Origin of the sequence: Rhodanobacter denitrificans (assembly GCF_000230695.2) — a bacterium.
GTDB lineage: Bacteria > Pseudomonadota > Gammaproteobacteria > Xanthomonadales > Rhodanobacteraceae > Rhodanobacter > Rhodanobacter denitrificans.
On sequence record NC_020541.1, the window covers coordinates 617,701 to 1,069,181 of the forward strand.

Sequence of the window (451,481 nt, forward strand, 5' to 3'; positions counted from 1 at the left end):
TCGTTGAGCGGCCTGCCGGCAGGGTGTGCCGGGCGTCCCGCCAGCGCGGCGGGGCGCTTCGCCGAGGCTGCCGTCGGTCAAATGTAAAAGACTGTTTTGACAGCTTTTTCACGTGGACTTCCGGGTTTCGCGAGGCGCCTGCGAAGGCTCTTGCGACCCCCGTGGCGGCGGAGTAGGGTCAGAGTCCCACAAGGCATCCAGGCCGTGTGGGCTACTGACCCGAACCATGCGCTCATCCCCTGTTTCCATGCTTCCCCTGCGTCCCGGTCATCCGGCGCGGGCGATGGGGTGTGTGCGTGCGTTCACCGTCTGCGGATGCTTCCTGTCGCATCCGCACGTCAACTCGCGAGGAGGTCGGATCATGTTTGAAAACCAGCAGCGTGACGATGTCGAGGCATTGATGAAGGCCGACGCTGAATTCCGGCGGCTCTATCAGCATCATCGGGAGCTCGACAGCAAGGTGCACGACGCCGACATCGGCGTGCTGCCCATCGACGACGTCACCCTTGCCAGCATGAAGAAGGAGAAACTGCTGGCCAAGGCGCGGCTCGAGCGCATGTGGGCAAGTCGGGCGCACCTCATCCACTGAGTCTGCTGCTTCACGCGAACGCGGCCCCGGCCTTTCCCGCGCAGCGGGCGAGGTGCCGGGGCCGCCGCGTTTGCGGCGTACGCCCGGGTCGAGCGGTTATCATGGCGATCCTGCAGCCGCGGCATCGCCCGCGGCCGCCCCAGCGACGGAGTCCCCATGACGGTCCACCAGAGTGTCCTCGAACTGATCGGACGTACCCCGATGGTGCGCGCGCAGCGCCTGGACACCGGGCCGTGCGAACTGTTCCTCAAGCTGGAGAGCACCAACCCCGGCGGCTCGATCAAGGACCGCATCGGCCTGTCGATGATCGAGGGCGCCGAGAAGGACGGCCGCATCCGCCCGGGCGACATCCTGGTCGAAGGTACCGCCGGCAACACCGGCCTGGGGCTGGCGCTGGTCGCGCAGCAGAAAGGCTACCGCCTGATCCTGGTGGTGCCGGACAAGATGAGCCGCGAGAAGATCTTCAACCTCAAGGCGATGGGCGCGGAAGTGGTGCTGACCCGCTCCGACGTGGCCAAGGGCCACCCCGAGTACTACCAGGACATGGCCGAGCGGATCGCGCGCGAAACGCCCGGCGCCTACTTCATCAACCAGTTCGGCAACCCCGACAATCCGGCCGCGCACATCGCCACCACCGGGCCGGAGATCCTCGAACAGATGGACGGTCAGGTCGACGCGATCGTGGTCGGCTGCGGCTCGTCGGGCACGCTGAGCGGCCTGTCGAAATTCTTCGCCGGGCACTCGCCGCAGACCGAACTCATCCTGGCCGACCCGGTCGGTTCGATCCTGGCGCAGTACATCAACGAGGGCACGCTCTCGACCAAGTCCGCCAGCTGGATGGTCGAGGGCATCGGCGAGGATTTCCTGCCCTCGATCAGCGACTTCACCCGGGTCAAGAAGGCCTATGCGATTCCCGACAAGGAAAGCTTCCTCACCGCGCGCGAACTGCTGGCGAAGGAAGGCATCCTGGGCGGCTCGTCCACCGGCACCCTGGTCGCCGCGGCGCTGCGCTACTGCCGCGAGCAGACCAACCCGAAGCGCGTGGTCACCCTGGTCTGCGACACCGGCAACAAGTACCTGTCCAAGCTCTACAACGACTACTGGATGCTCGACAACGGCTTCATCGAACGCGAGCAGCACGGCGACCTGCGCGACCTGCTGCTGCGCCCGTTCGCCCAGCGCGACACCGTGGTGGTCGGCCCGAACGAGCTGCTGATCACCGCCTACAACCGCATGAAGCTGTACGACGTGTCGCAGCTGCCGGTGATGGACGGGCGCAAGCTGATGGGCATCATCGACGAGTCTGACGTGCTGATGCACGTGCACGCCGACGAGACGCGCTTCCGCGACCCGGTGTCCACCGCGATGATCACCAGCCTGCAGAAGCTCGACGTGCGTTCGCCGGTCGAGTCGCTGCTGCCGGTGTTCGAGCGCGGCCACGTGGCGATCGTGGTCGACGGCGAGGACTTCCTCGGCCTGATCACCCGGATCGACCTGCTGAACTGGCTGCGCCGCAAGGTGGATTGAACGATTCGGCGCCGCGCCGGTGCGTAGCCGCCGGTGCGCGAAAGGTTGCGTCAATGCAGTGCAGCCACAATCGCTTGCCCATGGCGGGGTCCGAGGCTCCGCCACCCAACCCAGGGAGCTGCCCCGATGTGCGGAATTGTTGCTGCCGTAGCCCAGCGTGACGTCGCGCCGCTGCTGATCGCCGGCCTGAAAGCCCTCGAATATCGCGGCTACGACTCCTCCGGCGTGGCCGTGCTCGACCGCGGCACGATCCGCCGCGTGCGCGCCAAGGGCAAGGTGCGCGAGATGGAGGCGCTGTACCTGGCCGATCCGCTGCCCGGCGGCACCGGCATCGCGCATACGCGCTGGGCCACCCACGGCGTGCCGAACGAGGCGAACGCGCACCCGCACATTGCCGGCCGGGTGGCGATCGTGCACAACGGCATCATCGAGAACTACGTCAGCCTGCGCGCCGAGCTGCAGGCCGGCGGCCACGTGTTCACTTCCGAAACCGACACCGAAGTGATGGCCGCGCTGATCGACCGCCACATCGGCCAGGGCATGAAGCTGCGCGAGGCGGTGCTGGCCACCGTACGCGAGCTGGAAGGCGCCTACGCCATCGCGGTGATCAGCAGCGACGAGCCCGACCGCGTGGTCGGTGCGCGGCGCGGCGCGCCGCTGCTGGTCGGCGTGGGCATCGGCGAGAACTTCCTCGGCTCCGACGCGCAGGCGCTGATCCAGGTCACCAACCGGATGATCTACCTCGACGAGGACGACGTGGTCGAGATCACCCGCGACAGCGTGCAGGTGTACGGCCTCGACGGCATGCCGGTCGAGCGCGCGGTGCACGAGAGCGAGCTGTCCACCGACGCGGTCGAGCGCGGCGAGTACCGCCACTACATGCAGAAGGAGATCTTCGAGCAGCCGCGCGCGGTGGCCGACACGCTGGAGGCGCGCATCGGCCCGCACGGCGTGCTGCCGAACATCTTCGGCATCGACAGCGGCGCCTTGCTGCAGGCCACCCGCGGCCTGCACATCGTCGCCTGCGGCACCAGCTACCACGCCGGCCTGGTCGCCAAGTACTGGATCGAGGAGTACGCGCGACTGCCGGTCGCGGTGGAAGTGGCCAGCGAGTACCGCTACCGCGAGACGGTGGTGCCCGAGGGCACGCTGTTCGTGGCGATCTCGCAATCCGGCGAAACCGCCGACACCCTGGCGGCGATGCGCGAATCGCGCCGCCGCGGCTACCTCGGCACGCTGGCGATCTGCAACGTGCCCGAATCCTCGGTGGTGCGCGAGGCCGACCTGAAGCTGATGACCCGCGCCGGCCCCGAGATCGGCGTGGCTTCGACCAAGGCCTTCACCACCCAGCTGGCCGGGCTCGCCCTGCTGACGCTGGAGCTGGCCCGCCGCCACGGCCTCGACGACGACCGTTACGCGGCGCTGTGCGCCGAGCTGCAGCGCCTGCCGCGTGCGATCGGGGAGGCGCTGCAGATGGAACCGGCGATCATCGAACTGGCAGCCGACTTCATCCAGCGCCAGCATGCGCTGTTCCTCGGCCGCGGCGTGCAGTATCCGGTGGCGCTGGAGGGTGCGCTGAAGCTCAAGGAAATCTCCTACATCCACGCCGAAGCGTATGCGGCCGGCGAACTCAAGCACGGCCCGCTGGCGCTGGTCGACGAGAACATGCCGGTGGTGGCGGTGGCGCCGAACGGCCCGCTGCTGGACAAGCTGAAATCCAACCTGCAGGAAGTACGCGCCCGCGGCGGGCGCCTGATCGTGTTCGCCGACGGTGCTGCCGGCATGGACGACATGGCCGGCAGCGGCACCATGCTGCGGGTGGAATCCGGCGGCAGCTTCATCGCCCCGGCCGTGTTCACCGTGCCGCTGCAACTGCTGGCCTACCACGTCGCCGTGCTGCGCGGCACCGACGTCGACCAGCCGCGCAACCTGGCCAAGTCGGTCACCGTGGAATGAGGCGGTGAATGGCCATGCGGCCCGCGCAGGCCTTTGCACACGGTAGTTGATCGAGGTCAAGCTCCCTGCGCGCGGCGCCGCTAGATTGGCCTGCGTGAAGGAGGGCCGCGGCATGCAGGACATCCTGGCCTATGCCAGCAGTTTCGCCACGTGGTCGCGGGGTCCGGCGTACGCGGCGCGCCTGGCCGGTGCGCTGGATGCCTCGTTGACCGGCCTCTACGTCAGTCCGTCGCCGTTGGCGCTGGCGCCGACCTACGAGACGCCGGAGCTGATGACCTACGTGCTGGAAGGCATCCACGAACTGGTGGAGAGCGCTTCCGCCGCCGCCCCTGCGTTCGTCCGCTGGGCCGGCGAACACGGGGCGAAAAAGGCAGCCTGGCAGGTCGCCGAAGGCGATCTGCCGAGCGTGCTTGGGCACATCGGCAACTGGCACGATCTGCTGGTGCTGGAACGCACGCCGGTGCCGGAGGAGAGCGCCGCCGAACTGGGCCGTATTGCGCTTTCCGTGGAGATTCCGTGTTTGATCGTGCCGCCGGAGGGGACGCCGTCGCCCACGCCGGAATGCATTGCCGTGGCTTGGAACGGCTCGCCCGAGGCGATCCGGGCGATCCATGCGGCGCGACCGCTGCTGGCGCGCGCCGGCCGCGTGGTCGTGCTGAGTGGAACACCACGAAAGGCCCTCACCGAGATCGACTGGAAGCCGCAGTTCGACCTGGACGTCTATCTCCGGCGGCACGGCGTCCGTGCCGAGGAACGCCGGCTGCTCGCCAGCGACGAAGAGGCCGGCCAGGCCCTGCTCGCGGCGGCGGCGGAGGTTGACGCCGGCCTGCTGGTGATGGGTGCCTATGGCCGCACCCGTTTCAGCGAATGGTTCTTCGGCGGCGCCACCCGCCATGTCCTGAGTCATGCCGACATTCCGGTGGTGATGCGGCATTGACGTCCGTGTAGCCGCCTTGCACACACCCGCAGGAGGTTCGATATGCCGAACACGATGGTAGTCGTCACCGACAGCGTGAGGGCGCGATGCTTCGAGGCGGCTGCGAAGCCCGCGGCGTGGACCGAGGTCGCCTGCCTGGTCAACCCCGATGGCCGCGCGCTCGGCCGCGATGCGCCGACCGACCGCCTGCCGCGCACCAACGAGAGCGCGGGGCCGTCGCGCCATGCCATCGAACCGCACACGAGCCTGCCCGGGAAAAGCCTCGATGCGTTTGCGCGTACCATCGGCGAGACGCTGGAACACGACCACCGCACCGGGCGCTTCGAGCGCCTGGTGCTGGTCGCGGCGCCGCATCTGCTCGGTGTGTTGCACACGCACTTCAGCAAGTCCCTGCGTGCCAGCATCGTCGGTGAACTCAAGCTCGACATCGCCGGGCTGACGGCCGACGAGATCCATGCGCGACTGCCGCGGGAATGGCTCAGGTAGGCGGGGCCCGCCGCCTGGAGCCGTCCGTCCCGGGCACGGCTGCTACCTGCCGGTTCATGCCTGCAGGCTCCGCTCGCCGACATCCATGAATCGCCGCTTGGCCAGTTCGACCAGCAGCAGGTAGGTGGCCGTCGCCGCCAGCAGAAACCCGAAGAAGGCGGCCGGCAGCGGCGTCATGCCCAGCCGGGGCGCGAGCGGCGTCCACGGCAGCACTATGCCGATGGCGAGCGCCGCCAGCACGCCGATCGCCAGCGGCAAACTTGGGCGGCTGCGCAGCGGATTGCCGGCGGTGCGGATGACGAACAGCACCAGGGTCTGGGTGGCGAGCGATTCGATGAACCAGCCCGTGTGGAACGCTGCCTCCGACGCGTGCAGCCAGTGCAGCAACACGTAGAACGTGGCGAAGTCGTACAGCGAACTGATCGGCCCCACGCCGAGCATGAAGCGCCGGATCACGGCCACGCTCCATCGCCGCGGCCGCCGCAGCTGCGCCTCGTCCACGTGGTCGGTCGGGATGGCGGTCTGCGCCAGGTCGTAGAGGAAGTTGTTGAGCAGGATCTGGGTCGGCAACATGGGCAGGAACGGCAGGAATAGCGTGCCGGCGGCCATGCTGAACATGTTGCCGAAGTTGGAACTGGTACCCATCAGCAGGTATTTCATCACGTTGGCGAACGCCCGGCGCCCCTCGATGACGCCGGCATGCAAGATCCCCAGGTCGCGCTCGCGCAGCACGATGTCGGCCGCGTCGCGGGCCACGTCCACCGCATCGGCCACCGAGATGCCCACGTCGGCGGCGTGCAGCGACGGTGCGTCGTTGATGCCGTCGCCGAGGAAACCGACCACGCAGTTGCGCGCCTTGAGCGCCAGCACGATGCGGTGCTTCTGCGCGGGCGACACCCGCGCGAACACGCTGCTGCGCTCGGCCAGGACACCGAGCGCGGCCTCGCCGAGCGCGTCGATTTCCGTCCCGCTGACGAGTTGGCCGACGTCGATGCCGACCTGCGCGCATACGTGCCGCGCCACCTTCTCGTTGTCGCCGGTGAGGATCTTCACCGCGATGCCGTCCTGCGCCAGTGCGCGCAGGGACTCGGCCACGCCGGGGATCAGCGGGTCGGCGAACGTGACGAAGCCGGCCAGCACCAGCGCGGCCTCGTCGGCCACCGTGTAGCGATCCTGTGCCGGCACGTTGCGCCAGGCCACCGCCAGCACGCGCAAGCCCTGTTCGCCGAACGCCTCGTAGCTTTGCGTGCAGCGGGCCGTGGCGGCGGCGTCGAGCGGCCGCACCGCGCCGCCCACCTCATACTGCGTGCATGCGGCGAGCACGGATTCCGGCGCGCCCTTGACGACCAGCAGCCGCTCGCCGCCGTGCTCGAGCACGACGCACAGCCGGCGCCGCTCGAAGTCGAACGGGATCTCGTCGAGCTTGCGGTACCCGCCGGTGTCCAGCGTGGCGTGCAGCAGGATGGCCGCATCGAGCGGGCTGCGGATGCCGGTCTCGAACGCGGCGTTGAGTTGGGCCAGCCGCAGCGTGCGTGCGGACGCCTCGCCGAACGGATCGACCGTGGCGGCGACCGCGGTCTCGCTGCTGGTCAGGGTGCCGGTCTTGTCGCTCAGCAGCACCGTCATGCTGCCGAAGTCCTCGATGGCGGCAAGGTGCTTGACGATGACCCGCCGGCGCGCCATGCGCACCGCGCCGCGGGCCAGCGTGACGGCGGTGATCATCGGCATGAACTCGGGCGTGAGCCCCACGGCCAGCGCCAGCGCGAACAGCAGGGTCTGCAGGGGCGGGCGGTGCAGCACGGCGCCGACGAGCAGCACGCCGAGCAGCAGGAACACCACGGTGTGCATGATCAGCCGGGAAAAATCCCCCAGGCCGCGCTCGAACTCGGTTTGCGGCGGACGCTCGGACAGCGTTTCGGCGACATCGCCGAAGGCCGTGCGGCGCCCGGTCGCGTAGACCAGTGCCGTCGCCGTGCCGGCTACCACCGAGGTGCCGAGGAAAACCAGCTGTCTTGCGTCCGCGCCGTCGGCCGCGTCGTCCGCCGGCTGCTTCTCCACCGGTGCCGATTCGCCGGTCAGCGCGGCCTGCTGCACGTGCAGGTCGCGCGCGTCGATCAGGCGCGCATCGGCCGGCACCCGGTTGCCGGCGGACAGCCGGATCACGTCGCCGGCCACCAGCTCGCGGCGCGGCAGTTCCTGCCAGCGGTCGTCGCGGCGAACCGTCGCCATCGGCGCGATTTCCTCGCGCAGGCGGTTGGCCGCCTGCTGCGAGCGATAGCTGAGCGTGAAGTTGAGCGTCACGCTCAGCAGCACGATGGCGACGATGATGGCGGCGCCGGCCCAGTCGCCGAGGAACCCGGAGACGCCTGCCGCCAGCAGCAGGATGACCACCAGCGGGTTGGCGAACAGGCCGGGCAGCACGGCGATCGCGCCGCGGCGGCCGGCCGCGCGGGCCTCGTTCGGGCCATCGCGCAGCAGCCGGCGCGCGGCCTCCGGCCCGGACAGGCCGTCCGCACGGCTTTCCATGGCGCGGAACAGCCCGGCCAGCGAGGTGTCCACCGGGTTCCGCGCCGGAGAGGAAGGTGCGCCGATGTCGTTCATGATGCTGGCGACATTGCAGGTTGTGCGGTGGCGCCGCGTTGACGTCGGTCAACTGGTCCGGGCGTTCCCGGGGCGGACTGGAACGCCCCGCCTGCGCCAGGCGGTCATTGCGCAGCGTGCGCCGTCGCTCAGGCGCGCCCGTAGACGTCGTCGTAACGCACGATGTCGTCTTCGCCGAGATAGCTGCCGGATTGCACCTCGATCAGTTCCAGCGCGACCTTGCCCGGGTTGCGCAGGCGGTGCCTGCTGCCCAGCGGGATGTAGGTGCTCTGGTTCTCGCCGAGCAGGAACACCTTGTCGTCGCAGGTGACCTCGGCGGTGCCGGAGACCACCACCCAGTGCTCGGCGCGGTGGTGGTGTTTCTGCAGGCTCAGGCTGGCGCCGGGCTTGACCACGATGCGCTTGACCTGGAAGCGCGGGCCTTCCTCCAGCGAGTCATAGCTGCCCCACGGCCGGTACACCACGCGGTGCAGCGAGTGCTCGCTGCGGCCGGCGGCCTTCAGCTGCTCGACGATCTTCTTCACGTCCTGCGCGGCGTTGCGGTGCGCCACCAGGGTGGCGTCCGGCGTGGTCACCACGATCAGGTCGTCGACGCCGACGGTGGCGAGCAGGTGGCGCTCGTGCGAACGCAGCAGCGAATTGCGTGTGTCCACCGCCAGCGTGTCGCCTTCGCGCAGGTTGCCGTCGGCGTCCTTGTCGCCGGTGAGCCACAGCGCCGACCACGAGCCGATGTCGCTCCACGCGCAGCTGACCGGGATCACCGCGGCACGCCGGGTCTTTTCCATCACCGCGTAGTCGATCGACTTGTCCGGCACCCGCGCGAAGGCGTCATGGTCGATGCGCACGAAGTCGAGGTCGGCAGTGGCTTTGGCGTGCGCCTCGCGCACCGCGGCCAGCATCGCCGGCGCGTGCGCGGCCAGTTCCTCCAGGTAGCGCGCGGCCTTGAACAGGAACATGCCGGAATTCCAGTCGTAGCCGCCGTCGGCGAGGTAGGACTCGGCCGTGGCCAGGTCGGGCTTCTCGACGAATTGCCCGACACTGAAACCGTGGTCGTCGATCGCGGCGGCGCGACGGATGTAGCCGAAGCCAGTCTCCGGGCGATCCGGGCGGATGCCGAACGTCACCAGCCAGCCCTGCGCGGCCAGCGGCAACGCCTGTTTCACCGCCTCGACGAAGGCAGCGGTGTCGCCGATCAGGTGGTCGGCCGGCAGCACCAGCAAGGTGGCGTCGGCATCGCGCTGCAGTGCGCTGAGCGCGCCCAGCGCGATCGCCGGCGCGGTATTGCGTGCCAGCGGCTCCAGCACGATGGTGGCGTCATCGATGCCCGCTTCCAGCAACTGGTCGGCGGCGAGGAAGCGATGGTCCTCGCTGGCCACCACGATCGGCGCGGCGACATGCGGCAACTGGCGGGTTCGCGCGATGGTCTGCTGGAACAGCGTGCCCTTGCCGGCCAATGCCAGGAACTGCTTGGGCAGGTTCTTGCGCGACACCGGCCACAGGCGCGTGCCGCTGCCACCGCTGAGGATGAGGGGAATCAGCATGGGCTCAATGTCCTTTCTGATCGAGTTGAGTCACGACTTCGTGCAGGCCTTGCCGCCAATCGGGTAGCGCGAAATCGAAGTGCCGCTGGAAGCCTGCATTGTCCAGCAGGGAGTACGCCGGGCGCACCGCGGGTGTCGGGAAGTCGGTGCTGCCGATCGGAACCACCCGTGGCACGTGCGTAATCGCGCCCAATGCGAAAGCCTGCTCGAAGATCGCGCAGGCAAAGCCGTACCAGGTCGTGGCACCGCTGGCGACCAGGTGATGAGTGCCATTCAGTTCGTGGCGCTGCGCGGTATCGGATCGTTGCCAGCGGTCGAGCGTGGCCAGGCTGGCGTTGACGATCAGGTTGGTATCGGTCGGCGCCCCGTGCTGGTCGGCGACCACGCGCAGTTCGTCGCGCTCGGCACCCAGCCGCAGCATGGTGCGCAGGAAGTTGTGACCGTGCGCGGCGTACACCCATGCGGTGCGGAAGATCAGGTGATCGGCGCCGCTGTCGCGCAACGCCTGTTCGCCGGCCAGTTTGCTGCGGCCGTAGGCGCCCAGCGGGCCGGTGGCGGCGTTGACGGTGTACGGCTGCGACTGGCTGCCGTCGAAGACGTAGTCGGTCGAGTAATGGATCACCAGCGCGTCGTGTGCGGCTGCCCAGTGGCCGAGCACGCCGACCGCTTCGCCGTTGACGCGGGTGGCCAGATCCTCTTCCTGCTCGGCGCGATCGACGGCGGTGTAGGCGGCGGTGTTGACGATCACGTCCGGTCGGATGCGATCAAGCAGGGCTGGCAATGATTCGGGAATCGAGAGGTCGGCGGCCTCGCCGTGTCCGCCCGCCGCCAATACGCCATCGCGACTGGTGGCGACGAGTTCGCCGCGTGCTGCGAGGCCGCGGTGATCGAGGAACGTGCGGCCAAGCTGGCCGTTGGCACCGAGCAGCAGGATCTTCACGGCATGAAAACCGGCAGGCGCTCGGCGGCAACGTCCTGCAGCAGCGGTGCCTTGCCGTCCTTGTCCGACAACAACGGCTCGCTGATCGGCCAGTCGATGCCGAGCGCAGCATCGTTCCAGCGGATGCTGGCATCCGCCTTGGCGTCGTACAGCGCGGTGCACTGGTAGGTGAAGGTGGCGAACTCGGACAGTACGCAGAAGCCGTGCGCGAAACCTTCCGGGATCCAGAAATGGCGATGGTTGTCGGCGGTCAGCATCACGCCGGCCGATTGCCCAAAGGTGGGCGAATCGCGGCGGATATCCACCGCCACGTCATACACCTCGCCTTCCAGCACGCTGACCAGCTTGCCTTGCGGGTTGGGCCATTGGTAATGCAGACCGCGCAGCACGCCGCGGGCGGAGCGCGAGACGTTGGACTGCACGAAATCGGAAGTGATGCCGGCCTCGCGGTATTTGGCCTTGTTGTAGCTTTCGTAGAAGAAGCCGCGGGCGTCGCCGAACACCTGCGGTTCGAGGATCAGGGCGCCAGACAGGGTTGTTTCGATCACTTTCATCGTGCGTGTCCTTGCTTGATCAGATCCTTCAGGTACTGCCCGTAACCGGTCTTGGCCAGCGGCGCGGCCAGCGCCAGCAACTGCTCGGCATTGATCCAGCCGTTGAGATAGGCGATCTCCTCCGGGCAACACACCTTCAGGCCCTGCCGGTTCTCGATCGTCTCGATGTAGTTGCCCGCTTCCATCAGCGACTCGTGGGTGCCGGTGTCGAGCCAGGCGAAGCCGCGGCCGAGCTGCTCCAGGTGCAGCGAGTCGTCGTCGAGGTAGCAGCGGTTGAGGTCGGTGATCTCCAGCTCGCCGCGTGGCGAGGGTTTCAGCGAGGCGGCGTAGTCGCACACACGGCCATCGTAGAAGTAGAGGCCCGTGACGGCGTAATGCGACTTCGGTTGGGCCGGCTTTTCCTCCAGTCCAACCACCTTGCCGGCGGCGTCGAACTCGGCCACGCCGTAGCGCTCCGGGTCCTTGACCCAGTAGCCGAACACCGTGGCGCCATGCTCGCGCGCGGCGGCGCGCTTGAGGCGCTCGGTGAAGCCGTGGCCGTAGAAGATGTTGTCGCCCAGCACCAGGCAACTGGGCTTGCCGTCGACGAAGTCGCGGCCGATGGTGAACGCCTGCGCCAGCCCGTCGGGCGAGGGCTGCGCCGCGTAATGGATGTCGATGCCCCATTGCGAGCCATCGCCGAGCAGGCGCTGGAACATCGACTGTTCGTGCGGGGTGTTGATCACCAGCACCTCGCGGATGCCGGCCAGCATCAGCGTGGCCAGCGGGTAGTAGATCATCGGCTTGTCGTACACCGGCAGCAGCTGCTTGCTGATGGCGCGGGTGATCGGGTGCAGCCTGGTGCCGGAACCACCGGCGAGGATGATGCCTTTCTCCGTATTGTTCATGCGCCGAGTCGCTCCATGCGGTAGCTGCCGTCGAGTACGCGCTGCACCCACGGCTGGTGGTCGAGGTACCAGTCCACCGTCGCCGCGATGCCGCTCTCGAAGGTCTGCGACGGTTTCCAGCCCAGTTCGCGCTGCAACTTGGCCGAGTCGATCGCGTAGCGGCGATCGTGGCCGGGACGGTCCTTCACGTAGGTGATCAGCGATTCACGCGCGCGACCGTCGGCCAGCGGGCGGCGCGCGTCGAGCAGGGCGCAGATCGTCTTCACCACCGCGATGTTCTCGCGCTCGGCATTGCCGCCCACGTTGTAGGTCTCGCCTATCCTGCCGGCTTCCAGCACGCAGCGGATCGCCGAGCAGTGGTCGCCCACGAACAACCAGTCGCGGATGTTTTTCCCATCGCCGTAGACCGGCAGCGCTTCGCCGGCCAGCGCCTTGGCGGTCACCAGCGGGATGAGTTTTTCCGGGAACTGGTACGGGCCATAGTTGTTCGAGCAGTTGGTGGTGAGCACCGGCAGGCCGTAGGTGTGGTGGAACGCACGCACCAAGTGATCGGAGGCGGCCTTCGACGCCGAGTACGGCGAGTTCGGCGCGTACGGCGTGGTCTCGGTGAACTTGCCGTCGGCGCCGAGCGAGCCGTAGACCTCGTCGGTGGATACGTGCAGGAAACGGAACGCGTCGCGCGCCGCGCCTTCGAGCGAGCGCCAATAGTCGCGCGCACATTCGAGCAGCCCCAGTGTGCCGACCACGTTGGTCTGCACGAACTCGGCCGGGCCGTCGATCGAGCGGTCCACGTGCGATTCGGCGGCGAAGTTCACGATGGCATCGGGCTTGTGTTCGGCCAGCAGCTTCGCCACCAGTGCGCGGTCGCCGATGTCGCCCTGCACGAAAACGTGACGCGCATCGCCTTGCAGCGACGCCAGCGTGTCAGGGTTGCCGGCGTAGGTGAGCTTGTCCAGGTTGATCACGCAAAGGCCGTCAGCCACCGCCTGCAGCACGAAATTGGCGCCGATGAAGCCGGCCCCCCCGGTGATGAGCAGGGTCTTCATGGAGAACATGCATCCCTTCAGATATCGAAGCTCTTATTATGGCATGGCGGCCGCACAAGCCGACACGTGGCGCGGTGGCGAGCCTTCCGGGCAACGGCCAACGTTAGGGCAAAGTATGGCGGCCCGGGTACAATGCCTGATCCTCCACGTGGCGTCCGACATCTGCCGGCGTCACCATGCCTGTGATGCCATGCCATGCCCAAGAAGATGCCTGCCGCCCACCACGGACTCGGAACGCGCGCGATCCACGCCGGCCAGCATCCCGATCCGTCCACCGGCGCCATCATGACGCCGATCTACGCCACCTCGACCTACGTGCAGGAGAGCCCTGGCAAGCACAAGGGCTACGAGTATTCGCGCACGCAAAATCCTACGCGCATGGCCTACGAACGCTGCGTGGCGGACCTGGAAGGCGGCGTGGCCGGTTTCGCGTTCGCCTCCGGCCTGGCTGCCGCGGCGACCGTGCTGGACCTGCTCGACTCGGGCAGCCACATGATCGCGATGGATGACCTGTACGGCGGCACCTACCGCCTGTTCGAGAGGGTGCGCCGGCGCTCGGCCGGGCTCGACTTCAGCTTTATCGACCTGAACGACATGGCGGCGCTGAAGGCGGCACTGAAGCCGAACACGCGGATGATCTGGGCGGAGACGCCGACCAACCCGATGCTGAAGCTGGTCGACCTGGCCAAGGTCGCCGCGTTCGCGAAGAAGCACGGCCTGATCCTGGTGGTCGACAACACCTTCTGCTCGCCGATGGTGCAGCGACCGCTGGAATACGGCGCGGACCTGGTGCTGCATTCGGCCACCAAGTACATCAACGGCCATTCCGACATGGTCGGCGGCATCGTGGTCGCCAACGATCAGGAACTGGCCGGACAGATGGCTTTCCTGCAGAACTCGGTCGGCGCGGTGGCCGGCCCGTTCGATGCCTTCCTCGCCATGCGCGGCCTGAAGACCCTGCACCTGCGCATGCGCCAGCACTGCGCCAGCGCGCTGGAGCTGGCCACGTGGCTGCAGAAGCACCCGGCGGTCGAGCGGGTGATCTACCCCGGCCTGAAGAGCCACCCGCAGCACGCACTGGCCAAGCGTCAGATGCACGGCTTCGGAGGCATTGTCACCATCGAGGTGAAGGGCGGCCTGAAGAAGGCCAAGCGCATGCTGGAACGCTGCGAGCTATTCGCGTTGGCCGAATCGCTCGGCGGTGTCGAGAGCCTGATCGAGCATCCGGCGATCATGACCCACGCCTCGGTGCCCGCGGCCAACCGCAAGCGGCTGGGGATCAGCGATGGGCTGGTGCGGCTGTCAGTGGGGGTAGAAGATGTCAGCGATTTGCGCAATGAGTTGGGACATGTACTTGGCTGACTTGGAGAATGGCTGTTTGACAGAAACTCAATAAGTAAAAAGAATCTCGTATGCCATATAAATGGTCACCTCTGACAATTCCTCCTGGAATGCATTCCATTGATCTTGAGCTGGTCGCGACTGATGCGGGGGAGATGTGGTTTCCGATGTGCGATGAGGTGATGCGTGATTTTATACGCAACTCGGGAACTTGGGAGCCTTCCGTTGGGCGGGCACTGCTCGAGGCGATGCCGTCGCGTGCGGGGGCGGTGTTCGTCGATGTTGGTGCCAATGTGGGTTACTTTTCCCTGCTTGTGGCCAATGCTTTCCCGCTGGCGATTGTGCAAGCGTTCGAGCCGCATCCACTCACGTTCCAGGTTCTGCGAATGAATACCTGGCTGCTTGGTGATCGCGTATGTGCTTGGCCGGTGGCTTTATCAGATGCCAATGGTACGGTTGCGTTGAGCACGACACTTCACAACCTTGGTGACACAAAAGGGGTGCCGGGCAGTAGTGGTATGCGTGCCTCGACTGTTGCCCCTTCCATGCGGCTCGATGATCTCATCGGCGATATGAGCGTGGACTTGGTGAAAATTGACGTGCAGGGTGCTGAGCTTGCCGTTTTGTCAGGCATGCGAGGCGTAATTGACCGATCCCCTGGGGTGCGTATAGTGATGGAGTTTTCGCCGGGGCTTTTGCAGAAGAATGGTGTAGACGCGATGGCGGTGTTGTCGGAGCTTCGCTCGGGAGGTTTTAATCTCAGTTTGGTGTGCCCGGATGCGTTGTTTGCGGCGAGTGATGCCGAAATTCTGAGGTACTGCCAATCGGCGGGTGTGATGGGTCAGGCGAATTTACTTCTTAGTCGTACTATTTGAAGTAGAAGCTAAGATTACTTGGAGAGCTGAATGGACAAGGCTATTGTGGTTACCGGCGGAGCTGGCTTTATTGGTAGCGCGTTGGCGCATCGGCTCGGAGTGGGTGGATTGCCAATCATTGCCGTTGATAATCTTCACCCGCAGATACACCCGGATCGGAAAAGGCCTGATTCGTTGCCTGAATTCGCTGTCCTTGTGAAAGGCGACGTGACTGAGGCGAAAACATGGAATGAGGTGTTGGCACATTGGCGGCCGGAAATTCTTGTTCATCTTGCTGCCGAAACCGGCACTGGGCAGTCCCTGACCGAGGCTAGTCGCCATGCGAACGTTAATGTGGTCGGCACTACCGCCATGCTTGATGCGTTAACGCGTCATGGCGTCAAGCCGAGGCACGTCGTGCTGGCTTCCAGCCGTGCCGTTTATGGCGAGGGGGCGTGGTGTAGTGAAAGCGGAGCGGTGTTCTACCCGCCTCCACGTTCGCACGCGGTGCTGGCTTCGGGTCAGTGGGATCCGTTGCCGCCGGATGGCAACGGCAAGGTCACTCCTAAGATGCATTCCGGTCGCGATGTGTTTCCGGCGCCAACGAGCGTATATGGCGCAACCAAGCTTGCCCAAGAGCACATTTTGGGGGCTTGGTGTGGCGCTATGCAGGTTCCTCTGTCGATTTTTCGTCTTCAAAATGTCTATGGACCTGGACAGTCTCCGTATAACGCATACACTGGAATCATTACGTTATTTATTCGTCAGGCCCGTAAAGGACTTCAACTGGAGATTTACGAAGATGGCGAGATTGGTCGTGATTTCGTATTTATTGACGACGTCGTAGAAGCTATTGCGGCGGGTATTGCGAAGCCGCCGATGGATCGACGTCTACTGGATGTCGGTCACGGTGTGTCTACGACGATACGCGAGGCCGCCACTGTCATCGCCAGCCATCATGCTGCCCCCTTGCCCAAAGTGACCGGGAAGTTCCGCGATGGCGATGTACGCTGGGCCGTAGCGGATCCGGAGCCACTTGCCGACCAGCTTGGAGTGCGGGCCAAGGTTCCCTTTGAAGAAGGGGTGCGTCGCGTGGCAGAATGGTTGGTCGAGAAAGGGCACGCATAATGGTTGTTGAACTACCTCATGGACGATCTGGTACCGGCATCTTGGCGATCATCGACGGGTTGCCGCGAGATTGGATCGATAGTCTTCGTACTCTTGATGCCGAGGCCAGACGAGCTGGAATCCCCTTCTGGGTTGCCGCGCTCGATGGACCAACGACGAGCGGACTGCTGAGTGGATCGGGAGCAACCCTCGCCAAGCAATGGAGCCTTTCGAAGGCCGTGGAGGAAATGTTCGAGGCTTTGCCGAACATGGGATCCATCCTTCTTGTGACCTCGCCAGTATCCTTGCCCGAAGATGCGTTGGATCGTGCTGTTGGTTGGCTTGAAGGCGACTCGCGCATCGCGACGGTTTCGTTCCTGTCAAATGCTGCAGGACCATTCAGCTTCCCGTATCGGAACACGGCAACAGGGCATTGCTTGCCTGGGCATGACGAGAACAGCCTGACTAAGGTTTTGCGAAGAACGGCGCCTGACACGGAAAGTGTCCCTGTGCCGATGCCGGCAGGCCCCGCAATTCTGGTCAGTCGCACCATGCTTGCGTCGGTCGGTGGGTTCGACCCCGCGCTTGATCCGGGTGCGCGCGAATCGATTGCAGAGATGGCATTGCGATCCGCCAAGCGTGGATTCCAGCATCGACTGGATGCTGGCACTTACGTGTTTGCGCAATGGTTCAGCGGCTTTCCAGCCGTTGATGCAACAGAGGACGATAGTTGTCGACACCGATTGCATGTGATCGACTCGTCGTTTCCCGCGTTGTACGACTATCAGAAGCGGGTCGACACGACTCCGGCGGCCATCGCCATGAATGTCGCACGCAGCAAGGCGTCTGGATTGCGCATTCTTATCGATGGCTCCTGCCTTGGGCCGATGGAGATGGGCACCCAAGTGCAGACCGTCGAGTTGCTGCGCGCGCTTGTGCGTCGCGACGACGTCCGTTCGATTGATGTTGCTGTGCCGAACGGTAAGATGCCGGATTATGCGGCTGATCTCGCCGCCGATATGAAGGTTCGCCTGCTGAATTCGGAGAGCCTGAATTTTGATGATGCAACGATGGTCGATATTCTGCATCGCCCGTTCCAGCCTGATCGCCCCATTCCCTGGGCACGTTGGCGTTCGCTTGCCAAGCGAGTAGTAGTTACGCTGCAGGATCTGATTGCGTATCGTATCGGCACCTATCATCCAACGGGCCAAGACTGGTTGAATTACCGGCACAACATAGCCGAAGCATGCGCGCATGCTGACCATGTGGTGGTGATCTCGGAGGATACGCGTCAATCGATCATCGAGGAGCGCATGGATATCTCGCGGGAGCAGGTGACTACGGTCAAAAACGGTTGCAATCATCTGGACGAGACAGCCGATGAAGAGTCGCCGTTGCTGCTGATCGAAAAGGGAATGATCGCCTGCAAGTTTATTTTGGTGCTGGGGGCGACCTACGCGCACAAGAATCGTGACCTGGCAATTCGGGTTTGGCAGCGGTTGCGCGAGCGAGGGCACCCTCTCGCCTTAGTCATGGCGGGCGCCAATGTTCCAAAGGGCTCATCACGGGCCGAGGAGGCTGTGGCGCGGCGCGCTGGCGACGACATGTTGATGTGTCTTCCTGATGTCAGTAGCGGGGTTCGAACTTGGCTGCTCAGGCATGCTTCGGTCGTGTTGTATCCCACATCGGCGGAAGGATTTGGGCTTATCCCATTCGAGGCGGCAGCCATGGGGACCCCCACTGCTCACGTCAATTTCGGACCCTTGCGCGAGCTCATAGATGATCCCGCGGCGCCCCGCAATTGGGTGGTCGATAACCTTGCCGACTATACGGAAGCGTTACTTATCGACCCCGGTGCGGCAAGGGAGAACATTGACCGCATTTTGCGTGGCGGTGCGCCGCTGACTTGGGACGAGACAGCAAGCGGTCTCGTTGATACCTACCGGCGCGCCTTGGCGTGCCCGCCCCGTAACTAGGGATTCGCCCGATTATGAATGAACAGGGTACTGTCATGAACACAACCAATCTGGACGATATTTCGCTCGAACAGGCGCTGATCGACTTCGAGGTCGCAAACACGAGGGTCATTGATTTGACCGCACGCCTCACGGCGCTCAGCAAGGAGTTGCTTCAGGCGAAGACCGAGCTTGCCACGATAAAGCTGCGAGGGTCGGTTCCTGTCGACAGCGCTGCCTATCGGGCAATCAACGTCGGCGACATGGGCGAGCTTGCGCATTTGCGTGAGGTGGTACGCCAGCTGCGAGCGTCCCGCGTCGTGCGTGTTGCGCTGCTCTTCAGCAGCAAACTGCGTAAGGTGCTTGGATGATGTCAAAACCACGCATCCTGCATTGCATCACCGTCTACAATGGCCGGGCCTTCGTTCCTGCGGCAATTAAAAGCGCACTGCGATTCGATCAAGCCGACGCAGATGTAGATGTGCTCGTACTCGACGATGCGAGCCCGGAACCTGGTTGGAGCGAGGAGCTTTCGGCGTTTTGTCATAGACACGATGTCCTTTACTACCGGACCCCCCGTAATCTCGGCATCCCGCGCAACGTCAGTTTGGGCATGCTGACGGCGTTGAAGCGTGGTTACGACTACGTCGTCATCAGCAATTCCGACGTGCTTTATCCGCGTACGCTAATGTCATCGATGCTGTCGGTCGCGTGCCAAAAGGGCGTGGGATCGGTTACAGCTTGGTCGAACAACGTGTCGATCTATTCGTTGCCGAATCAGGATCCGAACAAGCATCTTAAGGATCAGGCGGTCGTGGACTGGCTGCACACGACGCTGAATGGCCATTTCGGCGACGCGGCAATGGATATTCCTGCCGGTATATCGTTCTGCATCATGATACCGATGGACGTCGTGAAGGACGTCGGCATCATGGATCCCTGCTTCGGCCGCGGATATTGTGAAGAGACGGACTGGAGTTTGCGAAGCTTGGCTGCCGGCTACCGCATCTGCCTGGCACCTGGCTCGTTCGTTTTTCACCATGGGCGTGGCTCCAACCTCGATGCGGGGCTGGTATCTGCCGGTGCGACCACAGTGCCAGCCAACGAGGCCATTATCGACCTGCGTTATCCGCAGTTTCGTCAGCAGGTCGAGGCGTTCATCTATTCAGGTATCCTGACGCGAGCGCACGAAGATGCATTGTCACGTATCGTCTTGGGTGCCGCACAGCAGTTCGGATACTCTCTCGAGGTGGGTTGGGTTGCCAAGGAAGATGGGAGCGAAAACGACGTCAGGGTATGCCTGTCGCCGGATGGCTTCAGCAGTAGCGCCCAGGTGTCTTTCCGTGGGTTCAGGCTGGATATTCCCTTCGATCCGGCGGACGCTGGCGGCAGTGTCAGAGCCTATTTCGATCGCGATCCGACAACGATTAATGTGTTTGACCGCGGGGCGCGATCGCAGCAGATCGATGAGGCTTTCCCGGGCAAGGCGAATTGGTCGAGGCGTAACTATCCGTCGCTGATATAACGGATAAGCATTGCGGTACGGAACTATGGTTTCAACGTCGGTGCCGTGCTATCGGTGTCTAGCGGTTTGGTAATTTGATGGAATGAGCGTAAGCATGGCTGATTGGCAAGCACATCGCAGCAACAACTTCGACTTCGTTCGGCTGCTCGCTGCGTTATCGGTATTGATTAGTCATCAGTTCGCTCTCCATGCAATGGCAGAGCCGCTTGTTTTTGAGTACCAAACGCTTGGCGGCTACGCCGTGATGGTCTTTTTTGCAATCAGCGGATACTTGATTACCGCTAGCTGGCAGGCTGATCCTAATCTGAGGCGCTTCGCAGCGCGACGCTTGCTGAGGATCTGGCCGGGTTTGCTATGTACTGTGGCGCTGTGTGGCTTGGTGCTAGGGCCGATCGTGACACAAGTTCCACTGCACGCGTACTTTACGGATCGAACGACACTTCATTTTTTCGGGACGGGTTTGTTCAAGGTCAGTCCATTTCTGCCAGGTGTATTCCCGAATAGTCCACTTGCATACATTCCGAATGGTGTGCTTTGGACGATCCCAATCGAATTGCGTTGTTATGGCTACTTGGCAATTCTCGGGCTTCTTGGGATCGTCCGGGCGCGTTGGCTCATGTTGGCTCTTTTGCTAGGTGTATCAGCCTGGTATTACGGAGTTCATGATGCTGAAAAAGTATTCAGTCTTACGCATACGCATCTGTTCGAGGTCGAGTACGCGACATTCTTTTTCTCAGGAAGCTGTCTGTATCTTTTTCGTGAGTATTGTCTAATTGGTGTGCGCAAGATTACAGGCGCTGCTATTGTACTCGGGCTGGGGGTAGTTGCTTACGTCGCGGGGCACGAATTGATTGCAGCCTTCCTAATGACGCCTTTTCTTGTTATTGCGTGCGGCACCGAATCATCTCCAGTGTTGAGGCGCTTTGGACGCTTTGGGGATCTTTCGTACGGAGTTTATATATATGCATTCCCAGTGCAACAGACAACTATCTGGCTGACTCCAAGACTAGGCATCTATCAACATTTTGCGATAGCAATTCCAGTGACGTTGGTGTTGGCCTGGTTGTCATGGCATTTTGTCGAGAAGGTCGCCCTCAGTCACAAGCCGAGGAGTCAAGGGCCAGCTGCAGCAGTGTCGCCAGCGACGGCCTCTTAGCCAGCGAGCCAACGAGGACCGATTTCTATCCTGTCCCGGCGTTACCGACTACGAGGCGCACCGACAAGCTTGGTGCGCCAGCAATACCATGGACCACATGGTTGTTGATTACATTGATGATCATCACGTCGTGCAGCCAGTGGTGCTGGACGTGATCCAAGCCGGGTCCCTCTGCAAATGCCACGTCTAGTGTGTACTCGCCGCGTACGAGATTGGGCATGCGCATGGAAAACTCGGCCTCGATGTCGGTATCGGCCGGAGCAGTAATGGATTGCGCGCGCAGGTAGCTGTCCGTACTTTCGGTCAGTACGTATTGGCCTTTGCGATCCTTCACCATGAACCCGATGGCGGGATAGGTCATGGCTTTATAGGTGTGGGCGCGAACGACCAGAGTCACTTGGTCCGCCGAGGTAAATTCGGTCAAGGTTTCGCCATTGATGCCGCGAAACCATGCGCCGGTAATGATCCCGCCGAGGGCACCAAAGCCTTCAGTGTCACTGCGGAAAGACGAGGCATGGAAGCGGGTGGGAGGGGACTTCGCCAGGAATGCCATAGGCCCATCCACGATATTGTCCGCGTCTGGTGTGCTTTTCGGAGATGGTTCGTCGACTACTGGCACAGCGTCGATGGACGAAAGTTCGATTCGATCTGCGTACATTTCTCGCAGGTAGATGGTCGAAATGTCTTTTGCTGTTCCCGCATCGCAAAGATAGCGGCCGTCGCTGCCGCGGCGAAGCAAGATGGCCGAGGCGCACAACGCATTCACGGTGCCCATGTCATGGCTGACAAAGAGCAAGGTGCCGCCTCGTCGCTGGAACTCGTTGAGGAAGCGCATACATTTCTGTTGGAAGTAGGCGTCTCCGACACTAAGCGCTTCGTCGACCACCAGGATGTCGGCGTCGACGTGGGCAATCACGGCGAAGGCGAGGCGCACGAACATGCCACTGGAATACGTCTTGACGGGCTGTTCAATGAAATCGCCTATGTCGGCGAATGCGGCGATGGCATCAAACCGCTTGGTTACCTCTGCTGTGCTCAAGCCGTAAAGAGATGCGGCAAGATATACGTTCTCTCGACCGGTGAATTCGGGATTGAAGCCAGCGCCTAACTCGAGCAGTGCTGCGATCTTGCCGTTTACAATCACCGTGCCGGTTGTCTGGTTGAGGGTGCCGCACACCATTTGGAGCAGGGTGGACTTTCCGGCGCCATTGCGTCCGATGATGCCCACGGTTTCACCGCGGTGGATTTCGAATGAGACGTCTTCGACCGCCCAGAATTCGCGCCCGTGGCGCTTATTGCCGCGCTGAAGCATGCGATAAAGGCGGTGAACTGGCTTATCAAAGATATGGTAACACTTGCTGAGATGCTCGACTCGAATAGCTATATCAGAGGACATCGGCGAATCCCCGTCGAACCTTTTGAAAGAAGGCGTAGCCGAGGAACAGTATTGTCAGCGCCTCCGTGATGCTGATGCTGAATTGGATTGCGTCGATGCCATGTCCCCAGATCAACACGTCGCGAACCTGTTTGACAATGGATGCCAATGGGTTCAAGGCAAGCAGTCCACGGTACCGTTCAGGAATTGCCTCGACAGGGAAGAATATGGGAGTAAGGAACATGAAGGCTGTGGTGATGATGGTCGTTATCTGAGTGATGTCCCTCGCGTAAACGCCCAGAGCGGCGAGGAACCACGATAACCCCGCGAGTAGTATGAAAAGCGGAAGCAAGGCGACAGGCAGCAGTAGTACGGTAGGGTGAGGTAGGCCAATGGCGACGCAATAAAAGACGATCCATACCACAAGGTTGATGACGAGATTGAAGGATGCGGAGATGACGTTGATGACAGGCATGATTTCCAAAGGGAAAATGACGCGCTTGACGTAATTTGAGTTTGCCAGGATAAGTTCCGGAGAGCGGTTGAATACCTCAGCAAACATGTTGAACACCAATAGACCCGAGAAGAGCACCAAGGCAAACTCACTCTTTGTCCCCGTGCCTCCTGGCCAGCGTCCCTTGAGAACTTCGCTAAATACGAAGGTGTATACCGAAAGCATGAATATTGGCTGCAGTACTGACCATGCAAAGCCGAGGAAGGAGCCGCGATAGCGTGTGGCAATGTCGCGTACGGCAAGCGTCTGGATCAGTTGGCGGTGCCTTGCAATGGTTCTGACCAAGTTGAGTGGGTCGGCTGGGAAGGCTTGCATGATGGTTGGTCTACGGGCTTTAAAGGGGTGGCTAGATTTGGCTTGTGTCAGTGAGGGTGTGCCGGAGACGGTGCCACCTGTTATTTAACTTCACTGCCGGCGAATACGTGGTGCAATCACCTTTTAGTTCACAGCCCTCGTGTTCGAGTTGCATCCGTGTTTGCCACAGCATGCAAACTCGAAGAATTCATAGATTAGCCTTTTGGATTGGCGTTCAGAGCCAATGGGGCTGGCGTTGTTTCTCTTGGGCGCCGACGTTCGAATCGGAGCGGCAGCGAGGTGGGTAATATCGAACGCTGGGTGATGGCGTCATCCCAGCGAAAACGGGAATCCACATTTTTCGATTCATGAGGTGGATATGGATGCCCGTTTTCGTAGGCATGACGTCGCGCGGCACTTGTCTCAAGCTCAGGCACTGAAGAGTCAGTGCGCAGACGTGCCTAGCACACGCTTCAAGTGATAGGCAGCATCGTTGGTATAGGGTTTGCCATCCTTGCCCAACTGCCGGATATCATTGCTGTTGAGCGTCTCAAACGGGCGGTGCTCCCAGTCTTGAGCGTTGGGAATGAGCACGAAGTGGTGGCTATCCTGAATCTGCCAGTGTCCCTGGCTGGACAGGAAATTGTTAGTCGCACGACCAGCAAACGTCTCGTCGAGCATATAGCTGCCATCGGCGTTGAGCTGCAACTTTGTTTGGATGCCCTGGCAATCGCCGCAGGCGATGGTACCGGCGAATTTTCCGGCGAAGGCTTGTGCAGACAAGATATCGCTTGAGGGCGTTGTGTCACCGGCTGGATGGGACACGGCCGGCGCTTGATTGCTTGGAGCGGAGCAGGCGGCCAAGCCGAGCGCAAAGGTGGCAGTCAGGACACTTACATTGAGCTTCATCGTTAATTTCTCCTGTCATGGTTGGCGAACTGCGGGCATTTTTTGGGGGCTCAGACCGGGTATGCCTAACTGGATAGTTGTGATGTAATCTCGGCGAGCTTGCTGTCGACCAGCTCGCGATTTCCGCGTGATTCTATATTCAAACGTAGCAGTGGTTCGGTGTTGGAACTGCGTAAATTGAATCGCCAGTCGCCGAAATCGGCGCTGATACCGTCGGTGTGATCGAGGGTCGGATCGAACCTGGCGCAGCGACCCATGACGTGTTCGACCGCGGCGCGCGCGTCGTTGACCTGGAAGTTTATTTCTCCGCTGCAGGGGTAGGCTTGCATGCGGTCCTCGACCATCTCCGCCAACGACATTCCCGTGTTGGAAACGAGGCCGGCGATCAGCAACCACGGGATCATTCCGGAATCACAGTAGTTGAAGTCGCGGAAGTAGTGGTGCGCACTCATCTCGCCACCGTAGATCGCATCCTCCGCACGCATGCGCTCCTTGATGAAGGCGTGGCCGGTCTTGCTCTGCACCGGTATGCCACCGGCCTGCTTCACCATTTCGATGGTGTTCCAGGTTAACCGTGGATCGTGGATCACCTTGCCACCCGGGTGTTTGGCCAGGAGTGCCTTGGCCAGCAGCCCTACCAGATAGTAGCCTTCGATGAAGCGGCCGTCCGCATCGAAGAAGAAGCAGCGATCGAAGTCACCGTCCCAGGCGATGCCGAAGTCGGCACCGTGTGTGCGCACGGTTTCCGCGGTCGCGCTGCGATTCTCCGGCAAGAGGGGATTGGGAATGCCGTTCGGGAAGCGCCCATCGGGTTCATGCTGCACGCGGACGAAATCGAAGGGTAGATGTGGTGCAAGCTCGTCGATCACCATGCCGGCTCCGCCATTGCCAGCGTTGGTCACGATCTTGAGTGGTTTGAGCGCGGTACGATCGACGTAACTGAGCAGGTGTTGGATATAGGCGGTCTTTGCGTAGGCTTTAGTCACCCCTCCGGGTGATAGGGCTTGGGAATAGATGCCCTCAGTCACACTGTCACGGATGGTGAACAGCCCGGTATCGCCACTGATCGGACGTGAGCCTTCGCGCACGAGCTTGAGGCCGTTGTAATCCATGGGATTGTGACTGGCGGTAACCATGATGCCGCCTGCGACTCCCAGATGGTGGGTCTGAAAGTAGACTTCCTCGGTGCCGCACAGTCCTATGTCGATGACGTCACGCCCGGCAGCGTTGATGCCGGCGGTCAATGCGTCCTGCAACGCCGGACTGCTCAAGCGTACGTCACGCCCGAGTACCACCGGACCTGGTCCGAGCAGTTGAGCCGTAGCGTTGCCAATGCGACGGGCAAGGTCCTCGTTCAATTCATCAGGCACCCGACCGCGGATGTCATAGGCTTTGAAGCAATTCAGTTTCATGCCGCCTCCTTGGCGATGCGTCAGAGTGCCTGTTCCAGTTCCGGAATGATCTTGAACAGATCCCCCACCAGCCCGAAATCCGCAATCTCGAAGATCGGCGCCTCGCCATCCTTGTTGATCGCCACGATGGTACCAGCGTCTTTGATGCCAGTGAGGTGCTGGATGGCACCGGAAATGCCGATGGCCATGTACAGCTCGGGGGCGATGATTTTGCCGGTCTGGCCGACCTGCAGGTCGCTAGGCACATAGCCGGCGTCGACCGCGGCGCGCGAGGCGCCGACGGCGGCGCCGATCCTGTCGGCGAATTTGAAGATGATGTCGAAATTCTCCTTCGAGCCGACGCCTCGGCCGCCGGAAACGACCTTGCTGGCGCTCTGCAGGTCCGGGCGATCGCTGCTGCCCTGCTTCAGCTCGACGAAGCGGGTATGCGTGGGCAGCGCGGCGTCGACGGCCAGCGCCTCGACCGGTGCGCTGCTGGCGCCAGTGGCGGCGGCCGGCCACGAGGCCGAGCGGATCGTGGCGACCACGGTATGGGCGGTGTCGGCCTCGACGGTGATGATCGCGTTGCCGGCGTAGATCGGGCGCTTGAACGTGTGTGCGGCCTCGACGCTCATCACGTCGCTGACCTGGGCAACGCCGAGCAGGGCGGCGACGCGGGGGGCGACGTCCTTGCCGAACGTGGTGGAAGGCACGAATACATGGCTGTAGCCGGCAGCGGCCTTGGCGATCTGCGGTGCCAGGATGGCGGCCAGGGGGTGGGCGTTCTCGGGGCGGGCGACGATGAGCACGCGGCTCACGCCATCGATCTTCGCCGCTTCGGAGGCAATCGCGTCGACGCTGTCGGCCAGCACCAGTACGTCGATGGCTTCGCCTTTCACCGCAGTGGCGGCGCTCACGGCGCGCGCGGTGGAGGAGTTGAGTTTGCCGCCGAGGTGTTCGGCGATGACCAGGATCTTGCTCATGTGTGTCTCCGAAGCTTTTTGTAGGAGCCCATCCTGTGGGCGATGCTCTTGGGTGCGTGTTGAAAAGCGTCGCCCACAGGGTGGGCTCCTACACGGGAATGGGATTACAGCAGGCCTTTCTGCTTCAGCGCGGCGACCAGCTCGGCCGCGTCCTTCACCATGACACCCTTGCTGCGCTTGGCCGGCGCGGCGTAGTGCGTGGTCTTCAGGTGGTCGTGCGCGTCGACGCCTAGCGAGGCGAACTCGATCGTGTCGATCGGCTTGGATTTCGCCTTCATGATGTCGGGCAGCTTGATGAAGCGCGGCTCGTTCAGGCGCAGGTCGGTGGTGATCACCGCCGGCAGTTCCGCTTCGATCACTTCCAGGCCGGCGTCGACCTCGCGGGTTACCGTGGTCTTGCCATCGGCAATCTCGACCTTGCTGGCGAACGTGGCCTGCGGGCGATCCCACAGCGCGGCGAGCATCTGGCCGGTCTGGTTGGCGTCGTCGTCGATCGCTTGCTTGCCCAGGATCACCAGCCCCGGCTGCTCCTTCTCGATCAGCTTGAGGAACACGCGGGCGGCGGTCAGCGGCTGCACGGCGTCGGTGGCGACCACGTGGATGGCGCGGTTCGCACCCATCGCCAGGCCATTGCGCAGGTGCGCGGTGAGATCGGCCGGGCCGATGCCGACCACGATCACTTCCTCGGCCACGCCTTTCTCGCGCAGGCGCAGCGCCTCTTCCAGCGCGATGTCATCGAACGGGTTGGCGGACAGCTTTACGCCGTCGGTGACCACGCCGCTGCCGTCGGGCTTGACCTGGATGCGCACGTTGTAGTCCACGACGCGCTTGTAGCCGACCAGAATTTTCATCGGTGATTCCTGTCTTGTTGGCCGCCCCGGCAGGGGCTCGAAATCGCCATTCTAACCGGCATCGAACAATCGTACGAATTGGACGGTTCTGCGGCGTTGCGACGCAGTGCAGCGGTCAGCCGCTGCGTCGCGCGTACGGTGGATGTCGCCGGCGCCGCTGCGGCGAGGCCGAGCGGGCTGGCCGCGCTGGCTGCGGTGAAGCCGCGGGCGCGGCTGTGCGTTCCGGTATGATGCCGCGATGCCGGGTCGGCCGGCATGTGGCGGTATCGATGGCGTCCCCGTGGTCACCCGACTTGAGCAGGGTCGCCCGCGACAACGAGTGAACATGACGCGGCCTCGCTTTTCCATCGTGCTTTGCACTTACAACGGAGCTGCTTACCTGCAGCCGCAGCTGGACAGCCTGCTGGCGCAGACGCGTCTGCCCGACGAGATCGTGATCGGCGACGACGGTTCGACCGATGCCAGCATGGATATGCTGCATGTGTTCGCGCAGCGTGCGCGCAAGGCCGGCATCGCAGTAGAGCTGCGGCGTAATCGGGACACTCTCGGTTATGTCGGCAACTTCTCCGCGGGCTTGCGGGCTGCCGAGGGCGAGGTGTTGTTCCTCTGCGACCAGGACGATGTATGGCGCGCCGACAAGCTGGCACGGATGGCCGACCGGTTCGAGCAGGATCCCTCGCTGTCGCTGCTGCACAGTGACGCGCGGCTGGTGGATGCGCAGGGCGGCTCGCTGCAGTGTTCGCTGTTCGAGGCGCTGCAGATGACGCCGCAGGAGAAGCAGGCCATTCACGACGGCCACGCGTTCGAGGTGGTTCTGCGGCGCAGTTTCGCGACCGGCGCCACCGCGGCGTTGCGGCGTAGCCTGGTCGAGTTGGCGCTGCCGGTGGAAACGGGCTGGATCCACGACGAATGGTTGACCGCGGTGGCAGCGGCGACCGGTCGGGTCGACTTCATCGACGAGCCGCTGATCGACTACCGCCAGCATGGCGCCAACCAGATCGGCATGCGCAGGCGCACGCTGGCGATGAAGTGGCGGGATCTGCTGCTTCCGCGTGGTCGCCTGCTGTCCGACGAGGCGCTGCGCCTGCGGCGACTGGAGGCGTTCCTGGCGCGGGGCGAATTCCGTGGCAGCGCCGAACGTGTCGCGCAGGTGCACCACAAGTCCAGCCATTTCGATCGGCGCGTGGCGATCGGCCGCCTGCCACGGCTGCGGCGCCTGCCGGCGATCATGCGGGAGGCGCGCAGCGGCTGCTATCGCCGCTACGGCACCGGCGGCCGCTCGATGTTGCGGGATCTGCTGCGGCATGACTGAGATTTCCGTCAGCGGCATCTGCGCGGTGATCGTGAGCTATCAGCCCGATCCGGCGGCGATCGCCGATCTGCTCGGCAGGGTGATGCCGCAGGTCGGCGCCGTGGCGCTGGTCGACAACGCCAGCGGCGGCGACTGGCAGGCGGCGATCGGTGAACTGCTGGCCGCCCATGGCGGGGCGTTGCTGGGCCAGCCGCGCAACATCGGGCTGGCCGCGGCGCAGAACGTCGGCATCGACTGGGCGCGCGCACGCGGCTTTCGCCATGTGCTGCTGCTGGATCAGGACAGCGAGCCGGGCGCCGACATGGTGGCTGCCCTGTGGCGGGCGCTGCAGGTGCTGTCCGCAGCCGGCAAGGTGGCCGCGGTGGGGCCACGCTTCCATGACCCGCGCGAGCACCGCGACGCACCCTTCGTGCGCATCGGTTTCCCGCTGAACCGCAAGCAGTGGTGTGCTGCCGATACGCCATCCGTCGCATGCGATTTCCTGATCAGCTCGGGGATGTTGATTCCGTTGGCCGTGTTGGATCGGGTGGGTCCGATGGACGCAGGCTTGTTCATCGACAACGTGGATCTGGAATGGGGTTTTCGCGCGCGGGCGCAGGGCTATGCGCTGCATGGCGTATGTGCGGCGACCATGTATCACCGTCTCGGCGACGGCCGCCGTGCGCTGCCGTTCGGCCGCGGGCGGATCGTGGTGCATGGTTCGCTGCGGTTGTACTACATGATGCGCAATCGCCTGTTGCTTTACCGGTTGCCGCACACGCCGCGGACATGGGTTGCGCAGGATCTGCCGAGGGTGTTGGCCAAGTTGTTCCTGTTCGGCGTGCTGGTCGGCCCGCGCCGGCGCAACCTGCGTTGCATGCTGCGCGGCCTGCACGACGGCCTGCAGGGCCGGCGTGGGGCGTGCCCGGACGAGCTTTCCGGATACGGCTGAGCGCGAGACTGCGACTGCTTACAGGTTCTGGTAATTCGGCCCCGAACCACCCTCCGGCGTGACCCAGGTGATGATCTCGTACGGGTCCTTGATGTCGCAGGTCTTGCAGTGCACGCAGTTGGCGGAATTGATCTGCAGGCGCTTGCCGTGCAGCGCGCTTTCGTCGGCCACCATCTCGTAGACGTTGGCCGGGCAGAAGCGGGTGCAGGGGTTGTCGTATTCCTCGACGCACCTGGTGGCGCAGATGTCGGTGTCGGCCACGTGCAGGTGCACCGGCTGGTCCTCGTCGTGCTCGGTGGCGGCGAAGTAGACGCCGGCCAGGCGGTCGCGCGGCGGCAGCGCGCGCTGCACGTAGTCGCGCTTCGGCTCTTCGTACTCGCCGAGCTTGTGCAGGCTGGACCAGTCGGGCTTGTTCTTCAGCGTCCACGGCGACAGGCCGCCGGTGGCGGTCTCCCAGGCGGCGTTGAGCATGCCGAACCACAGGCCCTTCTTGAACGCGGGCTTGACGTTGCGCACCTTCCGCAGCTCGGCCATCGCTGCCGAGCCGCGCAGCTTCGCATCGAAACCGGTGGCGTCGAGGCCGTTGGCGGCGAGGTGCTCGGCGGCGAGCATGCCGCTCCTGATCGCCTGGTGGGTGCCTTTCACCTTCGGCACGTTGAGCAGGCCGGCGGTGTCGCCGATCAAGAGCGCGCCGGGCATCTCGCACTTCGGCAGCGACTGCCAGCCGCCGGTGACGATCGCGCGCGCGCCGGCGGAGAGGATGCTGCCGCCTTCCAGCAGCGGCAGGTTCATCGGGTGGTTCTTCCACTGCTGGAACGCTTCCCACGGCTGGTACTTCGGGTCGCTGTAGTCGAGCCCGCTGACGTAGCCGAGCGCGATGCGGTCCTGGTCCAGGTGGTACATGAAGCTGCCGCCGTAGGTGTGCGTGTCGGCCGGCCAGCCGAAGCTGTGCACGATCTTGCCCGGGGTGACGCGGCCGGGCGGCAGCTGCCACAGCTCCTTGATGCCGATCGAGTAGCCCTGCGGGTCGCTGTCCTTGTCCAGCGCGTAGCGCTTGATCAGCCGCTTGGTGAGGCTGCCGCGCGCGCCTTCGGCCAGCACGGTGACCTTGGCCTTGATGTCGATGCCCTGGGTGTAGCCGGCCTTGTGCGAACCGTCCTTCGCCACGCCCATGTCGCCGATGCGCACGCCGGCGACCGAACCGTCCTCGTTGTAGATGTTGTCGGCGGCGGCGAAGCCGGGGAACACGTCCACGCCCAGCGCCTCGGCCTGCGGCGCCAGCCAGGCGCACATCGCGCCCAGCGAGACGATGAAGTTGCCATGGTTCTTCATGCCCGGCGGCACCATCATCTTGCGCCCGCCGGTTTTGCTGAGCAGCCAGAACTCGTCCTCGCCGGCCGGCACGCAGACCGGCGGCGGGTTGGCGCGCCAGCCCGGCAGCAGCGCGTCCAGCGGCTGCGGCTCGATCACCGCGCCGGACAGGATCTGCGCGCCGATGGTCGAGGACTTCTCGATCACGCACACGCTCGTGTCCGGCTTCAGCTGCTTCAGGCGGATCGCGAACGACAGGCCGGCCGGGCCGGCACCGACCACGACGACGTCGTATTCCATGGTTTCGCGTTCGCTCATGGCGGACTCCCTGGAGCTGGGTGGCGGCGCAGGCGCTTGCCGTGCGCGCGGGTATGGGTCAGGTCGCCATTGTCCGTTTTCGCGCGCCGTGCGGCAACGCGTGCTGCGCTACCGCTTGCAATCGTTTCACCGGAGGCGGCGATAATCGGGCCAAGCCAAGGGAGCGTTCATGAATTCGATGCCGCCGATCGCCGATCTCGACCTGCGTCGCGCCTCGCTGTGCCAGTTGCTGCACTGGCTGGCGGCGGGCCGCGTGCAGCCGCAGGCGCTGGCCGACGTCTACCAGCAGGCAATCGAGCGTATCGATCCGCAACTCCATGCTTACGTGGACCAGCGTTCGGGCCTGGTGCAGGATCAGGCGGCACTGGCCGAACGGCGCCGCCGCGACGGCGTGATCGGCCGGCTCGACGGTATTCCGATCGCGCTGAAGGACAACTTCGACATCGCCGGCTGGCCCACCCGGGTCGGCCTGCCCGGCCGCGGCAAGCCGGTACGCGAGGATGCCCACGTGGTGGCGCGGCTGCGCGCGTCCGGCGCGGTGCTGCTGGGCAAGACCAACATGGACGAGGGCGCGCTGGGCGCGGTCACCGACAACCCGCACTCCGGCGCCACCCACAACCCGCACCGGCACGGCTATACCGCCGGCGGTTCCTCCGGCGGTGCGGCGGCCGCGGTGGCCGCGGGTCTGGCGGTGGCGGCGGTCGGTTCGGACAGCCTCGGCTCGATCCGCATCCCGGCCAGCTATTGCGGCGTGTACGCGCTGAAACCCACCCACGGCGAGATCTCCGCGCGCGGCCTGGTGCCGGCGGCGCGCCGGCTCGACGCGGTCGGTTTGCTGGCGCGCAGCGCCGACGACCTCACCGTGCTGCTGCAGGTACTGGCCGGCTACGACGCCGACGATGCGCGTTCGCGCCGGCGCCGGGTCGCGTTCGCGCTGCCGGACTGGGAGCCGGGCAACCTGCGCGCGGGGCTGCTGCCGGACCTGGCCGCGGTCGGCGTGCAGCCGGAAGTGATCGAGGTGTTCGAGGCGGCCATGGCGAAATTGCCGCATGCGCTGGGCGACCGCCGCACGGTCGACTTCGCCGACTGGGATTTCGCGCGCACCCGCCGCGCCGGCCTGCTCCTGATGGAGGCGGAGATGCTCGGCACCTTCGCCGCGGACCTGGCCGATAGCAGGCGCCCGGTGTCGGAACGTTTCCGCCGTCTGCTCGGCTACGCCGCCGGCAAGAGTGCGGCCGATTACGCAGTGGCCGATCGTGTGCTCGACGCGGCCACCCTGAAGATGCGCCGGCTGTTCGCCCAGGTCGACGTGCTGGTGCTGCCGACCACGCCGCAGGGCGCGTTCCCGCTGGACGGCCCGGTACCCGATTCGCAGGCCGACCTGACCAGCTTCGCCAGCCTGGCCGGTTGCCCGGCGGTGAGCCTGCCGATGGGCATGCTGCCGAACGGCATGCCGGTGGGCCTGCAACTGGTCGGCGCGCGCGGCTCGGACCTGCGCCTGCTGGAACTGGCCTCGGTGTGCGCGGCCACGCTGGATGCCGAGCCGACGTACCCGGCGATCGCCTGAGCGCATCCATACCGTGGCGCGAGGGCGCCCGCATATGCCGCACGCGCAGGCGACTGCCGATCGAGATTATTTCGGAACCCCGCCGGCGTTCGCGTAACATGGCCGGATGACCGGCGCGCGGTGGCGCGCCGCGCAAGGCCAGCCTGGGTTCCACGCATGAACATCGACAACGTACCGGCGCGCTCGCACCTGGACGATCTGGAAGCGGAGAGCATCCACATCTTCCGCGAGGTGGCGGCCAGCTTCCGCCATCCGGTGATGCTGTATTCGATCGGCAAGGATTCCTCGGTGCTGCTGCACCTGCTGCGCAAGGCGTTCCATCCGGCGAAGCCGCCGTTGCCGCTGCTGCACGTGGATACCACCTGGAAGTTCCGCGAGATGATCGCGTTCCGCGAGCGGGTGGCGGCGAGCGGCGACGTGCAGGTGCTGGTGCACATCAACCAGGACGGCGTGCGCCAGGGCATCTCGCCGCTGACCCACGGCGCCACCGTGCATACCGACGTGATGAAGACCCAGGCACTGAAGCAGGCGCTGGACCAGTACGGCTTCGATGCGGCGATCGGCGGTGCGCGGCGCGACGAGGAGAAGTCGCGCGCGAAGGAGCGCGTGTTCTCGTTCCGCAACGGGCAGCACCGCTGGGACCCGAAGCGCCAGCGCCCGGAGTTCTGGCACACCTACAACACGCAGATCCGCCAGGGTGAGAGCGTGCGCGTGTTCCCGCTGTCCAACTGGACCGAGATGGACGTGTGGCTGTACATCCGCCGCGAGGCCATCCCGGTGGTGCCGCTGTACTTCGCCGCGCCGCGCCCGGTGGTGGCGCGCGACGGCGCGCTGATCATGGTGGACGACGAGCGCTTCACGCTGCGCGAGGGCGAGGCGGTGGAAATGCGCGAAGTGCGCTTCCGCACGCTGGGCTGCTACCCGCTCACCGGCGCGGTGGCATCGTCCGCCGACACGCTGGACAAGATCATCGCCGAGATGGCCGACTCGCGCAGTTCCGAGCGGCAGGGCCGGGTGATCGACCACGACCCCTCCGCCTCGATGGAGCGCAAGAAGCTGGAGGGCTACTTCTGATGGCCGTCCCGACCGCTTCCGCCATCACGGCTGCCGCCGCCGGCCAGGGCCTGCTGCGCTTCATCACCTGCGGCAGCGTGGACGACGGCAAGAGCACCCTGCTCGGCCGCCTGCTGTACGACGCCGGCACGGTGCCGGAAGACCAGCTCGCCGCGCTGGCGCGCGACAGCCGCCGGCTGCATGCCGACGACGGCGACGCGCTGGACTTCGCCTTGCTCACCGACGGCCTGGACGCCGAGCGCGAGCAGGGCATCACCATCGACGTGGCCTACCGCTACTTCCACACCGCGCGACGCAGCTTCATCGTGGCCGACTGCCCCGGCCACGAGCAGTACACCCGCAACATGGCCACCGGCGCCTCCAACGCCGAGCTGGCGGTGGTGCTGGTGGACGCGCGCAAGGGTCTGTTGCCGCAGACCCGCCGGCACACTTATATATGCGCGCTGCTGGGCATCCGCCGGGTGGTGCTGGCGGTGAACAAGATGGACCTGGTCGGCTGCGACGAGGCGGTCTACCGCGGCATCACCGACGCCTACCGGGCGCTGGCGCAGTCGCTGGGCATCGCCGAAGTGGCGTGCCTGCCGGTGATCGCGCCGGACGGCGACAACGTGGGCTCGCGTTCGTCGCGGATGCCCTGGTACACCGGCGCCAGCCTGCTCGAACTGCTGGAATCGGCCGACGTCACGCCACTGCGCGCCGGCGATTTCCGCATGCCGGTGCAATGGGTGAACCGGCCCGACCAGTCGTTCCGCGGCTACGCCGGCACCATCTGCGGCGGCCGCGTGGCGAAGGGCGACGAGGTAATCGTGCAGCCCGGCGTGCAGCGTGCGCGCATCGCGCGCATCGTCACCGCCGACGGCGAGCTGGACAGCGCCGGCGACGGCCAGGCGGTGACGCTGTGCCTGGACCGCGAGATCGACGTAAGCCGCGGCGACGTGATCGCCGACGCGCTGCACCCGGCACCGGTCGCCGACCAGTTCGCCTGCCACCTGCTGTGGCTGGGCGACAACGCGCTGCTGCCGAACCGCACCTACTGGCTGAAGCTCGGCACGCGCACGGTGAACGCGCGGGTGATGTCGATCAAGCACAAGGTGGACGTCAACAGCCAGGCCAAGCTCGCCGCGCGGCAGCTGCTGCTGAACGAGGTGGGCTACTGCACGCTGGGCCTGGACGACGAGGTCGCGTTCGAGGCGTATGCGGACAACCGCACGCTCGGCGGCTTCATCCTGATCGACCGCCAGAGCAACGCCACGGTGGCCTGCGGCATGCTGGACTTCGCGCTGGGCCGCTCGGCCAACGTGCACTGGCAGCACGTCGACATCGACAAGGGCGTGCGCGCTTCCAGCAAGGGCCAGCAGCCGCTGTGCCTGTGGTTCACCGGCCTGTCCGGCGCCGGCAAGTCCACCGTTGCGAACCTGGTGGAACGCCGCCTGCACGCGCTGGGCTGCCACACCTATCTGCTCGACGGCGACAACGTGCGCCACGGCATCAACAAGGACCTGGGCTTCACCCCGCAGGATCGCGTGGAGAACATCCGCCGCATCGCCGAGGTGGCGCACCTGATGGTGGACGCCGGGCTGATCGTGCTGGTCAGCGCGATCTCGCCGTACCGCAGCGAGCGGCGCTCGGCGCGCGAACTGTTCGCCGCGGCGGAGTTCATGGAGGTGTTCGTGGACGCGCCACTGGAGGAGTGCGAGCGGCGCGACCCGAAGGGCCTGTACCGCAAGGCGCGCGCCGGCACGATCCGCAATTTCACCGGCATCGACGCGCCGTACGAGCGGCCCGAAGCGCCGGACATCCACCTGCTGAGCGGCGGGCAGCGCCCCGAGCAGCTGGCCGAGCAGGTGGTGGCGCGGCTGCTGGCCGCGCTGGATGGCGCCGCGGGCGGTTGAGCCACCGCGGCCAACGGCCGCGCCCGGCTTGGATTGCCCGCTGCCGGCGGCGATAATGCGGGACTTTCCCCCGCAAGGCGCCGCCGCGATGACCGAGAAGACCGTACTCAACGCCACCCACCGTGCGCTCGGCGCGCGCATGGTCGACTTCGGCGGCTGGGACATGCCGATCAACTACGGCTCGCAGATCGAGGAGCATCATGCGGTGCGCCGCGACGCCGGCATGTTCGACGTCTCGCACATGACCGTGATCGACCTGCACGGCGCGCGCACCAGGGATTTCCTGCGCCACCTGCTGGCCAACAGCGTCGACAAGCTCAAGCTGCACGGCAAGGCGCTGTACTCGTGCATGCTGGACGAGCGCGGCGGGGTGATCGACGACCTGATCGTGTACTACCTCGGCGAGGAGTTCTTCCGGCTGGTCGTCAACGCCGCCACCCGCACCAAGGACCTGGCCTGGATCGAGCGCCAGGCAAAGGCGTTCGAGGTGGAGGTGAAGGAGCGCCCCGAGTTCGCCATGATCGCGGTGCAGGGCCCCAACGCCCGCGCGAAGGTGCTGGGCCTGCTGCACGAGGTGGACCGTCCGCGCATCGAGAAGCTCGGCAAGTTCAGTGCCGCCGCCGCGCAGGGGCCGCACGGCATGCCGCTGTTCGTGGCGCGCACCGGCTACACCGGCGAGGACGGTTTCGAGATCATCGTGCCGGCCGAACACGCCGTGGCGCTGTGGGAAGCGCTGGCCGCCGCCGGCGTGACGCCGGCCGGCCTCGGCGCGCGCGACACGTTGCGGCTGGAAGCCGGCATGAACCTCTACGGCCAGGACATGGACGAGAGCGTGTCGCCGTGGGAAGCCAACCTCGGCTGGACCATCGCGCTGGACGAGGGCCGCGACTTCATCGGCCGCGAGGTGCTGGAGGCGCAGAAGGCCGCCGGCGTGAAGCGCGTGATGGTGGGCCTGGTGCTGGACGAGAAGGGCGTGCTGCGCCACGGCCAGAAGGTGCTCACCGCGAACGGCGAGGGCGAGATCCTCTCCGGCAGCTTCGCGCCGACGCTCGACAAGGCGGTGGCGTTCGCACGCATACCCGTCGGCGAGCCGGGCGCGATCCGCGTGGATATCCGCGGCCGCGAAGTGCCGGTGCGCCTGGTGAAATATCCGTTCGTGCGCGACGGCAGGCCCTGCGAGGGGATCTGAGCGACGCCCGGCATGACACGTTTTTCCAACGGCGGATGTGGCTAGAATCACCGCCTGTAACCCGACCCAACCCAACGACTGGACCCCGATCATGAGCGAGATTCCCGGCGATCTGAAATTCCTCAAGTCCCACGAGTGGGCCCGCGCCGAAGACGACGGCCTGGTCCGGGTGGGCATCTCCGACCACGCGCAAGACCAGCTCGGCGACCTGGTCTACGTCGAGCTGCCCGAAGTCGGCTCCGCGGTGAAGGCGGGTGCCGGTGCGGCCGTGGTGGAGTCGGTGAAGGCCGCCTCGGACATCTACTCGCCGGTGTCCGGCGAAGTCGTCGCGGTCAACGAGCTGCTCAACGACAAGCCTGAGACCATCAACGAGGACGCGTTCGGCGAAGGCTGGATCTTCCTGGTGCGTCCCAGCGATCGCGGCGAGCTCGACGAGCTGCTCGACGCGAACGACTACGAGGAACTGGTCGAGAACGAAGACCACTGACCTCGCACGCGATCAGGTTCGACCTTGCCGGCCGCCCAGTGCGGCCGGCGGCGTTTTTGCGACGGCGACCTGCTGTCCGCGGCGTGCGCGCGGCCGACGTCGCGCAGGCGCGCCTTCGTCGACGCGACGTGTCCGGCATGACGTCGAGCGAGCGCCTCGGCGACGAGTGCCCGACGCCGCCGCGCGTCTCGTTCGCGCCGTCGCCGGGGCGAGGGCAGGGTGGGCGAGGGATTTTTTTGCCTGCGCCGGAACGCGGGTCCGGGTGGTTTCAGTCGTGTTCCGTTCATCTGCAGGCCGCCTGCCGGCGGCTCGGAACGCGCCTCGCGCGAATGGCGCCGTGCGATGCTCATTTTCCGGTACGCCATGGCTGCATGTCTTGAAATCGTTGTGTACCAACGGTTTCAAGGGGCACAAAGATTTCCATGAAAATATCGTATGGACGTCCAGACGTCTATTCGATGAATCGTGCAAATGCCCCGGAAGCCTTGTTGCGGCAGGCCTCGGGGCGGTTTGGGGCGGCTGCAAGCGGGTGGAATTGATGACTGAAATCAATTGACAGGCGAAATCTTCGGGGATAGCTTTCGCAACAGATCACGGGGAATGCGTTTTATGGCGACAACGAAATTCATCAAGCCGTATGTCGAGCACGGTGAAAAGGCCAATGCAGTACGCAAGATCACCGTCTCGATTCCGCTGCATGTGCTGCGGCGGCTTTCTGATTTGCGCACCCACCGTCAAGTGAACAATCTTCGGCACGCTACCAACAGTGATGTGTTGGTCGAAGCGTTCCTGCACGCTTTTACTGGGCAACCACTGCCAACTGATGAGGAGCTGAGACGAACCATGGCCACTGCCAAGAAATCCGCTGCAAAGAAACCGGCCGCCAAGAAGGCCGCCGCCAAGAAACCCGCCGTGAAGAAGGCCGCCGCCAAGAAGCCGGTTGCCAAGAAGCCGGCCGCCAAGAAGGCTGCCGCCAGGAAGCCGGCCGCCAAGAAAGCTGCCGCCAAGAAGCCGGCGGCCGCCAAGAAAGCTGCCGTGAAGAAGGTCGCGAAGAAGGCTGCGCCGAAGAAGGCCGCCGCCAAGAAAGCTGCACCGGCCAAGGTGGTGAAGGCCACCAAGACCGCGAAGGCCAAAGCGAAGAAGTAAGGCGACACGCGACACCCCACAATAAGACAAGCCATCGACTTCTCTCCCCGCGGTGCCCAGCGCGGGGAGAGCACTTCGAGAAGCCTTCGTCCCGGCCTGGCCGGGACGCTTCGTTTCAGGGGGTGGAATATCCGTGCGCGCAACCGGCGGCATGCCCGCGTTGCCTTTCGCCGCCCACCCCCGAACGTGCCGTTTTCCGAAGGTCGCGACGATGCCTGCCTGGAACAGATTTCCGGCCGGTAGCGTGACCTTGCGCATGATTTGCCGTGCTTCGCCATTGGAGCTACCTTCTGCACATCCGCGCCGCGGTGAATCCGGGGGATTCGCCGCTCCTGGATCGACAGGGGGAAAAAGCGCGGGTATCTGTCGACACTCAGTGAGAGACCATGGATACCCGATACATACTTGATACGCGTCGGCATGCGCGTGGGGCCGTCCGGCCCCTGGTCATTGCCATCATCGCCATCTTCGCCTTGCTCGCCGTGGGTGCGTGGTTCCTGATCATCAAGCCGCACCAGGACCTGATCATGGCCGACTCGGGCGGTCATCCGTCCACACCGGTTTCCACCGCGACGCGGGCGGCGCCGCCGCCGCCGGCCAATGTGGCCGCGATGGATCTCAACCAGTTGCTCGCCGAGGCGCGCACCGCGATGAACGAGCAGCGCTACCTGGCGCCGGCCGGCAACAACGCGTTCGAGTTCTATCTGCGCGTGCTGGAAAAGGAGCCCGGCAACAAGGTGGCCTCCGACGCGTTGCGCGAGACGTTCCCGTTCGCGGCCAGTTCGGCCGAGCAGGCGATCAACTCGCGTGACCTCGGCGAGGCACAGCGCCAGATCGAGCTGCTGGCGAAGGCCGATCCGGCCAACTTCACGCTGACCATCCTCCGCTCCAAACTGGATGCCCAGCGCAAGACGCTGGACAAGCAGCAACAGCAGGCCGTCGATCAGGAAAAGGCCGCACAGCTGGCCGCCCAGAAAGCCGCGGCGGACAAGCTGGCGGCGGATCAGCTGGCCGAGCAGCAGAAGGCACAGCTGGCCGCGCAGCAGAAGACGGAGCAGTCGCGCGTCGCGCAGCAGCCGCGTCAGCAGTCGGCGGCGGATGGCGGCGCCTCCGCTGCGGCGGACGGCAGCGGCACGGCGGCAGGCGGGACCACGGCGGCGGTGCTGGTGAAGGGCGCGGCCGCCCGCTATCCCACGGCCGCGATGCGCGCCCGCCAGGAAGGCTGGGTGGTGGTGTCGTTCACGGTCGATCCGGACGGCAGGACCAGCGACGTGAAGGTGGTCGAATCGCAGCCGCGGCATGTCTTCGACCGCGCCGCGGTCGATGCGGTGGAGCGTTACCGCTTCAACCCGGCGATGAAGGATGGCGTGGCCGTTTCCAGCGTCAAGCAGCAGCGGATCGAGTTCAAGCTCTGATCGGAGCGTGAGCGTGGCAACCCGGGCGGCGCATGTTTCGCATGCGCCGCCCTTCTTTTGGGCGGCGGCGGCTCAGCGGTGCCGCGGCGTGCGGCGATGCACGCGTGGTTTCGCCTTGGCCTTCGCCCGGGGTTGCGCCACCGGCTTGGCGGGGCTCTCGAGGTTGGCCCAGTCGACGTGCGGCAGGCCCAGCAGGTCGTCGAACACCATCGGCATCAATCCGCTGGGTGTGGGGCCGGTGGAGTTCCACAGGGTGACCACGCCGGCGCGGTATTTCGGGAAGAAGCCGATCATGGTGCGATAGCCCGCCACGGCGCCGGCGTGATAGATCAGCGTTTCGCCGCCGTATTCGTAGACCCGCCAGCCGAGTCCGTAGTACGCGCCGCTCAGCCGACCGCGACGCCAGGCGGTGGCGTACAGTTCGCTGGGGGTGGCGACGCCGGGCGTGTGCAACGTGTCCAGCAGTGAGGTGGGCAGCACGTCCTGGCGACCGCCCATCTGCGCGATCAGCCACTTCTCCATGTCGCGCAGGCTCGCGTTGACGCCGGCCGCCGGCGCGACCCGGTAGTAGGTCTCGCTCGGATCGAACGGCACCCAGCCCCGGCTGGTGGCACGGTGCGGGCGCGCCCAGCTCTTGCTGGATTCCAGCGCGGCCCGGCCGTAGCTGGCGGTGGTCATGCCCAGCGGATAGAAGATGCGCTTGTCGACCTGGCGATAGAAGAAGTCGCCGGTGCGGGCGAGCACCACGTCGCCGATCATGCTGAAGGCGACGTTCTGGTAGCCGTAGCACTGGCCCACGCCGCAGATCATGTCGACCTCGTCCAGCTTGCGCACCAGCTCTTCGTACGAAGTGTCGCCTTCGAGCATGTTGTCGTAGGTGTTGCGCGGCAGGCCCAGCCGCTGCCCCAGGATGTCGCCGACGGTGGCCTGCGCGGCGGCCTGCATGTCCTTCAGCTTGAAGTACGGCAACACGTCGACCAGCTTGGTGTTCCAGTCCAGCTTGCCGTCGTCGACCAGCAGGCCGGCGATGGCGGTGGCGAATGCCTTGGACAGCGAGGCGAGGCGGAACACGGTGTCCGGCTTGATCGGCTGCTTGGTGGCGGTGTCGGCATAGCCGACGGTGCCCTCGAACACCACCTTGCCGTCGATCACCACCGCGGTGGCCAGGCCGGCCACCGCGTCGCGCTGGGCGAGACGGTTCAACCAGCGCTGATAGTCCGCGAGGGTCTGCTTGACGCGTGCCGGCGGCAGTTGCTGCGGCGCGGTGTCGACACTGATCGACAGCATGGCGGGTGCCGGGGAGGCGGGTGATGCGGCGGCGCGGAGCGGCGTGCAAGCCAGCCCCAGGGTGCCGGCGATCAGCAGGAAGATCTTCTGAAACTGCATGGTATTCTGGCGTGGTTCCGGCGTGGGGATGCGCCTTGGGGTGGAGAGCTTGACGATGGGTCTGATCATCTTCCTGATAGTCGTCGTTCTGATTGTCTTGTACTTCGTGGCGATCTACAACGGACTGGTCACTTCGCGCAACGGCTACAAGAACGCGTTCGCGCAGATCGACGTGCAGCTCACCCGTCGCCACGACCTGATTCCGAACCTGGTCGAGACGGCCAAGGGCTACCTGGCGCACGAGCGCGGCACCCTCGAAGCCGTGGTGCAGGCGCGCAACGCGGCGGTCAACGAACTGGCCGGCGCGAAGGCCAACCCGGGCGACCCGGCCGCGATGCAGCAGCTGGCCAGCAGCGAAAACGCCTTGACCCAGACGCTGGGCCATTTGTTTGCGCTGCAGGAGGCGTACCCCGACCTGAAGGCGAACCAGACCATGATGCAGCTCTCCGAAGAGCTGACCTCCACCGAGAATCGGGTGGCGTTCGCGCGGCAGGCCTATAACGATGCAGTGCTGACCTACAACAACCGGCGCGAGGTCTTTCCCGCGTCGTTCGTGGCGAACGGCTTCGGCTTCGCCGCCGCCGAGCCGCTCGCGATCGACAATCCGGCCGTGCGCGACGTGCCGAAGGTCTCCTTCGGCTGATCGCCGCCGCGTCGCGGTGCATGCCGCGGCGCACTCCGGGAGCTTGCATGGATTTCTTTGCGCAACAGGCGCGCGTGCGCGGCAGCAGCCGGCGGCTGGTGGCGCTGTTCGTACTGGCGGTGGTGGCGATCGTGGCGGCGATCGACGCGGCGGCGTGGCTTGCCTTCGGCCACCATCCGGCCGCCGGCGAGCCGGCCGCGTCGAACCTGCCGCTGCTCCTCGCCAGCAGCGGCGCGGTGATCGCCGGGATCGGACTCGGCTCGCTGTTCCGCATCATGAGCCTGTCCGGCGGCGGCAAGGCCGTCGCTGAAAGCGTCGGCGCGGTGGCGGTGCCGGCGGATACCCGCGACCCGCAGCTGCGCCGGCTGCGCAACGTGATCGAGGAGGTCGCGATCGCCTCCGGTGTGCCGGTGCCGGACGTCTACCTGATGGCCGACGAGGCGGGCATCAACGCCTTCGCCGCCGGTTACTCCGCCTCCGACGCGGCGGTGTGCGTGACCCAGGGCTGCCTGGACAACCTCACGCGTGACGAACTGCAAGGCGTGATCGCGCACGAGTTCAGCCATGTGCTGAACGGCGACATGCGGCTCAACATCCGCCTGATGGGCCTGCTGTTCGGCATCCTGGTGCTGGCGGTCGTGGGGCGCAAGGTGCTCCAGTTCGGTGGCGGCCGCGGCAGTCGCCGGGGCAGCGGCGGCCAGGTGCTGCTGATCGGTGCGGCGCTGATGGTGGTCGGCTACATCGGCTACTTCTTCGCACGCCTGATCCAGGCCGCGGTGGCGCGCTCGCGCGAAGCGCTGGCGGACGCCTCGGCGGTGCAGTTCACCCGTCAGACCGATGGCCTCGCCGGTGCGTTGAAGAAGATCGCGATCAGCGCCGAAGGCTCCGCCTTGCAGGTGGCGAACAGGCAGGAAGTGGCGCACATGCTGTTCGGCGAGGCAGGCAGTTTCAATGCGCTGTTCGCTACCCATCCGCCCTTGCTCGAGCGCATTCGAACGCTGCAGCCTGGCTTCAAGGAGGCTGACCTGGCACGCATGGCAGCGGGGATGCAGCGCGAAGCGGCACCGCCTGCGCAGGCGAACGGCCCCCCGGCCGCCGCCTCAGGCGTGTCGGGCATGCCGGGGTTGCCGTTGCCACCGATCCTGACGGGCGTGCTGGCCGGCGGCGTGGCCGCGGCCGCGCCGGCGTTCCGGCGTGTCGCGACCGTGCAGCAGGCGATGCCGGCGAGCCTGAGCGAAGCCGTGCGGCAGCCCGAGTCCGCGCTGACCGTGATGCTGGCGCTGGCGCTGTCCTTGAAGGCGGAGCTGCAGCCGGCGCAGCGCCGGATCGTCGCCGATGCCTTTGGCGACGACTTGCAGCGCGCCGTGCAGGCGCAGGCTTCCGCCCTGGCCGCCTTGGCGCCGATCGCGCGCCTGCCGCTGGTCGCGCTGGCGTTTCCCGCGCTCAAGCAATTGCCCGACGGGCGCCAGCAGACTTTGTTGCGCGCGCTGGACGAGCTGGTCAAGGTGGATGGCCGGGTCGACATCAACGAGTACTGCCTGGCACGGCTGCTGCGCATTCACCTGAGCGAGGCAAGTTCGCCGCGCCGTGCACCGGTCGACGGCGTGAAGAAGCTTCCGGCGGCGCGCGACAGCGTGATCCTGGTCTGTGCCATCGTCGCCGCGGCCGGCTGTTCGGACGAGGCCAGCGCAAGGCGCGCCTGGCTGCTGGCGATGCAGCAGGCGTTCCCCGGCGAGGCGATCGACTGGACGCCGCCGCCGGCGGCCTGGCAGGCGCCGTTCGAGCGCGCGCTGGACGATCTGGACGGCCTGAGCCCAATGGCCAAGGAGCTGGTGATCCAGGCCTTGCTGCGCGCGGTCCACGCCGACGGCCAGGTCAGCGTGGAGGAGGCCGAATTGTTGCGGGTGATCTGCGCCAGCCTGCATTGCCCGCTGCCGCTGGGAGAGGACGGAGGGGGTCAAGTCGCCACTTGACTCCCGCCGTTCCCTCCCGCAATCAACGCACTCGCCCGCTCGGCGATCATGATGGTGGGTGCGTTGGTGTTGCCGGTCGGCAGGGTGGGCATCACCGAGGCGTCCACCACGCGCAGCCCATCCACGCCGCGCACGCGCAGCTCGCTGTCGACCACGGCGCGATCGTCCTTGCCCATGCGGCAGGTGCCGACCGGGTGGTAGATGGTTTCGGCCTTGCGCCGGATGAAGTCGACGTACTCGGCGTCGCTGGCGATGCGCCGTTCGGGGAACACCGGCGCGCCGCGGTAGGGCGCGAACGCGGCCTGGTCGAGGATCTCGCGCGACAGTCGCGCCGCCTCGATCATCATCTTCAGGTCGTGGCCTTCCGGGTCGCCCAGGTAATTGGCGTGGATCGCGATCGGCTGCGCCGGATCGGCCGAGTGCAGGCGCAGCCGGCCGCGGCTGCGCGGGTGCAGATGGCAGGCGTGCAGGGTGTAGCCGTAGCCAGGCAGGCGATGGCGGCCGTGGTCGTCGAGCAGCGCGGGCACGAAGTGGAACTGCAGGTCGCAGCGTGCATCGGCGGCGTGGCGGCTGCGCACGAAGCCGCCGGCCTCGGCCACGTTGGAGCTGCCCGGCCCGTCGCGGTGGCGCAGCCAGCGCCAGCCGGCGGCCAGTTCGTTGAGGTGGTCGTAGCTGACGCGGCTCGGGTTGCCGTCGAGCGTGCAGATGTCCAGGTGGTCCTGCAGGTGGGCGCCGACGTCGGGCAGGTCGGCGAGCACCGCGATGCCGTGCTCGCGCAGGTGGTCGGCCGGGCCGAGTCCGGACAGCATCAGCAGCTGCGGCGAATTGATCGCACCGCCGGCGAGGATCACCTCGCCCGCCGCGATCCGCTCGGCGTCGTGCCGGCCGCGGCGCAACTGCACGCCGACCGCGCGGCGGTGCTCGATCAGCACGCGCTCGACCAGCGCATGCGTGCGCACGTCGAGGTTCGCGCGCCGGCGCACCGGCTTCAGGAACGCCGTGGCCGACGAGCAGCGTGCGCCGTCGCGCTGGGTCACCTGGTACAGCCCGAAGCCGGCCTGTCGCTCGCCGTTGAAGTCGTCGTTGCGTGCGAAGCCGGCGCTCGCGGCCGCGTCGAGCAGCGCTTCGGACAGCACGTTGCGGTGGCGCAGGTCGGCGACACCGAGCGGGCCGCCGGCGCCGTGCAGTGCGCCGGCGCCGCGGCTGTTGTCCTCGCTGCGCAGGAACCACGGCAGCACCTCGCGCCACGACCAGCGCGGGTCGCCGCTGGCTTCGGCCCAGCCGTCGTAGTCGGCCGCCACGCCGCGGATGTAGCACATCGCGTTGATCGAACTGGAACCGCCGAGGGTCTTGCCGCGTGGCCACCACAGCCGGCGCTGGCCGAGCGCCGGTTCCGGCTCGGTGCGGTAGTTCCAGTTGAGCGCGCGGTTGTTGGCCAGCCGCGCGATGCCGGCGGGCATGTGGATCAGCGGGTTCCAGTCTGCGGGGCCGGCTTCCAGCAGCAGCACGCGCGTGGCCGGATCGGCGCTGAGCCGGTGGGCCAGCACGCAGCCGGCCGAGCCGGCGCCGACGATGATGTAGTCGTAGTGGTTCAAGGCGTCCCCCGTGCGTGACGGAATGAGCGTGACCGCGTGCTAGGCTTGCCGCGCCCCACGCCGGATGTACCCGTGAGTTTGCCCCGCCCGCTGCCAGTGGAACAAGCCGCCGCGCCGATGCTGTCCGCGCTGGCGTTCTTCTTCGTGATGACTTCGTACTACATCATCCGGCCAGTCATGGGCCAGCTGAGCGGTGCGGTCGGCTCGCAGTCGCTGCCGCTGTTCTACAGCGCGGTGTTCGTGGTGATGCTGCTGCTGACGCCGCTGTTCGGCATGCTGGTGGCGCGCTTCCCGCGCAGACAATTGCTCGGCTGGAGCTACAGTTTCTTCATTTTGTGCCTGCTCGCCTTCGTGCCCGCGTTCATGGCGCAGGAGCGCATCGGCGCGCGCGAGCTGGGCGTGCTGTTCTTCGTCTGGGCCAGCGTGTTCAACCTGTTCGTGGTGTCGCTGTTCTGGAGCTTCATGGCCGACATTTTCTCCAGCGCTGAGGCACGGCGGGTGTTTTCGCTGATCGCATTGGGCGGCATGGCCGGCGCGGTCTTCGGTCCGCTGGTGACCAAGCTGCTGACGCAGCTGATCGGGGTGGCGCCGTTGTTGGTGGTTTCTGCGTGCGCGCTGACTCTCTCGCTGACGCTTTTGCTGCGGCTTTCCGCGCGACACGATCAGCAGCCGGGCAGCGCTGGCGAGGCGGCGATCGGCGGCTCGCTGTGGGCCGGCATCAGGCAGCTCTGGTCGCGTCCTTTCCTGCGCTACATGGCTTTGCTGATGTTGTTCGGCGATGGCATCGGCACGCTGGCCTATGCGCTGGTGGCGGACTATGCCAAGGCGCATTTCACCAGCACGGTCGCGCGCACGTTGTTCTACAGCAATCTCGACCTGGCCACCAATCTGCTCGGTGCAGTGTTGCAGTTGAGCGTGACGCCGTGGCTGCTGGTGCGTCGCGGCGCGGGCTGGGGACTGGTCGTCCCGTCGCTGGTGAATCTGGCCTTGCTGGCCGGGGTGGCGTTGATCGGTGGCGGGAGCTTTGCGTTCTTCAGCTACAGCGTGCCGCTGCTGGCCGTGATGCAGGTGATCACGCGCGGCTTCGCCTACGGCATGACCAAGCCCGCGGTGGATGCGCTGTATACGCGGGTGCCGCGCGAGACGCGCTACAAGGGCAAGAACTTCGTGGAAACCGCGGTGTGGCGCTTCGGCGACGTGGTGGTGACCAGCGCGGTGAGCGGCCTGCGCCTGCTGGGCTGGGGCGTGGCCGGCCTGGCCTTGGCCGGTGCCGGCGTCGCTGCACTGGCCGTAATGGTGTCCCGGCGTGCCGGCTGGTCGCCGGACCTGGCGCCGGACGAGCAGGCGCCCGTGGACAAGGCGGCGAAAGCATCGGCGTGAGCCGATGCTTTCCCGAAGCCCGCGTCTCAGCTCGTGATGTAACGCTGCAGGTGCTCGATCTGCTCGGCCTGTGCGTCGATCACCGCCTTGACCAGGTCGCCGATCGAGATCACGCCGACTACCTTGCCGTCGTGCACCACCGGCAGGTGACGGATGCGGCTGTCGGTGCACAGGCGCATGCAGTCGAACACGTCGGTGTCCGGGCTCACGGTCAGCGGGGGGCCGCTCATGATGTCGGACACGGCGGTCTGCGACGAGGAACGGCCCTGCAGGATCACCTTGCGCGCGTAGTCGCGTTCGGACATGACGCCGACCAACTGCTCGCCGCGCATCACCAGCAGCGCGCCGATCCGATGCTCGGCCATGTGCTTGATCGCATCAAGTACCGGCGCCTCCGGCGCGATGCTGTAGATCGCGTTGCCCTTGCCCTGCAGCAGATGTTTGACCTGGCTCATGCTTGGGTCTCCCAGCGGCCCGGGCGGGCCGTCTGGGGCGAGTCTAGCGCCGCCACCACGCCGGCGTGTAGTGAAGTTGTGAACCCGTCGCGCCGCGCTCAGTGCATGGCGCGTGGCGGCGTGCGGCCTTCGATGTAGCCGGGTCCGCCGAGCTGGTACATCTGCCGCTGGATCCACGCCGCGCGGCGCTGCACGTAGGCGCTGGGGCGGTCCGCATGCAGGCGCCGCGGGCTCGGCAGCACCGCGGCGAGGCGGGCGGCCTGGGCCGGGCCGAGCTGCGCCGGCGTGGCGTGGAAGTACGCCTCGCTGGCCGCGCCCACGCCGTAGATGCCGTTGCCCAGCTCGGCGATGTTCATGTACACCTCGAGGATGCGCTGCTTCGGCCAGGTCAGTTCGATCAGCACGGTGAAGTACGCCTCCAGCCCCTTGCGCACGAAGCTGCGGCCGTTCCACAGGAACAGGTTCTTGGCGGTCTGCTGGCTGATCGTGCTGGCGCCGCGCAGGCGCCGGCCGTCGTCGGCGGCGTCGAGCGCGTCCTGGATCGAATCGAGGTCGAAGCCGTGGTGGTAGGGGAATTTCTGGTCCTCGCCGGCCACCATCGCCAGCGGCACCCAGCTGGATACCTGCGTCCACGGCACCCAGTGCTGGCGCAGGCGGAAATCCTTCTCGCCGTGGAGCCATGCGCCGAGCTGGCGCTCCAGCATCACCGCCGACGTCCACGGCGGCACGAAGCGCAGCACCAGCACCACCAGCCAGCTCAGCGCCAGCCATGCCAGCAGCAGGATCGCCAGCGTGCGCAGCAGACGTAGCAGCGGGGCGCGGCGGAATGGAAAAGGCATGGCGGTACGCGTGGGAGGACGCGGGCAGTATAAGGGCCTGTTCAAGGGACGTTGTCCGGCCGCCGCGGCGCCCCCATCTGTGGCGCTTGACCTCCAGGAGACCTGCTGCCGTGGAAAACCTGCCTGCCGAAGACGTGCTGCATCGCTTTCTGCTGGAACGCGCCGGGGTGCGCGGTACCCTGCTGCGGCTGGGGCCGGCCTGGCGCGAAGTGGCCGGTCGCGCCGACTACCCGCCGGCACTGCACGCCCTGCTGGGCGAGGCGCTGGCCGCCAGTGCGCTGCTGACCGGCGGGATCAAGCTCGACGGCGCGCTGTCGATCGAGCTGAAGAGCGCGGGCGCGTTGCGCCTGCTGTTCGCCGAGTGCAGCGACCAGGGCCGCCTGCGCGGGCTGGCGCGCTGGAACGAACCGCTGCCCGCGCCGCTGGCGCTGGATGCGCTGGCCGGCGCGATCATGGCCATCACCATCGGCAACGTCGATCGCGGTCAGCGCTACCAGGGCCTGGTGGACCTGCGCCACGCCGACCTGGCCGCTTCGCTGGAAGACTACTTCACGAAGTCCGAGCAGTTGCCGGCGCGGATCCTGCTGGCCGCCGACGGCGAGCAGGCGGTCGGCCTGATGCTGCAGAAAATGCCGGGCGAGGGCGGCCACGCCGTGGTGCAGGACGACGATGCGTGGAATCGCGTGGTGCACCTGACCGCCACCCTGGGCACGCAGGAACTGCTGGCCAGCGCGCCGGAGCAACTGCTGTACCGCCTCTACCACGAGGAGTCGGTGCGCCTGTTCGAGCCGCGTCCGCTGGCGTTCGGCTGCAGCTGCAGCCGCGAGCGGGTCACGGCGATGCTGCGCTCGCTCGGCCGCGACGAGGTGGAGGCAGCACTGGCCGCCCGCGGTGACGAGATCGAGGTGGTCTGCGAGTTCTGTGCGCAGCGCTATCACTTCGACCGGATCGACGCCGAACACCTGTTGAGCGAAGCTGCGGCACCCGGCGCGCCGGGCACGGCACAGTAGACACTCGGTTCCGCGATCAGGCCAGCAGCAGCGGCTTGTCCGCGCCGAGCCAGGTGCTGGCCGGCTGTGCCTCGGCGAACAGGAAGCCCTGGCCGTAGCGGCAGCCGACGCGCAGCAGCGCCTGCCGCTGCGATTCTTCCTCGATGCCCTCGGCGATCACCTTCATCCGCAGCGAATCGGCCAGCACCTGGATCGCGCGCACCAATGCCAGGCCTTGCGTCTCGGCGTCGTCCGGTGGCAGCTCGGTGATGAAGGAGCGGTCGATCTTCAGCGTCTCGAACGGGTACTGGTGCAGGTAGCTGAGCGAGGAATAGCCGGTGCCGAAGTCGTCCAGCGCGATGCCGACGCCGTGGCTGCGCAGGTTCTGCAGCATCTGCTTGACCTGGGTCGGGTTCTCCAGCAGCGCGTGCTCGGTGACCTCGATGCGGATGCAGCGCGTGGGCACGGCGTACTGGTCGAACAGCGCCAGCAGCCGCAGGTCGAGGTCGGCCGAGCGGAAGTGCCGGCCGGACACGTTGATGCTGATGAAACCGTCGGTGCCGATCAGCCGCACTGCCTGGGTGCACACCTGCTCGAAGATCTGCCAGTCGATCGCCTCGGCGCAGCCGCATTCCTCGGCGATCAGCAGGAAATCGTGCGGCGGCAGCAGGCCGCGCTCGGGATGGTGCCAGCGCAGCAGCGCCTCGTAGCCGGTGATGCGGCCGTCCGCGAGTTCGACGATCGGCTGGTAGAACGGCTCGAACTCGTTGCGGCTCAGCGCGTGGCGCAGGTCGCTCTCCATGTCCAGCAGCGACAGCGCCTCGCGGCGCAGGCGGTCGTCGAACATCGCCGCGCGATGGCGGCCGCCGTCCTTCGCGTTGTACATCGCCGCGTCGGCGTCGCGCAGCAGTTCCTCCGGCTGGCGGTAATGCGGGCGGGCCAGCGCGATGCCGATCGAAGCGGAGGTGAAGATCTCCTTGGTGCCGAGCCGGAACGGCGTCTGCAGCTCGCTGATGATGCGCTCGGCGATCAGGGTGGCCTTGCCGGTCTCGACGATGCCCTCCAGCAGGACCGCGAACTCGTCGCCACCCAGGCGCGCGACCACGTCGCGCGTCTTCAGGCAGGCGCGGATGCGGCCGCCGACCTGGAACAGCAGGTCGTCGCCGACCAGGTGGCCGACCGAGTCGTTGATCACCTTGAAGCGGTCCAGGTCGATGAACAGCACGGCGAACTGCTCGCCCGGGTTGGCGGCGTAGCGCTGCATCGCCTGTTCCAGCCGTTGCAGCAGCAGGGTGCGGTTCGGCAGGCCGGTCAGCGAGTCGTGCAGCGTTTCGTACTTCAGCCGGCGCTCGACGCGCTCGCGCTCCGCGATCTGCTCGCGCAGGTCGCGGTTGGCCAGCGCCAGCGCGCGGGTGCGCTCGGTGACGCGGCGCTCCAGCCCGGCATAGGCCTGCTTCAGCGCCGTCGCGGCCTGTTTGCGCTGCAGCGCGTTGGCGATGTGGTAGCTGACGAAGGTCAGCAGCTCCTGATCGCGCTCGTTGTAGGTGTGCTCGGGCGAGTAGCTTTGCAGCGCCAGCACGCCCATTGCCTTGCCGCCCCAGATCAGCGGCACGCCGAGCCAGCACACCGAGCGTGCGCCGAAGAGGCTGATTTCGCCGAGCGCGCTGAGCCGGTCGATTTCCGCCGGCGTGGCCAGCAGCGGCTTGGCGTGGCGCAGCACGTACTCGGTGGCACCCCGGCCGTGCGCACGCGGCGGCCGCACGCTGTCCATGTCGTCCACCGAATAGGGGAAGGTGAGGTGGCCGTTCTCCTCGTCAATCAGCGCGATGTAGAAGTTGCGCGCGTACAGCAGGCCGCTGATCACCTGATGCATGGCCGCGTAGAACTTGTCCAGGCTGTCCGAGGTGTTGGCCAGCTCGGCGATGCGGAACAGCGCCGCCTGCAGGCGTTCGCCGCGCTGGCGCTGCAGCACCTGCTGGCGCAGCACGCGGTTGGCCTCGCGCAGCGCGGCGGTGCGGTCGGTGACCCGGCGGCCCAGCTCGAGGTGCGCCTCGCGCCGCTCCAGCGCGGTCTGCACGTGCTGCGCCACGTAGTTCAGCAATTCCAGGTCGTGCCGCGAGTAATGAGTGTCGGCACGGTAGCTCTGCATCACGATGCCGCCGACGACGCGGCCGGTGCGCAGCAGCGGCGCACCCAGCCAGTGTTCGCAACTGGGGCCGATCGGCACGAAGCGGTCGCCGAACTGCTGCTTCAGCTCTTCAAATGAACCCATCAGCGGGCGGCCTTCCTGCAGCAGGTTCCAGGTCAGGCTGTGCAGCATGCCGTGCAGCGGCAGGTGCTGGTCCGGCGGCGGCGGGTCGGTATCGGCGATGTCGACGTAATAGGGAAAACGGACGGTGTCGGTGGCCGCGTCGTACAGCACGATGTAGAAATTCTCCGCGTACATCAGGCTGCTGACGATGGCGTGCAGCGAGCGCATCATCTCGGGCATGTCGTGGTCGGCGCCGGCCTGCTCGGCGATCGCGTAGAGCGCGCGCTGCAGTCTCTCGGCCAGCGCCAGCCGCGAGATCGCCTCGTACAGGTGGCTGGTCTCGGCCAGTTGGTGCAGCCGGATGTCGGCCAGCCGGCCCAGCCAGTCCAGCCGGTCGCGCAGGGCTTCGGGCAGCGGCAGGTCGGCCCATTCGAGCACCAGGGTGCGCGGGCCTTGCGGGTCCTCGGCCAGATCCATCTGCCCGGCCAGATGGCCGGGTTGCTCGTCCATGCGCCGCCAGCGCAGCCGGCCATGGATGCCGAAGTTGTCCAGCATGAGTTCGCACACGTCCATCACGCCGGCGGCGTCGGGTGCCTCGAACAGCCGTTCGACCGCCGCGTGCAGGGCCGCAAGATCCCGTGCCACCGGCGGTGGTTGGGATGAGCGGATCGTCGGTGAGGCACTCATGGGGCTGCGACTGGTTCCGGTGCGACCTGGCGGGATCGGCGTGGCTTGTCTTTATATCGTGTAAGTCTGCACCCCCGCCACTTTCCCCGGGGCGGGAACCCGCGGCTGGCCGGGAGGTCGAAGGGGCATCGGCTGCAGCCGTTTTGTGCGTTGGGACGGATTTTCGGGGTGTTAGTAAAACGTAAAGCGGGGTATACTTCGAACCAAGTATCCTCTATCGAGCGAGTCATCGGTCCATCGTCATGCGCCGCCTGTCCGTCCTGCTGTTGACCCTGTTGCTGCCGCTTGCTGCGGCCGGGCAGTCTGCGGGCGGCGACAGCGCCATGGCAGAGCGCCTGCTGGCGCAGCCGCCGGACCAGACGGCCGAGGTTGAACCCGGCGTCGTGGTGCCGCTGTGGCGCGGCGCCGACGGTCGCCTGCTGGCGCTCAAGGCGGATCGCAGCACCGGCGCCGAGGCGCTGCGCAAGAATGCGCCGCTGGCGCTGCGGGTGGTGGATGCCTCCACGCTGATGACGACCGGCGTGGAATACGGGCTGGGGCCGCGACTGCAGGCGCACGCGCAGGTCAGCGAGCAGGCCTGGACCAACCCGGGCCTGCGCGTGCTCGGCAGCGAGGTGGGCGCCACCTATGACGCCGGCCGTTACAGCGTGGGTGTCAGCGTCGGCAGCAGCACCACGCCGAACAGGAACGTGTTGCCGCGCGTGTTGCCGGGCGCTGCGCCGGGCGTGGACGGCCTGTCCAGCTTCGACAGCAGCGCCCAGCTCAATGCGCATGGCCGACTGGCGCTGGGCAGCAAGAGCGGCATCGACCTGGGCGCCAGCGTGGGCCGGATCCATCTGCTGCCGGGCAACCTGCTCGGCGTCGATACGCTGGACCAGAAAGCGCTGAGCTTCGGCGTCGATCATGGCCCGCTGAGCGGCGTGCTGATTGGCCGCACGATGCAGCCGCAGGCCGGCATTCCGGGTGGCCTGAACGCCGACCGGCGCTGGAACAGCATCGATTTGGGCGTGACCTGGCGTCTGCCGTGGCGCGGTTCGCTGAGTGTCGGCGCGCAGAACCTGTGGTCGTCCGGCACACCGGCCAGTACGCCGGCGGGCCCGGAACCGGACCAGTCGCGCACGCCGTACGTGCAGTATCACCAGGATCTCTGAGCGGTTTTCTTCCGCTGGTCCCATGAGAAAACGCCGTCGCCATGCGACGGCGTTTTTCGTTGGCGCGTGCGTTCAGTCCCGCTTGCGCACGCGCAGGTCGCCGCTGAAGGTCTCGATGTTGATCTTGCCGGTGCCGTCGCCGAGGCGGACGTCCAGCGAGCTGCCGGGGCCGTGCTCGGGTTCCTTCGGCGTGCCGAAATCGCTGCGCAGGTCACCGCTGAAGCTGCTGGCGTGCAGGCTGGCCGAGGTGGCCGCCGGCAGTTGCAGCTGCACGTCGCCGCTCATGCTGTCGATGCCGATGCTGCCGGCGGGAGCCAGCGCGCCGCTGAGCTGCACGTCGCCGGACACCGTGCTGAGGGTGAGCTTCCGCCATGGCCCGCCGCTGGCCTGGATGCGGCCGGAGATGGTCTGCAGTTCGACCTCGTGGCCCAGCGCAGGCGCGAGGATCTCGCCGCTGACGGTCTTCAGCTCGGCCTGCCCGGCCTGCCCGGCCTGCTCGATGCCGCCGCTGACGCTGTCCACCTTCAGCGAGGGCGTGCGTGCGTTGATGCGCGCCTTGCCGCTGACCGTGTTGACCTGGATGCTGCCGCCGTCCATGCCGTCGATGACCAGCGGTGCGCTGACCACGTCGACGTCGAGCGAGGCTGCCCTGGGCACGTGCAGCTCCAGCGTGGTGGGCGCCATCTTGCTGTCGCCGCCCCAGTTGAACCAGCCGGGGCCACCTTGCGGTTCGACCTTGATCTGCAGGTTGTCGTCGGTGCCGGTGACCGCCAGCGGCTTGGCGCCGTCGCCGAGCCGGCCGCTGACTTGCACCTCGTTGCGGTCCCAGGCGGTCACGTTCACCGTGCCGGCGACGTTGCCGATGCTGATGCGGGCGGTCGACGTGGCGTCGTGGCGCAGCTGGATCGGCGTGTCGGCGAGGGCCTGGCTGATGCACAAGCACAGCAGCAAGGGAAGGTAGCGGGCGGTTTTCATGGTCGTTCCTGTGAGTGTCAGCCGGCCTGGTGGGCCAGCTGGCGCAGTTGTGCCTGTTGCTGTTCGGTGCGCCCGAGCAGGCGCTGCAGTGCCGGTGAATCCGGGGCCTGCCGGAGGGCCAGTTGCAATTCCATCCGTGCGGCGTCCAGCTCGATCGCGGCGCCGGTGAGGCGCGGGTCGGAGGGCTTCCAGTCGGTGGAGGACTTCAGGCTGCCGGCCAGCGGTGCGGCCGCCGGCGCCCGCAGCACGCGCCAGCCGATGCCGCCGGCCAGCAGCAGCGAGGCGGCGAGGCCGGCGGCGATCAGCCCTTGCCGGCGCGGCGTCGGTCGAGGCTCGCGCAAGGGCAGGGGCGCCGGTGCCGTGCGCTGGGCATCTTCCAGCACGGCGTCGATCGCGGACCACAGGTCGCGCCGCGGTACCAGCGGCTGGCGCAACTCGCGCAGCTGGCGGCGCCATTCGAATTCGTTCACGAGCATTCTCCCAATAGCTTGCGCAGCAGGCCGCGGGCGCGGTGCAGCTGTGCTTTCGAGGTGCCGATCGCCATGCCCAGTTCGCTGCCGATCTCTTCATGCCGCCAGCCCTCGATGTCGTGCAGCACCAGCACGGCGCGGGCACGCGGCGGCAGGCTGCCGATCGCGCGTTCCAGCTCTTCGCGCTCGGCGGCGCAGAACGGGGTCTCGCCGGTGTCCGGCAGGTGCTCGTCGTCGAGCATGCTGACCGGGTCGGCGCCGCGGGCGCGGATGTCCATCAGCGCCACGTTCACCGCCAGCCGGTACAGCCAGGTGCCGAACGCGCTTTCGTGGCGGAAGCCAGGCAATTTCTGCCAGGCGCGGACAAAGGCATCCTGGGTGAGGTCTTCGGCGCGCGCATGGTCGTAGCCGGCGAGCCGATACACCGCGCCGTGCACGCGACCTACGTGCAGCCGGTACAGCCGCTGGAACGCGTGGCGGTCGCCGGCGGCCGCCGCGCGCACGTCATCGCTGTCGTTGGCTCGCGTTGAGGCGGGCGACATGGCGCTTCCAAGGGCAGGACAGGCGGCGGTCATCTTGCCAGCTTGGATGCGGCGTTGCGCGAAAGGGTTTGCACGGCGCGCGCCACGCTGGGCCTGCAAGTGCCGCGGGCAGGTCGTGGCGACCTGCCCGCCGCCTGGATATCTCAGGAAGCAGCGGCCTCGCGGCGCGACGGGCCGGCGTCGTCTTCCAGTGCCTGCACCACGCGCTGCTGTTCCCGGCGCAGGCGTTCGGGCAGGCGCGGGGCAAAGCTGGCGAGGTAGTCGCCGATGGCCGACAACTCGGCCTGCCAGCTGGCGTTGTCCACCTCGAGCAGTTCCTCGAGCCGGGCACGCTCGAGCCTGAGCCCGTCGAGCTTGAGTTCGCCTTCGTCCGGCAGGATGCCGATCGGCGTCTCCGCGCCGCTCGCGCGGCCTTCGGCGCGGTCGATCATCCACTCCAGCACGCGCAGGTTGTCGCCGAAGCCCGGCCACAGGAACTTGCCGTCGGCGCCCTTGCGGAACCAGTTGACGTGGAACACCTTCGGCAGCTTCGCGCCGGGCCGGTCGAACGACAGCCAGTGCGCGAAGTAGTCGCCATAGTGGTAGCCGCAGAACGGCTTCATCGCCATCGAGTCGCGACGCAGCACGCCGACTGCGCCGGTGGCGGCGGCGGTGGTCTCCGAGCCCATCGCGGCGCCCATCAGTACGCCGTGGCTCCAGTCGCGCGCTTCCATCACCAGCGGCAGCAGCGAGGGCCGGCGGCCGCCGAACACGATCGCGCTGATCGGCACGCCCTGCGCGGCTTCGGCCGTCTCCGACCAGGTCGGGCACTGCTTCGCGCTGACCGTGAAGCGGGAATTGGGGTGCGCGGCGGGGCCGTTGGCCGGGTCGTACGGACGCCCCTGCCAGTCGGTGACGGGCGCGCCGGGCAGGCCTTCCCACCACGGCTGGTTGTCGGCGGTGACGGCGACGTTGGTGAAGATGGTGTCGTGCGAGATGCTGCGCATCGCATTGTGGTTGGTGGCGTCGCTGGTGCCCGGCGCCACGCCGAAGAAGCCGGCCTCCGGGTTGATCGCGTACAGCCGTCCGTCCGCGCCGGGGTGCATCCAGCAGATGTCGTCGCCGATCGTCCACACCTTCCAGCCGTCACGCCGGTAGCCTTCCGGCGGAATCAGCATCGACAAGTTGGTCTTGCCGCAGGCGGAGGGGAACGCGGCGGCGACGTAGTGCGTCTCGCCGCGCGGGTTCTCGATGCCGACGATCAGCATGTGTTCGGCCAGCCAGCCTTCGGTGCGCGCCTGGTTGCTGGCGATGCGCAGCGCGTGGCACTTCTTGCCCAAGAGCGCGTTGCCGCCGTAGCCGGAGCCGTAGGACTTGATGCTGAACTCGGCCGGGAAGTGCATGATCCAGCGGCGCTCGGGGTCGAGCTCGCCGATGGAGTGCAGGCCCTTGACGAACGTGCCTTCGCGCTCGATGCGCGCCTGCGCGGCGGCGCCCATGCGGGTCATGATCCGCATGTTGGCGACCACGTACGGGCTGTCGGTGATCTCCACCCCGCAGCGTGCCAGCGGCGAGTCGATCGGGCCCATGCAGTACGGGATCACGTACATGGTGCGGCCTTCCATGCAGCCGTCGAACAGCGCGTCGATCTTGGCGTGCGCCTCGGCCGGGTCCATCCAGTGGTTGTTCGGGCCGGCGTCTTCCCGGTTCGGATGGCAGACCAGGGTGAGGTGCTCGACGCGGGCCACGTCGGTGGGATGGGAGCGGTGCAGGTAGCAGCCCGGATGGGTTTGCTGGTTCAGTTCGATCAGCGTGCCGTCGGCCAGCATCTGCTGCACCAGGGCCTGGTATTCGGCGTCCGAGCCGTCGCACCAGTGGATCCGTGCGGGGCGGGTCAGCGCCGCCGCCTGGTTGACCCACTGTTCGAGCGCTTCCAGCTTGCTGGCCATCGTGTCCCCTTGAGGTTTTCGGAAAAAGTGACCGGAAACGCTAGTTTGCGTGCACTGGTATTGCAAGGTTCGATGCAACAGAAAACGGCGCCGCATGGCGCCGTCCGGGGCCTTCGGCAGGGTAGGGTCAGGCCGGGATGAGGGTGGTGATCATGTGTTCGACGTAGGCGTCGAACTCTTCATGATTGAGCCGCGGCAGGCCCAGGGTGAAGTTCAGCTGCAGGAAGCCGACGTAGGCGGCATAGGTCAGCCGCGCGCGGTTCAGCGCCTGCGCCGGGGCCAGGCCGGCCTCACGGTAGGCGGTGGTGAGGAACTCCATGCGCCGCTGCGATACGCGCGCCATCACCGGCACCACCTGCGGGTGATCCAGCGCCTTCAGCAGCGCCGCATATACCCGGTGCGGCTGCAGTTCGTGCGCGACGCGGCGAAACAGCTCGGGCAGGCGCTGGCGCGGGTCGGCGATCTGCTCGATCTGGCCCAGCACTTCGCGCTCGCCGTACTGCTCCCAGCGTTCCAGCGTGGCATGCAGCAAAGCCTCGCGGGTGCGGAAATGCCAGTAGAAACTGCCCTTGGTCACGCCCAGCTGGCGCGCCAGCGCTTCCACGGCCAGTGCGCCGACGCCGTGTTCGGCAATCAGCTGCAGGGCGGCAAGTTCCCAATCCTCGGCCGACAGCCGGGTGCGTTCTGGCTTGCTACTGACATTCATGTGCGTATGGTAGCGGCAGCCTACGCATTTGTAATGCGCCACGTCGATCCGGCCTGGCACCACGGCCGTCGCCGGGGGCGCCAGGCGCAGGGTTGACGCCGCTCGCCGGGGCAATCCATACTCTTCCGTATGGTGATCCACGCCCCCACGTCCCCGCTGCTCAGCCGCTTTCGCGCTGCCGACCTGACTCTGGCGGTGGAGACGCGCTGCCCGGCGGGTCGACCGAGCCTGCTGTTCGCGCACGGGTTCGGCCAGACCCGCGGCGCCTGGAACGGCGCGGCGGCGGCGCTGGCGCAGGCGGGTTGCCGCTGCGTCACGTTCGATGCGCGCGGCCACGGCGAGAGCGACCGGATGGCGGAAGGCGCGGAGTCCGGCCATGGCTACCACATGGACCAGTTTGCCGACGACCTGCAGCGCCTGGCCGCAGCGCAGCCGCAGCCGCCGATCCTGGTCGGCGCGTCGATGGGCGGCCTGCTCGGCATCGTGCTGGCCGGCGAAATCCGGCCGTCGCCGTTCCGTGCGCTGGTGCTGGTGGACATCACGCCGCGCTGGGAAACCGCCGGGGTGGAACGCATCCTCGCCTTCATGCAGGCGCATCCGCACGGCTTCGCGAACTACGCCGAGGCGGCCGAGCAGATCGCCGCCTACCTCCCGCAGCGGCGCGAACGCAAGAGCGAGCAGCAGCTGCGCCCGTTGCTGCGCGAAGGCAGCGACGGCCGGCTGCGCTGGCACTGGGATCCGGCCCTGCTGGCGGGCGACCTGGTGCAGGAAAGCGAGCGCTACCAGCCGCGCCTGCAGGCCGCCGCGACGACGATCGAGGTGCCGGTGCTGCTGCTCTCGGGCGCGCGCAGCGACGTGGTGTCGCGCGCCACCGTCGACGAGTTCATGCATCTGGTGCCGCACGCGCAGCATGTCGAGTTGCCGCACGCCACGCACATGGTGGCGGGCGATGCGAATGACGCCTTCACGCACGAAGTTGCCCGCTTTGTGCAGAGTCTTGATCCGCTACCCGTCGACCGGCGCGTTGCCGGTGCCGCCCAATCGCAATGAGGTGTTGAGATGTCCGTGCTACTGACCCTGCTGGCGGCGTTGATTGCCTCCGGCGCCTGCGCCTACCACCGCAGCAGCCTGCGCAGCTGGGCGATCGCCACCGCCGTCGCCACGCTGGTGGTCGGCCTGATCGCGCATGCGCCGTGGACCACCACGATCCTGCTGATCGTCGAGCTGGCGATCGCGCTGCCGCTGCTGCTGGTGGATTTCCGCCGCAAGCAGATCACGCTGCCGATCCTGAAGATCTTCGCCAAGGTGACGCCGAAGCTGTCGGAGACCGAGCAGACCGCGCTGGAAGCGGGCACGGTCGGCTTCGAGGGCGAGCTGTTCTCCGGCAAGCCGGACTGGCACGAACTGCTGAAGCAGCCCAAGCCCGAGCTCTCCGTGGAGGAGCAGGCCTTCATGGCCGGCCCGGTGGAAGAGCTGTGCGCGATGATCGACGACTGGCAGATCACCCACGAGCTGGCCGACCTGCCGCCGAAGGTGTGGGAGTTCATCAAGAAGAACCGCTTCTTCGGCATGATCATCCCGAAGCAGTACGGCGGCCTGCAGTTCTCCGCGCTGGCGCATTCGGCGGTGCTGCAGAAGCTGTCCACCGCGTCGGCCACGGTGTCCTCCACGGTGGCCGTGCCGAACTCGCTGGGGCCGGCCGAGCTGCTGCTGCACTACGGTTCGGAGGAGCAGAAGAACCACTACCTGCCGCGCCTGGCGGTGGGCGAGGAGATTCCCTGCTTCGCGCTGACCGGCCCGTACGCCGGTTCCGACGCCACCTCGATCCCCGACGTGGGCATCGTCTGCAAGCAGGTGGTCGACGGCGTCGAGACGCTGGGCATCAAGCTCACCTTCGACAAGCGCTACATCACGCTGGCGCCGATCGCCACGGTGGTCGGCCTGGCCTTCCGCATGTACGACCCCGAGCACCTGCTCGGCGACAAGGAAGACCTCGGCATCACCCTGGCCTTGCTGCCGCGCTCCACGCCGGGGCTGGAGATCGGCCGCCGCCACTTCCCGCTGAACATCCCGTTCCAGAACGGCCCGGTGCGCGGCAAGGAGGTGTTTGCGCCGCTGTCGGTGCTGATCGGCGGGCCGCAGATGGCCGGCCACGGCTGGCGCATGCTGGTCGAGTGCCTGTCGGTGGGCCGTGCGATCTCGCTGCCGTCCAACGCCACCGGCGGCATGCGCGCCTCGGCGCTGGCGACCGGCGCGTATGCGCGCATGCGCAAGCAGTTCGGCCTGGCGGTGGCCCGCTTCGAGGGCGTCGAGGAAGCGCTGGCGCGCATCGGCGGCCTCACCTACGCCACCGCCGCGCTGTCGCGCGCCACTGCGGCGGCGGTCGACCGCGGCGAGAAGCCGGCGGTGCCGTCGGCGATCGCCAAGTACCACGCCACCGAATGGGCACGGCAGATCGCCGCCGACACCATGGACGTGCACGGCGGCAAGGCGGTGCAGCTCGGTCCGAAGAACTACGCCGGCCGCGGCTGGTCGGCGGTGCCGATCGCGATCACGGTGGAAGGCGCCAACATCATGACGCGCAGCCTGATGATCTTCGGCCAGGGCGCGATCCGCTGCCATCCGTACGTGCTGAAGGAAATGCAGGCGCTGTCGATCGCCGACCGCGGCGAGCAGCTGAAGACGTTCGACCGCCTGCTGTTCGGCCATATCGGTTTCGGTATCTCCAACGCGGTGCGCAGCTTCGCGATGGGCGTGAGCGGCGCACGCCTCGGCGAAACCGCCGGTGACGCCTACACCCGCCGCTACTACCGCAAGCTCGACCGCTACTCGGCCGCGCTGGCGCTCACCGCCGACGTGTTCATGGGCGTGCTCGGCGGCAAGCTGAAGTTCAAGGAGAAGCTGTCGGCGCGCCTGGGCGACGTGCTGAGCTACCTGTACATCGCCAGCAGCATGCTCAAGCAGTACGAGGACAACGGCCGGCCGGAAGCCGATCGCCCGTTCCTGGCCTGGGGCTTCCATCAGTGCATGTGGCTGATCCAGAACGCGCTGGACGGCGCGATCCGCAACTTCCCGGTGCGCCCGGTGGCGTGGCTGCTGCGCGCGCTGGTATTCCCGCTGGGTCGCCGTGAGGTGCCGCCGTCCGACCGCCTCGGCCGCCGCGTCGCCGCGCTGCTCACCGCGCCGAACGAGGCGCTCGACCGCCTCACCGACTGGGTCTACACCACGCCCACGCCGAACAACACGATCGGCCGCATGAAGGCGCTGCTGCCGGACGTGATCGCCGCCGAGCCGGTCGAGCGCAAGTTCGGCAAGGCGCAGAAATCCGGCCAGTTCACCGCGCACGATTACCTCGACCAGCTGGCCGAGGCGCAGCAGGCCGGGGTGATTTCCGAAGCCGAGGCCAACCTGCTCAGGCACGTGCGCGAAGGTGTGTTCGAGTTCATCTCGGTGGACGATTTCGACAGCGACGAGCTGCGCGCGTTCAAGACGCGGGCGGACGCCTCCTGAATCCCACTGACCGACCGGCCCGCCTTGCGGGCCGGTTCCTTTGCGAGGGCCAAAAAGATGAATGCCCCGGTGTTGACCATCTACCGCCGTATCACGCGCTGGCCGGCGGGTCACCGGTTCTTCTCGCGGCTGATCTGCCTGAAGGCGCCGTACTTCGCCACCATCGCGCCGCGCTTCGTGGCGCTGGAGCCGGGCCGCTGCGAGGTGCGCATCTGCGACCGGCGCCGTGTGCACAACCACCTCGGCACCATGCATGCGATCGCGCTGTGCAACCTGGCCGAGCTGGCTGCCGGGGTGATGACTGATGCGACGATTCCGGCGGACATGCGCTGGATCCCGAAGGGCATGAGCGTCGAGTACCTGAAGAAGGCGGTGGGTACGATGCGCGGCGTCGCCACGCCGGAGGCGGGCGTGCCCGGTGCCGGCGGCGGCCGCGAGTGGCCGGTCGGGGTGGAGGTGACGGACGACACGGGTGAGACGGTGCTCCGCGCACGCGTGCTGATGTGGGTGTCGTTGCGCAAGCACGGCTGAAAGGCGGCCCGTGCCGGCTCAGTCCGCCAGCATGCAGCGGTTCTTGCCGCTGCGCTTGGCCGCGTACATGGCGCGGTCGGCCGCCTGCATCAGTCGTTCGTCGGCATCGGCCTGCTCGTTCGGCGCGTACGGTGCGATGCCGATGCTGGCGCCGACGCGCACCTCGGCCGGCGTGCCGTTGACCCACAGGGCGTAGGGCTCGCCCAGCGCGGCGCAGATTTTTTCGCACAGGCGCAGCGCCGTCCGCGGATCGTCGATCTCCTCCAGCACCAGCGCGAACTCGTCGCCGCCGAGCCGCGCCACCGTGTCGTTGCTGCGCAGGTGCGCCGACAGCCGCGCGGCGATCTCCTGCAGCAGGGCGTCGCCGGCGGCGTGGCCGTGGCTGTCGTTGACGTGCTTGAAGCCGTCGATGTCGATGCTGGCCAGCGCGAACTGGCTTTGGTGACGGTTCGCGCGCTGGATCGCGCCGTGCAGGCGGTCGTGGAACAGGATGCGGTTCGGCAGCCCGGTCAGCGGGTCGTGGCTGGCCTGGTGGCGCACCATCGCCTCGATCAGCTGGCGCTCGGCGATCTCGCGACTGAGCTGCTGGTTGCGTTCGGCCAGTTCGTCCCTGGCCTGCTGCAGCTTCATGCGCGCCGCGTACAGCTCCAGGAATACGCGCACCTTCGACTGCAGGATCACGTCGTTGATCGGCTTGGCGATGTAGTCCACCGCGCCGGAGCGGTAGCCCTTGAGCCGGTTCATGTCGTCGACGTAGGCGGCGGTGACGAAGATGATCGGGGTGTCGCGCAGGTGCTCGGCCTCGCCCAGCAGGGCGGCCACCTCGAAGCCGTCCATGTCCGGCATGTTGACGTCGAGCAGGATCAGCGCGAACTCGTGGTCCAGGCACAGCGCCAGCGCCTCGTTGCCGCTGCGTGCCTCGAACAGCTCGGCGCCGCTGCGGGCGAGCAGCCGGCGCATGGCGACCAGGTTGGCGGCGGTGTCGTCGACGATCAGGATCTTCGGCAGCATCGTGTACACCAAACAGACGGACTCGAGCCTACCTTAACCTCTGCGGCCGGCCGCGGGTAAGGGCCGCCATGCTCAGCGCCGCAGCCAGGCCAGCAGGGTGGCCGCCAGGCGGTCGAGGTCGATCGGCTTGGACAGGTAGTCGCTGGCGCCCATCGTCAGGCACTTCTCGCGATCGCCCTGCATGGCCTTGGCGGTCAGCGCAATGATCGGCAGGTCGCCGTAGCGCGCCTGCGCACGGATCGTGCGGATCATCTCGTAGCCGTCCATGCCCGGCATCATGATGTCGATCAGCAGCAGCTCCGGCATGGCTTCCTCGGCCAGCATGCGCAGCGCCTTGGCGCCGTCCTGCGCCAGGCTCACCTGCATGCCCCAGCCGCGCAGCACCTTGGACAGCGCGAACAGGTTGCGCATGTCGTCGTCTACCAGCAGCACGCGGCGGCCGGCCAGTGCGTCGCCGGCTGCCGCCGATGGGGCGGTCGCCGCGTGCGGTGCGGCGGCCTGCCGCTCGACGGCGGCGGCAGGCTTCGTCGGCGCGGTCGCCGGTGGTTCCTCCGGCAACAGCACGGTGAAGCGGCTGCCGCGGCCAGGTTCGCTGCGCACGACCAGGTCGCCGCCGAGCATCCTCGCCATCCGCCGCGAAATGGCCAGGCCCAGGCCGGTGCCGCCGAACTGCCGGCTGGTGCCGGCGTCCACCTGCTCGAACGCGTTGAAGATGTGTTCGAGCTTGTCGGCGGGGATGCCGATGCCGGTGTCGCTGACGGTCAGCGCGAGCAGTGGCCGGCCACGCAGCGGGTCGGGCACGTCGATCTGGCCTGGGCGGCCGATGTGCAGGCTCACCGCACCCTCGGCGGTGAACTTGAAGGCGTTGCCGAGCAGGTTGTTGGCGATCTGTTCGAGCCGGGCACAATCCGTGCGCAGGCTCGTCGGCAGCCCGGCTTCGATGTCCAGCGTGAATCCCAGCGATTTCTGCGCGGCGACGTGGGCGAACGCGCGGCGCAGGCGCTGCACCAGCCCGGCCAGCGGCAGCTCGTCGATCACCAGCTCCATCTTGCCGGCCTCGATCTTGGACAGGTCGAGGATGTCGTTGATCAGGCGCAGCAGGCTGTTGCCGGCGTCGTGGATGATCTGCACCGATTCGACCTGTTCCGCGTCCAGGTTGCCGCGGGCGTTGCTGGCCAGGTCGCGCGACAGGATCAGCAGGCTGTTCAGCGGCGTGCGCAGCTCGTGCGACATGTTGGCGAGGAACTCGGACTTGTACTGGCTGGCCTGCGCCAGCTCGGCGGCCTTGTCGGCGGTTTCCTGCTGCAGGTCTTCCAGCACATATTTTTGCCGGTTCAGGCTTTCGGTCATCTCGCGCAATTCCTCGTTCGACGCCTGCAGCTCGCCGGCCTGGATGCGCAGCTCCTCCTCGGAGGCGATCAGCCGCCGCGATTGTTCCTCCAGCTCTTCCGTCTTCGCCTGCAGCGCGTCGTTGTTGTCGCGCAGCACTTCCTTCTGCTGGCGCATCACCAGTTCGGACACGCGCAACTCGTCGGCCTGTTCCTGCGTGCGCAGCAGCAGCCCCTGCACGCTGGCCGTGCGGTTGAGGTTCTCCAGGCTCAGCGCCACCACGGGCAGCAGTTCGTCCAGCAGCTGCCGTATCAGCGGGGTCGACGGGGTGAAGCCGGCCAGTTCCAGCACGCCGATCAGGGTGTCGCGATACAGCACCGGCAGGATCGCGAGGTGGCTGGGCAGGGCCTCGCCGCTGCCGGAGTCGATGTGCAGGTAGTCGGCCGGCACGTCGTCCAGGATGATTGCCTTGCGCTCGATCGCACACTGCCCGACCAGGCCTTCGCCCGGCAGGTACTGGTCGGCCGAGCGGTGGCTCAGGCGCAGGCCGTAGCTGCCGATCAGGTCGAGCCGCTGGCGCGCATCGTCGTACGAGTAGAACAGGCCTACGCCGGCCTTGCACAGCGGCACCAGCGCGCTGGTCAGCCATTGCGCGAACTCCTTGTGCGTGGTGGCCTGCAGCAGCAGGTGGGAGATGGACGACACCTGTTCCTTGATCCAGCTCTGTGCCTGGGTGTCCACCGACATCTGCCGGAACACCTGCAGTGCGCGGGCGATCTCGCCGATTTCGTCGCGGCGGTCGATCCGGCGGATCTCGAAATCATGGTCGTGGTTCGCCAGCCGGGTCAGCTGATCCGTCAGGCTGCGCAGCGGGCGGGTGACCAGGCGCAGGGTCAGCCGGATCACCGTCACGCCGAGCAGGATGGCGAGCAGCGCCGCCACGAAATTGACTGCGCGGGTGATGGCGAGGGTCCGGTCCAGACGCTGGTTGCGCGTGGCCAGGAGCCGCTCCTCGTCGAGCGTCATCTGCCCGATGACGTCGCTGATCTCCTGCACGCTGACGCTGCGGTGCTTCAGGTAGTCGGACTGGATGCGCAGCCGCTGCAGCGCGGCCTGCGCCGGATCGTTCGCGTCCAGGCCGGCGAGGGTGTCGATCACCCCCCTGCGGAACTCGCGCTGCCACAGCGCCGCCATTTCCTCCACCTTGTCGATGCGCGACAGCTGCAGCGGGTTGTCCGACATCAGCTCGCGCAGCCGGGCGATATGGGTGCGCAGATCCTGGTTGGCGCTCTCGAAGGCATCGCGCTGCGCGGCGTCCTGGGTCAGCAGGTAGCCGCGGGCGCCAACCTGGCTGGCCTGCATCGTCTGCAGCACGTGGTCCAGCTGCAGCAGCACCTGATAGGTATGCGTGGCCCAGCGGCGGTCCTCGTCCTGCTGACGCAGCGAGTACAGGCTGATCGCGCTGGCCAGCAGGAACAGCCCCAGCAGCAGGCCGATGGCCAGCACGATCTTGTGCTGCAGCGGCCGGTCGGCCAGCCAGGAGTTGGACGTTTGGGTCAGGGGCATGCGGATCATCATCGCAGTTTGCCGCCGCGCCTGCCGCAGGTCGGGTGGCGCTCGCCGACTCAGCGGCGCCAGACCGGCGGCACGATCGAGCCGCGCCGCCGCGCCACCACCAGCAGGCCGAGCGTGCACAGCGAGCACAGCACCAGCGCGACCACCGAGGCCTCGGCGCCGAACGCGCCGCCGCTCAGCCAGTCCGGGCCGCTGCGGGTGGAGATCAGCCAGCCGTCGGCGTCGCTGCCGGAAACCGGGATGCCGTAGACCGTGCCCTGGGCGAAGTTCCACGCCGCGTGCAGGCCCATGCAGGCCGCCAGCGAGCGGGTGACGTGGTAGAGCATGCCGAACAGCAGGCCGGCCTCGATCGCGATGGCCGCCGAGCTCCACAGCGTGGCGCCGGGGTTGGCGATGTGCGCCGCGCCGAAGAACAGCGCCGAGATCAGCAGCGCCCACCAGCTGCCCAGGCCTTCCTCGACGATGCGGAAGATCACGCCGCGGGCAATGATCTCCTCGCCGATGCCGGCGCCCAGGCCGACCACCAGCAGGGCATTCACCCATGCGGCGTCCGGGTTGCTGCCCGTCACGCGGTAGCTGCCCAGCAGCCACAGCGTGGCCACCACGGCGCTGAACAGCAGCAACCCGAACAGCACGCCGGACAGGCCCTGCGGCAGCAGCCGGCGTGGCGCCAGCTCGGCGAGCGGGCGGCGTTCGACGCCTTTCACCAGCAGCAGGTAGGCGGCCAGCGGCACCAGCGCACGGGCGACGAATTGTGCGATGGCCAGTTGTGGCGCCGGCGTGCCCTTGCCCCAACCCAGCAGATGAAAACCGAACTGTGCCAGCATCATGAGGCCGACGAACCAGGCCGCGAAAATCACGATCCGCGCCAGCGGCGAGAACAGCAGCCAGCGCTGCCAGCGCGGCGCCGCGGACGGCGTGGTGAAGGCGATGGCCTGCTCGTGCATGTTTGGGCTCCCCCGGCAAAGCCGTGCACGTTAGCAGCGCGGTGGCGCGGCGGCTACAGCTCCACCGCCGCCGCGTGCTCGCGCGTGGCGGCGAAGCGCACCTGCGGCCAGCGCTCCTGCGCCAGCTGCAGGTTGACCCGCGTCGGCGCGATGTAGACCAGCTCGCCGGCCGCGTCCAGTGCCAGGTTCATCGCGTTCTTCTCGCGGAACTCCTCCAGCTTCTTCGGGTCGTCGCAGTGCACCCAGCGTGCGGTGGTCACCGTCACCGGCTCGAAGCTGGCGTCGACGTTGTACTCGTCCTTCAGCCGGTAGGCGACCACCTCGAACTGCAGCACGCCGACCGCGCCCAGGATCAGGTCGTTCGACATCAGCGGGCGGAAGAACTGGGTCGCGCCTTCCTCGCTCAATTGCGCCAGGCCCTTCTGCAGCGCCTTCATCTTCAGCGGGTCGCGCAGCCGCGCGCGGCGGAACAGTTCCGGCGCGAAGTTCGGGATGCCGGTGAAGGTGACCAGCTCGCCCTCGGTGAAGGTGTCGCCGATGGTGATGGTGCCGTGGTTGTGCAGGCCGATCACGTCGCCCGGGTACGCCGTCTCCACGATCTCGCGGTCGGACGCCATGAAGGTCAGCGCGTTGGCGATGCGCACCTCCTTGCCAGTGCGGGTCTGGATCATCTTCATGCCGGCGTTGTAGGTGCCCGAGCACACGCGCATGAACGCCACGCGGTCGCGGTGCGCCGGGTCCATGTTGGCCTGGATCTTGAACACGAAGCCGGAGAGCTTCTCCTCCTCCGGCTGGATCTCGCGCGTGGTGGTGGCGCGCGGGCGCGGGCTGGGCGCGTACTCGACGAAGAAGTCCAGCAGCAGCTGCACGCCGAAGTTGTTCACCGCCGAGCCGAAGAACACCGGCGTCTGCCGGCCGGCCAGGTATTCGTCGAGGTCGAACGAGGGCGCGGCGCCCTGCACCAGCTCCAGTTCCTCGCGCAGCTCGCGCATCGCCTCGGCACCGATCTTCTCCAGCAGGCCGGGCGCATCGAGGCCCTTGAAGATGGTCGAGTCCTGCCGGGTGAAATTCTTGCCCTGCTCGAAGATGTGCACCTCGTCCAGCGCCAGGTGGTACACGCCCTTCAGCCGCTTGCCCATGCCGATCGGCCAGGTCACCGGCGCGCAGGCGATGCCCAGCACCGACTCCACCTCGTCCAGCAGTTCGATCGGCGAGCGACCCTCGCGGTCGAGCTTGTTGATGAAGGTCATGATCGGCGTGTCGCGCAGCCGGCAGACTTCCATCAGCTTGATCGTGCGCTCCTCCACGCCCTTGGCGCAGTCGATCACCATCAGCGCCGAGTCCACCGCGGTCAGCACGCGGTAGGTGTCCTCGGAGAAGTCCGCGTGGCCGGGGGTGTCGAGCAGGTTGACGATCTTGCCCTCGTACGGGAACTGCATCACCGACGAGGTCACCGAGATGCCGCGCTCCTTCTCCAGCGCCATCCAGTCCGAGGTGGCGCTGCGCGACGTCTTGCGACTCTTCACCGAGCCGGCCATCTGGATCGCGCCGCCGAACAGCAGCAGCTTTTCGGTCAGCGTGGTCTTGCCCGCGTCGGGGTGGCTGACGATGGCGAAGGTGCGGCGGCGGCGGGTTTCTTGGAGATGCGAGGGCATGGAGGCGGGTCGGCTGGAGCGCGAACCGGCAATTGTAGCGTGGATCGGGGTGGGGCCTCTTGCTCCCTCTCCCGCGGCAACCACCTCGCGACCTCGTTGTAGGAGCCCGCTCGCGGGCGATGCTGTCGCCTTTTGATGGGTGATTCAAAGCGAAGAGCTTTCGTGCGCCTGCGGCGCCCGAGGTACTTCTCTTTATGCTTGCCCAAAAGAGAAGTACCCAAGAGAAAACGACACCCCGCTTGGCGCTTGCCGCCCATCCATGGGCGGCAAGTCCGTGAGGCGGGCCGGGCTTTTCGACAGAACATTCCTGTGCTGGTGAAAAGGAATCGGCATCCTGCCGATTCCCCCTGCGGGGCCTGTCGTCCCCACCTCACTCCCGCACAGGGGCCTCGGGTAGAGCAGCGCGCCATCCTGGCGCGCAACTTGGTACGCCACCGCTGCGCGGTGGCGGAAGAGCCGATCGCCAGAGCCTCTCCCTTGAACGCCATTCCCAAGTGTACGGATATCTCGATTCGGCCAAGAATGGTCGTTGGTAACTCCAACCTGGCCCCGTTCACTCCCGGGATAGAGCCTCGTCGGCGGCTGTGCGTGCGTGAATGGCGGTAGTGTCGAACAGAGGGACCTCGGAGTCTTGCTGGTTGACCAGAAGCGATATTTCCGTACACCCAAGAATGATGGCTTGTGCGCCCTGGGACGCGAGTATTCCCATGATTCTTCGATATTCGCCGCGAGACTCCGACTTGATGTTTCCCAAACACAGCTCTTCGTAAATGATGCGGTGAATAGTCTCACGGTCCTCCGCATCGGGAACGATGACCCGAAGGCCGTGACGCATACTCAAGCGGTCACGGTAGAAGGCCTGTTCCATGGTGAACCGCGTACCGATTAGGCCAACGGTTGAATGGCCCGCCCGTCTGATTTCGGCGGCCGTTGGATCGGCAATGTGAAGCAGTGGGATGGAGACGGCCGCCTCAATGGTGGAGGCCACCTTGTGCATCGTATTTGTGCACAGTATCAAGAAGGCTGCACCAGCTGCCTCAAGTGAGCGAGCAGCAGCGGCCAAAATGACTCCGGCAGCTTCCCAGTCACCGGCGCGCTGAAGTCGCTCAATCTCGTGGAAGTCAACACTGTAGAGGACGACCTTTGCCGAATGCAGACCGCCCAAGCGCTCTTTGATCGTATCGTTGATCTGACGGTAATAGGTAACGGTCGATTCCCAACTCATACCGCCGATAAGGCCAATCGTCTTCACGAACACTCCTGTACGAGAGCTTGTGATGCCCGACTCTGGAGTCAAGCGGCAAAGAATAAAGGGGCCAAGTTCATTTAAATCGTCGACTTCACGCCGCCTGAATCACAAATTCGCTGGCCGTGGCGATGGGCTGCACGTTACGCAGCGTGCGGCGCATTTCGACCAGACCATAGCGTTCCATCGTCTTGAGCGTCCGTGAAAGATTGCTGGGCGCGCGCCCGGTGAACTCGGCGAGCTGGCTCAGTGATTCGGGCTTCTGCTCCCTGATCACACGCAGCAATGCGCGGTTGTCGTCGGACAGCACTTCGGCCAGCGAGCGCATGGAGGTGAACCAGATCTTCGGCTCGTTGGGGCGTGGCTGATGATCGCCGCGCGCTATGGCCAGTGCGCGGGCGCGGATGGCTTGTTGGGATGCGATGCCGATGACCAGCTTTTTCATGATTTCGTTTCCTCAAGTACGCGATCGACTTCGTTGAAGAAGTCCTCCAGCAATTGCTGCGGGCTGGTGAATTCGTACGGTATGCCCTTGTCGCTGACGTGACGATGTCGATGGTCGTAGGCCAGACGCCGGCCTGCATGGCGCTTGCGCTTCGGTGGCTTGACGACATGCGCATTGTCGAAACCGAGCAACCGCGTGCCGTAGCGATCATGCAATGTCAGCGCGTAGCGTATGCCGTGTGGCACATGCTCGTTCGCCTCGATACGCCATGCCTCGATCTTGATCCAGTAACCGTTTCCCTGATCGTAGATCTCGCCGTTGAGCAACAGCAGCGTTTCCAGTCCCACGTCTTCCTTTGACATGACTATATATCATCCGATGATAACTTGAATGAATTCCGCCGAGGTTCGTGGCGGCTGGTCGCATGCCGCTCCATGAGCACGGAGTCAGGTTCGGCCGTTCCGACATTTGTCCGAGATCGGGAGCCGGCATGACGCCGGCTCTGCCAGTTACGTCACTTCGCCAACTGCACCAACACCCGATGCCAGAACTCCAGCCCGGCTTCGACCTCCGAAGCGGGCAGCTTCTCGTTGAGCCCGTGGGCAAACGTGTCGTCGGGCTTGGTGAAGGCGGCATCGATGCCGTAGCTGGGCACGCCGGCGTTGCGGAAGTACATGCTGTCGGAGGCGCCGGCGGACATGCCGGGTACCACTTCGACGCCGGGGAAGCGGGCGTGCACGGCGGCGGTGACGGCGGCGATCACGTCCTGGCGCAGTGGCGAGGCGGGGCTTTCCACCGGCGGGGGCGGCAGCACGGTGACGGTGGCGGACTGGTCGTTGATCACCTTGACCAGCGTGTCGCGCACGCTGTCGACCGGCGTGCCCGGGAAGATGCGGCAGTTGATGTTGACGCTGGCGCTCTGCGGCAGTGCGTTGAGCGCGTGGCCGCCGTTGAGCATGGTCGCCACGCAGGTGGTGCGGATCTGGCCGACGTAGGCGGGATCGGCGGAGATGGTGGCCGCCGCGGCGGCATCGTCGGGGCGGGCGGCGAAGCGGGTCATCGCCGCGCCCAGCGGGCCGGGCGTGTGGGCGCCGAGCGCACGCAGCGAGGCGAGCGTGATCTCGTTGCTGAGCGGCGGAAACTGGTAGCCGGCGACGCGGTCGATGATGCGCGCCAGCCGGTAGATCGCGTTGTCGTTGTTCGGTTCGCTGGAGTGCCCACCGGCCGAGGTCAGGCCGATCCGGAAGTCCGCATAGGTCTTCTCGGCGGCCTGGATCTGGTACAGCGCGGGCTTGCCGGTATCGGGATTCAGGGTGCCGCCGCCGGCGTCGGCGTTGAGCAGGAATTCGGCGTCGTGATAGCGCTTCGCCAGCTCGCGGGTCGAGGCCATGGTGGTCTCTTCGTCGCCGGACAGCAGCAGGATCAGGTCGTGGCGCGGCTTGAAACCCTCGCGCTTGAGCCGGATCAGCGTTTCGACCAGCACCACCACCGCGGTTTTCATGTCGGCGGTGCCGCGGCCGTAGAGGTAGCCGTTCTCCTCGATCAGGGTGAACGGGTCGCGGGTCCAGTCCGCGCGCTTGGCCGCCACCACGTCCATGTGCCCGGACAGCAGGATCGGCCTGCCTTCGCCGGTGCCGCGGTAGCGCGCGACCAGCGCGGCGGTTTCGCCCACCGGGATGATCTCCACGTCGCCGGCAGGGAAGCCGGCGGCCTTGAGCTTGTCCGCCAGATAGGCGGCCAGCACCGGCACCTGGTGCTCGCCCTGAACGGTGTGGATGCCGATGGCGTGTTTCAGCATGGCCATGGTTTCCGGCCGTGCCTCGGCGGCGCTGCCGGCGTGGGCCATGCCGATGCCGGCGCAGAAGACCAGCGCGGCCGCGGCGGCGGGCCCGAGTGCTCGTGGTGCTTTCATACAAGATCCCCTGTCGACGTCATGAACGAAGCACCGAGTATGCGCGACGTCTCGCACGCCTGCATCTGCCGCGCGGGTACCGCCTGCGCTGCTGTGCTAACCTTGCCGCCGCGCTGGCGGTGCTGCCGCCAGCGCGACACCCCTTGGGGAGTAGCCTGCCTCGCTGCGGCGGGGCGTCTTCGTCAACATGCTCGGCCCGTGCGGCCGTGGCGAAGACACCGATCCTGGTTGGCGAGACCAACGGCTGACGGCGCCACGGCGGTGGGGCGCGCCGTCGTGCCGTTGCGCCTGGCCCGACCGAATGGCAACCCATGAATCCCATTTCCATCCTGCTGCTCGGCTTTGCCATGTCCACCGACGCGTTCGCCGCGGCGATCGGCAAGGGCGCCGCCATGACCAAGCCACGGCTCAGCCAGGCCATGCGCGCCGGAGCGATCTTCGGCGTGATCGAGGCAATCACGCCGGTGCTCGGCTGGCTGCTGGGCAAGGGCGCCGCGCGCTACATCGAGGCCTGGGACCACTGGATCGCGTTCGGCCTGCTGCTGGTGCTGGGCCTGCACATGGTCTGGGCCGGACTGAAGCCGGATTCTGGCGAGCCGGTCGACGAGGCGAAGCAGCACGGCATCGTCGGCCTCGCCATCACCGGCCTGTCCACCAGCATCGACGCGCTGGCGGTGGGCGTGGGGCTGGCCTTCGTCAACACGCCGATCGCGGTGGTGGCGCTGGTGATCGGCCTGTGCACGTTCGGCATGGTCACGCTGGGCATCATGCTCGGCCACGTGCTGAGCGCGATGGTCGGCCGGCGCGCGGAGATCATCGGCGGCGTCATCCTGGTCGGGGTAGGCGCGGTGATCCTGTACGAGCATCTTTCCGCCTGACGGACGCCCATGAAAAACCCGGGGATCGCTCCCCGGGTTCCATGGTCCTGCCGTGTTGCCGGACGGCCTACAGCTTGTAGTTCACTCCGAGCATCACCGTGCGGCCCCAGGTGTCGTACTCCAGCGGGCGTGTTACCTGCACGCCATTGGGCAGGCCGGAGATCTGCACGCTCTTGTCCGCCGTGTTGCTGAGGTTGCTGACCTGAAGCAGCAGCGACAGGCCGTTCAGGCTGCCCTCGGAGAACGCATAGCCGAGCTGCAGGTCGGTCTGCCGGTTGGCCAGGATCTTGGTGTAGCCGAGCTGGTCGAACAGCGCCACCGCCTCGCCGGTGAAGGACGAGCGGTAGCGTTCGGCCACGCGCACCGACCAGCCGTACTTCTCATAGTACAGCGCCAGGTTGGCGACCTTGCGCGACAGGCCGGGCAAGGTCGAGGGACCGCCGGGGATCGACGAGATCGAATTCTTCGGAATGTTGCTGTTGGTCAGCGAGAAGTTGGCCTGCACGCCGAAGCCGTCCAGCGCCTGCGCCAGCAGGCCGCCTTCCAGCGCACCGGACAACTCCAGGCCCTGCATCTTGCCGCCGGTGCCGTTCAGCGGCATGGTGAACGAGCCCTTGTCGCTGGTCGCCGTCAGCGTGGGGTCGTTGTTGATGTAGTTCTTGAAATCGTGGTCCAGTACCGTCTGGTTGTAGATGTAGTTCAGCAGGTTCTTGTTGAACACCGCCGCGGCGAAGTAGCTGGACTTGCCAAAGTAGAACTCGTAGGAGAGGTCGGTGCCCACCGCCACGTACGGCTTCAGCTTCGGGTTGCCGCCGCTGCCGGACCACAGCACCTGGCCGGCGGCCGGGCCGTTCTGCACCTTCGACAGGCCGGCCGAGGTGGCGACCTTCTCGTCGTCGATGCGCCCGCGCGCCATGGTCTTGGCGAAGCCGAAGCGCAGGTACTGGCGGTCGGTAAGGTGCGCCACCAGGTTCAGGCTGGGCAGCACGTTGTTGTACTTCGTGCCGTCGTTGATGCTGCCGACCAGCGTGTCGCCATTGGTCTGCAGCGCGGTGGAGGACTGGTCGGTGCGCACGAACTGCACGCCCACGTTGCCGGTCAGCGGCACGCTGCCCAGCGTGGTCTCGATGTTGAACTTGGCGTAGGCCACCGGGACCTTCTCTTCCACCGTGTAGTTGCGGCTCCAGTCGCCCTGGCCGTTGCGCTCGGTCAGGTAGAACTGGTTCGCCAGCGCGCCCAGCACGTCGTAGCTGAGTATGCCGGGAATGCCGCCGTAGCCGAGCGAGGTCGGCGCCCACAGGAAGGCCGGGTTCACCGGCGCGCTGAAGTGGTTGTCGTAGGTGTCCCTGGTGGAGCCGTTGCCGTTCAACCAGGCGAACTGCACGTCGGCCTGCTTGGTCTTGGTGCGGTCGGAGTAGTTCACGCCCAGGTTCATGCTGCTGAAGATCCAGCCCAGCGGGTGGCTCACTTCCAGCCGCACCGCCTTGATGGTGTCCTTCTGGGTATCGAACTCCTGGCGGCCGTTGTAGCCGTAGCCATCCGGGTCGGTGAACACCACCTTGGACGGGTCGGCCAGGTTCACCGCCGGCGAGAAGTACGGGTAGCCGTTGCCGGCCGGGGTGCGGAAGTCGACGCTGGTGAACGCGCCGCCGGCCAGGCCGGTGAACAGGTAGGCGTCGTGCAGCTTCTTCTTCGCGCTGGAGTACGACAGGTCGGCGGTGGCGGTCCAGCCGTTGTCGAAGTCGTACTGGTTGTTCCAGCCGGCGGAGAACAGCTTGTCGTGTTCCTTGGTGTACTGGTTCTGCAGGATCGGCGCGATGCCGCTGATGGTGCCGGAGGTGACGATCGGGTAGGGCTGCGCCGGCGTGACGCCGACGTTAGAGTAGCTGACGTTGTCCCACGGGTTGCTCGACCACTGCGCGCCGTTGGTGAACTTCTTCTCGCCGAAGATGGAGTGGTACAGGTCCAGGGTGGAGTGGTAGTGGTCGCCCGGCGCCCACTCCAGCACGGCCATCAGGCCGCTGCGTTTCTGGTTCAGCGACTGCGCGCGCAGCTGCATGCCTTCCTGCGAGATCACGCCGTCGGGCATGCCGGGCGTGTGCGGCGCGCCCCAGTTGTCCTCGGCGCTGCCTGGGCCGTTGTTCATGCTCCACCACCAGGCCTGGTACTGCTTTTCCTGGATCGGCGAGTCGAGGTGGGCGAAGCCCACCGCCAGGCCCAGGGTGTGGTCGAAGAACTGGTTGATGTAGGAGATGCTGGCGCGGTGGCCCATGTCGCCGACGCCGCTGCCCGGGTTGAGCTTGCCGTTGGTGGTGTGCTCGCCGCGCAGGTTGACCGCGAAGGCGGGACCGGGCAGGTCCAGCGGCTTGATCGTGTGCAGGTCGACGGTGCCGGACAGGCCCTGGCCGATCAGGCTGGCATCGGGCGTCTTGTAGATCGCCACGCCGCTGATCAGCTCGGACGGGTACTGGTCGTACTCGACGCCGCGGTTTTCGCCGATGGTCGCCTGCTCGCGCCCGTTCAGCGTGGTGCCGGCAAAACCGGGGTCCAGGCCGCGGATCGAGATCATGTTGGCGCGGCCGTTCAGGCGCTGCGTGGCCAGGCCCGGCACGCGCGACAGGCTTTCGGCGATGCTGGCGTCCGGCAGCTTGCCGATGTCCTCGGCGGAGATCGCCTCGATGATGTTGTCCGAGTTCCGCTTGGCCTTCAGCGAGTTCTCGATGCTGGCGCGGATGCCGGTAACGATGACCGCGTCGAGGTTGCTGACCGTGTTCTCGGATTTCTTGTTCTTCTTGTCGGCGACCTTGGCGTTGGGACTGGCCGGTGCGGCCTGGCTGTCGGTCGGCTGCGGCGCCGGCTGCGGCGGCACCTGCTGGGCCGAGGCCGGAGCGCTCAGTGCCAGGCCGAGCAGCACGGCGGCGCAGGAGGCGGCCAACGGCCGCTGACGGAAACGGACGAACGGCGCACGCGGCGCCTGCGACATGCGGCAAGAATTCATGGAGTCCCTCGATCGAGATGGCGAGTGCCCCACCCGGCACTCGGGTGCCCGCGGAGGCGGATCTACGGGCAGGCTTATGCTACCGCTCGATCGTGCCCGGGTGTGCGTGCCTGTTTTTCCTGCATACATGTTCGAGGGAGTAGGCGGCGGGCGCTGCGATGCAGCATTCCGCGGTGCGGAACGTGCCAAGGCGTGAAGCGCTATTTCGCCTCCTTCTCCATCAGTTTCTCCACCATGCCGGCCGGTACCTCCTGGTAGTGGTCGAACTCCATGCTGAAGGTGCCGCGGCCGCGGGTGGCCGAACGCAGGAAGTTGATGTAGCCGAACATCTCGGCCAGCGGCACGAAACCCTGCACGAAGGCGGAGCTGCCCTTGTGGCCCTGGTCGCTGACGCTGCCGCGGCGGCGGTTGATGTCGCCGATGACGTCGCCGAGGTAGTCCGCCTCCATCACCACTTCCAGGTGCATGATCGGTTCCAGCAGCTTCGGCTTGCTGAGCTTCTGCGCCTCGCGGAAGCACTGCCTCGCGGCGATCTCGAACGCCAGCGCGGAGGAGTCGACGTCGTGGTACTTGCCGTCGATCAGGCGCGCCTTGAAGTCGACCACCTCGTAGCCGGCGACCTGGCCCTCCTGCGCTTCGGCCTTGACCGAGTGCTCGACCGCCGGGATGTACTCGCGCGGTACGCGGCCGCCGACCACCTCGTCGGAGAACACCACGCCCGAGCCCGGCTCGCCCGGCTCGAAGATCATCGTCACTTCGGCGAACTGGCCGGAGCCGCCGGTCTGCTTCTTGTGCGTGTAGGTGTGTTCGACGGTCTTGCCGAACGCCTCGCGGAAGCTGACCCGGGGCTTGCCCATGTTCGCTTCCACGCCCAGCTCGGTGCGCATGCGATCGATGGTCACCTCCAGGTGCAGTTCGCCCATGCCCTTGAGCACGGTCTCGCCGGTTTCCTGGTCCACTTCGAGCTTCAGCGACGGGTCGGCCTTGACCATCTTGTAGAGCGCGCTGGACAGCTTGTCGACGTCGTTGCGGTTCTTCGGTTCCACCGACACGCTGATCACCGGCTCGGGGAAGCGCATGCGCTCCAGCAGCGCCGGGTGCGCCGGGTCGGCCAGCGAGTCGCCGGTCTCGGTGTCCTTCATCGAGACGAAGGCGCAGATGTCGCCGGCGCGCACCTCGTCGATCTCCCGGGTGTCGTCGGCCTGCACCTCGACGATGCGGCCCATGCGCTCCTTCCTGCCGCGGGTGACGTTGAGCAGGGTGTCGCCCTTCCTGATCACGCCGGAATAGATGCGGCAGAAGGTGAGCGTGCCGAACTGGTCGTTGATCACCTTGAACGCCAGCGCGCGCGCCGGCGCGTCGTCGGTGACGGCCTGCTCGCCGACGACGTGGCCGTCCTCGTCGACCATCGCGATGCCGCCGTTCTCGCCCGGGTAGGGCAGGTAGTCGACCACCGCGTCCAGCAGCTGCTGCACGCCCTTGTTCTTGTACGACGAGCCGCACAGCACCGGCACCAGCGCGCCGGTGACGGTGCCCTGGCGGATGCAGCGCTTGAGCACCGCCGGGTCGAACTCGCCGGTGTTCAGCAGCCGCTCGAAGGCGTCGTCGTCCAGCGCCAGCGCGGTTTCCAGCAGGTCCTGGCGCAGCTTCGGCAGGTCGGCGATCCATGCGGTGTCGGCGCTGGCGCCGAACGTCAGCCGGGCCTTGAGCTGCTCCAGCGGCACGCTTTCCCACACGCTGTCCTTGTCGTCGGAGGCCCACAGATAGCCCACGCCGGCGACCAGGTCGGCCATGCCGACGAATTCGTCGCTGCTGCCCAGGGGGATTTGGCACAGCAGCGCGTTGGCGCCCAGGCGCTCGCGGATGCCCTTCACGCAATGCGCGAAATTCGCGCCGATGCGGTCCATCTTGTTGACGTAGCAGATGCGCGGCACCTTGTACTGGTCGGCCAGGCGCCAGTTGGTCTCGGTCTGCGGCTCCACTCCGGCGACGCCGTCGAACACCACCACCGCGCCGTCGAGCACGCGCAGCGAGCGGTTCACCTCGATGGTGAAGTCGACGTGTCCGGGCGTGTCGATCACGTTGATCTGGTGGCCCTTCCACTCGGCGGTCACCGCCGCCGACTGGATCGTGATGCCGCGCTTGCGCTCCTGCTCCATGTAGTCGGTGGTGGTGGAACCCTTGCCGTCCTTGGTGTCGTGCACGTCGACGATCTGGTGCTTGCGCCCGGTGTAGTAGAGGATGCGCTCGGTGGTCGTGGTCTTGCCCGCGTCGATGTGGGCGATGATGCCGATGTTGCGGTACAGGCTCAGGGGTTTCTTGCGGGCCACGGGCTGGACTCCGGAGAGGGGCTGCGCGAAGGCAGCGAGGGGATCGTTCACATGTTGCCCGGCGCGGGCTTTTTCAATGAGGAAACGGAGGGTTCCGGCCGCCGGTTTCCGGTAGGGAGCGGGCGCGTTACGCCGTCAGCAGATCCTCGTGGAACGCGCCGAACGGTTCCGTCGGGTGTGCGATCTGGATTTCCAGTATCCACAAACCGCCCGATGGCGATGCTTCCAGGTCGCCGAGATCGCCGCCCTGGTGGATCGCGTGCGGGAAGTCACCGACGCGGTGGCCCTTGATCGCGTGGTTGAGCCGCCAGCCCATCGCCTCGGCGCGTTCGCCGGCAAACGCATACAGCGCGTGGCCGCTCAGCTCTTGCGAGCGCCATGCCGTGGCCACTTCGCCGAACAGCGCACGCGCCGCCTCCGCGCAGGCCTGCCGCCCGGGAGCGTGGCCGACTATGAAGGTGTCGCCCACGTCGCCCTCGTGGCCGTCGAAGACCAGGCCGAGGTCGATGAAGTAGCTGTCGTTCTCGCCCAGCCGCACACCGGGGTCGGACGCCTGCCGGTAGGTTTTCACGGTGTTGGCGCCGATGCGGATGATCACCGGATGCCACAGCCGCTCGCAGCCCAGCGCGCCGAGCACCTCGCGCGCGGCAGCTTTCGCCTCGATCTCGCTGATGCCCGGATGCATGCGCGCGCGGATGCCGTGCAGCGCGGCCCAGCTCTTCTCGCGGGCGCGCTGCATCAGGGCGGGGTCGAAGCGTGCGCCGACGATTTCGCGCGGAAGGGAAGTCATCGGCCGGCGAGCCGTCAGGCGAGGTGGATCAGCACCAGGGCGATCGCCGCGGGCAGGGCCTGGAACAGCAGGATCTTCCGTGCCGCGGTCAGTCCGCCGTAGATGCCGGCGAGCAGCACGCAGCCGAGGAAGAACAGCTTGACGCTGAAGCCGGCGCCGCCGTTGCCGAGCAGCAGTCCCCACACCAGGCCGGCGGCGAGGAAGCCGTTGTACAGGCCCTGGTTCGCGGCCAGCGCCTTCGACTGTTCGGCGAACTCCGCCGTGGTGCCGAACGCGCGGCGGCCGGAGGGCCGCGTCCACAGGAACATCTCCAGGATCAGGAACCAGACGTGCAGCAGCGCGATCAGGCCGATCACGAGGTTGGCGGCGACGGACATGCGGTCTCCAGTGTGGTCGAGGCACGCGCCAGCGTAGCGCAGCTCGGAGCCGGTTCCCTATCTCCACGGGTCACGCGGAGACAGGGAGGGCTCAAGCAGCCTTGAACGTCACCACCAGCACGTCGCGGTGGGCCGGCCGGGTGGGGTCGAGCGGCGTGACCGGGGTGACCCCGTGGAATACGCGGCGGTCGTCCACCAGCGCCGCGTCGAAGGCGTGGGCGAGGGTGAAGCTGCCCAGCTCGCGGCCGTCCGACGCGTGGATGGTGGTGGTGCCGCGCTCGATGTTCTCGCGCTCGATCAGCAGCACCAGCACGTAGTCGACGCCGTCGCGGTGCACGCCTTCGGGGGTGGGCTCGCCGGCCTCGCCGGCACGCGCCTCGATGCGGAACTGGTGCACCTCGACGTGCCAGCGGAGCACGGCCGGCGCCAGCGCGCCGAAGCAGTCGCGGCAGAAGCCGAGGATGCGGCGCAGGCTGGCGCCGTCGGCGAACGCCGGCAGCACCGGTTCGAACCAGCGCTGGATGTCGCCCTGCAGCGGGTTGTACTTGAGGCTCTGGTAGTGCGGCTGATGCGCTTCGCGCCGGATGCCGCCGTCGGCATCGGCGGAGAACGTGGCATGCCGGCGCCGCCGGTGGCGGCCGCTGGCGGCGAGATAGGTGTCCGGCGCCAGCTCGTTCCAGCTGGCGGCGAACGCAGGCCAGTCGGTCAGGGCCTGCGCTTGCAGCAGGTCGCGCATGATGTCGGCGGTGACGAAGGCAAAGCCGTCGCGCTGCAGCCGGGTGTGCAGCGCGGACGTGTCGGGGTGGGGAGTCATCTGATCACGTTAGCAGGACGCGCATGAAGCGGCGATGGCTGCGTGCTTGCAGGATTCGCTTGTGTGGGAGGCGTTCGGGTGCAACAACAGCACGCGTAGGTTGGGGTGAGCGCAGCGAACCCCAACGACCCACCCGTGAAGGTACGCGTTGGGGTTCGCTGCGCTCACCCCAACCTACGGCGCTGGAAACGCCCGCGCCAGCCAGTCCGGCACGGGGATGCCTTTCCCGCGCAGGAAGGCCGGGTTGAACAGCTTCGCCTGGTAGCGCGTGCCGGCGTCGGCGAGCACGGTGACGATGGTGTGGCCGGGGCCGAGTTCGCGCGCCAGGCGGATCGCGCCGGCCAGGTTGACGCCGCTGGAGCCGCCGGTGCACCAGCCTTCCTCGGCCAGCAGGCGGTGCAGCAGCGGCACCGATTCGTCGTCCGGGATCGACCAGGCCAGGTCGATCGGCGCGCTGTCGAAGTTCGCGGTGACCCGGCTGGAGCCGATGCCCTCGCTGATCGAGTTGCCGCTGGCGATGAGCTCGCCGGTGTTGACGTAGCTGGCCAGTGCCGAGCCGGCCGGGTCGGCCAGCGCGATGCGCACGCGTGGGTTACGCGCCTTCAGCGCGCGGCCCACGCCGGCCAGGGTGCCGCCGGTGCCGGCGGCGCAGACGAAGCCGTCGACGCGGCCGCCAGCGCCCTGCCAGATCTCCACCCCGGTGGTGGCCTCGTGCCAGTCGCGGTTGGCGGTGTTGTCGAACTGGTTGGCGAACCACGCGCTGCCCGGGTCGGCCGCATTCGCCGCCTCGGCATGGGCGCGGGCCTGGTGCGCGTAGTGGTTCGGGTCCTTGTACGGCACCGCGGGCACCAGCCGCACCTCGGCGCCGGCGATGCGCAGCGCGTCGATCTTCTCGCGGCTTTGCGTCTCCGGCATGAAGATCACCGTGCGATAGCCGCGGCTGGCGCCGAGCAGGGCCAGCCCGATCCCGGTATTGCCGGCGGTGCCCTCGACGATGCTGCCGCCGGGGCGGATCCGGCCGCGCCGCTCGGCATCCAGCAGCAGGCCCAGCGCGGTGCGGTCCTTGATCGAGCCGCCGGGGTTGAGGAACTCGGCCTTGCCCAGGATCTCGCAGCCGGTCAGGGCGGAAGCGTGGCGCAGGCGCAGCAGCGGGGTGTGGCCGATGGCGGCGGAGAGGTCGGGCTGGATGCTCATGGATGAAGGTTTGGCGGAGGAGTGCCGATTCTGCTCCCTTCCTGCCGCATCCCAAAGGGATTTCCTTGGGTCTCAGGGTCGCCGCGGCGGATGACACGATCGAATAAACATATATACGCCTAGACGTTTAGACGTCTATTGACACGGCCACGTGAAGCCATCACTATCCGTCCCACTCATCGAGACCGGCTGAGGGACAGGCCCTTTGAAGCCGGGGCAACCTGCGGAGCGTTTCCGCCACGGTGCCAACTCCTGCGGAGGTGCTTCGGCATCCACCGGAAGATGGGCGTCATCCGGCTCGCGGCGGTCTGCCGCCGAATCCGCGGTTGGCGACCTCTCCGGTACTTCGCAGGGCGATGCCGACCGGAGAGAGTTCCATGACGTTCCTGCCCGAAACCCGCCGTACCGAAGCCAGCCAGGCCGCCTTTCCCGTTCTTCCCGAGCCGCGCGTGCGGCTGACCGCCCAGCGCAGCACGCGCCGGCTGCGGCTCAGCCCGAAGTACGGCAGCGGTCCGCGCGAGGTCGAGGTGAGCTACCTGTGGTGCGGCGCGGCGGGTGCGCCCACCGTGATCGTGCAGGGCGGCATCTCGGCCGACCGCGACGTCACCGCGCTGGACGGCGATGCCGCGCCGGGCTGGTGGCAGGCGCTGGTCGGCAGCGGCGCGGCGGTCGACCTGGAGCGCTGGCGCGTGCTGGCGATCGACTGGCTGACCCCCGACCAGCTCGGCGCCGGCTCGGTCTCCAGCGAGGACCAGGCCGACGCGCTGGCCGCGCTGCTGCGCGAGCTGGGCATCGCGCAGGCACACGCTTTCATCGGTTCGTCCTATGGCGCGATGGTGGCGCTGGCGTTCGCGGCGCGGCATCCGCGCAGCGTCGAGCGCCTGCTGCTGCTGGCCGGCGCGCACCGGCCGCACCCGCTCAGCACCGCGCAGCGCAGCGTGCAGCGCGGCATCGTGCGGCTGGGCCAGGCCAGCGGCCAGGCCGACGAGGCGTTGGCATTGGCGCGCCAGCTGGCGATCACCACCTATCGCGGCAGCGCCGAGTTCGGCCGGCGTTTCGCCGGCGGCCCGGAGTGGCGCGAGGAGCGTTTCCATTTCCCGGTCGAGGACTATCTGGCACACCAGGGCCGCCGCTTCGTCGAACGCTTCGACGCGGACCGCTTCCTCGCCCTGTCCGAGTCGATCGACCTGCACGACATCAAGCCCGAGCAGATTCCCACCCCGGCCACGCTGATCGGTTTCCCCTCCGACCGGCTGGTGCCGCTGGCCGACCTGTGCGAGCTGCAGCGCCGCCTGCATGGGCCAGCCACGCTGGAAGTGGTCGAGTCGCCGTACGGCCACGACGCCTTCCTGAAAGAACCCGAACAGCTCGCGCCGCTGCTGCGCGAAGCGCTGGCCTGATTCCCCGTCCCCGCACAACAAGCACCGGAGATCTCCCGATGACCGAGCCCGCCCCCTGTACCCGCGCCGTGCGCGCCGGGATCGAGAGCGACACCCAGCACGGCGCCGTGGTGCCCGCGCTGCACCTGTCGACCAACTACAGCTTCGCCGGCTTCGGCCGCAAGCGCGCGTACGACTACTCGCGCAGCGGCAACCCGACCCGCGACCTGCTCGGCGACGCACTGGCGGAACTGGAGCAGGGCGCCGGCGCGGTGGTGACCTCCAGCGGCATGTCGGCGGTAGCGCTGGCGCTGGAACTGGTGCCGGCCGGGGCCACCGTGCTGGCCGCGCACGACTGCTACGGCGGCACCTGGCGGCTGCTCGATGCGTGGGCGAAGAAGGGCCGCTTCCAGGTCGAGTTCGCCGACCTCACCGACAGCGTGGCGCTGGCTGCCGGCCTGGCGCGCAAGCCGGCGCTGGTGTGGGTGGAGACGCCGTCGAACCCGCTGCTGCGGATCACCGACATCCGCCATGTGGCGCAGGCCGCGCACGCGGTGGGCGCCTTGATGGTGGTCGACAACACCTTCCTGTCGCCGGCGCTGCAGCAGCCGTTGCTGCTCGGCGCCGACGTGGTGGTGCACTCCACCACCAAGTACATCAACGGCCACAGCGACGTGGTCGGCGGCGCGGCGGTGGCGCGCGACGCGGCGGTAGCCGAGCAGCTGAAGTGGTGGGCCAACTGCAACGGCCTCACCGGCGCGCCGTTCGACAGCTACCTCACCCTGCGCGGCCTGCGCACGCTTGGCGTGCGCTTGCGCCAGCACCAGGAGAACGCTGCGCGCATCGCCGAACAGCTGGACGCGCACGCGGCCGTGCGCAAGGTGTATTACCCCGGCCTGGCCGCCCACCCCGGGCATGCGCTGGCGGCGCGCCAGCAACAGGGTTTCGGCGCCATGCTGAGCTTCGAACTGGACGGCGACGTGGCGCAGATCGAGGCGTTCGTCGACGGCCTCGAATACTTCTCGCTGGCCGAATCGCTGGGCGGGGTGGAAAGCCTGATCGCACACCCGGCCAGCATGACCCACGCGTCGATGGCGCCGGAGGCGCGCCGCACCGCCGGCATCGCCGACAGCCTGCTGCGCCTGTCGGTGGGCATCGAGGATGGCGACGACCTGCTGCGCGACCTCGACGCGGCGCTGGTCCGAGCAGTAGCTGTACAGACGTCCAAACGCCGGGTGCTCGCATGAGTGCGGTACTGGCCGAACGCGCGGCGAGCGCCAGGAGCGAAGCGTCCTCCGCCATCGCGATCGTGCTGCTCGGCACCGGGGTGGTCGGCGGCGCGCTGCTGAAGCTGCTCAACACCTCCGCCGCGGGTTCGCTGCGACTGGTCGGCGCGGCGAACTCGCGCCGCCAGCAGACCGATCCGCTCAGCCTGGCCCAGCGCAACCTGCGCGAACAGCTGAACCAGCACGGTGCGCCGCGCGACAACGCCAGCCTGCTCGCGGCGCTGGACGGCAGCGCCGCGGCGGCGAAGGTGATCATCGACGCCACCGCCAGCACGGTGCTGGCGGCGCGTCATGCGGAGTGGCTGGCGCGCGGCTACCACGTGGTCACCGCGAACAAGGCGCTGGCCGGCGGCGAGTTGTCCGGCTGGCGTGCGCTGCAGGCGGCGCTGGCGAATGGCGGCTGCTACGGCGACTCGGCCACGGTCGGCGCCGGCCTGCCGGTGCTGTCCACCTTGCGCCGGCTGCGCCGCTGCGGCGACGGCCTGCTCACGCTCGAAGGCGTATTCTCCGGTTCGCTGTCGTGGCTGTTCAACCAGTACGACGGCAGCCGGCCGTTCTCCGAACTGCTGCGCGAGGCACGCCAGCTCGGTTACACCGAGCCCGATCCGCGCTCGGACCTGTCCGGCGAGGACGTGGCGCGCAAGCTGCTGATCATCGCGCGCAACGCCGGTTTCGCGCTGGGCACCGACGAGGTGCAGGTGGATGGCCTGGTGCCCGAGGCGCTGCGCGGGCTGGGCACCGAAGCGTTCCTGGCGCGGCTGGAGGAGCTCGACGCGCCGCTGGCCGCGCGCCATGCCGCCGCCAGCTCGCGCGGCTGCGTGCTGCGTTTCCTGGCGCGCCTCAACCAGCGCGGGCATGCCCGCGTCGGGCTGGCCGAAGTGCCGCTCACCCATCCCGCTGCGCGGCTGTACGGCACCGACAACCAGTTCGCGCTCACCACCACCCGTTACCACGCCCAGCCGCTGGTGATCCAGGGGCCGGGCGCGGGACCGGAGGTGACCGCGCAGGCGCTGCTGGGGGACGTGCTGGCGCTGGCCTGAGCGCTGCTCGATTCCCGTAGGTTGGGGTGAGCGCAGCGAACCCCAACACATCGCGGCGACGTTAAGCGTTGGGGTTCGCTGCGCTCACCCCAACCTACGCGTGTCCGCTCAAGCGGAGGGTTCGGCGATCGCCTCGACCTGGATGCGCAGCGTCACCGCCATGCTGAAGCCGTAGGGCTTGCCGGCGTCCATGCCGAACGCGTCGCGCTGGAACGTAGCCAGCGCATCGGCGCCGCACACTTCGCGTTTCAGCATCGGGTGCGGCACGCACTTGAAGCTGTCGATCTTCAGCGTCAGCGGACGGGTCACGCCGTGCAGGGTGAGCGTGCCGATCACACGGGTCGGCTTGCCGCCGACGAAATTGGCGAGCCGGCCCTTGTAGACGGCCTGCGGGTACTTCGCGGTGTCGAACAGCTCTGCACCCTGTGCCTTTTCATTGAGCTGGTCCTGGCCGAAGTCAGCGCTCTTCATGTCCACCACGACCTCGACCGTACCGCTGCCGGCCGTCTTGTCCAGCGTTGCCGTGCCGCGGCTGTGGTTGAACTTGCCGCGCCACACCGACAGCCCGCCGAAATGGTCGGCCTCGAAGCTGGGGTAGGTGTGGTCCGGGTCCAGCTGGTACTTCACCTCGGCGGCGTTGGCGGCGGCCAGCGACAACAGGGCGAGCAGGCCGAAGGCGTGGATGGCGGTGCGGAACGTGGACGGCATGGGCGGTTTCCTTGGGTGGCGTGAGGGAGGTTGTGCGGGAGCGACGAACCAGGCGCCGCGATTTCGACAAGGCTACCTCGGGCGGTGGCAATGGTTCCGCGTTGCGCCGCCGGGCGGTTGCCGCCAATACTGCGGCGCATCCGGATTCCCGGACGCAGAGGAACACGACACGATGAATTTTCGTTCACCGGCCGCGCCGGCATGCCTGCCCGGCGGCCGCGCGGTCCACCCCCGCGAGCCTCGCGCATGAACATCCCGGCCAATCGCTGGTTCGCCCCCGGCGACCTCAACGGCTTCCTCGGCCTGGTGGTGGACAACCTGTCCATCATGGGCTTCCTCGCCGCGGCGCTGATCGGCCTGTTCGGCTTTCCCGCGGACATCGTGTTCCTGCGCATGTTCCCCGGCACTGCGCTGGGCGTGCTGCTGGGCAACCTGGCCTATACCGCGATGGCGCGCCGGCTGGCCCGGCGCCGTGGCAGCAACACGGTTACCGCCATGCCGCTGGGGCTGGATGCGCCGACCAGCATCGGCATGGCGCTGCTGGTGCTCGGCCCGGCCTTCCTCGGCTTCGGGCAGGGCGGCATGGACGCACACGCCGCGGCGATCGCCACCTGGCAGCTGGGCATGGCCTCGCTGGTGGTGATGGGCGTGCTGAAGTTCGTGCTGTCGTTCTTCGGCGCGATGGTGCAGCGACACGTGCCGCGCGCCGGCCTGCTCGGTTCGATCGCCGGCATCGCGCTGGTGCTGATGGGCTTCCTGCCGCTGGTGGAAATCCTGAAGCTGCCGGTGGTCGGCTTTGCCGGTCTCGGCGTGGTGCTGTACGCACTGGTGGCGCACGGGCGGATGCCGTTCGGACTGCCGGGCGTGCTGGTGGCGTTCGTGCTCGGCGCACTGCTGTACTACGGGCTGGGCCCGCTGGGCTGGCTGGGCGCGGGCTACCACGCGCCGGCGGCGTGGCAATGGCGTTTCGCGTTGCCGTGGCCGACCCTGCAGTGGGTGCAGGGGCTTGCGTACATCGTGCCGTACCTGCCGCTGATCCTGCCGTTCGGCCTGCTGATGGTGGTCGGCGGCATCAACGTCACCGAGAGCGCACGCGCCGCCGGCGACGACTACTCCACCCGCGACATCCTGCTGGTCGAGGCGCTGGCCACGCTGGCGGCCGGCTTCTGCGGCGGCGTGGCGCAGACCACGCCGTACATCGGCCAGCCGTCGTACAAGGCGATGGGCGCGCGCAGCGGCTACACCCTGCTCACCGGCATCGTGATCGGGTTGGGCGGCGTGTTCGGCTATCTGTCGAACCTGGTCGAGTTGGTGCCGCTGCCGGTGCTGGCGCCGATCCTGGTGTTCGTGGCGATCGGTATCACCGTGCAGGCGTTCGAGGCGACGCCGATGCGCTACGCGGCGGCGGTGGTGTTCAGCTTTTTTCCGGCGATCGCGCGGATGCTCACGATCAAGCTGAGCGACCCGGCCTACGTCTCGCCCGAACACTTCGCGCAGCTGTTCAACGACGGCACGCACGGCATCTCCGAGCTGGCGGTGATCACCGTGCTGGGCAACGGCTTCATCATCACCGCGATGGTCTGGGCCAGCTTCGTGGTGGCGCTGATCGACCGGCGCCCGTTGCGCGCCGCGCTGATCCTGCTGCTCGGCGGGGCGCTGAGCCTGTTCGGGGTGATCCACTCGGTGGAACTGTCCGGTGGCATCTACCTGCCGTGGCTGCTCGATGCGGCCTCGCGCAGCATCGTGTGGCAGTTCGCCGGAGCCTACGCGGTGCTGGCGATCGTGCTGGTGTTGCTGTCACTGGGCGGCCGCGGGCGGGCGGCCGTTCGCTGAAAACAAAAACGCGCGGCTGGTCGCCGCGCGTTCGGGTCGAGCGGATGGCCGGGCTCAGCGCCCGGTGATGCGCTCCGCGGTCGCTTCATCCGGCGGTACCAGCGGCGCGTTTGGGTCCACCTTCGCCTCCAGTTCCGCCGCTTCCACCGACGGCGTGCGCCAGCCGGACTTCACGCCCCACAGGTAGAACACCAGGCCGATCGCCGCGACCACGGCCAGATCCCAGCCGTAGGACAGGTAGCCCTGGCCGCCGAAGGTGGTGCTGCCGGCCCAGGAGACGAAGGCAAGTACCGGCAAGTAACACACCAGCCACCACGCGCCACGAAGGTGATGCTTGAAACTATCCATCGCCGAGGCATCGCTGCGCATGCGAAAGACCGGTATCACAACAGCGAACATTACCCACGAATAAGCCAGCCCGGCGAGGAACAGGGGAGTGGCAATGGGTGAATCGGATGAATAGAGATAGAAAGCACCTGCAAGCATGCTCAGCAAAACAGCAGGCGCGATGCTGCTCACCAGCAGAATCATTCTTTCCAATGGCTTGAAGAAGTCATCGGCCATTGTCTGAAAATAAAAATACACCGGCAGCGCGACCACCATCAGCAGGATGATTTCGCCGGTCAGCGGCCACTTGGCCCAGTACAGCAACTCGGTGGACATGATGAAGGCGATCCCGGCCAGCACCGACAGGCCGCCCAGCCGCAGCGGACGGTGCAGCCCCGGCGCGGTGCGCCGCAGCGTCATCACGCTGACCGGGCCGGTAAGGTAGGAAATGATCGTGGCGACCGAGATCACCGCCGCCAGCGAACCCCAGCCGCGGAAGAAGAACAGGAACAGGAACGACACCGCCAGGTTCACCCACATCGCCGGGCGCGGAATGCCCCACTTCGGGTGCACGCGGCCGAGGATCTTCGGCAGCGTGCCGTTGCGCTCCATGCCGTAAAGCATCCGCGCGGTGGTGGCGGTATAGGTCATGCCGGTGCCGCTGGGGCTGATCACCGCATCGATGAACAGCAGCGTGGCCAGCCACTGCAGGCCCAGGATGATCGCCAGGTCGGCGAACGGCGAGCTGAAGTTGATCCCGTGCCAGCCGACGTTGGCCAGCATTTCCCGCGGCACCGCGCCAATGAACGCCACCTGCAGCAACACGTAGACCACCGTGGCCAGCAAGATCGAGCAGACGATCGCGAACGGGATGCTCTTGCCCGGGTTGCGCGCTTCGCCGGCCAGGTTCACCGGGCTCTGGAATCCGTTGAAGCTGAACACGATCCCGGCGATCGCCACGGCCGTGAGGATCGAGGGGAAGTCGGTCTTGTGCAGTTCACCGTGGATGCCGACGCTGAAATTCTCGGCATGGAAACCGCTGGCGATCAGCAGCACCGCGGTGAGCGCGGGGATGATCAGCTTGAACAGGGTGATCGCGGTGTTCGAGCGCGCGAACAGCTTGACGCTCCAGAAGTTGAACAGGAAATACATCACCACCAGCACCGCGGCGATCAGCAGGCCGTTGGTGCTCAGCTCGCCGTGCCCGCCGGGCATCTGGCGATACAGGTCCTTCGCCCACTGCCACTTCCACGACGACATGTACTGCGCCGAGGCCTCGGCTTCCACCGAGATCACCGAGACGATCGCGATCCAGTTCGCCCATGCCGCGATGAAGCCGACCAGCGAGCCGTGCGAGTAGTGACCGTAGCGCACCATGCCGCCGGACTCGGGAAACATCGCCCCCAGTTCGGCATAGGTCAGCGCCACCGTCATGATGATCGCCGCGCCGATCACCCACGCCCAGATCGCCCCCGGGCCGGCGATCTGCGCGGCGCGCCACGCGCCGAACAACCAGCCGGAACCGATGATCGAGCCCAGGCCGGTGAGCATCAGGGCGAACGGGCCGACGTCGCGGCGGATCTGGCTGGCTTGGGACATGGAATCTCCTGCGGAGGCGTCGGAGGCGCGAAAAGAGGGTGATGGTTGCAGAATTCGCTGCTCTATGTCACCCCGCAAAGGTCATGCGGGCTATCGAGGGCTCCGGGTTTTCCCTCTGCTGCAGGCGACGCAGGAAGCCTTTGCTCCTCCCCCTGCTTGCAGGGGGAGGCTGGGAGGGGGTGGGCTTTTCGCCCTGCTGCTTCAAGATCAAGAGCGACCCCTCCCCAACCCTCCCCTGCAAGCAGGGGAGGGAGCAACTTCCCCGGGAGTGCGCCGTCAGAGGGCCAGGCCACCTTGCGACTGCGCCGTCGGCGCGGCCCGTGCACGCGAGAACGCCAGCAGCTCGCCCAGCCGGGCGCCCTTTTCCCGCCAGTCGTAAAATAGCGATTCGCCGACCAGCGCGTAGTGCCACACGCGGCCGCCGCGCTGCTCCGCGTCCAGCGCGTTGATCCGCTCGCACCAGGTGGTGGCTGCCTTCAGCTTGCGCTGCACGTTCGGGTGCCCGACCTGCTGCTGCGCCTTGGTCTCCACCAGATAGATGGCGTCATTCGTGCGCACCAGGAAATCCGGGATGTAGAACGCGGGCAGGCCGTCGTCCTTGATGTAGCGCAGCCGCGCGAAGTCGTGGCGGTTCTCGCTGATCTTGCAGAACGCCTCGATGCCGGCGTCCGCCTGCGCCCACTCGATGAAGGCGCGCTCCAACCCGCCGCTGCGGGTCGGGTACGGCAGGCGCGTGTAGATGCACTTGGACACCTCCAGCGAAGCGCTTTCGCGCACCATCAGCTTCGTCACTTCCGAAAGACGGCGATGGTGCACCTCGGTGCTGCCGCGCACGGTGTGCTCCTCGGCGCGCACCAGCGCCAGGGCGAAGATCTTCACGATGTGGTCGAGCACCGGCTGCAGCAGCAATAGCCGCCAGCCCTCGCCCTCGAACGGCTCGAAGACTTCGCCGAACAGTCGCTCGCGGATGTAGTCGTCCAGCGCCGTGGCCAGCGCCGCGGTGTTCATTTGCAGATAGGGGCGGTCCAGGTGCGGGGAAACCTTGTTGCCCTTCGGCAGCGGGTGGCTCAGCGCCTGGCTCACCCGCCGGGTCAGCCTGGAGAGCAGCTCGTTGTAGCCGCTGACGTCCATCGCCACGCCGTCGACGCGGTAGTCGCCGAACAGCGTGCTGCTCTGCAGGTCCTGCGAGGTGAAGGTGTCGCCCTTGCCCAGCAGCTCGGCCAGCTTCGCGCGGCTCATCGCGCTGAAGCTCGGCAGTGCGGCGACGTCGATCGGCAGGTGTTCGACGCTGTCGTCCGCCTCGCGCAGGATGAACGGGATGGCGAAGTCATACTGCTCGTAGCCTTCGCGCAGCTCGGCGGCGACCAGGTCGCCGATGCTGCTGCCCTCGTCGTCGTCGCCGGTGCTGCCGACCAGGCCTTCGCGCATCAGCTCGTCGTAGAAGCTCTGGAACGCCGGGTGCTCGACGATGGAGAGGATGTCGATCAGCGAGCCCGGCTCCTCGCCGCGGTTGATCCGCTCGCGGTTCTCGCGCTTGATGTCGGCGTACTCCGGGTCGCGCCACATCAGGCGCAGGCCGCGGCCGATGGTCTGCTCCAGCAGGATCTGCGCCTGGCTGGAACGCAGCGGCACGATCACGCAGATGTTGTTGACGTCGAAACCCTCGCGCAGCATCAGCACGCTGACGATCACCCGCGGCTGCGCGTGCCGGTCCACGTTGAACAGGCGCTGGCGCAGCGGCGCCCAGTCCTTCTCGCCCAGTTCGGCCTTCCTGCCGGAATCGACGGTGAGCACGTCGTCGTCATGCAGCCCTTCTTCGCACAGGAACCGTGCCACCAGCGGCGACACCGTGGTGTCCTCGCACACCACCAGCATCTTCGGGTGGCGGCCGGGATCGAGCCGGGCGAAATCCGCCTCCAGCTTGCGCAGCTTCTGCAGGCCGGCGCGCAGCATCACGCGCTGACCCTCGGCAAGCGCCACGTTGCCGTCGCCGTCGCGCTCGGCCTTGAACTCCAGCGGCAGCGCGCCGAGTTCCTTGCGCTTGTCCAGCACCAGCGACTTCACCAGGCCCAGCCGCATCGCCGCCTTCAGGTCGAAGTCCACCACGATGTGCGGGAAGTACAGCTTAGCCTTCTTCCTGCCGCTGCCGACGTCGTTGTACGGCGTGGCCGAGAAATCCATCTGCACGAAGCGGCGGCCCTTGCCCGCGGCGATGACCGACAGGCTCTTCTGCCATTCGACCTCGCTGGTCTCGCCGCCCGATTTCAATTCATGGATGTGGTGCGCCTCGTCGTTGAACACCATCAGGTCGGGCAGGTCGGCGAGATAGCTCAGCACGTTGCCACGCGCCCAGCGCCGGTCCAGCACATCGAGGCTGTTGCCGGTGGCGCGGCCCGGGGTCAGCGGCAGCACGTCGTAGGCCACGCGGGCGGCATCGGCGACCATGCCGGGCGTGTCGACCCATGCGGCTTCCTCCTGCTCCGCTTCCTCCTCGGCCTCGCTGAGCAGGTGCCAGTTGGTGATCGCGATCATGCCGTTGCCGGTGGCCTTCAGGCCGATCTCCTGCTTCTGGCACACGTTGCCGCGCACGAACTGCGCAATGCGCTCGCGCCGCGCCGGTGGGGTGAACAGCTCGGCGTAACTGGCGATGTCGGAGCTGGCGAAGTCGCGGCTCTTGTCCTCGTTCTCCTTGCCGAGGAACGCATCGAGCAGGCGCTCGTACACGATCAGCCCCGGCGCCACGATCAGGAAGCGGCGGGTGAAGCGCGGGTCGTCGCGCCCTTCGTCCAGCGCCGCGGTCTTGTTCAGCAGTTGCCACACCAGCAGCGCCTGCAGCACCCAGGTCTTGCCGGTACCGGTGGCCATCTTCAGGCAGTACTTCGGGTGGCCGTGCTTGTCTTGCGCCACGTCGGCGAGCCGCGTGCCTTCGAGCAGCGCGTCGGCGCACACCTGCTGGTACAGGTCCTTCAGGTTCGGACTGGCCAGCACTTCGTGCGCCACGATCACGTTGAGGATCGCCTGCTTCTGGCCGGGGTGGAAATTGAACGTGCGCGACTGGCACGCGTCCTCCCCGAACCACCAGCGCAGCAGCGCGGCGGTCACCGGCGTCACCAGCTCGTAGAGGTCGGCGATGCCCTGTTCCAGGCCGATGCACAGTTGCTCGGTGCGGCGGGTGAGCGCGGCCGCCAGCGCCAGCGGTTGAATCGGGTCAGCCATGATCTGACTCCTTGTGCTTGCGAGCCATAAACATTTTGTTTATGGTTGGTGAGCAAATATCGACCGTGCCGACAGGAGTCACCGGGTGATAAGGAGCTTCGCTGACAAGGAAACCGCGCGACTGTCCGCGACCGGAACAAGCCGGCGGTTTCCGCCGGACATCGTGCGGTGGGCGCTGAGTCGTCTGAAATATTTGCATCTCGCCACCTGCCCCGAAGATCTGCGCGAGCCGTTTTCCAATCGCCTGGAAATGTTGAGCGGCAATCGCGCAGGTCAATGGAGTATCCGCATCAACGATCAGTGGCGGCTGTGCTTCCGTTTCGAGGGCGGCGATGCCTTCGACGTCGAGATCGTCGACTACCATTGAGGAATCAGAACCATGTCCATCCCCGCCACCACGAACGGCCTGCCGCCCATTCATCCGGGGGAGCTCCTGGAAGAAATCCTGTCCGACCACGGCATGAGCCAGGCGGCATTTGCCCGGGCGATCGGCGTTTCGCCGATGCGTATTTCGCATGTCATCCGCGAGGAGCGCCCCGTCACGGCCGAACTTGCCCTGCGCTTTGGCCGCGCCTTCGGCCAGAGCCCGCAGTTCTGGATGAACATGCAGACCGACTACGACCTCAAGATCGCCGAGCGTGAACTGAAGGCGAGTTTGCGGAAAGTTCTGCCATTGGCGGCCTGAGTGCTTTTTGCCGTCATTCCCGCGGCTCTCAACAGCCGAATGGCTGGTCAAGCGGGAATCCAGTGACACCCAGCGGCCCAAGACGCTGGATTCCCGCCTTCGCGGGAATGACGAGGATTGGGGCGTCCCGCGGGTAATCACTTCCCACCCTCCGTCACCACCTGCACCACTTCGGCCTCGAAGCCGAACACGTCGACCACGCGCACGCAGACGCGCCGTTCTCCCTTCTTGTGCGGCACGCTGAAGCTCGCGGCGGTCACCACACGCAGCGGGTCGTCGTCGTTGGCGGTGTTGCCGCGATAGTCCTGCCACACCGAACGGAACACCGCGCCGTCGTAGTCCGGGTCCACCGCCCAGTACTCGATCAGCGCCAACGGTTCGGCGTTGGCCACCTTGAGCAGCTTCTTCCGGTTGTCCTCGTCCAGGTTGATCGCCTCGGGCGAGAGCAGCACGTAGTTGTCCAGCGTGACCTGCAACTGCTCCTCGTCGCCACTGCGCTGGCGGCGCACCGGTTTGATGGTGAGGTACTGCAGGCTGGAGAAACGCACCTGGCCGCGCAGCTTCTCGATGCCGCCCTTCTTGCGCAGGCGGTCGAGCAGGTCGGGCGGGATCACCAGCACTTCCAGCCGCGGGTCGTTCAGCGCGGTGATGCTCTGCCCGATCGACGGCTCGAAATTCCAGCCCAGCACCACCACCCGGTCCCAGCCGCCGAGCAGGTGCTCGCGCTGGGCGATCGCCTTGCGCAAGGTGGCGTCGCCGGTGAGCTTGTTCGGCGAATCCACCAGCACCAGGGTCTTCTTGCCGCCGTAGACCACCGCGCCGAGATTGCGCAGCGGGTTGTCCTCCGGCTGCAGCGGCAGCGCGCCGTACAGCGACAGCACGATCCCCGACAGGTCGCCCACGCGGAAGCTGCGTCCCAGCGAACTCTTCGCCGCCTCGACCTGGTAGTCGCCGATGGCCTGGTACAGGAACGGCTTGGCGCCCTGGTCGATCAACCGCTTGCGCATGATCATGCAGGCCGGCTTGCCGAGGTCGGTGGTGATCCAGCGGCGGCCGAGTTTTTCGGCAACGGCGGCGGTGGTGCCGGAGCCGCCGTTGAAGTCGGCTACCAAACCGCCTTCAGGGGAGGATGCATCTATGATGCGTTCGAGCAGTCTCTCAGGCTTTTGCGTTGCGTAATCGAGCCGCTCCTTCGCCATTACATTGATGTCCGGCAATTGCCAGACAGATGTACAAGCTTTTCCCTTCGAGTCTGCCAGGTACTGTTTTCGGATGTCGGCTCCTACGCCTTGAAGTCTGTAGGGCCCCTTTCCGTCACCATCATTGTTCGTGAAGCGTTCGGCGATGTAATCATCCGTGTAGGGTTCGTAGATCTTGTTGAAGTAAGGGTCCGGTCCCTTGTAGTAGTACAGGATGGTGTCGTGGGAATGAATCCAGTTGTTGGCAGCAGCCTTTCCCCCCGATGGATTTCCTCGATCCCAAATCACTTCACGCCGAAAGTTGTCTTTGCCAAAAATTTCGTCCAGTACGATCTTGACGTAATGGCCCACATGCCAATCCAGATGTACATAGATCGAGCCGGTGTCGGCGAGTAGCTCCCGCATCAGGATCAGCCGCGGTGTGATCATCGCCAGATACGACGCCGTGCCGTCCGACCAGGTATCGGAATACGCGAACTGCTCGATCACCGTCGGCTTCTGCTCCAGCTCGACGCCAGGCAGCGACACCTTGGTGCGGTAGTCGGCCTTGGAGTCGAACGGCGGGTCGATGTAGATCAGGTCGACCTTGCCGCGCAGGCTGGGCGTGTGTTCGTCGCCGGCCAGCAGGGCGGCCATTGCCAGCAGGTTGTCGCCGTAGATCAGCCGGTTGGTCCAGTCGGCCGTGCCTTCGTCGCCCAGGTGCGCCTGCCGGTTCGCCGCGGTGATCCAGTCGCTGTCGCGCGTGTCCTTCGACGGCAGCACCCACTCGCGCGTCTGCAGGCTGACCCGGTGGCGTCCTTCCAGGCTCTCCAGGATCTTCTCGGCCTGCTTGCGGCCTTCCCTGATGATCTCCGGCAGCTGTTCCAGCAGTGAATTGGTCACGCGGCCGTTCCCCATGCATTAACTACAAACGTTAATCATAGTGAACTCTATACGTGAACCGATAGATCGGACGGCCGCTAAGTTGCCAAGGGATGAGCAATGAACGCGCCGAATTCTCGAAACGCCTGGCTGCCGCGATGCTCGCGCAGGGCCATGAGCCGCGCCCGGGGGTGCTGGTCACGCAGTTCAACTTGCGCTTTCCGGGCACCTCGGTGGTGTTCCAGACGGCTTCGCGCTGGTTGAACGGCAAGGGGATTCCCGAGCAGGACAAGCTGGTCGTGCTGGCCGACTGGCTGAAGGAAAGCCCGGATTTCCTGCGGTTCGGCGATCGGGCCGTGCACGGAAAGCGTGGCGCCAGACAGGTGAAGGAAGAGGCGCCGACCTACGACGACCAGAAGGTCTTCGATATCTACCGGGCACTGCCGGCTGCGCAGCAGAAGGTCGTGTGCGACGTGATCCTTGCCTTGGCGGCACCGCCTTCGAGACGGTCGACCTCAATCAAGCGCCGCGCTGGCGCGTAAGCGGATAGCCGCCGATAGCCGAGTGGCCTCAAGTCGTGTAGGGCGGACACTGTCCGCCGCTCTGGATTCACAAAGCAAGAGCCGGCGGGCCGTGCCCGTCCTACGAAGCGTCGCTCACCGGCAGGGCTTCAGCACTCGATCACGTTGACCGCCAGCCCGCCGCGGCTGGTTTCCTTGTACTTGTCCTTCATGTCGCGGCCGGTGTCGCGCATGGTCTTGATCACCTTGTCGAGGCTGACGCGGTGCTTGCCGTCGCTCTTCAATGCCATGCGGCTGGCGTTGATGGCTTTCACCGAGCCCATCGCGTTGCGTTCGATGCAGGGGATCTGCACCAGCCCGCCGATCGGGTCGCAGGTGAGGCCGAGGTTGTGTTCCATGCCGATCTCGGCGGCGTTCTCGACCTGCATCACGTTGCCGCCGAGCGCGGCGGTGAGGCCGCCGGCGGCCATCGAGCAGGCCACCCCGACTTCGCCCTGGCAGCCCACTTCGGCACCGGAGATCGAGGCGTTTTCCTTGTACAGGATGCCGATCGCGGCGGCGGTGAGCAGGTAGTCGATGATGCCGTTCTCGTCCGCCTTCGGGCAGAAGCGCAGGTAGTAGTGGCCGACCGCGGGCACGATGCCGGCGGCGCCGTTGGTCGGTGCGGTGACCACGCGGCCGGCGGCGGCGTTCTCCTCGTTGACGGCCAGCGCGTACAGGTTGACCCAGTCCAGGATGGTCAGCGGGTCCTTCAGCGCGGCCTCGGGCTGGTTGCGCAGTTCCTCGGCCATCGCCGGCGCGCGCCGCGCCACGTGCAGGCCGCCAGGCAGGGTGCCGGGCGAGCGCAGGCCGCGGGTGACGCAATCCTGCATGGCCTGCCAGATGGTCAGCAGGCCGGCGCGGGTTTCCGCCTCGGAGCGCCACACGCTCTCGTTCGCCATCATCAGCTGGGCGATGGTCAGGCCGTGCTGCTTGCACAGCGCCAGCATCTCGTCGCCGCTGCTGAACGGGTAGGGCTGCGCGGTGGTGTCGGCGACGATGCGGTCTTCCGCCGCCTCGTCGGTGTTGACCACGAAGCCGCCGCCGACCGAGTAGTAGTCGCGGCTGGCCAGCTCGCTACCGTCGGCGTCGTACGCGGAAAAACGCATGCCGTTGGTGTGGAACGGCAGCTTCTGGCGCTTGTTGAAGACCAGGTCGGCCTTCTCGTCGAACGCGATCTCGCGCTTGCCGAGCAGGCGGATGCGGCCCGTGCCGCGGATGCGCTCGAGCGTGGCGGGGATCGCGTCAGGATCGACCGTGTCCGGGTGCTGGCCCTCGAAGCCGAGCAGCACCGCCTTGTCGGTGCCGTGGCCGCGGCCGGTCATCGCCAGCGAGCCGTACAGTTCGGCGTGCACGCGCACGACGCGGTCGAGCACGCCCTTCTCCTCCAGCCAGTGTTCGGCGAAGCGCGCGGCGGCGCGCATCGGCCCCACCGTGTGCGAGGAGGACGGCCCGATGCCGATCTTGAACAGGTCGAATACGCTGACGGCCATGATGTGCTGCGAATGGGGAAGGGAAGCCGCTATTCTACGCGGGCCCCCTTCATTTGGCAGTCCGTTCGCCACCGCATGTCCGACCTGATCCTGTACCAGCGCGACTACTGCCATCTGTGCGACCTCGCCCTGGCCGTGATGGCCGAGGCACGCGCGCCGGATTTCGACAGCGCATGGGTCGATGATTCGCCCGAGCTGGAGCAGCGTTACGGCACGCGCGTGCCGGTGCTGCGCGATGCGCGCGACGGCCGCGAGCTGGACTGGCCGTTCGACGCGGCGGCGGTGCGTGCGTTCCTCGCGAGGTGAGCTCCCTCCCCTGCGCAGCAGGGGAGGGCCGGGGTGGGGTTCGCTCTTGATCTTGATTGAAGGTCAAAAGCCTTACCCCCTCCTAGCCTCCCCCTGCGAGCAGGGGGAGGGACATGGAGCTATGCGCGGCGCGACTTCAACCGCCTGAGGATTTCCTCGCGCGCTTCGCGCAGGATCGAGTCGCGGTCGAGGCTGGCCACGACGTCGGCGACGGCGCGCTTGGCGCCGGCCTCGCCCCAGGATTTGCCGGCGACCAGATAGCGTTCGGCGGCGCGGCCGATCAGCACGGTGGCGTACCAGCCGAGCGCACCCTGCGCCGCGGCGGTGAGCACGACCGAGAGGCCGGCGCTGACGCCTTTCAGTGCCGAGGCGACCAGTTGCATGCCCCAGATCGCGCCCATCAGCGCGGCCAGCTGCGCCGAGATCACCGCGACCAGCCGACCGGATTCGGCGCGGGTCAGCGGCAGGCCGTAGACGCGCGACAGCTGCACCACCATCGCTGCGTCCAGCCCCGCGGCGGCGAGCAGGTCGGCGACCGGGATCGGGTTCAGCGCCACCGCCACGCCCTTGGCGATGCAGTAGTTGTGGATCAGCTTCGCCGCCACGCTCTTGCGGGTTTCGGCGATGCGCGCGCTGACCTGGTCGGTGAGCCGGCCGGCATGGAGGCCGGCATTGATCGCCGACAGCGTCTTGCCTTCGCGTTGCGCGATCGCCAGCAGGCGTTCGCGCAGGGCGGCGACGTCGGGCGCGCGCGCTTGTTCGCGCACGTGTTCGTGGCCGTGCGCATCGACCTCGACCAGCCGTTGCGGCGCGGGCCGCGCGGCCACCGCCAGCACGTCTTCCGCGCGCACCAGCCCGGCCACGCGCTGGCGCAGGTGCGCCAGCAGGTCGGCCAGCTCGTCGGCGCCGTAGCGGTCGGCCTTGTTCAGCGCCAGCAGTAGCGGGCGCTGGGTGGCGGCGAGCGTCTTCAATGCGTCGAGTTCCTCGCGGGTGAGGTCGCCGTCGCCGACGAACACCACCAGGTCACTGACCTCGGCGACGTCGAACGCCAGCTTCTCGCGTGCCTCGCCGTCGAGCTCGTTGATGCCGGGCGTGTCGATCAGCACCAGGCCGTCGTGCTGCGCCTCGTCGAGCACCGCGTGGTCGGCGTCGGTGGTGGTGCCGTGCAGGACGCCCACCGTGAATGCGTCGCGGCCGAGCAGGGCATTGCCCAGCGCCGACTTGCCGGTGGAGACGCGGCCGAACACGGCCACGTGCAGCTCGCCGCGCTCGAGCCGGTCCAGCATGGCCTCGATGCGCGCGAACTCGCCGGCCAGCTCGCTGCGCACCGCGGCCGGGATGGTCGGGTCGTCCAGTAGCGCGCGCAGGCTGTCGGCCACCCGGGTCGAGCCGCTGGGCTCATCTCGCGGCGGCGTGGCCATGCGGCGGTCGGGAACGACCCAGCCGCGCAGGCGTTGCCACAGCGTTTCGCGCGCCATCGCGGCGGCGTTACTTCGGTGCCAGCTGCAGGTGCGCGGTGACCTTCACGTCGCCGCCGATCACCGAGGTGTCGGCGTAGTCGCCGGTGCCCACGCCGAAGTCCAGCCGTTTCACCGTGCCGGCCACGTCCAGCGTGGCGCCGGCGGCCTGCGGCTTGAACGTCACCTCGAGGCTCACCGGCTTGGTCACGCCGCGCAAGGTGAGCGTGCCGTCGGCGATCACCTTGCCGCCGCTGCGGCGGAAGCCGGTGGTGACGAAGTGCGCCTTGGGGAATTTCGCCACGTCGAAGAAATCCGCGCCGGGCAGCGCGCCGTCGCGGTCGCGGTCGCCGGTCTTCACGCTGGCCAAGTCCACTTCCACGTCGAACTTCGAGGTGGCGAGATTGGCCGCGTCGTAGCTGATCGCGGCGGTCCAGCGGTCGAAGCGGCCGTCGAACGATTCGCCCTGGAAGGTGTTGCTGAAGCCGAGCGTGCTGGATGCCGGCTGCACGGTGTAATCGGTGGCCGCGGCGAGGCCGGGCAGGGCGAGCGCCAGCAGGATGGCGAGACGTTTCATGAGGGATCTCCTTCGGAAGGGCCGCGTTCGCGCAGGCGGCCGAACGGCAGCATCCGGCGCAGCACGTTGTCGTGGTCGAACACATGGTGCCTCAGCGCACCGCCGACGTGCGCCACCAGCACCAGGATGAGGAACCAGAACAGGTACTCGTGCACGCCGTGCGTGAGATGGCGCAGCTCGTCGTTCTTCCCGACCAGCGCGGGCAGGTTGAACAGCTTGAACCACTGCAGCGGCTTGCCGGTGACCGAGTTGAACCACCAGCCGCTGAGCGGCAGCAGCACGATCAGCACGTACAGCACGCCGTGCGCGGCACGCGCCGCGAGTTGCTGCCAGCGCGGCATGGGCGCCTCGGGCGGGCGGCGGTCGGCCCAGCGCCACGCGATGCGCAGCAGTGCCAGCGCCAGCACGGTCAGGCCGATCGACTTGTGCAGGGCCAGCCAGTTGATCTTCTGCATCGGCGAGCGAGCCAGGTCCATCAGCAGGCCGAACAGGCCGTTGCCGAGGATGCCCAGCGCGATGATCCAGTGGAAGAACTTGGCGACCGAACCCCACTGGCGGTCGTTGCTGCGCAGGCTCATGGCGTTTCCTTGCGTGGTGGAACGGCGTGGTCGTCGCGGATCGCTTCCAGCTCCAGCCACACGCTGACGCTGGCGCCGATCGAGTTGGGGTTGGCGGTGATGCCGAAGTCGTTGCGGTCCAGGCTGGCAGTGGCCGAGAAGCCGGCTACTTCGTGCAGCTCGTAGATGGTCTTGGCGGCGCGGTTGAAGGTGAACGCCAGGTCCAGCGGACGGCTGACGCCGTGCAGGGTCAGTTGCCCGTGCAGCACGCCGTGCCGGTCGTCCCTGCGCTCCACGCCGGTGCTGCGGAAGTGCGCGTAACGATGGCTCGCGCAGTCGAGCAGGACCGGTTTGCACACGGCCTGGTTCCAGTCGGCGTCGCCCATGTCCAGGCTGGCCAGGTCGACGTCCAGCTCGGTGGCCGCCGTGCTCCAGTCGTCCGGGTCGAAACGCAGCCAGCCGCGCGCGATGTGCAGCCGTCCGAACGGCCGCGAGTAGCCGTTGTGGCTAATGCTGAAGACGACCTGGCTGTGCACCGTGTCGTAGCGCCAGCCGGTTTCGCCGGCATGCGCCGCCAGCGGCAGCAGGATCGCCGCAAGACACCACAGCCAGCGAATTGGGCACAGTCGCAACATGCGGTGAAGTCTGGCCGATCGGCGGCGTGGCTGCCAGCGCTGGCGGCTGAACAATGGGTTGCCGTGGGGGATCCAATGGGGAACGGTCGGTGGATGCACGCCTCGGCCTCTGCTTTCCTTTTGAGCAGGGGGCTTCAGCTCGCCGGGTACCTCCGCAGGGGCGCACCTTGTGCGCGATGCTGTTGCTCTTGGCGCATTCGAAGCGAATGGCATCGGAGGCAAGAGCTTTCGCCCTCCTTCGGAGGACGAAAGCTCTTGCTCCTGCGCACCACAACCGAAGGAACCCTGCGACAGGGTGCGCTCCTGCAAGCGTATTGAAGGTGGAAACTCCCCGCTTCAGAAGAGCCCCGCGGCCAAGTTCCGGCAACTGTCAGAACGTGCGCTGCACCGAATACTCGGCCAGGGTCGCCAGGGCATCGCGGTGGGCCGAGGGTGGCAGGGCGGTGAGCGCTTCGCTGGCGGCGCGGGCGTGCCGCAGGGCGCGGTCGCGGGTGCGTTCCAGCGCGCCGGAGTCGCGGATCGCGGCGACGATGCGGTCCAGCGAGTCCAGCCCGCCGTGTTCGATCGCGTGGCGCAGCGACTGCGCCTGTTCCGGGCTGGCCTTCTCCAGCGCGTAGATCAGCGGCAGGGTGGGCTTGCCTTCGGCGAGGTCGTCGCCGATGTTCTTGCCGAGCGTGCCGGCGTCGCTGGTGTAGTCGAGCAGGTCGTCGGCGATCTGGAACGCGTAGCCCAGCTGCATGCCGTACTCGCGCAGCGCGGCCACCCGGCTGGCGGGCAGGCCGCCGAGCAGGCCGCCCAGTTCGGTGGCGGCGGCGAACAGCACCGCGGTCTTGCGTTCGATCACCGCCAGATACGCCGCCTCGCCGACGTCGGCGTTGCCGATGTTGAGCAGCTGCAGCACCTCGCCCTCGGCGATGGTGTTGGTGGTGTCGGCCAGGATGCGCATGATGCGCATGTCGTCCAGTTCCACCATCAGCTGGAACGAGCGCGAGTAGAGGAAGTCGCCGACCAGCACGCTGGCGGCGTTGCCCCACAGCGCGTTGGCGGTCTTGCGGCCGCGGCGCAGGTCGGATTCGTCGACCACGTCGTCGTGCAGCAACGTCGAGGTGTGGATGAACTCGATGATCGCGGCCAGCTTGACGTGATGTTCGCCGCGGTAGCCGGCGGCACCGGCGGCCAGCACGTGCAGCATCGGGCGCAATCGCTTGCCGCCGCCGGCGATAATGTGGTCGGCGATCTGGTTGATCAGTACCACGTCGGAGGACAGCCGCCGGCGGATCAGCGCGTCGACGCGCTGCATGTCGGCGGCGGCAAGTTCGCGTACCTGGGCGAAGTCGGCGGGGCGGGTGGCGTCGGCAGGCATCGAGTTCATGGGTGCATCGCAGCGGCGTAGGGCGTGATTATAGGGGCTGCAGGAATTTGCGCCGCGACATGTCACCACAGTCGTTGCAGGTGGCGCCCTCTATAATGCCGGGCATGTCTTTGGCGATGTGCATCCCCCAGTGAGCAAACTCTCCAGCCTCGAACGGCGCAGCGCGTTGACGCTGGCCTGTGTGATCAGCCTGCGCCTGTTCGGGCTGTTCCTGATCATGCCGGTGTTTTCGCTGTACGCGAAGGCGATGCCCGACGCCACCGGATTCATGATCGGACTGGCGCTGGGTGTCTACGGCATCGGCCAGGTGCTGCTGCAGATTCCGCTGGGGCTATTGTCGGACCGGATCGGGCGCAAGCCGGCGATCACGCTGGGGTTGATCCTGTTCGCCATCGGCGGGTTGATCGCGGCGATGTCGCACACGCTGGCCGGCATCGCGGTCGGCCGGGCGGTGCAGGGCATGGGCGCGGTGGCCGGCGCCGGCATCGCGCTGGCGGCGGACCTGACCGCGGAGGAAAACCGCGGCAAGGCGATGGGCATCATCGGCGTGTCGATCGGGCTGGCGTTCCTGCTGGCACTGATCCTGGGGCCGCCGCTGGAGGCCGTCGCCGGGCTGCCCGGGCTGTTCGCCGCCACCTCGATCCTGGCGCTGGCCTCGCTGGCGTTGCTGTGGCTGATCGTGCCCACGCCGACGCGTGCACGCGCGCCGGCCGCGGCGGGTGTCGCTGCCGTGCTGGCGATGCTGCGCGACGGTCGCATGCTGGTGCTGAACGGCTCCGTGTTCTTCCTGCATGCGCTGCTCACCGCCAGCTTCGTCGGTCTGCCGCTGCTGCTGGCGAACACCTTGCAGCTGCCGGTGAACCGGCACTGGGAGCTGTACCTGCCGGTGATGACGGTGGCCGCGTTCGTGATGGGCGCGAGCCTGCACCACATGCGCGAGGTCGCGCAGAGCCTGCGCATCGTGATGGTGTGCGTGGTGGCGATCGGGCTGGCGCTGCTCGGCTTCGCGCTGTCCGGCAGCCACCTGGTGGCGTTCGGCGTGGCCGCGGCGGTGTTCTTTTCCGCCTTCAACCTGCTGGAAGCGGCGCTGCCCAGCCTGGTCTCGCGGCTGGCGCCGGAGCATCTGCGCGGCGCGGCGATGGGTGCCTATTCGACCAGCCAGTTCATCGGCGCGTTCGTCGGCGGCGCGCTTGGCGGCATCGCGCTGGGCCGGCTCGGGCCGGACGGCGTGTTCGCCTGCGCCGCGGCGCTGACCTTGCTGTGGCTGCCGCTGGTGGTGGCCGGGGCGCGCCGGATCGATCGCGCCGCCGCGGTGGCGGGCGTCGCCGCGTAAGCCGGTACGGCGGCGGTTTGCAAAGGCCGCCGGGCGACCCAATCATGAGCCTCGGCGGCGTGGCCGCGGCCTGCATCGGGTACCGCTTTGATGGCTCATGAAATGCTCGCGCTGATCGCGCACTACGGCGTGCTGCTGGTGTTCCTCAACGTGCTGGTGACCCAGCTGGGCGCGCCGGTGCCGGCGGTACCGACGCTGGTGGTGGCCGGTTCATGGGCGGCGGTCGGCGGGCCGTGGGTGCTGGCCGGCACGATGGCGGTGGTGGTGGCCGGTTGCCTGCTCGGGGATTCGGCCTGGTACGCCGCCGGCCGGCGCTACGGCGCCGGCGTGATGCGCCTGTTGTGCCGCGTCTCGCTGTCGCCCGACTCGTGCGTGCAACGCTCCGAGCTGCGTTTCCAGCGCTGGCGTGGGCAGGTGCTGCTGGTCGCCAAGTTCGTGCCGGGGTTGTCGACCGTGGGCTCCTCGCTGGTCGGCGCCATGGGGCTGCGCTGGCCGCTGTTCGTGCTGTTCGACGGGTTGGGCTCGCTGCTGTGGGCCGCGCTGTGGACCGGGTCGGGTTATGCCTTCGCCGCGCAGGTCGACAAGCTGCTGTCCGCCGTGGCCAGCGCCGGCACGCTGGCGATCCAGCTGCTGCTGGTGCTGCTGGCGCTGTACGTGCTGGCGCGCTGGTGGCAGCGGCACCGCCTGCTGCGCACGCTGCGGATGGCGCGCATCACGGTCGAGGAACTGCACCGGGCGATGGCCGCCGAACGTGCCCCGGTGGTGGTCGACGTGCGCCCGCAAGCCTCGCGCCAGCTTGACACGCGCGTCGTTCCCGGCGCACTGCTGGTCGATGCGCAAGGCATCGACCGCACCGTGCACGACATCCCGTTCGACCGCGAGCTGGTGCTCTACTGCAACTGCCCGAACGAAGTGTCCGCGGCCAGGGTGGCCAAGATCCTGATGGCGCAAGGTTACCGCCGGGTGCGCCCGTTGCTGGGCGGGCTGGAGGCGTGGGATGCGGCCGGTTATGGGGTCGACCATCTGCCGACCGCCGGCGATTCGGGCGACTCGCCGGCGGCGGGTGCGACGCTGGCCTGAAGCGTCGCCCGGTACGCACGACGGCCCGGGCAGGCACCCACGCCGGCGTCAGCTTCCGGCTGCTGGACTGGGTCCGTCCCGCGGTTATGATAGCCAGCCTGATCCACCACTCCGGCCGCAACCCCTCGCAGAATTTGCGGCCGGCTCAACCGAGGACATATCCATGGCACGTGGCGTCAACAAAGTCATCCTGATCGGCAACCTGGGCTCGGACCCCGAGGTGCGCAGCACCGGCAGCGGCACCACGGTGTGCAGCTTCAGCCTGGCCACTTCCGAGTCGTGGACCGACAAGCAGAGCGGCGAAAAGCAGGAACGCACCGAGTGGCACCGGATCAAGATCTTCGGTCGCCTCGGCGAGATCGCCGGCGAGTACCTGAAGAAGGGCCGCCAGGTCTACATCGAGGGTTCCATCCGCACTGACAAGTTCACCGGCAAGGATGGCGTGGAGAAGTATTTCACCGACATCATCGCCAGCGAGATGCAGATGCTCGGCAGCAACGAGGGCGGCGGCGCTGGCGGCGGTTACCAGCGCGAGCGCCCGCAGGGCGGCCAGCGCCAGGGCGGCGGCCAGTCGCGCGGCAACGACGACCGCGGTCCGTCGCGCCCCTCGCCATCGGCCCCGGCCGACAACGGTTTCGCGGATGACGAGATCCCGTTCTAGCGAACACCCTGCGAGGCTTGTCGCCTTTCCCTGACGGCCCGCCTCTGGCGGGCCGTTTCCGTCAGGGGGCGGCCTTCTCTTCGTTGCGCAGGCGCGCCACGGCCGACGCGGCATTCACCTGCAGCGTGCCGTCGGAAAGCCGGCTGCTTTGCAGCAGCAGGTCGTGCATCGAACGCGCATCCAGTCCGGGCGCCATGGCGAGCAGCAGGGCAGCGATGCCGCTCACGTGCGCGGCGGCCATGGACGACCCGGAAGTGAAGTCGTAGCCGCCGTCCGGCTGGGTGGTCAGGATGTCGTTGCCGGGTGCGCTCAGTACCCCCGGCGGCGCTCTCGATGCGTTGCTGCTGCGCACGACGATGACTCCCGGTGCACGGTCGGGAAAGCCGGCGGCGTTGCCGTCCGGCGGCATGGCCGTGATCACGATGCGGCCCTGCTCCAGCAGCCGGGCAAGCAACTGGTCGAGCAGCGGATCAGCCGGGCCGCCCAGGCTCAGGTTGATGATGCGGGTATCGGTGTCGATGACCGCCGCCAGGGCCTTGGCCAGGGTGAAGGTGTTGCAGCGGGCACCGGCGCCGGGCGAGGGCGGATACCAGCATGCCTTGTAGATGCTGAGCCGGGCCTTGGGCGCCATCCCCACGATGCCCTGGTGGTTGTCGGCGTCGGCGGCGATGACGCCGGCGACCTCGGTGCCATGATTGTCGCGGTCGAACGCCGCGCGATCCGCGTCGACCAGGTTGCGGGTGTCGCGAATGCGTCCGCGCAGGTCGGGGTGGGTCAAGTCGACGCCCGTATCGACGATCGCGACATCGACCTCGGCGCCCTGGCTGAGGTTGTGCGCGAGTGCCGCATCGGTTTCGACGAAGCCGCGCTGCAAGTCGGCATAGGGATCGTTGTAGTGGTGGGCGTCCTGCCGTGGCGGATCGGCGTAAACGGAATAATCCTGCAGTGGCTGGGCAAGCCGCACCCGGGCGTCTGCCGCAAGTGCCTTGAGCAGGGCGGCGCGGGGCATGCCGGGGGCCGGCGTCAGCACGATGCAGTACAGGTCGAGCGCCTTGACCGGCCAGCCGGTGACCTCCTGCCAGCCGTAGGTTCTCTTCAGCGCCGCGAGCGTCGATGCCGCCCGCTGGCCGACCCCATAGTTTGCGGACGGGACATAGCCCAGCACGCTGGAACCGGCATGCGTGGCGGGAGGGGCCAGCGGGTTGGCGACGGCCAGCACGATGTCGCGCCGGCTGTCCATGGCGGATGCGCTGGCCACGGATGAACGGTGCGGATCGGCGGGGTCATCGGCCGGCGCCGCGGGCCGCAGGTGCGCACAGGCACTCAGGGCCATCGCCGCGGCGAATACGATGGCCCCATGCTTCATGGCGTGGTGGCGACGGGCTCCGCCAGGCGGATGCCGTGGGTGGCGCGCAACTGCTGCAGCACATGCTGCTCCGTCGTGGTGGTGCTTCGCGGTACGACGGTATAGGCGCCGATGTCGTTGGGGCCATCCACCACCTGCAAGCCGAGGGTGTGCAGCAGCGCGTCCCAGTCGGACAGCTTCATGGCCGCATCAGGCACCACGCGGATCGAACCCGGGGTGGCCGGCCGGGGCGCCTCGCTGAGGGTGCGGTAGTGCGGGCGGCCGCCTTCCGACCACAGCTTCGTGCCCAGCGCACCGATGCCGATGGCCTGGATCAGCACCACGGCGGCCAGGGCGCGGGTCAGCCGGCTTGCCGTGCGTGAACGAAACGGCGCCTCCAGCGGAGCCGGCGCGTCGAGGCGGCCCAGCAAGTGTTTCAGCCCGACGTTGGCGTCGAGGGGGATATCGGAGGGCAGCGACATCGCCAGTTGCACGCGGCTCTGCTGCGCAAACTCGGCGCGGCACGCTTCGCAGTGCACGAGGTGGCTCATCAGCGCTTCGCCCTGCTCCCGCGGGGCGCTGCCCTGCAGCACCCAGGGCATGGCTTCCCAGGCGCGGGCGCAGTCGCGATCGGAACTCGTCTGGAACATCATGGCGCGCCCTCCTTGCGTATCGGCGATTCTCCAGCCAGGGAGGGAAGCACGTTACGCAGTTTCACGCGCGCGTGGAACAGCCGCGCCTTCACCGTGCCCACGGGGCATTGCATGATGGCGGCCACTTCATCCAGGGAATGCCCCACGCCGTAGACCAGCTCGACCACGACCCGCTGGTCCACCGACAGGCAGCCGAGGCCCTTGCCCAGCCAGTCGCGCAGTTCGCGGTCTTCGCCCGGGTCGTGGGCGGGGACGCGATCTTGCCCCAGCGTGTCTTCGGCGACGGGTTCGTCGCCATGCTGGCGCAGTGCCTTGAGCCCGCAGCGGTAGGCAATGCCCATGATCCAGGTGGAAACGCGCGAGTCGCCGTGGAAATTGTCCGCCTTCTGCCAGGCGATCCAGAAACAGTCGTTGATGACCTCCTCGATGACGTCGGGACGCCGCGTCAGTCGGGACAGGAAGCGGCACAGCCTGCCGTGGTAGCCGCGGTAGAGCACCGCCAACGCGGCACGGTCGCCCATCGACATGCGCTGGAGCAGCATGCGGTCGGTGGCGTCAGTGTCGGTATCAGCGTCGTTCATGTGGCTTCGCGGGGTGGTCGGAACGCGGTCGGTGCATGCGTGAGTACCGTTTCGGCCGGTAAAGGTTGCCGGCGGATCAGAAGGACCGCGAGAGCGTGGCGATCCAGGGCTGCGCGCCCATGTCTCGCGTCGACCATCGCGATCCCAGGTCGGTCATGACGCGATCGAGTTCCAGCCGCCATGCGCCATCGACCCACATCAGCCCGACGTGGCCGTAGCGGTAGAAGCCTTCGCCATCGCCGGGCCGGTAATGCCCATATTGGCGGTAGTGGCTGTACCGCGCGGGCGGGACGTGGGCAACGCCCGCTCCGGCGGAAACGAAGGCATGCTCCGTCAACGGCCAGTAGAAATCGAGATCGGCGGCGGCACGCGTGCGCCGATCCGCGGAGCCGATGCTGCGGCTGGCCGACAGGCCGAACGTCAGGATGTCCCGGTACAGCCAGTTGACCCCGGCTTCGCCGCGGTCGTAGGCGGTCGAGCGGGCGTCGCCGGAATAGCGGTAGTAGAGCACGCTGGCCTGCATCTGCCAGTCGCCGGAAAGCGGCCAGTGGCGGGAACCCTGGAGCAGGGTTTGGACGATGCGCCCCGGCGAACGGACTTCGGCACTTGCGGACAGGCCCACCGACCAGCCCGTCGACGAGATCCACGAGGCAGCCGCCTGAACGGTGGGCGTGGCCGGCGTGATCGCCAGGCCGCGGTCGACCAGCTGCGAACCGAGTGCGACCGTACCGGCCACCCTGGCCGACTGGGCGTGCAGCAGGGCGGGATGGGCTGCGGCCGCCGCCACGGCAAGCAGGCCCAGCCCCATGCGGGCAAGGCAGCGGCCGCGGGTGCCGACGTCGAGGCGGGCGGGCCGGACCCGGTGCGGCACGATTCCTGCGCAGCGTGGGCCACATGCCGCCGTGGAATCTACCTGCGGCTCGAACGCAGGCGGGCGCGCACCGTCGCGGCGACGTGCGCCAGAGGCCTTGAGCGCGGGACAGGTGAGCCACATCGCGTCATTGTTCGATTGGTCGAGTACGGCGGCGCCCCATGGCATGGCCGCACCACGAAAGGCATGCACGCCTTATAACCGAATCTGCGCGGGAAGGGGTGCCCTCTCTCCATGGACGATGCCCGGAGGTGGCACGGGTATCGTCGGCCGGTTGCGGGGACGGCGCCGGCCTCCGCACGGGCAAGGCGGACGGCCCCGTGGGTGCCTGGCGAACGGGGCCGGCCACGCGGCAATGCTCTTGCGCGCCTTCAGAACGCCGCGCTCACGGAGATCGTGAAGGCGTTCAGATCCCTCGCATTGGTCACCGGCGCCCCGGGCGGCGCGCCGAAGATGTTGTTGCGGGCGCCGTTGAAGCGGCTGAAACGGAACCAGGTGGCGTAGATCCTCAGATTGGCCAGGGAGCTGAAGGATTCCTTGCCGAAAGGTACCCAGAACACGCTGACGAGGTTGCTGGTGGTATCGGGACTGCCGTACGGGACGTAGCGGGCGGGGTCGCGCGAACCCGTGCTCACCATGCGGGACAGCGCGATGCCGTAGCTTTGCCTGAAGGTGTAGATGGCGGTGGCGATCTGGTCGCGGGCCGAGCCCTGCGGCAGCGCGAGCAGGCCCGGAACGACGGGACTGGCAGGCGTGCTGCCGTAATCGCGCTTCTCGAGGATGTTCACGTAGCTGAGCTGCAGGATGTTCTGCCGGTTGCCCAGATACTGGTAGGTGAGGTCGTAACCCAGGTCGGTGATGTCGTCGGCGGGGCCCAGACGGGGCCGCTGGCGCCGGGTGGTCAGGCCCACCACGCCGGCCGAGACGAACTGGGCCTTGAACTCCTTCATGTAGGCGAAGCGGAAGTATCCCGTGTCGCTGAACTTGCCCGGATCGCCGCCGACCGAATAACCCAGCCGATCCTGCACGGACGTCTGCAACGCGTTGTAGGTGCCGACTTCGCCGTACCAATCCGAGTCGTACAGGGCGTAGACCGTGGCGCCGATGACGCGGTTGGCCGGTGCGCCGGGGCTGGACAGGTTCAGCAGGGTCCCGGTGACGCCGGGTGGACCCAGGGTCGAAGCGGCCGGCAGCACGGCGAGGGGGTCGTTGAACCCCGGATTGTTGTTGACGCTCACGCCGAGCGTCAGATCCTTGCCGCCCAGCTTGAGCGCCTTGGCGACGAAGCGCAGGTCGAGGTTGCTCAGCCTGGTGTTGTACTTGCCGTTGCCGACATTGTCGGTCTCGATCTTGACGAAGCCGCCCACGTGATCGGTCAGTCGCCCGGCCAGGTAGATGTCGGCTTCGGTCAGTCGGCTCTTGCTGTCGCCGCGCGCCGGGTTGGTGCGGGCCGCCACGAGTTGCGCGGCCACCGGCAGCGCGTCGCCGATGTTCGCGTCGGTGTATCCGTTGAGCTTGAAACGCATGCCGACCGGCGTCAGCCCCGGCCCGTTGTCGCCGCCGCCATAGGCGCTGGAGTGGCAGACCGCGCAGACGTAGCCGGTCTGCCGGGCAAACGAGGGAACCGCCTGGACGGCGTTGCTGGCGAACAGCAGCAGGATCGCGAGGCCGTGCCACAGAAGGTTCCCGCGGCGGCCGGTTTCGGGTCGGGTCGGAAAAGGCAACATGGGCTCTCCTTGGGGCCTGATCGGATGCGGCGATGCACGGGCCACGCGCCCGTCAGCGATGCTGCCCCGGCCGTACCGGCAGACCGCTGCAAGATGCGGGTAAGTGCCGGCCGGGCCGCCAAAGGTTGCGCACGGCGCCTGGCCGCGCCGGTGACGGCACCCGACCCGGCGGCAGGCCGTGCGGCGCCGGCGATCCGCCGCCCGCTGCCCGGCGCAACCTTTGTCCAGTCGGGCGGCACTCAAGCCTGTAAGTCGCCATCCCATGATTTGCAGCCGGGTCCGACCCATGGAAATCCAACGCATCCAGTTGCACAAACATGGCGACAGCCGCGGCATGCTCGTCGCGCTGGAACAGGACGGCGACGTGCCCTTCGCGATCCGGCGCGTGTACTACATCTTCGCCACGAAGAACGGCGTGCATCGCGGCCGGCACGCGCACCGCCATCTCAGCCAGCTGGCGGTGGCGGTGCGCGGAGCGGTCACTTTCCTGCTGGATGACGGCAGTGGCGCGACGGAGATCGTGCTCGACGATCCGGCCCAGGGCCTGCTGCTCGGCAGCATGGTGTGGCGGGAGCTCTACGACTTCAGCGACGACTGCGTGCTGATGGTGCTGGCCGACCACCCGTTTGATCCGGACGACTACATCACCGACTACGACCAGTTCCTGCGCGAGGTGAACGGCGCCATGCAACTGGAGGGTGCGACGGCATGTCAAGGCCGCTAGTCCTGATCGGCGCCGGCGAGTTCGCGCAGATCGCCTGCGAGTACTTCGAGCACGACAGCGACTACGACGTGGCGGCCTTCGGCGTCGAACGCGCCTATCTGACGCAGCCGCGGCTGGCGGGCCATCCCGTGGTGGCCTGCGAAACGCTGGAGACGGACTACCCGCCGGGCGAGGTGGAGGTGTTTGTCGCGATCCCCGCCAGCCAGCTCAACCGGCTGCGCACGCGCCTTTACCAGGAGCTGAAACGCCGGGGCTACCGCTTCGCCACCTATGTCAGCACGCGCGCGTTCGTGTGGCGCAATGCCGAAGTGGGCGAGAACAGCTTCATCTTCGAAGGCAACGTGATCCAGCCTTTCGTGCGCATCGGCAACAACTGCATCCTGTGGAGCGGCAACCACGTGGGGCACCGCACGGTCGTGCACGACAACGTGTTCATCGCCTCGCACGCGGTCGTTTCGGGCTACTGCGAGATCGGCGCCGGCAGCTTCGTCGGCGTGAACACCACCTTCAACGACCATGTGAAGGTGGCGCCCGACAACGTGATCGGCTCCGGCGCGCTGGTGACGCGCGATACCGAACCGGGCCGGATCTACGTCGGCTCGCCGGCGCGCGCCGTGCCGGACAAGTCCAGCTTCGACGTGAAGCTTTGAATGCCCATGGCCGCGTGGAGGAAGAAAGGGCTGGTATTCGACACCGCGCGGCATGGCGTGGGCGGCTGGATGCGCCACTCGGCGCTCACGCCGACCCCGTATCGCATCGACGGCGAGCGCATCCGCGTCTACGCGGGCTTTCGCGATGGCGATGGCGTCAGCCGCATCGGTTATGTCGACGTGCGCGCGGACGACCCGGCCACGATCGTGCGCGTCAGCGCCGAACCGGCGCTCGACGTCGGTCGGGGCGGGTGTTTCGACGACAACGGCATGATCCTGGGCGACGTGGTCGACGCGCCGGGCGGCCTGCACCTGTTCTATGTCGGCTTCCAGCACGTGGCCAGGGCCAAGTTCCTGGCCTTTACCGGCCTGGCGATTTCGACCGATGGCGGCGAGCACTTCCGGCGCGTGCAGGAGACGCCGATCCTGGATCGCGCGCCCGGCCGCAGCACGATCGGCGCGGTGCATTCGGCCATCCATGAAGGTGGCCGCTGGCGGCTGTGGTACGCCGTGGGCGACGACTGGGAAATCATCGGCGGCAAGCCGTTTCCGCGTTACCACATCCGCTACGCGGAGACCGATGATCTGCGCGCCATGCCGCACGAAGACCAGGTCTGCCTGCTGCCGCGCGGCAGCGAGTACCGGATCGGGCGGCCGCGGGTGTACCGGCTCGGCGGCGGCTACGTCATGTACTTCACGCGGGGCAACCTCAGCGGCGAATACTTTCCCGGCATGGCCTGCAGCGACGACGGCATCCGCTGGGAACGCCGCGACGATGCGCTGGGCCTGGCGCTCTCCGCCAGCGGCTGGGACTCGCGGACCATCTGCTACCCCGCGCTGATCCGCCAGCGCGACAAGCTGCTGATGTTCTACAACGGCAACGACATGGGCGTGGATGGCTTCGGTGTGGCCGAAGCCCTCGCGTCGCACCTCGACGGTGGCGCCGATGCCCGCGGTTAGGCGCTACGTTCCCGCCGATGCCGACGCCTGGGACGCCCTGGTCGAGCGCTCCAGGAACGGCAACCTGCTGCACCGGCGCGGCTACATGGATTACCACGCCGATCGCTTCGTCGACTGCTCGCTGGTCGTCGAGCAGCATGGCCGGATCGTGGCGGTGTTCCCGGCGGATATCCGCGACAAGCTGGTGACCAGTCATGGCGGGCTCACCTACGCCGGACTGATCAGCGGCCAGGCCCTGCGTGCCGACGCGACGCTCGCCGTGTTCGGACAGATGGCCGATGCCTACCGTGCGCTGGGCGCGCAGCGCATCGTCTACAAGGCGGTGCCGCACGTGTTCCATGCGTACCCGGCCGAGGAGGATCTTTACGCGCTGCAGCGCATGGGTGCCCGGCTGACGCGTCGCGACCTGTCCTCGGTGATTGCGCTGCAGGAACCGTTCCAGTTCACCGAACCGCGCCGGCGCGCGGTCAGGAAGGCGGGGCGGGCAGGCATCAGCCTGCACGTCGGCACCGATCCGGCGTCGTTCCACGCGCTGCTGTCGGAGGTGCTGCGCCAGCATCACGTCGCGCCTACCCACAGCCTGCAGGAGCTGCGCCTGCTGCAGGCACGCTTCCCGCGGCAGATCGTGCTGCACGAGGCGCGCCGGGAGGGTGTCCTGCTGGCGGGCGCCCTCATCTACGATCTCGGCCGGGTGGTGCATACCCAGTACCTGGCCGCTGCGGAGGAGGGGCGCCGGCTGGATGCGCTGAGCTTCCTGCTCGCCGGGCTGATCGGCAGCACGTATGCGGACCGGCGCTACTTCTCCTTCGGCATTTCCACCGAACAGGCCGGGGCGGTGCTCAACAGCGGGCTGGTGACGCAGAAGGAATACTTCGGCGCGCGCGGCATCGTGCACGATTGCTACGAGTGGCCGCTGTGATGGGTCCCGACGTGATGAAGAACGCACCGGTGGAAGCCGCCCCGGGTGACGTCCCGTTCCTGAGCCTCCGGGAAGTCAATGCGCGTTACGCCGACGAGCTGAAGGCTGCCGCGGCACGCGTCATCGATTCGGGCTGGTATGTGCTCGGCGACGAGCTCGTCGCCTTCGAGCGGGAGTTCGCCGGCTGGTGCGGCGTGCGCCATGCCGTGGGCGTGGGCAACGGCCTGGATGCGCTGTCGCTGATCCTGCGCGGCTACAAGGAACTCGGCGTTCTCGGCGAGGGCGACGAGGTCGTGGTGCCCGGCAACACGTTCATCGCCAGCTTCCTGGCGATCAGCGAGAACCGGTTGGTGCCGCTGCCGGTGGAGCCCGATGCGGCGACGTTCAACCTCGATCCGGCCTGCGTGGAGGCGGCGATCGGATCGCGCACGCGCGCGATCATGGCGGTGCATCTGTATGGCCAGCTGGCCGACATGCCGGCGCTGGCGGCGCTGGCCCGGCGGCGCGGCTTGCTGCTGATCGAAGACGCGGCGCAGGCGCACGGCGCGCTGCGCGACGGGCGCAGGGCCGGCACGTTCGGCGACGCGGCGGCCTTCAGTTTCTTCCCGGCCAAGAACCTCGGCGCGCTGGGCGACGGCGGCGCGGTGGTGACCGGCGACGTGGCGCTGGCGCGGCGGGTCGCGGCGCTGCGCAACTACGGTTCCGAGGTGAAGTACCGCCACCTCTGCCAGGGGCTGAATTCGCGGCTCGACGAGATGCAGGCGGCGATGCTGCGGGTGAAGCTGAAGTATCTCGATGCGGACGTGGCCTGGCGCCGCCGGGTGGCGCATCGCTATCGTGACGGCATCCGCCACCCGCGGATCAAGTTGCCCGGCGCGGTGCGCGAGGAACAGCACGCCTGGCACCTGTTCGTGGTGCGCTGCGCCGAGCGCGATGCGCTGCAGCGGCACCTGCGCGCACACGGCATCCAGGCCCAGGTACATTACCCGGTGCCGGCGCATCGGCAGCCCGCGTATCCCGCATTGCGCAGTGCCCGCCTGCCGCTGACCGAGCGACTGTGCGACGAGGTGTTGAGCCTGCCGCTGGGGCCGACCCTGGGCGATGACGGCGTGGCGCGGGTGATCGATGCCTGCAACGCGTTCGGAGGCGGGGCATGAACATCGTGCGCGCCGGTTTCTACACCAGCCTCGCGACCGCCGCGCGGCTGCTCGCCGGGCTGGTGGCGATCAAGCTGGTGGCGTGGTTCGCTGGCCCCGAGGGCGTCGGCCGGCTCGGCCAGTTCATGAGCCTGATGTCGCTGCTGGCGGTGCTCGCCGGCGGCGGCATCAGCGCGGCCATCGTCAAGTATGTCGCCGAGTACCGCGACGATCCGCCCCGGCTGTCGCGCCTGCTGTCCGCCGCGCTGTGCTACGCGTTCTGCGCCTCCTGCCTGATGGGCGGCGCGGCGCTGCTGCTCAGCCGGCAGCTCGCCGCGTGGCTGCTGGGCGACCCGGGCTATGCCGGCCTGATCCGCGTGCTCGCCGTCGCGCAGCTCGGCATCGCGCTGCTCAACTACATCCTCGCGGTGGTCAACGGCTTCATGGACGTGCGCCGGCTGGCCTTCATCCAGGCGGGCGGGGCGCTGGTCGGCATCGTGATGATGATCTGGCTGGCGCGCTGGCTGCATCTGTATGGCGCGCTGCTGGCGCTGGTGCTGGGCCAGCTGCTGTGGCTGGCGATCGCCTTGCCGGCGTGGTGGCGCAGCTCGTACTTCCGCCGCCGCATGCTGCGGCTGCACTACGACCGCGAGATGACCTTGCGGCTGGCGACGTTCTCGGTGATGACCCTCGCCTCCGCCCTGCTGCCGCCGCTGGTCAACATCGCCGTGCGCGACCATCTCGCGCTGCAGTTCGGCTGGGAACGGGTCGGCTACTGGCAGGCGGTCAGCAAGGTGTCGGACGCCTATCTGCTGTTCTTCACCGCGGCCATCAACATCTACTACCTGCCCAAGCTGGCCTCGACGCACGGCCGCGAGGCGCTGCTGGCCGAGCTGCGCAGCGCCGGCCGCCACGTCCTGCCGGCGGTCATCGTGCTGGCGGCCATGGTGTATGCGCTGCGCGGATGGGTGACCTGGCTGCTGTTCACGCCGGAGTTCGCCGCCGCCAACGCGCTGTACGGCCCGCAACTGGTCGGCGACGTCATCAAGGTCGCCTCCTTCGTCCTTTCCTACCTGATGCTGGCCAAGGCGATGACGGCGCTGTTCGTCGTCTCCGAATGCGTGTTCGCGGCCAGCTACCTCGCGCTGGTCTGGGTGTTTGCCGCGCGCTACGGCCTGGTCGGCGCGATGTACGCCTTCGCGCTCAACTACCTGCTGTATCTCGCCTTCAACCTGCTGGTTGCCCGGCGTTACCTGGGAGGGCTGCGACGATGAGCGGCGACGTACCGGCGAACACGGCGGCGCTGCCGCTGGTGTCCGTGCTGATTCCCGCGTTCAACCACGAGCGTTTCGTGCGGCGCTGCCTGGACAGCGTGCTGCAGGATCCGTACCCGGCCAAGGAGCTCATCGTCATCGACGACGGCTCGACCGATCGCACCGCCGAACGGATCGCCGACTGGGTCGCGACGCATTGCATGGATATCCCGATCGAGTACGTGCATCGGGACAACCGCGGCATCGCGGCGACGCTGAACGAACTGGCGGCGCGCGCGAACGGCGAGTTTCTGCGCCCCGGCGCCAGCGACGACTACCTGCTGCCGGGCGGTCTCGATGCCCAGGTGCGCTACCTGCTGGCGCATCCGGACAAGGGCGCGGTGATCGGCGATTCGGTCGTCGTCGACCAGGACGGCAACCGGCTGCACGACAGCGGCATGGGCCTGCTTCGCGGCGGCAGCAAGAGCCTGTACAGCTCCGACGACGGCATCCGCCGCGCGATCATCAGCCACTGGGCCATCGGCGGGCCGGTGGCCTTGATGCGGCGGAGCGCGCTGGACACCGTCGACCGCTGGAGCGAAGGCCTGCGCATCGAGGACTGGGATCTGTTCCTGCGCCTGGCGGCCCGCGACGCGCTCGGCTTCATCGACGTCAGCGTCTGCGCCTACCGCATCCACGGCGCCAACCTGAGCCGGACGCGGCACACCGCCACGCGGATCGGCAACCTCGCCGAGTCGCGCCAGGTGGCGCTGCGCCGGGCGTGCCTGTTCGACGAGCCGTACCGGACCCTGCTGCGGGCGCAGGCGCACCACATCGGCGCCAAGATCGCGTTCCTGCAGGGACAGCCATGGTCGCTGGCGCGGCATCTGCTCGCCTGGTCGTGGCTGCGACTGCTGTCGAAGCTGCGGCCTTCATCCGGACGTCATGGCGTGGAGGCGGCATGAAACGGTTGCTGCGCCTGCCGTCGGCCTATCTCGCGCTGCCGCTCCTGTTGGCCTGCGCGCTGACCCTGCTCACCTACGATCTCCCGGTCGACTACCTGCAGGGCCTGCTGCTGCTGGCGGTGGTTGCCGCGGCGATCGGCTGGTTCGACGTGCAGGCGCGGATCAGGATTCCGCCGGCCTCGCGCTTTCGCGCGCGCAGCTACGCCGGCACCCGCGATGCGTTCGTGGCGCTGGCCTTCGCGGAGCTGGTCGCGGCTTTCTGCGTGCTCGACCTGGCGCTGTTCCCGATTCCGCTGTTCGGCAACCCGTCGTCCTACGCCGTGATGAAGGATGGGCACGAGCACGTCCGGCACGTGTCGGACATCTGCTGGGTGCTGCCGCCGATCGGGCTGTTGTGCGCCAGGAAGCGGTGGCTGCGCAACACGCTCATCGGCATCGGCTTCCTGTTTCCGATCCTGGTGATCGACCGCAACCGGGTGTTCGCCACGGTGTTCGCGTTCGCGCTGGTGGTCCTGCTGCGCCGGGACGAGGCCAGGCCGGTGCCGTGGAAGGCCGTCGGTTTGCTCGGCTTCGCCGGCGTCAGCGTGTTCTCGCTGCTCGGCATGCTGCGCTCCGGGCCGCTGGACTACCTCACCTTGCCGTTCAGCGCGATGTACCGCGCGGCGCCGGAAGGCATCAAGTGGCTGCTCCTCTACGCCACCGCCGGGCCGTACAACTTCAGCGCGATCCTGGCCAAGCACTACGGCAACGCCAGCTTCCTCATCCACCAGGTCGTGCCGCTGAGCGGCTCCGTGGCCACCGCGGGCACGGACATTCCGCTGGATGCGCCGACCATCAACGTGGGCACGGAGTTCTTCCCGTTCCTGATGGCGTTCGGCCCGGTCGGCGCGGTGGCCGCCGCCGTCGTGCTGTACGTGATGTTGCGCTGGAGCGTGTCGCGGCTGCGCGCCACGGTGTCGCTGTTTTCCCTGCTGATCTTCCTGCGGGTTTCCTACGTCTGCGTGATGGCGCCGTTCGCGCCGCAGGCCTACACGTGGACGAACGCCGGCTTCATCGGCCTGTGCCTGGTCATGCAGGTTGTCGCGGCCGGGCTGCCGAACCGGCGGACCCGCGCGCCGATCGTGTCTCCTTCCTCTCCCCAGTGAGTGCCCGACCATGGAACAAGACGAAATCTACCTGATCGACCTCTGGCGGATCTTCACCCGCGGCTGGATCTGGTTCGCGGGCGTGCTGATCCTGACCCTGGCCGGCACCTATGCCTTCGCGCACCTGGTGAAGCGCCAGTGGCAGGCGACCGCGTGGATCCAGATCGCCCAGGTCGGGCAGGTGCCGCCGGGCCAGGATCCGAAGGTCGAGCCGCTGTTGCGCGTGATCGAGCGGCTGGAGCTGGTGCCGTTCGAGAACGAGATCCTGGAAGGCGCCGGCCATGCGCGCGATTCGTCCGTGGCAAGGCTTTATCGCAAGAGCCTGAAGCTGGAGCCGATGCCCTATGCCGGCCCGCTGGTCCGCCTGACAGTGCGGGCCTATTCCCGCGAGCAGGCGGCCGAACTGGCCACGGCGACGGTGGCCCGGTTGGCCGCGGTCCACCGGCGCCAGGAAGAAGCGCCGCTGCAGGCGGCGCGCGCGCGACTCGCCCGCATCGAGGCCGACCTGCAGGTCGCCGAGGGCGACCTGGCCCGCTATCAACGGGCGGCCGCACCGGGCAGCAGGGATGCGCAGGGTGCGCTGCTGGCCAGCCTGCTGCTGGCGAACAAGAACGAGGAGATCCGCGGCTTGCGGCAGGCGCGGATGGATCTCATGGAACGTCTCGGCCCGAGCTACACCTATGCGACGTCGATGATGTGGCCGGTCTACGTGCCCGACAAGCAGGCCTTCCCGAATCCCGAACTGACCTGGGGCATCGGCCTGCTGCTGGGCTTGCTGCTGGGCGCATGCGCGGCCGTGGCGAGGGCCGGTCGACGGCAGGGGGCCTGAACCCGGCGATGCATGCGCGGCCGGCGCCGTTCAACCAAACCGGCGCCGGCGCGCACTCACGGAGCGAATCCATGAAGTGCCGGGGCCGACCCGTGACGGGGTCGGCGCTATCGCGGTGAAGGGAAGTCTGCCTCACGGTGGGACGGAGTTCGTTCGATATGCGTGGACTGCACAAGCTGCGCCCCGGGCACCGCGCCGTGCCCGCCGGAAGCGCCCGCCAGCACCCGCGGCACTCGCCGCCGGACGAGGCACAGCTGCTCGACACGCAGCGCGCGTTCGACAGCGTCGCCGCCGACTACGACGGACCCCGCGGCAACAACGAGCTGATCCAGCGCATGCGACTGATCCTGTGGGATACCGTGCACAGCGTCGTGCCGCCTGGCGCGCGCCTGCTGGACCTGGGCTGCGGCACCGGCATCGACGCGCTGGAGTTTGCGCGGCGCGGCTTCCATGTCGTCGCCACCGACTGGTCGCCGCTGATGGTCGAACGCACGCGGGCGCGGGCGGCGGCCGCGGCCATGCAGTCGCGCGTGACGGTCGCGCACCTCGGCATCCAGCAACTGGCCCGGCTCGACGACGAGTTTGACGGCATCTATTCGAACTTCGGTCCGCTGAACTGCGTGCCGGACCTCGGCGCCGTCGCCACCGAATGCGCGCGCCTGCTGCGCCCCGGCGGCAGCCTGGTGTTCTCGGTGATGGGCCGGATCTGTCCGTGGGAGCTGGGGCACTACGCCCTGCGCGGCCGCTTCAAGCGCGCCGGCGTGCGCGCCGCGCGTGGCGCGACGGCGGTGGGCATGAACCGCCACACGATCTGGACCTGCTACTACCTGCCGCGCGAGTTCTACCGTGCCTTCAGCGGGCAGTTCTCGCTGCAGGGCTATCGCGCGCTGGGCCTGTTCCTGCCGCCGCCCTACCTGGTGGACTACTACCGCCGCCGGCGCCGCTGGTGCGAGCGCCTCGGCCGGCTCGACGATCGCCTGGGCGCGCTGCCGCTGCTGCGCGACATGGGCGACCATTTCCTGATCGTGCTGCGACGGCGCTGAGTCGATGGACGTCCTGCAGGCCGCGATGGATGTCAGCTTGTGCCGGGCCGTCTCGGTCACGCCCGCGGGCCGCTCGCGCATGCCGCTGCCGATCCGGGGCGGGCGGATCGGCGCGTCGCTGGCGGCGCGGGCATACCGGCTCGACCTGCACGACCATCTGCTCTTCCCCGGCCTGATCAACGCGCACGAGCATCTGCACGTCAACACGGTGCCGCCGCTGCCAGCCCGCGCGCCATTCCCGAACAGCTACGCCTGGATCGCCGCGTTCCGGGCGCACTTCGAGGAGCCGGCGGTGATCGCCGCGCTGCGGGTGCCGAAGGCGCTGCGGCTGCGCCACGGGGCACTGAAGAACCTGCTTGCCGGCACCACCTGCGTGGCGCATCACGACCCCTGGCACCCGGCGCTCGACGAGCCGGATTTCCCGGTCGCCGTGCTGCGCGACTACGGCTGGAGCTATGCGCTGGGCTGGCCCGATTACGGCCCGCCGGCGCAGTCGAGCTTCGCCGCCACGCCTGTCGACCGGCCCTGGCTGATCCATCTGGCCGAAGGCACCGACGCGATCGCGCAGGCGGAACTGGCCCGGCTCGACGAGATGGGTTGCCTGGCGGCGAACAGCGTGCTGATCCACGGTGTCGGCCTGCGCGAGCACGACGTCGACCGGGTGATCGAGCGCGGCGCGGCGGTGGTCTGGTGTCCGACCAGCAACCGCAACCTGCTCGGGCGCTCGCTGGACCCGCGGCGCCTGTGCGCGGCCGGCCGGCTCGCGCTGGGCAGCGACTCGCGGCTCAGCGGTGCGCGCGACCTGCTCGACGAAATGCGCGGCATCGTCGCCCGCGGCGAGCTGGGCGCCGGGCCGTTGCTGGACCTGGTCACCAGCCAGGCCGCGCGCATTCTGCGGCTGCCCTCCGGCGGCAGCCTGGCGCCGGGCGCGCTGGCGGACCTGGTGATCGTCGAGGACCGCGGCGGCGACGAGCGCTGCGGCCTGGTCGGCATCGAGCGCAGCCGGATCCGGGCGGTGGTGCGCCACGGCGTGCCGCGCATCGCCGATCCGGATTTCGCCGAATGGTTCGACGTCGCCGGCATGGACGCGGTGCCGGTGACGCTGGACGGCAGACCGAAACTGCTGGCCAGGCCGCTGGCCGACCCCGCGCTGGTGGCGCTCGAACCGGGGCTCGAACTGGCCGCCGCGCACCGCGCGCACGACCTCGCCATGGAGGCCGGCCAGTCGTGACGACGCGTCCGCCGATGCTGCTGCCGGCCGAGGCGTATGCCTTGTGGGCAGCCAGTTACCCCGCGCATGCGCACAACCCGGTGATGCAGGCGGAGGAGCGCGCCATGCTCGGGCTGATGCCGGCCACGCTGCATGGGCAGGCCGTGCTCGATGTCGGTTGCGGCAGCGGACGCTACATGCTGCATGCGCTGCGCCGTGGTGCGGCGCGCGTGATCGGCGTGGATCTGTCGTCGCCGATGCTCGCGCGCGCCGGCGTCGAGCTGGCCGCCTGGCAGGCCGCCGCGGACATCGACCTGGTGCAGGGCAGCCTCGAAGCGCTGCCGGTGCCGGATGCGCGGGCGAGCCTGACCGTGTGCGGCCTGGTCGTCGGCCATCTCGACGACCTGCAGCACGCGCTGGCCGAGCTGTGCCGGGTGACCCGGCCCGGCGGCACGCTGCTGTGCAGCGACGTGCATCCGATCGGAGATGCGCTGGGCTGGCTGCGCGACTTCAAGTCGGACGGCCGGCACTACGCCGTGCGGCACACGCGGCACCTGTACGGCCACTGGCACGCGGCCTGCGCCGCGCTCGGACTGCGCATCGAGCAGGTGCTGGAGCCGATGCTCGACCCGGCCGACATTCCCGCCGGTGCGCGTTTCGACCGCGCCGCGCTGGCGGTTCCCGTGGCGCTGGTGTTCCGGCTGCGGCGCGAGCCGTGATCCCCTCGTCCTGCAGGCCCTTGCCATGACCGATGCGGCACGCACGCTGTTGATCAACCCGACCATCACCTCGCGGCGCAGCGCGCGCTTCCCGTTGTCCCTGCTGCACCTGGCGGCCGCGCTGGAGCGCAGCGGCAACGACAGCCGGATCATCGACGGCAACGTCGACCGCGATTTCGTCAACGACGCCCTGCGCGCGCTGGAGGAGGGCGCCTTCGATGCGGTCGGCGTCAGCGTCATGGGCGGTCCGCAGCTGGCGCCGGCGATCGCCGTCTCCAGCGTGATCCGCGCACGCTTTCCAGCGGTGCCGATCGTCTGGGGCGGCTATTTCCCCACGCTCAACCCGGACGCGGCGCTGGCCGCGCCCTACGTCGACTACGCGGTGCGCGGGCAGGCCGGGGAGACCCTGCCGGAGCTGATCGCCGCGCTGGGCGGCAGGGCCGAGGCGAAGCTGGCGGCCATCGGCGGGCTGTCGTGGAAGCAGGGCGGCGCGGTCGTGCACAACCCGAACCGCCGTTTCACCCTGGCCGACCACGGCCGGGTGCTGCCCTACGACAAGCTCGGCGACCCGCGGCGCTACCTGGCGCGCACCTATCTCGGCCGCCGCACCGTGGCGCACCAGGCGTCGGTCGGCTGCCGCTTCCGCTGCACCTTCTGCGGCGTGGCCGCGATGTTCGGCGGCACCACCGTGCTGCCGGCGGCGCAGCAGCTCGAACGCGATCTGGGCTACCTCAAGCACACGCTGGGCGCGGACTCGGTGCAGTACTTCGACAACAATTTCTTCGATCGCGAGCGGGACATGCTGCCGCTGCTCGAAGTGATGGCCCGGTTCGAGATGCCGTGGTGGTGCTTTGCCCGCGCCGACGCCCTGCTCAACCTGTCGGAACAGGCGTGGAAGCTGGTGCGCAAGAGCCGGCTGCGGATGGCGTACATCGGCGCGGAGTCGCCCAACGGGCAGATGCTCAAGGAGATCCGCAAGGGCACGCGGCCGGACCAGACCATGGCGGTGGTGGAGTTGTGCCGCCGCCACGGCGTGATCCCCGAGCTGTCCTTCATGGTCGCGCCGCCGGAGAACACGGCCGAGGAGACCGAGCACACCTTCGAGTTCATCCGCGCGCTGAAGCGGGTCAATCCGCAGTCGGAGGTCGTCATCTACGTCTACACGCCGCTGCCGGAAAACAGCCGGCACGAGCAGGACCGCGCGCGGCGTCCGGCGAAACCGCTGTTCGGTCTCGACGGCGAACCGGTGGCGTTTCCGACCACGCCGGAGGAGTGGGCGCAGCCGCGCTGGGTCGACTACACCTGCCATGCCGACGCGCCCTGGCTCGACGACCGGCTGCGCCGGCGCATCCGGGATTTCGTCACCGTGCTGCGCTGCCGCTTTCCCACCGTGCAGGACCTGCGCTCGCCGCCGTGGGCCAAGCGCAGCCTGAGCGCGATGGCGCTCTGGCGCTACCGCTACGGCAGGTACGACCGGCCGTGGGAACTGGAGCTGGCCAACCGGCTGGTGCGCCTGCGCATGCCGCAGGTCTCGGGCCTCTAGCCGGGTGCGCGCCGTGCACGTCGCGCAGCTCAATTTCCTGCCCGCGCCGGCGGGACTGGCGCCAGCCGAGGTGCTGGAACGCTGGCACTCGCTGGTGGACATCGCCGAGGCGGCCGCCAGCGCCGGCACCCGCGTGTCGGTGATCCAGGCGGCGGCACGCGAGGAGCGGATCACGCGTGGCGGCATCGACTATCGCTTCGTCGACATCCGCGGGCTGGCGACGGCGGCCGACCGGAGCCGCCGTTTTGCCGGCGTGCTCGCCGAGATCCGCGCCGACGTGCTGCACGGGCACAGTCTCGGTTTTGCCGAGGACGCTTTCGCCATCGCGCAGTGCCTGCCGCGGCTGCCGATCATCCTGCAGGACCACGCCGATCGGCCGCCGCGCCGGTGGCGGCGGCCGCCGTGGCGGCGCTGGTATGCGGCACTGGCCGGCGTCGCCTTCACCGCACCCGAACTGGCGCGGCCGTTCACCCGGGCCGGACTGTTCGCGCCGCACACGCGGCGGTTTGCGATTCCCGAATCCAGCAGCCGCTTCAGTGTCGGCCATCGTGCCGACGCCCGCGCCGGAACCGGCCTGCATGGCGATCCCTGCGTGCTGTGGGTGGGGCATCTGAATGCCGGCAAGGACCCGTTGAGCGTGCTCGACGGCGTCAGCCTGGCGGCGCGGCGGCTGCCTGGCCTGCAGTTGTGGTGCGCCTTCGGCAGCGCGCCGCTGCTCGGCGCGGTGCGGGCGCGCATCGCGTGCGACCCGCAGCTTGCCGGGCGCGTGCACTTGCTGGGCACGGTGGCGCACGCGCGGGTCGAGCTGCTGATGCGCGCGGCCGACCTGTTCGTCTCGGGCAGCCGCGCCGAAAGCTGCGGCTACGCCGCGCTCGAGGCGCTGGCTTGCGGCGTCACTCCGGTGCTCACGGATATTCCCTCCTTCCGCGCGCTGATCGGCGACCGCGGCATCGGTCGCCTGTGGGCTTGCGGCGAGGCGACGCAGCTGGCCGAGGCGCTGGTCGCTGCCGCTGCCGGCCGGCCGCCGGCGGCACAGGTGCGCGCCCATTTCGACGCCGCGCTGTCGTTCGCCGCGGTGGGCCGGCAATGGGCCGATGCCTACGTGCAGGTGTGCGACGAGCGGTGCCGGAGGGCGTCGTGAAACTCGCGCTGGTGGTGCCGGGCGGGGTGGATCGCAGTGGCGAGTACCGGGTGATCCCGGCCTTGCTGGCGCTGATCGAACGACTGGCGCGCAGCCACGAGGTGCATGTCTTCGCGCTGCAGCAGGAAGCGGCGGCGGGCCGCTGGGAGCTCGCCGGCGCGAGCATCCACAACATCGGCGACGGCTGGACCCGGCTGCGCGCGATCGCGGCGATCCGCGCCGAGCATCGCCGCGCGCCGTTCGATCGGATCCAGGCGATCTTCTCCGGCTCGTGCGGCCTGGTGGCCGTGGCCGCGGCCAGGCTGCTGCGGCGGCCGAGCCTGGTGCATGTCGCCGGCGGCGAGCTGGTCGCGCTGCGCGCGATCGGCTACGGCGGGCGGCTGCGATGGAAGGGGCGGCTGCGCGAGGCATGCGTGCTGCGTGCCGCCGATGTCGTCACGGCGGCCAGCGCACCGGTCATCGAGGCGCTGCGCGCACTCGGCGTGGTGGCCCGGCGCGTGCCGCTCGGCGTCGACCTGCAGGCCTGGCCGCCGCTCGCGCCGCGCGTGCGCCGCACCGGCCCGGCGCGGCTGATCCACGTGGCCAGCCTCAACCGGGTGAAGGATCAGCCGACCCTGCTGCGCGCGCTGGCCGTGCTTCGCGACGGCGGGCTGGCCTTCCGCATGGATGTGGTCGGCGTGGACACCTTGCAGGGCGAGGTGCAGCGGCTGGCCGGCCGGCTGGGGCTGGCGCACTGCGTCCGCTTCCTCGGGTTCCGGACGCAACGCGAATTGCGCCCGTTGATGGAAGCGGCCGACCTGCTGGTGATGTCCTCGCTGCACGAGGCCGGTCCGCTGGTGTTGCTGGAGGCGGCGGTGGCCGGCGTGCCGACGGTCGGCACGGCGGTCGGGCATCTGGTGGAATGGGCGCCTGCGGCGGCACGTGCGGTGCCCGTCGGCGACTGGGCGGCGCTGGCCGAGGCGATCGGGCAGCTGCTTGCCGACGAAGCGCTGCGCCTGCGACTGGCCGCGGCTGCGCAGCGCCGGGCGCTGCCGGAGGACGCCGACTGCACGGCGCGGTTGTTCGAAGCGCTGTATCGGCACTCGCCCGCCGACGCGCAGGGTCAGGCCGGTTTGCGGGCCACGTAAAGTCGGAACTTCGAAGGCTCACGCCGGCCGCGGAGCTTCGCCGCGAAGGGGCGCAACGCCCAGCGCAGGCCGTACCACGGGCGGTGCACCTCCCAGCGGATCGACAGCGCAGCGGCCATCTGCTGCAGGCGCTCGTCGGTGAGGTAACCCAGGCTGGCGAGGGCGTCGGCCGCCGTGCCGTGGCGGCGCAGGAAGGCTTCGCGACGCTCGGCCAGCATCTGCCGGCCGCTCGCGTCGCGGGCGTACCACGGCGTGTCGCTGATGACCACCATGCCGCCCTTGCGCACGCAGCGCAAAGCTTCGCGCAGGCACGCTTCGCCGTCTTCGGCGTAGTGGAAGGAGGCATTGAACACGGCGGCGTCGAACTGCGCGTCGGCGAACGGCAGGCGACGGATCTCGGCCTGGAAGCGCGCAAACAGCGCCGGCAGGCGCGCCCGATAGTGCCGGGCCGCGCCCAGCCCGTCGCGATCGTTGCCGAGCAGGTCGACCGCGGTCGGCCGATACCCGGCCAGCGCCAGGCGAAAACTCATCCAGCCGTTGCCCGCGCCGAGGTCGAGGATGCGGCCCCCTTGCGGCAGCTGCCGCACGATGCAGTCGTAGCTGCGCGCGCGCATCCGCCACTGGTCGCGATTCCTGCCGCTGGCGTCGTGGTAGGGCAGGGCGAGGTAGAAATCCGCGCTTGCGCTGCCGCGGCCTTCGGCGGCCCTGATCCGCTCGTAGTCGGCGATGAAGCGCGCGTGGCGGGCGGCCGATTCCGGCGCCAGGGCGTGCGCGATGCCGTCGTCGATCACGATGGCGAAGCCGCAGGCCGGACAATCCAGCGTGTCGATGGCGCTTCCGCAGCGAGGGCAGCGCAGCCGCAGGCCCGCCAGCGCCGCCGCGTCCGCGGCATGGCTGGCCGGTGACGGGTCCGAGGCTGGTTGCGCCCGCGACATGGGCCGGCGCTACGGCGCGCGCGCCGGGCCTTCCAGCGCCGCGCGCACCGCGAACATGGTGTCCATCCGCGGCACCGGCCGGGTCAGCCAGGCAAGGATGCGCCGCCCGTGCGACAGGCCGGCCCAGTCCGGCCCCTGCTGCAGCCAGAGCTGCGTGCGCAGCATGTCGGCGCGCTCCCGGCTGGCCTCCCGCGTGGGCCTGATCCGCTGACCGAGGCAGCGTCCGAGCTCGCCGACGGAACGCGACCATTCGATGCCGTGCAGCGCATGCAGCCACAGATCGGAGCACGAAACGCAGGTCAGGGTGTGGCGGCGCGACGCCATCCGCAGCAGGGCGGGGCAACCGGTGGCGAGCCGTGCCAGCACGTCCGTCGCGATCGAGTCCGGGTAGTAGCGCGCGGTCAGCAGCAGCGGCGGCAGCGCATACCAGGGAGCGTCGCCGGCCGGGTCGTCCCACAGCACGTTCCAGTCGCCCGCGGACAGGCGTGCCGACAGCAGCGCGATGTCGTGCAGATGGAGCAGGCGCAGGCTGCGGTTGCACAGGTTGCCGGCGGCATGCAGCAGCAGGTGGTTCATCAGCGCGCCGGGCGACGGGTAGGGGTTCAGTCCGGGCCGCGGCTGCGGCGGACGGATGCGCGCGGTGATGTCCACCGCGGTGACCGGCAGCCGCTCCTGGATACGCGTGTGCAGCTCGATGTTGACCGGCGTGTCGCGGTGTTCGCCGAGGCCGGCAAAGGGCGCGCCGGCCGCCGGCCTGAACACCCGGTGCTTCCACGCGACGAACGACTCCACGTAGCCCAGTTCCTGCAGCAGCGCGATCGCCGGCGCGGCATCCTCGGCGCGGACCAGCAGGTCGATGTCGGCCATCGGTCGGTCGCCGGGCGCGTAGAGGCCGAGCGCGTGCAAGGCGGAGCCCTTCAGCGCGACGAGGGCGATGCCGCGAACGCGGGCGCCGGCATCGATGCGCTGCAGCAGCGTGGCGATGCGCCGATGGCGATGCTCGACGTGTGCGCGCTGGTCGGCCAGGAACGATCGCCAGGATGGGTGCTGCCACGCACAGCGTCGGCACAGCAGCGGCGACACCCCGTGCACGGCGGCGGCCACCGCCGCCAGCTGCCATTCGAGCGCGCTCCATGGCGGCGTGGCGCCGCCCGGCCGCGCCAGCTCCGCGGCGAGCGCCTCGGTGGTGCGGCGCAGGCCGGCCCTAACGACTTTGAGCGGCGGCAGCATGGGGGAGCAGCCGGATATCGATTCGCTTCGCCGCCGCCGCATCGTCGCTGCGGTGCGCGCGTTCGGAGGCGACCAGCGCATCCCATTTGGCATCGAGTGCCGCGCCCGCCTGCCGGTGGCGCTGCGGCGGGTCGGCGGCCTTCGATTGCTGCAGCGTGACCTGCTCGTGCAGCAGGTCGCGCACGCAGCGGTAGAAGTCGGAGTCGTAGGCGCCGTGGAACATCATGGCCAGGTCGCCGCTGTCCTGCCAATGGGTCTTGTCGCCGAGCTGGGCCTTGACCTTGTCGTAGAACTTCGTTCCCGGCAGCGGATAGGCGACGCTCACGCCGATGTCGTCGGGCGCGGCCTGCGCCACCAGTTCGCGGGTGGCCAGCAGGTCGTCCAGCTGCTCGCCGAGATAGCCGAGCTGGATGAAGAAGCCCACGCGGATGCCGCGCCGGCCCAGCCGCACCCGGGCCGCAATCAGGTCGGCGACCCGGGTGCCCTTGGCCATGCTGTCCAGCACGCGCTGGCTGCCGCTTTCGGCGCCCAGCCACGCCTCGGCGCAGCCGGCCTGTTCGAGCGCGTCGGTCATGCGCTCGCTCATCAGGTCGGCGCGGGTCTGGATGGTGAACGGCACCGGTCCGCCGGCGCTGCGCAGGCGCGCCCCGAACTGCGCCACCCAGTCGACGTGGAAGCCGAAGATGTCGTCGGCCATCCAGATGTGATCGGGCCCGAACGCCTGTTTCAGGTAGATCATCTCCGCCGCCACGTCCTCGGCGCTGCGCTGCTTGTAGTGGTTGCCCCAGATCGGCTTGGCGCACCAGTTGCAGCGGAACGGGCAGCCCCGCGACGCCGCCATGTTGAGGCTGAAGTAGCCGTGCCGTTCGCGCCACAGGGTCCGGTAGCGCGCGATGTCCACCAGGTCCCAGGCGGGGGGACCGACCAGCCGGGGGTCCGGCGGCATGGCACCCATGCGTCGCGCCTGGGTCTGGCCGTCCACCTGCGTGGCGATGCCGGCAATGCCGTCGAGCCAGTGGCAGGCGGCGATGGCCGGGTCGCGCTCCAGCCGCGCGATCAGTTCCAGCAGCGCCGCAATCCCTTCGCCCAGCAGCACCGCGTCCGCGCCGGCGGCGAGGAAGGCGCCCGGCTGATCCGACGCGTCGGAGCCGGCCACGATCACGCGGGCGCCGCGCGCATGCGCTTGCGCGATCATCCGGCACGCCGCCTCGCGCATGCGGCCGAGGCACATCTTGGTCAGGTAGTTGAAATTGTCCTCGTAGAGAACCACGACATCCGGCTGCGCGGCGCGCACGGCTGCTGCGTAATCCTCGACGCCATCGGCAAGCATCGCGTCGAACAGGGCGACGTCGTGGCCCCGCTGGCGCAGCAGCGCGGCGATCTGGATCGTGGCCAGCGGGGGATAGGGCTTGCCGCGTTCCCATTGCTTGGGGTCGTACCTCAGGAAATAGGAGTGGCCGACCTGAATCTTCAGCATCGCGAAGGGGCCTCGATCTCGCCGCGGGGACGGCAGCGGCGGCGAGGGGAAACCGGCTTCCTCGTCGATGCTGCCGGGACGTGAGTGCCGGCGCGCGGCACTTCGGTTGCCTCGCGTGGCGGGCCGTGCGGGTTGTCGGTGCCGCGGGTGCCGTCGGCGGGGCGCCTGGACAACCTTTTCGCCGTGGCCGCGCACTCAAGGCCAGGCGACGCGCTGCGGATTCGCCGCATCGTGCAACCACCTCTGGGCCGGGCAACTCGATCGGTGACCACGGCATCGACTCCTCGCGGCGACATCCGGGACGCCAGCGCGGATCCTTTCCGCGAGCGATCCGGCTGCCGCCGTGCCCTGAGCCGGCAGATACTCGGCGCGCGCTTCCGTTTCGAAAGCGCGAGCGAGGCGCTGCTGCAGCAGGTCGAGGCCGCTTACGGCGGCCTGCCGCCGCACCGTCTGCCGACGGCGGTGCCGGAGTTCCGCGTCGAGCTGCGTCTGTCGCCGCCGCGGCTGTCGCCGGGCGGGGGCGAGCCACCGCCGGTGCAGACGCAGGCGGGAGCCGGCTGGATCTGCGGCGTCATGGACGCGTCGAACTACGTGATGCTGGCGCCCGCGCAGCAGCGGGCCCTGGTGGTGGCCTCCGCCGACATGCTGGAGCGGCCCTACCATCTGCGCTACGAACTCATCGAGTTCGCCGTGTTCACCCTGGCGACGCGCGGGCAGGGCCTGGTTCCGCTGCACGGCGCCTGCGTGGGCCGGCGGGGCAGGGGCGTCCTGCTGCTGGGCGCCAGCGGTTCGGGCAAATCGACGCTGGCCTTGCTCGCGCTGCTGCAAGGCCTGGATTTTCTCGCCGAGGACGCGGTGTTCGTGCAGCCGCACGCCATGCTCGCCACCGGCGTGGCCAACTACCTGCACGTGCAGGCCGATGCGCTGCGCTTCGTCGACGCCGCCGGTGCCCGGCGCTGGATCGGCGAGGCGCCGGTGATCCGCCGCCGCAGCGGGATGGAGAAGTTCGAAGCCGACCTGAGACGGGGACCCGGCCGGCTCGCCGCGGCGCCATTGGAACTGGTCGGCGCCGTGCTGGTTTCGGCCCGGCCTGCCGCCAACGCCACCGCCTTGCTGAGCGCGGTTAGGGCCGCCGACGTCGCCGCGCGACTGTCCGCGGATCAGCCATACGCGTCCGGCCAGCCCGGCTGGCCCTGCTTCGCACAGCGGATGATGGCGATGGGCGTCCACGAGTTGCGCCGCGGCAAGCATCCGCGGGACGGCGTGGCGGCGTTGCGGGAACTGCTGGGCGACGGGTGATCGCGCCCGGGGTAACCGCCGGGGAGGCAGCAGCGAAGTAAGCTTGGGTTTTCCCGGGTTCACGTTTCACGTCCAACGGGTACGACCGGTCGGGATGGACTCCGGCCGGGGCGATGCCCCCTCACGAGGGTCACGGCAATGAAAAAGCGTTTTGCGGGATCGATGGCATTGGGTGCGTTGCTTGCGCTGGCTTCGGCGATGCCGGCTGTCGCCGCGCTCGCGCCCGGCGCCGTGGCGCCGACGTTCACCGCCCGGGCCAGCCAGGCCGGCAAGGAGTTCACCTTCTCGCTGGCCGATGCGCTCAGGAAAGGTCCGGTCGTGGTGTACTTCTACCCGTCGGCGTACACCGGGGGCTGCGACCTCGAAGCGCACACTTTTGCGGTCGAACGGGACAAGTTCGACGCGGCCGGTGCGACCATCATCGGCGTGTCGGCCGACAGCATCGAGCGGCTCGATGCCTTCTCGGCGGACCCGAAGTACTGCGCGGGCAAGTTCCCGGTCGCCTCGGACGCCGAGGTCAAGGTCGCGCTTGCCTATGGCCTGGAGGCGATGGCGGCGCGACCGGGCATGCACGACGTGCGCGGCGTGGCCATCGACCACGCGTTCATCCCCCGCACGACGTTCGTCATCGCCGGCGACGGCAGGATCGTCGCCACGCTTTCCTCGGAGACCGACCATCTGCGCCCCGACGAGCACGTGAAACAGTCGCTGGCCATCGTGCAACGGCTGCAGGCCGGCAAGGCACCGTGATCCGGGCAGCGGCGCGCGGGAGCTGAGCGGCGCCCCGGCGGCGCCGGTTTCCGGCTGCCGCCGATCCTGCCGCACGCCGTTCCGGCTGGGCGATGCAACCCCGCGCTCGCCGGATGGCACTCACCGGCATCGCGATCCGTGCCGTGCGCAGGCGCTGGCGTCGATCGCGGCGAAGCGCTGCCGCCACCGCGGCGGATCTTGCCGGCCATCCATCCGGATCAGCAGTGATGCCTGACGAACCATCGCCGGCGCAGGGCCACACGCTCGACCTGCTGCGTTCGCTCGCGCGCACGCTCGGCGGCGGCGACCTGGCGGAAATCGCCGCCTATGTCGCGTTGTCGCTGGCGGCGGCGCTGGTCGGCAGCCTTGCCGCGGTGCTGCTGGTGCCGCTGGTGCAGCCCGGGCACGCGTTGCAGCTGGCCGGCGGGATGTTCGACGTGGGCGGCGGCGTGGAGATGCGGGCCGCCGTCTTCGTCGCGGCCACCGCGGCCTTTGCCGTGCTGCGCTGGCTGGTGGCATGGCTGGGTGCGCGCCTGACCAGCCGTTACGGCATGACCCGGCGGCGCCTGGTGCATGCGCGGCTGGTCGATGCGCCGCTCGCCTCGCTGGCCGACGCGACCTCGGCGGAGATCGCGAACGTCCTGACCTACAACGTCGAAACCCTCACCCAGGGCTTCGCCGCACTGTTGCAGCTGCTGGTCGCCGGCATCACCACGATCGTCAGCCTGGGCTTCGCGTTCTGGGTGTCGCCGCCGCTGATGCTCACGGCGCCACTGCTTGCCGGTTTCGCGCTGGTCGCGTCGCGCATCTTCGGCCGCGAACAGTCGCAGGTCGGTCGCCGCTATGTCGCCGACATGACGCGGCTGTTCTGGCTCAGCGAGGATTTTCCGCGGCGCCTGCGCCACATCCGTTCGTTCGGGCGGGGGGACGCGGAAAAGGAAAGTTACGGCGCCATTTCCGCGGCGCTGGGCCACGGCTACCGGCGCCAACTGGAGCTGGTGGCGGCCGGGCGGCTGGTGCTCGAACTGCTGGCGGCGGCCGCGATCGCCGCCGTGCTCGTGCTCGCCTATCGCTGGCACGGCGTCGATCAGTCGTCGCTGATCGCGGTGTGCCTGCTGCTCGGGCGCCTGCTGCCTTATCTGGTATCGACCCGGCAGAGCTTCCAGCAACTGCGTTCGGCCGTCCCGGCTTTCGGGCTCTGGCAGCGCTACATGGACCTCGACACGATCCGTTCGCCGGCGACGCCATCGCCCGCCGGGCCGGGGACGGATCGACCGGCGCTGCACATCGAGCGGATCCGACTGGCGCCGCCGCTTGCCGGTCTCGACGTGCGCCAGGTGAGCCTGCGGCCCGGCGAGCTGACCCTGATCCGCGGCGACTCCGGCATCGGCAAGAGCAGCCTGGTCGACGTGCTGGCCGGCATGGGCGTGCCCGGGGTTTTCGCGGCGCGGGTCGACGGACACGCCATCGGCTTCGGCGAATACCGGGAACTCGTGCGGCACGGCGCCTATGTCAGCCAGGGCGTGCGACCCTGGCAGCATTCGGTGCGCGAATGCCTGCGCTGGGCGGCGCCCGAAGCCGGCGCCGAGCTGATGCAGGCCGCGCTGCAGGACGTCGGCCTCGACAGGCGACTGGCCGGCTCGCTGCAGGGCCTGGACACCGCGCTGCACAGTACGGCGAGCCGGCTCTCCGGCGGTGAGCTGCAGCGGCTGCTGCTGGCCCAGGTGATCCTGCGCCGGCCCTTCCTGGCCGTGCTCGACGAAGCGACCAGCGCGCTCGACGCCGCATCCGAGATCCAGGTGCTGGCCGCCATGAAACGCCGGTTGCCGCAGACGATACTCGTCGTGGTATCGCACCGGGCCAGCGTGGCAGCGGTCGCCGACCAGTGCCTGAGCATCGACGGCGACCTCGTGGCGACGATGACCGCGAGCGCGGATCCGTGCCGTGCCGCGGCGCTGGAGCATGGCGGGCGCCCGCACGATGGGGCGCGCTGAGCTTTCGATCCGGCGCGGACGTTCGGGTGCCCCGGGCCGGCCGGCAGCGGCTTCGCGGACGGCGGGATGACGTTCCAGGGCAGGCTGGTCGACGTGCCGGCGTGTCGGCGGAACGCCGGCCTGTGCCCCGTTGGCGCCGCGTGCACACGCGGCGTGCCTAGCATTGGCGCCACGCGGTGGCAGGGTGGCAAGGTGAGCGATTCCGACTCGAACCTGGAAACGGCGGCGCGCGGGCGCGTTGGTGCCGTGACCGTGCCGCCGGCGGCGATCAGCCATGCCGCGCGCGTGGTCTACCCGGACTGCGGGATCAGCAAGGGCGAGGTGGCCGCGTACTACGCCGCGGTGGCGCGCTGGATGCTGCCGGAGCTGGCGAACCGGCCGCTGTCGCTGCTGCGCTGCCCGGACGGGGTGGGCAGCGCCTGCTTCTTCCAGAAGCACCACACGCAGGCGCTGGGCCGGCACGTGCAGGTGGTCGCGCTGCGCGAGAAGGACGGCGGCGTCGACGACTACCTGTACGTGCGCGACCTGGCCGGCCTGCTCGAACTGGTGCAGATGAACGCGCTGGAGTTCCATCCGTGGGGTGCGCAGGTGGACCGGCCCGATGCGCCGGACCGGCTGGTGTTCGACCTCGATCCGGCCGCGGGCGTGCCGTGGGCGGCGGTGGTGGCCGCGGCGCGTGAGATCCGTGCGCGGCTGCGCGGGCTTGGCTTGCGGAGTTTCGTGCGCACCAGCGGCGGCAAGGGCCTGCACGTGGTGCTGCCGATCCGGCGCGGGCCGGACTGGGCCGCGGCGAAGCGTTTCTGCGCGGCGTTGGCCCGCGCACTGGTGGCGCGGCGGCCGCAGCAGTACGTCGCCAGCGCGAGCAAGTCGCGGCGGCAGGGCCTGATCTTCATCGACTGGCTGCGCAACACACGCGGCGCCACCAGCGTGTGCAACTGGTCGCTGCGCGCCCGCGCCGGCGCGCCGGTGGCGATGCCGCTGCGCTGGGAGGAACTGGGGCGGGTGCAGGGCGGGACGGCGTTCGACCTGCCCAAGGCGCTGAAGCGGGCGGCGGCGTTGCAGCGCGACCCGTGGGAGGGCATCGCCACGCTGCAGCAGGTGTTGCCGGAACTCTGAGCGCAACCCCGCCCGCCCCCCCCCTGCGGGCAGGGGAGGGCGCAAGGCCCGGGCTTTATTTCACCCGCAGCGTGTTGTTCGCGCGCTGTGCGTCCGGCAGCGCATGCGTCGGGTCGAGGGTGGCCGTAACCACCTTGCGCGTGCCGGCCACGCGCACCACGTAGCTGCGGTGCTGCTGCCAGGTTTCCACCGGCACGCGGATGTCCTGCTTGCTGCCGTCGTCGTAGGTCACTTCGAGCGTGGCCGGCAGCACCAGCCGGTCGAGGTTGGCCACGGTGACTTCGGCGCCGTGGCTCCAGTTGCCGTCGATCGGCGCCACCTTCTGCACCGCCATGTCGAACGTCCAGTTGTGCTCGTACCAGCCGCGCCAGAACCAGCCGAGGTCCTCGCCGGTGTCGCTTTCCATGAAGCGGAAGAAGTCCGACGGGCTGGGGTGCTTGTACGCCCAGGTGGCGATGTAGCGGCGGAACGCGGGGTCGAAGCGCTCCGGCCCGATGATCTGCTCGCGCAGCAGCACCAGGCCGAACGCGCCCTTGAAGTAGCTGATCGGGTGACGGTACTTCTCGCTCGTCATGTCGGCGCCGTTGAGCAGGGCGGGCGCGGCGGGGTCGGCCAGCACGGCGGCGATCTCGTCGGCCGGGTTGCCGCCGCCGGGCGCGTACTCGCTATCGCGCTTCGGCGCGTATTCGCCGTGGTTGAAGGCGTCGTCCTCGTAGACGTCGATGAAGGTGTTGAAGCCCTCGTCCATCCACGCGTCGCGGCGCTCGTTGCTGCCCACGATCATCGGGAACCAGATGTGCCCGATCTCGTGCGCGATCACCATGTGCAGGTTCTTGCCCTTGGCCAGCTTGTGGTCGAAGGTGATGCCCGGGTATTCCATGCCGCCGGCGGTGCCGGCCTCGTTGATCGCCACCGGCCACGGGTACGGATACCACTGCTTCGAGAAGTATTCGGTGGACGCCTTGAGGTATTCGGTGGCGCGGCCCCACGCCGCATCGCCGCCGCTCTCGGCCGGATAGACCGACATCGCCAGCGCGGTTTTCCCTTCGGGCAGGTTGATCCGCGCGGCGTCCCACACGAATGCCTTCGACGCGCCGAACGCCACGTCGCGGGTGTTGTGCATGCGGAAGTGCCAGGTCAGCGTGCCGCTCTGTTTCGGACGGCTGGACGGCTGGGTGACTTCCTCCGCCGTGCGGATCATCACGGTGGCGTCGCTGTGGCGGGCCCGCTCCAGCCGCTGCCGTTCGGCTTTCGTCAGCACCTCGTCAGGGTTCAGCAGCTCGCCGGAGCCGGCCACGATCATGTCCCACGGCACGGTGACGGCGTAGTCGAAATCGCCGTATTCCAGGTAGAACTCGCTGTTGAGGTAGGGCGCAGTGTCCCACCCGCGCAGGTCGTCGTAGACAGCCATGCGCGGGTACCACTGCGCGATCTCGAAGATCTCGCCGTGCTTGCTGGGGTTGACGTCGGTGCGCCCGCCGAATTCGCCGGGCACGGTGTAGCTCCAGGCGACGTGCAGGCGCAGGCTGCCGCCGTTGCCCTTCAGTGCCGCGGGCAGCTGCACCTGCATGCGCGTGTCGGAAACCAGCCACTGCACCGGCTGCCTGTCCCCGTGCGCGTCTTCCACTTCCACCGAGGCGATCTGGTAGCCATCGGTGAACTCGGTGGGGAACTTGCTGGTGAACGCGCCGCGGGCGTCGCGGCGGTAGCGGTTCTGGTCCAGCTGCAGCCACAGCACGTCGAGCGCGTCGGGGCTGTGGTTGGTGTAGCTGATCACCTCGCTGCCGCGCAGCTGCCGCGTGGCCGGGTCGAGCGTGGCCTCGATCCGATAGTCGGCGCGGTTCTGCCAGAACAGCGGGCCGGGCTTGCCGCTGGCCGAGCGGTAGGCGGTGGCCGGCTGCGGGTAGCTGTACGGGGCGAACGCCTGCAGCGGATCGAAGCGCGCGGCCGCGTCGGTGGCGGCGAATGCGGGTGCCGCCAGCAGCACGGCGGCGGTGATGGCGAGGAACAGCGCGGGTTGGTTCATGCGGTGCCTTGGGGAAGGTGGGGGATCACGGCCGGCCGCCGGCACGCAGCAGCGCCAGCACGTCGTGGCAGGCGCCCATGGTGTGGTAGTCGGTCTTGCCGGCCGGGCTTTTCTCGTCGCTGTACTTGCGATTGTCGCGGGTGAGGATGCGGTACCAGGCGCCGTGGCGGTGGTCGACCAGATGCTGCCACGCGTAGGCCCACAGTTTCCCGTACCAGTCGTCATAGGCCGGCTCGCCGGTGTGCGCATGCAGCCGCGCGGCGGCGGCCAGCGATTCGGCCTGCACCCAGAAGTACTTGTCGTCGTCGCAGACGCTGCCGTCGGGCGCGAAGCCGTAGCAGATGCCGCCGTACTCGCCGTCCCAGGCGCGCGCCAGCGCGGTGTCGAACAGCTGCCGCGCGGTGGGTAGCAGCCAGTCCTCGTCATCGCCGCGCGCGCGCAGCAGCGGATCCATGGTCAGCAGCAGCTTCGCCCACTCGGTCTGGTGGCCGCTCTGGAAGCCCCACGGGCGGAACAGGTGCTTGGGGTCGTCGCGGTGGTAGTCCCAGTCGATGGCCCAGTCGCGGTCGTAGTGCTCCCACACCAGCCCGCCGGCCAGCGCCGCCTGACGGCGGGTCATGCGGTCGGCGAGGGTGTACGCGCGATCGAGATAACGCGGCTCGTGGCTGGCCTGGTAGGCGGCCAGCAGCGCCTCGCACAGGTGCATGTTCGCGTTCTGGCCGCGGTAGTCGCTGAAGTGCCAGTGCGCGTCCGCCTCGTCGCGGTACAGCCCGGCGTCGGCGTCCCAGTAGCGCAGCTCCAGCAGGCTCCAGGTCTCGTCCATCCACGCGGCAGCCTCGGCGATGCCGGCCTTCACCGCGCTGGCGCAGGCCAGCAGCACGAAGGCTGCGCCGTAGGCGTGGTTGCTGCGGTCTTCCGGCTGGCCGTCGCGGATCGTCCAGGCGTAGCCGCCGGTGTACGGGTCGCGATGCACCTCGCGCAGGTAGCGCAGGCCGTGGCGCGCGGCGTCGAGGTACTCGTCGCGCAGCGCCGTGTCGTCGCCGAATTCGATCGCCGCCATCGCGTAGTTGAAGACGAAGCGGGTGCTGCTGACCAGATGCCGGTGCGTGCGGTCGTAGATCGTGCCGTCGTCGCGGAAGTAGTGGAAGAAGCCGCCTTGCGGGTCGATCGCATGCGGGTGGTAGAACGCCATGGTCTGCGCGATGTGCCCGCGCAGGAAAGCGGCGGAGCGGAAGTCGGGAGTAGCGTTCATGCCTGGCGTTCCATGAAGGCCAATACCTCTTCGCCGCGCGGCATCGCGACGAACGAGCCCTGGCGGGTGACGGTGAGTGCGCCGCAGGCGGCGGCGAAGCGCAGCATCGCGTGCAGCCGCGGCAGCGCGACGACCAGGCGGTCGAGCCGGTCCGGGGTGGCTTCCAGCTCGGCCAGGCAGCACAGCAGGCCGCCCATGAAGGCATCGCCGGCCGCGGTGGAGTCGACAGTCTCGACCGCGTAGCACGGCAGCTCGCCTTCGGCTTCGGGGTGGAACCAGCGCAGCGGCCGGGCGCCGTCGGTCACCACCACCAGGCGGGTGCGGCCCAGCCACAGCCGGTCCAGCGCGGCCTGTTCGCCGTCGATCGCCAGCCAGGCGAATTCCTCGGCGGAGAGCTTCACCACGTCGGCCAGGTGCAGCGCCGGCCACAGCAGCGGGTGTGGATCGGCATCGGCCGGCCACAGCGCAGGACGCAGGTTGAGATCGAAGCTGACCAGGGCGCCGGCGCCGTGCGCGCGCTGCATGCCTTCGCGGGTGGTCGCGGCCAGCGCCGGATCCGTCATGCTGTTGGAGCAGACGTGGAACACGGCGACGTCGCGGAAGCCGTCGGCGCGGAAGTGCGCCGGGCGGAACAGCAGGTCGGCGGTGTGGTCGCGGTAGAAGCCGAAGCTGCGCTCGCCGCGCGCGTCCAGCGTGACGAAGGCCAGCGCGCTGTTCGCCGCCTCGGTGCGCACCACGTCGGCGGTGCCGACGCCGGCCTGCTGCAGGCTGTCGAGCAGGAAGTCGCCGAAGCGGTCGCGCGCGAGCATGCCGGCGAAGCGCGCGTGTCCGCCCAGCCGCGCCGCGGCGACCGCCACGTTGGCCGGCGCGCCGCCGGCGAACGGCACGAAGCGCGCCGCGAAGCCGCGCGGGTCGAGGCCGTCGGCATGCAGGTCGATCAGTGCCTCGCCGAAGCACAGAATGGGCCGTGGCGGCATGTCAATGGATTCCGCTGGCGTCCGCTGCCGGCAGGCTGCGGATGCGCGAGCCGCGCAGGCCGTAGAACACGATGTACAGGTAGCACAGCAGCGGCAGGAAGAACGCGTGCTGCAGGCCGATGTGGTCGGCGAACAGGCCCTGTAGCGGCGGCATGATCGCGCCGCCGACGATGGCCATGATCAGCAGGCTGGACGCCTTGCTGGTCATCGGCCCCAGCCGCTCGATGCCCAGCGCGAAGATGGTCGGGAACATGATCGAGTTGAACAGGCCGATCGCGATGATGCTGTACATCGCCAGCGCGCCGCTGCTCGACATGGTGGTCAGCACCAGCAGCGCGTTGATCGTGGCAAACGCGGCCAGCAGCTTGCGCGGCGAGAACTTCGCCATCAGCGCCGAGCCGGCGAAGCGGCCGACCATCGCGCCGCCCCAGTACCAGGATACGTACTTCGCCGCCTGCTGTTCGCTCAGGTGGCCGATCTCCGGCATCGACAGGTAGTTGACCATGAAGCTGCCGATCGACACTTCCGCGCCGACGTAGAAGAAGATGCCGAGCACGCCGAACAGCACGTGCGGGTGGCGCAGCACGTCGGCGAAGCCGTGGCGCGCGTGGTCGCCCTTGTCGGTGGCTTCGCTCAGCGCCGGCAGGCGGAACAGCCACACGAACACCGTCAGCAGGAACAGCACCACCGCCAGGCCGATGTACGGCCCCTGCACCGCCTGCGCCTGCTGGGTGTCGTAGAGCAGGCGCTGCGCCGGTTCCAGCGCGGCTAGCTCGGTCGGACTCTTCACCACGTTGGACAGGATCAGCAATCCGCCGAACCACGGCGCCAGGAAGGTGCCGAACGAGTTCAGCGCCTGCGCCAGGGTCAGCCGGCTGGAGCTGGTCTTCTCCGGGCCGAGCAGGGCCACGTAGGGGTTGGCCGCCACCTGCAGCACGGTGATGCCGGTGGCCAGCACGAACAGCGCGCCGAGGAAGGCCGGGTACAGGTGCAGTCCGGCGGCTGGCCAGAAGCCCAGCGCGCCGACGCCGGCAATCGCCAGCCCGGCCACGATGCCCTTCTTGTAGCCCAGCGCGGCGACCAGTCGGCCGGCCGGCAGCGCCATCAGGAAGTACGCGCCGAAGAAGGTGAACTGCACCAGCATCACCTGCGCGTAGTTGAGCTGGAAGATCGACTTCAGGTGCGGGATCAGGATGTCGTTGAGGCAGGTCAGGAAGCCCCACATGAAGAAGATGGTGGTGAGCACGCCCAGCGCCATCGGGTGGCTGGTGTAAGGCTCGTGGCCGGCGTGCTCCGGCGTGGGCGCGGGCGTGGAAGACGGTGCAGCGGCAAAGGCCATGGCGGTATTCCGGTACGGGGGTGGTCGAGGGTTGGGCGGAATCGGGCGCGGGACACGCCGCGGCGTCAATGTAACCGTTTTCACCGGCATGCCGATCGCGCGCCGCAACATGCCCGCGCGGTGCTATTTTCAGCGCCTTGCCCACCGCCGACCGAGGTAGCCCATGTCCCGCACCATCGCGATGATGCTCGCCCTGCTGGGGTTCATGGCCAGTGCGCCGGCGCTGGCCGCGCGCGGACATGCGGCCGACGTCGACCCGCGCATCGGCACCGGCGGCGATGGCCATACCTTTCCCGGCGCCACCGTGCCGTTCGGCATGATCCAGCTGTCGCCCGACACCGCGATGCCGGATTTCAGGCACGCCTACCACTGGGCTGCCGGCTACCAGTACGGCGACGGCAGCCTGCTGGGTTTCTCGCATACGCATTTCTCCGGCTCCGGCCATTCGGACCTGGGCGACGTGCTGGTGATGCCGATCGCCGGCGACGTGCGGCTGGAACCGGGTGACCCGGCCAAGCCGGGCAGCGGCTACCGCTCGCGCTTCTCGCACGCCAGCGAGGTGGTGCAGGCTGGCTACTACGCGGTGACGCTGAGCGATTACGGCGTGCGCGCCGAACTCACCGCCGGGCGCCGGATCGGCTGGCACCGCTACAGCTTCCCCGCCGGCAAGCCGGCCCACCTGCTGCTGGACCTGCGCCCGAGCATCTACGACTACCCCGGCAAGGTACTGTGGGCCAGTCTGCGCGTGCATGCGGACGGTACCGTCAGCGGCTGCCGCAGCACCCGCGGCTGGGCACCGGGGCGCGAGCTGTGCTTCGCCCTGCGCTTCTCGCAGCCGATGACTTCGCGCGAGCTGTACAACCGCGAGACCGACATCACCTACAAGGGTTTCAAGGGGCCGGGCAACCAGGCCGAGGACCGCGACGCGCAGGGCGGCCGCGCGCTGCTCGGCGTGTTCGATTTCGGCAAGCTGAAGCAGCCGCTGGAGGTGAAGGTGGCGATCTCGCCGGTGAGCGAAGCGAACGCGATTGCCAATCTCGACCAGGACGGCGCCGGCTGGGACTTCGACGCCCGTCGCGCCGAGGCGAAGGCCGCCTGGGACCGGGCGCTGGCGGTGGTCGACGTGGACGCGCCGAAGACCGCGAAGACCCAGTTCTACACCGCGCTGTACCACGCCATGCTGTCGCCCACGCTGAGCATGGACGCCAACGGCGACTACCGCGGGCCGGACCACGCGGTGCACCGGGCCGAAGGCTTCGACTTCTACTCCACCTGGTCGCTGTGGGACGTCTACCGCGCGCAGCAGCCGCTGATGGTCCTGCTGCATTCCGAGCGCAGCACGGATTTCATCCGCTCGCTGATCGCCGCGCGCGAGGCCAGCCCGTTCGGCATCCTGCCGGTGTGGGCGTACCAGGGGCTGGAGACCTGGTGCATGATCGGCTACCACGCGGTGCCGGTGATCGCCGACGCCTACGTCAAGGGCGTGCGCGGCTTCGATGCGGACAAGGCGCTTGAGGCGATGGTGGCCAGCGCGACCTATGCGCCGTACGGCGACCTGGCCGACTACATGAAGCTCGGCTACGTGCCGATCGACAAGGAGCCCGAAGGCGCCTCGAAGACGCTGGAATACGCCTACGACGACTGGTCGCTGGCGCAGATGGCGAAGGCGATGGGCAGGGCCGACATCGCCGCCACGTTCGGCAAGCGGGCGGCGAACTGGCGTCATGCATGGGATCCGCAGACCGGCTTCATGCGCGCGCGGCTGGCCGACGGCACGTTCCGCGAGCCGTTCGATCCGGAGGCCGCCGGTTACGGCAGCGACTACACCGAGGGCAACGCGTGGCAGTACTCGTGGTACGTGCCGCAGGACGTGGCCGGGCTGATCGGCGCGATGGGCGGCGACGCGAAGTTCGTGGCCAGGCTCGATGCGCTGTTCGAGGCGAAGGTCGACCCGTCGCACTTCAAGCATGTCGAGGACATCACCGGGCTGATCGGCTGGTACGCGCACGGCAACGAGCCCAGCCATCACATCGCCTATCTGTACGACTACGCCGGCGCGCCGTGGAAGACGCAAGCCAGGCTGAAGCAGATCATGGACAGCCAGTACGCAGCGCGTCCCGACGGCCTGAGCGGCAACGACGACCTCGGCCAGATGTCGGCCTGGTACGTGTTCACCGCGCTCGGCGTCTACCCGGTGACGCCGGGCAGCGACGAGTACGCGATCGGCCGGCCGTTCGTGGCGCGCGCCGCGCTCCACCTTGGTCACGGCCGCACCTTCACGATCAGCGCGTCGCCGCTGGACGATGCGCACCCCTACGTCGGCGCGGTGACCCTGAACGGCCAGCCGCTGCAGCGCAGCTACCTGCGCCACGGCGAGATCGTGGCCGGCGGCGAACTGCATTTCACCATGCAGGCGCAGCCGAACCGGGAGTGGGGCAGCGCGGCGTCGGCCCGGCCGGCGGCGATGAGCCGCTACGGGCAATGAACGGCGCGTCCGGCGACGCGCGGATGAAACATGCCAGAATGCAGCGCGAACCCTCCATCATGGGCCTGCCGATGCGGCGAGCGACATGACAACCCGGGACATCATGCGCTGGCGTACCGTCGGCCTGTTGCTGGCGATGCTGATCATCGTCGGCCTACCGTACATCGTCACCCTGCAGGGGGCGCGCGACACCGAGCAGGCCACCGAATGGGTGGTGCGCTCGACCGAGGTGAAATCGCTGGCCTACCGGATCGCCTACGTCGTGCACGACAGCGAGGCGGCCACCTACCGGCTGCTGGCGGGCGACGTGAACGACGCCACGCGCGTGCGCGCGGCGCGGGTCGGCCAGGAAGTGCTGCCGCTGCTGCGGCAGTTGCGCCGGATGACGCGCGACAACCCCGACCAGCAGGCCCTGATGGGCTCGCTGGCCAGCAGCGTCAACGGCCGCGTCACCCTGATGAAGCAGGCGCTGGAGCGGCTGCGGCAGGGCAATCCGGACGGCGCCCGGCAGTCGCTGCGCGACGCCGACGACCTGTTCGAGATGAATGCGCAGATCGCCAGCTTCGTGCAGATCGAGGACAACCTGCTGCTGCAACGCCAGACCGCGGCGGCGCAGCAGTCACGCAACGGGCGCATCGTGCTCTCGGTCACCGCGCTGGCGCAGCTCCTGCTGCTGACCATCATCGTGATCACCTCCGAGCGGCAGATCGGCCGGCGCCAGCTGGCCGAGACCCGCGAGGGCCGGGCGGTGCTGCGTTCGCAGCTGATCCTCCAGGCGGTACGCGAGCCGATCGCGCTGTTCGACGAGAACCTGAACAGCCTGCTGGTGAACAACGCCTTCAGCGAGCTGTACGGCATGGATCCCCGGCAGCGTTCGATACCGCTGGTGCAGATCGGCAAAGGTGCATGGAGCGACGGCGTGCTGCTGCAGCGCCTGAACGACGTGCTGTTGCGCGACCGTGAGCTGTGGGATCACGAACTGGTCCAGCGCACCGTCGACGGCATCGACCGGCACGTGGTGATCAACGCGCGCCGGCTGCAGCAGCAGGACGGCGGCACGCCGGCACTGCTGCTGACGGTCAGCGACGTCACCACGCGCGCGCTGGCCGAGCAGCAGGTGAACGAGCTCAACCGCCAGTTGGAAGGCAAGGTGGCGCAGATCTCCGACGTCAACCGCGAGCTGGAGGCGTTCAGCTATTCGGTGTCGCACGACCTGCGCGCGCCGCTGCGCCACATCGCCGGCTTCGCGCGCAAGCTGGAGCAGCACCTGGGCGACCGGATCGACGAGAAATCCGCTCATTACATCGAGGTGATCGCCGGTTCGGCGCAGCGCATGGCCGTGCTGATCGACGACCTGCTGGTGTTTTCGCGGCTCGGCCGCGGCGCGCTGCGGCTGCAGGCGGTGGACATGCAGTCGCTGCTCGACGAGGCGCGCGCGCTGGCCGAATCGGGCGTGTCGGGTCGGCGTATCGTGTGGGACGTCGCACCGTTGCCGATGGTGATCGGCGATGAGAACATGCTGCGCACGGTGTGGCAGAACCTGCTCGGCAATGCGGTGAAGTACACCGGGCATTGCGAGGTGGCGCGTATCGCGGTGAGCGTGCGGCAGGGCCGCAACGGCGACTACGAATTCACGGTAAGCGACAACGGCGCGGGGTTCGACATGCAGTATGCGGACAAGCTGTTCGGCGTGTTCCAGCGCCTGCACCGCGCCTCGGAATTCCCGGGCAACGGCATCGGGCTGGCCAACGTGCGACGGATCGTGGCGCGCCACGGCGGCCGCGTCTGGGCCGAGGCCGAATCTGGCCGGGGCGCCCATTTCCATTTCTCGCTGCCGGCCACCGATGCGGCCGGCACACGCACCTGAGAGCGAAGCATGAACAAGAGGGACCTACGCACCATCCTGCTGGTCGAGGACAGCATGGCCGACGCCGAGATGGCGATGGACGCGCTCGGCGAGGCGCACCTGGCCAACCCGGTGGTGCACGTGGAGGATGGCGTGGAGTGCATGGATTATCTGCACGGTCGCGGCGCGTGGTCCTCGCGTGAGCCGGGCGATCCGGCGGTGGTGCTGCTGGACATCAAGATGCCGCGCATGAGCGGGCTGGACGTGCTGACCGCGATGCGCGGCAACGACAAGTTGCGGCGGATCCCGGTGGTGATCCTGTCCTCCTCGCGCGAGGAGAGCGACCTGGCGCGCAGCTGGGATCTGGGCGCCAACGCCTACGTGATCAAGCCGGTCGACGTGGACCAGTTCTTCGACGCGGTGCGTACGCTGGGGCAGTTCTGGGCGGTGCTGAACCAGGCACCCGAGCCGGAATGAACGAATGGAACGCGGCGGCCGCCCTGAACCTCCGCGGCGGGCGGCGCAAACGCACAGCGCAGCAGGGAACCCTATGCCAAACGGACAAACACGGGCGATGCCGACCATCCGGGTGCTGCAGGTCGAGGACAGCCGGCTCGATGCCGAGCTGGTGCTGACCGAACTCGAGGCCGATCACCTCGCCTGCGAGGTGCGCCTGGTCGACGACGAGCCGGGCTTCCTCGCCGCGCTGGATGACTTCAGGCCGGACATTGTGCTGTCGGACCTCAGCATTCCGGGGTTTTCCGGCCAGCACGCGCTCGAGCTGCTGCGCCAGCGCGACGAGGACCTGCCGTTCATCTTCGTCTCTGCCACGCTGGGCGAGGAGGCGGCGATCGAGGCACTGCGCAACGGCGCCACCGATTACATCCTGAAGCAGAACCCCGCGCGGCTGGCCAGTGCGGTGCGCCGCGCACTGAGCGAGGCCGAGGCGCGCCGGGCCAGCCGCCGCGCCGAGGCGGAGCTGATCCGCGCGCAGCGCTTCGAGAGCCTGGCGATGCTCGCCGGCGGCCTGAGCCACGACCTGCGCAACCTGCTGCAGCCGCTGCTGCTGGCCGGCGACAGCCTGCAGGATTACCAGGATGACCCGCGCCTGGCGCGGCTGGGCAAGCTGGTACGCGACTGCGGCAAGCGCGGCCTGGACATGGTGCACTCGATGCTGTCCTTCGCCAGCGGTGCGCGCCGCGCGGAACAGGTGCGGCTGGGCACGCTGTTCAGCGCGTTCGACCTGCTGATGCAAGGCAGCGTGCCGCACACGATGACGATGGAGCTGGCGATCGACGATCCGGAACTGTCGTTCGACGGCAACCACACCGAGCTGCAGCAGTGCCTGCTGAACCTGTGCCTGAACGCGATCCAGGCGATGCCGGACGGCGGCCACCTGCGCGTCGAGGCCGCGCAGACGGCGTTGCCGGCAGACTTCTTCCTGCCGGGCGAGCAGCCGCGGTCGGGCCGTTACCTGTGTATCAGCGTGGTCGATGACGGTCCCGGCATGGAGCAGGCGGTGCTCGATCAGATATTCGAGCCGTTCTTCACCACCAAGGAAAACGGCACCGGGCTCGGCCTGCTCTCGTGCAAGCGCATCGTCGGCAGCCACGGTGGCGTGATGCGGGTGGACAGCCAGCCGGGCCGCGGCACCCGCTTCGACCTGTATTTTCCGCTGGAGCAGCGCGCCGCCGAGCGCGACCAGGACGACCGCAGCTACCTGGAAGGTGCCGCCGAGCGCGTGCTGGTGGTGGTGGAAGAGGCCGGCCAGCTGTCGTTGCTGGCCGATACGCTGGACGCCTGGGGCTACCAGGCCCACGCCAGCCAGAGCGGTACCGCCGCGCTGCAGTGGATCGAGGCCGCCGGGCTGCCCGACCTGGTGGTGCTGGATGCGGACATGAACCTGTTCACCGGCGCGCGCACGCTGGCGGCGCTGACCGAACAGGGCTACGGCAACGCGGTGATCCTGCTGGCGCGCCCCGGTGCGACACCGGACCTGCACGAGCTGCCGCCGCTGGAGCATCTCTACGTGGTCGACAAGCCGGTGACCACCCAGGTACTGCTGCGCACCTTGCGCAAGGCCAGGCAGGCCGACGGCCGCGGCAGTTGACCGAGTCGTTTCGCGCGGCCGCTCAGGGGGCGACCTTGTTGACGTATTACTTCGATCTGGCCTGGCGCAGTTGCCGGCGCAGCAAGGCGCTGACCGCGCTGGTGGTGCTGCTGATGGGCTGTGGCGTGGCCACCTGCATGGTCTCCTTCGCGGTGTTCCGCGCTGCCGCGGCCGACCCGATCCCGTGGAAATCGCACCAACTGTTCGTGCCGCAGGTCGACAGCTTCGGCCCGGCGCACAACTGGCAGGGCGAGCCGCCGATCCTGCTCAGCTATACCGATGCCGTGGCCTTGCTGCACGCGCGGCAGGCGCGTCGGCAGGTGCTGATCTACGGCGGCAAATGGACGGTGCTGCCGGACGACGCACGGCAGCAGCCGTTCCCGCAGGAAGGCGATGCGGTCAGCAGCGATTTCTTCGCGATGTTCGACGCGCGCTTCCGCTACGGCGGCGGCTGGTCGGTCCATGACGACGAGCAGCGCGCGGCGGTGGTCGTCATCAGCAGCACGCTCAACCGGAAACTGTTCGGCGGCGCCGACAGCGTGGGCCGCGAGATCGAGCTGGACGCGCATGCCTATCGCATCGTCGGCGTGCTGGACGACTGGGAGCCGCGCCCGCGCTTCTTCGACGTGAGCAGCACGTGGTATCCCTTCAGCCGTCCGCGGCAGCTCTACCTGCCGTTCAGCCGTGCCATCGACCTGCAGAAAGCCACCGCCGGCCAGTTCTATTGCAGCACGAATACCGTCGATCCCGACCTGCCGAACTGGGACAGCGTGCTGCACAGCGAGTGCGCGTGGATCGCCGCATGGGTGGAACTGCCAACCCATGCCGATGTCGGCCGTTACCGCGACTGGCTGCGCAACTACGCGGCCGAGCAGCAACGCCTCGGCCGTTTCGGCTGGGCACCGAACGTGCGCCTGTCCGACGTCATGCAGTGGCTGCGCCAGGACAGCTTCAACGTGGTACCGAAGTCGTCGGCGCTGGCGCTGGTCGTTTCGGTGAGCTTCCTGCTGATCTGCCTGGTCAACGTGGTCGGCCTGATGCTGGCCCGCTTCATGCGCCGCGCGCCGGAGATCGGCGTGCGCCGCGCGCTGGGCGCGTCGCGCGGGGCGATCCGCCGCCAGTTCCTGGTCGAGGCGACGGCGATCGGGCTGGCCGGCGGTGCACTGGGGTTGCTGCTGACGGCGCTGGGCATGGCCGGCATCGGCAAGGTGTTCGAGCCGGAGATCGCCAAGCTGGCGCGGCTGGATACGTCGCTGTTGCTGCTGACCGTGCTGGTCGCGGTGGCGACCAGCGTGATCGCCGCGCTGTATCCCACCTGGCGCGCCGCCCAGGTGCAGCCGGCCTGGCAGCTGAAGGTGAACGGATGAACACGGCCATGCAGCTGCGCCCGATCCTCGCCGCGCTGCGCCGGCACAAGATGGCCACGCTGCTGATCGTGCTGCAGATCGCGCTGACCCTGGCGGTGGTCAGCAACGCGTTGTTCATCGTCAAGACGCGAGTGGTGCACCTGTCGCGCCCGAGCGGCACCGACGAGGCACACCTGCTCGCGATCAGCAACCAGTGGATCGGCCAGCCGGACGTGCCGCACATCCATGCGCAGATGCAGGCCGACCTAGCGACCTTGCGCAAGCTGCCGGGCGTGCGCGACGCGTTTGCCAGCCAGGCCTATCCGCTGCAGGAAGGTGGCGGCGGGCTGGTGCGCATCAAGCAGCGGGTCGAGCAGAAGAAGCTGCAGCTGGCGCTGTCCTATTTTGCCGACGAGCACGCGATCGATACGTTCGGCATCGCACTGGTGGCCGGCCGCAACTTCCGCGCCGACGAGATTGGCAGCCTCGGCCCGTACGACAAGCTGGTGCCCGCGGCGATCATCATCACGCGTGACCTGGCCCGCAAGCTTTTTCCGGACGGCGCGGCCGTGGGGCAGCGCGTCTATCTCAGGGACGACGGCCCGAGCACGATCATCGGCGTGGTCGACCGGCTGCAAGGCAGTTACGCCGGCAGCAGCACGCGTTCGATCGACGAAGACACGGTGCTGCTGCCGGCACGTTACGCCAGTGCCGACGACGGGGCGGCCTATGCCGGCGGGGTGGTCTATCTGGTGCGCGCGCAGCCGGGCCGACTGGCCGCGTTGCTGCGCGCGGCGCCGGCGGCGCTGCTGGCGCAGAACCGCATGCGCCTGATCAGCCCGGAAGACGGGGTGGTCACGCTGGCGCAGGCGCGCGAGAAGGCCTATGCCACCGACCGCGGCGTGGCGATCATGATGGGCGCGATGTGCGCCTTGCTGCTGCTGGCGACGGCCGGTGGCATCGTGGGCCTGAGCAGCTTCTGGGTCGGCCAGCGGCGGCGGTCGATCGGCGTGCGCCGTGCGCTGGGTGCGACGCGCGGCGACATCCGGCGCTACTTCCAGGCCGAGAACGCGCTGCTCGTCGGCATCGGCGTGGTGCTGGGCGTGGCGCTCGGCATCGCCGCTAACCTGGCGCTGATGGCGCACTACGAATTGCCGCGGATGCCGCCGTGGCTGCTCGGTGTCGGTGCGCTGCTGCTGTGGCTGCTCGGTCAGCTGGCCGTGCTCGGCCCGGCGCGGCGCGCCGCCGCGGTGCCGCCAGTGGAGGCGACGCGCTCGGTGTGATGACGTGACCTGGTTGGCCGCCGGACATGCGGTTCCAGCCAGTGCTCTTGCTACTCCCCTGCAAGGTAAGGGGAGGTTGGAAGGGGGCTTCTTCCATCAAGATCAAGAGCGACCCCTCCCCAACCCTCCCCTGCAAGCAGGGGAGGGAGTAAAGCCGGCGGCTCAGTCGATGCCGAGCTTCTTCAGCTTGTAGCGCAGCGCGCGGAAGGTGATGCCGAGTTTGCGGGCGGCGGCGGTCTTGTTGTAGCGCGATTCTTCCAGCGCCTTGACGATGGCGGTGCGCTCCAGGTTGCTGATGTAGTCGTCGAGGCCGCCGTCCGCGCCGGCGGCGGCCGCGACGGGTGTCGGCGGCTGTCCCGCTGCGGCCGGCTCGTGGCTGATCCGCGCGCTGCGCTGCGGCAGCATCAGGTCGGCCGCCTCGATGGTGCTGCCGTCGCACATCGCCATCGCGCGTTCGAGGATGTTCTCCAGCTCGCGCACGTTGCCGGGGAAGTCGTACGCCTCCAGCGCCTCGCGCGCGGACGGCGACAACTGGCCCACGCTGTCGCCGCTCTTGCCGGCCAGCGCCTTGAGGATGAATGCGGACAATTGCGGCACGTCGCCGCGGCGTTCGCGCAGCGGCGGCACGCGCAGCTCGATCACGTTGATGCGATAGAACAGGTCCTGGCGGAACTGGCCCTGTTCGACCAGCTGGCCGAGGTTCTTGTGGGTGGCGGAAAGAATGCGCACGTCGACCGGGATCTCGTCGCGGCCGCCGATCGGGCGCACCGCTTTTTCCTGGATCGCGCGCAGCAGCTTCACCTGCATGTGCAGCGGCAGCTCGGCCACCTCGTCGAGGAACAGGGTGCCGCCCTGGGCGGCCTGGAACAGGCCTTCCTTGTCGGTGCTGGCGCCGGTGAAGCTGCCCCTGCGGTGGCCGAAGAACTCGCTTTCCATCAGCTCGGACGGGATCGCGCCGCAGTTGACCGGCACGAACGGGCCGCTGGCGCGCGGACCCTGCTCGTGGATCAGCCGGGCCACCAGCTCCTTGCCCACGCCCGATTCGCCGGCGATGTACACCGGCGCCTGGTTGCGCGCCAGCTTGCCGATGGTGGCGCGCACCTGCTGCATGGCGGTGGAGTCGCCGATCAGGCGGTCGCTGGAGTCGCCGGTCTTCGCCGCGGCGGCGCCGGTGCGCCGTTCCTCGGCGAGGCGCAGCGCGGTGCGCACCAGCCCGCGCAGCATCTGGATGTCGACCGGCTTGGAGACGAAGTCGAACGCGCCGGCCTTCAGCGCGTTCACCGCGGCGTCGACGTTGCCGTAGGCGGTGATCATCGCCACCGGCATGTCGGGATGCTCCGCGGCGATCAGCTCGATGACCTCGTGGCCGCTGCCGTCGGGCAGCCGCATGTCGGTGAAGCAAAGGTCATAACTGCGTTCGGCCAGTGCGCGGCGCGCCTCGGCGACGGTGCCGACGGCGTCGACCTGCAGGTCCATTCGCCCCAGCGTGATGGTCAGCAGTTCGCGGATGTCGCGTTCGTCATCGATGACCAAAACGGTCTGGGGGTTCATGGCACGGCGCGTGGCAAACGATGCGACAGAGAATACCCGGCCCCGCCCCGCGGGGCAAAGACCGCCAGCGTCGCAGGCGGTCCCCGCAACCCGTTGCGACGGCACGCGGCGGCCGCGATCCGCTCGGGCCGGCGCCGCGTCCGCGATGCCGGACGGCGCGACGGCGGTTTCAGCGCGGCTCGCGAAGCAGCCGCGGCTTGCCGTCGACGCCGCGGTCGATGCGGATGTCGTAGTGCCTGCCGCGGAACGCGACGTTCTTCAGGGTCAGCGAGCGCCACGTCGGCGGCAGCACCGGCGCGTACGCCTGGACCAGGCCGTCGTCCTCGATGCGCAGGCCGCTGAGGCCGTAGACGAAGCTCTGCACGAAGCCGGCCGAGCTGGCCAGCAGGTAGCCGGCGTTGTTGGCGACGGTCTCGGTGCGCACGTTGAACGGCGGCTTCAGGAAGCCGACCAGGTTGCGCCGGATCCAGTCGTCGGCGGCCTTGCCGTCGCCCAGCTCGGCGGCGCCGACGGCGAGCATCACCATCATCATCTCGTTCGGGTCGTCGCCGTGCACCTTCAGCTCGTGCAACTGGAATGCGAAGTCGTTGCGGCGCACCTGCGGCGACATCGGCAGGTCCAGGTTCGGGTACATCAGCCAGGCCAGCGACGAACCCATCCAGGTGATCTTGTCGTGCGGCACCGAGGCGTCGAAGTCGAGGTGGCGCTGGTTCTTCTGGTCGAACGGGAGGTACATCTTCGCGGCGATCGCGGCCCACTGCGGATCGGGCGCGGCGCCGACGAGCTTCGCCGCCTTGATCGCGATCTGCAGCGACTTGCGCGCCGCGGCGTTGGTGAACGAGTCGTTCGGCACGTCGTCGTAGGCCTCGTCGGGCGAGGTGACGTGGTGGATCTCGTAGCGGTCCTGCGCCTTGTCGTAGGTGACCCGGCTGACCCAGAACTGCGCGATCTCGCGGATCACCGGCCAGCCATGCCGCTTCAGCCAGGCGTCGTCGCCGGTGGCGAGGTAGTACTGCCACTGCGCGATCGCGATGTCGGCGTTGACGTGGATCTCGCGGAACACCCCGTAGGCGAAGTGCGGCGTGTGGTCGACGCCGGTTTCCGGGTCGGCCTCCCACGGGTACATGGTGCCTTTCACGCCGTACTGCTGGGCCCGCTCGCGCGCGGGCTGCATGGTGCGCGCGCGGAACATCACGATCGGCTTGGCGCGTTCCGGGTGCAGCAGGAGCAGGGCGGGGAACACCCACGAATCGCTGTCCCAGAAGGCGTGGCCGGCGTAGCCCGGGGTCAGCGCGCAGGCGCCCATCGGCCAGGCCGTGCCCACGGTGGAGTTGGACAACAGGTAGTACAGGTCCGAATGCACGGCGCGCTGCACGTCCGGATCGCCGTCGACCACGATGTCGGACTTCCACAGCTCGTGCCAGGCGGCCTGGTGTTCGGCGAGCAGCGCGGCGAAGCCCTTCTGGCGCACGGCCTTGGCCAGCGCCACATTGTCGCGGGCGTCGCCACCCCAGTTCTGCCGCGACGCGGCGATGTACTTGGTGAAGACGTAGGTCCTGCCCTTCTGCACCCTGGCGGTGAGGTTGAGCGACAGCTTGTACGGGCCTTTTTCCAGCTTCACGCTTTCGATCGCGAGGCCCGGCGGCAGCCCGATCGCGGCCGCCTCGGCCATCGTCAGGCCGTGTTCGGCGCGGCCGTCCAGCCACAGCATCAGTTCCTTGGTGTCGCCGTCGCTGGCCAGCACGCGGGTGTAGCCGGGATACCACACGGCGGCGCGGTCGGGCGTCGGCACCGGCTTGTTGTCCAGCGTCTGGCCGCTGGCGATCACCGCGGCGATCATCTCGTCGCCGCTCATGCTGGCGATCGGGAAGCGCGGCTGGTGTTCGGACCACAGCCGGATCGGAAAGGTCAGCTGCACGCTGCCGTCGAACTGCGGGGTGATGGAGAGCTGCGTCGCGGCCAGGTGAGGCGAAGCCTGGCTGACGAAGGTCGTCACTTTCACGTCGCTCGACTTGTTCGCGTACGCGAAGCGGTAGCTGGTCGACAGCGTGCCGTCGTGCATGTCGAGCGTCTGCGCATAGTCGGCGAAGATCGTCTTGTCGATGCGGGTCGAATTGAGCCAGCCGCCGCCGGGGTTGTAGTCGATCTCGCTCCAGCCGGGGATCGCGGCGGGACGCGCGATGTCGCCGGGCTTGTAGTCCATGAACGCGACCATGTACGCACGGTTGCCCTCGGTGCCGCGCACCGAGGTCATCGTGGAGAAGTAGCCGTTGGCAAGGTAGCTCGGAAAGTAGCTGCCGAAATTTTCCGCCGTGCCGGTGAGCAGGAAGCTGGGGTCGGTGGCGGCATGCGCCGGCACGGCGAGCGCGGCGACGAGCAGCAGCAGGCCGGCGAGGGAGGCGTGGCGTGGTTTCATGATCGCTCCGGGTGGCGGGCTATTTCGCGGCAAGCCGGATCGCCGCCGTGGCGTCGGCGCCGGCGCGGTCGGTCTCGCGCTTGAAGAAGAACAGGGTGAGCAGGATCAGGCTCATCGGCAGCAGCGAGAAATAGAACGCGTGGATGCCGTCGAAGCTGGCGAACACGCGCGCGGTGATGTACGAGCCCAGCGTGCCGCCGAGCGCGGAGAACACCACGATCAGCCCGGTCATCGCCGCGTGCATCGGCTTGGGCAGCGAACTCAGCGCCACCGAATTGATCACCGGGTAGATCGGCGCCATCAGCAGGCCGAGCAGCGGGATCAGGTACGCCGCCCGCGGTGCGTCGAACCAGCCGACGTCCGGCCGCGCCACCACGCCACGCGCCAGCGGCAGCACCACCACGACCAGCACTCCCATGCCGAGCACGCAGGCGTTGAGCAGGGTGTACCAGCGCACCCGCTTGAGCACGACACCGGCCAGGATACGGCCCAGCGCGGTCATGCCGGCGAGGATGCTGGCGAACTGGATGCTCATCGCGTTCGGCAGCTTCAGGATCTCGTTGTTGAAGGTGGGCAGCCAGGTGCCGAAGCTCTGCTCGATCAGCACGTACAGGAAGGCGGAGGCGAGGAACACGTAGACCAGCGGGCGCACGAACAGGCGCAGCATCTCCATGATCGCGTCGCTGAAGGAGTCGTTGTGCCCGTGCGCATGCGCGGCGCTTTCGTCCAGGGCGCTGGTGGCCAGCAGCGCGATGGTCAGCGCGCAGGCGCCGGCGAGCAGCCAGTACACGTTGAACCATGCCGGGTCGCCCGGGTTGGCCGGGTTGATATAGGCGCTGAAGATCCAGTTGCCGGCCAGCACGCCGAGCATGAACAGGCCTTCGATGGTGTTGGTCAGGCGCGAGTGCGCGGTGCGGTCGGCGGTGAGCAGGCCGATCGATGAATACACCGCGACCTTGGCCAGCGCGAATGAAAAACCCACGCAGGCGAACAGCAGCCGCGTGGTAGGGAAACTCGGGTAGAGCGGCATCAGCACGCAGGCGCCGCCGACGATCGCCAGCGCCAGCATCATCGAACGCCGGTAGCCGAACATCGGCAGGAACGAGGCGACCAGGAACGAGGTGAACGCGATGGTGAGGTCCTTGTAGCGTTCCAGCGCGCTGGCTGCGGGCTTGTCGATGCCGAACGTGGCGATCGACTGCAGGATCACCGTGCCGACGCTGTTGAGCAGGATCGCGAAGATCATGTAGATCAGCGCCAGCGCGACGATCATGCGGATTCGGTTCATGGCACCTCCGGCGTTACGGCGTGTGCAGTTTCGCGAAAAACGCGGCCCGGATCGCTCTGAGGTTTCGATCCGGACCGCGCACCCTGCAACAGCACTGCTCAGAACAGGTACTTCACCGTCATGTTGACCTCGCGGCCTTCCAGCGGACGGGCCAGGATCACGCCATCGGTGCCGGAGGCGGAGCCGAAGATGCGCGAGTTGCTCTCGGTCAGGCCCAGTTCGTTGCTCATGTTGGTGCCCTGCAGGCGGATCTGCCAGTTCTGCTGCACGTTGGCGACCACACCGAAGTCCCAGGTGGCGTAGCTGCCCAGCTGCTGCAGGGCGGACTGGTCCTGGGTGTGCGCGCCGACGTGGGTGTAGGTCACGAAGGCGGTGATGTCGCCCCAGTCGAACGGCACGCGGTAGCTCGGCGTGAGCATGTAGCGCACCTTCGGCTGGCGCTGTAACTGCTTGCCGTTGATGCCGAGGCACTGGCTGGTGCCGCTGACCAGGTCGGTGTACACGAAGCAGGAGTTGTTGTGCGAGTAGTGGCCGTCCAGGTAGTTGGCGACCACCTGCAGCTTGAAGTTCTCGAACGGCGTGACCGCGCCGGCGAGGTTGACGCCCTTGGAGTCGGAGCCGTACAGCGCCTGCGCGCCGACCGGCACGCCCTGGCCGTTGGTGGGCTGGTAGGTCAGGCCGTTGAACTGGCGGTGGTACACGCTGATGTCGGCGTAGAACAGGTCGGACTGGTACTTGAAGCCGCCCTCGAAGTTCTGCACCTTCTGCAGCGGCGGCGTGTTGCCGGTGGTGTTGCCGCGCAGCGCGTTGTCGAAATCGCCGAAGTGCGCGCCCTTGTTGGCGCGCACGTAGACGCTCATGTTGTCGGCCAGCTCGTAGTTCACGCCGACGGTCCACGACGGATGGGTCTTGTCGTAGCGGGTCCGCGCGTAGGTGCCGTTGCACACCGGCACGCTGTTGTCGTACAGCGTGTCCGGGTTGCCGTCGAGGTTGACGTTGCTGAGGTTGCACACGTTGTTGGTGGCATTCTCGTTCTCGACCCGGCCGGACACGTCGATCAGCCACTTGCCGATGCGCCACACGTCGGACAGGTAGAACGCCTTGTTGGTGGCGCTGCCGTGCTGGGCGATGTTGTAGCCGCCGTAGTCGAGGAAGCCCTGGCCGTCGGTGAGGTACTTGGTCTGGCCGTTGTCGACGTAGCTGACCTGGATCGGCTGCGCGTTCGGCGTGTTGGTCATCAGCATCTGGTTACCCAGCGCCCACTTGTCGTTCATGGTGTAGTGGGTCAGGTAGAGGCCGCCGGTGAGCGTGTTGCCCTCGAACAGTTCCTTGCTCAGGCGGAAATCGTTGCTGACGTTCTTCAGGTGCTTGTGGATGTACCACCAGCCCTGGTGGATCACGCTCTGGTTCGGGTTGACTGCGCCGCCGCCGTCGACGTAGCTGGCGGTGGCCGAGCCGGCGGGCAGGTTGAAGGCGCCCATGCTGGCGGTGTTGGTGTACAGCATGTCGTTCAGGCTGCCGGGGTTGTTGCCCGAGAACAGCGCGTTGGTGTCGGCATCGCCGCCGTCGAACAGGAACTTGTCCGACAGGTTCCAGCCGTCGCCCAGGTCGTAGTCGAAGTTGCCGCCGAAGAAGCTGAACTTGGCGCCACGGCCGTTGGCCAGATTGGCGTCGGTGCCGCCGCCGGGGTAGCCGGGCAGGTGCACGTGCTGGATCGCCTTGCTGTAGTAGGTGTCGGTCAGCGGGTCGAAGCCGGGGTAGGCGCTGAACTGGTCGGTGCCGTGCTGGATCAGCGGCACCGGCGTGATGAACTGGTTGCGGTCGTTGAGCTGGCGCGCGTACAGGGTCATCGTGCCGTTGTCGCTGTCGTGGCTCAGCGTGGCGGTGAGCTGGCCGCCCTTGTCCGCGGCGAACTGCGGATCGCGCACGCCGTCGGAAGTGCGCCAGAAGCCGCCCACGCTGCCGTACCAGCTCTCGGCGATCGGGAAGCCGAAGAAGCCGTCGACGCGACGCAGGTTCTCGTTGCCGTAGGTGACGCCGACGCTGCCGCTGGGCACGTCGGTGCCGGTCTTCAGCATGAAGTTCGCGGTGGCGCCGATCTGGCCGTCGCCGAACACCACCGACGGGCCGCCCTGCAGGATCTCCACGCGGTCGACGGTGTCGTCGAGGCGGAAGATCGAGGTGGTCTCGAAGAATGACAGCGTGGGCATGCCGTACAGCGGTGAGCCCATCAGCTGGGTGGAGAAGTAGGGGGCGTCGCCGCCGCCGGGGAAGCCGGCGATCTCGATGTTGGCGCCGGTCTGGCCGCCGGTGGATTCGGGCCACATGCCGGGCGAGATCTTCAGCAGGTCCGCCGTGCTCTTCGGGTTGGCCATCTTGATCTGCTCGGCCGAGGCGGTGGTGACCGAGTAGCTGGTGTCGATCTTCTTCAGGCCGCCGGTGGCGGTGTTGCCGGTCACCACCACCTGTTCGAGGGTCTTGGCCTTGGCGGCTTCGGCTTTCTGCTGGGCCACGCTCTTCTTTGCCGGCGCCTGGGCGGCTTGTGCCGGCGCGGCGTCCTGCGCGATGGCCGCGCCGCAGAGCAGGATGGCGGCGATCGCCACCGGAAGACTCAGTCTGGACAGCTGTTTGTTCTTCATTTCCGTCACTCCCCACCAGTTGGATTGGATTGTTTTGGCCGCGCAACGCAGCGTGCCGGCTGCGCGGAATGGCCGCTCACGCGATGAAACGGCTGATGTCGAACGCGGCAATGTCCGGCAGCAGCACATCCGCCTTGTCCAGCTCCTGCGCGCGGCCGATGCCGACCGCCGTCATGCCCGCCGCGTGCAGGGCGGCGATGCCCGCCGCGGCGTCCTCCACGCCGAGGCATTCCTGCGAACTCAGGCCCAGCCCGCGCGCCGCCGCCAGGAAGATCTCCGGGTCGGGCTTGGAGCGGGCGATGCGACCAGCGTCGACCACGTAGTCGAACAGCGTGGCGATGCCCAGCCGGTCCAGCAGCTGCGGCGCGTTGCGGCTGGCCGAGGCCAGCGCGGTCTTCAGCCCGGCGCGGCGCACGGACTCCACCGCGGCGCGCGCGCCGGGCAGCAGGTCCGACGGGCCGAGCCGGCCGATCAGTCCGACGTAGTGGGCGTTCTTGCGCGCGGCCAGCGCGTCCTTCTCCGCCTCGCCGTAGGAGCGCGGCGCACGCTCCAGCAGGATCTCCAGCGAGCCGCGGCGGTCCACCCCCTTCATGCGCGCGGCGGCGGCCTCGTCCAGCGGTACGCCGATCTCGTCGGCCAGCTGCTGCCATGCCGCGCGGTGCAGCACGGCGGTGTCGGCGAGCACGCCGTCGAGATCGAACACCACCGCCTTCGGCGGCGGCGCTGCGGCGAAGCCCGCGCAGGACAGGCGCAGCACCTGCCCGGCATGCAGGCGTTGCGGCAGGCCGTCGTGCAGGAAGGTGAGCGCGCTGCCTTCGGTGAGCGTGTACTGCACGCCGTCGCTGTCGACCTCCACGCGCAGGTGCGCATTGCGCCAGCGCAGGCCGAAGCGGTAGCCCTGCCACGCCGCCGGCAGCCGCGGCGCCAGCGCCGGCAGGCCGTCGTGCACGCGCAGGCCGCCGTAGCCCCAGGTCAGCGCCAGCCAGCTGCCGGCCATCGCCGCCATGTGCAGGCCGTGCGCCGCGTTGCCGTGCAGGTCGTCCAGGTCGACGCGCAGGGTGTCGCGGAAGTAACGGAATGCCTTGTCGGCATGGCCCACCTCGGCCGCGATCACCGCGAAGGTGGAGGCGGACAGGGTGGAGTCGTGCACGGTGACGCCTTCGTAGTAGTCGAAGTTGCGCCGCTTGGCGGCCACCTCGACCTGCTCGCCGGCCAGCATCAGCGCCAGCAGCACGTCGGCCTGCTTGCATACCTGGTGGCGATAGATGCCGAGCGGGTGCAGGCGCAGCAGCAGCGGCTGTCGGTCCGGCGTGGCGGCCAGTTCCGCCGGCAGCCGCGGCTTGTCGAGGAAGCCGTCGTCCTGCGGGAAGATGCCCAGCGCGGCGTCCACCGGCAGGTGCATCGCCTGGGCCGCGGCCTGCCACCGTGCCGGTTCGTCGGCCTGCAGGCCGATCCGCGCGGCCAGCGCGGCGTAGTCGGCCGGGTGGCTCAGCGCCATCCATTCGGCGGTGGCCGCCGCGTCGCGCAGGTGCCGCTGCGCCATGCGGTTGGTGTAGTGGTTGTTGTCGACCAGCGCGGAGTACTCGTCCGGGCCGGTCACTTCGTGGATGCAGAACGCACCGCCGCGGCGCGGATTGAAGTGGCCGATCTCGAGCCAGATCCGCGCGGTCTCGAAAATCATCTCGGCACCGCACTCGAGCAGGAAGGCCTGGTCGCCGCTGGCGTCGACGTAGAGGCGCACCGCCCACGCCACCGCGGCGTTGATGTGGTACTGCGCCGAGCCGCCGGGAAAGTAGGCCGAGCATTCGTCGCCGCCGATCGTGCGCCAGGCGTACAGCGCGCCGCGCGGGTGGCCGAGTTCGCGCGCGTGCCGGCGCGCATGGCCCAGCGTGCGGTGGCGGTACGCCAGCATGGCGCGCGCCAGCTCCGGCGCCAGCGTGACCAGCGCCGGCAGCATGAAGGCCTCGGCGTCCCAGAAGTAGTGGCCTTCGTAGCCCTCGCCGGTGAGTCCCTTGGCGGCGGTGCTGCTGCGGCCGTCGCGGCCGCTGGACTGGAACAGGTGGAACAGGTTGAGGCGCAGCGCGTGTTCGGTCGCGGGGTCGCCCGCGATGGCCAGGTCGGCCTGCGCCCAGAATCCGGCCAGCACCCGCGTCTGCCGTTCGAGCAGCGCCGGGTAGCCGAGGGTGATCGCCGCGGCCAGCGTGGCCTCGGCCCGGGCCGGCAGGGCGTCGGCGGCATCCGTGGCGAAGGGTGCGGTGAAGGCGTAGGCGACGTACTTGTCCAGGCCGACCGTCTGGCCCGGCGCCAGCGTGCCGGCATAGGCCTGCATCACCCCGTCCGCGGTCCGGCCGGCATCGCGGAAGACGAGGCCGGCGGCCTGTTCGTGGCGCTGCACGCAGGCCAGCCGGATGCCGCTGTGGGTGGTCTGCTGGCCGACCCAGGCCAAGGCCTCGTTCGCCTGCGCAGCCCAGGTGGTGAGGCCGCCCGCGAGGCGGCTGCCGATGCGCGGGTCATCGCCCTGTCCGACGGCCTCGCGCCCGCAGCCGATCGACGACTCCAGCGTGACCGGGCCGCGGTAGTCGATCGAACGCACGCGGTAGCGGATCGCCAGCAACCCGGCCTCTGCCAGGCTGACGAGGCGTTCGGCCTCGATCTCCAGCGTGGCGCCTTGCGGCGAACGCCAGCGCAGCCGCCGCCGGTAGCAGCCGTGGCGCAGGTCGAGGGTGCGCTCGAACTGCAGCCATTCGCCCTGGTCCAGCCGCACCGGCGTGTCGCCCAGGCGCAGCCGGATGTGCGTGGCGTCGGCGACCGGGATGCGCGTGTCGGTATGGCTGGCGAAGCCGGGAAAGCGCTCGTGGTACTCGATCGGGGTGCGTTCCCACACGCCGGACAGCAGGGTGGCTTGGCTGGCACTGTCGGCTTCCTCCAGGTTGCCGCGCACGCCGAGCGTGCCGTTGGCGAGGGCGAACAGGCTCTCGTCCCGGGCGAAGCCGGCCGGGTCGGTGCCATGGCGGACCAGCAGCCACGGATCCTCCACGGCCGGCCTCTCGGGCGGCCGGGCATCGACGCTCGCTGCTGCCGTCATCTGGTGTTCCACGATAAATCTCCCCGATTCGCATGGCATGGGCCGTCCCGCACCCGGCTGGCAGGGAGCTTGGCATCAAATGTTATCGGTATCAAGATACCGATAACATTTGATGCGGAAGGTTAGCCCGGACCGTTCCGGGGCGAAGGAGAAGGGCATGGATACGTGCTTTCCGCCTGTGCCGGCGGTGCTGCCGGCGGGCACGCGGGGCGAGGTTGCATCGGCAAGGCGAATGTCGACACACTGCAGGTGCCGGTGCCGGCCATCACCGCAGTCCGGCGGCGCCACGGCAGCGGATCGGCCAGACCAACAGGGAATCGGACCGTTGAGCAAGAAGGGCACGCGCAAGCAGGCGTCGGGCGGTCCGACCATGGCCGACTTGGCGCAACTGGCCGGGGTATCCAAGATCACCGTCTCGCGGGCGCTGGCCGACAGCCCGCTGGTCAATCCGGAAACCCGCGAACGGATCCAGGCGCTGGCGCGCGAGCACGGCTACAAGCTCAACATCAGCGCGCGCAACCTGCGCTTGCGCCGCAGCCACACGGTGGCGGTGATCGTAGAGATGAAGCCGTCCACCGACCGCACCATGTTCGATCCGTACCCGCTGGTGCTGCTGGGCGGTATTTCGCAGGAACTGACCGCGGCCGGCTACAGCGTGCTGCTGACCACCCGCCAGGGCGCCAGCGCGGCGGCGGTGCAGGCGGCGGACGGGCTGATCCTGCTGGGCCAGGGTGCGCACCAGGACGCGGTGCGCCGGTTCGACAAGCTGAACCTGCCGATGGTGGTGTGGGGCGCGCAGTCGGCCAGCGATGCGCACGTGGTGGTGGGCAGCGACAACCGCCTCGGCGGCGCGGTGGTGGCGCGGCATTTCATTGCGCTGGGCCGGCGCCGGCCGGTGTTCATCGGCAATCCCAGCCATCCGGAAATCTTCGAGCGCCTGAACGGTTTCATCGACGCGCTGGCGCTGCGCGGGATCAAGCCGCTGCTGATGCGGCGCGACGAGTTCACCGTGGACTCGGGCATGGACGCGGTGCGCTCGCTGCATGAGCGCAAGGTCGGCTTCGACGCGATCTTCGCCTGCAACGACCTGCTGGCGATGGGCGCGATCCGCGCCACGCTGGACCTGGGGCGCTCGGTGCCAGCCGATGTCTCGGTGGTCGGCTACGACGACATGCCGCTCGGCGCCAGCTTCCTGCCGCCGCTGAGTTCGGTGCGGCAGGACTGGCAGGAGGGCGGCATGTTGCTGGCGCGCAAGGTGCTGGCGCTGATCGAGGGCGAGCCGGCCAGCTCGGAGACCCTGCCGGTCAGCCTGATTGTGCGCTCGACCTGAGCATCTGCCGGCTGCCGCTGCATCAGCGCGTGGCGGCGGCCTGGGTGGTTTCGGCAGCGTCGGCCGGACTGCGCGCCGGCGGGGTCAGCACCAGCCGGAAGCAGCTGCCGCCGCCGGCCACGCGCACGTATTCCAGCGCGGCCTGGTTCGCGTCGCTCATCTGCCGGGCCAGGTACAGGCCCAGGCCGGTGCCGTATTCGTGGGTGGTATAGAACGGCTCGAAGATCTGCGCGGCCACCTTCGGCGCGATGCCGGGGCCGCGGTCGATCACTTCCAGGATCGGCACGCCGTGCTCGCCCTGCCGGCTCACCACCATCACCCGCGCCGGCTCGCCGGGCAGGCGACCGTAGCGCAGCGCGTTCTGCACCAGGTTCCACACCACCTGCTGCAGCTGCTGCGGGTCGGCCACCGCCGCCACCGGGGTGCCGCCGTTGGCGATCGCGCGCAGCGAGTCGGCGCCGAGGTCGTTGCCCTGGCAGTACTCCTCGACGAAGGCCTGCGCCCAGTGGCCCAGGTCCAGCGTCTCCGGGCGCGAGCGCTCGCGCCGCGACAGCTGCAGGATGTTCTCGATGATCTCGTTGAGCCGGATGCAGTGGTTGTTGATGATCTCGACCATGCGCTGGTCGGTGGCGTCCATGCTGGTCGACTCGGCGAGCAGTTGCGCCGAGTAGCGGATCGCCGCCAGCGGGTTGCGGATTTCGTGCGCGATCGAGGCCGACAGCCGGCCCAGCGAGGTCAGCGTGAGCTCCTCGGCGCGGCGCGACAGCAGCGAGGTGTCGTCGAGGAAGATCAGCACGTGCGAGTCGTCGTTCGGCGCCAGCCGGGTGAAGCGCGGCACCACCTCGGGCACGCCGTCGGCGAGCTGGGTGGCGGTCTCGTCCAGCTTGCCGGAGGTCATCCAGTGATACAGCCGGCGCGACAGCTCCGGCGCCAGCTGGCCGAGGTCGCGCTGGTCGGCGCCGGGGTTGCCCATCAGCATCCACGCCGACTCGTTGATCTGGTGGATGCGGTTGGCGTCGTCGACCAGCAGCACGCCGGTCTTCATGCGGCGGATGATCAGCTCGTTGACCTGGGCCAGGTTGGCCAGGTCGGTGCTGCGCTGCTCGGCCAGCGCCTCGGTGGCGCGCAGCTGCCGGCCCAGCACGTGGCACAGCGTGGTGGTGGCGAAGTAGGCCAGGCCGAACAGTGCCGCCTCGAGCAGGTCGCGGTCGCCGGGGCTGCCGCCGGGGTTGCCGAACAGGGTGTGCCCGAGCATGCCCAGCGTGGCCAGCGCGGCGAAGAAGCTGGACAGCCGCAGCGGCAGGATCAGCGCGCCGGCGCTGAGGTTCACCGCCAGCATCATGGCGATGCCGATGCGCGCGTCGTGCATCGCGGCGATCGTCAGCACGGCGGCGGCGATGTCCACCGCCAGGGTCACCGCCACCATCGTGCGGGCGTACGGCATGCTGCGCCGGTTGAACAGCAGCGCGAGCAGGGCGAACACTAGGTACAGCGTGGTCACGCCGCGGGCGAAGTCGGGCATCGCCAGCTCGGGCCAGCCCAGGCCCGGTGGACTGAACGCCAGGCCGGCGTAGACCAGCGCCTGCACCAGCCGGAACGCGTTGAGGAACGTCAGCTCGTGGCGGATCGTCGCCGTTCCCGCGCGCTGGGCGTTCAGGGGTGCTGTGCTGGACATCGTGCGGCCTGTACGGGAGGGATGTACTGGAAGAATCAGCGCATTTCCTGGGGTCGGGGGTGAGTATAGACGGGCTGCTTGGCGCTGTGAGCGGGGCAGAAATCGCATGGGATCGGCCTGTGCGGGCGTTCCGGGCCGGCGGCCCTTTCCATCGGCGCCCGCTTCCGCGAAAATAGGCGGCCGTATTGCGCGGTTTGCCGGTTCGGTCCGGCAGGCGCACTGCATCCCGGCAGCGCGTCCATCCGCCGTCCGACCTTCCTGACCCACGCTGGTGCGCCGCGTGCGGCCGCCATCGTTTCTCCGTTCGCTCGAGGTATCGAATGAATTTCCACGAATACCAGGCCAAAGAACTGTTCGCGCAGTACGGCATCGCCGTGCCGCCGGGCAAGATCGCCAGTTCCCCCGACGCCGCCGTCGATGCCGCCAAGGCGCTCGGCGGCTCGCAGTGGATGGTCAAGGCGCAGATCCACGCAGGCGGCCGCGGCAAGGCCGGCGGCGTCAAGTTCTGCAGGAGCCTGGACGACGTCCATGCCGCGGCCAAGGGCATGCTCGGCACCCGCATGGCAACCTACCAGTCGGCCGGCCGCGCGCTGCCGGTGAACCTGGTGCTGGTGACCGACGCCACCAACATCGCCAAGGAGCTGTACCTGTCGGTGCTGGTGGACCGCGACTCCAAGGCCGTGTCCTTCATCGCCTCCAAGCACGGCGGCGTGGACATCGAGCAGGTCGCCAAGGAGACGCCCGAAGACATCCACACCATCGTGGTCGACTTCGTCGAAGGGCTGCAGCCGTACCAGTGCCGCCAGCTCGGTTTCGCGATGGATCTGACCGCCAAGCAGGTCAACCAGCTGACCAAGATCATGCTGGGCCTGTACAAGCTGTTCAACGAGAAGGACCTGTCGCTGGTCGAGCTGAACCCGCTGGCCATCCTCGAGGACGGCAACCTGGCCGCGCTGGACGGCAAGGTCAACTCCGACGACAACGCCGACTTCCGCCACCCCGAGCTGGTCGCCATGCGCGACCTGACCCAGGAAGACGCCGCCGAGGCGGCCGCGGTGCAGAACAACCTCAACTACGTGACGATGGACGGCTCGATCGGCTGCATGGTCAACGGCGCCGGCCTGGCGATGGCCACCATGGACGTGATCAAGCTGGCGGGCGGCGAGCCGGCCAACTTCCTCGACGTCGGCGGCGGCGCCACCAAGGAGCGCGTGACCGAGGCGTTCAAGCTGATCCTGTCCTCGGACAAGGTACGCTGCATTCTGGTCAACATCTTCGGCGGCATCGTGCGCTGCGACCTGATCGCCGAGGGCATCATCGCCGCGGTGAAGGAAGTGGGCCTGAAGATCCCCGTGGTGGTGCGCCTGCAGGGCACCAATGTCGATCAGGGCCGCGAACTGCTGGCCAACTCCGGCCTGGCGATCACGCCGGCGGACGATCTCAACGACGCGGCGCAGAAAGCCGTGGCTGCGGCCAAGGCCTGAGGAGCAATCGAAACATGAGCGTACTCGTCAACAAAAATACCAAGGTGCTGGTGCAGGGCTTCACCGGCCAGCAGGGCACCTTCCACGCACAGCAGTGCCTCGACTACGGCACCCAGGTGGTCGGCGGCGTCACCCCGGGCAAGGGTGGCTCCCAGCACATCGGCCTGCCGGTGTTCAACTCGGTCGACGAAGCGGTGCTGGAAACCGGCGCCGACGCGTCGGTGATCTTCGTGCCGCCGCCGTTCGCGGCCGACTCGATCCTGGAAGCGATCGATGCCGGCATCAAGGTGATCGTGGCGATCACCGAAGGCATCCCGGTGCTGGACATGCTTCGCGTGAAGAACGTGCTGGCGCAGCATCCGGAAACCATCCTGATCGGGCCGAACTGCCCCGGCATCATCACCCCGGGCGAGTGCAAGATCGGCATCCAGCCGGGCCACATCCACATGCCGGGCAAGGTCGGCATCGTGTCGCGTTCGGGCACGCTGACCTATGAAGCGGTGTTCCAGACCACCAACGAGGGCCTGGGCCAGTCCACCTGCATCGGCATCGGCGGCGACCCGATCAACGGCCTGAACTTCATCGACTGCCTGAAGCTGTTCCAGGACGACCCGCAGACCGAAGGCATCATCATGGTCGGCGAGATCGGCGGCAGCGCCGAGGAAGACGCCGCCGAGTTCATCGGCGAGTACGTGACCAAGCCGGTGGTGTCGTTCATCGCCGGCGCCTCGGCCCCGGCCGGCAAGCGCATGGGCCATGCCGGTGCGATCATCTCCGGCGGCAAGGGCACCGCCGCGGCGAAGTTCGCCGCGCTGGAGAAGGCCGGTGTCACCACGGTGAAGTCGCCGGCCGACCTGGGCAAGACGCTGGCGAAGCTGATGAAGTAAGTCGGCGCCGCCGTGCCGTAAAATGCGAAGGCCGCGATACGTCGCGGCCTTCGTCGTTTTCCGGAGCAGGAAGTCCATGGCAAAGCTGCGTGTGGCGCTGGCCCAGTTCGATTTCGCGGTCGGTGCGGTGGCGGCGAATGCCGCGAAGGTGGGCGAGCTGATCGCCCGGGCGCGCGCCGGCGGCGCCGCGCTGGTGGCGTTTCCCGAGCTGACCCTCTCCGGCTATCCGCCGGAGGATCTGCTGCTGCGACCGAGCTTCCTGGCTGCCTGCGCCAGCGAGCTGGCCACGCTGGCGGCGGCGAGCCACGGCGTTGCCGCCCTGGTCGGCCACCCGTACAGCGAGGGCGAGGTGTTCAACGCGGCCAGCCTGCTGCGCGACGGCAAGGTGGACTGCACCGCACACAAGCAGGCGCTGCCGAACTACGGCGTGTTCGACGACAAGCGCTATTTCCGCCCGGGCCACGCCTCGGTCACGACCATGATCGACGGGGTGAGCGTCGGCCTGCTGATCTGCGAGGACGTGTGGCAGCCGGAGCCGGCGGCGCAGGCTGCGGCGGCCGGTGCGGAGCTGCTGGTGGTGATCAACGCCTCACCGTGGGACGAGCGCAAGCAGGCCGAGCGCGAGGCGGTGCTGGCCGCGCGCGCGCGAGAGACCGGTTGCGCGATCGCCTACCTCAACCTGGTCGGCGGCCAGGACGAGGTGGTCTACGACGGCGGCTCGCTGCTGGTGGACGGCGACGGCATGGTCGCCGCGCGCGCGCCGGCCTTCGTCGACGCGCTGCTGTGGGCCGGGTTCGATCCGGCCACGCGCCGCTGGTCGGCGGACGACTGGCCGGTCGCCGCCGACCCATCGCTGGAGGCGACGCTGTACGCCGCCCTGGTGCGCGGCACCCGCGACTACATCGACAAGAACGCCTTCAGTGGCGTGCTGCTGGGCCTGTCTGGTGGCATCGACTCCGCACTGACGCTGGCGCTGGCAGTCGACGCGCTGGGCGCCTCACGCGTCACCGCGGTGATGATGCCCACCCGCTACACCTCGCAGTTGTCGCTGGACGGCGCACGCGCGCAGGCGCAACGGCAGGGCGTGGACTACCACGTGATCGACATCGAGCCGACCTGCCAGTCGTTCGTCGCGGCACTGGCGCCGGCGTTCGCCGGCAAGGCGGCCGACACCACCGAGGAGAACCTGCAGTCGCGCACGCGCGGCGTGATGTTGATGGCGCTCTCCAACAAGCATGGCAAGCTCTTGCTCGCCACCGGCAACAAGAGCGAGATGGCGGTCGGCTACTGCACGCTGTACGGCGACATGTGCGGCGCCTACGCGCCGCTGAAGGACGTCTACAAGACCGTGGTGTACCGGCTGGCGCGCTGGCGGAATGGGGCCGGGAGTGGGGAAAACAACGCGGCGGGACGAGCCATTTCCGATTTCCGGTTGCCCATTCCCCCCGAAGTCATCGACCGCCCGCCCTCGGCCGAGCTGCGCGACAACCAGACCGACCAGGACTCGCTGCCGCCGTACGACGAGCTGGATGCGATCCTCGAACGCTTCATCGAGGGCGAGCAGTCGCAGGCGGAGATCGTGGCGCAGGGCTTCGATGCCGACGTGGTGCGCCGGGTGGTGCGGCTGGTGCTGCTGAACGAGTTCAAGCGGCGGCAGTCGGCGCCGGGTCCGCGCGTGACCACCCGCGCGTTCGGCCGCGAGCGGCGCTATCCGATTACTTCGGGCTGGCATTGACCCTCGAAGCGAAGGGTCGCCGCCATATCGACGAAGCCGAACCCGCACGGCACGGTTGCTCCCTCTCCCTCCGGCGACCGAAGGGAGTCCCCTTGCGGGTGAGAGGCTTGGGGTGAGGGTGCGGGGCTGGCGAGATCCCCATGAAAAAAGCCGGCGCGGACGCCGGCTCTCTTGTGGACGGAGCAGTCGGCAAAGCTCAATGATGCCCCGAGAACGGCACCATCTTGCGCAGCGTGGACGGCGCATGCGGCCACTTGGCGTCGCTCAGGTACGGGTGGTTCGGGTAGTTCAGCGCCAGCACCTGGCGGCTCTGGTCGGCCAGGGTCTTCTGGTCCAGCGCCAGGTAGCTGCGGGTGAGGATGGCCAGCGCATCGCCGGTCTGCGATGCCTGCTGGTAATGCTCGATCACGTACTGCGCGCGGTCGGCGGCGGCGACGTAGGCCTTGTTGCGCAGGTAGAACTCGGCCACGTTGATCTCGTGCTCGGCCAGTATGTTGCGCAGGTAGATCATGCGCTGGCGCGCATCGGCGGTATACGCACTGTCCGGGAAGCGCCGCGACAGCTCGGCGAAGTCGTCGAACGACTGCAGGTTGTAGCCCTGATCGCGACGCGACTGCGAACCTTCGCGGTTGATGAAGCGCTCGATCACGCCGCTGGTGCGGTCGAAGTTGATCAGGCCGCGCAGGTAGTAGGCATAATCGACGTGCTTGTTGGCCGGGTAGGTCTTGATGAAGCGGTTCACGGTCGACAAGGCATCATCGGGCTGGTTGTCCTTGTATTGCGCGTAGGCCATCTCCAGTTGTGCCTGCTCGTTGTACTCGCCCGACGGGAAACGCGCGATCAGGCGCTGGTAGGCCTTGGTGGCGGCGGCGTAGTCGGCGTTCTGCAGCGAGGCGTGCGCGTTGTCGTACAGCGCGACCAGCGGCATCGTGTCGATGGTTTCGCGTTTCGACTTGAACATCGAACAGGCGCTCATCGACACGACGAGCATCAGCACCACAAGCACTTTGAGTACAGGCAATTTGGGCATCGGCAGCCGGGGTGGGTCGATCGTTGGGCGCATAAGGAAGGAGTTCGGATGTTTGAGCGAAAAGGCATGATAGCCGAAACCGGCCACAGCCCGTGGAGGCCGGCATGACCACGATCCGGCACGAGGCGGAGGTGCCGCTGGGGGCGGCGGGACGCAGGTTCGACCAGGCGCTGGCCGAGATGTTCCCCGATTATTCGCGTTCGCGGCTCAGCGGTTGGATCAAATCCGGCGCCGTGACCCTGGACGGCGCGCAGGCGCCGCCGCGGCAGCTGCTGCGGGGCGGCGAGCGGGTGTGCCTTGAGGTCGAGCTGGAAAACGAGGTGTCCAGCGCGGCGGAGGACATCGCGCTGACCATCGTGCACGAGGACGCGCACCTGCTGGTGCTGGACAAGCCGGCCGGGCTGGTGGTCCATCCCGGCGCCGGCAACCCGGCCGGCACCCTGCTGAACGCGCTGCTGCACCACGACCCGCAGCTGGCCGAACTGCCGCGCGCCGGCATCGTGCACCGGCTGGACAAGGACACCTCCGGCCTGATGGTGGTGGCGCGGACCCTGCCGACGTACACCGCGCTGGTCGACCTGCTGTCGCGCCACGAAGTGGAGCGCCAGTACGAAGCGGTGGTGCTGGGCACGCTGGTGGCCGGCGGCACGGTGGATGCGCCGATCGGGCGCAGCATGGGCGACCGCCTGCGCCAGGCGGTACGCGACGAGGAAGACGGCAAGCGCGCGGTGACCCACTACCGCCTGCGCGAGCGCTTCCGCGCGCACAGCCTGCTGCAATGCCAGCTGGAAACCGGCCGCACCCACCAGATCCGCGTGCACCTGGCGCATATCGGCCATCCGCTGGTCGGCGACCCGCTGTACGGCGGCGGCCTGAAGCTGCCCAAGGGCGCCAGCGCGGAACTGGCTGCCACCCTGCGCGGTTTCCGCCGGCAGGCGTTGCATGCCGAGAAGCTGTCGTTCATCCACCCGGCCAGCGGCGAGGCGCTGTCGTTCGGCGCGCAGCGGCCGGCCGACCTGCAGGCGCTGATCGAGGCGCTGCGCGCGGACCTGGCCGAGCACGGTTCGGATCGCTACTGAGGGCAAGCGCCAAGGAACGCCGCCGGTGCCTGTGCGATGCTTCCCGAATCCCGAATCCCGAATCCCGAATCCCGAATCCCGAATCCCGAATCCCGAATCCCGAGAAAATGACCGAAACCTGGATCTTCCCCGACTGGCCGGCCCCGGCCCGGGTCCACGCGGCGATCACCACGCGACAGGGGCCAGGCATTTCGGCGCCGCCGTTCGACCGTTTCAACCTCGGCCTGCGCAGCGGCGACGACATCGACGCCGTGCAGGCCAACCGCAGCGCGCTGCAGCAGGCACTGCGACTGCCGTCGGCGCCACGCTGGCTGCGTCAGGTGCACGGTACCGGCGTGGCCGAACTGGGGCCGCTGCCCAGCGCGGACGAGCCGCAGGCGGATGCGGTGGTGTCGCACATTCCCGGCACGGTGCTGGCCATCCTCACCGCCGATTGCCTGCCGGTGCTGTTCTGCGCCGACGACGGCAGCGAGATCGGCGTGGCCCACGCGGGCTGGCGCGGGCTGGCCGCCGGCGTGCTGGAAGCCACGCTGACCCAGTTGCAAACGCCACCGGCGCGCCTGCTGGCGTGGCTGGGGCCGTGCATCGGCGCAGCCTCGTACGAGGTGGGCGAGGAAGTGCGCGCGGCCTTCACGGCTACCGACGCCGCGGCCGCCGCCCACTTCGCGCCGACGCGTCCCGGCCACTGGCGCTGCGACCTCGCCGCGCTGGCGCGGCGCCGATTGCAGGCGTCCGGCGTCCGGCATGTCCACGGCGGCGGCTTCGACACGCTGGCCGATCCGCGCTTCTATTCCTACCGCCGCGACGGCGCCCGCAGCGGCCGCTTCGCCAGCCTGGTCTGGCTGGACCACGCCTGATGTTCCGTTGCGGCCCCGACCGGCCCGGCCTTTCACGCCGCTTGCTTGAATCGCCTGCCACAGTCCGCATCTAAGCGGGCAGTGGCGGCATGGCCCGCCAGAACCATTCATCTCTTGCGGGGATCATTGCGATGCGGATGGACAAGCTCACCTCGCGTTTCCAGCAGGCGCTGGCCGACGCACAGTCGCTGGCCGTGGGCCGCGACCACAACATGCTCGAACCGGTGCACGTGATGGCCGCGCTAGTGGCCCAGCAGGGCGGCTCGACCGCGCCGCTGCTGACCCAGGCCCAGGTCAACGTGCCGCTGCTGACCCAGCGCGTCAACGACCTGCTGGAACGGCTGCCGAAGGTCAGCGGGCAGGAAGGCAACATCAACCTGGGCAACGACCTCAACCGCCTGCTCAACCTCACCGACAAGCTGGCGCAGCAGCGCGGCGACCAGTTTATCGCCAGCGAACTGTTCGTGCTGGCGGCGCTGGAGGACAAGGGTGAACTGGGCGCCGCGCTGAAGGCGGCCGGTGCGACCAAGCCGCATCTCGAGGCGGCGATCGAGCAGTTGCGCGGCGGCGAGAAGGTGCAGAGCGAGAACGCCGAGGAGCAGCGCCAGGCGCTGGAGAAGTACTGCATCGACCTCACCGCGCGCGCCGAGTCGGGCAAGCTCGATCCGGTGATCGGCCGCGACGAGGAGATCCGCCGCACCATCCAGGTGCTGCAGCGGCGCACCAAGAACAACCCGGTGCTGATCGGCGAGCCCGGTGTGGGCAAGACCGCGATCGTCGAGGGCCTGGCCCAGCGCATCATCAAGGGCGAGGTGCCCGAGGGCCTGCGCGACCGCCGCGTGCTGGCGCTGGACATGGGCGCGCTGATCGCCGGCGCCAAGTTCCGCGGCGAATTCGAGGAGCGGCTGAAGGCCGTGCTGAGCGACCTGTCCAAGCAGGAAGGCCGGGTGATCCTGTTCATCGACGAGCTGCACACCATGGTCGGTGCCGGCAAGGCCGAGGGCGCCATGGACGCAGGCAACATGCTCAAGCCCGCGCTGGCGCGCGGCGAGCTGCATTGCATCGGCGCCACCACGCTGGACGAATACCGCAAGTACATCGAGAAGGACGCCGCGCTGGAACGGCGCTTCCAGAAGGTCTTCGTGGGCGAGCCGAGTGTGGAGGACACCATCGCGATCCTGCGCGGGTTGAAGGAACGCTACGCGGTGCACCATGGCGTGGAGATCACCGACCCGGCGATCGTCGCCGCGGCCACGCTGTCGCATCGCTACATCGCCGACCGCCAGCTGCCGGACAAGGCGATCGACCTGATGGACGAAGCGGCCTCGCGCATCCGCATGGAGATCGACTCCAAGCCGGAGGAACTCGATCGGCTGGAGCGCCGGCTGATCCAGCTGAAGATCCAGCGCGAGATGCTGAAGAAGGAGAAGGACAGCGAGTCGAAGCAGCGCCTGGCCGATCTGGAAACCGACATCGGCAAGCTCGAGCGCGAGTTCTCCGACTTGAACGAGATCTGGAAGTCCGAGAAGGCTGCGCTGCAGGGCACGACCAAGGTGAAGGAGCAGATCGAGCAGGCGCGGCAGGAGCTCGATGCCGCCCAGCGCCGGCAGGACTACGCCAAGATGAGCGAGATCCAGTACGGCAAGCTGCCGGAACTGGAAAAGCAGCTGGCCGCGGCGCAGGCCGCCGAGACGCAGGGCTTCAGGCTGGTGCAGACCCGCGTCACCGCCGAGGAGATCGCCGAGGTGGTCAGCCGCTGGACCGGCATCCCGGTCAACAAGATGCTGGAAGGCGAGCGCGACAAGCTGCTGCACATGGAGGACGCGCTGCACCAGCGCGTGGTCGGCCAGGACGAGGCGGTGCACGCGGTGTCCGACGCGATCCGCCGCTCGCGCGCCGGCCTGTCCGACCCGAACCGGCCGAACGGTTCGTTCCTGTTCCTCGGCCCCACCGGCGTGGGCAAGACCGAGCTGTGCAAGGCGCTGGCCGAGTTCATGTTCGACACCACCGACGCGATGGTGCGCATCGACATGAGCGAGTTCATGGAGAAGCACGCGGTGAGCCGGCTGGTCGGCGCCCCGCCGGGCTACGTCGGCTACGAGGAAGGCGGCTACCTCACCGAGGCGGTGCGCCGCCGGCCGTACAGCGTGATCCTGCTGGACGAGGTGGAGAAGGCGCATCCGGACGTGTTCAACATCCTGCTGCAGGTACTCGACGACGGCCGCCTCACCGACGGCCAGGGCCGCACCGTGGACTTCCGCAACACCGTGATCGTGATGACCTCGAACCTCGGCTCGCAGATGATCCAGGATGCGGCCGAGAGCAACGGCGACGCCGAAGAGCAGTACACCCAGATGAAAGCGTCCGTGCTTGGCGTGGTGCAGGCGCACTTCCGCCCGGAGTTCATCAACCGGCTCGACGAGATCGTGGTGTTCCGCCCGCTGGACAAGAGCCAGATCCGCGCGATCGCGAAGATCCAGCTGGAATACCTGGAAAAGCGCCTGGCCGAGCGGCAGCTGAAGCTGGACGTCGGCGACGATGCGCTGGCCCTGCTCGGCAACGTCGGCTTCGATCCGGTGTATGGCGCGCGGCCGCTGAAGCGGGCGATCCAGCAGCAGCTGGAGAACCCGCTGGCCAAGCAGATCCTCGAAGGCCGCTTCCAGTCGGGCGACACGGTGCAGGTGGTCGCCGATGGCGGGAAGCTGCTGTTCCGCAAAGTCTGACGCAGGCCCCGGGGACGATGGTCGTCCCCGGGACGCCGTGCGACGGCCGGGGTGGTTCCGGCCTGCCGCACGGATCGCCGCCGATGGTCAGTCGAGGTCGAGCGTGTCCTTGCTGCCCTGGCGGCGGCGCTGTTGCTTCTGCTGGTAGCGGGCTTCGCAGCCGTCGCGCTTGACCATGGTGCAGTCCAGATAATCGGTGGCCTCGATCAGCGCCGCGCGCACCGCCTTGCTGGCCGGGGTCTTCTTGGCATGGGCGAAGTCGCCGCCGACGCCGCTGACGTAGCCGCGCAGGTTGACGCCGCCGTTGGAGCTGCGCCCTTCGACGGTGCGCGAATACACTACTTCCGAGGTCTCCGCGTCGACCACCCGCAGGTCGATCGCGACATAGGCCTTCGACTTGCCGCCGCCCACGCGGAAGCCGGCGATGTTGAGGCCGCCGGTGTTGGAGGTGTCCTCGGTGTACGCCGCGACGCTGCCGGTGACCGGGTACTGCGGGCCGGTGATGTTGCCGGTGTGCGGGCTGCTGCCTGGGCGCATGTGCGAGCAGGCGGGAAGGTCCTGCTCGGCCAGCACGGCGTCGATCTTCTGCCGCTCGATCACCTCGAAATCGCCGGTGGCACTCAGCTCGTTGCTGAGCACGTCGGCAAGCTGCCGGCCGACGTCGCCGTTCCACCAGTTGGCGGAGCTGGTGTCGTTGGTGAAGTCGATCACGGCGACGGTCATGGTCGGCGCCTCGCGCGCCATCGTGACGCCTGCGCTCAGGGTCAGGGCCAGGGCCGCGCCCGGCATGCTTGTACGGTTCACGGGTTTCATGAACTCCCCTCCAGTCGATGACGCACTGCGTTTCCCATTGGTTGTCGATCCACACTCGCCGCTGGCGGCACAAGCCGTCAGCGAAATCCGTCAACGGATGGCGGCAGGGACGACGCAAAAGGCGGTGGGGAGGCCAGCCATGAAAAAGCCCCGGACTGGCCGGGGCTTTGGGTCCAATGGCTTGCGTCGATTTACCAGCGGTACGCCACCTTGCCGTAGACGTAGGCGCCGTTGAAGCCGAACGGCGAACTCGAGCTGTACGGCAGGATGCCCGAGGTGCTGTTGGCGGCGATCACCTTGTCCGGGTATTCGTCGAACACGTTGTCCGCGCCGAGGGTGAAGGTCCACTGGTCCAGCGTGTAGTCGCCGGCCAGGTCCAGCACCCACTTGGCGGCGAAGGTCTGGTCGTTGGCCGCGTTGTTGTTCAACACGGTGAACTTGCCGTAGCGCGACAGCGTGGAGCGCAGGCCCCAGTGGCCGAGCGTCCAGTCGCCGCCGAGGGTGAACTTGTCGCGCGGCGCGCCGACCGTGATGCGGCCTTTCTCGGTGCGCCCCATACGCTGCAGGTTGAGCCCGTTCTGGGCCAGGATCGCCGGGTTCGGCCGGGTGTTGAGGATGTCGGTCTTGTTGTAGTTGTAGCCCAGCGTCAGGTTGAGCCCGCCGCCGGCCAGTTCGGTGCGCCAGCTGCCCACGATGTCGACGCCGCGGGTGCGCGTGTCCACCGCGTTGGTGAAGTAGCGCCCGCCGGTGACGCCGGGGAAGCCGTGCGCGGTGAGGTAGGTGGTAACCGCGCTGCCGGTGAGGTTCTCCGACAGCACGATGCGGTCGCCGATGCGGATCTGGTAGGCGTCGACGGTCAGCGCGGTGCGGTCGGTGGGCTGCAGCACCAGGCCCAGGCTGTAGTTGACCGATTTCTCCGCCTTCAGCGGCTCGGCGCCGAACGCGCGTCCGACCGGGCTGTTCACCGGGAACGTGCGCACCTCGTAAGGCACGCTGCTGATGAACACGGTGGAGGTGGTGGAGTAGTTCTGCTGGGCCAGCGACGGCGCGCGGAAGCCGTTCGAGGCGGTGGCGCGCAGCGCGACCTTGTCGGTGAACGCATAGCGCGCGGAGAGCTTGCCCGAGGTGGTGTTGCCAAAGTCGCTGTATTTCTCGTGGCGTACGGCCAGCGAGCCGCTCAGCTTCTGGGTAAGGTCCGCGTCCAGCTCGCCATACACGGCGTAGCTGTGGCGGCTGTTGGAGTTGGCATCGGACGGACGGAAGCCGGGGAACACCTGCGAACCGCCGCCGAAATACGAGGTGGGGTCGCCGGCGTCGATGGCGTAGTTCTCGTGGCGGTACTCGCCGCCGAACGCCAGGGTCAGCGGGCCGGCCAGGCCGCCCACGTCGAAGTCGCGCGAGAAATCCGCGTTGAGCAGTTTCTCGGTGTTGTTCAACCTGCCGGCGTAGAAGTGGGTGGGGCTGGTCGGGCCGAGCTGGGTGTTGAGGCTGTGGTTGACGTCGAACTGCAGGCTGTTCTTGCCGTAGTTGCCGCTGAGGTCCCAGTGCCAGTAGTTCGCGGTGGTGCCGCGGATGCCGGCGACGAAGGCGCGGTCCTTGGAGGCGGTGGCGATCAGCGGCAGGAAGCCGTCGGGGTAGATCGCGCGGATGTTGCGGCTGTCCAGGCCCGGACGGTAGAAGCCGGCGGATTCCGCGTTGCGGTTGTTGGCGTTGGCGAACGCGTAGACGTTGACGTTCGGCGACAAGTCGTACTGGCTGTTGAGGAACACCGACTGGTGGGTGACCTCGGGGTCGCCGAAGCGCTGGTTGACGCGGGCGTAGCTGGGGTCGGCCGGGTTGCGCAGGTCCGGCCCGGCGCGGTCGGTGTAGCCGTCCTTGCCCACCGCGGCGGCCACGCGCAGCCAGCCGTCCTGGCCGAGGTGGAAGCCGATGTCGCCGCTGCCTTCGCGCTGCAGGCCGTCGCCGGCGCTGTACTGGCCCACGCTGGCGGCCACGCTGCCGCCGTCGGCGCCGTCCTTCAGCACGATGTTGACCACGCCGGCGATCGCGTCGGAGCCGTATTGCGCGGCGGCGCCGTCGCGCAGCACCTCGATGCGCTTCACCGCGGTGATCGGGATCGCGTTGAGGTCCACCGGCGAGGAGCCGCGACCCTGGGTGCCGTTGAGGTTGACGATCGCGCCGGTGTGGCGGCGCTTGCCGTTCACCAGCACCAGCACCTGGTCCGGCGACAGGCCGCGCAACTGCGCCGGGCGCGAGCCGTCGGTGCCGTCGGTGAGCGAGGGGCGCGGGAAGTTCAGCGAGGGCAGCAGGCGCGACAGCGCCGTGGCCAGCTCGGTGGTGCCGGTACCCTGCAGGTCGGCGGGGCTCAACACGTCGATCGGCGCCAGCGACTCGCCGGCGGTGCGGTTGGACACGCGCGTGCCGGTGACCACCACGGAATCGAGGTTCTTGGCCTTGGCCGGGGTGGCTTGGCTGGCATCCTGTGCGGCGACATTGCCGGCCAGGGCCAGCAGCACCGCAGCGGGAAGCCACGCCAGGGCGATCGGGTTGGAACGTTTGCTCATGGAAGCTCTCCGGTTCGTGGTTTGCCGCATCGCAGCAAATGCAGACTAGTGGTGCGCCATTGCTCCGTCAATAGACGTATAGACGTCTATCAGTCCAAATGTCGCAACGACCCCTTCGTGTGTGCTGGGGGAACATGAGGCGGCAGGCCGGCCCGGGTTCGCCCCTGATCCGCAGGCTACTACCATGGGCAAGGCGCCCGCCATGCGCCGCCTGCTACATTGAAATCCTGCCGCACACGCCGATAATGGCCTGTTGCCGGCCCCGCGATGGCCGGCGTGCCCGGAGTTCCCATGCCCATCTACGAATTCGAATGCAGCCATTGCGGTCACCGCTTCGACCGCCTGCAGAAGTTGTCCGATACCGACCCCACCGTCTGTCCCGCCTGCGATGCGCCGCACCTGCGGCGGATGGTCAGCGCACCGTCGTTTCGGCTCGCCGGCAGCGGCTGGTACGAGACCGACTTCAAGAAGAGCGGCGAGAAGAAGCACAACCTGGCCGGCGATGCCGGCCAGTCCGGCACCGCAGCGGCTGCCCCGGCGCCGGCCTCCGGCGACTCCGGAAGCAGCGCCAGCTGAACCGCTGGGATGCCCGGCCGGTTGCCGCGTTCGGACGCGGGATATGCTGATTCCGAACGACTCCGGCGCGGTGCCGGGGCGGCATGAACGAGGAGGCGGAGCATGCGGGCAGTCGGCAGGTGGGCGGTCGGGATCATCGTGGCCGGACTGGGGGGCGGCCTGCTGGGAGTGGCCCCGCCGGCGCAGGCGCAGTCGGATGCGCCGGTGCGCTGCGTGAGCAACGACGGCCACTACGCGCGCTGCGCCGTGCCGTGGCGGTACGTCGAGCTGTACAAGCAGGAGTCGACGGCCGTCTGCCTGCGCGGCGAGAGCTGGGGCATGGACTACGGCACGCTGTGGGTCGATCGCGGCTGCCGCGGCCTGTTCGGTCCGGCCGAGCGCGATGACTACGCCTACGGCAACCGTGATCGCGGCCGTTACGACGACCGCGACGACGACCGGGGCGACTGGCGCCCCGGACCCGGCTGGGATCGCCGGATCAGCCTGCAGTGCGACAGCAACCAGAAGAAATACCAGATGTGCCAGGTCGACGTGGGCCGCCACGGTCGCGTGCGGTTGGGCCGGCAGTTTTCCGACGCGAATTGCGTGGAGGGCTACAGCTGGGGCTGGAACCGCGCCGGAGTGTGGGTGGCGCACGGTTGCCGCGGCCAGTTCCTGGTCGACCGGCGCTGGTAGCGCGGCCCGCCGCGGTGCGCGGCAGTGGTAGACTTTGCGGTCTTTTCCCTTGCCTGAAGTCGCCGCGGCGACGCCGGAGTTCCAACGCATGCGCACGCATTACTGCGGCCTCATCGACGAGGCGCTGATCGGCCAGACCGTCACCCTGTGCGGCTGGGTCAACAAGATCCGCCTGCAGGCGCACGTGGCGTTCGTCGACCTGCGCGACCACGAGGGGCTGGCCCAGGTGGTGATCGATCGCGACAATCCCGCCGCGTTCGCCATCGCCGGCGAGCTGGGCTACGAGTACTGCGTGCGCGTCACTGGCACGATCCGCCCGCGGGTGTCGGTCAACGACAAGCTGAAGACCGGTACGGTCGAGTTGCTGGCCGACACGGTGGAGGTGCTCAACGCCGCGAAGGACCTGCCGTTCGCGCTGCACGAGAACCCGAACGAGGACCTGCGGATGACCTACCGCTACCTCGACCTGCGCCGCCCCGAGATGCAGGCGATGATGCGCAAGCGCATCAAGCTGGTGCAGGCGCTGCGCCGCTACCTCGACGCGCGCGGTTTCCAGGACGTGGAGACGCCGATCCTGACCAAGGCCACGCCGGAGGGCGCGCGCGACTACCTGGTGCCCAGCCGCGTGCATCCGGGCCAGTTCTACGCACTGCCGCAGTCGCCGCAGCTGTTCAAGCAGATCCTGATGGTGGCCGGCTTCGACCGCTACTACCAGATCGCCCGCTGCTTCCGCGACGAGGACCTGCGCGCCGACCGCCAGCCGGAGTTCACCCAGCTCGACCTGGAGTTCGCCTTCGTGGAAGAGAAGGACGTGCAAGACTTCGTGGAGGAACTGATCCGCCACGTTTTCCGCGAAGTGCAGAGCGTCGAGCTGGACGCGGCGTTCCCGCGCATGACCTGGATGGAGGCGATGCGCCGCTTCGGTTCGGACAAGCCGGACCTGCGCATCGCGCTGGAGCTGGTCGACGTGGCCGACGCGGTGAAGCACGTCGAGTTCAAGGTGTTCGCCGAGCCGGCCAACGACCCGGCCGGCCGCGTCGCCGCGCTGCGCGTGCCGGGCGGCAGCACGCTGTCGCGCAAGGACATCGACGGCCTGGCCGAGTACGCCGCGCGCTACGGCGCGAAGGGTCTGGCCTGGCTCAAGGTCGAGGACCTGGCCAAGGGCCGCGACGGCATCAACTCACCGGTGGCGAAGTTCCTCGACGACGCGGCGCTGGACGGCGTGCTGAAGGCCACCGGCGCGCAGAGCGGCGACATCGTGTTCTTCGGCGCCGGCGCGTGGAAGACCGTCAGCGACTTCATGGGTGCATTGCGGCTCAAGCTCGGCAAGGATCGCGGCCTGGTCGCGGACAGCTGGAAGCCGCTGTGGGTCACCGACTTCCCGATGTTCGAGTACGACGCCGAGGCGCAGCGTTTCGTGGCCCTGCATCACCCGTTCACCGCGCCGAAGGTGGATGATGCCGCCCAGCTGCGCGCCGACCCGCACAACGCGGTGAGCCGCGGCTACGACATGGTCTTGAACGGCAACGAGATCGGCGGCGGCTCGATCCGCATCCACCGGCCGGAGATGCAGAGCACGGTGTTCGAGCTGCTCGGCATCGGCGCCGAGGAGGCCGAGATGAAGTTCGGCTTCCTGCTGAAGGCACTGAAATTCGGTGCACCGCCGCATGGCGGCCTGGCGTTCGGCATCGACCGCATCGCGGCCTTGATGGCCGGCACCGAGTCGATCCGCGACGTGATCGCCTTCCCCAAGACCACCAGCGCGCAGGACCTGATGACCGATGCGCCCTCGCCGATCGCCGCGGCGCAGCTGAAGGAGCTGCACGTGCGCGTGGCGACCGACGGCGAGGCTGCCGGCTGAGCCGCCGGCAGTTGCGCTCGCGTCACGGCGGCGGTACGCCATGAGCGATCACGTGATCCTGCTGCACGGTCTGTGGATGCGCGGTTTCGCGCTGTCCATGCTGCACCGCCGGCTGATGGAGGCAGGCTTCCGTGTGCACCGCTTCGATTACCTGAGCGTGGCGGCCACCCAGCAGCGCATCCTGGACCGGTTGCAGGCACGCATGGCCGCGCTGGCCGGGGAGGCCGACGCGGTGCACCTGGTCGGCCACAGTCTGGGCGGCTTGCTGGCCTTGCGCGCCTGTCTCGACGGCACCCCGCCGCCCGGTCGCATCGTCTGCCTGGGCTCGCCGCTGAAGGGCAGCGCCGCGGCGCGCGGTTTCGCCGCCTGGGGCCGCGGCGGCGAGGTGCTGCTGGGGCACAACCGCGAACTGCTGGAACAGGGCTTCGAACGCTGGGACGGGCCGCGCGAGGTCGGTGTGATCGCCGGGCGCCTGCCGCTCGGCCTGGGCGCCATGCTCGGCCACTTCGCCGGCGAGCACGACGGCACGGTGGCAGTGGAGGAAACCCGCCTGGCGGGGGTGACTGCGCACCGCGTGGTCGAAGCGAACCACACCGGCCTGCTGTTCTCGCAGGAGGTGGCGCGACTGGTGGCGGAATTCCTGCGCCACGGCCGGTTTCCGCCCGCCGCGGCCTGAGGCGTCATGCCGCGGTTCGGTGGGGCGGCGTGGCCGGCACGCGGGCCGAATTCAGGTAAAATTGAGCGCTTGTCCACTCGCTTCGTGCAGGAATCGTCATGGGTAGAGGCCCGTCCATCGAAGGTCGCAAGAACGCCGAAGACGCCAGGCGCGCCAAGGTGTTCACCAAGCTGATCCGCGAGATCACCGTCGCCACCCGTTCCGGCGTCGCCGACCCTGGCGGCAACCCGCGCCTGCGTGCGGCAATCGACAAGGCCCTGTCGGCGAACATGACCAAGGACACCATCGAGCGCGCGATCAAGCGTGGCTCCGGCGCCGACGGCGGTGCCGACATGCAGGAACTGCGCTACGAAGGCTACGGCCCGGCCGGCATCGCGCTGATCATCGAGTGCTTCACCGACAATCCCACCCGTACCGTGGCCGACGTACGCTACGCGCTGACCAAGCATGGCGGCAACCTTGGTACCTCCGGTTCGGTGGCGTTCCAGTTCACCCGCTGCGGCGAGCTGGTGTTCGCCACCGGCGACGACGCGGCGGCCGAGGAAAAGGTGCTGGAGGCGGCGCTGGAAGCCGGCGCCGACGACGTGATCAACGAGCACGGCGAAAGCACCGTGCTGTGCACGCCGGAGAGCTTCGAGGCGGTGCAGCAGGGCTTGATCGCCGCCGGGCTGAACGCCCAGCACGCCGGCGTGGTGATGCGCCCGAACAACCGCGTCGAGGTGCCGGAGGAGGCGCTGGAGCAGTTGCTCGACCTGCTGGAGAAGCTCGACGCGCTGGACGACGTAAGCGAGGTGTCGCACAACGCCGCCTTGCCGGCGGCCTCGTGACGGGATTCGTGGACCGGGGGCCGGGATTCGGTACGAGCAAAGAGTCGGGCGGTTCGGCGCGACTCCATCCACCAAAGAAGTGAAGGCGCCCGCTGTGGCTTCCCCCGAATCCCGAGTCCAAAATCCCGAATTCCGGCATGTGCGGATCATCGGCATCGACCCCGGCAGCCAGCGCACCGGCGTGGGCATCATCGACGTGGACGATGCCGGCAGGCTCAGCCACGTCTTCCACGGCGCGCTGGCGGTGGCCGGCGAGGCCAGCTTTCCGCTGCGCCTGAAACGCATCTTTGACGAACTGTGTGACATCATCGCGACCCACCAGCCGGCCGAGTGCGGGGTCGAGCGCGTGTTCATGGCGCGCAATCCGGATTCGGCGCTGAAGCTCGGACAGGCGCGCGGCGCCGCGATCTGCGCGGTGGTCAGCCAGGGGATCGTGGTGCACGAATATGCAGCAACCGAAGTGAAGCAGTCCGTGGTCGGCAGCGGTCGCGGCGACAAGACCCAGGTGCAGCACATGATCGGCGTGCTGCTCGGCCTCAAGGGACCGCTGCAGGCCGATGCCGCCGATGCGCTGGCGGTGGCGGTGACGCATGCGCACACCCGCGCCAGCCTGGCCCGCGTCGGCATTCCGCGCACGGCCTGGAGGCGGCGCCGGTGATCGGGCGCCTGCGCGGCACCCTGATCGGCAAGCAACCGCCGTCGCTGCTGGTCGAGGTCGGCGGCGTCGGCTACGAGGTCGAGGCGCCGATGTCGACCATCTACGACCTGCCGGGCCTCGGCAAGGAAGTGGTGCTGCTCATCCACCACGCGGTGAAGGAAGACAGCATCACGCTGTACGGCTTCCTGCACGAAGCCGAACGCACGCTGTTCCGCAACCTGCTGAAGGTCAGCGGGATCGGCGCGAAGATCGCGCTGGCGGTGTTGTCCGGCGTGTCCACCGACCACTTCGCGCGGCTGGTGCAGGCCGGCGACGTGGTCGCGCTGACCAAGATCCCCGGCATCGGCAAGAAGACCGCCGAGCGCATCGTGGTGGAGTTGCGCGATCGGCTCGATGGCATGTCGGGCATTCCCGGCGCCACGCCGCGTGCGGCCGGTGCGCCGCTGGATGCCGCCGGCGAAGCGACCGTGGCGCTGCAGCAGCTGGGCTACAAGCCGGTCGAGGTGAGCCGGCTGGTGCAGAAGGTCGCCGCCGAGGGCGACGACGCCGAAGCGATCATCCGCAAGGCGTTGCGCGCGGCGCTCGGGGGCTGATCGTGGGCCGGCAGAACAACCCGATCGAGACTGCGTCGGACGCCCGGCGCCGGTTGCGGACGCTGGCGCTGGGCGCGATCGGCGTGGTGTTCGGCGACATCGGCACCAGCCCGCTGTACACCATGAAGGAAACCCTCGGCACGCACGGCATGACGCCGACCGAGCCGGCGGTGCTCGGCGTGCTTTCTCTGGTGTTCTGGTCGCTGATCATGGTGGTCTCGCTGAAGTACGTCACCTTCGTGATGCGTGCGGACAACAAGGGCGAGGGCGGCATCATGGCGCTGATGGCGCTGGCGCAGCGTTCGATGAGCGGCTCGGCGCGCGCGCGCTGGGTACTGGCCGGCTTCGGCATCTTCGGCGCGGCGCTGTTCTACGGCGACGGCGTGATCACCCCGGCGATCTCGGTGCTCGGCGCGGTCGAGGGCCTGCAAGTCGCCGCGCCCGGCCTGGGCAAGTACGTGGTGTGGATTGCGCTGGCGATCCTGCTCGGCATGTTCGCGGTGCAGCGGCACGGCACGCACAAGGTCGGCAAGGCGTTCGCGCCGGTGATGACGCTGTGGTTCGTGGTGCTGGCGGTGCTCGGCGTGCGCCAGATCATCGCCAACCCGCAGGTGCTGTACGCGATCAATCCGCTGCATGCGGTGCGCTTCTTCCTCAGCCACGGCAATACCTCCTTCATCGCGCTCGGCGGCGTGGTGCTGGCACTGACCGGTGCCGAGGCGCTGTATGCCGACATGGGCCACTTCGGCAAGAAGCCCATCCGGCTGGCCTGGTTCGGCTTCGTGCTGCCGGCGCTGCTGCTCAACTATTTCGGTCAGGGTGCGCTGCTGCTGGCCGATCCGCTGGCGATCTCCAGCCCGTTCTACCTGATGGTGCCCGAGTCGCTGCTGTATCCGATGATCGTGCTGTCGGCGGCGGCGGCGGTGATCGCCTCGCAGGCGGTGATCTCCGGCGCGTTCTCGATGACCCGCGAGGCGATGTCGCTGGGCTATTCGCCGCGGCTGGCGGTGGTGCACACCTCGCGCGAGATGTCCGGGCAAATCTTCGTGCCGTGGGTCAACCGGATGCTGATGGTGCTGGTGATCCTGGCGGTGCTCGGCTTCCGCAGCTCGGACAACCTGGGCGCCGCCTATGGCATCGCGGTGACCGGCACCATGACCATGACCACCTTGCTGGCGCTGGTGGTGGCGCGCAAGCGCTGGCACTGGAGCTGGCTGACGGTGGTGCTGGTCGGCGTGCTGTTCCTGATCATCGACCTGTCGTTCTTCGGCGCGAACCTGCTGAAGGTCGCGCATGGCGGCTGGTTCCCGCTGGTGCTGGGCGTGGTGCTGTTCACGGTGATGACGACCTGGCGCCGCGGCCGCGAGCTGGTGGTGCGCGAGATCAAGCAGGGCGGGCTGGCGCTGGCGCCGTTCATCGAGAACATCGCCGAGCACCCGCCGTTGCGCGTGCCGGGCACGGCGATCTTCCTCACCGCGAACCAGCATGCCGTGCCGCATGCGCTGCTGCACAACCTCAAGCACAACAAGGTGCTGCACGAACGCAACGTGCTGCTGACGGTGGAGACGCTGGAAACGCCGGTGGCCGAGGCCGACGAGCGCATCGCGATCACCCCGATGGCCGGCAACTTCTTCGGGCTGGAGCTGCGCTTCGGCTTCGCCGAGGATCCGAACATCCCGCTGGCGCTGACCCAGTGCACACGCGAGGGACTCGGCTTCGACATGATGGACACCACCTTCTTCCTGTCGCGCGAGACCATCGTGGCCGACGCACGTCGCCCCGGCATGGCGCTGTGGCGCGACAAGCTGTTCGCGTTCCTGTCGCGCAACGCGATGCCGGCCACCGCGTTCTTCCAGATCCCCGGCAACCGGCTGATCGAGCTGGGCGCGCAGGTCGAAATCTGAGCCGACCTTGTAGGAGCCCGCTTGCGGGCGATGCTCTTGCTTCGGAGCCCGCGGCGGAAAGGCATCGCCCGCAAGCGGGCTCCTACAAGTGCGTGGCCGGCCTGCCATAATGCCGGCATGACCGACCACCGCATCATCACCGCCGCCGCCCAGCTCGATGACGAGGCGCTGGAAGCCACCATCCGGCCGAAGCGGCTGGCCGAGTACCTGGGCCAGCAGGCGGTGCGCGAGCAGCTGTCGATCTACATCGAGGCGGCGAAGAAGCGCGGCGGCGCGCTGGACCACGTGCTGGTGTTCGGCCCGCCGGGGCTGGGCAAGACCACGCTCAGCCACGTGATCGCGAACGAGCTGGGGGTCAACCTGCGCTCCACCTCCGGCCCGGTGCTGGAGCGCGCCGGCGACCTGGCCGCGCTGCTGACCAACCTGGAGGCGAACGACGTGCTGTTCGTCGACGAGATCCACCGCCTGTCGCCGATCGTCGAGGAAGTGCTGTACCCGGCGATGGAGGACTTCCAGATCGACATCATGATCGGCGAAGGCCCGGCCGCGCGCTCGATCAAGCTGGACCTGCCGCCGTTCACCCTGATCGGCGCCACCACCCGCGCCGGCATGCTCACCGCGCCGCTGCGCGACCGCTTCGGCATCGTGCAGCGGCTGGAGTTCTATACCGCCGACGAGCTCACCGCGATCGTGCGCCGCGCCGCGAAGATCCTCAGCATCGCCTGCGCGCCGGAAGGGGCGCAGGAAATCGCCCGCCGCTCGCGCGGCACGCCGCGCATTGCCAACCGCCTGCTGCGCCGGGTGCGCGACTACGCCGAGGTGCGTGCCGGCGGCGAGATCACCCTGGCGGCGGCGCAAGCTGCGCTGGACATGCTGAAGATCGACCCGCAGGGCTTCGACGAGCTGGACCGGCGCCTGCTTGGCCTGATCATCGAGAACTTCGACGGCGGCCCGGTCGGGGTGGAGTCGCTGGCCGCTGCGCTGAGCGAGGATCGGGGCACGCTGGAGGACGTGGTCGAGCCGTACCTGATCCAGCAGGGCTATCTGATCCGTACCGCCCGTGGCCGCATGGTCAGCGCCAGAGGGTGGCGCCACCTGGGACTGACCCCACTGCCGCGGCAGGCGCCGCCCGCCGACCTGTTCGATGCCGGAACCGACGATGCCTGAATCCGCTCCCGAACCGCCCTTCAGCTGGAACGTACGGGTCTACTGGGAAGACACCGACGCCGGCGGCGTGGTCTACCACGCCGGCTACCTGCGCTTCATGGAGCGCGCCCGCAGCGAGTGGATGCGGGCGCTGGGCGTCGACCAGATGGCCTTCAAGCAGGCCACCGGGCTGGCCTTCATGGTGCGCGACATGCACATCGACTTCCTCAGGCCCGCCCTGCTGGATGATGAACTGTCGGTAACGGTCGAAGTCAAAGAACGGCGCGCAGCCAGTATCCTGTTCGCCCAGACGATCATGAAGAAGGACGGCAGCTGCCTGATCCGCGCCAGCGTGCGGGTGGCCTGCGTCGACCTCCAACGCATGCGGCCGGCGCCGATTCCGGCCGACCTGATCCCGCAACCCGCACCTCAAGACAACCCAAGCCGATAGGCGGAGAACCTGCAAGCAATGAACGGTGGACTGAATGTTTTCACGCTGATCGCGGATTCGAGCGTGCCGGTAAAACTGGTACTGCTGATCCTGCTGGTGTTCTCGTTCCTGTCCTGGGTCATCATCATCCGCAAGTACTCGCAGACCAAGGCGGCGATGGAGAATGCCGAGGAATTCGAGGAACGCTTCTGGTCCGGCGGCGATCTGGCCCAGTTGTTCCGCGAGGTCAGCAACCGCCACGGCGGCACCGGCGGCATCGAGAACATCTTCGAGTCGGGCTTCCGCGAATTCGCCCGCCAGCGCCAGCGCAAGACGCACGATACGCGCAGCGCGATCGAGGGCTCCGAGCGCGCCATGCAGGTGGCCGGCACGCGCGAGATCGGCCTGCTCGAGCGCAACCTGGAGTTCCTCGCCAACGTCGGCTCGATCAGCCCGTACGTCGGCCTGTTCGGCACCGTGTGGGGCATCATGGGTGCGTTCCAGGGCCTGGGCGAGATGAAGGACGTGACCATCGCGGTGGTCGCGCCGCACATCTCCGAGGCGCTGATCGCCACCGCGATGGGCCTGTTCGCGGCGATCCCGGCGCAGTGGGCGTACAACCGCTACGCCACCAAGGTCGAGCGCATCGCCTCGCGCTACGACGTGTTCCAGGAAGAGTTCTCCTCGGTACTGCAGCGGCAGATCCAGACCGACGACGTCGCCTGAGCGGAGAGCAGCCATGCGAACCTCCGGGCGCCAGCGGCGCTACAAGCTCAAATCCGAAATCAACGTGGTGCCGTACATCGACGTGATGCTGGTGCTGCTGATCATCTTCATGGTCACCACGCCGATGATGAACTCCAGCGTCGACGTGCAGCTGCCGCAGGCCAACGCCAAGTCGCTGCAGCAGAAGAAGGACCCGGTGCTGGTCTCGGTGCTGCAGGACGGCCAGCTCTACCTGACCCTGAGCGGGGCGAAGAAGGAACTGGTCGATGCCGACACGCTCAAGCTCAAGGTAGGCGCGTTCGTGCGCGAGAACCCCGAGGTCAGCGTGCTGGTCGGCGGCGACGAGCGCGGCAGCTACGGCGGCGTGTTCAAGGTGCTGGCCGATCTGCAGCAGGCCGGGGTGGCCAAGGTCGGCCTGATGGGCCAGCCGGGCGAGACGGCCGGCCAGGGCAAGAGCCCCTCCGATGGACGAAAGTAAGGCGACGCCGAAGGCGGTCGTACTTTCCGCCATCCTGCACATCGGCATCGTGGGGTTCCTGTTCCTCGCGGTGCTGCCGTGCTCGACCTACGAGAACGTGTTCAACGCGCTGCACCTGCCGGCGTGGATGAACCCGATCACCTGTTCGAAGCCGCTGGAACTGCAGGGGCCGATCATCGAGGCCACCCTGATCGGCCCCACCGGTAGCCCGCCGCCGAAGGCGGTCAAGGCCAAGCCGGTGCCCGACTCCACCCCGCCGCCGCCCACCGTGCCGCCGCCGACGCCGCCCAAGATCGAGGCGCCGGAGGTGAAGACGCTGCCGCCGCCGCCCAAGCAGCCCGACCTCAAGGATCAGGAGCGGGTGGTGGAGGAGGCTGCGCTGAAGGCTGAGGAGGCCAAGCAGCTGCAGGAGGAAAAGCAGCGCCAGCGGCAGGCCGAGCTGGATGCGCAGGCGGTCAAGCAGAAGCAGGAAAAGCAGAAGCAGATCGAGGACCTGTTCGCCAAGATGGACGCTGCCGCGCAGCAGACGCGCAAGCTCGACAACAAGGCCAAACAGGCCAAGCAGCAGTTGGAGGATCTGAAGAACGCCCAGGACAATGGTGCCCCGGACCTGCCCAACGCGGCGCAACGCCAGACCGGCAACAACAGCCCGAACAGCAACCTCGCCGACGAATATGCAGCGGCCATTCAGAATGCGGTCACGCCGAACTGGTTAAGGCCGGATAACATACCGGCAGTTCCGTGTCAGGTTCATATCGTGCAGTCGCCCGGCGGTGACGTGATGAGTGCCACCGTCGATTCCAGCTGTCCGTACGACGATGCCGGCCGGCGTTCGGTCGAGAATGCGGTATTGCGCACCAAGACCTTGCCGTACAAGGGTTTCGAAAGCGTGTTCCAGCGCAACCTCACCTTCACCTTCAGGCCGCAATGATCAAGCCCATGCGCAAATTCAGCCCAAGCTTCGCCGCCATCCTGTTGGCCGTGGTGGCGTTGTTCGCCGGCCCGGCCGCCGCCCAGTCGCTGAATGTCGACATCGTCGGCGGCGTCAAGACCGCCACCCCGATCGTGGTGGTGCCGTTCGCCCAGGCCGGCGGCGCACCGCTGTCGACCGACGTCGCCGACGTGATGCGCAACGACTTCAACCGTTCCGGCAAGTTCCGCTCGCTGGCCAAGAGCGACATCGTGGAGTTCCCCTCCAGGGGCCAGGACATCAAGTTCCCGACCTGGCGGTTGCTCAAGCAGGACTATATCGTGGTCGGCAACATCACCGACGCCGGCAACGGCATGGTCCAGGTTGAATACGAGCTGTGGGACGTCAACAAGCAGCAGAGCCTGCTGCACCAGCAGATGCCGCCGACCCCGCTGGGCGACCTGCGGGGGGTGGCGCACCAGATCGCGGACATCATCTACCAGAAGATCACCGGCGTGCGCGGCGCGTTCTGGACCCGCATCGCCTACATCACGGCGGTGGGCCTGGGCAACCACACCACCTATTCGCTGATCGTGGCGGATTCGGACGGCTACAACCCGCAGGTGGTGGCGCGCTCGAAGGAATCGCTGCTGACGCCGGCGTGGTCGCCGGATGGCCGCAAGCTTGCCTACGTCTCGTTCGAGAGCGGCAATTCGTCGATCTACGTGCAGGACATCACCACCGGCTCGCGGCAACTGGTGGAATCCCACCCGCGGGGCATCAACGGTGCGCCGGCGTGGTCGCCGGACGGCAGCAAGCTGGCGGTGGCGCTGTCCTACGTCGGCAACCTGGAGCTGTTCGTGCTGGACGTGGCCAGTCGCCGCGAAACCCGGCTGACCAACAGCCTTTCGATCGACACCGAGCCGGTCTGGGCGCCGGACGGCCAGAGCATCTATTTCACCTCCGACCGTTCCGGCCGGCCGCAGATCTACCAGGTCCCGGCCAGTGGCGGCACGCCGCAGCGGATCAGCTTCCAGGGCCAGAGCAATCTGAATGCCGACGTGAGCTACGACGGCAAGCAGATCGCCATGGTGCAGGGCAACGGGAACGTGTATCGTATTGCCATCATGGATCGCAGCCTGGGTGACCAGGTGCGTTTCCTCTCGCCGGGCCCGATCGACGAGTCCCCGAGTTTTGCTCCGAATGCCAGCATGCTGCTTTACGCCGCTACCGAAGGACGTCGCGGCGTGCTGTATGCCGTATCGGCTGACGGTCTGGTTCGCCAGCGCCTCGTGCTTTCCGATGGCGACGTGCGCGAGCCCGCCTGGGGGCCGTATCGGCAACGTTGATTTTCCAGGCTGCTGCACGCGAGTGCGGCAGCCTGATGCCCAGGGAGTGGGCCCGAACGGCGCCGCGAGGCGCGTTTCGGTTTCCGGCTGTGGCGCTTTGCCGCGTCAAAAGCCAGTCAGGGCGATGGTGCAGTATCACGTACCGTCGATCTTTCAAGTGTCAAAATAACAGCCGGACAACCGGCGTCAGCTGTCCCGTAACCTCAGTCGTCATCGTTTGTCGGAACTCAACCCGTAAGGAACGTCACCATGAATAAGACCGTTCGCGTCGCCCTGGTTGCCCTGCTCTGCGTAGGCGCGGCCGCTTGCTCCAAGAAGCAGGAAGTCAAACCCCAGCCCGCCCCGGAGCAGGCTGCTCCGGCCCAGGCACCCGTCTCCGACGGCAAGTACACCCCCGCCGACCTCGATACCGATGCCTGCCTGCGTCAGCGCGTCGTGTACTTCGACTTCGACAAGACCGAGATCAAGCCGGAGTTCCAGCAGATCATGGCGTGCCACGCCAAGTACCTGCAGGATCGCCCGACCTCGCACATCCGTCTCGAAGGCAACGCCGACGAGCGCGGTTCGCGCGAGTACAACCTCGGCCTCGGCGAGCGCCGCGGCAATGCCGTCTCCGACGCGCTGCAGGCGAACGGCGGCTCGGCCAGCCAGCTGGAAGTGATCAGCTACGGCAAGGAAAAGCCGGTGTGCCGTGAGCACAACGAGGATTGCTGGAGCAAGAACCGCCGCGTCGAGATCGTCTACACGGCGCAGTAATGATGAAGCGACTGGCTAACAGCTTTGCAGCCAGGTGCAGCATGGCGGGCGCGATCGCGTCCGCCATGCTGTTCGCGTTCCCGGCCTTCGCGCAGGACTCGCGGTTGAGCCTCGCCGATCGCGTCGCGCGGCTGGAACAGCAGGCACAGAACAAGGACCAGTCCGGTACCGGCCTGGTCAACCAGATGCAGCAGCTGCAGGCCCAGGTGCAGCAGTTGCAGGGGCAGGTCGAAGAGCTGCAGCACCAGTTGCAGACGCTCGACGACAAGAACAAGGCCCAGTACACCGACCTCGACGCCCGCCTCGGGCGCCTCGAGGGTGGCCGTGCGGGTGCCGCCGCTGCGTCAGGCAGCAACCCGCAGGCGCAGGCCGGCAACCCGGCAGCGGCAGCGAGTGTCGTTGCCGCCGCCAATCCGGCGGCTGGCCGACCGGCCGCGAATGCGGGCAGCAACAGCGCCACCGCCGGCGATCCGGCCGCGGCCCAGACCGCCTACGACGTGGCCTTCAAGGCGATTCGCGCGGGCAATTATGTGGAAGCCTCGCGCGAGTTCCGCAGCTTCATCCAGCAGTATCCGAACCATGCGCTGGCGCCGAACGCCTGGTACTGGCTCGGCGAGTCGTACTACGCCACCACCAACTACCCGGTGGCGCTGGAATCGTTCCAGCAGTTGCTCAGCCAGTTTCCGCAGAGCGACAAGGCACCCGACGCGCTGCTCAAGGTCGGCTACAGCCAGCTGGAACTCAAGCAGACCGCGGCAGCGAAAGCCACGCTGACCCAGGTTGCCAGCAAATACCCGGGCTCCAAGGCGGCCAGCCTGGCCCAGGAACGCCTGCAGCGCCTGCAACTGCAGTCGGGCAACTGAGTAGGTAGCGGATGAGCGGCGATGACGCGCGCAAGGCGTCCGGCACGCCTGCCGCGGCGGTTGCCGAGCGGCTGCGCATCACCGAGATCTTCCATTCGATCCAGGGCGAAGCCGACGCGATCGGCTGGCGCACCGTGTTCGTGCGCCTCACCGGCTGCCCGCTGCGCTGCGTCTGGTGCGATACCGAGTATTCGTTCTACGGCGGCAACTGGCACGCGATCGACGATATCCTCGCCGAGGTCGCCACGCACGGCGCGAAGCACGTCTGCGTGACCGGCGGCGAGCCGCTGGCGCAGAAGCGCTGCCTGATCCTGCTGCGCCGGCTGTGCGAGGCCGGCTACGAGGTTTCGCTGGAAACCTCCGGCGCGCTGGACGTTTCTGCGGTCGACCCGCGCGTGCGCAAGGTGATGGATCTCAAGGCGCCCGGCTCCGGCGAAAGCGCGCGCAACCTGTGGTCGAACCTCGACCACCTGTTGCCGCACGACCAGATCAAGATTGTCCTCGCCAGCCGCGCCGACTACGAATGGGCGCGTGCGGTGCTGGCCGAGCATGCGTTGGCGGATCGCTGCATGGTGCTGTTCTCGTCGGTCTGGGGCAAGGTCGAGCCGCGTGAGCTGGCCGAGTGGATCATCGCCGACAAGCTGCCGGTGCGTTTCCAGTTGCAACTGCACAAGCTGCTGTGGAGCGACGCACGAGGGAAATAGGCGAGAAGTGAGTGCAGAGGAATGAGAGGTGAGCGGCAAGCGCGCCGTGTACGCTCACTCCTCACTCCTCTCCACGCACTCCTGTTTTACGCGCCGTGGCCTGTGTCGCTGCATGCGCTTTCCGGCCGGTGACCGGCTGTACCCCAGTGGATGAACCCCATGTCTGAAACACCTCCCCGCAAGGCCGTCGTGCTCGTCTCCGGCGGCATGGATTCGGCCGTTACCATCGCCATCGCGCGAGAGCAGGGTTACCAGGTGCACGCGCTGAGCGTGGCCTACGGCCAGCGCCACAGCTCGGAGCTGGCTGCATCCGACCGCGTGGCGAAGATGCTCGGTGCGATCGAGCACAAGACCGTCGGCATCGACCTGCGCAGTATCGGCGGCTCCGCGCTGACCGCCGATATCGATGTGCCGCTGGATACCGCCGACAGCGACGCCATTCCGGTGACCTACGTGCCGGCGCGCAACACCATCATGCTGTCGATCGCGCTGGGCTGGGCCGAGGTGCTCGGCTCCAGCGACATCTGGTGCGGGGTCAACGCGGTCGACTACTCGGGCTATCCGGATTGCCGCCCCGCTTTCATCGCGGCGTTCGAGCAATTGGCCAATGTCGCCACGAAGGCCGGTGTGGAAGGCGCCGGCATCCGCATCCACGCGCCGCTGATGCGCATGAGCAAGGCCGACATTGCGCGCGAAGGCCAGCGCCTCGGCGTGGACTTCTCCGCCACGGTCAGCTGCTACCAGGCCGACAGTGATGGTCGCGCCTGTGGCCATTGCGATGCCTGCAGGTTGCGCGCGCAGGGCTTCCGCGAGGCGGGGCTGGCCGATCCCACGCGCTACGCCTGAGCGCCGGGCGCGCTTGCTTGTGCCGCTGTCGCCCAGCCCGTAAAATTGACCGCTTGAGTTTTGCCATGACGGGTCGTTAGCTCAGTTGGTAGAGCAGTAGACTTTTAATCTATTGGTCCCGGGTTCGAGTCCCGGACGACCCACCAGTTTTCAGAGCGCCCCAATGGGCGCTTTTTTTTCCTGCCGGCGGCCGTGTGCGGCTTCAGCCGTCGTCGCGGGCAACGGTCCAGGCCGAGGTCATCGCGCGGCGAAGTTGTTGCGGCGAAACCGGCTTGTACAGCAGCGGGATCTTCGCGGCGATGATTTCGCGCAGGCAGTCGATGCGGGTTTCGCCGGTGACCAGCAGGCGCGCGAACGGCGTGTTGCCATCGCGCCGGTAGTGCTGGTCGAGCGCGGCGAAGACGTCGGGGCCGCGTTCGCCGCCGCGCAGGAGCAGGTCGCAGATCACGATATCGGGCGGCCCCGGCCAGTTTTCGACGGCCTCCAGCGCCTGCAGCCGGTCCTCGGCCACTTCCACCTTGCAACCCCAGCTGCGCAGCAGGAAGCGGATGCCGGACAGGATGGCCGGGTCGTCGTCCACGACCAGCACACGCTTGCCGGCCAGATCGGCGGGTTCGTCGTCGTCGGGCTCCGACAAAGCCGCCCGCGCGCCGGCGCCCGGCAGCAGGAAATGGAACACGCTGCCTCGGCCGAGTCGGGATTTCACCTGAACTTCGGTATCGAGCAGCTCCGCCAGCCGCTGCACCGTCGCCAGCCCCAAGCCCAGGCCCGAACGTGAGCCGTCGTCGAGTCCGGTGTCGGGGTGGTCGTCGATGCGGTAGAACTCGTCGAACACGCTGGGCCGGTGCTCCGGCGCGATGCCGCGGCCGGTGTCCCACACCTCGATGCGCACCCGGCCGTTGCCGGCGCGGCGGGCGCCGACCAGCGTGCCGCCGTGATGCGTGAAGCGCAGGGCGTTGCTGACCAGGTTGTTGAGGATGCGGATGAGCATGGTGCGGTCGCTGCGTACCCACAGCCCGGCAGGGTGGGTGGCCAGCTGCAGCCCGCGCTGCTCGGCGACCATGTCGAAATTGCGGCTGACTTCGGCGAAGACCTGGTCGAGCGGAAACTCGCTGACCTCGACTTGCACCGTACCGGTTTCCAGCCGCGACAGATCGAGCAGTTCGCCGAACAGGTGGTCGAGCGATTGCACGCATTCCTGGATGTGCGCGATCCGGTCCAGCCGCTGCGGATCGTGCTCGTCGACCGCCAGCGCGGAGGAGAGCAGGGTAAGCGCGTACAGCGGTTGGCGCAGGTCGTGCGAGGCCGCCGCCAGGAAGCGCGACCTGGCCAGACTGGCCGCTTCCAGCGCGGCATTCTTGCGGGCCAGTTCCTGCGTGGCCTGCTCGATCTGCTGTTCCATGCCGAGTTGTATGTCGTGCAGTGCCGCGGCCGCTTGGTTGAAGCCCTGCTGCAGTTCGCCGATTTCGGTGCGATCGGTCACTGCCACCATCACCTGGCGGCTGCCCTGGCCCAGTTGCCGCACGGCACCGGCCAGGTGGCGCAGCGGCGCGCTGATCCGGCGCGCGGCCTGCCAGCCGATCATGCCGGCAACGAGCAGGCTCAGTGCCAGGGCGATCAGCGCATAGCGCAGGCTGGCGCGTTGCGCGGCGATCGCATCATGCAGGCTCACATCCACCAGCACCGAGCCCAAGGCGTCTTTTTCCGATTGCTCGCGATCGACCACATTGCGCACCACGGTCAGGGTTTCCCGCGGATCGCGGCTGGTATCGGGCTCGTGATGGTCGGCCAGGATCTGGCCGGCATCGCTGCGGATCTGCACGCGCGTCACGTGTGGCAGTTCGCCGACCGAATCGGCGATTCGAGCCAGTTCGCGCAGTTGCTCCGTGCGTAGCGGCTGCAGGCTGATCGAGGCCGCCTGGGTGGCGATGGCCTCGGCGTTGTCGTGCGCGACCTGGCGCAGGTTGGCCAACTGGCGCTGGGTCAACAGGGTCACCAGCAGCGCGGCGGTGACCAGGGCGGGCACCAGCGCCACGAAGGCGAGGCGCTGCGTCAGCGTCGTGCGCTGCCACAGGCGCGCAGGCCAGGACTTGGTCGCCATGTCCATCTGCCCCATACCTCCCGCGCATTGCCCCGCACCAGCACGCCGGGCCAGGTTCAGCCCTTGCCCCATGCATCTGGATGAGCTGAGTCTGGCGCAACACTAGCGCGAAATGCGCAGATTGACAGCTGTATCGGGACACGGGGTGGTATGTCTGCTCCCGGCGAGTCGGTACCGGCGGCGACACCCCGCGACGCATGGTCGATCGGGTTGGTGTTCATGGTGGTGTCGGATAGGGTGGCATCGTGGTGCCGGTCGCGAGGGCGACGACCAGCGCGAACGCCCCCTCGCCCGGAGTCGTGGTGCAGGCGCGACGGGATGGTCGCGCCTGCCGGGTCCGGCGACTATCTCAGGCCTTCGGTGAACCAGTAGGTGCGCTTGCGCTTGCCGGTATTGGGCGGAGTGACCTTCTGGGCGCCCAGCGCCGAGCTGTTGTTGCCGCCGCCGGTGCCGGTCTGGTTACCGCCGCCGATGAGCACCGGGGTGTACACGCCGCTGCCGGGATTGACTTCGACCAGGCCGAACACCGGCGAGGGCGGCAGGCCGCCACCGTCGAAGACGATGTAGCCGTTGCTGTTCTGGCCGGCGCCGGTCCGGAAGTCGATCGCGTAGCCGCGTGCGATACCCAGGTTCGGGTAGCACATGCTGGGGTTCAGCTTCGGATCGGCCGGGGTGTTGGTGCCGAAGTAGGTGTAGCCGGCCACGGTCAGCGGCGCGTTCACCGCCTTCTCGCCCGAGTGGGTCAGGGTGACATAGAACCCTGAGGTGGTGCTGGTGGAGGAGTACGGCGGGGTCGTTCCGGCGGCGGCGCCGGTCTCGTTGGTGAGCATGGCTTGGGTGATCGTGGTCCAGCCGGTGGCCACGCTGGTGCCGGTGTTGGTGTCCTTCAGCATGTAGAAGCGGTTGACCACGCAGGAGGATGCGTTGGTCGCCAGAGGATGCTCGCGGTCGCCGCTGGCGGCCACCACCGCGTCGAAGCTGGAGGTCGGCGTGACATCGGGGGGGTAGAAGAACTTGCGCGCGCCGGTGGGGTTGGTGGCGCAGGCGCTGCCGGTGCCGGTGCCGGTGGTGCGCAGGCTGGCAAGCTTGGTCACCTGCCAGTTGGCGGGGGAAGTGTCGTCCACGTCGACGCGCCAGATGTTGCCCCCGAGGTCGCCGGTGTAGAGGCGGTCGGTGTAGCCGTCGCCGTTGCGATCGAGCAGGGTGATGTCGGACGGGATCGCATAGGTCATGCCAGGTACCGCAGCCGTGCAGCCGGATGGGCAGGCGCTCCACACCGTGCTGCCGTTGAACGCATCCAGCACCACGATCGCGCGCCCCATGGTGTCGGCTGTGGCGACCGGATCCGTATCCTCGGCGGTGTCGTAGCCACCGCCCATGACGACCACCGGGATGGGATTGCCGCTGCTGAGGTCAGTGTGGCCCTTGACCAGCGCCAGCTTGGGTTGCGACCAGGTCTGGCCGAGTTCGGGGATGTCGGCGTTGGTCTTGCTCCACAAGAAAATCGGTGGCTGGAGCGGGTCGCTCACGTCGAACGCGTAGATCAGCCGGCCGCCGCGGCGCGCCGTGACGTAGATGTAGGTCTTCGGGCTGGCGGCGTTGCGCAGGTCCTGATAGACCGTGGTGGTGCCGTCGAAGAAGTAGGGCTTGCCGCTGCCGCTGGCGGCGCCCAGCGTAAGCAGCGGGCTGTTGTTGTACAGGCGCTGGAATCTGCTGAAGAAATTGGGGGCGATGAACGACCACAGTTCGCCGCCTGGGCGCACCAGTCGTCCGCTGGTCATCTTGATGACGCCGGGCGCGGTGGCATCCTTGTTGCCGTTGACGGCGTGGAAGAGGCCGTCGTTGGAACCGTAGAACGCCACGATGCCGATGGAGCCGCCGTAGTTGACGACCGCCGGCCGCGAATGCAGCACGTCGCCGTGGACGGACGGCCGAACGGTGACCGGGCTGCCCGGCCCGGCCGGGCTCTCGGCACCGGTACCGGTGTTGTTGTCCGTGCCGCGGATCCAGTTGATCAGGTCGGTGGTGGTGGGGGTCGTGGTCGAGCTGGTGCCGAACAGGCTGTTGCCGGCCAGCGTGGTGGCGTCGAACGTGGGCAGCGTGCCGGAGGTGGGGCAGCCGCCCACGCTGGTGCAGGTGTAGATCACCCGCGTCGACTGGTCGGTGAGGTAGTCCGCGCGGATCATTGCGGCCACGCCGCCCTTGTCGACGACCTCGCCATCCGGGGCATCGAAGACGCCGCCCGCGCCCGTCGAGTGGTTGACCCAGAAACCATTGGCTGGCCAGCTGGCGACGATGCTGCTGCTATAGCCGCTGGCGGTGATGGTGAACGGGCCGTCGCGCGGGGTACCGGTCTGGTGGTCTGCGGTCCAGAAGCTGAGCGCGGTGGGTGAAATGAAGCCGGTGCCGGCGTTGCTGATCGCCGGGTTGCCCAGCGAGTCGTCCAGCACCACGTCGTTGTTGCTGTCGTAGCCGAGCTGGTACTGCTTGAGGTTGCCCGCCCAGCGCGGCGCGGCGGTGGCATCCGGACGGAACATGCCGACATAAACCTGGTTGAGCGAGGTACCTTGGGCGTTCACGGCGACCGGCAGGCTCACCGAGGCGAATACGCTGTTGGTCGCCTGCACTTCGTTGAGGATCGTGGTCAGTGCCTCGATCAGGCCGCTCACATCACCTGCGCTCACGTAGAAGTACTTGCCGCCGCCATTGGCAGCCATGCTCTTGATCAGGTTGATGTGGTCTTTGCATTTTTGCTGCGTGGCCTCGCAGCCATTCGAAACGGCAATGGTGTAGGTGATGATGTTCTGCGGGTTGTGCTCGACCGAGGCGGAAATACCGGACAGGTCGGACTGGTACATGAACTTCGCCCATTCGTCGCCCCAGTTCTGCTGGTCACCCGTCGGGTTCAGCGGAATCATCGGCGGCGACATGGGGTTGGTGCTGGCGGGGACGCCCATGGCCGTGGCCAGCGTCGTTTGTGCCGGCGTGACGCTGTTGGCGGTCTTGGGGGCATTGCTGCCGCTCACATTGGCCAGGTAGATGACGAAATTCTTCTGACAGGCGTTGTTGATCGGCGTGGTGTACTTGGTCCCCGACAGGCCGGTGGTGCCGGTGAAGAAAGCCCAGGCCTCCTCCATCGATTCGTCGAGATTGTTCGAGTTGGTACTGACGGCCGCCGTACCGGGGCCGGTTCCGCCGCCGGGCGTGCCGGCGATCGCGCTCTGGAAGGTGGCGGCACGGGTGGTGTCCAGCAGGGGCAGGGGGCCGGGCGGCGTCGGCGAGGGGTTCGGATAGAAGAACAACCCGCCATTGGCCCCGTTGAACATCATCAAGCCCATGTTGACCTGGCCGTTCAGCGCGCTGGTCGGAGCCCCGATGGAGCCGATCATGTTGTAAAGCGCGCATGCCTCAAAGTCATGCGCCTTGGGATTGGAGGCGATCCAGGTGGGGCAGTTGCTGCCGGGGGCTATCGTGGTGGCGGAATTGCCGTTCGCCGCGTTGTCCATGACCAGCAGCACGTTCGGCTGCCCGCCATTGATCGCGTTGCCGGTGTACAGGTCGATGTCCTCGCCGCTGGCCATGCCTGGCAGCGTCAGCGCCGCGGCGATCAGGGCGAAGATGCGCAATCGGCGGTTCAGGTTGGAGCGTGCGTGTGACATGGCGGCTACTCCGCGGGGACGGATGCGAGGTTAATAGGGGCAGGGCGTGCCGATCGGCACCTGTACGGAGGCGCCCTGGTGCACGGTGAGCGCGACGGCGGTGTTGCTCGGGTCGGTGACGCTGGACTGGATGTCCCAATCCGTCGCCGAGCACATCGAGGGCGCTGCCGGCGGAGGAGACACCGACGAGGACGGACCGGGCAGGATCAGGTTGCCGTTGGGATTGTTGGGCACCTTGCACACATCGCCCACCGGCAGGGTTGCGTTCGGGATCACCTTGCTGTCCAGGCAGACCGGAGGGGCGACCTGCGCCGTGAAATCCGTGCTGCCGTCGCCGTTGACGTCGACCCGCACGGGGGTGATGGTGGTGATCGGCAGCCGGATGAACGGCTGGCTCATCACCTGCTCGATGCCCTGTTGTGCCACGGTGCCGGCTTCCAGCCGGTACTGCTGGTTGGCGGCGACCTTGGTGTTGATCATGCTCGAACTGACCATGGAAATGGCGAAGAGCATGAAGATGACCAGGAAGATCAGCGTCATCACCAGCGTGAAGCCGCGTTGTGAGGCGCGGGACGGAGAGGTCTTCATCACTGGTTCTCCCTCAGGCCGCCGGTGTTCCAGATGCGGGCGACGGTACCGTAGATGTGTCGCTTGTAGTGGTCGCCGTACGGGCCGTTCGCCGCGGCGCGGCCCAAGGCGTAGGTGCGGGTGTCGGTCCAGCTGGCGGTGCTGTCGAGGTTGCGCGAAAGCAGGTTGATGCGCACGGCGGCGACGTTGGCCCAGTTGGCGGTGGCCGACGCGGTCCATGCGTAGGAGGCAGCCGTCGCCGCGGTGGCGCAGGCCGCCGGCACGGCGCTGGTGTCGGACGGGTTGTCGGCGTAGCAGTCCGGCGAGCCGTTGTTGTCGAGGTCCATGCCGTAGCTGTAGTGCACGTCCTCGATGCCGGTGACCAGCGAGGAGGTCTGGATCGTGCCGTTCACGAACTCGGCCATCTTCAGCGTCGGCGTGGTGTCGGCGCCGGCGCCGCTGCACACGTCGCAGGTGGCCACGTAGTAGCTGCGCATGACGTACTTGCGCAGCTCGGCAGCGCTGCTGGTGCTGCAGGTGCCGCCGGCAACGGCGGCCTTGTTGTGCAGGGTGAAATCGGCGGCGGTCTTGCTGTAGACCAGCGGCACGCTGTCCGTCTCGCAGCCTGACCGTTGCACGTAGTAATCGGTACCGTTGGCAGCGGCGGTGGTGGTGCCGGCGACGTAGCTGACGGTGAGGACTTCCGCACCCGTGGCCCTGTTCGGCAAGGTGGTCGCCAGGCATGGGAGCACGGTGGCGGCCAACGCTGGCCCGTACACCGGGAGCGGAACGGTGACGGTCGGCGTGGTGCTGAAACCCATCGAGGCCGGCGCCGCGGCGCAGGGGTCCGGCAGGGCGTAGCTGGAGGTGGCAATCAGCTGGCTGGCGCGCCCGTAGAAGCCGGCCATTTCGATGTCGCGGGTGATGGATTGCAGGGCGAAGCGGCCGTTCTCGACCTGTTCGGAGGTCTTGTTGAACTCCGTCCGGGCCTTGCTGGTGGACACGTACAGCGAACTGAGTCCGGCCAGCAGCGCCAGGCCGATGGCGACGGCGATCATCAACTCGATCAGGGACATGCCCGCCTGCTGGCGGGCATGCGACATGGGCTGGCCGTGGGCGCGAGGAGTCATCATGTCGTCGTGAGGTTGGCGATCTGGATCTGGACGCTGATCACGCGCCGCAGGTTGGTGTTGCCGATCGAGGCCTTCCCGCACGTCAGGACGGGTATGGCGGTGGGCATCAGGCCCTGCCAGGCGACGCTGACGCGATAGATCTGATTGGCGGCGTCGACCTGGTCGATGCAGCCCACGGCGCCGATCATGGCGCCGACCTTGGAGGTGCCGGAAACTTCGCTGGAGCCGAGCAGGGTGTTTTTCCACGCGGCGAGATCGGCGTTGGCGGTGGCGATCTGGGTCGCCGAACCCGTGGCGCAGACCGGCAGCGGGGTGGTGGTCGTGCTGAGGCCGGTGGCGCCGTTCGAATAGCACGCGGCGACCTGCCGGTTGGCGTTGATGCGCGAGGCCATGTCCTGCACCAGGGTCAGTGCCTGCACCCGCTGGTACGACTCCATCTCGCTGCGTGTGGATTTCGCCATCAGGGTGACGGTGCCGAGCAAGGCGATCGCCGCGATGACCAGCGACACCAGCGCCTCGATCAGCATCATGCCGGTCTGGTTCTTCATGGGCAGGTGACCTTGGTGGATTCGACCCGGCCGGTGGCACCCACCGTGACGGTGAGGCAGAGCGGCTGCGAGCCGGCCTTGTTGACGGGTTTGATCGTGAACGTGGCGCCGGTGCCGGTTATCCGGCCGTTGCCGCTGAAGCTGAAGCTTCCGCTGGATGGCGTGATGACGATATTGGCGAGGGCGGGCTGCTTGCGGATGACGTTGGCGGCCGTCTGGCTGACCACCCAGCCCTGGCTCCAGTCGGCCGCGTTGTTGGCCGTCACGTCGACCGTGGCGTTGCGCTTGATCGCCTCGCTGCGCGCCAGCGCCACCGTGGAATTGATGTCCATCGAGGCGTTCTTGACGCTTTGCGATTGCAGGAACGGCCGCATCGAGGGAATGGCGATCATCAGCAGCACGGCGAAGATGGCCAGGGTGACCAGCATCTCGACCAGCGTGAAGCCGCGGCTACGTGATGTGCGCATGGCTCATTTCCAGCAGTTCGTGGCGCCGGTACTGGCGAGCTTGCTGCCGTCGCCTTTGAGCGTGAGCGTGGCGCAGCCCGTGTCGCGAACTTGGCTGTTTTTCGGCGTGGCCGTGATGGTGTAGTCCGGCCCCGTGCCACCCGAGGCGGAAGCCGCGCTAGCCACGATGTCAATTTTGTAGTTGGGGTCCACAGTATTGGGCACGCTGTAGCCGAGCGTCGTCAGGCTGCCGGCGAACTGCCGGGCGTCGACCATGTAGCGTTCCTGCGCACTGGCGATTTCCTGCATGACGCTCTCGGCCGCCGAGCGGTTGGAGCGCAGGGTGTACTGGAAGTAGCTGGGCACGGCGATCGCGGCGAGGATGGCGATGACCGCCACCGTGATCATCAGCTCGATCAGGGTGAAACCCCGCAAGTGCGGCACGCCCTGCGCTTGACGCGGATAACTGCGCGGCAGTGACGCGAACCGTCGGCCGGTGTGGATCGCAACTGGCATATTTCCCCCCTAGGGTTGCCGGTATTGTTTCAGTTGACCGACAACTCCGTCCGTGTGCTGGGTCACGGGCTGACGCCATGCCTAGTGGCAATAGGGAATGTCGCCCCATCAAAGTCAATTTGCCGATGGGCGCGCGTCCGACGGCGCTGCCGGTCCTGCGCATGAACTTTCGGTCGGGCCCCGAAAGCAGGTCGTCCTTGCCCGGGCAGGGACGTTCGAAGCCGGTGGGGATCGGATGCCCGCGGGCATCCGGGCGCCGGGTTGCATCCCCGGGCCGGGGCCGGTCGCCCTGCGCTCAGCCGGAGCGTCGGGTGCCCTGCCGGCGCCGCCGGGTGAGGCGTTCGACCAGCAACGGCAGCAGGGCGAGCAGGGCGATCGCGCCCAGCGGCAGCAGTACTTCGCGGTGCAGGAACAGGCCGATGCCGAAACTGCCGCCCTGGCTCATGGCCATGGCGTCGCCGAGGCCGGCGCCGATCGAGGTTTCGAAGATCAGCGAGACGGTGCCGCCCAGCCAACTGGCGCCGAGGAACAGCCACAGTGGGCAGCGCAGCCAGGCCAGGCAGATGGTGACCAGGCCGAACGGCGCCACCGGCACGAAGCGCAGGAACAGGGTGTAGCTCACCGGGTGGCGTTCGAAGCCGTGGTGCAGTTTCGCCACCATGGCCGGCGGCTGCCGGCTGCCGGCGCCGAAGGCGTAGCGGCTGGCCAGGTACAGCACCAGCGAACCCAGGGTCAGGCCGATCGAGGAGCATACGGTGGCGTCGACCACGCCGAAGGCGAAGCCGCCGGCCAGGATCACCACGATGGTGCCGGGGAGGCCGGTGGCCACGGTCAGCGTCAGCAGCCCGATGAAGGCCAGCCGGGTCAGCCACGGGTGGCTGGCGATCTGTGTGTGCAGCTCGGCCTGGTGCGCCACCAGCTGGTGCGGGCTCAGCTGATGCAGCGAGCCGGAGGCGAACAGCACGATGCCGGCCAGCACCAGCAGGACCAGCGGCAGCGCGGCGCGCCAGCGGCTCAATACGGCTGGCCGCTGGCGCCGTAGGCGGCCAGTACCTCGCGCGCCTGCTCGCGCAGGATGTCGCGACGTACCGCGATGCCGCGACGCTGCAGTTCACCGACCCAGTCGGCCGGCAACGGGCCCTCGTCGAACTCGGTGAGTTCCTCGACGTCCTGCGCGCGCGCGCCGATCAGCAGCTCGTCGACGCCGGCCCACACGGTGGCGCCGTAGCACTGGCAGCAGGGTTGCGAACTGCTGGCCAGCACGTAATGGCCGCCGTCCTCGTTCATCCGGTGCCGGCTCAGGCGTTGCTGCGCGATCATGATCGTCATCATCTCGGCGTGCGCGACCGAGCAGCTCTGCGGCAGCACGCGGTTGACGCCGACCGCGACCAGCCGGCCGCTGTGGCTGTTGAACACGGCCGCGCCGAACGGGCCGCCGCCGCCGCGCTCCACGTTGTGCCGCGACAGCTCGATCGCCAGGCCCACGCGCTCCTCGTCGCTGTGGTAGCGCCGGTTGGTGTCGGCGACGTCGCCGATCCACGGCGGCAGGGTGAGATGGATTTGCAGCGGCAGCATGCCTTCGCTCCGTTTGTGGGCCGATCTGCTTACTGGCCGGCGGGCCTGGCCCAGACGTCGCGCAGGGTCACCGTGCGGTTGAATACCGGCGCGTCGGCGCGGTGGTCGACGCGGTCGGCGACGAAGTAGCCGAGCCGCTCGAACTGGAAGCGCTGCTCCGGCTCGACGCCGGCGGCGGCCGGTTCCAGCCACGCCTGCACCACGCGTTTGGCCTCGGGGTTGACGTGGTCGAGCCAGCTCTTGCCGTCCTCCTCGCTGTCCGGCGCGGGCACGCTGAACAGGCGGTCGTACAGGCGCACCTCGGCGGCCACCGCGTGCATCGCGCTGACCCAGTGGATGGTGCCCTTCACCTTGCGGTCGGCGCCGGGCAGGCCGTGGCGGGTTTCCGGGTCGAGCGTGCAGTGCAGTTCGACCACCTGGCCGTCGGCGTCCTTGACGACCTCGACGCACTTCACGATGCCGACGCCGCGCAGGCGCACTTCGCCCTCCGGCTTCAGCCGGTGGAAGCCCTTCGGCGGCACTTCGGCGAAGTCGTCGCGCTCGATCCACAGCTCGCGGGCGAACGGCACTTCGCGCGTGCCGAAGCTTTCGTCCTTGGGGTGGTTCGGGAAGACCAGCGTTTCCTCGTGGCCTGCCGGCAGGTTGGTGAGCACCAGCTTCAGCGGGTCGAGCACGGCCATTCGGCGCGCCGCGGTGGCGTCCAGATCCTCGCGGATGCAGTTTTCCAGCACCGCGTAGTCGATCACGCTGTTCTGCTTGCTGACGCCCACGCGCTCGATCAACAGGCGCAGCCCGGCCGGAGTGAAGCCGCGCCGGCGCAGGCCGCGCAGGGTGTTCATGCGCGGGTCGTCCCAGCCGTCCACATGATGCTCGCCGACCAGTTGCGCCAGCTTGCGCTTGCTGGTGATGCAGTAGGAAAGGTTCAACCGCGAGAACTCGATCTGGCGCGGCTTGGCCGGCTTCGCCTCCAGGCCTGCGGCGACCACCGACTGCCACAGCTCGGGATGGTTCGGCAAGTCCACCTTGTCCACGCACCAGTCGTACAGCGGGCGGTGGTCCTCGAACTCCAGCGTGCACAGCGAGTGGGTGATGCCTTCCATCGCGTCGCTGAGCGCGTGCGCGAAGTCGTACATCGGGTAGATCGGCCAGGCGTCGCCGGTGTTCTGGTGGCTGACCTTGCGGATGCGGTACAGCGCCGGGTCGCGCAGGTTGATGTTGCCGGAAGCCATGTCGATCTTCGCGCGCAACGTCTTGCTGCCGTCGGCGAACTCGCCCCCGCGCATGCGGCGGAACAGGTCGAGGTTTTCCTCCACGCTGCGCTCGCGGTACGGCGAGTGACGGCCCGGCTCGGTCAGCGTGCCGCGGTAGGCGCGCATCTCGTCGGCGGAAAGGTCGTCCACGTAGGCCAGGCCGTCCCCGATCAGCTTGAGCGCGGCGCGATAGAACACGTCGAAATAGTCCGAGGCGTGGCGCAGCTCGTGCCAGTCGTAGCCCAGCCAGCGCACGTCGTCCTTGATGCCCTGCACGAACTCTGGGTCTTCCTTGCCCGGGTTGGTGTCGTCCAGGCGCAGGTTGCACCAGCCGTTGAATTCGCGGGCGATGCCGAAGGAGAGGCAGATTGCCTTGGCGTGGCCGATGTGCAGGTAGCCGTTCGGTTCCGGCGGGAAGCGGGTGTGGATCGCGCTGTGCCTGCCCGCGGCGAGGTCGTCGCGCACGATCTGCCGGATGAAGTCCTGATGGGGAGCCGCCTGCTGCACGGCGGCCGTCGAAGGGGCGGGTGCGTTGGCGGGGTTCTCGGTCGGCATCGGGCTCGGGCTCGCAAGCGGTGGCGGAAACAGGCAAGTTTACCTTGTCGCCGCCACCGCCGCCGGGAGTCTTGCCCCGCGCAGCGGGGCGGGTTAGCGTGCAGGGCATGCATACCGTCTATCGCGCCGAGAACCTGTTCGATGCCCATCTGGTCAAGGATGCGCTGGAAGCGGGCGGCATCCCGGCGTTCATCGCGGGCGAGTACCTCACCGGCGGGGTCGGCCAGTTGCCGGCGATGAATTACATCGCGGTGATGGTGCCCGCATCGAGCCTGGCCGAGGCCGGCGGCATCGTGGCCGAGGTCGAGGCGCGGCTGGTCGAGGCGCGGCAGGCGATCGGCGACGCGCTGCCGGACGATCCGCTGGCCGCGCCCTGTTGAGCCGCGCGCCTTCGCCCAGGGAATCCCATGCAAGACCTTGCCGCGCTGATCCGCGCCGTCCCTGATTTTCCGCGCCCCGGCGTGATGTTCCGCGACGTCGCCCCGCTGCTTGCCGATGCCGGCAGCTTCGCCCGCTGCATCGACGCACTGGCTGAACCGTGGCAGGGCAGCGGCGTGCAGGCGGTGTGCGGGATCGAGGCGCGCGGCTTCATCTTCGGCGCCGCGCTGGCGCAGAAGCTGCACGCCGGCTTCGTGCCGCTGCGCAAACCCGGCAAGCTGCCGCCGCCGGTGGCGAGCGTGGACTACCAGCTGGAATACGGCAGCGACCAGCTGCAGGTGCAACGCGGTGCGTTCCGGCCGGGCGAGCGCGTGCTGCTGGCCGACGACGTGCTGGCCACCGGCGGCACACTGGCGGCGGCTGCGGCGCTGCTCGGCGGCCTCGGCGCCGAGCTGCTCGGCGCCAGCGTGGTAATCGAACTGCCCGTGCTGCGGGGGCGCAGTCGCTGGCCGGCGGGCGCGCCGCTGCACAGCCTGTTGCGTTACTGAGCTCGGCCGCTCACGGCGCGGCGGCGTCGACCCGTTCGACGTAGATCAGCTCGCACGCGCCCGCGCCGGTGTCGTCGCGGCTCAGCGAGGTGTTCCAGTGCCAGCCGCCGGGGCGGCTGGCGTCGACCAGGAAGCCTTCGAGGTGCACCAGCTGGCCGGGGCGCACCTGGTCGAGCTGGCGTTTCACGTCGGCGTCGGCGGGAATCATGTGCATGTTCGCGCTGGAGGTCTCGATCTCGCGGCGCGGGATCGGGAAGGCCTCGACGTGCCAGTAGTAGAAGCGGCCGGACTGGCGGATGTCGATCTTGTCCAGCACCGCACTGTCGGACATGCGGCCCCAGCCGAGCGCGAGATCGAGCGGGACCAGTTCGCCGTCGGTGCTCCGCGCGTAATCCTTGCGCGCCAGCACGCGCGCGGTGATGTCGAAGTGGGCGCGGGTGGTCAGGGTGACGTCGCCACGCTGCAGCTGCGCGCCGTGGTCGAGATCGACCTGCACCGGTACTTCGGCGGCGAGTACGCCGGGTTCGGGCTGCAGCGGAAGATGCTGGCGGTGCCGCAACACGCCCAGCAGCACTAGCAGCAGGAGTGCCGCGACGAGGAGTTTGCGCATGCTCAGGCGAAATCCGCCGCCAGCATGCGGTGCTGCTGCGGGGCCAGCGTCGCCTCGACCGGCAGCGCCTGCAGCGTCGAGGCCAGCGCGACCGGCGCACCGGAGCGCCAGTCCGCGATCATCGCCGCGTCGAGTTCGAAGCGCAGGAAATGCACCGCGGCGGTCTTCTCCTCGTTGCTGCGCTCCATGTCCTCGTCGGCGATGGCGGCGACCGGGGCGTGGCCGTGCACGGTCAGCGCGATCGCGTGCTCGAGGTGGCGCAGGCGCACCAGTTCGCGCTTGCGCTGTTCGGCGTCGGGGTACTCGATGAGCATGGTGGCCTTGAGATTGCTGCCGTCGGGGATCAGCGGATTGTAGGCGTCCAGCTCGTCCTGGATGCCGGAGGCCTCGAAGATGCGCTCGATGCGCAGCATCTCCTGCACCTGGTACTGGATGCTCAGGCGGTCCTCGAAGATCAGCGTGAGGTGCTCGCCGAGGTGCACCGTGCGCTGCTTCTTGTGCGCCATCACGCGGGTGCGGAACTCGCCGCGCTGCTGCGCGTAGGCTTCCAGGCTGAGCAGGTCGGCGCGGGTGAGTTTGTCCATGCTCAGATTCCGTAGGCCTTGCGCAGCAGGCTCAACGGATGCTCCGCCGCCGGCTGGTCGCCGAGGCCGTGGGCGATGTGGCCGCCGGCCATCGGGCAGTCGCTGGTGAAGTGGTCGGGGTTGGCTTGCTCGACGCGATTCTCCACCGGTTTGGCCAGCTTGCGCGAGAGCGCGTAGGTCTTGTGCTTGACGCCGTAGGTGCCGTCGTGGCCGGAGCAGCGCTCGATGGTGGCGATCTCGGTGTCCGGCACCAGTTGCAGGATCTCGCGCGTCTTCGGGCCGATCTTCTGCACGCGCTGGTGGCACGGCACCTGCCAGGCGACCTTGCCCAGCGACGTCTTGAAGTCGGTCTTGAGCAGGCCGGCCTTGTGCCGTTCGGCCAGGTACTCGAACGGGTCGAAGAAGCGCTCGCGTACCAGCGCCACCTCGGCGTCATCGGGGAACATCAGCGGCAGCTCCTGCTTGAACATCAGCACGCAGGACGGGATCGCCGCGGTGAAATCCCAGCCTTCGCGCGCCATCTTCGCCAGCACCGGGATGTTGCGCTGCTTGTACTTCGTCACCGTCTGCAGGTCGCCCAGCTCCAGCTTGGGCATGCCGCAGCAGCTCTCCTGTTCGACCAGCTTGGTCGGGATCGCGTTGTGCTGCAGCACCGCGGCGAGGTCTTCGACCACCGCCGGGTCGGAGTGGTCGCAATAGCAGGTGGCGAACAGCGCGACCTTGCCGCGCGTGCGGCCGGCGGGCACCGCTTCGCCGCTGCCGTCGAGGTCGCGCAGGCGTTTGCGCGCGGTGGGCGAGTGGTACTCGGGCACGCGCGCGTCCGCGTCGACGCCCAGGGTCTTTTCCAGCAGCTGGCGCGCGACCGGGTTGCGGTTGGCGGCGTTGACCACCTGCACCACCACCGGGATCGACGCGAGCTTGCCGACGGTGCGCGTGCTGGACAGGATCCTCGACGACAACGGCGCGCCGTCACGCTCGAACGCCACCGCCTTGGCGCGCAGCATCAGGTGCGGGAAATCCACGTTCCACGGGTGCGGCGGCGTATACGGGCACTTGGTCTGGTAGCACAGGTCGCACAGGTAGCACTGCTCGGTGACCTTCGGGTAGTCGGCCTTGTCGACGCCGTCGATCTCCATCGTCGCCGACGCGTCAACCAGGTCGAACAGGGTAGGGAAGGCGTGGCACAGGCTGACGCAGCGGCGGCAGCCGTGGCAGATGTCGAACACGCGCTCCATCTCCGCTTCCAGCGCCGTGGCGTCCCAGAAAGCGGGCTCGTGCTGGCCCAGCGGATGGCGTGTGGGTGCGTCGAGGTTGCCTTCGCGCGTTTCGTGGATGGGGTCGGCCATCGTGTTCTCCCCGCGGGCTGGAACAGATCGGGTCAGGCAGCGTCAACGCCTGCGATCCGCCATCCCGGCTTTCGCCGGGATGGCGGCCAGGAGCAGGCGGCCGCGTTCAGGCCATGTCGCCCAGCGCCTTGGTAAAGCGGTTCGCGTGCGAACGCTCGGCCTTGGCCAGCGTCTCGAACCAGTCGGCGATCTCCTCGAAGCCTTCCTCGCGCGCAGCCTTGGCCATGCCCGGGTACATGTCGGTGTATTCGTGGGTCTCGCCGGCGATCGCGCTCTTCAGGTTCAGCTGGGTGCCGCCGAACGGCAGGCCGGTGGCAGGGTCGCCCACCGCCTCGAGGTATTCCAGGTGGCCGTGGGCATGGCCGGTCTCGCCTTCGGCGGTGGAGCGGAACACCGCGGAAATGTCGTTGTAGCCCTCGACGTCGGCCTTGGCGGCGAAGTACAGGTAGCGGCGGTTCGCCATCGACTCGCCGGCGAAGGCGTCTTTCAGGTTCTGCTCGGTCTTGGAGCCTTTCAGGTTGCTCATGACATCACCTCGTGACGTTGGGCTGGGAGGGGTTGCGCGTGCGGCCTTCATGGTCGTGACCGGCCGAGCCTAGCGCGCGGTGGGTTGCCGGTGAAATTGATTGTCTGGATCGGGCGGATAGCCCGCAGCTATCGGGGCGCGGCCTTGCGCGCGGCGCGCACGGGCTTCGCCGGCGGCGCGGGCGTGGCGGCCGTGTGCGGGTTCAGCAGGTCGGCCGGCAACTGCCGGAATACCGCAGCCAGCCGCTTCAGGAAGTCGGCCATCGCCGAGCTCTTGCGCCAGACCATGGCGACACGCCGGCTTGGCGGATGGCCCTTGAACTCGATCAGGTGCAGGTTGTCCAGCGGTGCCACCGGCGGCTTCACCGCGGTGACCGGCAGCAGGGTGATGCCGACGTTCGCCGCCACCATCTGCCGCAGCGTCTCCAGGCTGGTGGCGCGGAAGCCGCTGCGCTCGACGGCGCCGGCAAGATGGCATACCTCCAGCGCCTGGTCGCGCAGGCAATGGCCGTCTTCCAGCAGCAGCAGGTTCTGGTTGGAAAGGTCGGCCAGTTTCAGCTGGCCCTGCCTGTGCGCCAGCGGATGTTCGCCCGATACCGCCAGCAGGAACGGTTCCTCGAACAGGAACTCGCTGTGCAGGCTGTCCTCGTGCAGCGGCAGGGCGAGGATGCCGGCGTCCAGCTTGCCCTCGCGCAGCAGGCGCAGCACCGCCTCGGTCTTTTCCTCGACCAGCAGCAGTTCCAGCCGAGGGAAGGCTTGGCGCACCAGCGGCAGGGCATGCGGCAGCAGGTACGGGCCCAAGGTGGGGAAGATGCCCAGCCGCACCGTGCCCGATTCCGGGTCCAGCGTGCGGCGGGCCACGCTGCGGATCTGCTCGACCCCGTTGAGTACGTCGCGTGCGCGGATGGCGATGTCGCGGCCGACCTCGGTCAGCAGCACCTTGCGCGGGGTGCGTTCGACCAGCGGCACGCCCAGTTCCTCTTCCAGTTTCTTGATCTGGGTGGACAGGGTGGGCTGGCTGACGAAGCAGGCATCCGCGGCGCGGCCGAAGTGCCGGTGTTCGGCCAGGGCCACCAGGTACTGGAGATCGCGCAGGTTCATGGATCGTCCCGGCTCGGCAATAGCCATACGCTATGACAGGGATGGTAACAATCAATTGGAGCAATGCAAGCGGGCGCCTTACGCTGCACCGGCGATCCCCCGCGCGTCGGAGTTCCCTCCCTCTTCCCCCGCGGCGCGCGGGCTTTCCGGCCGGCGATGAAGTTCGCTTCATCGCCGGTTTTCTTTGGGTGCTGTCGCAGACGGCGCCGGCCGCGTGGCGGGCATGCCTTCTGGCACTGGGTCGGAGGTCATGCCGGCTCTAGCTTGAGGTTTTCCCCACGCCAGAGAAATCCTCATGCGACGACTCGCCCGCCCTCTCCTGCTTACCGCGCTGGCCACCTGCTGCGGCGCCGCGTTCGCCGCCACCGCCGACCAGGCGCCGCAGGGCCGGCTGCCGGGCTGGGCGGTGCCGCAGTCGTACCAGCTCGCGTTCAAGGTCGATCCGGCGCAGCAGGATTTCTCCGGCACCACCACGATCAAGGTCAAGCTAACCCAGGCCTCCGACCACCTGTGGCTGGACGGTGCGGGGCTGAAGGTGTCGAAGGTGACCGTCACCGACGCCGCCGGCAAGGCGCACGCCGGCAAGTACGTGGCGGTGGACCCGAAGGCCGGCGTGGCGCGGGTGGATTTCGGCCGCACGCTGAAGCCGCAGCAGCTGACGGTGAAGGTCGAGTACACCGCGCCGCTCAACCAGCAGTTGCAGGGCCTGTACAAGGTCACCGCGAAGGGCCAGCCGTATGCGATGACGCAGATGGAACCGATCAGCGCGCGCTTCGCCTTCCCCGGCTTCGACGAGCCGGGCTTCAAGACGCCGTTCGACCTCAGCATCACCGTGCCCGACCACGAAAACGTGGTGGCGAACACCCAGCAGGTGAGGGAGCAGCCGGCCGGCAGGGGCTGGAAGACGGTGACCTTCGCGCAGACGCTGCCGCTGCCGACCTACCTGGTCGCGTTCGCGGTCGGTCCGTGGGACATCGTCGCCGGCCCGGACATCTCGCCGACCGCGTATCGCGTCAAGCCGCTGCAGCTGCGCGGTATCGCCGCCAAGGGCGAGGGACAGCGCATGCAGCACGTGCTGGGCGAAACGCCGAGCATCATCCACGCGCTGGAGAACTACTACGGCTTCGGCTACCCGTTCGACAAGCTGGACCTGCTGGCCGCGCCGGATTTCGAGGCCGGCGCGATGGAGAACCCCGGCCTGGTCACCTTCCGCGACTGGCTGCTGCTGATCGACAAGGATTCGCCCGCGCGCAACGTGCGGGGCTCGTTCAACGTCAACGCGCATGAGCTCGCGCACCAGTGGACCGGCGACACGGTCACCACCGAATGGTGGAACGACATCTGGCTCAACGAGGCGTTCGCCACCTGGATGCAGCAGAAGGTGACCATGCAGGTGCACCCGGAATACCGCGCCGACCTCGACCGCGTGCGCGGCGGCCAGGGCGCGATGAACAACGACAGCCTGGTCAGCGCGCGCAGCATCCGCCAGCCGATCACCGGCAACGGCGACATCATGACCGCGTTCGACGGCATCACCTACCAGAAGGGTGCCAGCGTCATCGGCATGTTCGAGAACTACGTGGGCGAGCCGACCTACCAGAAGGGCATGCGCGCGTACATCCAGAGCCAGAAGTACGGCAACGCCACCGCCGACGACCTGGTCTCGGCGATCGCCACCGCGGCGGACAAGGGCGATGCATTCAAGCATGCGTTCAAGAGCTTCCTCGACCAGTCCGGCGTGCCGTACGTGGCGACGAAGCTGGAACAGAAAAACGGCCAGGCCGTGCTGCAGCTGAGCCAGAGCCGCTACCTGCCGCTCGGCAGCAGCGGCGATCCGCAGCGCATCTGGGGCGTGCCGGTATGCGTGCGCTACGGCACTGCCGCCAGCGGCAAAGATGGAGCACCATCCAGCAAGGTCGCTTGCAAGATGCTCGACAAGGCGACCGGCTCGATGGTGCTGGCCGGCGCCAGCCAGCCGACCTGGATCATGCCGAACGCGAACGCCAGCGGCTATTACCGCTTCAGCCTCGACAAGTCGGAGCTGGGCGGGCTGGTCAAGCAGATCGGCAAGCTCAGCGATGCCGAGCAACTCGCCTACGCCGACGCGATCGGCGCCAGCTTCCGCCATGGCGACATCGATGCCGGCGACATGCTGGCTGCATTGCAGCCGTTGGCCGGTTCGAAAATCCGCGAAGTGGCCACCGTGCCGCTGGACCAGGCGGCGCAGCTCTACCATCGCATCGCCGCCAACAATGCGCAGCGCGCCCGTCTGGCCGAGTGGGCAAAGGCGGCCTACCTGCCGCGGCTGGAGCAGCTCGGCTACCAGCGCAAGGCGAACGAGCCGGAAGACGATGCGCTGATGCGCAGCAGCCTGGCCGGCGCGCTGGCGTTCGACTTCAAGCTGCCGCAGGTGCGTGCGGCCCTGCTCAAGCAAGGTGAGGCCGCGCTCAAGCCGGGCGCCGATGGCCGTCTGAACCTGGCTGCCGCCGATCCCGACCTGCTCGGCGATGCGCTGGGCGTGGCGGTGCAGGAACACGGCAAGAGCGTGGTCGATGCGCTGATCGCCGAGCTGCCCAAGACCAGCGATCCGGCCCTGCGCAACGGCATCCTCGGCGGCCTGGCCAGCGTGGAAGATCCTGCGCTGGCCGAGCAGGTGCGCAACTTCGCATTGACCAAGCCAGTGAAGGTCGGCGAGATGGGCATGCTGCTGCGCGGCGGCCGCGACACGCTGGCCCAGCGCGATGCGATGTGGACGTGGTTCACTGGACACTACCAGCAGATCCTCGATCGCACCGGCAGCTTCTCCGGCGGCCGCCTGCCGTCGCTGGCGGCCGGCGGTGGCTGCTCCAGCGCTGAGTACGATCGCCTGCAGGCGTTCTTCAAGACCCGCGAAAAGGACGCCGCCGGCATCGGCCGCGGCCTGGCGCAGACCGGCGAGTCGATCCAGCTGTGCGGCGCGCTGAAGGCGAAGCAGGATCCGGCCGCGATCCTGCGCTGAAGCAGCCGCGTCGCCCGGATGAAAAGCCCCGCCGCAGCGTAATGCCAGTCAGTTAAGACAGACTGGCATTTTTCGTGGGGTATTTGTGGGGTCGGCGTTTGACTTCACGGGGACAAGATCGTTGTCGTCGTGCGGGCAACAGATAGATGTGGGCTTGCTGTCGGAGGCGGGCGAGTCGTTTGGGAAAGGCGCCGGGTGTTTCCAGCGGGGCGTATCGCAACTCGGCCACGATGGCGCGCGTGAACCCCTGGAAGCTGAGCCGGGTCGGTGGCACGCCCAGCTCACCAGCGGTTTGGTGCATTTCCCAGCGCAGCAGGTTGTAGGCGATCAGCAGCCCCCAGATTTCCTGCCGCACCAGCTCCGGTCGCTTGCTGCGCAAGACGGTGTCGTTGGCTTGCATGGCTTGCTTGATGTCCCGAAAACCCAGTTCGATCTCCCAGCGTTCGCGATAGCACACTGCCACCTGATCGGCGGGATATCGAACGGCATCGGCCAGCGAGGTCAGGTAGCGCCGACCGGAAGGACAGAGGATCAGACGCGCCTCCCAGAAGGTTGGCAGCTGCGGATGCTGGCGACGGGCTTGCGGCGAGACCGGCAGGCGCACCCACGCATCGCCTTCACCGAGCGGACGGATCACCTCATAACGCAACGAGGACTTGGCTCGCATCAGCCAGTGCCGCTGCTCTCCCGCATGCTGCCACGCCAGCAGGAAAGCCGCCGAATAGTAGGCGCGGTCGAAGATCGTCAGTGAGTCATCGGGCGCCGCGGTTACCAGATCGTGGGCGTAGCTGAGCTCGCCGGTCGTATAGGCACCGAAGGCGGCGGCCCGGATCAGGTGCGTATGAACATCCATCAGGCACACCGCACGCACCTGCGGCCAACTCCCTTCACCGTGCTGCGATCGTCCTGCGCCGAAGACATCACGATGCTCGGCGGTATCAGGCGTCGACCACACCACGCCATCGACCGCCAACAGGCGAAGCCCGTGGAAGAGCCCGGCCGTCGGAAGCGGTGCGGTGCACCACGCGCGGCTGAGCTGATCGAACAGATGGGCCAACGGCGCTTCACCCAGTCGCTGGCGCCCTTGAACCGTAGCGCTCGGCACAGGCACGACCTGTGCCTCGGTACCCAACGCCAGCCCCAACTGACGCACAATGTGCCAGATCGGTTCGTTGCGAAACAGCGCTAAGCCGATGACCAGCCAGATCAATCGCTCGGCCGGCAGACGTCGACGGCGCAGTGACGTCGTGCCAGTCGCTTGCAATGCTTGCTCGATCCAGGCGGCCGGAATGAGCTGGCTGAAACGATCAAACGCGTCGGGAGACAGATCGCCTACCGCATCAAAGTTGGCTTGCAGGGCTGAGATCAAAGCAAGAGGCTCATGGAAAACCATGAGCCTCTTGGGTCGTTCCGGCTTCGTCAATACCTTAACTGACTGGCATTACGCCGCAGCGGGGCTTTTCGTTGGCCGTCCGCATGCACCACAAGGCGCCGTCCCGTGCAAGCGCAATTTCCGGCCGTGCGTCCGGGTTTTGCCGCAGCGGCTGACGTAGCATGCGGCACGACACACATCACCGGCATCGCATGCAGGGGGCATGATGATCGAGCTGGAAATCCAGGGCCTCGCGGCACGCCGCGAGGGCCTGCTGGTAGAGGTTGGCCGGCTGGTCCTGGCCGGCGGCTTCAGCCTGCAACGGCAACGCCTCGTGCAGGATCACCACGGCATCCTGCTGACCATGGTGGTGCAGGGGCCGTCGCGCAAGCAGCGGGCGCTCGAGGCAGCGCTGGACGCCTGCGAGCGCTTCATCAGCGTGAAGACGTTTCCCTTCGTCGAAGGCGAAACGCGGGCACATTTCGCGGCATCGCGCGAACCGATGGAACCGGCACGCACGGTTCCGCCCGTTGCCCGCCCCCCGGCGACGGCTCCCGCGTCGAAAGGCGCGCCGGTCGCCGCGCCCGCGGTGCCTGCTCCCGCGCCCGCACCGGCTCCCGCTCCCGCTGCCGCCATGGCCCATCGTGCCGGCATGGCGGGGATGGCCGCGGCGCCGGTTGCGATGACCGAGGCGGCCACCCGGCCGCAAACGAGGCCTGCACCGGCTCCGCCGCTCGTACCCGCACCGGCACCCACTCCGGCATCGATCGTGGCGGACGAGTCGGCGTTCGAGTTCATCCTGCCCATGTTGCCGACGTCGGTCCCGCCGCGCGTGGCCGCGACGCCCTTCGTCGAACTGGTGCCGCTGCCGGCTGACGAGGCGGCGGTCGCGCGGGCGCTGCATGAGCTGCCGTCGGAATATCCGCGGATCGTGCCGTGCTTGCTGGCTTTGGCGCAGGCGGTTGCCGACGGCGCGCGCGAATCCTCGCTCATGCTGGCGGGGCAGCGCACGGGCGCGTGGCTGTTCGAGCGCGAGTACGCGCTGGACGTCGGGCGGGACTTGCGCGCGGCCATCGAGCACATCGGCACCCCCGCGCTGCGTGCGCTGGTCGAGGTCGATCAGCAGGGCGACCAGTTGCACATCCACGCCAGCCCGCTATGCACGGAAGGCCACTCCGGCTGCGCCTTCTTCAGCGGCTTTCTGGAGGGGCTGCTCGGGCCGGCGATCGCGCCGGGCAGCTTGTCGATCTTCTCTGTCTGCTGCCGCAGCTATGGCGCGGACGAGTGCGTGCTGGCGATTTCGGATTGAAGGCTGCGCTGACCCACCGGGCGCGGGCGAGCCCCCGCGGGCGCAAAGCTTGCGGGCAACCTGCGGGCGCCTAGCTGGCGGCTTGGTCGAACTTGCGGATGAAGTCGCGTACCTGCGGGTAGACCGTTTCGCGCCAGCGGCGGCCGCTGAAGATGCCGTAGTGGCCGGCGCCTTCGATCACCTTGTGTGCGCGGCGTTTCGCGGGGATGTTGCTGCACAGGTCGTGCGCCGCTTCGGTCTGGCCGAGGCCGGAGATGTCGTCCAGTTCGCCCTCGATGGTGAGCAGGGCGCTGCGCGTGATCGCGGCGGGGTTCACCCGCTCGCCGGCCACGTCCCACAGGCCGCGCGGCAGCAGGAATTGCTGGAACACCTTGTCGATCGTGTCGAGGTAGAACTTGGCCGGCATGTCCAGCACGGCGTTGTACTCGTCGTAGAACTTGCGGTGCGATTCGGCGTCGTCGAGGTCGCCGCGCAACAGGTCCTGGTAGAAATCCCAGTGCGAATTGAGGTGGCGCCCAGGGTTCATCGCGATGAACCCGGCGTGCTGCAGGAAGCCCGGATAGACCTCGCGGCCGTGGCCGGGGTAATTCGGCGGCACGGTGTGGATCACGTTGCCCTTGAACCAGGACAGCGGCTGGTGGGTGGCCAGGTTGTTGACGCTGGTGGGGCTGCAGCGCGGGTCGATCGGGCCGCCCATCATGGTCATGCTGCGCGGGGTGGCCTCGCCGCGTGCGGCCATCAGCGACACCGCCGCCAGCACCGGCACGGTCGGCTGGCAGACCGAGATCACGTGCAGCGTGGACGCGCCGATGTGGCGGATGAACGCCTCGACATAGGCAATGTAGTCGTCCAGTCCGAACGTGCCGGCCGCGGCCGGCACCATGCGCGCGTCGACCCAGTCGGTGACGTAGACCTTGTGGTCGCGCAGCAGCGTGCGCACGGTGTCGCGCAGCAGCGTGGCGTGGTGGCCGGACAGCGGCGCCACCACCAGCACCACCGGATCGTTCTTCATCTTCTCGATGGTGGACGGGTCGTCGCTGAAGCGCTTGAAGCGCTTCAGCTGGCAGAACGGCATGTCCAGCGCGACCCGCTCGATCACCGCGATCTCGTGCTCGTGCGCGGTGGCGGTGTGGATGCCGAAAGCGGGTTTCTCGTAATCCTTGCCGAGGCGATGGACCAACTCGTAGCCGGCGGCCATCCGCTGCGCGCCGGGCATCTGTGCGAACGGGTTGCTGGTGTCGTTGAGCATGCGCGCGCCGGCTTGCGCGAAATGGCTCAGCGGGCCGAGGAACGCGCGTTGCCATTCGTGGATCTGATAGAGCATCGGAGGGGTGGCCGCGAGCGAAAGATGCCATCTTAACGCCGTTTGTCCCGCCCGTGTTGCAATGCCGCAGTCGCAGCTTGCCAGTCCGATCAGTGACTTGGCGCCGAAACCGGCTGGTAACGGCAGCGCAGCAGCAGTTCGTCGACCCCGGCGGTGTCGCCGAGTCGGGCGCGCCATTGCAGCGGCTTCTGGAAGCGCAGGCCAAGCGGCATGAACACCCGGTTGTACCACCACATTGCGCGCTCGCGCCGGTGGGTGAGATACCACTGGCCAAGGCTGAGCAGGCGCGGGGACGTCGGCTGCATGCCGTACACCGCACTGTGTTCGATGCTGAAGCCGTGCCGCGCAAGCAGCGCCACGATCCGCTGCGGTTCGTAGCGGCGGCAGTGGCCGACAAAGTCGTCGAACGCGGTCCAGGCCGCCGGGTGCAGCGGCACCGACAGCAGCACGCTGGCGCCCGGCGCGGCCACGCGGGCCAGTTCGGCCAGCGCGCCGTCGTCGTCGGCGACGTGTTCGAGGATGTCGAGCGCGCAGACCAGGTCGAAGCTGGCGTCGGCGCACGGCAGGGCGCCGATCATGCCGTGTACCGCGTTGGCACCGCTAGCCTGCAGGCGCCGCAGCGCGGCACGGCTGAGGTCGACGAAACAGGTACCGCGCAGCGGCAGCCGCGGGCGCAGGCCCGGCGCCACTTCAAGCCGGCGCGGCGCGGCGTCGGCCAGTTCGTGCAGCAGCGGCCAGGTGTTGAAGCGTTCCGGTGCGATCAGCTGCGCTCCGGCCCACAGCGATTCGTAGAAGCCGCGGTTGGCGCGGATCAGGTCGGCGTTGCTGCGGCTTTCGGCGGGACGCGGCATGGGCATCGGCGGATTGAATCGCGCAGGTGCTGAGCGAAGCCTGAAGCTCAGCCCAGCAGGCGGATCTCGGTGCCGGCGGCAATGTCGTGCAACGCGCGCCGGCGCGGGTCGAACGCGGCCACGGCGAACCAGCTGGCCCACACCAGCAGCCATGTCCACAGCGTCGCGCGCAGTCCGATCACCGGTTCGAGCAGCAGCAGGGCCAGCGGCGCGGCCGCCACCAGCACGCGGATCAGCGCCTGCTGCAGCGTCGGCGTGCCGCCGTCCCCGCGGGTGAGCCGGATGCGCCAGGGCCGCATGCCCAACGTCTGCCCGCCGCGCCGCCACGAGCCGATGAAGTACGCCGCCACCACCGCGCCCTGCAGGGCCTGGTACCACACCGGCACCACCGCCGTCGCGCCGGTGCGGATCAGCTGGCCGCCGGTGGCCAGCTGGCACAGCAGGCCCACCACCATCACGATCGCCAGCACGATCAGCAGGTCGTAGACCAGCGCCAGCAGGCGGCGCCACAGCGGACAGGGAGTGTCGGTAGTGATGAGGTCAGGCGGCATCGTGGGTCGGTCGCTTGCGTAGAGCGCGCGCAATGGCCAGCATGCGGGCGCATGAAGAAGGAAGAGAGCCGCGCCAGTATCGCCGAAGCCGACCAGCGCAGCATCGCCGCGTTCGTGGAGCGGGTGTGGTCGGAGGACGGCCTGGCCGACCGCACGCTGGAGGCCTACCGGCGTGACCTGGCCGCACTGGCCGGCTGGCTCGCCGCACGCGGGCGCGACCTGCGCAGCGCGCGGCGCGAGGACATTTCCGCCTACCACGGCGCGCAGCCGGCAGCGGTGCGCTCGATCGCGCGGCGGCAGTCGGCATTCCGCCGCTACTACGCGTTCCTCGCCCGCAGCGAGCCGGGCTTCGCCGATCCCACCCTGTTGATCGAGCGTCCGAAGCTGCCGCGCAGCCTGCCCAAGGCACTGGCCGAACGCGAGATCGAGGGCCTGCTCGGCGCGCCCGACACCGGCACCACGCTGGGCCTGCGCGATCGCGCGATGCTGGAGCTGATGTACGCCTCCGGCCTGCGCGTGTCCGAGCTGGTGGAGCTGCCGCTGGCCGCGCTGAACCCGCGCCAGGGCGTGCTGCGGGTCACCGGCAAGGGCGGCAAGGACCGGCTGGTGCCGGTCGGCGAGGAAGCGCTGGCGCGCATCGGCACCTATCTGATCGAGGCGCGGCCGGCGCTGGCGAAAGGCCGCCAGCCGCCGGCGCTGTTCCTCAGCCAGCGCGGCGAAGGCATGACCCGGCAGATGTTCTGGACCCTGGTGAAGCGCTACGCGCTGAAGGTCGGCATCAACCCGAAACGCATCTCGCCGCACGTGCTGCGCCACTCCTTCGCCACCCACCTGCTGAACCACGGCGCCGACCTGCGCGCGCTGCAGATGCTGCTCGGCCACAGCTCGCTCAGCACCACGCAGATCTACACCCTGGTGGCGAAGGAAGGCCTGAAGCGGCTGCATGCGCAGCACCATCCGCGGGGGTGATGGAATTCAGCGAATCACGCCATGCCCCTTGATACTGATTGGGCCGGGGAGTGTGGCGGCGCCATCAGCGTCTTACACCTCCGCCCACATCCGCAGCAGGTTCGCGTGCGACTTGCTGATGGCGTCGAAGGTGGCGCTCTTGCCTTCGCGCCCGAAGACCTGCCGCTTGGCGTTGTCCAGGTCCCACAGCAGTTCGCGCCTGGCGGCGTCGCGTACCTGGCTCTGCACCCAGATGATGGCGGCATGGCGCGTGCCCTGGGTGACCGGGGTGACGTGGTGCAGGGAGTTGGCCGGGTAGGCGATGGCGGAGCCGGCATCCAGCTTGAAGCCGTATTCCACGCCGTTGGTATCCACCACCAGGTCGCCGCCGGTGTAGCTCGTGGGGTCGGACAGGAAAACCGTGATCGCCACGTCGGTGCGCACCGCGCCGCCCAGGCCGCCCATCACCGGGGCATCGACGTGCCGGCCGTATTGCATGCCGACGTCGTAGCGGTTGAACAGGACCTGCGTCATCGCGGACGGCAGCATCGACGCCTGCAGCATGGCGTTGCGCAGGAAGGCACTGCGCACGATCTCCCGCAGCCGGGCCTGGCTTTCGGTGTCGATGTCGACCTGCAGGTTTTTCTTGACCTCGCGTGCCGACCAGCCGGCCGTGCTGGCGCCGTCGACGAACGTGGCGCCCTGGAGTTCGCTGCGTATCGTGCCGAGCTCTTCGGCGGTCAGCACGTTGGGGGCGCAAATGATCACGAGGATTCTGCCGGGCGATTCAGGTTGTCGGGAAAGGCCGCGCGCGGCCGGGCTGTTCTGCCGGTCCGTTTCGGGCAGCGGTGCTGCGGAAATCTAGCATCGACCCGGGGCGCCGGTCGCCGGTTTCTGCGGCGTCGTGCACCGAATGGCGTTCAGCTGCCTGTGCGAGAATGCGCCTCTGCCGCCGGTGAACGCGCCGGCCACGGATCGAACGAGGTTGGTGATGTTGAAGAAACTGTTGCTGGCGCTGTGCATCGGCGGGCTTTCCCTGAGTGCGTGTGCCGCCGAAAACGATGCGGCGCCGGTCGCCGGCCCGGCGGTGACGCCGGCGGCGCAGCAGATGGTGCGGCAGGCGATCAAGAGCCTGGCGGCGAACGTCGAGGTCGACTCGATCGAGCCGGCGCCGATGCCGGGCTTCTACCAGGTGATCGCCGCCGGCCAGATGCTCTACGTCAGCACCGACGGCAAGTATGCGATGCACGGCGACGTGCTCGACCTGCAGAGCAAGCGCAACCTCGGCGACGACGCCTGGGCGCGCTTCCGCAAGGCCGAGCTGGCCAAGGTGCCGGCGTCCGAGCGCATCGTGTTCGCGCCGCCGAATCCGAAGTACACGATCAGCGTGTTCACCGACGTCAACTGCGGCTTCTGCCGCGCGCTGCACGAGCACGTGGCCGCGTTCAACAAGGAAGGCATCGCGGTGGAGTACCTGGCGTGGCCGCGCGAAGGCGTGGTGACCACCGCCGGGCGGCCCACGCCGACCTACACCGAGATGGTCTCGGTGTGGTGCGCAAAGGACCGCAAGGCGGCGTTCACCGCCGCGAAGGAAGGCCGTGCGCCGGCGCCGGCGACCTGCACCAACCCGGTCAAGGACCAGTTCAACCTGGGCGTGAAGCTGGGCGTCAACGGCACCCCGGCGATCTACGGCCCGGACGGCCGCGTGCTGGGCGGCTATGTGACTCCGGAACAGCTGCTGCAGGCGCTGAAGCAGGGCGGCTGAGGCCGCCGTGCCCTGCCGCGCAAGGCCGGGGCAGCTGGCTTAATGCCGTATTGCAGCATGGGTTAGAATAGGCGTTTCCCTCGCATAGCGCCGTTCCCCGCATGATCGCACTCGACGGGCAGAGCGCCCTCTCGCCGTTCCGCCTCGAACGCCTCAATGCCCGCCTGGATGCCCTGCATCGCGGCGTGCGCGTGCAGGCGTCGTGGTTCGTCTATTTCGTCGACGCCGCCACGGCGCCGGAGGGCGAGTTGCGCCAGCGGCTGCTGGCCGTGCTGGAGGCGAAGGACGCGCGGCCCGAGCCCGCCACGCTGTGGGTGGTGCCGCGGCTGGGCACGATCTCGCCGTGGTCGAGCAAGGCCACCGACATCCTGCATGGCGCCGGTTTCGACGTGCGCCGCGTGGAACGCGGCCTGGCCTGGCAGGTGGCCGGGTTGCCGGCGGCGGAGGCGCCGGACCATGCGGCGATCATGGCGGTGCTGCATGACGCGATGACGCAGTCGGTGCTGCAGCGGATCGAGGACGCGCAAGGCTTGTTCCTTGGCGGCACGCCCGGCGACTTGGTGCACGTGGCGCTGGGCGCCGAGCCGCAGGCCGCGCTGGCCGCAGCGAACCGGCGGCTGGGCCTGGCGCTGGCCGACGACGAGATCGAGTACCTGGTCGAGCGTTACGCCGAACTCGGCCGCGATCCCACCGACGCCGAGCTGTTCATGTTCGCCCAGGCGAACTCCGAGCATTGCCGGCACAAGGTGTTCAACGCCAGCTGGACGGTCGACGGCACCGAGCAGGACAAGAGCCTGTTCGGCATGATCAAGCACACCCACCAGCGTTCGCCCGCGCATACGCTGTCCGCTTATTCGGACAACGCGGCGGTGATCGAGGGCAGCGCCGGCCGGCGTTTCTTCGCCGACCCGGCCGATGGCGTGTGGCGCGCCCACGAGGAGCGCATCGACTACGCGATCAAGGTGGAGACGCACAACCACCCCACCGCGATCGCGCCGTGGCCGGGGGCGGCCACCGGCGCCGGCGGCGAGATCCGCGACGAGGGCGCGACCGGCCGCGGCGGCAAGCCGAAGGCCGGGCTCACCGGTTTCTCGGTGTCCGACCTGCGCATCCCCGGCCTGCCGCGGCCGTGGGAAGTGGATCGCCCGCTGCCGCCGCGGATGGCCAGCGCGTTCGAGATCATGCGCGACGGCCCGCTCGGCGCCGCCGCGTTCAACAACGAATTCGGCCGCGCCTGCCTCGGCGGCTATTTCCGCAGCTACGAGCACGAGACCGCCGAACCCGGCCTGCGCCGCGGCTACGACAAGCCGATCATGCTGGCCGGCGGGCTGGCCAACCTGCGCCCCGGCCACGTGCTGAAGCATGCGGTGCAGCCGGGCCACAAGGTGATCGTGCTGGGCGGCCCGGCGATGCTGATCGGGCTGGGCGGCGGCGCAGCCTCGTCGGTGGCCGGCGGCGCGTCGAGCGCCGAGCTGGACTTCGCCTCGGTGCAGCGCGACAACGCCGAGATGGAGCGGCGCTGCCAGGAAGTGATCGACGCCTGCTGGGCGCGCGGCGAGCACAACCCGATCGTCAGCGTGCACGATGTCGGCGCCGGCGGCCTGTCCAACGCCATCCCCGAGCTGCTCAACGACGCCGGCGTCGGCGGCGTGATCGACCTGTCGAAGATCCCTTGCGACGACCCGTCGCTGTCGCCGATGCAGGTGTGGAGCAACGAATCGCAGGAACGCTACGTGCTGGCGATCGGCCCGGAAAACCTGGCCGAGTTCGAGGCGATGTGCGTGCGCGAGCGCTGCCCGTATGCGGTAGTCGGCGACGCCACGGCCGAGCGCCAGCTGGTACTGGCCGACCCGCGCCGCGGACTGACCGTGATCGACCTGCCGATGGACGTGCTGTTCGGCAAGCCGCCGCGGATGCACCGCGATGCCACGCGGCTCAAGCCGCGCGTCGACCTGGTGCCGGACCTCACCGGCATCGGCATGGACGAGGCGCTGCTGCGCGTGCTGCGGCTGCCCACCGTGGGCAGCAAGAGTTTCCTGATCACCATCGGCGACCGCACCGTCGGCGGCCTGAACGCGCGCGACCCGATGGTCGGCCCGTGGCAGGTGCCGGTGGCCGATTGCGCGGTGACCCTTGCCGATTTCGACGGTTATGCCGGCGAGGCGATGGCGATGGCCGAGCGCGCGCCGGTGGCGCTGCTCTCCAGCGCCGACGCGGCGCGACTGACGGTGGGCGAGGCGATCACCAACCTGGCCGCCGCGTCGATCGCCAGTCTCGGCGAGATCCGCCTGTCGGCGAACTGGATGGCCGCGGTCAACCACCCGGGCGAGGACGCCGCGCTGTTCGATGCGGTCAAGGCGATCGGCATGGAATTGTGCCCGGAGTTGGCGATCTCGATCCCGGTCGGCAAGGACTCGCTGTCGATGCAGACGGTGTGGCAGGACGGCGGCACCGCGCAGCGCACGGTGTCGCCGGTGTCGCTGGTGGTCACCGGTTTCGCCCGGGTCACTGACGCGCGCCGCACGCTCACCCCGCAGCTCAGGCTCGATCGCGGCGCCACCGCGTTGTGGCTGATCGACCTGGGAGCAGGGCGCGACCGCCTCGGCGGCTCGGCGCTGACCCAGGTGTTCAACCGCGGCGGCGGCGTGCCGCCGAACCTGGACGACGCGAAACGGCTGAAGGCGCTGTTCGAGCTGATCCAGGAGGCGAACGCGAGCGGCCTGCTGCTGGCCTACCACGACCGCTCCGACGGTGGCGTCATCACCACCTTGCTGGAGATGGCGTTCGCCGGCCACTGCGGCCTGGAGATCCATCTGGACGGCTGGGCCGAGGCCACCTTGCGCGCGCTGTTCAACGAGGAACTCGGCGCGGTGGTGCAGGTGGCCGAGGCGAATCGCGAGGCGTTCGAAGCGCTGCTGATCAGGCATGAGCTGGCCGGCATCAGCCACCGCATCGGCCGGCCGAAGGAGAAGCTGGGGATCAAGCTGTTCCTCGGCGGCGAGACCCTGTTCAAGTGGCACTGGAGCACGCTGTTCAAGGCGTGGAACGAGACCAGCCACGCGATGCAGCGCCTGCGCGACAACCCGCTCAGCGCCGACGCGGAGTCGCAGTGGCGGCTCGACGACGCCGATCCGGGCATCACGCCGAAGCTCAGCTTCGACCCGGTGCAGGACGTCGCCGCGCCGTTCATCGGCACGGGCCCGCGCCCGCGCGTCGCGATCCTGCGCGAGCAGGGCGTCAACGGCCAGGTCGAGATGGCGGCCGCGTTCAGCCGCGCCGGCTTCGAGGCGGTGGACGTGCACCTGTCCGATCTGGCCAGCGGCCGCGTGAAGCTGGCCGATTTCCGCGGCTTCGCCGCCTGCGGCGGTTTCTCCTACGGCGACGTGCTCGGCGCCGGCCGCGGCTGGGCCACCTCGATCCTGTACAACGACTACCTGCGCGCCGAGTTCAGCGCGTTCTTCGCCGACCCGACGAAATTTGCGCTCGGCGTATGCAACGGCTGCCAGATGCTGGCGCAGCTGAAGGAGATCATCCCCGGCGCGCAGCACTGGCCGAAGTTCCTGCGCAACGCGTCCGAACAGTACGAGGCGCGCCTGGCCACGCTGGAGATCCTCGACACGCCGAGCCTGTTCTTCAAGGGCATGGCCGGCTCGCGGATTCCGGTGGCGGTGGCGCACGGCGAGGGCCGGGTCAGTTTCCCGCACGCGTGCAGCCCGTCGAAGTCGAATGGCGCGGTGCGCTTCGTCGACAACCGCGGCAAGCCGACCGAGAACTTCCCGCTCAACACCAACGGCTCGCCCGGCGGCCTGGCCGGCTTCACCGCCGCCGACGGCCGCGTGACGATCATGATGCCGCACCCCGAGCGCGTGTTCCGCAGCGTGCAGCTGAGCTGGCATCCGGAACAGTGGGGCGAGGATTCACCATGGATGCGCATGTTCCGCAACGCCCGCGTGTGGTGCGGCTGAGCGCCCACCGCTGCGCAAGGCGCTGAGCGATGGCCCGGCGCCGCTGGCCGGCGTGGCGTGGCGTGCTGGCGCGTTCGGCCTGGCTGGCCCTGCTGGCGTTGCTGCCATGGTGGCTCGGCCTGCCGCTGCTGCTGGCGCTGACGGCCGTGGTGACCCTGCTGCAGCACCGGTTGGCCGACGAGCATATCGCGTTGATCCGGTGCGCCTTGCGTTGGGGCCTGCCCGGCGTGCTGTTCGCGCTGCAACGGGCGCTGGGCGGCGACGCGTTCGCCTGGGGCGCGGCCTTGCTGGGTGCGCTGGCCGGCTACACGCTGCTGGCCGGCCTGGACGCGTGGCTCGACCGCGGGCAGCACCGCGTGCCGGCGGCGGCGCCTTCCGCCGAGTGGCCCGAACTGGCGATGGCACCGATCGGCCCGGCGGCGGAGATCATCGAGCTGCAACCGCCGGCCTGGCAGGTCGCCGCGGATGGCCTGCTCGATCCGCTGGGCGGTCGCGTGGCTTACCGCGATGGCGCCTACCTGTTCGAGAGCGGCGGGTGCATCGACGGCGCCGGCGCGCCGGCGGCCTTCAGTCCCGGTGGCCGCTGGTTTGCCGCGCACCTGCGCAACGGCCGCGGTGTGCTGCTGTGGGATCGGCTGCGCGGGCGGCAGCACCGCCTGCGCGGCTGGCGCCTGGGTGGCTGGTATCGCGGGCAGCCGTGGCTGGTCCGCCGCGACGACGACATGCCGCTGGCGCTGTCGGCGGTGCTCGGCGACGACGATGTGGAGGAAGCGTGAAGCTGCGGGCCACGAATCCCGTGCGGCGCTGTCGCGGACGGTTCTCCCTTCGCGCGTCTCCGCGCATACTTGCCCCGTGAGCATGCCCGCTTCCCATCGATCACCGTTCGCGCTGGCGCTCAGCGTGATCGTGGTATCCGCCGACAGCGGCCCGAGCCTGCGCGAATGCGTGCGCAGCGTGCTGGCCAGCACGCTGCCGCTGGAGCTGATTCTGGTCGACAACGATTCGCACGACGGCGTGCCCGAGGCGATCGAGCGCGCGCATGCGCACGACACCCGCTTCCAGGTGATCTACAACTACCGCAACCTGGGCTTCGGCCCGGCGGCGAACCTCGCCGCGAAACAGGCGCACGGCCAGGCGCTGCTGATCCTCAACCCCGACTGCCTGCTGCCGCAGGACGACCTGCAGCGCTTGCTGGACCTGCTTTCCGGGCAGCCCAGGGCGGGCCTGATCGGCGCGGTGGTGTGCGATGCCGACGGCCGGCCCGATCCGGCGTCGTGGCGTCGCGATCCCCTGCTGCAGCGTGCGCTCAACAGCCTGCTCGGCCGTGCCGGCGAAAAGGTCAACATCGAGCGGGAGATTCCGGCCGAGGTGATCGAGGCCGAGGCGATATCGGGTGCGGTGATGCTGATGCCGCGCGCGATGTTCCAGCGCCTCGGCGGTTTCGACGAGGATTATTTCCTGCATTGCGAGGATCTGGACCTGTGCCGCCGCGTGCGCAATCTCGGCTACCAGGTGCTGCTGGCCGGCGATGTGCGCGTCCTGCACGGAAAGGGCAGCTCCAGCCGGCACCGGCCGGTGTTCGTCAGCCGCCACAAGCACCGCGGCATGTGGCGCTGGTTCCGCAAGCACGACCCGGCCGCAAGCAATCCGCTGACCGCCGGCGTGGTGTGGCTGGGCATCTGGGGGCATTTCTTGTTGCGGATCCCCGGCCAGTTGCTGCGGCGGAAAGCGGGGAGCGAGTGAAGGGAAGCAGGAAAATCGAGCAGGCAAAACCGCCTCGTAGCGTCGCAGCCTGCCTCTCGCTTCGCATTCCTCTCCGCCCACTTCCCGCCCCATGAACGCACGCACCACCTCCATCCTCGCCACCCTCGGCCTGCTGGCGATGACCGCGGTATGGGGCTCCACCTTCGTGCTGATCAAGGGCGTGGTGGGGCGCATGCCGGTGGCGGACTTCCTGGCCGTGCGCTTCGTGATCGCCGCGGCGGCGATGCTGGCGCTGTTCGCGCGACCGGTGTGGCGGCTTGGCCGGCGGCAAGTGCTGCACGGCCTGGTGCTGGGTGCGATCTACGGTATCGGCCAGTTGCTGCAGACCTGGGGGTTGTCGCTGATCGCGCCCAGCGTCAGCGGTTTCGCCACCGGCATGTACGTGGTGTTCACGCCGATCCTGGCGCTGCTGCTGCTCGGCCAGCGCATGGCCGGCATGGTGTGGCTGGCGGTGGGGCTGTCCACCGTCGGGTTGGCGCTGCTCTCGCTCAACGGCGTCTCGGTCGACCTCGGCGTGTGGCTCACGCTCGCCTCGGCCGCGCTGTACGCGCTGCACATCGTGTTGCTCGGGCAGTGGTCGCGGCGGGGCGAGGCGTTCGGCCTGTCGGCGGTGCAGATGGTGGCGATCGCCGCGGTCTGCCTGCTCGCCATCGTGCCGCACGCGCCGGTGCTGCCGCCGGACCGCAGCGCCTGGTTCGCGGTGCTGTACATGGCGCTGATTGCCGGCGCCGGCGCGATGCTGATGCAGACCTGGGCGCAGTCGCACCTGCCGGCCACCCGTGCGGCGATCGTGATGACCACCGAGCCGGTGTTCGCCGCCGCGTTCGCGGTACTGCTGGGCAGCGACGTGCTGAGCTGGCGCATGCTGCTCGGCGGCGGGCTGATCCTGGCGGCGATGTACCTGGTGGAATTGATGCCGCGGCGCGGCGCGCTACCCGCCGAGGCGGTGCATCACGAAGTGTGATGCCTCAGCGCCTGTCGCGTCGCCCGCGTTTGCAGCGCGACGCGCACCAGGTACACCACGATCGCCACGTTGCCGGCCAGCGCAACCAGCTTCAGCCAGCCGAAGTGGTGCAGCGTCTCGTACAGTTCCAGCGGGATCAGCGAGCCGGTGGCGATCACGGTGAACCACTCGGCCCAGTACTTGCCCAGCCACAGGCCGGTGCCCTCGATGCCGAACAGCACGGCGTAGCCCAACGCTACTATGCCGACCGCCACGAACCGGCTCGGCCCGAAATCCTGCAGCAGGCCGACCAGCTTCCAGCGCAGGCTGTTGCTGTCGGCCAGCGAGAGGTGTTCCAGCCAGTGCACCAGATGCTCGAAGTTCTGCTGGCGGTCGAGGTGGAATGCCGCCATCGCCACCAGCACCAGACAGACGGTCTTGACGATCTCGTAGACCGCGATGACGCGCAGGCCGGCATGCGGCGGGCCAGCCGTGATCGCCGCGGGAGCGTCGGTGGATTCGGGAATGGACATCGGGTGGCGGCCGAAGGAACAGCCCGTATTGTCGCCGATCCGGCACCGACTGGCCCGGGTGGAATGGCATGGCCATGCAGCGTCCTGGCCTGCAGCCGGCGCGAACCCGCTTCTTCCACGCGCCATGCCGCCTCGAGCTGCCACACTAGAGGCCTCGGCTGGGCGTGCCGGATTCCCGAGGCAGGATCCGGTGGCGAGCCTGCCGCCCCACGTGACCACTTTCCTGTTTCGGAGACCCGCCATGTCCGATCGTGTCGAGCACTCCACCAGCGTCGCCGCGGCTTCGGGCGACGCCGAGCCGCATGGCCCGTCGACCGTCGGCCTGCGCGACGCGAAGCTCGGCGGCTGGTATCGCGAGGACAGCGGCGAGCTGTTCCGCGGCATGCCGATCGGTGGCGACGACGTGGTGGTGGACGTCGGCTGCGGCGCCGGCGTCAACAGCGTGTTCTGCGCGCGCCACGGCGCCCGCGTCTACGCCATCGACCGCGAGCCGCAGGTGATCCGCGAGGTGCGCGCGCGGCTGAGCGTCGAAGGCAGCGGCACGCACACGGCGCTGGTCAGCGACGCGAACCCCTTGCCGCTGGACGAGGGCATGGCTACGCGGGTGATCTGCACCGAGGTGTTGCAGCACGTCGATGACCCGCGCCAAATGCTGGCCGAGCTGGTGCGGGTCGGTGCGTCCGGCGCCCTCTACCTGCTCAGCGTGCCTGGCGCGCTGCAGGAAGGACTGCAGGAAAAGGTGCTGCCGCCGGCGTACCGCGAGCAACCCGGTGGCGCGCTGCGGGTGATCGGTCGCGACGAGTTTGCGCAATGGGTCGGCGAGGCCGGCCTGGTGCTGGTGGAGCAGACCCAGCACGGCTTCTTCTGGTCGATCTGGTGGGCGTTGTTCTGGGGCTGCCAGGTGGAACTGTATGACCCCGCCCATCCGGTGCTCGATCACTGGACCGCCGCCTGGCAGGCGCTGCTGGACATGCCGCAGGGGCGCCGGCTCAAGCAGCAGTTGGACGAGTTCATGCCGATCAGTCAGATCATCGTGGCACGCAAGCCCTGAGCAGTGTTTGGGTGGAGTGTGGTCCCGCGCTCTCGCCACGGTCCTGAAGGACAATGGCCTTCGGGCATTCAGCAGCAGCGCCCGCCGCCGCCCTTGTAGCGGGCTTCCTGCCGCTCGCGGAAGAACTCGCCGTAGCTGGGCACCTTGCGCGCCGGATGATGCTCGCGCAGGTGCTTCACGTAGACGTCGTAGTCGGGCACCCCGCAACACAGGCGGGCGGTTTGCGCCGCCCACTTGCGTACGGCCTGCAGGGTTGCGTTCATCGCGTCGTCCTCAGCCCGCCACGCTGCTCAGCGCCACGTACGGTTCTTCGTGCGCGGTGGGGTGGTTGGTCTGCCAGGCATTGATCAGCGCGCGCAGGCAGAACAGCACCATCGTCACGACCAGCAGCATGAACAGGCCGGTCATCACCATGTCCACGTAGTTGTTGGTGACGATCCGCTGCATCTCCGCCGCCGACTTGGCCGGCGCCAGCAGCTGGTCCGGCCGCAGAGCTTTGCCTATCCGTCGGTGAGCGTGCACACGATCAACCAGATCGCCGGGATTCACGACATCGGCATATAGCGCTCGCGTTCCGGTTTCACCACCACCACGGTGGCCAGCGTCTTGGTGACCGCGTTGCCGCTGTTGCTCTGCCACGCCCTTTTTTGACGCTCGGGCAGGGGTGGTGAGTTGCCGAGAGCATTGGCCGGACTGACTGGCACCAGCGATGTCTCGGAGTCGGGAACCATCGATCCTGGGGATTTTGCCGAAGGGTTGGCCGCGGCGCGGAGCACGGGGCAAGTTCACGGGAATCTAGTTTTAGCGCCGGAGAACTTTACACAATGGACGCGGTGCACGGGGCTCGTGAAAGTTAAAACTCAATGGAATTAATTTGTTATATCGATGGCATGGTTCTGGCTGGTGGATAGAGAAATCCACCAAGGAGAACGCCGACATGTTCACCAAGTTTCTTTCAAAAACCAGCTGGCTGATGCTGGCCACGATTGCCTATGCAATCGTTGTTGCGCCTGCCGCGAGGGCCGGTACCGTGGCGTCCGGGTTCAATGCAAACACGTTTCCCGCCAACGACGACGGTGCTTCGGGGCTGGTCACCCTGCCGTTCACTGCCAACTACTTCGGCACCAACTACACGGGTCTGTACGTGAGTAACAACGGCTACATCACGTTCAACTTCCCCCAAGGCACCTTCACGCCTTCCGGCCTCGGCAGCGGTTATAGCGGCCAGCCGATCATTGCCCCGTTCTTCGCCGACGTCGACACGCGTGGTGCCGGCAGTGGTCTGACCAGTTGGGGCAACGGCACCTATGCCGGGCGTACCGCTTTTGGCGCCACTTGGCCGGGCGTCGGATATTACGGTGCGCACACGGACAAGCTGAACACGTTCCAGTTGATCATGGTCGATCGGTCCGATGTCGCCGCTGGAGACTTCGACTTCTACTTCAACTACGACCAGATCCATTGGGAAACCGGAGACGCCAGTGGCGGCTCGAACGGGCTTGGCGGTACCTCGGCCGCAGCGGGCTATAACGCTGGCCAGCCTGGCAATCCTGCGGGGACCTATGCCCAGCTCGCCGGTTCGCTCACCAACGGTGCCTTGCTCGACGGCGGGCCGGACTCGCTGGTCGCCGGTACCAACGACGGCGTACCGGGACAGTTCCTGTTCCAGGTCCGAAATGGCACCATCACGCCACCCGTCACGTCGGTGCCAGAACCGTCCTCCCTGGCGATGTTGATGATGGGCCTGCTTGGTCTGCTCGGCTTGGAGTCCTTGCATCGTCGGCGCCACGAGTTCCGCGGCTGAGTTCCACATTGCTCTGATACCGGCGGTCGTGTCGACGTCAGCTCGTTTGACGTCGGCGCGGCCGTTGGTGCCTTCCAGTTTTTGCGGATCGGCCTTTCCGCCGGTAGCCGCTGACGGTTTTGAACGTTGCGTGCGTGGTCAGGACCAAACCTGTGCGCAGCTGAGGCTCGTCGGCTTCAAGCCAAGCCCGCAGCCAAGCGCTGACTCCATCGCGACCACCCTCAGGGCTGCTCCTCGTCGCGACGGTAGATCGACTCCCAACTAATCTGCAACACCGCAGCATTCAGCAACACCGCCCCCCACCCCCTTTGTAGCGGGCCTCCTGCCGTTCTCTAAAGAACGCCTCGTAGCTTGGCACCTTGCGCTCGGGATGATGTTCGCGCAGGTGCTGCACGTAGACGTCGTAGTCGGGCAGGCCGCAGCACAGGCGGGCGGTTTGCACCGCCCACTTGCGTATGGAACGGAAGCTCGCATTCATCGCGTCGTCCTCAGCCGGCCACGCCGGCCAGCGCCACGTACGGTTCCTCGTGCGCGGTCGGGTGATTGGTCTGCCAGCCCCGGATCGCGGCGCGCAGGCAGAAGATCACCATGACCACGACCAGCGCCATGAACAGGCCGGTCATCACCATGTCCACGTAGTTGTTGGTGACGATCTGCTGCATCGCGGCCTGGGTCTTGGCCGGCGCCAGCAACTGGCCCTGCTGCATCGCGGCCGCGTACTTGTTGGCGGCGGCGGTGAAGCTGATCGGGCCGACCAGCTTCTCGTAGCCGGCGGTGAGCGTGCACACAATCAGCCACAGCGCGGGGATGCCCGGCACCCACACGTAGCGCTCGCGCTTGAGTTTCACCACCACCACGGTGGCCAGCATCAGCGCGATCGCGGCCAGCATCTGGTTGGCGATACCGAACAGCGGCCACAGGGTGTTGATGCCGCCCAGCGGGTCGACCGCGCCCTGGTACAGGAAGTAGCCCCACAGCGCCACGCAGACCGCGGTGGCCAGCAGGTTGCCGGTCCACGACTCGGTGGCCTGCAGCGGCTTGTACACCAGGCCAGCGATCTCCTGGATCATGAAGCGGCCCACGCGGGTGCCGGCGTCGACCGTAGTGAGGATGAACAGCGCTTCGAACAGGATCGCGTAGTGGTACCAGAACGCCATCATGCCGCCGCCGGGCAGGATGTTGTGCAGCAGTTGGGCCATGCCTACCGCCAGCGTCGGCGCGCCGCCGGCGCGGCCGAGGATGCTGCCCTCGCCGATGTCCTTCGCGGTCCGCAGCAGTTCGTCCGGGGTTACCACGAAGCCCCACTGGCTGATCGTGGTGGCGGCCTGCTCGACGGTGGTGCCGACGATCGCGCCCGGCGAATTCATCGCGAAGTAGACGCCCGGGTGCAGCGAGGCGGCGGCGACCAGCGCCATGATCGCCACGAACGCCTCCATCAGCATGCCGCCGTAGCCGACCATGCGCGCCTGGCCTTCGTTGGCGAGCAGCTTGGGCGTGGTGCCCGAGGCGATGATCGAATGCCAGCCGGAGACCGCGCCGCAGGCGATGGTGATGAACAGGAACGGGAACAGGTTGCCGGCGAACACCGGCCCGGTACCGTCGATGAACTTGGTCACCGCCGGCAATTGCAAGGTCGGCGCAGCCAGGAAGATCGCCAGCGCCAGCAGCGCGATGGTGCCGATCTTGAGGAAGGTGGAAAGGTAATCGCGCGGCGCCAGCAGCAGCCACACCGGCAGCACCGAGGCGCAGAAGCCGTAGGCGATCAGCAGCCAGGCCAGCGCCTTGGCGTCGAAGTCGAACAGCGGCGCCAGCGTGGCCGAGTCGGCCACGTACTTGCCGAACCAGATCGAGGCCAGCAGCAGCAGCAGGCCAATGATCGATACTTCGAGGATGCGGCCCGGGCGGAACCAGCGCATGTAGGCGCCCATCAGGAACGCGATCGGGATCGTGGCGGCCACGGTGAAGGTGCCCCACGGGCTGTGCGTGAGCGCCTTGACCACCACCAGCGCCAGCACCGCCAGCACGATCATCATCAACACCAGCACGCCGATCATCGCCACGATGCCGGGCAATGGCCCCAGTTCCTCGCGCAGCATGTGGCCGAGCGAACGGGCATCGCGGCGCAGCGACAGGCCGAGGATCATGAAATCCTGCACCGCGCCGGCGAACACCACGCCGAACAGGATCCACAGTGTGCCGGGCAGGTAGCCCATCTGCGCGGCCAGCACCGGGCCAACCAGCGGGCCGGCACCGGCGATCGCGGCGAAGTGGTGGCCGAACACCACCCACTTGTCGGTGGGCACGTAGTCGAGGCCATCGTTGCGCAGCACCGAGGGCGGCGCGCGGCTGGGGTCCAGCTGTAGCACCGAGTGTTCGACGAACTTGCCGTAGAAGCGGTAGCCGATCACGAAGATGGCGATCGACGCGGCGACCAGCCAGATCGCGTTGATCGGCTCGCCGCGGCGCAGGGCGACCACGCCCAGGCAGAACGCGCCGACGATGGCGATGGCGACCCACAGGATCTTGCTGGCCGGGCTGGGCTTGGGCATGACGGCGGCTTGCATGGGCGGCTCTCCTGGGCGATGCCGCAAGATTCGTCCCGTCGGCGGCGGCGGTCAATCCCAAAACCGGCCAACCGGTATTAGCCTTTGGTCGAATAACCAAGTCCGCTTCGTCACGCCGCGAAGAGGCGGCGGCGCTACACTGGCGGCCTGCCGGCCACAGGGAATTCGTCATGCGCATCGCGGTTCGCTACGGTTTGCTGAGCCTCGCCCTCACGGTCGCCGCGCTGCCGCTGACGGCCGCCGGCTCGGGCCAGTTCAAGGATCTGCTGAACAAGGTCAAACAGTCGACGCATGCGTCCAATTCGCAGCTCGGCAGCAATTTGCCGACCAGCGACATCGCCGCCGGACTCAAGGAGGCGCTGGCCAAGGGCACCACCAACGCGATCAACAGCCTCGGCCGCGACGGCGGCTTCTGGAACAACGCCAAGGTGCGCATTCCGCTGCCGGGCAAGCTCGAGCAGGCGGGCAAGCTGGCGCGCCAGCTGGGGCAGGGCGCCAAGGTCGACGCGTTCGAGCTGAGCATGAACCGGGCGGCGGAGAAGGCGGTGCCGCAGGTGGCCGAGATCTTCGGCGATGCGATCCGCAAGATGACCCTGGAAGACGCGCGCGGCATCCTCGCCGGCGGCGATCACGCGGCCACCGATTTCTTCCGCCGCGTGGCCGGCGATGCGCTGACCGCGCGCATCCATCCGATCGTGGCCAAGGCCACCGACAGCGTCGGCGTCACCCAGAAGTACAAGGCGTTCACCGCCGGCGGCATGGGCGGCGAACTGGGCAACGCGCTGGGCGCGCTCGGCGGCAAGTCGGGCAAATCGAACAAGGGCGGCAGTCCGCTGGACCTGGACGACTACGTGACGGCGAAGACCCTGGACGGCCTGTTCACCACCATCGGCGAGCAGGAGCAGTCGATCCGCCACAACCCGGGCGCCCGCACCACCGACCTGCTGAAGAAAGTGTTCGGCGGTTGAACCCGCTTGCGGGTTCAACCAATCCGCACGAGGCTTCGCCCGGCGCTTTGCCGTTGAGGCGCCGGGGAGCACCGCTTGCATTGGGACTGCATCGACCACAGTTCGACAGGCAACAGCGTTCCGCCACGAGGCCTGCATGATCCGTGAAATCCTGAAAATGGGTGATCCACGCCTGCTGCGCATCGCGCCGCTGGTGCCCGCCGCGATGCTGGGCAGCGCGGAACTCGATGCGCTGATCGCCGACATGTTCGAGACCATGCAGGCCGCCGATGGGGTCGGCCTGGCCGCACCGCAGATCGGTGTCGACCTGCAACTGGTGATCTTCGGCTTCGAGCATTCCGAGCGCTATCCCGATGCGCCCGAGGTACCGCGCACGATCCTGCTCAACCCGGTGATCACGCCGCTCTCGCAGGACATGGAGGAAGGCTGGGAAGGCTGCCTGTCCGTGCCCGGCCTGCGCGGCGCGGTGAACCGCTACACGCTGATCCGCTACGAAGGCATCGACCCGCAGGGCGCACGCATCGATCGTCGTGCAGAAGGCTTCCACGCCCGTGTGGTGCAGCACGAGTGCGACCACCTGATCGGCCGGCTGTACCCGTCGCGCATCACCGACTTCAGCAAGTTCGGCTATACCGAGGTGCTGTTTCCGGGGCAAGAATTGGCAGACGATTGGTGAAGGCCATCTGGAACGATACCGTGCCCGCCGAAAGCGACGATACCGTTCTCGTCGAAGGCAACCACCATTTCCCGGCCGCATCGTTGCGGCGCGGGCACTTTCGCGAAAGCGAACATCACAGCGTGTGTCCGTGAAAGGGTGTGGCCAGCTACTACGACGTGATCGTCGGCGACGTGGTGAACGCACAGGCGGCCAGGTACTACCCGCAGCCCAGGCGCGCCGCCGCACGGATCGCCGGTCGCGTCGCCTTCTGGAAGGCGTCGATGTGATCGCCTGAGCCGGCCGTTGCTGGTGGCGCGGCGCTCGTCGATGATGCGACACATTGTTCCAGTGCGACCTCATCCATGCAGACCGTACCAGCCACTTCCGCGAACGCCGTGCCGGCGATAGGCACCCGCAATCCCGGCATCGATCTGTTGCGCGGCTTGGCGATCGTGCTGGTGGTGTTCAACCATCTCGGCCTGCGCATTCCGCTGAAAAAGACCGCATTGACCGACGTGCTGCCGGCGTGGCTGCTGAGCCGGCTGAACTACAACGGCTACGAGGCCGTGTTCGTGTTCTTCGTGATCTCGGGATTCCTGATCTCGGGCAACGCGCTGCGCCGCTGGGGGAGTCTGGAAAAGATCGACCTGCGCGCATTCTATGCGCGGCGTTTCGCCCGCATCGTGCCGTGCCTGCTGGCGCTGGTGGCGGTGCTGAGCGTGCTGCACCTGGCCGGCGTGCGCGATTACACGATCATCCACGCCAACCAGTCGCTGCCGCGTGCGATCTTCGCGGCGCTCGGTCTGCACCTGAACTGGTACGAGGGACAGACAGGCTACCTGCCGGGCAACTGGGACGTGCTGTGGTCGCTGTCGATCGAGGAAGTGTTCTACCTCGGCTTTCCGCTGGTGTGTCTGCTCACGCGGCGACGTAGGGTGCTGGTGCCGTGGCTGGCCCTGCTTGCGCTATCGATGCCGTGGACGCATGCCGCCTTGCGCGGCAACGAGATCTGGCAAGAGAAGGCCTATCTGCCCGGCATGTCGGCGATTGCGATCGGTGTGCTGGGTGCGCTGCTGGCCGATGCCTGGCGACCGCCACGGCGTACCGTCGTGATGCTGGGCTGGTTCGGCGCGACGGGGCTGGGTGCGGTGCTGCTGGACGGGGGCGCGCTGTGGCACTGGCTGCGCGACGGCTACATGCTGGTGCTCACATTGTCGTCGCTGTGCCTGGTGCTGTGCTGCCGCTGGCGCACCGACGGCGGCGCGGCACTGTCCTTGCCCGGTTTCGGTTGGCTGCGCAGTTGGGGCCGCCTGAGCTACGAGATCTACCTGACCCACATGTTCGCGGTGTTTGCGGTGGTGCGCGCGTACCGCGCCTGGGGCGGTGACCCGGCCCACGGCTGGTTGTGGTACCTGCCGGCACTGGGCTTGTGCTGGCTGCTGGGTGCGGTGGTGGAGCGTTGGCTGTCCACGCCGTGCGAGCGCTGGCTGCGGCGATGTCTGTGGAAACCGGCCGGCGCCGCACGGCCAACAACCGCTGAACTCCCTGTAGCGTAAGCTGCGTGAGGACGGATATCCGCCCGGGAGAAGTTCGGTGAAGAAAGAAGATGAAACGCACATGCAGATCGTCTCGGCGGACATCAGCTCGGAGGCGCTGACCGGCATGGTGATCTTCCGGCCGCATTGCATGTCCCGTGCGGGCCGCAAGGTGGATGAGGCCGGCAAGAGCGGCCACTGGTATGCCTTGCGCCCTGCCGAGGTGCGCAGCTTTGCGCGTGCGCTGCTGGATGCGGCCGATACGCTGGACCTGAAGACGAAGGCGCTGCAGGCGGCGAAGACGGCGACGGGTTGACCGTGGCGCCGGAGCGCGACGCGCTCAGGCCTGCCGGCAGCGATTGATGGTGTCGCGCAATTCGCTGGCAGCGGCGCGCGCGGCCGCGGCGAAACTCTCGCCGTGGCCGGCATAGAGGATCGCGCGCGACGAGCTGATCAGCAGGCCCGTGCCATCGGCATTGCGACCGTGGCGCAGCACCGCCTCTACGTCGCCGCCCTGGGCGCCGATGCCGGGCACCAGCAGCGGCATCTCGCCGACCACCGCGCGCACCTTGCCCAGTTCCTGCGGCCAGGTGGCGCCGGTGACCAGCGCGCAGTTGCCGTGGCCGTTCCACTCGCGTGCGACCGTCTCGGCCACGCGCAGGTACAGCGGCTGGCCGCCGCAATCCAGCGCCTGGAAATCCGCGCCGCCGGGATTGGAGGTGCGGCAGAGCAGGATCACGCCCTTGTCCGCGCGGTCGAGGAACGGCTGGATCGAGTCGCGTCCGAGGTACGGGTTCAGCGTCACCGCGTCGGCCTGGTAGCGCTCGAACGCCTCGCGGGCGTAGTGCTGCGCCGTGCTGCCGATGTCGCCGCGCTTGGCGTCGAGGATCACCGGCACGCCGGGATGTTCCGCGTGGATGTGCGCGATCAGCCGTTCCAGCGTGTCCTCGGCGCGCAGCGCGGCGAAGTGCGCGATCTGCGGCTTGAACGCGCAGACCAGGTCGGCGGTGGCGTCGACGATGGCGCGGCAGAAATCGAACACCGCGTCGGGCGCATCACGCAGCTGCGCGGGAAATTTCGCCGGTTCCGGATCGAGGCCGACGCAGACCAGCGAGTGGTTGCGGGTCCAGGCCTGCTGCAGGGATTGCATGAAGTGCATCGTGGTCCCCGATTGAGGAGTGAGCGAAGAGGAGTGAGAAAGGAGAGTGGGTGTGAGCTCGTGCTTTCTCTCACTCCTCACATCTCTTCACTCACTCCCGCCTTCAGGCCAGCTTCTTGTATTTCACCCGATGCGGTCGCGCCCCTTCCTCGCCGAGGCGGCGCTTCTTGTCGGCCTCGTACTCGTTGTAGTTGCCGGGGAAGAACTCCACGTGCGAGTCGCCCTCGAACGCGATGATGTGGGTGGCGATGCGGTCGAGGAACCAGCGGTCATGCGAGATCACGATCGCCGAGCCGGGGAATTCGAGCAGGGCGTCTTCCAGCGCGCGCAGGGTTTCCACGTCCAGGTCGTTGGACGGCTCGTCGAGCAGCAGCACGTTGCCGCCCTGCAGCAGGGTCTTGGCCATGTGCAGGCGGCCGCGCTCGCCGCCGGACAGGCTGCCGACGATCTTCTGCTGGTCGGTGCCCTTGAAGTTGAAGCGGCCGATGTAGGCGCGCGACTGGATCTCGAAGTTGCCGATGGTGAGGATGTCCGAACCGCCGGACACTTCCTGCCACACGTTGTTCTTCGGGTCGAGCGCGTCGCGCGACTGGTCGACATACGCCAGCTTGGTGGTGTGGCCGAGCTTCACCTCGCCGGAGTCCGGCGTTTCCTTGCCCATGATCATCTTCATCAGGGTGGATTTGCCGGCGCCGTTCGGACCGATCACGCCGATGATGGCGCCCGGCGGCACCTTGAACGACAGGTTCTCGATCAGCACGCGGTCGCCGAACGACTTGGTCACGTTCTTGAATTCGATCACTTCCTGGCCCAGCCGTTCGCCCGGCGGGATGAAGATCTCGTTGGTCTCGTTGCGGCGCTGGTAGTCGACCGAGTTCAGCTCCTCGAAGCGGGCCAGGCGGGCCTTGCCCTTGGACTGGCGGCCCTTGGCGGCCGAGCGTACCCACTCCAGCTCCTTCGCGATGGCCTTCTGGCGCGACTTCTCCTGGTTCGCTTCCTGCTTCAGGCGGGCGTCCTTCTGCTCCAGCCATTCGGTGTAGTTGCCCTTCCACGGAATGCCGCGGCCGCGGTCGAGTTCGAGGATCCACTCGGCGGCGTTGTCGAGGAAGTAGCGGTCATGGGTGACCGCCACCACGGTGCCGGGATAGTCGTGCAGGAATTTTTCCAGCCAGTCCACCGACTCGGCGTCCAGATGGTTGGTGGGCTCGTCCAGCAGCAGCATGTCCGGCTTGGACAGCAGCAGGCGGCACAGCGCCACGCGGCGCTTCTCGCCACCGGACAGCGGGCCGATCTTCGCGTCCCACGGCGGCAGACGCAGCGCGTCGGCGGCGACTTCCAGCTGACGCTCCAGCGCATGCGCGTCGTTCGCGGCGAGCAGGTTTTCCAGCTTCTCCTGCTCCTTGGCCAGTGCGTCGAAGTCGGCGCCTTCCTCGGCATAGGCGGCGTAGACCTCCTCCAGCCGCTTCTGCGCGTCGAGGATTTCGGCCACGCCTTCCTCGACCACTTCGCGCACGGTCTTTTCCGGATCCAGGTTAGGCTCCTGCGCCAGGTAGCCGATCTTGGTGCCCGGCTGCGCACGCGCCTCGCCCTGGAAGTCGGTGTCCACGCCGGCCATGATCTTCAGCACGGTGGACTTGCCCGCGCCGTTGACGCCGAGCAGGCCGATCTTGGCGCCGGGGAAGAAGCTGAGCGAGATGTCCTTGATGATCTGGCGCTTCGGCGGGACGATCTTGCTGACCCCGTTCATGGTGTAGATGTACTGCGAGCTCATGCAACCTCCGAAGGCGTGCGCCGCACCGCCTGCAGGGTCGGCACGGAAAGGGGAATTCGTCAAACCGCGCATTATAGCGGGTTGTGACATCGCGCCGATGCCACCGCCCGGATCCGCCCGGCGGTGGCCGCAAACGCCCGGCGGCGCTACACTTTCCGGCTAATCCCGCTTGCCAATTGCCGAGGCCAGAATGTTCCCCAAGGACTGCACGATTGCCGGTTACGACGACGAACTGGCCAAGGCCATCGCCGATGAAGGCCGGCGCCAGGAGGATCACGTCGAGCTGATCGCCTCGGAGAACTATGCCAGCCCGCGGGTGATGGAAGCGCAGGGCTCCAAGCTGACCAACAAGTACGCCGAGGGCTACCCGGGCAAGCGCTACTACGGCGGCTGCGAATACGTGGACGTCGCCGAGACGCTGGCGATCGAGCGGCTGAAGCAGCTGTTCGACTGCGACTACGCCAACGTGCAGCCGCACTCCGGCTCGCAGGCGAACCAGGCGGTGTATCTGGCGCTACTGCAGCCGGGTGACACCATCCTGGGCATGTCGCTCGCCCATGGCGGCCATCTCACCCACGGCGCCAAGGTCAACATCAGCGGCAAGCTGTTCAACGCGGTGCAGTACGGCGTCGACGGGAACGGCCTGATCGACTACGACGAAGTGCAACGCCTGGCCACCGAGCACCGGCCGAAGATGCTGGTCGGCGGCTTCAGCGCCTACTCGCAGGTGGTCGACTGGGCGCGCATGCGCCGGATCGCCGATTCGGTCGGCGCGCTGTTCTTCGTCGACATGGCCCACGTCGCCGGCCTGGTCGCCGCCGGCGTGTACCCCAGCCCGCTGCCGCACGCGCACGTGGTCACCTCGACCACCCACAAGACGCTGCGCGGCCCGCGCGGCGGCATCATCGTGGCGAAGGGGGCGGGCGAGGAGATCGAGAAGAAGCTGCAGTCGATCGTGTTCCCCGGTATCCAGGGTGGCCCGCTGATGCACGTGATCGCGGCCAAGGCGGTGGCGTTCAAGGAAGCGCTGGAGCCCGCGTTCACCACCTACCAGACCCAGGTGGTGAAGAACGCCAAGGCGATGGCGAAGACCTTCATCGCGCGCGGCTACAAGATCGTCTCCGGCGGCACCGAGAACCACCTGATGCTGGTCGACCTGATCGGCCGCGAGGTCACCGGCAAGGCCGCCGAGGAAGCGCTGGGCAAGGCGCACATCACGGTCAACAAGAACGCCGTGCCGAACGACCCGCGCAAGCCGTTCGTCACCTCCGGCCTGCGCGTCGGCACCCCGGCCGTCACCACCCGCGGCTACCGGGAAGCGGACGTGACCGAACTGGCGAACTGGATCTGCGACGTGCTGGACGCGCCAGCCGACGAGGCGGTGATCGCCCGCGTGCGCGGGAACGTCACGGCGCAGTGCCAGAAGTTCCCGGTCTACGGCTGAGCCACCGGCATGCACGCCCTGCAGGTCGGGCTGATCGGCGATCACAACGATGAGGTGGTCGCCCATCGTGCCATTCCCGTGGCGTTGGACATGGCGGCCGCTGCCTGCGGCGTGACGGTCGAGCCGATCTGGATACCGACCGACCAGGTCGGCGACGGCGCCGCGCTGGCGGAGTTCGACGGACTCTGGTGCGTTCCGGCCAGTCCGTATCGCAGTGCAGAAGGCGCGCTCGCCGCGATCCGCGTGGCGCGCGAGCGGCACGTCCCGTTCCTGGGCACCTGCGGCGGCTTCCAGCATGCCGTGATCGAATATGCGCGCAACGTGCTTGGCTGGGCCGACGCCGAGCATGCCGAGACGGCATCGCAAGCCCGGCGCCAGGTGATCGTGCCGCTGCTGTGCACGCTGGTCGAGGTGACCGATGCCGTACGTCTGGTCGAGGGCTCCCGGCTGGCGCTGGCCTATGGTGCGAAGGCGATCGCCGAGGGCTATCACTGCAGCTACGGCTTGAGTCCCGATTTCCGGGAGGCGCTTGCGGATGGTCCGCTGCGAATCTGTGCCGTGGACGCCGCCGGCGAGGTTCGCGGCATCGAACTGGAGGACCACCCATTTTTTGTCGCCACCCTGTTCCAGCATGAACGGGGCGCCCTGCAGGGACGGGTGCCGCCGGCGGTGCGTGCTTTCGTGCAGGTGATGGCCGACACTTACTGACCATGCATTGCCCCTTCTGCCAGCACGAAGACACCCGCGTGATCGACTCGCGGCTGACCGAGGACGGCAGCAGCGTGCGTCGTCGGCGCGAGTGCGAGCAGTGCGGCGAGCGCTTCAACACGTTCGAGACGGCCGAGCTGAAACTGCCGGCGATCGTGAAGAGCGGCGAGCGGCGCGAGATGTTCGACGAGCGCAAGCTCAGGGTGAGTTTCGAGCGCGCACTGCAGAAGCGCCCGGTGGCCAGCGATGCGGTGGACGCCGCGGTGCGCGCCATCGTCAACGACCTGCGCCGCAGCAGCGAGCGCGAGGTGCCGTCGCGCCAGGTCGGCGAGCTGGTGATGCGCGAGCTGAAGAAGCTCGACCAGGTCGCCTACGTGCGCTTCGCCTCGGTCTACCGCAAGTTCGAGGACGTGCACGCCTTCCGCGAGGAGATCGAGAAGCTGGAGCGCGACCTGCCGGGGCTGGCCGACCTGCAGTTGCCCCTGCTCGGCGGCGGCAAGCGGGCAGGCAAATGACGATGGCAGGAGCGCACTCCGTGCGCGATGCTTTCCGTCGCGTGACGAAGAGCCTCACGCACGGGGTGCGCTCCTGCCAAGGCACGGCGGCGTGACCGCCACTTTCTCGGCGACCGATCACCTCCACATGGCGCATGCCTTGCGCCTCGCCGAGCGCGGCCTGTACACCACCCAGCCGAACCCGCGCGTGGGCTGCGTGATCGCGCATGGCGACGCGGTGGTCGGCACCGGCTTTCATCGGCGCGCCGGCGAGCCGCACGCGGAAGTGTTCGCGCTGCGCGAGGCGGGCGAACGGGCGCGCGGCGCCACCGCCTACGTGACGCTGGAGCCGTGCGCGCACCACGGACGCACGCCGCCGTGCGCCGACGCGCTGATCGCCGCCAGCGTCGGGCGGGTGGTCGTCGCGGCGGAGGACACGTTCCCGCAAGTCGACGGCCGCGGCATCGGCAAGCTGCGCGATGCCGGCATCACGGTCGCATCGGGCCTGATGCGCGAAGCGGCGCGCGCGCTGAACGTCGGTTTCTTCAGCCGGATCGAGCGCGGGCGCCCGTTCGTGCGGCTGAAGCTGGCGATGAGCCTGGACGGCCGCACCGCGCTGGCCAGCGGCGAATCGAAGTGGATCACCGGCGAAGCCGCGCGCGCCGACGTGCAACGCTGGCGCGCGCGTTCAAGTGCCATCCTCACCGGCAGCGGCACCGTGCTGGCCGACAACCCGCACCTCACCGTGCGGTTGCCCGACGGCGAAGAGTTCGCGCCGCCGCTGCGGGTGGTCCTCGACCGCCAGTTGCGCACGCCGGCCGGCAGCCGCGTGCTGGACGGTTCGGCGCCGACGTTGCTGCTGCATGGCGCGGCGGCGACCTGCAGCGACGACCGCTTCGAGCGGGTCGAGCGGGTGGCGCTGCCCACGCCGGGCGATGCGCTCGACCTGCGCACCGTGCTGGCCCTGCTGGGCGGGCGCGGCTGCAACGAGGTTCACGTGGAGGCCGGCCCGACCCTGGGTGGCGCCCTGTTCTCCGCCGGCCTGGTCGACGAACTGCTGCTCTACGTGGCTCCGCTGCTGCTGGGTGATCGAGCGCGGGCACTGCTGCAGCTGCCACCGCTGGCCGACATGGCTGCGCGCTGGCGCTTGCAGGTGATCGACCAGCGCATGCTGGGCGCGGATATCCGCCTGCGATTGCGCCCGGGCTGATCCGCCGTATCGCTGCCATGCGGGCGCACGCGGCGGCGCAAGCCGCCGGGCAATCGCGCGTGGACGAATGCTCAGCGCGTGAAGTCGATCGCAAGCTTGCCGAAGTGGCGGCCGGCGCCGAGCTGCTCGAAGGCCTCGCGCAGCTGGCCGAAGCCGTAGACGTGGTCGATCACCGGCTCCAGCCCGCCAGCCTCGATGGCGGCCACCATCCGCTCGTGGGCTTCCAGCGATGCCACCGACAGGCCCTGCAGGCGCACGCGCTTGAGCACCATTGGGGTCAGCGGCAGCGTCGCCTCGCTGCCGCCGAGCCAGCCGAGCACGGCGACGACGCCGTGCATGCGCACGGCCTCCAGTGATTGCGCCAGCGTGGCCGCGCCGATCGTCTCGACGACCAGGTCGACTCCCGCGCCGCCGCTGGCCTCGCGTACCAGCGCACCCCACTGCGGGTGCTTCGCGTAGTTGATGCCGACGTTCGCGCCCAGCGCCGTAGCGCGTTCGAGCTTGTCGTCGCTGGACGACAGCACGATCGCCCGTGCGCCCCGCAACCGCGCGAACTGCAGCGCGAACAGCGACACGCCGCCGGTGCCCAGCAGCAGCACGGTCTGCCCACTGGTCACGCGGGCCATCTCCAGCGCCTGCCAGGCGGTGAGCGCGGCGATCGGCAGCGTGGCCGCCTGCACGGCAGAGAACCGGGCAGGCGCACGTGCCAGCGAGTACTCGTCGAAGCAGGCCAGCTCGCGCATCACCCCGGGCTCGGGCCCGCCGATCTCGGCGCCTTCCCATTCCGGCCGCATGGCGCCGGCGATCCAGCGTGACTTGTAGAACGTGGTGACGCGGTCACCGGGCTTGAAGCGGGTCACCGCCTCGCCCACTTCCTGCACCGTGCCGGCACCGTCGGACACCGGCACGATCGGCAGCCGCACGCCACGATAGAGCTGACCGTCGACCAGCATGCGGTCGCGGAAGTTCAGCGAGGCCGCTTCCATGCGCACCAACACCTCCTTCGGGCCGGGGCGCGGGGTGGGTAGGTCGATCGATTCGAGATGGTCCAGGCCGAAGGCGGAAAGCTGGATGGCGCGCATGGGGACGACTCCGTGGTGGGAAGGTGGGCATGGTCCCGCCGTCGCCGTTCGGTGATAATCCACACAAATGGATAATCTTCTGTTCGCTGAATGAATCAATCATTCGACCTCACGCCCGCCCGTCTGCGCGAACTGCGCGCGTTTGCGGCGGCCGCGCGACGGCTCAACTTCTCGCGCGCGGCGCTGGAGGTGGGCTGTACGCCGTCGGTACTGAGCCGGCGCATCGCGACACTGGAGGAGGCGGTCGGTGCGCGGCTGTTTTTGCGCACCACCCGGCGCATGGCGCTGACCGCGCGCGGCGAGCAGTTGCTGACGCAATGGCAGCGCATGGAAACGGTGATGGCCGAGTTGGCCGCCGACCTGCGCCCGCCCGATGGCGAACTGGGCGGCCGCCTCTGCGTGCACCTGCCGGCCAGCTTCGGTCGCTATCGCATGGCCCCGCTGCTGGCCGCTTTCATGCGCGAACACCCCGGCGTGCGCATCGACGCGGTATACGACGATACCTACGTCGACATGGTGTCCGGCAGGGTGGATCTGGCCGTGCGGCTGGGGCACCTGGCCGATGTGCAACTGGTGGCGCGCCGGGCCGGCACGATGCGCCTGTATCCCTGCGCCTCGCCCGGTTACCTGGCCTCGGCGCCGCCGCTGCGCGACCCGGCCGACCTCAAGGCGCACCGCTGCATCACCTTCACCGGTTACCGCCGCGGCACGCTGTGGTCGTTCAGCCGGCAGCGCCAGCGGCGCGCGGTACGCATCGAGCCGGTGCTGAGCTGCAACGATGCGCAGGCGATCCGCGACGCGATACTGGCCGGCGTGGGCATCGGCCTGCAGGGTAACTACATGGCCGACGCGCTGGTTGCCGAAGGCCGCATGGTCGAGCTGCTGCCGCGATGGCAGCTGCCGGCGTTCCCGGTGCACCTGCTGTGGCTGCCCGGGGCGGACCGCACGCCGGCGCTGCGGGCCCTGATCGACCACCTGGCCACGGCGCTGACGGTGCAGTGAGGGTGTGGCCGCGATCGTGCACGGGGCGGAACGCTGTTTCCCGTCCTGCCGCCGGCTCCGGCCGGTGATGGTGCTAGACTTCCGGCGCCGGTCAGCCGGCATGACACGACGTCTTCAGGGCGGGGCGAAATTCCCCACCGGCGGTAGGCCCCGGTTTTCACGGTTTGGGGCGAGCCCGCGAGCGCTTCCGGCCACGCCGGAAGGTCAGCAGATCCGGTCGAATGCCGGAGCCGACGGTTGGCAGCGGGTGACCGCTTCCTCACAGTCCGGATAAAGCGAAGACGGTTCGGCGCACGGCCTCGCGGCCCGGCGCCGGGCCTCATGCCTTGAGGCGTTTTTCGCAGCTGCGCCACGCGGGAAACGACGCATGGAATCCATCGCCTTTTTTGCACGGCCCACCGCCTTCCGATCGGAGGTGCGCTGATGTTTACCGGCATCGTCCAGTCCGTGGGCCGCGTCGCGCGGCTCGAACCGCGTGGCGGCGACGTGCGCCTGCACGTCGATACCGCCGACCTCGATCTCGCCGACGTGCAGCCGGGCGACTCGATCGCCGTGTCCGGCGTGTGCCTTACCGCGATCACGCTGGAACCGCGCGGTTTCAGTGCCGACGTTTCCAACGAGACGCTGTCGCTGACCTCGCTGGGCCAGCTCAAGCCGGGCGACCCGGTGAACCTGGAGAAAGCGCTGCGCCTGGCCGACCGGCTCGGCGGGCACCTGGTTTCCGGCCACGTCGACGGCCTCGGCAAGGTGGTGTCGATCGCGCCGGACGGACGCTCGCAGCGCTGGACGTTCGAGGTGCCGGCGGCGATCTCGCGCTACATCGTGGCGAAAGGCTCGGTCTGCATCGACGGCAGCAGCCTCACCGTCAACGAGGTCGCCGGGCATCGCTTCGGCGTCAACCTGATCCCGCACACGGTCGAGCACACCGCGTTCCACGCGCGCCGCGTCGGCGACGCGGTGAACATCGAGGTGGATGTGGTGGCCCGCTACATCGAGCGGCTGCTGTCGCGGGGTGAGCCGCCGCGTATCGACGAGGCGTTCCTCAAGCAGCATGGCTTTGCCTGACAGCAAGCCCATCTCCCGCCGGGAGAGGGCTGGGGTGAGGGTCCGCGCGAAGCCACGATACCTCGCTCCGCCCGTACCCTCATCCGCCCCTTCGGGGCACCTTCTCCCAAGGGGGAGAAGGGAACCACCACACGGATACACGCCATGCCATTCAACACCATTCCCGAAATCCTCGACGACATCCGCGCCGGCCGCATGGTCGTCATCCTCGACGACGAGGACCGCGAGAACGAGGGCGACCTGATCATGGCGGCGCAGATGGTGCGGCCGGAGGACGTCAACTTCATGGTGCGCGAGGCGCGCGGCCTGCTGTGCCTCACGCTCACCGAGCAGCGCACGCGCCAGCTCGGCCTGCGCCCGATGGTCAGCGACAACACCTCGGCCTACCACACCAACTTCACCGTCTCGATCGAGGCGGCCGAGGGCGTCACCACCGGCATCTCGGCACACGACCGCGCACGCACCATCCAGGTGGCGGTGAAGTCCGATGCGAAGCCGCAGGACCTGTCGCAGCCGGGCCACATCTTCCCGCTGACCGCGCAGCCGGGCGGCGTGCTGACCCGCGCCGGGCACACCGAGGCCGGTTGCGACCTGGCCGCGCTGGCCGGGCTGGAACCGTCGGCGGTGCTGATCGAGATCCTGCACGAGGACGGCTCGATGGCGCGCCGGCCGGAGCTGGAGATCTTCGCGCGCAAGCACGGCCTGAAGATCGGCTCCATCGCCGAGCTGATCCGCTACCGCCTGGAAACCGAGAAGACCGTGCAACGCGTGCACGAGGAAGACGTGGATACCGAGTTCGGCCCGTTCCGGCTGGTGGCGTACCGCGACGCGATCCGCCGCGGCCTGCACTACGCGCTGGTGCGCGGCCAGGTCAACGACGGCGCGCCGGCGCTGACCCGCGTGCACGTGCGCAACACCTTGTCCGACGTGCTGCACCTGAAGCGCGATGATCTCGGCCTCACCGTGACCGCGGCACTGCGCCGGATCGCCGACGAGGATCGCGGCGTGCTGCTGGTGCTGTCCGGCGAGGACACCCCCGAGGCGCTGCTGGCCCGGCTCAACCGCCAGCCGGGCAAACTGGCGCCGGAGGAGGCGCAGCAGCAGGAGTGGCGCCAGCTTGGTCTCGGCGCGCAGATCCTGGCCGACCTCGGCGTGCACCGCCTGCGCGTGCTCGGCACCCCGCGCAAGATGGTCGGCCTGGGCGGCTTCGGGCTGGAAGTGGTGGAGTACGTTTGATCCGCCACGCCCGCGCCACCGCGGCGCCATGCGGTGGCGCCTGCGTCGCCGCATAATCCGTCTTCATGCCACCGACCCTGCCCATGCCCGACACCCGTATCTGCCTGATCGCTCCCTCCGGCTATCCGCACGATCGCGCCGCGATGGCGCGCGGCGTGGCGCGGCTGCGCGAGGCCGGTTGCGTGTTGAGCGGGCTGGAGGTGCTCGACCGCAGCGAGCAGCGCTACGCCGGCAGCGACGCGCAGCGCGCCGCCGACCTCAATGCGCTGGCCACGGCGGACGCCTTGCCGGACATCGCGTTGGCGATCCGCGGCGGCTACGGCGCCACCCGCCTGCTGGCGCAGCTGCACTACGGCGCCCTGCGCGAACGGCTGAGCGGTAGCCATACCCTGCTGGTCGGCCACAGCGACTTCACCGCGCTGCAGCTGGCGCTGCATGCGCAGAGCGGCCTGTGCACGTTCAGCGGCCCGATGCTGGGCGCCGACTTCGGCGCCGAAACGCTCAGCGAGTTCACCTGGCGGCAGTTCTGGGACACCGCGCGTTCCCCTTCCGCGCGGGTCGAGTGGGTCACCGTACCCGACGCCGAACTCGACGTCGCGGGGCCGCTGTGGGGCGGCAACCTGGCGGTGCTGTGCAGCCTGCTCGGCACGCCGTATTTCCCGGGCACCGACGGTCGCGGCATCGACGGCGGCATCCTGTACGTCGAGGACGTCGGCGAGCCGCCGTTCCGGATCGAGCGGATGCTGTACCAGCTGCACCTGTCCGGTGTGCTGGGGCGCCAACGTGCGCTGCTGCTGGGCCACTTCAGCCAGTGCCGGCCCAGCCGCTACGACAACGGCTACGAGCTGGCCGACAGCTTCGCGCAGATCCGCCGCGCCAGCGGCGTGCCGGTACTCGGCGGCCTGCCGATCGGCCACGAGCCGGACAAGTGCACCCTGCCGTTCGGCGCGCCGGCGCGGCTGCAGGTCGCCGGAGGCAACGCGCAACTGTCTTTCAGCGGCTATCCGCATTTGACGCCCGGCGGCTGAGCGCTGATCCTCCCCCGCGAGCAGGAGAGGGCGTCCGTCAGGCAGGATCTCCGCCAAACCCGTAAAATGCCCGTTCTGCATGGGCCGCGCGCCCACTCAAGGAAACCGCAATGAAGACCATCGAAGGCGACTTCGCCACTCCGAAAGGCCGCTTCGCCATCGTCGCCGGCCGTTTCAACGGCTTCGTCGTGGAACCGCTGGTGGCTGGCGCGCGCGACGCGCTGCTGCGCCACGGCGTGAAGGACGACGCGATCGAGCTGGTGCGCGTGCCGGGTGCATGGGAGATCGCGCTGGCCGCGCACAAGCTGGCCAGTTCCGGCAAGTACGTGGCGGTGATCGCGCTGGGCGCGGTGATCCGCGGCGCCACCCCGCACTTCGATTTCGTCGCCGGCGAATGCGCCAAGGGCCTGGCCAAGGCCGCGCTGGATGCCGGCGTGCCGGTGGCGTTCGGCGTGCTGACCACCGACAGCATCGAGCAGGCGATCGAGCGCGCCGGCACCAAGGCCGGCAACAAGGGCGCCGACGCCGCCATGGCCGCACTGGAAATGGTCAACCTGTACGGGAAGCTGTGATGCAGCACGCCCCGCAAGGCATCGACCTGGCCGCGCGCTCGCGCGCCCGCCGCCGCGCGCTGCAGGCGCTGTATGCGTGGCAGCTCAGCGGCAGCCACATGAACGCGGTGATCGAGCAGTTCCGCCACGAGCAGGACATGGAAGTGGCCGACCTGGACTACTTCGAGGACCTGCTGCACGGCGTGGAGAAGAACCTCGATGTGCTGGACGGGGCGCTGCGTCCGCACCTCGACCGCGAGGTGGCGCAGGTCGACCCGATCGAACGTGCCGCGCTGCGGCTGGCGGCGTACGAGCTGAAGTTCCGCCCCGACGTGCCGTACCGCGTGGTGATCAACGAGGCGATCGAGGTCACCAAGCGCTTCGGTGCCGACCACGGCCACAGCTACGTCAACGGCGTGCTGGACAAGCTGGCCGGCGACTTGCGCGCGGTCGAGAAGCAGCACGGCCGCTGAGCAGCGGACCGCTTCCGTCCATGGAATTCCGCCTGATCGAGCGCATCCGCGAACTTACCGCGCAGGCGCGCGAGGACGTGCGCCTGGGCATCGGCGACGACGCCGCGGTGCTGGCGCCGCCGCCGGGGAAAGAACTTGTGGTGGCGATCGACACCCTGGTCGAGGGCGTGCATTTCCCGCCCGGCACCGCGCCGGCCGACATCGGCTGGAAGGCGCTGGCGGTGAACCTGTCCGACCTCGCCGCGATGGGTGCCAGCCCGGCCTGGGCGCTGCTGGCGCTGACCTTGCCAAATGCGGACGCAGCCTTCGTCGAGGGTTTTGCCGAAGGTTTCGTCAAGTTGGCGCAGCCGCAGCGACTGGCCCTGGTCGGTGGCGACACCACCCGCGGGCCGTTGACGATCAGCGTGGCCGTGCACGGCTTCGTTCCGCCGGGCCAGGCGCTCACCCGCGCCGGCGCGCGGGCCGGCGACGCGGTGCTGGTCACCGGTACGCTGGGCGACGCTGCCGCCGGCCTGCATGCCTTGCAGCATCCGCCGCGCGACGACGACGGCCGCGCCGGATTGCGCGGCTTCCTGATCGAGCGGCTGAACCGGCCGACGCCGCGGCTCGCCACCGGCACCGCGCTGCGCGGGCAGGCCACGGCCTGCATCGACGTCTCCGACGGCCTGCTCGCCGACCTCGGCCATATCTGCACCGCCAGCGGGGTCGGCGCGGAGATCGAGGCGGCCTGGCTGCCGCGCTCGTCGGCGTTGCTGGAACTGCACGACGACACCACCGCGCTGCACTTCGCGCTGAGCGGCGGCGACGACTACGAACTGTGCTTCACCGTGCCGGCCGCTCGCGTGGCCGAGCTGCAGGCCGGCCTGGCCCGGCTCGGCTGCGGCGCGACGAAGATCGGCCGCATCGTGGAAGGCGAAGGCGTGCGCGTGCGTGCCGCCGATGGCTCGTGGCTGGCGGTGGATCGACCGGGCTGGGAGCATTTCGCGTGAGTGCGAAGAAGAGCTTGAGCGGGGAACAGCGGCGCGCGCTGCTGGCCACGCCGGCCGGCTGGCTGGCCTGCGGCTTCGGTTCGGGCCTGGCGCCGGTGGCGCAGGGCACGTTCGGCTCGCTGGCCGCGCTGCTGCCGTGGCTGCTGCTGCGCCAGTTGCCGCTGCCGATCTATCTGCTCGTGTTGCTTGGCGGTTTCGCCATCGGCGTATGGGCCTGCAACGTGGCCGGCCGTGCGCTCGGTGTCGACGACCACCGCAGCCTGGTGTGGGACGAATTCATCGGGCAGTGGATCGCGCTGCTGCCGTTGCTGGTTCCCGCGCTGCTGCCGCCCAGCGGATTCGCATGGTGGATGGTGCTGGCCGGCTTCGTGCTGTTCCGCCTGTTCGACGTGTGGAAGCCGTGGCCGATCCGCTGGCTGGACCGGCGCGTGAAAGGCGGCATGGGCGTGATGGTCGACGACGTGGTGGCCGGCATCTTCGCCGCGGTCGTGCTGGCGCTGGGACTGTACCTGCAGCGCTGACGGTCGCCTCAGTGTTCGGGGCGGAGCGGCCTGGCTGCGGCTCCGTCCAGGCAACCCAGTCCGCGCAGCGTCGTCTCGACCGCCTGGCCCAGATCCGTATGGGGTTCCGCCCCGAGCAGCGCCACCAGCTTGCGGTTGTCCAGTTGCAGCGGCAGTTGCCACAGATAACGCATCTCGCGCAGCTCGCGGAACAGTGCGACGAACGGTGCGGCCAGCGTGACCAGCCACCACGGGAAAGCGCGCAGCGGCAGCTCCGGCTGGCCGGTGGCACGCCGGATCGCGTCGGCCATGGCGTTGCCGTCGACCCAGTGGCCGCCGAAATGGAAGCACTCGAACGCGGCCAGTTCGCTCTCCCGTTCCAGCAGGCGCGCCACGGTCTCGCCGACATCGGGCAGGTAGGCCCAGGCATGGCGCAGCTCGTGTTCGCCTGGGTAATTCACCGCACGCACCGGCCGTCCCGGTTTCACCATCGCCGCGAACCAGTTGCTGCTGGCACGGGGGCCGAAGAAATCGCCGCAGCGCAGGATCAGCGTGCGCACGCCCTCGGCTGTCGCCTGTTGCAGGCGGCGTTCCATTGCCATCCGGATCGCGCCCTTGCGGGTCAGCGGTTGCTGTGGCGAATCCTCGTGCAGCAGCGGCAGTGCGTCCGGTCCGTAGTTGTAGACGTTGCCGGGCAGCACGATGCGCGCGCCGGTGGCGCGCGCGGCAGCGAGGGTGTGCTCGAGCATCGGCAGGGACAACTTGTGCCAGTTGCGGTAGCCCGGCGGGTTGACCGCGTGGACGATCACCTCGACGCCATGCGCCGCCTGCGCCACGTCGGCAGCGTGCATGGCGTCGCCGGCGTGCCATTCGATTTGCGCCGGCAGCCCCGGCCGGGAAGCGTCCCGGATCAGGGCGCGCACCTGCCAGCCGCGGCGTAGCAGCGCCGCCGCGATCTCGCCGCCGGCACCGCCAGTGGCGCCCAGTACCAGGGCCTTGCGTGGCGTGTTCATCGCGTGCTCCTTGAAAGTGACCCGGCATGAGTGCCCCGGGCACGAAGGATAATCCGCGATGGTTGCGCTTTCCCTGCAGGAGCGCGTGGCCGTCGGCGAGCGGCGGGCGCCGTTCGCCGCAGGAAGAGGTTCGGCCGGCTACGCCTGCAGCACAATGCGGTAGCGCGCCTTGCCGTCCGCAAGGTGCTGCAGCGCCTCGTTGACCTGCGCCAGCGGGAACATCTCCACCTGCGGGCGGATGTCGTGGCGGGCGGCGAAGTCCAGCATGCGGGCGATGTCGACCGGCGAGCCGGTGGGCGAGCCGGAGACTTCGCGCTGCTTGCCGATCAGGCTGAACGCCGGCACCGGGATCGGTTCCAGCACCGCGCCGACCACGTGCATGCGGCCTTTCGGCGCGAGCGTGCCGAGCAGCGCGTTCCAGTCCATCGCCACGTTGACGGTGACCAGCAGCAGGTCGAGCGAGCCGGCGATCGTCTTGATCGCGTCGCTGTCGCGGCTGGCGACCACGCGGTGCGCGCCGAAGCTGCGCGCCTCGTCGGCCTTGGCCGCGGTGGAGGTGAACGCGGTGACCTCGCAGCCCCACGCCGCGGCGAACTTCACCGCCATGTGGCCGAGCCCGCCGATGCCGACCACGCCGACCCGCGCGGTCGGCTTGATGTCGTAGGCTAGGAACGGCTTCAGCACGGTGATGCCGCCGCACAGCAGCGGGCCGGCGCTGGCCAGGTCGATGCCCTCGGGCAGCGGGATCGTCCATGCCCAGTGCGCGCGCAGCCGGTCGGCGAAGCCGCCGTGGTGGCCGCCGATGGTCGCCACCGATTGCGCGCACAGGTTGTGGTCGCCGGACAGGCACGGGCGGCAGTGCATGCAGCTCTCCGCGGTCCAGCCGATGCCGACGCGCTGGCCGATCGACAGCCCCTTGGCCTGCGCGCCCAGCGCGACGACCCGGCCGACCACTTCGTGCCCGGGGATGAACGGGTAGCGCGAGCCGCCCCATTCATTGCCGATCATCGACAGGTCGGAATGGCAGATGCCGCAGTAGTCGACCGCCACCTCGACTTCCTCAGCGCCCAGTTCGCCCACGTCGAACGTGGTCAGCTTCAGCGGTTGACCGGCCGCGCTGGCGGCCCAGCCCGTGATCGAGGACATGGCGAACTCCTGTAGTGGGGGGAAACCCAAGACTACGCCGTTGTGCCGCACGCGTGGATTGGCCATGCTGGCGGCCTTTCCCGTCACAGGAGCCTCCCCCATGCTTTACCGTCGCCTCGGCACCTCCGGCCTGCAACTTTCCGCGCTGTCGTTCGGCGCCTGGGTCACCTTCGGCCGCCAGGTGGGGCGCGACGAGGCACGCGACCTGCTGGCGCTGGCGCACGACCGCGGGGTGAACTACTTCGACAACGCCGAGACCTACAACAACGGCGTGGCCGAGCAGCTGATGGGCGACGTGCTGGCCGACCTGCGCTTTCCGCGCGACAGTTATTGCGTGTCCAGCAAGGTATTCTTCGGCGCGGTCGACAAGCCGCTGCCGACCCAGCGCGGGCTGTCGCGCAAGCACGTGATGGAAGCCTGCCACCAGGCGCTGCAGCGCCTGCGCGTGGACTACCTGGACCTGTACTTCTGCCATCGCCCCGATCCGGACACGCCGATCGCCGAGACCGTGGCGGCGATGGACACCCTCGTGCGCCAGGGCAAGGTGCTGTACTGGGGCACCAGCGAATGGCCGGCCGAGGCGATCCACGAGGCGCACCGGGTCGCCCGCGAGAATCATCTTTACGCACCGGCGATGGAGCAGCCGCAGTACAACCTGCTGCACCGCGAGCGGGTGGAGCTGGAGTACGCGCCGCTGTACGAGGGCTATGGCATGGGCACCACGATCTGGTCGCCGCTGGCCTCGGGTCTGCTCAGCGGCAAGTACAACGACGGTGTGCCGGCCGATTCGCGGCTGGCCCAGCCCGACTACGAATGGCTGCGCGAGAGCGTGCTCGGCCATGGCGACGAACGCCTCGGCAAGGTGCGCGCGCTGCAGCCGATCGCCGCCGAGCTGGGTACCAGCCTGGCGCAGCTGGCGATCGCCTGGTGCCTGCTCAACCCGCACGTCTCCACCGTGATGCTCGGCGCCAGCAAGCGCGAGCAGCTGGCGCAGAACCTCGATGCGTTGGCACTGCTGCCGCGGCTGGACGCGGCGGTGGCGCAGCGCATTCGGCAGGTCGTCGAGGCGGGCTGAGGGAGCAGGGTGGTTGACAGTCAAATGAGAATCATTATCATCGAAGACGTCGCCGCTTTCCCTGGATCTCCCGATGCCTGTCCTGTCCCTGCGCCAACCGCTGTCGTCCCGTTCACTCCCGCGGCCGGCCTTGCCACCGCCGATGCCGGCCCCGGCCCGGTATGTCTCCAGTCATGCGCTGCTGGCCGGTGAGCGCGAGCTGGTGATCCGGCACCAAGGCAGCGAGTACCACCTGCGCCTCACCCGCAACGACAAACTGATCCTGACCAAGTAGCGGGGGCGGTCGGTTTCCCTGGCGCGCGGGCGGGAGTCCGCGCGTTTTCCTCGGGCCCCGTGCTTCTCGCCGGTGCGTGTTGCTGGAGGCGTGCGATGTTCATTCCCTGGTCGCGACAACGGCAGGCCCGATGCCTGCAGGCTTCCGATACGGGCGCCTGCCGGCGCTGGCTGCGAACGGCGCCGGCGCCGCTGCTGGCGGCACTGCCGGCGCTCGACCGCGTGCTGTACATGCCGCTGGCGGCGTGCGGGCCGGAGCTGTCGGCCTTGCCGGGCGGGCTGCTGGTGGAAACGCCGGCGCTGGCCCTGCTGCTGCGCGTGCGCTGGCTGATGGCGGTCAGCGTGATCGCAGTGGACGGGCCGCGCGAATGGGTCGACGGCCTGGATCGATCCGGCCGCCCCTGCGTGCGCCTGCATCTGCTGCCGGACACCGACTACCTGGGCTGGGATCGGCTGCTGGCCAGCGGCGAGCCGGCGCCGACGATGCCGGATACGCCGCACTTGCCGGCACTCGACGCCTGCCCGCTGCGTTTCCATCGACGCCGGCTGGCCGGCCTCGACGTGCTCCGTGGCGAAACGGTCGACGGGCTGTCGCCGCTGGGTCGGCAACTGGCCGGGCAGATCGCCCATGCGCACACCGGCCAGCGCGAACGGCAGTTCCGCTAGCCGCGGCCGGCGCCGCGCGTGGCGGTGCTCACCGAGCCTGCTGCACCGGTGTCTCGCGCAGCAGGTCGCCGGCGTCGGCGGTGTGGAAGTGCCGCTTGAACGCGACCTCGCCGACGGCCGGTTCCTCCAGCTCGCGCGCGTAGCGGTGGCCGGCGTAGACCGCGTGCGCGATCAAGCCCGGCGCTTCGGCGTCGCCGATGCAGCGCACGCTGCGGATGCCGGCATCCGTCCACTCGGCCTCGCGGCGGCAAAGTTCCTGGTACAGCACATCGTCAGGCAGGCGCGCGGTGACGGTGAGCACGGCGTCGCAGGTCAGTTCCCGCTGGCGGTGGGTCCAGACGTCCTCGACGGCAAGCGTGGTGCCGGCATAGCCGACGATGTCGTGCGAGACCAGCGCCTCGATGCCGAGTGCGGCCATCCGCTTGCGCATATGCCGGTAGTCCAGCGTGTTCAGCGTCCACGGCGCGAGGCTGTCCTCGGGCGTCAGGTGGATCACTTCGCCGCCGCGCCGGCGCAGCAGCTCGGCCGCCACGCTGGCGTGGTAGTAGCCGTCGTCGTCGAACACCACCACCTTGCCTTCCGGCAGGCGGCCGTCCATCAGGTCGTCCACAGTGAACACCCGCGGGTTGCCGGCGAAGCCGTCGATGGCGCTGCCGTGGCTGCGGCCGCCGCCATCGCGGCGCCAGTGGCAGCCGGTGGCCAGCACCACGTGTTCGGCGCCGAAGTCCAGCACGTCCTGCGCGCCGAGCGGCGAATCGAGATAGACGGCCACGTTCGCCAGCTTGTGGATCTGGCCCACGCGCCAGTCGCGCACGCGCGCCCACTCGGCCAGCCCCGGCAGGCGCGATTCACGGGTCACGCGGCCGCCGAGCTCCTTGCGTGCCTCGGCCAGACTTACCTCGTAACCGCGCTGGCCCAGCGCGCGCGCGGCTTCCAGCCCGGCCGGGCCGGCGCCCACCACCAGCACGCGCGCGGCGCTGCGTTTCGGCGCGATGCGCTCCGGGTGCCAGCCCTTGCGCCATTCCTCGCCCATGGTCGGGTTCTGCGTGCAGCGGATCGGCGAGATGGTCATGTCGCCGGAGACGCAGACGTTGCAGCCGATGCATTCGCGGATGTCGTCGCTGCGGCCTTGCTCGATCTTCTGCGGCAGGAACGGGTCGGCGATCGACGGGCGCGCGCAGCCGATCAGGTCCAGCACGCCGCGCTTCAACTGCGCCACCATGGTGTCGGGCGAGGTGAAGCGGCCCACGCCGACCACCGGCTTGCTGGTGGCTTGCTTGACGAAGGCGATGAACGGCTCCTGCGCGCCTTCGCCGGCGAAGCGCGAGGGTACCGAGTCGTTGTACCAGGCGGCGAGGTTCACGTCCCACAAGTCGGGCAGCTCGGCCAGCATGCCGACGATCTCCTTCGCCTCGGCCAGCTCCACGCCGCCGGGCCCCAGCCCTTCCTCGACCGCGAAGCGCAGCGCCACCGCGCAGGTGTCGCCGACCGCCTCCTTCGTGTCCTGCAGCACCTCGCGCAGCAGGCGCACGCGGTTCTCCAGCGAGCCGCCGTATTCGTCGCCGCGCTGGTTGCGCCGGCGCTGCAGGAAATGCATCGCCAGCGACAGGTCGTGCGCCGCGTAGACGTAGATGATGTCCATCCCCGCGCGCTTGCCGCGGATCGCCGCCTCACGATGCCAGCGCCGGTATTCGCGGATGTCGTGCTTCGTCATCGCCCGCGCCTGGTGCGGGTAGCCGTACTTGGTCGGCTGGTGCGAGGGCGCGATCAGCACCTCGCGCGAATACAGGTTCGAGGCCGTCGGGCCGTTGTGCGACAGCTCCAGCGCGGCCAGCGCGCCGTGCGCGTGCACCTTGTCGCACATCAGCGCCAGCGCGGGAATGTCGCGGTCGTCCCACAGCCGCGCCTCGACGTAGGGGGTGAGGTCGCCGCTGGGATGGATCTCGCATTCCTCGGTGGAGACCACCGCCCAGCCGCCCGCGGCCTTCATCTCGCGCATCGCCGCATGCGCCAGCGGCATCGCGTGGCCCATGCCGTTGCAGTGCGGCACCTGGAAGAAGCGGTTCTTCGCGGTGACCGGGCCGATCTTCACCGGTTCGAACAGGATGTCGTGGCGCGGATCTCTCATCGGCTCAGGCCTTGGCGGGTTGGGCGGCCTTGCGGCGACGCAGGCGCATGAACGCGTACAGCGGCAGGCCCGCGGCGATCAGGCCCAGGCCGAGCACCAGCGGTTCGTGGCCGATGCCGACGAAGGCGAACACCACGTACAGCGCACCGATGATCGCGACCGGCAGCACGGCGTGCCGCGCGGCACCGCGTCGCCACAGCACCGCCAGCGCGAGGGCGCAGCACAGGTACAGCGGCAGGTTCGCCGCGGTCACCACCCGGGTGATGAAGGTGAAGGCCGACACCAGCGACTTGCTGTAGCTCATCCAGACCATCACCGAGGCGAGCGCGCCGGTGACGATCAGCGCCACCGCCGGCGCGTCGCGGCGATTGGTGCGCGCAAACGGTGCCGGCAGCACGCCGTTGACGGCCATCGTGCGGGTCAGCTCGCCTACCAGCAAGGTCCAGCCGTTGAGTGCGCCGAGCCCGCTGACCACCACGAACAGCGCCAGCCAGCGCCCGGAGCCGGCACTGCCGAAGCGCTCCATCAGCAGCGAGAACGGCGCGCTCGCATTGGCCAGTTCCTGCTGCTGGATCAGCAGCAGGGGCACGGTGGAAACGATGATGTAGATGATCGCGGTCAGCACCGTGCCGGTCATCGTCGCGCGTGGAATCGTGCGCCCCGGGTTTTCCACCCGCGCCGCCGGCACGCTGGCCGATTCGATGCCGAGCATTGCGAACAGCGCGATCGTCGATGCCGCCATCACGTCGTGCAGGGTGACCGGCGTGGCCGGCGGATGCGCGACATAGCTGGCCGGGGAGGTGAGCAGCACCCAGCCGCCGAGCAGCGCGATGGCGAGCATCGGCAGCAGTTTCAGCGCGGTGGTGACGATCTGCACGCTGCCGCCGGTGCGTACGCCGAACAGGTTGATGATCACCAGCGACCACAGCAGGCCCAGCGCGAACAGCGCCGGCTGGATCACGTTCAGGGCCGGGAACACGACCGTGATGTAGCCGACCACGCCGGTCGCCAGTGCGGCATTGGTGAGCCACAGCGACACCCAGTACGCCCACAGCGCCATGTACGCCGGCAGCTCGCCGAGGGTACTGCGGATATAGCCGTACGGGCCTTCGGCGTTCGGCAACGCGTGCGCGAGATGCGAGAACACGCGGGCCAGGGTCAGGCAGCCGAGCAGGGTGATCGTCCAGCCGATCAGCGCGTTGAACCCATACGGCGCGAGCGACGCGGGCAGCAGGAAAATGCCGATGCCGATGACGTTGCCCACGACCAGCGCGGTGCAGGTCCAGAAGCCGATCTTCTTGCTGTCGTTCATGTCCGCACCCGGTGGGGTTCTAGTCGAGGGAAACCGGCTGGCCGGCCTTGATCACGCCGCGCACCTGGCGCAGGCATTCGATGTCGTGCAGCGGATCGCAAGCCAGCGCGACCAGGTCGGCGGCCTTGCCTGGCGCGATCGAGCCGAGCTCGCGTTCCTTGCCGAGCAGGCGCGCGGCGTCGATGGTGGCCGAACGGATCGCCTGCAGTGGGGTCATGCCGTAGCGCACCATGTAGGCGAACTGGCGCGCATCGTCGCCGTACGGGTAGACGCCGGCATCGGTGCCGAACGCCAGGCGCACGCCGGCCTTGACCGCCTTGCGGAAGCCCTCGCGCTGCGCCTCGGTGGTCTCGATGTTCTTGCGCAGGATTTCCGCCGACCAGCCCGCCGCGCGCCCGACGCTGTCGATGTAGTCGCCGTCGTAGATGTCCATCACCAGCCAGGTGCCATGCTGCTTCGCCAGCGCGATGCCTTCGTCGTCGATCAGCGAGGCGTGCTCGACCGAGCGCACGCCGGCGCGTATCGCGCGCTTGATGCCTTCGGCGCCGTGCGCGTGTGCGGCGACGAAGGCGCCGCGCTTCGCGGCTTCCGCCACCGCGGCGTGGATCTCGGCTTCGCTGTATTCGGATTGCCCGGGTTCGGTGCCGGCGGTCAGCACGGCGCCGGTGGCGATGACCTTGATCAGGTCGGCGCCGCCATCGAGCACGATGTCGACATGCCGGCGCACGTCGTCCACGCCCCTGGAAACGCCGCGGCGGAAGACGTCCGGTACCACGGTGCCCGGCGGCAGGCCGGTGATCTCGCCGCCGCCGCCGGGCACGGTGATGTAGGCGCCGGCGACGAACATGCGCGGTCCGGGCACGTAGCCGGCGTTGATCGCGTCGCGCAGGGCGACGTCGGCGAAGCCGCGGTAGGCGCCCACATCGCGCACGGTGGTGAAGCCGGCGCGCACGGTGTCGCGTGCGTTCTTCGCGCCGATGAAGGCGTCGCGTGCGGGGTTGCTCTTCAGCGGCGCGCCGGGGTCGGCCATCTGGCCTTCGTCGGCGAGATGGGTATGCATGTCCATCAGGCCTGGCACCACGGTCCAGGCCGACCAGTCGAGCACGTGCGTGCCCGCGGCGGCAGGCGTCCACGGCGCGACCGCGACGACGCGGCCGTGCTCGATGGTCACCGCCTGGTCGGCGAGCAGGCGGCCGCTGTCGACGTCGAGCAGGTGGCCGGCGCGCACCACGGTGCGCTGCGCATCCTGGGCGTGGGCGAACGGCGCGGTGGCCAGCGCCGCGAGCGCGAAGCACAGGCCATACAGCTTCGTGCTCATGCGGATTCCCCGGTGTCATGGGCATAGGCGGCGCGCAGCAGGTTCTGGAAATGCCAGACGCCGCCTTCGCGCTTCGGGCATAGCCGCCCGGCGCTGTAGAAACCGGACGCCAGGCCCTTCTGCACCGCTTCGCAGATCGTGATGTCCTCGGCCTGCACCTCGTCGCTGAACGACTGGTCGGCGGCGATGCGCGCCTGCGCCTGCTCGTCCTGCGCGTAGTAGTAGTCGAACTCCACCCGGCAGCGGCCCGGCCCGAGCGGCAGGATGCGGTTGGTCTGCATGCGGCCGGGCATGATGTTGAGCATCACGTTGGGATAGATGAAGTAGTAGAACGCCTGGCCGTCGCCGTAGATGTCGCCGCTGTTGCGCAGCGGCGAGGACTGCAGCGAATGCCATGCGAACAGCTCGGTGTCGTAGGCGCGGTAGTCGAGCACGCGGGACAGGCCCGGGTGCACGTGCGGCAGGTGGTAACCCTCGAGGAAGTTGTCGACGTAGACCTTCCAGTTGCACTCGAGTTCGTAGCTGTCGCGGCGCAGGTAGCGCATCGCGGCCAGGTCGATCGGTGCGATGCGTTCGGCGATGCCGGCGTAGACCTCGTCGAACGCCGGCACGTCGTCGCTTAGCGCCACGAACACCAGGCCCTGCCATTCGTGCACGCGCAGCGGCGGCAGGCGGATGTCCTCGACCTTGAAGTCGCAGGCGTCCTGCATTTCCGGTGCGCTGCGCAGCTGGCCGGCGAGGGTGTAGGTCCAGCCGTGGTACTTGCAGTGCAGCGCCTTGGCCTCCTTGCCGTTGCACAGCGCCAGCGGCCCGGCGCGGTGGCGGCAGACATTCGGGAACGCGCGCAGCACGCCGTCCTGGCCACGCACCAGCAGCACCGGCACGCCGGCGACCTGCTCGACCGCGTGGTCGCCCGGTTCGGCCAGCAAACCCTGGTGCGCCACCAGCTGCCAGCTGCGTGCGAACACCGCACGCTGCTCCATCGCCAGCATCGTATCGCCGAAATAGTAGCGGGGGGAAAGGGCACGCGCGCGGTCGAGATCGTCGGGCAGGGTGTCAGTTTGCATGGTGGGCTCCACTCTCGGGATAGACTGGTGCGACGAACGGCCATCCATCGGAGTCTGCATGCCCCGCTTCCGTCTCGCACTGGCATTGTGTGTCCTGTGCGGCGTCGTGTCTGCAGCCGAACCGCGAGCGCGCGATCTTGGCGTGCCGTTCGACGGAACGCCGGGGCCGTTGAACGCGATCACCGACGTCGCCGGGGTCGCGGTCGGCCAGGTCACCCTGATCGAGGATCTCGCCAACGGCCACAAGGTGCGCACCGGCGTCACCGCGATCCTGCCGCGCGGGCACGCCAGCTACGAGCTGCCGGCGTTCGGCGCGTGGTTCGCGCTCAACGGCAACGGCGAGATGACCGGCACCGCGTGGCTGGAGGAATCCGGCCAGCTGGAAGGCCCGGTGATGCTGACCAACACTCACAGCGTCGGCGTGGTGCGCGATGCGGTGATCGCCGAGCGGGTGCGCGCGGGCGGCGCCGACGCGTCGGGCTACTGGTGGTCGCTGCCGGTGGTGGCCGAAACCTGGGACGGCGAGCTCAACGACATCAACGGCTTCCACGTGCATCCCGAGGATGCCGCGCGGGCGCTGCACGAGGCGAAAGGCGGGCCGGTCGCCGAGGGCAACGTCGGCGGCGGCACCGGCATGATCTGCCACGAGTTCAAGTGCGGCATTGGCACCGCCTCGCGGCGCGTGCGCGTCGGCGCGCGCGACTACACGATCGGCGTGCTGGTGCAGGCCAACTACGGCCTGCGCGACAGCCTGCGCATTGCCGGCGTGCCGGTGGGCCAGTACCTGCGCGACGACCGCATCTACAGCGCGCCGAATCCCGCCGCGGGCGACACCGGCTCGATCATCATCGTGGTCGCCACCGACGCGCCGCTGCTGCCGCAACAGCTGAAGCGCATCGCCAAGCGCGCCGGCATGGGCCTGGCGCGGATGGGCAGTTATGCCGGCAACGGCTCCGGCGACATCTTCGTGGCGTTCTCCACCGCCAACGCCGAGGCGCTGCGCGACCAGCCGCTGCAACAGGCCAGCTTCATCGGCAACGACCATCTCGACGGCCTGTTCGAGGCGACCGCGCAGGCGGCCGAGGAAGCGATCGTCAACGCGATGGTCGCTGCGCGCGACATGCAGGGCGACGGTGGGCACTACGCCAGGGCGATCCCGCATGCGGCGCTGGTCAAGCTGCTCAAGCGCTTCAACCGCTACCGTCCGCCGCACTGACGCCGTGCGGTTCACGGGCCGCTGCCAGCAGGCTTCAGGAAACGGTCGTACCAGGCCAGGTTGCGCTGCATGCGGTCGCGCAGGTAGCTCGGCACGCTGATCTCGTGGTGCTGGCCAGGGTAGACCACCAGCTGCGTCGGCACGCTGCGCGAACGCAGCGCCTGGTACATCTGCTCGGCGCCGATGCACGGCACGTTGAAGTCGATCTGGCCGCACTGGAACAGGGTCGGGGTGGTGATCTTGTCCGCGTGCAGGAACGGGTAGCTGGCGCGGTCGTACGCGGCGCGGTTGGCCCAGGGCGTGCCCAGTTCCAGCTCGTACTCGCGCGCGTACTCGTCGTCGCCGTACATGCCGTAGGTGTTGCCGCTGCCGGCGCCGCTGATCGCCGCCTTGAAGCGCGTGGTGCGCGCGATCATCTGGTCGGTGAGGATGGCGCCGTAGCTCCAGCCGCCGATGCCCAGCCGGTCCGGGTCGGCGATCCCGAGCTGCACCGCGTGGTCCACGCCGGCGAGCAGGTCCTGCGTGTCCTTGTTGCCCCAGTCGGCGTAGATGGCGCGTGCGAAGTCGAAGCCGCGGCCGGAGCTGCCGCGCGGGTTCACCGCCAGCACGGCGAAGCCGTTCGCCGCATAGACCTGCCAGTCCTCCATGAACTCATGGCTGAACTGGTACACCGGGCCGCCGTGCACGCGCAGGATGGTGGGATAGCGCCGGCCCTGCACGTAGCCGATCGGCTTCACCAGCAGGCCGTCGAGTTTGGTGCCGTCGGCGCTGGTGAAGTGCAGGGTCTCGGTGCTTGCCAGCTGCCTGCCGGCCAGCCATTCGTTGTGGTCGGCCAGCGGGCGCAGGTGGTCACCGTCGAGCGCGGCGAGGTTGTACGGATGCAGGTCGTCGCCGCCGAGCACGGCGATGCGGCCGTTGCGCGACACCGACAGGTCGACGTCGAAACGATCGCCGTGGGTCAGCTCGGTCACCTTGCCGCTGGCCACGTCGATGCGCTCCAGGTGGGTGACCTCGGCCTGCTCGATCAGCGCGTAGACGCTGCGCCCGTCCGGCGACCAGTGCGGATGGGTGAAGCAGCGGTCGATCGGCGCGGGGATCGTCGCCTTGCCGCTGGCCACGTCGATCACCGCCAGCTGCCAGGGCGCGTAGTAGATCCACTTGTCCTCGCCGCTCTGCAGATAGGCGATGCGCTTGCCATCCGGCGACCACGCCGGGCGCGAGGCCCAGTACGGATCGAGGTCGGAGCCGGGGAAGGTGGTGAGCTGGCGCTCTTGCGCACCGGCGCGGGCGTCGATGACGTAGATGTCGAAGTTGAGGGTGCGGTCCGGGTCGGCGCCGCGCCGGGTGACGTAGGCGATCCGGCGGCTGTCCGGCGACCACGCGGGCAATTGCTCGTCGTGCATGCCGGGGGTGAGCTCGGCGGCGGCGCCGCTGGCAAGGTCGACCGTGTACAGGTGCTTGTGGCGCGCGCCCAGCCAGCCCGAGTCGTCGTCCTTGAACTGGAAGCGATTGGTGACGATCGGTGGCGGGTTCTTCAGTTTCGGTGTGCCGGCGGGACGCTCGGGATCGAAGGCGATCACCGCCAGCTGCTTGCCATCCGGCGACAGCGCGAACTCTTCCACGCCGGCGGGAAGATGCGTCACCTGCCGCGCTTCGCCGCCGTCGGCGGGCATCGTCCACACCTGCGTGCCGTTGTCGTCGTCCTTGCCGTCAGCGGGCTTGCGGTCGGACAGGAAGGCGATGAAGCGGCCGTCGCCGGACCACTGCGCCTGCGATTCGTCGGCATCGGGCGTATGGGTGAGCTGGGTGCGCGCGCGGCCGTCGAAGCCCACCCGCCACAGGTCCGACTGCGGCTGGTCGCGTTCGGCATTCGTGGTGGCGACGGTGTAGACCAGCCAGTGGCCGTCGGGCGACAGCGCCGGGTCGGCGAGCACGGCGAGGCGATTGAGGTCGGTCGGGGTGAACGGGGTCCTGTCCGCGGCGAAGGTGGCCAGCGGCAACAGCGCCAGCGCGAGCAGGGCCAGCTGCTGCAGGCGACGGATCATCGGCCGGCGTCCGCGGTCGTCGACGACGACTTGCTGGTGGCCAGGGCGCGATAGGCCTCGCGGGCCTTGCCGAGGTAGTCCAGCGTCATGCGCTTCTCCGCCGCGGTGTTGTAGTCGTCGCGCGCGGCGGCGGCCTCGATGGTGCGGTCCATCCATTTGGCGAACCACGCGGCATCGTCGCGCGCGCTGGCCGCGAGCACGTGGTCGCCCAGCCACACCGGGTTGGTGGTGGCATAGGGGTAGAGGTCGAGCACTTGCGGGTCGGCACCGTCGTTCCACGCGCGCAGCAGCACCCAGCCGCCATCGAGGTCGAGATCGCCCTCGGCGTCGAGATGGCGGCGGTCACCGGTGAGCGTGAAGGTCTTCACCACCTGGCCGTTGTGCACCAGTTCCAGGTGATCCACGGCCACCGGTGAGCGCAGCGCCACGCGGTAGTGGTGGCGTCCCGGGACGAGCTGCGTGCCCGGCCGGGCGCCGTCGAGCAGGAAGCCGAGCAGCGGGCCGTTGCTGGCGAAGCCGTGGCCGGCCTTCAGCGCGTCGAGCGCGCTGACTGCGTCGCGCTTGCCGCCGGTGTCGAGGAACACGCGGTTCATGCCGACCGGGCCGCGCAGCGAGGCGTAGTTGGCCATCGCGTCGGTGCCCGCGCCGGTGGGCAGGCGGAAGCCGAGGTTGAGCAGGCGGTACCACACGGTGGCGGTGGCCTTGTGGTCGGAGAAGCCGATCACCTCGATGTAGTCGACCTTGCCTTCAATGACGTCGGCGGGCAGCTCGTTGCTGAGCACCGGGTCGTGCGCCGGGTCGGGCAGCACGTCGAACGGATGCACGTAGCCGATCAGGGCGCCCTGCGCGTGGGCGAGGTCGGCCACGGCGGCGTTGGTCGGCCACGGGCTGGCCATCGCGGTGTGGCGGTAGGCCGAGTAGCCCTGGGTGATGTAGTGGTCGTCGAGGTGCAGCAGACCGAGGTGGCCCCAGAAACTGGTGTGGTACTCCTGCCCGTGCAGCACCAGGGTCTGCGCGGTGCTGGCCGGGTCGGCGTCGGTGCGGAAGCTGGCGATGTCGGGCATGCGCTCCTCCTTGTTCACCACCAGGTCCCAGGCGATGTCGAGATCCTCGGCGCGCGCCTGCAGCGCGAGGTGCGCGGGCGTGTTGCGGTAGTGGCCGCCGTAGTTCATGTGGATGTGCAGATCAGCGCTGACGAAGTGGCCGTAGGCGGCCGGCAGGGCGTCCGGCACCAGCGTGGCGGTGAGCTGCGTGGCGTGGCCGTTCGACAGGTCCACCGTGCGGCGCCACGGTGCGTAGGCGAAGCCATGCTGCACCCAGATCGCGGCCTGGCCGGCCGGCAGGTCCAGCGCGCACGGCGGCGCGCAGTGGAAGTAGTGCGTCTCGCTGCGCTGCAGGGCGCGGTCGAAGCCGTCGTCGGCCGAGACCCAGGCGTGCGGCGGCGCATAGGCGCGGCCATCGCTGGCCACGATCGCCACCCGCGCCGGCGTGCGCTGGCCGTGCTCGTCGACGATGTCGAGGGTGAGTTTCGCCTGCGGCGACCGGTAGTGGCGTTGCGTCGCCACGACATCCTGGCTGGCGCCGCCCAGCGTCTCGATCACGCGCAGCGCGGTGTCGCCATCGCGGTTGTCGATGACGGCAATGCGCGAGCCGTCCGGCGACCAGCGCGCGTTGCGGCGGTCGAACGCGCCGAAGCTCAGCGGCAGCGGCGCGGCGCCGTCGGCGGTGGTCAGCCACAGCTGCTGGTGCTGGCGGCCGTGGTAGCTGGCGTAGAGCAGGCGCTTGCCGTCAGGTGCCAGTTCGGGCCGCGCGCTCCAGCTGGTTTCTTCGCTCAGCACGCGGCGACGCTGCGCGGGGTGGTCGACATCCACGGCGAAGATGTCGCCGGTGCCCCAGCCGATCTCCGGGTTGCTGACGTAGTAGAGCGTCTTGCCGTCGGGCGACCAGGACGGATTGATGGCGTGGTCGAAGGCCGAGTAGTAGTAGCGGTCCAGCGTGCTCTTGCGCTCGCCCAGCAGCAGGTGCGGGTGATGCAGGCCGGCGGCGTCGATATCCGCGAGGAACAGGTTGAAGTGGCCGGTGCCCTCAGTCGATACCCAGGCGAGGTGCTTGCCGTCGGGCGACAGCCGCGGCTCCACGTTCACCGCGCCCTGGTCGGTGAGCCGCTGCTCGCGGCCGCTGGCCAGATCCAGCCGCCACAGCTCCAGCGCGTTGCCGTCGTAGCGGGTGAATACCACGCTGCGCCCGTCGTGCGACGCATCGGGCTGGTAGTCGTAGGCGGCCTTGGGATGAGTCAGCTCGGTGGCGCTGGGGTCGCCGATGCGCTGGCGCCAGAGCGAGCCGCCCATGCTGTAGATGAGCGTGTCGCCGTCGGGCAGGAAGCTGGCCGACGACGGCCCGCTGGTGAGCTGCGGCAGGTACAGCTCGCGCCAGTAGTAGCTGTGCGGCAGGTCGACCTGCTTGAGCACGGGCTCGCGCGCGGCCTGCGCGGACGGCGCACCGAACATCATGACCAGCGCAGTGGCAAGGATGGGTGCGACGTTCGCGAGTCGTTTCATGCTCAGGCTCCGGCGAGTGCCTGGTCGAGGCTGGCGCGCAGCAGGGCGATCGCCTCGTCGACCTCGCCGACGCTGACGTTCAGCGGCGGCATGAAGCGCACCGTGCTGGTGCCGCAGGAGAGCAGCAGCAGGCCGTTGTGGAAGGCCCGCTGGACCACCGCCTCGCACAGCGCCGTGGCCGGCGTCTTCTTGCCGTCGCTTTCGATCAGCTCCATGCCGATCCACAGGCCCTTGCCGCGCACCTCGCCGATGCAGGGGAAGTCGCGCTGCAGTTCGCGCAGCCGCGCCATGAAGTGATCGCCGACCGTGGCGGCGTTGTCCATCAGGCCGCCGCGCACCAGGTCGAGCGTGGCGTTGGCGGCGGCGCAGGTGACCGGGTTGCCGCCGTAGGTGTTGCCGTGCGCGCCGCGCTTCCACTGCGCCATGATGGCTTTCTTCGCGATCACCGCGCCGATCGGCAGGCCCGAGCCCAGCCCCTTGGCCGAGGTGAGGATGTCCGGCGCCACGCCCCAGTGCTCGCAGGCGAACATCTTGCCGGTGCGGCCGATGCCCGATTGCACCTCGTCGAAGATCAGCAGGATGCCGTGCTCGTCGCACAGCGCGCGCAGGCCGGCGAGGAAGCCGTCCGGCGGCGTCAGGTAACCGCCTTCGCCCTGCATCGGCTCGATCAGGATCGCCGCCACTTCGCTCGGCGGCACGCTGCGCTGGAACAGCATGCGGATGTAGTCGAGCACCGCCGCGCCCTGGTCGTCGCCGGCAAACAGCGGGCGGTACGGATTCGGATAGGGCACGTGGGTGACGCCGGCCAGCGTGGGCGAGAAGCCCTTCTGCTGGGTGTACTTGCTGGAGGTGAACGACAGCGAGCCGAAGGTGCGGCCATGGAAGCCGCCGAGGAAGCCGATGAAGCGCGGCCGTCCGGTGACGTAGCGCGCCAGCTTCAACGCGCCCTCCACCGCCTCGGTGCCGGACTGGCAGATGAAGCTCATCGCCGGCTCGCCCAGCGGTGCAACGGCGGCCAGCCGCTCGCCCAGCCCGACCATCTCCTCGTGCCAGTAGTCGCTGGAGATGTGCAGGAATTTCGCGGCGGCGTCCTGCACCGCCTTCACCACCTGCGGATGCGCGTGGCCGGTGGCGCACACCGCGATGCCGGCCATGAAGTCGAGGAAGCGGTTGCCGTCCACGTCCCACACTTCGGTGCCGCGGCCGTGCGACATCACGAACGGGTAGTCGCGCGGGTACGAGGGCGAGATCACCTCGGCATCGCGGGCGATCATCGCCTGCGCCTTCGGGCCGGGCAGGGCGGTCTTGATGTGGTTCGGGTTCGGCGTGGCGTTCATCGGGATCATCCGTTCTGAAGGGGGATGCGCACGGGGCGCGCATGCGCCTCGCGCGTGCGGGCATGCAGCGCGCGCAGGGTGTCGAGTTCGTGCGCGCTCGGCGGCGCGATGGTGTCGATGCGATCGGCCAGCTGCAGCGGCCAGCCGATCGCGGCGCGGGCCTCCTCGACGGTGGCGCCCTCGAACAGCGCCACCAGCTGCAGTTCCTCGCTTTCCGGATGCGGCGCCAGCATGCCGAAGTCGGTGATCACCGCGCGCGGGCCGCCGCCGGCGGCACCGCTGCGTGCGCGGGCGCCGTGGCCGTCGAGGTAGCCGGCGCTGCTGCGGAAGGCGAGCCGCTCGACGAAGCTGCGTTTGGACGCCCGCAGCATCACGAACACCTGCCTGGCGTGCTGGGCGATCTCCGGCGCGCCGCCGGCGCCGGGCAGGCGCGTGGACGGCGTCTCGTAGGGCCCGATCACGGTGCTGTTGAGGTTGCCGTGGCGGTCGATCTGCGCGGCGCCGAGAAAGCCGATGTCGACGCGGCCGGCCTGCAGGTAATAGCTGAAGATTTCCGGCAGCGGCACCACGCAGGCCGCGGTCTGCGCCAGCTCGCCGTCGCCGATCGACAGCGGCATCACGTCCGGGCGCGTGCCGATGGTGCCCGACTCGTAGATCAGCACGATCTGCGGCGCGTGGGTGAGCCGGGCCAGGTTGCAGGCGGCGCTGGGCAGGCCGATGCCGACGAAGCAGATGTCGCGGTTCTTCAGCAGGCGCGCCGCGGCGACGGTCATCCACTCGTCGCGGGTGCAGGCGCTCATGCGGCCTCCTGCGGCAGGCTGGCGAGAAAGGCGCGATGGTCGCCGGTGGCGAGCACGTGCCGGTGCATCCAGGCGAGAAAGCGCGAACGGTCGCGCGCGATCTCGTCCCACTGCTTGTAGAAGACGTTGTCGCGGGCATAGTGGCCCTGCGCGTACGAGGGATAGGCGCCGCCGGGGCAGTGCGCGACCGCGGTGATCACCCAGTGCGGCAGCACGATGCCGTTCATCGCCGGCGGCAGCGCCTCGACGATCTCCTCGACCGTGACGATCAACGTCGTGGCCGCCAGCGCCGCCTCGCGCGTCGCGCCGAGGATGCCCTCGATCGCCACGTTGCCGGCGCGGTCGGCGCGCTGCGCGTGCAGGATGGTGACGTCCGGATTCAACGCAGGCACCGCCGCCAGCACCTCGCCGGTGAACGGGCAGGCCACGCGGCGGATGTTCGGGTTGTGCGCAGGCAGGTCGGTGTCCAGATAGCCGCGCAGCACGCCGAACGGCAAGCGCGACGCGCCTGCGCAGAACGCGGCGGCCATGCCGGCGTGGCTGTGCTCGTCCAGCTCGAGGGCCCGCGGCCAGTGGTTTTCCACCGCGTCACGCAAGCGGTGCAGCGAGCCGACGCCGGGATTGCCGCCCCAGGAAAAGGTGAGCTTGCGCGCGCAGCCGATGCCGATCAGCTGGTCGTAGATCAGGTCGGGCGTCATCCGGATCAGGTGCAGTTCGCGCCGGCGCTGGCGGATGATCTCGTGCCCGGCGGCGAACGGGATCAGGTGGGTGAAGCCTTCGAGCGCGACGCTCGCGCCGTCGCTGACGAAGCGCTCGATGGCATCGGCCAGCGACATGATCACGCCGCTCACTCCACCACCGTGCGCGACTGCTCGCGCAGGTATTGCGCGAGGTAGTGGAACGACGCGATCGCCTTGCCGCTGGAGCCCGAACCCTTCCAGCCGCCGAACGGCTGGTAGCCGGGCCACGCGCCGGTGGTGGCGCCCTGCGGACGGTTGGCGTAGGTCACGCCGGCCTCGATGTGCTCGTGGAACCACGACACCTCGTCGGCGCCGCCGTAGAAGCCCGCGGTGAGTCCCATCGGCGAATCGTTGGCCAGCCGCATCGCCTCGTCGCGGTCGCCGTAGCGATGCACGGTGAGGATCGGCAGGAACATCTCGTGCTGCCACAGCGGATGCTGCAGCGGCACCTCGGCCAGCATCGGCTCGACGTAGTAGCCCCGTGCCAGTGCGGTGCGACCGCCGCTGCCCAGCCCGATCCGCGCGCCGCCGCAGAGCACGTTGGCGCCGGCGTCGCGCAAGGCATCCGCGTGGTGCTGGTAGTTCTCGTAGGCGGTGGCGTTGACCACCGGCCCCAGCCAGTTTTCGTGCCGGCGCGGATCGCCGATGCGGATGGCGGTGGCCTGCGCATGCAGGCGCCCGATCAATGCGTCGGCCACGCTTTCATGCACGTACAGGCGCGACAGCGCCGAACATTTCTGCCCGCCCATGCCGTAGGCCGAACGCACGATGCCGGCCGCGGCGCGGTCGAGGTCGGCGCGCTCGGTGACGATGCACGGATTCTTGCCGCCCATCTCGGCGATGCACGGCCGCGGATACGCGCCTCCGGCCATCTGCCGCATCAGGTGCCGCCCGACCGGCACCGAGCCGGTGAAGGTGATGCCGGCGGTGAGCGGGTGCTGCGCCAGCGCCTCGCCGATCTCGCGCCCGGCCCCGGAGAGGTAATTGAACACGCCCGGCGGCAGGCCCGCGTCGCGGATGCAGTCGGCCAGCAACCGGCCCGCCCACGGCGTATCGCTGGCGCCCTTGAGCACCACCGTGTTGCCGGTGACCAGCGCCGCCGCCACCGGGCCGCCGGCCAGCGCCAGTGGAAAGTTGAACGGCGCAATCACCACCCACACGCCGTATGGCCGCATCACGCTGGCATTGTGCGAGGCGAAGCCCGTCACCGGATCGTCCGGCAGCACGTGGTTGTAGCCGGCATGGCTTTCGAAATCGTCCGCATAGTGGTGGAAGAAATCCACCGTCTCCTGCGCTTCGCCGAGCGCCTCCATGCGGTTCTTGCCGACCTCCAGCACCATCGCGGCGGCGATGTCGTAGACACGCTCCTCCAGCAGCTCGCCGACCCGGTGCAACAGGCGCGTGCGCTCGGCCACCGGCATGGCGCGCCACGCGGGGCCGGCTGCCTGCGCCGCGCACATCGCGGCCTGCACGTCGTTGTCGCCGGCCAAGCCGAACTCGCCCAGCCGCAGCTCGCGGTCGAAGGGACTGTGGCGCAGGGCATACCGCGGCGCATCGCGGTCGACGCCGTCGATGAACAGCCGATGCTGCGCGCCGAGCCCGGCTTCCACCCGTGCCAGGGCCGCCTCGAAGCGCTCGTGCATGGCTTCCGGCGGGTTGTACATGGTGGCGTAGGTAAGGCGGAAACTCATCGGCGATTCCTCAGGCAACGGCAGGGAAGAAGTGCGCCAGCAGGCGGTCGAGCAAGCTCAGTGCATCGGCCAGGGCGTGGTTTTCGATCACCAGCGGCGGAGCCAGCAGCAGCAGGTTGCCGCGGCTGGCGAACGACACGCCCTGGGCCATCGCCGCGTCCACCAGCGCGCTCAAGGCCGGCGGCGTCTGCGGCCAGGGTGCCAGCGGTGCCCGGGTGTCGCGGTTTTCGACCAGCTCGACCACCGCGAACAGTCCGTGGCCGCCGCGCACGTCGCCGATCACCGGGTGGTGCGCCTGCAGCGCGCGCAGCTCGGCCAGCATCCATCCGCCCAGGATGCGCGAGCGCGCGATCAGGTCTTCGTCTTCATAGGCACGCAGCGCGGCCAGGCCGGCGGCGCACGACAGCGGGTGGCCGCAATAGGTCAGGCCGGTGTACAGCATCTCGTGCTGCAGGCGTGCGGCGACCGGCGCCGACAACACCACCGCGCCGAGCGGCAGGTGCGCGCCGGTCAGTCCCTTGGCGAGGGTCATCAGGTCGGGCTTGCCCGCATCGCCATGGCGCTGCCAGGCGAACCATTCGCCGCAGCGCCCGAAGCCGCTCATCACTTCGTCCGCGATGAGGTACACCCCGCGTTCGCGGGTCACTTCGCGCAGGCCGGGCCAGTAGCTGTCGGGCGCCACGATGCCGTTGGTGCCAGCGTTGGGTTCCATCAGCACCGCAGCGACCGACGACGCGCCTTGGTGGTCGATCGCCTGCGCCACGGCCGCCACCGCGTGCTCGCCGCAGGCCTGGGCGTCCTCGCTGCCGAACGGGCAGCGGTAGGTATCCGGCGGCGGCACGTGCAGCACGCCGAACGCTTCCGGATCGACCTGCGAGCGCGTGCGCGCGTCGCCGGACAGCGCCATGCAGGCGTAGCTGGCGCCGTGGTAGGAGCGGTCGCGCGTGACGATGTGGCCGCGCGGTTTGCCGCTGGCCTGGCGCGCGAACTTCACCGCGTTCTCGTTGGCATCCGCACCGGCGAGCGTGAAGAACACGCGCCCGCCGTCGAAGCCGGCCTTCTCCAGCAGCGCCTCGGCCAGCTCCGCCCGCGGCTGCGCACCCCACGCCGAGGTGACGAAGCACAACTGCTGCGCCTGCTCGCGGATCGCCGCGACCACCGCCGGATGCTGATGGCCGAGGTTGCTGCATTCGGCCAGGCTGCTCATGTCCAGGATGCGCCTGCCGTCCTCGAGCTCGAGGTACGCGCCGCGGCCGCCGACCACGGTCGGCGCCTGCCATGCCGCCTGCACACACCAGCTGTGCAGGACGCTGTCGCGTTCGTTTGCCACGGGCTATCCCCGGTCCGCTTGTTCGGTAATCGCACAGTAATTCGTATTGCGAACTCATTTGAAAACTTCTACGCTCGGCCTGTCAATGGAAATCGTGGCGCATGGCATCGACACCCTTCGAGGAAAGCGCGGACTACGTACAGTCGCTGGCGCGCGGACTGCGCGTGCTGCGCGCGTTCGACCGTGAGCTCGCCAGTCCCAGCCTGTCCGAATTGGCCGAGCGCACGCAGCTGTCGCGCGCGGTGGTGCGCCGCTCGCTGCTGACCCTGCAGCACCTGGGCTATGTCGGCAGCCGCGGGCGGAGTTTCTTCCTGACCCCGCGCGTGCTGGAGCTGGGCTACAGCTACCTCACCTCGCTGGACCTGACCGAGCTGGCACAGCAGAGCCTGGAGCAGCTGTCGCAGCGGGTGGGCGAGTCGTGCTCGATGGCGGTGCTGGACGGCAGCGACATCGTCTACGTGCTGCGCGTGCCGGTGCGCCGGGTGATGAGCATGGCGCTGGGCGTGGGTGCGCGGCTGCCCGCGTTCGCCGCCTCGATGGGGCGGGTGATCCTGGCCGACCTGCCCGAGGCCGAGCTGGCGGCGTGGCTGCGTGGTCAGAAATTCCGTGCCTACACGCCGCAGACGATCCGCACCGCCAGCGCGCTGAAGGCCGAGCTGCAGCGGGTGCGCCAGCAGGGTTATGCGCTGACCTCGCGCGAGCTGGAGCCGGGGCTGTGCTCGATCGCGGTGCCGATCCGCGCCGGCGACGGCCGCGTGGTGGCCGCGCTGAACATCGGCATGCCGTACAGCGACGAAGCGCCGGCGCGCGCGGTCAAGCAGATGTTGCCGGCGCTGCACGAGGCGCAGCACGCGATCGAACAGGCGATCCGGCACCGGGGCTGGCTGCCGCACATGGCGATGAGGAGCGCTTATGACTAGCGCCTGGCTGGTCGATGCGACGCGTACGCCGTTCGGCCGCCTCGGCGGCGCGCTGGCCGGCGTGCGCGCCGACGACCTGGCCGCGCTGCCGATCGCGGCGCTGATGGCGCGTCATCCCACCTTGGACTGGGCCGCGCTGGACGAGGTGATCCTCGGCTGCGCCAACCAGGCCGGCGAGGACAACCGCAACGTGGCGCGCATGGCGACGCTGCTGGCCGGCTTGCCGCAAAGCGTGCCGGCGGTCACCGTCAACCGGCTGTGCGCGTCGGGGCTGGAGGCGATCGGCCAGGCCGCGCGCGCGATCGCCTGCGGCGAGGCCGAGCTGGTCGTCGCCGGCGGCGTCGAGAGCATGTCGCGCGCGCCCTACGTGCTGGCCAAGGCCGACGTTGCCTACGCCCGCGGGCAGCAGCTCGAGGACACCACGCTGGGCTGGCGCCTGGTCAATCCGCGCATGCAGGCCGGCTACGGCATCGACTCGATGACGCAGACCGCCGAGAACCTCGCGCGCGAGCACGGCATCGACCGCGACAGCCAGGATGCCTATGCCCTGCGCAGCCAGCAGCGCACCGCGCACGCGCAGGCACAGGGCTGGCTGGCGGAGGAAATCACCGCCGTGCATGCGCCGCACGGGAAGGAGTCGCTCGTCGTGCAGGTCGACGAGCATCCGCGCGCCGACACCACGGCGGCGAAGCTGGCCGCGCTCAAGCCGCTGCTCGGTGCCGGCAGCAGCATCACCGCCGGCAATGCGTCGGGTCTCAACGACGGCGCCGCCGCCGTGCTGCTGGCCTCGGAGGCGGCGCTCGCGCGATACGGCCTGCAGCCGCTGGCGCGCATCGTCGGCATGGCCGCGGCCGGCGTGGCGCCGCGGGTGATGGGCATCGGCCCGGTGCCGGCGATCCACAAGCTGCTGGCGCGCACCGGCCTCGGCGCGTCAGACTTCGACCGCATCGAGATCAACGAAGCGTTCGCCGCGCAGGTGCTCGCCTGCACGCGCTCGCTCGGCCTGCCCGACGATGCCGAACACGTCAACGCCAACGGCGGCGCGATCGCGCTCGGCCACCCGCTCGGCGCCAGCGGCGCGCGCCTGGCGCTGACCGCGGCGTTCGCGCTGCGTCGCCACCGCCAGCACCGCGCACTGGTCAGCCTGTGCGTCGGCGTCGGCCAGGGGCTGGCCCTGGCACTGGAGCGTCCATGAACCGGAACCTCGTCCTGTCCGCCCTGATCGCCACGGCGGCGCTGCTGCCGCTGGCCGGCCGCGCCGCCGATACCGCGCCGCAGGCCGACCGTGCGCTGGGCCGCGAACTGCTCGCCGAACTGATTGCCGTCGACACCACCTCCGAACACGGCGGCACTACGCTCGCCGCGGAAAAGCTTGCCCGGCGCTTCCTCGACGCCGGCTTCGCGCCGGCGGACGTGCAGGTGGTCGGCGACGACCCGCGCCGGCGCAACCTGGTGGTGCGCCTGCGCGGCCGCGGCGAGCGCGAGCCGATCCTGCTGCTCGCGCACCTCGACGTGGTGGAAGCGCGGCGCGCGGACTGGCACGTCGACCCGTTCGCGCTGACCGAGCGCGACGGCTACTTCTACGGTCGCGGCACCATGGACATCAAGGGCGCCGGCGCCGGCCTGGTCGAGACGCTGCTGCGCCTGCACCGCGAAGGCTTCGTGCCGAGGGGCGACTACCTCCTCGCGCTCACCGCCGGCGAGGAAGACGGCGTCGCCAACGGCGTGCAGTGGCTGCTGGCGCATCGGCCCGAGCTGATCCGTTCCGCCTACTCGATCAACGTCGACGGCGGCGGGCCGGAGATCCGCGGCGGCAAGCCGGCGGTGCTGTCGGTGGAGACCGCGGAAAAAGTCTTCCTGAGCTACACCCTCACCGTGCGCAACCCCGGCGGGCACAGCTCGCTGCCGACGCCCGACAACGCGATCTATCGGCTTGCGCAGGCGCTGGAGCGGCTGGCGTCGCTGCGCTTCCCGCTGCGCAGCAACGCGGCCACGCGCGGCTACTACGCGACGCTGGCCAGGGACTATTCGGGCGCGCTCGCCGCCGACATGCGCGCGGTGGCCCGCACGCCGTCCGATCCCGCGGCGCTGGCGCGGCTGGCGGCGTCCTCCGTCTACAACAACGCGCAGCTGCGCACGACCTGCGTGCCGACGCTGCTGCAGGGCGGGCAGGCCGAGAACGCCTTGCCGCAGGTCGCGCGGGCCACGATCAACTGCCGCCTGCTGCCGGACGAGGATCCGGACCGCGTGGATGCGGCGCTGCGCCAGGCCGTGGCCGACCCCGGCGTCGAGATCGCCCGCATCGCGCCGCCGCAGCCCAGCCCGCCCAGTCCGGTGGACGAGGCGCTGTTCGCGCGGATCGCCAAGGTGGCGCAAGAGCTGTGGGGACCGATGCCGGTGACGCCGTACATGTCCGCCGGCGCTTCCGACAGCGTGTTCCTGCGCGCGGCGGGGATGCCATCCTATGTCTTCAACGGCATCGCCTACGACGTCGACGACGATCGTTCGCACGGCCAGGACGAACGCATCCTGGTCGATGCCTACTACCGCTCGCTGGAATTTGACTATAGATTGTTAAAGAAGCTTTAAGGAGCCGCTGTCTCCTCATGCAACACGCCGCATTCCTCTTCCCGCACTGCCCGCCCGCCGCCGCGGGCCGGGCCGCCGTGCCGCCACCGGCGTGCCGGCCATGACGAACGCGACCGCCATCGGCACGCTGGAGCAGGCGCTGGCCCATGCGGAGCGCCTGCTGCAGAGCGCTCCGGCCCTGGCCGGCGAACAGGCGGCGGAGATCCTCAAGGTGGCCACGAACCACCCCGCCGCGCTGCGGTTGCTGGCGGCGGCGCGGATCGGGCAGGGCGATACGCAAGGCGCGCTCGAGATCCTCGAGCCGCTGGCCCGGAGCCAGCCGAACTGGGCGCTCGCCCAGCTCGACCTCGGCCTGGCGCTGGGCCATGACGGGCGCGGCCAGCAGGCGATCGACGCGCTGCGCCGCGCGGTGGCGCTGAAGCCCGGGCTGCCGCAGGCCTGGCGCGCGCTCGGCGACCACCTCATGGCTGCCGGCGAGCAGGAGGCCGCCGACGCCGCCTACGCCAACCACGTGCGCCATTCCACCAGCGACCCGCAGCTGCTGGCCGCCGCCGTCGCGCTGGTCGAGAACCGCATTCCCGAGGTCGAGGCGCTGCTGCGCGAACACCTGAAGCAGGCGCCGACCGACGTGGCGGCGATCCGCATGTTCGCCGAGGTCGCCGCCCGGCTGGGCCGCAACGAGGACGCGCTGCACCTGCTCGAGCGCTGCCTGGAGCTGGCGCCCGGTTTCGATGCCGCGCGCCAGAACTACGCCCAGGTCCTGCATCGCAGCAACCGGCCGGAGCAGGCGCTGGCGCAGATCGAGCGCCTGCTGGCGACGGCGCCGACCCATCCCGGCTACCGCAACCTCAAGGCGGTGGTGCTGTGCCGGGTCGGCGACTACGAGCCGGCGATTGCCATCTACGCCGAGCTGCTGGAGCAGTACCCGGACAACCCGAAGGTGTGGATGAGCTACGGCCACGCGCTGAAGACCGCCGGCCACGCCGGGCGTGCGATCGACGCCTACCGCCGCAGCCTGGCGCTGGAGCCGTCCTTCGGCGAAGTCTGGTGGAGCCTGGCCAACCTCAAGACCTTCCGCTTCGGCGCCGACGATCTCGCCACGATGCGCCGCCAGCTGGCGCGCGCCGATCTGGCTGAGGACGACCGCCTGCACCTGGAGTTCGCCGTCGGCAAGGCGCTGGAGGACGCCGGCGAGTACGAACCCTCGTTCCGGCACTACGCGCAGGGCAACGCGATCCGTCGCGCCCAGCTGCACTACAGTGCCGACGAGACCGGCGCGCGCGTGCGGCACATCCGCCAGCGCTACACCCGCGGATTCTTCGCCGCGCGCGCGGGTTGCGGCAGCCCGGCGCGCGACCCGATCTTCGTGGTCGGCCTGCCGCGCTCCGGTTCCACCCTGATCGAGCAGATCCTGGCCAGCCACAGCCAGGTCGAAGGCACCATGGAGCTGCCCGAGGTCACCTCGATCACGCGCCTGCTGCGCGAGCGCGCCGGCGCCGACGGCGAGATGCCCTACCACGACGCGCTGGCGGCGCTGGACGCCGGCGCGCTGCGCGAGCTGGGCGAGCGCTACCTCGACAACACCCGCATCCAGCGCAAGACCGCCGCGCCGTTGTTCATCGACAAGATGCCGAACAACTTCATGCACGTCGGGCTGATCCACCTGATGCTGCCGAACGCGACCATCATCGATGCGCGGCGGCACCCGCTGGCCTGCTGCTTCTCGGGCTTCAAGCAGCACTTCGCGCGCGGGCAGGGCTTCAGCTACAGCCTCGAGGACCTGGGCCGCTACTACCGCGACTACGTCGCGCTGATGGCGCATTTCGACGCAGTGCTGCCTGGTCGCATCCACCGCGTCTTCTACGAACGCATGGTCGAGGACACCGAGGGGGAGATTCGGCGCCTGCTCGACCATTGCGGCCTGCCGTTCGAGGAATCGTGCCTGCGGTTCTTCCAGAACGAGCGACCCGTCCGCACCGCGAGTTCGGAACAGGTGCGCCGGCCGATCTACCGCGAAGGGGTGGATCACTGGCAAAACTACGCACCATGGCTGGTGCCTTTGGAATCGACACTGGGGCAGGTGTTGCAGCGATACCCCGAGGTGCCGGGATTTGAATCCGATGTGGCAGTTTCCGATTGATCGTCATCAACACTTAGAGAGGGGAGCCAATGTACAGGATTAGGGGTAGACAACCAGCACCAACACGGCGGACGAGCTTGAACCGCCTGCCGCTCGCCGCGGCGATCTGCTTCGCCATGAGCTCGGCGGCGTTCGCGCAGGACGCCGGCCAGACCCAGCCGCCGGCCCAGGCGCCGGCCGCGGGACAGAAGGTGGCGACGCTGAGCACGGTGACCGTGACTGCGCAAAAGCGTACCGAGAACCTGCAGAAGGTGCCGATCAGCATCCAGGTGCTGGGCTCGGAGAAGATCGACCAGCTGCACATCGCCAACTTCGACGACTACGTGAAGTACCTGCCCAGCGTGTCCTACCAGAGCGCAGGCCCGGGTTTTTCCGAGATCTACATGCGTGGCGTGGCCAGCGGCGGTGACGGCAACCATTCCGGTTCGCGGCCGAGCGTCGGCGTGTACCTCGACGAGCAGCCGGTCACCACGGTCACCGGTCCGCTCGACATCCACATGTACGACATCGCCCGTGTCGAGGTGCTGGCCGGGCCGCAGGGCACCCTGTACGGCGCCAGCGCGCAGTCCGGCGCCTTGCGCATCATCACCAACAAGCCCGACGCCAGCGGCTTCGCCGCCAGCTACAGCGCCGGCATCGACTCGGTCGCCCACGGCGGCATCGGGCACGTGGTCGAGGGGATGGTCAACCTGCCGATCTCGAAAAACGCAGCGATCCGCCTCGTCGGCTGGCATGAGCATGACGCCGGCTATATCGACAACAAGGAAGGCACGCGCACTTTCCCGGTATCCGGCATCACCGTCAGCAACGCCAGGAACTGCACGGCGTCGAGCCTGCTGGTCTGCATGCCCGCGGCCAAGAAGAACTACAACGGCAACGACATCGACGGTGCACGCGCGGCGCTGAAGGTCGACCTGAATGACGACTGGTCGATCAACGGGACGTTGATGGGGCAGAACACGGTGGCGCACGGCAACATGGCCACCGATCCGGCGATCGGCGACCTCGCCGTGACCCACTTCTACCCGGAGCGCACTTCCGACCGCTGGTGGCAGGCGGCGCTGACGCTGCAGGGCAAGATCGGCAACTTCGACCTGACCTATGCGTATGCGCACCTCAAGCGGATCCAGGTCGAGCACAACGACTACAGCGACTATTCGTTCTGGTACGACCAGCTGCCCTACGCGTACGGCAACTACATCTCCGACAACAACGGCGCGCTGATCAATCCGTCGCAGTACATCATCGGCAAGGACCGTTACGCCATGGACAGCCATGAGCTGCGCCTGGCGTCGCCGAAGGAGGATCGCCTGCGCGTGGTCGGCGGCGTGTTCTGGGAACGCTCGGTGCACGACATCGAACAGCGCTACATGATCAACGGGTTCGCGGACTCGCTCACCGTGCCGGGCTGGCCGAACACCATCTGGCTGACCGAACAGGTGCGCACCGATCGCGACGAGGCAGTGTTCGGCGAACTGTCCTACGACTTCATCCCCGACACGCTCACCGGCACCATCGGCGGGCGCTACTTCCGCGCCAACAACAGCCTGGGCGGCTTCTACGGTTTCAGCGCCGGCTACTTTCCCGGCTCCAGCTACGGCGTGGCCGGCTGCATCTCGCCACAGCCGTACCGCGGCGCACCGTGCCTGGACTTCGACAAGAACGTGAAGGAAACCGGCTCGCTCGGCAAGGTCAACCTGACCTGGAACATCACGCCGACCAAGATGGTCTATGTCACGCGGTCCGAGGGCTATCGTCCCGGCGGCCTGAACCGCCGCGGCTCGCTGCCGCCGTACAAGTCGGACTACCTGACCAACTACGAGTTCGGCTGGAAGACCACCTGGCTCGACAACCGGTTGTCGTTCAACGGCTCGGTGTTCCAGCAGGACTGGAAGGACTTCCAGTTCAGCATCCTCGGCGCCAACGGCCTGACCGAGATCAAGAACGCCAACCAGGCGCGCATCCGGGGCCTGGAAACGGAGTTGAACTGGGCCGCCACCTACAACCTGCAACTCAGTGCCGGCGCCGCCTTCTACGATGCCAAGCTGACCGCGACCTACTGCGGCTTCACCGACGCCAACGGCACGCCGGTCACCGATTGCCCCGGTGCGGAGCTGGCGCCGAAGGGCACCCAGTTGCCGGTGACGCCGAAGTTCAAGGGCAACCTGGTGGCGCGCTACACCTTCGACCTCGGTGAAAACGAGGCCTACCTGCAAGGTGCGGTGGTGCATGTGGGCGAGCGCAAGTCGGACCTGCGCCTGCTCGAGAACGGCCTGACCGGCAACCTGGCCGCGTACACGACCATGGATGTCTCCGCCGGCTTCCACAAGGGCGGCTGGACGGTGGACATGTACATCAACAACCTGTTCGACAAGCGCGCGCAACTCTACAAGTACGCCGAGTGCGCCGAGGCGGTTTGCGCTGCCCACGGCGTGGTGGCGCAGTATCCCAACGGGCAGGTGTACACCGTCACCAACCAGCCGCGCACCATCGGCTTGCGCTTCACGCAGGAGTTCTAGGCCGGCGAGCTGCCCGCCCGCACGGCGCATGGATGTCCGCGAAAGGCCCCGGTGCGAACCGGGGCCTTTCGCGTTTCAGGGCGGCGTCCGCGGCTGGCCGGCGCGTGTTCGTCCGGTTGTCCGTGCGGTGTCCGCGGACACTCCGGCGGCGCCGTCGGAACCGATCAAGCCGTTGCAGGACAAGCGTTTGCGGCGCCGTGGCCGAGTGGCACGTGGATTGCAACGACCGCTGTGCAACCGCGCTGTACGCGGTCAGGAACGGCATCGATGATCCGCGACACTTCCGCACAGGACCGACTGGTCGAAGTCAAACCCAACCGCAAGCGCCAGCTGATCCTGCTCGGCGCCGGTGCGCTCGTGCTGGCATTGCTGGCCTGGCTGGCGCCTGGCGTCGGCCGGCTGTTCTCGGCGTCCGCCTCGGTCAGCAGTTCGCGGCTGGCCTTCGCCACCGTCGAGCGCGGCCCGTTCGTGCGCGACATCGCCGCCGAGGGCAAGGTGGTGGCGGCGGTCAGCCCCACCCTGTACGCCACCTCCGGCGGCGCGGTGACGCTGAAGGTGCATGCCGGCGATACGGTGAAGGTGGGCCAGGTGCTGGCCACCATCGTCAGCCCGGAGCTCACCAACAAGCTGGCGCAGGAACAGAGCAACGCCGACGCGATGGAAGTGGAATACCGGCGCGCGCAGATCGATGCGCGCAAGCAGCGTTCCGCGCTGCAGGAAACCTACGACAACGCCGTCATCGACCAGACCACCGCCGAGCGCAACCTCGACCGCTACCAGAAGGCGTTCGCCAAGGGCGCGGTGTCCAACATGGACGTGGACAAGGCCAAGGACGCGCTGGACAAGGCGAAGATCGCCACCACGCATGCCAGGGCCAACCTCGGCCTGGACAACGACAGCCTCAACTTCGACATCCAGTCGAAGAAGCTCGCGCACGAGCGCCAGCTGCTGCTGGTCAAGGACCTGCAGCGCCAGGTCGACGACCTCAACGTGAAGTCGCCGGTGGACGGCCAGGTCGGCCAGCTGTTCATCGCCGAGCGCGCCACCGTGGCCAAGGACGCGCAGCTGCTCAGCGTGATCGACCTGTCCGCGCTGCAGGTGGAGATGCAGGTGCCGGAAAGCTTCGCCCGCGACCTCGGCATCGGCATGGCCGGCGAGATCAGCGGCAACGGCCACACCTGGAAGGGCCTGGTCAGCGCGATCTCGCCCGAGGTGGTCAACGGCCAGGTCGCCGCGCGGCTGCGCTTCGAGGGCGACACGCCGAAGCAGCTGCGGCAGAACCAGCGCCTGTCGGTGCGCGTGCTGCTGGACAAGCGCGACAACGTGCTGACCGTGCAGCGCGGCTCCTTCGTCGACGAATCCGGCGGCAGCTACGCCTACCTCGTGAAGGACGGCATCGCCAGCAAGACCCCGATCCGCGTCGGCGTCTCCAGCATCGACAAGGTGGAGATCCTCGACGGCCTGAAGGAAGGCGACCGCATCGTGATCTCCGGCACCGACAGCTTCAAGGGCGCGGCCACGGTCGCGATCAGCAATTGACGAACTTCCTTCTCCCCCCGGGAGAAGGTGCCCGAAGGGCGGATGAGGGTACGGGGCTTGCGCAGACTTTCTCGCGATAACCGAACCCTCTCCCCAACCCCTCTCTCCCACAAGGGGACTTCCTTCGGTCGCCGATGGGAGAGGGGCTCAAGATCACCACCACCAAAGGACGCAACCATGCTGAAGATGACCCACCTGTCCAAGGTCTACCGCACCGAAGTGGTGGAGACCTATGCGCTGCGCGATTTCAACATCGATGTGAAGGAAGGCGAGTTCGTCGCCGTCACCGGCCCGTCCGGCTCCGGCAAGACCACCTTCCTGACCATCGCCGGCTTGCTGGAAACTTTCTCGGGCGGCGAGTACCACCTGGACGGCATCGAGGTGAGCAACCTCAACGACAACGCCCGCTCGAAGATCCGCAACGAGAAGATCGGCTTCATCTTCCAGGCGTTCAACCTGATCCCCGACCTCAACGTGTTCGACAACATCGAGGTGCCGCTGCGCTACCGCGGCATGAAGGCGGCCGAGCGCAAGCAGCGCATCATGGACTCGCTGGAGCGCGTCGGCCTGGCCTCGCGCGCCAAGCACTACCCGGCCGAACTCTCCGGCGGCCAGCAGCAGCGCGTGGCGATCGCCCGCGCGCTGGCCGGCTCGCCGCGCCTGCTGCTGGCGGACGAACCGACCGGCAACCTGGACACCCAGATGGCGCGCGGCGTGATGGAGCTGCTGGAGGACATCCACCGCGAAGGCGCCACCATCGTGATGGTCACGCACGACCCGGAGCTGGCTGCGCGCGCCCAGCGCAACGTGCACATCATCGACGGCCAGGTGGTCGACCTGTCCGAGGATCCGCGCTTCCACACCGTGCATGCCGCCGAAGAAGCCCATGGCTGAGTGGCGGGGATCCGGGATTCGGAACGGGTGACCGGCCGAGGCACGAACCCGCGCGACCGCCACCTTTTCCGAATCCTGCATCCCGCATCACCGGAACCAGAACATGCTCGCCTACTACTTCCAACTTGGCCTGCTCAGCTTGCGCCGCAATCCGGCGCTGACCGCGCTGATGGTGATGGCGATCGGCTTTGGCGTGGCGGCGTCGATGATCACCTGGTCCGTGTTCCGCGCCGTGTCGGGCAACCCGATTCCGGGCAAGTCCGCGCAGCTGTTCACGCCGCAGGTCGACGGCTGGGGGCCGCAGCAGAATCTCGACGGCGAGCCGGCGGAAGCGTTGGCCTATACCGACGCGATCGCGCTGATGCAGGCGCACCAGGCAAAGCGGCAGACCCTGCTGTATCCGGTGCAGCTGTCGGTGATGCCGGGCGGCCAACGCGATCTCCCCTTGAACGTCAACGGCTACGCCGTCACCGCCGATTTCTTCAGCATGTTCGAGGTGCCGTTCCGCTACGGCAGCGGCTGGAGCGTGCGGGACGACGCCGCGCGGGCCAGCGACGTGGTCATCAGCAGCGAGCTCAACCAGAAGCTGTTCGGTGGCGCCGACAGCGTGGGGCGCACGCTCGGCCTGGGCGGCCATGATTACCGTATCGTGGGCGTCGCCAGCCACTGGAACCCGCGTCCACGTTTCTACGACCTGTTCAGCACCAGCGGCTTTGCCGACGAGCCGGACATCTACATGGTGTTCAACCGTGCGCTGGATCTGCATATGTACACCAATGGCCGCAACAGTTGCCGCGGCCAGCTCAGCTTCACCAACTGGACTGACTACACGCAGAGCAACTGCGTGTGGATCACGCCGTGGGTGGAACTGGACAGCCCCGCCGAGGTCGCCAGCTATCGCAGCTTCCTCGCCAACCATGCCGCCGACCAGCAGCGCGCGGGCCGCTTCAACTGGGCAGCCAACGTGCGCCTGCGCGATGTGATGCAGTGGCTCGATCACGAGCACGTGGTGCCGCCGGAAAGCCGCATCGCGCTGGCGGTGGCGCTGGGCTTCTTCCTGATCTGCCTGGTCAACACCATCGGCCTGTTGCTGGCGAAGTTCATGCGCCGCGCCGGCGAGATCGGCGTGCGCCGCGCCCTGGGCGCGACGCGGGGCGAGATCTACGCGCAGTACCTGGTCGAGGCCGGCACGGTGGGCCTGGCCGGCGGCGTGCTCGGTCTGCTGCTCACCGCGCTGGGCGTGTCCGGCGTGGGCATCCTGTTCCAGCCGGAGATCGCCAGGCTGGCGCGGCTCGACGTCTCGCTGGTGGGCCTGACCTTCGTCGTGGCGATCCTCGCCACCGTACTGGCGGCGTTCTACCCGGCGTGGCGCGCGGCGCACGTGCAACCCGCCTGGCAGTTGAAGTCGAGCTGAGGAGAACGCCATGCATATCCAGATCAGGCCTGTCATCACCGCGTTGCGCCGGCACAAGGCGGGCACCTTGCTGATCGCGCTGCAGATCGCGCTGACCCTGGCCATCGTCTGCAACGCGCTGTTCATCATCCACCAGCGACTGGCCAACCTGTCCGCAACCAGTGGCGTGGACGAGGCCAACGTGTTCGTCATCGCCAACATGTGGGCCGACCTCGGCCAGCCAACCGAGCGCATCGACGTGCAGGTGCGTGCCGACCTGCTCGCGCTGCGGCAACTGCCGGCCGTGCGCGATGCCGCGCCCGCCAGCGGTTACCCGCTGCGCGGCGGTGGCTGGGACAACTTCGTCACCATGACGCCCGAGCAGACCAAGCCGACCACCGATGCGGCGGTGTACACCGGCGACGAGCATTTCATCGACACGCTGGGCCTGAGGCTCGTCGCGGGACGCAATTTCCGCCCTGACGAGGTGATGGTGATGGGCACCCAGCAGGCCATCACCCCGCCGACGGTGATCGTGAGCAAGGTGCTGGCCGACCGTTTGTTCCCCGATGGCAACGCGCTGGGCAAGAGCTTCTACGCGATGGGCGCCACGCCGAGCACCATCGTCGGCATCGTCGATCCGCTGCACCGGCAGGGCGTGGACCAATGGAGCAACGGCTATGCCGGGCAGGCGCTGATCTGGCCGATGCGGGCGGATGATTCGCGCGGCATCTACTACATCGTGCGGGCCAAGCCCGGCCAACTTGCCGACGCCATGCGCGAGGCGCCCAAGGCGCTGTATGCGCAAAGCCGCCTGCGCATCATCGAACCCAAGGACGGCATCCAGGACTACGCCGCCATCCGTCACAAGGTGTACGACCGCGACCGCGGCATGGCGATCCTGATGAGCGTCATCAGCGTGGTGCTGCTGGCGATCACCGCCGCCGGCATCGTCGGCCTCACCAGCTTCTGGGTCGGCCAGCGGCGCAAGCAGATCGGCGTGCGCCGCGCGCTGGGCGCCAGGCAGTGCGACATCCTCGCCTACTTCCTCACCGAGAACTTCCTGATCAGTGCGACCGGCGTGCTGCTGGGCGCCGTGCTGGCGATCGCCTTCAACCTGTGGACGGTGACCCGTTTCGAGATGAGCCACATGTCGATGGCCTACGTGGGCATCGGCGTGGTGGTGTTGCTGTTGCTCGGCCAGGCGGCGGTGCTCGCGCCGGCGCTGCGCGCCTCGCGCGTGTCGCCGGTGGAGGCGACGCGTTCGGTGTGACGTTCTTTTCTCCCTCCCCTGCAAAGCAGGGGAGGGCTGGGGAGGGGTGCTTTTGATCTTGACGTCAAAAGCTTTACCCCCTCCCGACCTCCCCCTGCTCTGCAGGGGGAGGAGACAAAACCTGGAGCATTTGGAATGTTCAGCTACTACCTCGAATTGGCCTTGCGCAGCCTGAGGCGCAGTCCCGGCCTGACCGCGCTGATGGTGCTGGCGATCGGCTTCGGCGTGGCCGCGTCGATGACCAGCTGGTCGGTGTTCCGCGCGGTGTCGGGCGACCCGATCCCGTGGAAGTCGTCGCGGCTGTTCGTGCCGCAGATCGACAACTGGGGGCCGAACGGGCGCAGCTCCGACGGCGAGCCGCCGAACGCGATGGACTACGCCGACGCGATGGCGCTGATGCGCGACCATCGCGCCAAGCGGCAGTCGGCGATGTACCAGATCTCGCCGTCGGTGGTGCCGGCGCAGGCCGGCAAGCATCCGCTCAACGTCAGCGGCCACGCGGTCTACGGCGAGTTCTTCCCGATGCTGGACGTACCGTTCAAGTACGGCAGCGGCTGGAGCGCGAGCGACGACGGGGGCCGTGCGCAGGTCGTGGTGATCAGCAGCAAGCTCAACCAGAAGCTGTTCGGCGGGGAGAGCAGCGTGGGCCGCAGCGTCAACATCGAGGGCAAGGATTACCGCGTGGTCGGCGTGCTGGAGGAGTGGAACCCGCAGCCGCGCTTCTACGACGTGGTCAACACCGGCGGCTTCTCCGTCAATGGCGACGACGTGTTCCTGCCGTTCCTCACCGCCATCCAGGCGGGCCTGTCGAACGACGGCAACACCAATTGCAATGCGGTGCCGAAGGAGTCGGGCTTCGTCGGCCTGCAGCATTCGGAGTGCGTGTGGATAGCCTTCATGGCCGAGCTGGACGCCGGCGCGGAAGCCGCCTACCGCGATTACCTGGAGGGCTACGCGCGCGACCAGCAGCGGGCCGGGCGCTTCGCCTGGGCGCCGAACGGCCGCCTGCGCGACCTGCGCGCGTGGCTGGACAACCAGCATGTGGTGCCCAGCGACACCAAGGTCTCGCTGCTGGTGGCGCTGGGCCTGTTGCTGGTGTGCCTGGTGAACACGGTGGGCCTGCTGCTGGCGAAGTTCCTGCGCCGCAGCAGCGAGATCGGCGTGCGCCGCGCGTTGGGCGCGCCGCGTGCGGCGATCTACGCGCAGTTCATCACCGAGGCCGGCATCGTCGGCCTCGCCGGCGGCGTGCTCGGTCTGCTGCTCACCGGGGTCGGCGTGGCCAGCGTGGGTTGGGTGCTGCCCAGGGACATCGCCGCGTTGGCGCGGGTGGATGTGTCGCTGCTGCTGCTTACCTTGCTGGTGGCGGTGGTCGCCACGGTGGTTGCCGGTCTGTATCCCACCTTCCGCGCCTCGCGGGTGCAGCCTGCGTGGCAGCTGAAGAGCAATTAGTGCGCTGTCCCTGCGCGTGAAAGCGGCCATCCATGGCCGCACTCCTCAGACAAAGCCGGCCCAATCGTCAGATCTACGCAAGGAATAAAGCTCATGAAACTGCATCCCATCCTCGCCGCGCTGCGCAAGCACAAGGCCGGCACCGTGCTGATCGCGCTGCAGATCGCACTTACGCTGGCGATCGTGTGCAACGCCGTGTTCATCATCGGCCAGCGTATCGAGCGGGTGAACCGGCCCACCGGGCTGGACGAGAGCAACCTGTTCCTGGTCAGCCAGCAGTGGGTGGGCGCGCCCAGCGCCGACACGCCCGAAGGCGTGGAGAAACTCGACGCTATGCAGCGCGAGGATCTTGCCGCGCTGCGCCAGCTGCCGGACGTGGCGTCGGTGGCGCCGATCAACTCGATACCGCTGCTCAATTCCTCCTGGACCGGTTCGGTGTCGCTCAAGCCGGGCGCCCAGCTGGGCGGCAAGGGCAATACCCGCACGGCGTACTACTTCACCGACGAGCAGGCGCTGGCCACGCTGGGGCTGCGTCTGGTGGCCGGCCGCGCCTTCACGGCCGGCGACGTGCAGCACCAGGGATTCCGCGACCAGCGCGAGCGCCCGGTCGCCATCATCACCCGGCAGCTGGCGGACAAGCTGTTCCCGCAGGGCAGTGCGGTCGGCAAGGTGATGTACACCGACGGCAGCAGCGCGCCCACTACCGTCATCGGCGTGGTGGAGCGCCTGCAGATCCCCGCCAGCGGCAGCTTTGGCAACGAGTTCGTGTGGAATTCGACGCTGATCCCGACCCGGCTGGACGGGAACTTCGCGCGCTACGCGGTGCGCACCAAGCCGGGCCGGCTGGACGCGGCGATGCGCGCGGTGGCGCCGACGCTGTACAAGGTGAACCCGCTGCGCGTGCTCGACGACGACAGCGTCAAGCCGTTCGACGAGATACGCGCCAAGGCCTATCAGGCCGACCGCGGCATGGCGATCCTGATGGGCGTGGTGGCGCTGATCCTGCTCTGCGTCACCGCCGCCGGCATCGTCGGCCTGACCAGTTTCTGGGTCGGCCAGCGCCATCGGCAGATCGGCGTGCGGCGTGCGCTGGGCGCGCGCAGGATCGACATCCTGCACTACTTCCAGATCGAGAACCTGCTGATCGCCGGCGCCGGCGTGGTGGTCGGCGTGCTGCTGGCGGTGGGCCTGAACCTGTGGCTGATGAGCCATTACGAGATGAGCCGCATCCCGCTGGCTTACGTGCTGACCGGCGTGCTGGCGATGCTGGCGATTGGCCAGGCGGCAGTGTTCGTGCCGGCGCGGCGCGCGTCCAACGTGCCGCCGGTGGAGGCGACGCGGGCGGCGTGATCTGAGCCGGAAACAGGGGCGGGAATGGGGAATCGTCAGAGGCAACGCCACGCGCGCTCCGGCACCTCCCATTCCCGATTCCTGATTCCCCATTCCCTTCTCCGAAGGAGACACCGAAGGTGTTCGGCTACTACCTCGATCTGGCCCTGCGCAGCCTGAAGCGCAACCGGGCGCTCACCGCGCTGATGGTGCTGGCGATCGCGCTGGGCATCGGCGCCAGCATGACCACGCTGACCGTGCTGCACGTGCTGTCGGGCGATCCGCTGCCGGGCAAGAGCGCGCAACTGTATTACCCGCAGGTCGATCCGCAGGACATCAAGGGCATGCTCCCGAACAAGGAGCCGCCAGATCAGGTCACCCTGATCGACGGCCTGAACCTGCTGCGTGCCGGGCGCGCGGACCACCAGGCCTTGATGAGCGGTGGCTCGGTGCCGATCCAGCCTGAACAGTCCTCGCTCGACCCGTTTTACGTGGAGGCGCGCTACACCACGGCGGATTTCTTCGCGATGTTCGATGCACCGTTCCTGTACGGCCACGGCTGGACCGCGGCGCACGGCGAGGCCAAGGCGCGCGAGGTGGTGATCGCCAAGTCGCTCAACGACAAGCTGTTCGGCGGAGCCAACAGCGTGGGCCGCACGTTGCGCATGGCGGGCACTTCCTTCCGCATCGTGGGCGTGCTGGACAGCTGGCAGCCGAATCCGCACTTCTACGATCTCAACACGGGCTCCTACGCGTACGGCGAGCAGGTGTTCCTGCCGCTGCAGACCATGCTGGAGCTGCGGCTGGATCGCAACGGATCGACCGACTGCTGGGGCAATGGCGGCGGTGGCGTCGGCAGCATCCTGCCTTCGGATACCTGCGTGTGGCTGCAGTTCTGGGTGCAACTGGACAGTCCCGCGAAAGCGGCTGCGTACAAGGAGTTTCTCGTGCACTACTCGCAGGAGCAGAAGGCGCTGGGCCGGTTCCAGCGCACGCCCAACGTGCGCCTGCGCAACGTGATGCAGTGGCTCGATTACCAGATGGTGGTGCCCAATGACGTGCGCCTGCAGACCGGGCTGGCGTTCGGCTTCCTGCTGGTGTGCCTGGTCAATACGGTGGGGTTGATGCTGGCCAAGTTCATGCGTCGTGCGGCCGAACTGGGCGTGCGCCGTGCATTGGGTGCCTCGCGGCGCGCGCTGTTCGCGCAGCTGCTGATCGAATCCGGCGTGGTCGGTCTGGTCGGCGGCTGCGGCGGCCTGTTGCTGGCGATGGCCGGTCTGTGGCTGGTGCGGCAACGACCTTCGGACTATGCCGTACTGGCCCACCTGGACCTGAGCATGCTGTTCACCACCTTCATGCTGGCGGTATGCGCCACGCTGCTGGCCGGTCTGCTGCCCGCCTGGCGCGCCTGCCAGATCGCACCCGCCCTGCAGCTGAAGAGCAACTGAGGCGAGCCATGGACATTCTTCCGATCCTTTCCACGCTGCGCCGGCACAAGCTTACGTCCTGGCTGCTGATCCTGGAAATCGCGCTGACCTGCGCCATCGTATGCAACGCGGTATTCCTGATCGGCCAGCGCCTGCAGCGCATGGACATGCCCAGCGGCGTGGCCGAACACGAGCTGCTGCAGATCCAGGTAGCCGACGTGGCGACTCCGTCCAATCCGTATGCCCGCCTCGCGGAGGATCTCGCGGTGCTCAGGCAGGTGCCGGGCGTGCTCTCGGTGGCTTCCTCCAACCAGGTGCCATTCGGTAGTTCGTCGTCGAACGGCAACGTCATGCTCGACCCGGCGCAGCGCGAACGTACGCTCAACGCCGGCACCTACTTCGGCGAAAACCTGGTGCAAACGCTGGGCACCCGGCTGGTCGCCGGGCGTGATCTGCAACCCGATGACTTTATCGACGTGGAGACGGCGATGAAAGCGCTCGGCACCGGCGACAGCAAGAGCCTGCCACACGTCACGCTGATCACCCAGACCATGGCCGAGCGCCTGTGGCCGGGACAGAAACCGCTGGGCCGCACCATTTATCTCACCCCCATCGTGGGTCTGCGCGTGGTCGGCGTGCTGGACAGCCTGGCGCGGGCGAATGCCTACGACGCGGCCAAGGCGCAATACACCATGGTGGTGCCGCTGCGCATGGGCGCGAACAAAGATCAGAGCTACCTGATCCGCACCCGCCCGGAAGACCGCGCGGGCGTCATGGCCGCTGCGCTGGCCGCCCTGAAGAAGGCCGACCCGCAGCGCGTGGTGACCACCCAGCGCAGCTTCGACGAAGTGCGCCGGAAGTTCTTCCAGGATGACCGTGCGATGGCCGGCATGCTGGTCGGCGTGATCGCGGCACTGCTGATCGTTACCGCGCTGGGCATCGTCGGTCTGGCCAGCTTCTGGGTCGCGCAGCGGCGCCGCACCATCGGCGTGCGGCGCGCGCTGGGCGCAACGCGCCGCAACATCCTCAACTACTTCCAGACCGAGAACTTCCTGCTCGCCACGATCGGCATCGCGCTCGGCATGGCGCTGGCCTACGCGATCAACCTGTTCCTGATGCTGCATTACGAGTTGCCGCGACTTCCGGCCATCTATTTCCCCGTCGGCGCGATCGCGCTGTGGCTGATCGGCCAGCTTGCCGTCCTCGGTCCCGCGTTGCGCGCGGCAGCGGTGCCGCCGGTGGTGGCGACACGATCGGTATGAGGAGTCACGTTACAGGTTTTGCAGGAGCGACTTCCGTCGCGATGCTCGTCAGCCTTGCCAGCCAGGCGGCATCGCGGCTGAAGCCGCTCCCGCAAGTGTCATCAACAAAGGACCAGCCATGTTTGCCTACTACCTCGATCTGGCCCTGCGCAGCCTGAAGCGCAACAAGGTGCTCACCGCGTTGATGGTGCTGGCCATCGCCGTCGGCATCGGTGCCAGCATGACCACGCTGACGGTGATGCACCTGCTGTCGGGCGATCCGCTGCCGGGTCGCAGCCAGCACATTTTCTATCCGCAGGTGGACGCCTCACCGGCCGGCTACGCCAAAGGCGGGCCGCTGGACATGCTCGACTACCGCTCGGCGGTGGATCTGTGGAGCGCGCATCGGGCCGATCGCCAGGCGTTGCTTGCAGGCAGCGATGTCAAGGTGCGCGCGCCGGACGCCAAGTTGCCGCCCCTGATGGTGCCGATGCTGGCCACGACCTCCGACTTCTTTGCGATGTTCAAGGTGCCATTCCGGTACGGCAGCGCCTGGACGGCTGCCGATGCCGCCAGCCGTGCGCGCGTGGCGGTGATTTCCTCCAACCTCAACGACAGGCTGTTCGGCGGTGCCGACAGCGTGGGCAAGACCCTGCGCCTGAAAGACAGCGACGTACGGATCGTCGGCGTGATGGATGCGTGGCGGCCCTCGCCGCTCTTCTACGATGTGCGCGCCGGGCGTTTCGCCGAAGGCCAGACCTCGTCGTTCTACGACAAGCCCGAAGATGTGTTCATGCCCTTTTTCAGCGGGCTGGAGGTCAACGACGGCAATTTCTGGCAGTTCACCTGCTGGGGCAAGGTTGCCACGCCGGGGCATCTGTAGGACGCGCCATGTGTCTGGGTCGGCTTGTGGGTGCAGCTGGACAGCGCGTCCAAGGTGGCGGACTACCGCGCCTTCATTGCGCATTACGCGCAGCAACAAAAGGCGCTGGGTCGTTTCGCCAATACCACTACCCGCATGCCGAGCCTGATGCAGTGGCTGGTGTTCAACCATGTGGTGCCCAGTGACGTGAAGTTGCAGGCGTGGCTGGCGTTTGCGTTCCTTGCCATCTGCCTGTTCAACATGATCGGCCTGCTGTTGGCCAAATTCCTGCGTCGCAGCAGCGAAATCGGAGTGCGTCGCGCACTGGGTGCCAGTCGTGGCGCGATATTCGCGCAATGCCTGGTCGAGGCCGGAATGGTCGGCGTGGTCGGTGGCATCGGTGGCTGGTTGCTGACCCTGCTGGGCCTGTGGCTGGTGCGGCGGCAACCCGTCGAATACGCCGATCTGGCGCACCTGGACATCGGCATGCTCGGGTTGACCTTCGCGCTCGCCGTTGCGGCCAGTCTGATGGCGGGTTTCCTGCCCGCATTGCGGGCCAGCCGGGTGGCACCGGCGCTGCAGTTGAAAACGTTGTGAGGACCGGAGCCATGCAGATCAAGCCCATTCTTTCCGCACTGCGCAAGCATCGCCTGTCCACGATCCTGATCGCGCTGGAAATCGCGCTGGCCTGCGCGGTGCTGTGCAATGCCTGTTTCATGATTTCCCAGCGCGTCTCGGCAACGCATATCGACAGCGGAGTGGATGAAACGTCCCTCGCGACGGTACAACTGACCGGCTACGACTCCACCCAAGCGCCCGACGTGGATGCGCGGGCGCTCGCCGCGTTGCGCGCCGTTCCCGGTGTGCAGTCGGTGGCGCCGCTCAATTCCATACCGTTCGGCAGCCGCCGCGGTACCGCTGGAATCACCACCGATGCGGCCGGCGAGCATTTTGGCGGCGTGATCGAATTCTACGTGGGCGGTCCGGGCAGCCTGCAGACACTCGGTGCCAAGCTCATTGCCGGGCGTGCACCGCAGATGGATGACTTTCACGCGTTCACCGGCTTCATGCCCGACGAGGGCAGCGTCCAGATCACGCAGGCCCTGGCCGAACATCTGTGGCCGGGTGCCGATCCGCTCGGCAAGGAGTTCTGGGTGCTGAAGTCGCACTACCGCGTGGTTGGCGTGTTGAAAAATCTGGTCCGGCCCGATCCGACCGGGTGGACGCCAGAACAACGGCAGTGGTCCGTATTCCTGCCGGCGCAGCCGGGCCCGTATCTGACGGGCGGCTACCTGTTGCGCGCCAGTCCCGGGGATTTGCCGCGCGTGCTGCGCGATGCGCTCGCGGCCCTCGCCAAGGCGGTGCCGGAAGTGGTGATTGATCGCGAGAATAGCCATACTCTGGGCGAACTGCGCCACGACGTGTTCAAGAACGATCGCGCGATGGCCGGCATTCTGGTCGGCGTGATCGCCGCGCTACTGCTGGTCACCGCGCTGGGCATCGTCGGCCTGGCCAGCTTCTGGGTGCAGCAGCGCCGCCGGCAGATCGGCATCCGCCGCGCGCTCGGCGCCACCCGGCGCGACATCCTCCACTATTTCCAGACCGAGAATTTCCTCATCGTCAGCGGTGGCATCGTGCTGGGCATGGTGCTTGCCTACGGGCTCAACCTGATGTTGATGACGCAGTACGAGCTGCCGCGCCTGCCGCTGGTCTACCTGCCGGTGGGCGCGCTGGCGCTGTGGGCGCTGGGCCAGCTTGCCGTGCTAGGCCCCGCGCTGCGCGCGGCGGCGGTGCCGCCGGTGGTGGCCACGCGGTCGGTGTGATGTGGACGACTCTCCTCGAACGTGTTTCGGGCGGGATGCCGGATCAGGGGGCGCATGGAATGTTTGGTTATTACATCGATCTCGCGCTGCGCAGCTTCAGGCGCAACAGAGTGCTGACTGCGCTGATGGTGTTGGCGATCGGGCTGGGCATAGGCGCCAGCATGACCACGCTGACCGTGATGCGCCTGCTTTCGGGCGACCCGTTGCCGGAGCGGAGCAGCAGGCTGTTCTATCCGCAGGTGGATCCGAAGCCTGCGGAACCGCACGAGCTTCCCGGGCAGATGACGTATGTCGACGCGATGAACCTGTGGCAAGCGCAACGCGCCGATCGCCAAGCCATCATGGTGGGATCGAACGTGAAGGTGAAGGCAGCGGAGACCGGTGCGAAGCCGATGGGGCTGCATACCCTGGCGACGACGGCGGATTTCTTCCCGATGTTCGGCGTGTCGTTCATCCATGGCGGTCCGTGGACTGCAGCCGATGATGCGCGTAAGGCCAGGGTCGCGGTGCTTTCGCGCAGTGCCTATGAGCGACTCTTTCGCGGCCGCGACGGAATCGGCCAGCCAATCCGCCTGGGCTTGTGGGATTTTCGCGTCGTCGGGGTGATCGAGGACTGGCGGCCCGCACCGCATTTCTACGACCTGGATCGCGAGGCCTATGGCCAAGGCGATGACGTCTTCATTCCGTTCCTGACCTCGCGCGACCTGGCCGAGCTCGGCATCACGGGCTACAGCCTGGACTGCTACGGCAATACCACCGACGACATCCACCTGGAGAACCAGCCCTGCCTATGGCTGAAATTCTGGGTCGAGCTGGACAGTCCGGCCAAGGTCAGTGCATACCGCCAGTTCCTGGACAACTATTCACATGAGCAGCAGGCGCAGGGCCGGTTCACCTATGCCGGTGTGCCGCGCACAGCCTTGCCCGGCATGATGCAGTGGGTGGACCAGAACGGAGTGGTGCCGGCGGACGTACGCCTCAAGGCGTGGGTCGCGTTCGGCTTCCTGCTTGTGTGCCTGATGAACACGACGGGACTGCTGCTGGCCAAGTTCCTCCAGCGCGGCGCCGAGATCAGCGTACGTCGCGCGTTGGGTGCGTCCCGTCGACAAGTGTTCTTCCAGTGCCTGGTGGAAGCCGCCATGGTAGGTGTAGCCGGTGGCGCCCTCGGGCTCGTGCTGGCCTGGGCGGGCCTGTGGGGCATTCGTCGGACACCGGCGGACTACGCCGATCTGGCGCATCTCGATGTGTCGATGTTCGCGACCACGTTCGTGTTGTCGATCGCGGCCAGCTTCGTCGCCGGTTTGTTGCCGGCGTGGCGTGCCTGCCACATCGCCCCCGCCATCCAGCTCAAGACCCTCTGAGGCACGCGCATGCAACTACGCCATGTTCTTGCAGCACTGCCCCGGCACAAGCTGGTTTGCCTTCTCGTCGTGGTCGAGATCGCGGTGGCTTTCGCGATCCTTTGCAACGCGGTCTTCATCATCCGTGAGCGCGTGGGGCAGATGCAGATCGATACCGGCATCGCCGAGAGCCGGTTGATCTATATCCACAACGATGGCGTCGGCGAGGAAAGCAATGCACTGCTGGTCGAGCGCAACCTGCTGGCGTTGCGTAGCCTGGCCGGGGTGGAGTCGGCGGTGGCGATGTTTCCATTGCCGCTGGAAAACATGTCGATCAATTTCCGTCCGTGGCTGACCTCCGACATGAAGCTGCGCGGCCCGGCCGTCGGCATGTTCGTCGGCACGCCCGGTTACCTGGACACGCTGGGACTGAAGATCGTGCAGGGACGGGATTTCAACGACGCGGAATACGACGGCATGGACCGGACCTTGAAGACGTTGTCGCCAGCCGTGATCGTCACCCGGGATATCGCCGACAAACTGTGGCCCGGGCAGAATCCGATAGGAAAGAAATTCTGGCGCAGTCCGAGCCGTGGCTACACCGTGGTCGGGGTGGTCGAGCGGCTGGTGCGTGGCTATCTGCGCAAGGACTTCGTGCCGGAGTATTCGGCGATGTTCCCGGTCAAGCCGGTCTCTTTCGTGTCCGCGCTCTATGTGATGCGGGTAGCGCCTTCCGATCGCGACCGGCTGGTGCGTGAATCCTCGGACCTGCTGCTGAAGCTCAATCCGGACATGCTGATCGATGCCCAAGGCAGCTACGCCGATATGCGCGCGGATTATTTTCGCCAGGACGGGTCGCTGGTCTGGCTGCTGGCCCTGGTCTGCCTGGCGATGCTGCTGGTGACTGCGCTTGGCATCGCCGGGCTGGCGAACTTCTGGGTACAGCAGCGCCGCCGCAACATCGGTATCCGCCGCGCCATTGGCGCCACCCGTGGCGACATCCTGCGCTATTTCCAACTGGAGAATTTCCTGATCGTCAGCGGCGGCATTGCGCTGGGTATGCTGCTGGCCTACGGCATCAACCTGTTCCTGATGCCGCGTTACGAATTGCCGCGGCTGCCGCCGCACTACCTGCCGGTGGGCGCGCTGGCGCTGTGGGCGCTCGGCCAGCTCGCCGTGCTCGGCCCCGCGCTGCGCGCGGCGGCGGTGCCGCCGGTGGTGGCGACGCGCTCGGTGTGATGAACGAGAACATGTTGGAGGGCGCCGTGTGCGCGATGCTCTTTGCGGCCGCGGGGGAAGCATCGCGCACAGGGTGCGCTCCTATAGGGCGGCGTGTGGTTTCAATGGTTGATGGGGGCGCACGGAATGTTTGGCTATTACTTCGATCTGGCGCAGCGCAGTCTCAGGCGCAACCCGGTGCTCACCGCGCTGATGGTGCTGGCGATCGGCTTGGGCATCGGCGCCAGCATGACGATGCTTACGGTGCTGCATGTGATGTCCGACAACCCGTTGCCGGAGCGCAGCGCGCAACTGTTCTATCCGCAGCTCGATCCGCGAGGCATGGAAGACTATCGCGTAGGCGAGGATCCGCCCACGCAGATGGCCTGGATCGACGCGATGAATTTGCTGAAGGCGCGCAAAGGTACCCATCAAGCCGCCATGTCGGGTGGCCAGGTGACGGTGCGCCCTGCGCAGGGCGGCAACCGCGCCTTCTACGTCGATGCGCGTTTCACCTCGGCGGATTTCTTCGCCATGTTTGACGTGCCGTTTGCACGTGGCGGTGGCTGGTCGCCATCAGACGATGACAAGCAGGCGCGAGTGATCGTGATCGCCAAAACGCTGGCCGACAAGTTGTACGGCGAAGGGCCGGTCGTCGGAAATATACTGCGTCTGGGTCAAAACGACTTTCGTATTGTCGGGGTGATCAAACCGTGGAGTCCGGTACCGCATTTCTACGACCTGACCTCGGGCGGTTACCAGGACGGCGAGCAGGTGTTCATGCCGCTGTCCACCGCGTTGGCACTGCATCAGGGGATCGGCGGCAGCCTGGAATGCTGGGGATATATGTCGTTCGACAACCTGGACCGCAAGACGGCCCCGTGCTCCTGGGTGCAGTTCTGGGTCCAACTGGATACGCCCGTGCAGCAACAGGCCTATCGCGAATTTCTGGTGAGTTACTCGCAACAGCAAAAGATGCTGGGACGTTTCATGCGGCCGCCCAACACGCGCCTGCACGACCTCATGGGCTGGTTGGACTACAACAAGGTGGTGCCGGGGAGCGTGCAACTGCAGACGCTGCTGGCGCTGGGGTTCCTGTTGGTGTGCCTGATCAATACGGTGGCACTGCTGCTGGTGAAATTTCTGCGACGCGGCGGTGAGATGGGCGTGCGCCGCGCGATGGGCGCATCGATGCGTTCGATCTTTGCGCAACTGCTGGCCGAGGCGGCGTTGGTGGGACTATGTGGCGGGGTGGTCGGCGTGCTGCTGACGCTGTTCGGCTTGTGGGTGGTGCGACAGCAGCCGGCGCAGTATGCGGGTCTGGCGCATCTGGACGCACCGATGTTGTATGCGACCTTCCTGTTGGCGCTGTGCGGCACCGTACTTGCCGCCATGTTCCCGGCGTGGCGCGCCTGCCGGCTGCCGCCGGCGCGCGCGTTGAAGATCCAGTGAGGGCGACGATCATGCATCCCATCCTTTCCGCACTGAAGCATCACAAGACCACCGTGGCCCTGGTGGTGATGGAGATCGCGTTGACCTGCGCCATCGTCAGCAACGCGTTGTTCCTGATCGGCGATCGTCTTTCGAATATGCAGCTGAGCACCGGAGTTGCCGACAACGAACTGGTTTGGGTCCGCAGCGACAGTCTGCGCGAGGGCGGCACCCCGGACGCTGCGATGAGCCTGGAGCAGGCTGATCTGGCCGCCTTGCGCGGCATGCCGGGCGTCATGGCAGCAGTCAGGGCCAATTCGCTACCGCTGCTGAATGCCTCCATGTGGCGCAGCGGTATCTCCGTTCAGCCCGGCTTGCCCAAGGCCACGTTCAACAGCATCGCGATGTACCTCGGTACGCCGGGGATCGTCGGCGGGCTGGGCATCAGACTTGAGCAGGGGCGCGACTTCCTGCCGCAGGAATATGCCGATTACAGCCCCTCCGCGAATCAGGCGCCGCCTTCGGCGGTGATCATCACGCGTGCCCTGGCCGAGCGCATGTGGCCGGGTCAGAGTGCATTGGGCCGACCGATCTTCATGGGCGAAAAAGGCAAGTACGTTACCCGCGTCGTTGGCGTGACGACGCGCCTGCTCAACCCGACGCTGTCCGGTCGCGCCAACAGCGAAGACAACCTGCTGCTGCCGGTACGCTCAGTCCCGGGTGGCATGTATGTGCTACGCACGGAACCGGGCGCACGCGATGCCATCCTGCGCGACCTCCCGGCCGTGCTCGACCGCGTGGACAACGATCGCATCATCACCGGCAGCGACAGCTACGCACGAACCGTGTCAGATTACTTCCACGACGACCGCGCGCTGATCTGGCTGCTGCTGGTGGTGATCGGCTGCCTGCTGGCGCTGACTGCGCTGGGCGTGGTCGGGCTATCCAGCTTCTGGGTGCAGCAACGCACCCATCAGATCGGCATCCGCCGCGCGGTCGGCGCCACCCGGCGTGACATCCTGCGCTACTTCCAGACCGAGAATTTCCTGATCGTCAGTGGGGGCATCGCGCTGGGCCTGCTGCTGGCTGTCGCGATGAATTTGTTGTTGATGAAGCAGTATGAATTGCCGCGCCTGCCGCTGGCCTACTTGCCGGTCGCCGCGTTGGTGCTGTGGGGGTTGGGCCAGCTTGCCGTGCTCGGCCCGGCGCTGCGTGCGGCCGCGGTGCCGCCGGTGGTGGCGACACGCTCGGTGTGACGATGCGGAGCCACCGCATCCGACCGCCGGCCGGTCCGCTGCGGCAACGGCAAATCCGCTTCCGAGCTGTGCTATCCGGCACGGGAGAACAAGCCTTGTACGGATCACAATGGCGGCTCACGACCTTGGGAGGATGCGTCCGATGAAAATCTTGCCGTTGCTGATCTGTGCGAGTCTGTTGGGTTCGGTGACCCTCGTTCCGTCCGTGCAGGCCGCGCCGGCGGCGCAGGTTGCGCAGGCGAGCGTGGCGACCCGGGTGAAGGCGCTCAACGCGCTGCTGGCTGAGCAGTGGCAGCACACGCTGCAGAACAGCCCGGAGTTCGCCACGATCCTCGGCGACCTGCGTTACAACGACCGCTGGAGCGACCTCTCGCTGGCGCATGCGGCGGCCGAGAACAAGGTGACCGCGAATTTCCTGAAGCGCTTCGAAGCGATCGACACGAGCGGGTTCTCCGATACCGACCGGCTCAACCAGCAGTTGATGGTGCGCCAACTGAAGGACAGGCTGAAAGCCTACGACCTGAAGCTGCACGAGATGCCGCTGGAGCAGATGAGCGGTATCCACTTGGAGCTGGCCGGTTTCGTCAGCTCGATCCCGTTCAACAACACGAAGGAATACGAGGATTATCTGGCGCGTCTGAAGGCGGTGCCGAAAGGCTTCGACCAGGTGATCGGTGTGGCGCGGCAGGGCATGGCCGACAAGATGATGCCGCCGAAATATCTGCTCGAGAAAGTCGTCACGCAGATCGCCAGCATCGAGAAGCCGGCCGGCATGGACAGCGTGTTCGCCGAACCGCTAAAGCATTTCCCGGCGTCGGTGCCGGCGGCCGACCAGAAGCGCCTGCGTGACGCGATCCTTGCGGCGATCGACCAGGACGTGCGCCCGGCCTATCGCAAGCTGGGCGAATTCGTGGCCAGGGATTACGCCCCGCACGGGCGCAGCCAGCCGGGCATCTGGGACCTGCCGAACGGCGATGCGATCTATCGCTACGACGTGGAGCAGATGACCACCACCAAGGAGTCGCCGCAGCAGATCCACGAGCTCGGCCTGGCCGAGGTCAAGCGTATCGAGGGCGAGATGACGAAGATCGCCAAGTCGCAGGGCTTCGCCGACCTGGCCAGCTTCCGCGCCTCGCTGAAGACCAACCCGAAGACGCACGCGACCTCGCGTGAGGACATCCTCGAGCGCTACCGCGGCTATCTGGCGCAGATGCAGCCAGAGCTGCCCAAGCTGTTCGGCCTGCTGCCGAAGACGGAAGTGGTGGTGGTGCCGGTGGAGGCGTTCCGCGAGAAGGAAGCGCCGACGGCCGAATACCACCAGGGCACGCCGGACGGCTCGCGGCCGGGGCAGATCTTCGTCAACACCGGCGATTTCGCGAATCGCAGCGTGCTGTCGATCGAGTCGACCGCCTATCACGAAGGCGTGCCGGGGCATCACCTGCAGATCTCGATTGCGCAGACCCTGCCGGCGCTGCCGCCGTTCCGCCAGCAGGCCGGCTACACCGCCTATATCGAGGGCTGGGCGCTGTATTCGGAGCAGTTGGGCAAGGACATCGGCTTCTACAAGGACCCGCTGTCCGACTATGGCCGCCTGTCGGACGAATTGTTGCGCGCCGACCGCCTGGTGCTCGACACCGGGGTGCATTACAAGCACTGGACGCGCCAGCAGATGGTGGATTTCTTCCACGCGCATTCCAGCGAGGACGAACCGGACGTGCAGGCCGAGACCGATCGCTATGTCACCTGGCCGGGCCAGGCACTGGCCTACAAGATGGGCGAGCTGAAGATTCTTGAGCTGCGCACGCGCGCGAAGCGGGAGCTGGGCAGTCGGTTTGACATTCGCGCGTTCCATGACGAAATCCTCGGCGGTGGCGCGCTACCGCTGGATGTGTTGGAAGCACGCACCGACGCATGGATCGCTGCGGTGAAGGCGGGCAAGGCGCCCGCGCACCCGGTGGTCCGGTAAATCGCCGGCCGGTCGAATCGGCAATCACGCGCGGACAACCCACCCGGCGCGGTGGCCTCCGCCTTTTGCAAGGACGATTCCGGTCGCGATATTCCTGGCCCTGCCGATGCGGCAGAGGGGGCGTCGCGGCCGAAGCCGCTTCCACGGGAATCGGCGGTCATGCGGGGGCCTGGCGCCTCCGTGTTTGAATAGTCCGCAAGTCATGGCAACCTTTGGACCCGGAGCGGCATCCATGACCGCATGTGCAGAAGAAAGATGCGAACTGTCCTGATCATCGATGACAACCCGGCCGTGGGCGAGGCGCTGTCGCTGGCGCTTTCGCTCAACGAGATCCGCCCGCTCGTCGCGCTGACGCCCGACGAGGGCCTGGCGCTGCTGCAGCGCGAGGCGGTGGACGTGGTGATTCAGGACATGAACTTCACCGCCGACACCACCTCGGGCGAGGAGGGCGTGGCGCTGTTCCGGGCGATCCGCGAGCGCCATCCGGACCTGCCGGTGATCCTGCTGACCGCATGGACGCACCTGGAAACCGCGGTGGAGCTGGTCAAGGCCGGCGCCGCCGACTACCTGGCCAAGCCGTGGGACGACAACAAGCTGCTGGCCACGGTGGAGAACCTGCTGGAGCTGTCCGAATCGACCCGCGAGGTGAGCCGCAGCCGGCGCGAGCGGCGCCAGCGGCGCGAGCAGCTGCAGCGCAAGTACGAACTGGACGGCCTGGTGTTCGCCTCCGAGGCGATGGCGCGCACGCTGGACCTGGCCTGCCAGATCGCCCGCTCCGACGTGCCGGTGCTGATCACCGGGCCGAACGGCACCGGCAAGGAGCGCATCGCGGCGATCGTGCACGCGAACTCGGCGGTGAAGCGCGGCCCGTTCGTGGCGGTGAACTGCGGCGCGCTGCCGGGCGAGTTGATCGAGGCCGAGCTGTTCGGCGCCGAGGCCGGCGCGTACACCGGCGCGAACAAGGCGCGCGAGGGCCGCTTCGAGCTGGCCGACGGCGGCACGCTGTTCCTGGACGAGATCGGCAACCTGCCGCTGCCCGGCCAGATGAAGCTGCTGCGGGTGCTGGAGACCGGCCAATTCGAGCGCCTGGGCTCGGGCAAGACGCGCCAGGCGAAGGTGCGCGTATTGAGCGCGACCAATGCCGACCTCAAGGCGATGATCCAGGCCGGCACCTTCCGCGAGGACCTGTACTACCGGCTCAACGTGATCGAGGTGAACCTGCCGCCGCTGAGCGAACGCAACGACGACATCCTGCCGCTGGCCGAGTTCTTCCTGGACGACCGCGCCGAACTCGGCGATGCCGCGCGCGAGGCCATGCTGGGTTACCAGTGGCCGGGCAACGTGCGCGAGCTGAAGAACGCGATCGAGCGCGCCGCGCTGCTGGCCGGCGACCAACCGATCACCCCCGAGCTGCTGAACCTGCCGCAGCACGCGGCGACCGCCACGGCGACGCGCAACCTGGACGAGCCCAGCCGCGAGGCGGTGGAGAGCGCCTTGCACAAGGCCGACGGCGTGGTCAGCCGCGCCGCGCAGAACCTGGGCCTGTCGCGCCAGGCGCTGTACCGGCGGATGGAGCGCTACGGCTTGGCGACCACGGCGTGAGCGAACTGTGACGGCGATGCTTGTCCCTGACCCCGAAGGCGTAGAAAGATGACCGCATGCATCCAGCAGGGGAAGGGCCATGCGATATCGCCGGATCATGCTTGTCACCGCCTGGCTGAGCGCCGGGACGGCCCTGGCGCAGGCGCCGTCGGACTCCAGCGCGGACTGGTCGCTGCGCCCCGCCGCCGTCGGCGCGGTCGAGTATCGGCTCGGCTCGCCGATGGTGCTGGCGGACGCGGGCAGCAGCCCGTTCCGGTTCAGCGATGGCCGCGAGGGCGACGTGCTGAACAAGCCGCCGCCGCGTCCGATGGACCGGGCCGCGGTGCTCGGCACCGAGCGCGCGTGGGTCGGCGGGCGGCCGCCGCTCGACTGCGCGATGACCCCGCTGGACGCCAGGTGCCATTGAGTCGGCTTTTTCCCGTCGAGGAGAACAGCCGATGTGGCGTCGCCTGAATTCGCTGCAGGGGTGCCTGACCCTGCTGCTGGCGGTGGCCGGCCTGGCCGGCGCGCTGGTCTACGCCGGCGTCACCCAGTGGCCGCTGCCGCAGTTGCTGCTGTGGTTGCGCAAGGACCTGGCGCTGTCGATCCGCGCGCCGATGCAAGTGGGCATCTACGGCGGCCTGCTGGCCAGCGTGGTAGTGCTGCTGCCGCTGGCGTTCTGGCTGGCCGGCCAGGTGATGGCGCCGGTGAGCCGGCTGCTGCGCGCGCTGGAAGGCGCGGTGGCCAGCTACCGCGACGGCGATTTCAGCTTCTCGATCGCGATCAACCGACGCGACGAGCTGGGCGAGCTGATCCGCATGCACAATGCGCTGGGGCAGACCCTGCGCGAGCAGCGCCAGCACCTGGTGCAGCGCGAGCTGCTGCTGGACACGGTGGTGCAGAACACCCCGGTGGCGCTGGTGCTGACCGACGCGATCGGCAAGGTGGCCTACGCCAACATCGCCTCGCGGCACCTGTTCAACGAAGGCCGCAGCCTGGTCGGGCTGGACTTCGCCGAGCTGCTGGCCGAGGCGCCCGAGGCGCTGCGCAAGGCGGTGGAAAGCGGCGAGGATGCCTTGCTCAGCGTGGAGATGGACGGCAGTGAGGAAACCTTCCACCTGTCGCAGCGCGCGTTCCGGCTGCAGGGCCGGCCGCACCGGCTGCATCTGTTCCGGCGCATGACGCGCGAGCTGTCGCGGCAGGAGGTGGCGACCTGGAAACGGGTGATCCGGGTGATCAGCCACGAGCTCAACAACTCGCTGGCGCCGATCACCTCGTTGGCGCACTCCGGCGCGGAACTGGCCCGCCGCGGCCAGCTGGATCGGCTGCCCGGCGTGTTCGCCACCATCGGCGAACGCGCGCTGCATCTGCACCGCTTCATCGCCGGCTACGCCAGCTTTGCCAAGCTGCCCACGCCGCAACCGGCGGACATCGCGTGGAAGCCGTTCCTGGACGGGCTGGCGTTGCATTGCCAGTACCGCCTGGCGTCGCCGGCGCCGGAGCGGCCGGGGCATTTCGATGCGGTGCAGATCGAGCAGGTGCTGATCAACCTGATCAAGAACGCGCACGAATCGGGTGGGCCGGCCGATGAGGTCACGCTGTCGATCATGGACGTCGGCAACGAGCTGCGCATCGAGGTGGCCGATCGCGGCCCCGGCATGAGCGAGACGGTGCTGGCGCAGGCGCTGCTGCCGTTCTATTCGACCAAGCGCTCCGGCACCGGCTTGGGCCTGGCGCTGGCGCGCGAGATCACCGAGGCGCACGGCGGCCGCGTGCTGCTGGCCAACCGCGAAGGCGGCGGCCTCAGGGTGAGCCTGCGCCTGCCGCAGCCGGCGGCCCGGTAGCGCTCGAAGCGGCACGGGCTCGCCTATACTCAAGCCTTCTGCATGGACATGGGGTGGGCAATGGGACAGCTTCTTGCGTTGGTCATCGTGGCCGTCGTCGTCATCGGCGTGGCCAAGCTGGTGCGCATCGTGCCGCAAGGCTACGAATGGACGGTGGAAACGTTCGGCAAGTACACCCGCACGCTGAGTCCGGGGCTGCATTTCCTGATCCCGATCTACCAAGCGGTCGGGCGCAAGATCAACATGATGGAACAGGTGCTGGACGTGCCCAGCCAGGATGTGATCACCAAGGACAACGCGGTGGTGCGCGTGGACGGCGTGGTGTTCTACCAGGTGCTGGACGCGTCCAAGGCGGCGTATGAGGTGTCCAACCTGGAGCAGGCCTCGCTGGCGCTGGTGATGACCAACATCCGCACGGTGCTCGGCTCGATGGATCTGGACGAAAGCCTGAGCCAGCGCGACGCGATCAACGCCAAGCTGCTCAAGGTGGTCGACGAGGCGACCCATCCATGGGGCGTCAAGGTCAACCGCATCGAGATCAAGGACATCGCGCCGCCGCGCGACCTGATCGACGCGATGGCGCGGCAGATGAAGGCCGAGCGCGAGAAGCGCGCGAACATCCTCGACGCCGAAGGCTTCCGCCAGGCGGCGATCCTCAAGGCCGAGGGCGAGAAGCAGTCGGTGATCCTGGCCGCCGAAGGCGAGAAGGAGGCCGCGTTCCGCACGGCCGAGGCGCGCGAGCGTTCGGCCGAGGCCGAGGCGAAGGCGACCACGATGGTGTCCGACGCGATCGCCAACGGCAACGTCAACGCCTTGAACTACTTCGTTGCCAACAACTACGTCGAGGCGCTGAAGGCGATGGCCGCCTCGCCGAACCAGAAGATGCTGCTGCTGCCGATCGAGGCCACCGGCATCCTCGGCTCGCTGGCCGGCATCGCCGAGCTGGCCAGGGAATCGCTCGGCCAGCAGCAGAAGCCGGCGGCGATCCAGCCGCCGCTGCGCTGAGGACACGGCGATGTGGGAGCTTTCGACGCATTACCTGTGGTGGATCCTGGCGTTGCTGCTGATCGCCGGCGAGTTGCTGCTGCCCGGCTATTTCCTGCTGTGGATCGGCCTGGCGGCCGCCGCGATGGGTGTGGTGCTGTGGGTCGATCCGACGCTGGGCCTGCTGGCGCAGGCGATTCTGTTCGGCCTGCTCGCGTTTGCCGCGTGCGTCGGTTACGCGCGCTGGCTGCGGCCGCGGCTGGAACGCCGCGCGCCCGGTGGCGAACGGCTGAACCGCCGCGCCGAGCAGTTGATCGGGCAGCGCTACGAGCTGGTCGAGCCGATCGTCAACGGCCGCGGCAAGGCCCGCGTGGGTGACGGCCAGTGGCTGGTCAGCGGGCCGGACCTGCCGCTGGGCACCACGGTGGAGGTAGTCGCGGTGGAAGGCACCACGCTGCAGGTGCGCGCCGCGGCATGAGCGCGGGCGACGCCATCAGTCCGCAGCAGTTCGCCACCACCGCGCCGGCCACGCGCATCGCGTTCGTGCTGGAACTGGCGCGGCGGTTGCACCAGTACGGCACCTCGGCGCCGCGGCTGGAAATGGCCATCGCCGGCGCGGCGCAGCGGCTGGGGCTGTCGGCCGACGTGTGGTCCAGCCCCACCGCGATCATCATCTCGTTCGCCGACCTGGCCCAGGGCGAGGAAGGCGTGGCGCAGACCACCCAGGTGATGCGGCTGGCGCCGGGCGAGGTGAACCTGGAGCGGCTGTGTCAGGCCGACGACATCGCCGACCGCGCGATCGCCGGCGAGCTGGGCCTGCGCGAGGGTTTCCGCCGACTGCGCGAACTGGGCCGGCCCGACACGCGGCGCGAGAAGATCGGCTCGATCGCCAGCTACGGCCTGTCCGCGGCCAGCATCGCGGCGCTGTTCCTGCACAGTTCCTGGGTGGACCTGGTGGTGGCCGGCGTGATCGGTGCGGTCATCGGCTGCATCACCCTGCTCGCGGCCAGCCGGCCGCGGCTGGCGGTGGCCAGCGACGCGATCTGCGCGCTGGTGGCGACCACGGTGGCGATCGTGGTGAGCGCGTTCGTGGTGCCGCTGGCGATCAAGTCGGTGGTGCTGGCCAGCCTGATCATCCTGGTGCCGGGCATGTCGCTGACCAATGCCGTGCGCGAGATTTCCAGCGGGCACCTGGTGTCCGGCATGGCGCGCATGGGCGGCGCCATGTCGACCCTGCTCAAGCTCACCTTCGGCACCATCGCGGCGACCCAGTTGTGCGCCGCGGTGGGCATCACGGCGCGCGATTTCGCGCTGCCGGCGTTGCCGACCTGGACCGATTACCCGGCCCTGCTGGTCGCGGCGATCGCGTTCGCCATCCTGTTCCGCGCGGCCCGACGCGACTGGCCGGTGGTGATCGTGGCAGTGGTGGTGGGCTACCTGGCCACGCGCTGGGGCGGGGCGATCTCCGGCTCGCTGCCGGGCGCGCCGGTGGGCGTGTTCCTGGGCGGCCTGCTGCTGGGTGCGCTGGCCAATGTCTACGCGCGCTTCGCGCATCGCCCGGGCGCGGTCATCCGCGAGCCGGGCATCCTGCTGCTGGTGCCGGGCAGCGTGGGCTTCCGCAGCGTGTCGTTCCTGCTCGAGCGCGATGCCACGCTGAGCCTGGACACCGGTGTGCTGCTGGTGACCCTGCTGGTCTCGCTGGTGGCGGGGCTGATGTTCGGCGACCTGCTGGTTTCGCCGCGCCGGTCGCTGTAGGAGCGCACCCTGTCCACGAGGGACTTCCTTCGGTCGTGCGCGATGCCTTTTGCCACGTCAACGAAAAGCATCGCGCACAGGCTGCGCTCCTGCAAGAACGGCCGGCCATGCCGCGGCAGCCCGCACAAAAAAACGCCGGCGCAAGGCCGGCGCTTTCTTGTGCGGACGGCGGGCAATCAGATCGCCAGGTCCTTTTCCTTCTTGCCGGCCTTCAGCGCATCGTTGAACCAGTGCGGGCGCTTGCCGCGGCCGGACCAGGTCTGCGCGGGGTTGGCCGGGTTGCGGTATTTCGGCGGAACCGTTCCGGTGCTGCGCTTGGCCTTGCCGCGCGTGCTGCCGAAGATGTCTTCGAAGGCGTAACCCTCGGCCTTGATCAGTGCATGCACTTTCTCGCGCAGCTTGACGACCTTTTCCTTGCGCAGTTCATTCTGGCGCAACTGGGCCTTGCTGATCAGGTCGTTGAGCTGGCTGTGATTGAGGTTCTTGATATCGACGGCCATGACGGACTCCCGGTAAGTGTCGGCAATAAAAAACAGGGTGCTGGTCGGGCTATTATCGAAGCGGTGCCCGGCAGGTGGAATCGGCTGCAGTGGCGATTCTCGCTTATTTGCGGAATATTTGTAAAGCGAACGGCGTCACGTGAAATGCGTATTCACATTATCGCCAGTTAATGGCGTGGCGGGTTTTGAATTAGCCGGTTCGCCTGATTCAGGCATCGGCCTGGCAAAGCAACGGCCGCACTGGGGCGGCCGTTGCAGTTAATGCCGGGAGGCGGTTTCAGCCGAGCAGGGCAAGCAACTCGTCCTCGGTCAGGGAGCGGCTTTCGCTGTTGCCGCGGGCGCGGTATTCCAGTGTGCCCGCGGCGAGCCCGCGCTCGCTGACCACCACGCGGTGCGGGATGCCGATCAGCTCCATGTCGGCGAACATGCTGCCGGCGCGCACGCCGCGGTCGTCCAGCAAGGCTTCGATGCCGCGCTGGCGCAGCGCCTGGTACAGCGCTTCGGCGGCCGCGCTGACGGCGGGCGCGTTTTTCGGGTTGATCACGCATACCGCCACGCGCCACGGCGCCATGGCTTCCGGCCAGAGGATGCCGGCCTCGTCGTGACGCTGCTCGATCGCGGCGGCGACGATGCGACTGACGCCGATGCCGTAGCAGCCCATGGTCATCACCTGCGGCTTGCCGGTTTCGTCCACCACGGTGGCGCCGAGCGCCTCGGCGTACTTCGTACCCAGCTGGAACACGTGGCCGACCTCGATGCCACGGGCGATGTGCAGCACGCCGCTGCCGTCGGGCGACAGGTCGCCTTCGACCACGTTGCGCAGGTCGGCGACGCGGGTGATGCGCGCGTCGCGCTCCCAGTTCGCGCCGGTGCAGTGCGTACGGTCGACGTTGCCGCCGCAGACGAAGTCGGCGAGCACGGCCGCGTCACGATCGACGATCACCGGGATCGATGCCGGCAGGCCGACCGGGCCGATGAAGCCGGGCCGCGTGCCGGTGGTGGCAAGGATTTCATCCTCGCTGGCGAGCACCGACTCACCCGGCAACTCGGCCAGCTTGCCGGCCTTGACCTCGTTGATCTCGTGGTCGCCGCGCAGGCACAGCGCGACCAGACCGTCGCGACCGCGTACCAGCAGGGTCTTCACGCATTGCCGCGGGCTGAGCTGGAGGAAGCCGGCAATGTCGTCGATGGTCTTCTGGGTGGGCGTGTCGACCCGCTGCAGGGCGGCGGCCGGCGCAGGGCGTGCCGCGGCCGGTGCCAGCGCTTCGGCTTTCTCGAGATTCGCGGCGTAATCGGAGCCGTCGGAAAACGCGATCGCATCCTCGCCGGAATCGGCCAGCACCTGGAATTCGTGGCTGGCATTGCCGCCGATCGCACCGGTATCGGCCTGCACCGCGCGGAAGGTCAATCCCAGACGGGTGAAAATGCGCACATAAGCCTGGTACATCGCCGCGTAGGTTTCGGCCAGCGAATCCTGAGTCAGGTGGAACGAATAAGCGTCCTTCATCAGGAATTCGCGCGCGCGCATCACGCCGAAACGGGGGCGGATCTCATCGCGGAACTTGGTCTGGATCTGGTAGAAGTTGACCGGCAGTTGCTTGTAGCTTTTCAGCTCGTTGCGGGCAAAGTCGGTAACCACTTCCTCGTGGGTCGGGCCGTAGCAGAATTCCTGGCCCTTGCGGTCCTTGATTTTCAGCAACTGGCCGCCGAATTTCTCCCAGCGGCCGGTTTCTTCCCACAATTCCCTCGGCTGCACCGACGGCATCAGCATTTCGATCGCGCCGGCGCGGTCCATTTCCTCGCGTACGATGGTTTCCACCTTGCGCAGCACGCGCAGGCCCAGCGGACTCCAGGTGTACAGGCCGGAGGCCAGCTTGCGGATCATGCCGGCGCGCAACATCAGCCGGTGACTGGCGATTTCGGCGTCGGCAGGGACTTCCTTGACGGTGGCCAGGTGGAATTGGCTGAGGCGCATGCGGCTGGTTCCGGCGTGATGAAGACGTCCATTGTAGCGGCCTGCCGGTGCTGTCGCAGGCCGAGCCGGCACCGCCTGGCGCAGGCTCGGCGGTGTCGCCGCGGCTTACCGGGCCTGCTGGCAGAACTGGTCGTAGTTCGCCTGCGCCGAGGTGATCTGCTGCTTGCGCTGGGCGTCGTCGAGCGCGACGGTCTTGCCGTTTTGCTGCATCACCACCGGACCGCCGCCCTGCAACGCGGCGAGATTGGTTTTCAGCGCCGCGCACATCTTGTCGCGGTTTTCCGGCGTGTTGGTCACCGGCCTGGCCGGTTCGGCCGGGGTCTCGCTGCCGGGCGCCGTTCTGGCAGTGGCCGGCGCGGCCAGTGGGTCCACCGTGCCGGTGGTGGTCACCTTCTGATACTTCGTGCCCTGTGCCGGTGGCGCTTCGGCGTAGTGCACGGTGCCGCTGGCATCCGTCCACTTGTAGACCTGGGCGGCGGCCAGCGGGGCAAGCAGCAGCAGCGCCACGGCAATCAGCGAACGATGCATGGTGTTCTCCATTTCGCGGGGATATGACGGTTCACCTTGTTATCACTCCGGCGTGCCGGACTCAAGCAGCCGATGGTTTACACTGCGCGCATCCCGTCACGGTCTTGATTCATGAGCGAGCCACCGCCCGTACGCCCGCCTCGTCACCGGGGTATTTACCTGCTGCCGAACCTGTTCACCACGGGGGCCATGTTCGCCGGTTTCTACGCGATCATCGCCAGCATCGGCGGCCGTTATACCGAGGCGGCGGTTGCGGTATTCATTGCCGCGCTGCTGGACGGCATGGACGGCCGCGTGGCGCGCATGACCGGCACCCAGACCGAGTTCGGCGTGCAGTACGACTCGCTGTCGGACCTGGTCAGCTTCGGCCTGGCGCCGGCGCTGGTGATGTATACGTGGTCGCTGTCGGCACTGCGCGATTTCGGCCCGCTGTGGGGCAAGCTGGGCTGGGCCGCCGCCTTCATCTACGCCGCCTGCGCCGCGTTGCGGCTGGCGCGCTTCAATACCCAGGTCGGCGTGGCCGACAAGCGTTACTTCCAGGGGTTGGCCAGCCCGGCGGCGGCGGCGGTGTGCATGTCGTTCGTGTGGAGCGTGGACAAGTTCGGCCTGGCCGGCAGCGATTTCTGCTTCATCACGCCGGTGATCGCGATCGTGGTCGGCCTGCTGATGGTCAGCCGCTTCCGCTATTTCAGCTTCAAGTCGCTGCCGATGGGCGATCGCCAGCGGGTGCCGTTCGTGTGGATGGTGGTCGCGGTGCTGCTGCTGGCCTTGCTGATCCTGGACACGCCGCGCGTGCTGTTCGTCGGCTTCACGCTCTACCTGTTGTCTGGCCCGGTGTGGACCATCTGGAGCCTGGCCACGCATCGGCGCCGGGTGCGGCGCAGCGCGGCATGAACGCGGCGGCATGCCAGCACGCCGAGGCCGGTCATCGCGCCCGCGTGCTGCGCGCGCTGGGCGTGACGCCGTGGCAGCGTCGGACGACGCCGGCGGCGATCGCTGCGGCCGCGCCGGAATCCGTCGCTTCCGCGGCCCTGGACGCGGTGGCGGGCACGCGCTGTGTGGTGGTGTTGCCGCAGGGCTGCAGCGCGCGCGAACTCGACTTGCTCGGTCGCGCGTTGAGTGCATGCGGCGCCGCGCTGGCGCGTGCCGCGCGGGTCACGGTGAGCGGCGGCCAGCTGGCTGCCGGCGTGCCCGAGGCCCGCGCCTACCTGGTGCTGGGTGAAGCCCAGGCGCATGCGCTGGGCCGTGCATTGCCGGCGGCGGTGATGCACCAGGCGCAGATCGTGCTGGCCGACGAGCCGGCGCTGCTGCTTGCCAGTGCCGGCGCCAAACGGCGGCTGTGGAACGCGCTGCGCAGCGTGCGCCGTGCACTGGCCGCTGCGAGCGGCTGAGCGTCATGGTCGCGGTGATCAAGCCGGTGATCCAGGTGCGCGGCATGCGGACCGAGGACCTGGACACGGTCAGTGCACTGGAAAATGCCTCCTACGAGTTTCCGTGGTCGGCGGGCATCTTCAGCGACTGCCTGAAGGCCGGTCATCCGTGCTGGGTGTTGTGCGTGGACGAGGCGATCGCCGGCTACGGCATCCTGTCGACGGGCGCCGGCGAGGCGCACGTGCTGAACCTGTGCATCGGACCGGACTGGCGTGGCCGTGGCCTGGGCCGCCACCTGCTGGGCCGGCTGCTGGACATCGCGCGCTGGAACGGCGCCGGGCGGGTATTCCTCGAGGTGCGCCCGTCGAACCCGCTGGCGAAGGCGCTGTACGAGTCGGTGGGCTTCCGCGAGATCGGCCGCCGGCCGCGCTACTACCCCGCGCGCCACGGGCGCGAAGATGCGATCGTGATGGTGCTGGAGCCGCAGCTCCCCTAGCGTGGGCGTCCGGCGGGGCGCTGCAACCCGGCTTGCCATGCGGGCGGGATGGCGGCGGGTGTTAGCATGCAGCCCGCGTTCCGCACCGGGTGTCGTCCATGCAAGAGCAGTTTTCGACCGACTGGTTCCACCACAACATCCCGCATTGGGAGCAGTGGCTCGCTTCCTTGCGCGGCAAATCCGGCCTGCGCGCCCTGGAGATCGGCAGCTTCGAGGGGCGTTCGACCCTCTGGCTGTGCGAGAACATTCTGACCGCCACGGACAGTTCGATCGACTGCCTGGATTTCTTCCAGGTCGATCCGGTCTATGGCGACTACCACGCCCGCTTTCGTGCCAACACGGCGGCCTGGCGCGAACGGATCCGGGAGTTCCAGGGATCGAGCTTCGACTCATTGCGGCGCGTCGAAGGTCCCTACGACATCGCCTACATCGACGGGTGGCATTCCGCCTTTGGTGCACTGGCTGACGGCGTCATGGCGTGGCCCCTGCTCAAGGTTGGTGGCGTGATGATCTTCGACGACTACCTATGGGTGCCGCCGAAGCTGGGGCCGCCACCGCGTCCAGGCTGGTTGGCGCGCAAGTGGCTGCGCTGGTCGGGTCGCCAGTGGCGGACCGAGGGACTGAAGAAGCAGATCGAAAGCGTGAAGACCGAAACGCCCAAGCTCGGTGTGGACGGGCTGCTGGCCACGCTGGACGGCTATTACGAATTGCTGGGCATCAGCAACCAGCTGGCGGTGCGCAAGACGCGCGACTTCTCGCCCGGGCAGGTCGGCCACGACACCTGAGGTCCGGGCGGGCGGCGGGAAGCAATCCGTTGCAGCCGCCCGCGCGTCACCGAGCGGCAGCAACGAGCCCGCCGCCTGCTCAACCCAGCTTCTGCGCCTGCTCGCGTAGCGCGCCCAGTGTGCTGTTCCAGTCAGCGACGCGCTGGCGCTCCTGCGCGACCACCTCGGCCGGTGCGTTGGCGACGAAGCTGGCATTGCCGAGCTTGCCTTCGCACTTCCTGATCTCGACTTCGATGCGGGCGATTTCCTTGGCCAGCCGCGTCTTTTCGGCGCCGAGGTCGATCAGCCCGGCGAGCGGGATCAGCACGCGCAGCGTGCCGACCACGGCGGCGGCCGCGGCGGGTTCCGCAGCCCCGGCTTCGATCCACCACGGCGCTTCGGTGCGGGCAAGGAAGGCGATCTGGGCAGCGAACTTCGCCACGCGGGCACGGTCGCCGGCGTCGCCGCCGGCAAGCTGCAGCGGGATCGTCTTGCCGGGCGAGATGTTCATTTCGGAACGGATCTTGCGGACGCCCGAAAGCACGTTCTTGAACCACTCGATTTCGGCTGTGGCCGCGTCGTCGGCAACGATGTCTTCGGCACGCGGCCACGGTCGCTGCATCAGGCTGCCTTCGCCGAGGCCGAGCATCGGCGCCACCGACGCCCACACTTCCTCGGTGATGAACGGGATCACTGGATGCAGCGCGCGCAGCACGCTTTCCAGCACCACCAGCAAGGTGTGCCGGGTCGAAGCGGCCGCGGCGGCGTCGCCACCGTTCAAGGCCGGCTTCGACAGCTCCAGGAACCAGTCGCAGTACTCGTTCCAGACGAATTCGTACAGTGCCTGCGCCAGCAGGTCGAAGCGGTAGCTGACGAAGTGCTGCTCGACCTCGCCCAGCGTCTGCTTGAGGCGGGTGAGGATCCACCGCTCGGCTTCGGTCACCGGCGCACCGGCCGGCGCGGCGATCGCGCCTTCCGGCAGGTTCATCAGCACGAACCGCGCCGCGTTCCACAACTTGTTGCAGAACGCCTTGTAGCCCTCGGCGCGCTTGATGTCGAAGTTGATCGTGCGGCTGTAGCTGGCCAGCGCGGCGAAGGTGAAGCGCAGCGCGTCGGTGCCGATCGCGGGGATGCCGTCGGGGTAATCCTTGCGGATGCGCTTCTCGACCTTGGCGCGCACCTGCGGGATCAGCAGCGACCGGGTGGATTTCTCCACCAGCGGTTCCAGCGCGATGCCGTCGATCAGGTCCAGCGGGTCCAGCGTGTTGCCCTTGGACTTGGACATCTTCTGGCCTTCCGCGTCGCGCACGATGGCGTTGATGTAGACCTCGCGGAACGGGATGCGGCCGGTGAAGTACTTGGTCGCCATCACCATCCGCGCGACCCAGAAGAAGATGATGTCGAAGCCGGTGACCAGCACGGCACTGGGCAGGAAGATCTTGTCCTGCTCCCAGTTCGCGACGATCTCGCCGCGCTCGTTCTTGACCGGGCCGTTCGCCGGCCAGCCCAGCGTGGAGAACGGCCACAGCGCGGAGCTGAACCAGGTGTCCAGCACGTCGTCGTCCTGGCGCAGCGCACCGACCGGCGCGGTGCCGGCGCTGGCGCGCGCATCCGCCTCGTCCTCGCCGACGAAGATGTTGCCCGTCTCGTCGTACCACGCCGGGATGCGGTGGCCCCACCACAGCTGGCGGCTGATGCACCAGTCCTGGATGTTGTCCAGCCATTGCGTGTAGGTGGTCGCCCAGTTCTCCGGCACGAACTTGATGTCGCCGTTGCGCACGGCGTCCAGCGCAGGCTGGGTGATCGCCTTGCGGCCGCCGGGACGTCCATCCTTCTGCACGTCCGAAGTCAGATCGACGAACCACTGGTCGGTCAGCATCGGCTCGATCACCGCGTCCGAGCGCTGGCTCACCGGCACCTGCAGCTTGTGCGGCTTGGTTTCCACCAACAGGCCGGAGGCTTCGAGGTCGGCCAGCACGGCCTTGCGCGCGTCGTAGCGGTCGAGGCCGCGGTATTTCGGCGGCGCGTTGTCGTTGACCTTCGCATCCAGCGTGAAGATGGTGATCGGCGGCAGCTGGTGGCGCTGGCCGATCGCGTAGTCGTTGAAGTCGTGCGCCGGGGTGATCTTCACGCAGCCGGTACCGAAGTCCTTGTCGACGTAATCGTCGGCGATCACCGGAATCTCGCGATCGGTCAGCGGCAGCTTCAGCGTCTTGCCGACCAGGTGCGCGTAGCGCTCGTCCTCCGGGTGCACGGCCACGGCGACGTCGCCCAGCATGGTTTCCGGCCGGGTCGTGGCAACCACCAGGCTGTCATCGCTGCCGGTGACGGTATAGCGGATCGACCACAGGTGGCCGTCGCGCTCGACGTTGTTCACCTCGAGGTCGGAAACGGCGGTGCCCAGTACCGGATCCCAGTTCACCAGCCGGTTGCCGCGATAGATCAGTCCCGCGCGGTACCAGTCGATGAACACCTTGCGCACCGCGGCCGACAGCCCCTCGTCCATGGTGAAACGCTCGCGCGACCAGTCCGCGGCGGCGCCGATGCGGCGCATCTGGTTGGTGATGGTGGAGCCGGACGCTTCCTTCCACTGCCACACCCGCTCGACGAACGCGTCGCGGCCAAGGTCGTGCCGGGTCTTGTCCTCGGCCGCGAGCTGGTTCTCCACGATCTTCTGGGTGGCGATGCCGGCGTGATCGGTGCCGACCTGCCACAGCGTGTTGAAGCCGCGCATGCGGTGGTAGCGCACCAGCATGTCCATCACCGTCTGCTGGAACGCATGCCCCATGTGCAGCGTGCCGGTGACGTTCGGCGGCGGCAGCAGGATGCAATACGGCTCGCCCTGGCCCGACGGCCTGAACGCGCCACTGGCTTCCCAGCGTGCGTACCACGTCGACTCGATCCGGGCGGGTTCGAAACTCTTGTCCATCAGGGGACTCGCAATGGCGCGCCGTGGCCGGCGCGTGAGGGTAGAAGCAAAGAGGGCAATTGTACGGGGCGGGCGGCTGGCTGCCAAAAGCCCGCCCAGCCGCTCAGGGCAGCAACTCGATGCCGAAGCGGCGTACCAGCAGGGCGAACAGGCCAAAGCAGGCCACGGTGATCAGCACGCAGGCGAGCAGGGTAGGCCAGAAGCCGAGACGCGGCAGCAGCGCCGGGAAGGCCAGGAACATCGGCAACGTGGGCACCACGTACCAGAACGTGTACCAGGCGTGGTTGGCGATCTTCGCCGGCGATTGATGTTCCAGCTGCAGCCAGATCAGGGCCAGCACGGTGACCAGCGGCAGCGCGGCGATCAGGCCGCCGAGGCGATCGCTGCGCTTGGCTGCCTCCGAGACGATCACCACCACGGCGGCGGTGATCAGGTACTTGCTGACGAGCCAGGCCATGCGCCGCTCCTCCGCTCAGGCGCCGCGCAACGCGCGCCCGTAAGCATGCACTTCATCGACCAGCACCTTCAGGTGCTCGGGATCCACTTCCGGCGTGATGCCGTGGCCGAGGTTGAACACGTGGCCGGGGTGGTTGCCGTAGCTGTCCAGCACGGCACGGGCCTCGCGGCGGATCACTTCGGGACTGGCGCGCATCACGGCAGGGTCGAGGTTGCCTTGCAGGGCGACCTTGCCGGCCACCGCACGGCGGGCGTCGGCGAGGTCGATGGTCCAGTCCACGCCGAGCGCGGCGCAGCCCGAGTCCGCCATCTCGGCCAGGTGCATGCCGGCGCCCTTGGAGAACAGGATCACCGGCAGCTCGCGTGCGGTCGGGTCGGCCTTCAGCGCGGCCACGATCTGCGCCATGCTGCGCAGCGAGAATTCGCGGAACGGTGCCGGGCCGAGCAGGCCGCCCCAGGTGTCGAAGATCATCAGCGCCTGCGCACCGGCTTCGGCCTGCGCGATCAGGTAGGCGGCGACCGCGCGGGCCAGCGTGTCGAGCAACTGGTGGGCGAGCTTCGGCTCGTTCCAGCACATCGCCTTCAGCGTGGCGAAGTCGCGCGAACCGTGGCCTTCGACCATGTAGCAGGCCAGCGTCCACGGGCTGCCGGAGAAGCCGATCAGCGGCGCGCGGCCATGCAGCTCGCGGCGGATCAGCCGCACCGCGTCCATCACGTAGCGCAGCTCGCCGTCCATGTCGGGCACGGCGAGTTTGTCGATGTCGGCCGCCGTGCGCAGCGGGCGCGCGAACTGCGGGCCCTCGCCGTGGGCGAACGACAGGCCCAGGCCCATCGCGTCGGGGATGGTGAGGATGTCGGAGAACAGGATCGCCGCATCCAGCTCGAAGCGCTCGAGTGGCTGCAGGGTCACTTCGCAGGCGTATTCGGGATGCTGCGCCAGGCCCAGGAAGCTGCCGGCGCGTTCGCGGGTGGCGCGGTATTCGGGCAGGTAGCGGCCGGCCTGGCGCATCACCCAGATCGGCGTGGTGTCGGTGGGTTCGCGGCGCAGTGCGCGCAGGAAGCGGTCGTTCTTCAACACGTCGGTCATGTCAATCAGCGTCCGTACGGGCCTTCCAGCCCCTGGGCAAACATCAGGCGGAAGCCACGCTTGAGCTGGGCGTCGCGGGCTTTCTCGAAAGCGGCGACGGCCTCGTCGCGCTCCAGGAACTGTTCGCGCTTCATCGTGGCGCGGCCGCCCTGGGTGCCCGATTCGCGGTACAGCGTCCAGCCGCCGAGCAGGTCCTGTTCCAGCGTGATCTGGACGTAGCGGGGTGCGTCGGCACTGCCGGGCACGGTTTGCAGGTAGAGGCGCATGGGTTCCAGGGTGCAGCACGAACAGGCGCGTGGCCGGACGACACAGTTTATAGGATTTGCGCGCAGACACCCGCGGCCCGCCCGGGCCATGGCGTCACACGCGGCGATTCATCCCGCGTCTTGCAGCACGGCCAGTACGTCGGCCTCGTGCACGCCGCCGACGATCTCGGCCCGGCCGATGCCACGCCACAGGATCAGCCGCAAGGCGCCGGCGGTGTTCTTCTTGTCCAGCCGCATCAGTGCCAGCAACTGCGGCGGATCCACCCCGGGTGGGATCGCCACCGGCAGACCGAGGCTTTCCAGCAGGCGCTGCAGGCGGGCGGTAGCGGCCGCGTCGCTCATGCCGAGGCGCTCGGACAGCCGGGCGGCCAGCCGCATGCCGATCGCCACGCCCTCGCCGTGCAGCAGGGCGGTGTAGTGGCCGGCGGTTTCCAGGGCGTGGCCGAAGGTGTGGCCGAAGTTGAGCAGCGCGCGTTCGCCTTGCTCGGTTTCGTCGCGCGCAACCACGCCGGCCTTGTAGGTGACCTTGCGCGCGATCGCTTCCATCACTGTGGCGGGATCCCGCGCGGCGAGTGCGGCGGCGTGCCGTTCCAGCCAGGCGAAGAACGGCTCGTCGCCGATCGCCGCACCCTTCACCACCTCGGCCAGGCCGGCGCGGTATTCGCGCTCGGGCAGGGTCGCCAGGGTGTCGATGTCGGCGATCACCGCGCGCGGCTGGTGGAACGCGCCGGCGAGGTTCTTGCCGACCGGCAGGTTCACGCCGGTCTTGCCGCCGACCGAGGAGTCGACCATCGCCAGCAAGGTGGTCGGCATCTGGATGAAGTCGATGCCGCGCATCCAGCACGCCGCGCTGAAGCCGGCCAGGTCGCCGACCACGCCGCCGCCCAGCGCGATCACGCAGGCGTCGCGGGTGGCGCCGAGTGCGCCCAGTGCTTCCAGCGCGCGGCCCACGTTGGCGAACGTCTTGTGCATCTCGCCGTCGTCGAGCAGGAACGACGACCAACGCAGCCCGTCCAGCCCCGCCTCGATGCGCGGCAGGTACAGCGGCGCCACCGTGGTGTTGCTGACCACCAGCGCGTGCCGGCCGCGCAGCATCGCGCGCCAGCGCGCGTGGTCGCCGAGCAGGCCGGCGCCGATCCACACCGGATAGCTGCGCTGGCCGAGGGCGACGGTGATGGTCTGTGGTGTGGAGTCGTTCATGCCGTCTGCCTGGGGGCCGCGCCGCGGCGCTGCCAATGGTGGTCGATCAGCGCGATGCAGCGTTCGCCGGCGGTGGCGACGCTGCCGTGCTCGCCGGGTACCGCGAGATCGGCCAGTTCGCGGTAGAGCGGCTCGCGCACCTGCGCCATCGCCTGCAGCCGCTCGCGGCGGTCGGGTACCGCCAGCAGCGGGCGGCGGTGGTCGCGCTCCAGCCGTTCCAGTTGCTGTTCGATCGTGGTCTGCAGCCACACCACGTAGCCGCGCTCGCGCAGAAGCTGCCGGTTGGGGGCGGTGAGCACCACGCCGGCGCCGGTGGCCAGCAGCACGCCGGCGCGACGGCTGCATTCGTCCAGCAACGCACTCTCGCGCTGGCGGAAACCCGCCTCGCCCTCGATCTCGAACACCCTGTTCACGTCCACGCCGCAATGACGCTCGATCTCCTGATCGAGATCGACGAAGCTCAGGCCATAATGCGCGGCAAGCCGTCGCCCGATCGAGGTCTTGCCGGCACCGGTGGGACCGATGAGGAACAGGTTGGACGACGGGTTCATGGGCAGATGCTAACAGGGCAGGTCGGCCCGGGCAGCGCAACGGGAGGATGGTGGTGAGCGAACGTGTCCTGCTGGCCGGGTGCGGCGATCTGGGCGAACGCGTGGCGCAACGCCTGCGCGCGCGCGGCGACGAGGTCTGGGCGCTGCGGCGCCGGCCGCCGGCGCGCGGCGGGCACGGCATCCACTGGCTGCGCGGCGACCTGGCCGATCCGGCCAGCCTGCATGGACTGCCGGCCGGGATCACCCGGCTGGTCTATCTGCCGGCGCCGACGACGCGCGACAAGGCGACGTACCGCGCGATCTTCGTCGATGGCCTGCGCCACCTGCTCGACGCGCTCGATACCCGCAAGCTGGCACAGGTGCTGTTCGTCTCGTCCAGCGCCGTATACGGCGAGCACGACGGCGACTGGGTCGACGAGACCACCGCGACCGACCCGCCGGGATTCAACGGTGCGGTGCTGCTCGAAGCCGAGCAATGGCTGGCGCAGCAGCCGCTGCCGGCGACCGTGCTGCGGCTGGCCGGGTTGTACGGGCCGGGCCGGCTGCAGCTGATCGAGCGGCTGCGCACGGGGCAGGCGCGGGTGCCGCGCGAGACGCCGCACTGGGCCAACCGGATCCACGTCGACGATGCCGCCGCGGCGATCGTGCACCTGCTGGGCCTGAAGTCGCCGCAGCCGTTGTACCTCGGCGTGGACGACACGCCGATGCCGCTCGACGAACTGTATGACTTCCTCGCCGTGCTGATCGACGCGCCGCTGCCGGCCGAGGGCGCGGCGCCGACCGGCGTGGGCAGCAAGCGGCTGAGCAACGCCCGGCTGCGCGCCAGCGGCTGGGCACCGCAATGGCCGGATGCGCGCGAAGGCTACGCCATGCTGCTCGACGGCTGAACCATCCACCGAAGGAGAACCGCCATGGCCAACACCGTTCCGCATCACCAGGTCAGCACCGCCAACGAGATTCCCGGCTGCCGCATCGTGCGTTCGCTCGGCATCGTGCGCGGCATCACCGTGCGTTCGCGCAGCGTGGTCGGCAACCTCGGCGCGGCGCTGCAGACCATCGTCGGCGGCAACATCTCGATCTATACCGAGCTGTGCGAGAAGGCGCGCGAGGAGGCGTTCGAGTTGATGTTGCGGCACGCCGCCGCGATGGGCGCGAACGGCGTGGTGGCGATGCGCTACGACGCCAACGAGGTGGCCCAGGGCGTCACCGAGGTGCTGGCCTACGGCACGGCGGTGCAGGTGGAAGCGTCAACGTGAGGTGATTTTGCAGTGCGGCTTGCCCCCGCGGACGGCGGCGGAACAGACTCGGGTTTCGGGGCGGGGGAGCGTCGCGTGCCGCTTGCACGATTCCACCGGAGATTGACGCCATGTCGGTAGCCAAGGTCATCGAAATCAATGCCTCGTCCAGCAAGAGCATGGAAGACGCCGTGCAGCACGGCCTGAAGAAGGCCGCCGAGTCGGTGAAGAACATCAAGAGCGCCTGGGTCAACGAGATCAAGGCGGTGACGAAGGACGACGGCACGATCACCGAGTGGCGCGTCAACATGAAGGTCAACTTCATCGTCGACTGAGCGCCCCGCACCGGCGGAGTCGACGCAACGCACGCTTCGCCGGTATCCGGCTCAGCCGTGGCTGAGGCCGGTGACGTGGCGGTCGTCGTCGTACTCCACGCAGGTGTCGGCCAGCGCCGGCAGAGTGGCCAGGGCGTGCCGGCTGAGTCGCTCGAAGTGCGCCAGGAACCGCTCCATCGCGCTCGCGTCCATCGCCAGCGGCGCGTGCCGCGCCAGCAGTTCCTGTTCCTGCTCGCCGCGCCAGCGGCGCACGATCTCCCAGCTCGGCGCCTGCAGCACGATCAGCGCGTCGAACTTGCGCCACAGCGGCTGGTAGCCGCGCAGCTGCTTGTTGACCCAGTGCCGCCAGCTGCTGTCGGGATCTTCGCTGCGCTCCAGTTCGTTGACCGGCCGGGCCAGCGCGGCCTGCAGCTGCGGCCGGATGCCCAGCGCCCAGCCTTCCACGATCACCAGCTTCGGCGGCCGCGTGGTGCGCGGCCAGCGCGATGGCGGGAAGCGGGTGTCGCGGCCCTTGTCGAAGCGCGGGTGCGATACCGGCAGCTTGTCCGAGGCGTGCGGCAGGGCGGCCAGCACCGACATCAGCAACTCGATCTCGTGCGTGCCCGGTACGCCGCGGCTGCGCAGCAGCGGGTGCACGTCGCGCGCCAGCGCCTCGCGCTCGCTGCGGGCGTAGTAGAAGTCGTCCAGCGAGAGCACCTCGGTGGCCCAGCCGCGGGCCTCGGCCTGCGCTTTCATCACCCGCGCCAGGGTGCTCTTGCCGCTGCCCTGCAGGCCGGACAGGCCAATGATGTACGGGCGGCGCGAGCGGGCGATGCGCCCGGCGTACTGGTCGAGCAGGTGGCCGGCGAGGGCCTCGTTCTGCAGGTCGGCGTGGGACGTCATCCGCGGCACACCGTGGTTCCGGGAGGGATTTCCGCCACCGGCAGGCCGCGGCGGCGGAGCTTGGTGCCGGTGGGCATGTCGCTGCCCTCTTCACGTTTCGTGGCGGAAGATGGCGTCGCCATCCGGGCCGGTCGGGTACTGGAGGGATGGGGCATTGCACTATTATCGGTCGGATTCATCCGCGCCATGATGGCGCGTGTCGGCCACGATGCAAAAGGAAAGTTTCAGACACCATGCTCAAATTCGAAATTCTAGACACCTTCCAGCGGCTGCTGGAGGAAGCCAGGGCCAGTGGCGACCGCGAACCGACCGCGATGAACCTGGCCACCGTGGACGGCTCCGGCCGGGTCGCCTCGCGCATCGTGTTGCTCAAGGGCGCCGACGAGCGCGGCTTCCGCTTCTACACCAATTACCAGAGTGACAAGGGCGGCCAGCTGGAGGCGCATCCGCAGGTGGCGCTGTGCTTCCACTGGAAGCAGCTGCGCGAGGGCGTGCAGGTGCGCGTGGAAGGCGTGGCGCGCAAGCTGCTGGCGGAAGAGTCGGACGCCTACTTCGCCAGCCGCCCGCGTGGCAGCCAGATCGGCGCGTGGGCTTCGCTGCAGTCGCAGACCCTGCCTGACCGTGACACGTTCGAGCAGCGGGTGGCGCGCTACGAGCAGCAGTTCGACGGCCTTGAGGTGAGCCGGCCGCCGCACTGGGGTGGTTTCGTGGTGGAGCCGGACATGGTCGAGTTCTGGTACGGCGCCGAGTTCCGCCTGCACGAGCGGGTGCGCTGGGACCGCCACGGCCAGACCTGGACCAGCCGGATGCTCTACCCGTGACCCGCGCGCTGCCTGCCGAACACGTGGCGCAGGGCAGCTTCACCGTGCACACGCGCGGGCGCGGTTTCAGCGAGATCACTACGGAGGTCGGCGACGCGGTGGCAGCCAGCCACGTGCAGACCGGCATCGCGCACGTGTTCACGGCACATACCAGTTGTTCGTTGCTGATCAGCGAAAATGCCGACCCCACGGTGCGCGACGACCTGGAGCGCTGGTTCGCGCGCGCGGTGCCGGACGGCGACGCGATCTTCCGGCACGACGCGGAAGGCCCGGACGACATGCCGGCGCATGTGCGGTCGATCCTCACCGGGGTCAGCCTCAGCGTGCCGGTACACGGCGGCAAGCCGATGCTGGGCGCCTGGCAAGGCATCTACCTGTGGGAACACCGCCTCGACCCGCACCAGCGCAAGGTGGTGGTGACCGTGCTGGGGAATTGAGCGCATGGATCACGCCGCAGCGGCTGCCGCTTTGTCCGATCACTTTCCGCAACGCATCGTTTGCCTCACCGAGGAGCCGACCGAGGTGCTGTACGCGCTCGGCGAGGAGCGGCGCATCGTCGGCATTTCCGGCTTCACCGTGCGACCGCCGCGCGCACGCAGGGAGAAGCCGAAAGTCTCGGCGTTCACCAGCGCGAAGATCGGCGAGATCCTGAAACTCGCCCCCGACCTGGCGATCGGTTTCTCCGACATCCAGGCCGACATCGCGCGCGAGCTGGTCAAGGCCGGCGTCGAGGTATGGATCAGCAACCACCGCAGCGTGGACGGCATCCTGGCCTACATCCGCCGGCTCGGCGCACTGGTCGGCGCGCACGAAAAGGCCGAGGCCTACGCGCTGCGCGCCGAGCGCCATCTCGCCGAGATCCGCGCTGCGGCCGCGCGGTTGCCGCGGCGGCCGCAGGTGTATTTCGAGGAGTGGGACGAGCCGATCATCACCGGCATCCGCTGGGTCGCCGAGATCATCGGCATCGCCGGCGGCGACGACTGTTTCCCTGAACTGGCCCGCGAGCCGCTGGCGAAACAGCGCATCCTGCCGAACGGCGACGAGGTGGTGCGGCGTGCGCCGGACATCATCCTCGGTTCCTGGTGCGGCAAGCGCTTCCGTCCCGAGAAGGTGGCGGCGCGGCCGGGCTGGGATACGATTCCCGCCGTGCGGCACGGCGACCTCCACGAGATCAAGTCGCCGATCATTTTGCAGCCGGGACCGGCCGCGCTGTTCGACGGGTTGGACGAGATCCATCGGATCATCACGGAATGGGCGCTGCGCTGAGCCTTCCCGTTTTTAGGCTGCTGTAGAGACGCAGGCTGTCAGCAAGGGACCTCCGGCGGTCGTGCGCGGTGCTCTTGCGCTTGTGGCATTCAGAGCGAAAAACTCCAGAGGCAAGAGCTTTCGTGCGCCGCTGGCGCCCGAGTTACTTTCTCTTTGCGTGGCCAAAGAGAAAGTAACCAAAGAGAAAGGCCACCCCGCTTGGCGCTTGCCGGACATCCTGTCCGGCAAGTCCGTGAGCCGGGGCCGGGCTTTTCGACAGCACATCCGTGTACTGTCGAAAAGGAACCGACATCCTGTCGGTTCCCGCTGCGCGGCCTGTCGTCCCCGACTCACCGCCGCGCAAGGGACCCCGGGTAGAGCGGCGGGCCATCCTGGCCCGCACTCGGTGACAGAGCTAGAAGAGCAGAAGCCACGGCAAAGCGGCGCTTTGCCGTGGCTTCGCCTGGGCTTTTGATTCGGCTCTTCTGAAGAGTGCGCGCAGGATGCGCGCTGCTCTACCCGGGGACCCCTCTGCAGCGGCGGGCGGGCGGAGGAAAAGCCCGAAGGGTGGCTTGCATGGATGCAAGCCAGTTTGTCGTCAGGGCAGGCGACGGCATGGATGCCGGAGTTGAGGCAACGCAGGAGCGGTTGCCCGATGCCCTGTCGACAAACCCCGTAGCGCGCACGCGGACTTTCCGGGCAGGATGCCCGGAAAGCGCGTAAGCGGGGTGCCCCTCTCTTTGGTTACTTTCTCTCGGGCAAGCGAGAGAAAGTGACTCGCCCTCCGAAGGAGGACGAAAGCTCTTGCTTCAAGGCTCTTGCTTCACGAACGATCAAGCGCCCACTACGAGAGAGAAAACTCAGGCGCCCATGGCCAGTCGGGCACCGAGGTCAATCAGCGGGGCGGCGATCAGCAGCCGCGCCAGCAGCAGCACGATCATCACCGCCATCGGCGCGAAGTCGATCTGGCCGGCGATCAGCCTGCCGTGCAGCGGGCGCAGCAACGGGGCGACGATGCTGCCGGCCAGCTGCAGCATGGGGTGGCGGCGGTCCACCGCGAACATGCTCAGCAGCGACCAGCCGAAGATCAGCACCAGATAGCACAGCAGCACGAAATCGAGCAGTTCGGCCAGCGCCAGCACGATCAGTCCGAGCGGGTGCGGCATCGCGCCGAGCAGGGCGAACAGCAGCAGGCGCTTGAGCAGCATCGCCAGCCACGCCAGCAGCAGGGCGGCCAGGTTGATCCGGCGCCAGTTCGGCAGCACGCGGCGGATCGGCGCCAGCACCGGGTTGGTGGTGCGGTAGACGAACTGGCTCAGCGGGTTGTGGAAGTCCGCGCGGCAGGCTTCGGCGGCCGCGCGCAGCAGCAGCAGCGCGGCCACCGCATCGAACGCCAGCTCGATCAACATGGACAGCGCATTCAGCAGATAGCTCACGGCAGTTGGTCCAGTTCGGCGGCGAGTTCCACACCGCGGCGGGTGGCGGCGGCGACGGCGCGGGCGACGATGTGCGGCAGGCCGTCGGCGGCGAAGCTTTCCAGCGCAGCCTGGGTGGTGCCATGCGGCGAAGTGACGCGCTGGCGCAGCGCGGCCGGGTCCTCGCCGCCCTCGACCAGCATGCGGCCGGCGCCCAGGCAGGTCTGCGCGGCGAGCGCGCGTGCGGTATCGCGCGGCAGGCCCTGCGCCACCGCGGCAGCTTCCAGCGCCTCGACCAGGGCGAAGAAGTACGCCGGGCCGGAACCGGACAGCGCGGTGACCGTGTCCATCAGCGCCTCGTCGTCGATCCAGCGGGTGATCCCGGCGGCATCGAGGATGTGCTGCGCCTGCGCCTTCTGCGCCGGGCTGACCCGGTGGTTGGCGCACAGGCCGGTGGCGCCGGCGCCGATCAGCGCCGGCGTGTTCGGCATGCAGCGGACGATCGGCAGGCCGCTGCCGAACCAGCGCTCCAACTGGTCCAGCCGCACGCCGGCGGCGATCGAGATCAGCAGCGGCCGGTGGCGCTGCAGGATGTCGCGCAGGTCGGCATGGATCGCCGGCATCACCTGCGGCTTCACCGCCAGCAGGATGACCTCGGCATCCGCCACGGCCAGCCGGTTCTCGGCGTAGCAGGCGATGCCGAAGTCGCGGCCCAGCGCCTGGCGCGCCTCGGCCAGCGGCTCGGCCACGCTGAGGGTGGCCGGCGCCACGCCGGTGTTCAGCAGGCCGCCGATCAGGCTGCGCGCCATGTTGCCGCCGCCGATGAAGGCAAGTCGTGTCATGCAGGGCTCCTCGTCCGTCCAGACCACGTACCTTACCGGAGCCGGCGCGACGGCGACGGATTTTGCCGGATGGGCTGTCGGCGACAGCTCGCCGCAGGCAGCCTGGTCGGATCGGCTGGCGATTTTTCGACCGGGTGCGCAAACCGGGTCGACAGTTTGCGCGTGGGCGGTGGAAAGACTGGCCGCACAGCCGCTTGCGCGAGTAGTATCGACGCGGCTACAGGGGGGCTGCGGGTAGTTCGTCCAGGTGGTGTCGTGGCACCGGATGCCATGCGCTTCGGCGCACCACGCCTGCGAATGTCATCCGACCCCGGATGTGGCATACGCATTCATGCCATCCAGACGATCGGTTGAGGGGAAACGACTTCATGGACATTGCCGAACTGCTTGCCTTCTCGGTGAAGAACAAGGCCTCGGACCTGCACTTGTCCGCCGGGCTGCCGCCGATGATTCGCGTCGATGGCGATGTCCGCCGGATCAACATCCCCGCGCTCGAACACAAGCAGGTGCACTCGCTGATCTACGACATCATGTCGGACAAGCAGCGGCGCGACTACGAGGAGTTCTACGAGACCGACTTCTCGTTCGAGATCCCCGGGCTGGCGCGCTTCCGCGTCAATGCGTTCAACCAGAACCGCGGCGCCGGCGCGGTGTTCCGCACCATTCCCTCCGAGGTGCTGACGCTGGAGGACCTGGGTTGCCCGCGCATCTTCAAGGAGCTGATCGAGCAGCCGCAGGGCCTGATCCTGGTGACCGGCCCGACCGGCTCGGGCAAGTCGACCACGCTGGCGGCGATGGTCGACCACATCAACAAGAACGAATACGGGCACATGCTCACGATCGAGGACCCGATCGAGTTCGTGCACACCTCGCAGAAGTGCCTGGTCAACCAGCGCGAGATCCACCGCGACACGCTCGGCTTCAACGAGGCGCTGCGTTCGGCGCTGCGCGAGGATCCCGACTACATCCTGGTCGGCGAGTTGCGCGACCTGGAGACCATCCGCCTGGCGCTGACCGCGGCGGAAACCGGCCATCTGGTGTTCGCCACCGTGCACACCAGCTCGGCGGCGAAGACCATCGACCGCATCATCGACGTGTTCCCTGCCGGCGAGAAGCCGATGGTGCGTTCGATGCTGTCCGAAAGCCTGCGCGCGGTGATCTCGCAGTCGCTGCTGAAGAAGGTCGGCGGTGGGCGCATCGCGGCGCACGAGATCATGGTCGGCATCCCGGCGATCCGCAACCTGATCCGCGAGGACAAGGTGGCGCAGATGTACTCGTCGATTCAGACCGGCCAGCAGTTCGGCATGCAGACGCTGGACCAGTGCCTGCAGGACCTGGTCAAGCGCGGCCTGGTGACGCGCCAGCAGGCGTCCGCCTACGCCAAGAACAAGGACAGCTTCAAGTGAAGCCGGGAATCGGAAACGGGAAGCCGCGAATCGCTGAAGAGCGGAGGGCCGCGCCTGCCTTCGGCCTGAACGTGCTGGCTCCCGCAACCGGTTTGCGGCATGCGTGGGTTTCTCGATTCCCGATTCTCCATTTGCGACTGCCGGGGTAGTGCCATGAGCGACTTCGATTTCACCTCATTCCTGAAGCTGATGGTGCACAAGAAGGCCTCCGACTTGTTCATCACGGCGGGCGTCGCCCCCTCGATGAAAGTGCAGGGCCGGATCGTGCCGATCACGCAGAGCCCGCTCAGTGTGCAGCAGGCGCGCGACATGGTGCTCAACGTGATGACGCCGGGCCAGCGCGAGGAGTTCGAGAAGACCCATGAGTGCCAGTTCGCGATCTCCGCGCAAGGCGTGGGCCGTTTCCGCGTGTCGTGCTTCTACCAGCGCAACTGCGTGGGTATGGTGCTGCGCCGGATCGAGTCGAAGATCCCCACCATCGAGGAACTGACGCTGCCGCCGGTGATCAAGCAACTGGCGATGACCAAGCGCGGCATCATCGTGTTCGTCGGCGCCACCGGCTCGGGCAAATCGACCTCGCTGGCGTCGATGATCGGCTACCGCAACCAGAACTCGACCGGTCATATCATCACGATCGAGGACCCGATCGAGTACGTGCACAAGCACGAAGGCTGCATCATCACCCAGCGCGAGGTCGGCATCGACACCGACAGCTGGGACAACGCGCTGAAGAACACCCTGCGCCAGGCCCCGGACGTGATCATGATCGGCGAAATCCGCACCCGCGAGGGCATGGACCACGCGATCGCCTTTGCCGAAACCGGTCACCTGGTGCTGTGCACGCTGCACGCGAACAACGCCAACCAGGCGATGGACCGCATCCTGCACTTCTTCCCCGAGGACCGCCGCCAGCAACTGCTGATGGACCTGTCGCTCAACCTGAAGGGCATCGTGGCGCAGCAGCTGATCCCCACGCCCGACGGCAAGGCGCGCCGGGTCGCGGTGGAGATTCTGCTGGGCACGCCGCTGGTGCAGGACTACATCCGCCAGGGCGAGATCCACAAGCTGAAGGAGGTGATGAAGGAGTCCACTCTGCTCGGCATGAAGACCTTCGACCAGAGCCTGGTCGAGCTGTACCACGCCGGCGAGATCAGCTACGAGGACGCGCTGCGCTACGCCGACAGCTCCAACGAGGTGCGCCTGCGCATCAAGCTGGCCCAGGGCGGCGACGCGCATACCCTGTCGCAAGGCCTGGAAGGCGTCGAGCTGGAGGAAAGCCGCGACGCGCAGAACTTCAGCAGCAATTTCCTCAACCGCTGAAGCGGCTGCCCCGGCAAAAAAGGCGCCTGCGGGCGCCTTTTTTGCGCTTCGCCGGTGCATCGCCGGCTACTTCTCCGCGGGCGGCGTGCCGCCGACGGTCAGGCCGCTGGCGTCCACGCTCTTCACGCCCTTGACGCGCTGGGCGACACGTTCGGCGTGCTCCTTCTGGGCCTGCGAGGCGACCGTGCCGCTGAGCGTGACCACGCCGTCGTGGGTCGACACCGAAATGTCGGTGGCCGGGATGCCCTTGGTCGTACCGAACTCGGATTTCACCTTGGTGGTGATCCAGGCGTCGGCCGCCTTGTCCGGCACGGTCTGGTTCTCGGAGGACTGCTGCATGCGCGCACCGGCGTCCTGGGCAGCGACCTGGCCGAACGGGATGGCTGCGAAGGCGAACACGAGGGTGGTGGCATACAAGCTGTGGCGGATCGTGGAAGTGCGCATGGCGATCTCCTTGGTGGGATGACGATGCCCGCCGGCCGGAGCGACAGGCGGATGCGGTCATCGCCATGGCAACAGCCGGGCCGTGAACGCTGCGTAGCTTGCGCGGGCACCGGTTCAGCGCGGGATTACGGAGGCGAAAGGCAGGTCACGGCGATGTTGCCATCGCGTTGGATGTCGTGCGTTGCGCATGAAAAGCCGGGGCGCCGCTGTGCCCCGTTCTACGCGGAAGTATGGGGATCGAACAAGGACGAGGCGCCGTCAGCGCGTCGGCTTGGGGGAAGGCGGCTGCCGAGCGGCGTCAAAAAGAAGAAAGGGCGCCGGTCGGGCGCCCTTGCCTTGGTTCCTGTATCAATCAGAACGTCAGATTGAGACCCAGACGCACCGCTCGGGGCGAACCCGGCATGATGTTGTTGTTGCTGTGGGCCGTCGCGTAGTACTTCTTGTCCAGCACGTTCTCGACATTCAACTGCAATTTGAAGCTGCTGCTGACGGTGTAGAACACTGCGGCATCCACCCGCGTGAAGCCCGGCAGGACGACGGCGTTGTCGGTCGACACGAACACCTTGTCCTGATAGACGGCTCCGAGGCCGACGCCCCACTGCGGGTTGAAATCAAGGCGGTTCCAGATCGAAGCCGAGTTGCGCGGCACCTGGCCGAGCTCTTTGCCGTTGGTTGCGCCCGGGGTCTGCACCTCACTGTTCTGATGGGCGTAGCCGGCCATGATCTGCCAGGAATCGGTGACCCGGCCGGCCAGGCCCAACTCGACGCCCTTGACCTGCTGGCCGTCGACCAGGATCTGCTGCGCCGGGTTGCTCGGATCCACGATCGCGACGTTCGTGCGGTCGAGGCGATAGATCGCGGCGGTCGCCGACATGCGGTCGTTGACGTCCCACTTCGCGCCGATCTCGACGTTTTTGAAACGCTCCGGGTCGAGGTTGCGATTGGTGGCCGTCAGCGACGCCAGCTGCTCGCCAGCGCGCGGGACGTAGGCGATGGAGTAGCTCGTGTACAACGAAACGTTTTCCTGCGGCTTGAAGATCAAGCCCGCCCGTGGCGAGAGCAGGTTGTCGCTGCTGGACAGCTCGACGCCGTTGCGGTTGTTGTGCAGGGTGGCATCGAAGCGGTCGAAGCGTGCGCCCAGGATGGCCTTCCACTTTGGGGAGAACTCGATCTGGTCCTGGACGTAGGCGCCGGCTGTCTTGGCCACGCTGCGGTTGTCGGCGTCGCTGGCGACCTGGCGGAACACGACCGGGCCGGTGTAGATCGGGTTCTGGATCGTGACGAAATCGCCCCGTGCGTCGGGGCCCACCGCCGGGAAGAATGCCGTGTTGCGGAAATTGTCGGTTTCCTGGCGGTTGAGTTCGAGGCCGACGAGGAATTCGTGACTGAGCGAGCCGGTCCCGGCCGAGAAGGTCAGGTCGGTCTGGTTCTGGAAGTTCTTGCGGCCGGTCAGATTGTTGTAGCCGCTGATCGCGACGCGGCCGTTGGCTGCCGTGTACGCGCCGGGGAATACGTTCTGGTAGAACTTCTCGTAGTCGGCGATGCGCGTGGTGTTGGTGAGCCTGGCGCCGCCGCTGAAGTCGTGCGCAATCACCGAGTTCAGCGCATTGATGCGCGCCCACATCGGGCTGTCGGACGGCTTGCCGAAAAAGGTCGAGCTGGCGGTCGGCAACGGACGGCCGAGCAGCGGCAGCTGGGACGGGATGCCGCGATCGGTCACGCGATCGTCCTCGAAGTGCTCGTAGCCGAACGCAAGCGTGGTGGCGTCGCTGGCGCGGATCGTCAGGGTCGGGTTGATCGCCCAGCGCTCGACATGCGCGAAGTCGCGGTAGCTGTCCGCGTTCTCGTACATGCCCGTGATCCGGAACGCCACAGATTCCTTGACCACGTGGTTGAAATCGCCGGTAACGCGACGACCGTCCCACGAGCCCAGCGTGAGATTCAGGCTCCCGGCATCGGTCCAGTTGGCCTGCTTGGTGACGCGATTGATCAGTCCACCGGAACCGCCGCGGCCGAAGATCATGCCGCTCGGACCCTTGAGGACTTCGACCCGCTCGACGTTGTACAGATCCCGGTAGTACTGGACGTCGTCGCGCACGCCGTTGAGGAAGAAGTCGGCAGTGGAGGTGTTGCCGCGCAGGATCGGCGCGTCACGGTGGCCTTCGCCCTGCGCCATCTGCACGCCGGGCACGTAGCGAACGACATCGCCCATGGTCTGCATCGACTGGTCGCGGATCAGGTCGTCGGTGACGACCGTGATCGACTGCGGCACGTCCAGCAATGGCGTGTCGGTCCGGGTGGCCGTCGCGCTGCGTTTTACGTCATAGCCCCGGTACTCGCCCTGGACTTTCACGGTACCTAGCGTTTTGACATCGCGGGCCGTGTCCGCGGCCGCCGCATCGAGCGCCATCGCAGGGGCCGCGTATGCGGCAGCCAGGAGCGGCAGGCCGTACAGGGCATGGCGGATGGCGCGAGCGACAGCACTCGTCGAGGGGCGCGAGAGAGAACTCATTGAGATGCTCCGGAAGGGATGAAAGGCAGGTTCAAGCGGGGATGAAGACAAGAATGATTCGTATTAAGATGCGCGCTGTGATGTCGGATTTTTGTCGGAGACAGCCCGCTGACGGGTCCCCGGTGTCCCACGTGTGCTCTTGTCTGGTCCGGCATTCCGGCCTGCTTCTTCCTGGCCCTCTCGCCTTTGGATACCCATGCTCAGTCGGTTATTGGTCGTCGAAGACAACCACGGTCTGGTTTCGAACCTGTTCGCGTTCTTCGAGCCGCGCGGCTATACGCTCGACGCAGCGCCCGATGGCGTTGTCGGCCTGCAATTGGCGCAGACGGGCAACTACGACGCGATGGTCCTGGACTGGACGCTTCCGCGCCTGGAGGGCAAGGAAGTCGCCCGGCGGCTGCGTGCGTCGGGGTCGGACCTGCCGATCCTGATGCTCACCGTGCGCGACGAACTGCCCGACAAGCTGGCCGGTTTTGGCGCCGGCGTGGACGACTACCTCACCAAGCCCTTTGCCTTCGACGAACTCGCTGCGCGAGTGGAAGCGTTGATAGCGCGGTCGCAGGGCCGTGTTGCCGGCAAGACATTGCGAATCGGCGACCTGAGCTTCAATACATCGACGCAGGAGATCGATCGGAACGGAACGGCACTTCAACTCAACGCCAGCTGCAAGAAGATACTGGCGCTGTTGATGACAGCCAGTCCCCTGGTCGTCGCCCGCGGCACCCTGGAGTCCGCGCTGTGGGGCGACAACCCGCCGGATTCCGACTTGTTGCGCTCGCATGTCTATGACTTGCGCAAGGCCATCGACGGACCCCACGAAAACAAGTTGATCCAGACGGTGCCGAAAATTGGCTATCGGATCATTGCTTCGGAGGCCATTGATGGGTAGGGAGACCAGCCTCAAGCAGCGGATGGTCAGCGGCATCGTCATCTACAGCCTGTTCCTGACCCTGGCGCTGTTGGCGTACGGCTACCTCGTCAACGAGCGGGCCGAGACATTGGTCTGGGAATCCCTGCTCAATACGGAGCTGGACCATTTCCTGGAACGTCACCGACTCGACCCCGACTACCGGTGGAACGACTCCGAGACCTTGACGCTCTACGGCACGCTGGTGGGGCACGAGCCGCCCATCGAATTCCGTTCGCTCGATGTCGGGGTGCATGACGAGGTCGTCGTCGGCAGCAAGGAGTTCGTCGTCCTGGTGCGTGCGATCGGAGGAGACCATGCGGTCCTCGCGCTGAACATATCGGGCATGGGATCCAGCAGATCGGGTCTGAATGCGCTTGTCATCGGTTCAGCCGCCGCCATGGTCGCGCTCTTGACCTTTGCCACCGCCATGGGCGTTGGACGGCTGACCAAGCCACTGGGCGATCTGGCTCGTCGCATCGTCGACCTGAGGCCGGCGATATCCGGCCAGAGGCTGGTCATCGCCGAGGGCGAATCCGCCGAGATCGGTGTGGTGATGAGGGCATTCAATGACTATCTCGGACGGATGGACCAGGCCGTGGAACGCGAAAGAACGTTCCTGAACATGGCCAGCCATGAACTGCGCACGCCAGTGGCGGTAATCCGCAGTTCGACCGAACTCGCTCTCTCGCAGCATGACATTTCCGCAATGACGCAGCGTTACCTGCAGCGCATCCGCCAAACGGCCGAAGGCATGGACGAGCTGCTGGCCCTGGTCCTGGTCCTGGCGAAGGATCCCGTGCGATTGCTGAAACATTCCGAAATGACGGACCTGGGTGCATTGATTCCGGAGATAGTGAACGACCACCGCCCCCTGATGAGCGGCAAGGCTTTGGCGTTTGAAATAGGGACATTGCCGAGCGTCTGGATCGAGGCACCGCCGCAGATCGTACGGGCAGCCATCGGAAACTTGATTCGCAACGCGATCGAGAACAGCGATGCCGGCGCGATTCGGGTGAGCCTGGACCTGCCGGCCCAGGTCGTCATTTCCGACCCCGGCCATGGAATGACGGCGGTGGAGATCTCCCGCGTCTATTCACGGCACGCCAGGGAGATTGGACTGGGCCGCGATGGCATCGGTTTGGAACTCATAGGACGCTTGTGCGAGCACCTGGGCTGGACGCTTGAACTGACTTCGGGCGGAGGCACCGGCACGACGGCATCGCTGGCCTTTGCGCACTAGGGACGCCCTGATCCACCCAGCTGTTTCAGGGCATTGCCGAGACGAAGAAGGGTGCCGGTGGTGCAAGGGCCGCGTTCGACGCCGGGCGCAGCGCATGAAAAAGCCGGGGCGCCGCAGCGCCCCGGCTTCCCGTCGGGTACCGGCGCCTACTTCAGCGCGGTCTGGCTGGTGATCACCATGCCGCCGTTGTCCACGTGCATTTCGGCGTCGATGCGGTCAACGCGTTCGGCCTGGGATTTCATGGCAGCGAACTGGGCCTTGGAGCGGGCCAGTTCGGCGGCGGTCTCGGCGGCACTGTCGCCCGAGTCGTCGATCGACGGCTCGTCGCTCTTGCCGATCGCCGCGGTGGCGGCGGCCAGGCTGTCGATCTTCTGCTCCATCAGCTGCAGCCAGCTCAGGTACATCGCGCCGCTGATGTGCATGCGGGCCATCCGGCCGGCGTCGCCGATCGGGTCCTTCAAAGTGTCGCCCAGGCGCGTGTCCTCGCCGGCACCGATGCCGAAGGCCAGTGCCTTCTCGCCCATGGCCACCCAGGCCGGCTGGCCCAGCATGCCGGTCGCGTCCTTCGGCAGCGGCAGCGGCTTGCCGTCATGGCTCGGTTTCAGCGCGGCCAGCGCGGGCACCATCATCTGGCCCATCGCGAACAGGCCGTCGGGATTGCCGGTGCCGATCAGCACGCGTCCGCTGAACGTGGGCAGGCCGGCGTCCTTGCCCGCTACCAGCGAATCCAGCGCGATGCGCAGACCGAGCATGTCGCCGAACGGCGGGATCGCCGCCTTCTGCATGGCCGGGCCGAGCTTGGCGAAGCTGTCGTTGAGATCGGTCAGCGAGGGGCAGCTGAACGGCTTGGCGGCCACCGCGTCGGCCTGGGCTAGCCAGAACGTGCGTGCCTCGGCGACCGGCAACGCCAGGCTCAGGTCGAACGGCGCGGTGCCGCTGCCGCCCAGTCCGGGCAGCGCCACCTTCAGCCCGGCGAAGGCGTTGCTGATGTCGTCGGCCAGCGCGACGTCGAAACGCACGTCCTGGTGCTTCGTGTCCAGCCTGGTGTAACCGAAGCTCATGGCGGGGACCCGCGCGGCGATGCGCGCGGCATCGGCGCCGCAGCTGGGCGAAGTTTGCAGCTGGGTGGCGACCGGCTCGCCGGTCTTGGCCGCGATGGCTTCGGCGTGCGCCTTCTGGATCGCGCTGATCAGCGGGTCCTTGCCGCTGATCGCCAGCGGCAGCGCGCGGGTCAGGTCCAGCTCGCCGACCAGCCACTTCTGGTAACCCTTGGCCCTGGCCAGCGTCTTCAGTCGGCCATCATCCTGCAGGCTCTGCGGCGGCCGATCCAGCCCTAGCGCCTGGCGCAACAGCGCCGGCGAGGCATCCGCCGGCAGCAGCGCCGCCACCGCCTGCTTGTTGACCGTGGCCAGCACCACCTCGGTGCCGGAGGCGGGGAACGCGTACTTGCGGTAGCTCTGCTTGTCGACGAGGGCGACATCGAGCTTCTTGCCGTAGGCGGTTTCCAGCCGGCCGACGAAACCCTCGAAGGCGCCCGGATCGTTCAGCTGGAAGCGCAGCACCGGGGCCAGGCCCAGGCCGTAGAACGCGGAGTAGCCCTTGAGGTTCAGGCCGGCACCCTGGGCGAAGCTCTCGATGGTCTTGCCGTTGAATTCGGTGCGCAGCGCGTGCAGCAGTCGCGCGCCGTCGGGATCCTTCCTGGCCAGTCGCTCGGCGCTGGCATCGAGCTGGGCCAGCTGGGACGGCAGCTGCGCATCGGCCTGGGCGAGCAGGGCGCCGCGGGTGGCGTCGTCCATGATGTCGAGGTTGGCCACCACGTACGGCGTATCCGCCGGTACGAAAGCCAGCGGTGCATCCTTGTCCTTGTGCCCGCAGGCCGCCAGCATGACGCCGGCGAAACCCAGCGCGATGTATCGCGTCGTCGATCGCATGGTGATCCCCAGTGTGGTGAGTGGTGCGCCGGCCATTATGCCCGCTTGCCCGGGGCGCTGCCGTGGCTGGCGGCTGGCTGCCGCCGGCCCGGCGAGGCGGTTCAGCGGGCCAGCACTTCGTTGAGCACGGCCATGCGCACGAACACGCCGTTGCCGACCTGTTCGAGGATGCGCGACTGCGCGCCGTCGGCCACGTCGGAGGCGATCTCGATGCCGCGGTTGATCGGGCCCGGGTGCATCACCAGGCAGCCCGGGGCGGCCAGGCCGAGACGCCGCCGATCCAGCCCGTAGTGGGCGAAGTACGCCGCCTCGTCCGGCAGCTCGATGCTGGCCATGCGCTCCTTCTGCAGGCGCAGCATGATCACCGCGTCGACGCCCTCGATCGCCTCGTCGAAGTTGCCGTAGCGGCGAATCTGCGGCGCTTCGTCCGCCGGCAGCATCAGCTCGGCCGGCCCGCACAGGCGGATTTCCTTCACCCCCAGCGCGGTGAACGCGTTGAGGTCCGAGCGGGCCACCCGCGAATGCTTGATGTCGCCGCAGATGAGCACGCTGAGCTTGTCGAAGTCCGGCCGGTGCTGGCGGATGGTCAGCGCGTCCAGCAGGCCCTGGGTGGGGTGCGCGCGGTTGCCGTCGCCGGCGTTGATCACCGAGACCCCGCTCATCGCGTGGCGCACCAGCATGTCGGGCGTGCCCGACTGCTTGTGGCGCACGACGATCGCGTCCAGGTGCATCGCCTCAAGCGTGTGCAGGGTGTCGAACAGTTCCTCGCCCTTGCTGGTGGAAGACAGTCCGATGTCGAAATTGATCACGTCCGCGCCCAGCCGCCGCGCGGCCAGCTCGAACGAGGTGCGGGTGCGCGTGGACGGCTCGAAGAACAGGTTGAGCACGGTGCGCCCGGCCAGCACGTCGAGCTTGCGGGTGCCGTGCGCGCAGGCATCGCGCAGGGACTCGGCGCGGTCGAGCAGGCGCTCGATCGTCTCGCGCGGCAGGTTTTCCAGGGAGGTCAGGTGGCGCAGGCGAGGGCTCATGGCGGCGGGTCTGGAGGTGGAAGGGAGAAGTCCGGTCAGCGACCGGGAGTGTCGGCCGCCGGCGTGTCGGCGCCGGCAAGCCAGCGTTCAAGGATGACCGCGGCCGCTTCGGCGTCGATGTCGGTAGCGTCGCGGCGGCGTTTGAGCCCCACCGCGCGGGCAGCGGCGAACCGCTGTGCAGCTTCCTGCGAGCTGTGCCGTTCGTCGACCAGCACGACCGGCAGGCCGTAGCGCTGCTGCAACTGCACGGCGAACTGGCGGGCGCGGCGGCTGGCGGGCTGTTCGGCGCCGTCCAGGGTCAGCGGCAGGCCGACCACCAGGGTGTCGGGCTGCCACTGCTGGCGCAGCGTGTCGAGGCGGGGCCAGTCCGGATTGTCGTCACGCACCGCGAGGGTGGCCAGCGCGCGGGCGCTGGCGGTGTAGGTATTGCCGATCGCCACGCCGGTGATCCGACTGCCGACGTCGAAGCCGAACACGCAACTCATGCGTGACCCGCGTAGCCGGACAGCTGGCGCGGGTCGACCCCGACCAGCCCGGCGGCGGCGCTCCAGCGTTCCTCCAGCGGGGTGTCGAACACCACCCGGCCGCAGGCCTCGGCGGTGAGCCACGCGTTCGCCATCAGTTCCTGTTCCAGCTGGCCGGCGTCCCAGCCGGCGTAGCCGAGCACCATGATCGCCTGGCGCGGGCCTTCACCGGCGGCCATCGCCACCAGGATGTCGCGCGAGGTGGTGACCGACCAGTGCTCGTTGATGCGGTAGCTGGAATCCCAGTCGCCCGGCTCGCGATGCAGCACGAAGCCGCGCTCCTGCTGCACCGGGCCGCCGATCAGCACCGGCGCGTCCGCCAGTTCGCTGTCCTGGCATTCCAGCTTCATCTGCGCCAGCACGTCGCCGAAGCGATACTCGGACAGCTGGTTCACCAGCAGGCCGACCGCGCCGTCCTCGTCGTGCTGGCACAGCAGCGCCACGCCGTGCGAGAACGGCGGATCGGCCAGGTTCGGCATGGCGATCAGGAAGTGCCCGGTGAGGGTCGAGGGCTGCACGGCGGTCATGCGCGCATTGTAAGCGCAGCGCACGCCGTGCGCAGGCATCCGTCGCCTTCGTTCAGCGTGTCTGCAGCACGTTGTCCGGCTGGAAGCGCCAGGTGCGGGTGATGTTGAGCTCGTCGATGCGTTCGGCGCTCCTGGGCGCCGGCGGGAACGGCGCGGCCAGGCGCACGATGCGCTCGGCGGCGGCGTCCAGGATCTTCTGGCCGGAGCTCTGGATCACCTCGATGCTCTTGATGCTGCCGTCGAGGTCGAGCACCACGGTGAGCAGCACGTCGCCGTGCAGGCCGCGGCGACGGGCCTCCTCCGGATAGTTGAGGTTGCCGACCCGCTCGACCCGGTCGGACCAGCCGCGCATGTAGGCGGCGTACGCGTATTCCCGCGTGCTGGCAGTGAGGTATTTCACCTTCGGCCGCTTGGCGTAGTCCACCTTCTTCTTGCGCAGTTCGGCGGCCAGCTGGGCGATCGCCTGCTGGCGCTTCAGTTCGGCGGCGGTCGGGGTCTGTTCGTGTGGGGCGACCTCGGTCTGCGCGGTGTCGCTGGTCACGCGGAAATCGCTGGCGCCGCGGGTGGTGACCATGCGTGTCGGGGTGGCCTCGCGTGGCCGCGGCGTGGCGGCTTCGACCGGCTGCGCGGCGATGCCGGGGTCGGGCCGCGGGATCGCGCCGGAAAACAGGTCCGACGGCCGCGCCGCGCGATCGCTGCGACCGCCGCCGGTGTTGTTGGCCTGGGCCAGGAAGTCCGCCTTGTCCGGTGCCTGCTGGTTGGCCACGTTGACCAGGGTGACGTCCAGCGTGGGCAGGCTGGGCGTGGGCTTCACGAAGTGGAAGGTGATGCCCAGCAGCAGCACGCCATGCAGCAGCAGCGAGAACAGCAAGGTGGCGCCGATCGGGTCGGGCGGCGAAGGGACGGTTGCGGTGGCGCTCACGCTCGACGGTTTCCGGTGACGTGCTGTTCGATGACGTCGAACAGCTGGCCGGCAATGTTAAGCCCGAACTGCGCGTCCAGTTCGCGCACGCAGGTCGGGGATGTGACGTTGATCTCGGTCAGGTAGTCGCCGATCACGTCCAGCCCGACGAACAGCAGGCCGCGCCGGCGAAGTTCGGGCGCTACCTGGCTCACGATCCAGCGGTCGCGCTCGGACAGCGGCACGCCGACGCCGCGCCCGCCCGCGGCCAGGTTGCCGCGGAACTCGTCGCCTTGCGGAATGCGCGCCAGCGCGTACGGCACCGGCTCGCCGTCGATCACCAGGATGCGCTTGTCGCCGGCGCTGATCTGCGGGATGTACCTTTGCGCGACCGTGAATTGCCGCCCTTCGCCGTGGGCATCGCCGCCAAGCAGGGTTTCCAGCATCGAATTGAGGTTGCCGTCGCCGGTCCTGGCCCGGAAGATGCCGCGCCCGCCCATGCCGTCCAGCGGCTTCAGCACCACCTCGCCGTGTTCGGCGGTGAACCGGCGCAGTTCACCCGCATCGCGCGAGACCATCGTCGGCACGATGCACTGCGGGAATTCCAGCGAGAACAGCTTCTCGTTGCAGTCGCGCAGCGAGCGCGGGTCGTTGACCACGGCGACGCCGCCGCGCTGAGCCGCTTGCAGCACCATCGTGTCGTAGATGAACTGGGCATTGACCGGTGGATCCTTGCGCATCAGCACCACGTCCAGTTCGCGCAGGTCGCGCCAGGACGCCGGGCCCAGCGTGTACCAGCGCTGCGGGTCCTCGCGCACGTCGAGCGGGGCGATCCGCGCCCACGGTTCGCCGTCGCGCAGGGCCAGGTCGCCCTGCTCGAAGTAGTGCAGCGAATGGCCGCGGCGACGGGCTTCGAGCAGCATCGCGAAGCTGGTGTCCTTGGCTGCCTTGATCGCGCCGATGGGGTCCATCAGCACGCCGACCGAAAGGGTCATCATGGTTCTCCGTGGGTGACGCGCCGCGGGGCCGGCATGCGTCGCAAGGCCGTTATAGCAGGCCGATATACTAAGGCGGCGGCTGCCGGGGCTGTCGAATTGCGACAAGGCCGGCAGACCTGCGCTGTCGCCGGTGGCCAGATGGTGCCACTATGGGTCACCCGGCAGCGGCAGCCGGTGGCGCGGCGATTATTGCTTGACAGTCTTGGCGGGCAGGCAGTAAACAGCAAAGTCACTGGATTCACCGTCTTAGAGCGGTTGTTGTTGGCCTTTTCGACATTTTTTTACATGCATACCATCCGGCATGGCTGTTGCATGTCTTGTTGACTATCCTGAGCTCGGGCGGGCCGCAGGGGGAGTGAGTGAATTTGAACATGAGCGCTAACGAGTTGGACGGTCTGAAGGTCATGGTGATCGACGACTCGAAGACCATCCGCCGCACGGCGGAAACCCTGCTGAAAAAAGAGGGTTGCGAGGTGCTGACCGCCGTCGACGGCTTCGAGGCACTCGCCAAGATCTCCGACCAGAAGCCCGCCATCATCTTCGTCGACATCATGATGCCGCGGCTGGACGGCTACCAGACCTGCGCGCTGATCAAGAACAATCCGCAGTTTCGCGCCACGCCGGTGATCATGCTGTCCTCCAAGGACGGCCTGTTCGACAAGGCGCGCGGCCGCATCGTCGGCGCCGAGCAGTATCTGACCAAGCCGTTCACGCGGGACGAACTGCTTGGTGCCATCCATCGCCACGTCAGCACGGTATCGAGCCACTGACTGCAGATTCCGAGGGGGACCAGTGGCCACCATTCTCATCATCGACGACTCGCCGACCGACGTGCGCGTGTTCACCACGCTGCTTGAGCGGGCCGGGCACCAGGTCGTTGCCGTCAGCAGCGCCGAGGAGGGCATCGAGCGCGTGCGCACCGACATGCCCAACCTGGTCATCATGGACGTGATCATGCCCGGCATGAACGGTTTCCAGGCCACGCGTACGCTCACGCGCGACCCGAAGACCCAGAACGTGCCGATCGTGATGATCACCACCAAGTCGATGGAGACCGACCGCGTCTGGGGGCTGCGCCAGGGCGCCCGGGCGTTCATCACCAAGCCGGTGAACGAAAAAGAGCTGCTGGCGTGCATCAACGAATTGCTGCCGAGCGAGAAATGAACCCGTACGTCAACCGCACCCCGTTCGAGATCCTGGCCCGTTACGAGCGACTGTCGCTGGCGCATGCGTCGGATACGCAGGACAAGCTGGAAGCGCCCGGGTTGTGGCGCGGCATCGGTTTCCGGGTCGGTTCGCGGCTGCTGGTCAGCGGCATCGACGAAATCAACGAATTGCTGGCGGTGCCGGTGCTGACCCCGGTGCCCGGCACCCAGCCGTGGCTGCTGGGCGTGGCCAACGTGCGTGGCAACCTGGTGCCGGTGATCGATTTCGGCCGCTTCCTGTTCGGCGATCGCACCCAGCACACCGACCGTACCCGCCTGCTGGTGGTGCGCCAGGGCGGCGGCAACGTGGCGCTGCTGGTGGACGAGGTGTTCGGTCAGCGCACGGTGGACGAAGAGCAGCGGCGCGAGGCGGGGCGCGAGGAAGATCCGCGACTGGCCCGTTTCGTCGACAGCCGGGTAGGCGAGCAGCAGTTGGCCGTTTTCAGCATGAACCGGCTGGTGCGCGCACCGGACTTCCGGCAGGCCGCGGCCTGACATCGGGGCAGGGCCGCAGTGACATGAAGGGCCGGCGCCCGCGTGGGCCGGAAACGTGGGACAAGCATTCCCTGGCCGGTACCCACTGCGCGGGGCCGGCAGCGTAATCAGTTAGACGGATGAGGTGAACATGAGCACTACAGGGGGCGTCAGCAGGGAACGCGGTTATACCGCACTCATTGTCCTGCTGCTGATTGCGATCGGTTTTGCGGCGCTGGACTTTTTCCTGCTCAACCAGAAGAACGGCGAGGATCGCCAGGCGATCGCGCTGACCACGCAGATCCAGGTGCTGTCGCAGCAGACGGCGAAGTTCGCGCTGGAATCGGCAGACGGCAACACCGACTCCTTCAAGGAGCTCGAATCCACCCGCAACGCGATCGACTCCGCCGTGCAGCGACTGGACAAGGGCGACCCCAAGAGCGGCATGCAGCCGTATTCGGACAACAACGCCACGCCCGCCGGCCGTGCGGTGAGCGCGCTCGACGCTTCCTGGAAGCAGCTCGATGCCGACATCGGCAAGATCCTCTCCAACAAGGCGGTGGTGCTCGACTCCGGCCAGCGCGCAAGTACCCTTTCGCAGCAGATGCCACTGCTCAACTCGAGCATGGAGCAGGTGGTCAACATCCTGCAGCAGCGCAACGGCAGTTCCGAACAGATGCTGGGCACCTCGCGCCAGATGCTGTCCGCTGACCGCATCATCCGCCGCGTGCAGGAAGTGCTGCAGGGCGGCGACAGTGCCCAGTCGGCGGCCGATGGCCTGTCGCGCGACGCGCAGCTGTACGGCAGCGTGCTGAAGGGCCTGATCGAGGGCAACCCCGACAGCGGCGTGCGGCCGATCAACGACGCCAATGCGCGCAAGATCCTCACCGACATGGACGCCAGCTGGGCCCAACTGGCCGACCCGGTGGCCAAGCTGGTCGCCGCCGCCGGCAACATCGCCGACGTGAAGCGCGCGGGCAACCAGGCCTCGCTGGATTCGCAGACCGTGCTGCTGCGCGCGAACGACCTGTCCGAGCAGATCGGCAAGCTGCCGCTGCGCCGGCTGTTCCCGAACGTGTGGTGGGGCCTGCTTGGTGCGATCGCCGCGGTGGCGTTCGCCCTGCTGCTGGTCATCACCCTGGTGCGCGACCAGCGCCGCCGGTTCGCCCAGAGTACCGAGCTGAACCAGCGCAACCAGGAGGCGATCATGCGCCTGCTGGACGAGATGGGCTCGCTCGCCGAAGGCGACCTGACCGTGAAGACCACGGTGTCGGAGGACATCACCGGCGCGATCGCCGACTCGGTGAACTACGCCATCGACGAGCTGCGATCCCTGGTGACCACCATCAACGAGACCTCCGAGCAGGTGTCGTCCTCGGCGCAGGAAACCCAGACCACCGCCCGCCACCTGGCCAACGCGGCCGAGCAGCAGGCGCAGCAGATCAGCACCGCGACCTCGGCGATCAACCAGATCGCCAGCTCGATGGATGATGTGTCGAAGAATTCCGCCGAGTCGGCCGACGTGGCCGAACGCTCGGTGAAGATCGCCTCCCACGGCGCCGAAGTGGTGCGCGAGACGATCTCCGGCATGGACTCGATCCGCGACCAGATCCAGGAAACCTCCAAGCGCATCAAGCGCCTGGGCGAATCCTCGCAGGAGATCGGCTCGATCGTGGAACTGATCAACGACATCGCCGAGCAGACCAACATCCTGGCCTTGAACGCGGCGATCCAGGCGGCCTCGGCCGGCGAGGCGGGCCGCGGTTTCGCGGTGGTGGCGGACGAAGTGCAGCGACTGGCGGAGCGCTCGACCAGCGCGACCAAGCGCATCGAGACGCTGGTGCAGACCATTCAGTCCGATACCAACGAAGCGGTGAACTCGATGGAGCAGACCACCGCCGAAGTGGTCGCCGGTGCGCGCCTGGCCGAGGATGCCGGCAGCGCGCTGGGCGACATCGAGCGCGTGTCGCACGACCTGTCCGCGCTGATTCAGAACATCTCCACCGCGGCGCGCGAGCAGTCCGCGGCGGCAACCGATATCTCGGTATCAATGAACGCAATTCAGGAGATCACTTCGCAGACCTCGCAGGGCGCGAGCCAGACCGCCGACTCGATCGGTACGCTGGCCCAACTGGCGAGCGACCTGCGGCGATCGGTGGCGCACTTCAAGCTGCCGGGTTGACATCGGCCGGGCCGGTTGCCGGCCCGATTGAGCAAAGCACAAGACAGGGGGCAGTCTCGGTGGTTGCAGGATGCTTGCGTTGTGCAACCGTTGAGAGAGGCGCATGAGACTTCAAGACCACATCGATTTCACCACGCTGCAGTGGGTCAAGCCGGAGCTCGACGACACCTTGTCGATCGCCCGCGAGGCGCTGGAGTCGTACGTCGACAACCCGGGCAAGCGCGACTACATGCGCACCTGCGCGGATCACCTGCACCAGGTGCAGGGCACCTTGCGGATGGTCGAGCTGTACGGCGCGGCGATGGTGACGGCAGAGATGGAGGCGCTCGCCATCGCCCTGCTGGGGGATCACGTCACCTATCGCGAGGAAGCCTACGCCGCGCTGATGCGCGGCCTGATGCAACTGCCCGACTACCTGGAACGGCTGTCCAGCGGCCACCGCGACGTGCCGGTGGTGCTGCTGCCGTTGCTCAACGACCTGCGTGCCAGCCGCGAGCAGGAGCCGCTGCCCGAATCGGCGATGTTCCACCCGAACCTCGATGCGTTCCTGCCGGAGCAGGCGCCCGCGGCGATGAGCGAAGCCTACGCCGAGGCGCATCGCGGCGAACTGGTGGACCTGCGCCTGCGCTTCCAGCAGCAGTTGCTGGGCTGGTTCCGCGGGCAGAACGCCGCGCAGCAGCTGGTCAACATGCGCAAGACCCTGCTGGCGATCACCGCGCGCTGCCATCACGTGCATGGCCGGCGCCTGTGGTGGATCGCCGCCGGCGTGCTGGAAGGCCTGGAGCAGGGCGCGCTGAAGGGACAGGCCGGCGAAATCCGCCAGCTGATCGGCAAGGTCGACCGCCACATCCGCCTGCTGATCGAGCAGGGCGAGGACAGCCTGCGCGGCGGCGAAGCGGACGACGTGGCCTGCAAGCTGCTCTACATCGTGGCCCAGGCCAAGCAACGCAGCCCGCAGATGGAGCTGTTGCGCGGCACGTACGCGCTGGACGGCCTGCTGCCCGATGCCGGTGAACTGGAACACGCGCGCGGCTCGATGGCCGGGCACAACCGCGCACTGCTCGATTCGGTGTCGCGCGCGCTGAAGGACGACCTGCTGCGCGTCAAGGAGGCGCTGGACCTGTTCCTGCGCCAGCAGAACGGCGATCCGGCGCAGCTGGCCGCGCAGGGCGAAGTGCTCGAGCGCGTCGGCGACACGCTGGGCATGCTGGCGCTGGCGGTGCCGCGCCGGGTAGTCACCGAACAGCGCCGGGTGCTCGACGAGATCGCCAACCGCATGCGCGCGGCCGACGAGGAGACCCTGCTCGACGTGGCCGGCGCGCTGCTGTACGTCGAGGCGTCGCTGGACGACCACATCGAAAGCCTCGGTTCCGAGGAAGAAGCAGGCACGAACGACGCCATGCCCGGCCTGCCGCGCAGCGAAGCGCTGGGTGTGGTCACCACGCTGATGCAGGAGGCGATCGCCAACACCGGCAGGGTCAAGGACGCGATCGTCGCGTTCGTCGAATCCGGCTGGGAGCATGATCGCCTGGCCGGCGCACCGGCGCTGATGGAAGAAGTCGCCGGCGCCATGCACATGCTGTCGTCGCCGCGCCCGGCCGAGCTGGCCCAGGGCGTGGGCCGTTTCATCGGCAACGAATTGCTGGATGACCGGCGCGTACCGAGCGGCGCACAGATGGACCAGCTGGCCGATGCGCTGGCGGCGCTGGAGTACTACCTGGAGGCGGCGCGCGAGCATCGCGGCGGACTGGAACACATACTCGACGTGGCCGAGCACAGCCTCGGCCTGCTCGGCTATTGGCCACTGCCGTCGGCACGCGCGGCGTCTGCCGCGCCGACGGCACCCGAGGCAGCGCCGGTCGAATCCGCCGCTGCGGGCGAGCAACACCCCGAACTGTCCGAGTCCGTCAGCCTGCTGCCGGGCGAGGACCTGGGGCAGCTCTTCGTCGGCGACAGCCATACCCCCGCCGCACCCACCCACGACCTGGACGGGCTGCGCCTGGCGCAGACCGAAACCACCGCGCCGACCGCCCTGGATCACTCCGCGGCCGACGCGTCGGGCGAGGACTGGATCGAGATCGAGGAGGAGGTGGTCGAGCAGGTGCCGGTGCGCGACGCGCTGGCGGCGAACACCAGCTTCAACGTCAATGCCGAGGGCATCGACGACGACATCCGCGAGATTTTCCTGGAGGAGATGCAGGAGGAAATCGACAACCTGCGCAGCGCCGAGAAACTCTGGCTGGCCGATCCCGCGCAGATTTCGTCGCTGGTCGGCATCCGCCGTTCGTTCCACACGCTGAAGGGCTCGGGCCGGTTGGTCGGTGCCGGCGTGCTGGGCGAGTTCGCGTGGAAAGTGGAGGACATGCTCAATCGCGTGCTGGACAACACCATCCAGCCGGACGACAACGCGCAGGCGCTGGTGCGGCATGCGATCGATGCGCTGCCGCAATTGCTGGCCGCGCTCAAGGGCGAGGGCGCACCGGGTGCACCGCTCGGCGCGATCATGCATACCGCCGAACAGCTCGCGGCGGGCAACCCCGCGCGGGTGGAGGATCACGCACCGCGGGCGATGGAGACGGTGCGCCGCGTGGTGCGCCGGCGCGTGCCGCGGATCGACACGGCGGCCGAGGCCATACCCACGGCAGGTCTGACCGACGCGAGTGCCGCATCCGTCACGCCGGAGCCGGCCGAGTCCGTGCAGGCCATGGCGATGCCGGTGATGCCGCCGGTGGATCCGGTGCTGCTGGAGATCCTGCGCAGTGAAGTGGCGCAGTACCTGCAGACCATTCGCGCCGCGATCCAGCGCAGCGACGACGAGTTGCCGATCGGCGAGGAACTGCTGCGCGCCGTGCACACGCTGCATGGGGCGATCGCGATGGTCGACATCCCGCTGCTGACGCAGCTGCTGTCGCCGCTGGAAGGCCTGTTCAAGCGTCTGCGCGCCGCCAACCTGCCGCTGTCCTCCGAGGGCCTGCGCCTGCTGGGCCAGGCGGTCGACGCGGTCGACCACGTGATGGGCCAGTTCGACGCGGTCGAGCCGCAGCTGCCGGACGCCGATGCGCTCACCGCGCAGATCACCCGCATGCGCGACCGCTATCCCGAATCGAAGGTGGCGCACGTCGTGTTCGAGCCGCAGGCCGAAGAGGCCGAGTCGGCAGAAACCACCGACACGATGGACAACGTCGACGCCGAGCAGGCGATCATGGCCGACTCGCTGGAAGCCGGCATGGCCGAGGTCGCGGCGGCACGGAACGAAACGGCATCCGCCGACGTGCCAGCCGACACCGACGAAATGTCGGACATCCATCCGGATGATGCGCGCCACGCCGAGCTGACTGCCGAACTGGTGGCGGCACTGGGCGCCTTTGAGCCCGAGCAGACCGTCGCCGAAAAGCTGGCGGCCGAGCAGGCCGCGGCGGCGCAGGTCGCAGCGGAGAAACTGGCGGCCGAGCAGGCCGCGGCGGCGCAGGTCGCAGCGGAGAAGCTGGCCGCCGAGCAGGCCGCGGCGGCACAGGTCGCAGCGGAGAAACTGGCTGCCGAGCAGGCCGCGGCGGCGCAGGTCGCAGCGGAGAAACTGGCCGCCGAGCAGGCCGTGGCGGCACAAGCCGCAGCGGAGAAGCTGGCCGCCGAGCAGGCCGCGGCGAGCCGTGCGACGGAGGAAGCGGATGCCGCGACGCCGCCGGAGCCCACGTATGCCCTGGCCGGTTCCGGCCAGATCGACGCCGACCTGCTGGAAGTCTTCATCGACGAGGCACGCGAGATCCTCGACCACGCCGACGACGTGCTGGCCCAGTGGCATGCCGAGCCGGCCGAACTGGCGCACGTGCCGGAGCTGCAGCGCGACCTGCATACCCTGAAGGGCGGTGCGCGCATTGCCGGCCTGGCTGCGATGGGCGATCTCAGCCACGCGATCGAGACCCTGCTGGAGAAGCCGATCCGCGATACGTCGAAGACCGGGTCGCTGATCGCCGCGCTGGAGGCCAGCTTCGACCAGTTGCACGCCCTGGTGCAGCAGGTGGCACAGGATCGGGCGATTGATTACCCGCGGGCGATGATCGACCAGCTGCTGGCGCTGGCCGGCGAAACGACGCTGGCCGACGACCTGGTGCCGATGGCGGCCGCGATGCCGGCGCCGGTTGCGGCCGCGCCGTCGCCGGCGGTTCCCGCGGCAGGTGAGCTCGGGCTGCCCGAACTGATGCCGGAGACGGAGGAGGAAGTGCGCTCCTCGCAGGAGCAGATCCGCGTTCGCGCCGACCTGCTCGACAATCTGGTGAGCCATGCCGGCGAAGTGGCGATCTACCGTTCGCGGCTGGAACAGCAGGTCGCCGGCTACCGCTTCAACCTGGTCGAACTGGAACAGACCGTGGCGCGCCTGCGCAGTCAGCTGCGCATGCTGGAAATCGAGACCGAGGCGCAGATCATCGCGCGCTTCCAGCGCGAGCATCGCGAGGCGGGCATGGCGGCGTTCGATCCGCTCGAGCTCGACCGCTACTCGCAGCTGCAGCAATACTCGCGTGCACTGGCCGAGTCGGTATCCGATCTGGTGTCGATCCAGAACATGCTGGACGAACTGACCCGCCAGGCCGAGACCCTGCTGATCCAGCAGTCGCGGGTCAGTACCGAACTGCAGGACGGCCTGCTGCGCACGCGCATGCTGCCGTTCGACACGATGGTGCCGAACCTGCGCCGCACGCTGCGCCAGGCCGCGCAGGAGCAGGGCAAGCACGCCCAGCTCCACGTGGACGGCGCCCACGGCGAAATGGACCGCAACCTGCTCGACCGCATCAAGGCGCCGTTCGAGCACATGCTGCGCAACGCGATCGCGCACGGTATCGAGACCCCGGCCGAACGGCGCAAGGCCGGCAAGCCGGTCGAGGGCGCGGTGAACATCACGGTCGCGCGCGAGGCCACCGAAGTGGTGATCCGGGTCAGCGACGACGGTCGCGGCCTGAACCGCGAGGCGATCCGCAAGCGCGGCGTCGAACGCGGCCTGCTGCGCGCCGAGACCCGGCCGACCGACAACCAGCTGCTCTCGCTGATCACGCAGACCGGCTTCTCCACCGCCAGCCAGGTGACCCAGCTGGCCGGTCGCGGCGTCGGCATGGACGTGGTGGCGAACGAGATCAAGCAGCTAGGCGGTTCGCTGTCGATCGAGTCCGAAGAAGGCAAGGGGACCACCTTCGTCCTGCGCCTGCCGTTCACCCTCGCGGTGACCCAGGCCATCCTGGTGCGCATCGGCGAGGCCACGTTCGCGATCCCGATGACCTCGGTGCAGGGCGTGGCGCGGGTCAATCCGGACGATCTGACCGCGCTGATGGCCGAGGACGAACCCTCGTTCCAGTACGGCAACGAGGCGTACGGCATCCACGACCTGGCCGAATTGCTGGGCCTGCCGCCGGGCCTGCCGACCGAGGACGAGCAGCAGCCGCTGCTGCTGACCCGCGCCGGCGACCTGCGTGCGGCGATCCGCATCGACGCGGTGCTCGGTTCGCGCGAGATCGTGGTCAAGTCGGTCGGCCCGCAGATCAGCTCGGTGCCGGGCCTGCTCGGCGCGACCATCATGGGCGATGGTTCGGTGCTGATCATTCTCGACCTGGCGCCGCTGGTTCGCCACGGCATGATCCGGCGCGAACAGCGCCTGGCCGAAGGCCTCAGCGCGGTCCAGGCGCCGGTGGTCGAGGAAGTGGCGACGAAGCCGCTGGTGATGGTGGTGGACGACTCGATCACCATGCGCAAGGTCACCAGCCGCGTGCTGGAGCGTCACGAGTACGAGGTCAGCACGGCGAAGGACGGCGTCGATGCACTGGAGAAACTGCACGAGCGCGTGCCGGACCTGATGCTGCTGGACATCGAGATGCCGCGCATGGACGGTTACGAGCTGGCGACCCACATGAAGGCCGATCCGCGGTTGCGCGAGGTGCCGATCATCATGATCACCTCGCGCAGCGGCGACAAACACCGCCAGCGTGCGTTCGACATCGGGGTGGACCGCTATCTCGGCAAACCGTACCAGGAGGCCGAGTTGCTGGTGCAGATCGGGGAGGTGCTGGAACAGCGTGCAGTGGAGCCGGTTCATGACTGACACGGCTCCTGCGGTGGCCCTGCTGTTCGACGACACCGAACTGGGCAGCCAGTTGCGCGAGGCGCTGCACGAGCGCGGCGCCCGGATCGTGCACGAAGGCGGCGTCGCCAGCCTCAGTCGCGAGTTGCTGCAGCAGGTCGGCGTCGACGTGCTGGTGGTCAACCTGGACGACAGCGCGGACGACGCACTCGATCGCCTCTACGAGGTGATCGACGCCGATCGCCCGCGAGTGGTCTTCAACGACGCGCAAGCCAGCCGCGCGCTGGTCGGCTGGGATCGTGCCCGCTGGGCGCGTCACCTGGCGGTCAAGGTACTGGCGGAGGGCGACATCGACCCGCCGCGACCGGGCGGCGCCCCCGGCGTCGAGGCGCCGGCGCAAACGGCGGCGGTCGAACCCGTCATGGCGGCCGATCCCGGCACGGCAGCCGATCCCGGCACGGAATCCGCTTTTCCGGCGCATGAGGACCCCGACGGTCAGCGCGGGCAGATCGCGGCGGCGGAATCGGAAAGTCTGGCGGCGGAGCTGGAAGCGCTGCTGGCCTCCGGTGAACTGCCGGCCGATGACGACGTGTCAGCTGGTCCGGGCCTGCGTTTCGTCGACGACGAGGAGCCGCCGTCCCTGCATGACGGGAACTTCGGTGCGCCGCCGGCGGCGTTCCAGGCGGACCCTTCGCCATTGTCGTCGCTGACCGACGCCGCGGTCGCCATCGCGCCGGCTTCGGCGGCAGCGCCGGCAGCGGCCGTCGGCGCAGCGCCGGTGGACGCTCCGGAGGGCTGGGCGCTGGTCGACGACGATGCCGCGCCGGAGACTCCGGAAAGGCTTGATGCCCAGGTGTTCGGGATCCAGAAGCTGAGCGCTGCCGACTTTCTTGCGCCCGATGTCGAGGCGGTCGCCGCCGACGTCCAGCCGCGCATGAGCCTCGAACTGGTGTCGATGGAGGAAGCCATCGCGCCGCAGGCGTACGTGCACGAGCACGAACATGAACACGAGATGGTGCTGGACGACCTCAGTGGCGCATTGAGCAAGGTGGTGCTGCTCGGCGCCGCCACCGACGGCATCGACGCGGTATGCACCTTTCTGGCCGCGCTGCCGGCGTCGACCCGGCAGACCTTCCTGCTCACCCAGCATCTGGGCCGGCAGTCGGATGCGTCGCTGGTGGCGGAGTTTTCCGCGAACTGTGCGCTGCCGGTGCGACTGGCCAAGTCCGGTCGCGCCAAGCCCGGCGAGGTGCTCTTGGTGCCGGCCGGGCAGCAGGTGCGGTTGCGCCGTGACGGCAACATCGACCTGCAGGCGAACGACGCCGATGCGCCGCCGGAGCCGTCGATCGACGCCAGCCTGACCATGGCCGCGAATGCGTTCGGCCGCGACGCGCTGGCCATCGTGTTCGCCGGGCGCGGCAACGACGCCGTGGCCGGCGCGCAGGCGGTCCACGATCGCGGCGGGCAGGTCTGGGTGGAGTCGTCATCCGGCGAGCATTTCGCCGACATGGTCAGCGGCATCTTTGCCGAACGACTGGTCAGTTTCTCCGGTACGCCGTCCGAGCTGGCGGCGCACCTGATCGAGGTGTTTCCATGAGTGATCCGCTGCCGCGTGAAATCCGCTGCGTCCTGGTGCCGGTAGGCAACCTGCGCCTGTTGCTGCCCAACGCCACCATCGCCGAGGTGATCACCCAGAGCACGCCCGAGCCGGTGGCCGGTGCGCCTGCCTGGCTGCTCGGCCGGATCGCCTGGCGCGGCTGGCGCGTGCCGCTGGTGTCGTTCACCGAACTGGCCGGTACCGAGGAAGGCGACGCCGAGCTGAGCGTGCGCGTGGCCGTGCTGAAGGCGCTCGGCGGCCATCCGAAACTGCCGTTCATCGCCGTGCTGACCCAGGGTTTCCCGCGCCTGACCACGTTGAACGCGGAGCTGATCATTCCCACCCACGACGGCAAGCCGCTGCCGCCGGGCGTGCGCGCGCACGTGCTGGTACGCGACGATGTGGCGATGATCCCCGACCTGGAATGGATCGAGGCCACCCTGCTGGAACTGCTCGATGCCGCCGAGCCGGCGGCATCGGCGGCATCGTCCAGTTCGTTCGATTCGGAAGACTGAAACCCCGCCGGGCGGCGCGTCTAACCGTCGCCGTGCAGCGCCTGCAGCGCCGCCAGCGCGGCCAGCCCCGCCGTCTCGGTGCGCAGGATGCGCGGCCCCAGCCGCAGGCCCTCGAAACCGGCGGCGCTGAGTGCGTCGACATCGCGTTCGCCCAGGCCACCCTCCGGGCCGACCACCAGCAGGCCGCCGGCCGGGCCGAATTGCAGCTGGCGCGGCGAGCGGTCGGCTTCCGGCAGCAGGGCCAGGCGCAGCGTGCCGTCGTCGGCCAGACTGCCCAGCCACGCCGCCAGCGGCAGCGCCGGGGTGACCTCGGGCAGGCGTGCGCGGCCGCTCTGCTCGCAGGCGCTGGCCACCACCGCGCGCCAGTGCGCCAGCCGTTTTTCCGCGCGGGCCGCGTCCAGCCTCACTTCCGAGCGTTCGGTCAGCAGCGGCACGATGCGCGCCACCCCCAGCTCGGTCGCCTTCTGCACGATCAGGTCCATCTTCTCGCCGCGGGCGACGCCCTGGGCCAGGGTCAGCGGCAGTGGCGACTCGTTCCGCAAGGCCTGCTTGGACTCGACCCTGACGGCCACCTCGCGCTTGCCCACCGTGAGGATGACCGCGGCGTAGTCGTGGCCGTCACCGTTGAACAGGGTGAGCGGGTCGCCGGGGTTCATGCGCAGCACGCGCCCCACGTGTTCGGCGGCTTGTGGCGGCAGGTTCGGTTCGGCGCAGACGACGAGCGGCTGGTCGACGTGGATACGGATCGTGCGCATCGGAGCGGGTTGGGTCTGGACGGCCGCCCAGCATAGCGCGGCTCACGCCTGCCATGCCCGCGGATGAACGGGCGTGAGACCGCCGGGCGCCGCCGCTTGCCCCTGTTGCCGCGTCGTATCAACATGGATCGCACTCCCCATGCGCGCTCGCCGCATCCGTATCTGCGAGCCGGAGGCTCCATGTCCAGGTTCGTTTTCGTTTCCGCCATGCTGCTGGCAGGCAGCGGCGCAAGCACCATGCTGCTGGCACAGGATTCGCCGAATTCACCGCCCTCCGCCGCATCATCCGGCCAGCAACGGGCCGCCCGAGCGGACGACCACAACTGCATCCGCGAGACCGGCAGCCATATTCCGGCGAAGAAGGGACAGTGCCTGCCGGTGAACGGACGCAGCTACAGCCAGCAGGACCTGCAGCGCACGGGCGAGCCCGAACTGGGCCGGGCGCTGCAGAAGCTCGACCCCCGCATCACGGTCCACGGGCACTGAGCCGCGCCGGGTTCAGTCCGCGACGGCGCGCTCGATCCCGGCGATCGCGGTGTCGACCAACTGGTCGATCTCGGCTTCGCTGACCACGTAGGGCGGCATGAAATACACCACGTTGCCCAGCGGGCGCAGCAGCGCGCCGTGCTGCAGGCCGTGCAGGTAGACGCGCAGGCCGCGCCGTTCAGCGGCAGGGTACGGTCGCCGGCTGGCCTTGTCGGCAACCAGCTCGATCGCCGCGATCAGGCCGGTCTGGCGCACGTCGGCAACGTGCGGATGCGCGCGCAGCGGCTGCAGCCGGCGGGCCAGGTGGACGGCCAGCTGGCGGTTGCGTTCCAGCACCGGCTCGTCGCGGAAGATCGCCAGCGTCTCCAGCGCGACCCGGCAGGCCAGCGGGTTGCCGGTGTAGCTGTGCGAATGCAGGAACGCCTTGCCGGCGTTGTACTCGGCGTAGAACGCCTGGTAGACCACGTCGCGGGTAAGCACCGCCGACAGCGGCAGGGTGCCGCCAGTGAGCCCCTTCGACAGGCACATGAAATCCGGCGTCACCGCCGCCTGTTCGCAGGCAAACAGCGTGCCGGTGCGGCCGAAGCCCACCGCGATCTCGTCGGCGATGAAGTGCACCGCGAACTCGTCGCACAGCGCACGCAGGCCGCTGAGGTAACCGGGGTGATACATGCGCATGCCGCCGGCGCATTGCACCAGCGGCTCGACGATCACCGCACAGGTTTCGTGTGCGTGCCGTTCCAGCAGCGTGCGCAGTTCGCCGAGGCGGCGTTTGGCCGTCTGTTCCGGTGACTCGCCGGGTTCGCCTTCGTACGCATCCGGCGACGGCGCCAGGAACGGCGTCAGCAGCAGCGGTGCGTAGGTCTTGCGATACAGCGCCACGTCGCTCACCGACAGCGCGCCCAGTGTCTCGCCGTGATAGCTGCCGGTCAGCGCGATGAAGCGGGTCTTCTCGCCATGGCCCTGGTTGAGCCAGTAGTGGAAGCTCATCTTCAGCGCCACCTCGATCGCCGCCGAGCCGTTGTCGGCGTAGAACACGCGATCCAGCCCGGGCGGCGTGATCCGCACCAGTTCCTCGGCCAGTTCGATCGCCGGTTCGTGGGTGAAGCCGGCGAAGATCACGTGTTCCAGCGTGCGCGCCTGCTCGGCGAGCGCGGCGGCGAGGCGCGGGTTGGCGTGGCCGAACAGGTTGGTCCACCACGAACTGATGCCGTCCAGGTAGCGCCGGCCGTCGGCGTCGATCAGCCAGGCGCCTTCGCCGCGCACGATCGGCACCATCGGCACGCTCTCGTGGTCGTGCATCTGCGTGCAGGGGTGCCAGACGTGTCGCAGGTCGCGCGCGGCGAGCGCGGCGTTGCCGCTTGCGGAGTTGTTCATCCGGCTATCATCGACGCTGCACGACGGGCGCTCAAGCCCGCACATCGCTCATCCCGGGAATCGATGCTTGAAGCCACTGCGTAAATGCCTGATCGGCCTCGGTGTGCTGGCGCTGGCCGCCGCCGTGCTGCTGTGGTTCCTGCCGGCACGCTGGGCGATGCCATGGATCGAGCCGCAACTGCACGGACTGCAGCTGCAGCAGGTGCAGGGCACGTTGTGGCATGGCCGGGCCGACGAGGTGGTGGCCGCCGACGGACAGGCGCTGGGGCGACTGCAGTGGCGATTGTCGCGTCGGGCCCTGCTCGGCCAGGTGCGGCTGCAGTTGCAGTTCGAAGGGCCTCGACTCGCGTTTTCCGGCGGAGTGCGGCGGCTGCCGGACGGCCAGGTCGAGGTGAGCGACGCGAGCGTGCGTGCGGAGCTCGCGGCATGGACCCATGCCGCGATGCCGCCATGGGGGCAGCCGCGCGGCGAACTGCAAGTGGCGATCGGCCACGCCCTGCTGCAGGGCGGCTGGCCCATGCAACTGCAGGCGCAGGCGCAATGGCCGCAGGCACTCATGCACACGACGCAGGACGGCGACGTGGCGCTGGGCATGCTGCAGGCACAGGCGAGCGCGCAGGGCGGGGTGATCCGCGCGCAACTGCACGACGACGGCCGCGGCCCGCTGCATGCCGACGGCAAGCTGCAGCTGAGCCCGCTCGGCTGGCGACTGGACGCGACGCTGCGCGCCCGACAGACTGACCCGGCCCTGCGCCGCTGGCTGGCCAGGCTGGGTCCGCCGGCGGCCGACGGCAGCGTGCGCCTCCAGCGCCGCGGCGGACTGGCCGGCAGCGCGCCGGCCCCATCCACGAACTGAAGGACGCGAGACGAGCATGAATCCGGATATCGCCGCCACGGCCCTGACGGCCGCACGCGAGGCCGCCGCCGCTGCCGCCGAGGTGATCGAACACTACTGGCGGCGCGGCGTCGAGGTGGAACTGAAGTCCGACGCCACGCCGGTGACGATCGCCGACCGTGAGGCCGAGCAGGCGATCCGGCGGGTTCTCCAGATGGCGCTGCCGCAGGCGTCGATCTACGGCGAGGAGTATGGCCTGGACGGCGAACGCGGCGGCCTGCTGTGGCTGGTCGATCCGCTCGACGGCACCAAGAGCTTCGTGCGCCGCACGCCGTTCTTCTCCACCCAGATCGCGCTGATGGACGGCGACGAGCTGGTGCTCGGCGTGTCCAGCGCGCCGGTCTACGGCGAGACGATGTGGGCCAGCGCCGGCAATGGCGCCTGGTTCGAGGGCGAGCGCGTGCGCGTGGCGGACACGGCGCGCCTGGCGCAAGCCTCGATCTCCACCGGCAACGTCAAGACGCTCACCGGTGACAGCCGCTGGGACGCATTGGGCGCGCTGATCCGCGACAGCAACCGGATCCGCGGCTACGGCGATTTCTGCCACTACCACCTGCTGGCGCGCGGCAGCCTGGACCTGGTGATCGAGTCGGACGTGAACATCCTCGACATCGCTGCGCTGGCGGTGATCGTGCGCGAGGCCGGCGGCGTGTTCACCGACCTGGACGGCGCGCCGCCGACGCTGGACACGACCAGCGTACTGGCCGGCACGCCGGCGATCCATGCACAGGCCCTGCAGCGCCTGCGGCGCTGAACGGCAGAGGTTAGAATCGCCGGATGCGCAAACTACCGATCATCCACGCCACGCGCGACGTCAGCGACAGCCACTTCCTGCACGTCGAGCAACTCGACCTGGAATTCTCCAACGGTGCGCGCCGCACCTACGAACGCCTGAAAGGCAGCGGCCTGGGCGCGGTGATCATCGTGCCGATGCTGGACGACGACACCGTGCTGCTGGTGCGCGAGTACGGCGGTGGCGTCGGCCGCTACGAGCTGGGTCTGCCCAAGGGCCGGCTGGACCAGGACGAGACCGCCGAGCAGGGCGCCGAGCGCGAGATGAAGGAAGAGATCGGCTACGGCGCACACAAGCTCAAGATCCTGCACAACCTGTCGCTGTCGCCGTCGTACATGACGCACATGGCGCACGTGGTGCTGGCGCAGGATCTGTACCCCGAGAAGCTGGTCGGCGACGAGCCGGAAGAACTCGAAGTGGTGCCGTGGAAGATGTCCGAACTGCATACCCTGCTTGGCCGCGACGATGTCACCGAAGGGCGTTCGATTGCCGCGCTGTTCATGGCCCGCGAGTATCTCGCCGGGCGCTTCTTGCGCACATGAGCATGCCGCCCGGAACCATGCCGCCCGAGCTGGCCCGACAGGTCGGTGCGATCGCCCGTGCCGCCGGCGCGGCGATTCTCGACGTCTACCACGGCGACTTCGCGGTGCAGACCAAGGCCGATGCCTCGCCGCTGACCGCTGCCGACCTGGCCGCCCAGCAGGTCATCATGGCCGGTCTGGCGGCGCTCGAACCGGTGCTGCCGGTGCTGTCGGAAGAAGCGAAGGCCTTGCCGTGGTCCGAGCGCCGGCACTGGCCGCGCTACTGGCTGGTCGATCCGCTCGACGGCACCCGCGAGTTCATCAAGCGCAACGGCGAGTTCACCGTCAACATCGCGCTGATCGATGACCACCGCAGCGCGCTGGGCGTGGTGCTGGCGCCGGTCAGCGGCGAGCTGTATGTCGCCGCGCAGGGGCAGGGTGCTTGGCTGCAGACGCAGGCCGAGGCACCGTGGCAGCGCATCCGCAGCCGCCCGCTGGGGCAACCGGCGCTGGTGGCCGGCAGCCGTTCGCACGGCGGCGTGCAGGGCGACGTGCTGCAGCAACTGGTCGGCGACGACTACCAGCTGATACCGCTGGGCTCGTCGCTGAAGTTCTGCCTGATCGCGCGTGGCGCGGCGGACCTCTACCTGCGCCTGGGCCTCACCAGCGAATGGGACACCGCCGCCGCGCAATGCGTGCTGGAGGAGGCCGGCGGCGCGGTGCTCGACCTGGCCGGCCAGCCGTTCCGCTACAACCGCGGCGAGTCGCTGCTGAACCCCGAGTTCGTCGCGGTCGGCGACACCACGATCGACTGGACCGCGCGGTTGCTGGCGCCATGAGCGACTCGCCCCGGCACAGCCTCGACGACTTGCTCGCCATCATGGCGCGCCTGCGCGATCCCGAGCGCGGCTGCCCGTGGGACGTGCAGCAGGATTTCGCCTCGATCGCGGCCTACACCATCGAGGAAGCCTACGAGGTGGCCGACGCGATCGACCGCCGCGACTGGCCCGACCTGCGCGACGAGCTCGGCGACCTGCTGCTGCAGGTGGTGTTCCACGCGCAGATGGCCTCCGAACGGGGCCTGTTCGATTTCGCCGACGTCGCCCACGCGATCAGCGCGAAGATGCTGCGCCGCCACCCGCACGTGTTCGGCGACGTGCGCTACGCCGACCTGGCGGCGCAGATGCAGGCATGGGAGGCGATCAAGACGGCCGAGCGCGCGGACAAGGGCGAGCCGGCCGACGCCAGCGCATTGGCGGGCATCTCCAGCGGCCTGCCGGAATGGAAGCGCGCGCAGAAGCTGCAGCAGCGTGCCGCGGCCACCGGTTTCACCTGGCCCGATCCCGCGCCGGTGCTGGCCAAGCTGGCCGAGGAAGTGGACGAGGTACGCGCGGAGTTCGCCAACGGCGCCGATCCGGCGCGCCTGCAGGACGAGATCGGCGACGTGCTGTTCGTGATGGTGAACCTGGCGCGCCATGCCGGGGTCGATTTCTCGCAGGCATTGCGGCATGCCAATGGGAAATTCGAACGGCGTTTCCGCCGGATGGAGCAGCTGGCCACGGCCGACGGCGCGGCATTTGGCAAACGCACGCTGGGCGAGCAGGAACAGCTGTGGCAGCGCGCCAAGCAGGGCGAGGGCAACCACTGAACGACGCGGTGGCCGGGGTCACCGCGTCGTCGTGGCTCTGGCGATCGAACTTACTTCGCCGGCGGCGCCGCCTCGCCAGCGCGCTGCTGCCAGGCGGCGCGCATCTTCTCACGCTCGGCACGCCTCTTCGCCTCGTTGGCCAGGTTTTCGTCCAGCCCCTTGCGCAGCGTGGCGATCGCCTGGTCGACGTTGGCCGGCTGCGCCTGCAGGCGGGCCAGGCGCTGGTAGACGTAGTCGCGCACGCGCGGATCCTGCGACCTGGCCAGCACGTCGTTGTAGATCGACGCCATCTCCTTGCTGCGGCCGGCCTGCATGTACAGCCGCTCCAGGCCGTGCAGGTCGCCGATCACGCCGTTGCGCTGATGGTCGAAGCGGTGCATGCGCATGCCGTGGTCACGGTCGCTGTGATGCGCGCGCAGGTCCTTGCCGGCCATCGCGGAGGGTGCCGGCGACGGTGGGGGTGGCGTTTGCTGGGCCATGACGAGCGCGCTCGATCCGGCGATCAGCACGGCCAGCGCGGAAGCAAGCAGGGTTTTGCGGTGCATGGCGGTCTCCTCGGTAGGTAAACTGGAAAACGCGGCCGATGCCGGCACGTTGACTGGCCGGTTCATGCATGCCGTCATGCTTGCAACCTTTCTGCCGCCGGCTGCATCCCAGCTGGGTCGACCACCCCAAGGAGAGTTCCATGCGCCGTCTTTTTACCGCAGCCCTGCTGCTCGCCCCGTTCGCCGCGTTTGCCGCCAACCCGTGCAAGTACGAAGCACCACGCAACCTGCAGCTCGACCTTGCCGGCGTGCGCAGCGTGCAGATCGACGTGCACAGCCAGGACCTGCACCTGACCGGCAGCGCCAGCGCCAGGGGCCTCACCCTCACCGGCCGCGCCTGTGCCTCCGAGCAGGCGGCGCTGGACAAGCTGCAGGTGACCCAGCGGCGTGAAGGCGACCAGTTGCTGATCGACATCGGCGACACCGGCAGTTTCAATTTCAGCCTGTTCGGCGGCAGTAACTATTCGAGTCTCGAGGTCACCGTGCAACTGCCGGCGAACCTGCCGGTCACCGTGCGCGTGGGCTCCGGCGACGCCGACGTCGGCGGCGTGCAGCAACTGCAGACCAGCGTGGGTTCGGGCGACCTGCACGTGCGCCAGGTATCCGGCAAGTTCGGCACCAGCGTGGGTTCGGGCGACGTCGACGCCACCGACGTCGGCAGCCTGGAGCTGGGCTCGGTGGGCTCCGGCGACTTCAAGGCGGATGGCATCAAGGGCGACGCCCGCATCGGCAGCATCGGTTCCGGCGACGTCACGCTGCGCCACGTCGGCGGCAGCGTGCGCGCCGATACGCTGGGCTCCGGCGATCTCGTGGTGAACGACGTCGGCGGCGATTTCAGCCTCGGCGCCAAGGGCAGCGGCGACGTCAACCACTCCGGTGTGAAGGGCAAGGTCAGCGTGCCGCATGACGACGATTGAGCGCAGCCGTCAACCCAGCCAGCGCCAGGCCAGATACACCAGCGGCGCGCACACCAGCAGGAACGGGATCGACACCAGGTGCAGCAGCCGCAGGCCATGCGGCTGCTTCGCCAGGCGCAGCGCGATCAGGTTCGCCAGCGAACCGATCGCCACGCCGAAGCCGCCCACGTTCACCGCCACCGCCAGCGCGATCGCGTCGGGCGTGCGTTCGAGCAGCAGCACCGTCGCCGGCACGTTGCTGATCAGCTGCGAGGCGACGATGCCGCTGGCATACAGCGTCAGCGGCTGGCCGAAGTCGAGCCGGTCCAGCGCCTGGTGCACCAGCGGCAAGTTCGCGAAGTGGCCCAGGCCCAGGAAGATCGCGGCGAAGGTGAGCAGCAGCAGCCAGTCGATCCGCGCCAGGCTCGATCGCGCCAGCAGCGCGAACAGCGCCAGCAACAGCAGCGCGCCCAGCGGAGCCTGGCCGTATTCCATCAGCAGCACCATGCCGAGCAGCGCGGCCATCGAGCACGTGCCGAGACGGTTTGAAGCCACCACGCCGTCGATCCGTTCCGGGCTCAACGCCACGCGATCGCGCGGCAGCCACAGCAGTGTGAACGCCGCCACCAGCACGAACATCACCGCCGCAGCCGGCAGCATGGCTGCCGCGAAATGCAGGAACGGCAGTTGCGAGTGCTGCCACAGCAGCAGGTTCTGCGGGTTGCCGATCGGGCTCAGGGTGGAACCCGCGTTCACCGCCAGCGCCTCCAGCACCACCATGCGCAGCACCGGCAGGTTCGAGACGGCGCCGATCGCCAGGGTCAGCGGCACGATCAGGAACAGGCTCACGTCGTTGGTCAGCACCATCGACAGCAGCGCCGTCGCGGACACCAGCAACAGGCCCAGGCCGCGCAGCGAATGCGCGCGTGCCACCATGGCCACCGCCGCGTGCTGCACCAGGCCGCTGTCGCGGATGCCCTGGATCGCGATCAGCAGGCCCATCATGCCGGCCAGGGTGGGCAACTGCAGCCAGCGCCGGTAGCTCGCCAGCGGTTGCGGATCGAGCACCGCCAGCGCGATCGCCAGCGCCGCGAACAACCACAGCAGCCATTCCTCCTTGAGGCGCTGTCGTGTGCGGCTTGCAATCATCGGGAAGTCCGGTGGGGCGTCGACGTACTTTATCAGCCCGTCCTTCGATGCCGGCTCAGCCCTCGCGCAACAACCGCATCGGCGGCGTGCGGCTGACCTTGCGGGTGCCGGCCAGGCCCAGCAGCATCACCACCAGTCCGGCGCCGACGGCACCGCCGACCAGTGGCCACAGCGGCGGCACGAAGTGCTCGATGTGGAACACCGCCTGGCCCAGCCACACGCCGGCGCCGGCGGCGCCGAGTGCGGCGGTGAGGCCGGCGACCAGGCCGAGCAGGGCGAACTCGCAGGCGGCGGCCACGCGCAGCTGCGCGCGGCGTGCGCCCAACGTGCGCAGCAGCGCGGCTTCGTGGCGGCGTTCGGCGGCGCTGGCGGCCAGCGCGGCGGCCAGCACCAGCGCGCCGGCGAGCAGGCTGAAGCCGAGGATCCAGCGCACCGCATTGCCCACGCGATCGACGATCTCGCGCACGCGGTCGAGCAGCGAGTCGACGTCGACCAGGCTGAGGTTGCTGTAGTCGCGCGACAGTTGCGCCAGTCCGGTTGCATGCCCGCGCGGCAGGTGGAAGCTGGCCAGCCAGGTATGCGGCAGCTCGCTGGCGTGGGCCGGGTCGAGCAGCAGGAAGAAGTTGACCCGGAACGAACTCCAGTCGACCTTGCGCACGCTGCTGACCTTCGCATCGATGCGGCCTTCGCCCACGTCGAAGCGCAGCGTGTCGCCGATCTTCAGCGCGAACATGTCGCGCCACATGGTGTCGATCGAGACCTCGGCCTGCGCCGGCTGCGCGCCGTGCCACTGACCGGCGATCACCTGATTCGACGGCGGCAAGGCATCGGCCCACGACAACCGCAGCTGACGGTCGGTCCAATCCTTCGCGCGTTCGTCGGCGAAGGCGAGCTGGTCGATCGGGCGGCCGTTGATTGCGGTGAGTTTGCCCACCGCCAGCGGCAGCATGTTGAGCTGGTCGCCGCCGACGGTCACCAGCGCCTGCGTGAAACCAGCGCGCTGGTCGTCCTGCAGGTTCAGCGCGAACCAGTTCGGCGTATCCGCCGGCAGCTCCTGGCGCCAGCCCTGCAGCAGCGCCGGCGCCACGATTGCCAGCAACAGCAGCGCGCACAGGCCCAGGCTGAGCGCGGTGGCCTGGATCACGCTCAGCGCGGGTCGCCGCGCCAGCGCGGCCAGGCCCAGCCGCAATGCCGGGTGCGCGCCCGGTGCAATGCGCCGGGCCAGCCACAGCAGCGCTCCGGCCAGCAGCGCCGCGATCAGCGCCACGCCGAGCAGACTGGCGGCGAGGATGCCGGCCAGGGTGAGCGAGCTGCTCTGGCTCCAGATCAGGCCCAGCGCCACCAGCGCGGGGATCAGGTACAGCGCATCGAAACGCCGCACCCGCCGCTGCATGCTCTGGCGAAATACGGCAACAGGGGCGACCTCGGCCAGCCGCGCCAGCGGCGGCAGCGCAAAGCCGACCAGCACGGCAATGCCCATCGCGGCGGCGGCGAACGACGGCGCCAGCGGCAGCACGGTCGGTACGTTGCCGAACAACTGGCTGGCCAGCAGCCAGGCCAGCTGCGACAAACCCAGCGCGAGCAGCATGCCAAGTGCCGTCGCCGGCACGGCGAGTGCGCCCAGCGTGCCCAGCAGCAGGCCCAGCACGCGCCGGCGCGGCGTGCCCAGCGCACGCAGCAGCGCCACTTCGGCGGTCTTGCGCCGCGCGTAGCGCTGCGCGGACAGCGCGATCGCGATGCCGGCGAGCAAGGCCGACAGCAGGGCGGTGAGGCGCAGGAATGCGCCGGCGCGATCGAACGACGTGCGCATGCGCTCCTGGGTCTGCTCCGGCGTGATCAGTTCGGCGCCCTGCGGCAGCGCGGCCGCCTGCGCCCAGTCGCGCCAGGTCTGCACCGCGGCCGGCGCGCCGGCCAGCAGCAGGCGGTGGCGGGCACGGCTGCCGGTGCCGAGCAGGCCGGCCTGCTCGGCGTCGGCCAGACTCATCAACGCGCGCGGCGCCAGCGCCAGCAGCTCGCCGCCGTCGGGCTGGCGCAGCAGTTCGGCGGCGATGGTCAGCTCGCGGCCGCCGAGTTGCAGCGGCTGGCCGACCTGGAGGCCCAGCGCCACCAGGGCACGGTGGTCGAGATAGACCTCGCCCGCGGCTGGGGCGTGGCCGTTGCGCGTGCGGCCGGCGGCGTCGCGCAGCTCCAGCTTGCCGCGCAGCGGATAGTGCGCATCGACCGCCTGCACGTCGAGCAACTGGGTCTGCTCATAGGCGAACGCCACGCTGGGAAAGCTGGCGGTGCGGGCGAGCTGCAGGCCGTTACGACGCGCGCGCTCGGCGAATACCGGCGGCAGGGCCTGCGGCGCCGACACGCCGATGTCGCCGCCGATCAGTTCGGCGGCGCTGGCCAGCATGCCGCGCTCGATCCGCGTCGCCAGCGTGGCGACCACGCCCAGCGCGACCACCGCCAGCACCAGCGAGGCGGCCAGCGTGCGCAGTTCCGGCAGATGCCATTCGCGACGCAGGCTGCGCAGGGCAAGCAGCAGCATCTTCATGCCGGCACGTCCGTGCCGGTCGAGACGACGCGGCCTTCCTCCAGCTCGATCCGGCGGTCGCAACGCGCGGCCAGGGCCGCGTCGTGGGTGACCAGCACCAGGGTGGTGTGGTGGTCGCGGTTCAGTGCGAACAGCAGGTCGCAGACGTGGTGGCCGGTGCGCTGGTCGAGGTTGCCGGTGGGTTCGTCGGCGAACAGCACGCGCGGGCGGTGCACGAACGCACGGGCGATCGCCACGCGCTGCTGCTCGCCGCCGGACAACTGGGCCGGATAATGCCGCCGCCGCGCGCCCAGGCCCACCGCGTCGAGCGCGGCGCGGGCGCGCTGGCGCGCATCGCTGCTGCCCTCCAGTTCCAGCGGCAGCATCACGTTCTCCTCGGCGGTGAGCGCGGGCAGCAGGTGGAACGACTGGAACACGAAGCCGACCAGGCGCCGGCGCAGGTCGGCGCGGGCCTCCTCGTCCAACTGCTGCAACGCATGGCCGTCCAGCGCGATGCTGCCGCCGTCCGGCGTGTCCAGCCCGGCCAGCAGGCCGAGCAGGGTGGTCTTGCCGGAACCGGAGGCGCCGACGATGGCGAAGCTCTCGCCCGGCTGCACCTGCAGGCTGACCTGGCTGAGGATTTCCAGCCTCCCCTCGGGACCGTTGACCGACTTGCTAACATCGCGGGCTTCAAGAAGCGGCCGGGAAGAATCACTCATGCGTCAATGCCTGTGGTGGCTGGTTTTTCTGTGCGGCATCGGCAGCGCCCAGGCGGCGGCGCCGAAAACCGTGCTGGTGCTGGGTGATTCGTTGTCCGCCGCGCACAACATCCCGGTCGAGGCCGGCTGGGTGCATCTGCTGGATGCGCGTCTCAACCAGATGGTACCGAAGTGGCGCGCGATCAATGCCAGCATCAGCGGCGAGACCTCGCTGAGCGGGCGCCACCGCCTGCCGGCGCTGCTGGCGACGTACCGGCCGGCCGTGCTGGTGCTGGAGCTGGGCGCCAACGATGGCCTGCGCGGCCTGCCGCTGCCGGCGCTGCGCGACAATCTGGACGCGATGGTCGTGGCGGCGCAAAAAGCGAAGGTGCGCGTGCTGCTGGTCGGTATCGAGCTGCCGGTGAACTACGGCCCGCGCTACCGCGACGGGCTGCGTGCGGTCTATGCGGAGCTGGCGCAAAGCCGCCACGTCGCGCTGGTGCCGTTCCTGCTCGAAGGCGTGGCGCTCGATCCGGCGCTGATGCAGGCCGACGGCCTGCATCCGGTGGCTGCCGCCCAGCCGCGGGTGCTGGATACTGTGTGGAAACCGCTGCGGCCGCTGCTGCGCTGAAACCGAATCGGTTCTGAACCACCGGCGCCGTTTTCACGCGGCCGTCACTTGCGCACCGGTTAGCTCTTCACGTATGTGAAGGCACGGAGGTAAGGACAATGACGGTACATGACGAACAGGCGGGCCTGATCCTGCTGGTCGAGGACAACCGCCAGATCGCCGAGATGGTCGGCGAATTCCTGGAGCGGCGCGGCTACTCGGTGGATTACGCCGCCGACGGCGTGAGCGGGCTGCACCTGGCGGTGTCCAACAGCTATGACGTGCTGGTGCTGGATCTGATGCTGCCGGGCCTGGACGGGCTGGAGGTCTGCCGCAAGCTGCGCCGCGAGGCCAAGAAGGCCACCCCGGTGCTGATGCTGACCGCCCGCGACACGCTGGAGGACAAGCTGATCGGGCTGGAGGCCGGCGCCGACGACTACCTGGTCAAACCGTTCGAGGTGCGCGAGCTGGAGGCGCGGCTGCGTGCGCTGATCCGCCGCGACCGCCGCCAGGTGTCCACCGAGGTGCTCAGCGTCGGCGACATGACGCTGGACACCGCCACGCTGCGGCTGACCCGCGACGGCCAGGAACTGACCGTGTCGCCGATCGGCCTGAAGCTGCTGGCGATCCTGATGCGCGAGTCGCCGCGGGTGGTCAGCCGGCGCGACATCGAGCGCGAGATCTGGGGCGACACACTGCCCGATTCGGACACCTTGCGTTCGCACCTGTACAACCTGCGCCGGGTCATCGACAAACCTTTCGCGCGGCCTTTGCTACACACGATCCACTCGGCGGGTTATCGTCTTGCGGATCTTGAGTCGGAAGTGGCCTCTTCGCCCCAGACGGCCTGATATCGACACGGCGCATACAGGTGGGCGCACGCAGGTAATGGATAGCAGGGTCAACGCAATCACGTTTCGTGTGGGGGCTTTCCGCCGGCGCATCGCGTGGGTGTTTGCCCTGCAGTTCCTGATCGTGGCGATCGTCTGCGTCCTGGGCATCTACAACGTGGCGCACACCGCGGTGGTGATCGCGGTGATCGTGCTCACCACCGCGCTGGCCTGGCTTGCCATGCGGCGCGAATGGCGTCCGGTGCGTGCGCTGGCCCGGGTGGTGAGCCGTTGGGATGGCCAGTTGCTGGATCCGGAGTCGCTGCACCTGGAGCAATTGTCCGCCCATGCCGATGCCGACGTGGCGTCGCTGGCGCGGGGGCTGCACGGTTTCGCCACGCGCCTGGCCAGCTACAACCAGCGCGAGCGCAATTTCACCCGCGACGCCAGCCATGAGCTGCGCAGTCCGCTCACGGTGATCAAGATGTCGGTGGACATGCTGGCCGAGGAGGAAGGCCTCAGCGAATTCGGCCTGCGCTCGGTGCGCCGGATCAAGCGCGCCACCCGCGAGATGGAGGTCCTGGTGGATGCGCTGCTGATCCTCGCGCGCGAGACGGGCAGCGCTGCCGACGAGCAGTGCTTCGTCGTCAACGACGCGTTGCACAGGGAGCTGGACTTCGCCCGCGAGCTGCTGGTCGGTCGGCCGATCGAACTGCTGCTGGAGGAGCCGGCGCGCTTCGCGCTGCAAGGTTCGCCGCAGGCATTCTCGGTGTTGTGCTGGCAGTTGATCCGCAATGCCTGCCAGCAGACCGAGCAGGGCAGCGTGGTGGTCAGCGTGCTGCCCGGCAGCATCAGCGTGCGTAACCGGATCACTTCGCAGGCGCCCGGCAGCGGCTACCCGGTTCGCGCCCGGGGTGCCGACCGGCACGGCTTCGAACTGGCCATAGCGCAGCGCATCAGCGAACGCTTCGCCTGGCCACTGGAGCTGCAGGCGGGCCAGGGTCAGGAAAACATCGCCCGCATCCGCTTCCCGCATCCGCTGCCGGCCGACGTGCCGGAGCGGAGTTTCAGCGAATCGTAGGAGCGCAGCTTGTGCGCCGGGTGCGCTACTGCACCGGCGTCAACCGGTCGGCAGCGCCACCGCGAAGGTGCAGCCGGTCTTCGCCTTCACTTCGTCCAGCGTCACGCCGTCGTTGAGCTCGATCAGGGTCAGACCCTTGCCTTTCTCCACGGAGAACACGCACAGGTCGGTGATGATCAGGTCCACCACCTGCTTGCCGGTGAGCGGCAGGTCGCACTGGCTCTTGATCTTCGGCGAGCCGTCCTTCGCGGTATGCTCCATCAGCACCACCACGCGCTTGACGCCGCTGACCAGATCCATCGCGCCGCCCGGACCCTTGACCATCTTGCCCGGCACCATCCAGTTGGCCAGGTCGCCGGTGCAGGACACTTCCAGCCCGCCGAGAATCGACAGGTCGATGTGGCCGCCGCGGATCATCGCGAACGACTCCGCGCTGGAGAAGAAGCTGGAGCCGGGCAACGTGGTGATGGTCTGTTTGCCGGCGTTGATCAGATCGGGATCGAGCTGGTCTTCGGTCGGGAACGGGCCGATGCCGAGCAGGCCGTTTTCCGACTGCAGGGTGACGCTGACCCCATCGGGGATGTAGTTCGCCACCATGGTCGGGATGCCGATGCCGAGGTTCACGTAGAAGCCGTCGCGCAGTTCCTTCGCGGCGCGCCTGGCCATCGCCACGCGGATCGGGCTTTCCTTGCCGCCGGCCACGCCGGCGATGGTGCGGAACTCGATGCGCTTCTCGTACTTCGCGCCCTGCACGATGCGGTCGACGTAGATGCCCGGCACGTGGATGTTGTTCGGGTCCAGCTCGCCCACTGGCACCAGGTGCTCCACCTCGGCCACGCAGACCTTGCCGCAGGTGGCGATCATCGGGTTGAAGTTGCGCGCGGTTTCGCGGAACACCAGGTTGCCGTGCGCATCGCCCTTCCAGGCCTTGACGATCGACAAGTCGGCGGTGATGGATTCCTCCAGCACGTATTCCTTGCCGTTGAAGACCTTGGTTTCCTTGCCCTCGGCCAGCTTGGTGCCGAACGCGGTACGCGTGTAGAAGCCGGGAATGCCGGCGCCGCCGGCGCGCAGCTTCTCGGCCAACGTGCCCTGCGGGGTCAGGTGCAATTCGAGTTCGCCGGCCAGCACCTGGCGCTCGAACTCCTTGTTCTCGCCGACGTAGGAGGCGTACACGCGCTTGACCTGGTGCGTCTTCAAGAGCGGGCCCATGCCGAAGTCGTCCACGCCGGCGTTGTTGCCGACGATGGTCAGGCCCTTGGTGCCGGCTTCCAGCAGCGCGCCGATCAGGTTCTCGGGGATACCGCACAGGCCGAAGCCGCCGGCGGCGATCGTCATGCCGTCGCCCAGCAGGCCGTCAAGGGCTTGCGCCGCGCTCGGATAAACCTTGTTCATCGCTGTGCCTTCCTCAGGGAGAGTCAGCTGCCAAGGATACGACGGTTTGGCCCGAGCCGGCCTTGTACCAAGGTCGCAAGCCCGCCAGTGCGACCGCCTGTCCGGGCTTGACGGCATCATTTACGCGTGTAAACATTACAATCACTTACACGTGTAAACGGTGACCCATGGCGATCAGCGAAGCCGAGGCGGTGGTGATGGACGTGCTGTGGCGCGAGGCGCCGCGCACGGCCGAGGAGATCCTGGCCGAAGTCGGTCCGACACAGCGCTGGCAGGAAGGCACGGTGAAGTCCCTGCTCAACCGCCTGCTCCGGAAGAAGGCCGTGCATGCCGAGCGCGACGGTCGCCGTTACCTCTACACGCCGCTGCTGACGCGCGAGCAGTACGTGCAGCAGGAGAGCAAGGGCCTGCTCGACCGCCTGTTCGGCGGCCGCGTGGCGCCGCTGGTGGCGCACTTCTCCGAGCAGCGCAAGCTGTCGAAAAAGGACATCGCCGAACTGCGCAAGCTGCTCAAGGAGCTCGACGATGAGCAGTGTTGAGCTGACCGGAATCGACTGGCTCGGACGCGGCTGGCTGCTGATCCTCGCCTTCACCGCCGCCGCGCTGATGGCGGCCGCGCTGCGCCGGCCATGCCGCCGTCTGTTCGGCGCCGAGCGCGCGTTCCAGCTGTGGCTGCTACCGCCGCTGGCGCTGCTGGCCAGCCAGCTGCCGCATGCGACAGCAGCACCGGCCGTGATGTTGTCGCCGGTGGTGGTTGCGATCACCTCGGCAGCGACCGCGTTGCCGGTGTACGCCGCTGGACCGAGTGCGACCGACTGGCGCGTGTGGACCATGCTGCTGTGGCTGTTGGGCAGCATGGCCAGCCTGTTGCAAGCCGTTCTCGCGCAGGCGCGTTACCGCATGCGGCTGTGTGGCGCCACGAGCGTTGTCGATGCGCAGTCGCGCTGGCCAGTGCTGCGTGCGCCCGGTGCGGATGTCGGTCCCGCCCTGATCGGCGCCTGGCACGCGCGCATCGTGCTGCCGGCGGATTTCGAGCAGCGCTACGACGCTGGCGAACGCGCGTTGATCCTGGCCCACGAGACCGCCCATGCGCGCCGCGGCGACGGCTGGTGGTGCCTGCTCGCGCGAGTCCTTGCTGCGCTGTTCTGGTTCCACCCGTTGGCATGGTGGGCACTGGCCGCGCTGCGTCACGACCAGGAACTGGCCTGCGACGCCGCCGTGCTGCGCGAGCACGGCGTACAACGGCGCAGCTATGCGAATGCGATGTTGAAGACCCAGTCGGCTGCGTTCGCGCTGCCGGTGGGGTGCACGTGGTCCCCTCGCCATCCACTCACGGAGCGTATTGCCATGTTGAAACTGCCTTCACCGAACCGTTGGCGTCGGAACACCGGAATGATCGCCGGCATTGCCGTCGCCATCGTGGTGGCCGGCTCGGTCTATGCCGCCAGTGCGCCGCAAGGAGAGCGCCCGGCGTGGAAAGTCCGGGCAGACCATGCGACCTGGAAGGTCCGGGGTCAGGAGTATCAGTTGGACATGCAAGTCGAACTTTCAACCGACGCTGGTCACGAGCGTCATGCGGAAAATGTGGCCCTGGCGCTGTGCATGGCGCCGGGCAAGGCAGCGATGGCAAGCGTGGGGACCCTGAGGGTGGAAGCGACCACCGTGCCCGCCGGCGATCGGCAGGTGCGTATCGACCTTGCCGTGGGCAATACAGGTGAGTCGCCGCTTGCGCATAGCCAGCTGCTTGGCGCGCTTGGTCATAAATTGCACGCCGCCGGTACGGGGGGCGACGGCAAGCATGCGTATGTCATCGACGTCACGCCGCAGGCTGGCTGCCCCGCACGGGCGGTTGCCGAAGCTTCCCCGGTCAAGGTCACCGGGCACGTCACGAACAGCACGGCGCGTGCCGTGGCGGAATCGATAGCGGCGAAGGCGGGCTGGACGCTCGCCAACCCGGAGGCGCTGGGCCATGCTCCGGTCACGTTGTCGTTCAACGACATGCCTGCGGGCACGGCGATGCAACGGGTGGCCGACCTTGCCGGCATGAAGCTGGTGCTGGATGGCGAGCGGGTGCGCTTCACGCCCAGGTGACCAACCGCGTCCCGGTATACTCATGCCGTTGTCCGGGAGAACGCCCACGTGAGACCGCACCATCTGTTCCTTGCCCTGGCCACCCTCGGAATCACCGGCATGAGCCACGCCGCCGTTTCACCCGTGCTGGTGATCCATGGCGGCGCCGGCGTGATCAAGCGCGACATGACGCCGGCGCAGGAGCAGGCGGTGCGCACGGCGATGGCCCACGCGCTGCAGGATGGCTACGCCCGGCTCAAGGCGGGCGGCAGCGCGCTGGACGCGGTGGCCGCGGCGATCACCGTGCTGGAGGACGATCCGAACTTCAACGCCGGCAAGGGCGCGGTGTTCACCCATGACGGCAGCAACGAGCTGGACGCGGCGATCATGGACGGCAACACGCTGCGTGCCGGCGCGGTGGCCGGGGTCGAACACGTGAAGAACCCGATCCTGCTGGCGCGCGCGGTGATGGAGCAGTCGCCGCACGTGATGCTGTCCGGCACGGGCGCCGAAGCCTTCGCGAAGGAGCACGGCATCGCCCTGGTCGATTCGTCGTACTTCCGCACCGAAGCGCGCTGGCAGCAGTTGCAAAAGGCGTTGAAGGAGGACGCCGCGAAGCAGCCGCACGCGGACGTCGAGACGGCCAAGCACTTCGGCACGGTCGGCGCGGTGGCACTGGACGCGCAGGGCCGCCTCGCTGCCGGCACCTCCACCGGCGGGATGACCGACAAGCGCTGGGGCCGCATCGGCGACTCGCCGATCATCGGCGCCGGAACCTACGCCAACAGCGGCTGCGCCGTGTCCGGCACCGGCTGGGGCGAGTTCTACATCCGCACGGTGGCCGCGCACCAGATCTGCATGAAGGTCACCCAGATGCGCGTGCCGCTGAAGCGCGCCGCCGCCGAGGTGATCAACCAGGAAATCCCCTCGATGGGCGGCAACGGCGGCGCGATCGCGCTGGATGCGCAAGGCCACATCTCGATCCCGTTCAACACCGACGGCATGTACCGCGGCTGGATCGGCGCCGACGGCGTGCCGCACGTGGCGCTCTACGGCGACGAGGACGACGGCACCGCGGAGTTGCCGGCGCCGGCCGACAGCGTCGCGCAGCCGTAGGTCGCACCACCGCCGCTGTTGCCGTAGGAGCCCGCTTGCGGGCGATGCTCTTTCGGGATTCGGGAAGGCATCGCCCGCAAGCGGGCTCCTACGGAAGCTTGCGCAGCTGCGCGGGTGTCAGCGCGCCGCTGAGGCCGCGGCGGCTGCCGTCGGCGCGGATCACCAGCATGCGCGGCGTCTCGCCGCCCCAGTGCGGGTCGAGCAGGAAGTTGGTGCGTTCGGGCGAGGCTTCGGCGTAGGCGCGCGCGGGATAGCCGTCCATTTTCATGCTGCGCAAGCGTGCCTCGATCGTCTGGCGCAGCTCGATGCTGTCCGTCGTCACGGTGACCAGTTCGATGTTGCCAGGATCGGCGCGTTGAACCCTGGCCAGCGCCTCGAGGTTCGGCTCGCAGTAGGCGCAGTCGAGCGACCACAGCGCGAGGATGCGCGCGCCGCGCGCCGGCGGCTGCAGCAGCACGGGAACGTCGGCGGCGGCCAGCGGCTGCAGCGAGCCGGCGCTGGCCAGCGCCGGCAACCACAGGGCGAAGGCGAGCAGCAGGCGTTTCATTGCGGCAGCTCGACGAGGCGGAAACTGGTGGCGGTGTTCCACGCCACGAACGCGCGGCCCTGTTTCAGCAGCAGCTGCGGCGAGCCTGCCGCGCCGCTGCTGCGGGCAATTTCGCGGGGCGCGTCGAAGTGCGCGCCGTTGTCGGACGAGCGGCGCAGCATCAGCGCATAGCCGTCCGCACTTACCTGGTTCCAGGCCACCCACACGATGCGGCCGTGCACGGCCACGTCCGCGTGGCCGGCACCGGCGCCGGCGATCGCCAGCGGATGCTCCGGCGCGTGGCCGGGATCGAGCTGTCCGTACCAGATCGTGGGCTGGCCCTTGGCTTCGTACCACACGGCGTGGCGGATGCCGTCGGCGCCGATCGCCAGGCCAGGGCCATGGTGCGGGCAGCCGGCGATCTGCCAGTCGCTGAAGGTGGCACGGGCGGTCTGGCTGGTCTGGCCGTCCGTGCGCAACACGGCATAGGCGTGGTCGCGGATGTTGTCGCCATAGATGCTGCGGAAGAACGCGGCGACTTCGCCAGTGGGCGTGCGTGCCAGCGCGATGCGGCAGCATTCGCAGCTCTGGTCGACGAGCTTGCGCTCGGGCACGAAGCTCTTGCCGCCATCGTCCGACCAGCTGTAGTAGATCGCGGCGCCCAGGTACGGTTTGCCGGCGGCGGTGGCGGCGAGCAGGTCGCGCTTGTCGATCCAGGCGATCACGAGGCGGCCCTTGCCGTCCACCGCCAGCGCATCGAAGCGGTGGGTGATCTCGGCACGGTCGCGGTGCACGGTCAGCGGTTCGCTGAAGTGTTCGCCGCGATCCGGCGAGCGGGCGAAGCGCACGAAGCCGGTCCACGGCGCGGCGCGCGGTTGCGACCAGCTTACGTAGATTTCGTCGTGCGGGCCGAACGCGAGCTTCGGGCGGTTCTCGCCTTCGGCGTAGATGCGCTCGGCCGCGGCGTTCACCTCGACCGGCGCGCTCAGCGTGCGGCCGTCGTCGTCGGAATGGCGCAGCCGCACGTGGCCGTCGGCCGCGTCCACCAGCCACAGCCGGCCGTGGCTGTCGAACGCGGCGCTGGCGCCCAGCTCGGGGCCTTTCGGCATCTCCATGCGCATGCCGTCGTGCGCGAACAGCGCGGGCGACAGCAGGCAGAACAGGGCGATCAGCAGGTAACGCATGGTGGTTCCTCACAGCTCCCAGCGCAGCTCGCCGAACCAGGTACGGCCGGCGTAGGGATGGTAGACCCAGTACTGCTCGTTGGTGAGGTTGTCGACGCCGAGCGCGGCGGTCCAGCCCGGCGCGAACGTCCAGCGCAGCTTCGCGTCGGCCACGGTGAAGCGGCTCACCGCGCCGTAGCCGTCCACGTAGTCGCTGTTGTCCAGCGTGCCGTACTGGCGGCCGGAGTGGCGGATGCCAAGCGAGGCATCCCACTGCGGCGCGAAGCGGTAGTCGGCGAACACGCTGGCGCGGACTTTCGGAATGCGCGGGAAGGTCTTGCCGTTGGCCAGCGGGTACTGGCGGTCCTGCAGCGTCTTCGCATGGTTGAAGGCGAGGCTGGCCTGCAGGTCGAGGCCATCCAGCCAGAGGTCGGTGAGGGCAAGCTCGCCCTCGATGCCGCGGCTGCGCATCCTGTCGATGTTCTGCACGCTGGTGACGGTGGGGGTGACGGTGATGTCGGTCTGCGAGTACAGCGAATCGGCGATGCGGTCCTGGTACAGCGAGACGCGCCAGTGGCCGTGCGCCAGGTGGCGGGTCAGGGTGAGGTCGGTGGACTCGTCGGTCTCGGGCTTCAGCGCGGGGTTGTTGTTGACGATCGCGTTGGCCGACAGGCTGCCCTGGAACATTTCGGTCACGGTCGGGTAGCGCACCGCCTTGCCGTGGGCCAGGCGCAGCTCCCAGCCGTCGGCGAGGTCCCAGCTCAGCGCCGCCTTGGGCGAGAAGTCGGTACGCCGGCGATCGGCGTAATGCACGGCGTTGACCGCATTCGCGCGCAGGCCGCCGTAGGCGCGCCATTGCTCCAGCCGGCCGCCCACGGTCAGCGCCCAGGCGTCGGCGAAGCTCCACACGTCCTGCAGGTACAGTGCGCGGGTCTGCGTGCGGCCGGCGAACGCGCTGACCTGCGCACCGTCGGCATCGCCGCGCCAGTCGCTGGCGCTGCGCACGCGGCTGTCCAGCACGTAGCGGTCGCCATGCGCGCCGGCGTACAGCATGTGGCGCTCGCCGAGCGGTCCGGAACTGCGCAGGTCCAGCGTGTCCCAGCCGGAACCGGCCTTGTCGGCGATCGTGCCGGGCCCGCCCGTGGGCACGCCGGGTTCGGCCAGGTTGGCGGTGGCCGCCTGCGAGCGCAGGAAGTCGTAGTGGCTGGCCACCGCGGTCCAGCGCCAGCCGTTGTCGAGGTGGCCGTTCAACTCGACGCCGTACAGCAGGTGGGTGTCGCTGGCCGAGGAGGGCGCCAGGCCGCTGACCGGCAGGGTCCAGGTCTGTCCGGCCGCGCTGATCGCGCCGCCGGTGACCGGGTGGCCGGCAGCATCGCGGATCAGGCTGCGGGTGCGATCCTCGGCGCGATTGTGCCACCAGCCTACGGTGAACAGCGCGGCAACCTGTTCGTTGATGTCCACGCCGACCTTCAGCTTCGCCTGGTCCTGCACCGTGTGCTCGATGCTGTTGGCGCCGTACACCAGCCGCGGCGAGCCGTTCGGGTTGCGGTCCGGTACGGCGCCGCTGACCGGCACCGCCGCGGCCGCATTGCCGCCGGCCTTCGCGGTGGCGTATTGCATCGGCTGGCCATGGCTGTCGAGCCGGCTGAATTCCAGCAGCCAGCTGAAGCGCCCCTGTTTGTCGCCCAGCGTGGCGGCAGCCTGATGGCCGTTGTAGTGGCCGCCGGCGCCGTACGCGTCGCGGTAATCCTGGCTGAAGAACTGGGTGCTCACGCTGGCCGTCAGCTGCTGCGGCAGCACGGTGTGGACCAGCACGGTGCTGCCCAGCGAGTTGCCCGGGTACAGCGCGGAATACGGTCCATAGAGGATGTCGACGGCGCCGATTTCCTCGGGCGCCACCATGCCCCAGCGCGGCGCGCCGTCCCAGCCGTTGGTCATCAGGTTGGAGAGCAGCAAGCCGTCGGCATAGACCAGGCTGCGCGCGCTCTGCAGGGTGCCGGCGTTGCGGCCGCTGATCACCGCGTTCGGATCGCCGATGTAGCGCTTGCGCACCATCATGTTCGGTGCGTACTTGAGTGCGTCGGCGCTTTCGGTGAGGTTCTGCTGCTGCAGCTTTTCCCGTTTTAGGCGGACCTGCACGCTGGGCGTTTCCATCACCATGGTGTCGCTGGCGTGTACCGAGATCGGGGCGAGGGTGGTGGCGGGGGCGGGTTCATCGGCGGCCAGCAGCGAGCTGGCGGACACGGCGAGTGCGACTGCACAAAGGCCGAGGGGTAGGGTGTTCAAGACGACACTCTGGATGGGGGTCTAGGGTTGCAAGGATAGTCCGCTGCCGTGCGCGCGACAGATGGCGCGTTGTCGCAGCGAGGGCGGCGATGGGATGCATGGGCACGGCGAAAGGTGCCCGGCGCGCTCCTGCGAATGCGGTCTAGTCTTCCCGGTCGGGGCGTTCGCGTACCGGGTGCTTGCTCAGCTTGCGCTGCAGGGTGCGGCGGTGCATGCCGAGGCGGCGGGCGGTCTCGGAGATGTTGCCGTCGCATTCGGTCAGCACGCGCTGGATGTGCTCCCATTCCAGCCGGCGCAGCGCCAGCGGCTGTTCGGGCGCGTCCGGCAGGTCGCCGTCGCTGTCGCTCTCGTTGTCGCCGTCGAGCAGGGCGCGCACCACGGCGTCGGCGTCGACCGGCTTGGCCAGATAGTCGTGGGCGCCGCGCTTGATCGCCTCCACCGCGGTGGCGATCGAGGCGTAGCCGGTCAGCAGCAGCACGCGGAGGTCCGGCACCAGAGTGTGCAGCTCGGGAATCAGGCGCAGGCCGTTCTCCTCGCCCAACTTCAAGTCGAGCACGCAGTAGCGCGGGCTGTGCCGCCGCGTCAGCGCCCGCGCCTCCTCGAAGTTGCTGGCGGTGATGACTTCGAAGCCGCGCGAGCCGAGCGCGCGCGCCAGCACGCGCAGGAAGGTGGTGTCGTCGTCCACCAGCAGCAGCGGGCGGGCCGTGGCGGCATGAGGCAACTCGGTCATCGGCGGTGTTTCCTGGAAGTGGATCAGGCGCCCATTCTTGCCGGAAGCGGCGGCACTTGCACGTCCGGCAGGTTATCTCTCGGCGATCACCGCCAGTGGCAGGCGCAGACAGACCTCGGCGCCGCGCGCGGTATTGCTGGCAATCAGCTCGCCGTTGAGCCGCTCGGCCGTGGCTTCGGCCAGGGCCAGGCCGATGCCCAGCCCGGTCTGCTTCTGCGAGTAGCCAAGCAGGGTCAGCTCGCCTTCGGTGTCGAAGCCGGGGCCATGGTCGCGCACGCTCAGCTGCAGCCAGTCGCCGTCGCGCGAGACGTGCAGCGCCACCGCGTTGGAATGGTTGATGGCCGAAGCGTCGGCGGCGTTGTTGAGCAGGTTGAGCAGCGCGTGACGCAGGCCTGGCGGGGTCCGCAGCACGATCCGGGCGACGTCCTCGTCCAGCGGCAGGGTCACTTCGGCTTCCGGCCGCAGCAACTGGAAGCGCTCCAGGCAGCCGTGGATGAACACCGCCACCGTGAGCCGTTCCGGCTCTTGCGACAGCTGCGCTTTACCGAAGGCGACCATCTCGCGAAGGATCGTGCGGCAGCGGTCGACCTGGCTCTCCAGCAGCGCCAGGTCCTCGGCCAGCGTCTCGTCGTCGGCATGCTCGCGGCGCAGTTCGGGCAGCAGGGTGCGCATGGTGGACAGCGGCGTGTTGAGCTCGTGCGCCGCACCGGCGGCCTGGGTGGCGATGGCCAGGATGCCCTCGTCGCGCAGCGCGCGTTCGCGCACGCGCTGCACTTCGAGCTGCTGCAGGCGCAGGACATGCGCCAGTCGGCTGATGAAGAAACTCAGCAGCAGCGCCATGATCACGAAGTTCACGCCCATGCCGACCACGTGCAGCGTGAACCGGCTGGGCGAATCGGCGGCCATCGGCAGCGGCAGCGGCACGTACGAGTAGAGCAGGCTCACGTAGGCGACGCCGGCCAGCGCGGCCACCGTCAGTACCGCCCGGCCGGGCAGCGCCGCCGCGCTGAGCGCGATCGGCACCAGCAGCAGGGTGATGAACGGGTTGCTGGCGCCGCCGGTGAAGTACAGCAGGTAGCCCAGCACCAGCGTGTCGAAGGCGATGTGGCCGACCGCCTCCCATTCGCGCAGCGGCCACGGCTGGGTCAGCCGCCACGCGGCGAACACCGAGAACACCGCGAGCAGGCCGATGCCGAGCAGCAGCGGCAGCAGCGGGATGGCCAGCTGCATCCACCAGGCGCACACCAGCACGGCGGCGCTCTGGCCGGCGATGGCGCAGATCCGCAGCCAGGCCAGCGTGCGCGTCAGCGCAAACAGGCCGATGCGTTGGGTGGATCGGTGCGGCATGGCGATCTTCCGGGCTTGCTGAAAACGGCGTGCCCGCCGCGCCGTGCGCGACGGGCACGGCGGCTCACGTCGGCGTGTTGAATTCCTCGCTGCGCACGGGCGGCAGCGGGTTGTTGGCGACGGAGTCGGAGTGGCTGCTCGACAGCTTCTTCATCAGCGGCAGCATCGCCAGCGCGATCACCGTGCAGGCCACGCCGGCGAAGCCGAGCTTGTTGAACAGCGCGGTATAGATCGGCAGCGACACCAGCGGATCCTTGATGTCGGTCGGGATGCTGGCGAAGTTCGCCACCACGCTGCCCAGGTACTGCGAGATGCCCGAGGCCACGTAGTAGGCGCCCATCATGAAACCGCCCATGCGCGCCGGCACGTAGCGCGCGATCATCGCCAGGCCGAGGCCCGACACCAGCAGCTCGCCCAGCGAATACAGGCCGTAGCCCCACACCATGATCCACGACGAAACCTGGCCGTTCACCGCGAAGCGGGCACCGACGCCGTAGATGAAGAAGCCGATCGCCACGGCAGCGAAGCCCCAGGCGAACTTGGCCGCCACCGACGGGTTCTTGCCGACCTTGCCCATGGTGTTGTAGGCGAACACCAGCACCGGGCTCAGCAGCACGATCCAGATCGCGTTGAGCGACTGGAACTGCTCGGGAATCCAGTTGAACAGATGCAGGCCGAACAGGCCGAACGAGAGGTCGACGTTGCGCTGGGCGAACAGGTTCAGCGAGGTCGACATCTGCTGGTAGAAGATGAAGAAGAAGATCGTCTGCACGGTCAGCACCAGCGCGGCGACCAGGCCGGCCCGCTCGTGCGGCTCACTGCTGCGGATCAGGTGCACGAAAATGCCCAGGATCACCACGCCGGCGGCGTACACGCACCATTGGGCGACCGTCTGGTCCTGCAGGATGAAGGCGGAGACGAACACCATGCCGATCGCGGCCAGCAGCACGGTGCCGAGGCGCTTGACGTCGACTGGCTTGTCGTCGGCCGGCGAGCCGATGTGCGCCAGCGTGCGGTGCATCAGCGTGTAGTTGACCAGGCCGAGCACCAGGCCGACCGCGCAGACGCCGAATGCGGTATGCCAGCCCCAGGCGTCGCCGTATTTGGCGCCCACGTAGTCGCGGATCCACGGCGTCAGCAGCATCGAGATGGTCGAGCCGATGTTCACCGCCATGTAGTAGATGGTGAACGCGCTGTCGATCTTGGTGTCGTCGCCCTCGTAGATCTTGCGCACCAGGTTGCCGGCGTTCGGCTTGAAGAAGCCGTTGCCGACGATGATCACGCCGAGCGCGACGTACAGGAAATAGGCGTTGTTGGTCGGAATCCACAGCATCGCGTAGCCCAGCGTCAGCACCACGGCGCCGAGCAGCATGGTGCGGCGGGTGCCGATCAGCTTGTCGCCGACCCAGCCGCCGATCGCCGGCGTGGCGTAGATCAGCGCCGCGGCGGCGCCCCAGATCAGGTTGGCCTTGCTGTCTTCAAAGCCGAGCTTCTTCACCATGTAGGTGACCATCAACACCTGCATGCCGTAGAAGCCGAAGCGCTCCCACATTTCGATCAGGAAGACGGTGCTGAATGAGCGCGTCTGCGAGACGGGCGGGTTCTGGGTTGCCATAGATTTTCCGTACGAGATTCGAACCGTGGCGCATGCGGGCACGCGCCAGTGCCATGCGGCCCATGGACGGACCACAACCGACGAAGCGTAACCCATTCGCCATCAGGGTGTAGCTGCACTGCGGCAAGACACCGAAGCTGCGGCGGGCGCCCGCTGCCGGCGCTTGTGGCATCATCGGCCGCTCGAACCGGCCTGTTCCAGGGAGTCTTGCCGTCCATGTCCATCGCATTGATACCGCCGCGGCGCTTGCGGTCGGCCCGGCGGCGCCGCTAATGGCCGCCGAAGGTTTTCGCGGTCCGAAACAGGTCTGGAACGCGTTTCTGTGGTCGATGAAGGGGCTGCGGGCCGGCTGGCGGCACGAGGCCTCGTTCCGGCTGGAAGCGTGCCTGGCGGTGGTGCTGATCCCGCTCGGCCTGTGGCTGGGCCATGGCGGGGTGGAGAAATTCGTGCTGATCCTGGCGCCGATGCTGGTGTTGTCGGCCGAGCTGCTGAATTCGGCGATCGAGGCGGTAGTCGACAAGGTCAGCCCGGAGTTCAACGAGCTGGCCGGGCGGGCCAAGGACATGGGCTCGGCCGCGGTGTTCGTGCTGCTGGTGCTGGTGGTGCTGAGCTGGGGCTTGATCCTCGGTCCGCGCCTGTTCGGTTAGCGCGCGCGTTCACCCCGTGCTGACACGATTGCGGCAAGCGGCATGGGATGATGGAATGGCCTTCCACCGGATCGGAGCGATGCCATGAAACTTCTGCGCAACCTCGTGCTGTTGCTGCTCGCCGTCGGCCTCGGCGGCTGCGGCTACAACGCCATCCAGAAGCAGGACGAGGCGGTCAAGGCGGCCTGGTCCGAGGTGCTGAACCAGTACCAGCGCCGCGCCGACCTGGTGCCGAACCTGGTCAACACGGTCAAGGGCTACGCCCAGCACGAAGAGAAGGTGTTCACCGAGGTCACCGAGGCGCGCGCGAAGGTGGGCAGCCTGCAGGTCAACGCCGATTCGCTGAACGATCCGCAGAAGCTCAAGCAGTTCCAGGCCGCGCAGGGCGAGCTGGGCAGTGCGCTGTCGCGGCTGATGGTGGTCAGCGAGAACTACCCGCAGCTGAAGGCCGACGGCCTGTTCCAGAACCTGCAGGCGCAGCTGGAAGGCACCGAGAACCGGGTCACCGTGGCGCGCAACCGCTACGTGCAGGCGGTGCAGGCATACAACGCGATGATCCGCACCTTCCCGAACAACATGACCGCGAAGATCTTCGGCTACCAGGTCAAGCCGAACTTCACGGTCGAGAACGAACAGGCGATCTCCACCGCGCCGAAGGTGGATTTCGGCACCACCGCGCCGGCGCCTGCCGCGACGCATTGATGATGCCCGGGCGCTTCCCGCGCCGCTGGCTGCTGCTGGCGCTGCTGCTGCCGGTGCTGCTGCACGCGGCCGCTGCCGTGCCGAAGCTGGTACGGCACGTCACCGATCTCACCGGTACGCTGAGCGCGCAGCAGGTCGACCAGCTCGACGCGCAGCTGACGGCGCTGGAACAGGCCAAGGGCGCGCAACTGGTGGTGCTGATGGTCGGCAGCACCGGCGAGCAGGACATCGAGAGCTATTCGCTGGCAGTGGCCGAGGCGAACAAGGTCGGCCGCAAGGGCACCGACGACGGCGTGCTGCTGCTGATTGCGAAAGACGATCGGCATGTACGCATCGAGGTGGGTTACGGCCTGGAAGGCGCGATTCCCGATGCGGCCACCGCGCGGATCATTCGCGAATACATCGCCCCGAAGTTCCGCAGCAACGATTACTTCGGCGGCATCAGCGACGCGGTCGGTGCATTGACCCAGCTGATCAACGGCGAACCGCTGCCGCCGCCGGTGCAAGGCGCTCCCGAGCGTGGCCGCCCCGGCCTCGATCTGCAGAGCGGCCTGATGATCGCCGTGTTCGTGGCACTGTTCCTGCGCGGCATCTTCGGCCGCACTCCGGCGCTGGTCAGGGGGCCGCTGGGCGCCGTGCTGGTCGGCGGCTTGCTGTGGCTGCTGATCTCGATGGGCGCCGGCATCCTCGGCGCGCTGGTCGGCGGCGTGCTGATGCTGCTGCCCGGCGGCGCCGGCCGCTCGATCGGCGGCGGTGGCTGGGGCGGCTTCGGTGGAGGCGGCTGGGGTGGCGGCAGCGGCGGTGGAAGTTTCGGCGGCGGCGGCTTCAGCGGCGGCGGCGGCAGCTTCGGCGGCGGCGGTTCTTCGGGGAGCTGGTGATGGCGCGCATGCGGCGACTGTGGGCGAATCTTTGCGGTAGCTGGTTCCAGCTGTCGCGGCGCTTTCCGCCCGCACTGCTGGACGAGATGGCCGCGGCGATTGCCGCCGGCGAACGCCACCACCTGGGCGAGATCCGTTTCGCGGTCGAATCGCGGCTGGCACCGCTGGCCGTGCTGGAGGGCCTCGCCGCCGCGGCCCGCGCGCGCCAGGTATTCGCCCAGTTGCGCGTATGGGACACCGAACACAACAGCGGCGTGTTGTTCTACGTGCTGATGGCCGAGCATCGCATCGAGATCGTCGCCGACCGCGGCATCGCGGCGAAGGTGGCGGCGCACGAATGGGCGGCGGTCTGCGCCCACATGCGCGAAAGCTACGCCGCCGGGCAATGGCGCACCGGCAGTCTCGACGGCATTGCCGCCGCCAACGCCTTGCTGGAACGGCATTTCCCCGGCGACGGCGGACCCCGCCGCGACGAACTGCCGGATCAGCCGGTGCTGCTCTGATACCTGCCGGGCGTGTCGCATGCACACTGCTCAGCGTTCCGCGGGAGCAGGCCGGGCGTCGGTCGACCCTGATGGATGCCGCACAAAAAAAGGGGCCGGAAGATGCCGGCCCCTTGGTCCACGTCGCGATGCCTAGAACATCTTCCACTCCAGCTCGGCGAAGATCGAGCGACCGTAGCCGTTGTAGTTGAAGCCGTCGTAGTACGGGTACGAGGTGTAGGTGCTGTCGCGCGGCGGCCGCTTGTTGAGCAGGTTGTTGGAGATCAGCGATACCTTGACCTCGTCGTTGACCTGCAGCGCCACGCTGGCGTTGTAGGTGATCCGCGGGCCGACCGTACCCGTCTGCTTGAAGTTCATCGTCGGCCCCTCCCGCAGGCCGTACAAGGTCGCGCTCAGCGGTCCCTTGCTCCAGTTGATGGTGGCGCTCTCGCGATGCTTGAACTCGCGCGGGAAGGTGCGGTAGGTCAGCAGATCGAGGGTCGGATCGCCGGGATACTGGCGATAGGTGTGGTCCAGGGTGACGTTGTAATCGGCGCCGAACGTGAAGTCGCCCGCCTGACCCGCATCCCAGCGGTACTGGGCGCCGGCGGTGATGCCGGTAACCCGTTCGTTGGAAATATTGATCGGATAGGTGTGGACGCTGTTGATGCCGGACTGCAGCGGATTGGACGGGTTGTTGCGGTCGACCAGAGCCAGCGCCTCGACGCAGCGGGGCGAGTTGATGTCCACCGGCGAGCCGCCCACGGTATGGCCGATCCGGCAGTCCGCCTCCAGCGACATGATGCCGTTGATGCTGCGCTGGGACACTTCGTCGCTGATGGTGATCCGGTAGTAGTCGGCGTGGATGTTGAACTTGTCCGATGGCGACCAGACGATGCCGCCGGTCAGCGACTTGGCGGTGATGTTCTTCAAGTCCTTGTTGCCGGCCTGCGTGCCGAATACCTGCTCGTTGTTGTAGCTGCAGGTGTCGACGTCGAAGTTGTCGCCGTTGGCCAGGCGGCAGCGGTAGTAATCGACCACGTTGGTGTAGAAGCCGCTCTCTCCCTGGAACAGGCCCGCCATGTCCGGAGCACGGAAAGCGGTGGCGTAGGTGCCGCGGATCAGGAGCGTGTCGATCGGGCGCAGTTCCAGGCCGGCCTTGTAGGTGACCTTGGAATCCGTGCGGCCGGCGGCCTTGTAGGTGTCGTAGCGCAGCGAGGTGCTGGCGGTCAGCCAACTGGTAATGGGCAGGCTCAACTCCGTGGCGGCGGCGTAGCGATCACGCTTGCCGGTGCCCTGGGTGCCGGTCAGTCCCCAGAAGTAGCCGTCGATCAGGCGCTGGTCGGTGGGGTTCTCCCACTTCTGGTCGCCGTACTGCAGCAGTACGGCGAGGCCGGCGGAGCCGCCGGGTAGATCGAACAGATTGGTGTTGGTAACCGTGCCGGTCACTTCCTGGGTGTACGTGTGCGAACGCGTACGAATCTGTTCGCTCAGCGAGCGATAGGTTGCCGGCGACATGAGCGAGTAGAAACGATCGAGATTCAGGTTGTATGCCGGGTAGGCATTGAACACCGGATCCCAGCCCACCTGGTCGCCGAGGAAGTAGTTGTCGACCTTGTTGGCCACCAGGTGCAACTGGCGGGTGGTGATCACGTTGTCGGAGCGGTGGTAGTAGGCGTCGTAGCCCCAGTCGGAGTCGCCGAACGTGCCGCGGAAACCCATGTTGGCCACGTAGGAGCGATTGAGGTCTTTCTCGTTGGCGAGGTTGCCGATGCCGGCGGCCGAGCTGTCGATGGTGTACTGGGTCGAGACAAACGTGCCGGGGCCGTCCAGCGCCGAGCCGTTGTCGACATTGTTGGCGTAGATTGGGCCGAGGTCCACGCCCGAGCCCCACCAGGTGTAGTTGGAGCCGACGTAGTAGTCGGACTTGGTCACGTTGTAGAGCGCGTTCGCGTAGAACTGGGTGTTCGGCGTGATGTCGTAGGAGAAGTTCAGGTAGCCGGTACCTGCCTTCGAGCCGTTCATGATGGTGGAGTAGGCCGGCGAGTTCGGGCTGCCGCAGAAGTGGCCGCGGCCGGCCGCGTCGGTGGCGTATACCGTGGTGTTGCCGAAGCCGGAAGCGACGCGGTCGCAGCTGGCCTGCCCGCCCGGCACGAAGAAGCGGTCGGTGCCGATCTGGCTGTGGAACAGATCCTGCAGCAGGTAGTCCAGGGCCGGGCGCGATGCGCCGGCCGGCAAGCCGGGGCGGTCATTGTTGGAGTCGAACCAGCGGCGCTGGTAGCGGTAGATCGGGCGCTGGTTGCGCAGCTCCACGCTGTAGGTCAGCTTGGCCTTCTCCCAGTCGTGGCCACCGGTCAGCTGGAAGCGCTGGCTGCCGCCGCCGCCCTCGCTGAAGCCGCCGCCGCGCAGATTCATGGTGACGCCTTCGACGTGCTGCTTGAGGATGATGTTGACCACGCCGGCGATCGCGCTGGAGCCGTAGATCGCGGACTGGTTGCCCGGCACGATGTCGATGTGGTCGACCATCGCCATCGGGATGGTGGCGATGTCCACGAAGTTGCCCGAGCCGTTGTACAGCAGGGGGTAGTCGGCCATCGGCTTGCCGTCGATCAGGAACAGCGTGAAGCCGGGATCGAGGCCGAGCAGGCTGATCGTCTGCGCACCCTGGGTGAAGCCGCCGGAGAACTGCGCGCCCTGCACCGAGCCGGTGGCTTGCGGCAGCGCCTGCAAGGCCTCGGCGACAGTGGTGAAGCCTTGCTTGGTGATCTGTTCGGCGGTGATCTGGATGGTCGGCGTGGCCGTTTCGATCTGTGCGCGCGGCAGCAGCGAGCCGGTTACCTGGATGCCTTGCAGCTTGGTGGCCTCTTTCTTGTCGGCCTTGGTGTCCTGCTGGCTGGCCTGTGTAGTGGCTTGGTCGGCTTGACTGTCGGCCTGGTTTTGCGCGTGCGCGGAGCTTGCCCACAACGGCAGTGACAGCGAGGCGCAGATAGCGCCTGCAAGAAGCTTGCGGTGCATGAATTTCCCCTTTTGTGTGGCAGAAATGCCTGCGGCCTCCCCAGGCGCAGGTATTTGGCGGGATTTCCTCCGCCGTCCTTTTGTGACGCCATGCCCGAGACCGGGCGGGCGCTCACGGTCTCGACCATAACGTAAGGTTCACGCGCCCGCAACAATTTGCAGACGCCCTTCGCCGAGCGGTTTTGGCCGCTTGGTCGGGGCTTCTCCGGCGGTGGTGCGGGTGCAAAAAAAGCCGCCTTGCTCGAAGGCGGCTTTTCGGATGGCCGGCGAGGCGCGGGCTTGCGTCAGTGCGCGCCCTTGCCGATGTGCCTGTCGAGGAAGGCCTGCAGTGCCTCATAGAAGGCGATGTTGTTTTCCTCGCTGTAGAAGCCGTGCTGCTCCTTGTCGCGCACCAGCCATTCGTACGGCTTGCCGGCCTTGTCCAGCGCCGCACGCAGTTCGGTGGCGTTCTCGTAGGGTACGCGCGGGTCGTCCTTGCCGTGGATGATCAGCACCGGGATGTTGAACTTGTCCAGGTGATAAATCGGCGAGATCGCGCGGATGGTGTCGTCGTCGGTGCCGATGGCCTGCATGAAGTAGTTGCGGCCGCCGGCCGAGCGGCGGGTGTCGCTGCGATGCAGCTCGATGGCGTAGTCCGATACGCCGGCGTAGTCCACCGCGCACTTGAACATGCCCGGTGCACGGATCGGCGCCATCAGCGAGGAGTAGCCGCCGAAGCTGGCGCCGAACACGCACACGCGCCGCGCGTCGGCGTAGCCCTGCCTGATCGCCCAGTTCACGCCGTCGATCAGGTCCTGCTGGATGCCGCTGCCGAACTGCTTGTAGCCGGAGTGCTCGAAGTCGGTGCCGCGGCCGCCCGAGCCGCGGTAGTTGACCTGCAGCACCGCATAGCCGCGATTGGCCAGGAACTGCGACCAGGGGTCATAGCCCCACGAGTCGGCCACGCCGATCGGCCCGCCATGCGGCAGCAGCACCAGCGGCATCGGCTTGCCGGCGCTGTTGGCCGGCATGGTCAGGAAGCCGGCCAGCCGGGTGCCGTCGCTGGCAGTGAAGTCGATCGGCTGGCGCGGCACCATCTGCTGCGGGTCGATCCACGGCTGGCTGCGGAACAGCGGCTGCAGGTTCATGCTGCTGCGATCGAACAGTGCGTAGGTGCCGGGGTCGCGGTCGCTGTGCGCGCCGATGATCAGCTGCATGCCGTCCTGGCTGGCGCTGGCGACGGTGAGGAACTCGTCCGGGAACTTGGCCGCGAGAGCCTGGCTGATCTGCGTGTAGATGCTGTCGTCGAGGTACTGGATACGTGGTTTGCCGGCACCGAACACCACGCCGTAGGGCTGGTACGGATAGGGCGTCCACAGCACGTCGTCCACCGCGGCGAAATCGTCGCCGACCAGCACCTTGCGCGCGCTGCCGTCGAGGTTGCTCACCACCAGCTGGTCGGGGCCGCCGTCGGCGCTGTACAGCGAGTAGAGGTGTTTGCCGTCGGCGCTGATGTGGATCGGCACCAGGTGCTTGCCGGTGATGCTGGCCGGGAGCTTCTGCCACGGGCTGTCGGCATTCTCGCGGCGGTAGACGTCGATGCGGTAGGGGTCGTCCTGGTTGCTGCCGTAGGCGAAGCGGGCCACGTCGTCGTGCAGCACGAAGCTCATGCCGGCCTCGTCGATCCGGCCCATCAGCGTGGCGTGGCCGCTGTCGGTCTCGACGTCGTAGATCAGGCTCTGGCCGCTGTCGCGGGAGCCGCTGCTGGCATGCGTGCGGAACGGGCTGACGCTGATGTAGACATGGCCGTTGAGCTGGTGCGGCGTGCCGGCGATGAAGCCGGCACCGCGTACCATGCTCAGGATGTTCATGTTCGTGCCCTTGGTGTCGCGCACGCGCCAGCTGTAGAGCACGCGCTTGTGCGAGCCGTCGAAGTCGACAGCCACCACCTCACCGGTGCCCTGCGGCGCCTCGAGCGTGCCGCTTTCCTCGCCCAGCCCCATCACCAGGCGCGTGTTGCTGACCCAGGTGATGCCGATGGGCAGGGTGCGCGGGGCCATGTTCAGGCGACTGACCGGCTTCAGGTCCGGCAGCGCCAGCACGCCGAGCTGGTAGCTGCCATCTTCGTTGTGGACCGACACGGCCAGGTGCTTGCCGTCGGGCGAAATCACCGGATGGGTCAGTGGCGGATGCCGCGCGAAATCCCGGTAGGGAATTTCGCTGGCGTGGGCGGCCACGGGCGCGAGCAGGACGAGTGCCGCGCACAGTATCAGCCGATGGATATGCTTGATGATCATGGTTGCTCCTTGGCAAGGTTCTGTCCGATGACTACCGCGTCCCTGACGCGCCGGGGCCGATGTTTTTCTCCAGGAAAGCCTGCAGCCGGTTGTAGAACTCGATGGTGTTCTTCTCGTCGTAGAAGCCGTGGCCCTCGCCCGGCTTGCTCAGCCACTCGTACGGCTTGTGCGCGGCGTCGAGCGCGGCGCGCATCGCCTTGGCCTGCGCGAACGGCGCACGCTTGTCGTCTTCGCCGTGGACCAGCAGCACCGGTACGTCGATCTTGTCGGCCAGCTTGTCGGGCGAGTTGGCGTCGAGGTCGGCGTCGTCCTTGCCGATGACCGTGTTCAGGTAGCTGCGGCCTGACTTGCTTTCGCGGACATCGCCTTTCTTGTACATCATCTTCAGGTCGTAGACGCCGGCGTAGCCCACCGCGCACTTGAACAGGCCCGGCGCACGGATCGTGGTCATCATCGCCGAGTAGCCGCCGAAGCTGCCGCCGTAGACGCAGATGCGCTGCGGGTCGGCATACTTCTCGGCGATCGCCCACTTCACGCCGTCGATCAGGTCCTGCTGGATGCGGGTGCCCCACTTCAGGTAACCGGCCTCCTTGAAGTCCTCGCCGCGGCCGCTGGAGCCGCGGTAATTCACCTGCAGCACGAGATAGCCACGACTGGCGAGGAACTGGGCGCCGTTGTCGTAAGACCAGTCGTCCTGCACGCCGATCGGGCCACCGTGCGGCAGCAGGATCATTGGCAGGTTGGTCTGGCTGGCGCCCTTCGGAATCGTCAGGATCGCTTCCAGCTCCATGCCGTCGCTGGCCTTGAAGTGCAGCGGACGACGCTCGGCCATCCTGGCTGGATCGATCCACGGCGCCGTGGCGAACAGCTTGAGCACCTTGTAGTGGTGCGTATCGATCAGGTAGTAGGTTCCCGGATCGCGGTCACTGCTGACCTCGAACAGCACCTTGCCGCCATCCTCGCTGGAGTCGATGAAGTGGACGTAGTCGCCGGGGAATTTCAGGCTCAACGCGCGATGCAGTTTTGCCATGGGCAGGTTCGGATCAAGGTAACTGACCTTGGGCACGCCGGTGGCCGGTGCCGTGGCGAACGGCTGGTACGGCCAAGCCGTCCATTCGATATCGCCGATACTGCTGAAGCCGTCGCTGGCGAGCACCTTGCGGTTGTCACCGTTCTCGTCCTGTGCCACCAGCACAGTCGGACCGCCGCCAGCGTTGTACTCGGCGTAGATCCCTTGTTTGTCCGGGGTGAAAAAGATCGGTGTGAAGCTGCCGCCAACCTGGGCGGGTGTCATCTTGGCCCAGCCTGCTGCCTGCTGCTGGTAGACGACGTAGTCGTAGTTGTCGTTGCGCCCGTAAGCAAAGTGGGCCTTGCCATCGGCGCCGACCATGAAACTCATGCCGCCGACGCTGATCTGGCCGATCAGATGACGGGTGTTCTTGCCTGCGTCAACGTCGTACAGCGTGCTGGTACCGGTGTTCTCCCAACTCTGCGTGCTCATGTAGAAGTGGCCATTGGTGGGCAGTGGCTTGCTTTCGACGAAGCCCCATCCCCGATCGGTGCCACGCGTGGCGGCACGCGAGCCGTACCTCAGGCTGTCGCGGCCGTAGAGATAGTCCTGATTTCCTGATTCCTGCCGTCCAGATCGGTGGCGATGACTTCACCGGTCAGGAAAGGCTTGTCGATCGAGCCGTACATCTTGCCTTTGTCCACTACCAGCCGGGTATTGCTGACCCAGGTGATATCGGCGGCAATCTCGTATTTCGGCAGGCGCAGCATGCTCACCGGCTGCTTCATGTCGTCCACCTTGTAGACGGCCAGCATGTGCGAATCGCCACCGGGGTCATTCATGTTCACGGCGAGGTACTGCCCATTCGGCGAGAGCCGCGGCATCGTCAACAGCGGGTGACGCGCGAAGTCCTCCACCGGTACCGGATCGGCCGCTACGGCCGCGGCGGGCAACAACAGACAGGCAGCGGACAGCAGGGTCCGCGCAAGACAGCAAGACATCGGTTTTCTCCCCTGAAGCTCCATGCAATAAGTCCGGCCGCCTGGAGCAAGGTGGTCGGGCTGGATGCGGACATCCCCGGCAGGGCGGATGCGCGATCCTCGTCCAAACTCCCCAGTGCGGACGATCAGCGGGGATTCTAGTGGTTGCGAAAGCCGTGACGGAAGAGGCCGCCGCCCGTTCCGGCGTCCCGCTACACTTGACCTTTGCCTGTCAGCGCGGTCGCCATGTCCCAGCCTTACGTCGTCGATTTCGATCCCGTCGCCTTCCACCTCGGCCCGATCCAGGTGCACTGGTACGGCCTGATGTACCTGCTCGGCTTTTTCTTCGTGGCGGTGCTGGGCGAATACCGTCGACGGCAGGGGCGCCTGCCGGTCAGCCGCGATGCGCTGGGCGACCTGCTGTTCTACGGCATGCTCGGCGTGATCGTGGGCGGGCGCGTGTGGTACATGCTGTTCTACGCCGACATCGACTGGATCTGGACCGCGCCGCAGACCTTGTTCAAGGTGTGGGACGGCGGCATGAGCTTCCATGGTGGCCTGCTCGGCGTGCTCGCGGCGGGCTGGTGGTGGTCGCGCAAGCAGAAGCTGCATTTCTTCGACACCATCGACTTCGTGGCGCCGCTGGTGCCGATCGGGCTGGGTCTGGGCCGGCTCGGCAACTTCATCAATGGCGAGCTGTGGGGCAAGCCCGCCGACGTGCCGTGGGCGATGGTGTTCCCGCAAGCGCCGGACCGCTTGCCGCGGCACCCCTCGCAGCTGTACGAGATGCTGCTGGAGGGCGTGGTGATGTTCGTGGTGCTGTGGCTGGTCTCGCTGAAGCCGCGGCCGCGTTACCTCGTATCCGGCCTGTTTGCGCTGCTGTACGGCTGCTTTCGCTTCGCGGTGGAGTTCGTGCGCGTGCCCGATGCGCAGCTCGGCTACCTGTTCGGTACCCAGTGGGTGACGATGGGACAGATGCAGTCGCTGCCGCTGATCGCAGTCGGGCTGGTACTGCTGGCGATGTCGCGTCGCGCACCCACGCTGCCGCTGGCTGCGCGCGGCTGAGTTCTTCGTAGGAGCCCGCTCGCGGGCGATGCTCTTCTCGCTATACATCGAAAGCATCGCCCGCAGGCGGGCTCCTACAACGCCGGGCGGTCAGAAGTTGCGGTCACCGCCGAGGATGTCGCCCAGGCCGCCGAGGATCGAACCCTCGCCACGGCGCTGGCCGCCGCCCTGCGGCGCCGCCGCCAGCATGCGCCCGGCCATGCGCGAGAACGGCAGCGACTGCAGCCACACCGTGCCCGGCCCGGTCAGCGTGGCCAGGAACACGCCTTCGCCGCCGAACAACATGCTCTTGATGCCGCCGACCGGCTTCACGTCCATGTTCACCGTGTCGTGGAAGGCGACCACGCAGCCGGTGTCCACGTCCAACCGCTCGCCGGCCTGCAGCTCGCGTTGCACCACGGTGCCGCCGGCGTGCACGAACACCCAGCCGTCGCCCTCGAGCTTCTGCATGATGAAGCCCTCGCCGCCGAACAGGCCGGTGAGGATCTTGCGCTGGAAGAAGATGCCAAGCTGCACGCCGCGCGCGCCGGCCAGGAACGCATCCTTCTGGCAGATCAGCCGGCCGCCGTGGTCGGACAGCTTCATCGCCATCACCGTGCCGGGGTAGGGCGCGGCGAACGCTACCTTGGCCTTGCCCTGGCCGGCATGCGTGAACACCGTGGTGAACAGGCTCTCGCCGGTGATCACGCGCTTGCCGGCGGAGAGCAGCTTGTCCATCAGGCCGCCGCTGCTCTGGCCGCCGCTGGAGCCGTCGCCGAATACGGTGTCCATCTGTACTGCGGCTTCCTTGTACATCAGCGCGCCAGCCTCGGCGATCGCGCTCTCGCCGGGGTCCAGCTCGATCTCGACGAACTGCATGTCGGTGCCGACGATGCGGTAGTCGATCTCGTCGGCGCGGCCGCCACCCATCGTCGCCGGCATCGGCGGCGGCGCCAGCGGCGTGCCGCCGAATTCGGCCACGCTGCGGATCGGCTTCCATTCGGTGAAGCCTTCGCGCCAGCAATAGCCGTCCGGCTGGCGCTGTGCCTGCGCCCGCGCCGCGACGTCGTCGAGCGGGCCGATCCGATCGGTGTTCTTGCCGTAGCTGAAAAACCACTGCGCCATGGTCCATCTCCTGCTGGAAAGGCCCGAGTCTAGGCCGGGAAAGTGCGCTGCGGGAGTGACCGTTGTCATGCCCCACGGGCTAGAATCCTCCGATGCGCGCCTATCTCGACCTGCTCCGCCACGTCCTCGACCACGGCACCGAAAAGACCGACCGCACCGGCACCGGCACGAAGAGCGTGTTCGGCTGGCAGATGCGCTTCGACCTCAACGAAGGCTTTCCGCTGGTCACCACCAAGAAGCTGCACGTGAAGTCGATCGTGCACGAGCTGATCTGGTTCCTGGGCGGCGACACCAACATCGCCTACCTGAAAGAACACGGCGTGCGCATCTGGGACGAGTGGGCCGACGCGAACGGCGACCTCGGCCCGGTCTACGGCCGGCAGTGGCGCGCGTGGCCCACCGCCGATGGCGGCGCGGTCGACCAGATCGCCTGGGTGGTCGAGGAGATCCGGCGCAACCCGGACTCGCGCCGGCTGATCGTCAGTGCCTGGAACGTGGGCGAGTTGCCGAAGATGGCACTGATGCCCTGCCACACCATGTTCCAGTTCTACGTGGCGGACGGAAAACTCAGCTGCCAGCTGTACCAGCGCTCCGGCGACATCTTCCTCGGCGTGCCGTTCAACATCGCCAGCTACGCGCTGCTCACCCACATGGTGGCGCAAGTCTGCGGCCTGGGTGTGGGCGACTTCGTGCACACGCTGGGTGACGCCCATCTGTACAACAACCACCGCGAACAGGCGCGCCTGCAGCTGACCCGCGAGCCGTTGCCGCTGCCGCGGCTGCAGCTCGATCCGGCGGTGCGCTCGATCTTCGATTTCCGCTATGAGGACATCGCGATCGAGGGCTATCAGTCGCATCCGGCGATCAAGGCCGCCGTGGCCGTGTAGCCGCGGCGCAGGAATCTGCGAGGCCGGCATCTCGGCGTTGCCGCCTGTTAAGATCGGGCGTCATCGGCGGCACCGCTCGCGGGCGCCGGCCGTCCCACTGACCATCCAGCCTTCCAAGGATTTGCCATGGCCATTTCGCTGATTGCCGCACTCGACGAAAACTTCGCGATCGGCCGCAAGGGCCAGTTGCCCTGGCACCTGCCCGACGACCTGCGCTGGTTCAAGCAGCTGACCACCGGCAAGAACGTGCTGATGGGCTACAACACCGCGCTGTCGATCGGCCGCGCGCTGCCGGACCGGGTCAACCTGGTGCTGACGCGCCGCCACGAGGCGCCGTACCCGGGGCAGATCACCGTGCGCTCGATCGAGGAGGCGCAGGCGCGCTGCGACAACACCGGCCTGATCGTGATCGGCGGCAGCATGGTGTTCGCCGAAGCGCTGCCGCGCGCGCGCCGCATGTACCTCACCTGGGTGGCCGCCGCGATCGACGGCGCCGACGCGTTCTTCCCCGGCGTGCACTTCAGCGAGTGGACCGAGGTCTCGCGCGTGCACCACAAGGCCGATGCAGAGCACGCCTACGACTTCGACATGGTCGAATACCTGCGCAGCGCCTGATGCCTGCTTCCGTGTCGTGCGCGGTCATGCACGTGATGGCCGGGCTGCTGCTGGATGCCGACGGCCGCGTGCTGCTGGCGCAGCGTCCGCCCGGCAAGCATCTGGCCGGGCTGTGGGAGTTTCCCGGCGGCAAGCGCGAACCGGGCGAGGCGCCGGTGGCGGCGCTGGCGCGCGAACTGCGCGAGGAGCTGGGCGTCACGCTGCAACACGCCGAACCGCTGGTCGCGCTGCCATGGAATTACGGCGAGCGCGAGCTGCTGCTCGATGCCTGGCGGGTCGATGCGTGGGCCGGCGAGCCGCGCCCGCTGGAAGGGCAGGCGTTGCAATGGCAGTTCCCCAGCCTGGTGGACATGGCGATCCTCACCCCGGCGGATCGGCCGGTCCTGCAAGCCCTGCTCGACATGCGCGACACCTGACCCTGTAGGAGCCCGCTCGCGGGCGATGCTCTAGCTCTAGCTCTAGCTCTAGCTCTAGCTCTAGCTCTAGCTCTAGCTCTAGCTCTAGCTCTAGCTCTAGCTCTAGCTCTAGCTCTAGCTCTAGCTCTAGCTCTTGCTCTTGCTCTTGCTCTTGCTCTTGCTCTTGCTCTTGCTCTTGCTCTTGCTCTTGCTCTTGCTCTTGCTCTTGCTCCTGCTTTCGCGCATCCCGAATCCCGGCTTTCAACAGACGAACGTCTGGTCATCCCGGCCTTCAAAGCATCGCCCGCCAGCGGGCTCCTACCGGGCGGCCGCCAGGGCCAGGTAGCGCCGATGCAGGTCGGCGACGGCCTGGTCCAGCGCACTTTCGTCGCCGCTGTTCTCGATCACGTCGTCGGCCACCGCCAGGCGCTCGACGCGGCTGGCCTGGTGCGCCAGCATGCGGCGGGCGAGGGTTTCGTCGATGCCGTCGCGCTCGATCAGGCGCGCGAGCTGCACCGCTTCGGGAGCGTCGATCAGCAGCACGCGGTCGACCCAGCGATAGTGTTCGATGTTCTCGGCCAGCAGCGGAATCGCCAGCAGGCAATACGGCCCGCGTTCGGCCAGCGCGCGCTCGTGCAGCCATTGGCGCACGCGCGGGTGGATGATGGCTTCCAGCGTTTTTCGTGCCGTCGGGTCGGCGAATACGTGACGGCGCATCGCTGCGCGATCCAGCCGGCCCGCATCGTCCAGCACTCCGGCGCCGAACGCGTCGACCACTGCGGCCAGCCCGGGTGTGCCCGGCTCGATTACCTCGCGGGCGGCCACGTCGGCGTCGTGCACGTGCGCGCCCAGCGCCTCGAAGCGCCGCGTCACCGCCGTCTTGCCGGCGGCCACGCCACCGGTCAGGGCAATCACCAGCGCGCGTGGCCGCATGCTCACCGCAGGCCGGTCAATTGCATGTAACCCTGCAGCAGGTCCGCGCCGGCCACGAACCAGACCCAGCCGGCGGCGGCGATGAACGGGCCGAACGGCATCGGAATCTCGCGCTGATGCTTGCGCAGCGCGATCAGGGTGCCGCCGACCAGCGCGCCGATCAGCGACGACAGCAGGATGACCGGCAGCAGCGCCACCGGCCCCATCCATGCGCCCAACGCGGCGAGCAGCTTGAAATCGCCGTGGCCCATGCCTTCCTTGCCGGTGAGCAGCTTGAACGCCCAGTACACGCTCCACAGGCTGAGGTAGCCGATCGCGGCGGCCAGGATCGACGCCGGCGCGGTGACGAACATCGGCAGCAGCGACAGCAGCAGGCCCAACCACAGCAGCGGCAGGGTGAGCTGGTCGGGCAACAACTGGGTGCGGAAGTCGATGCCGGACAGCGCGATCAGCGTCCAGGTCAGCGCCAGCCCCGCCAGCGCCGCCCATGACGGCCCGAATTTCCACACGATCACCACGCTCAGCACGCCGCTGAGCAGTTCCACCAACGGGTACTGGATCGAAATCTCCGCCCGGCAGTAGCGGCAGCGCCCGCGCAGCAGCAGCCAGCCAAGCAGCGGAATGTTGTCCAGCGCTGACAACGGGTGCTTGCAGTGCGGGCAATGCGACGGCTCGCGCACGATGCCCGGCGGCAGCGGCACGGCGTCAGCCTGGAGCTCCAGCACATCCCACGCCTCCTGCCGCCACGCTGCCGCCATGCGCGCTGGCAGGCGCAGGATCACCACGTTGAGAAAGCTGCCCACCAGCAGGCCGAGCACACCGGCCAGGGCGATCCACAGGGCAAGGGGAAGTTCGGGCATGCGTCGGCCTTGCTCTAAAGCCCCTCTCCCGTCGGCGACCCATAGGGAGTCCCCTTGCGGGTGAGAGTGGTGGGGGAGATGGTGCGGTGCCGAGCGAAATTCAAGATCGCCTCAAGCACTGCTCCGGTTTCCTGCAATACCTGATTGTCCCAGAATCTCAGCACAAACAGGCCCTGGCGCTGCAGTGCCTGTGTACGGATCGAGTCGCTTTGCTCATCGTGCTGTGAACCGTCCAGCTCGATGACCAACTTGAGCTCATCGCAGTAATAGTCCGCGACGTAGGGCGGCATGGGATGTTGGCGGCGGAACTTGAGTCCATCCAGGCGCCGGGCACGCAGGTGGTACCACAGCTCGTGCTCTGCGTCGGTGCCGGAGGTTCGCAGCGACTTCGCCGTATTGAGCGTGTGAGTGGGTAGCGGTGGCTTGGGGTTCATCGCTCGATCGTACCCTTTCCCCCACCCCTCTCCCGAGGGGAGAGGGGCTCCAAAGCAGGTGCGGGTTTTCTGAAAGCCCCTCTCCCTTAGGGAGAGGGTGCGGGGTTGCCGCGATGCTCGATTCCCCAAGCATCAGCAACGTCAGGAATCAGAACGTGCCGGCGAGCTTGAAGATCGGCAGGTACAGCGCGATCACCATGCCACCGACCAGGGTACCCAGCACCACCATGATGATCGGTTCGAGCAACGTGGACAGGGTGTCGACCGCGTTGCTGACTTCTTCCTCGTAGAACTCGGCAACCTTGAACAGCATGTTGTCCAGCGAGCCGGATTCTTCGCCGATCGCGGTCATCTGCACCACCATGTTCGGGAACAGCCCGGTCTGCTTCATCGCCAGCTGCAGCTGGTGGCCGACCGAGATGTCCTCGCGCATCTGCTTCACGGCATCGCTGTAGACCACGCTGCCGGTGGCGCCGGCCACCGCGTCCAGCGCCTCGACCAGCGGCACGCCGGCGCGGAACGTCACGCCCAAGGTGCGGGCGAAGCGGGCGATCGCCGAGTTGCGCACGATATTGCCCATCACCGGCATCTTCAGCGCCATGCGGTCGAGGAAGTGGGCGAACTTCACCGAGCGCTTCTTGGCGATGATCAGCGCGGCGACGCCGCCCACGGTCACGCCGATCACCACCCACCAGTAGCTCTGCATGAACTCCGACGCGGTCACCAGCAACTGGGTCGGCGCCGGCAGCTGCGCGCCGGCATCCTGGAAGGTCTTGGCGAACACCGGCACCACGAACAACAGCATGATCAGGCAGACCAGGAACACCACCACCAGCACCATCATCGGGTAGAACAGCGCCTTCTTGATCTTCTTCTTGATCGCTTCCGTGCGCTCCTTGTAGGTCGCCACGGTGTCCAGCACGGTATCCAGCACGCCGGAGGTCTCGCCGGCGTGCACCAGGTTGCAATACAGCTCGTCGAACTGCACCGGGTAGCGCGCCAGCGCCTCGTGCAGCGCCGCGCCGCCCTCGATGTTCTGCTTCACGTCGAGCAGGATGTTCTTGAAACGGATGTTCTTCTGGCCGTCGGCGATGATGTCGAAGGACTGCACCATCGGCACGCCCGACGCCATCATGGTGGCGATCTGGCGGCTGAACACGGCCACGTCGCCCGGCTTGACCGTGCTGCCGGTGGCGCCGAACAGCGGCTTGGCACGCTCGCGCACGGTCTGCGGGTTCATGCCCTGGCGGCGCAGTTCGGCCTTGACCAGCGAGGCGTTCTTCGCCGGCATGTCGCCTTTCATGCGCTTGCCGCGCTTGTCCAGCGCAATCCACTCGTAGGTGGTCAGCTTGCTGACTTCGGCGCGCTGGGCCCCGAGCTCGCGCGCCTTGTTGATGTTCGTTGCGGTAGCCGTGGCCATGCGCATCTTCCCCCAGTGGACCAGTCCCGGAGCCGCCCTATGCGGGCGGCAGACAGTATTTGTGCAGCTTATGCCATTTTTGCGGCGTCAAACCGTGGCGTCGGACGCAAGTTCGGTGCAAAAGGGATCCCATATCCGCCGCTCATTCCTTGGTGACGCGGTCGATCTCGGTCAGGCTGGTCAGCCCCTGCTTCACCTTCAGCAGGGCCGACGCGCGCAGGTCGTTGATGCCGGCGGCCTTGGCCACCTCGGCGATCTGCAGTGCATTGCCACCTTGCAGGATGATCTTCTGGATATCCTCCAGCATCGGCATTACCTGATAGATACCCACGCGACCCTTGTAACCCTCGTTGCAGCTGTCGCAGCCGACGGCCTCGTAGATGGTCAGCCCCGCGTCGATGTCGGCCTGGGTGAAGCCGGCGTCCAGCAGCACCTTGGGCGGCAGCTCGATCGGCTTCTTGCAGTCGTGCAGGCGCCGCGCCAGGCGCTGGGCGATGATCAGGGTCACCGACGAGGTGATGTTGTACGGCGCGATGCCCATGTTCATCAGGCGCGAGATGGTCTGCGCCGCGTCGTTGGTGTGCAGGGTGGACAGCACCATGTGACCGGTCTGCGCCGCCTTGATCGCGATCTCGGCGGTCTCCAAGTCGCGGATCTCGCCGACCATGATCACGTCCGGGTCCTGGCGCAGGAACGAGCGCAGCGCGCTGGCAAAGGTCATGCCGCGCTTCACGTTCTGCTGCACCTGGTTGATGCCCTCGACACGGATTTCCACCGGGTCTTCCACCGTCGAGATGTTGCGCTCGGCGGTGTTGAGCATGTTCAGGCCGGTGTACAGCGACACCGTCTTACCCGAGCCGGTGGGGCCGGTGACCAGCACCATGCCGTACGGCTTGTGGATCGCATCGACGTAGAGCTTCTGCTGGTTCGGCTCGTAGCCCAGCTTCTCGATGCCGATGCGGGCCGAGGAGCCGTCCAGGATGCGCAGCACGATCTTCTCGCCGAACAGCGTCGGCAGCGTGCTCACGCGGAAGTCGACCGCGCGGGTCTTGGACAGGTTGAGCTTGATGCGGCCATCCTGCGGCACGCGCTTCTCGGCGATGTCCAGCTGGGCCATCACCTTGATGCGCGAGGAGATGCGGTTGGCCATCTTCATCGGCGGGCTGGCCACCGCCTTCAGCATGCCGTCCATGCGCAGGCGCACGCGGTACTGCGTCTCGAACGGCTCGAAATGGATGTCCGAGGCGCCGCGGCGGATCGCGTCGACCAGGATCTTGTTGACGAACTTCACCACCGGCGCGTCGTCGTTCGCATTCGCGTCGACGCCGCTGCTCGACTCGCCCTCGTCGTCGCCGCCCTCGATGTCCAGCTCGTCGAGGTCGCCGCCGCCCATGTCGGGCATGGTGTTGCGCATGTTGTTGAGCAGGCTCTCGATCACCCGCTGCAGCGAGCCACGCTCCACCAGGATCGGCTCCACCATGCAGTTGGAGTGGAACTTGATCTCGTCCAGCGCATGCGACTGCATCGGGTCGGCGATGCCCACGTACAGCCGCTTGCCGCGGCGGAACAGCGGCAGCGCCTGGTGCTTGGTGATCAGCGCCTCGCTGATCAGGTCCAGCGGCATCGTGGCCGGGTTCAGCGTGGCCACGTCCATCATCGGCATGCCGAATTCGGCCGAGGCGATCCGGGTCAGCTCGGCGCTGTCGACCAGGCTGCGGTCCAGCAGCCAGGCGCCCAGCGTGGCCTTCTGCTGGCTGCTGTCGACCATGGCCTTGCGGACCACGTCCTCGGGCATTACCCCTTCAGATACCAACCGGCGGGCCATGCCGGACAAGCCCGCGAGCGACGGCTGTAATTGAGATGACATAACCTACTCGACCTTGCCCCTGTATGTTGTTGAATCTACCGCAGTCCGGCGCGCAGGTCACCCATCGTTGGTGGGCAGGGCCGCACAGGTTGACGCAGTGCGCAAACCCACCTCGCGGACCCGCTTGCCATATCGGTCAAGACATCCCGCACGGCCCCTCTCCGTTTGAGCCAGGGACACCAAGCCGGGCCCTCCCTGCGCAGGAACCCCATATCCGGTCCCTCCCCCTGCGTGCAGGAACTCCATATCCGGTCCCTCCCCTGCGTGCAGGAACTCCATATCTGGTCCCTCCCCCTGCTTGCAGGAACTCCATATCTGGTCCCTCCCCCTGCTTGCAGGGGGAGGCCAGGAGGGGGTAAAGCTCTTGATCTCTCGTCCGGACGCAACCCCACCAACCCTCCCCAGCGACCATGGGAAGTCCTTTGAAGGGCGAGCAGGGGAGGAAGCAGCGGGTAGAGCGAGCGCTGCCCGCCGCTCTCGCCGGAATGGTGTTGCCGACAAGGCAATCACTAGGCCCGGTTCCTGGGTGATCCGCGCATCTGCACGGTGCAAGCACGGCCGATGCGCCCGGCTACCTTGATCGCGCATCTCTAGCTCCTTACAATGATATAAGGAACTCGAAGGAGAAGGCCATGACCACCGCCAGCGTCACCAGCAAGGGCCAGATCACGATTCCGGTTGCCGTGCGTGAGGCCATGCATGTGCGTGCGGGGGATCGGGTGGAATTTGTGGAAATCGAGCCGGGCCGGTATGAGTTCATCGCCGCCACGCGCCCTGTGACCGCACTCAAGGGCATGTTCGGCAAAGCGTCCAAACCTGTGTCGATCGAGCAGATGAACGCCGCGATCGCCGCGGCGGGTGCGGCGGCGAAATGATCGGCCTGGATACCAATGTCCTGGTGCGTTACATCATGCAGGACGATACGGCGCAGTCGGCCAAGGCCTCGGCCTTGCTCGACGCGTTGACCGTCGAGGCGCCGGGCTGGATTTCGATCGTATCCTTGATCGAATTGGCCTGGGTGTTGGGCACGGCGTATGGCCTCGACCGCGCGCAGCTCACCGAAGCACTGGAAGCCCTGCTACGCACCAAGGAGTTGATAGTGGAGCGTGCGGAGGTCGTCTGGAAAGCAGTGCGCGTTTACCGCAACTCCAAGGCAGATTTTGCCGACTGCCTGATCGCATGCACCGCTACGTCCGCCGGCTGCGAACACACCATGACGTTTGACCGCGGTGCCGCCAAACATGCCGGCATGAGCCTGATCACCTGACGTCTGGCCGGATTGCCTGACGGGCACCTCGAATAACTCGGTTTTTGTTCGTCATCCCGGCGAAAGCTGGGATTCAGCGACTCCAAGCCCTTGAACAGCCAAGGCACTGGATTCCAACTTTCGTTGGAATGACGGACGTTCGAGGGTTTTCGAAGTTACTTGACGCGATAGGGCAGGCGCCCCGCTGCCCAGCCACCGCGCTGGATGAAGCCCTCAAAAAACCCAACCCCTTCTGCAACCTGCGCCCGGCCTTCACGCTATGATCCCCGCTCCACCCGGGGAGCCGCCTGTTGAATCACCTGAGCATCATCCTGCCCGCCAAGAACGAGGCGCCTGCGCTGGCCACGCTGCTGCCGCGCCTGCGCGCCACGCACCCGGAGGCCGAGATCATCGTGGTCGACGACGGTTCCACCGACGACACCCGCGGCATCTGCGCCAGCAGCGGCGTGCAGTGCCTGTCTTCGCCGTACTCGATGGGCAACGGCGCCGCGATCAAGCGCGGCGCCCGCGCCGCCACGGGTGACATCCTGGTGTTCATGGACGGCGATGGCCAGCACGACCCGGCCGACGTCGCCCGCCTGCTCGACCAGTTGAACCGCGGCTACGACATGGTGGTGGGCGCCCGCGATTGGGGCAGCCAAGCCGGCGTCGGCCGCGGCATCGCCAACACCTTGTACAACTGGCTGGCCACCAAGATGACCGGTCACCCCGTGCTCGACCTCACCTCCGGCTTCCGCGCCGTGCGCGCGGACAAGTTCCGCGAGTTCCTGCATCTGCTGCCGAACGGCTTCAGCTACCCCACCACCAGCACCATGGCGTTCTTCCGCAGCGCCTACCCGGTCGCCTACATTCCGATCAAGGCGGCACAGCGCGTCGGCAAAAGCCACATCAAACCCCTGCGCGACGGCATACGCTTCCTGCTGATCATCTTCAAGATCGCCACGCTGTACTCGCCGCTGAAGCTGTTCGTGCCGGCGAGCGGCCTGTTCTTCCTGCTCGGTTGCGCCAACTACGCTTGGACCTTCGCGCACGAAGGCCGCCTCACCAACGGCAGCACGCTGATGTGGAGCGCTGCGGTGATCGTGTTTCTGATCGGGTTGGTGTCTGAGCAGATCACGGCGCTGACGTATCGCCGAGATGCTTGACTCACAGGGGCTGCGCATCCTGCTCGTGACCCGCAACCTGCCACCGCTGGTCGGCGGGATGGAGCGACTCAACTGGCACATGGCCGATGAGTTGTCCAAGGCAGCGGATGTGCGTGTGATCGGCCCATCCGGTTCCGCCGCCATGGCCCCTGCAGGTGTCATCGTGCGCGAGGCACGGTTGCAGCCACTGTGGAGGTTCCTGCTTCAGGCTCGGGTGCTGGCACGACGCGAGGCGCGGGCTTGGAAGCCTGACATTATGTTGGCGGGTAGTGGACTCACCGCACCCATTGCACGGTCCGCCGCTCGGTTGTGCGGGGCGAAGACCTGCGTGTATGTGCATGGTCTCGACGTGGCGGTGAGGCACCCCGTCTACCGCGCCATCTGGTTGCGCGCGATCCGCAGCGCGGATCGCGTCATTGCCAACAGTCACGCTACGGCCGAACTCTGTCGCAGTGTCGGGGTCGACCCTGCGTGCATCGCTATCGTGCATCCCGGAGTCGATTTGCCCGTCGAGGCTGCCGACAAGGTCGAGCAGGGACCGGAACCGTCATCCCGGCGGAAGCCGGGATCCAGTGCCTTTGCGTCTAGCCTCGTTGTGCCTGGGGGCGCAGCGCGGTTTCGCCAGGCGCACCGCCTCGGTGATCGCCCCCTGCTGTTGTCGGTCGGCCGCTTGTCCACTCGGAAGGGGTTGCGCGAGTTTGTCAGCCACGTCTTGCCACGCATCGTTGCCGCGCGACCGAAAGCATTGCTGCTGGTCGTCGGCGACGCGCCCAGGCAGGCGCTGCACGCCGAGGCGCAAACGCCGGAATCCATCCGCGCCGCAGCCAGAGTAGCAGGCGTCGATGGGCACCTGCTGTTCCTCGGCACTATTACCGACTATGCCAAACTCGGCGCGATCTATCGTGCGTCCGACGTGCACATCTTCCCGGTGCGAGATATTCCCGGTGACCCGGAAGGCTTCGGCATGGTGGCGGTCGAGGCCGCCGCGCATGGTCTGCCCAGCGTGGCGTTCGCCACTGGCGGTATCGTCGATGCCGTGGCCGAGGGGCGCTCCGGGCATCTGGTGCCATCCGGCGATTATGCGGCCCTGTCCGATGCGATCATCGCCGCCTTGGCCGAGCGCGAAAGCCTGAGATCATCGTGCGTCGAGTTTGCACGTCGATTTGCTTGGCCGGAGTTCGGTATGCAGCTACAGCACCATCTGCACTCCATAATGTCAGCCACTTCTACCTCCAGCCCGCGATGACCGTACCACGACCTCAACGCCTACCCCACGTTGCGCTCGATCTGGTCTTGCGTGATCGGGAAGCGCTGAAGATCGAGCAGCTGCTGGACCTGGCCGTTCGCCGGCAGCCGCTGCGCATTCTAGATGGCGTTGGTTACCGCATCTGCATTGAGGCGCTGCGCGAAACCGTGGCCATTGAACAGCCGCGCGTCATGCTTTCGCGGTGGCTTGGCATGGTGCCCGATAGATGGCTGAAACCGTTGCGGGAGATCACCTCGAACTTGATTTATCACCATAGTTGGCGTGGGGCATGATTTCCGTGAACACAAAAAACACCACGCTGGCGACGGTCACGGTCACGTTCAATCCCGACTTGGCACTGCTGGATGCACAGTTGCGTACCTTGCCCGTCGATTGCATGAAGTTCATCGTGGACAATGCATCGCGACCCGATGTGTTCGCCCAGATCGATGCACTGGCAGCTCAGCGGCCGAACATCAGGATCCTGCGCAACGATGCCAACCTTGGGTTGGCCGCAGCGGTCAATCGTGGCGTGCACGCGGCGGCGAGTATGTCTGCACCCGCGACATTTGTGCTGTTGCTGGATCAGGACAGCGAACCGCAGCCTGACAGTGTTGCGACGTTGATGCAGGGTTTTCAGGGTCTTGAAACCAGCGGTCACCGCGTCGGCTGCGTCGGTCCCACGTTGCGTGATCCACAGACAAAGCTCACGCACGGATTTCACCAGCGCACGCGCTGGCGCTGGAAACGAGCATACCCCGCAGTGGATTCCAGGGAACCGGTACCGTGTGCCAACCTCAATGGCAGCGGTACGCTCGTGCGGACGGCATTGTTCGAGCAGCTAGGGGGGCTCGATGAATCCTTTTTCATCGATCACGTGGATACGGAATGGGCGTTTCGTGTCTTGCACGCTGGCTACGGACTGTGGGGCATCCCGAACGCGGTATTCGATCACCGGATGGGCCAGGCCAGTATGCGATTTTGGTGTTTTGGATGGCGGGTGTGGCCATCACGTTCGCCGTTGCGCCACTACTATCTGTTCCGCAATGCCGTAACGTTGATGCGACGCTCGTACGTGCCGCGTGTCTGGAAGTGTTGGGCGGTGGTCAAACTCACCATTACCGCCGGCGTCGCGCTGCTTACTTTCCGCAACGCCAAGGCACAACTTTCACACATGCTGCGAGGCGTGCGCGATGCGTTCGCCGCAAGCCCAGGGAGGGAATGTGACCAGCAGCAGTGACGTCGTTGCGTTGGTGTTGCATTTTCGTACGCCGCAAGCAACGTTGGCGTGTCTCGACGCCTTGCATGCCGACGGCGTCCGACGAGCGGTTGTCGTGGATAATTCCGAAGATGCTGGTCGCTCGGTAGCGGCGATGGCAACGGGCATCGCACGCCTGGAGGCAACCGGATTCGTGATGGAGTGGTTGAGTCCGGAACGAAATCTGGGGTTCGCGGCTGGCGTGAATCACGGCCTGCGGCATATTCGTTCGCAGCGGCATTCCCCTGTACTACTGATCAATTCCGATGCCCGGTTGGCAGCGGGCGCGATGCAACGGTTGGCCAGTTGCCTGTGCGATGCGCCTTTGGCGGTACCGACCGTTGTCGAGGACGGTCCGCAACACATGACTCGGCCGCTGATGGGTTACTACCAACGTGTATTCGCACTGTATTTGCGGCACGCGCATGCTGGAACCGTCGAATACCCAAGCGGATGTTGCCTGCTGCTTGGGGCAGATACCGATTATGAAGGCCTATTCGATGAGGACTTCTTCTTTTACGGGGAAGACGTCATGCTGGGTGCAAGCCTCGCGCAGCGAGGGTTACGCGCAATTTGGGTGCAGGACGCTCTCGTCCAGCATGCGACTTCGACCAGTGCACGGAATGGCTCCTTATTCTACGAATATCACATGGCGCGCGGACACTGGCTACTCGCACGAAAACTTGCCCATAATCGTCGGGAGCGGGTGTTGTTCTTGTTGGCGCGTTGCTGCTCGCTGCCGATGCGAGCCTTCGTTCGCAGTGTGCGCTTACACTCCCTGTGGCCGTGGCAGGGTCTCTGGATGGCGACTGTGGATGTATTGTTAAACCGTTTCCGTGATCTCACTCCTGCATGTAAACGATAAGCGCTTTCGCTTCGCTTCAGTCAGTAGTTAAATAGTAGGATAGAGTCAGAATGTTACTGCTACTTGGCATCCAATTTGCCGGGTAAGCAATCTCCAAGTTTGCCGAGCTCTGCATCCCGAATCGCTTGCCTCAGCAATCTGAACCGGCGTATGCGCTGATATCGGACAGCGATAATCAACGCGGCCAGTAAATATAGAGACCGATTGAGACGGTAAAACAACGCATTTCCTTTGAACGCAGTAAGTGCGAGCCAGTTTCGATTTCTTGCCTCGAAATAAACCCGATGATCATCGAGATAACAAATTCTGCGAAGAAGATTGGAGGTGGTCTCTCCTGCTGCACTCCACGGTGGCTGCAGATCGTCGATTCGAGCCTCAGGCACGAGCATGATTCGGAACCCGTTCCTGGAGAGGCGTGCGGTCCACTCCATGTCATCGCCGTACAGATGCAGCGACTCCATCGGCAGCTCACCGGTATTGAAGACCGCACGCGGCAAGAGTAATCCGCCGTAAACAGTCCACGCGAGTGGAATCAGGCCACTTGGGTCTATTTTCAGCGAAGGTGGGGACCGCAATCGCATGAGAATGTTGATTAAGTTGAAGCCGATGCAACTTCCCCTCGCAGGATATCGTTGCCACTGGGTAGGATCGATTCGTTGCATCTCGGGTAGTGATGGCCGACGGCATGCCAGCAGCGTGGGGATGCTAATGCCTGTCAATCGATACGCTTCCAGCAGTTTCCCGAAACAATCGGGCGCGGGCAAATTGTCGTCATCTAATAGCCAGACGGCATTGCACGACGGATCGCAAAAGGCTGCGCGAATTGCTTCCGAGTAGCCGCCAGCAGATCCTATATTGTGGGTGAAGTTGCGTGAGTCGATCTTGGTGCGACCCCGCAATGCATGGGATTGGATCGTATTCAGGACAGATTGGCTGACGCAGTTGGCAATGACGACAATGCGCTCGATACCTAACGATTCAAGGCGATCAAGAACAAGCCCAAGCTCACGTGACCGGTTGCCGTAGGCGAGCACCGCTACATGGATATTTTTTTGACTCGTGCTCATGACGATGCTTTTTTCGCCAACATGACCAAGTCGCTGCAGGCTCGGAAATCCCGCCATGCTGCGAGCTCAAAGTACATGCCTCGGATCTTGTCTCGGAGTGGCGCGTGCTTAACCCCGAGATACACCGAAGGGCCAGCCTCTCCGCGCATGAGTGCAGCGCTCCCAAGTGACTGGCTGTAGTCGTGGAAGCCGCGCTTATGAAACTCAATTGAGGCGAAACCGTGGTACTCGAATAATCTGCGGAGTGTTGATGGAGAGAACATGAGCAAGTGTTGTGGGGGGTGCAGATTTCCGTAGTTGATACCGAAGTGCGCGTGCATGAGTGAGTCGAGATTGGGTGTTCCAATCCAGACAGTTCCACCGGGCTTGAGCCAGCGATGGATCCGGGAGACGAATGCGTGCGGATCATGCACGTGTTCTATCACTTGGTTCGAGGTAATAACATCAAAACTTTCCGGCGGGAGATCGGCACGGTCGTAGGTGGTGCAGTGAACTTCCAAACCATGCTGCCTTCCTATGGATGCTGCCTGTTTGTCTGGTTCGAGGCCTAGGACGGCCCACCCTGCCGCACGGGCGTTGATGAGAAACTCGCCGTTCCCGCAGCCGATATCAAGCAATCGCTCGCAGGGTGAATGGGGTGGCGGCAGGTGGCGTGCATGCTGATCTTGTTCCCACCGGATCGGTGCGGGTAGGAGGTACATAGCCCAGTATCCCCAGGCCGGAGCCGGCTGCAGCTTGTAGCCATAGCGGCGGTTAAGGTAACCGTTGCGGATGCAATCGCGTAGATTGCCCAGTATGCCGGTTCGCTTGGGCTTCACCGCAGGGGCATGCGTGCTGTAGTTCGCATAGGCTAAGCCGATCGTTTGGCGGGTGGGCCGTGGTGCGAGGTAGCCGAGGCCACAATCGGTGCAGCGATGCAACGACCAACTCCCGGGTGCGCCGAATAGCCTGTCCGTCAAACCGACATGTAGGAGTGTGCGGTGGCGGCTGCCGCAGAGAGGGCAAGCATCGACGGCTTCTATCCCATCTGCTGGCCAGTCACTGGCCTTATTTAGCGTGATGGTGGCATTAATATTCATGTGTGGGTGAGTAACGTGCAGGGACGGTGAAACAACGGTGGTTAGGGCAATTTTCCGGCTTACGACGGCGGTGGATGCTGACGCATGGAACAGCGACCACTACAACCACAACTCCATCGGCAAGGAGGGGGCTCGACCCACGCGCTGCCTGTAGCGCCATCGCTGACCTAAGAAACCACTATGATCCCTAATTCTTGTCACGGCGTTGGGTGCAATAGCGGTAGCCAGAATATACGATTTCTAGTCGGCGCCGTGCAGAACCAGTACAGAATCATGATAGACGCTGCATCTTTACGATCAGGCCAATCCCCACTGCGGCCATCAGCCACTCGGACAAGGCTAACGCGAGTGGCATGCCAACCGTGCCGACCGTTGTCGCGAGGATACTTGCTGCCACCACTAGCACTGTTAGTCCGGCTATTTCATATCCGACGCGCAACCATGGCTTGTCCAGTGTGACGAGCACCGTGCCGGCCGCCAGGCGCAGCGTTATCCCGGGTATTGCCAGGCACAACCATTGAATCATGGTGTCGAGGCCATGGTATTTCGCGCCGAAGATCCAGTCGAAGCAGGGCGCGATCAGCCGCATGATGCTGGCCAACACAAGGCCATAGGCCAGCGCCGCTCCGAAGACCCAGCGCAGCAGGTGGGCGGTGCGCTTTGGCTGCGCCCGTCCTTCGCGGAACAGGCGAGGAACTGCGGAAAGCACCATCGCCACGACAGGTAGCGTAGCCGCGCCAATTACTCGCGCACCTGCGGAGTAAAGCCCAGCCATGGCAAGTGGGAGCAGCTTGGCGGCCAGGGTCTTGTCGAGCTCTCCTGGACCATTGCTGGTGAAGTTTGAAGCTGCATAGCCTGCGGTATGCCTCAATTCGCGTTGACTGGGCAGTCGCCAGCGTCGAACTGGAGGCCAGCAGTCGCGAGTTATCATGGCTGCGAAGCCAAGTGCGACCAATGATGCGGCGAAGTAACCCGCGGCATACGCCGCCAGTGGGTTGGCGGGTGCCAGCATGAACACGGCCGCAGCTGTGATGAGACGCAGTGCCAGCGGCAGGACTTGCATCAACTGCGAGCGCGCCACCTGACCCATTGCCAGCCGTTCGGCGATCGGAAGGCCGTAAAGCGGTTGCATTAGCAGTTCCGTGACGCCGATGGCGATCAGGGCAGCCATTGGAATGCCGGTTTCAGGTAGCGCCAGCAGCACGGTGGACAAGTAAATGCCGAGCAACACGCAGCCGCAGATCGTCGTGATCGGTATGGCGTATGCGAGTATGTCGTGCCGACTGGAACGGTCGGAGGATACGGATTTGATCAGCACGACATGCGTACCGAAGGTCGACAGCGTGCCCAGAATCACCGCCAGCGCACTGACGCCTGCAAACGCGCCGAACTGCTGCGGCCCCAACATGCGCGCGACGATCAACAACGTGCCGGCCTGAACGACAAGCCGCATTCCGAGCACAAATGTGGTGCGGATCGTACCTTTCGCAATCGGGCCGCGTAGGATCTCAAACCGCATGGGGGTTACTCTGCACCGATGTGACGCAGCCGACTGCACCGCGGCACAAACGAATTCCCTGTGCTGGATGAGCAGTGTAGCCTTGCACGGTGGGCACCGGCGCCCTGCCGGCAAACCGCTGCGCATTGCGCGGCACTACTGGTTTGCGTGGGTGCGTCCGTACGCGATCGGAGGGTACGATGATGGTGTGGCGCCTATGGCGGTGATGGCACGACAACACTGTTGTGGCTCTCCTGCGTCGCGTGCGTTTCGTTGCTGTCAGACAGGCCGTTGCTACCCTGCAGATCGCCGCCGCCACGCTGCTGACCAACGCCGTGCGTTTCGTTGCTGTCAGACAGGCCGTTGCTACAGGCAAATTTTCTCATCGTGGCATTTGTTGGCGCAGGAATTTCACCAAGAGTGCCGACAGCCTAGCGCATCGTCAGTCCATTTGAGGCGGTGTCATGGCGAGGCGCTCTGTTAGACCGAAAATCACCCGCCGGATTCTGTTGGCACCAGCGCCCGCATGCTTGCAATATCGCGCTCCAGCCTGCCGCCGGTATTGAGTGACTGTAGCGCCGCAATTTGTTTCTCCACCTCTGCATAGCGTCCTTGGGCTGCCAGCATGCGCGCCAAGGTGATGTGGTAGGCGGGTTCGCCTGGTGCGGTGGTAGTGGCATCCGAGAGCATCTGTAAACCCAACGCATGCTCGTCGAGCACATTCCACGCGTAGTCTCCATAGGTAGCCAACAGTCGGGCGCTTGGGTGTGGATGCGACAGTGCTGCAAGAAACGCCTCGGTCATGTGTTGCTTGGGCAGATCGCAGCGTTCCTCACGGGCGCATTGAGTCAGCGCTCCCAGCGAACTTTCGTCCTGCACGCCAGGCTTATGCGCTCTGAGCTTGGCAATCATGCTGTCCCACCACGCCTCCTTGATCGGCAGTCCCATGCGCGCGTTCATGAAAATCAGCGCCTGCTCCGGAAGAATCGATGAGTTCGGCAGTGCAGCCGCGTTTTCCAGCGGTACGTAGGCAAGCCGGGTGAACGGCGAAGCGGGATCGTAGTGCGAGTAGATGATGTAGGTGCGGCCCAGTTCGTATTGGGCACGCGGCGACTGCGGGGCGCGCGCGGCGAGATCTTCTGCCAGGCGCAGCGGGTTGCCCCAGGCGCAGGCGGTGAGGGCGGTCAGGACGGTCCAACAGAGTATCAGTCCGGTCAGCAACGCATATCGCGGCAGGGGTAGCAGGGAGTCTCGCGGTACGGCGAGCAGTGGCACGATCGCCAGCAGCAGGCCGAAGCTGGCGAAGTAGTTGCGGTGCTCGTAGATCAGTTCCAGCGGAAGGATGGTGCCAGTGAGCAACTGGCAGCCCAGGAACAGGGCGATGCCGAGCGCCGCCAATGGCCTGCTCCGGCGCAGCCACAGCATCAATGTGATCAGGGCGGCAAGAAAAGCCATGCAGACCAGCGTGCTCCAGGGGGAGAGCAATCCGGTCGAAACCTGGAAGTCGTCATGATAGAACGACAGCGCGCCCGGCGTGGGAAGCAGGGTCCAGGTGATGTAGTCGACGACGATGCGCGCTTCGCTGAGCAGGCGGGTGCCTAGAGTGAAATCGCGAGCAGCCCAGGTTTCTGGCCTCAGCACACCGGGCAGCAACCAAGCCAGCCCCACCACCATGGGCAAGGCGAGTACTAGCAGGAACAGACCGATCATGCGCAGGTCGGCGCGTTGCGGCGACGACGCGTCATGCTGCGCCTGTATCGGCCTGCCGAAACGGAACAGCGTCCATTCGACCAGGAGTGCATACAGGGGAAGCATCACCGCGGTTTCCTTGGCGAGGATACCGAGGACTGTCGGTATCGTGATGCTCGCTGCGCACAGGATCAAGCCCCGCCAGGTTCCGCCGCTCGCATGATCTGTGAGGTACCCGAGCATGCGGCGGCGACCTGTCACGTAGCCGAGCAACCCCAGCAGCACGAACAGGTTGGCCATGCTTTCCATGCGCTGCACCACATACAGCACGGCGGTGAGGTTGATCGGCAACAGCATCCAACCGGTAGCGATCAGTGCGGCGATGAGCGGAGTGCGCGGATGCCGACCGGAGGGATCAGATCGCAGCAGCGCCATCGAGAGCAGATACACCAGCCAGCCGTTCAGCAGATGGATCAGCAGGTTGGTCAGCTTCATCCAGTACGGATCGATGCCGGTGGTCAGGTAGTTGACGGCGAAGCTGAGCGACGACAACGGCCGCTTGAACTCGCTGGCCGGCGAGGCCAGCGCCGCACCGACCAGTGAGGGAAAGCTGGCATCGTGCGGTTGTACGCCCTTGTTGTCGACGATGTTGGGGTAGTCGTCGAACAGGAAGCCGCCGGATAGTCCCGGCCAGTAGACGGCCAGAGTGATGGCGAAGGCGCCAAGTAGCGTCAGGAGGCGCCATGGCGAGCGGCGAAGGAGGTCCATCAATCTAGAGTGCCTGCTGGAGAAGTATGGCGGGAAGTATTCATGGAGCCTGCTCTGGCGTCGAGCGCGAGTTGTCGGCGCAGATGATCCAGCTCGTGGGGCCAGTAGTGCTGGTGTTCGAGCACCCATGCGTGCAGCCATGGCATGCCGAAGCCGGGTTTCATGACGTTCCCGCTGACCGCTTCGTAGTGGTCGAGCAAGTGCAAGCCGTGTGACGGGTAGCCGGCGGCGCCCAGGGTCGCGGCGGCTTCGAGGGCTATGCCGGGCCGCACCTGCAGGTCGAGCGCGCGGGTGAAATCGGCCAGAGCCGCATCCGGCCGACCCTGCGCGAGCGCGATCTTGCCGCGCAGATAAGTCAGATCCTGTCGGGCGCCAGCGGCGGACAGCTTCGGATTCTCCAGCCCGGTGTCGATCAGTTCCAGCAGGCCTTGGAGGGTTAACCCGGGGCATTCGCCTGAGATCGTCACGGGCAGTGTGCGCTCGAACCAGTGGGTGAACAGGGTGCCGGTATTCGGAGTGCCTTGCATGGCGAGCTTCGCTGCAGCAAGATCAGTAGCCGTGATGCCGCCGACCATGCAGCGCGCGCCGATCAGGTTGAAGGCAAGCTGCACCTGACTTGGCTGATCCACGAGCAGTTTTTCCAGGCGCCGGATGGCCGCTTGCGGTCGCCCGGCCTGCATCTCGATCTGCGCGGCATTGGTCTGGGCACGTGCCGAATCGGGATTGATTTTGGCCCAAAGGAGTGCTTGGCTGTGCACGTTGCCCCATAGCTCGGCGCGGGCGTGGGTCATCCAAGCCAAGCCCAGCGGCAGCACCAGCATTAAGGCGACCTTGAGCAGGCGGAGGCTGCGTATATCGGCCAACCACAGACCAAGTGGCCAGAACATCAGCAGGGCAGGTAAGTAGTTGCGATGCTCGAAATAGAGCTCCAGCGGTATCGAGGTGGATTCCAGCAACTGGCCCGCGAAGTAGAATAGTATCGCCAACGCGAGTGCGGGATATCGCCGGCGTTGCCGCCAGGCCAGCCCGATCAGGACGAACACGGCCAATATGGCGGGTAGCGTGGTGATTGGCTGCAGCCACGAGGTCGAGGCGACGTACTGGTCGTTGAACAGGCCACTGGAGAACGGGCGCGGCAGCCACAGTAGCTGGAGGTAGTCCAGCAGCACGCGCGGTTCGGTGAGCAGGCGCTGGCCAATGCTCCACGGACGGAATCCCACCGGACCGCCGGCCAGCACGCTGTGGAGGCCGGTCCAAGACAGATAGCCGAGGATGATGAGTGAGGGAGCGGTGCCGCATGCAAGCAAGGCTAGCCGGTGTGTCTGTCGTGCTCGGCCATGTTGCACGGGGTGGCGCGGCGCAAGCGCGACGGCCTCAATCAACAGGGCGAATATCGGCAGCAGCACGCCGTTGGCCTTGGCTAGCATCCCCAATAGCGTGAAGCCGCCCAGGCCAAGAACGCTCCACGCCATGCCTGTCGCGGTTTTGCCTTGGGTCAACAGTTGGCGACCATGCAGCCAGAGCAGCAGACCGACGAGAGTGCAGGTGGCTGGCAGCATTGCCTCGCGCTGTACGATGTACAGCGTGGTGGAGACCAGCAGAGGATGCAACAGCCAGAGGGCGGTTCCCAACAGGGCGGCTGTTCGGCTTTGCCGTTCATCGTAACCCAACAGGCGACCTAACTGGGCCAGCAAGGCGTAGAGCAAGATTCCGTTGAGCAGGTGGAAGATCAGGTTGGTACGTTTGAATGGAAACGGACTTGCAGGCCAATTTTGTGCATCGAGCAGAAACGTCAGTAGCGTCAGTGGGCGGCCTGTGGGATCGGCAGTGCCGGAAGTGATGTAGCGCAAAAAGGCAAGCCAGTCATCAGTGGGGCCAGTAACGCCCAATGCGGGTAGGTTGGCGAAGTCGTCGAACAGAAAACCGCCGTGCAGGCCGGGTGAGTAAGCAACCCAAGTCAATCCCAAACCTAACAACAGGAACAGGGAAGGAGCCAAAAAACGACGGTGCATCGTATTTCCTGAAAAAAGAAGGGCCGCGCATGGCGGCCCTTCTAGGCTGGCGATGTCTGTCGCCGATTACTTGCGGCACGAAGTTGGCAGGTACTTCTGATCGACCGTCGACCCAGTACAGGTCCACTTGATCGACCCGGCCTGGGTGATGGGCGAGAGCACGAAAGTCTTGGAGCTGGGCAGGGCTGTCACGTTCGCCTTCGGGCCACCGAACGAGGCGGTAATGACGCCACCCACAACATCAACTTTGCTGACGTACTGTCCGTTGATGCTTTGGGATTGCGCCAAACCGATACTGGCGTTCTTGGCATTGGTCAGGGCGCCACGGTTCGAGTAGAACTCGGCAACAGCCGTCTTGGCGCCGTCGGTCAGCACCGCGCCCTCGGACACCTGCGTACGGATCAGGTAATCCTGGTAGGCAGGGATGGCGATCGCGGCGAGGATCGCGATGATCGCGACCACGATCATCAGTTCGATCAGGGTGAAGCCCTTCTGCATCTTCTTCATGGTGGTTCCTCTGTTTTGGTTAGCTAACCGTGTGATGCCCCCTGAGCCCCAGTCCCTTTATCCCCCTAGGCGGGATCGGACCCCACTCGCATGGTCGGAACGACCAGGAAGCTCGCGGCAAAGTCAAGCAGCATGTATGCCACGTTTGCCGCGGGTGTATTCCCTCACACCTGTAGGTGCTTGGATTGTGCCCGTCGTCACGAAAGCCCGCAAGCAGTGCCGATGATGCCCTGTGGATTCAAAAATTGTGACCCAGGTGCTGCGTTGCCCGGCGTGTCCTGAACAGGCCAAAAGTGACGTCGATTGTCAGTTTGTGTGCGCTGTGGCGATTCGAGCCTCTGGCTACCTGCGGCAGGAAGAGGGCAAGTACTTTGGGTCCAGCGTACTGGCTGAGCACGTCCAGGCGATGCTGCCGGCATGGGTGATGGGCGAAAGCAGCAGGTATATGCTGCCGCCGTTGATGTGGGTGTTGGCTTTGGTTCCCTGGTAGAGCACCTTGATGGCGCCACCCGTCACGTCCACACTGGATACATAACTGCCCTCAATCGATCTATTTTCGGCCAGGCCCGCCGACTGGTTGTTGGGCGGGAACCGCCCGGTGTTGGAGATGAAGTCCCACACCGCGGACTTAGCCCCGTCCGCCAGGCTCATGCCCTCGGTGACTTGCGTCCGGATCAGGTAGTCCTGATACGCCGGGATGGCGATGGCGGCCAGGATCGCGATGATCGCCACGACGATCATCAGTTCGATCAAGGTGAAACCGGCGGAAATGCGCTGGCGCAACATGGTGGACTCCCCTGTGAGTGCACCATGGACAGGCACGTTTTGTACCAAATGTGAAGACGGAGTGTGCGTCGCATCACAACAGTGAACTTGGCCGTAGAAGCCTCCCAAGCGCTCTACGGTCCATCTTGAACGGTTGCGGCCTGCTTGCGCCTCGACAGGTGTGCGCTTTACCGTCACCGCTTTGACCACCCAAGGGGATACCCCATGAAACCTCTGATTGCCGCGCTGCTGCTCGCGCTGGTGGCGGTGCCCGCGATGGCGGGTGACGTCGTGGATACCAGCTTCGTCAAGGCCGAGGGGGCGCATGCCTTCAACGTACGCGACCTGGTGATGATGGATCGGGTCGGCGACCCGCAGCTGTCGCCGGACGGGCGCTACGCGGCGTTCGGCGTGCGCAGTACCGACTACGCGGCGAACAAGGGCGTCAACGCGGTCTACGTGCTGGATCTGGCCAAAGACGGCCAGCCGGTGAAGGTGGTCGACAAGGGTAGTTCGGCGCGCTGGTCGGCAGATGGGCGCAGCCTGTATTTCGTGGCGCCGGCCAAGGGTGTGGCGCAGCTGTGGCGGGTGGATCTGGGCGGCAAGGGCGGCTTGAGCCTGGCCAAGCATGCCGTGCCGGTGCAGGTCAGTCATGGCGTGCTGGATCTCGGCGGCTACAAGCTGTCGCCGGACGGCAAGCAGGTGCTGCTGTCGTACGAGGTGTTCACCGACTGCGCCACGCTGGCCTGCACGCAGCAGCGCCTCGACGCGCGCGCCAAGGACAAGGCCAGCGGCACGCTCTACGACAAGCTGTTCGTGCGGCATTGGGATACCTGGGCCGACGGTCGGCGCAACCAGCTGTTCGTGACCCGCTTCGACGGCAAGGGCCAACTGGCCGGCGAGCCGAAGCGGCTCAGCCGTGGCATCGACGGCGACGTGCCGAGCAAGCCGTTCGGCGACGAGGGCGAGTTCGGCTTCGCGCCGGACGGCAGGACCGTGTATTTCGACGCGCGCATCGCCGGCACCAGCGAGCCGTGGTCGACCAATTTCGACGTGTACAGCGTGCCGGCCGACGGCTCGGCCGCGCCAAAAAACCTCACTGCCGAAAACAAGGCGTGGGACGCGTACCCGGTGGCCTCGCCGGACGGCAAGACGCTGTACTACCTGGCGATGAAGACCCCGGGCTTCGAGGCCGACCGCTTCGCGATCATGGCGCTGGACCTGGCCAGCGGCGCGAAGCGCGAGGTCGATCCGAAGTGGGATCGCTCGCCCGGCGGCCTCACGATTTCCGCCGACGGCAAGACGCTGTACGCCACTGCCGACGACAACGGCCAGCATCCGCTGTTCGCGATCGACGCGGCCACCGGCAAGGCCACCCAACTGGTGGGCGAAGGCACGGTGAGCGGCTTCTCGCTGGCCGCGGGCAAGCTGCTGCTGACCCGTGACGACCTGAAGCGGCCGGCCGACGTCTACCTCGCCGCCGCCGACGGCAGCAGCCTGAAGCAGGTCACCCATTTCAATGCGGCGGACCTGAAGAAAACGGCGATGGGCGACGCCGAGTTCTTCACCTTCAAGGGCTGGAACAACGAGACCGTGCAGGGTTACGTGGTGAAGCCGGCCGACTACAAGGCGGGGCAGACCTACCCGGTCGCTTTCATCATCCACGGCGGCCCGCAGGGCGCGATGAGCAACGGCTGGAGTTACCGCTGGAACCCGCAGACCTACGCCGGCCAGGGCTTCGCGGTGGTGACGGTGAACTTCCACGGCTCCACCGGCTACGGCCAGGCGTTCACGGACTCGATCTCCGGCGACTGGGGCGGCAAGCCGCTGGAAGACCTGAAGCTGGGCTGGAAAGCCGCGCTGGACAAGTACAGCTTCCTCGACGGCGACCGCGCCTGCGCGCTTGGCGCCAGCTACGGCGGTTACATGACCTACTGGATCGCCGGCGTGTGGAACCAGCCGTGGAAGTGCCTGGTCGACCACGACGGCGTGTTCGACACCCGCGCCATGTACTACGACACCGAGGAGCTGTGGTTCGAGGAGCGCGAGAACGGCGGCACCCAGTACGAGCACCCGGAGAACTACGAGAAGTTCAACCCGCTCGACCACGTCAAGGACTGGCGCGTGCCGATGCTGGTAGTGCACAGCGCCAAGGATTTCCGCATCCCGATCACCCAGGGCCTGGGCGCGTTCACTGCCATGCAGCGTCGCGGCATCCCCAGCCAGTTCCTGACCTTCCCCGACGAGAACCACTGGGTGCTGAAGCCGCACAACAGCGTGCAGTGGCACGACGCGGTGAACGCCTGGCTGAAGCAGTGGACGGCCAAGGACGCTCCAAAAGCCGCCTCGCATTGAGCCGGTTCGCATGATGAAAACGGCGGCCTCCGGGCCGCCGTTTTTTTGCTCCTCCCCTGCAAGGTGGGGGAGGGAGCACGGCTCTTGCGGTGGTGCGGGCTTTTGGTTCCTCCCCCTGCATGCAGGGGGAGGCTAGGAGGGGGTAGCTCCGGGCTGGCGAGCAAGATCAAGAGCACCCCACCCCGACCCTCCCCTGCGTTGCAGGGGAGGGAGCACGGCTCTTGCGGTGGTGCGGGCTTTTGGTTCCTCCCCCTGCATGCAGGGGGAGGCTAGGAGGGGGTAGCTCCGGGCTGGCGAGCAAGATCAAGAGCACCCCACCCCAGCCCTCCCCTGCGATGCAGGGGAGGGAGCACGGCTCTTGCGGTGGTGCGGGCTTTTGGTTCCCCCCCCTGCATGCAGGGGGAGGCTAGGAGGGGGTAGCTCCGGGCTGGCGAGCAAGATCAAGAGCACCCCACCCCGACCCTCCCCTGCGTTGCAGGGGAGGGAGCACGGCTCTTGCGGTGGTGCGGGCTTTTGGTTCCTCCCCCTGCATGCAGGGGGAGGCTAGGAGGGGGTGGCTCCGGGCTGGCGGAGAAGATCAAGAGCACCCCACCCCAGCCCTCCCCTGCGATGCAGGGGAGGGAGCACGGCTCTTGCGGTGGTGCGGGCTTTTGGTTCCTCCCCCTGCATGCAGGGGGAGGCTAGGAGGGGGTGGCTCCGGGCTGGCGGGGAAGATCAAGAGCACCCCACCCCAGCCCTCCCCTGCGATGCAGGGGAGGGAGGAAGATTACTACGGTGCGGGCTTTTGGTTCCTCCCCCTGCATGCAGGGGGAGGCTAGGAGGGGGTAGCTCCGGGCTGGCGGAGAAGATCAAGAGCACCCCACCCCAGCCCTCCCCTGCGATGCAGGGGAGGGAGCACGGTTCTTGCGGTGGTGCGGGCTTTTGGTTCCTCCCCCTGCATGCAGGGGGAGGCTAGGAGGGGGTAGCTCCGGGCTGGCGGAGAAGATCAAGAGCACCCCACCCCAGCCCTCCCCTGCGATGCAGGGGAGGGAGGAAGATTACTACGGTGCGGGCTTTTGGTTCCTCCCCCTGCATGCAGGGGGAGGCTAGGAGGGGGTAGCTCCGGGCTGGCGGAGAAGATCAAGAGCACCTCACCCCGACCCTCCCCTGCGTTGCAGGGGAGGGAGCACGGCTCTTGCGGTGGTGCGGGCTTTTGGTTCCTCCCCCTGCATGCAGGGGGAGGCTAGGAGGGGGTGGCTCCGGGCTGGCGGAGAAGATCAAGAGCACCCCACCCCAGCCCTCCCCTGCGATGCAGGGGAGGGAGAAAAGCATCAACTCAGCAGGGTGTGCAGGCGGCTGCGGGTGAAGGCGCCGAAGCGCAGTTGTTCGCACAGTGCGTCGAGCTGGTCGACGGGCGGCGGGCGGCGCTGCAGGACGTCGGCGGATTCGGCACCGGGGGCATCGAGGGCGATGCGGGTGAGGCGGCGATAGAGCCGCGCCTGTTCGGCGTGTTCGCGCAGTCTGGCGGCGCAGGCCACGGCGCCGCGCAGGCGCAGGAAGGCGACTTCGTCGATGCGCTCGAGCAGCGCGTCGAGGCTGCCGAAGTGGCTGAGCAGGGCGGCGGCGGTCTTGGCGCCGACGCCGGGCACGCCGGGGATGTTGTCCACGCTGTCGCCGCACAGGGCCAGGTAGTCGGCGACCTGGTGCGGGTGCACGCCGAGTTTCTCGTGCACGCCGGCCGGCCCCCAGCGCAGGCCGCGGGCGTAGTCCCACTGCTCGTCGTGCTCGCCCAGCAGCTGGCCGAAGTCCTTGTCGGCGGAGACGATCACGCTGCGCCAACCTTGCGCGCGCAGGTTCCACACGGTGCTGCCGATCAGGTCGTCGGCCTCGAAGCTGTGGTCGATCATCAGGTGCACGCCGAGTGCCTCGGTGATCGCGCGGCATTGCACGAACTGCCGTTCCAGGTCGGGCGGCGGCAGCTCGCGGTTGGCCTTGTACGGCGGGTAGATCGCGTTGCGGAACGAGCTGGTCAGCGAGGCGTCGAACGCCACCGCGATGTGTTCGGGCTGCACGCGTTCGAGCAGTTCGCACAGGAAGCGGGTGTAGCCGTGCACCGCGTTGACCGGGTGGCCGTCGGCGTCGTGGAATTCGTTCGGCATCGAGTGCCAGGCGCGGAAAACATACATGCTTCCATCGACCAGATGGACGGCTGGACGTCTGTTCGCCGATGCGTTCACGGCGTCCACGTGGAGAGCAGCTGGTCCAGCGCCGGGCGCTCGCGGTCGGGTGCCTCGATCTGCGGCGTGCCGAGGTGGACGAAGCCGACCACATGTTCGTTCTCCGCCAGGCCGAGGACGCCGGCCGCCTCGCAGTCGTAGGCGGCCCAACCGGTCAGCCATTGTGCGCCGTAGCCCAGCGCATAAGCGCCGAGCAGGATGTTGTGGGCGACGTTGCCGGCGCACAGCTTCTGCTCGATTTCCGGCACCGTGCTGTCGGCGTGCAGGCGGGCGACCACGGCGATCACCAGCGGCGCGAAGGTGTAGCGCGTGCGCTCCTTTTCCCGCTTGGCGTCGGACAGCTCCGGGTGCTGGCGTTCGGCAATCGCCGCCAGCCGCTCGCCGAACGCCAGCTTCGCCTCGCCCTGCAGGCGGATCAGCCGGAACGGCACCAGCTTGCCGTGGTCGGGCACGCGGATCGCCGCTTCCAGCAGTTCGCGCAGGCTCGCCTCGTCCGGCGCGGGCTCGCCGAGCTGGCGCGAGGGGACGGAATGGCGTTGCTGGAGCAGGGACAGGGCAGCGGGCATGGAGCGGTTCTTTCGATGGGGGAATGCCCATGCTAGCGGGCGGGCCGATGACGCGCGAACCGTCATGCCGACTGCGGCAGCTTGAACGAGCCAGGCAACAGGGCGGTCACCGTGGTCTGCCGGGTGTCGCCGTGCAGGTTCGCCAGCAGCACCGGCATGGCGTCGTCGCACAGTTCGGACATCACCTGGCGGCAGGCGCCGCAGGGGCTGACCGGGTTATCGGTATCGGCGATCACCGCGATGGCGACGAAGTCGCCAGGCCGGCAGCCGGCGGCGACGGCGTTGAACAGGGCGGTGCGTTCGGCGCAGTTGCACAGGCCATACGAGGCGTTCTCCACGTTGCAGCCGCTGAAGCGGCGGCCATCGCGGGTCAGCAGCGCGGCACCGACCGCGAAGTTCGAATACGGCGCGTAGGCCTGTTCACGCGCGCTGCGCGCCAGGGCCAGCAGGTCGTCGAAAGCGTCGGCAGTGGTGGTGGGCATCGGGATCTCCGGCGATGACCCCGGGCAGTGGCTGCCGGCGGGCCAGCTTACTCTTTTGGATCGGTCCGGATCAAAGGCCGTCGCTGCCGCTAAGATGACCGGACCACTGCCGAGGGGATGCACCATGCCGATCACCGTAGCCGCCTTGCGTGAGACCGCCGCCGGGGAGCGGCGCGTGGCGATCACACCCGAAATGGCGAAGAAACTGCGCGGCAAGGGCCTGCGCGTACTGCTGGAACGTGATGCGGGGCGCGCTGCGGGTTTCCCTGACGCCAGTTATGCCGAGGCCGAATTCGCCGACGCGGCCGGCGTGCTGGCGCAGGCCGACGTACTGGCCTGCGTGTTGCCGCCGGCCGATGCGGTGTTCGCCGGCTTGCGCGAGGGTAGCGTGGTGGTCGGCCAGTTGCGTCCGTACGGCGCGGCCGGGCGCGTCGCCGCGCTGACCGCGCACAAGCTCACCGCGTTCTCGCTGGAGCTGCTGCCGCGCACTACCCGCGCGCAGGCGATGGACGTGCTGAGTTCGCAGGCGGCGGTGGCCGGTTACCGCGCCATGCTGATCGCGGCCGAGGCGTCGCCGAAGTTCTTCCCGATGCTGACCACCGCCGCCGGCACCATCCGCCCGTCGAAGGTGCTGGTGATCGGCGCCGGCGTGGCCGGCCTGCAGGCGATCGCCACCGCGCGCCGGCTCGGTGCGCAGACTGAGGGCTACGACGTGCGTCCGGAAACGCGCGAGCAGGTAGAGTCGTTGGGCGCGAAATTCCTCGACCTCGGCGTCAGTGCCGCCGGCAGCGGCGGCTATGCGCGCGAGCTGTCGGCGGAGGAGCGTGCCGCGCAGCAGCAGGCACTGGCCGACCACCTGAAATCGTTCGACGTGGTGGTCTCCACCGCCGCGGTGCCGGGGCGGCCGGCGCCGAAGATCCTCACGGCCGCGATGGTCGAGGGCATGAAGCCGGGCGCGCTGATCGTCGACCTGGCCGCCGAGAGCGGCGGCAACTGCGAGCTGACCCGGCCGGGCGAGCGGGTCGAGCATGGCGGTGTGGTGATCCTCGGGCCGCTGAACCTGCCGGCCGGCGCGCCGCTGCACGCGTCGGAGATGTACGCGCGCAACGTGTTCAACTTCGTCGAGCTGCTGGTGCGCGACGGCGCCTTGAAGCCGGATTTCGACGACGAGCTGGTGGCGAAGAGCTGCCTCACCCACGCCGGTGAGACGCGCTTCGCCGGCTGAGCGAACCGTAGGGCGATCACCGCCCGTCAGTAAGGCGTGTTTCATGATGCCGCAGGGCGGGCACGGCCCGCCGGCTTTCGACGGTCCGGAGCGGCGGGCGGTGCCCGCCCCACCCACGGTTGCGCGGGGATTCCTGCGGGAGCGCGCGGGCCGGGACGAGCCGTCGCTCAGGGGTGGCCCGGGTCGCCAGGCGGTGGCGGAGGCGGGCGGTCGTGGCCGTGGCGCTCGTCCCAGTGCAGGCGTTCGGCCGGCGGCAGCGCGTGCCATTCGCGGATCAGTTGCTCGCGCTGCGCCGGCGGCAGTTGCTGGAAGCGCTCGAAGGTGGCGTGCAACTGCTCGCGCTGCTGCGGCGGCAGCTGGTGGAACTTGCGCATGTTCTCGCGTGCCTGGTGGCGCTCGTCCGGCGTCATCTGTTGCCAGCGGGCGATGTGCTGGCGGATTTCCTCGCGCCGTTCCGGCGGCAGGGTGGCCCAGCGTTCGGCGCGCTGCAGCATGCGCGATTGCTTGCGCGGCGACAGGCTGTCCCAGGTTTTCTGCAGCGGCGCCAGCACGTCGCGCTGGGCCGGGTCGAGGCTGTTCCACGGGCGCGGCGGCGGCATGTCGCCGCGGGACGTCGGCGGCGCGTCCTGCGCGTGCAACGGCGCCGCGGCGACGCCGCCGAGCAGGGCGGCCAGCAACAGCGGCAGGAGCGGGCGGAGGATTCGGGTCATGGCTCAGCGGGCTGCGGCATGGCTGCCGGCGGAAGCCAGCCAGCCGTAGAAGTCGAGGTTCTGGTAGAGGTTCGGGTCGGTCTTGTCGGCGTCCGGCGGCAGCTCGTTGTCCAGCTCGTCGGCGCTGCTGGCGGGCTGCATCGCGGTGCTGGCGTGCGGCGGCGGCAACGGCTGCCACACCAGCATCGTGGCCAGCGCGATCACCGCGAAGGCGCCGGTCGGGATCAGCCAGCGGACGGCACGACGCGCAGGGGCCTGCACCGCGTCCAGCGCCTGCCGCCGCGCCGCGCGCAGGCGTCCGGCGGTGGCCGGGTCGATGCGCTGCGCGGCCTCGTGCCAGAGTTCGCGGGCGCGCTGTTCGAGATGCTTGTCGGGCGAAGTCATCGCCAGTCCTCCAGTTGGTCGCGCAGATGATGCATCGCGCGCGATAGATGGGTTTTCACGCTGCCTTCGGAGCAACCCATGGCTTGGGCGGTTTCCGCCACGTCCAACCCTTCCAGCATGCGCAGCATGAACGCTTCGCGCTGGCGCTGTGGCAGTTGCCGGACCGCGGCGGCCAGGTCCGCATACGACTGCACGTCGTGCAGCCGGCCCAGCGGATCCTGGCCGGGGTCGGCCGGCTCCCATGCGGGTAGTTCGTCGCCGTCGTCGTCGCGGCCGCCGCCGAGCCAGCCCACCACGATCGAGCGCACCTTGCGCCGGCGCTGCAGGTCGACCACGCGCCGGCGCAGGATGCCCCAGAACAGCGGCGCCCATTCCATGGCGGGCTTGTCGCGGTAGTGCCTGACCAGCCGCAGCATGGCGTCCTGCACCGCGTCCATGGCGTCCTCGCGCTGGCGCAGCTGCAGCTCGGCCATGCGGAACGCGCGCCGCTCGACCTGCGCCAGGAACGCATCCAGCGTGGCGGGCGTTTCGCGCGCGTCGCCCAGCAGGTCCGTGTCGAGTGTGCCGGCCACGCCGTTCATGGGCTCGTCGGCCGCAGCGTCGGGTGAAGCATCCTCGGGCTCCAGCGGGGGGTACCCGGTGTTCAACGCGGCAGGCTCGCACGGGTTGACCGGCACCCGTATGATGCAGACTCGACGTCCTGGCGGGCGGCTCTCACGGGGGATGGGCTCATGATCGACGGTTTCCTGGCGCTGTACATCTTCATGCTGGCCGCCTTTACCGGCTATGAAATCATCGCGCGGGTGCCGGTGATCCTGCACACGCCGCTGATGTCCGGCTCCAACTTCGTGCACGGCATTGTGCTGGTCGGGGCGATGATCGCGCTAGGCCACGCGCAGACGCCGTTCGAGATCGCGATCGGCTTCATCGGCGTGCTGCTGGGCGCCGGCAACGCCGCCGGCGGCTACGTGGTGACCGAGCGGATGCTGGAGATGTTCAAGTCCAGCAAGCCGGACGCCGGCAAGGGAGCCAAGTGATGAGCTGGTTGCCGACGCTGATCAAGGCCTGTTATTTCCTCGCCGCGCTGCTGTTCATCCTCGGCCTGAAACGCATGAGTTCGCCGCGCACCGCGCGCGGCGGCATCGTGTGGGCAGGCTACGGCATGTTGCTGGCGGTGCTGGCCACGTTGTTCCTGCCGGACATGCACAACCGCGGGCTGATCGTTGCCGCGGTGCTGGTCGGCGTCAGTGCCGCCTGGTGGAGCGGCAAGCGCGTGGCGATGACCGCGATGCCGCAGATGGTGGCGCTGTACAACGGCATGGGCGGCGGTGCGGCGGCGGCGATCGGCGCGGTCGAGCTGATCGGCTACGCGCGCGGGCTGGGCCTGCTGCAGGCGGTACCGGATACCTCGCCGCTGCGGCCCGAAGCCTGGGCGGTGAACGGCCTGCCGCCGGCGCTGTCGCCGACCGAGCTGGCGCTGGGCGTGCTCGGCGCGCTGATCGGCGCGGTGAGCTTCTCCGGTTCGCTGGTCGCGTTCGCCAAGCTGCAGGGCTGGATGGACAAGCGCTTCGTGTTTCCCGGCCAGCGCACGGTGAACCTGTTGCTGCTGGCGGCGGCGGTGGTCGCCGGCGTGCTGCTTGCCACCAGTCACGCCAGCCCGGCGCTGATCGCGGCGTTCTTCGCGCTGGCGCTCGCCTTCGGCCTGATGATGACCTTGCCGATCGGCGGCGCCGACATGCCGGTGGTGATCTCGCTGTACAACGCGTTCACCGGCCTGGCGGTGTCGTTCGAGGGTTTCGTGCTGGGCAACGAGGCGATGATCATCGCCGGCATGGTGGTCGGCGCGGCCGGCACGCTGCTGACCCAGCTGATGGCCAAGGCGATGAACCGCTCGATCGGCAACGTGCTGTTCGGCAGCTTCGGCGCGGCCGGCGGCGAGGCGCAGGCGATCGAGGGCGCGCAGAAGCCGATCGACGCTTCCGACGCGGCGGTGATGATGGCGTACGCCGAACGCGTGGTGATCGTGCCCGGCTACGGCCTGGCGGTGGCGCAGGCGCAGCACAAGGTGTGGGAGTTTGCGCAACTGCTGATCAAGCGCGGGGTGAAGGTGAAGTTCGCGATCCACCCGGTGGCCGGGCGCATGCCCGGGCACATGAACGTGCTGCTGGCCGAGGCCGGCGTACCGTACGACCTGATCGCCGACATGGACGACATCAACCCGGAGTTCCCGGCCACCGACGTGGCGCTGGTGATCGGTGCGAACGACGTGGTCAATCCACTGGCCAAGACCGACCCGGCCTCGCCGATCTACGGCATGCCGATCCTCGACGTCAGCGCGGCCAAGCACGTGATCGTGATCAAGCGCGGCCGCGGTACCGGCTTCGCCGGCATCGAGAACGCGCTGTTCTACGCCGACAACACCCGCATGCTGTACGGCGAAGGCCAGGCCGCGGTGGGCGAACTGGTGGCGTCGCTGAAGGACATCGACGCCTGAGTCGGCTGGCACCTTCCATGGGGTGGGTGCGGCCGGCCGCGTTTCTGCAGGAGCGCAGGGCGGTGCCCGCCCGGCGTCGTGATGGCTGGTTTCAGCGCCGGCGCGACGGGCGCCAGGCCAGCCATGCGGCCAGCAGCATGCCCAGCGCGGCATCGGCCAGGTCCGCCGGCGACAGCGCCATCCGTGCCAGCTGCCACAGCATGCCGGGGCCGGCGGTGCGCATCGCCTCGATCAGACCCATGCCCATGTTGCCGGCAATCAGCACGCCGGCAACCAGCAGGTTGACGTAGAACGCGGCCAGCAGGGTGGCGCCCGCCGCCAGCAGTGCGGCGAACGTGCCCGGCAGGCGCACGCAGGTGCGGATGGTCCACGCCAGCAGCGCGCCGATCGGCAATGCCAGCCACGGCAGCGGGTGGCGCAGATACAGCGCCGCCACCATCCACACGGCGCCGGCGGCCAGGCCCAGCATCGCAGCGCTGAACAGCGCGAACACGGACAGCGCCACGGTACGCACGCTCATCGGCGGCGACACGTCAGGAGGGCAGTGCGCATGCGTTTTCCCGTCGGGTAAAGCGGCCATCATAACGTGTCGTCGGCGGGGCTCCCTTGACTCCGGCGGGTTCCGGCCTGATCTGGGACAAGCGGCCGCACGCGGCGAGCGGCATAATACGCACTCCGGGCTCGACGCATGGCCGCGCCCGCAGATACAGGATCGGCGTTGGCATGAGCGGTTTCAGTCTGAGCAGTGAACCCTTCACCCTGGTGCGCGACTGCAGCGCCGTGATGGTGCCGCAAGGCGACGAGGTGACCCTGCCGGCCGGGCAGATCGGCTACATCACCCAGGCCCTGGGCGGCAGCTTCACCGTCTACGTGGAAGGCAACCTGTTCCGCATCGCCGGCGACGACGCCGACGCGCTGGGCAAGGAGCGGCCGGCGCCGATCGAGGTACCGGACGACGCCACCAATGCGGACGTGGAGAAGCTGGCGTGGGACCAGTTGCGCACCGTGTTCGATCCGGAAATCCCGGTGAACGTGGTCGAGCTGGGGCTGGTCTACGACCTCAGCCTGGAGCAGACCGAATCCGGCGCGCGCAAGGTCTACGTGAAGCTCACCCTGACCGCGCCCGGCTGCGGCATGGGCGACATCCTGGTCGACGACGCGCGCACCAAGCTGGAGATGATCCCCACGATCGCCGAAGCCGACGTGGACCTGGTGTTCGACCCGCCGTGGACGCATTCGATGATGTCCGACGCGGCGAAGCTCGAAACCGGCATGCTCTGAAGCTGCCTGCCGGCCATCGCGCCGGCGCGTGGATCGCGGGGACCGCATGGGCTTTCCGCGTGTCCCGGTGCGCCTGCCGGCGGCGCTGCACGCGACGTCGCTGGCCGCAAGTCCGCATCGCCGCTTCGCGCAATAAATAACGACATCGAACCGTATACGCCGCCGCGATAGGCCGCGTGCCCGCCGTTTGCGGCGCCACGCGCCGATCCCGCGTCCTGTGACTGCCGTCACCCGGCGTAGGAAAAAGTCAGATTGTTGCGATGGTCCGCAAGGAATAACGTAACCGGATTCGTCATCGGGGAGGTTGGCGGATGATCCTTTGGCGGCGTCATCGCCGTCTTGCAACTACGCGTCCACGTGCTGCCGGTGCAAGGGAATGCCGGGGGGTGGCAGCCGATACGGGCGTATTTTGGGATCGCTAGACAGCACACGAACCAAGGGGCCGTGCCGAGCACGGCAATTCTGCATGGGGTCTACGTGGCCGCATCGGGCCCGTTTGTCCCGAAAATAGTGTCTAGGAGTTTTTCAATGCCCAATCATTACCGTCTGAAGCTGCTGGTGGCCGCGATCGGCATGGCTACCGCATCGGTGGCCACCGCTGCCAACACGAAGACCTTGCGTGCGCAGAATCTCGGCGCGGTACCGGTCAGCTCGCTGGCCGCCCACCTCAACCTCGGCCAGAACATGTCGTTGGCGCCGCGAGGCGCGGCCGCCATTGCCAACGGGCACAAGGTGGTGCGTCAGCAGCAGATGTACCGTGGTGTGCCGGTCTACGGCCGCAGCATTGCCGTAGTGCAGGACGCCAGCGGAAACGCGCTGCGCGCCACTGGCGAACTGATGCCGGAAGGTCAGCTCGGCCTGGCTTCGGTCACGCCGAAGCTGGATGGCGGCCGTGCCCTCGCTGCGCTGCGGTCGCATGCGCACACCAGCCTGGCCGGCGGCGCCACGGTCGGCAACGAGCAGACCGACCTGTTCGTCTACCCGCAGGACAACGGCACGGTGCGCCTGGTCTACCGCGTGTCCTACTTCGTCGGCGGCGCCAATCCGTCGCGCCCGACCGCGATCGTCGACGCCAACACCGGTGAAGTGATCCAGAGCTGGAACGGCCTGACTGATGCTTCCGCCACTGGTCCCGGCGGCAACACAAAGACCGGCAAGTACCTCTACGGCACCAACTACGCCGCACTCGACGTGACCCAGTCCGGCAGCACCTGCACGCTGCAGAACACCAACGTCAAGACCAACAACCTGCGCCAGGGCACCACCGGTTCGGTGGTCAGCTTCACCTGTCCGAACAGCGACACCGACGCGATCAACGGCGCCTACTCGCCGGTCAACGACGCCCACCACTTCGGCGGCGTGACCCACGACATGTACATGGCCTACGTCGGCGTGGCGCCGCTGAACTTCCAGCTGGTGATGAACGTGCACTACAAACTGAACTACGAGAACGCGTTCTGGAACGGCACGGCGATGTACTTCGGCGACGGTGCCAGCACGTTCTACCCGCTGGTGTCGCTGGATGTGACCAGCCACGAGATCAGCCATGGCTACACCGAGCAGCACTCCGCGCTGCAGTACTCAGGGCAGTCAGGCGGCATCAACGAGGCGTATTCGGACATCGCCGGCGAGGCGGCCGAATTCTTCGACCGCGGCGGCAACGACTGGCTGGTCGGCGCCGACATCATGAAGAGCGGTACCGCGCTGCGCTGGATGTGCACGCCGACCCAGGATGGCGGTTCGATCGACAATGCCGCCAACTTCACTTCCACCATGGACGTGCACTACAGCAGCGGCGTGTACAACAAGGCGTTCTGCCTGCTGGCCAAGACCGCCGGCTGGGATACCAAAAAGGCCTTCCAGGTGTTCGCGCTGGCCAACAAGGTTTACTGGAATGCCACCACCAGCTTCAACTCCGGCGCCTGCGGGGTGGAATCGGCGGCCCAGGATCTGGTCTACAACAAGAGTGATGTGACCACCGCGTTCGCCGGGGTGGGCGTGGCCTGCGCGGGCGGCGGCGGTGGCGGCACCACCACCGAACTGCAGAACAACGTGGGCGTCACCGGCGTGTCGGGTGCGACAGGTGCCGACAACGATTACTTCATCACCGTGCCGACCGGTGCCAGCAACCTGGTGATGTCGATCTCCGGCGGCACCGGCGATGCCGACCTGTACACCAAGTTCGGCAGCGCGCCGACCACCACCAGCTACGACTGCCGCCCGTACAAGACCGGCAATGCGGAAAGCTGCAGCGTGGCCGCGCCGAGTGCCGGCAAGTACTACATCAAGGTGCACGGCTACTCGGCGTACTCCGGCGTCACCGTCAAGGCGTCCTACAGCACCGGCGGCGGTACCGGCGGTCTGCAGAACGGCGTGCCGGTGACTGGCTTGGCCGGTTCGGCGAGCCAGGAGCTGAGCTATACGGTGACGGTGCCGGCGGGCAGCAACCTGACCATCGCCACCTCCGGCGGCACCGGCGACGCGGACCTGTACGTGAAGAAGGGTTCGGCGCCGACCACCAGCAGCTACGACTGCCGTCCGTACAAGACCGGCAATGCCGAAAGCTGCTCGTTCAGCGCGGCCTCGGGCACGTACTACATCAAGGTGCGCGGTTACACGTCGTTCTCCGGCGTGTCGCTGAAAGCCACCTGGTAAGCCCCCTGGCGGGCCAGGGACGGTCCGCCGTTTCACCCAAGGAGCAGTAATAGGCAACGCGGGCCCGGTCGGATCGACCGGGCCCGTTTTTCATGCGCGAAAGTCAGCCGGCGACTTCCTCGAAACGGTTGGCGTCGCGGTTCTTGCGCACCTTGGCCGGATCCCACACGCGGCCGTTCATGGCGATGTAGACGCCGTCGGGCAGGGTCTGCACCGCGGCCACCGCGCAACCGATGTTGAACACCGCGTCGGAACCCTGGAAGCGCGCCGGGTTCAGCGCGCCGGTCAGCACGATCACCTTGCCCTTGATGCTGGCCAGTTCGCGCGCGGTCTCGACCATGGTGTCGGTGCCGTGGGTGACCAGCACGTGGCGGTGCGGCTGCGCCTCGATCGTCGAGCGCACCAGCGCGCGGTCCTCGGCGCCCATGTGCAGGCTGTCCTTGCGCAGGATCGGGATCACGTCGAACTGGAACGCCACGCCGAGCTGGCCGAGGATCTCGCCGATCTGCGGCGCGCCGATCTTGTAGTCCGACTTGTCGTCGAAGTAGATCTTGTCGATGGTGCCGCCGGTGGTGACGATGGTCAGGTGCTGCATGTCGGTGGGCCGTGGGAAAGTCGCGCCATTTTAGCCCGTGCCGACACCGGCGTGCCTGTAGGAGCCCGCTTGCGGGCGATGCTTTGGCCACACATGGAAGAGCATCGCCCGCAAGCGGGCTCCTATACCAAAAGCCGTTTACCCCAGCTTCGTAGGCGGGCACCGCCCGCCGCTTTTGATCTTTGCCTCGTGGCGAGGTGTGTGGAGAACGGCCCTGCAGGTGCGCGTCAGCCCAGCAGCAAGGCGGTGTTGTCCGCGTCCGGGGTCACCAGCCGGTCGAGGCCGAGGTCAACGAAGCGGTGCAGGGCTGCGGCCGGGCGTGGGTCGCCGCGGCGGCTCGACCAGCTGGCCTGGCGTGCCAGCAGCGCCGCCGCGGCGCAGCGCGCCAGGGTGAAGGCAAGGCCGCGCGCGCCGGCTTCCAGCGTGTCGCGTGCGGCCGCATGCCGGTCGAGCCAGCGCGCGGCGGCGTCCAGCGTCTGCCGGATCGCGCTGGCCGCGTGCATGTCGTCGCCGCCGTCCAGCCAGTCGGTGCAGGCCGTGCGCAAGGGGCCCAGGCCGTCGCCGGCCAGCGCACGCAGGCTGTCCAGCGACAGCACGTTGGTGGTGCCTTCCCAGATCGCGTACACCTGCGCGTCACGCAGAAGTTGCGGCAGGCCGGTGTCCTCGATGTAGCCGGCGCCGCCGAAGCATTCCAGCGCCTCCGAGCAGATCGCCACCGCCAGCTTGCCGGTCCACAGCTTGGCCAGCGGGGTGAGCAGGCGCAGCAGCGCCGCCTCGTGCGGAGCAGCCGCGCCATGCTCGACCCGGCCGAGCAGGTGGGCCACCTCGAACGCCAGCGCGAACGCGCCCTCGAACTGCGCCTGCAGGTCGGCCAGCGTCTGCGCATGCAGCGGCTGCTCGATCAACGGACGGCCAAACGCGCGCCGGTGTTCGGCGAAGTCGCGCGCCAGGGCGATCGCGCGGGCCATGCTGGCGACCGCGCAGATCGCGTTCCAGCTGCGCGTGACGTTGAGCACCGGCGCCACCTGGCGCACGCCGTTGGCCAGCTCGCCCAGCGGCCAGGCGGGCAGGCCGTCCAGGTGGATCTCCGCGGTGGGCAGTTCCTGCGTGCCGAGCTTGTCCTTCAGCCGGTCGACGATCAGCTCCGGCCGGCGCCGCGCGCCGTCCATCGTCTCGACGTAGAACAGCGCCAGCGCCGCGCCGCCGCTGCCGGCGCCTTCCGGCCGCGCCAGCGCCAGCGCGGCCTCGCCGACCACCGCCGAGCTGAACCACTTGCGCCCGTACAGCCGCCATTGCCCGGCGGCGTCCTGCCGCGCGCGGGTTTCGGTATCCCCCACGTCGGAGCCGCCGGCGGTCTCGGTCATCCACTGGCCGCTGAGCCAGAAGGTGGCCGGATCACGGCTGAGGAAATGCGGCAGCGCGCGCTCGATCAGCTCGCGGTTGCCGGAGGCCTTGATCGCGGTGGCGGCGCCGTCGGTCATCGCCAGTGGGCAGGTGTAGAACTCGCTGGCGAGGTGATACAGGTAGACCCGGGCGAATTCCTCCAGCCGCGCGTGCTCGCTGTCGCCGTGGCCGGCGGCGAGCACGGCGTGGCGCGTCGTCATTGCCGCACCCTCCTGCCACGCCGGCGTCAGCTCGATGCGGTCGACCCGCTGTCCCCACGCGTCCCACTGCGTCAGCACCGGCTTGCGCCGCGTGGTGGCGCCTGCGCGCTGCCAGGCCATCACTGCGTAGTCGCCCAACGCGTCGAGATCGGCATCCAGCGCGGCGCGGCGGTTGGCCGGCAGTGCGCGGTCGAGCCAGGCCAGCAGCAGGCGGTCGCTGCGATACGGGTGGGGAAGTTGCGGCGGATCCTGCAGGAAGGCCATGGCGCGCTCCGACCAGAGTCGAGGTGTCGAGTATAGGCATGCGGGCGTTCGGTGCGTCGCGCTGGCATCATCGAAAGCCACTCCCCGGCGCAGGCACCATCCATGCGATTTTCCGAAGCGATGCAGGCGGTCACGCGCCATGGCGACGGCTGGCAGGCTACGGTCAGCGAGGACTGGCTGCAGGGACGCAGCGCCTTCGGCGGCCTGCAGGCGGCACTTGCGCTGCGTGCGATGCGCGAGCTGGTACCGACGGAGATGCTGCTGCGCACCCTGCAGGTGACTTTCATCGCGCCGGTGCCGGCCGGCAGCGTGGCCATCCGCGCGCGGCTGCTGCGCGCAGGGCGCAGCGTCATCCAGGTCGAGGCCAGCCTGTGCGACGGCGAACAGACGCTGTGCCGGCTGCTCGGCGTATTCGGCAGCGCGCGTCCCTCGACGCTGGACTTCCAGCCCGAACAACCGCCCGTCGCGGCCACGACGCCGCAGGAACTGCATTACGTCGAAGGCCGCATGCCCTCCTTCACCCAGCACTTCCGCGCCCGCTGGCTGCGCGGCGACCTGCCGTTCAGCGGCGGCCGCCAGCGCGACAGCGTGCTGCAGCTTTCCCTGCGCGACGACGGCCCCGTCGACGAAACCCACGTGCTCGCCTTCGCCGACTTCATCCCGCCGATCGCCCTGTCGATGTTCGCCGCGCCCACCCCCGGCAGCTCGCTCACCTGGATGCTCGAACTGCTGCGCGACCGCTACGACGACCTCGGCCTGGACGACTGGCGCGTCGACGCCGAACTGATCGCCGCCCGCGACGGCTACACCAACCAGAGCGTGATGCTGTGGGGGCCGGGTGGGGAACCGGTGGCCTTGAGCAGGCAGAGTATGGTGGTGTTTGGGTGAGGCGGGGGTCTTTCGTGTACGGCGTTCGCGTCGTGGTCATGCGCGTGGAAACACGGCGGGGATTAGACGGCGGGATTAGGCTGCACCAAGCGCAGCAAGTTGTTGGTCTGTGCAGGCCTGAGCTCTGTCGTGTATGGCGACGAGCACGGGATAGGCTGCAGGGTTACACTTCGTTTTGAAATTTACATAGCGTTGGGCGGCTTTGAAGGGACATTGCGATGGTTGGGTCCGTGAAGCGAAAGAAGGAGCTTTCTGCCTTTCTTCAGTTTGTAGAAATCGCTCAAGTCGATGCCGACACCTCATCCATTCGGCAACTCGAACCTCCTAATCCAGACATCATCTGCAGAGTCTCAGGCGGTGACCGCGGCTTCGAGTTGACTGCTCTAACAGACCCAGTCATTGAGCGGAAATTTGGCACAGGGAAGTTTCACTACTCTAACTATCGGATTGATATCAACGATGCTGTCGAGTGCATCGCGCGTAAAAAGCACAAGGTCTACGCTCTACCGCGCGTCGAACTAATTGTTCATGAGGGATCTACACCCATCGACGACCTGTGGCAATGGGATCAGTCGCAGCTCGATGCGGCGATTCAATTGGCAACGGACAAGTCCAACTTCTCAAGGGTATGGCTCGTCGACATAAGCAGCAGGAGGGCGCGTGCATATACTTCGAGCGCAACTCCCGCCTAGATTGGCGGAGCCGCCCAACAATTCATTCAAGCCGACGCTGCTTCGCGGCGCGGCTTGATTCAAGCGTTAGTGCGCAGGGGGGTGTTTAACTTGTTCAAACATAATGAGCACCCTGGTCGCGGCGTGCTTAAATCGGATTTCGAGGCTACCGTTCGTCATCTCGAAGCCGCTGATTCGTCAGTGCAGGTCGCTGTTGGCCATGCGATCAATCTGGCGAACAGCATATTTCGCAGCTCTTACAGCATCGGATCATTCCAAGCCCTTCCGATGGCGGAGCGGGTCGCCTACATTCACAAGCTCAACGAGATGCAGGTTAAGCTCCGTGACGAGGCGCAAGACCCAGTTGCATCGATAGGGTTCGGCTTGTTCAAAATGTGGATTGCCGCCGTTGCTGCAAACGACAACCAGCTCACGCGAGACATCGCGGCGCATCTAGCAAAATACAGCGAGGTGGGTGATCTTTCGGCATTGGAAAATGCGCCCTGACATTTCATTCAAGCGTTGAACGCTCACTTGACCAAGCCGTCGGCGCCGGCACTCCACCTACACCCCACCGAACGGGTCAGGTTCATTTATCAATGGTCAGGGAGTGAACCTGCCGTGTTCCCTTGGTAGAAAACACAGCCGGAAGCGGCCCGCTGATCAATCGCGCGTCGGCGCGGCCGGCTTCCGCCGTTTCACCCCGGCCCCCAGCGCCGCAATCAGCAACACGGTCAGCGCGATCTCCGCGATCGCCAGCCAGCGCTCGCCCGCCGAACTCCAGGCCTCGGCCACGCCGTGGCTGAAATAGAACAGGCTGAGGATGCCGACCCAGAGCAGGGCGCGGCGCACGTCGCGGATCGCCAGCAGCGGCAGCAGCAGGGGAACCAGGGTGATTGCCAGCACCAGCCAGACCGGCAGGGTTTGCGGCGGCACCAGCCACGCGTGCCAGGCGAGTTGCAGCACGACGAGCAAGGCCCAGGCGGCCAGGCCGACGCGATAGACGGGCAGGATGGGTGCGCGCATGGCGGCGGTCATGGCGTATCCGCCAGCCGGCGGGCCACGTCGGCCAGGCGGCGGCCCAGCGCGCGGGCCAGTTCGCGTTCGTGCTCGCTGATCGGGTTGTCGCCCTTGGCGCCGGCGATGTGGCTGGCGCCGTACGGGGTGCCGCCGCTTTGCGTGGCGGTCAGCGCCGACTCGGTGAATGGCACGCCGAGCAGCAGCATGCCGTGATGCAGCAGCGGCAGCGCCATCGAGAGCAGGGTGGATTCCTGGCCGCCGTGCATGGTGCTGGTGGAGGTGAACAGCGCTGCCGGCTTGCCGACCAGCGCGCCGCTGGCCCATTCGGCGCCGGTGGTGTCGAGGAAATGTTTCAGCGGCGCGGCCATGTTGCCGAAGCGGGTGGGGCTGCCCATCGCCAGGCCGGCGCAGTCGAGCAGGTCCTGTTTTGTCGCGTACGGCGCGCCGTCCGCGGGCTCGGGCGGCTGCGCGACTTCGGTCACCGGTGCCACCGGCGGCACCTGGCGCAGGCGCGCGCGCATGCCGGGCACTTCCTCGATGCCGCGGGCGATCAGGCGCGCCAGCTGGGCGGTGTGGCCGCTGCGGCTGTAGTACAGAACCAGGATCTCGTGATTCATGTGGCGTCGACTCGCGCGTTTGAGGCATTCACAGCCAATACGCTAGTGTACCGGCCGGTACCCACGATGTTGGTGGTCCGCCCGGGCCACCAGCGAAAGGACAGCGATGATCCGGCGCTTCAACCGCGAACGCACGAAGAGCTTCAGCCGCTTCATCTGGCAGCGCTTCGTCGACGACAAGTGCTTCGAGACGGCGGGTGCGCTGTCGTACACCACGCTGGTCTCGCTGGTGCCGCTGACGGTGGCGGTGTTCGCGATGTTCGCGGCGTTCCCGGTGTTCCAGCCGGCGCGCGACACGCTGATCAATTTCGTGTTCGACAATTTCGTGCCGTCGACCGGCGAGGCGGTGCAGGCGACCATGCTGGGGTTTGCGGCGAACGCCAGCAAGCTCACCGGCATCAGCATCCTGGTGATGCTGTTCAGCGCGCTGGCGATGATGATCAGCATCGAGGACCGGCTGAACCGGATCTGGCGCGTGCACCAGCCGCGCAGCTGGGGCTCGCGATTGCTGCTGTACTGGGCGGCGCTGACGCTGGGGCCGATCCTGGTGGTCGGCGGCATCGCGGTGACCTCCTACGTGACCGCGGCGCCGCTGCTGCACAGCGCCGCCGACCAGCTCGGCGGCGTCGCGCAAAGCCTGTTGAGCACGCTGCCATTCGTGGTGACGTTCTTCACGCTGTGGCTGATGTACACGGTGATCCCGAACTGCAGGGTGCCGCGCCACGACGCGGCGATCGGCGCGCTGCTCGGCGCGGTGCTGTTCGAGATCGCGCGCTGGGGCTTCGGCCAGTTCGTGCAGCAGGCGCAGACCTACCAGCAGATCTACGGCGTGCTGGCGGCGATCCCGATCTTCCTGCTGTGGATCTACCTGTCGTGGGTGATCGTGATCCTGGCCGCGTCGGTCGCCGCCTCGGCGTCCGCGTTCGAATACCACGCGCCGATGCACACGCTGCCCCAAGGCGCCGAATTCCTCGGCCTGCTGGTGGTGCTGCGCCATTTCGTCGAGGCCCAGCGCCGCGGCGACTGCGTCGACCCGGCCGAGCTGCGCGTACGCGAGCCGTACCTGCGCAGCGCGCTGATCGCCGACTACTTCGACGACCTGCAGCAGGCCGAGCTGATCCGCCGCGGCGACACCGGCGGCTGGCTGCTGTGCCGCAGCCTGGACAGCACCGACCTGTTGCGCGTGTACCGGCACACCGACTACCGCCTGCCGCTGCAGCCGCAGGAAGAGGCGGCCGCGCTGGGCATCGCGCTGCCGCCGGAGCTGCTGGCGCTGCTGGCCGAACTGGCCGCCGCGCTGCAGGCCAAGCTGGGCACCCGGCTCGACCAGATCTATCCCCCTGCCGCCGACCCGGCGGCTGACACCGAGGAACTCCCCGCATGAGCTTGTTTTCATCCTTCACCGCTCCGGTTGCCGTGCTGGCCGCGGCACTGGCGTTCGCCACCCCGGCGCAGGCGGCGATGCCGGCGCAGCCGACCCTGCACGTCGCCACGCTGGACGGCAAGACGTTCGACCTGGCCGCGCAGCGCGGCAAGTGGGTGATCGTCAACTACTGGGCGACCTGGTGCGTGCCGTGCATCAAGGAGATGCCGGACATCTCGCGCTTCGTCACCGCGCACAACAACGTCACCGCGATCGGGCTGGCCTACGAGGACAGCGAGCCGGCCGACATCAAGGCGTTCCTGGCCAAGCACCCGGTGGCGTACCCGATCGCCCAGGTCAGCCTGGACCAGCCGCCGAAGGATTTCGACGAACCGCGCGGCCTGCCCACGACGTACCTGATCGACCCCGACGGCAAGGTGGCCAAACACATCGTGGGACCGGTGACCGAGGCGTCGCTGGAAGGCCTGATCGGAGGCAAGTGATGCCGACCGCGCGGTTCATCGTCGGCGGCCGGGTGCAGGGCGTGTGCTATCGCGCCAGTGCCCGCGAGCAGGCGCTGGCGCTTGGCGTGGCCGGCCATGCGGTGAACCGGCGCGACGGCAGCGTCGAGGTGCTCGCCTGCGGCGAGCCGGCGGCGCTCGATGCGCTGGAGCGCTGGTTGCGGCAGGGGCCGCCGGCGGCGCGCGTCGATACGCTCAGCCGCGAGGATCTGCCGGAGCAGGATCTGCACGGCTTCCATACGGCCTGAGGCTCAGAACGTGGCCGGTACCCACAGCGCCTGGTCGGTGACGTGCTCGGTCTTCGGCTTGCCCTTGAGCTTCGGCAGTTTCAGCGCGGGCACGGCTTCCTCGTGCAACGGTACCTGTTGCAGCAGGTGGCGGATCAGGTTGATCCGCCCGCGCTTCTGGTCGTTGAAATCGACCACGAACCACGGCGCATGCTCGGCATGCGTGCGCTCGATCATCACGTCGCGCAGCCGGCCCATCTCCGCGTACTTCTGCCGCGCGACCAGGTCCACCGGCGACAGCTTCCAGCGTTTCAGCGGGTCGTCGGCGCGCTCGGCGAAGCGTTGTTCCTGCTCGGCCTGGTCCACCGCCAGCCAGTACTTGAGGAGGATGATGCCGTCGTCGGCGAGCAGCTTCTCGAATGCCGGCACGGCGTCCAGGAACGCCTCGTGTTGCGCCTCGCTGCAGAAACCCATCGCCGGCTCCACCACCGCGCGGTTGTACCAGCTGCGGTCGAACAGCACGAACTCGCCGGCACTCGGCAGGTGGGCGACGTAGCGCTGGAAGTACCACTGGCTGGCTTCGGTCTCGCTCGGCTTGCCGAGGGCGGCAATGCGGTAGCCGCGGGTGTCCAGGCTTTCGGTGATGGCCTTGATGGTGCCGCCCTTGCCGGCGGCATCGCGGCCCTCGAAGATCACCAGCAGCCGCCTGCCGCTGCTGCGCAGAGCGCGTTGCAGCCGGATCAGGTCGAGCTGCAGCTCTTTCATCGCGTTGCGGTAGCGTTTGCCCATGTCGATCTCCAATCCTCCAGACCTCCAGCCTCGAAACCCCTCAACTCGTCATTCCGGCGAAGGCCGGAATCGCACTTGCGATGTGCGAAAGCCGAAATGCGATGACCAGCTTCGCTGTTGAAAAGCTCCTCCGGCCTGCGCCGGAATGACGACACGGGGAGGGGTGGCTGCAGGGTAATCCAGCCTGCCGTGACGGTGTTGTCAGGCGCTGCCTAGCGCCTGCAGCAGGTCGGCCTGGTGTTCGCGGGTCAGCGTGTCGATCAGTTCGCCCAGGTCGCCCTGCATGATCTCGGGCAGGCGGTACAGGGTGAGGTTGATGCGGTGGTCGGTGATCCGGCCCTGCGGGTAGTTGTAGGTGCGGATGCGCTGGCTGCGGTCGCCGGAGCCGACCTGCAGGCGGCGTTCCTGCGCCTGCGCCGCGCTCTGCTTGCTCTGCGCCTCGTCGAGCAGGCGCGCCTTCAGCAGGCTCATCGCGCGGGCGCGGTTCTTGTGCTGGCTGCGCTCTTCCTGGCACTCCACCACGGTGCCGGTGGGCAGGTGGGTGATGCGGATCGCCGAGTCGGTCTTGTTGACGTGCTGGCCGCCGGCGCCCGACGCGCGGAAGGTGTCGACCTTGAGGTCGGCCGGGTTGATCTCGACGTCGTCGATCTCGTCCAGCTCCGGCAGGATCGCCACGGTCGCCGCCGAGGTGTGGATGCGCCCCTGCGACTCGGTTTCCGGCACGCGCTGCACGCGATGCGTGCCGGATTCGAACTTCAGCCGCGAGTAGGCGCCCTTGCCCTCGATGCGCGCCACGACCTCCTTGTAGCCGCCGTGCTCGCCTGCGTGTTCGCTGAGGATCTCGACGTGCCAGCGGCGGCTTTCGGCGTAGCGCAGGTACATGCGCAGCAGGTCGCCGGCGAAGATCGCCGCCTCGTCGCCGCCGGTGCCGGCGCGTACTTCGAGGTAGAGGTTGGCCTCGTCGCGCGGGTCCTTCGGCAGCAGCAGGAGTTGCAGTGCGTCGTCGAGATCGAGCAGGCGCCGTTCCAGCCGGTGCACGTCGTCGACCGCCATCTCGCGCAGCTCGGGGTCGTCCAGCATCGCGCGGGTCTCGGCCAGTTCGCGCTCGGCCTGGTCGTGCTCGCGCAGCGAGGCGGCGACCGGTTCGAGCTGGGCGTATTCCTGCGACAGCTCGCGGAAGCGCGTGTTGTCGCCGAGCACCTCGGGCTGCGACAGCAGCAGGCCGATTTCCTCATGGCGCTCGGCCAGTGCCTCGAGCTTGCGGCGGATGGTTGGGGTCATGGCATCACGTGAAGGGTGGCGGAGGCGAAGCAGGCTGCTTCATGAGTTGCGGAACGGGCGCGACAGGCGGCAGCCAGCCGCCCTCGCTACGCGTTCCGCGAGCCGCCGCCTTCTTCTTCGTCCAGACCGTACAGCCGTCCCGCGGCGTGCAGCAGGTCGAGGTCGCCGGAAAGCGCCGCTTCGCGCAGGCGCGCGCTGGGATGGTGCAGCAGCTTGTTGGTCAGCGTGTTGGCGAGGAACGCCAACGCCTCGTCGGGCGATTTGCCGTGGGCCAGCATCGCGCGGGCCTTGCCCAGCACTTCGTCGCGGTAGACCTCGGCGTGCTGGCGCATGTCGAGGGCGGGGTTCTTCAGGGTCAGCGCGCGGCGCCAGGCCATGTAGCGCTCCACCTGCAGGTCGATGATCGCCTCGGCCTCGTGCGCGGCGGCGGCACGCGAGCGCAGGTTGTCGTCGATCACCTGGCGCAGGTCGTCGATGCCGTACAGATACACGTCGGGCAACTCGCCCACGCCGGCCTCGATGTCGCGCGGCACCGCGATGTCGACCATGAACATCGGCTTGCGTTTGCGCGCGGCCATCGCCCGCTCGACCATCGCGCGGGTCACGATCGGCTGCCGCGCAGCGGTGGAGGAAATCACGATGTCGGCTTCGGCCAGGTGCTGCGGCAGGTCGGCCAGCGCGATCGCGTAGCCGCCGTGGCGGCCAGCCAGCTCCTGCGCGGTCTCCGGCGTGCGGTTGGCCACGATCAGCCGGCGCACCTGCTTTTCGGCCAGGTGCCGCGCGGCCAGCTCGATGGTGTCGCCGGCGCCGATCAGCAGCACGCAGGCGTGCTTCAGGTCGGCGAACACCTGCTCGGCCAGGCGCACCGCGGTGAACGCGACCGACACCGTGTGCGCGCCGATGCGGGTGTCCGTGCGCACCCGCTTGGCCACCGCGAAGGTGTGCTGCAGCAGGCGGTCCATCGGCGCCTTCAGCGACTGCGCCTCGCGTGCGAGCTGGTAGGCGTCCTTCACCTGGCCGAGGATCTGCGGCTCGCCCAGCACCATCGAGTCCAGCCCGGTGGCGACGCGGAACATGTGGCGCACCGCATCGTCCTCGTCGTGCCGATACAGGAACTCATCCAGTTTGCCGGGGGTCAGATGGTGATGACGATTCAGCCACGCCTGCGGGATGTCCTCCGCGCCCGCCGCGACGCCGACGTACAGCTCGGTGCGGTTGCAGGTGGACAGGATCATCGCCTCTTCCACGCCGGGCTCGCGGGCCAGCTCGTGCAGGGCCTCGCCGGCGGCGTCCGTGTCGAACGCCACCTGCTCGCGCAGGCTGACCGGCGCGGTGAGGTGATTGAGCCCGAGGGCGATCAACGGCATGGTGGTCGGAACATCTCGGCGGCAGGGATCCGGTGGCGTAGGCTAAGCTTGACGCGACGTCGCCAGGCGGTGACCAGAGCAGGCATGTGGATGGACAATAGTGTGCGGAGCGGGGCCGGCAAGTTCAAGCAACTGCGGCATTTTACGGCAGTAATGATGCTCGCGCTGGGCTTGGCCGCCTGCGCCGATGCGCCACGGCGTTCCACCCCGGAGACGATCGCCACGCCGCAACCGCTGGCGCAGCTGACGGTGGTCACCCCCGATGCCGACCACGACGTGCTGGCGCAACTGCTGGCCGGCGAGATGGCGCTGACCCGCACCGACCTGAAGGCGGCCTCCGCGCACTACGACAAGGCGATGGCCTTGAGCAACGACCCGCAGGTGGCCGAGCGCGCCGCCGGTCTGGCGATCGCCGTGCATGACGACGTCGCTGCCGAACGTGCGCTGCAGCGCTGGCAGACGCTGGGCGCCAAACCCGCCGCGCTGGCGCAGGCACGCGCCCAGCTGGCGCTGGATCGTGGCGATGCCGCCGAGGCGCGGCGCCAGCTGGAGTTCCTGATCGGTACCGGCGACAAGGATGCCTGGCGCCAGTTCGGCCGTGTGCTGGTCGGTGCCCGCGACCAGGCCCAGGCGGCCCGCCTGCTGGAGGCGCTGGCCACGCCGTCGCGCCTGCCCGGTGACGCGCACGCCTGGCTGGCGATGAGCGAACTGGGTGATCGCCTCGGCCGGCACGCCTACGCCGTGCAGATCGCCGACGCCGCAATGCAGCGGTTCAAGAGCGCCGAGACCTACGCCTGGGCGGCACAGATGAAGTTCAAGGACGGCGACCGTGACGGCGCCCGCGCCTTGCTGCAGAAGGCGCTGGCGAAGGAACCGCAGAGCATCCAGCTGCGCCTGGCCTACGCCGGCATGCTCGGCCAGGCCGGTGACTACGCCGGCGCCGGCCGGCTGCTGGCGCGCGGCCCGCAGAACGCCGACACCTACGCCATGCGCGCCGGACTGGCCGCGCACGAGCAGGACGGCAAGGCGCTGGCCGCGTTGTACCGGGAACTGCAGCACGCGTCGCCGGAGATCCGCGAAAGCAGCGCGTACCTGCTCGGCCAGCTGGCCGAGATGCAGCATCGCGAGGCCGAGGCGCTGGCCTGGTACGACCAGGTGGGCGACACCGACGAGCATGCGTTCGATGCCGATCTGCGCAGCGCGCTGATCCTGCACACGCAGGGCAAGCGCGCCGAGGCGCACGAATTGATGGGGCAGCTGCAGCTGGCCTATCTCGACCAGCCCGAGCAGCTGCGGCAGGCCTGGCAGGCCGATGCCGAGCTGTACCTGCGCGAGCAGAACTACGCGAAGGCCGAGGCCGCATTCAGCCACGCGCTGCAGGTCGTGCCGAACGACCCGGGACTGCTCTACGGGCGCGGCCTGGCCTATGCCGAGGCCGGCCAGGTCGATCAGGCCGTGCAGGACTTCCAGCAGCTGCTGAAGATCAAGCCCGGCGACGTCGATGCCAGCAACGCGCTGGGCTACACCCTCGCCGACGCTAACCGCGACCTGGCCGAGGCCGAGCGGCTGATCAGCACCGCCCGCGCCGCCAAGCCGAACGACCCGGCGATCGCCGATTCCTGGGGCTGGCTGCAGTACCGCAAGGGCAACCTGGAGCAGGCCGCGCAGACCCTGCGCGGCGCCTGGCTGGCGCGCAAGGACGCCGACGTCGGCGTGCACCTGGGCGAAGTGCTGTGGAAGCAGGGCCACCAGCGCGACGCGCAGCGGGTCTTCGACGAGGTGCGCAAGCTCGACCCGCACAACGTCGCCTTGCAGGAAACCCTGAAGCGGTTGCATCCATGAGGCGGCAGCTGCGTTTCCTCGCCATCGCCTTGCCGCTGCTGCTTGCCGCCTGCGTGCCGCCGGCGGTACGCGTGAAGGGTGACGCCGGCCTGCTCGGCGCGCAGCTTGCGCGCGAACGGGCGCTGGCGCAGGCCGACCACTGGGTGCTGCAGGGCCGGCTTGGCGTCTCCAACGGCAAGGACGGCGGCAGCGGCAGTTTCAGCTGGACCCAGGACGGCGAACAGTACGAGTTCACCCTGCGCGGGCCGGCGATCAGCGGCATGAATTTCCGCCTCAGCGGCGGTCCGCACGGCGCCCTGCTGGAAGGCGTGGAGCATGGCCCGTTGCAGGGCCCCGATGCGGAGGCGCTGATGCACAAGGCGCTCGGCTGGGAAGTGCCGCTGCGCGATCTGCGTGCCTGGGTGCTCGGCCTGCGCGCGGACAGCGGCCCGGCCGAGCTGAGCTTCGGCGAGAACCGGCTGCCCTCGCTGCTGCAGCAGGATGGCTGGACGGTCGACTACCGCGAGTGGGACGACGCCCGCCAGCCGCCGCTGCCAACCAAGCTGTTCGCCGGCAAGCCGCCGTACAAGGTGAAGCTGTCGATCGAGTCCTGGCAATTCCGCTGATCGGTTAGGCTTGGCGCCCCGCTGGCCGTCGTCGCCGCACCGGAACCCGAGCATGTCTTTCCCGATCGAACGCGCCGAGCCGAGCGAGGTTGAAGCCCTGTGCGCGATCGAGCGCGAGGCGGTGCAGCTGTTCCGCGGGCATCCGGCATGGCCCAGCTATTCGGCCGTGTCGATCCCGCCGGAACTGTTGCGCCAGGCGATCGACCGCGGCCTGGTCTGGGTGGCGCGGGATGAAGCCGGTGAGCCGGTCGGTTTCGTCTGGCTGGACACCGAATTGGCCGATGGCGCGATCGGCATTGCCGAGATCGACGTGTTGCCGGCGTACGGTCGGCGCGGCATCGGCGCGGCGCTGCTCGAGCACGCCTGCGCGTGGGCGCGCGAAGCCGGCTACCGGCGGGTGGGCCTGGGCACCCTGGCCGAGGTGCCGTGGAATGCGCCGTTCTACGCGAAGCACGGTTTTGCCGTGGTCGACAAGAACGCCCCGGCGTTTGCGTTTGCGCGTGAGCGCGATCGCGAGAACGGCTTCCCCGACGAACTGCGCGTGTTCATGAGCCGGCCGCTGGCGCCGCTCGCGCCCGGTGCATGGACGGTGTGGCCGGCGCCGGCAAAGCTGAACCTGTTCCTGCGCATCACCGGGCGGCGCGCGGACGGCTACCACGAGCTGCAGACGGTGTTCCGCCTGCTCGACTGGGGCGACGAGGTGCGCCTGCGCGTGCGCGATGACGGCGCGATCCGGCGCACGCGCGAGGTGGCGGGCGTGCCCGAGTCCGCCGACCTGGTGGTACGCGCGGCGCGGCTGCTGCAGGAACACGCGGGTACCGCGCTGGGCGCCGATATCGCGGTGGACAAGCGCATCCCGATGGGCGGCGGGCTGGGCGGTGGCAGTTCCGACGCGGCGACCGTGTTGGTGGCGCTGAACCAGTTGTGGCAACTGGGCCTGGACGAGGAGGCGCTGGCGGAACTGGGCCGCCGGCTCGGCGCCGACGTGCCGGTGTTCGTGCGCGGCCGTTCGGCCTGGGCCGAGGGTGTCGGTGAACGACTCACCCCGCTGGCCTTGCCGGCGCGCCATTATGTGGTGCTCGACCCGCACGAGCCGGTGCCGACCGCCGCGTTGTTTCAAGCGCCTGAATTGACACGAAATGCGCCGCGGGCGACAATTTCATCCTTTGCTTCCGGCGAAACGACCGAAAACGCCTTCGCGCCGGTGGTGCGTGCGCGGCACCCGCGGGTGGCCGCGGCGCTGGACTGGCTGGGCGGCTTCGGTCAGGCGCGGCTTTCCGGCAGCGGCGGTTGCGTGTTCCTGGAACTGCGTTCGCTGGAGCGGGCGCAGGCGGTGGCGCGGCAATGCCCGGCGGCGTTCACGGCGCACCTGGCCACGGGCGTCGACGTGTCGCCCCTGCATGAGGCAGCGGCGCGCCATCGGGGCGCGGCGTGACTGTTGGCGACTAGAGACAGATCGGACACGGCAGATACACACATATCACTGGGGCGTCGCCAAGCTGGTTAAGGCACGGGATTTTGATTCCCGCATTCGCAGGTTCGAATCCTGCCGCCCCAGCCATTTCATGATGGCTTTTGTTTCGAGGTAACTACTGTGGACACGTCCACTCCGATGATGCTGTTTACCGGGAACGCCCATCGTGCGCTGGCCGAAGACGTCGCCCACCGCCTGGGCGTGCCGCTGGGCAAGGCGCTGGTCGGCACGTTCAGCGACGGCGAGGTGCAGATCGAGATCGAGGAGAACGTCCGCAAGCAGGAAGTGTTCGTGATCCAGCCGACCGGCGCACCGAGCGCGGTCAACCTGTTCGAGCTGCTGGCGCTGACCGACGCGCTGAAGCGCGCCTCGGCGGCCAGCGTCACCGCGGTGATCCCGTACTTCGGCTACGCCCGGCAGGATCGCCGGCCGCGCTCGGCGCGGGTGCCGATCACCGCCAAGCTGGCGGCCAGGATGATCGGCGCCGCCGGCGTCGACCGGGTGCTGACGGTCGACCTGCACGCCGACCAGATCCAGGGCTTCTTCGACATTCCGGTCGACAACGTGTATGCCTCGCCGGTGCTGCTGGCCGACATCTGGCGCAGCCACAGCATGGACGACCTGATCGTGGTCAGCCCGGACGTGGGCGGCGTGGTGCGCGCCCGCGCGATCGCCAAGCGGCTGGACGACGCCGACCTGGCGATCATCGACAAGCGCCGCCCGCGCGCGAACGTCTCCACCGTGATGAACATCATTGGTGACGTCGACGGCAAGACCTGCGTGATGGTCGACGACATCGTCGATACCGCCGGCACGCTGTGCGCGGCCGCTGCCGCGCTGAAGGACCGTGGTGCGCGCAAGGTGGTCGCCTACTGCGTACATCCGGTGCTGTCCGGCCCGGCGATCAGCAACCTGGAGAATTCGCATCTGGACCAGCTGGTGGTCACCAATACCTTGCCGCTGCGCCCGGAAGTGCAGGCCTGCGCCAAGATCCGCCAACTCTCGGTCGCCGAGCTGCTGGCCGAAACCATTCGCCGCATCGCCTTCGGCGAGTCGGTGAGTTCGCTGTACGTGGATTGATTCCATAGATTTCGCCGTCGCGGCCTGGCCGCCCGGCACCATCGGCTTTTCTGGTCGCGGGAAAGTCACGAAATCGCCGCGAGGCGGTTCTTCACAAACCAAGGTAGCAACGAAATGTCCAAGACTCATGAAATCAAGGCGCAAAGCCGCAAGGACGAGGGGAAAGGTGCGAGCCGCCGCCTGCGTCGTGCGAGCTTCGTGCCGGCCGTGGTGTACGGCGCCGGTCAGGCTCCCGAGAGCATCCAGATCGAGCACAACACCATCCTGCTCGCCGCCAAGAACGAGTGGTTCTTCTCCTCGGTACTCGACCTGAACGTCGACGGCAAGGTGCAGAAGGTGCTGGTGCGCGACTGGCAGAAGCATCCGTTCAAGCAGCTGATGATGCACATGGACTTCCTGCGCGTGGACGAGAAGGCCGCGATCCGCGTCAGCGTGCCGCTGCACTTCCTGAACAAGGAGAAGTCCGCGGCGGCGAAGACCTCCGGCGTGGTGATCTCGCACAACCTGACCGAAGTGGAAATCACCTGCCTGCCGAAGGATCTGCCCGAGTCCATCGAACTGGATCTGGCCGACCTGAAGCCCGGCGACATCATCCACCTGTCGCAGCTGAAGCTGCCGAAGAACGTCGAGCTGGTTGCCCTGCATGGCGGCGAAGGCCACGACACCGCGGTGGTCACGGCCAACACGGTGCAGGAAGAGGCCGAGGAAGCGCCGGCTGTCGAAGCTGCTGCACCGGCTCCTGCCGCTGCTGCGCCGGCCAAGAAGGACGACAAGAAGTAAGCCGCGTCGGCCCGTGCTCGCCTGGAGCGCGGGCCGTCACTGCTGCTTGTCCGCATGGCTGGTTTGCGACTCATCGTCGGGCTGGGCAACCCCGGTGCCGAATACCTCCGAACCCGGCACAACGCCGGGTTCTGGCTAGTTGATGCCCTCGCCAGCGCCCAGGGCGAGCGCTTCGCCTTCGACGGCAAGCTGCATGGCGAAAGCTGCCGCGTGCGCCTCGGCGGCGAACCGGTGTGGCTGCTGAAGCCGGCCACCTTCATGAACAAGAGCGGCATCGCTGTGGTCTCGGCGCTGCGCTATTACAAAATCGAAGCGGACCAGTGCCTGGTCGCGCACGACGACCTGGACCTGCCGCCCGGTACCGTGCGTCTGAAGTTCGACGGCGGCCACGGCGGCCAGAACGGTCTGCGCGACATCGTGGGCCACCTCGGCCACGGCAAGTTCCATCGCCTGCGCGTGGGCATCGGCCACCCCGGTCACCGAGACCAGGTCACGCCGTGGGTGCTGGGCCGACCCTCGGCATCGGACGAGGATGCGATCCTCGACGGCATCGGCCGCGCGCTGGACGTGCTGCCGCTGGCGGCGACCGGCCAGTTCGACAAGGCGATGCAGTTGTTGCATACGAGCAGGGAATAGGGAATAGCGAATCGCCAAGGCGTTCCGTATCCCGTCGTTCCTGTTCTCCACTCCCCATTCCCTCTTCCCGGAATCCAATCCATGGGCATCAAATGCGGCATCGTCGGTCTGCCCAACGTCGGCAAGTCCACCCTGTTCAACGCGCTGACCAAGGCCGGCATCGCCGCGGCGAACTTCCCGTTCTGCACGATCGAGCCGAACGTGGGCGTGGTGCCGGTGCCGGACCCGCGCCTGAACGCGCTGTCGGAGATTGTCAATCCGCAGAAGGTGGTGCCAACCGCGGTGGAGTTCGTCGACATCGCCGGCCTGGTCGCCGGCGCCTCGAAGGGCGAGGGCCTGGGCAACAAGTTCCTGGCGCACATCCGCGAGGTCGACGCGATCGCCCACGTGGTGCGCTGCTTCGAGGGTGACGTGATCCACGTCGCCGGCAAGGTCGACCCGATCGCCGACATCGAGACCATCGACACCGAGCTGGCGCTGGCCGACCTGGAATCGGTGGACAAGGCGCTGAACCGCGCCGAGCGCGCGGCCAAGGCGAACGACAAGGAGGCGCTGGCGCGCAAGCCGGTGCTGCAAAAGCTGGCCGCCGCGCTCAACGAGGGCCGCTCCGCGCGCAGCGCCGGGCTGGACGAGGAAGAGAAGGCGCTGGTGCGCGACCTGTTCCTGCTCACCCTGAAGCCGCTGATGTACATCGCCAACGTCGCCGACGACGGCTTCGAGCACAACCCGCTGCTGGACGCCGTGCGCGAACGCGCAGTGAGCGAGGGCGCCGAGGTGGTGCCGGTATGCGCGGCGATCGAGGAGGAGCTGGCACAGCTGGACGAGGCCGACCGCGACGAATTCCTGAAGGACATGGGCCTGGACGAGCCCGGCCTGAACCGGGTGATCCGTGCCGGCTACAAGCTGCTCGACCTGCAGACCTATTTCACCGCCGGCGTGAAGGAAGTGCGCGCGTGGCAGGTGAAGCGCGGCGCCACCGCGCCGCAGGCCGCCGGGGTGATCCACACCGACTTCGAGCGCGGCTTCATCCGCGCCGAGACGGTCGGCTACGACGACTTCATCCAGTACAAGGGCGAAGCCGGCGCGGCGGCGGCCGGCCGGCTGCGCAAGGAAGGCAAGGAGTACATCGTCAAGGACGGCGACGTGCTGCACTTCCTGTTCAACGTCTGAGCCCCTTTCCGCTGGAAAGCGCGCTCAGGCGTCGGCGCCACCCTCGGTGATCTGCCGCTGCATGCGTCCAGGTAGGCGTCGAGTTCCAGCGTACTGGTGAAGACCTCGCTCACCGGTACCGCCTTGACGATGTCGAACACCTTGCGCACCTGCGGCTGCGGGTTCAACAGCAAGGTGTGGCCGTTGCGGGCGCACATGCTCTTGCGGATCCTGGCGAAGCTGCGCAGCCCGGCGCTGCTGACGTATTCCAGCTCGGCCAGATCGACCACCACGGTGCCGCCATCGCCCACCTCGGCTTCTTCCAGCAGGCTTTCGCAGCGGTCGAGCACGCCAAACACCTCCGCCAATTGGTTGTCGACGCACATCTCGGTGCCGGGCGGGGCGGCGCCGTGCCAGGTCAGCGCCAGCGCGGTGATGTCGTCGGCTTGCGCAGCGTCCGCCACGAAGCGGTCCACGTCGCCCAGCAACTGTTCGATGTAGCCGGCAGTGGGGGCCGTCAGCGGCACCCGGGCGAGACTTTGCAGGGTGCGTCCGATGCCGTACATCTGCTGCGCGTGGTCGCCGGCCTCGGTGATGCCGTCGGTGTACATCAGCAGGGTTTCGCCCTGGCGCAGACGCAGGCGGTGTTCCGGGTAGCTGGAATCCTCGTACAGCCCGAGCACCGCGCCGGTGGGGAAGTCCAGCAGCTGCGGCGTGCCACCGCCGCACAGGATGGGCGGCTCGTGGCCTGCGCTGGCCAGCACCAGGTTGCCGTTGCCGGTGTCGAGCAGGCCGCACAGCAGGGTGACGAACATGCAGCTGTCGTTGCCGCGGGACAACTCCAGGTTGAGCAGCTGCAGCAGGTTTCGCGGCGTTTGCGCGCGCGGTGCCAGCGCCTTGGCCAGGGTGATCGTCTGCGCCATGAACAGGGCGGCCGGGATGCCCTTGTCGGAGACGTCGCCGACCATCACAAAGAAGCGCTGCGGGTCGAGCATGAAGTAGCTGTAGAGATCGCCGTCCACCGCGCGGGCCGGACGCAGCGCCGCGTGCAGTTCGAAGCTGGAGCACACGGCGTCGAGGTAGTGCTCGCTGGGCAGCAGGCCGAGCTGGATCTGGTGGGCGATCTCCAGTTCGCTGGCCAGCCGCTGCTTTTCGCGCGCCACCCGCGCGAGGTCCTCCAGGTGCAGGGCCAGTTCGCGGCGCATCAGGTCGAAGGATTCGGTGAGGCGGCCGACCTCGTCGGGGCGTCGGGCCGGCGGCAGCTCGAAATCCAGCTTGCCGCGGGCGACGTGCTCGGCGCGGTCGGCCAGTATCCGCAGCGGCGCCATCGTGCGACGGATGGTCAGCAGGGTGATCAGCGCGACGCCCAGCAGGCCCAGGGCAAGAATCAGCAGGAAGATGCGCCTTACCCCGGCATAGATCTGGTATTCCGGAACGACCAGGCCGAATCGCCAGCGGGTGCCTTCGATGGGGGCGGAATAGACCCAGACCGGTCCGTGCACGCGCGGGTTCTGCGCTGTCGGCAGGCGCGTCGACTCGGGCTGGTCGCTGGCCAGCACCTGGAGCAGGGCCGGCATGCCGCGCTTGCCGACCAAGGCGGGATTGTTTTGCGCCAGGTAGTTGCCGTCGCTGTCCAGCACGAAGGCGTAGGCGCCCTTGGGCCTGGCCAGGCTGCGGAGGATCCGGTGCAGCCAGTCGAGCGTGACGTCGGCGTTGATGATCCCGGCAGGGTGGCCATCGCGGACGATCGCCACGGAAAAGTTGATCAGCTGGTGATGGCGGGACTGCGAATAGAACGGCCGCTGCCAGCAGCCGTTGGCGCAGCCGAGCCCGCCGAGGAACCAGTTGCTGTTCCGGTAAGGGGTGGCGTCGTGCGACAGGTTGCGACTGGCCAGGGTGCCGTCGTCCAGCCGACGCACGAAGGGCGAATGCGGCGGGGCGTCGGCCGGATTCGGCGAGGGCCTGAACGCCGCGGCCAGCCCGTCCATGTCCTGGTTCGCGGCCAGGGTGTCATGCAGCAGCGGTTCGGCGTCGTCCCGGCGGGCGTCGATGATCGCGGCAAGCATGCGTGCCGAAACCGCGACACGGTCGATCCGGGCCTGGATCTGGCTGCCGGCATTGGCCGCCAGGGAGGCGGCTTCGCGTTGGGTGTGCTTCGAGGATCTGCGTGCGGGTCAGATTGAGCAGCAAGGCCTCCGTGGCCGCCAGCACCAGGGTGGACCCGAGCAGGACACCCACAGCGCCGCCCGTGATGCAATGCTGCGCAAGGCCAACGGCGGATCTTCCGACTTCCTGTTGCGGCATCTAGCCACGAAGCTACGGTGGGCTGCAAGCCGGCGGACCGCGCGGGGGCGGGGGATCGCGCACGGTCAGGCATAATCGCGGTTTCGGACTCCACCCGTGAGGTGCCCAGCCCATGCCCGGACAGCAGCATGAAGTGAGCTTTCGCTTCCTCGCCCAACCCACCGACGTGAATTTCGGTGGCAAGGTGCACGGCGGCATGGCGATGAAATGGATCGACCAGGCCGGCTACGCCTGCGCGGTGGCCTGGAGCGGGGCGTATTGCGTCACCGCCTCGGTCAGCGGGATCCAGTTCGTGGCGCCGATCCTGATCGGCGATCTGGTCACGGTGCGGGCCCGCCTGATCCACACCGGCACCAGCAGCATGCACCTGGCGGTCGACGTGCTGGCGCGCGACCTGCGCAAGGGTGAGCAGCGCCTGGCCACCAGCTGCGTGATGGTTTTCGTGGCGCTGGACAGCCCGGACGGCAAACCGACGCCGGTGCCGCACTGGGAGCCGCACGACGACGGCGAACGGCGGTTGCAGGCGCAGGCCAGGCGGTTGCTGGAACTGTCCAAGGGCATGGAGCAACTGGTCGACCTGCACGCGGCTTCGCCGGACTGACAGAAGCCGGGCGCAGATCGCCGGCAGGCGCCGAATCACCGCCGCAAGGTGTTGACAGTTCGGGGCTCGATCCACACAATACGCGTTCTTTGTTGGAGCAATAACCAAGCGACCAACAAGGGCGGACCGCCAATCTGCCGGCCTGCGCCTTCGATGGTTTGCCTGGAACGGGCTCGATCAGTCCACGGGCGGGTTCGAAGGGGCGGAGGGCAGGATGCCCGAAGTCATCCACCTTCCGGGTGCAGGCGGCACGCGACACTCAGGACAAAGAAGATTCTGGAGGGATACCCAAGCGGCCAACGGGGGCAGACTGTAAATCTGCTGGCTTACGCCTTCGGTGGTTCGAATCCACCTCCCTCCACCAGAGCAAGTTGACATCGGATTGGCCGCTTCAATCGATGGCAGGTTTCACCGGGTCGCAGGAGCGCCCCGATACGCGACGCTAGAGCGGCGCGACCCGCAAGGGAAGGGACAGGATGTCCGGCAGGAGTTCCGCACAGAGCGGGAGTAGTTCAATGGTAGAACATCAGTTTTCCAAACTGATTACGCGGGTTCGATTCCCGCCTTCCGCTCCATTGCGCTGCCCCTGCCAAGCCAGGTTGACGTTGCATGTGCTGCACAAGTCGACGCCTTTTTGAAGAGTCCGGCAGGACGC

393 protein-coding genes, 4 tRNA genes, 5 pseudogenes and 2 riboswitches (1 of these 404 running past the window's edge) are annotated in these 451,481 nt (G+C 67.9%); of the genes and pseudogenes, 224 read left to right on the forward strand and 178 right to left on the reverse strand.

What is annotated here, in order from left to right:
* The 6 genes from R2APBS1_RS02725 to R2APBS1_RS02750 form a co-directional block, all read left to right on the forward strand.
* Nucleotides 1–7: the end of a hypothetical protein gene (locus R2APBS1_RS02725; protein WP_015446781.1), read on the forward strand. It extends 635 nt beyond the left edge of the window; 7 of the gene's 642 nt are visible here — the last part of the coding sequence; its start codon lies off the left edge, out of view; its stop codon occupies nt 5–7.
* A gap of 354 nt (nt 8–361) precedes the next feature.
* Nucleotides 362–589, forward strand: coding sequence for an HP1242/YdcH family protein (locus tag R2APBS1_RS02730; protein WP_007510956.1), 228 nt, complete (start codon nt 362–364; stop codon nt 587–589).
* A 156-nt stretch (nt 590–745) separates the two neighbouring features.
* Nucleotides 746–2,116, forward strand: coding sequence for a pyridoxal-phosphate dependent enzyme (locus R2APBS1_RS02735; protein ID WP_015446782.1), 1,371 nt, complete (start codon nt 746–748; stop codon nt 2,114–2,116).
* Nucleotides 2,117–2,242: 126 nt separating this feature from the next.
* The gene (gene glmS / locus R2APBS1_RS02740) at nt 2,243–4,072 is read left to right on the forward strand and encodes a glutamine--fructose-6-phosphate transaminase (isomerizing) (protein WP_015446783.1); all 1,830 of its coding nucleotides are present in this window, start codon (nt 2,243–2,245) and stop codon (nt 4,070–4,072) included.
* A gap of 112 nt (nt 4,073–4,184) precedes the next feature.
* Nucleotides 4,185–5,009: a universal stress protein gene (locus R2APBS1_RS02745; RefSeq protein WP_015446784.1), complete on the forward strand. Its 825-nt coding sequence runs from the start codon at nt 4,185–4,187 to the stop codon at nt 5,007–5,009.
* A gap of 42 nt (nt 5,010–5,051) precedes the next feature.
* Complete coding sequence (locus R2APBS1_RS02750) at nt 5,052–5,495, forward strand: host attachment protein (protein ID WP_015446785.1); 444 nt, start codon at nt 5,052–5,054, stop codon at nt 5,493–5,495.
* Nucleotides 5,496–5,549: 54 nt separating this feature from the next.
* On the opposite strand, the gene mgtA is transcribed toward R2APBS1_RS02750, so the two are convergent.
* From mgtA to rfbB, 6 genes are all read right to left on the reverse strand, one after another.
* Nucleotides 5,550–8,096 (reverse strand): magnesium-translocating P-type ATPase, encoded by a 2,547-nt coding sequence (mgtA, locus tag R2APBS1_RS02755; RefSeq protein WP_015446786.1) that lies wholly within the window; start codon nt 8,094–8,096, stop codon nt 5,550–5,552.
* Nucleotides 8,097–8,224: 128 nt separating this feature from the next.
* Complete coding sequence (locus R2APBS1_RS02760) at nt 8,225–9,637, reverse strand: mannose-1-phosphate guanylyltransferase/mannose-6-phosphate isomerase (protein ID WP_015446787.1); 1,413 nt, start codon at nt 9,635–9,637, stop codon at nt 8,225–8,227.
* Between the two features lie 4 nt (nt 9,638–9,641).
* Nucleotides 9,642–10,577, reverse strand: coding sequence for a dTDP-4-dehydrorhamnose reductase (rfbD, locus tag R2APBS1_RS02765; RefSeq protein ID WP_015446788.1), 936 nt, complete (start codon nt 10,575–10,577; stop codon nt 9,642–9,644).
* Complete coding sequence (gene rfbC, locus R2APBS1_RS02770) at nt 10,574–11,131, reverse strand: dTDP-4-dehydrorhamnose 3,5-epimerase (RefSeq protein ID WP_015446789.1); 558 nt, start codon at nt 11,129–11,131, stop codon at nt 10,574–10,576. Before rfbC ends, rfbD begins: the two co-directional genes overlap by 4 nt.
* On the reverse strand, nt 11,128–12,018 hold the full coding sequence (rfbA, locus tag R2APBS1_RS02775) for a glucose-1-phosphate thymidylyltransferase RfbA (RefSeq protein ID WP_015446790.1): 891 nt from the start codon (nt 12,016–12,018) through the stop codon (nt 11,128–11,130). The genes rfbC and rfbA overlap by 4 nt, the downstream gene beginning before the upstream one ends.
* A complete protein-coding gene (rfbB, locus tag R2APBS1_RS02780; protein WP_041676849.1) occupies nt 12,015–13,064 on the reverse strand; it encodes a dTDP-glucose 4,6-dehydratase in 1,050 nt (349 codons plus the stop codon). The genes rfbA and rfbB overlap by 4 nt, the downstream gene beginning before the upstream one ends.
* 195 nt (nt 13,065–13,259) lie before the next feature.
* On the opposite strand from rfbB, the gene R2APBS1_RS02785 reads away from it, so the two are divergent.
* The 7 genes from R2APBS1_RS02785 (at nt 13,260) to R2APBS1_RS19500 (ending at nt 21,002) form a co-directional block, all read left to right on the forward strand.
* On the forward strand, nt 13,260–14,426 hold the full coding sequence (locus tag R2APBS1_RS02785; protein ID WP_015446792.1) for a cystathionine gamma-synthase: 1,167 nt from the start codon (nt 13,260–13,262) through the stop codon (nt 14,424–14,426).
* An 89-nt stretch (nt 14,427–14,515) separates the two neighbouring features.
* The gene (locus tag R2APBS1_RS02790; RefSeq protein ID WP_015446793.1) at nt 14,516–15,280 is read left to right on the forward strand and encodes an FkbM family methyltransferase; all 765 of its coding nucleotides are present in this window, start codon (nt 14,516–14,518) and stop codon (nt 15,278–15,280) included.
* Nucleotides 15,281–15,310: 30 nt separating this feature from the next.
* The gene (locus R2APBS1_RS19490; RefSeq protein ID WP_015446794.1) at nt 15,311–16,387 is read left to right on the forward strand and encodes an NAD-dependent epimerase/dehydratase family protein; all 1,077 of its coding nucleotides are present in this window, start codon (nt 15,311–15,313) and stop codon (nt 16,385–16,387) included.
* A gap of 41 nt (nt 16,388–16,428) precedes the next feature.
* Nucleotides 16,429–18,342: a glycosyltransferase gene (locus R2APBS1_RS19495; RefSeq protein WP_236126991.1), complete on the forward strand. Its 1,914-nt coding sequence runs from the start codon at nt 16,429–16,431 to the stop codon at nt 18,340–18,342.
* 35 nt (nt 18,343–18,377) lie between these two features.
* Complete coding sequence (locus tag R2APBS1_RS02805) at nt 18,378–18,692, forward strand: hypothetical protein (protein ID WP_015446796.1); 315 nt, start codon at nt 18,378–18,380, stop codon at nt 18,690–18,692.
* Nucleotides 18,689–19,846, forward strand: a complete 1,158-nt coding sequence (locus tag R2APBS1_RS02810) for a glycosyltransferase family 2 protein (protein WP_015446797.1) — start codon at nt 18,689–18,691, stop codon at nt 19,844–19,846. Before R2APBS1_RS02805 ends, R2APBS1_RS02810 begins: the two co-directional genes overlap by 4 nt.
* A 94-nt stretch (nt 19,847–19,940) precedes the next feature.
* A complete protein-coding gene (locus R2APBS1_RS19500; RefSeq protein WP_015446798.1) occupies nt 19,941–21,002 on the forward strand; it encodes an acyltransferase family protein in 1,062 nt (353 codons plus the stop codon).
* Between the two features lie 25 nt (nt 21,003–21,027).
* Here the strand turns inward: R2APBS1_RS19500 and R2APBS1_RS02815 are convergent, their stop codons facing one another.
* The 6 genes from R2APBS1_RS02815 to R2APBS1_RS02840 form a co-directional block, all read right to left on the reverse strand.
* Complete coding sequence (locus tag R2APBS1_RS02815; protein ID WP_015446799.1) at nt 21,028–22,398, reverse strand: ABC transporter ATP-binding protein; 1,371 nt, start codon at nt 22,396–22,398, stop codon at nt 21,028–21,030.
* Entirely contained in the window at nt 22,388–23,206 is an 819-nt protein-coding gene (locus tag R2APBS1_RS02820) for an ABC transporter permease (RefSeq protein ID WP_015446800.1), read from the reverse strand. Before R2APBS1_RS02820 ends, R2APBS1_RS02815 begins: the two co-directional genes overlap by 11 nt.
* A gap of 423 nt (nt 23,207–23,629) precedes the next feature.
* Nucleotides 23,630–24,094, reverse strand: a complete 465-nt coding sequence (locus R2APBS1_RS02825) for a copper resistance protein NlpE (protein WP_015446801.1) — start codon at nt 24,092–24,094, stop codon at nt 23,630–23,632.
* A gap of 65 nt (nt 24,095–24,159) precedes the next feature.
* Nucleotides 24,160–25,506, reverse strand: a complete 1,347-nt coding sequence (locus R2APBS1_RS02830) for a phosphohexomutase domain-containing protein (RefSeq protein WP_015446802.1) — start codon at nt 25,504–25,506, stop codon at nt 24,160–24,162.
* Between the two features lie 20 nt (nt 25,507–25,526).
* Complete coding sequence (locus tag R2APBS1_RS02835; protein ID WP_015446803.1) at nt 25,527–26,468, reverse strand: electron transfer flavoprotein subunit alpha/FixB family protein; 942 nt, start codon at nt 26,466–26,468, stop codon at nt 25,527–25,529.
* 104 nt (nt 26,469–26,572) lie between these two features.
* Nucleotides 26,573–27,319, reverse strand: coding sequence for an electron transfer flavoprotein subunit beta/FixA family protein (locus R2APBS1_RS02840; protein ID WP_015446804.1), 747 nt, complete (start codon nt 27,317–27,319; stop codon nt 26,573–26,575).
* Between the two features lie 325 nt (nt 27,320–27,644).
* Here R2APBS1_RS02840 and R2APBS1_RS02845 point away from each other — a divergent pair, with 325 nt between their 5' ends.
* Both R2APBS1_RS02845 and R2APBS1_RS02850 read left to right on the forward strand, forming a co-directional pair.
* Complete coding sequence (locus R2APBS1_RS02845) at nt 27,645–28,631, forward strand: glycosyltransferase family 2 protein (protein ID WP_015446805.1); 987 nt, start codon at nt 27,645–27,647, stop codon at nt 28,629–28,631.
* Nucleotides 28,624–29,562 carry a glycosyltransferase family 2 protein gene (locus tag R2APBS1_RS02850; protein WP_015446806.1) on the forward strand — a complete coding sequence of 313 codons (939 nt, stop codon included), beginning with the start codon at nt 28,624–28,626 and terminating at the stop codon, nt 29,560–29,562. Before R2APBS1_RS02845 ends, R2APBS1_RS02850 begins: the two co-directional genes overlap by 8 nt.
* A gap of 18 nt (nt 29,563–29,580) precedes the next feature.
* Here the strand turns inward: R2APBS1_RS02850 and R2APBS1_RS02855 are convergent, their stop codons facing one another.
* A complete protein-coding gene (locus R2APBS1_RS02855) occupies nt 29,581–31,191 on the reverse strand; it encodes an electron transfer flavoprotein-ubiquinone oxidoreductase (RefSeq protein WP_015446807.1) in 1,611 nt (536 codons plus the stop codon).
* 169 nt (nt 31,192–31,360) lie between these two features.
* On the opposite strand from R2APBS1_RS02855, the gene R2APBS1_RS02860 reads away from it, so the two are divergent.
* From R2APBS1_RS02860 to R2APBS1_RS02890, 7 genes are all read left to right on the forward strand, one after another.
* Entirely contained in the window at nt 31,361–32,758 is a 1,398-nt protein-coding gene (locus R2APBS1_RS02860) for an amidase (protein WP_015446808.1), read from the forward strand.
* Between the two features lie 156 nt (nt 32,759–32,914).
* A complete protein-coding gene (gene cysD, locus R2APBS1_RS02865) occupies nt 32,915–33,832 on the forward strand; it encodes a sulfate adenylyltransferase subunit CysD (RefSeq protein WP_015446809.1) in 918 nt (305 codons plus the stop codon).
* The gene (gene cysC, locus R2APBS1_RS02870; RefSeq protein WP_015446810.1) at nt 33,832–35,724 is read left to right on the forward strand and encodes an adenylyl-sulfate kinase; all 1,893 of its coding nucleotides are present in this window, start codon (nt 33,832–33,834) and stop codon (nt 35,722–35,724) included. The genes cysD and cysC overlap by 1 nt, the downstream gene beginning before the upstream one ends.
* Nucleotides 35,725–35,812: 88 nt before the next feature.
* Nucleotides 35,813–36,913, forward strand: a complete 1,101-nt coding sequence (gene gcvT / locus R2APBS1_RS02875) for a glycine cleavage system aminomethyltransferase GcvT (protein ID WP_015446811.1) — start codon at nt 35,813–35,815, stop codon at nt 36,911–36,913.
* 91 nt (nt 36,914–37,004) lie between these two features.
* Nucleotides 37,005–37,400, forward strand: a complete 396-nt coding sequence (gene gcvH / locus R2APBS1_RS02880) for a glycine cleavage system protein GcvH (RefSeq protein WP_007510870.1) — start codon at nt 37,005–37,007, stop codon at nt 37,398–37,400.
* A 609-nt stretch (nt 37,401–38,009) separates the two neighbouring features.
* Entirely contained in the window at nt 38,010–38,546 is a 537-nt protein-coding gene (gene metJ, locus R2APBS1_RS20625; protein ID WP_081491641.1) for a met regulon transcriptional regulator MetJ, read from the forward strand.
* 386 nt (nt 38,547–38,932) lie between these two features.
* Nucleotides 38,933–39,961, forward strand: coding sequence for an energy transducer TonB (locus R2APBS1_RS02890; RefSeq protein ID WP_015446812.1), 1,029 nt, complete (start codon nt 38,933–38,935; stop codon nt 39,959–39,961).
* Nucleotides 39,962–40,033: 72 nt separating this feature from the next.
* Here R2APBS1_RS02890 and R2APBS1_RS02895 read toward each other — a convergent pair whose 3' ends face one another.
* Nucleotides 40,034–41,347, reverse strand: coding sequence for a serine hydrolase domain-containing protein (locus tag R2APBS1_RS02895; protein ID WP_015446813.1), 1,314 nt, complete (start codon nt 41,345–41,347; stop codon nt 40,034–40,036).
* Nucleotides 41,348–41,402: 55 nt separating this feature from the next.
* Here R2APBS1_RS02895 and R2APBS1_RS02900 point away from each other — a divergent pair, with 55 nt between their 5' ends.
* Both R2APBS1_RS02900 and R2APBS1_RS02905 read left to right on the forward strand, forming a co-directional pair.
* Nucleotides 41,403–41,990 (forward strand): LemA family protein, encoded by a 588-nt coding sequence (locus R2APBS1_RS02900; RefSeq protein WP_015446814.1) that lies wholly within the window; start codon nt 41,403–41,405, stop codon nt 41,988–41,990.
* 47 nt (nt 41,991–42,037) lie between these two features.
* Nucleotides 42,038–43,963: a M48 family metallopeptidase gene (locus R2APBS1_RS02905; protein WP_015446815.1), complete on the forward strand. Its 1,926-nt coding sequence runs from the start codon at nt 42,038–42,040 to the stop codon at nt 43,961–43,963.
* Here R2APBS1_RS02905 and R2APBS1_RS02910 read toward each other — a convergent pair.
* Nucleotides 43,948–45,558 (reverse strand): GMC family oxidoreductase, encoded by a 1,611-nt coding sequence (locus R2APBS1_RS02910; RefSeq protein WP_015446816.1) that lies wholly within the window; start codon nt 45,556–45,558, stop codon nt 43,948–43,950. The two genes, R2APBS1_RS02905 and R2APBS1_RS02910, sit on opposite strands and share 16 nt — an antisense overlap.
* Before the next feature lie 117 nt (nt 45,559–45,675).
* Here R2APBS1_RS02910 and R2APBS1_RS02915 point away from each other — a divergent pair, with 117 nt between their 5' ends.
* Nucleotides 45,676–46,938 carry an NTP/NDP exchange transporter gene (locus tag R2APBS1_RS02915; RefSeq protein WP_041676851.1) on the forward strand — a complete coding sequence of 421 codons (1,263 nt, stop codon included), beginning with the start codon at nt 45,676–45,678 and terminating at the stop codon, nt 46,936–46,938.
* A gap of 26 nt (nt 46,939–46,964) precedes the next feature.
* On the opposite strand, the gene R2APBS1_RS02920 is transcribed toward R2APBS1_RS02915, so the two are convergent.
* Nucleotides 46,965–47,393, reverse strand: coding sequence for a CBS domain-containing protein (locus R2APBS1_RS02920; protein WP_007510852.1), 429 nt, complete (start codon nt 47,391–47,393; stop codon nt 46,965–46,967).
* A 98-nt stretch (nt 47,394–47,491) separates the two neighbouring features.
* On the reverse strand, nt 47,492–48,232 hold the full coding sequence (mtgA, locus tag R2APBS1_RS02925) for a monofunctional biosynthetic peptidoglycan transglycosylase (RefSeq protein WP_007510850.1): 741 nt from the start codon (nt 48,230–48,232) through the stop codon (nt 47,492–47,494).
* A gap of 110 nt (nt 48,233–48,342) precedes the next feature.
* Between mtgA and hslO the strand changes: the two genes are divergently transcribed.
* Nucleotides 48,343–49,242 (forward strand): Hsp33 family molecular chaperone HslO, encoded by a 900-nt coding sequence (gene hslO, locus R2APBS1_RS02930; RefSeq protein ID WP_007510848.1) that lies wholly within the window; start codon nt 48,343–48,345, stop codon nt 49,240–49,242.
* Between the two features lie 16 nt (nt 49,243–49,258).
* On the opposite strand, the gene R2APBS1_RS02935 is transcribed toward hslO, so the two are convergent.
* A complete protein-coding gene (locus R2APBS1_RS02935; protein WP_007510846.1) occupies nt 49,259–52,159 on the reverse strand; it encodes a bifunctional diguanylate cyclase/phosphodiesterase in 2,901 nt (966 codons plus the stop codon).
* 242 nt (nt 52,160–52,401) lie between these two features.
* On the opposite strand from R2APBS1_RS02935, the gene R2APBS1_RS02940 reads away from it, so the two are divergent.
* On the forward strand, nt 52,402–53,310 hold the full coding sequence (locus tag R2APBS1_RS02940) for a hypothetical protein (protein WP_007510844.1): 909 nt from the start codon (nt 52,402–52,404) through the stop codon (nt 53,308–53,310).
* A gap of 72 nt (nt 53,311–53,382) precedes the next feature.
* On the opposite strand, the gene R2APBS1_RS02945 is transcribed toward R2APBS1_RS02940, so the two are convergent.
* The 5 genes from R2APBS1_RS02945 to R2APBS1_RS02965 form a co-directional block, all read right to left on the reverse strand.
* The gene (locus tag R2APBS1_RS02945; RefSeq protein WP_007510842.1) at nt 53,383–54,285 is read right to left on the reverse strand and encodes a DUF4097 family beta strand repeat-containing protein; all 903 of its coding nucleotides are present in this window, start codon (nt 54,283–54,285) and stop codon (nt 53,383–53,385) included.
* A 17-nt stretch (nt 54,286–54,302) separates the two neighbouring features.
* The gene (locus R2APBS1_RS02950; RefSeq protein ID WP_015446818.1) at nt 54,303–54,755 is read right to left on the reverse strand and encodes a hypothetical protein; all 453 of its coding nucleotides are present in this window, start codon (nt 54,753–54,755) and stop codon (nt 54,303–54,305) included.
* Nucleotides 54,752–55,297 (reverse strand): RNA polymerase sigma factor, encoded by a 546-nt coding sequence (locus R2APBS1_RS02955; RefSeq protein WP_007510838.1) that lies wholly within the window; start codon nt 55,295–55,297, stop codon nt 54,752–54,754. Before R2APBS1_RS02955 ends, R2APBS1_RS02950 begins: the two co-directional genes overlap by 4 nt.
* Before the next feature lie 143 nt (nt 55,298–55,440).
* On the reverse strand, nt 55,441–57,225 hold the full coding sequence (locus R2APBS1_RS02960; protein ID WP_015446819.1) for a phosphoenolpyruvate carboxykinase (GTP): 1,785 nt from the start codon (nt 57,223–57,225) through the stop codon (nt 55,441–55,443).
* 127 nt (nt 57,226–57,352) lie between these two features.
* Nucleotides 57,353–57,931: a TetR/AcrR family transcriptional regulator gene (locus R2APBS1_RS02965; protein ID WP_015446820.1), complete on the reverse strand. Its 579-nt coding sequence runs from the start codon at nt 57,929–57,931 to the stop codon at nt 57,353–57,355.
* A gap of 129 nt (nt 57,932–58,060) precedes the next feature.
* Here R2APBS1_RS02965 and R2APBS1_RS02970 point away from each other — a divergent pair, with 129 nt between their 5' ends.
* Genes R2APBS1_RS02970 through R2APBS1_RS02980 form a run of 3 tightly spaced genes read left to right on the forward strand, consistent with a single transcriptional unit; the run spans nt 58,061 to nt 61,972 of the window.
* The gene (locus R2APBS1_RS02970; RefSeq protein WP_015446821.1) at nt 58,061–58,981 is read left to right on the forward strand and encodes an alpha/beta fold hydrolase; all 921 of its coding nucleotides are present in this window, start codon (nt 58,061–58,063) and stop codon (nt 58,979–58,981) included.
* 9 nt (nt 58,982–58,990) lie between these two features.
* Nucleotides 58,991–61,441 carry an acyl-CoA dehydrogenase gene (locus R2APBS1_RS02975; RefSeq protein ID WP_015446822.1) on the forward strand — a complete coding sequence of 817 codons (2,451 nt, stop codon included), beginning with the start codon at nt 58,991–58,993 and terminating at the stop codon, nt 61,439–61,441.
* Nucleotides 61,442–61,498: 57 nt separating this feature from the next.
* Complete coding sequence (locus R2APBS1_RS02980; protein WP_015446823.1) at nt 61,499–61,972, forward strand: hotdog fold domain-containing protein; 474 nt, start codon at nt 61,499–61,501, stop codon at nt 61,970–61,972.
* Between the two features lie 18 nt (nt 61,973–61,990).
* On the opposite strand, the gene R2APBS1_RS02985 is transcribed toward R2APBS1_RS02980, so the two are convergent.
* The 8 genes from R2APBS1_RS02985 to R2APBS1_RS03020 form a co-directional block, all read right to left on the reverse strand.
* Entirely contained in the window at nt 61,991–62,983 is a 993-nt protein-coding gene (locus R2APBS1_RS02985; protein ID WP_015446824.1) for a diguanylate cyclase domain-containing protein, read from the reverse strand.
* A gap of 72 nt (nt 62,984–63,055) precedes the next feature.
* Nucleotides 63,056–65,890: a response regulator gene (locus R2APBS1_RS02990; RefSeq protein WP_015446825.1), complete on the reverse strand. Its 2,835-nt coding sequence runs from the start codon at nt 65,888–65,890 to the stop codon at nt 63,056–63,058.
* 47 nt (nt 65,891–65,937) lie between these two features.
* The gene (locus tag R2APBS1_RS02995; protein WP_015446826.1) at nt 65,938–66,834 is read right to left on the reverse strand and encodes a CPBP family intramembrane glutamic endopeptidase; all 897 of its coding nucleotides are present in this window, start codon (nt 66,832–66,834) and stop codon (nt 65,938–65,940) included.
* A gap of 53 nt (nt 66,835–66,887) precedes the next feature.
* Entirely contained in the window at nt 66,888–68,489 is a 1,602-nt protein-coding gene (locus R2APBS1_RS03000) for a peptide chain release factor 3 (protein ID WP_015446827.1), read from the reverse strand.
* Between the two features lie 553 nt (nt 68,490–69,042).
* Nucleotides 69,043–69,714 carry an aspartate/glutamate racemase family protein gene (locus tag R2APBS1_RS03005; RefSeq protein ID WP_425477021.1) on the reverse strand — a complete coding sequence of 224 codons (672 nt, stop codon included), beginning with the start codon at nt 69,712–69,714 and terminating at the stop codon, nt 69,043–69,045.
* Between the two features lie 115 nt (nt 69,715–69,829).
* Nucleotides 69,830–70,180 carry an HVO_A0114 family putative DNA-binding protein gene (locus R2APBS1_RS03010; protein ID WP_015446829.1) on the reverse strand — a complete coding sequence of 117 codons (351 nt, stop codon included), beginning with the start codon at nt 70,178–70,180 and terminating at the stop codon, nt 69,830–69,832.
* Complete coding sequence (locus R2APBS1_RS03015; RefSeq protein WP_015446830.1) at nt 70,177–70,542, reverse strand: toxin-antitoxin system TumE family protein; 366 nt, start codon at nt 70,540–70,542, stop codon at nt 70,177–70,179. The genes R2APBS1_RS03010 and R2APBS1_RS03015 overlap by 4 nt, the downstream gene beginning before the upstream one ends.
* Before the next feature lie 152 nt (nt 70,543–70,694).
* Complete coding sequence (locus R2APBS1_RS03020) at nt 70,695–72,092, reverse strand: M20/M25/M40 family metallo-hydrolase (protein ID WP_015446831.1); 1,398 nt, start codon at nt 72,090–72,092, stop codon at nt 70,695–70,697.
* A gap of 311 nt (nt 72,093–72,403) precedes the next feature.
* On the opposite strand from R2APBS1_RS03020, the gene R2APBS1_RS03025 reads away from it, so the two are divergent.
* Complete coding sequence (locus R2APBS1_RS03025; protein ID WP_007510803.1) at nt 72,404–72,970, forward strand: manganese efflux pump MntP; 567 nt, start codon at nt 72,404–72,406, stop codon at nt 72,968–72,970.
* 67 nt (nt 72,971–73,037) lie between these two features.
* Here R2APBS1_RS03025 and R2APBS1_RS03030 read toward each other — a convergent pair whose 3' ends face one another.
* The 6 genes from R2APBS1_RS03030 to R2APBS1_RS03055 form a co-directional block, all read right to left on the reverse strand.
* Entirely contained in the window at nt 73,038–75,968 is a 2,931-nt protein-coding gene (locus R2APBS1_RS03030) for a TonB-dependent receptor (RefSeq protein WP_015446832.1), read from the reverse strand.
* A 200-nt stretch (nt 75,969–76,168) separates the two neighbouring features.
* Nucleotides 76,169–78,298: an elongation factor G gene (gene fusA / locus R2APBS1_RS03035; protein WP_015446833.1), complete on the reverse strand. Its 2,130-nt coding sequence runs from the start codon at nt 78,296–78,298 to the stop codon at nt 76,169–76,171.
* A 127-nt stretch (nt 78,299–78,425) separates the two neighbouring features.
* On the reverse strand, nt 78,426–79,088 hold the full coding sequence (locus R2APBS1_RS03040) for a M24 family metallopeptidase (protein ID WP_007510796.1): 663 nt from the start codon (nt 79,086–79,088) through the stop codon (nt 78,426–78,428).
* A gap of 14 nt (nt 79,089–79,102) precedes the next feature.
* Nucleotides 79,103–79,465 carry a DUF1304 domain-containing protein gene (locus R2APBS1_RS03045; protein ID WP_007510794.1) on the reverse strand — a complete coding sequence of 121 codons (363 nt, stop codon included), beginning with the start codon at nt 79,463–79,465 and terminating at the stop codon, nt 79,103–79,105.
* 91 nt (nt 79,466–79,556) lie between these two features.
* Nucleotides 79,557–80,279, reverse strand: a complete 723-nt coding sequence (locus tag R2APBS1_RS03050) for a 2OG-Fe dioxygenase family protein (RefSeq protein ID WP_015446834.1) — start codon at nt 80,277–80,279, stop codon at nt 79,557–79,559.
* Nucleotides 80,280–80,453: 174 nt separating this feature from the next.
* On the reverse strand, nt 80,454–81,473 hold the full coding sequence (locus tag R2APBS1_RS03055) for a cysteine synthase A (RefSeq protein WP_015446835.1): 1,020 nt from the start codon (nt 81,471–81,473) through the stop codon (nt 80,454–80,456).
* 173 nt (nt 81,474–81,646) lie between these two features.
* A riboswitch (SAM riboswitch) is annotated at nt 81,647–81,762 on the forward strand.
* Between the two features lie 88 nt (nt 81,763–81,850).
* On the opposite strand from R2APBS1_RS03055, the gene metX reads away from it, so the two are divergent.
* Genes metX through R2APBS1_RS03070 form a run of 3 tightly spaced genes read left to right on the forward strand, consistent with a single transcriptional unit; the run spans nt 81,851 to nt 85,178 of the window.
* Nucleotides 81,851–82,873, forward strand: a complete 1,023-nt coding sequence (gene metX, locus R2APBS1_RS03060) for a homoserine O-succinyltransferase MetX (protein WP_007510775.1) — start codon at nt 81,851–81,853, stop codon at nt 82,871–82,873.
* A gap of 38 nt (nt 82,874–82,911) precedes the next feature.
* Nucleotides 82,912–84,099, forward strand: coding sequence for a cystathionine gamma-synthase (metB, locus tag R2APBS1_RS03065; RefSeq protein WP_007510773.1), 1,188 nt, complete (start codon nt 82,912–82,914; stop codon nt 84,097–84,099).
* Nucleotides 84,096–85,178: a homoserine dehydrogenase family protein gene (locus tag R2APBS1_RS03070; RefSeq protein ID WP_015446836.1), complete on the forward strand. Its 1,083-nt coding sequence runs from the start codon at nt 84,096–84,098 to the stop codon at nt 85,176–85,178. Before metB ends, R2APBS1_RS03070 begins: the two co-directional genes overlap by 4 nt.
* 108 nt (nt 85,179–85,286) lie before the next feature.
* Here the strand turns inward: R2APBS1_RS03070 and R2APBS1_RS03075 are convergent, their stop codons facing one another.
* Nucleotides 85,287–85,886, reverse strand: coding sequence for a YceI family protein (locus R2APBS1_RS03075; RefSeq protein WP_015446837.1), 600 nt, complete (start codon nt 85,884–85,886; stop codon nt 85,287–85,289).
* Between the two features lie 246 nt (nt 85,887–86,132).
* Between R2APBS1_RS03075 and R2APBS1_RS03080 the strand changes: the two genes are divergently transcribed.
* On the forward strand, nt 86,133–87,719 hold the full coding sequence (locus R2APBS1_RS03080) for a SulP family inorganic anion transporter (protein WP_015446838.1): 1,587 nt from the start codon (nt 86,133–86,135) through the stop codon (nt 87,717–87,719).
* A 54-nt stretch (nt 87,720–87,773) separates the two neighbouring features.
* Here R2APBS1_RS03080 and R2APBS1_RS03085 read toward each other — a convergent pair whose 3' ends face one another.
* The gene (locus R2APBS1_RS03085; RefSeq protein WP_015446839.1) at nt 87,774–89,645 is read right to left on the reverse strand and encodes an APC family permease; all 1,872 of its coding nucleotides are present in this window, start codon (nt 89,643–89,645) and stop codon (nt 87,774–87,776) included.
* Nucleotides 89,646–89,921: 276 nt separating this feature from the next.
* Nucleotides 89,922–92,861 carry a DEAD/DEAH box helicase gene (locus tag R2APBS1_RS03090; protein ID WP_015446840.1) on the reverse strand — a complete coding sequence of 980 codons (2,940 nt, stop codon included), beginning with the start codon at nt 92,859–92,861 and terminating at the stop codon, nt 89,922–89,924.
* Between the two features lie 85 nt (nt 92,862–92,946).
* Here R2APBS1_RS03090 and R2APBS1_RS03095 point away from each other — a divergent pair, with 85 nt between their 5' ends.
* Together R2APBS1_RS03095 and R2APBS1_RS03100 are read left to right on the forward strand one after the other, a co-directional pair.
* Nucleotides 92,947–93,228, forward strand: a complete 282-nt coding sequence (locus R2APBS1_RS03095) for a type II toxin-antitoxin system RelE/ParE family toxin (RefSeq protein ID WP_007510748.1) — start codon at nt 92,947–92,949, stop codon at nt 93,226–93,228.
* 12 nt (nt 93,229–93,240) lie between these two features.
* A complete protein-coding gene (locus R2APBS1_RS03100; protein ID WP_007510746.1) occupies nt 93,241–93,546 on the forward strand; it encodes a HigA family addiction module antitoxin in 306 nt (101 codons plus the stop codon).
* 137 nt (nt 93,547–93,683) lie between these two features.
* On the opposite strand, the gene R2APBS1_RS03105 is transcribed toward R2APBS1_RS03100, so the two are convergent.
* Nucleotides 93,684–95,627, reverse strand: a complete 1,944-nt coding sequence (locus tag R2APBS1_RS03105) for a site-specific DNA-methyltransferase (RefSeq protein ID WP_041676852.1) — start codon at nt 95,625–95,627, stop codon at nt 93,684–93,686.
* Nucleotides 95,628–95,719: 92 nt separating this feature from the next.
* Between R2APBS1_RS03105 and R2APBS1_RS03110 the strand changes: the two genes are divergently transcribed.
* Nucleotides 95,720–96,148, forward strand: a complete 429-nt coding sequence (locus tag R2APBS1_RS03110; RefSeq protein WP_015446842.1) for a hypothetical protein — start codon at nt 95,720–95,722, stop codon at nt 96,146–96,148.
* A gap of 128 nt (nt 96,149–96,276) precedes the next feature.
* Here the strand turns inward: R2APBS1_RS03110 and R2APBS1_RS03115 are convergent, their stop codons facing one another.
* The gene (locus tag R2APBS1_RS03115) at nt 96,277–97,659 is read right to left on the reverse strand and encodes an L-serine ammonia-lyase (protein WP_015446843.1); all 1,383 of its coding nucleotides are present in this window, start codon (nt 97,657–97,659) and stop codon (nt 96,277–96,279) included.
* A 75-nt stretch (nt 97,660–97,734) separates the two neighbouring features.
* Between R2APBS1_RS03115 and R2APBS1_RS03120 the strand changes: the two genes are divergently transcribed.
* On the forward strand, nt 97,735–97,965 hold the full coding sequence (locus R2APBS1_RS03120; protein WP_015446844.1) for a glutaredoxin family protein: 231 nt from the start codon (nt 97,735–97,737) through the stop codon (nt 97,963–97,965).
* Nucleotides 97,966–98,084: 119 nt separating this feature from the next.
* Here the strand turns inward: R2APBS1_RS03120 and R2APBS1_RS03125 are convergent, their stop codons facing one another.
* From R2APBS1_RS03125 to R2APBS1_RS03145, 5 genes are all read right to left on the reverse strand, one after another.
* Nucleotides 98,085–99,443 (reverse strand): GTP-binding protein, encoded by a 1,359-nt coding sequence (locus R2APBS1_RS03125; protein WP_015446845.1) that lies wholly within the window; start codon nt 99,441–99,443, stop codon nt 98,085–98,087.
* A gap of 10 nt (nt 99,444–99,453) precedes the next feature.
* A complete protein-coding gene (locus tag R2APBS1_RS03130; protein ID WP_015446846.1) occupies nt 99,454–99,999 on the reverse strand; it encodes a YceI family protein in 546 nt (181 codons plus the stop codon).
* Nucleotides 99,996–100,577, reverse strand: coding sequence for a cytochrome b (locus tag R2APBS1_RS03135; protein ID WP_015446847.1), 582 nt, complete (start codon nt 100,575–100,577; stop codon nt 99,996–99,998). Before R2APBS1_RS03135 ends, R2APBS1_RS03130 begins: the two co-directional genes overlap by 4 nt.
* The gene (locus R2APBS1_RS03140; RefSeq protein WP_015446848.1) at nt 100,574–101,191 is read right to left on the reverse strand and encodes a YceI family protein; all 618 of its coding nucleotides are present in this window, start codon (nt 101,189–101,191) and stop codon (nt 100,574–100,576) included. The genes R2APBS1_RS03135 and R2APBS1_RS03140 overlap by 4 nt, the downstream gene beginning before the upstream one ends.
* Nucleotides 101,192–101,561: 370 nt before the next feature.
* Entirely contained in the window at nt 101,562–102,563 is a 1,002-nt protein-coding gene (locus R2APBS1_RS03145) for a polyprenyl synthetase family protein (RefSeq protein ID WP_015446849.1), read from the reverse strand.
* A gap of 130 nt (nt 102,564–102,693) precedes the next feature.
* On the opposite strand from R2APBS1_RS03145, the gene R2APBS1_RS03150 reads away from it, so the two are divergent.
* The 3 genes from R2APBS1_RS03150 to ssb all read left to right on the forward strand — a co-directional run bounded on the left by R2APBS1_RS03150 (nt 102,694) and on the right by ssb (nt 105,637).
* On the forward strand, nt 102,694–103,896 hold the full coding sequence (locus tag R2APBS1_RS03150; protein ID WP_015446850.1) for an MFS transporter: 1,203 nt from the start codon (nt 102,694–102,696) through the stop codon (nt 103,894–103,896).
* Nucleotides 103,897–103,986: 90 nt separating this feature from the next.
* Nucleotides 103,987–104,976 carry a DedA family protein/thiosulfate sulfurtransferase GlpE gene (locus R2APBS1_RS03155; RefSeq protein ID WP_041676665.1) on the forward strand — a complete coding sequence of 330 codons (990 nt, stop codon included), beginning with the start codon at nt 103,987–103,989 and terminating at the stop codon, nt 104,974–104,976.
* Nucleotides 104,977–105,139: 163 nt separating this feature from the next.
* Complete coding sequence (ssb, locus tag R2APBS1_RS03160) at nt 105,140–105,637, forward strand: single-stranded DNA-binding protein (RefSeq protein WP_015446852.1); 498 nt, start codon at nt 105,140–105,142, stop codon at nt 105,635–105,637.
* A gap of 61 nt (nt 105,638–105,698) precedes the next feature.
* Here ssb and R2APBS1_RS03165 read toward each other — a convergent pair whose 3' ends face one another.
* From R2APBS1_RS03165 to R2APBS1_RS03185, 5 genes are all read right to left on the reverse strand, one after another.
* Complete coding sequence (locus R2APBS1_RS03165) at nt 105,699–107,003, reverse strand: S8 family serine peptidase (RefSeq protein WP_015446853.1); 1,305 nt, start codon at nt 107,001–107,003, stop codon at nt 105,699–105,701.
* Nucleotides 107,000–107,635 carry a hypothetical protein gene (locus R2APBS1_RS03170; RefSeq protein ID WP_015446854.1) on the reverse strand — a complete coding sequence of 212 codons (636 nt, stop codon included), beginning with the start codon at nt 107,633–107,635 and terminating at the stop codon, nt 107,000–107,002. Before R2APBS1_RS03170 ends, R2APBS1_RS03165 begins: the two co-directional genes overlap by 4 nt.
* Nucleotides 107,632–108,216, reverse strand: a complete 585-nt coding sequence (locus R2APBS1_RS03175) for an RNA polymerase sigma factor (protein WP_015446855.1) — start codon at nt 108,214–108,216, stop codon at nt 107,632–107,634. Before R2APBS1_RS03175 ends, R2APBS1_RS03170 begins: the two co-directional genes overlap by 4 nt.
* A 76-nt stretch (nt 108,217–108,292) precedes the next feature.
* Nucleotides 108,293–109,255: a TorF family putative porin gene (locus R2APBS1_RS03180; protein ID WP_236126993.1), complete on the reverse strand. Its 963-nt coding sequence runs from the start codon at nt 109,253–109,255 to the stop codon at nt 108,293–108,295.
* 203 nt (nt 109,256–109,458) lie between these two features.
* Nucleotides 109,459–110,814, reverse strand: a complete 1,356-nt coding sequence (locus R2APBS1_RS03185) for a hypothetical protein (protein ID WP_015446857.1) — start codon at nt 110,812–110,814, stop codon at nt 109,459–109,461.
* 286 nt (nt 110,815–111,100) lie between these two features.
* Between R2APBS1_RS03185 and R2APBS1_RS03190 the strand changes: the two genes are divergently transcribed.
* The 15 genes from R2APBS1_RS03190 to R2APBS1_RS03260 all read left to right on the forward strand — a co-directional run bounded on the left by R2APBS1_RS03190 (nt 111,101) and on the right by R2APBS1_RS03260 (nt 126,178).
* Entirely contained in the window at nt 111,101–111,538 is a 438-nt protein-coding gene (locus tag R2APBS1_RS03190) for a sugar 3,4-ketoisomerase (RefSeq protein ID WP_007510708.1), read from the forward strand.
* Nucleotides 111,523–112,188 (forward strand): acetyltransferase, encoded by a 666-nt coding sequence (locus tag R2APBS1_RS03195; RefSeq protein ID WP_007510706.1) that lies wholly within the window; start codon nt 111,523–111,525, stop codon nt 112,186–112,188. The genes R2APBS1_RS03190 and R2APBS1_RS03195 overlap by 16 nt, the downstream gene beginning before the upstream one ends.
* Nucleotides 112,189–112,194: 6 nt before the next feature.
* Nucleotides 112,195–113,148 carry a glycoside hydrolase family protein gene (locus R2APBS1_RS03200; RefSeq protein WP_015446858.1) on the forward strand — a complete coding sequence of 318 codons (954 nt, stop codon included), beginning with the start codon at nt 112,195–112,197 and terminating at the stop codon, nt 113,146–113,148.
* Entirely contained in the window at nt 113,135–114,067 is a 933-nt protein-coding gene (locus R2APBS1_RS03205; RefSeq protein WP_041676853.1) for a GNAT family N-acetyltransferase, read from the forward strand. Before R2APBS1_RS03200 ends, R2APBS1_RS03205 begins: the two co-directional genes overlap by 14 nt.
* Entirely contained in the window at nt 114,067–115,224 is a 1,158-nt protein-coding gene (locus R2APBS1_RS03210) for a DegT/DnrJ/EryC1/StrS family aminotransferase (protein WP_015446860.1), read from the forward strand. Before R2APBS1_RS03205 ends, R2APBS1_RS03210 begins: the two co-directional genes overlap by 1 nt.
* Entirely contained in the window at nt 115,221–116,477 is a 1,257-nt protein-coding gene (locus R2APBS1_RS03215; protein WP_015446861.1) for an O-antigen translocase, read from the forward strand. Before R2APBS1_RS03210 ends, R2APBS1_RS03215 begins: the two co-directional genes overlap by 4 nt.
* Nucleotides 116,474–117,421, forward strand: coding sequence for a glycosyltransferase (locus R2APBS1_RS03220; RefSeq protein ID WP_015446862.1), 948 nt, complete (start codon nt 116,474–116,476; stop codon nt 117,419–117,421). Before R2APBS1_RS03215 ends, R2APBS1_RS03220 begins: the two co-directional genes overlap by 4 nt.
* Complete coding sequence (locus tag R2APBS1_RS03225; protein ID WP_015446863.1) at nt 117,418–118,566, forward strand: hypothetical protein; 1,149 nt, start codon at nt 117,418–117,420, stop codon at nt 118,564–118,566. The genes R2APBS1_RS03220 and R2APBS1_RS03225 overlap by 4 nt, the downstream gene beginning before the upstream one ends.
* A 10-nt stretch (nt 118,567–118,576) precedes the next feature.
* Nucleotides 118,577–119,395 (forward strand): Wzz/FepE/Etk N-terminal domain-containing protein, encoded by an 819-nt coding sequence (locus R2APBS1_RS03230; RefSeq protein WP_015446864.1) that lies wholly within the window; start codon nt 118,577–118,579, stop codon nt 119,393–119,395.
* Nucleotides 119,396–119,553: 158 nt separating this feature from the next.
* Nucleotides 119,554–120,438, forward strand: coding sequence for a class I SAM-dependent methyltransferase (locus R2APBS1_RS03235; protein ID WP_015446865.1), 885 nt, complete (start codon nt 119,554–119,556; stop codon nt 120,436–120,438).
* A gap of 4 nt (nt 120,439–120,442) precedes the next feature.
* A complete protein-coding gene (locus R2APBS1_RS03240) occupies nt 120,443–121,669 on the forward strand; it encodes an amidohydrolase family protein (RefSeq protein WP_015446866.1) in 1,227 nt (408 codons plus the stop codon).
* A gap of 14 nt (nt 121,670–121,683) precedes the next feature.
* Nucleotides 121,684–122,367, forward strand: a complete 684-nt coding sequence (locus R2APBS1_RS03245) for a class I SAM-dependent methyltransferase (RefSeq protein ID WP_037115676.1) — start codon at nt 121,684–121,686, stop codon at nt 122,365–122,367.
* A gap of 25 nt (nt 122,368–122,392) precedes the next feature.
* Nucleotides 122,393–123,910, forward strand: a complete 1,518-nt coding sequence (locus R2APBS1_RS03250) for a B12-binding domain-containing radical SAM protein (RefSeq protein WP_015446867.1) — start codon at nt 122,393–122,395, stop codon at nt 123,908–123,910.
* 13 nt (nt 123,911–123,923) lie between these two features.
* Nucleotides 123,924–125,051, forward strand: a complete 1,128-nt coding sequence (locus tag R2APBS1_RS03255; RefSeq protein ID WP_015446868.1) for a glycosyltransferase family 4 protein — start codon at nt 123,924–123,926, stop codon at nt 125,049–125,051.
* A complete protein-coding gene (locus tag R2APBS1_RS03260) occupies nt 125,048–126,178 on the forward strand; it encodes a glycosyltransferase family 4 protein (RefSeq protein WP_015446869.1) in 1,131 nt (376 codons plus the stop codon). The genes R2APBS1_RS03255 and R2APBS1_RS03260 overlap by 4 nt, the downstream gene beginning before the upstream one ends.
* Here R2APBS1_RS03260 and R2APBS1_RS03265 read toward each other — a convergent pair.
* The 3 genes from R2APBS1_RS03265 to R2APBS1_RS03275 are packed head-to-tail and all read right to left on the reverse strand — an operon-like array spanning nt 126,154 to nt 129,820.
* Nucleotides 126,154–127,113: a class I SAM-dependent methyltransferase gene (locus R2APBS1_RS03265; RefSeq protein WP_015446870.1), complete on the reverse strand. Its 960-nt coding sequence runs from the start codon at nt 127,111–127,113 to the stop codon at nt 126,154–126,156. The two genes, R2APBS1_RS03260 and R2APBS1_RS03265, sit on opposite strands and share 25 nt — an antisense overlap.
* A gap of 9 nt (nt 127,114–127,122) precedes the next feature.
* Nucleotides 127,123–128,343: a nucleotidyltransferase family protein gene (locus R2APBS1_RS03270; RefSeq protein WP_015446871.1), complete on the reverse strand. Its 1,221-nt coding sequence runs from the start codon at nt 128,341–128,343 to the stop codon at nt 127,123–127,125.
* Complete coding sequence (locus tag R2APBS1_RS03275; RefSeq protein WP_015446872.1) at nt 128,318–129,820, reverse strand: B12-binding domain-containing radical SAM protein; 1,503 nt, start codon at nt 129,818–129,820, stop codon at nt 128,318–128,320. Before R2APBS1_RS03275 ends, R2APBS1_RS03270 begins: the two co-directional genes overlap by 26 nt.
* A gap of 228 nt (nt 129,821–130,048) precedes the next feature.
* Between R2APBS1_RS03275 and R2APBS1_RS03280 the strand changes: the two genes are divergently transcribed.
* The 4 genes from R2APBS1_RS03280 to ligD all read left to right on the forward strand — a co-directional run bounded on the left by R2APBS1_RS03280 (nt 130,049) and on the right by ligD (nt 134,979).
* The gene (locus tag R2APBS1_RS03280; protein ID WP_425477022.1) at nt 130,049–131,119 is read left to right on the forward strand and encodes a phosphoenolpyruvate carboxykinase (ATP); all 1,071 of its coding nucleotides are present in this window, start codon (nt 130,049–130,051) and stop codon (nt 131,117–131,119) included.
* A 138-nt stretch (nt 131,120–131,257) separates the two neighbouring features.
* Nucleotides 131,258–131,869 (forward strand): peroxiredoxin, encoded by a 612-nt coding sequence (locus tag R2APBS1_RS03285; RefSeq protein ID WP_015446874.1) that lies wholly within the window; start codon nt 131,258–131,260, stop codon nt 131,867–131,869.
* 227 nt (nt 131,870–132,096) lie between these two features.
* Entirely contained in the window at nt 132,097–133,863 is a 1,767-nt protein-coding gene (locus R2APBS1_RS03290; RefSeq protein WP_007507384.1) for an ATP-binding cassette domain-containing protein, read from the forward strand.
* Between the two features lie 192 nt (nt 133,864–134,055).
* Nucleotides 134,056–134,979 (forward strand): non-homologous end-joining DNA ligase, encoded by a 924-nt coding sequence (gene ligD, locus R2APBS1_RS03295; RefSeq protein ID WP_425477001.1) that lies wholly within the window; start codon nt 134,056–134,058, stop codon nt 134,977–134,979.
* A 55-nt stretch (nt 134,980–135,034) separates the two neighbouring features.
* On the opposite strand, the gene R2APBS1_RS03300 is transcribed toward ligD, so the two are convergent.
* The 4 genes from R2APBS1_RS03300 to fucP are packed head-to-tail and all read right to left on the reverse strand — an operon-like array spanning nt 135,035 to nt 140,492.
* Entirely contained in the window at nt 135,035–137,005 is a 1,971-nt protein-coding gene (locus R2APBS1_RS03300) for a M1 family aminopeptidase (protein WP_007507380.1), read from the reverse strand.
* 25 nt (nt 137,006–137,030) lie between these two features.
* Nucleotides 137,031–138,257, reverse strand: a complete 1,227-nt coding sequence (locus R2APBS1_RS03305) for an AGE family epimerase/isomerase (RefSeq protein ID WP_007507378.1) — start codon at nt 138,255–138,257, stop codon at nt 137,031–137,033.
* On the reverse strand, nt 138,254–139,234 hold the full coding sequence (locus R2APBS1_RS03310) for a carbohydrate kinase family protein (protein WP_007507376.1): 981 nt from the start codon (nt 139,232–139,234) through the stop codon (nt 138,254–138,256). Before R2APBS1_RS03310 ends, R2APBS1_RS03305 begins: the two co-directional genes overlap by 4 nt.
* A 1-nt stretch (nt 139,235) precedes the next feature.
* A complete protein-coding gene (gene fucP, locus R2APBS1_RS03315; RefSeq protein ID WP_425477023.1) occupies nt 139,236–140,492 on the reverse strand; it encodes an L-fucose:H+ symporter permease in 1,257 nt (418 codons plus the stop codon).
* Nucleotides 140,493–140,736: 244 nt separating this feature from the next.
* Here fucP and R2APBS1_RS03320 point away from each other — a divergent pair, with 244 nt between their 5' ends.
* The 6 genes from R2APBS1_RS03320 to R2APBS1_RS03345 all read left to right on the forward strand — a co-directional run bounded on the left by R2APBS1_RS03320 (nt 140,737) and on the right by R2APBS1_RS03345 (nt 149,643).
* On the forward strand, nt 140,737–143,058 hold the full coding sequence (locus tag R2APBS1_RS03320) for a GH92 family glycosyl hydrolase (RefSeq protein ID WP_007507372.1): 2,322 nt from the start codon (nt 140,737–140,739) through the stop codon (nt 143,056–143,058).
* Between the two features lie 85 nt (nt 143,059–143,143).
* The gene (locus R2APBS1_RS03325) at nt 143,144–144,925 is read left to right on the forward strand and encodes a sensor histidine kinase (RefSeq protein ID WP_015446875.1); all 1,782 of its coding nucleotides are present in this window, start codon (nt 143,144–143,146) and stop codon (nt 144,923–144,925) included.
* Nucleotides 144,926–144,934: 9 nt separating this feature from the next.
* A complete protein-coding gene (locus R2APBS1_RS03330; RefSeq protein WP_007507367.1) occupies nt 144,935–145,381 on the forward strand; it encodes a response regulator in 447 nt (148 codons plus the stop codon).
* 97 nt (nt 145,382–145,478) lie between these two features.
* A complete protein-coding gene (locus R2APBS1_RS03335; RefSeq protein ID WP_007507365.1) occupies nt 145,479–147,014 on the forward strand; it encodes a response regulator in 1,536 nt (511 codons plus the stop codon).
* A gap of 35 nt (nt 147,015–147,049) precedes the next feature.
* The gene (locus tag R2APBS1_RS03340) at nt 147,050–148,381 is read left to right on the forward strand and encodes an ABC transporter permease (protein ID WP_015446876.1); all 1,332 of its coding nucleotides are present in this window, start codon (nt 147,050–147,052) and stop codon (nt 148,379–148,381) included.
* Entirely contained in the window at nt 148,378–149,643 is a 1,266-nt protein-coding gene (locus R2APBS1_RS03345) for an ABC transporter permease (protein ID WP_015446877.1), read from the forward strand. Before R2APBS1_RS03340 ends, R2APBS1_RS03345 begins: the two co-directional genes overlap by 4 nt.
* A 162-nt stretch (nt 149,644–149,805) precedes the next feature.
* Here R2APBS1_RS03345 and R2APBS1_RS03350 read toward each other — a convergent pair whose 3' ends face one another.
* The 5 genes from R2APBS1_RS03350 to pgmB all read right to left on the reverse strand — a co-directional run bounded on the left by R2APBS1_RS03350 (nt 149,806) and on the right by pgmB (nt 160,622).
* Nucleotides 149,806–151,194 (reverse strand): sigma-54-dependent transcriptional regulator, encoded by a 1,389-nt coding sequence (locus tag R2APBS1_RS03350; RefSeq protein WP_015446878.1) that lies wholly within the window; start codon nt 151,192–151,194, stop codon nt 149,806–149,808.
* A 169-nt stretch (nt 151,195–151,363) separates the two neighbouring features.
* Entirely contained in the window at nt 151,364–153,610 is a 2,247-nt protein-coding gene (locus R2APBS1_RS03355; RefSeq protein WP_015446879.1) for a glycosyl hydrolase family 95 catalytic domain-containing protein, read from the reverse strand.
* 19 nt (nt 153,611–153,629) lie between these two features.
* Entirely contained in the window at nt 153,630–154,898 is a 1,269-nt protein-coding gene (locus R2APBS1_RS03360; protein WP_015446880.1) for an MFS transporter, read from the reverse strand.
* 98 nt (nt 154,899–154,996) lie between these two features.
* Nucleotides 154,997–157,537 (reverse strand): TonB-dependent receptor, encoded by a 2,541-nt coding sequence (locus R2APBS1_RS03365; protein WP_015446881.1) that lies wholly within the window; start codon nt 157,535–157,537, stop codon nt 154,997–154,999.
* 76 nt (nt 157,538–157,613) lie between these two features.
* The gene (gene pgmB, locus R2APBS1_RS03370) at nt 157,614–160,622 is read right to left on the reverse strand and encodes a beta-phosphoglucomutase (RefSeq protein ID WP_085999883.1); all 3,009 of its coding nucleotides are present in this window, start codon (nt 160,620–160,622) and stop codon (nt 157,614–157,616) included.
* A 325-nt stretch (nt 160,623–160,947) separates the two neighbouring features.
* Between pgmB and R2APBS1_RS03375 the strand changes: the two genes are divergently transcribed.
* Entirely contained in the window at nt 160,948–161,952 is a 1,005-nt protein-coding gene (locus tag R2APBS1_RS03375) for a LacI family DNA-binding transcriptional regulator (RefSeq protein WP_015446883.1), read from the forward strand.
* A gap of 22 nt (nt 161,953–161,974) precedes the next feature.
* Here R2APBS1_RS03375 and R2APBS1_RS03380 read toward each other — a convergent pair whose 3' ends face one another.
* Nucleotides 161,975–163,627, reverse strand: coding sequence for a sensor histidine kinase (locus tag R2APBS1_RS03380; RefSeq protein WP_015446884.1), 1,653 nt, complete (start codon nt 163,625–163,627; stop codon nt 161,975–161,977).
* Nucleotides 163,628–163,947: 320 nt separating this feature from the next.
* Here R2APBS1_RS03380 and sucC point away from each other — a divergent pair, with 320 nt between their 5' ends.
* From sucC to R2APBS1_RS03395, 3 genes are all read left to right on the forward strand, one after another.
* Complete coding sequence (gene sucC, locus R2APBS1_RS03385; RefSeq protein ID WP_015446885.1) at nt 163,948–165,111, forward strand: ADP-forming succinate--CoA ligase subunit beta; 1,164 nt, start codon at nt 163,948–163,950, stop codon at nt 165,109–165,111.
* A gap of 14 nt (nt 165,112–165,125) precedes the next feature.
* Entirely contained in the window at nt 165,126–165,998 is an 873-nt protein-coding gene (sucD, locus tag R2APBS1_RS03390; RefSeq protein ID WP_007507344.1) for a succinate--CoA ligase subunit alpha, read from the forward strand.
* Nucleotides 165,999–166,074: 76 nt separating this feature from the next.
* Nucleotides 166,075–167,733 (forward strand): NAD+ synthase, encoded by a 1,659-nt coding sequence (locus R2APBS1_RS03395; RefSeq protein WP_015446886.1) that lies wholly within the window; start codon nt 166,075–166,077, stop codon nt 167,731–167,733.
* Nucleotides 167,734–167,929: 196 nt separating this feature from the next.
* Here the strand turns inward: R2APBS1_RS03395 and R2APBS1_RS03400 are convergent, their stop codons facing one another.
* The gene (locus tag R2APBS1_RS03400; RefSeq protein WP_041676855.1) at nt 167,930–168,796 is read right to left on the reverse strand and encodes an outer membrane protein assembly factor BamD; all 867 of its coding nucleotides are present in this window, start codon (nt 168,794–168,796) and stop codon (nt 167,930–167,932) included.
* Nucleotides 168,797–168,867: 71 nt separating this feature from the next.
* On the opposite strand from R2APBS1_RS03400, the gene rluD reads away from it, so the two are divergent.
* The 3 genes from rluD to clpB all read left to right on the forward strand — a co-directional run bounded on the left by rluD (nt 168,868) and on the right by clpB (nt 173,422).
* Nucleotides 168,868–169,842: a 23S rRNA pseudouridine(1911/1915/1917) synthase RluD gene (rluD, locus tag R2APBS1_RS03405; RefSeq protein ID WP_015446888.1), complete on the forward strand. Its 975-nt coding sequence runs from the start codon at nt 168,868–168,870 to the stop codon at nt 169,840–169,842.
* Nucleotides 169,843–169,949: 107 nt separating this feature from the next.
* Nucleotides 169,950–170,699, forward strand: coding sequence for a peptidoglycan editing factor PgeF (gene pgeF, locus R2APBS1_RS03410; RefSeq protein WP_007507335.1), 750 nt, complete (start codon nt 169,950–169,952; stop codon nt 170,697–170,699).
* 131 nt (nt 170,700–170,830) lie between these two features.
* Nucleotides 170,831–173,422 (forward strand): ATP-dependent chaperone ClpB, encoded by a 2,592-nt coding sequence (gene clpB / locus R2APBS1_RS03415; protein WP_015446889.1) that lies wholly within the window; start codon nt 170,831–170,833, stop codon nt 173,420–173,422.
* Nucleotides 173,423–173,509: 87 nt separating this feature from the next.
* Here clpB and R2APBS1_RS03420 read toward each other — a convergent pair whose 3' ends face one another.
* Entirely contained in the window at nt 173,510–174,235 is a 726-nt protein-coding gene (locus R2APBS1_RS03420) for a CsgG/HfaB family protein (RefSeq protein WP_015446890.1), read from the reverse strand.
* 191 nt (nt 174,236–174,426) lie between these two features.
* The gene (locus R2APBS1_RS03425; RefSeq protein ID WP_015446891.1) at nt 174,427–176,799 is read right to left on the reverse strand and encodes a TonB-dependent receptor plug domain-containing protein; all 2,373 of its coding nucleotides are present in this window, start codon (nt 176,797–176,799) and stop codon (nt 174,427–174,429) included.
* A gap of 291 nt (nt 176,800–177,090) precedes the next feature.
* On the opposite strand from R2APBS1_RS03425, the gene R2APBS1_RS03430 reads away from it, so the two are divergent.
* The 19 genes from R2APBS1_RS03430 (at nt 177,091) to R2APBS1_RS03520 (ending at nt 192,923) form a co-directional block, all read left to right on the forward strand.
* A complete protein-coding gene (locus R2APBS1_RS03430; RefSeq protein ID WP_015446892.1) occupies nt 177,091–177,375 on the forward strand; it encodes an FmdB family zinc ribbon protein in 285 nt (94 codons plus the stop codon).
* A 102-nt stretch (nt 177,376–177,477) separates the two neighbouring features.
* The gene (locus R2APBS1_RS03435) at nt 177,478–178,050 is read left to right on the forward strand and encodes a DUF3011 domain-containing protein (protein WP_015446893.1); all 573 of its coding nucleotides are present in this window, start codon (nt 177,478–177,480) and stop codon (nt 178,048–178,050) included.
* Between the two features lie 88 nt (nt 178,051–178,138).
* Nucleotides 178,139–179,911 carry an aspartate--tRNA ligase gene (aspS, locus tag R2APBS1_RS03440; protein WP_015446894.1) on the forward strand — a complete coding sequence of 591 codons (1,773 nt, stop codon included), beginning with the start codon at nt 178,139–178,141 and terminating at the stop codon, nt 179,909–179,911.
* Nucleotides 179,912–179,951: 40 nt separating this feature from the next.
* Complete coding sequence (locus R2APBS1_RS03445; protein WP_007507324.1) at nt 179,952–180,587, forward strand: alpha/beta fold hydrolase; 636 nt, start codon at nt 179,952–179,954, stop codon at nt 180,585–180,587.
* A gap of 98 nt (nt 180,588–180,685) precedes the next feature.
* Nucleotides 180,686–181,414, forward strand: a complete 729-nt coding sequence (locus R2APBS1_RS03450) for a YebC/PmpR family DNA-binding transcriptional regulator (RefSeq protein ID WP_015446895.1) — start codon at nt 180,686–180,688, stop codon at nt 181,412–181,414.
* Nucleotides 181,415–181,553: 139 nt separating this feature from the next.
* Entirely contained in the window at nt 181,554–182,072 is a 519-nt protein-coding gene (gene ruvC, locus R2APBS1_RS03455; protein WP_007507320.1) for a crossover junction endodeoxyribonuclease RuvC, read from the forward strand.
* The gene (ruvA, locus tag R2APBS1_RS03460) at nt 182,069–182,665 is read left to right on the forward strand and encodes a Holliday junction branch migration protein RuvA (protein ID WP_007507318.1); all 597 of its coding nucleotides are present in this window, start codon (nt 182,069–182,071) and stop codon (nt 182,663–182,665) included. The genes ruvC and ruvA overlap by 4 nt, the downstream gene beginning before the upstream one ends.
* A 2-nt stretch (nt 182,666–182,667) precedes the next feature.
* On the forward strand, nt 182,668–184,569 hold the full coding sequence (locus tag R2APBS1_RS03465; RefSeq protein ID WP_015446897.1) for a potassium transporter Kup: 1,902 nt from the start codon (nt 182,668–182,670) through the stop codon (nt 184,567–184,569).
* A gap of 117 nt (nt 184,570–184,686) precedes the next feature.
* Nucleotides 184,687–185,736, forward strand: coding sequence for a Holliday junction branch migration DNA helicase RuvB (gene ruvB, locus R2APBS1_RS03470; RefSeq protein WP_015446898.1), 1,050 nt, complete (start codon nt 184,687–184,689; stop codon nt 185,734–185,736).
* Nucleotides 185,729–186,166 carry a tol-pal system-associated acyl-CoA thioesterase gene (gene ybgC, locus R2APBS1_RS03475; protein ID WP_015446899.1) on the forward strand — a complete coding sequence of 146 codons (438 nt, stop codon included), beginning with the start codon at nt 185,729–185,731 and terminating at the stop codon, nt 186,164–186,166. Before ruvB ends, ybgC begins: the two co-directional genes overlap by 8 nt.
* A gap of 18 nt (nt 186,167–186,184) precedes the next feature.
* The gene (tolQ, locus tag R2APBS1_RS03480; RefSeq protein ID WP_007507311.1) at nt 186,185–186,871 is read left to right on the forward strand and encodes a protein TolQ; all 687 of its coding nucleotides are present in this window, start codon (nt 186,185–186,187) and stop codon (nt 186,869–186,871) included.
* A 13-nt stretch (nt 186,872–186,884) separates the two neighbouring features.
* Nucleotides 186,885–187,349 carry a protein TolR gene (tolR, locus tag R2APBS1_RS03485; protein ID WP_015446900.1) on the forward strand — a complete coding sequence of 155 codons (465 nt, stop codon included), beginning with the start codon at nt 186,885–186,887 and terminating at the stop codon, nt 187,347–187,349.
* Nucleotides 187,336–188,280, forward strand: coding sequence for a cell envelope integrity TolA family protein (locus R2APBS1_RS03490; protein ID WP_015446901.1), 945 nt, complete (start codon nt 187,336–187,338; stop codon nt 188,278–188,280). The genes tolR and R2APBS1_RS03490 overlap by 14 nt, the downstream gene beginning before the upstream one ends.
* Before the next feature lie 8 nt (nt 188,281–188,288).
* Nucleotides 188,289–189,608, forward strand: a complete 1,320-nt coding sequence (gene tolB, locus R2APBS1_RS03495) for a Tol-Pal system beta propeller repeat protein TolB (protein ID WP_007507306.1) — start codon at nt 188,289–188,291, stop codon at nt 189,606–189,608.
* A 249-nt stretch (nt 189,609–189,857) separates the two neighbouring features.
* Nucleotides 189,858–190,364, forward strand: coding sequence for a peptidoglycan-associated lipoprotein Pal (gene pal / locus R2APBS1_RS03500; RefSeq protein WP_007507303.1), 507 nt, complete (start codon nt 189,858–189,860; stop codon nt 190,362–190,364).
* Nucleotides 190,364–191,227 carry a tol-pal system protein YbgF gene (gene ybgF / locus R2APBS1_RS03505; protein WP_484587428.1) on the forward strand — a complete coding sequence of 288 codons (864 nt, stop codon included), beginning with the start codon at nt 190,364–190,366 and terminating at the stop codon, nt 191,225–191,227. The genes pal and ybgF overlap by 1 nt, the downstream gene beginning before the upstream one ends.
* 11 nt (nt 191,228–191,238) lie before the next feature.
* Nucleotides 191,239–191,931: a 7-carboxy-7-deazaguanine synthase QueE gene (gene queE, locus R2APBS1_RS03510; protein WP_015446904.1), complete on the forward strand. Its 693-nt coding sequence runs from the start codon at nt 191,239–191,241 to the stop codon at nt 191,929–191,931.
* A gap of 159 nt (nt 191,932–192,090) precedes the next feature.
* Nucleotides 192,091–192,777: a 7-cyano-7-deazaguanine synthase QueC gene (queC, locus tag R2APBS1_RS03515; RefSeq protein ID WP_015446905.1), complete on the forward strand. Its 687-nt coding sequence runs from the start codon at nt 192,091–192,093 to the stop codon at nt 192,775–192,777.
* Nucleotides 192,778–192,847: 70 nt separating this feature from the next.
* Nucleotides 192,848–192,923 (forward strand) — tRNA-Lys (locus R2APBS1_RS03520).
* A 56-nt stretch (nt 192,924–192,979) separates the two neighbouring features.
* Here the strand turns inward: R2APBS1_RS03520 and R2APBS1_RS03525 are convergent.
* From R2APBS1_RS03525 to R2APBS1_RS03570, 10 genes are all read right to left on the reverse strand, one after another.
* Nucleotides 192,980–194,878, reverse strand: coding sequence for an ATP-binding response regulator (locus tag R2APBS1_RS03525; protein ID WP_236126995.1), 1,899 nt, complete (start codon nt 194,876–194,878; stop codon nt 192,980–192,982).
* A 344-nt stretch (nt 194,879–195,222) separates the two neighbouring features.
* Nucleotides 195,223–198,537: a pilus assembly protein gene (locus tag R2APBS1_RS03530; protein ID WP_015446907.1), complete on the reverse strand. Its 3,315-nt coding sequence runs from the start codon at nt 198,535–198,537 to the stop codon at nt 195,223–195,225.
* 30 nt (nt 198,538–198,567) lie between these two features.
* Nucleotides 198,568–199,125, reverse strand: a complete 558-nt coding sequence (locus tag R2APBS1_RS03535; protein WP_015446908.1) for a type IV pilus modification PilV family protein — start codon at nt 199,123–199,125, stop codon at nt 198,568–198,570.
* Complete coding sequence (locus R2APBS1_RS03540; protein WP_236126996.1) at nt 199,125–200,180, reverse strand: PilW family protein; 1,056 nt, start codon at nt 200,178–200,180, stop codon at nt 199,125–199,127. Before R2APBS1_RS03540 ends, R2APBS1_RS03535 begins: the two co-directional genes overlap by 1 nt.
* A gap of 53 nt (nt 200,181–200,233) precedes the next feature.
* Complete coding sequence (gene pilV / locus R2APBS1_RS03545) at nt 200,234–200,785, reverse strand: type IV pilus modification protein PilV (protein ID WP_007507288.1); 552 nt, start codon at nt 200,783–200,785, stop codon at nt 200,234–200,236.
* Nucleotides 200,782–201,252, reverse strand: coding sequence for a GspH/FimT family pseudopilin (locus R2APBS1_RS03550; RefSeq protein WP_015446910.1), 471 nt, complete (start codon nt 201,250–201,252; stop codon nt 200,782–200,784). The genes pilV and R2APBS1_RS03550 overlap by 4 nt, the downstream gene beginning before the upstream one ends.
* Nucleotides 201,253–201,255: 3 nt before the next feature.
* Entirely contained in the window at nt 201,256–201,747 is a 492-nt protein-coding gene (locus tag R2APBS1_RS03555; RefSeq protein ID WP_015446911.1) for a type IV pilin protein, read from the reverse strand.
* A 295-nt stretch (nt 201,748–202,042) separates the two neighbouring features.
* Entirely contained in the window at nt 202,043–202,765 is a 723-nt protein-coding gene (locus R2APBS1_RS03560) for a TVP38/TMEM64 family protein (RefSeq protein ID WP_007507283.1), read from the reverse strand.
* Complete coding sequence (locus R2APBS1_RS03565; RefSeq protein WP_015446912.1) at nt 202,762–203,322, reverse strand: nucleoside deaminase; 561 nt, start codon at nt 203,320–203,322, stop codon at nt 202,762–202,764. Before R2APBS1_RS03565 ends, R2APBS1_RS03560 begins: the two co-directional genes overlap by 4 nt.
* Before the next feature lie 29 nt (nt 203,323–203,351).
* Nucleotides 203,352–205,127 (reverse strand): glutamine--tRNA ligase/YqeY domain fusion protein, encoded by a 1,776-nt coding sequence (locus tag R2APBS1_RS03570; RefSeq protein ID WP_015446913.1) that lies wholly within the window; start codon nt 205,125–205,127, stop codon nt 203,352–203,354.
* Nucleotides 205,128–205,234: 107 nt separating this feature from the next.
* Here R2APBS1_RS03570 and R2APBS1_RS03575 point away from each other — a divergent pair, with 107 nt between their 5' ends.
* Together R2APBS1_RS03575 and R2APBS1_RS03580 are read left to right on the forward strand one after the other, a co-directional pair.
* The gene (locus R2APBS1_RS03575; protein ID WP_007507276.1) at nt 205,235–205,507 is read left to right on the forward strand and encodes a putative signal transducing protein; all 273 of its coding nucleotides are present in this window, start codon (nt 205,235–205,237) and stop codon (nt 205,505–205,507) included.
* A 27-nt stretch (nt 205,508–205,534) separates the two neighbouring features.
* On the forward strand, nt 205,535–206,053 hold the full coding sequence (locus R2APBS1_RS03580) for an adenine phosphoribosyltransferase (protein ID WP_007507274.1): 519 nt from the start codon (nt 205,535–205,537) through the stop codon (nt 206,051–206,053).
* A gap of 10 nt (nt 206,054–206,063) precedes the next feature.
* On the opposite strand, the gene R2APBS1_RS03585 is transcribed toward R2APBS1_RS03580, so the two are convergent.
* From R2APBS1_RS03585 to R2APBS1_RS03605, 5 genes are all read right to left on the reverse strand, one after another.
* Nucleotides 206,064–206,663: a hypothetical protein gene (locus R2APBS1_RS03585; RefSeq protein WP_015446914.1), complete on the reverse strand. Its 600-nt coding sequence runs from the start codon at nt 206,661–206,663 to the stop codon at nt 206,064–206,066.
* Nucleotides 206,664–206,665: 2 nt separating this feature from the next.
* Entirely contained in the window at nt 206,666–207,247 is a 582-nt protein-coding gene (locus tag R2APBS1_RS03590) for a DUF3501 family protein (RefSeq protein ID WP_015446915.1), read from the reverse strand.
* Between the two features lie 2 nt (nt 207,248–207,249).
* Nucleotides 207,250–208,593 carry a (Fe-S)-binding protein gene (locus tag R2APBS1_RS03595; protein ID WP_015446916.1) on the reverse strand — a complete coding sequence of 448 codons (1,344 nt, stop codon included), beginning with the start codon at nt 208,591–208,593 and terminating at the stop codon, nt 207,250–207,252.
* 106 nt (nt 208,594–208,699) lie between these two features.
* Nucleotides 208,700–209,119, reverse strand: a complete 420-nt coding sequence (locus R2APBS1_RS03600) for a rubrerythrin family protein (RefSeq protein WP_007507266.1) — start codon at nt 209,117–209,119, stop codon at nt 208,700–208,702.
* A 128-nt stretch (nt 209,120–209,247) separates the two neighbouring features.
* A complete protein-coding gene (locus R2APBS1_RS03605; protein ID WP_015446917.1) occupies nt 209,248–210,219 on the reverse strand; it encodes a LysR substrate-binding domain-containing protein in 972 nt (323 codons plus the stop codon).
* 295 nt (nt 210,220–210,514) lie between these two features.
* On the opposite strand from R2APBS1_RS03605, the gene R2APBS1_RS03610 reads away from it, so the two are divergent.
* The gene (locus R2APBS1_RS03610) at nt 210,515–213,217 is read left to right on the forward strand and encodes a M1 family metallopeptidase (protein ID WP_015446918.1); all 2,703 of its coding nucleotides are present in this window, start codon (nt 210,515–210,517) and stop codon (nt 213,215–213,217) included.
* A 52-nt stretch (nt 213,218–213,269) separates the two neighbouring features.
* Here R2APBS1_RS03610 and R2APBS1_RS03615 read toward each other — a convergent pair whose 3' ends face one another.
* On the reverse strand, nt 213,270–214,610 hold the full coding sequence (locus tag R2APBS1_RS03615; RefSeq protein ID WP_015446919.1) for an IS4 family transposase: 1,341 nt from the start codon (nt 214,608–214,610) through the stop codon (nt 213,270–213,272).
* A 202-nt stretch (nt 214,611–214,812) separates the two neighbouring features.
* Between R2APBS1_RS03615 and R2APBS1_RS03620 the strand changes: the two genes are divergently transcribed.
* Nucleotides 214,813–215,898: a beta/alpha barrel domain-containing protein gene (locus tag R2APBS1_RS03620; RefSeq protein WP_027485409.1), complete on the forward strand. Its 1,086-nt coding sequence runs from the start codon at nt 214,813–214,815 to the stop codon at nt 215,896–215,898.
* A 70-nt stretch (nt 215,899–215,968) separates the two neighbouring features.
* Here the strand turns inward: R2APBS1_RS03620 and R2APBS1_RS03625 are convergent, their stop codons facing one another.
* The 3 genes from R2APBS1_RS03625 to R2APBS1_RS03635 all read right to left on the reverse strand — a co-directional run bounded on the left by R2APBS1_RS03625 (nt 215,969) and on the right by R2APBS1_RS03635 (nt 218,624).
* Nucleotides 215,969–217,222 carry a polyhydroxyalkanoate depolymerase gene (locus tag R2APBS1_RS03625; RefSeq protein ID WP_015446921.1) on the reverse strand — a complete coding sequence of 418 codons (1,254 nt, stop codon included), beginning with the start codon at nt 217,220–217,222 and terminating at the stop codon, nt 215,969–215,971.
* 89 nt (nt 217,223–217,311) lie between these two features.
* A complete protein-coding gene (locus tag R2APBS1_RS03630) occupies nt 217,312–218,073 on the reverse strand; it encodes a class I SAM-dependent methyltransferase (RefSeq protein WP_015446922.1) in 762 nt (253 codons plus the stop codon).
* A gap of 47 nt (nt 218,074–218,120) precedes the next feature.
* The gene (locus tag R2APBS1_RS03635; protein ID WP_015446923.1) at nt 218,121–218,624 is read right to left on the reverse strand and encodes an RDD family protein; all 504 of its coding nucleotides are present in this window, start codon (nt 218,622–218,624) and stop codon (nt 218,121–218,123) included.
* Between the two features lie 51 nt (nt 218,625–218,675).
* Here R2APBS1_RS03635 and xerD point away from each other — a divergent pair, with 51 nt between their 5' ends.
* Nucleotides 218,676–219,593 carry a site-specific tyrosine recombinase XerD gene (xerD, locus tag R2APBS1_RS03640; RefSeq protein ID WP_015446924.1) on the forward strand — a complete coding sequence of 306 codons (918 nt, stop codon included), beginning with the start codon at nt 218,676–218,678 and terminating at the stop codon, nt 219,591–219,593.
* A 72-nt stretch (nt 219,594–219,665) separates the two neighbouring features.
* Here the strand turns inward: xerD and R2APBS1_RS03645 are convergent, their stop codons facing one another.
* Complete coding sequence (locus R2APBS1_RS03645) at nt 219,666–220,340, reverse strand: Fe2+-dependent dioxygenase (RefSeq protein ID WP_007507250.1); 675 nt, start codon at nt 220,338–220,340, stop codon at nt 219,666–219,668.
* Between the two features lie 223 nt (nt 220,341–220,563).
* On the opposite strand from R2APBS1_RS03645, the gene R2APBS1_RS03650 reads away from it, so the two are divergent.
* The 5 genes from R2APBS1_RS03650 (at nt 220,564) to R2APBS1_RS03670 (ending at nt 228,030) form a co-directional block, all read left to right on the forward strand.
* The gene (locus R2APBS1_RS03650; RefSeq protein ID WP_007507248.1) at nt 220,564–221,337 is read left to right on the forward strand and encodes a DsbC family protein; all 774 of its coding nucleotides are present in this window, start codon (nt 220,564–220,566) and stop codon (nt 221,335–221,337) included.
* A gap of 101 nt (nt 221,338–221,438) precedes the next feature.
* Entirely contained in the window at nt 221,439–225,302 is a 3,864-nt protein-coding gene (gene purL, locus R2APBS1_RS03655; protein WP_015446925.1) for a phosphoribosylformylglycinamidine synthase, read from the forward strand.
* A 29-nt stretch (nt 225,303–225,331) separates the two neighbouring features.
* Complete coding sequence (locus tag R2APBS1_RS03660; RefSeq protein WP_015446926.1) at nt 225,332–226,078, forward strand: hypothetical protein; 747 nt, start codon at nt 225,332–225,334, stop codon at nt 226,076–226,078.
* 82 nt (nt 226,079–226,160) lie between these two features.
* Nucleotides 226,161–227,045: a glycosyltransferase family 2 protein gene (locus tag R2APBS1_RS03665; RefSeq protein WP_007507241.1), complete on the forward strand. Its 885-nt coding sequence runs from the start codon at nt 226,161–226,163 to the stop codon at nt 227,043–227,045.
* A 91-nt stretch (nt 227,046–227,136) separates the two neighbouring features.
* On the forward strand, nt 227,137–228,030 hold the full coding sequence (locus R2APBS1_RS03670) for a DMT family transporter (RefSeq protein ID WP_015446927.1): 894 nt from the start codon (nt 227,137–227,139) through the stop codon (nt 228,028–228,030).
* Here R2APBS1_RS03670 and R2APBS1_RS03675 read toward each other — a convergent pair.
* Nucleotides 228,018–228,542: a DUF2127 domain-containing protein gene (locus R2APBS1_RS03675; RefSeq protein WP_007507237.1), complete on the reverse strand. Its 525-nt coding sequence runs from the start codon at nt 228,540–228,542 to the stop codon at nt 228,018–228,020. The genes R2APBS1_RS03670 and R2APBS1_RS03675 overlap by 13 nt on opposite strands.
* A gap of 241 nt (nt 228,543–228,783) precedes the next feature.
* Here R2APBS1_RS03675 and R2APBS1_RS03680 point away from each other — a divergent pair, with 241 nt between their 5' ends.
* Complete coding sequence (locus R2APBS1_RS03680; protein ID WP_015446928.1) at nt 228,784–229,593, forward strand: class I SAM-dependent methyltransferase; 810 nt, start codon at nt 228,784–228,786, stop codon at nt 229,591–229,593.
* 68 nt (nt 229,594–229,661) lie between these two features.
* Here R2APBS1_RS03680 and R2APBS1_RS03685 read toward each other — a convergent pair whose 3' ends face one another.
* The 3 genes from R2APBS1_RS03685 to R2APBS1_RS03695 are packed head-to-tail and all read right to left on the reverse strand — an operon-like array spanning nt 229,662 to nt 230,324.
* Nucleotides 229,662–229,856 carry a YbdD/YjiX family protein gene (locus R2APBS1_RS03685; protein ID WP_007507233.1) on the reverse strand — a complete coding sequence of 65 codons (195 nt, stop codon included), beginning with the start codon at nt 229,854–229,856 and terminating at the stop codon, nt 229,662–229,664.
* Nucleotides 229,857–229,866: 10 nt separating this feature from the next.
* On the reverse strand, nt 229,867–230,115 hold the full coding sequence (locus tag R2APBS1_RS03690; RefSeq protein ID WP_244868504.1) for a hypothetical protein: 249 nt from the start codon (nt 230,113–230,115) through the stop codon (nt 229,867–229,869).
* A gap of 23 nt (nt 230,116–230,138) precedes the next feature.
* Nucleotides 230,139–230,324, reverse strand: a complete 186-nt coding sequence (locus R2APBS1_RS03695; RefSeq protein ID WP_041676667.1) for a hypothetical protein — start codon at nt 230,322–230,324, stop codon at nt 230,139–230,141.
* 206 nt (nt 230,325–230,530) lie between these two features.
* Between R2APBS1_RS03695 and R2APBS1_RS03700 the strand changes: the two genes are divergently transcribed.
* Nucleotides 230,531–231,397: a nidogen-like domain-containing protein gene (locus R2APBS1_RS03700; RefSeq protein WP_015446930.1), complete on the forward strand. Its 867-nt coding sequence runs from the start codon at nt 230,531–230,533 to the stop codon at nt 231,395–231,397.
* Nucleotides 231,398–231,680: 283 nt separating this feature from the next.
* On the opposite strand, the gene R2APBS1_RS19510 is transcribed toward R2APBS1_RS03700, so the two are convergent.
* Together R2APBS1_RS19510 and R2APBS1_RS03705 are read right to left on the reverse strand one after the other, a co-directional pair.
* The gene (locus tag R2APBS1_RS19510) at nt 231,681–231,875 is read right to left on the reverse strand and encodes a YbdD/YjiX family protein (RefSeq protein ID WP_015446931.1); all 195 of its coding nucleotides are present in this window, start codon (nt 231,873–231,875) and stop codon (nt 231,681–231,683) included.
* 10 nt (nt 231,876–231,885) lie between these two features.
* The gene (locus R2APBS1_RS03705; RefSeq protein WP_007507226.1) at nt 231,886–233,961 is read right to left on the reverse strand and encodes a carbon starvation CstA family protein; all 2,076 of its coding nucleotides are present in this window, start codon (nt 233,959–233,961) and stop codon (nt 231,886–231,888) included.
* Between the two features lie 170 nt (nt 233,962–234,131).
* On the opposite strand from R2APBS1_RS03705, the gene R2APBS1_RS03710 reads away from it, so the two are divergent.
* From R2APBS1_RS03710 to R2APBS1_RS03730, 5 genes and pseudogenes are all read left to right on the forward strand, one after another.
* Nucleotides 234,132–234,929 carry a DUF4197 domain-containing protein gene (locus R2APBS1_RS03710; protein WP_015446932.1) on the forward strand — a complete coding sequence of 266 codons (798 nt, stop codon included), beginning with the start codon at nt 234,132–234,134 and terminating at the stop codon, nt 234,927–234,929.
* Nucleotides 234,930–235,065: 136 nt separating this feature from the next.
* Nucleotides 235,066–235,605: a peptide deformylase gene (def, locus tag R2APBS1_RS03715; protein ID WP_007507222.1), complete on the forward strand. Its 540-nt coding sequence runs from the start codon at nt 235,066–235,068 to the stop codon at nt 235,603–235,605.
* A gap of 20 nt (nt 235,606–235,625) precedes the next feature.
* Nucleotides 235,626–235,874: pseudogene (locus tag R2APBS1_RS03720) on the forward strand (DUF427 domain-containing protein).
* 75 nt (nt 235,875–235,949) lie between these two features.
* A complete protein-coding gene (locus tag R2APBS1_RS03725; protein WP_015446933.1) occupies nt 235,950–237,143 on the forward strand; it encodes an acyltransferase family protein in 1,194 nt (397 codons plus the stop codon).
* Nucleotides 237,144–237,204: 61 nt separating this feature from the next.
* Complete coding sequence (locus tag R2APBS1_RS03730; RefSeq protein ID WP_007507214.1) at nt 237,205–237,438, forward strand: hypothetical protein; 234 nt, start codon at nt 237,205–237,207, stop codon at nt 237,436–237,438.
* A gap of 24 nt (nt 237,439–237,462) precedes the next feature.
* Here the strand turns inward: R2APBS1_RS03730 and pyrF are convergent, their stop codons facing one another.
* Together pyrF and ettA are read right to left on the reverse strand one after the other, a co-directional pair.
* Nucleotides 237,463–238,281, reverse strand: a complete 819-nt coding sequence (pyrF, locus tag R2APBS1_RS03735; protein WP_015446935.1) for an orotidine-5'-phosphate decarboxylase — start codon at nt 238,279–238,281, stop codon at nt 237,463–237,465.
* A gap of 103 nt (nt 238,282–238,384) precedes the next feature.
* The gene (gene ettA / locus R2APBS1_RS03740; protein WP_015446936.1) at nt 238,385–240,052 is read right to left on the reverse strand and encodes an energy-dependent translational throttle protein EttA; all 1,668 of its coding nucleotides are present in this window, start codon (nt 240,050–240,052) and stop codon (nt 238,385–238,387) included.
* A gap of 190 nt (nt 240,053–240,242) precedes the next feature.
* Between ettA and glyA the strand changes: the two genes are divergently transcribed.
* The 4 genes from glyA to ribD all read left to right on the forward strand — a co-directional run bounded on the left by glyA (nt 240,243) and on the right by ribD (nt 243,908).
* Nucleotides 240,243–241,496 carry a serine hydroxymethyltransferase gene (gene glyA / locus R2APBS1_RS03745; RefSeq protein WP_015446937.1) on the forward strand — a complete coding sequence of 418 codons (1,254 nt, stop codon included), beginning with the start codon at nt 240,243–240,245 and terminating at the stop codon, nt 241,494–241,496.
* Between the two features lie 9 nt (nt 241,497–241,505).
* Nucleotides 241,506–242,204: a CTP synthase C-terminal region-related (seleno)protein gene (locus R2APBS1_RS03750; protein WP_015446938.1), complete on the forward strand. Its 699-nt coding sequence runs from the start codon at nt 241,506–241,508 to the stop codon at nt 242,202–242,204.
* A 2-nt stretch (nt 242,205–242,206) separates the two neighbouring features.
* Nucleotides 242,207–242,719 (forward strand): transcriptional regulator NrdR, encoded by a 513-nt coding sequence (nrdR, locus tag R2APBS1_RS03755; protein ID WP_007507202.1) that lies wholly within the window; start codon nt 242,207–242,209, stop codon nt 242,717–242,719.
* Nucleotides 242,720–242,846: 127 nt separating this feature from the next.
* Nucleotides 242,847–243,908 carry a bifunctional diaminohydroxyphosphoribosylaminopyrimidine deaminase/5-amino-6-(5-phosphoribosylamino)uracil reductase RibD gene (gene ribD, locus R2APBS1_RS03760; RefSeq protein WP_007507200.1) on the forward strand — a complete coding sequence of 354 codons (1,062 nt, stop codon included), beginning with the start codon at nt 242,847–242,849 and terminating at the stop codon, nt 243,906–243,908.
* A gap of 71 nt (nt 243,909–243,979) precedes the next feature.
* On the opposite strand, the gene R2APBS1_RS03765 is transcribed toward ribD, so the two are convergent.
* On the reverse strand, nt 243,980–244,990 hold the full coding sequence (locus R2APBS1_RS03765; protein ID WP_007507198.1) for a zinc-dependent alcohol dehydrogenase family protein: 1,011 nt from the start codon (nt 244,988–244,990) through the stop codon (nt 243,980–243,982).
* 90 nt (nt 244,991–245,080) lie between these two features.
* Here R2APBS1_RS03765 and R2APBS1_RS03770 point away from each other — a divergent pair, with 90 nt between their 5' ends.
* From R2APBS1_RS03770 to R2APBS1_RS03805, 8 genes are all read left to right on the forward strand, one after another.
* The gene (locus R2APBS1_RS03770; protein WP_007507196.1) at nt 245,081–245,992 is read left to right on the forward strand and encodes a LysR family transcriptional regulator; all 912 of its coding nucleotides are present in this window, start codon (nt 245,081–245,083) and stop codon (nt 245,990–245,992) included.
* Between the two features lie 106 nt (nt 245,993–246,098).
* A riboswitch (FMN riboswitch) is annotated at nt 246,099–246,279 on the forward strand.
* A 136-nt stretch (nt 246,280–246,415) separates the two neighbouring features.
* Complete coding sequence (locus R2APBS1_RS03775) at nt 246,416–247,057, forward strand: riboflavin synthase (RefSeq protein WP_007507193.1); 642 nt, start codon at nt 246,416–246,418, stop codon at nt 247,055–247,057.
* A 144-nt stretch (nt 247,058–247,201) separates the two neighbouring features.
* Nucleotides 247,202–248,293 carry a 3,4-dihydroxy-2-butanone-4-phosphate synthase gene (ribB, locus tag R2APBS1_RS03780; RefSeq protein WP_015446940.1) on the forward strand — a complete coding sequence of 364 codons (1,092 nt, stop codon included), beginning with the start codon at nt 247,202–247,204 and terminating at the stop codon, nt 248,291–248,293.
* An 83-nt stretch (nt 248,294–248,376) separates the two neighbouring features.
* Nucleotides 248,377–249,321 (forward strand): muramoyltetrapeptide carboxypeptidase, encoded by a 945-nt coding sequence (gene ldcA, locus R2APBS1_RS03785; protein WP_015446941.1) that lies wholly within the window; start codon nt 248,377–248,379, stop codon nt 249,319–249,321.
* Between the two features lie 110 nt (nt 249,322–249,431).
* Entirely contained in the window at nt 249,432–249,893 is a 462-nt protein-coding gene (gene ribH / locus R2APBS1_RS03790; RefSeq protein WP_015446942.1) for a 6,7-dimethyl-8-ribityllumazine synthase, read from the forward strand.
* The gene (nusB, locus tag R2APBS1_RS03795) at nt 249,893–250,345 is read left to right on the forward strand and encodes a transcription antitermination factor NusB (protein WP_007507185.1); all 453 of its coding nucleotides are present in this window, start codon (nt 249,893–249,895) and stop codon (nt 250,343–250,345) included. The genes ribH and nusB overlap by 1 nt, the downstream gene beginning before the upstream one ends.
* 20 nt (nt 250,346–250,365) lie before the next feature.
* Nucleotides 250,366–251,334, forward strand: a complete 969-nt coding sequence (thiL, locus tag R2APBS1_RS03800; RefSeq protein ID WP_007507183.1) for a thiamine-phosphate kinase — start codon at nt 250,366–250,368, stop codon at nt 251,332–251,334.
* Nucleotides 251,331–251,855 carry a phosphatidylglycerophosphatase A family protein gene (locus R2APBS1_RS03805; RefSeq protein ID WP_015446943.1) on the forward strand — a complete coding sequence of 175 codons (525 nt, stop codon included), beginning with the start codon at nt 251,331–251,333 and terminating at the stop codon, nt 251,853–251,855. The genes thiL and R2APBS1_RS03805 overlap by 4 nt, the downstream gene beginning before the upstream one ends.
* Nucleotides 251,856–251,863: 8 nt before the next feature.
* On the opposite strand, the gene R2APBS1_RS03810 is transcribed toward R2APBS1_RS03805, so the two are convergent.
* On the reverse strand, nt 251,864–252,847 hold the full coding sequence (locus R2APBS1_RS03810; RefSeq protein WP_015446944.1) for an NAD-dependent epimerase/dehydratase family protein: 984 nt from the start codon (nt 252,845–252,847) through the stop codon (nt 251,864–251,866).
* Between the two features lie 138 nt (nt 252,848–252,985).
* A complete protein-coding gene (ahr, locus tag R2APBS1_RS03815; protein ID WP_015446945.1) occupies nt 252,986–253,993 on the reverse strand; it encodes an NADPH-dependent aldehyde reductase Ahr in 1,008 nt (335 codons plus the stop codon).
* A gap of 100 nt (nt 253,994–254,093) precedes the next feature.
* Between ahr and R2APBS1_RS03820 the strand changes: the two genes are divergently transcribed.
* From R2APBS1_RS03820 to R2APBS1_RS03830, 3 genes are all read left to right on the forward strand, one after another.
* Entirely contained in the window at nt 254,094–255,068 is a 975-nt protein-coding gene (locus R2APBS1_RS03820; protein WP_015446946.1) for a potassium channel beta subunit family protein, read from the forward strand.
* Between the two features lie 73 nt (nt 255,069–255,141).
* Nucleotides 255,142–255,342 carry a hemin uptake protein HemP gene (gene hemP, locus R2APBS1_RS03825; RefSeq protein ID WP_007507172.1) on the forward strand — a complete coding sequence of 67 codons (201 nt, stop codon included), beginning with the start codon at nt 255,142–255,144 and terminating at the stop codon, nt 255,340–255,342.
* A 95-nt stretch (nt 255,343–255,437) separates the two neighbouring features.
* Complete coding sequence (locus tag R2APBS1_RS03830) at nt 255,438–256,007, forward strand: hypothetical protein (protein ID WP_015446947.1); 570 nt, start codon at nt 255,438–255,440, stop codon at nt 256,005–256,007.
* A gap of 28 nt (nt 256,008–256,035) precedes the next feature.
* Here the strand turns inward: R2APBS1_RS03830 and R2APBS1_RS03835 are convergent, their stop codons facing one another.
* Genes R2APBS1_RS03835 through R2APBS1_RS03850 form a run of 4 tightly spaced genes read right to left on the reverse strand, consistent with a single transcriptional unit; the run spans nt 256,036 to nt 261,832 of the window.
* Nucleotides 256,036–258,135: an oxidoreductase gene (locus R2APBS1_RS03835; RefSeq protein ID WP_015446948.1), complete on the reverse strand. Its 2,100-nt coding sequence runs from the start codon at nt 258,133–258,135 to the stop codon at nt 256,036–256,038.
* Nucleotides 258,136–258,139: 4 nt separating this feature from the next.
* Nucleotides 258,140–259,447, reverse strand: coding sequence for an amino acid permease (locus tag R2APBS1_RS03840; protein WP_015446949.1), 1,308 nt, complete (start codon nt 259,445–259,447; stop codon nt 258,140–258,142).
* Between the two features lie 19 nt (nt 259,448–259,466).
* The gene (locus tag R2APBS1_RS03845; RefSeq protein ID WP_015446950.1) at nt 259,467–260,765 is read right to left on the reverse strand and encodes a Xaa-Pro dipeptidase; all 1,299 of its coding nucleotides are present in this window, start codon (nt 260,763–260,765) and stop codon (nt 259,467–259,469) included.
* Nucleotides 260,762–261,832 (reverse strand): aromatic ring-hydroxylating oxygenase subunit alpha, encoded by a 1,071-nt coding sequence (locus tag R2APBS1_RS03850; protein WP_015446951.1) that lies wholly within the window; start codon nt 261,830–261,832, stop codon nt 260,762–260,764. Before R2APBS1_RS03850 ends, R2APBS1_RS03845 begins: the two co-directional genes overlap by 4 nt.
* Nucleotides 261,833–261,974: 142 nt before the next feature.
* Between R2APBS1_RS03850 and R2APBS1_RS03855 the strand changes: the two genes are divergently transcribed.
* On the forward strand, nt 261,975–263,048 hold the full coding sequence (locus R2APBS1_RS03855) for a DmpA family aminopeptidase (RefSeq protein ID WP_236126998.1): 1,074 nt from the start codon (nt 261,975–261,977) through the stop codon (nt 263,046–263,048).
* Nucleotides 263,049–263,059: 11 nt separating this feature from the next.
* Here R2APBS1_RS03855 and R2APBS1_RS03860 read toward each other — a convergent pair whose 3' ends face one another.
* From R2APBS1_RS03860 to R2APBS1_RS03890, 7 genes are read right to left on the reverse strand one after another with little or no spacing between them, the layout of a single operon-like run.
* Nucleotides 263,060–265,093: a S9 family peptidase gene (locus R2APBS1_RS03860; RefSeq protein ID WP_015446953.1), complete on the reverse strand. Its 2,034-nt coding sequence runs from the start codon at nt 265,091–265,093 to the stop codon at nt 263,060–263,062.
* The gene (locus R2APBS1_RS03865; protein ID WP_015446954.1) at nt 265,090–267,651 is read right to left on the reverse strand and encodes a CehA/McbA family metallohydrolase; all 2,562 of its coding nucleotides are present in this window, start codon (nt 267,649–267,651) and stop codon (nt 265,090–265,092) included. The genes R2APBS1_RS03860 and R2APBS1_RS03865 overlap by 4 nt, the downstream gene beginning before the upstream one ends.
* A 2-nt stretch (nt 267,652–267,653) precedes the next feature.
* Entirely contained in the window at nt 267,654–268,988 is a 1,335-nt protein-coding gene (locus tag R2APBS1_RS03870; RefSeq protein ID WP_007507154.1) for an acetyl ornithine aminotransferase family protein, read from the reverse strand.
* A 5-nt stretch (nt 268,989–268,993) separates the two neighbouring features.
* The gene (locus R2APBS1_RS03875; RefSeq protein ID WP_007507152.1) at nt 268,994–269,788 is read right to left on the reverse strand and encodes a CoA-transferase subunit beta; all 795 of its coding nucleotides are present in this window, start codon (nt 269,786–269,788) and stop codon (nt 268,994–268,996) included.
* Entirely contained in the window at nt 269,785–270,624 is an 840-nt protein-coding gene (locus R2APBS1_RS03880) for a CoA transferase subunit A (RefSeq protein ID WP_015446955.1), read from the reverse strand. The genes R2APBS1_RS03875 and R2APBS1_RS03880 overlap by 4 nt, the downstream gene beginning before the upstream one ends.
* Nucleotides 270,625–270,635: 11 nt before the next feature.
* Nucleotides 270,636–272,219 carry an aldehyde dehydrogenase family protein gene (locus R2APBS1_RS03885; protein ID WP_015446956.1) on the reverse strand — a complete coding sequence of 528 codons (1,584 nt, stop codon included), beginning with the start codon at nt 272,217–272,219 and terminating at the stop codon, nt 270,636–270,638.
* A gap of 10 nt (nt 272,220–272,229) precedes the next feature.
* Nucleotides 272,230–273,549 carry an aminotransferase family protein gene (locus R2APBS1_RS03890; protein ID WP_015446957.1) on the reverse strand — a complete coding sequence of 440 codons (1,320 nt, stop codon included), beginning with the start codon at nt 273,547–273,549 and terminating at the stop codon, nt 272,230–272,232.
* A gap of 101 nt (nt 273,550–273,650) precedes the next feature.
* Between R2APBS1_RS03890 and R2APBS1_RS03895 the strand changes: the two genes are divergently transcribed.
* From R2APBS1_RS03895 to R2APBS1_RS04020, 26 genes and pseudogenes are all read left to right on the forward strand, one after another.
* Complete coding sequence (locus R2APBS1_RS03895) at nt 273,651–274,469, forward strand: IclR family transcriptional regulator domain-containing protein (protein ID WP_015446958.1); 819 nt, start codon at nt 273,651–273,653, stop codon at nt 274,467–274,469.
* Nucleotides 274,462–275,664 (forward strand): 3-oxoadipyl-CoA thiolase, encoded by a 1,203-nt coding sequence (gene pcaF / locus R2APBS1_RS03900; RefSeq protein WP_015446959.1) that lies wholly within the window; start codon nt 274,462–274,464, stop codon nt 275,662–275,664. Before R2APBS1_RS03895 ends, pcaF begins: the two co-directional genes overlap by 8 nt.
* The gene (locus R2APBS1_RS03905) at nt 275,661–277,058 is read left to right on the forward strand and encodes a M20/M25/M40 family metallo-hydrolase (RefSeq protein WP_015446960.1); all 1,398 of its coding nucleotides are present in this window, start codon (nt 275,661–275,663) and stop codon (nt 277,056–277,058) included. Before pcaF ends, R2APBS1_RS03905 begins: the two co-directional genes overlap by 4 nt.
* Before the next feature lie 100 nt (nt 277,059–277,158).
* Entirely contained in the window at nt 277,159–279,198 is a 2,040-nt protein-coding gene (locus R2APBS1_RS03910; RefSeq protein WP_015446961.1) for a tetratricopeptide repeat-containing sulfotransferase family protein, read from the forward strand.
* Nucleotides 279,199–279,227: 29 nt separating this feature from the next.
* Nucleotides 279,228–281,717 carry a TonB-dependent receptor gene (locus tag R2APBS1_RS03915; RefSeq protein WP_015446962.1) on the forward strand — a complete coding sequence of 830 codons (2,490 nt, stop codon included), beginning with the start codon at nt 279,228–279,230 and terminating at the stop codon, nt 281,715–281,717.
* A 267-nt stretch (nt 281,718–281,984) separates the two neighbouring features.
* Complete coding sequence (locus tag R2APBS1_RS03920; RefSeq protein ID WP_015446963.1) at nt 281,985–283,256, forward strand: efflux RND transporter periplasmic adaptor subunit; 1,272 nt, start codon at nt 281,985–281,987, stop codon at nt 283,254–283,256.
* 177 nt (nt 283,257–283,433) lie between these two features.
* A complete protein-coding gene (locus tag R2APBS1_RS03925) occupies nt 283,434–284,150 on the forward strand; it encodes an ABC transporter ATP-binding protein (protein WP_015446964.1) in 717 nt (238 codons plus the stop codon).
* A 103-nt stretch (nt 284,151–284,253) separates the two neighbouring features.
* Complete coding sequence (locus R2APBS1_RS03930) at nt 284,254–285,564, forward strand: ABC transporter permease (protein ID WP_015446965.1); 1,311 nt, start codon at nt 284,254–284,256, stop codon at nt 285,562–285,564.
* Between the two features lie 10 nt (nt 285,565–285,574).
* Nucleotides 285,575–286,816, forward strand: a complete 1,242-nt coding sequence (locus R2APBS1_RS03935) for an ABC transporter permease (RefSeq protein WP_015446966.1) — start codon at nt 285,575–285,577, stop codon at nt 286,814–286,816.
* 135 nt (nt 286,817–286,951) lie between these two features.
* Nucleotides 286,952–288,265 carry an ABC transporter permease gene (locus R2APBS1_RS03940; protein ID WP_015446967.1) on the forward strand — a complete coding sequence of 438 codons (1,314 nt, stop codon included), beginning with the start codon at nt 286,952–286,954 and terminating at the stop codon, nt 288,263–288,265.
* Between the two features lie 93 nt (nt 288,266–288,358).
* Nucleotides 288,359–289,615 carry an ABC transporter permease gene (locus R2APBS1_RS03945; RefSeq protein WP_015446968.1) on the forward strand — a complete coding sequence of 419 codons (1,257 nt, stop codon included), beginning with the start codon at nt 288,359–288,361 and terminating at the stop codon, nt 289,613–289,615.
* A gap of 119 nt (nt 289,616–289,734) precedes the next feature.
* Entirely contained in the window at nt 289,735–291,042 is a 1,308-nt protein-coding gene (locus R2APBS1_RS03950; protein WP_015446969.1) for an ABC transporter permease, read from the forward strand.
* A gap of 8 nt (nt 291,043–291,050) precedes the next feature.
* Entirely contained in the window at nt 291,051–292,283 is a 1,233-nt protein-coding gene (locus R2APBS1_RS03955; RefSeq protein ID WP_015446970.1) for an ABC transporter permease, read from the forward strand.
* 118 nt (nt 292,284–292,401) lie between these two features.
* A pseudogene (locus R2APBS1_RS03960) lies at nt 292,402–293,721 on the forward strand (ABC transporter permease).
* An 11-nt stretch (nt 293,722–293,732) separates the two neighbouring features.
* The gene (locus R2APBS1_RS03965) at nt 293,733–294,947 is read left to right on the forward strand and encodes an ABC transporter permease (RefSeq protein WP_015446971.1); all 1,215 of its coding nucleotides are present in this window, start codon (nt 293,733–293,735) and stop codon (nt 294,945–294,947) included.
* 59 nt (nt 294,948–295,006) lie between these two features.
* Complete coding sequence (locus R2APBS1_RS03970) at nt 295,007–296,308, forward strand: ABC transporter permease (RefSeq protein WP_015446972.1); 1,302 nt, start codon at nt 295,007–295,009, stop codon at nt 296,306–296,308.
* Nucleotides 296,309–296,317: 9 nt separating this feature from the next.
* Entirely contained in the window at nt 296,318–297,526 is a 1,209-nt protein-coding gene (locus R2APBS1_RS03975; RefSeq protein ID WP_015446973.1) for an ABC transporter permease, read from the forward strand.
* Nucleotides 297,527–297,652: 126 nt separating this feature from the next.
* The gene (locus tag R2APBS1_RS03980; protein ID WP_041676668.1) at nt 297,653–298,957 is read left to right on the forward strand and encodes an ABC transporter permease; all 1,305 of its coding nucleotides are present in this window, start codon (nt 297,653–297,655) and stop codon (nt 298,955–298,957) included.
* Nucleotides 298,909–300,192 carry an ABC transporter permease gene (locus tag R2APBS1_RS03985; protein WP_236126999.1) on the forward strand — a complete coding sequence of 428 codons (1,284 nt, stop codon included), beginning with the start codon at nt 298,909–298,911 and terminating at the stop codon, nt 300,190–300,192. Before R2APBS1_RS03980 ends, R2APBS1_RS03985 begins: the two co-directional genes overlap by 49 nt.
* A gap of 142 nt (nt 300,193–300,334) precedes the next feature.
* A complete protein-coding gene (locus R2APBS1_RS03990; RefSeq protein ID WP_015446976.1) occupies nt 300,335–302,158 on the forward strand; it encodes a DUF885 domain-containing protein in 1,824 nt (607 codons plus the stop codon).
* Between the two features lie 255 nt (nt 302,159–302,413).
* Nucleotides 302,414–303,760 carry a sigma-54-dependent transcriptional regulator gene (locus tag R2APBS1_RS03995; RefSeq protein ID WP_015446977.1) on the forward strand — a complete coding sequence of 449 codons (1,347 nt, stop codon included), beginning with the start codon at nt 302,414–302,416 and terminating at the stop codon, nt 303,758–303,760.
* A 79-nt stretch (nt 303,761–303,839) separates the two neighbouring features.
* The gene (locus tag R2APBS1_RS04000) at nt 303,840–304,166 is read left to right on the forward strand and encodes a hypothetical protein (RefSeq protein WP_015446978.1); all 327 of its coding nucleotides are present in this window, start codon (nt 303,840–303,842) and stop codon (nt 304,164–304,166) included.
* Nucleotides 304,167–304,197: 31 nt separating this feature from the next.
* A complete protein-coding gene (locus tag R2APBS1_RS04005) occupies nt 304,198–305,583 on the forward strand; it encodes a sensor histidine kinase (RefSeq protein WP_015446979.1) in 1,386 nt (461 codons plus the stop codon).
* Nucleotides 305,584–305,643: 60 nt separating this feature from the next.
* Nucleotides 305,644–306,588: an SPFH domain-containing protein gene (locus R2APBS1_RS04010; RefSeq protein WP_027485716.1), complete on the forward strand. Its 945-nt coding sequence runs from the start codon at nt 305,644–305,646 to the stop codon at nt 306,586–306,588.
* Nucleotides 306,589–306,598: 10 nt separating this feature from the next.
* Nucleotides 306,599–307,045 (forward strand): NfeD family protein, encoded by a 447-nt coding sequence (locus tag R2APBS1_RS04015; protein ID WP_007507104.1) that lies wholly within the window; start codon nt 306,599–306,601, stop codon nt 307,043–307,045.
* Entirely contained in the window at nt 307,042–308,322 is a 1,281-nt protein-coding gene (locus R2APBS1_RS04020) for a threonine/serine exporter family protein (RefSeq protein WP_007507102.1), read from the forward strand. Before R2APBS1_RS04015 ends, R2APBS1_RS04020 begins: the two co-directional genes overlap by 4 nt.
* Nucleotides 308,323–308,498: 176 nt before the next feature.
* Here R2APBS1_RS04020 and R2APBS1_RS04025 read toward each other — a convergent pair whose 3' ends face one another.
* The 3 genes from R2APBS1_RS04025 to R2APBS1_RS04035 all read right to left on the reverse strand — a co-directional run bounded on the left by R2APBS1_RS04025 (nt 308,499) and on the right by R2APBS1_RS04035 (nt 311,325).
* The gene (locus R2APBS1_RS04025; RefSeq protein ID WP_007507099.1) at nt 308,499–308,822 is read right to left on the reverse strand and encodes an H-NS histone family protein; all 324 of its coding nucleotides are present in this window, start codon (nt 308,820–308,822) and stop codon (nt 308,499–308,501) included.
* A gap of 277 nt (nt 308,823–309,099) precedes the next feature.
* Complete coding sequence (locus R2APBS1_RS04030; protein WP_007507097.1) at nt 309,100–310,797, reverse strand: proline--tRNA ligase; 1,698 nt, start codon at nt 310,795–310,797, stop codon at nt 309,100–309,102.
* A gap of 105 nt (nt 310,798–310,902) precedes the next feature.
* Nucleotides 310,903–311,325, reverse strand: coding sequence for a DUF4124 domain-containing protein (locus R2APBS1_RS04035; RefSeq protein ID WP_015446981.1), 423 nt, complete (start codon nt 311,323–311,325; stop codon nt 310,903–310,905).
* Nucleotides 311,326–311,436: 111 nt separating this feature from the next.
* On the opposite strand from R2APBS1_RS04035, the gene R2APBS1_RS04040 reads away from it, so the two are divergent.
* The 4 genes from R2APBS1_RS04040 (at nt 311,437) to R2APBS1_RS04055 (ending at nt 313,977) form a co-directional block, all read left to right on the forward strand.
* On the forward strand, nt 311,437–312,219 hold the full coding sequence (locus R2APBS1_RS04040; RefSeq protein WP_015446982.1) for a CDP-alcohol phosphatidyltransferase family protein: 783 nt from the start codon (nt 311,437–311,439) through the stop codon (nt 312,217–312,219).
* Complete coding sequence (locus R2APBS1_RS04045) at nt 312,216–312,716, forward strand: hypothetical protein (RefSeq protein ID WP_015446983.1); 501 nt, start codon at nt 312,216–312,218, stop codon at nt 312,714–312,716. Before R2APBS1_RS04040 ends, R2APBS1_RS04045 begins: the two co-directional genes overlap by 4 nt.
* Before the next feature lie 5 nt (nt 312,717–312,721).
* Complete coding sequence (rimI, locus tag R2APBS1_RS04050) at nt 312,722–313,192, forward strand: ribosomal protein S18-alanine N-acetyltransferase (RefSeq protein ID WP_007507090.1); 471 nt, start codon at nt 312,722–312,724, stop codon at nt 313,190–313,192.
* 98 nt (nt 313,193–313,290) lie between these two features.
* On the forward strand, nt 313,291–313,977 hold the full coding sequence (locus tag R2APBS1_RS04055) for a class I SAM-dependent methyltransferase (protein WP_027490783.1): 687 nt from the start codon (nt 313,291–313,293) through the stop codon (nt 313,975–313,977).
* Nucleotides 313,978–314,056: 79 nt separating this feature from the next.
* On the opposite strand, the gene R2APBS1_RS04060 is transcribed toward R2APBS1_RS04055, so the two are convergent.
* The 6 genes from R2APBS1_RS04060 to R2APBS1_RS04085 all read right to left on the reverse strand — a co-directional run bounded on the left by R2APBS1_RS04060 (nt 314,057) and on the right by R2APBS1_RS04085 (nt 320,445).
* Entirely contained in the window at nt 314,057–316,885 is a 2,829-nt protein-coding gene (locus R2APBS1_RS04060; RefSeq protein ID WP_007507087.1) for a valine--tRNA ligase, read from the reverse strand.
* A 103-nt stretch (nt 316,886–316,988) separates the two neighbouring features.
* Entirely contained in the window at nt 316,989–317,342 is a 354-nt protein-coding gene (locus R2APBS1_RS04065; protein WP_007507085.1) for a DUF3147 family protein, read from the reverse strand.
* 15 nt (nt 317,343–317,357) lie between these two features.
* On the reverse strand, nt 317,358–318,428 hold the full coding sequence (gene hemE, locus R2APBS1_RS04070) for a uroporphyrinogen decarboxylase (RefSeq protein ID WP_015446984.1): 1,071 nt from the start codon (nt 318,426–318,428) through the stop codon (nt 317,358–317,360).
* A 5-nt stretch (nt 318,429–318,433) separates the two neighbouring features.
* Complete coding sequence (locus R2APBS1_RS04075; RefSeq protein WP_007507081.1) at nt 318,434–318,694, reverse strand: WGR domain-containing protein; 261 nt, start codon at nt 318,692–318,694, stop codon at nt 318,434–318,436.
* 108 nt (nt 318,695–318,802) lie between these two features.
* A complete protein-coding gene (aroB, locus tag R2APBS1_RS04080) occupies nt 318,803–319,894 on the reverse strand; it encodes a 3-dehydroquinate synthase (RefSeq protein WP_015446985.1) in 1,092 nt (363 codons plus the stop codon).
* Entirely contained in the window at nt 319,891–320,445 is a 555-nt protein-coding gene (locus R2APBS1_RS04085) for a shikimate kinase (RefSeq protein ID WP_015446986.1), read from the reverse strand. Before R2APBS1_RS04085 ends, aroB begins: the two co-directional genes overlap by 4 nt.
* A 53-nt stretch (nt 320,446–320,498) precedes the next feature.
* On the opposite strand from R2APBS1_RS04085, the gene R2APBS1_RS04090 reads away from it, so the two are divergent.
* The 3 genes from R2APBS1_RS04090 to R2APBS1_RS04100 all read left to right on the forward strand — a co-directional run bounded on the left by R2APBS1_RS04090 (nt 320,499) and on the right by R2APBS1_RS04100 (nt 322,015).
* Nucleotides 320,499–321,332 carry an SDR family oxidoreductase gene (locus R2APBS1_RS04090; protein ID WP_015446987.1) on the forward strand — a complete coding sequence of 278 codons (834 nt, stop codon included), beginning with the start codon at nt 320,499–320,501 and terminating at the stop codon, nt 321,330–321,332.
* Between the two features lie 24 nt (nt 321,333–321,356).
* Nucleotides 321,357–321,701 carry a YbjQ family protein gene (locus R2APBS1_RS04095; protein WP_007507073.1) on the forward strand — a complete coding sequence of 115 codons (345 nt, stop codon included), beginning with the start codon at nt 321,357–321,359 and terminating at the stop codon, nt 321,699–321,701.
* Between the two features lie 110 nt (nt 321,702–321,811).
* On the forward strand, nt 321,812–322,015 hold the full coding sequence (locus tag R2APBS1_RS04100; protein WP_015446988.1) for a dodecin family protein: 204 nt from the start codon (nt 321,812–321,814) through the stop codon (nt 322,013–322,015).
* Nucleotides 322,016–322,066: 51 nt separating this feature from the next.
* On the opposite strand, the gene R2APBS1_RS04105 is transcribed toward R2APBS1_RS04100, so the two are convergent.
* Entirely contained in the window at nt 322,067–322,897 is an 831-nt protein-coding gene (locus R2APBS1_RS04105) for a kinase (protein WP_015446989.1), read from the reverse strand.
* A 233-nt stretch (nt 322,898–323,130) separates the two neighbouring features.
* Here R2APBS1_RS04105 and pdxH point away from each other — a divergent pair, with 233 nt between their 5' ends.
* From pdxH to R2APBS1_RS04120, 3 genes are read left to right on the forward strand one after another with little or no spacing between them, the layout of a single operon-like run.
* Entirely contained in the window at nt 323,131–323,718 is a 588-nt protein-coding gene (gene pdxH, locus R2APBS1_RS04110; protein WP_015446990.1) for a pyridoxamine 5'-phosphate oxidase, read from the forward strand.
* Complete coding sequence (locus tag R2APBS1_RS04115) at nt 323,715–324,155, forward strand: secondary thiamine-phosphate synthase enzyme YjbQ (protein ID WP_015446991.1); 441 nt, start codon at nt 323,715–323,717, stop codon at nt 324,153–324,155. The genes pdxH and R2APBS1_RS04115 overlap by 4 nt, the downstream gene beginning before the upstream one ends.
* A 4-nt stretch (nt 324,156–324,159) precedes the next feature.
* Nucleotides 324,160–324,984, forward strand: coding sequence for an ABC transporter substrate-binding protein (locus R2APBS1_RS04120; protein WP_015446992.1), 825 nt, complete (start codon nt 324,160–324,162; stop codon nt 324,982–324,984).
* Between the two features lie 839 nt (nt 324,985–325,823).
* Here the strand turns inward: R2APBS1_RS04120 and R2APBS1_RS04125 are convergent.
* Together R2APBS1_RS04125 and proC are read right to left on the reverse strand one after the other, a co-directional pair.
* Nucleotides 325,824–326,399 (reverse strand): YggT family protein, encoded by a 576-nt coding sequence (locus R2APBS1_RS04125; protein WP_007507063.1) that lies wholly within the window; start codon nt 326,397–326,399, stop codon nt 325,824–325,826.
* A complete protein-coding gene (proC, locus tag R2APBS1_RS04130) occupies nt 326,396–327,220 on the reverse strand; it encodes a pyrroline-5-carboxylate reductase (RefSeq protein ID WP_015446993.1) in 825 nt (274 codons plus the stop codon). Before proC ends, R2APBS1_RS04125 begins: the two co-directional genes overlap by 4 nt.
* Before the next feature lie 368 nt (nt 327,221–327,588).
* Between proC and R2APBS1_RS04135 the strand changes: the two genes are divergently transcribed.
* Both R2APBS1_RS04135 and R2APBS1_RS04140 read left to right on the forward strand, forming a co-directional pair.
* The gene (locus R2APBS1_RS04135; RefSeq protein ID WP_007507061.1) at nt 327,589–328,626 is read left to right on the forward strand and encodes a type IV pilus twitching motility protein PilT; all 1,038 of its coding nucleotides are present in this window, start codon (nt 327,589–327,591) and stop codon (nt 328,624–328,626) included.
* A 153-nt stretch (nt 328,627–328,779) separates the two neighbouring features.
* Nucleotides 328,780–329,946: a PilT/PilU family type 4a pilus ATPase gene (locus R2APBS1_RS04140; RefSeq protein WP_015446994.1), complete on the forward strand. Its 1,167-nt coding sequence runs from the start codon at nt 328,780–328,782 to the stop codon at nt 329,944–329,946.
* 66 nt (nt 329,947–330,012) lie between these two features.
* Here the strand turns inward: R2APBS1_RS04140 and R2APBS1_RS04145 are convergent, their stop codons facing one another.
* Complete coding sequence (locus tag R2APBS1_RS04145; RefSeq protein ID WP_015446995.1) at nt 330,013–330,390, reverse strand: BON domain-containing protein; 378 nt, start codon at nt 330,388–330,390, stop codon at nt 330,013–330,015.
* Between the two features lie 352 nt (nt 330,391–330,742).
* Nucleotides 330,743–332,953: a TonB-dependent receptor gene (locus R2APBS1_RS04150; RefSeq protein ID WP_236127000.1), complete on the reverse strand. Its 2,211-nt coding sequence runs from the start codon at nt 332,951–332,953 to the stop codon at nt 330,743–330,745.
* Nucleotides 332,954–333,098: 145 nt separating this feature from the next.
* Between R2APBS1_RS04150 and R2APBS1_RS04155 the strand changes: the two genes are divergently transcribed.
* A complete protein-coding gene (locus tag R2APBS1_RS04155) occupies nt 333,099–333,791 on the forward strand; it encodes a response regulator transcription factor (protein ID WP_015446997.1) in 693 nt (230 codons plus the stop codon).
* The gene (locus tag R2APBS1_RS04160) at nt 333,784–335,052 is read left to right on the forward strand and encodes a sensor histidine kinase (protein WP_015446998.1); all 1,269 of its coding nucleotides are present in this window, start codon (nt 333,784–333,786) and stop codon (nt 335,050–335,052) included. Before R2APBS1_RS04155 ends, R2APBS1_RS04160 begins: the two co-directional genes overlap by 8 nt.
* A gap of 146 nt (nt 335,053–335,198) precedes the next feature.
* On the opposite strand, the gene R2APBS1_RS04165 is transcribed toward R2APBS1_RS04160, so the two are convergent.
* From R2APBS1_RS04165 to gshB, 6 genes are all read right to left on the reverse strand, one after another.
* Nucleotides 335,199–336,983 carry a hypothetical protein gene (locus R2APBS1_RS04165; RefSeq protein ID WP_015446999.1) on the reverse strand — a complete coding sequence of 595 codons (1,785 nt, stop codon included), beginning with the start codon at nt 336,981–336,983 and terminating at the stop codon, nt 335,199–335,201.
* Between the two features lie 101 nt (nt 336,984–337,084).
* Nucleotides 337,085–338,011: an aspartate carbamoyltransferase catalytic subunit gene (locus R2APBS1_RS04170; protein WP_015447000.1), complete on the reverse strand. Its 927-nt coding sequence runs from the start codon at nt 338,009–338,011 to the stop codon at nt 337,085–337,087.
* A gap of 35 nt (nt 338,012–338,046) precedes the next feature.
* Nucleotides 338,047–338,496, reverse strand: coding sequence for a Holliday junction resolvase RuvX (ruvX, locus tag R2APBS1_RS04175; RefSeq protein ID WP_015447001.1), 450 nt, complete (start codon nt 338,494–338,496; stop codon nt 338,047–338,049).
* A complete protein-coding gene (locus R2APBS1_RS04180; protein ID WP_027485856.1) occupies nt 338,493–339,062 on the reverse strand; it encodes a YqgE/AlgH family protein in 570 nt (189 codons plus the stop codon). Before R2APBS1_RS04180 ends, ruvX begins: the two co-directional genes overlap by 4 nt.
* 52 nt (nt 339,063–339,114) lie before the next feature.
* Complete coding sequence (locus R2APBS1_RS04185) at nt 339,115–339,984, reverse strand: energy transducer TonB (protein WP_007507051.1); 870 nt, start codon at nt 339,982–339,984, stop codon at nt 339,115–339,117.
* A complete protein-coding gene (gene gshB / locus R2APBS1_RS04190; protein WP_007507050.1) occupies nt 339,981–340,958 on the reverse strand; it encodes a glutathione synthase in 978 nt (325 codons plus the stop codon). Before gshB ends, R2APBS1_RS04185 begins: the two co-directional genes overlap by 4 nt.
* A 374-nt stretch (nt 340,959–341,332) precedes the next feature.
* Here gshB and pilG point away from each other — a divergent pair, with 374 nt between their 5' ends.
* The 7 genes from pilG to R2APBS1_RS04225 all read left to right on the forward strand — a co-directional run bounded on the left by pilG (nt 341,333) and on the right by R2APBS1_RS04225 (nt 352,995).
* Nucleotides 341,333–341,731: a twitching motility response regulator PilG gene (gene pilG, locus R2APBS1_RS04195; protein WP_007507049.1), complete on the forward strand. Its 399-nt coding sequence runs from the start codon at nt 341,333–341,335 to the stop codon at nt 341,729–341,731.
* Nucleotides 341,732–341,753: 22 nt separating this feature from the next.
* Entirely contained in the window at nt 341,754–342,125 is a 372-nt protein-coding gene (locus R2APBS1_RS04200; RefSeq protein WP_007507047.1) for a response regulator, read from the forward strand.
* Nucleotides 342,122–342,661, forward strand: coding sequence for a chemotaxis protein CheW (locus tag R2APBS1_RS04205; RefSeq protein WP_007507045.1), 540 nt, complete (start codon nt 342,122–342,124; stop codon nt 342,659–342,661). Before R2APBS1_RS04200 ends, R2APBS1_RS04205 begins: the two co-directional genes overlap by 4 nt.
* 130 nt (nt 342,662–342,791) lie before the next feature.
* Entirely contained in the window at nt 342,792–344,822 is a 2,031-nt protein-coding gene (locus tag R2APBS1_RS04210; RefSeq protein ID WP_007507043.1) for a methyl-accepting chemotaxis protein, read from the forward strand.
* 103 nt (nt 344,823–344,925) lie between these two features.
* On the forward strand, nt 344,926–350,904 hold the full coding sequence (locus tag R2APBS1_RS04215) for an Hpt domain-containing protein (RefSeq protein ID WP_015447002.1): 5,979 nt from the start codon (nt 344,926–344,928) through the stop codon (nt 350,902–350,904).
* Nucleotides 350,897–352,480, forward strand: a complete 1,584-nt coding sequence (locus R2APBS1_RS04220; protein ID WP_007507038.1) for a chemotaxis protein CheB — start codon at nt 350,897–350,899, stop codon at nt 352,478–352,480. The genes R2APBS1_RS04215 and R2APBS1_RS04220 overlap by 8 nt, the downstream gene beginning before the upstream one ends.
* Nucleotides 352,477–352,995, forward strand: coding sequence for a chemotaxis protein CheW (locus tag R2APBS1_RS04225; protein WP_015447003.1), 519 nt, complete (start codon nt 352,477–352,479; stop codon nt 352,993–352,995). Before R2APBS1_RS04220 ends, R2APBS1_RS04225 begins: the two co-directional genes overlap by 4 nt.
* A gap of 20 nt (nt 352,996–353,015) precedes the next feature.
* Here R2APBS1_RS04225 and R2APBS1_RS04230 read toward each other — a convergent pair whose 3' ends face one another.
* Complete coding sequence (locus tag R2APBS1_RS04230; RefSeq protein ID WP_015447004.1) at nt 353,016–353,750, reverse strand: 16S rRNA (uracil(1498)-N(3))-methyltransferase; 735 nt, start codon at nt 353,748–353,750, stop codon at nt 353,016–353,018.
* A 180-nt stretch (nt 353,751–353,930) separates the two neighbouring features.
* On the opposite strand from R2APBS1_RS04230, the gene R2APBS1_RS04235 reads away from it, so the two are divergent.
* Nucleotides 353,931–354,236: a hypothetical protein gene (locus R2APBS1_RS04235; protein ID WP_015447005.1), complete on the forward strand. Its 306-nt coding sequence runs from the start codon at nt 353,931–353,933 to the stop codon at nt 354,234–354,236.
* 12 nt (nt 354,237–354,248) lie between these two features.
* Here the strand turns inward: R2APBS1_RS04235 and R2APBS1_RS04240 are convergent, their stop codons facing one another.
* Nucleotides 354,249–355,613: an adenosylmethionine--8-amino-7-oxononanoate transaminase gene (locus tag R2APBS1_RS04240; RefSeq protein WP_027485858.1), complete on the reverse strand. Its 1,365-nt coding sequence runs from the start codon at nt 355,611–355,613 to the stop codon at nt 354,249–354,251.
* Nucleotides 355,614–355,680: 67 nt separating this feature from the next.
* Between R2APBS1_RS04240 and R2APBS1_RS04245 the strand changes: the two genes are divergently transcribed.
* The 5 genes from R2APBS1_RS04245 to mazG are packed head-to-tail and all read left to right on the forward strand — an operon-like array spanning nt 355,681 to nt 359,470.
* Entirely contained in the window at nt 355,681–356,469 is a 789-nt protein-coding gene (locus tag R2APBS1_RS04245) for a type II secretion system protein N (RefSeq protein ID WP_015447007.1), read from the forward strand.
* Between the two features lie 16 nt (nt 356,470–356,485).
* Nucleotides 356,486–357,262 carry an inositol monophosphatase family protein gene (locus R2APBS1_RS04250; protein WP_007507024.1) on the forward strand — a complete coding sequence of 259 codons (777 nt, stop codon included), beginning with the start codon at nt 356,486–356,488 and terminating at the stop codon, nt 357,260–357,262.
* 23 nt (nt 357,263–357,285) lie between these two features.
* Nucleotides 357,286–357,843: an ADP compounds hydrolase NudE gene (gene nudE / locus R2APBS1_RS04255; RefSeq protein ID WP_007507022.1), complete on the forward strand. Its 558-nt coding sequence runs from the start codon at nt 357,286–357,288 to the stop codon at nt 357,841–357,843.
* A complete protein-coding gene (cysQ, locus tag R2APBS1_RS04260; RefSeq protein WP_015447008.1) occupies nt 357,840–358,661 on the forward strand; it encodes a 3'(2'),5'-bisphosphate nucleotidase CysQ in 822 nt (273 codons plus the stop codon). Before nudE ends, cysQ begins: the two co-directional genes overlap by 4 nt.
* The gene (gene mazG / locus R2APBS1_RS04265) at nt 358,658–359,470 is read left to right on the forward strand and encodes a nucleoside triphosphate pyrophosphohydrolase (RefSeq protein WP_007507018.1); all 813 of its coding nucleotides are present in this window, start codon (nt 358,658–358,660) and stop codon (nt 359,468–359,470) included. The genes cysQ and mazG overlap by 4 nt, the downstream gene beginning before the upstream one ends.
* A gap of 50 nt (nt 359,471–359,520) precedes the next feature.
* Here the strand turns inward: mazG and R2APBS1_RS04270 are convergent, their stop codons facing one another.
* Nucleotides 359,521–360,015: a YfgM family protein gene (locus R2APBS1_RS04270; RefSeq protein ID WP_015447009.1), complete on the reverse strand. Its 495-nt coding sequence runs from the start codon at nt 360,013–360,015 to the stop codon at nt 359,521–359,523.
* A gap of 140 nt (nt 360,016–360,155) precedes the next feature.
* On the opposite strand from R2APBS1_RS04270, the gene R2APBS1_RS04275 reads away from it, so the two are divergent.
* Nucleotides 360,156–360,932 carry a DUF4097 family beta strand repeat-containing protein gene (locus R2APBS1_RS04275; RefSeq protein WP_015447010.1) on the forward strand — a complete coding sequence of 259 codons (777 nt, stop codon included), beginning with the start codon at nt 360,156–360,158 and terminating at the stop codon, nt 360,930–360,932.
* Nucleotides 360,933–360,941: 9 nt separating this feature from the next.
* On the opposite strand, the gene R2APBS1_RS04280 is transcribed toward R2APBS1_RS04275, so the two are convergent.
* The 3 genes from R2APBS1_RS04280 to R2APBS1_RS04290 are packed head-to-tail and all read right to left on the reverse strand — an operon-like array spanning nt 360,942 to nt 365,297.
* Nucleotides 360,942–362,060, reverse strand: a complete 1,119-nt coding sequence (locus tag R2APBS1_RS04280) for an SLC13 family permease (RefSeq protein WP_015447011.1) — start codon at nt 362,058–362,060, stop codon at nt 360,942–360,944.
* 55 nt (nt 362,061–362,115) lie between these two features.
* Nucleotides 362,116–364,599, reverse strand: a complete 2,484-nt coding sequence (locus tag R2APBS1_RS04285) for an ABC transporter permease (RefSeq protein WP_015447012.1) — start codon at nt 364,597–364,599, stop codon at nt 362,116–362,118.
* Nucleotides 364,596–365,297 carry an ABC transporter ATP-binding protein gene (locus R2APBS1_RS04290; RefSeq protein WP_015447013.1) on the reverse strand — a complete coding sequence of 234 codons (702 nt, stop codon included), beginning with the start codon at nt 365,295–365,297 and terminating at the stop codon, nt 364,596–364,598. The genes R2APBS1_RS04285 and R2APBS1_RS04290 overlap by 4 nt, the downstream gene beginning before the upstream one ends.
* Between R2APBS1_RS04290 and R2APBS1_RS04295 the strand changes: the two genes are divergently transcribed.
* From R2APBS1_RS04295 to R2APBS1_RS04305, 3 genes are all read left to right on the forward strand, one after another.
* On the forward strand, nt 365,296–365,907 hold the full coding sequence (locus tag R2APBS1_RS04295) for an arylesterase (protein WP_027490773.1): 612 nt from the start codon (nt 365,296–365,298) through the stop codon (nt 365,905–365,907). The genes R2APBS1_RS04290 and R2APBS1_RS04295 overlap by 2 nt on opposite strands.
* A gap of 98 nt (nt 365,908–366,005) precedes the next feature.
* Nucleotides 366,006–366,737, forward strand: coding sequence for a response regulator transcription factor (locus tag R2APBS1_RS04300; RefSeq protein WP_007507003.1), 732 nt, complete (start codon nt 366,006–366,008; stop codon nt 366,735–366,737).
* Between the two features lie 37 nt (nt 366,738–366,774).
* Entirely contained in the window at nt 366,775–367,797 is a 1,023-nt protein-coding gene (locus R2APBS1_RS04305) for a sensor histidine kinase (protein WP_015447015.1), read from the forward strand.
* Between the two features lie 39 nt (nt 367,798–367,836).
* Here R2APBS1_RS04305 and R2APBS1_RS20475 read toward each other — a convergent pair whose 3' ends face one another.
* A complete protein-coding gene (locus R2APBS1_RS20475) occupies nt 367,837–368,463 on the reverse strand; it encodes a 3-oxoacid CoA-transferase subunit B (protein WP_236127024.1) in 627 nt (208 codons plus the stop codon).
* A 141-nt stretch (nt 368,464–368,604) separates the two neighbouring features.
* A pseudogene (locus R2APBS1_RS20480) lies at nt 368,605–369,312 on the reverse strand (CoA transferase subunit A); the annotation flags it as partial.
* A gap of 47 nt (nt 369,313–369,359) precedes the next feature.
* Between R2APBS1_RS20480 and R2APBS1_RS04315 the strand changes: the two are divergent.
* From R2APBS1_RS04315 to R2APBS1_RS04325, 3 genes are all read left to right on the forward strand, one after another.
* A complete protein-coding gene (locus R2APBS1_RS04315; RefSeq protein WP_007506997.1) occupies nt 369,360–369,731 on the forward strand; it encodes a BlaI/MecI/CopY family transcriptional regulator in 372 nt (123 codons plus the stop codon).
* Nucleotides 369,732–369,798: 67 nt separating this feature from the next.
* Nucleotides 369,799–371,283: a M56 family metallopeptidase gene (locus R2APBS1_RS04320; RefSeq protein ID WP_244868506.1), complete on the forward strand. Its 1,485-nt coding sequence runs from the start codon at nt 369,799–369,801 to the stop codon at nt 371,281–371,283.
* Nucleotides 371,284–371,382: 99 nt separating this feature from the next.
* Nucleotides 371,383–372,378 carry an isoaspartyl peptidase/L-asparaginase family protein gene (locus R2APBS1_RS04325; RefSeq protein WP_041676669.1) on the forward strand — a complete coding sequence of 332 codons (996 nt, stop codon included), beginning with the start codon at nt 371,383–371,385 and terminating at the stop codon, nt 372,376–372,378.
* Between the two features lie 88 nt (nt 372,379–372,466).
* Here the strand turns inward: R2APBS1_RS04325 and R2APBS1_RS04330 are convergent, their stop codons facing one another.
* From R2APBS1_RS04330 to R2APBS1_RS04355, 6 genes are all read right to left on the reverse strand, one after another.
* Nucleotides 372,467–372,925, reverse strand: a complete 459-nt coding sequence (locus R2APBS1_RS04330; RefSeq protein ID WP_015447019.1) for a hypothetical protein — start codon at nt 372,923–372,925, stop codon at nt 372,467–372,469.
* Complete coding sequence (locus R2APBS1_RS04335; RefSeq protein WP_015447020.1) at nt 372,922–374,088, reverse strand: sialidase family protein; 1,167 nt, start codon at nt 374,086–374,088, stop codon at nt 372,922–372,924. The genes R2APBS1_RS04330 and R2APBS1_RS04335 overlap by 4 nt, the downstream gene beginning before the upstream one ends.
* A 9-nt stretch (nt 374,089–374,097) precedes the next feature.
* Complete coding sequence (locus R2APBS1_RS04340; RefSeq protein ID WP_015447021.1) at nt 374,098–376,353, reverse strand: TonB-dependent receptor; 2,256 nt, start codon at nt 376,351–376,353, stop codon at nt 374,098–374,100.
* A gap of 142 nt (nt 376,354–376,495) precedes the next feature.
* Complete coding sequence (locus R2APBS1_RS04345) at nt 376,496–377,083, reverse strand: response regulator transcription factor (protein WP_007506991.1); 588 nt, start codon at nt 377,081–377,083, stop codon at nt 376,496–376,498.
* A 72-nt stretch (nt 377,084–377,155) separates the two neighbouring features.
* Nucleotides 377,156–378,430, reverse strand: a complete 1,275-nt coding sequence (locus tag R2APBS1_RS04350) for an ATP-binding protein (protein WP_015447022.1) — start codon at nt 378,428–378,430, stop codon at nt 377,156–377,158.
* 64 nt (nt 378,431–378,494) lie between these two features.
* The gene (locus R2APBS1_RS04355) at nt 378,495–380,045 is read right to left on the reverse strand and encodes a peptide MFS transporter (protein ID WP_007506989.1); all 1,551 of its coding nucleotides are present in this window, start codon (nt 380,043–380,045) and stop codon (nt 378,495–378,497) included.
* A gap of 272 nt (nt 380,046–380,317) precedes the next feature.
* Here R2APBS1_RS04355 and R2APBS1_RS04360 point away from each other — a divergent pair, with 272 nt between their 5' ends.
* From R2APBS1_RS04360 to R2APBS1_RS04375, 4 genes are all read left to right on the forward strand, one after another.
* Nucleotides 380,318–380,692, forward strand: coding sequence for a diacylglycerol kinase (locus R2APBS1_RS04360; RefSeq protein ID WP_007506988.1), 375 nt, complete (start codon nt 380,318–380,320; stop codon nt 380,690–380,692).
* An 84-nt stretch (nt 380,693–380,776) separates the two neighbouring features.
* Complete coding sequence (locus tag R2APBS1_RS04365) at nt 380,777–381,394, forward strand: LemA family protein (protein WP_015447023.1); 618 nt, start codon at nt 380,777–380,779, stop codon at nt 381,392–381,394.
* Complete coding sequence (locus R2APBS1_RS04370) at nt 381,394–382,272, forward strand: TPM domain-containing protein (protein ID WP_015447024.1); 879 nt, start codon at nt 381,394–381,396, stop codon at nt 382,270–382,272. The genes R2APBS1_RS04365 and R2APBS1_RS04370 overlap by 1 nt, the downstream gene beginning before the upstream one ends.
* Nucleotides 382,272–382,775, forward strand: a complete 504-nt coding sequence (locus R2APBS1_RS04375; protein WP_015447025.1) for a TPM domain-containing protein — start codon at nt 382,272–382,274, stop codon at nt 382,773–382,775. The genes R2APBS1_RS04370 and R2APBS1_RS04375 overlap by 1 nt, the downstream gene beginning before the upstream one ends.
* Nucleotides 382,776–382,907: 132 nt before the next feature.
* Here the strand turns inward: R2APBS1_RS04375 and R2APBS1_RS04380 are convergent, their stop codons facing one another.
* The 4 genes from R2APBS1_RS04380 to R2APBS1_RS20485 all read right to left on the reverse strand — a co-directional run bounded on the left by R2APBS1_RS04380 (nt 382,908) and on the right by R2APBS1_RS20485 (nt 390,079).
* Nucleotides 382,908–385,769 (reverse strand): TonB-dependent receptor domain-containing protein, encoded by a 2,862-nt coding sequence (locus R2APBS1_RS04380; RefSeq protein ID WP_015447026.1) that lies wholly within the window; start codon nt 385,767–385,769, stop codon nt 382,908–382,910.
* A gap of 284 nt (nt 385,770–386,053) precedes the next feature.
* The gene (locus R2APBS1_RS04385; RefSeq protein WP_015447027.1) at nt 386,054–388,045 is read right to left on the reverse strand and encodes a S9 family peptidase; all 1,992 of its coding nucleotides are present in this window, start codon (nt 388,043–388,045) and stop codon (nt 386,054–386,056) included.
* A gap of 31 nt (nt 388,046–388,076) precedes the next feature.
* Entirely contained in the window at nt 388,077–389,546 is a 1,470-nt protein-coding gene (locus R2APBS1_RS04390) for an alpha/beta hydrolase family protein (protein ID WP_236127003.1), read from the reverse strand.
* 89 nt (nt 389,547–389,635) lie between these two features.
* On the reverse strand, nt 389,636–390,079 hold the full coding sequence (locus R2APBS1_RS20485; RefSeq protein WP_236127004.1) for a hypothetical protein: 444 nt from the start codon (nt 390,077–390,079) through the stop codon (nt 389,636–389,638).
* 201 nt (nt 390,080–390,280) lie between these two features.
* Here R2APBS1_RS20485 and lgt point away from each other — a divergent pair, with 201 nt between their 5' ends.
* The gene (lgt, locus tag R2APBS1_RS04395; protein WP_015447028.1) at nt 390,281–391,099 is read left to right on the forward strand and encodes a prolipoprotein diacylglyceryl transferase; all 819 of its coding nucleotides are present in this window, start codon (nt 390,281–390,283) and stop codon (nt 391,097–391,099) included.
* Nucleotides 391,100–391,189: 90 nt separating this feature from the next.
* On the opposite strand, the gene R2APBS1_RS04400 is transcribed toward lgt, so the two are convergent.
* Nucleotides 391,190–392,203: a TIGR00266 family protein gene (locus R2APBS1_RS04400; RefSeq protein WP_015447029.1), complete on the reverse strand. Its 1,014-nt coding sequence runs from the start codon at nt 392,201–392,203 to the stop codon at nt 391,190–391,192.
* A 92-nt stretch (nt 392,204–392,295) separates the two neighbouring features.
* Here R2APBS1_RS04400 and R2APBS1_RS04405 point away from each other — a divergent pair, with 92 nt between their 5' ends.
* The 3 genes from R2APBS1_RS04405 (at nt 392,296) to R2APBS1_RS04415 (ending at nt 394,121) form a co-directional block, all read left to right on the forward strand.
* A complete protein-coding gene (locus tag R2APBS1_RS04405) occupies nt 392,296–393,090 on the forward strand; it encodes a thymidylate synthase (RefSeq protein WP_015447030.1) in 795 nt (264 codons plus the stop codon).
* Between the two features lie 126 nt (nt 393,091–393,216).
* Nucleotides 393,217–393,705 carry a dihydrofolate reductase gene (locus R2APBS1_RS04410; RefSeq protein ID WP_015447031.1) on the forward strand — a complete coding sequence of 163 codons (489 nt, stop codon included), beginning with the start codon at nt 393,217–393,219 and terminating at the stop codon, nt 393,703–393,705.
* Nucleotides 393,705–394,121: an NUDIX domain-containing protein gene (locus tag R2APBS1_RS04415; RefSeq protein WP_027485879.1), complete on the forward strand. Its 417-nt coding sequence runs from the start codon at nt 393,705–393,707 to the stop codon at nt 394,119–394,121. Before R2APBS1_RS04410 ends, R2APBS1_RS04415 begins: the two co-directional genes overlap by 1 nt.
* Before the next feature lie 297 nt (nt 394,122–394,418).
* On the opposite strand, the gene coaE is transcribed toward R2APBS1_RS04415, so the two are convergent.
* From coaE to pilB, 5 genes are all read right to left on the reverse strand, one after another.
* The gene (coaE, locus tag R2APBS1_RS04425; RefSeq protein ID WP_015447032.1) at nt 394,419–395,033 is read right to left on the reverse strand and encodes a dephospho-CoA kinase; all 615 of its coding nucleotides are present in this window, start codon (nt 395,031–395,033) and stop codon (nt 394,419–394,421) included.
* Nucleotides 395,034–395,035: 2 nt separating this feature from the next.
* Nucleotides 395,036–395,893 (reverse strand): prepilin peptidase, encoded by an 858-nt coding sequence (locus tag R2APBS1_RS04430; protein WP_015447033.1) that lies wholly within the window; start codon nt 395,891–395,893, stop codon nt 395,036–395,038.
* 14 nt (nt 395,894–395,907) lie between these two features.
* Nucleotides 395,908–396,327, reverse strand: a complete 420-nt coding sequence (locus tag R2APBS1_RS04435; protein WP_015447034.1) for an endonuclease domain-containing protein — start codon at nt 396,325–396,327, stop codon at nt 395,908–395,910.
* Between the two features lie 148 nt (nt 396,328–396,475).
* Nucleotides 396,476–397,747: a type II secretion system F family protein gene (locus R2APBS1_RS04440; protein ID WP_015447035.1), complete on the reverse strand. Its 1,272-nt coding sequence runs from the start codon at nt 397,745–397,747 to the stop codon at nt 396,476–396,478.
* A 142-nt stretch (nt 397,748–397,889) separates the two neighbouring features.
* Complete coding sequence (gene pilB / locus R2APBS1_RS04445) at nt 397,890–399,614, reverse strand: type IV-A pilus assembly ATPase PilB (RefSeq protein ID WP_015447036.1); 1,725 nt, start codon at nt 399,612–399,614, stop codon at nt 397,890–397,892.
* Between the two features lie 632 nt (nt 399,615–400,246).
* Between pilB and R2APBS1_RS04450 the strand changes: the two genes are divergently transcribed.
* The 7 genes from R2APBS1_RS04450 (at nt 400,247) to R2APBS1_RS19520 (ending at nt 405,395) form a co-directional block, all read left to right on the forward strand.
* Complete coding sequence (locus tag R2APBS1_RS04450; protein ID WP_015447037.1) at nt 400,247–400,489, forward strand: AbrB/MazE/SpoVT family DNA-binding domain-containing protein; 243 nt, start codon at nt 400,247–400,249, stop codon at nt 400,487–400,489.
* On the forward strand, nt 400,486–400,881 hold the full coding sequence (locus R2APBS1_RS04455) for a type II toxin-antitoxin system VapC family toxin (protein WP_015447038.1): 396 nt from the start codon (nt 400,486–400,488) through the stop codon (nt 400,879–400,881). Before R2APBS1_RS04450 ends, R2APBS1_RS04455 begins: the two co-directional genes overlap by 4 nt.
* A 290-nt stretch (nt 400,882–401,171) precedes the next feature.
* Nucleotides 401,172–402,026, forward strand: a complete 855-nt coding sequence (locus R2APBS1_RS04460; RefSeq protein ID WP_008438588.1) for a glycosyltransferase family 2 protein — start codon at nt 401,172–401,174, stop codon at nt 402,024–402,026.
* On the forward strand, nt 402,019–403,272 hold the full coding sequence (locus tag R2APBS1_RS04465; protein ID WP_015447039.1) for a glycosyltransferase family 4 protein: 1,254 nt from the start codon (nt 402,019–402,021) through the stop codon (nt 403,270–403,272). The genes R2APBS1_RS04460 and R2APBS1_RS04465 overlap by 8 nt, the downstream gene beginning before the upstream one ends.
* Nucleotides 403,269–403,565 carry a hypothetical protein gene (locus tag R2APBS1_RS04470; RefSeq protein WP_015447040.1) on the forward strand — a complete coding sequence of 99 codons (297 nt, stop codon included), beginning with the start codon at nt 403,269–403,271 and terminating at the stop codon, nt 403,563–403,565. Before R2APBS1_RS04465 ends, R2APBS1_RS04470 begins: the two co-directional genes overlap by 4 nt.
* Nucleotides 403,562–404,512 carry a glycosyltransferase family 2 protein gene (locus R2APBS1_RS04475; RefSeq protein WP_015447041.1) on the forward strand — a complete coding sequence of 317 codons (951 nt, stop codon included), beginning with the start codon at nt 403,562–403,564 and terminating at the stop codon, nt 404,510–404,512. The genes R2APBS1_RS04470 and R2APBS1_RS04475 overlap by 4 nt, the downstream gene beginning before the upstream one ends.
* The gene (locus R2APBS1_RS19520) at nt 404,496–405,395 is read left to right on the forward strand and encodes a glycosyltransferase family 2 protein (RefSeq protein ID WP_157769697.1); all 900 of its coding nucleotides are present in this window, start codon (nt 404,496–404,498) and stop codon (nt 405,393–405,395) included. The genes R2APBS1_RS04475 and R2APBS1_RS19520 overlap by 17 nt, the downstream gene beginning before the upstream one ends.
* A 59-nt stretch (nt 405,396–405,454) precedes the next feature.
* Here the strand turns inward: R2APBS1_RS19520 and R2APBS1_RS19525 are convergent, their stop codons facing one another.
* From R2APBS1_RS19525 to R2APBS1_RS04500, 8 genes are all read right to left on the reverse strand, one after another.
* On the reverse strand, nt 405,455–406,462 hold the full coding sequence (locus tag R2APBS1_RS19525; RefSeq protein WP_157769698.1) for a glycosyltransferase: 1,008 nt from the start codon (nt 406,460–406,462) through the stop codon (nt 405,455–405,457).
* Nucleotides 406,459–407,541 (reverse strand): class I SAM-dependent methyltransferase, encoded by a 1,083-nt coding sequence (locus R2APBS1_RS19530; RefSeq protein ID WP_015447044.1) that lies wholly within the window; start codon nt 407,539–407,541, stop codon nt 406,459–406,461. The genes R2APBS1_RS19525 and R2APBS1_RS19530 overlap by 4 nt, the downstream gene beginning before the upstream one ends.
* Before the next feature lie 271 nt (nt 407,542–407,812).
* Entirely contained in the window at nt 407,813–409,060 is a 1,248-nt protein-coding gene (locus R2APBS1_RS04480) for a lipopolysaccharide biosynthesis protein (protein WP_015447045.1), read from the reverse strand.
* A gap of 194 nt (nt 409,061–409,254) precedes the next feature.
* Nucleotides 409,255–409,425, reverse strand: a complete 171-nt coding sequence (locus R2APBS1_RS20005) for a hypothetical protein (RefSeq protein WP_157769699.1) — start codon at nt 409,423–409,425, stop codon at nt 409,255–409,257.
* Between the two features lie 106 nt (nt 409,426–409,531).
* Nucleotides 409,532–411,496: a hypothetical protein gene (locus R2APBS1_RS04485; protein WP_015447046.1), complete on the reverse strand. Its 1,965-nt coding sequence runs from the start codon at nt 411,494–411,496 to the stop codon at nt 409,532–409,534.
* On the reverse strand, nt 411,496–413,508 hold the full coding sequence (locus R2APBS1_RS04490; RefSeq protein ID WP_015447047.1) for a tetratricopeptide repeat protein: 2,013 nt from the start codon (nt 413,506–413,508) through the stop codon (nt 411,496–411,498). Before R2APBS1_RS04490 ends, R2APBS1_RS04485 begins: the two co-directional genes overlap by 1 nt.
* Nucleotides 413,509–413,574: 66 nt before the next feature.
* On the reverse strand, nt 413,575–414,015 hold the full coding sequence (locus R2APBS1_RS04495) for a pilin (RefSeq protein ID WP_015447048.1): 441 nt from the start codon (nt 414,013–414,015) through the stop codon (nt 413,575–413,577).
* Nucleotides 414,016–414,357: 342 nt separating this feature from the next.
* The gene (locus R2APBS1_RS04500; protein ID WP_015447049.1) at nt 414,358–414,801 is read right to left on the reverse strand and encodes a pilin; all 444 of its coding nucleotides are present in this window, start codon (nt 414,799–414,801) and stop codon (nt 414,358–414,360) included.
* Nucleotides 414,802–415,005: 204 nt separating this feature from the next.
* Here R2APBS1_RS04500 and R2APBS1_RS04505 point away from each other — a divergent pair, with 204 nt between their 5' ends.
* Complete coding sequence (locus tag R2APBS1_RS04505) at nt 415,006–417,135, forward strand: alpha/beta hydrolase family protein (RefSeq protein ID WP_015447050.1); 2,130 nt, start codon at nt 415,006–415,008, stop codon at nt 417,133–417,135.
* 1,310 nt (nt 417,136–418,445) lie between these two features.
* On the opposite strand, the gene R2APBS1_RS04510 is transcribed toward R2APBS1_RS04505, so the two are convergent.
* From R2APBS1_RS04510 to cdd, 3 genes are all read right to left on the reverse strand, one after another.
* Nucleotides 418,446–419,300 (reverse strand): 5'-3' exonuclease, encoded by an 855-nt coding sequence (locus tag R2APBS1_RS04510; protein WP_236127005.1) that lies wholly within the window; start codon nt 419,298–419,300, stop codon nt 418,446–418,448.
* 47 nt (nt 419,301–419,347) lie between these two features.
* On the reverse strand, nt 419,348–419,917 hold the full coding sequence (locus R2APBS1_RS04515) for a nitroreductase family protein (protein WP_015447052.1): 570 nt from the start codon (nt 419,915–419,917) through the stop codon (nt 419,348–419,350).
* A 62-nt stretch (nt 419,918–419,979) separates the two neighbouring features.
* Nucleotides 419,980–420,399, reverse strand: coding sequence for a cytidine deaminase (gene cdd, locus R2APBS1_RS04520; RefSeq protein ID WP_015447053.1), 420 nt, complete (start codon nt 420,397–420,399; stop codon nt 419,980–419,982).
* A gap of 124 nt (nt 420,400–420,523) precedes the next feature.
* Here cdd and R2APBS1_RS04525 point away from each other — a divergent pair, with 124 nt between their 5' ends.
* Entirely contained in the window at nt 420,524–421,624 is a 1,101-nt protein-coding gene (locus R2APBS1_RS04525) for an NAD(P) transhydrogenase subunit alpha (protein WP_015447054.1), read from the forward strand.
* Between the two features lie 167 nt (nt 421,625–421,791).
* On the opposite strand, the gene R2APBS1_RS04530 is transcribed toward R2APBS1_RS04525, so the two are convergent.
* Genes R2APBS1_RS04530 through R2APBS1_RS04540 form a run of 3 tightly spaced genes read right to left on the reverse strand, consistent with a single transcriptional unit; the run spans nt 421,792 to nt 423,299 of the window.
* The gene (locus R2APBS1_RS04530) at nt 421,792–422,334 is read right to left on the reverse strand and encodes a DUF3106 domain-containing protein (RefSeq protein ID WP_015447055.1); all 543 of its coding nucleotides are present in this window, start codon (nt 422,332–422,334) and stop codon (nt 421,792–421,794) included.
* A gap of 3 nt (nt 422,335–422,337) precedes the next feature.
* Nucleotides 422,338–422,718, reverse strand: a complete 381-nt coding sequence (locus R2APBS1_RS04535; RefSeq protein WP_015447056.1) for a hypothetical protein — start codon at nt 422,716–422,718, stop codon at nt 422,338–422,340.
* The gene (locus R2APBS1_RS04540) at nt 422,715–423,299 is read right to left on the reverse strand and encodes an RNA polymerase sigma factor (protein WP_015447057.1); all 585 of its coding nucleotides are present in this window, start codon (nt 423,297–423,299) and stop codon (nt 422,715–422,717) included. The genes R2APBS1_RS04535 and R2APBS1_RS04540 overlap by 4 nt, the downstream gene beginning before the upstream one ends.
* 150 nt (nt 423,300–423,449) lie before the next feature.
* Between R2APBS1_RS04540 and R2APBS1_RS04545 the strand changes: the two genes are divergently transcribed.
* Nucleotides 423,450–423,755, forward strand: a complete 306-nt coding sequence (locus R2APBS1_RS04545) for an NAD(P) transhydrogenase subunit alpha part 2 (RefSeq protein WP_008435546.1) — start codon at nt 423,450–423,452, stop codon at nt 423,753–423,755.
* Complete coding sequence (locus R2APBS1_RS04550) at nt 423,755–425,212, forward strand: NAD(P)(+) transhydrogenase (Re/Si-specific) subunit beta (protein ID WP_015447058.1); 1,458 nt, start codon at nt 423,755–423,757, stop codon at nt 425,210–425,212. The genes R2APBS1_RS04545 and R2APBS1_RS04550 overlap by 1 nt, the downstream gene beginning before the upstream one ends.
* A gap of 91 nt (nt 425,213–425,303) precedes the next feature.
* Here the strand turns inward: R2APBS1_RS04550 and R2APBS1_RS04555 are convergent, their stop codons facing one another.
* Nucleotides 425,304–425,732, reverse strand: coding sequence for a hypothetical protein (locus tag R2APBS1_RS04555; protein ID WP_015447059.1), 429 nt, complete (start codon nt 425,730–425,732; stop codon nt 425,304–425,306).
* 203 nt (nt 425,733–425,935) lie between these two features.
* Between R2APBS1_RS04555 and sufT the strand changes: the two genes are divergently transcribed.
* Both sufT and R2APBS1_RS04565 read left to right on the forward strand, forming a co-directional pair.
* Complete coding sequence (gene sufT / locus R2APBS1_RS04560) at nt 425,936–426,493, forward strand: putative Fe-S cluster assembly protein SufT (protein ID WP_007514345.1); 558 nt, start codon at nt 425,936–425,938, stop codon at nt 426,491–426,493.
* Nucleotides 426,494–427,021: 528 nt separating this feature from the next.
* A complete protein-coding gene (locus tag R2APBS1_RS04565; RefSeq protein WP_015447060.1) occupies nt 427,022–429,148 on the forward strand; it encodes a M4 family metallopeptidase in 2,127 nt (708 codons plus the stop codon).
* A 103-nt stretch (nt 429,149–429,251) separates the two neighbouring features.
* Here R2APBS1_RS04565 and R2APBS1_RS04570 read toward each other — a convergent pair whose 3' ends face one another.
* Complete coding sequence (locus R2APBS1_RS04570; protein WP_007514349.1) at nt 429,252–429,743, reverse strand: asparaginase domain-containing protein; 492 nt, start codon at nt 429,741–429,743, stop codon at nt 429,252–429,254.
* A gap of 227 nt (nt 429,744–429,970) precedes the next feature.
* Complete coding sequence (locus R2APBS1_RS04575; protein ID WP_015447061.1) at nt 429,971–431,611, reverse strand: acyl-CoA dehydrogenase family protein; 1,641 nt, start codon at nt 431,609–431,611, stop codon at nt 429,971–429,973.
* Between the two features lie 102 nt (nt 431,612–431,713).
* On the opposite strand from R2APBS1_RS04575, the gene R2APBS1_RS04580 reads away from it, so the two are divergent.
* From R2APBS1_RS04580 to R2APBS1_RS20015, 3 genes are all read left to right on the forward strand, one after another.
* Complete coding sequence (locus R2APBS1_RS04580) at nt 431,714–432,499, forward strand: acyl-CoA thioesterase (protein ID WP_008435539.1); 786 nt, start codon at nt 431,714–431,716, stop codon at nt 432,497–432,499.
* 230 nt (nt 432,500–432,729) lie between these two features.
* Nucleotides 432,730–433,191, forward strand: coding sequence for a hypothetical protein (locus tag R2APBS1_RS20010; protein ID WP_155950974.1), 462 nt, complete (start codon nt 432,730–432,732; stop codon nt 433,189–433,191).
* Between the two features lie 90 nt (nt 433,192–433,281).
* Nucleotides 433,282–433,677 carry a hypothetical protein gene (locus R2APBS1_RS20015; protein WP_157769700.1) on the forward strand — a complete coding sequence of 132 codons (396 nt, stop codon included), beginning with the start codon at nt 433,282–433,284 and terminating at the stop codon, nt 433,675–433,677.
* Between the two features lie 156 nt (nt 433,678–433,833).
* Here the strand turns inward: R2APBS1_RS20015 and R2APBS1_RS04590 are convergent, their stop codons facing one another.
* Together R2APBS1_RS04590 and wrbA are read right to left on the reverse strand one after the other, a co-directional pair.
* A complete protein-coding gene (locus tag R2APBS1_RS04590; protein WP_015447064.1) occupies nt 433,834–434,208 on the reverse strand; it encodes a DUF2069 domain-containing protein in 375 nt (124 codons plus the stop codon).
* Nucleotides 434,205–434,807 carry an NAD(P)H:quinone oxidoreductase gene (gene wrbA / locus R2APBS1_RS04595; RefSeq protein WP_015447065.1) on the reverse strand — a complete coding sequence of 201 codons (603 nt, stop codon included), beginning with the start codon at nt 434,805–434,807 and terminating at the stop codon, nt 434,205–434,207. The genes R2APBS1_RS04590 and wrbA overlap by 4 nt, the downstream gene beginning before the upstream one ends.
* A 106-nt stretch (nt 434,808–434,913) precedes the next feature.
* Between wrbA and R2APBS1_RS04600 the strand changes: the two genes are divergently transcribed.
* From R2APBS1_RS04600 to R2APBS1_RS04610, 3 genes are read left to right on the forward strand one after another with little or no spacing between them, the layout of a single operon-like run.
* Nucleotides 434,914–436,191, forward strand: a complete 1,278-nt coding sequence (locus R2APBS1_RS04600; protein ID WP_007514580.1) for a YihY family inner membrane protein — start codon at nt 434,914–434,916, stop codon at nt 436,189–436,191.
* Nucleotides 436,188–436,673 carry a TlpA family protein disulfide reductase gene (locus tag R2APBS1_RS04605; RefSeq protein WP_015447066.1) on the forward strand — a complete coding sequence of 162 codons (486 nt, stop codon included), beginning with the start codon at nt 436,188–436,190 and terminating at the stop codon, nt 436,671–436,673. Before R2APBS1_RS04600 ends, R2APBS1_RS04605 begins: the two co-directional genes overlap by 4 nt.
* Nucleotides 436,673–436,939, forward strand: a complete 267-nt coding sequence (locus R2APBS1_RS04610) for an acylphosphatase (RefSeq protein WP_015447067.1) — start codon at nt 436,673–436,675, stop codon at nt 436,937–436,939. The genes R2APBS1_RS04605 and R2APBS1_RS04610 overlap by 1 nt, the downstream gene beginning before the upstream one ends.
* A 3-nt stretch (nt 436,940–436,942) precedes the next feature.
* Here the strand turns inward: R2APBS1_RS04610 and ppk2 are convergent, their stop codons facing one another.
* The 3 genes from ppk2 to hemA form a co-directional block, all read right to left on the reverse strand.
* Nucleotides 436,943–437,707, reverse strand: a complete 765-nt coding sequence (ppk2, locus tag R2APBS1_RS04615; protein ID WP_015447068.1) for a polyphosphate kinase 2 — start codon at nt 437,705–437,707, stop codon at nt 436,943–436,945.
* A 201-nt stretch (nt 437,708–437,908) separates the two neighbouring features.
* Nucleotides 437,909–438,988 (reverse strand): peptide chain release factor 1, encoded by a 1,080-nt coding sequence (gene prfA / locus R2APBS1_RS04620; RefSeq protein WP_015447069.1) that lies wholly within the window; start codon nt 438,986–438,988, stop codon nt 437,909–437,911.
* Between the two features lie 86 nt (nt 438,989–439,074).
* Nucleotides 439,075–440,355: a glutamyl-tRNA reductase gene (gene hemA, locus R2APBS1_RS04625; protein ID WP_015447070.1), complete on the reverse strand. Its 1,281-nt coding sequence runs from the start codon at nt 440,353–440,355 to the stop codon at nt 439,075–439,077.
* 153 nt (nt 440,356–440,508) lie between these two features.
* On the opposite strand from hemA, the gene R2APBS1_RS04630 reads away from it, so the two are divergent.
* The 8 genes from R2APBS1_RS04630 (at nt 440,509) to ychF (ending at nt 447,942) form a co-directional block, all read left to right on the forward strand.
* A complete protein-coding gene (locus R2APBS1_RS04630) occupies nt 440,509–442,197 on the forward strand; it encodes a tetratricopeptide repeat protein (protein WP_027490734.1) in 1,689 nt (562 codons plus the stop codon).
* Nucleotides 442,194–442,802, forward strand: a complete 609-nt coding sequence (gene lolB / locus R2APBS1_RS04635; protein ID WP_015447072.1) for a lipoprotein insertase outer membrane protein LolB — start codon at nt 442,194–442,196, stop codon at nt 442,800–442,802. Before R2APBS1_RS04630 ends, lolB begins: the two co-directional genes overlap by 4 nt.
* A gap of 52 nt (nt 442,803–442,854) precedes the next feature.
* Nucleotides 442,855–444,237, forward strand: coding sequence for a 4-(cytidine 5'-diphospho)-2-C-methyl-D-erythritol kinase (gene ispE, locus R2APBS1_RS04640; RefSeq protein ID WP_015447073.1), 1,383 nt, complete (start codon nt 442,855–442,857; stop codon nt 444,235–444,237).
* Nucleotides 444,238–444,286: 49 nt separating this feature from the next.
* Nucleotides 444,287–444,363: transfer RNA gene (locus tag R2APBS1_RS04645), tRNA-Gln, on the forward strand.
* A gap of 51 nt (nt 444,364–444,414) precedes the next feature.
* Entirely contained in the window at nt 444,415–445,356 is a 942-nt protein-coding gene (locus R2APBS1_RS04650) for a ribose-phosphate diphosphokinase (protein WP_174315862.1), read from the forward strand.
* 114 nt (nt 445,357–445,470) lie between these two features.
* Nucleotides 445,471–446,136 (forward strand): 50S ribosomal protein L25/general stress protein Ctc, encoded by a 666-nt coding sequence (locus R2APBS1_RS04655; RefSeq protein ID WP_015447074.1) that lies wholly within the window; start codon nt 445,471–445,473, stop codon nt 446,134–446,136.
* Between the two features lie 54 nt (nt 446,137–446,190).
* On the forward strand, nt 446,191–446,772 hold the full coding sequence (gene pth, locus R2APBS1_RS04660) for an aminoacyl-tRNA hydrolase (RefSeq protein WP_015447075.1): 582 nt from the start codon (nt 446,191–446,193) through the stop codon (nt 446,770–446,772).
* Between the two features lie 81 nt (nt 446,773–446,853).
* Entirely contained in the window at nt 446,854–447,942 is a 1,089-nt protein-coding gene (gene ychF / locus R2APBS1_RS04665; RefSeq protein WP_015447076.1) for a redox-regulated ATPase YchF, read from the forward strand.
* Between the two features lie 62 nt (nt 447,943–448,004).
* On the opposite strand, the pseudogene R2APBS1_RS20645 reads toward ychF, so the two are convergent.
* Both R2APBS1_RS20645 and R2APBS1_RS20490 read right to left on the reverse strand, forming a co-directional pair.
* Nucleotides 448,005–448,217 (reverse strand): annotated as a pseudogene (locus R2APBS1_RS20645) (STAS domain-containing protein); the annotation flags it as partial.
* 177 nt (nt 448,218–448,394) lie between these two features.
* A pseudogene (locus R2APBS1_RS20490) lies at nt 448,395–450,050 on the reverse strand (SpoIIE family protein phosphatase); the annotation flags it as partial.
* Between the two features lie 287 nt (nt 450,051–450,337).
* On the opposite strand from R2APBS1_RS20490, the gene R2APBS1_RS04675 reads away from it, so the two are divergent.
* The 3 genes from R2APBS1_RS04675 (at nt 450,338) to R2APBS1_RS04685 (ending at nt 451,401) form a co-directional block, all read left to right on the forward strand.
* Complete coding sequence (locus tag R2APBS1_RS04675) at nt 450,338–450,826, forward strand: acyl-CoA thioesterase (RefSeq protein WP_015447078.1); 489 nt, start codon at nt 450,338–450,340, stop codon at nt 450,824–450,826.
* A 278-nt stretch (nt 450,827–451,104) separates the two neighbouring features.
* A tRNA-Tyr gene (locus tag R2APBS1_RS04680) sits at nt 451,105–451,190 on the forward strand.
* A gap of 137 nt (nt 451,191–451,327) precedes the next feature.
* Nucleotides 451,328–451,401, forward strand: a tRNA-Gly gene (locus tag R2APBS1_RS04685).
* Nucleotides 451,402–451,481: the final 80 nt, after the last annotated feature.

What these genes read in the sequence shown, in the direction of transcription:
- R2APBS1_RS02730 (WP_007510956.1), top strand. Translation starts at nt 362, where the DNA reads ATGTTTGAAAACCAGCAGCGTGACGATGTCGAGGCATTGATGAAGGCC.
- R2APBS1_RS02735 (WP_015446782.1), top strand. Translation starts at nt 746, where the DNA reads ATGACGGTCCACCAGAGTGTCCTCGAACTGATCGGACGTACCCCGATG.
- glmS (WP_015446783.1), top strand. Translation starts at nt 2,243, where the DNA reads ATGTGCGGAATTGTTGCTGCCGTAGCCCAGCGTGACGTCGCGCCGCTG.
- R2APBS1_RS02745 (WP_015446784.1), top strand. Translation starts at nt 4,185, where the DNA reads ATGCAGGACATCCTGGCCTATGCCAGCAGTTTCGCCACGTGGTCGCGG.
- R2APBS1_RS02750 (WP_015446785.1), top strand. Translation starts at nt 5,052, where the DNA reads ATGCCGAACACGATGGTAGTCGTCACCGACAGCGTGAGGGCGCGATGC.
- mgtA (WP_015446786.1), bottom strand. Translation starts at nt 8,096, where the DNA reads ATGAACGACATCGGCGCACCTTCCTCTCCGGCGCGGAACCCGGTGGAC.
- R2APBS1_RS02760 (WP_015446787.1), bottom strand. Translation starts at nt 9,637, where the DNA reads ATGCTGATTCCCCTCATCCTCAGCGGTGGCAGCGGCACGCGCCTGTGG.
- rfbC (WP_015446789.1), bottom strand. Translation starts at nt 11,131, where the DNA reads ATGAAAGTGATCGAAACAACCCTGTCTGGCGCCCTGATCCTCGAACCG.
- rfbA (WP_015446790.1), bottom strand. Translation starts at nt 12,018, where the DNA reads ATGAACAATACGGAGAAAGGCATCATCCTCGCCGGTGGTTCCGGCACC.
- rfbB (WP_041676849.1), bottom strand. Translation starts at nt 13,064, where the DNA reads ATGAAGACCCTGCTCATCACCGGGGGGGCCGGCTTCATCGGCGCCAAT.
- R2APBS1_RS02785 (WP_015446792.1), top strand. Translation starts at nt 13,260, where the DNA reads ATGCCCAAGAAGATGCCTGCCGCCCACCACGGACTCGGAACGCGCGCG.
- R2APBS1_RS02790 (WP_015446793.1), top strand. Translation starts at nt 14,516, where the DNA reads ATGCATTCCATTGATCTTGAGCTGGTCGCGACTGATGCGGGGGAGATG.
- R2APBS1_RS19490 (WP_015446794.1), top strand. Translation starts at nt 15,311, where the DNA reads ATGGACAAGGCTATTGTGGTTACCGGCGGAGCTGGCTTTATTGGTAGC.
- R2APBS1_RS02805 (WP_015446796.1), top strand. Translation starts at nt 18,378, where the DNA reads ATGAACACAACCAATCTGGACGATATTTCGCTCGAACAGGCGCTGATC.
- R2APBS1_RS02810 (WP_015446797.1), top strand. Translation starts at nt 18,689, where the DNA reads ATGATGTCAAAACCACGCATCCTGCATTGCATCACCGTCTACAATGGC.
- R2APBS1_RS19500 (WP_015446798.1), top strand. Translation starts at nt 19,941, where the DNA reads ATGGCTGATTGGCAAGCACATCGCAGCAACAACTTCGACTTCGTTCGG.
- R2APBS1_RS02815 (WP_015446799.1), bottom strand. Translation starts at nt 22,398, where the DNA reads ATGTCCTCTGATATAGCTATTCGAGTCGAGCATCTCAGCAAGTGTTAC.
- R2APBS1_RS02820 (WP_015446800.1), bottom strand. Translation starts at nt 23,206, where the DNA reads ATGCAAGCCTTCCCAGCCGACCCACTCAACTTGGTCAGAACCATTGCA.
- R2APBS1_RS02825 (WP_015446801.1), bottom strand. Translation starts at nt 24,094, where the DNA reads ATGAAGCTCAATGTAAGTGTCCTGACTGCCACCTTTGCGCTCGGCTTG.
- R2APBS1_RS02830 (WP_015446802.1), bottom strand. Translation starts at nt 25,506, where the DNA reads ATGAAACTGAATTGCTTCAAAGCCTATGACATCCGCGGTCGGGTGCCT.
- R2APBS1_RS02835 (WP_015446803.1), bottom strand. Translation starts at nt 26,468, where the DNA reads ATGAGCAAGATCCTGGTCATCGCCGAACACCTCGGCGGCAAACTCAAC.
- R2APBS1_RS02840 (WP_015446804.1), bottom strand. Translation starts at nt 27,319, where the DNA reads ATGAAAATTCTGGTCGGCTACAAGCGCGTCGTGGACTACAACGTGCGC.
- R2APBS1_RS02845 (WP_015446805.1), top strand. Translation starts at nt 27,645, where the DNA reads ATGACGCGGCCTCGCTTTTCCATCGTGCTTTGCACTTACAACGGAGCT.
- R2APBS1_RS02850 (WP_015446806.1), top strand. Translation starts at nt 28,624, where the DNA reads ATGACTGAGATTTCCGTCAGCGGCATCTGCGCGGTGATCGTGAGCTAT.
- R2APBS1_RS02855 (WP_015446807.1), bottom strand. Translation starts at nt 31,191, where the DNA reads ATGAGCGAACGCGAAACCATGGAATACGACGTCGTCGTGGTCGGTGCC.
- R2APBS1_RS02860 (WP_015446808.1), top strand. Translation starts at nt 31,361, where the DNA reads ATGAATTCGATGCCGCCGATCGCCGATCTCGACCTGCGTCGCGCCTCG.
- cysD (WP_015446809.1), top strand. Translation starts at nt 32,915, where the DNA reads ATGAACATCGACAACGTACCGGCGCGCTCGCACCTGGACGATCTGGAA.
- cysC (WP_015446810.1), top strand. Translation starts at nt 33,832, where the DNA reads ATGGCCGTCCCGACCGCTTCCGCCATCACGGCTGCCGCCGCCGGCCAG.
- gcvT (WP_015446811.1), top strand. Translation starts at nt 35,813, where the DNA reads ATGACCGAGAAGACCGTACTCAACGCCACCCACCGTGCGCTCGGCGCG.
- gcvH (WP_007510870.1), top strand. Translation starts at nt 37,005, where the DNA reads ATGAGCGAGATTCCCGGCGATCTGAAATTCCTCAAGTCCCACGAGTGG.
- metJ (WP_081491641.1), top strand. Translation starts at nt 38,010, where the DNA reads ATGGCGACAACGAAATTCATCAAGCCGTATGTCGAGCACGGTGAAAAG.
- R2APBS1_RS02890 (WP_015446812.1), top strand. Translation starts at nt 38,933, where the DNA reads ATGGATACCCGATACATACTTGATACGCGTCGGCATGCGCGTGGGGCC.
- R2APBS1_RS02895 (WP_015446813.1), bottom strand. Translation starts at nt 41,347, where the DNA reads ATGCAGTTTCAGAAGATCTTCCTGCTGATCGCCGGCACCCTGGGGCTG.
- R2APBS1_RS02900 (WP_015446814.1), top strand. Translation starts at nt 41,403, where the DNA reads ATGGGTCTGATCATCTTCCTGATAGTCGTCGTTCTGATTGTCTTGTAC.
- R2APBS1_RS02905 (WP_015446815.1), top strand. Translation starts at nt 42,038, where the DNA reads ATGGATTTCTTTGCGCAACAGGCGCGCGTGCGCGGCAGCAGCCGGCGG.
- R2APBS1_RS02915 (WP_041676851.1), top strand. Translation starts at nt 45,676, where the DNA reads ATGCTGTCCGCGCTGGCGTTCTTCTTCGTGATGACTTCGTACTACATC.
- R2APBS1_RS02920 (WP_007510852.1), bottom strand. Translation starts at nt 47,393, where the DNA reads ATGAGCCAGGTCAAACATCTGCTGCAGGGCAAGGGCAACGCGATCTAC.
- mtgA (WP_007510850.1), bottom strand. Translation starts at nt 48,232, where the DNA reads ATGCCTTTTCCATTCCGCCGCGCCCCGCTGCTACGTCTGCTGCGCACG.
- R2APBS1_RS02935 (WP_007510846.1), bottom strand. Translation starts at nt 52,159, where the DNA reads ATGAGTGCCTCACCGACGATCCGCTCATCCCAACCACCGCCGGTGGCA.
- R2APBS1_RS02940 (WP_007510844.1), top strand. Translation starts at nt 52,402, where the DNA reads ATGCGCCGCCTGTCCGTCCTGCTGTTGACCCTGTTGCTGCCGCTTGCT.
- R2APBS1_RS02945 (WP_007510842.1), bottom strand. Translation starts at nt 54,285, where the DNA reads ATGAAAACCGCCCGCTACCTTCCCTTGCTGCTGTGCTTGTGCATCAGC.
- R2APBS1_RS02955 (WP_007510838.1), bottom strand. Translation starts at nt 55,297, where the DNA reads ATGTCGCCCGCCTCAACGCGAGCCAACGACAGCGATGACGTGCGCGCG.
- R2APBS1_RS02960 (WP_015446819.1), bottom strand. Translation starts at nt 57,225, where the DNA reads ATGGCCAGCAAGCTGGAAGCGCTCGAACAGTGGGTCAACCAGGCGGCG.
- R2APBS1_RS02965 (WP_015446820.1), bottom strand. Translation starts at nt 57,931, where the DNA reads ATGAATGTCAGTAGCAAGCCAGAACGCACCCGGCTGTCGGCCGAGGAT.
- R2APBS1_RS02970 (WP_015446821.1), top strand. Translation starts at nt 58,061, where the DNA reads ATGGTGATCCACGCCCCCACGTCCCCGCTGCTCAGCCGCTTTCGCGCT.
- R2APBS1_RS02975 (WP_015446822.1), top strand. Translation starts at nt 58,991, where the DNA reads ATGTCCGTGCTACTGACCCTGCTGGCGGCGTTGATTGCCTCCGGCGCC.
- R2APBS1_RS02980 (WP_015446823.1), top strand. Translation starts at nt 61,499, where the DNA reads ATGAATGCCCCGGTGTTGACCATCTACCGCCGTATCACGCGCTGGCCG.
- R2APBS1_RS02985 (WP_015446824.1), bottom strand. Translation starts at nt 62,983, where the DNA reads ATGCTGCCGAAGATCCTGATCGTCGACGACACCGCCGCCAACCTGGTC.
- R2APBS1_RS02990 (WP_015446825.1), bottom strand. Translation starts at nt 65,890, where the DNA reads ATGATGATCCGCATGCCCCTGACCCAAACGTCCAACTCCTGGCTGGCC.
- R2APBS1_RS02995 (WP_015446826.1), bottom strand. Translation starts at nt 66,834, where the DNA reads ATGCACGAGCAGGCCATCGCCTTCACCACGCCGTCCGCGGCGCCGCGC.
- R2APBS1_RS03000 (WP_015446827.1), bottom strand. Translation starts at nt 68,489, where the DNA reads ATGCCCTCGCATCTCCAAGAAACCCGCCGCCGCCGCACCTTCGCCATC.
- R2APBS1_RS03005 (WP_425477021.1), bottom strand. Translation starts at nt 69,714, where the DNA reads ATGAGTTGGGAATCGACCGTTACCTATTACCGTCAGATCAACGATACG.
- R2APBS1_RS03010 (WP_015446829.1), bottom strand. Translation starts at nt 70,180, where the DNA reads ATGAAAAAGCTGGTCATCGGCATCGCATCCCAACAAGCCATCCGCGCC.
- R2APBS1_RS03015 (WP_015446830.1), bottom strand. Translation starts at nt 70,542, where the DNA reads ATGTCAAAGGAAGACGTGGGACTGGAAACGCTGCTGTTGCTCAACGGC.
- R2APBS1_RS03020 (WP_015446831.1), bottom strand. Translation starts at nt 72,092, where the DNA reads ATGAAAGCACCACGAGCACTCGGGCCCGCCGCCGCGGCCGCGCTGGTC.
- R2APBS1_RS03025 (WP_007510803.1), top strand. Translation starts at nt 72,404, where the DNA reads ATGAATCCCATTTCCATCCTGCTGCTCGGCTTTGCCATGTCCACCGAC.
- R2APBS1_RS03030 (WP_015446832.1), bottom strand. Translation starts at nt 75,968, where the DNA reads ATGAATTCTTGCCGCATGTCGCAGGCGCCGCGTGCGCCGTTCGTCCGT.
- R2APBS1_RS03040 (WP_007510796.1), bottom strand. Translation starts at nt 79,088, where the DNA reads ATGACTTCCCTTCCGCGCGAAATCGTCGGCGCACGCTTCGACCCCGCC.
- R2APBS1_RS03045 (WP_007510794.1), bottom strand. Translation starts at nt 79,465, where the DNA reads ATGTCCGTCGCCGCCAACCTCGTGATCGGCCTGATCGCGCTGCTGCAC.
- R2APBS1_RS03050 (WP_015446834.1), bottom strand. Translation starts at nt 80,279, where the DNA reads ATGACTCCCCACCCCGACACGTCCGCGCTGCACACCCGGCTGCAGCGC.
- R2APBS1_RS03055 (WP_015446835.1), bottom strand. Translation starts at nt 81,473, where the DNA reads ATGAGCATCCAGCCCGACCTCTCCGCCGCCATCGGCCACACCCCGCTG.
- metX (WP_007510775.1), top strand. Translation starts at nt 81,851, where the DNA reads ATGACGTTCCTGCCCGAAACCCGCCGTACCGAAGCCAGCCAGGCCGCC.
- metB (WP_007510773.1), top strand. Translation starts at nt 82,912, where the DNA reads ATGACCGAGCCCGCCCCCTGTACCCGCGCCGTGCGCGCCGGGATCGAG.
- R2APBS1_RS03070 (WP_015446836.1), top strand. Translation starts at nt 84,096, where the DNA reads ATGAGTGCGGTACTGGCCGAACGCGCGGCGAGCGCCAGGAGCGAAGCG.
- R2APBS1_RS03075 (WP_015446837.1), bottom strand. Translation starts at nt 85,886, where the DNA reads ATGCCGTCCACGTTCCGCACCGCCATCCACGCCTTCGGCCTGCTCGCC.
- R2APBS1_RS03080 (WP_015446838.1), top strand. Translation starts at nt 86,133, where the DNA reads ATGAACATCCCGGCCAATCGCTGGTTCGCCCCCGGCGACCTCAACGGC.
- R2APBS1_RS03085 (WP_015446839.1), bottom strand. Translation starts at nt 89,645, where the DNA reads ATGTCCCAAGCCAGCCAGATCCGCCGCGACGTCGGCCCGTTCGCCCTG.
- R2APBS1_RS03090 (WP_015446840.1), bottom strand. Translation starts at nt 92,861, where the DNA reads ATGGCTGACCCGATTCAACCGCTGGCGCTGGCGGCCGCGCTCACCCGC.
- R2APBS1_RS03100 (WP_007510746.1), top strand. Translation starts at nt 93,241, where the DNA reads ATGTCCATCCCCGCCACCACGAACGGCCTGCCGCCCATTCATCCGGGG.
- R2APBS1_RS03110 (WP_015446842.1), top strand. Translation starts at nt 95,720, where the DNA reads ATGAGCAATGAACGCGCCGAATTCTCGAAACGCCTGGCTGCCGCGATG.
- R2APBS1_RS03115 (WP_015446843.1), bottom strand. Translation starts at nt 97,659, where the DNA reads ATGGCCGTCAGCGTATTCGACCTGTTCAAGATCGGCATCGGGCCGTCC.
- R2APBS1_RS03120 (WP_015446844.1), top strand. Translation starts at nt 97,735, where the DNA reads ATGTCCGACCTGATCCTGTACCAGCGCGACTACTGCCATCTGTGCGAC.
- R2APBS1_RS03125 (WP_015446845.1), bottom strand. Translation starts at nt 99,443, where the DNA reads ATGGCGCGCGAAACGCTGTGGCAACGCCTGCGCGGCTGGGTCGTTCCC.
- R2APBS1_RS03130 (WP_015446846.1), bottom strand. Translation starts at nt 99,999, where the DNA reads ATGAAACGTCTCGCCATCCTGCTGGCGCTCGCCCTGCCCGGCCTCGCC.
- R2APBS1_RS03135 (WP_015446847.1), bottom strand. Translation starts at nt 100,577, where the DNA reads ATGAGCCTGCGCAGCAACGACCGCCAGTGGGGTTCGGTCGCCAAGTTC.
- R2APBS1_RS03140 (WP_015446848.1), bottom strand. Translation starts at nt 101,191, where the DNA reads ATGTTGCGACTGTGCCCAATTCGCTGGCTGTGGTGTCTTGCGGCGATC.
- R2APBS1_RS03145 (WP_015446849.1), bottom strand. Translation starts at nt 102,563, where the DNA reads ATGAACTCGATGCCTGCCGACGCCACCCGCCCCGCCGACTTCGCCCAG.
- R2APBS1_RS03155 (WP_041676665.1), top strand. Translation starts at nt 103,987, where the DNA reads ATGGCTCATGAAATGCTCGCGCTGATCGCGCACTACGGCGTGCTGCTG.
- ssb (WP_015446852.1), top strand. Translation starts at nt 105,140, where the DNA reads ATGGCACGTGGCGTCAACAAAGTCATCCTGATCGGCAACCTGGGCTCG.
- R2APBS1_RS03165 (WP_015446853.1), bottom strand. Translation starts at nt 107,003, where the DNA reads ATGAAGCATGGGGCCATCGTATTCGCCGCGGCGATGGCCCTGAGTGCC.
- R2APBS1_RS03170 (WP_015446854.1), bottom strand. Translation starts at nt 107,635, where the DNA reads ATGATGTTCCAGACGAGTTCCGATCGCGACTGCGCCCGCGCCTGGGAA.
- R2APBS1_RS03175 (WP_015446855.1), bottom strand. Translation starts at nt 108,216, where the DNA reads ATGAACGACGCTGATACCGACACTGACGCCACCGACCGCATGCTGCTC.
- R2APBS1_RS03180 (WP_236126993.1), bottom strand. Translation starts at nt 109,255, where the DNA reads ATGCCATGGGGCGCCGCCGTACTCGACCAATCGAACAATGACGCGATG.
- R2APBS1_RS03185 (WP_015446857.1), bottom strand. Translation starts at nt 110,814, where the DNA reads ATGTTGCCTTTTCCGACCCGACCCGAAACCGGCCGCCGCGGGAACCTT.
- R2APBS1_RS03190 (WP_007510708.1), top strand. Translation starts at nt 111,101, where the DNA reads ATGGAAATCCAACGCATCCAGTTGCACAAACATGGCGACAGCCGCGGC.
- R2APBS1_RS03195 (WP_007510706.1), top strand. Translation starts at nt 111,523, where the DNA reads ATGTCAAGGCCGCTAGTCCTGATCGGCGCCGGCGAGTTCGCGCAGATC.
- R2APBS1_RS03200 (WP_015446858.1), top strand. Translation starts at nt 112,195, where the DNA reads ATGGCCGCGTGGAGGAAGAAAGGGCTGGTATTCGACACCGCGCGGCAT.
- R2APBS1_RS03205 (WP_041676853.1), top strand. Translation starts at nt 113,135, where the DNA reads ATGCCCGCGGTTAGGCGCTACGTTCCCGCCGATGCCGACGCCTGGGAC.
- R2APBS1_RS03210 (WP_015446860.1), top strand. Translation starts at nt 114,067, where the DNA reads ATGGGTCCCGACGTGATGAAGAACGCACCGGTGGAAGCCGCCCCGGGT.
- R2APBS1_RS03215 (WP_015446861.1), top strand. Translation starts at nt 115,221, where the DNA reads ATGAACATCGTGCGCGCCGGTTTCTACACCAGCCTCGCGACCGCCGCG.
- R2APBS1_RS03220 (WP_015446862.1), top strand. Translation starts at nt 116,474, where the DNA reads ATGAGCGGCGACGTACCGGCGAACACGGCGGCGCTGCCGCTGGTGTCC.
- R2APBS1_RS03225 (WP_015446863.1), top strand. Translation starts at nt 117,418, where the DNA reads ATGAAACGGTTGCTGCGCCTGCCGTCGGCCTATCTCGCGCTGCCGCTC.
- R2APBS1_RS03230 (WP_015446864.1), top strand. Translation starts at nt 118,577, where the DNA reads ATGGAACAAGACGAAATCTACCTGATCGACCTCTGGCGGATCTTCACC.
- R2APBS1_RS03235 (WP_015446865.1), top strand. Translation starts at nt 119,554, where the DNA reads ATGCGTGGACTGCACAAGCTGCGCCCCGGGCACCGCGCCGTGCCCGCC.
- R2APBS1_RS03240 (WP_015446866.1), top strand. Translation starts at nt 120,443, where the DNA reads ATGGACGTCCTGCAGGCCGCGATGGATGTCAGCTTGTGCCGGGCCGTC.
- R2APBS1_RS03245 (WP_037115676.1), top strand. Translation starts at nt 121,684, where the DNA reads ATGCTGCTGCCGGCCGAGGCGTATGCCTTGTGGGCAGCCAGTTACCCC.
- R2APBS1_RS03250 (WP_015446867.1), top strand. Translation starts at nt 122,393, where the DNA reads ATGACCGATGCGGCACGCACGCTGTTGATCAACCCGACCATCACCTCG.
- R2APBS1_RS03265 (WP_015446870.1), bottom strand. Translation starts at nt 127,113, where the DNA reads ATGTCGCGGGCGCAACCAGCCTCGGACCCGTCACCGGCCAGCCATGCC.
- R2APBS1_RS03270 (WP_015446871.1), bottom strand. Translation starts at nt 128,343, where the DNA reads ATGCTGCCGCCGCTCAAAGTCGTTAGGGCCGGCCTGCGCCGCACCACC.
- R2APBS1_RS03275 (WP_015446872.1), bottom strand. Translation starts at nt 129,820, where the DNA reads ATGCTGAAGATTCAGGTCGGCCACTCCTATTTCCTGAGGTACGACCCC.
- R2APBS1_RS03285 (WP_015446874.1), top strand. Translation starts at nt 131,258, where the DNA reads ATGAAAAAGCGTTTTGCGGGATCGATGGCATTGGGTGCGTTGCTTGCG.
- R2APBS1_RS03290 (WP_007507384.1), top strand. Translation starts at nt 132,097, where the DNA reads ATGCCTGACGAACCATCGCCGGCGCAGGGCCACACGCTCGACCTGCTG.
- R2APBS1_RS03300 (WP_007507380.1), bottom strand. Translation starts at nt 137,005, where the DNA reads ATGAACCAACCCGCGCTGTTCCTCGCCATCACCGCCGCCGTGCTGCTG.
- R2APBS1_RS03305 (WP_007507378.1), bottom strand. Translation starts at nt 138,257, where the DNA reads ATGAACGCTACTCCCGACTTCCGCTCCGCCGCTTTCCTGCGCGGGCAC.
- R2APBS1_RS03310 (WP_007507376.1), bottom strand. Translation starts at nt 139,234, where the DNA reads ATGCCGCCACGGCCCATTCTGTGCTTCGGCGAGGCACTGATCGACCTG.
- fucP (WP_425477023.1), bottom strand. Translation starts at nt 140,492, where the DNA reads ATGGCGCTGGGCGTGCTCACCACCATCTTCTTCATGTGGGGCTTCCTG.
- R2APBS1_RS03320 (WP_007507372.1), top strand. Translation starts at nt 140,737, where the DNA reads ATGTCCCGCACCATCGCGATGATGCTCGCCCTGCTGGGGTTCATGGCC.
- R2APBS1_RS03325 (WP_015446875.1), top strand. Translation starts at nt 143,144, where the DNA reads ATGACAACCCGGGACATCATGCGCTGGCGTACCGTCGGCCTGTTGCTG.
- R2APBS1_RS03330 (WP_007507367.1), top strand. Translation starts at nt 144,935, where the DNA reads ATGAACAAGAGGGACCTACGCACCATCCTGCTGGTCGAGGACAGCATG.
- R2APBS1_RS03335 (WP_007507365.1), top strand. Translation starts at nt 145,479, where the DNA reads ATGCCGACCATCCGGGTGCTGCAGGTCGAGGACAGCCGGCTCGATGCC.
- R2APBS1_RS03345 (WP_015446877.1), top strand. Translation starts at nt 148,378, where the DNA reads ATGAACACGGCCATGCAGCTGCGCCCGATCCTCGCCGCGCTGCGCCGG.
- R2APBS1_RS03350 (WP_015446878.1), bottom strand. Translation starts at nt 151,194, where the DNA reads ATGAACCCCCAGACCGTTTTGGTCATCGATGACGAACGCGACATCCGC.
- R2APBS1_RS03355 (WP_015446879.1), bottom strand. Translation starts at nt 153,610, where the DNA reads ATGAAACCACGCCACGCCTCCCTCGCCGGCCTGCTGCTGCTCGTCGCC.
- R2APBS1_RS03360 (WP_015446880.1), bottom strand. Translation starts at nt 154,898, where the DNA reads ATGAACCGAATCCGCATGATCGTCGCGCTGGCGCTGATCTACATGATC.
- R2APBS1_RS03365 (WP_015446881.1), bottom strand. Translation starts at nt 157,537, where the DNA reads ATGAAGAACAAACAGCTGTCCAGACTGAGTCTTCCGGTGGCGATCGCC.
- pgmB (WP_085999883.1), bottom strand. Translation starts at nt 160,622, where the DNA reads ATGACGGCAGCAGCGAGCGTCGATGCCCGGCCGCCCGAGAGGCCGGCC.
- R2APBS1_RS03380 (WP_015446884.1), bottom strand. Translation starts at nt 163,627, where the DNA reads ATGTCCAGCACAGCACCCCTGAACGCCCAGCGCGCGGGAACGGCGACG.
- sucC (WP_015446885.1), top strand. Translation starts at nt 163,948, where the DNA reads ATGAATTTCCACGAATACCAGGCCAAAGAACTGTTCGCGCAGTACGGC.
- sucD (WP_007507344.1), top strand. Translation starts at nt 165,126, where the DNA reads ATGAGCGTACTCGTCAACAAAAATACCAAGGTGCTGGTGCAGGGCTTC.
- R2APBS1_RS03395 (WP_015446886.1), top strand. Translation starts at nt 166,075, where the DNA reads ATGGCAAAGCTGCGTGTGGCGCTGGCCCAGTTCGATTTCGCGGTCGGT.
- R2APBS1_RS03400 (WP_041676855.1), bottom strand. Translation starts at nt 168,796, where the DNA reads ATGCGCCCAACGATCGACCCACCCCGGCTGCCGATGCCCAAATTGCCT.
- rluD (WP_015446888.1), top strand. Translation starts at nt 168,868, where the DNA reads ATGACCACGATCCGGCACGAGGCGGAGGTGCCGCTGGGGGCGGCGGGA.
- pgeF (WP_007507335.1), top strand. Translation starts at nt 169,950, where the DNA reads ATGACCGAAACCTGGATCTTCCCCGACTGGCCGGCCCCGGCCCGGGTC.
- clpB (WP_015446889.1), top strand. Translation starts at nt 170,831, where the DNA reads ATGCGGATGGACAAGCTCACCTCGCGTTTCCAGCAGGCGCTGGCCGAC.
- R2APBS1_RS03420 (WP_015446890.1), bottom strand. Translation starts at nt 174,235, where the DNA reads ATGAAACCCGTGAACCGTACAAGCATGCCGGGCGCGGCCCTGGCCCTG.
- R2APBS1_RS03425 (WP_015446891.1), bottom strand. Translation starts at nt 176,799, where the DNA reads ATGAGCAAACGTTCCAACCCGATCGCCCTGGCGTGGCTTCCCGCTGCG.
- R2APBS1_RS03430 (WP_015446892.1), top strand. Translation starts at nt 177,091, where the DNA reads ATGCCCATCTACGAATTCGAATGCAGCCATTGCGGTCACCGCTTCGAC.
- R2APBS1_RS03435 (WP_015446893.1), top strand. Translation starts at nt 177,478, where the DNA reads ATGCGGGCAGTCGGCAGGTGGGCGGTCGGGATCATCGTGGCCGGACTG.
- aspS (WP_015446894.1), top strand. Translation starts at nt 178,139, where the DNA reads ATGCGCACGCATTACTGCGGCCTCATCGACGAGGCGCTGATCGGCCAG.
- R2APBS1_RS03445 (WP_007507324.1), top strand. Translation starts at nt 179,952, where the DNA reads ATGAGCGATCACGTGATCCTGCTGCACGGTCTGTGGATGCGCGGTTTC.
- R2APBS1_RS03450 (WP_015446895.1), top strand. Translation starts at nt 180,686, where the DNA reads ATGGGTAGAGGCCCGTCCATCGAAGGTCGCAAGAACGCCGAAGACGCC.
- ruvB (WP_015446898.1), top strand. Translation starts at nt 184,687, where the DNA reads ATGACCGACCACCGCATCATCACCGCCGCCGCCCAGCTCGATGACGAG.
- ybgC (WP_015446899.1), top strand. Translation starts at nt 185,729, where the DNA reads ATGCCTGAATCCGCTCCCGAACCGCCCTTCAGCTGGAACGTACGGGTC.
- tolQ (WP_007507311.1), top strand. Translation starts at nt 186,185, where the DNA reads ATGAACGGTGGACTGAATGTTTTCACGCTGATCGCGGATTCGAGCGTG.
- tolR (WP_015446900.1), top strand. Translation starts at nt 186,885, where the DNA reads ATGCGAACCTCCGGGCGCCAGCGGCGCTACAAGCTCAAATCCGAAATC.
- R2APBS1_RS03490 (WP_015446901.1), top strand. Translation starts at nt 187,336, where the DNA reads ATGGACGAAAGTAAGGCGACGCCGAAGGCGGTCGTACTTTCCGCCATC.
- tolB (WP_007507306.1), top strand. Translation starts at nt 188,289, where the DNA reads ATGCGCAAATTCAGCCCAAGCTTCGCCGCCATCCTGTTGGCCGTGGTG.
- pal (WP_007507303.1), top strand. Translation starts at nt 189,858, where the DNA reads ATGAATAAGACCGTTCGCGTCGCCCTGGTTGCCCTGCTCTGCGTAGGC.
- ybgF (WP_484587428.1), top strand. Translation starts at nt 190,364, where the DNA reads ATGATGAAGCGACTGGCTAACAGCTTTGCAGCCAGGTGCAGCATGGCG.
- queE (WP_015446904.1), top strand. Translation starts at nt 191,239, where the DNA reads ATGAGCGGCGATGACGCGCGCAAGGCGTCCGGCACGCCTGCCGCGGCG.
- queC (WP_015446905.1), top strand. Translation starts at nt 192,091, where the DNA reads ATGTCTGAAACACCTCCCCGCAAGGCCGTCGTGCTCGTCTCCGGCGGC.
- R2APBS1_RS03525 (WP_236126995.1), bottom strand. Translation starts at nt 194,878, where the DNA reads ATGGCGACCAAGTCCTGGCCTGCGCGCCTGTGGCAGCGCACGACGCTG.
- R2APBS1_RS03530 (WP_015446907.1), bottom strand. Translation starts at nt 198,537, where the DNA reads ATGTCACACGCACGCTCCAACCTGAACCGCCGATTGCGCATCTTCGCC.
- R2APBS1_RS03535 (WP_015446908.1), bottom strand. Translation starts at nt 199,125, where the DNA reads ATGAAGACCTCTCCGTCCCGCGCCTCACAACGCGGCTTCACGCTGGTG.
- R2APBS1_RS03540 (WP_236126996.1), bottom strand. Translation starts at nt 200,180, where the DNA reads ATGTCCCTGATCGAGTTGATGATCGCCGTCGCCATCGGCCTGGCGCTG.
- pilV (WP_007507288.1), bottom strand. Translation starts at nt 200,785, where the DNA reads ATGAAGAACCAGACCGGCATGATGCTGATCGAGGCGCTGGTGTCGCTG.
- R2APBS1_RS03550 (WP_015446910.1), bottom strand. Translation starts at nt 201,252, where the DNA reads ATGCGCACATCACGTAGCCGCGGCTTCACGCTGGTCGAGATGCTGGTC.
- R2APBS1_RS03555 (WP_015446911.1), bottom strand. Translation starts at nt 201,747, where the DNA reads ATGCCAGTTGCGATCCACACCGGCCGACGGTTCGCGTCACTGCCGCGC.
- R2APBS1_RS03565 (WP_015446912.1), bottom strand. Translation starts at nt 203,322, where the DNA reads ATGCTGCCGCTGCAAATCCATCTCACCCTGCCGCCGTGGATCGGCGAC.
- R2APBS1_RS03570 (WP_015446913.1), bottom strand. Translation starts at nt 205,127, where the DNA reads ATGCCGACCGAGAACCCCGCCAACGCACCCGCCCCTTCGACGGCCGCC.
- R2APBS1_RS03575 (WP_007507276.1), top strand. Translation starts at nt 205,235, where the DNA reads ATGCATACCGTCTATCGCGCCGAGAACCTGTTCGATGCCCATCTGGTC.
- R2APBS1_RS03580 (WP_007507274.1), top strand. Translation starts at nt 205,535, where the DNA reads ATGCAAGACCTTGCCGCGCTGATCCGCGCCGTCCCTGATTTTCCGCGC.
- R2APBS1_RS03585 (WP_015446914.1), bottom strand. Translation starts at nt 206,663, where the DNA reads ATGCGCAAACTCCTCGTCGCGGCACTCCTGCTGCTAGTGCTGCTGGGC.
- R2APBS1_RS03590 (WP_015446915.1), bottom strand. Translation starts at nt 207,247, where the DNA reads ATGGACAAACTCACCCGCGCCGACCTGCTCAGCCTGGAAGCCTACGCG.
- R2APBS1_RS03595 (WP_015446916.1), bottom strand. Translation starts at nt 208,593, where the DNA reads ATGGCCGACCCCATCCACGAAACGCGCGAAGGCAACCTCGACGCACCC.
- R2APBS1_RS03600 (WP_007507266.1), bottom strand. Translation starts at nt 209,119, where the DNA reads ATGAGCAACCTGAAAGGCTCCAAGACCGAGCAGAACCTGAAAGACGCC.
- R2APBS1_RS03605 (WP_015446917.1), bottom strand. Translation starts at nt 210,219, where the DNA reads ATGAACCTGCGCGATCTCCAGTACCTGGTGGCCCTGGCCGAACACCGG.
- R2APBS1_RS03610 (WP_015446918.1), top strand. Translation starts at nt 210,515, where the DNA reads ATGCGACGACTCGCCCGCCCTCTCCTGCTTACCGCGCTGGCCACCTGC.
- R2APBS1_RS03615 (WP_015446919.1), bottom strand. Translation starts at nt 214,610, where the DNA reads ATGGTTTTCCATGAGCCTCTTGCTTTGATCTCAGCCCTGCAAGCCAAC.
- R2APBS1_RS03620 (WP_027485409.1), top strand. Translation starts at nt 214,813, where the DNA reads ATGATGATCGAGCTGGAAATCCAGGGCCTCGCGGCACGCCGCGAGGGC.
- R2APBS1_RS03625 (WP_015446921.1), bottom strand. Translation starts at nt 217,222, where the DNA reads ATGCTCTATCAGATCCACGAATGGCAACGCGCGTTCCTCGGCCCGCTG.
- R2APBS1_RS03630 (WP_015446922.1), bottom strand. Translation starts at nt 218,073, where the DNA reads ATGCCGCGTCCCGCCGAAAGCCGCAGCAACGCCGACCTGATCCGCGCC.
- R2APBS1_RS03635 (WP_015446923.1), bottom strand. Translation starts at nt 218,624, where the DNA reads ATGCCGCCTGACCTCATCACTACCGACACTCCCTGTCCGCTGTGGCGC.
- xerD (WP_015446924.1), top strand. Translation starts at nt 218,676, where the DNA reads ATGAAGAAGGAAGAGAGCCGCGCCAGTATCGCCGAAGCCGACCAGCGC.
- R2APBS1_RS03650 (WP_007507248.1), top strand. Translation starts at nt 220,564, where the DNA reads ATGTTGAAGAAACTGTTGCTGGCGCTGTGCATCGGCGGGCTTTCCCTG.
- purL (WP_015446925.1), top strand. Translation starts at nt 221,439, where the DNA reads ATGATCGCACTCGACGGGCAGAGCGCCCTCTCGCCGTTCCGCCTCGAA.
- R2APBS1_RS03660 (WP_015446926.1), top strand. Translation starts at nt 225,332, where the DNA reads ATGGCCCGGCGCCGCTGGCCGGCGTGGCGTGGCGTGCTGGCGCGTTCG.
- R2APBS1_RS03665 (WP_007507241.1), top strand. Translation starts at nt 226,161, where the DNA reads ATGCCCGCTTCCCATCGATCACCGTTCGCGCTGGCGCTCAGCGTGATC.
- R2APBS1_RS03670 (WP_015446927.1), top strand. Translation starts at nt 227,137, where the DNA reads ATGAACGCACGCACCACCTCCATCCTCGCCACCCTCGGCCTGCTGGCG.
- R2APBS1_RS03675 (WP_007507237.1), bottom strand. Translation starts at nt 228,542, where the DNA reads ATGTCCATTCCCGAATCCACCGACGCTCCCGCGGCGATCACGGCTGGC.
- R2APBS1_RS03680 (WP_015446928.1), top strand. Translation starts at nt 228,784, where the DNA reads ATGTCCGATCGTGTCGAGCACTCCACCAGCGTCGCCGCGGCTTCGGGC.
- R2APBS1_RS03685 (WP_007507233.1), bottom strand. Translation starts at nt 229,856, where the DNA reads ATGAACGCAACCCTGCAGGCCGTACGCAAGTGGGCGGCGCAAACCGCC.
- R2APBS1_RS03695 (WP_041676667.1), bottom strand. Translation starts at nt 230,324, where the DNA reads ATGGTTCCCGACTCCGAGACATCGCTGGTGCCAGTCAGTCCGGCCAAT.
- R2APBS1_RS03700 (WP_015446930.1), top strand. Translation starts at nt 230,531, where the DNA reads ATGTTCACCAAGTTTCTTTCAAAAACCAGCTGGCTGATGCTGGCCACG.
- R2APBS1_RS19510 (WP_015446931.1), bottom strand. Translation starts at nt 231,875, where the DNA reads ATGAATGCGAGCTTCCGTTCCATACGCAAGTGGGCGGTGCAAACCGCC.
- R2APBS1_RS03705 (WP_007507226.1), bottom strand. Translation starts at nt 233,961, where the DNA reads ATGCAAGCCGCCGTCATGCCCAAGCCCAGCCCGGCCAGCAAGATCCTG.
- R2APBS1_RS03710 (WP_015446932.1), top strand. Translation starts at nt 234,132, where the DNA reads ATGCGCATCGCGGTTCGCTACGGTTTGCTGAGCCTCGCCCTCACGGTC.
- def (WP_007507222.1), top strand. Translation starts at nt 235,066, where the DNA reads ATGATCCGTGAAATCCTGAAAATGGGTGATCCACGCCTGCTGCGCATC.
- R2APBS1_RS03725 (WP_015446933.1), top strand. Translation starts at nt 235,950, where the DNA reads ATGCAGACCGTACCAGCCACTTCCGCGAACGCCGTGCCGGCGATAGGC.
- R2APBS1_RS03730 (WP_007507214.1), top strand. Translation starts at nt 237,205, where the DNA reads ATGCAGATCGTCTCGGCGGACATCAGCTCGGAGGCGCTGACCGGCATG.
- pyrF (WP_015446935.1), bottom strand. Translation starts at nt 238,281, where the DNA reads ATGCACTTCATGCAATCCCTGCAGCAGGCCTGGACCCGCAACCACTCG.
- ettA (WP_015446936.1), bottom strand. Translation starts at nt 240,052, where the DNA reads ATGAGCTCGCAGTACATCTACACCATGAACGGGGTCAGCAAGATCGTC.
- glyA (WP_015446937.1), top strand. Translation starts at nt 240,243, where the DNA reads ATGTTCCCCAAGGACTGCACGATTGCCGGTTACGACGACGAACTGGCC.
- R2APBS1_RS03750 (WP_015446938.1), top strand. Translation starts at nt 241,506, where the DNA reads ATGCACGCCCTGCAGGTCGGGCTGATCGGCGATCACAACGATGAGGTG.
- nrdR (WP_007507202.1), top strand. Translation starts at nt 242,207, where the DNA reads ATGCATTGCCCCTTCTGCCAGCACGAAGACACCCGCGTGATCGACTCG.
- ribD (WP_007507200.1), top strand. Translation starts at nt 242,847, where the DNA reads ATGGCGCATGCCTTGCGCCTCGCCGAGCGCGGCCTGTACACCACCCAG.
- R2APBS1_RS03765 (WP_007507198.1), bottom strand. Translation starts at nt 244,990, where the DNA reads ATGCGCGCCATCCAGCTTTCCGCCTTCGGCCTGGACCATCTCGAATCG.
- R2APBS1_RS03770 (WP_007507196.1), top strand. Translation starts at nt 245,081, where the DNA reads ATGAATCAATCATTCGACCTCACGCCCGCCCGTCTGCGCGAACTGCGC.
- R2APBS1_RS03775 (WP_007507193.1), top strand. Translation starts at nt 246,416, where the DNA reads ATGTTTACCGGCATCGTCCAGTCCGTGGGCCGCGTCGCGCGGCTCGAA.
- ribB (WP_015446940.1), top strand. Translation starts at nt 247,202, where the DNA reads ATGCCATTCAACACCATTCCCGAAATCCTCGACGACATCCGCGCCGGC.
- ldcA (WP_015446941.1), top strand. Translation starts at nt 248,377, where the DNA reads ATGCCCGACACCCGTATCTGCCTGATCGCTCCCTCCGGCTATCCGCAC.
- ribH (WP_015446942.1), top strand. Translation starts at nt 249,432, where the DNA reads ATGAAGACCATCGAAGGCGACTTCGCCACTCCGAAAGGCCGCTTCGCC.
- nusB (WP_007507185.1), top strand. Translation starts at nt 249,893, where the DNA reads ATGCAGCACGCCCCGCAAGGCATCGACCTGGCCGCGCGCTCGCGCGCC.
- thiL (WP_007507183.1), top strand. Translation starts at nt 250,366, where the DNA reads ATGGAATTCCGCCTGATCGAGCGCATCCGCGAACTTACCGCGCAGGCG.
- R2APBS1_RS03810 (WP_015446944.1), bottom strand. Translation starts at nt 252,847, where the DNA reads ATGAACACGCCACGCAAGGCCCTGGTACTGGGCGCCACTGGCGGTGCC.
- ahr (WP_015446945.1), bottom strand. Translation starts at nt 253,993, where the DNA reads ATGTCCTCGATCACGGGCTGGGCCGCCAGCGCGGCCGGTCAACCGCTG.
- R2APBS1_RS03820 (WP_015446946.1), top strand. Translation starts at nt 254,094, where the DNA reads ATGCTTTACCGTCGCCTCGGCACCTCCGGCCTGCAACTTTCCGCGCTG.
- hemP (WP_007507172.1), top strand. Translation starts at nt 255,142, where the DNA reads ATGCCTGTCCTGTCCCTGCGCCAACCGCTGTCGTCCCGTTCACTCCCG.
- R2APBS1_RS03830 (WP_015446947.1), top strand. Translation starts at nt 255,438, where the DNA reads ATGTTCATTCCCTGGTCGCGACAACGGCAGGCCCGATGCCTGCAGGCT.
- R2APBS1_RS03835 (WP_015446948.1), bottom strand. Translation starts at nt 258,135, where the DNA reads ATGAGAGATCCGCGCCACGACATCCTGTTCGAACCGGTGAAGATCGGC.
- R2APBS1_RS03840 (WP_015446949.1), bottom strand. Translation starts at nt 259,447, where the DNA reads ATGAACGACAGCAAGAAGATCGGCTTCTGGACCTGCACCGCGCTGGTC.
- R2APBS1_RS03845 (WP_015446950.1), bottom strand. Translation starts at nt 260,765, where the DNA reads ATGAGCACGAAGCTGTATGGCCTGTGCTTCGCGCTCGCGGCGCTGGCC.
- R2APBS1_RS03850 (WP_015446951.1), bottom strand. Translation starts at nt 261,832, where the DNA reads ATGCAAACTGACACCCTGCCCGACGATCTCGACCGCGCGCGTGCCCTT.
- R2APBS1_RS03860 (WP_015446953.1), bottom strand. Translation starts at nt 265,093, where the DNA reads ATGATCCGTCGCCTGCAGCAGCTGGCCCTGCTCGCGCTGGCGCTGTTG.
- R2APBS1_RS03865 (WP_015446954.1), bottom strand. Translation starts at nt 267,651, where the DNA reads ATGAAACGACTCGCGAACGTCGCACCCATCCTTGCCACTGCGCTGGTC.
- R2APBS1_RS03870 (WP_007507154.1), bottom strand. Translation starts at nt 268,988, where the DNA reads ATGAACGCCACGCCGAACCCGAACCACATCAAGACCGCCCTGCCCGGC.
- R2APBS1_RS03875 (WP_007507152.1), bottom strand. Translation starts at nt 269,788, where the DNA reads ATGAGCGCCTGCACCCGCGACGAGTGGATGACCGTCGCCGCGGCGCGC.
- R2APBS1_RS03880 (WP_015446955.1), bottom strand. Translation starts at nt 270,624, where the DNA reads ATGTCGCTGGCCGATGCCATCGAGCGCTTCGTCAGCGACGGCGCGAGC.
- R2APBS1_RS03885 (WP_015446956.1), bottom strand. Translation starts at nt 272,219, where the DNA reads ATGAGTTTCCGCCTTACCTACGCCACCATGTACAACCCGCCGGAAGCC.
- R2APBS1_RS03895 (WP_015446958.1), top strand. Translation starts at nt 273,651, where the DNA reads ATGGCATCGACACCCTTCGAGGAAAGCGCGGACTACGTACAGTCGCTG.
- pcaF (WP_015446959.1), top strand. Translation starts at nt 274,462, where the DNA reads ATGACTAGCGCCTGGCTGGTCGATGCGACGCGTACGCCGTTCGGCCGC.
- R2APBS1_RS03905 (WP_015446960.1), top strand. Translation starts at nt 275,661, where the DNA reads ATGAACCGGAACCTCGTCCTGTCCGCCCTGATCGCCACGGCGGCGCTG.
- R2APBS1_RS03910 (WP_015446961.1), top strand. Translation starts at nt 277,159, where the DNA reads ATGACGAACGCGACCGCCATCGGCACGCTGGAGCAGGCGCTGGCCCAT.
- R2APBS1_RS03915 (WP_015446962.1), top strand. Translation starts at nt 279,228, where the DNA reads ATGTACAGGATTAGGGGTAGACAACCAGCACCAACACGGCGGACGAGC.
- R2APBS1_RS03920 (WP_015446963.1), top strand. Translation starts at nt 281,985, where the DNA reads ATGATCCGCGACACTTCCGCACAGGACCGACTGGTCGAAGTCAAACCC.
- R2APBS1_RS03925 (WP_015446964.1), top strand. Translation starts at nt 283,434, where the DNA reads ATGCTGAAGATGACCCACCTGTCCAAGGTCTACCGCACCGAAGTGGTG.
- R2APBS1_RS03930 (WP_015446965.1), top strand. Translation starts at nt 284,254, where the DNA reads ATGCTCGCCTACTACTTCCAACTTGGCCTGCTCAGCTTGCGCCGCAAT.
- R2APBS1_RS03935 (WP_015446966.1), top strand. Translation starts at nt 285,575, where the DNA reads ATGCATATCCAGATCAGGCCTGTCATCACCGCGTTGCGCCGGCACAAG.
- R2APBS1_RS03940 (WP_015446967.1), top strand. Translation starts at nt 286,952, where the DNA reads ATGTTCAGCTACTACCTCGAATTGGCCTTGCGCAGCCTGAGGCGCAGT.
- R2APBS1_RS03945 (WP_015446968.1), top strand. Translation starts at nt 288,359, where the DNA reads ATGAAACTGCATCCCATCCTCGCCGCGCTGCGCAAGCACAAGGCCGGC.
- R2APBS1_RS03955 (WP_015446970.1), top strand. Translation starts at nt 291,051, where the DNA reads ATGGACATTCTTCCGATCCTTTCCACGCTGCGCCGGCACAAGCTTACG.
- R2APBS1_RS03965 (WP_015446971.1), top strand. Translation starts at nt 293,733, where the DNA reads ATGCAGATCAAGCCCATTCTTTCCGCACTGCGCAAGCATCGCCTGTCC.
- R2APBS1_RS03970 (WP_015446972.1), top strand. Translation starts at nt 295,007, where the DNA reads ATGTTTGGTTATTACATCGATCTCGCGCTGCGCAGCTTCAGGCGCAAC.
- R2APBS1_RS03975 (WP_015446973.1), top strand. Translation starts at nt 296,318, where the DNA reads ATGCAACTACGCCATGTTCTTGCAGCACTGCCCCGGCACAAGCTGGTT.
- R2APBS1_RS03980 (WP_041676668.1), top strand. Translation starts at nt 297,653, where the DNA reads ATGTTTGGCTATTACTTCGATCTGGCGCAGCGCAGTCTCAGGCGCAAC.
- R2APBS1_RS03990 (WP_015446976.1), top strand. Translation starts at nt 300,335, where the DNA reads ATGAAAATCTTGCCGTTGCTGATCTGTGCGAGTCTGTTGGGTTCGGTG.
- R2APBS1_RS03995 (WP_015446977.1), top strand. Translation starts at nt 302,414, where the DNA reads ATGCGAACTGTCCTGATCATCGATGACAACCCGGCCGTGGGCGAGGCG.
- R2APBS1_RS04000 (WP_015446978.1), top strand. Translation starts at nt 303,840, where the DNA reads ATGCGATATCGCCGGATCATGCTTGTCACCGCCTGGCTGAGCGCCGGG.
- R2APBS1_RS04005 (WP_015446979.1), top strand. Translation starts at nt 304,198, where the DNA reads ATGTGGCGTCGCCTGAATTCGCTGCAGGGGTGCCTGACCCTGCTGCTG.
- R2APBS1_RS04010 (WP_027485716.1), top strand. Translation starts at nt 305,644, where the DNA reads ATGGGACAGCTTCTTGCGTTGGTCATCGTGGCCGTCGTCGTCATCGGC.
- R2APBS1_RS04015 (WP_007507104.1), top strand. Translation starts at nt 306,599, where the DNA reads ATGTGGGAGCTTTCGACGCATTACCTGTGGTGGATCCTGGCGTTGCTG.
- R2APBS1_RS04020 (WP_007507102.1), top strand. Translation starts at nt 307,042, where the DNA reads ATGAGCGCGGGCGACGCCATCAGTCCGCAGCAGTTCGCCACCACCGCG.
- R2APBS1_RS04025 (WP_007507099.1), bottom strand. Translation starts at nt 308,822, where the DNA reads ATGGCCGTCGATATCAAGAACCTCAATCACAGCCAGCTCAACGACCTG.
- R2APBS1_RS04030 (WP_007507097.1), bottom strand. Translation starts at nt 310,797, where the DNA reads ATGCGCCTCAGCCAATTCCACCTGGCCACCGTCAAGGAAGTCCCTGCC.
- R2APBS1_RS04035 (WP_015446981.1), bottom strand. Translation starts at nt 311,325, where the DNA reads ATGCATCGTTCGCTGATTGCCGTGGCGCTGCTGCTGCTTGCCCCGCTG.
- R2APBS1_RS04040 (WP_015446982.1), top strand. Translation starts at nt 311,437, where the DNA reads ATGAGCGAGCCACCGCCCGTACGCCCGCCTCGTCACCGGGGTATTTAC.
- R2APBS1_RS04045 (WP_015446983.1), top strand. Translation starts at nt 312,216, where the DNA reads ATGAACGCGGCGGCATGCCAGCACGCCGAGGCCGGTCATCGCGCCCGC.
- rimI (WP_007507090.1), top strand. Translation starts at nt 312,722, where the DNA reads ATGGTCGCGGTGATCAAGCCGGTGATCCAGGTGCGCGGCATGCGGACC.
- R2APBS1_RS04055 (WP_027490783.1), top strand. Translation starts at nt 313,291, where the DNA reads ATGCAAGAGCAGTTTTCGACCGACTGGTTCCACCACAACATCCCGCAT.
- R2APBS1_RS04060 (WP_007507087.1), bottom strand. Translation starts at nt 316,885, where the DNA reads ATGGACAAGAGTTTCGAACCCGCCCGGATCGAGTCGACGTGGTACGCA.
- R2APBS1_RS04065 (WP_007507085.1), bottom strand. Translation starts at nt 317,342, where the DNA reads ATGGCCTGGCTCGTCAGCAAGTACCTGATCACCGCCGCCGTGGTGGTG.
- hemE (WP_015446984.1), bottom strand. Translation starts at nt 318,428, where the DNA reads ATGACCGACGTGTTGAAGAACGACCGCTTCCTGCGCGCACTGCGCCGC.
- R2APBS1_RS04075 (WP_007507081.1), bottom strand. Translation starts at nt 318,694, where the DNA reads ATGCGCCTCTACCTGCAAACCGTGCCCGGCAGTGCCGACGCACCCCGC.
- aroB (WP_015446985.1), bottom strand. Translation starts at nt 319,894, where the DNA reads ATGAACGACTCCACACCACAGACCATCACCGTCGCCCTCGGCCAGCGC.
- R2APBS1_RS04085 (WP_015446986.1), bottom strand. Translation starts at nt 320,445, where the DNA reads ATGAACCCGTCGTCCAACCTGTTCCTCATCGGTCCCACCGGTGCCGGC.
- R2APBS1_RS04095 (WP_007507073.1), top strand. Translation starts at nt 321,357, where the DNA reads ATGGCCAACACCGTTCCGCATCACCAGGTCAGCACCGCCAACGAGATT.
- R2APBS1_RS04100 (WP_015446988.1), top strand. Translation starts at nt 321,812, where the DNA reads ATGTCGGTAGCCAAGGTCATCGAAATCAATGCCTCGTCCAGCAAGAGC.
- R2APBS1_RS04105 (WP_015446989.1), bottom strand. Translation starts at nt 322,897, where the DNA reads ATGACGTCCCACGCCGACCTGCAGAACGAGGCCCTCGCCGGCCACCTG.
- pdxH (WP_015446990.1), top strand. Translation starts at nt 323,131, where the DNA reads ATGCTCAAATTCGAAATTCTAGACACCTTCCAGCGGCTGCTGGAGGAA.
- R2APBS1_RS04120 (WP_015446992.1), top strand. Translation starts at nt 324,160, where the DNA reads ATGGATCACGCCGCAGCGGCTGCCGCTTTGTCCGATCACTTTCCGCAA.
- proC (WP_015446993.1), bottom strand. Translation starts at nt 327,220, where the DNA reads ATGACACGACTTGCCTTCATCGGCGGCGGCAACATGGCGCGCAGCCTG.
- R2APBS1_RS04135 (WP_007507061.1), top strand. Translation starts at nt 327,589, where the DNA reads ATGGACATTGCCGAACTGCTTGCCTTCTCGGTGAAGAACAAGGCCTCG.
- R2APBS1_RS04140 (WP_015446994.1), top strand. Translation starts at nt 328,780, where the DNA reads ATGAGCGACTTCGATTTCACCTCATTCCTGAAGCTGATGGTGCACAAG.
- R2APBS1_RS04145 (WP_015446995.1), bottom strand. Translation starts at nt 330,390, where the DNA reads ATGCGCACTTCCACGATCCGCCACAGCTTGTATGCCACCACCCTCGTG.
- R2APBS1_RS04155 (WP_015446997.1), top strand. Translation starts at nt 333,099, where the DNA reads ATGCTCAGTCGGTTATTGGTCGTCGAAGACAACCACGGTCTGGTTTCG.
- R2APBS1_RS04160 (WP_015446998.1), top strand. Translation starts at nt 333,784, where the DNA reads ATGGGTAGGGAGACCAGCCTCAAGCAGCGGATGGTCAGCGGCATCGTC.
- R2APBS1_RS04165 (WP_015446999.1), bottom strand. Translation starts at nt 336,983, where the DNA reads ATGCGATCGACGACGCGATACATCGCGCTGGGTTTCGCCGGCGTCATG.
- R2APBS1_RS04170 (WP_015447000.1), bottom strand. Translation starts at nt 338,011, where the DNA reads ATGAGCCCTCGCCTGCGCCACCTGACCTCCCTGGAAAACCTGCCGCGC.
- ruvX (WP_015447001.1), bottom strand. Translation starts at nt 338,496, where the DNA reads ATGAGTTGCGTGTTCGGCTTCGACGTCGGCAGTCGGATCACCGGCGTG.
- R2APBS1_RS04180 (WP_027485856.1), bottom strand. Translation starts at nt 339,062, where the DNA reads ATGACCGCCGTGCAGCCCTCGACCCTCACCGGGCACTTCCTGATCGCC.
- gshB (WP_007507050.1), bottom strand. Translation starts at nt 340,958, where the DNA reads ATGACCCTTTCGGTCGGCGTGCTGATGGACCCCATCGGCGCGATCAAG.
- pilG (WP_007507049.1), top strand. Translation starts at nt 341,333, where the DNA reads ATGAGCGCTAACGAGTTGGACGGTCTGAAGGTCATGGTGATCGACGAC.
- R2APBS1_RS04205 (WP_007507045.1), top strand. Translation starts at nt 342,122, where the DNA reads ATGAACCCGTACGTCAACCGCACCCCGTTCGAGATCCTGGCCCGTTAC.
- R2APBS1_RS04210 (WP_007507043.1), top strand. Translation starts at nt 342,792, where the DNA reads ATGAGCACTACAGGGGGCGTCAGCAGGGAACGCGGTTATACCGCACTC.
- R2APBS1_RS04215 (WP_015447002.1), top strand. Translation starts at nt 344,926, where the DNA reads ATGAGACTTCAAGACCACATCGATTTCACCACGCTGCAGTGGGTCAAG.
- R2APBS1_RS04220 (WP_007507038.1), top strand. Translation starts at nt 350,897, where the DNA reads ATGACTGACACGGCTCCTGCGGTGGCCCTGCTGTTCGACGACACCGAA.
- R2APBS1_RS04225 (WP_015447003.1), top strand. Translation starts at nt 352,477, where the DNA reads ATGAGTGATCCGCTGCCGCGTGAAATCCGCTGCGTCCTGGTGCCGGTA.
- R2APBS1_RS04230 (WP_015447004.1), bottom strand. Translation starts at nt 353,750, where the DNA reads ATGCGCACGATCCGTATCCACGTCGACCAGCCGCTCGTCGTCTGCGCC.
- R2APBS1_RS04235 (WP_015447005.1), top strand. Translation starts at nt 353,931, where the DNA reads ATGTCCAGGTTCGTTTTCGTTTCCGCCATGCTGCTGGCAGGCAGCGGC.
- R2APBS1_RS04240 (WP_027485858.1), bottom strand. Translation starts at nt 355,613, where the DNA reads ATGAACAACTCCGCAAGCGGCAACGCCGCGCTCGCCGCGCGCGACCTG.
- R2APBS1_RS04250 (WP_007507024.1), top strand. Translation starts at nt 356,486, where the DNA reads ATGAATCCGGATATCGCCGCCACGGCCCTGACGGCCGCACGCGAGGCC.
- nudE (WP_007507022.1), top strand. Translation starts at nt 357,286, where the DNA reads ATGCGCAAACTACCGATCATCCACGCCACGCGCGACGTCAGCGACAGC.
- cysQ (WP_015447008.1), top strand. Translation starts at nt 357,840, where the DNA reads ATGAGCATGCCGCCCGGAACCATGCCGCCCGAGCTGGCCCGACAGGTC.
- mazG (WP_007507018.1), top strand. Translation starts at nt 358,658, where the DNA reads ATGAGCGACTCGCCCCGGCACAGCCTCGACGACTTGCTCGCCATCATG.
- R2APBS1_RS04270 (WP_015447009.1), bottom strand. Translation starts at nt 360,015, where the DNA reads ATGCACCGCAAAACCCTGCTTGCTTCCGCGCTGGCCGTGCTGATCGCC.
- R2APBS1_RS04275 (WP_015447010.1), top strand. Translation starts at nt 360,156, where the DNA reads ATGCGCCGTCTTTTTACCGCAGCCCTGCTGCTCGCCCCGTTCGCCGCG.
- R2APBS1_RS04280 (WP_015447011.1), bottom strand. Translation starts at nt 362,060, where the DNA reads ATGATTGCAAGCCGCACACGACAGCGCCTCAAGGAGGAATGGCTGCTG.
- R2APBS1_RS04285 (WP_015447012.1), bottom strand. Translation starts at nt 364,599, where the DNA reads ATGAAGATGCTGCTGCTTGCCCTGCGCAGCCTGCGTCGCGAATGGCAT.
- R2APBS1_RS04295 (WP_027490773.1), top strand. Translation starts at nt 365,296, where the DNA reads ATGCGTCAATGCCTGTGGTGGCTGGTTTTTCTGTGCGGCATCGGCAGC.
- R2APBS1_RS04290 (WP_015447013.1), bottom strand. Translation starts at nt 365,297, where the DNA reads ATGAGTGATTCTTCCCGGCCGCTTCTTGAAGCCCGCGATGTTAGCAAG.
- R2APBS1_RS04300 (WP_007507003.1), top strand. Translation starts at nt 366,006, where the DNA reads ATGACGGTACATGACGAACAGGCGGGCCTGATCCTGCTGGTCGAGGAC.
- R2APBS1_RS04305 (WP_015447015.1), top strand. Translation starts at nt 366,775, where the DNA reads ATGGATAGCAGGGTCAACGCAATCACGTTTCGTGTGGGGGCTTTCCGC.
- R2APBS1_RS20475 (WP_236127024.1), bottom strand. Translation starts at nt 368,463, where the DNA reads ATGGCCAGGCGCGCCGCGAAGGAACTGCGCGACGGCTTCTACGTGAAC.
- R2APBS1_RS04315 (WP_007506997.1), top strand. Translation starts at nt 369,360, where the DNA reads ATGGCGATCAGCGAAGCCGAGGCGGTGGTGATGGACGTGCTGTGGCGC.
- R2APBS1_RS04320 (WP_244868506.1), top strand. Translation starts at nt 369,799, where the DNA reads ATGGCGGCCGCGCTGCGCCGGCCATGCCGCCGTCTGTTCGGCGCCGAG.
- R2APBS1_RS04325 (WP_041676669.1), top strand. Translation starts at nt 371,383, where the DNA reads ATGAGCCACGCCGCCGTTTCACCCGTGCTGGTGATCCATGGCGGCGCC.
- R2APBS1_RS04330 (WP_015447019.1), bottom strand. Translation starts at nt 372,925, where the DNA reads ATGAAACGCCTGCTGCTCGCCTTCGCCCTGTGGTTGCCGGCGCTGGCC.
- R2APBS1_RS04335 (WP_015447020.1), bottom strand. Translation starts at nt 374,088, where the DNA reads ATGCGTTACCTGCTGATCGCCCTGTTCTGCCTGCTGTCGCCCGCGCTG.
- R2APBS1_RS04345 (WP_007506991.1), bottom strand. Translation starts at nt 377,083, where the DNA reads ATGACCGAGTTGCCTCATGCCGCCACGGCCCGCCCGCTGCTGCTGGTG.
- R2APBS1_RS04350 (WP_015447022.1), bottom strand. Translation starts at nt 378,430, where the DNA reads ATGCCGCACCGATCCACCCAACGCATCGGCCTGTTTGCGCTGACGCGC.
- R2APBS1_RS04355 (WP_007506989.1), bottom strand. Translation starts at nt 380,045, where the DNA reads ATGGCAACCCAGAACCCGCCCGTCTCGCAGACGCGCTCATTCAGCACC.
- R2APBS1_RS04360 (WP_007506988.1), top strand. Translation starts at nt 380,318, where the DNA reads ATGGCCGCCGAAGGTTTTCGCGGTCCGAAACAGGTCTGGAACGCGTTT.
- R2APBS1_RS04365 (WP_015447023.1), top strand. Translation starts at nt 380,777, where the DNA reads ATGAAACTTCTGCGCAACCTCGTGCTGTTGCTGCTCGCCGTCGGCCTC.
- R2APBS1_RS04370 (WP_015447024.1), top strand. Translation starts at nt 381,394, where the DNA reads ATGATGCCCGGGCGCTTCCCGCGCCGCTGGCTGCTGCTGGCGCTGCTG.
- R2APBS1_RS04375 (WP_015447025.1), top strand. Translation starts at nt 382,272, where the DNA reads ATGGCGCGCATGCGGCGACTGTGGGCGAATCTTTGCGGTAGCTGGTTC.
- R2APBS1_RS04380 (WP_015447026.1), bottom strand. Translation starts at nt 385,769, where the DNA reads ATGCACCGCAAGCTTCTTGCAGGCGCTATCTGCGCCTCGCTGTCACTG.
- R2APBS1_RS04385 (WP_015447027.1), bottom strand. Translation starts at nt 388,045, where the DNA reads ATGATCATCAAGCATATCCATCGGCTGATACTGTGCGCGGCACTCGTC.
- R2APBS1_RS04390 (WP_236127003.1), bottom strand. Translation starts at nt 389,546, where the DNA reads ATGAGCACGCAGAGTTGGGAGAACACCGGTACCAGCACGCTGTACGAC.
- R2APBS1_RS20485 (WP_236127004.1), bottom strand. Translation starts at nt 390,079, where the DNA reads ATGGAGCTTCAGGGGAGAAAACCGATGTCTTGCTGTCTTGCGCGGACC.
- lgt (WP_015447028.1), top strand. Translation starts at nt 390,281, where the DNA reads ATGTCCCAGCCTTACGTCGTCGATTTCGATCCCGTCGCCTTCCACCTC.
- R2APBS1_RS04400 (WP_015447029.1), bottom strand. Translation starts at nt 392,203, where the DNA reads ATGGCGCAGTGGTTTTTCAGCTACGGCAAGAACACCGATCGGATCGGC.
- R2APBS1_RS04405 (WP_015447030.1), top strand. Translation starts at nt 392,296, where the DNA reads ATGCGCGCCTATCTCGACCTGCTCCGCCACGTCCTCGACCACGGCACC.
- R2APBS1_RS04410 (WP_015447031.1), top strand. Translation starts at nt 393,217, where the DNA reads ATGGCCATTTCGCTGATTGCCGCACTCGACGAAAACTTCGCGATCGGC.
- R2APBS1_RS04415 (WP_027485879.1), top strand. Translation starts at nt 393,705, where the DNA reads ATGCCTGCTTCCGTGTCGTGCGCGGTCATGCACGTGATGGCCGGGCTG.
- coaE (WP_015447032.1), bottom strand. Translation starts at nt 395,033, where the DNA reads ATGCGGCCACGCGCGCTGGTGATTGCCCTGACCGGTGGCGTGGCCGCC.
- R2APBS1_RS04430 (WP_015447033.1), bottom strand. Translation starts at nt 395,893, where the DNA reads ATGCCCGAACTTCCCCTTGCCCTGTGGATCGCCCTGGCCGGTGTGCTC.
- R2APBS1_RS04435 (WP_015447034.1), bottom strand. Translation starts at nt 396,327, where the DNA reads ATGAACCCCAAGCCACCGCTACCCACTCACACGCTCAATACGGCGAAG.
- R2APBS1_RS04440 (WP_015447035.1), bottom strand. Translation starts at nt 397,747, where the DNA reads ATGGCCACGGCTACCGCAACGAACATCAACAAGGCGCGCGAGCTCGGG.
- pilB (WP_015447036.1), bottom strand. Translation starts at nt 399,614, where the DNA reads ATGTCATCTCAATTACAGCCGTCGCTCGCGGGCTTGTCCGGCATGGCC.
- R2APBS1_RS04450 (WP_015447037.1), top strand. Translation starts at nt 400,247, where the DNA reads ATGACCACCGCCAGCGTCACCAGCAAGGGCCAGATCACGATTCCGGTT.
- R2APBS1_RS04455 (WP_015447038.1), top strand. Translation starts at nt 400,486, where the DNA reads ATGATCGGCCTGGATACCAATGTCCTGGTGCGTTACATCATGCAGGAC.
- R2APBS1_RS04465 (WP_015447039.1), top strand. Translation starts at nt 402,019, where the DNA reads ATGCTTGACTCACAGGGGCTGCGCATCCTGCTCGTGACCCGCAACCTG.
- R2APBS1_RS04470 (WP_015447040.1), top strand. Translation starts at nt 403,269, where the DNA reads ATGACCGTACCACGACCTCAACGCCTACCCCACGTTGCGCTCGATCTG.
- R2APBS1_RS04475 (WP_015447041.1), top strand. Translation starts at nt 403,562, where the DNA reads ATGATTTCCGTGAACACAAAAAACACCACGCTGGCGACGGTCACGGTC.
- R2APBS1_RS19525 (WP_157769698.1), bottom strand. Translation starts at nt 406,462, where the DNA reads ATGAGCACGAGTCAAAAAAATATCCATGTAGCGGTGCTCGCCTACGGC.
- R2APBS1_RS19530 (WP_015447044.1), bottom strand. Translation starts at nt 407,541, where the DNA reads ATGAATATTAATGCCACCATCACGCTAAATAAGGCCAGTGACTGGCCA.
- R2APBS1_RS04480 (WP_015447045.1), bottom strand. Translation starts at nt 409,060, where the DNA reads ATGCGGTTTGAGATCCTACGCGGCCCGATTGCGAAAGGTACGATCCGC.
- R2APBS1_RS20005 (WP_157769699.1), bottom strand. Translation starts at nt 409,425, where the DNA reads ATGAGAAAATTTGCCTGTAGCAACGGCCTGTCTGACAGCAACGAAACG.
- R2APBS1_RS04485 (WP_015447046.1), bottom strand. Translation starts at nt 411,496, where the DNA reads ATGGACCTCCTTCGCCGCTCGCCATGGCGCCTCCTGACGCTACTTGGC.
- R2APBS1_RS04490 (WP_015447047.1), bottom strand. Translation starts at nt 413,508, where the DNA reads ATGCACCGTCGTTTTTTGGCTCCTTCCCTGTTCCTGTTGTTAGGTTTG.
- R2APBS1_RS04495 (WP_015447048.1), bottom strand. Translation starts at nt 414,015, where the DNA reads ATGAAGAAGATGCAGAAGGGCTTCACCCTGATCGAACTGATGATCGTG.
- R2APBS1_RS04500 (WP_015447049.1), bottom strand. Translation starts at nt 414,801, where the DNA reads ATGTTGCGCCAGCGCATTTCCGCCGGTTTCACCTTGATCGAACTGATG.
- R2APBS1_RS04505 (WP_015447050.1), top strand. Translation starts at nt 415,006, where the DNA reads ATGAAACCTCTGATTGCCGCGCTGCTGCTCGCGCTGGTGGCGGTGCCC.
- R2APBS1_RS04510 (WP_236127005.1), bottom strand. Translation starts at nt 419,300, where the DNA reads ATGTATGTTTTCCGCGCCTGGCACTCGATGCCGAACGAATTCCACGAC.
- R2APBS1_RS04515 (WP_015447052.1), bottom strand. Translation starts at nt 419,917, where the DNA reads ATGCCCGCTGCCCTGTCCCTGCTCCAGCAACGCCATTCCGTCCCCTCG.
- cdd (WP_015447053.1), bottom strand. Translation starts at nt 420,399, where the DNA reads ATGCCCACCACCACTGCCGACGCTTTCGACGACCTGCTGGCCCTGGCG.
- R2APBS1_RS04525 (WP_015447054.1), top strand. Translation starts at nt 420,524, where the DNA reads ATGCCGATCACCGTAGCCGCCTTGCGTGAGACCGCCGCCGGGGAGCGG.
- R2APBS1_RS04530 (WP_015447055.1), bottom strand. Translation starts at nt 422,334, where the DNA reads ATGACCCGAATCCTCCGCCCGCTCCTGCCGCTGTTGCTGGCCGCCCTG.
- R2APBS1_RS04535 (WP_015447056.1), bottom strand. Translation starts at nt 422,718, where the DNA reads ATGACTTCGCCCGACAAGCATCTCGAACAGCGCGCCCGCGAACTCTGG.
- R2APBS1_RS04540 (WP_015447057.1), bottom strand. Translation starts at nt 423,299, where the DNA reads ATGAACGGCGTGGCCGGCACACTCGACACGGACCTGCTGGGCGACGCG.
- R2APBS1_RS04545 (WP_008435546.1), top strand. Translation starts at nt 423,450, where the DNA reads ATGATCGACGGTTTCCTGGCGCTGTACATCTTCATGCTGGCCGCCTTT.
- R2APBS1_RS04550 (WP_015447058.1), top strand. Translation starts at nt 423,755, where the DNA reads ATGAGCTGGTTGCCGACGCTGATCAAGGCCTGTTATTTCCTCGCCGCG.
- R2APBS1_RS04555 (WP_015447059.1), bottom strand. Translation starts at nt 425,732, where the DNA reads ATGAGCGTGCGTACCGTGGCGCTGTCCGTGTTCGCGCTGTTCAGCGCT.
- sufT (WP_007514345.1), top strand. Translation starts at nt 425,936, where the DNA reads ATGAGCGGTTTCAGTCTGAGCAGTGAACCCTTCACCCTGGTGCGCGAC.
- R2APBS1_RS04565 (WP_015447060.1), top strand. Translation starts at nt 427,022, where the DNA reads ATGCCCAATCATTACCGTCTGAAGCTGCTGGTGGCCGCGATCGGCATG.
- R2APBS1_RS04570 (WP_007514349.1), bottom strand. Translation starts at nt 429,743, where the DNA reads ATGCAGCACCTGACCATCGTCACCACCGGCGGCACCATCGACAAGATC.
- R2APBS1_RS04575 (WP_015447061.1), bottom strand. Translation starts at nt 431,611, where the DNA reads ATGGCCTTCCTGCAGGATCCGCCGCAACTTCCCCACCCGTATCGCAGC.
- R2APBS1_RS04580 (WP_008435539.1), top strand. Translation starts at nt 431,714, where the DNA reads ATGCGATTTTCCGAAGCGATGCAGGCGGTCACGCGCCATGGCGACGGC.
- R2APBS1_RS04590 (WP_015447064.1), bottom strand. Translation starts at nt 434,208, where the DNA reads ATGACCGCCGCCATGCGCGCACCCATCCTGCCCGTCTATCGCGTCGGC.
- wrbA (WP_015447065.1), bottom strand. Translation starts at nt 434,807, where the DNA reads ATGAATCACGAGATCCTGGTTCTGTACTACAGCCGCAGCGGCCACACC.
- R2APBS1_RS04600 (WP_007514580.1), top strand. Translation starts at nt 434,914, where the DNA reads ATGATCCGGCGCTTCAACCGCGAACGCACGAAGAGCTTCAGCCGCTTC.
- R2APBS1_RS04605 (WP_015447066.1), top strand. Translation starts at nt 436,188, where the DNA reads ATGAGCTTGTTTTCATCCTTCACCGCTCCGGTTGCCGTGCTGGCCGCG.
- R2APBS1_RS04610 (WP_015447067.1), top strand. Translation starts at nt 436,673, where the DNA reads ATGCCGACCGCGCGGTTCATCGTCGGCGGCCGGGTGCAGGGCGTGTGC.
- ppk2 (WP_015447068.1), bottom strand. Translation starts at nt 437,707, where the DNA reads ATGGGCAAACGCTACCGCAACGCGATGAAAGAGCTGCAGCTCGACCTG.
- prfA (WP_015447069.1), bottom strand. Translation starts at nt 438,988, where the DNA reads ATGACCCCAACCATCCGCCGCAAGCTCGAGGCACTGGCCGAGCGCCAT.
- hemA (WP_015447070.1), bottom strand. Translation starts at nt 440,355, where the DNA reads ATGCCGTTGATCGCCCTCGGGCTCAATCACCTCACCGCGCCGGTCAGC.
- R2APBS1_RS04630 (WP_027490734.1), top strand. Translation starts at nt 440,509, where the DNA reads ATGATGCTCGCGCTGGGCTTGGCCGCCTGCGCCGATGCGCCACGGCGT.
- lolB (WP_015447072.1), top strand. Translation starts at nt 442,194, where the DNA reads ATGAGGCGGCAGCTGCGTTTCCTCGCCATCGCCTTGCCGCTGCTGCTT.
- ispE (WP_015447073.1), top strand. Translation starts at nt 442,855, where the DNA reads ATGTCTTTCCCGATCGAACGCGCCGAGCCGAGCGAGGTTGAAGCCCTG.
- R2APBS1_RS04650 (WP_174315862.1), top strand. Translation starts at nt 444,415, where the DNA reads ATGATGCTGTTTACCGGGAACGCCCATCGTGCGCTGGCCGAAGACGTC.
- R2APBS1_RS04655 (WP_015447074.1), top strand. Translation starts at nt 445,471, where the DNA reads ATGTCCAAGACTCATGAAATCAAGGCGCAAAGCCGCAAGGACGAGGGG.
- pth (WP_015447075.1), top strand. Translation starts at nt 446,191, where the DNA reads ATGGCTGGTTTGCGACTCATCGTCGGGCTGGGCAACCCCGGTGCCGAA.
- ychF (WP_015447076.1), top strand. Translation starts at nt 446,854, where the DNA reads ATGGGCATCAAATGCGGCATCGTCGGTCTGCCCAACGTCGGCAAGTCC.
- R2APBS1_RS04675 (WP_015447078.1), top strand. Translation starts at nt 450,338, where the DNA reads ATGCCCGGACAGCAGCATGAAGTGAGCTTTCGCTTCCTCGCCCAACCC.